Below are 461,373 nucleotides of genomic sequence, written 5' to 3' on the forward strand. Positions count from 1 at the left end.
TCCCATACCCTGCGGGTTGACTGTGACGTGATAAACGCCGATGGCGGGACCCGCTGCGCCTCCATCACCGGGGCGGCCCTGGCCCTGCGCAGGGCCCTGGAGCGGATGGTGGAAAGGGAGATGATTCCGGAACTGCCCGCTGTTTTACCGGTGGCGGCCATCAGCGTCGGGGTGGTGGACGGCGAGGTTCTGCTGGATCTGGATTATTCAGAGGACAGTAGAGCCGAGGTTGACGCTAATTTTGTCATGGCCGGTGATGGTCGTTGGATTGAAGTGCAGAGCACGGCCGAGGGAACTCCTTTTGCTCCTGAGCTTTTCGGCCAGATGGCCATGCTGGCGGCAAAGGGTATAGAGGAACTGTTCAGGCTGTGGAAAGACTAAGAAGCAGATCAGGTTATGCTGTGCTGATCTGATTTTGCAGTCCGTTTTCCACCGTTAAGCTGCGACAGTGACCCCGACATGGCGGGAGTGTATCAAAAAATTCCGAAGTCGCTTTGCATTCGCTTACCAGGCCAGGTTCCGAATAAGCCGTATATTGCCTGCGATTGACAGCCCGGCCGGACTGAACATGCCTCTCCATACTTGCAGACACCTCTACTCTTCGTATCATTGCTCTTCTGGAACTGATTGCACCGCAACGATATTTCCAGACACGCCTAAAAGCTATTGACTTATAACTGGCTGTTTTGTAGGACTTATTAAATCGTCGAGGGAATTGGGGCCTGTGCGGGGCGATTGGAAAAGGGGGACAGGTCCTCTGATAGTACGATTCTATGCCCGCTAAGACCGTCGGTTGCGGCGATGTTGGGAGTGAATGCGGGATAGACCTTCTCACTGTGTCTTTTTCCCGCCAGGGTCGTTGCCCTGAAAAGCGATTTCTTATCACCTTCTTATCACCCCCTCACCTTCTAATAACCTTCCCATCAGGGTTATTGCCCTGATAAGCGATCTCTTATCTTATCACTTACACTCTCGAGCTTTGCAAACATAGGCCTTGCTTATAAGTCAGGCGTAATATTCATGGTAAACTGCAAATGAGAAGCGAATGAATAAAAACACAGAACAAAAAACGCCTTACCCAGCCTGGATGCGCTATGTGCTTATCGGATTGGTCGCCGCGTTTGCTTATTACTGGCTGTCAATAGGCCTGAGAACACCTGAACCGAGCTATGAGATCGCCTACAGTCAGTTCAAAACCTTTGTGCAGAAGGGTCAGGTTCAGGAAGTGATTATCAGGGGGTTGGTAATTGAGGGTGTGTTTAATATACCGATGCCGATTGGACCACAACAGGAAGTGGCTAGCAATTTCAGTACGCGTCTGCCCAGCTTTGGGGATGAAAGTCTGATACCGGTGCTGGAGTCGCAAAACGTCAACATAATGATTGCCGAAGAACGTGGCAAGGGCACCTTAATGAGGGTGTTGCTGGTGTTGCTGCCCTGGGTGTTACTTATGCTGTTTTTCTATTTTATCTATTCACGCACAGCCAGAAATCTTGGTGGAACGGGAGAGCTGAAAAAATTCCTCGAATCACCCGTAAAGGAAGCCGGCATACCCGAAGTCACCTTTGCCGATGTAGCCGGGCAGGATAACGCGAAGCGGGAAATCTCCGAACTGATAGAATTTCTCAAGCACCCGGAGCAGTTTCGCAAGTTGGGGGCCGAAATACCCCGCGGTGTCCTGTTGATGGGAGCACCGGGGACAGGAAAGACTCTGTTGGCCAAGGCGCTGGCGGGTGAAGCGGGGGTGCCCTTTTTTTTTATATCCGGCTCCGAGTTTATTGAAGTCTTTGTCGGTGTCGGTGCATCCCGGGTGCGCAACCTGTTTGCCGCCGCAAAGAAAAATGCCCCCAGTATTATCTTTGTCGATGAACTGGACAGCGTGGGGCGTACCCGCGGTACCGGCCTGGGCGGTGGCCATGATGAGCGTGAACAGACCCTGAACCAGATTCTGGCCGAACTGGATGGCTTCACCGGGCGGGAAAATGTCATTGTACTGGCCGCTACCAACCGTCCGGATGTGCTGGACCCTGCCTTGTTACGCCCTGGTCGTTTCGATCGGCATGTCACTCTGGATCTGCCCGATCGCAAGGACAGGATCGCTCTGCTCAAGGTGCATACCCGTAATGTTCCCCTGGCCGATGATGTGGAACTGGACAAGATCGCGGCTGGTAGCCCGGGCTTCTCCGGTGCAGATATTAAAAATCTGGTCAACGAGGCGGCGATTCTGGCTGCCCGCTGCAAACGGGAGACGGTCTTGATGCAGGATTTTGATGAGGCGCGTGACAGGCTGTTGCTCGGTTCCGTGCGCACCATGGCCATCCAGCCTGAGGAGCGACATCGACTGGCCGTGCATGAGGCAGGTCATACTATTGTCGCCTATTATATACCTCATGCCGATCCGTTGTATAAAGTGTCGATCATTCCCCGTGGCCGAGCACTGGGTGGAACGCAACAAATATCTGTGGAGGAACGTCATACCTTGCCAGAAGAATATTTACGCGATCGGATTACCGTGATTCTGGGGGGCGCAGTGCAGAAAAAGAACTGCTTGGATCCGTTAGCTCTGGTGCGGATGATGATATTCGTTCGGTCACCACCCTCGCACGAGCCATGGTGGCTCGCTGGGGCATGTCGCATGAAGTGGGTCCGGTTGATCTGCGCGAAAGCGAAGAGCATCCTTTTCTCGGGCGCGAGATCGCTCAGCCCCGTCGCTATAGTGAGCATTCCGCCCAGACCGTAGACAAGGCGGTGCACGATATGATTATTGAATCAGAAAAACAGGCTTTGGAAATCATTAAACAACATCGTGACCAACTGGACCGGCTCGTTGTGGCTCTGGAAGAAAAAGAGACACTGTATCGTAAGGACATTGAAAAATGCCTTGAACCTGGCGAACCAGGGGAACGAATAGAATAAACAACATGAAAACGGTGCAGGTTCAGGACGTCTGCAATTGATAGTTCAATGCTTCAATCCGCCTGCCGACCTCAGCGTATTCCGTGTAGTAGCCCAGGCTTAATCTCACATAGACTGTGTTCGACTCTGAACATCTGGAAGCGGACGAAAGCAGACATTCAACGGGAATGTACCCAGCATGATGCCAGAAGAAGAATCGCGGAGGATGATTGGGGGACGTAAAAAAGAGGTGGCCTCTTCAATCATCACAACTGGTTTTTCAGACTTGATTTCCCCGGTATTCCCGCTGTCCTCAAGGTCTGGATCAAAAGGATTGTCTCGCTCACAGCAGAAGAAATTATGTACATTCTGATCGTTACGCAGGCTCGCCTTTAATTTGGCTCTGATAAGGTTCCTGCAGAAATCGAGTGCTCCTCAACACAGAATATTCTGTAACCGGGTGAGCATTTTTTCGTGGTGGGATCCCTGCCAGTAAATTTTATCGCACCCCGGGCAGATGGCGAATCGGCTGTAATATTTTCTGGTCAGGGGTTGCAGTCGCTCCAGAACCTGTTCCCTGGTGACGGGCTTGAGGGGTGTGTTGCATTTAAGGCAGCGGCTGAAGGGGTCGACCTGCTTCTTCAGGCCGTAGAGGGTGAGGATTTCGGCAAGCTGCTGCCAGGGGTCCTGGGCCCGGACCAGGTGAGCGAAATCAATGATGCTCCGTTTGAGCAGGTCGCGATCCCGGCTCAGAAGGATTCGGCCCTGGGCCACGGCAGTGCGGGCTATTTCACCATCTTCCTGACCCGGTGACGGGAGCACGGTATCGAACCCGGCCAGGCGCAGCAGCCGGCCGAGTTTTCCGGCGTTAATGTCCACCAGGAACGCGATACGGTCCAGCGGGTGCGGACGGAGCAGGGTGGGCTCCAGGACCGGACAGGGAACCGGAAGGGGCAGAACGGTGACCTCTTCGCCGCCCCGCACAAGCCGGGAAAAATCCACCGGTTCACCGTTGATCTCGATGATTCCGACCTCGGGATGTGGAACCCGCAGCGATTCAATCACATCCTTGATAGAGGCCGGTTCCCTGAGGTGGAGACCGACGGAGGATCGGTTGCGCAGCCGGGGGTGGAGCAGTTCTCTGAGATTCCCCTGAAAACGGATATGCAGCGGGTCCGGGCTCGGCATGGGTCAGCAGGTCAGGTGCAGTCCCCCGGCAATGGTTTTCCGGTTCCTGAGCAGCTCATTGTATCGCAGGACGGCCTTGGCGGTGGGTTCGGCTACGAGGTGTATTCCCAGGGCTGCCAGTTCCCTTTCCAGGTCCGGGTCCGGCCGCAGCAGACCCGAGCTTCCGGTGCCCAGGATAAAGACCTCCGGCCTGGGTTCCAGCACTTCCTGGATGTCGTCCAGGCTGCAGCCATGGCCCTTTTTGCGCCACCAGCCGGGGAGCACCCGGTCCCCCTGGAGCAGGATGTCCGAAGTATGGACCTCGCCATGTATCCGCACACGTCCGAAACTGTACTCTTCAATCATATCCCGCATTTCAGCCCTTCTTTATTTTCGACAGCAGCGCCGGGGTCTCCTGCAGCCGTTTGAGAACCTCAAGCCCGTCGGGCGTCACCGGCTCCCGGTTCCCCAGGGCCAGTATCTCGGCCAGGTCCATGAACCGGCCCCAGGCCACCTCTTCCTTCTGGAGGACAAACGGCCCTTCGTGGCGACATGAGAAGATGCGCCCCCAGACCCGGTTGTCCCTGTCCTCGTAATACTGATCAAAGAGAACGTTGAGCTTTACGCCGCTCACCCCCAGTTCTTCGGCCAGTTCTCTTTTCGCCGCCTCTTCATAGCTCTCGCCGGCCAGGACCACGCCGCCGGCGGCGATATCGAAATAGCCGGGATAGACGTCTTTGTCCATGGTTCGTTTCTGGACAAAGAGCTGTCCTTCCCGGTTGAAAACCAGGATATAACTGGCCCGGTGGATGAGATTCTGCTCACGCATGATGTGGCGCGGGACCGCGGCGATTTCCCGGTTTTCTTCATCAACGATCTGGACGGTTTCCATGGCTGTAGGATACATGCTCCCTGCTCCTTGATTCATTGCGATGACTGTTGAATCCTGTCTTTTTCCTGATCAGCATCCTGGTGGCGCAGCTGCCAGCACCGGTGGATGAGACCGCCCTTGTGGCGCTGGAAGTCCCGGGGAATGGTCTCGCCGGTGATCTCCTCCACCCGGAAGTCATCCTCCAGGGCCTGGGCAAGCTGGAATTTGCGGAAATTGGTGGAAAAAACAAGTAAGCCGTTTTTGGATAACCGGCGCATGGCCAGGCGCAGCAGTTGTTCGTGATCGCGCTGGACATCGAAGGTTTCCTTCCGGTGCCGGGAGTTGGAAAAGGTGGGCGGATCGACAAAGATCAGCCCGAAGCGTTCCCTGGTCTCCCGCAGGTATTGCAGGCAGTCGGACTGGATGAAGAGGTGCTGCGGGCCGCCAAAGCCGTTGAGTGACATGTTGGCCCGGGCCCGGCCCAGATAGGTGGAGGAGATGTCCACCGTGGTGGTCGCCAGGGCGCCGCCCATGGCCGCATGCACCGTGGCCGAGCCGGTGTAGCCGTACAGGTTGAGAAACCGTTTGCCCCGGGCCAGTTCACCAAGCATCCGCCGGGTGGTCCGGTGGTCGAGAAAGAGGCCGGTGTCGAGGTAGTCGGTGAAGTTGACCAGGAAACGGCAACTCCCCTCGCGGACCTCGTACAGTTTGCCCGGGCCCTGTTTCTTCTGGTACTGGGCCCTGCCTTTCTGGCGCTGGCGGGTCTTGATGAAAATCCGGCTGTGGGGCACCTGGAGCATGTCACGGATGACCTGCAGGGCCTGGTTGAGTCGGGTCCGGGCCTTTTTCGGGTCAATGGTCTTTGGCGGCGCGTACTCCTGCACATGGACCCACTGTTCATAGAGATCCACCGCCAGGTTGTATTCCGGCATGTCACCATCGTAGATACGCAGACAGGTTATCGATTCCCGGCTGGCCCAGGGAAAAAGCTCCCGACAGTTTTTTCGCAGCCGGTTGGCGAAATCCCGGGCCGGACCAGGATCGTCCACCTCATGTAGGGTCCAGGTGGTTTCCTCTTCGCGCCAGGGCTCTTTTGTTTTTGTCCCGCCCACCAGCAGCCGGCATTTTATGGGGCCGTTGTAGAGCCGGAACCTCCCGTCCCAGGACAGCCTGGTCATATCGGCAAGTTCCGGATTGGAGGTAAAGAAGCCAAGCTGCCAGTCGGGAAAACGGGCCCGAAAAATTCTCCCCAGGCAGCGATAGAGATATTTCACGGCCTCTTTCTGGGACAGTCGTTCGCCGTAGGGCGGGTTGGTCACCATCAGGCCGCGGGACGCGGGTGACTCCAGGTGGGCAAGCTGGCGCTGGCTGACCTGGATCCTGTCCTCCAGGCCGGCCATGGCGATATTCTGCCGGGCCGCCGACACCACGGCGGGGTCGGCATCGTAGCCGATCATCTCCGGCCATTTTTTTTCCATGCCCCGGGCCTCCCTCTCCAGGGCCTCATCCACGAGACGCTGCCACAGTTTTGGCCGGTGGCCACTCCAGGCCATGAAACCAAACTGGTGGCGCATGAGACCCGGAGCTGAATCTCCGTAGATGAGCGCCGCCTCGATGAGCAGGGTACCGCTGCCGCACATGGGGTCGAGAAGCACGGTATCCGGTGGTGTATCGCGGCGCCAGCCGGCCAGGTGGACGATGGCCGCGGCCAGGGTCTCCTTGAGCGGTGCCTCGCCTGCAGCCTGGCGATAGCCCCGGCGATGGAGGCTGTCACCGGAAAGATCCAGCGACAGGGTGGCCTCTTTTCCCCGCACATGGAGATTGAAGCGGATGGCCGGGGCAGAGACATCCACGTCGGGCCTTCTGCCGGCCCGGGTGCGGAACTGATCGACAATGGCGTCCTTGACCCGGAGGGCGGCATATTTTGAATGGCTCAGTTCGGCATCGGTCAGGGTGCAGTAGACCGCGAAACTGGTATCCGGGGAAAAATGGGCATCCCAGTCAATTTTACCGGCCTCGTTGTAGAGGGTATCGGGATCCGGGGCCGGGAAACGAGCCAGCTCCAGCAGGATGCGGGAACCGAAGCGGGACCAGAGACAGGCCCGGTATCCGGTTTCCAGGCTGCCCTGCCAGGAAACAGCCCCGGGCATGGTGGTGATATCCTGGCCGCCGAACTCCTGAATTTCCTCTTCAAGCAATGATTCGAGACCGGCCCCGCAGGTGGCGGTGAACCGGGGGACTGTCCTGGCGCGTCTTTTCTTGAGCGTTGTTTTTGTCTGCATCTGCACGGGATTGTATGAAGAACGCGGGCTCGTGGTTTCCTGAACCTGCGATGATGAACGGGAAGGAACCGATTGGTTCCTATAATAGACCACCTGGGCCATATTGACAGCGTCATTTTTTCTTTTATGCCGTCGTACCCGGAAAAGCGGGATTCCCCTCTTTTTCTCCTGGGTCCCAACGATTCTTGCTTTTTTCATACCGTTCCATACAATAGGTATACGGCTTTTCTTATCCATGAAAAAAAATCGGCCTCGACAGGCCGGGCAGGCAGGAGCGGAGCTGGAGAGATGTTCCGGCCACAGGGCTGCTTCCCGCTTCTGTCCCCGGAGAGCAGCCATCTGAAAAAATGTAACTTCCTGGACACGGCCGGTGTCCATGGTGGTTCAGATATTCAATAGATTCAGTACCTCATGATGAAAAGCGAAGACATGTCCGCCCAGCAATGCCTGGCGGCCCTGGACAAGGCCCGGGACCGCATTGCCCGGCTGGAAGAGCAGGTGCGCAGGCTGGAGCAACAGAACGGTTCGCCCGGGGAGGATAAGCGGTTCACCATGGCCATGGATCTTCTTGATGCCATGGTTTGCGTGACCGACATCACGACCCGGGAAATTTTGTTTCTCAATCGGAGCGGCCGCCAGCGGTTGTCGGGCGGAGTCGAAGGGGTGTGCTGGCGGCTCCTTTTTCCAGACCGGGACCAGCCATGTGATCATTGTCCGGGCCCGGAACTGCTTGACAAAGAGGGCGGGCCTGCACCCATTGTGTCCCGTACGCTTCATAATCCATTAACCGGTGAGCGGTTCCAGTGCCGGACCAGGGCCATTCCCTGGCCTGATGGGCGGCTGGTCAGGCTGGAGATAGTCACTCCTGTGGACGGTGACGGCCGGGTGGTGGAGGACCAGGATGCAGGGGCGGTCCAGGAAAAGAACGTTCTCCTGGAGCAGTTTGAAACCATTATCAACACCATCCCCTATATCATCTGCCTCAAGGATGGAGAAGGCCGCTGGTTGCTGGCCAACAACCACAACCTGGAGCTCTTTGGCCTGGCCGGGGTATCCTACCGGGGCAAGACCGATGCCGAGCTGGCCCGCTGCAGCAGCCTGTACCGGGACAACTTCCTTCGCTGTGTGGAAAGCGATAACCGGGTGTGGGAAGAGGGCAGAACCTGTCGGGAAAAACGGATCGTCTCCAGCCCGGATGGTGATTCCCATGTCTACGACCTGGTGAAGATCCCCTTGTTCAATGAGGATGGGTGCCGCCGGGCCCTGATCGTTACCGGCCGGGATATCACGGAACAGACCAGGGTGGAGGAGATCCTTCGTCAGGGCAAGGAGGCCTGGGAAAAGACCTTTGATGCCATCACCGACATCATCACCATCCAGGACATGAAGATGCGTATTGTCCGGGCCAACCGGGCCGCCGGAGAGCTCTGCGGGACCCACCCCAAACATCTCATCGGCACCACCTGTTATGCCTTTCTCCTCGGCCGTACATCACCCTGCCAGGGCTGTCCGGTGGAGGAGACCCGCCGGGATGGTCAGTTCCACAACAGGATCATGAATTATGACAGCTCGGACAGGTTCTTCGACGTATCCTCCTCGCCGGTCCTGAATCAACAGGGCGAGATGATCTTCATCGTTCACGTGGCCCGGGATATCACCGACCAGATGAAGGCAGAGGAGGACAGACGGCGACTGTCCGCCGCCATTGAACAGGCTGCCGAGACAGTGGTGATCACAGATGCTGACGGAACCATCCAATACGCCAATCCTGCCTTTGAACGGGTGACGGGCTACTCGTGCCAGGAGGTTATCGGGCAGAATCCACGCATCCTGCAGAGCGGCAAACACGACGCTGCCTTTTACTCTGAACTCTGGAACACCATAACCCGGGGCGAGGTCTGGCATGGCCATATCATCAACCGGGCCAAGAACGGGTCGTTGTTTGAAGAGGAGGTGACCATATCACCGGTCCGCAACAGTTCCGGACGGATCAGCAATTATGTGGCTGTCAAGCGGGATGTGACCCGCGAAGCAGAGCTTGAGAATCAGTTGCGTCAGGCCATGAAGATGGAGGCCATTGGAACCCTGGCCGGTGGTATTGCCCATGATTTCAACAACATTCTCTCTGCGATCCTCGGTTATGCCGAGGTCATGAAAATCGAAGCCGGACCGCATAATCCTCTGTGCCGCGATCTGGACAAGATCATCCAGGCCGCCAGGCGGGCCGCGGATCTCGTCCGGCAGATTCTCGCCTTCAGTCGTCAGGGACGCAACGAGATGCGGCCGGTCCGGATGCAGTATATTCTCAAGGAAGTACTCAAACTCCTGCGCCGATCCTTTCCGGCCACCATCCTCTTTGAGGAAGATATTGATCTGGACTGCGGTTCGATCCTGGCGGACCCCAGCCAGATGCATCAGGTGATGATGAATCTCTGCACCAATGCCAGGCATGCCATGGGCCAGGAGGGGGGAATCCTGCGTGTCGGCCTGCACCAGGACGATTTCACCGACGAGGCGGCGGAGCGGATTCACCGGGAATTATCGGGCGGCACCTATCTGCACCTGGAGGTGCATGACACCGGCTGCGGCATGGAACCCGAGCTCCTGGACCGGATATTCGATCCCTTTTTCACCACCAAGGAAAAGGGCCAGGGCACCGGGCTTGGTCTGTCGGTGGTGCATGGTATTGTCGCCAACCATAACGGCGTCATCACCGTGGAGAGCCAGCTGGGTCACGGGGCTGAATTTCATGTCTATCTTCCTGTGCTGAAGGAAGAAGCCACCCTCTCTGATGCAGGCGGCTTCAGAGATGTCCCCGGCGGCAGCGAGCATATTCTCTTTGTCGACGACGAAAAGGACATCGGGGAAATTACCAGGCGTATCCTGAGAAATCTCGGCTACAAGGTAACGACGTTTTCCAGCAGCAGTGAGACCCTGACGCTTTTTGAGCGCAATCCAGATGGGTTTGACCTGGTTATCACCGACATGATGATGCCGGAGATGACCGGATTGACCCTGGCCAGGAAAATACTGGCTATCCGTCCCGGGCTACCGGTCATCCTCTGTTCCGGTTTCAGTGAGGTGGTGGACCGGGAGAAGGCCCGCCGTTATGGTATCCGGGAATATCTCATGAAGCCGCTGCTGCGCGACGACCTGGCCCGGACGATCCGGAAGGTGCTGGATTGATGATAGGCGATGGACTCAGGAGGTTTTTTTCAGTTCAAGGAAGTAGGGAATATCGGTTCCCACGATGTGTTCGCAGAGCCAGTTGTACAGGTAATCGGCCACCTGGCCGATATCGAGGGTCCCTGCTTCGAAGCGGGCGGAGAATTCCCTGGTCTTGTCAATAAAGGCCTTGTGCAGCCTGCGGTGCGCTTCCAGTTCGGGATGGTGCTGGAGGTATTTTTCCTCGGTGGAGAAATGGATCTCCACATAGTCAAGAAGAGAGAGGAGCGCCTGCTTGAGTGACAGGCTGCTTTCCGGCTGGTTTCTGATGTTGTCAAGCAGGACCCAGAGCTCAAAAAGATACCTGTGCTGCTGATCGATCTCCTCAACCCCGACAACGTATTCCGGTTTCCAGATCTCGATGATGTCCATGGTTTCTCCTGGTTGAGGCACCCGGATTGTCGCGCCGGGTGCCAGCTGCCCTGATGTTCAGGTTCCGTTGTGCGAGCTGGTTTTGAACTGGTGTTTCTTGACCATGAAGTAGAGGACCGGTACCGCCATCCGGCTGATGAGCAGTGAGGCGATCTCGCCAAACATCAGTGAGATTGCCAGGCCCTGGAAAATCGGATCGGCCAGAATCACCGAGGCGCCGACCACCACGGCCAGCGCGGTGAGCAGCATGGGCCGGAAACGGATGGCACCGGCCTCGACCACGGCTTCGGCCAGCGGCAGGCCGTGGCCAAGGCGCAGTTCGATGAAGTCGACCAGGATGATGGAGTTACGCACCACGATCCCGGCTCCGGCCATGAAGCCGATCATGGAGGTGGCGGTGAAAAAGGCCCCGAATCCCCAGTGGGCGGGCAGGATGCCGATCAGGGAAAAGGGAATGGCCGCCATGACCACCAGCGGGGTGATATAGTCCTTGAACCAGCCCACCATGAGCATGTAGATCAGGATCATAACCGCGCAGAAGGCCAGCCCCAGGTCACGGAATACCTCCAGGGTGATGTGCCACTCGCCATCCCATTTCATGGCCGGTTCGGTCTCGGAAAAGGGCTGGTGCAGGTTGAATATCTCGATTTTCCTGGCGGTGGCCCCATATTCCCGGCCGTCCAGGGCCGCGAGCTTTCTGTTCATGGCAAAGATGGCATAGGCCGGGCTTTCCGCGGCCCCGGCCACGTCACCGGTCACATAGATCACCGGTTTGAGGTTTTTGCGGTAGAGTGGCTGGTCCACCGGTCGTTCCTCCACCTTGACCAGTTCGCGCAGCGGTACCAGCGGCGCATTCGGACCCTGGCCGGCCCGCAGGTGGATGTTGAGCAACCCCTCCACCCGGGTGCGCATGGCCCGGGGCAGTTCCAGGACCACGTTGATCTCTTCCTTGTCCCGGGGCTGGTGGAAGAGGTCGATGGAGATGGAGCCCATGGCCAGCTGGACGGCCTGGGTGATCTCGGCCTCCGAAATATGGTTCAGGGCTGCCTTTTCCTCGTCAACGATGATCACTGTCTTGGTCCGGTCCTTCTCCCGGTACCAGTCCACGTCCACCACCCCTTCGGTGGTTTCAAAGATTTCCTTGACCCTGGCCGCCAGTTTGAGCCTGTCACCGTCGGTGGGCCCATAGATCTCGGCCACCAGGGTCTGGAGAACCGGTGGTCCGGGCGGTACTTCGGCCACGGCCACGGCGGCTCCATGTTTCCGGGCTATGGCAGTGACCGCCGGCCGGATCCGTTTGGCGATGTCATGGCTCTGTTTGTCCCGTTCCCCCTTGGGCAGCAGGTTGACCTGGATATCGGCCACGGTCGGCCCGGAACGGAGAAAATAATGGCGCACCAGGCCGTTGAAGTTGAATGGTGAGGCCGTACCGGCGTAGATCTGGTAGTTGGTGACCTCGGGCTCCCTGCCGATCACCGACGCCATCTCCAGGGCCACCCGGGTGGTCTGTTCCAGGGTGGATCCTTCGGGCATGTCCAGGATGACCTGGAATTCGGACTTGTTGTCAAAGGGCAGCATCTTCACCTTGACCAGGCCGAAATAGACCATGGAGCAGGCACCGAGCAGCATGGCTACAATGATGATGAAGAACAGGATCCGGGCCCAGGCATGGGCCAGAAGCGGGTCCATGACCCGGTGATACATCCGGGTAAAGAAATCATCCGGGGCGTGATCCTTGTCATCTTCCGGTTCAATGGCGCATTCTGTCTCGCTGCAGTCCTTTTTCAGGATCCGCACCGCGGCCCAGGGGGTGACCGTGAAGGCGATGAGAAGCGAGAAGATCATGGCCGCTGACGAGCCGATGGGAATGGGCCGCATGTAGGGGCCCATGAGCCCGCCGACAAAGGCCATGGGCAGGATAGCGGCAATGACCGCCCAGGTGGCGAGAATGGTCGGGTTGCCCACCTCGATCACCGCCTCGATGGCAATCTGCATCAGGGGCCGGTTACGATTGGCGGGCAAACGCAGGTGACGGACAATATTTTCCACCACCACGATGGCATCATCCACCAGAATACCGATGGAGAATATCAGGGCGAACAGGGTAATCCGGTTGAGAGTGTAGCCGTACAGGTAGAAGAGCAGCAGGGTCAGGGCCAGGGTCGAGGGAATGGCCAGCATGACGATGATGGATTCCCGCCAGCCCAGGAAGAAGAGAATGAGCAGGGCCACGCCGAAGACGGCAATGCCCATGTGCAGCAGGAGCTCGTTGGATTTTTCGGCCGCGGTCTCTCCGTAGTTCCGGGTCACGGTGACCTCGATGTCCTCGGGAATGAGGGTGCCCTTGAGGCTTTCCACCTTTTCCAGGATCGTGTCCACCACTCTGACCGCGTTGGATCCCGGCCGTTTGGCCACCGAAAGGGTGACCGCTGCCTCCTCGGGTGCGCCCTGGCCACGGCCGAACAGGACATAGTTGTCCGGTTCCTCCGGACCGTCGAGAACTCTGGCCACGTCTTCCAGGTAGACCGGGTTGCCGCCGTGGACACCGACTACGATGCGGCGGATTTCCCTGGCCGAGGAGAGAAAGGTCCCGGTCTGCAGCAGCACTTCATTGTTCATGGACTGCAGGTCACCGGAGTAGGCCTGGCGGTTGGCCTGCTGCAGCTTGGGGATCAGGTCACCGGCGCAGAGGTTGCGGGAGGCCAGCAGGAGTGGGTCGAACTGAATACGGACCTGGCGACGGGTGCCGCCAATCAACCTGGTCTCGGCCACGGCAAAGATGCTCTTTATGGCATCATCCACCTGGGCCGCCAGTCGGCGCAGTGTATAGTGGTCATATTTGGTGCTGTGAAAGGTCAGGGCCAGAACCGGCACGTCGTCGATGGTGTGTGGCTTGACCAGTGGCGGCGAGACACCGTGCGGTATGCGGTCGAAATTGGTGGCCAGCTTCTGGTTGAGCCGGACAATGGATTTCTCCAGGTCTTCACCGACGTAGAAACGCGCCACGAGCAACGACTTGCCGGGCATGGAGGTGGAATATATGTACTCGACCCCGGGCAGTTCGTAGAGCAGCTTCTCCATGGGGATGGAGACCCGCTCCTCCACCTCCTTGGCCGAGGCCCCGGGCATGGCCACCATGACATCGATCATGGGGACCTTGATCTGCGGTTCTTCCTCCCGCGGCAGCATGACAATGGCCAGCAGCCCGAGCAGCAGCGAGGCGGCAATGGTGATGGGAGTCAGTTTGGAGTTGACAAAGGCGGCTGCCAGCCGGCCGGCAAACCCTGGATGCTCGACCGGGTTTGTATCGTTTCTGTCCTGGTTCATTTGCGCAGTATCAGGGGAGCGCCGTCCACGAGATGGCGGTTGTTATCGGTTACCACAAGATCACCGGGTTCCAGGCCGGCCAGAATCTCCAGCTGATTGCCTTTCTGCATACCGGTGCGCACCAACCGCAGCCGGGCGATGTTGTTTTCCACCACAAATACCTTGTCCATCTGGCCAAAGGGTACCACGGCCGACACCGGCACAAACATGGTCCGGGTGGCGCCGGCCGGCAACCGGACCCGGGCAAACTGGCCGGTGCGCAGGCCGGGGGCGGTGGGGATGTCGAATTTGACCGGAGAGGTCCGGGTGACCTTGTCGGCGGCAGGAGCGATTTCCGCCACGGTCCCGGTCAGCTCCAGTTTCGGGGCCGGGATGGAGATGGGCAGGGTGTCACCGAGTTTGATGGCCAGCACCAGGGCCTCGGGGATGGCCGCCACCACCTGGAGACGGTCACTGTTTTCCAGCTGCAGCAGCGGGGTGCCCGGGGTGGCCAGGTCACCCACACTGGCTATCTTCCTGGTGACCACGCCGGTGAATGGTGCGGTGATGGTGGTGTAGCGGAGCATGGACCGGGCTTCCCGGTAGGCGGCCCGGGCCACCGCATATATGTCCTGCATGGATTTTACCGTTTCCCGGGTTGAGGCATTTTTGGCCAGCAGTTTCTTTTCCCGTTCCAGATTGCGCCGCGCCTGTTCGAGCTGGGCCTGGGCCTGGAGAACCCGGGCCGAGATCTCCTCGGCGGCGATCTTGACCAGCAGGTCGCCTTTTTTCACCCGGGAGCCGAGAACAATGGGCATCTCGCTGATGGTGCCGCTGACCTTGGCGGCGATCCGGGCCTGCTGGACCGCCTCCACGGTACCGACCACCTCGGTCTGATCGACGAGTTTGGTGACTTCCACTTCAGAAGCCGTAACTTCCACCGGTGGTGGCGGAGCGGTCTGTTTTTTTTCTTCCACCGTCCAGGCGGACGTGGAAACGGTCAGGATCAGTAAGCAACTGATGCCAAGCGTCTTGACGAACAGGGATGGTTTCATGGGACAACCGTTGGGGATAGGATTATTCTTGGGTACCCGGAATGGCGAACTGGCTGAGGCCCACGGCTCTGCGCAGATCGGCAATGGCGATACGGCGTTCGGTCCGGGCCAGGGAACAACGGACCAGGGCGTCGGTGAGCCGGTTTTCCACACTGATGAGGTCCGAGGAGAGGATAACTCCTTCCTTGAACCGTTCCCGGGAGAGACGGGCGGTCTCCAGCGCCTGTTCGACCATTTTTTCCGTGACCTGGAGCCGTTCCCCGGCCTGCTGCAGGGCCAGCCGGGCCTGTTCGATTTCGAGATTGATGTACAGGGCGATTTTCCGGCGCTGTTCCCGGGCTTCGGCCAGTTTGGCCCGGGCCTCGGCGATCTGGCCCGCGGTCCGGCGGCCGTCGAACAGGGTGTAATTGAGTTTGACGCCGGCCATCCATGAGGTGCCGGAGCCATCCAGTTCCAGACCTTCTTCGGCCTGCCAGCTGCCAAAGGCATCGGCGGTGGGATAGCGTCCGCCCCGGGCCTGACGAACACTGGCCTGGGCAGCCCGTATCATGGCGTCCAGACGCTTGAGTTCCGGCCGGTTCACCGGATCCAGATCCTCAGGTATTTCCTGCATTTTGTCCAGGGTGGGATCAACCACCACGGTTCCCTCGGTGAGTCCAAGCAGGTTGAGAAATGCGCGTCGGGCCAGGTTGAGGCCGTGCCGTGCCTGAATCAGGTTTTCTCTGGCCCGGGAACGCTGGACTTCCAGGTTGAGCAGGTCTGCCTTGAGCAGGTCACCGGCATCGTAGCGGGCCTGGGCCACGGCCAGTGAGGCCTCGATGGCTTCGATGGCAGACTGCCGTGCCTGGACGGTTTCTTCGGCCTGGACAATGGTATAGAAACTGCGGACCACTTCGAAGGCCAGCTGGCTGAGCACTGCATGGCGCTGCTCCACGGCGGCGGATTCCTGCTCCCTGGCCGCGGCGATCAGGGCCTGGTCCCGGCCGCCGTTGTAGAGCCGGTAGCTGATGGTTGCCTGCAGCTTCAGATCATCGGACACCCCGGGATCGTTGAAATCGATGGAGTTATTGAACACCCCCTGGTTGAGAATATTGCCAAAGGAGTACATGGGGTTGTCGGTGCGGCTGTATTCCCCGTTCAGGTCCAGGCGGGGCAGAAAGGTGGAGCGGGCCTGAATCGTGGCCGCCCTGGCGGCCTCGATCCGGAGGGCGGCGATTTTTGAGTCCGGGCTGTTTTGCAGGGCAAATCTGACCGCTTCCCCGACACTCCAGATGGCGGGTGGGGAAAGGACTTCGGCCACAGAGGTTCGTGGCTGCCAGGCAAAGGCTACGAACAGTACCAGTAGAATAATTCGTCCTTGACGCATGGCCCTGGATTCTCCCTGCTTGAAAAGATTGAGAAAAATTCCTGCAGGTGAATTATAGATAATATTATCTTGAAAGTCGAATGGTTTGTCCGGCCCGGTGGTTGTGGCCAGCGTGTCTGGCAGCCGCTACAAAGCTTTTTCCCGGGCCAGGGAGAAGGCGGCCGGAGACAAGATGACTGGGCGTCAACAGATTGAAGAGGACTCTGAGTATGGATACAGCGTTGTGGGCCCGTAAGCTCGGGTTTGGTGTTCTGGTGTTGGTTCTGGTGTGCGCTGCCTTCCGGGTGCAGGCCCGTGAGGCGCAGGGCCGCTGGGAAAAAGCGCAGAAAGAGCTCACCGAGGCTGTGGAGGCCGTGGAGGAGGCCGCCAGCGAGACGGCCAGGAAGGCCTGGGAGAAGACCCGGGAAAAATCCTCCCGGACCATGGAACAGGTTGAAAAGAAATCCGAAAAGGTTCTTGCTCAGGTCAGGGGAGAGTCCGGAGAACTGCTGGAGGCTGGCCGGGAGGGCTCACGCAGCAGCTGGCAGAAACTGAAGCAGAAATCCGGCTCTCTCTGGCGCCGGTTCAGGGAAAAAATCCACCGGCTCACCGCCCCGGAACCGGAGAACAACTCCTGAACCACCGTTTCTGGTCAGGGGTTCCCGGGATCGGTTCCCGGGCCTGTGTTTCTGATGGCAATGGTGACCCTCCGGTTTTTCCTTCGTCCGGCCTCGGTATCGTTGGGCGCCACCGGGTTGGCATAGCCGTACCAGTAGAGGAGCATGCGCTGGTCATCGATATTGAATTTTTTCTTGAGATAGTCCCTGACGCTTTTGGCGCGCCGTTCGGACAGCCGCATGTTGTAGGCCTCGGAGCCGATGTTGCAGGTGAATCCCGAGAGGACCACGTAGGCTGAGGGATGCTCGCTGAGGAAGGTGCCCAGCCGGTTCAGGAGCCCCTGGTACTCTTTTTTGATCTCATACCTGTCAAAATCAAACAGGACATTGTTGAACCGGACATCACTGGTCTTCATGTAGAGTTTGCCCAGCAGGTGTTCCGGGTGGACGGCCACGGTGTCAAAGTCAATGACCTGGGAGCAGGAGTTGACCGCGGCGATATCGGCCAGCAGCTGTTTCGCCTCCCTGGTCCTGGCGCTGGAGACAATGGTAAAGCAGACGTCGAACTCCCGGGCCAGCTTCCTGGCCTGGGTCAGGGGGTCCGGTTCCAGGTCCGGGTAGGTGGAGTGCTGCCCGTCGGAAAAGATAAAGACCTCGGTGCGGCCGGGCAGACCCAGCAGATGCTCGAGCTTCATGAGGCCGACCTGGAGCATGGGGGGGCCGGTGGGAATGACCGGCAGCTTTTCCAGGGCAGCGCCATATTTCTTCTTGTCGTATTTCTGCAACCGGTAGTAGGGCTTGAAACCCATGGGCGAACCATGCAGCCACAGGCCGTTCTTCCAGTGCGGGTAGAGACCGGCCTGCCAGTTCAGTTCGGGCAGGCTCTGGTTGGAGCGGCGGATAATCTCCTTTTCCATTTCCAGCCGGGTCATGCCGGTATTCCGGTAGGGTTCGGACATGGCCGTGGACGGGTCGTAAAGGATAAAGAAATTATCCGCCATGGTTATGTAGGTGGCATCCAGGAGCGGTTCAGAGGCGGAAGCCGGCAGGGGAAAGAGAAAAAGAGTGAGCAGGACCAGAAGTGTTGCAAAGTGTTTCATTCGTATCTCCAGCCCCCGTGCCGGGACGGGGGCCCCAACCGGTACTTCAGGGTGTGACGCTGTTGCAGACCGCCGGTCAGTGTTTGGGGTTTTTGACATAGGGGACATACTTCGTGTCCACGGCCTTGATATGCACCACCAGCCAGTCGCTGAGAAATTCCATCAGTTCGTCGGCGACCATTTCGCCACTGTGTAGTTTCTGCTGGTATTCTTCAACCCGTTTAATCAATCGAGCATGGAGGGCCTGGTGGTCTTTCAGGCTCGGAAAACCGGCGCGGCGGAGCATCTCCTCTTCAAAAGAGAAATGTTCTCGGGTGTACTGGATCAGTTGGTCCACCACGGTGAGCATGGCCTGAGGACCTTCTCCACGCTTCATGATACGATATAAGTCGTTGATGATGTCAAGGAGTTTATGGTGCTGGTTGTCGATTTCCTCGACATCGATCATGATCCGCTTGTCCCACTGGACCAGCTCCTCGGTTACCGGCGGGTTGAGGGCCGCTACCTCCGGACCGCTGGCCAGCCGGAAGCGGCCAACTCCTTTTTTCATCCGGACGGCTACCTGAGACAGGGTGCCGGCATAGTCCCTGACCTCTGTCCCGGAACCGGATATCTCCGTCGCCACTGTGCTCACCTCGGTGATGTCCTGGGCAACGTCACCGGTGACCGTTGAGATCTGGGCCACGTTTTCATTCACCTCGGCTATCCCCTGGGCCGCGTGAATGATACTGCCGGTGATCTCTCTTGTGGTCTCGGTCTGTTCTTCCACCGCTGTGGTAATGCTTGAGACGACCTCGTCCACCTGGTTGATGACCCCGCTGATCTGGCGGATCTCGGTCACCGTGTCGTCGACGGAACTGCGGATGGATTCAATCTTTGCCTTGATTTCACCGGTGGCTTCGGCGGTCTGTTTGGCCAGTTCCTTGATCTCGTTGGCGACCACGGCAAATCCCTTGCCGGCCTCGCCGGCCCGGGCCGCCTCGATGGTGGCGTTGAGGGCCAGGAGGTTGGTCTGTTCCGAGATCTCCGTGATCACTTCGGTTACCTTGGTGATCTCCGCCGCTGCCCTGCCGAGGATATTTACCCGGTCCGAGGAGGCGTCGGCCAGGTTCACAGCCTGCTGGGAAATGGAGCGGGCCTCTTCGGTTCGGGCGTAGATCTCTTCCACCGAGCGCTGCATCTCCTCCGATGCATTGGCCACGATACTGACATTGGTGGACGCTTCTTCGCTGGCCGCGGCCACTGAATTCATGTTGCTCGACATCTCTTCAGTAGCCATAGCCACGTTCTCCGCCCGGGTGCTGGTCACCTTGACCCCGTTGGCGAGAATCTTTGAGATATAGTTCAGCTGTTTGGACGAAATACCAAGGATGGTTACCTCGGAGCTGACCCCGTGGAGGATGGCGCTGATACCCAGGCTCATCCTGTTGAGCGAGGCGGCCAGGTCACCGATCTCATCCTTCCGCGCCAGGGAAAGCTGGCCGGAGAAATTGCCATCCGCCATCTGGCGGGCAAAGTCGGAGACCTGGCGTATGGGAACCCTGATGTTTCGGGAGAGCAGGAAGCTGAGGCCAAGGGCAAGGAACAGGGCCGAGGCGGCCATGGTAATGATCAGGTTTCTCGACCTGGTTATCGCTGCCTGCTGGGAAAGGGATTCTTCTTTGGCAATCCTGTCCAGGAAGCTTCTGGCGTCCTGCAGGCCCTTTCGTATATCCATCAGGGCTGGGGCGGTTTCCTCCCGGTAGATCCTCTTGAGTCTGGTGCTCAGTTCTGCCGGGTCCTGGTCGGAACTGGCAGCAGGCTGGCTGATTTTCCGGGTGGCGTCATGCAGTCTGTTGTGGGCCTGCTCGATTCTGCCAAACAGGGGGATAAGCTGCGGAAAACGTTCCCCGGCAGTCGCCCGCTCTCCGCCTTTCAGCCATTTTTCCAGTTTACAGATACTCTTGTCCAGGAAGTTGTTTTGCTGGAGATGGTTCTGGGGATCGGCGAGCATGCTTTGCAGCCGTTCCGCCTCGAGCATATGGTTCACTTTGAGGTCGGCCATGGTCAGGCCCAGGGCATTGATCTCTTCCAGGCGGTCTGCCTGTCGATCGATATGGTTGAACCTGGTGATGGCGATGGCGGTGATCACAAGGCTCAAGGCCACCATTGTCATGGCCAGGAAAAAGATTTTTTGTGAGATCGTACACCGTGTTGCCGCAATCTTCATACTGTCTCCCCTGTACTCTGGTACTCTGATATGTTTTTCCGCCCGTCTGTAACGGACTGCATTATCTGGTCAAGCCAGGGTTCATCACTGAACCGCAGGTATAAAATTGTTTGTATGTGTTGATGATATGCACTGTCCGACAGAGGGAACAAAGGATCCTTCCTCTCTTACCATCTCCCGGTGCCTTGCATAAGGGCCTGAGGGCAAGATGGACCGTCCCGCTTCCATCAGGTGTTGTTCATCTATGGATGTTCAGGTGGCTATATTGCGGGGATATGTTGCGGAGCAATACATCCCAGCTTGTATTACAGGATTTTTCCGAAGGATGATTCGCTTGGTCAGCAAAAAAAGGCACAACTGATGAGGGTGTCAGTTTCCATGCAATATCTTTTGTGATTACCACTGAAACTCAGCTGTCACCGATATGAGGGATATCATCGCCTCTTCTCTCTACCTGTGGAGAAAACGTAGCTGTTCAAAGGGACACTTCTGCAAGCAACAAATAAAAAAACTCGTGATCACCGCTCCGCGGTGTCACGCAGGTGACCGTGTAGCCGACTAAGTGGCGGCAGGCCATGCCCCGCTCTGCGGGGTGATGCCGGAAATCGGTGTCGGAGCTCCTGATCTCTGGACTGATCGCTCAGCGCGTCCTTCGGTCCATGGGCCGTTCCTGCCAGGTACATCAGGGTACCGCAGGAGCGGTACCAGGGTTGATGGATCGTTCACCGCGGAGCGGAGGAACGAGAATGTCTGGGCGTTTTTTTGTTGCTGTGCAGCTCCATGGCGCTCAGGCGAAGGTATCCCTTATTCAGGCTGAATTTCAGTGGTAATCAAAATATCTTTTGATGACAACGGGAATGAAAATCGTTCGCTCGTCAGTCTATTATCGGTGATGGGGTGAAAAATACAATGATGAAAAAATAAGTATAAAATAGGTGGTTTTTAATACCTACTGGAGGGAGATGCTGTTGAGAAAGCTGTGCAGGTTGGTGGATTTCTTGTTGAGTCCAAGTCGTTTTCTGATATTTCGCCGGTGGGTGTTGACCGTGGCCGGCGAGAGGCCAAGGCGGGCGGCTATTTCCTTGGTCTGCATACCTTCCCGTACCAGTTCCGCGATTTTCAGCTCCATGGGGGTGAGGCGAAGCAGACCTGTGGAGAGTTCTGCGCCATGGGAGGAAAGAATCTGTTTCACGTTGGACATGGCGGTCTCCACAAAAAGACGGGCCATGGGCTCCAGGTTGGTCTGCTGCAGTTTTATCAGGTAGGGAAGTACGCCATGCTGCAGCCCTTCGATCAACTGCTGTTCGAGGATCTCCCTGTCCTCTTCCTGCGCCTGGAGGATTTCCCTGAGCAGTGCCTCGTTTTCCTGGAGCTGTTTCTCCTGTTGTTCATACCTCTGGTCCATTTCCTTGCGATCGGTGATGTCCCTGGCAATACCGGCAACACCGATGATCCGACCCTGGTCATCATGGACCGGGATCTTGCGTATTTCAAAGAGATGGTGGGTGTTGTTGATGTCGGTGACCGGCTGTTCCAGCCGGGCGGCTATTCCCTGTTCCAGGGCCTTTCGGTCAGTGGAGTCCACCTGGGTAAAGGAGGATTCGGGATGGAGGGCCTCGGCCTTTCTGCCGATGATCTGCTCCGGTTTCAGGCCAAAGAGGGAAGAAAAGGAGGAGTTGGCCATCAGGTAGCGATAATCCCGGTCTCTGATCCAGACGGGATCCTCGAGATTGTCGAGGATGGCTTGTAGAAAGCGTTCCTGCTGCCGGAGTTTGAGATCGGTTTTCCTGGCCTCTGTAATGTCGGCCACGTGGACCAGGAGGTATCGGGGCGGACCCTGCTGACCGGGTATGGGGTGCATGCTGACCCGTATGCTGGTCAGGTCGTTGCGCTGGCTCACTTCCGTATGTACCGGTTTACAGGTGGCAAAGGCCTCCCGGGCACTGCAGCGGCTGCAGGGGGTGTCGCGGCCATGGAACAGCTTGTGGCAGGCAACCCCGAAGTACTTGAGTCTGAACTTTCTGACTTGTGACAAAAACAGAATAATATACTGAAATCATTAAAATAAACGTGAAAAGCCCTTTGCTTTTTGATATATTGGAGTTTCCAAAATCCTCAATAAAATCAAAAAGAAAGGGCCGAAATGAAGAGTATACCAAATTCGCAGAAACAGCAAGAAGCAATACGTCTGCACCACAGAATCGATTCGTTCTTTGATAACTTTGCCATCGGCACTCTGCTCAATAGGGCAGGCATCCGCAAGATACGCGGTGCTTCGCCGCTGGTGCTGCTCAAGGCCATTTTCGTGTTGCCGTTTGAAAACAACAACTTTTTCCGCAGTATCGTTGCCGGCAACAACCACGGTTTCAAGAAGGACGCGGCATACCAGCTGCTGAAAAATCCGCGCTACAACTGGCGGAAACTGCTTCTGCTCCTGGCGGCCAAGCTGGTGAACTTCTGCGATCTGCTTACCGATTGTGACAGGAAGAAGGTGCTCATAATTGACGACAGCACCTATGACAGGTCGCATTCGAAATTTGTTGAACTCCTGGCCAGAGTCCATGATCACACCGAAAATCGATTTCTGAACGGCTTCAAGATGCTCAGCCTGGGGTGGAGCGACGGCGCCACGTTTTTGCCCTTGGATTTTTCTATGCTGTCGTCGGCAAACAGCCAAAACAGGTTGCAGGGGATCACCAAAAAGCTGGACAAGAGAAGCATCGGCTACAAGCGGCGTCAGGAGGCCATGACCAAGGCGACGGAACTTCTGGTGCCCATGATAAAAAGGGTGCTGGCGGCCGGAATTGATGCGTCCCATATCCTCATGGACAGTTGGTTTGCTTTTCCGTCGGTCATTCAGGCGTTGAGTCGGCATCGACCGGTGATCTGCATGCTCAAAGATATGCCGACGATCCTTTACCGGCATTGCCACACGGAAATTCGTCTCGGGGAACTTTACAAGCGGATCAAGAAACGCCGGGGCAAAGCAAAAATTCTGGCAAGCGTAATCGTCGAGACCAGGGATGGGCTGCCGGTGAAAATTGTGTTTGTGCGGCACCGGCAGAAACGGGGCTGGTTGGCCATCCTGTCCACCGATCTGGAGTTGTCCGCTGAAGAGATTGTGCGGATTTACGGGAAGCGGTGGGATATAGAGGTCTTCTTCAAGATGGCGAAACACTATCTCAACCTGGAGCGGGAGATGCAACTGCGTGATTATGATGGGCTTATCGGCCACACGACCATTGTCATGCTTCGCTATCTGTTTCTGGCTTTTGAGCAACGGTTGCACGACGACCCCAGAACCCTTGGCAGTTTGTTTTACGCCTGCTCCGATGAACTGCAGGACCTCTCTGTCTTGGAGGCGCTCCAGCGAATATTGAGCCTGGCGCTTGATAAAATACGGAAAATCGGCGTGTTACCAGAAAATATTATATCAAACATCCTTGATGCAGTAATGTCAGTGGCTATTGATATGCTGAAACCACCGGCGCCTTCAACATCTTAAAACAACAAAGAAACAACTAGTTGCTGCAACTCAGAAAGTTCAGCTTGAGTTCTTCCGGCAGGTGTCCTGTCCGGTTCCAGTTGGAAAAGCAGATCCGGTACTCCTGGTCCAGAATGAAGAAATGATCAGGTATTGCCGGAAAAAGGGCGTAGAGAAGGTCCGCAGGAAAGGGTGTATCGAGCAAGGGTTGGCGATGGGGTGACTTCATCTTGCAGGTACGAGATCGGGGGTGTCGCCCAGCAGAATCCGGTCGTCTTCTGTGGGCAGCCAGATACGGGGATATTCGCTCAGCAGAGTGGTTATAACCTCGGCCCCGCCTGTGCGGACATTGCGCTCCAGGTGGACCAGGGCCATATGACCGATATCGGCCCGCCGGGCCAGATCCAGGCAGGAGAGAACAGAGCCGTGGTTGGCAATGCTGTCTTTTAAACTGAATGCTTCGTGGATGACCAGGTCCGCACCCTGCATCAGTTGTTCTGTTTCAGGGGTGGGCCGACCATCACCGCTGTAGAAGAGGCGGTGACGGTCATCCTGGAGCAGCAGGCCAAGATTGGTGCAGGAATGGATCGAGCGGGCAGCCTGCCAGGTGAGGCCCCCAAATTCCAGGCGCGCCCCCGGATCCAGTTCCTTGAAAATAAGCGGAAACTGGAGTTTGGCCTCAAATCCGGGATAGGCCAGCTCCAGGGCGGCGAGCACCTTGTCCCGGCCTCCCTGCAGGCTGATGATGGTCAGGGGTTCAGTCCTCCCAGTTTCCCAGAGTCGCAGCAGCAGCAGGGGGATGCCGAAAAAGTGGTCGCCGTGGAAGTGGGAAATCCACACCGCGTGCGGTTCTTCGGCGCTCCTGCAGTGCGCAAACAGCCGGTGGGCCGCGGTGAAACCGCAATCAAGCAGGATGCGGCAGCCGTCCCCGGTGGTCAGGAGGACCGAGGTGTTGGCATGGTGTTCGTCGCAGGCCTCGCCGACGCCGAGAAACAGGACTTCCATGTTCACTCCTCACTTGCCCCGGCCGGCTGCAGGTCTTCTGGCAGGTCGATGATGGTTTCAACCAGGCCGCCGAATACGCCGTCCCGGTACCACGGCGCCTGGTGGACCAGGCGCCTCCGGTTTTTCCTGTTGACTATATAGGTGTTGCTTCGCTCTTCACGGATCAGGGTGCGGATGATCTCGCCCGAGCCAATGGAATGGCAGTCGTAGAGGCTCGAGCCAATGAGCTCGGCGCCGCCCCTTTTTCGGAAGTTGAGGCGCGAGGCCTGGTTCATGGCGATAATGATTCCTTCCCGGTCGCAGACCGTCACCGCGTTGGGATAGCATTCGATCCAGTCGAAATCAGACATGATATATGCGATGTGTTTCAGGGTTGTTGTATTTTGGTTCTGATGGATAACGATCAGAAACAGTCGCGCTGATTACTGCGGCGGTTGGATTTTTTTGTGTACACCCGGCACGGGCGTGAACCCATGGGGTTCAAGTCCCCCTGTACATGTTCCTTGCTACATGATATAGCGTAGCATGAACTGCTGACCGTCCGCAAGGGCATCACCACAGGGTGAGGCTGGGGGAGAAAAATCTCCGGCTACCCGATTATGTGGCTATACCTCATTTGCGACCTCGATGAGATTACCGCTGGGGTCTCTGAAATAGAAAGACAGGAGCTTGCGGTTTGCCCCGGTTCTCTCAACCGGTCCCTCTATGATTTCTACTCCACACTGTTTGACCTGCCGGAGGGCCTCATTCAACACCAACGGCGTTAAAAAGCACAGATCCGCTGATCCCGGAGCCGGACATTTCGCCTTTGGCTCAAGCTCATGACCAACCTCATGCAGGTTAATTTTCTGATTACCGAACTTCAGTGCTACGCGTCCGGCACCAAAAACAACCCTGTCCATGCCGAGTACCTTCTCGTAAAACGCTACTGTTTCATCAATGTCTGAAACAGTCAGCACAAAATGATCAATGCCGGAAATTTCCATGCGCCATCATTCCGTTGAAAATATCTACTCTGCCCAGGGAGATCATCCGGCAGCCGATTCTATCCCCACCACCGGTCTTTCTGGCCATACAGGTTTAGCAGGCCGTTGAAAAACTACTGCGCCAGGTGATACTGCGTCAAAATTCGGCTCAGGTAAGCGACCGAAGGGAGACTCCGGGTAAGCGAGCTCGAAGTCTGCGCTTATCTGCGAGACTCCGGAATGCTCATGTACTCCATGTACACTGCGCTTTTTCGCCTCATTTTTCCTTGTCTCATCTTCGCTCGCTACGTTTTTCAACGGCCTGTCAGGCTGTGAACATAAGGCGTATTGCCTCAATGGGCTCCTGAACTCGAGAACCCTATTTCATTTTCGGCAGCAATGTGATCGGCATGCTCACCAGTATGTATTGCTGCTGCCCGTCTCTGGTGGCGAGTTCCGGAGGTGATATGACGGGGTATTCGTAGAGGTGGCAGGTCGTGCTCACCGTGATGCCTGCCGAAGCCGTAAAGACAATGTCGTCGATGGCTGACCGAGTGTCAATATTTTCAGCCTCGATCACCGCGTTCATGCCCATCATGGTTATTTTTTTGCGTATAACGTGACGTCAGCGGCTGGCGAGCCGAGTGAGCGCAGCGGCGCGTCGAATAACAGGGACAACTGCACGCGAGGTTAGGCTTCATGATCTCTCTCGCTCTCTACCCGGGATAGCTTCAGCCGTTTCGCTTTCGCGGAGGAGCAGCGCTTGCTTTCGCTCCACGCCCCAGCGGTAGCCCCCGATGGCCCATCGCTGCGCACCACGCGGTGACATGGGACAGCCACGGCCAGTTTGTTAGCTGCACAGGCCTGCGCCACTGCCCGCGCCGCTTTGGGTCGACCAATGCGGCGGGCAATCTCAGCATAGGTGACGGTCGTTCCAGGCGGGACATCGCGCAAAGCCTGCCAGACCCGCTCCTGAAACGCGGTGCCCTGGATGTCCAGCGGCAGGTCCAAGGGCTGTCTCGGCGATTCGGTGAGGTGCACCACCTTTTGCAGCAGGTCGGAGAAATCGGGACCGGCCTCCTCGATGTCGGCATTCGGGAAATGTTCCCAAGCCTTGTCGGACAGGGACTTTGGGTCGTTCCCAAACTCGATCAGGCACACGCCCCGCTCGGTGGCTGCAACGGCCACCCATCCCAGGGAACAGGGTGCCATCCCGTAGCGAATGGTCATCCCGGCCCCTCCGCGCCTGAATGTGGAGGGCGGCATGCCCAGGCGCTCGCCGGCCGTTTGGTAGGCGCGACTGCTGGAACTAAATCCCGCCTCGTAGATGGCCTCGGTGACCGAACGGCCGCTCTTGAGTTCTTCACGGAATCGTTGGGTCTGCCGGGCAGCGGCGTACTGTTTGGGCGTAACGCCGACGATTTGCTTGAAGATGCGGTGGAAATGCCCCTGGCTCATACCGGCTTCTGCGGCCAGTTCTTCCAGGCCGGGGGGCGTTTCCGCCTCGTCGATGCGGCGGCAGGCCCGGACGACCATCTCCACCAACGGCCCATCCGGCGACTCCAGATCCGGCCGGCATTTCTTGCAGGGACGGTATCCCGCCAGCCGGGCTTCTCCGTAGGTGTCAAAAAATACCACATTCTCGCGTTTGGGAAGGCGCGAGGGGCAGCCAACCCGACAAACGATCCCCGTCGTCTTGACGCCGTAATAGAAGGCTACCCTGGCGGCAGCATCGCGTGTCACCAGTGTCTGCCAGCGGCTTTTCTCATCAACACACAACTTCGTATCGGATTTCATTCAAGCCTCCGATGACCGTTGTTTTACTTTAGCAGTGGTCTGAGGAACTGCCTCGAGAGGATCTGGATCGGCCAAGCCACTGGAGCGGTCGCCCATCGATGGCAGCCAGACCGAGGCCGATCAGTCCCATGCCGACGAAGTGTTTTAGCGCCAGGTGTTCACGAAGAAACGTGGTGCCAAGCAGGATAGCGCTGACCGGAATGAGAAAGGTCACGAGCAGCACATTGGTGGCCCCCGCCATGGCCAGAATGCGGAAATAGAGGATGTACGCGACGGCTGTGGAGAAAACAGCCAGGCCTATCAGGGCGCCCCAAACTTCCAGGGACGGCATCGGCAGCGTCCAGGGCCGATCTACTGCCAGGGCCAGGGGGATCAGCAAGAGACTCGAGGCCGTGACCTGGCCGGTGGCCGTCACCAAAGGCGCAACGCCCATGCTGCGGAAACGCCTCCCGTACACGCCGGCAAAGGCATACGAAAGGGCGGCGGCAAGCACTGCGATCTGGGCCATGACATTGGCGCCGAGCCCGCGCAGCGCGTCCGGCCCGATCATCAACACCACCCCGGCGAAACCGATGAGCACGCCGATCAGGCGCCATGGGGTCATCTTCTCGTCATCGGTCAGAAAATGCGCCACAATTACGGTGAACAGCGGCGTGGTCGCGTTGAGAATGGAGGCCAGGCTGCTGGCGATGCATGTCTGCCCCCAAACAATGAGACTGAAGGGAATTACGTTATTGAGGATGCCCATGCCCACGAAAACGGCCCATGGCTTGCGATCCGACGGCATTTTCAGCCCCATGGCTCGCACAATAGCATGGAGCACCAGGGCCGCGAACAGGACCCGCAGGGTCACGATGGTGAAGGGCGGCAGAGCGCGCACGGCCACACCGATAAAGAAAAAGGAGCCGCCCCACAGAAAGGACAAGGTAATGAGCAACAACCATTCGATCACTCCCATCGTTCTGTTAACAGTACTCATACCGTCCTCCTCTATGTCTTTATCTTTGATTGACTTTGATTATAGAGGAGGGCAGATGGGAAAACACTCCGATTCTTGCGCTGTAATCCGGAGAAACGAATTGCGGGCTCCGATACACTGGGATGAAGATTCCCTGATTCCAATAAAAACGTGTTCCGAAGCACCGGGTAGGTCAGGATCCTTGCGGCTCCTTTCCCCTCTCAGAACCGCACGTGACAGTTTCCCGTCATACGGCTCAAGCACCTGCTAAGGTTCCCCTTGTTGAGGGGTCCCGCAATTAATAATTGCTTCACGATAATTGCAGACTGTCAGCAAAGCCGATGCTGAAGGGCGCACCAGCCTGACGGCCGTCGACTGCTTTCCCTTACTGATGCTTGATCCTTCTGTTTTCTCGTGAAGAGGCACCTGCCAGAAGTCAGCCTCCTTACGGAGCCGAGAATGTTTCACCCGGTATCCCTGCCATTACCGCAAGGCATTCGCTTCTTAAGGCATCTCGACCCAGACCTCCAACAGCTTGCCTTGCGGTTAGCCTGCCCAAAGGGCGAAGGACCTGGTGGGGTACCACGTTCCACGCTCTTACCTTTGCGGACAACTTAGGCGGATCTTGAACGCCGGTGGAAATTGGGTCCTGTGCAGGCACGTTAGCGACCTGCAACCTCTCCAACACCCGTAAACACAAGGAAACGGGTCTTCGACCAATAATCCCCGTAGGTCTGTCCTCATTGACGACACGTGAAGATCTTTGCCTACTCTCGCCATATTGCCCCATCCTAGCCCTTAACCGGGTGGGATGCCCGGAAAAGGGGTTCCGCCTAGCGGCTTCCTCCCATTTCGGTACGTTGTCAGGAGGGCTTCGCACCCCGTCATCGACGCAACGGTAGCACGCCTCCCTAGGATACCGGCGGGGACACGCCAGGTGATCTTTACAGGATAACCAGCGGTAATAACATATAAAAACGCGACTTCGTGTCGCGATTGTTAATGGCAATCTAAAAATATACCATTTCTGGCAATTGAAAAGTGTACCACCAGTTTCGCTTTTACGTCATAGCCTGTGAATCATTGACCTGGTTTTTCTGTTCCTGTTCCTTGAAAATCTGTTTTGAAAACGAGTGCCCCTGAGCCGGTAGCTGTGGCCCTTGATGTTGATCACTCGGCAGTGGTGGAGCAGCCTGTCCAGGATTGCGGTGGCGATAACCGGATCACCGAAGAGCTCCTGCCAGTCACCGAAACTCTTGTTGGAGGTGATGATAGTGGAGTTTCGTTCATACCTGTGGGAGACGAACTGGAAGAAGAGATATGCCTCCTGTGTGGAGACCGGTAGGTAGCCGACTTCATCCACGATCACCAGGCTCGAGCTGAGGTAGGCCTTCTGCCGGGTCGCCCCCTCCTTGAGTTTTTTGATCAAGGTGTCCATAGTGGTGAAGTAGACCTTGAACCCGTGGTGACAGGCCTTGATGGCCAGGGAGATTGCCAGATGAGTCTTGCCGACACCGGGTGGCCCGAGAAAGATAACATTCTCCTTGTTGGTGATGAACGAGAGATCGAAGAGCTCCATGACCGACCCCTTATCGAGCTGAGGATGAAAGGAGAAGTCATACTCTTCGATGGTCTTGGCCGATGGCAGTCCCGCGGTTTTCATGGCGGTCTGGATGCGGCGTTTCTCCTTGGCAGCAACCTCTTCCTCGAGCAGATGGTCAAGGAAAGCGACATAGGAGCTTTTTTCCTCTTTTGCCTGCTGCACCACGGTATCAAGCACCTCGGCTGCCCGGCTGAGCTTCAGACGGGCGAGATTGTCCTGGAGTCGTTCGGAGGTCAACTGTTCCATGATCCACCTCCCTGAGCATAGCGTTCATACTCGGCAAGGGGCCGGTATTCCACCTGGGGAAAGAGACTGGAGGTGGTGAGCCCGCGGGTCGCCTTGCCCTTGCGTCTGCCGTACTTGCGCTTGACCAGCTGCCTGTCGCGCTTGAGCTGTTCATAGAACAGTCGGTTGCCGATCAGTTCGTTTTTGCCCCGGGCCTCCTCATAGGAGGCCAGTAGGACATTGTCATCATAGATCAGGATCCTGCGGTGTTTGATCTTGAGCATGACCTTTTTGCCGACCATTTTGTAGGGAACCAGATACCGGTTGCCATTGTAGGAGATCTGGCAGTCCTTGTAGACCTTGCGATAGATCTTGATCGAGGTGTCGTAGTCCGATGGCGGCAAGGAGGTGAGCGCTGCAAGCTCCTGCTGCCAGCGTTCATATATCCGCTGACCGTGGGTACCGTGCCGGCGGCTGTTGGCTGTCTTGTCCAGCCATAGAGCGGCATCGCGGTTGAGCTTTTCCAGGGAGGTGTAGACATATCCCCGCCAGAATCGCTGGCGGACATAATCCATGGGTCGTTCCGCCTTGCCCTTGACCCAGGGGCTGTAGGGGGGACAGGCCCTGGGGGTAAAGTTGTAGTGACGGGCAAAATGGAGAAACTCGGTGTTGAATACGGCTTTGCCCTGTTTCCGGCCGGTGACCACTTGTTTCATGTTGTCGTAAAGGATCTCGGCAGGCACACCCTGCAGGTAATGAAAGGCACGGATGTGGCAGTCCAGGAAGGTCTCCAGGGTGCACTGGTTGACGAACTCGATGTACATGGCCCGGCTGTAGCCGAGAATCATCAGGAACATGTATTTGGTCGAGAAGGAACCGTCCGGGTTTTCGACCTGGAGGTCACCCCAGTCCACCTGGGCCTGACGGCCGGGCTCTGTCTCGAAGCGGGCATAGGCAAGGCGGCTGTGCCGCTCTTTGACCTTGCGGACATAATCGCGGAGTGTTTCGTATGAGCCTGTATAGCCCATGTTCCGTATGCGGTCGAGAATCCAGGTGGCCCGATAGTCGTCTTCAGCCAGATAATCGTCGATTACCTGGCGGTAAGGATCCAGAATGGATTTCTGCCGCTTCTTCTTGCGGTATTGGGGCAATGTATTGCCCTCGATGTGTTTTTTGACCGTGTTTCGGTGAATGCCGAGTTTTTTGGCAATGGCTCGCATACTGAGTCCCTGCCGATGCAATGAAATGATGTCCATGAAAACCTCCGTTGAAATCATGACGCTCACCTCCTCGAAAGAGAAGGTAAACATCGATGGAGGTGGTACACTTTTCATTGCCATTTTTGGTACAGTTTTATTTTGCCATTGACACGCGATCAACTATTAAGCTGTGTGGCGCAAACGGAGCGCAGCGGAGTTTGCGTCCGAACGAGCGTCTTGTTGGGCATCGTGCAAACGGACCACGCATATTCTCTTGTTACACCCTTTTAAGCCCCATCACCTCTATGAGCCCTGGATGTACACGGTAACGCGTCGCAGTACTATCAAAGCGAATTCTTGGTTCTCGGTAACGGAAAACATACTCTGACCCCCAAACCCTCGACCTCCAGCTCGGTAGAAACCAATAAATGAAAACTGATGCAGCTTCTCTAGTGCCTCATTAGACGAAATTTGTGCCTCTGGATAATGCTTACTGAACGCAGACTCATATTCATCCTTATCAAAATGCCACTTGCCGATAGCCCTTAACACATCCAAGTGTCTTTCATAGTCGGGAAGATGGGTATGAACCTCATCATCAATCTCCCTAACAAGATACTCGCTATACTCCACTCTCGCATTATGAACATCAACATTATCTATTTTATATAGATGTCCTTGCTCGACTTCACCAGAATCTATTCGTTGCTTATATTCTTTTAATGCCAAGTTTGCAAATTTAATTATATCGCGAGGACGAAGGTAGGTCCTATCCCTGATGTGATCGTATTTTGATTGATGACCCGGCATCTCTCGTTCTTCGTTAAATACATCACCCCAGTTGATGTTTTGTTTTTCTTCACCACCAAGAAGAACAGTAAATCTCCGATTCATCAAAGCTTTTAGTGTTTTTTTTGTTCTTGGAGTATCCCATTCAATTAAAGATACGTAGTTCTCCGTCATTTTGTTTTTATCTTCAAAATGAAGAGAGTCATATATATCATCACGAAGAAAAACGACAACAAACAAGTTGATTCCCGCCTCTCGAGCTGCCAGGTTTATATCTCGACTAGCAAGAAGAAGTCCAATTAACCTACTCGAATATTCCGGAGAGGATTTATTAAACCCGAGATCGAGTTGGTCAAATGCAATATAATATTTATGATTTGGATTCAGGCACCTCAGAATCGTTCTCAAGAAAGCAGCATTAACCTCTGGAATTATTGTTGGGAGCTCTTCAACAGGAACTGATTCAGGAGAAATTCCTGCCTTAAGTATCTTCCAATCTAGCTCGAAGTGTGGCTTTAACCTCAACTCCTTTGTTGGGCTGAAGGTTTGTGTCAGATCTGGGTCTCGACTTCCATAAGTATCTACAACGAAGGCTTCTAACCTAAGCATATCCTCCATTGTTTCCTCGCTAATTGGAAGGGAATTATCTTGATTTAGAGCCAGCAATTCCCGTTATGCCCGGAACGCATAAATAATGCGGCTTCCGGGAGAGCGGTTTCGTAAACTTCTGTGTCGTAGCATGGTGTAATCACAACATAATTTTTTCTCAAGAACTTGATTTTTTACTTGACATGGCTGAAAAGATCGGCGGCATTTTTCTTTGTAATATCAATTCGTTACAAGGAGATATGCCATGTCGACACTCAGCAGATTCATTCGCAACTACCGTAACAGCGGAAAAACATTTCGTCGGATAAAAATGCGCTGTCACCTCAATGCCGATACCTTGTATTCCCGCATACGCGAGGATTTTAACCGAGTGGTGGATCATCGGGCCGCCAACAGTTCAATATCTTTGCCCGATGTACTGATGTCCGGTTTTGCCATGTTTTGCCTGAAAGATCCATCGCTGCTTGCTTTTGATGAACGGCGCCGGGAAGAGCCCGACAGCCTGCAGGGAGTATTCGGTGTCAGCCGCATCCCCAGCGACAGCCAGATGCGCACTGTTCTGGATGAGGTTTCCGTCAGGGATCTGCGTCGTCCGTTCAAAAGTATTTTTGCCCAGCTTCAGCGTGGCAAGGTACTGGAGAAGATGACCTGGCTGGGCGGATATTATCTTCTTGCCCTGGACGGCACCGGTATTTACACCTCTGAAAAGATGGGCTCCGACTATTGCCTGAGCAAGAGGAAGCGCAACGGCAAGGTCGAATATTACCAACAGATGTTTGCCGGGGCCTTTGTCCATCCGGACCGTTCGGAAGTGATTCCCACCTGCCCGGAGATGATCGTCAAGCAGGACGGCAGCAGCAAGAACGACTGTGAACGAAATGCGGCCAAGCGTTACCTGACTGATTTCCGGCGCGAGCATCCCCATCTCAAGACCATTGTCATTGAAGATGCCCTGGCGTCCAACGCGCCGCATATCCAGGAGTTGCAGAAACATGACCTGCGCTACATCCTCGGGGCCAAGCCCAAGGATCATGAGAATCTGTACCAATCGGTCGACGAGGCGGCTGACAGGGGCGAAATCACCGAGTTGCACATAGCGGATTCCAACAAGACCAATGTGCACCATTGCTTTCGTTTTCTCAACAATGTTCCCCTCAACAAGTCCAGCAAGGATTCTCTGACGGTCAACTTCCTGGAATACTGGGAGACGGACAGTGAAGGTAACGTAAAGAACCGGTTCGGCTGGGTGACGGACATCCCGATCAGCGGGGAAAACGCCTTTGACATCATGCGTGCCGGCCGTGCCCGGTGGCGGATCGAGAATGAGACGTTCAATACCTTGAAAAACCAGGGCTACAACCTGGAGCACAACTATGGACTCGGCAAGAAGCACCTGAGCGCTGTTTTTGCCCATCTGATGCTGCTGGCCTTCTTGGTGGATCAGGTTCAGCAGATGTGTTGTCCGCTGTTCCAGGCGGCCCAGGCAAAATATAGAACGAGACGGTACCTCTGGGAACGAGTTCGCAGCTGCTTTAATGAGAATTTCGTCCCGTCAATGGAGCTGATACTCCACTGTATCGTCAACGGCGTCCGCAAGCCGAAACTGGAGTTCCAATGGGAGTGAGTCGCCGATCGAAAAAATCAGGTTGTCAAAGAACGTATTCTTGCGGACAACATCCGGAAGGATGACTGGAGAAGTACGTCAAAAATTCGGTTTTTTCTCCGGGAAAACCGCCTTCCCTGTCGTTTCATGCCGAAAATCGACAGGAAACTTGGACAACAGGGTCAAAATTTCTCAAATCGTCCTGTTCGCTGGTTGAGCAGGGGGCAAATCGGGAACTGCTGATTTAGAGCTATCTTGGCTACAGATAACAATATAAGGTACTTCCAGCTATGTGTGTATTTATCAAAATCCGGTATACCAATACGGGCTTGCCGCTCATGATGGTGCCATGGGTAGTCAGAAAATGTGTGCCCGTATGAAAAAAAGGATGGTTCTCTTGTTGTTATAATTTTTTTAAATATTGCAGTTTTTCCACTTCCTTTCTTTCCAATGACCATATGCCGGCGCATCGACATTACATCGACATATGCATCATGGTCTTCAAAGGCTCGGAGTAGAATCGCGTCGTTGTCTGCGTCTGTCCCACCAAAACTTTCGATTTCCTTGATTGGTTTCATGTTTATCTCCTTTTATCAAGCCCAACGAGTCTGTAGAAAAACCCTTTTCACAGACCACATTTTTCTTATTTGGTGATTTTTACTGGGCCGGACTGGATTAATTCACTGCCAAGACTCATTTTTTCTCTGTTGCCGCTACATGAACCAGCCTCTGTCATGTTGCTTTGGCTTCTTTTATCGTTATTTCCAGTAGATACTCCCGCAAATCAGTACATTACGCAAAGCCTGCCCCATAACGATGCACCTTCTTCAAATTGTGGACTATGGATCTTATGGGGTGAAAGCCCCCTGTATGTAAACCCTGTTACTGTCGTGAGACAGGAGCATAAATACTAGTCGAAGGCAAGGACGATCTCGCGAGGGCTCGTCTGAAGGAGCCGGAGCGGAGCGGAGACCATGAGCCGAAGGCGAAAGCGACTGTAGGGAGCGGTAACCCGGAGTACAACGCTATGAGCCGATGAACAGAAATGGCATACAAGGCCCGGTTTCCGGGTAAGTCAGCACAACATGACGAAGCCCTGGGTTTGGGAGATAGGGTAAATGCCGCGGTTGTGTAGTGAAAGATCACGTCCTTATCCGGGGGCAGGCCTGCCCGGCGTGCGGTCCAGTTAACTCTGGACAGCGTCCTGCATGGAAACATGCCGGATGATCAGGCAGGAGTCAGCAGCGGTCATAGTAGCTCCACCATGCGGAGCGAAGGACCAAACCCAGAGGAAGGGAAAGGCCCGGCAAGCTCGGTTTCCACATCGAACCCGGACGGGGGAGTGGCTGACCGGCGCGTTACCGGTAATTCTGACCCGAATGAAAACCTGCTTTTAAATAAATCTGTCCCCTTTTTCCTGGTAGATCAGGTTCAGCAGATGTGTTGTCCGCTGTTCAAGGCGGCCCGGGCAAAATATGCAACGAGACGGTACCTCTGGGAACGAATTCGCAGCTGCTTTAATGAGAATTTCGTCCCGTCAATGGAGCTGATACTCGACTGTATCGTCAACGGCGTCCGCAAGCCGAAACTGGAGTTCCAATGGGAGTGAGTCGCCGATCGAAAAAATCAGGTTGTCAAAGAACGTACCCTTCCGGACAACATCCGGAAGGATGACAGGAGAAGTACGTCAAAAATTCGGTTTTTTCTTCGGAAAAACCGCCTTCCCTGTCGTTTCATGCCAAAAATCGACAGGAAATTTGGACAACAGGGTCAAAATTTCTCAAATGGTCCTGTTCGCTGGTTGAGCAGGGGGCAAACCGGGAACTGCTGGTTAATTAACATGTAGCGTCCCGCTTGATTACATACCTAGGAGGAGTTACCCTTTATTTCGTGCCAGACACCTGCTCAAGGGTGTCCTGGAGCCAGTTCTGTGAAAGGGATTTTTCATCCCTTTCGTCACGGACAGCTTGAGTTGCTTCCTCTGGCTCTGGCAAGGCTGCGAAGCACCCGCGTAGCGGGCCTGGCCTTGCCAGATCCAGAGGAAGCAACTAGATGGAACCATGAACAAAGCAAAAGGATTGTCTTTCTGTTAGCTGTGTTACCATGAAAGTCACCCTGCATAAAAACGCACGGACTACTCCTGCCATACGTCGAGAGATCCAGCAGTCCAATCTGTCGGAAAGAGCCCTGGCTGCAAAATATGGTATCAGCAGGTCAACGGCCAGGAAATGGAAAAAGCGCGACTTTGTCGAAGACAAGTCGCATCGGCCGCATAACCTTCGTGCCACCCTCAGTCCTGTTGAGGAGGAGATTGTCGTCGAACTGAGGAAATCTCTGCTCCTGTCCCTGGATGACCTGCTGGCGGTCGTTCGGGAATTCATCAACCCCGGTATGTCGCGCTCTGCCCTGGACAGGTGCCTGCGGAGACATGGGGTGTCCAGGCTGGCGGACCTGGTACCCAAAGAGGACAAGGAGCGGAAGAAGGTAAAGTCCTTTAAGTCGTACAAACCAGGATATGTCCATGTCGACGTGAAATATCTCCCCAGGATGCCAGGCGAATCCCAGCGGAAATATCTCTTTGCCGCCATAGACCGGGCTACCAGATGGGTGTATATTGAGATCAGAGCATCCAAATCAGCAGCCTCGGCAAAGGGATTTCTGAAAAACCTGATTGAGAAGGCCCCTTTTCGGGTCAGGACCATCCTGACGGATAATGGCAAGGAGTTCACGGATCGGTTCTGCGCCCACGGAGAAAGGAAACCAACAGGACAGCATCCTTTTGACAAGGTATGCACAGAGCACCAGATAGATCATCGCCTCATCAGGCCAAAACACCCGCAGACCAACGGCATGGTCGAGAGGTTCAATGCCAGAATAGCCGAGGTCGTTGGCCAGACCAGGTTCCGATCTGCCCGACATCTCAAGGATACCTTGACTGATTACTGCCGGATATACAATCATCACATTCCACAGAAAAACCTCGGCCACATAACGCCGATCCAGGCCCTGAAACAATGGCGGAAAAGCAATCCAGAGCTCTTTAAAAAATCTGTTTACAATCTCTCGGGACCCGACAATTACATTCAATAACTCTACACTTTCTCGCATGAATGCTTGGCATCCAACTCAAGTAGGTAAGGAGCCACAAAGCCTTCATACTCTTTCTTTTTTTTGTCTGGTAAATCTTTCCATCCTGTAATTCTACCGCGACATCGCTTAGAGCCACACATGCATTTCTTCGGAAAATAGTCAACAATATAATTTCTCATGGCATAATCGAAAGTTATTTCTTCGTTAACAATGATGTCCTTCATTGTGACAAAATCATGTGCACCAGTTTTATTTACACTAATACCACAATTGGGGTCACAGGAATGATTAACCTTAATTATCAGCCCTGCGTGAAGTACATACTCATTTACGCCTATCTGTGAAGCATGAGAGTGATTTCCATTCAGTGATTCTTTAATTACTCCAACCATTACTATGTCGCCAATCTTAAATAATTTGGTGGCGAAAATACCTTCTCCCTTTCCGGAAGACTTCCTTAACTCAAACCCGTCTTTCATAATGTTGCCTCATTAAAAACCTAACAAGTAATTATACAGGTATGGATAACCTACATCGACCTGGTCATGTTAACAGTGACCTGAATCAGTGACACCCCAAACCCCAGTGGCCCATGAACGCCGCTGAGGCCATTTTTTAGGGGTTCAACCATTGTACACGTGGCCTGATTCAAGCTATACGGCGATCATGCCACCATGATCTTTGAAAATCTGACAATATTTTCCCTGAATCCGTGACGGAAAAATTAGGTCCTTTCTGGTTTTCAGTGGGTATCCGGGTACAGCTCGAGGCCACCAAGGTGAAAGAGAATGGCGGTCCTCAAGCGGACTTTGTTCCGAAAGCCACAGGCTGTTTTTTGCAGAGTTGCAATCCTGGAATTGATTCCCTCTGCGGTGGCATTGGTAATGCGATGTTTAAAATAACTTATGATTCCAGATAGATGTTTCTTCAGGGTATTTCAGGCTGTTGAAAAACTACTGCGCCCGGTGATATGTATCTGGTCACAGGGTACGCACCAGTCCGATATTTCAAGGGAAAAAATGTAACTTGTCTCAGGCGCTCCAGATTCGCGGTCTCCCTTCGGTCGCTTCGCTGTGCAGTCGTGGCTGACCGCAGGTAAGCGACCGGAGGGAGACTCCGATAGGCCCTCTATGCGGGCAGATGCGACCGCGCAGATAAGCGAAGCGTAGCGGAGACTTCGAAGATGGGGTGGTTGTGACGAGTTACGGTGATACTGCGTCAAAATTCGGCTCAGGCAAGCGAGCCTGCGAGACTCCGAAATGCTCATGTACTCCATGTACGTTGCGCTTTTTCGCCTTATTTTTCATTGTCTCACCTTTGCTCGCTACGTTTTTCAGCAGCCTGTTAGGTGTCAGGTCGCCAGGTTCCTTTTGCCGCAGGCAATGATTTCAGGAACGGCCTCAGGGGGAAAATCGAGCCACTGGAAGAGGTGTTGCTCCAGGTCGATGCATTTCTGGAAATTTTCCCGGATCAGTCGGTGGCGGAGGGGATCGTTATTTCCATAGTGTTTGATGATGTAGTCCAGCCGTTCTTCCAGGCTGACGACCTGGTCGTGACGGACCCTTTTGTCGGCGTAGTAGACGATTTCCCGGGCCAGGAAATGTCCCCGGGCATATCGCTGGGGCTCGTGATGTTTGAGCAGGACGTGTTCGGCCACGCAGGGGGCGATTTCGTGGAAGCCGTGTTCCTCGCAGAGAACGGCCCCCAGCAGGGCATGCTCGCAGCCATTGTCCAGGCAGGGGGTCTTAGCGATGTCGTGGAGCAGGGCCCCGGCAACAACCCGGTTCCTGTCCGGAAGTTCAAGCTTCGGAGGCAGGGTGTCCACCAGCAGTTCCGCTACCCTGGCCACCACGATGGAATGGCGCCGGATGTTGGGCAGCATCCGGTACCGTTCCATGAGTTGGTAGCACTGGGTCAGGGATGGAACCGCCATCAAGCCTTTTTGCCGGAGTACTCGTGTACCGCGTCCACGGCGATTTTCGCCTGCTCGGGCGGGGTCTGCGGCAGGATGCCGTGGCCCAGGTTGAATATATGGCCGCGGGCATCGCGGGCATCGTCGAGCAGCCGGTGAACCCGCTGGCGCAGCTCGTCCCGGGGCAGAAACAGGGCAATGGGGTCCAGGTTGCCCTGGACCGCGTGGTCGCCCACCTTGCGGATCGCATCACCGATGTTGATGCGCCAGTCCAGGCCCAGAACATCGGCTCCGGCCGTGGTGGTATGGCCCAGAAGGGTCGAACCGTTGTTGGCGAAGTAGATGATAGGCACATCGGTTGTCTGCCGCAGGTCGCGGATGATCGACTGGACGTAGGGCAGGGCGAACCGCTCATAGTCGCAGGGTGCCAGTACACCGGCCCAGGAATCGAAGATCTGCAGGGCCTGGGCCCCGGCCCGGGCCTGGGCCTGGAGATAGAGGCTGGTGCAGCGGGTGATCTTGGTCAGCAGGGCGTCGTAGAGTTCCGGGGCCTGGAACATCATCCGTTTGGTCTCCAGGAAGACCTTGGAGGATCCGCCCTCGATGAGGTAGGTGGCCAGGGTGAAGGGCGCTCCGGAAAAACCGATCAGCGGCACCTTGAGTTCCCGGCGCAGGATGCGGATGGTCTCCATGACAAAGGGCATGGTCTCGTCCGGATCCGGGACGATCAGGTTATCCACCGCCTGCTGATCCCGGACCGGGTCCGGAAAGACCGGGCCCCGGCCTTCGTGGAATTCCAGGGTGAGGTTCATGGCCTCCATGGGGATCAGGATGTCGGAAAACAGGATCGCCGCATCCATACCGAAGATGTCGATGGGCTGCAGGGTAACTTCGGCGGCCAGCTCCGGGGTCTTGCACAGGTCGAGAAAGGTTCCCTTTTTCCTGATCTTCTGATATTCGGGGAGATAGCGCCCTGCCTGGCGCATGAACCAGACCGGGGTGTAGTCGGTTTTCTCTCCCCGGCAGGCGCGTAAGAAAGTGTCGTTCATCATTGCATCCTTGTTGTGGGTTCAAAAAAAGCGGGAAGCCCCCTGCTCCGGCGGACCGCCTCCCGGTGGTGGCCCCTCCTCTTACGAAGAGGACTCGGTGCCCGGCTCCGTGGCACCCTTCTGCGGCTGGTAATGGCAGAACGGTTCCGGTCCCATGTAGTCTCCGGTCATGGCATAAGCCCGGGCCCGGCAGCCACCGCAGACATTGACGTATTCGCACCGGCCGCAGTTGCCCTTGTAGCTCTTGAAATCACGCAGGTCCCTGAACAGGCTGGAATCTTCCCAGATCTCCCTGAACGACTGCTTCCTGATGTTCCCGGCTGCTTTGGGGAAATAGCTGCACGGCAGGACATTGCCGTCCACATCGATCAGGCAGATCAGCTGCCCGGCCAGGCAACCCTTGGAGCCGCCGGTGGAGAATTTCAGGGTCCGTCGTTTGAACCGGTCTCCCTCCTCCTTGGAGCGCTGGAGGACGATCCGGTAATACTGGGGGCGCAGGTGGGCCGGACCAGCAGGTCATGCTCCTCTTTCTCCATGTCGTAATGCCAGTTGAGGATATCCTCGTATTCCGACTCGGGAATCAGCTCTTCCATGATCTCCTCGCCGCGGCCGGTGGGTACGATCATGAACAGGTACCAGGCCGTGGCCCCCAGCTTCTTGACCAGTTCATAGATCTTCGGGGCCTCTTCCTTGTTGCGCTTGGTGAAGGATGAGTTGATCAGAAAGGGGATCTTGTGTTCGTTGAACAGCCGGATGGCGTTCATGGTGCCCTCAAAGGCCCCTTCCTGGTTACGGAAGTTGTCGTGCACCGCGGCGCTGGCTCCGTCCAGGCTGAGCGACACCATCTTGATGCCTGATTCCTTGATTCCGCGGCAGACCTCATCGTTGACCAGGGTGCCGTTGGTGGCCATGCACATGCGCAGGCCAAGGTCGGTGCCGTAGGTGGCGATGTCGAACACATCCTTTCTGAGGAGCGGCTCGCCGCCGGAAAGGACCACCACCGGGCTGGCGTAGGAGTTGATATCATCGAGGACGCGCTTGGCCTCTTCCAGGGAGAAGTCCGGGTGTTCCTGGACTTCCAGCTCGGATGAAGAGCGGCAGTGGACACATTTCAGGTTACATCGCCGGGTGATCTCCCAGGCAATCCATTTGGGTTCAAATTCCATGTATCTCTCCGTAATGTGCTGGAAAATCAGGTTGCCATCCATTGCCGGGTCAAAGGATGTCCTGCGGGGAGGCACTGACAGGGCGCAGCACTGTTTTTTCAAGGTAGTCTTAAAGCGAAAATCAGCCAGGCGTACAATCGGTTCTGGATGAGATCTCCGGGCCAGCTCTGCAGGTCCGGAGATCTCGGGCCACCACGGCATGGTAACAACAGTAGCTGGAGCAGTTGGAATATATTCGCCTTGCAAAACATGGTCAACCTTTGTTTTTGCGGCTTTGCCCTTGCCAAGGACCTGTTCCTGTCGCACAATATAACTTAGAACTGGTGCAGTCTTTCAGGCCGTTGAAAAACTGCTGCGCTCGCTACGTTTTTCAAGAGCCTGCCACGCGGCGCTGCACTCCGGGTCAACAATCCTGCGGGGAGGTGGAGTATGATGGAGATCAAGCGAGTCCTGATTCCGATTGATTTTTCTGACAATGCCGAGAAAATCGTTGTTGCCGGAGCCTACGTGGCCGGTACCTTCAAGGCTGAAGTGCATCTGGTGTTTGTGGTACAGAATTTCGACGATTATTCCGGTTTTTTCGTCCCGCCGGTGAATCTGCCCAACCTGGAGAAGGAACTGTTTGACTCGGCCCAGGAACGCATGGAGGCCTTTGTCCGTGATCATGAGGAGATGATCAGGAGTCGCGGAGTCCCTAAAATCGTCCACAAGGTCCTGGCCGGTGATGTGGCCGAAGAACTGCTCAACTACGCCAAAAGCATGGACTGTGATTTGATCGTCATGGGGACCCATGGCTACAAGGGGCTGGAACGTATCCTGTTTGGTTCTATTGCCGACAAGGTGGTCAAAAACGCCTGCTGCCCTGTCATGACCATCAACCCGTACCGTGAAGAGTGCGAGGAAGCGCGCAAAGTATGAAGGTTCCGCGCTGCCGCAACGAAGAGATCCCGTCGTCTTTGCGCCATGCCCGGCGATGTGCTCCCCGGCAGGGGGGTTATCGCGCATACCGGTCGGTGCCATGACGGTTCAGCCAGGAAAAAGACCCGCCCCGTTGTTCCGGAGGCGGGTTTTTGGTTTGCCCGGCATGGCGGGCAAACCCAGCCTGTGTTAAGCAGGCGTCACCCTGACCAGGGGGAAGACAATCCGAGTCGTAAGGGAGTTGCTGGTAACGGCAGGGTCTGAAGGAAGCGATAGGAGGTGAGCGGCACATAGCGCAAGCGAACCTGATTCGGCGTATCAGGAGGGTAAGCGTCCCAAATAGCGCGAAGCCCGATACCTGGTCAGTCCTGATACGTGATTGAGGATGTGGTCGCTCACAGGGGGTCCGCCTTAACCGGGGAAGCCTTGCACTGTTTCCGCATTGAGCGGAATAGAGAAGCACAAGGAGAAATCCAAGGCGGATCGAAGCGGTGTGAGGTGGCAGATGATTCCGTAGTAGTGATGAAATCCCGGCCAGTGAAGCCTGGTAACAGCGTGGAGGATAAAACCGGGATGACCCAACGGCCTGGTTCGTTGGGGGCAGTTATGAGCCAAAAGCCATATCTGTTGCGAAGGGATGAAGTTTATTTGAAGGTTTTCCGGAATCTATGGACACCTGGCAGACTGAACACAAGCCGTCCGACGGGACGGGGCACGCTATCGGCGGTATACCGTGACAGGTCCTCTGCCGATTTTGGCCGTTCATCGGAGTAGATGGGAGTGTTGATCGTATATTGCCCATGAGGATAGAAAGCGGTCGCGCCCATTGAAGAACCGAAGTCTCCACGTGGAAATAGAGGAAGGGAAACGCAGGACAGGAGCATGGTTGAAGTCTGGTACAGCCTATATGATCGAATGCTGAGCCGGGAGAACCTGGTCAAGGCATTTTACAAGGTGAAATCCTCGAAAGGAGCTGCCGGAATAGACGGCCAGTCCATCGATGATTTTGCCGGATCACTTGCGACCAATATCGATCATCTCCTGACGGAACTGCAGGACAAGAGCTACCAGCCGCTGGCCGTGCGACGGGTGGAGATCCCGAAGCCGAACGGGGGGAAACGGCTACTCGGCATACCTGCAGTCCGTGACCGTGTGGTACAGCAGGCCCTGCTGGATATACTTCAACCAATATTTGACCGCGATTTCCATCCGTCGAGCTACGGCTACCGTCCTGGTCGGAGTTGTCACCGGGCAATCAGCAAAGCCACGATGTTCATCCGGACGTACGAGCGGAAATGGGTAGTGGACATGGATCTGTCGAAATGCTTCGACACGTTGAACCATGACCTGATCCTTGCCTCGTTCCGTCGCCGGGTCAGCGATGGAAGTATTCTTGGTCTGCTGGAGAAGTTTTTGAAAAGCGGTGTTCTGACAGGAGATGGTTGGCAGGCCAGCGAGGTCGGCAGTCCGCAGGGCGGAGTTATCAGCCCGTTGATTGCCAACGTATACCTTGATTCCTTCGATCAGTTTATGAAGAATCGTGGCCACCGCATCGTCCGCTATGCGGACGACATCCTGATCCTGTGCCAGTCAAAGAGCGCAGCCGAAAATGCACTGAACCAGGCCAGTCGTTATCTTGAAGAAGAACTGCTGTTGACCGTCAACCAGGAAAAGACCCATATAAGCCACAGCCTCAAAGGGATTAAATTTCTCGGAGTTTGTATCCACTCCGTGATGACCCGAATACAGCGAGGCAAGGTGAGGGCCTTCAAGGCGAAGGTCAAGGCGATGACCCGGCGTAACTCCCCGGTGAACCTTGAGAAGGTGATAGCCGATCTCAACCGGTTGCTGAGGGGTTTTGCCAACTACTTTCGGATAGCGAACTGCAAGGGAGAGTTTTCTCGGCTGATGAGGTGGATCAGAAGACGGCTGCGTGCTGTTCAGTTGAAGCTGTGGAAAAAGCCGCGCAGGCTACACCGCAGACTGAGACAGCTGGGCTATAGAGGAGAGTTCAAAAGTATCAAGATGGACTCCTGGGCCAATGCAGCAAGTCCACTGAGCCATTATGCCCTTCCCAACAGCTGCCTGCATGGGGAAATGGGGCTCTTTGACCTCGCATCTGTACAGACCGGAATTTCTGTTTCAGTATGAAGGAAAATAAACAGGAGCCGTATACGAGGCCCGTACGTACGGTTCTGTGAGAGGGATGAGGCAAGCTTAATTACCTTGCCTCACCCTACTCGATTTTTTGCGGGCAGGCGCAGCGCCGGTCCAGGAGGTAAGGGTCCATGTTTCCCTATCATCTGCAGTCGAGCCATACCTGGGAATCCGTCCGCAGTGGAGGCGGGGTGGACTGGCACCGCCAGCCCGCTGTATTCAAGTATTATCCCGCCCGGTTTCCGGCAATCGCGCTTAAGACTGTTCCTGGCCTGCACGAGCTGCTCCTTCTCAGTGGTGGCCTGAGCGCGGAAAAGAAATATCCCGGCGGTTCATATTTCCTGCGGGTCAATCCTTCGGCCGGAGCCCTGTATCCCTGCGAACTCTACCTGCAGGCCCGCGGCGTTGAAGGGCTGGAAGACGGGGTGTACCATTTCGAACCGTTTCGGGAACGGCTCCGGCTGCTGCACCGCCTCACCGATGACCAGGGCCTGGAAGCGGTCATGGCTGACCGCAGGAGGGTTATGGGGCTTATTTTTCTGGTCACGGCTCTCTACTATCGTTCAAGCTGGAAATACGGTGATCGGGCCTATCGCTACTGCCTGCTGGACAGTGGCCACATGCTCGGCTGTATCGAAGCGGCGGCAACGGTCCAGAAAAGACCCTTTCAGCTGGTCTGCCGGTTGGAGCGCGAGACCCTTGGCCGCTGTTTCGGTTTCGGGCGCCGGGAACTGGTCATGGCTGCGGCTGTGTCCGGCCGCAGGGAGGAAGATCTGGTTGCCGGCCTGGAGATGAGCCTGCCCTTTGAGGATGGGACCGGGTTCTTCACGAAGAACGGGGTGATCGAGGCGGCCTATGCGGCTTCGGCCCGTCCTGTGGGCTGCCGACCGGCAGACGGTGCAGAGGTGTACCGGTTCGATGCGGACCGGCTGCGGCGGGCCATTCTTGCCCGCCGTTCCATCCGCTCCTTTTCCGGCCAGCCCATCAGTCGGGAAGAGTTTGCCGAGGTCAGCCGGGTTGTGCGCCGGCCGCTGGCCACCGATTGTCAGGTGGTGGTGCATCCGGCCATGGTCGTCCACCGGGTCGAGAAAATGCAGCCCGGCATCTATGACGAGCATGGTTGCTGCCGGAGTGGAGATTTCAGGGAATTTACCGGCTATCTCTGCCTGGAACAATCCCTTGGTTCGGATGGGGCGGTGACCGTTTTCTGGCACAGTGGTGCCGGAAACTACCTGCCCACGATGCTCAAGGCCGGGATACTGGGCCAGCGGATCTATCTCGTTTCCACAGCGCTTGGTTTCGGCTGCTCCGGTATCGGTGCCTTTTATGATCATGATGTGGCGGAATTCCTTGAGACAGACGAAATGATCCTGTACGCCATGGCCTTTGGCCGTTGAGTGGCAGTAAGGATACCGGTTCACCCCGTTTTGTCTTGACCGGGGCACGGGGTGGTACTATTTTTTGGTCTAATTATCTGGTACTATGCTTATTTTTCTGTATGGATAATCCCTGCCTGTCCTTGGCCGGATTGTCATAGGGCTACCTTGAAAAATTGTATTTTCGTCCGATCTCTGCGTCACAGCAGATAAGCGAAGACTTCGAAATGAAAAATGCTCACATATGCTTAATATGCTGCGCTTTTTAATTTTGTTATTCCTTGATCTTGAACGAAAATCCTAATTTTTCAAGGCACCCATAGGTTTATCCGCTGCCGCGGGTCAAAAGACCGGCCGACTGGATAAAAACGTTCAGGCATGGTACTAACTCGCATCCGTGGCTCAAGGCTGGGACAGCGCCCCCCTGGATGGACAGGGGGAATGAATGAGAGAGACTGGTTGGAGAATAAGGATAAGGAGAGAAAATTGTCTGACAATGTACAATTCCCCGAGTTGCCGCGAATAGAGGTGCCGGAGCATCCGGTATGGCCGGAACTTGCGCGGGAGGAAAAAGAGGCCCTGGTGGCGAAGATAAAAGAACAGCTCCGCAGGCAGAACGCGGTACTGGTGGCCCATTATTACACCAGCTCCGATCTGCAGGAACTGGCCGAGGAGACCGGCGGCTGTGTGGCGGATTCCCTGGAAATGGCCAGGTTCGGCAGCCATCAGGATGCCCGCACCCTGGTAGTGGCCGGGGTCCGGTTCATGGGGGAAACCGCCAAGATACTCAATCCGGAAAAACGGGTGCTGATGCCCGATACCCGGGCCACCTGCTCCCTGGACGAGGCCTGCCCGGCGGAGTCTTTTGCCGAGTTCTGCGACCAGCACCCTGATCACACCGTGGTGGTCTATGCCAACACCAGCGCCCGGGTCAAGGCCCGCTCCGACTGGGTGGTCACCTCGGCCATCGCCCTCCCCATCGTCCGGCACCTGGCCGAGCGGGGTGAAAAGATCATCTGGGCCCCGGACAAGCATCTTGGCCGCTATATCCAGGATCAGACCGGCGCCGAGATGATCCTCTGGCCTGGAACCTGTGTGGTGCACGAAGAATTCAAGGCCGTGGCCCTGAAGAGAATCCTCCGCCTCCATCCCGAGGCTGCGGTGCTGGTGCACCCGGAATCACCGGCCGAGATCATCGCCCTGGCCGACGTGGTCGGCTCCACCACTGCCCTGATCAAGGCCGTGGCTTCCATGCCGCACCGCGAGTTCATCGTTGCCACGGATAAGGGCATCTTTCACAAGATGCAGCAGGTAGCTCCGGACAAGACTCTCATCGAGGCGCCCACCCTTGGAGTGGGTGCCACCTGTCAGGCCTGTGCCGAGTGTCCCTGGATGGGGATGAACTCATTGCAGAGCCTGCTCCACGTTCTGGAAACCGGGGAACATGAGATCCATGTCGATCCGGAGATACGGGAAAAGGCGGTCCTGCCCATCCGCCGTATGCTTGATTTCGCCGAGCAGCATAAGGGGGCCTGAGCCCCTGCCGGCCATGCGGCTCAGTGGTCGATTCTTTCCAGCACCCCGACCACTGTCCCGGGCTGCTCCTGATCGGCAGCAGGCGGGGGCGGGGTGAGTGCATCGTCGCTGCCAAAGGTCTGGAGAAAGAATTGGGCCGCGGATGTGTTCGGAAAACCGATCATGGTAAGCCGACAGCGGCCGCAGGACGTGGCCGGATAGACGGTCTCCAGCAGTTCCTGCCAACCGTTCTCTTCCGCCTCCTGGAAGCCGGCGTCCTCGACTGTCTCCATGGCCCCGTGCAGCCTCGCCAGCAGTTCGGAACCCTCTTCCTGCAATCGCTGCCGCAAGCCAGGAAGGTCCTGACCCTCCGCCAGGTTGGCCGGCAGTTCGATGGAAAAAAGCTGGGTCGGGCGGCCATCCTCCACCACTTTAGGGTACTCTTCAATCAGCAGGTCCAGGGCGTCGCGGCTGCGGGTGACAAAAATACGCGAGGATCCGGGCCAGCTCCGGCCCAGGCCAAAGAGCCTTGCCCAGGCCTTGAGCCGCAGCCGCAGCTGGCCGTCCGTGGTGCCGGTGGCGGAAAGCAGGGCCCCGGTGAGGGAGAACGGCTCCCCGTTTTCCGAGCGGAGTTCCTGGAACAACTGGTGCTCGCGGCTTGAAATCCGGTCCAGTTCAGCCTGCAGTTCCCTCTGCTCCTCATCCAGCAGTTCGGCCAGCTTGAGGATAAGCCTGGCCTGCCACAGAATCATCTCCTGTTCCTGTTCTTCCTTACTCTCGATTCCCTTGCCTGCCAGCAGGGAACCGATGATCGAGGTCCTGGTCTCCTGGTCCGGCCGGCCGCTGCTGCCGATCCCGGCCAGGGCGAGGTGGCCCAGCTGTCCGGCATAGTCGTCCCGCCGGGTCTGCAGGTCCCTGACCAGGTGCAGAAAGCGCTCCCGGTCCTGTCCCAGCGGGGCCGGGGCAAAAAGCTGGCACAGATCGCTGTCGATCAGGGTGTGGACCAGCGGATCTCCTCCCTCTTCCGGGGGAGCGTTTTTTTCCCTTTCAACTGGCTGGCAGTAGACAACCGGGGCGAAAACCTGTACAAGGGGAAGGAGCATATCGCGGGAAGGAATGGTATCTGGAAAGATTATAACTGGTTGTGTGTGCATATGAATACGCTTCGCGAAAAGATTAGTTTTGTGCTGACGGCTCTGGCCTATGTGGTTTTTCACCTGGGCTGGTCCCGGGATACGGGGTCGATTATCCAGGGCACCGTTGTCTCGCTGCTCAACACCCTGCCCTTTGAGATCGGTTTCACCTGGGTTCTGGTGGTGTTTATCCGCTATCTTTCCGATGGACAGAGGCCGCCGTGGGACAGGATACTGCGGATCTTTTTCACCGTCGGTATCCTCTTTGGCCTCTTCTACAACCTCTATGTGCGCGGTGCCCAGGAGCAGGAACGGCTCAAGCAGCTCAAGCCCGGGGCCGAATCACTGCTTTATCAGAGTGATACCCGGAAGGTGCGGTGGTATTTGGCATAAGGATGCCGCCCCGGCCGATCAGGGTACCGGGGTTGGTGACCGAGTTGCAGCCGGTCTGGGCCGTGTCGCCGAGGATGGCGCCCAGTTTGCGCAGGCCGGTGTCCACGATCCCTTCGGGGGTGCGGATCTTGATGGTGCCGGGAAGAAAACGCAGGTTGGCGAACTTGGTGCCCGCTCCCAGGTTGGCGTCTGCGCCGAGGATGGAATCGCCCAGGTAGGCAAAATGGCCGGCCTTGGCATCGTTTAAGAACACCGAGTGCTTGACCTCGGTGGTGTGTCCCACCACGCATCGGTCGCCGATCAGGCAATGGCCCCGCAGGTAGGCGCCCTGGCGGATTTCGGTTTCATCGCCGATGATGGCCGGTTCCTTGATCAGGGCACCCGATTCAATGAGAACCCCCCGGCCGATACTGATCCGGTTTCCCACCAGTACCGCTCCGGCCATGATGACCGAGGCCCCCTTGAGCAGCACGCCGTCGTGCCGGACTTCCAGTTTGCCCTTGGTGGCATCACCATAGACGATATGACAGTCCTTGGCTGCATGTAACGCACCGTCCAGGTAAATAAGCGGCTCGGTCAGCGGCATGCCGCTGATCAGGCTGGGATGACCAAGTTCTTCGTCGAGATGTTCGTCTATATAAGTTTTCAACTCTTTGAGCGCGTCCCAGACATGGGTCGTGTTCTGGAAAAGAGCCTTATGGGAAAAATCGGTAAGGTCAAAAAAAGATGCAGCGTCAAGCATGGTCTTTCACCGTCTTTGTATTGAACAGAGCTGATCAGGATTGAGTCTGGCGTGTACACAAACTCCACAAATGTGACAAAGTCACACCCTTTATTCAAGAAAAAACGCAAACTGCGCCAGATCCGGCGTCCCTGCCTTGACTTCGGTTGGGGTAATGTTTACATTTTTATGGTTACCAGAAGCGCCGGTCCGGCCTGCTGCGACCGGGATGCTGTTTCTGGAGTACATAAATTGGAGTACGATCAGCCGGAGAGCTGATTACAGGAGGATATGAACTACATGGAATTTAATGATTCGTTATCTGCAAGTATGGATGACTTCGGCGATAACACCCAGGATCTCGAAATCCCTGATCAGCTGCCCATGATGGCGGTTCGGGATGTCGTTGTCTTCAACTACATGATCATCCCTCTCTTTGTCGGTCGCCCCGGATCCATCGAGGCGGTTAACGAGGCCATGAACGGCAACAAGCTGCTCATGCTGGTGACCCAGAAGGATGCGACCAAGGATGATCCGGATCCGGAGGATCTCTACAGGGTGGGCATGGTCTCCATGATCATGCGGACCCTCAAGCTGCCCGATGGCCGGCTCAAGGTGCTGGTCCAGGCCCTGTCCAAGGCCCGTATCCGGGATATCCTGCAGAAGGAGCCCCATTACCGGGTGGAGATCGACCTGATCGAAGAGCCCGAGGTCGAGGAGATCACGGTGGAGATCGAGGCCCTGATGCGCACCGTGCGCGAGCAGACCGAAAAGATCATGTCACTGCGGGGAATCCTCTCCTCGGATCTGATGATGATCATCAACAACATCGAGGAGCCCGGCCGGCTGGCCGATCTGGTCGGTTCCAATCTGCGGCTCAAAATTGCTGAATCCCAGCAGATTCTTGAAACTGTCGATCCTGTTGAGCGGCTGCGCTTGGTGGCGGACCTGCTGCACAAGGAGCTCGAGGTTTCCACCGTCCAGGCCAAGATCCAGTCCGATGCCAAGGAAGAGATGTCCCGCTCCCAGCGGGAATACTTCCTGCGCGAACAGCTCCAGGCCCTCAAGCGGGAACTGGGCGACGAGGATGCCTACTCCCAGGAGATCGACGAGCTGCGCAAGAAGATCAAGAAAAAGAAGATGCCCAAGTATGCCAAGAAAGAGGCGAAGAAGCAGCTTGCGCGGCTGGAGATGATGCATCCCGATGCCTCCGAGGCGACCATCATCCGTACCTACCTGGACTGGATACTCGACCTGCCCTGGAGCAAGTCCTCCCGGGACCGGCTGGACCTCAAGATGGCGGCCAAGGTGCTCGATGAGGATCATTACGGACTGGACAAGGTCAAGGAGCGTATCCTTGAGTACCTGGCGGTGCGTAAACTCAACAAGGCCACCAAGGGGCCGATCCTCTGCTTCGTCGGTCCTCCGGGTGTGGGTAAGACATCGCTTGGCCAGGCCATTGCCAAGGCCATGAACCGCAAGTTTTACCGGCTCTCCCTTGGCGGCATGCGCGACGAGGCGGAAATCCGCGGCCATCGCCGGACCTACATCGGCGCCCTGCCGGGCCGTATTCTGCAGGGACTCAAGAACGTGGGGACCAACAACCCGGTGTTCATGATGGACGAGATCGACAAGATCGGTGCCGATTACCGGGGCGATCCCTCGTCGGCCCTGCTGGAGGTGCTCGATCCGGAGCAGAATTCCACCTTTTCCGATCATTACCTCAACCTGCCCTTTGATCTGTCCAGGGTCATGTTTATTACCACCGCCAATATGAGCGATACCATTCCCGGGCCGCTCATGGACCGCATGGAGGTGATCCGGCTTTCCGGGTATACCCTGGAGGAGAAGATGGTCATCGCCAAGAAGTACCTGCTGCCGCGGCAGATTATCGAAAACGGCATCAAGCCCAGTTACATCCGGCTCGACGACCAGACCATGGAGCTGATCATCAGCCATTACACCCACGAGGCGGGTGTCCGTGGCCTGGAGCGGGAGCTGGGCAAGATCTGCCGCAAGATCGCCCGCAGGGTGGCCGAAGGTGGCAAGGGACCCTACAAGATCTCCAAAAACACCATCAGCAAGTACCTGGGACCGCCGAAATTTCTCCCCGAGGCCGAGCTCGATACCCTGGCCCAGCCGGGCCTGGTGGTCGGACTCGCCTGGACCGAGGTGGGCGGCGAGCTGCTCCACATCGAAACCTCCATTGTCCCGGGCAAGGGCCGTCTGACTCTGACTGGACACTTGGGCGATGTGATGAAGGAGTCGGCCCAGGCGGCGCTGACCTACTGCCGCAGCCGGTGTGCTGATCTCGGCGTCAAACCGGAATATTTCGACAAGATCGACATTCATATCCATGTTCCGGCCGGCGCCATCCCCAAGGATGGTCCGTCCGCCGGCATCACCATGGCCACCGCCCTCTACTCGGCCATTGCCGGCAAGAGCGTGAAAAAGGGTCTGGCCATGACCGGTGAGGTGACCCTGCGCGGCCGGGTTCTGCCCATCGGCGGGCTCAAGGAAAAAGCCCTGGCGGCACTTCGGGCCGGGATCAAGCATGTGATCATTCCCGAGGAGAACCAGAAGGACCTGGTGGAAATTCCACAGGAACTGCGGAAAAAAATTACCTTCCATCCGGTCAAAAATATGGATCAGGTCATCGAGATTGCCTTGGGCAAGATCAAGAAACTGCGCCGCAAGCGCAAGGCAGCGGGAGAATCCAGGCAGGCAGCCGCCTGATCGGATTCCTCCCGCGGGGTTCACGGCCTGGCCCGTGAACCCATAGGGGTGTGTTATCCTTTGTTGCCGCTTTGGGAGCGGCGGGGGTGATACACCCTTTTTTTTGTGTATGTGATTACCACCAAAGCTCAGCTGTCACAGATCTGAGGGATAACATCGCTTCTTCTCTGTGCCTGTAGAAAAAACGTACTTGCTCAAAGGTACGCTCCTGCGAGTAACTCTTTCGCGGGCTCAGCGATGTTATCCCTTAATTCAGGCTGAGTTTCAGCGGTAATCAAATTTATTCAGGTCAGAAAACCATGTCCCTGGGGCAGGATCAGATATGAACACCTTTGCCATAAGAGAGAAAAGAGCGTGGCCGTCCTCGCTTGCGTGTACGTGCAGGGGCATTGGTGGAAATTCCCCGGTTCATCATGTCCTGTGGGCTTGATCCAATAATACCGGTCTCTCCGGGGTCGGACAGTTGATTGTTTATGGGCGGAAGGATACAGAGCAAACTCCTCTTCTGGATCCCCTGTGCGCTGCTGCTGATTTGCCTGATTATCGGTGGCTGGTTCTGGCGCTATGCGGTAACGCCGGCTCCGGGCGAGGGGGATGTCGTGGTCCATATCCCCAGGGGGGCAGGGGTCCGGGAAATAGCCTCCCTGCTTGAAGGCCAGGGACTGGTCCCGGGAGATTTCCGTTTCCTTCTGCTCGCCCGTCTCACCGGGTCGGCCGGGAAACTCCAGGCCGGAGAGTTCCGCATTCCCTACGGCCTGACACCGCTGGAGATCCTGCAGCTGCTCGAAGAAGGCACCCAGGTCATGCACCGGATCACCATTCCCGAGGGCAAGACCGTGCGCCAGGTGGCCGATATTCTTGCCGCCCGGGGCTGGGTGGAGCGGGAGCATTTTCTGGCCCTGAGCCGGGACCGGAAATTCATAGCCTCCCTGGGCCTGGATGCAGCCAGTCTCGAGGGTTATCTTTTTCCCGACACCTACACCCTGGTGCGCGGCATTGACGACGCGCCAACCATCCTTCGCCGCATGGTCGTCCGTTTCCAGGAGGTCTGGCAGGATATCCTGGCCAGTCCGGTCCCGGTGGATCCGCAGAGCAGAACCCTTTCCCGCCATGAGGTGGTGACCCTGGCCTCCATTGTTGAAAAAGAAACCGCCGAGCCGACCGAGCGGCCTCTCATCGCCCGGGTCTTTCTCAACCGGCTGCAGCGCAACATGCGGCTTCAGGCCGATCCCACGGTTACCTACGGACTCGATAACGTCCGTGGCCCCATCACCCGGGCCGATCTTCGCCGCAAGACCCCATACAACACCTATGTCATACCCGGCTTGCCGCCCGGGCCGATATGTAATCCCGGCCGGGCGGCCCTGGAGGCGGTACTTCATCCGGCTGATGGCGATGTGCTCTATTTTGTCTCCAGGAACGACGGTACCCACCAGTTTTCCAGAACCCTGAAAGAACATAACCGGGCGGTACGGGCCTATCGGAAGGCGAAAAAAAGAGGAACGGGAACCGGGCAGACCGGTCAGATGCAGGACAAAAAAAAGAGCGGGTAGCTCCTGGAAGATCCAGGAACCGCCCGCCCGGGTGAGAAGGTAGATGCCATGGGCTCGACCGGGATCCCGGTTCGGGTCGGTCGATTTTCCCTGGTTCAGCCGGCGTTGAACTTATCGCTCAGCTCACTGCGAAACGCGGTGTCGAGCTCCTGATCCGCCGGGACATGGAAGAGCACGGTGAGGCTCTTTTCCGTGGTGACCCACTCGACCAGCCCTTTGTCCGCCAGCCTGCCCCGCAGAAAGGTCTCGGCCCGCTGGCTGATCTGCTCCAGGGTGGCCACCGGGGTATCCAGGATGAGGGCCACCTGCTCGGGATCGATCTTCTCACCCTGGAGGAACCACAGGGCCTGGCGCCAGATTCTCGGCATGGTGGCAAGCGCCGGCTGGGCGTGTTTCTGTTCCTCGGTCAGGGTGGTGATCTCTTCGGGCGACAAATCACCGGGATAGGCGATGAGATCCTCCAGCGACAGGACTTCGTCCGGCTGATAGAAGTCATAGAGCCAGGACTCGTCGTCCGAGGTCGCACCTTCGTGGGTGGTGACCCTCTCTTCCAGGTGCAGTGTTTCCCGGCTGTCTCTGCTTTTCCTGATTTCTTCTTCCAGCTGGGTCAGGGCCAGCTTGTAGAGCCACGGTTTGATCTCCATGCTCTCCGGCTTTTCGTTCTGCTTCTCAAAACTCAGCACCACCACGGTGTCCACCAGTTCCTCGGGGGTGATATCCGAGGGCAGCAGATCACCGGAAGCCTGGAGATAGGTGATCTCACGCCGGGCCAGCCGGTACAGGTCGTTGAGACAGGGCTCGATGGTGGCAAACCAGGACTGGGGCCGGGTGACCAGCTCCTGGTTGTCGGCAGTCGTAAGTGGTGCTGTCTTGAGCTCCCGGCGGCGCTGCTTGCGTTTCCAGAGATGCTCGTTTTTCATCAGGCTTTTCTGCCTGGCAACCAACCGTTCCAGTTCCTTGAATCCCTTGCGGATAACGTTTTCCGCCTCATCTCCTTCCTCCTGGGTGGCCAGGGTTTTGCCGGGAACATGCAGGCTCAGGCCGATCCGGTAGAGCTGCTGGCTGCCATGTTTCTGGATGGCCCCGTGCAGGGAGGGGTTTTTCCGGGCCAGGCTGCCCAGTTTTTCATCCAGGTCCTGCACCAGTTCGGCCACAAGCTCTTTCAGTTTCTTTTTTTCCTGTTTGTCAATGTTTCGGTAGCTCACCTGGTGTAGCATCGTTTGCGCATCCTCTTGGTTAAGATTGTCTGAAGTTGCCGGTTACTTTGTGGTGTGTTATCCGTGCTCCCCAACGGATATGTCTGGTTCATGCACGGAAAAGGTATGTTTTTTCACTGTGATATCTACCTAATAGATAGGTACTCTCCTGTCGCTTGTCAAATGGGTGAAAGAAAAGAACAGGATGGCGGGTCCGCAGCCTCGGGTGTTCGGGCACCGTTATTTCCTTTTCAAAAACACGGGAACTGAGTACTTTTTCAACTCCAGGCCCTGGCAGGTCGTGGCCGGCGGGAAAATTTCTGCCGGCTCCTGCCGCCTGAACCAGAAATCAAGAGATGGCAGGCGTTGCGATGATGGATCGCCGCCGCTGTCCTGAGATCAGGCTCAATATTCATGAAAATCGCCCTTGTTCAGACCAATCCGGTGATCGGCGCCTTTGAGCGCAACCTGCGACAGGTCCAGGCGTGGCTGGAAAAGGCCCACCTGGCGGGATGCGATCTTGCCGTTTTTCCCGAGCTGACCCTGTGTGGCTATCCACCGCAGGACCTGCTGGAACGCTCCACTTTTCTCGAAGCCCATGACCGCGCTCTCCAGGAGCTGCTTGGTTTTTGCGGCGAAATGGCCTGTGTGGTCGGAGTGCCGGTACTTCGTCACGGGCCGGGTAAGCCCCTTTATAACTCGGCCCTGCTGATCGACGGAGGCCGGGTTGTTTTCCGGGCCCGTAAACAGCTCCTGCCCACATATGATGTCTTTGACGAGTCCAGGTATTTCGAGCCCGGTGAACCGGCGCTGGCCTTTCCCTTCCGTGGCCAGCGGCTGGGACTGTCGGTCTGTGAGGATATCTGGTCCGAGCCCCTGCGTTATCCGCTCAATCCGGTGACAGAACTGGTGGCTGCAGGCCGGCCCGATGTGCTGATCAATATCTCCGCCTCGCCCTATTATCACGGTAAGCTTGAAGAGCGGGCCCGGGTTTTTCGCGATCTCTGCCGGTCCCAGGGGCTCCCTCTCCTCTACGTCAACCAGGTGGGCGGCCAGGATTCGCTCCTCTTTGACGGCCACTCCCTGGCCATGGACAGGGAGGGACGGGTGTGCCGGGTCGCGGCGGGGTTTGCCGAGGATATGCTGGTGATCGACACCGACCACTGGCAGGAAGGGGCGCCGGTCCCGCCCCCGACGGATACCATTGATCAGGTTTTTGCCGGCCTGGTCATGGGGACCCGGGATTATCTCCACAAGATCGGTTTCAAGCAGGCTGTGCTCGGCCTGTCGGGTGGCATCGACTCGGCGGTGACCGCGGTTATCGGCTGTGCGGCCCTGGGGGCGGACAACGTGCTCTGTGTGGCCATGCCGTCGCCCTATACCTCGCAGGCCAGTGTGGATGATGCCCGCAACCTGGCCGGGAACCTTGGCTGCGGATTCGAACTCCTTCCCATCCACCGGACCATGGAGGCCTACCGGGAGACCCTGGCCCCGCTCTTTGCCGGGCTGGCCGACGATGTGACCGAGCAGAATATCCAGGCCAGGATCCGGGGCAACCTGCTCATGGCCCTGTCCAACAAGTTTGGCCACCTGCTCCTGTCCACCGGTAACAAATCCGAGCTGGCGGTGGGGTACTGTACCCTGTATGGGGACATGAGCGGCGGTCTGGCCGTGCTCGCCGATGTGCCCAAGGTCATGGTCTACGAGCTGGCCCGGTGGATCAACCGGGACCGGGAGGTCATTCCGGAGCATATCCTGACCCGGCCGCCCACGGCCGAGCTCAAGCCGGACCAGTGTGATCAGGATGACCTGCCCCCCTACGAGATCCTCGATCCCATCCTGGAGGCCTACCTGGAAGAGAACCTGAGTGTTGATGGTATTGTCGCCCGGGGATTTGACCGGGCGGTGGTCTGCGATGTCATCCGCCGGATCAAGCGAAACGAGTACAAGCGCAAGCAGGCACCCCTGGGACTCAAGGTGACCTCCAAGGCCTTTGGGTATGGTCGGCGCTATCCCATCGTCCAGGGATTTGTGGAAGAGTGAGAGGGACCCGGTCCTGTCTCGCCCATCGGCTGGATGTGAACTTTATTGTGCATGGATAGATCGTGTCTATAAACCGTAACAGTATAGCTGTCCTTTTCCTGGTTCTCGGGAGCATGGTTCTCATCGGGTACCTGGTGGTACGCGAGAGCCGGACAAAACGACCGGAGCAGATTGCTGTTACCACGGCCGGATACGTGGAGATGTGCCTGACCTGTCATAAGGACGAAAAACTGGACCCGGCCCATGATGCCATGGTGGTGGGGTGTTCCCCCTGCCATCTGGGCGACCCCATGGCCATTGACAAGGAAAAGGCCCACCAGGGGATGGCGCTCAATCCCGGAGATCTGCGGGTGGTCGAGAAAACCTGCGGTACCGAGGGGTGTCATCCGGCCGATATCCACAAGGTGAAAAATTCGCTCATGGCCACCAACCGCGGCATCCTGGCCACACTGCTCTACTACTGGGGCGAGGCCGAGACCCAGGATGGTGATTTTTCGGTGGAACAGCTGCTGGAAAGCGGCGAGACTTCGCTGGCGTTGGACTATTTTCGCAAGCTCTGCGCCACCTGCCATCTCTGGAAACAGAAAAATGACCTGCCCGGTGCGCCGGCTTTCTTTAACGAGAAGGGTGGGGGCTGCTCGGCCTGCCATTACATCCTGCCCGAAGGGGTCAGGCGGTTGACCGTGACCGATTTTGAACCTGAAGCAGCCCGGGATGCGACCGGGGCCGAGGGGGCAGAGAAAAAGAAACCCCATCCCTATATCATCAAGAAGGTGCCGGAGGAGAACTGTATCCGCTGCCATAACCGGTCGGGTCGCATCGGCATTTCCTACACCGGTATATTTGAGGCGGAAGGGTATGGTACGCCCTATGAAAAGGGGCATCTGTCGTCAAAGCGGCTGCCCGGTGACCGGTTCTACCTGGAGATTGCCGAGGATGTCCACCACAAAAAGGGCATGGCCTGTATAGACTGCCATACCCGTGATGAGATCATGGGTGATGGCACCAGTTACGCCCATTATGAAGAGCAGCTGGAGATCAGTTGTGAGGGATGTCATTCCCGGCAACCGGGTAAGACTCGGAAAGGCAAGGATATGACCAATATCAGGCAGGAGGGGGACAGTTTTGTCCTTATCGGCAAGAACGACGGGGTAAAACGCCCGCTTAATCCGCCGAAAAATGAGGCCTGCGAGTATCCTCCCCACAAGCGGCTGACCTGCGAGGCCTGTCATTCCACCTGGGTGCCGCAATGTTACGGCTGTCATGCCAAGCGGGATGCCCGGGAAACCCATCTCGACAAGCTGACCCTCGAGGAAACCCCGGGTTGGTGGGAAGAGGGGCGTTCCTATATCCGATATGAACAACCCATGCTCGGCGTGTGGGAGGATGAGGTCGTGATCGTCACCCCCGGCTGTCAGGATGTGGTGACGCTGATCGATGAAGAGGGGAAAATCGAGGGCGGTTTCAACCGGTTCACCATGGCGGCCATCAATCCCCATACTACCCAGCGCGAGGGCAGGACATGCAAGGACTGTCATGCCACTCCCAAGACCGTCGGCCTCGGTACCGGCACGGTATGGAAAGAGGACGGCCAGTGGCATTTCAGCCCCGTGGACCAGGGGGTGGAAACCGTGGCCGGCCGGACAGTGGGATTCGACGCCTTTGTCACCATCGACGGCGAGCCCCTGCAGCACGGATCACGCTCGAGCCTGCGGCCATTCAACAGGGACGAGCTTAAGCGGATTCTCCGGGTGGGCCTCTGCCTGGAATGCCACACCAGCTACGATGATCCGGCCTTCCGTAATTATGATCCCAAAAAGCCCTGTCCGGTATACAAGGAACCGTAAGCGGTGAGAGTGACGAGGCGCGTCTGGCTGTCAGACCAAGATAATCAGACTTGCTCCCTTCGCGCATCTGGCCCGCTGCCAGACGCTCATGAATTCAGTTTCACGTAAACAGCAGTTATGTGGCGAACCCTGTGGATCATCAGCTTCTGTGGCGTTCTTTTCTGGTCAGGCATCGGGCCGAAGGATTACCTTATCTGGTTCCTGGAGGTCTTTCCGGCTCTGATCGGGGCTGTGCTTCTGGCTGCCACCTATAAAAGTTTCCGCCTCACCCCGCTTTGCTATTTTCTCATTCTGGTCCACTCGATCATCCTCATGGTGGGAGGCCATTACACCTATGCCGAAGTACCGCTCTTTGACTGGCTCAAGGAGGCCTTTGATCAGAGCCGTAACAATTACGACAAGCTGGGCCATCTGGCCCAGGGCTTCATCCCGGCCATCATTGCCCGGGAGGTCGTGATCCGCAAAAAGGTTTTCTCTACTGCGGCCTGGCGCAATTTTTTCATTGTCTGTTTCTGTCTTGGTTTTGCCGCCTTTTACGAGTTGATCGAATGGTGGGCAGCGCTTCTCAGCGAGGAAGCTAAGGAATCATTCCTCGGCACTCAGGGCTATATCTGGGACACTCAATCGGACATGGCCTTCGCTCTCTCTGGCAGCATCTTCGCTCTGTTGCTTCTTGGAAAACTCCATGACCGCCAGCTTGAGGAAATTTCTCTTTATCGGCGCAGTTAAGGTTCTTCTCCTGTCTATGGATACTCCTGCATTACAAGACCGATCTGCTGACCAACGCCAGCACCCCGCTCGTCCTCTGCCTGGTCAATACCAATTGGTCCATCCTTGATCCCCCTCTGTGCCCTGGCTATTGCAGGCTATATCCTCCAAGAGCGCCTGGCACATCGGTTATGAGGCCACGCAGGTTCTTATGGACCGGGAACTGCCGGAAGAGATCCGCAACGAAATCTGCGATATTGTCCTTGCTCATCCATCAGGGTTGGGGATGCATGATCTCAGGACTCGGCAGTCCGGCCAGATCAAGGTGATTCAGCTGCATCTGTCTCTGGCCGAGGCCCATCATAGAGTGGCCAATGAGGTGGAATACGCGATCATGGAGGCTTTCCCGCAGTCAGACGTCATCATTCACCGGGACCCGGTGGGCTCCAGGACTGAGTGCCGGTGATTGTACGGCTCTTCGTAACCTGGTCTGGTAAGCGAACGAAGAGAGACTTCGAATCCTTGCTATACGTTATCAAGGCCGTATTTTTTCATCTTCCGCCAGAGCGTTATTTTGTTGATGCCAAGCATTCGGGCGGCCTCAATTTTTTTTCCTTCACACGCGGCCAGCACATGGAGGATATGTTTTTTTTCAACCTCCTTCATGTCAAAAGTATCGGGCGCAGCGACAGGGCGCTCAATTGCCGGGCTCCCTTTTGCTGAACCTGTCTGATGAATCAATAAACTTTCCGGCCGCAGCATTTCAGTGGTCTCGATAATCATGGCCCGTTCGATGATATTTTCAAGTTCGCGGACATTTCCAGGATAATCGTAACCAAGTAATACGTCATAGCTTTCAGGGGCAAGAGCCTCGACGGTCGGGTTGATATGGCGGTATTTTGCCAGGAAATGATCGGCCAGCAGCGGGACGTCGTCCATTCTTTCCCGCAATGGGGGAATGCATATGGTGACGACACTCAGCCGGTAATAGAGGTCGCTGCGAAACCGGCCTTCTCTGGCCTCCTGTTCGAGATTCTGATTGGTCGCTGCGATAACACGCGCGTCTATCCTGATTGTCTTCGGGCTGCCCACCCGGTATATTTGAGGTGGAAGGGTATGGTACGCCCTATGAAAAGGGGCATCTGTCGTCAAAGCGGCTGCCCGGTGACCGGTTCTACCTGGAGATTGCCGAGGATGTCCACCACAAAAAGGGCATGGCCTGTATAGACTGCCATACCCGTGATGAGATCATGGGTGATGGCACCAGTTACGCCCATTATGAAGAGCAGCTGGAGATCAGTTGTGAGGGATGTCATTCCCGGCAACCGGGTAAGACTCGGAAAGGCAAGGATATGACCAATATCAGGCAGGAGGGGGACAGTTTTGTCCTTATCGGCAAGAACGACGGGGTAAAACGCCCGCTTAATCCGCCGAAAAATGAGGCCTGCGAGTATCCTCCCCACAAGCGGCTGACCTGCGAGGCCTGTCATTCCTCCTGGGTGCCGCAATGTTACGGCTGTCATGCCAAGCGGGATGCCCGGGAAACCCATCTCGACAAGCTGACCCTCGAGGAAGCCCCGGGTTGGTGGGAAGAGGGGCGTTCCTATATCCGCTATGAACAACCCATGCTCGGCGTGTGGGAGGATGAGGTCGTGGTCGTCACCCCCGGCTGTCAGGATGTGGTGACGCTGATCGATGAAGAGGGGAAAATCGAGGGCGGTTTCAACCGGTTCACCATGGCGGCCATCAATCCCCATACCACCCAGCGCGAGGGCCGAACCTGCAAGGACTGTCATGCCACCCCCAAGACCGTAGGCCTCGGTACCGGCACGGTATGGAAAGAGGACGGCCAGTGGCATTTCAGCCCCGTGGACCAGGGGGTGGAAACCGTGGCCGGCCGGACAGTGGGATTCGACGCCTTTGTCACCATCGACGGCGAGCCCCTGCAGCACGGATCACGCTCGAGCCTGCGGCCATTCAACAGGGACGAGTTTAAGCGGATTCTCCGGGTGGGCCTCTGCCTGGAGTGCCACACCAGCTACGATGATCCGGCCTTCCGTAATTATGATCCCAAAAAGCCCTGTCCAGTATACAAGGAACCATAACCGGTGCAGTCTCTGCAGGTATATCGGCGTCCGCAGGCAGGGCAACTGCAGGATATGTTGCAATATCAGCTGAAATTTCTGTGATTCCAGTGTGATTTTCAAGGATAGAAGTCTTCGCTATCTGTTGTGGCTGGACAGGGTTGAAGCCCGGAGTCTCCCTGCGGTCGCTTACCCGGAGTCTCCCTGCGGTCGCTTACCTGGTCCAGTCGTGCTGGTCAGGTTGAAGTCGATACCGTCTATCGGTCACGGCCAATCCGGAAATTCCTGCCCACCCATTATTGATACGATTGCCGGGGAATAATGCGAAGGATTAATCCCTCTCTTCAGGGAGGGCGGATTCCTGGTGAGTTTGCGGGTTGTTTTCGTCCAGTACCATTCGGACTGCTTTGACAAGTGTATCGCCAATGATCGGCTTGGTGAGATATTTTTTGATGCCCATGGCCAGAGCCTTTTCTTTGGAGACCACCTCGCTGTGGCCAGTGCAGAGGATTATCGGCATATCTGGTTTTATCTCCAGTACGGTCTGCGCCAGTTCGAAGCCGGTGAGCCCTGGCATGGTCTGGTCACTGATGAGCAGGTCGAATTGCTCCGGATCTGCCTGGATTTTTTCCAGGGCATCCCTGCTGTCTGTTACCGCTGTAACCTTGTAACCATAATACTCCAGCATTCTCTGGCCTGCGCGGACAAGCAGGAGTTCGTCGTCAACAATCAGAATTCGTTCATGGCCCATGAGCGGGCTGGTTTCAGCGGGTGATGTTTCGGAAGCCAAATCTTCCGGTTCGCTGGTAATTTCCTGCAGTGCCGGTAAAAAGATAGAAAAAGAACTTCCTTTGCCCGGAGTGCTTTCCACTCTGACAAATCCTTTGTACGACTGAACGATACCATGGAGGACAGCCAGTCCCAGCCCGGTCCCCTTGCCCATTTCTTTGGTGGTGAAATAGGGCTCGAAAATCCGATCGAGGAGTGTCTGGTCCATGCCGCAGCCTGTGTCGCTGACAGTTAGAACAACAAAAGGACCGGCAGACACTTCTGCTTCCCCGATAAGTTCCGCGTCACCTATCTGCCGGCGATGCAGACTCACCCTTAAGGTCCCCTTTTGATTCTCCATGGCATGGAGAGCGTTGGTGCAGAGATTGACAACGATTTGTTGTATATTGGTCGGGTCAGCCAGAATTGTGCCGCATTCCTGATCAATATCCTCCTCTATGGTTATGGTCGTCGGTAGAGTGGAGCGCAACATATGCAGCGTATCCTTGACTACCAGGTGCGGTTTAAGAGGTTGCGGGTCAGAACTTGTTTTGCGGCTGAATGTGAGTATCTGTTTGACAAGATCTGTTGCCCGTTTCCCCGAGGAAATGACCTGGTCAATATCTTTTGCCGCCTTGGAGTCTGCTGGGATATTCTGCCTGGCCAGTTCAGCAAAGCCTATGATTGCTGAAAGAATATTGTTGAAATCATGAGCAATACCCCCGGCAAGGGTGCCAATCGCTTCCATTTTTTGTGCCTGGGAGAGTTTTTCCTCAAGTTGTTTCAACTCGGTGATGTCTTTGGCAACATGGGCAATAAATTCCAGATTGCCCTGTTCATCGAGCACTGGTGCGGCAGAGACCATAAAGGTTTTTTGCAGGTTCTCATGATATATTTCCCTGGTGTACGGCTGAAAGTTTTCCTTGGCATCCAGAACCGGACAATCCGTGCAGGGGTTCTCCGAGCCATAGAGAAGTCTGTGGCAGTGATTACCGATAATCTCGTCACAGGGAAGACCAAGAATATTACATGTGGCCTGATTTGCTTTTATTATACGTAAATCGATGTCCATGAGGGTTACAATATCAGCAAAAGAATTAAAAGTCCGGTTCCACTCCTCTTCACTTTTTCGTAATGCCGCTTCAGCCTTTTTTCGTTCAGTGATGTCATGAATTATCGAGTATAATAATTTGCTTCCATGGATTGTTATTGGGCCGCTGTATACTTCTACGTCACGAATTTCGCCGGTTTTAAGACGATGTTTGAAATAAAAGTGATTTCGTTGTTCTAATTTTTCCTTTTTCATCTCCTGAAAAACCTGCTCTTTCGATAGTATGTTGATGTCAGATATTTTCAGTGAAACAATCTCATTAATGCTGTAGCCATAGTAACGGCAGGCCGCAGGATTCGCATCGACGATATTTCCATTTTCAGGATTTATTAAAAGCATGACAGAATGATTGTTCGCAAACAGGCTGAAGTAGCGTTTTTCGCTCTCCTTCAGTTCTTCTTCTCTCTTTTTTCGCTCTGATATTTCTTTTTCCAGCTGCTCTTTGACTTTGGATAACTGTTGATTACGTGTTGTCAGTTCCTCTGTTCTGGTGCGGATCTGCTGCCGTAAAAATAAGGTTAAAGCCACAGCGAAAGAGAAAAGAAGACCGAGTGCGAGCAGGGTTGTCTTGATCCATCTTGGGGCCAATGGTTTTTGTTGTCCATCGAGCCAATATTCCAGCGACTGGTAGTAAATGGAGCTCTTGTCTGCTTTCAACTTTTTCAGGTGCTGGCTGATACCCTGGAGTATGTCGCTGTTTCTGTTCTTAGGCGCAGCATAGCTGACATCTGTTGGAGAGAAAATTATCGGTGTCTTTTCCACGATAAAACGATGCGCATTCTGTGAGGCATAGATACGATTAATTACTCCGGCATCAGCTTTGTTATCCTGGACAAACTGTAAAACTTCGTCATAACTGTTTAGAGTTATGAAATTGACTTTCAGGCCAAATTTTTCAATAATTTCTTTGAGAGATTGATAATATATGTCATTATCTAGGACAGAAACAGTGCTTCCTGATAGGTCAAGGATAGATTCAACTTGAAAGTTAGTATTGCTATACACTCTGCCCCAGTTTGTGATAAGCGTCTCGTCAGCAAAGTCATATAATTTCTTTCTTTCTGGTGAGTAAGCAATGGCGACCTGAATATCAATTTCGCCATTTTTCAGTCTCTGAAGACATTCCTTCCAGGTCCCTTCTATGAACTGCAATTTCCAGTCTTCCTGACTGGCAATAGAGCGGAGAATATCAATGGCAAATCCCTGGAAACGTCCATTTCCATCCTTGAAAACAAGTGGTTTGTTACTGTAAACTCCGACTTTAATCCGCTTGGAGAGAGCCTGGGTGGGACAGGAAAGGAGCAGAAGGAGAACGACAAGAGGCGTCAGTAAATATAACGCGTTGTTTTTGTAGATATTATTATCGCCCCGGAAAAACATCGATCACTCAGTATAAAATATGGTGGACGGAGATAAATATATATTAATAAGAAGTTGTATGAAAATCACCAAGATAGTGACAGTGTGCGTATGAATCACAAAGATTATGCCAGCGGAATCGCTTTGCCAGCGTCTTCGATTTCCATTGAAAAATGGAATGATCGCCCGGTCCCCAAAGCCTTATTTTTCAGGCATCTTGATATCTGTTCCTTTAAAATAGCCTGCGGTGCAGTAGTTTCCGCAATCGATACAGCATAATCTGCGTGACCAATCAATCCGGGGGCGAAGACAATCTGCGAAGATTCTTTTCAGTTTAATGAAGCAATGAAGTTTGGGGTGTTCTTTGGTTTTTTTGAGAGACTATTATACTTGCCTGGCGGCATGCAATACAGCTTGTCAGGATGTATTATAGGTTATCAATGCCGTATTTTTTCATCTTCCGCCAGAGTGTTGTTTTGTTGATGCCAAGCATTCGGGCGGCCTCAATTTTTTTTCCTTCACACGCGGCCAGCACATGGAGGATATGTTTTTTTTCAACCTCCTTCATGTCAAAAGTATCGGGCGCAGCGCCTGGGCGTTTAATTGCCGGGCGCCCTTTTGCTGTACCTGTCTGATGAATCAACAAACTTTCCGGCCGCAGCATTTCAGTGGTCTCGATAATCATGGCCCGTTCAATGATATTTTCAAGTTCGCGGACATTTCCAGGATAATCGTAACCAAGTAATACGTCATAGCTTTCAGGGGTAAGAGCCTCGACGGTCGGGTTGATATGGCGGTATTTTGCCAGGAAATGATCGGCCAGCAGCGGGACGTCGTCCATTCTTTCCCGCAATGGGGGAATGGATATGGTGACGACACTCAGCCGGTAATAGAGGTCGCTGCGAAACCGGCCTTCTCTGGCCTCCTGTTCAAGGTTCTGATTGGTAGCAGCAATAACACGCGCGTCTATCCTGATTGCCTTCGGGCTGCCCACCCGGTATATGATATGATCCTGCAGTACCCGTAACAGCTTGACCTGGAAGCGATTGTCAGCTGTGCCGATCTCGTCGAGGAAGATGGTGCCCTTGTCTGCCATCTCGAAAAAACCGATTCTTCTGCTGTCGGCACCGGTAAATGCGCCTTTCTCGTGGCCAAAGAGCTCGCTTTCCATAATTCCTTCAGCCAGAGCACTGCAGTTGACAGGGACAAGGGGGTGCTCGTTGCGTGGACTCCAGCGGTGTATCTGCCGCACCATCAGTTCCTTGCCAACCCCGGTTTCACCCTGGATCAGAATAGTGGAGTCGGTGCGGGCAGACCGGCGCGCCAGGTCCATGGTTTGTTGCATCTTGCTGTTATTGGTTATGATGGGATTGCGCTGCGCCTCAAGGTCCTGTTTCTGCCGGTACGACGTACACTGTCGTTCAAGGTTTTTTTCCTTTAGAGCTCTTTCCAGTCTCACCAGAACATCCTCCGGATTGAAGGGCTTGGCCAGATAATCATGGGCGCCCATCTTCATGGCATTGACTGCGGTATCCACAGCAGCATATCCCGTCACCACAAAAACAATAACTTCGGGATTAACCTCCATTACCCTGCGCAGCAGTTCCATGCCATCCAGCCGCGGCATCTTGAGGTCGGTAATGATGATATCTGCTCCGTTTTCCAGAAAATAATCCAGGGCATCCCTGCCATCGGCAAATGCCGCGGCCTGATAATCAGGCTGGAGCATCCTGAGAAGAATCTTTCTGGCCGTAGGATCATCATCAGCCACAATTACGTTTTTCATGCGCTGTCTCCTGTCCTGCCAACCGGCAGTCGTACGATAAATTCGGTTCCTTTCTGTTTCCGGCTTCGGACATCAATGCTGCCACCGTGATTTTTTACGATGCCATAACTGAGCGATAACCCGAGTCCTGTGCCTTTGCCGGTCTCTTTTGTAGTGAAAAACGGGTTGAAAATTTTGGGAAGTATTTCCGGGGGAATGCCGCAACCGGTATCGGTGAAACGGATAGTAACCTGCGTGCCGTCAAAGTCGGCTGTAACTTCAATTGTACCCCCTGGGGGAACGGCATCAATGCCGTTGAGCAGAATGTTGACAAACACCTGTTCCAGTTGATGCCCGTCAACTTTGAGATACGGCAGCCTGTCGTTTGGTTTGAAAAGGACAGCGACCTCTTTTTTTTCACTGCGCAGCTGAACGAGAGAAATGGCAGTGGTTATACAGTCATTTATATTATACAGGCTGAATTCTGTTTTTCTCTTTCTCGCAAAACCGAGCAGGCCCCCGATTATGCGGCTGCATTTTTCTGTCTGGTTAATGATGTCTTCCAGATCCTCTTGCAGCACAACGGGATCAATCCTGCCACCGCTCAGATCTTTCCGGGCCAGAACCGCCAGCGCCTTGATGTTCCCGAGAGGGGTATTGAGCTCATGGGCCAGCCCGGCAGCCATCTCGCCAATGGATGCCAGTTTCTCAGACTGAGATATCTGTGCTTCTATCCGTTTTTTTTCCTGCAGGTTCTTTTCAAGGGTTGCCGCCATCTGGTTTATCTCTTCGGCCAGTTGACCAATTTCATCTCTGCTCGTTATCTGAATCCTGGTGCTGAGATCTCGACTGATCCGGTGTGTACCGTCAATAACCGATCGGATGGGCAGGGTCAGGGAGCGGGCAAAAAAAAGTGCTGCGGTGATCATGAGGGCAAAGATGCCCAGGGCGGAGAGTATGACCTTTGTTTTCATGGCGGCAAGCGGGGCCATGACCACATCCCGCTTTGCGTCTACAACAATAATCCATCCCCGTTCATCGTTATCATAGGGAGAAAAGTAACGATGCACGAGGATGTCGCCGTTCTGGGGATGATAGCTGATTCCTTCCGGCTCAGACATCCATTTTGCGGTAATTGAGGCGGGAAAATTCTGAAAGACCGTAATTCGGCTCCCTGTCTGATTGCCGAATTCGCAGGATTGATCCTGATGAAACAGGTAGATACCGTGACGCTCATGATTCGTAAAATTTCGTTCAACAATAAAGGCCGAACCCAGTTCAGGTGCGACCAGGCGATTGATCATGGTTCCGAGGGTCTTGCCCCAGACATTTATGATAAGCACCCCTGCTCTTTTGCCATCGGCAAAAAAGACCGGGGTGGCAAATCGAACCATGGCAGGGCACCAGTACTCCTCACCCTCCATCCAGCCACGCTCCAGGTTGGATATCCATATTTCACCATGGTTCAACTTCATGGTGTTGCGAAAGAAATCACGGTTTGCCTTGCTGCTGACGGCCCGTATCCCTCTCTCCGGAACAACCGGTCCCTGCCGCTTGATTATTTTTCCTTCCCGCACCTTGGCCAGAACAAACCCTGAAGCATCAATAAAGCGGATTGCCTGAATGCTGGTATCCAGCTGCTGGAACTCGTAAAAGCTCGTTTCCAGCCGTTGCAGGGCCTTTGTTATCTCGCCTTTTTCTCCACTGCTGGACAGGACCTGTAAAAAGGATTGGATGTCAGGGCTTGTGGAGATTGTCAACAGGCTTTTTCGCGAGTGATGAATCAGATCCTGGACCGTCTGGACGGAAAGCGCGGCCAACTCATTAAGATGGCCTGAAATATTTTCCATCAGGATGTCGCCTCTGGACTTGATCATCAGCATGGAAAAGAGGAGGAGAGACGGCACGGCCACCGTCAGCATGGTTAAGAGAATTTTTGAGCCGATTCTGAGACGCATTTGAAATACCTCATGGTGCAAAATGCACCCTTGTTGCTGTTATTGCAATGTTGGATAGGTGCATTTCGCACCGTCTTGTACAGGTGACATGGTTTGCCAGCCCCGTCAATGTGTTTTTTTTCTTTTATCCTCAAGCTGTTACAGTGGAAACAGCCATAAGCTTTTTCCTGGCATGAAAGATGTAGTGTAGTGGCAGGCAAGAAAATGCAATTTTAAAACCAGGAGTACGTATTATGGGGAATGAACGAAGAAATTTCATGAAAGTTCTCGGGGCCGGACTTGCCGTGACCGCTCTGTCGGCTGGCACCGCCGGGGCGACATCTGCGGGCAAGAAATCAGCGCAGAAGGATGGTCCTCGCTGGGGCATGGTCGTTGACCTGCGGCTCTGTATAGGCTGTCAGGCCTGTACGGTAGCCTGCTCGACAGAAAACCAGATACCGCTGGGACATTTTCGAACCATTGTCTCGAGTTATGAAGTGACATCCGGCGGCAGGCCGCGGCGTTATACACTTCCTCGTCTCTGTAATCATTGTGCCAAACCTGCCTGTGTAACGGTCTGTCCCACCCAGGCAACCAGACAACGATCTGACGGGGCTGTGGTTGTAGACAATACTGTGTGCATCGGCTGTGGTTACTGTATACAGGCCTGCCCGTACGATGCCCGTTTTATCAATCCCCTGACGAAAACAGCAGACAAGTGCACCTTCTGTCTGCACAGGATTGAGGCTGGACTGTTGCCTGCCTGTGTGGAGACCTGTGTCAGTGGCGCCCGGACATTCGGAGATCTCAATGATCCGCGCTCTGCTGTTTCAAGGCTGCTGGCTACCGTACCCACGCAGGTATTGAAAAAAGATATGGGAACCGCACCTCGCGTTTTTTACATCGGCCTGGATGAGGACTTCAGCGGCAGGGTGGAAGGTCGACAGGTACTTAACCCGGCAGGGCAAGCCGAACATCAGGAGGATTCCATATGAACGATCAAATAGTTGAGCTTATTCAAACGGGCAGCCAGGTCCATTGGGGCGTTGCCATTCCTCAATATTTTTTCCTTACCGGTATCAGTGCAGCCGCTTTTCTTCTTTCGACCCTGACCTATGTCTTTGGTGATAAGCGGTATGAATCCATTGCCGGACTTTCTCTGATAGTTGCCTTTACTGTACTGGTCGCAGCACCGCTCAATCTCATTGCCGACCTGGGGCAGCCCGGGCGTTTTTATTCTCTGTTGTACCATTTCCACGGCACCTCTCCCATGAGTTGGGGCGTGTTCCTCCTCTCTTCCTACCCGCTCCTTATTGCCCTGGAGATGGCCTTTGTCTTCCGGGCGCGGTTTGCCCGTCGCAGTCAGACCGCGTCCGGTCTGCTCAAAGGGTTCTATAGGCTGCTGGCCCTGGGAAGCGTAGAAGTGACTCCTGACACCGAGGCCCGTGATCACCGCATTGGGAAAATTCTCGGAACCATCGGCATACCCACCGCCCTGGCGGTACACGGCTACACCGGCTACATCCTTGGCGTGGTACGGGCCAGGGCCATGTGGCATACCTCGCTCATGCCGCTGATTTTTCTGATCTCGGCCATGGTCAGCGGGGTGGCTCTCATGATCCTCCTGTCCTGGATCATGGTTCGCAATGACCGGGGGAAGGTGGACTGGTCCCTCATGGATCGGCTGGGCATCCTTCTGGCCTGGTCCATTGTTGGCGACCTAATCCTGCGCCTTCTCTGGTATACCATCGGGCTTTCCTATTCATCCGCGTCGTTTCAAGAGGTGGGGAACTTTATATTCGGCCACCATTTCATGGAAGCCGTTGTGCTGGAGCTCGGCCTTGGCCTTCTTCTCCCCCTGGTTGTCATGACCGTGCCGGCTCTGCGACGTATCCGGCCGCTGTTCATCCTGACGGTTATTCTGGCCATTTTCGGGGTCATGCTTTTCCGGTGGGACACCGTTATCGGCGGTCAGCTTATCCCGAAGATCGGTGCTGGTTTTTATGAATACATCCCGTCCTTTTGGGGACGGACAGGCGTTATGCACATTATCGGTAACTGGGGCTTCTGGATTTTGTTCTTTATTCTGTTCACTTCATTTCTCCCGTGGAAAAAGACCAGCGGGAAAAATGGACGAGCCAATCAGGACAAGACACACACCGATTCGATACTTGAAAGAAAAGGAGCAGTTTCATGAGTAATACAAGGCGAAATTTTTTAAAAGCCGCCGGGGCCCTGACATCCCTTGGACTCTTTGGCCTCGGCTACAAGGGAACCCTGAAAGGTATTGCCAGCGGCTGGTGGAACGGGCAGCAGCCGGCTGATAAAATTTACGGTAATGCATTGCAGCCTGAATGGCGGGTTGATCGGGTCACTGGTGAAGTCACGCCAAATCCGGATCAATACGTTGCCAACTCCGTCTGTGTCGGTTGTGTGAGCCTGTGCGGTGTCCGTGTCCGGGTGGATAAAAAGAGGGGCAAGGTGTTGCGGGTGGCAGGGAACCCTTACCATGCGCTGGCATCCGATCCACACCTGCCCTATACCACCTCCATTAAGGACAGCTTCAAGGCCTTGTCCCGTTTCCAGGAATCCGGGCTGAAGGGGCGGGCCACTGCCTGCGGCCGGGGTAACGCGGTCCTTGCCAAACTCGACGACCCGCACCGGGTTCTGGTGCCGCTGAAGCGGGTAGGGCCCCGGAACTCCGGCAAATGGGAACCCATAGATTTTGAAACCCTGGTCAAGGAAGTGGTAGAGGGTGGAAATTTATTCGGCGAGGGTGAGGTGGAGGGCTTGCGCTCCATTCGTGACCTGGAAACACCCATTGATCCGGCACAGCCGGAGCTGGGGCCCAAGGCCAATCAGTTTGCCATTGTAGGCGGCTTCAAGGAAGGCAGGCTGCCCCTGCTGGCCCGCTTCGGGAAAACTTCTTTTGGCAGTATCAATTTCACCGGTCACCGGGGCAACTGCGGCCTCAGCATGCGGGCAGGATATGCCGCTTTTCTGGGAGACTGGAAAAAATATCCTCATCTGAAGCCGGATTTTAAGAATGCCCGTTACATCCTCAACATCGGTACGGCACCGGCCAATGCCGGCAATCCTTTCATGCGTCAGGGACGCCTGGTGGCCGAGGGCAGGGCATCAGGACGCCTGAAGGTGGTCGTGGTTGATCCGGTGTTGACCAACAGCGATTCCAAGGCTGCCGGTGACCGGACAGAGTGGATACCGGTTAAACCAGGGACGGATGGGGCGCTGGTTATGGCGATGATTCGCTGGATATTTGACAGCCGGCGTTACAATAAAAAATTCCTGGAGGTTCCCGGGCCGGCGGCCGCAAAGAAGGCAGGTGAGCCGAGCTGGTCCAATGGTTGTCATCTGGTGGTGGTGGAAGAGGGGCATCCGCTGTTTGGAGCCATGCTCCGCGGTTCCCATCTTGGCCTGCCTGTGGGGAAGAACGACAAGGATCCCTTCATGGTCATTGATGCTGGCACGGGAGAGCTGCGTCCCCATACCCAGGCAATGGCGGGCGAGCTGTTTTATCAGGGCAAGGTCTCTATCAGCGGCCAGGACGTCCAGGTGAAGTCTTCATTGCAGCTGCTGCGTGAAGAAGCAGAGAAGATGTCCCTGGCCGAGTACAGTAAAGAGTGTGGTGTCAGCGAGTCCACCATTGTCAAGCTGGCTTCCGAGTTTACCAGATATGGCCGGCAGGCCGTTGCCGACTGTCATGGCGGCACCATGCACACCAACGGGTTCTATACAGCCTATGCGGTGACCATGCTCAATGGTCTGGTTGGTAATCTCAACTGGAAGGGCGGCGCCTCTGCCGGTGGTGGCAGGTACCCTGATTTCGGCAGAGGGCCCAGGTACAATTTCAAAAAATTTCCAGGTAAAGTCAAGCCGAAGGGCGTGCCGGTCAGCCGGAAGTTTGCCTATGAAAAAACAAGTGAGTTTAAACGGAAAAAAGCAGCAGGTAAGCCCTATCCGGCTGACGGGCCCTGGTATCCGTTTTCAGCGGCCATTCAATCGGAGTATATCCCTTCTGCGCTGAACGGGTATCCCTATCCGCTCAAGGCGCTTCTGCTCTGGAACACCAATCCTCTCTATGGTCAGGCCGGGTTGTATACCCAGGCAAAAAAACAGCTGGCAGATCCGAAAAAACTGCCGCTTATCATCTCCATAGATCCGTTCATTAACGAGACCACTGCCTTTGCTGATTACATTGTTCCCGATACAGTGTTGTATGAGACATGGGGATCAGCCTGGCCCTGGGCCTCCCATCTGACAAAAATCAATTCTTTTCGCTGGCCGGTTGTGGAACCTCCTGTTGCCAAAACCGCGGAACAGGTCCCGATCTGCATGGAAAGTTTTATCATCGCCGTGGCCAAGCGCATGGGACTGCCGGGCTTTGGTGACAGGGCCATACCGGACGCAGAGGGCAATATACATCCTTTAAACACACCGGATGATTTCTTTCTGCGGGTTTTTGCCAATGTAGCCTTTGCCGGTAAGCCAGTGCCGGACAGCGAACAGGAAGATCTGACTCTGACCGGGGTGGATCGTCATTTGCCTCGCCTCAAGGCGGTATTGAAGGCCGAAGAATGGCCAAAAGTCGCCTATGCCATGGCCAGGGGAGGCCGGTTCCAATCGATCTCCAAGGCCTATGAGGGGCAGTGGCTTGCCAGGCGTTATTCGAAGCCTGTCCAGATTTATAATGAACAGGCAGGCCGGGCCAGAAACAGCTTGAGTGGGGAATACTACTCGGGCGTTCCCACCTGGCAGCCTCCGGTTCTGGCAGACGGTACCCCTTTTGAAAAGGTTTATGACCGCAGAAGCTGGCCGTTTCAGGTTGTCTGTACCAAGTCGCAGCTGCAGTCATCCCATACCATTGGCGAGGCCAGGCTCACCCAGATCCATCCGAGCAATGGCATCATCATGCATCCTGAAGATGCGGACAGGCTCAAAATCAAAACCGGTGATCGTATCCGGGTAACATCGCCTGCCGGCAGTGTTGAAGGGGTAGCAGATGTGCGCAACGGTATCCAGCAGGGTGTGCTCGGCATAGAGCATGGGTTTGGACATTGGGCACTGGGCGCTGCTTCGGTTACCATCGGCAGTAAAAGGCAGCCTGGTGATCCGGCATTGGGGGCAGGGGTGGCCCATAACCTTCTTGGTCTGGACGATCCGACCAGGCGCGGTATTTCTACCCTGGCCGATGTGGTCATAGGTTCAAATGCAAGACAATCCATAGTTGCCAGGGTGGAAAGGATATGACCATTGCTGCCTGGAAAGAAACAACTGAAGAGTTGCTGGCATGGGCAAGCCTTGCGGATTTTACCGCAAGGCTTTACCTGACAGAGCCGTCCACGGAAAACTGTTCCGCCTGCAGGAAATGGGGGGAGCTTCTGGCCGACATTCTGCCTGATGAAAATCTGCCCGAACTGTTGACCAGGGTGAATCCCGAGCAGGCGGATGATCTGCGCCAGGAGTTTTTTGACCTGTTCCTGGTCCCCATGTCCGGTGTATATACGCCTCCCTTTGAAAACGCTCACCGTTACGGTTCCATGGCAAACGGGCTCAGTCAGATCATCGGCGAGCTCTATCAGGCTGCCGGGTTTTATCCGGAAACGCTTGATATACCGTTCTATCTTAAGCAGATGGGCAGAAACGATCATCTCGGGTTGGAACTGGTTTTCTTTGCCAACCTTCTCTACTCAGCTGACAAGGCCAGCAGCCAATCGGAGGCGGAGCGCCTCCGCGATACGGCCAGTCAATTTTTCCAGGAGTACCCCGGTCAGTGGGCAGGATCATATGGGAGGGAGCTCATGGAAAAGGCAAGGAGTCCCTACTTCAGCGCGCTGGGGGCGCTGACGGTTTTTGTGTCGAAGTATGCAATAGATGATCAATCATGGGAATGATAATTTAAGCCTCTCCGTTCGGCCTGATCACCACACTGACATCGAGTCTGGGTGAGCGAAAAGTACATGATGAATGTCATGTTGCTGTCAATGTGAACAATCGGGAACATGTATTCCCCCTGCGCATTCCCTCTTGGGAACATGTTGCCATGCTTTAGCTGTATAGTATTGGCTGTAGTTGTCTTTTTGTGGGAAATGCTCGGGCATAGTTAGCTGATTTTGTGCGTAAAAAATATGTTTTTTGTGGCCGTGACGTGGTTGGTTGAAAAAATGGGCATATTTGTTGCTTTGGTTGGGTGTTACCGAGGTTCAGTGTACAGGACTGGTGGAAAACGCTACCGGCGTTTGCCTGAATACAGCGTGGTTACGCCCAATGGCATGTACAATACACTCTTTCGGAGGATTAAAAATGCGTAACTTACTGCTGAGTCTCATAGCACTACTTTTTTTATCTTCGGTGGCTGTCGCTGGTAATGGCCTCATCAGTATAAAGAGCTCTCGCGACGTTAAAGGTACAGCGGATCGTCTTGAGAAGGCCTTGGAGATGAAAGGAATGACTGTGTTTGCACGAATCAATCATGCAGAGGGAGCTCAAAAGGTTGGGAAAAAGTTACGTCCAACCGAATTAATTATCTTCGGCAATCCCAGGGTGGGCACGCCACTGATGCAATGCGCCCAGAGCGTTGGTATCGATCTGCCTCAAAAAGCTTTAATCTGGGAAGATGAAAAGGGACAGGTGTGGTTGTTCTATAACGATCCTGAATACCTGGCGGATCGCCATGGCATCAAGGGGTGCGATGAAGTCATAAAGAAAATAGCGAATGCGCTTGGTAATTTTGCCCGGACGGCGGCTGTACAGTAGCTGTGAGACCTGTCGTCATCCAAGCCCTGGAGCGGCAGAGGGCAGCGTTGCTGTCTTCCGCGGCTCAGTTCGAACGTTTCGATCGGTGGGCGGAAAGGCGACAGGCAATTAAAGCCGGGAGAGTGTGCTTATCAGTCGATATTTTTCTGCTACTGCTCGTCCAGTCGCCTGGAACAATTTTTGCCCAGTGCAGTCGTTATCTTGGGTATGCTCGGCATTATAAGATAATGCCAGCTACTAATTGTTCAGAATCGATCAATGAATGATCAGGGAACCATTTTCTGTGGCGTACTGGTCTATGCTGTTCCAGGCGAGCCACGGGAAAAATGGTTCCTGGGTAAGAAAAAAAGTATTCACGAAAAGTCCACGGAGGAACTTAGTAATGAGACAAAAAATTATTGAGCTTGTAGACGAAGCGATAAGCAGGCAACGCAGGATGGTCGATTGTTATTGTGAGCTGCTGGCCAGGCAGAGGGTCCACTCCTCTCTGGGTCATGCGAATTATAACTGTGATTCAGATACGCTCGCTGTAAGCAAGGATGCACTTTACCAGTTGGAATTACTCAAGAACAGAATACTGGAGCTTCGGTAAAAAAAGGTTTTACATCAAGGGGTTATGTTTTTTTGGTGAATAAAGAGAGTCTATACGAACGCTATAAACTACATAGCTTATCCTTTTACATAATATAACCGTTCATCAGCATGTTCTGTTATCAGCGCATGCCCCTGTAGTTGGGTGCCGGGATCTTTCCTGCTTAATTTGGTACGTATTGTGCCTGAAGAAATAGTACTGTTCTTCCTTTTATTGCAACTTACCAGCTCCTCCTAAGAAGCAGGAAGTTCCCGGCGCCTGGCCTTGTCTATCTTCTGAATTGGGCGTTTTGCCCAACCCCTGAATCCCCAGCTCGTTTAGCTCATCATGCGGTCAGGGCCGCATCTCTCCCTGCTTCGGCATTATCAGCCTGTTGAAAAACTACTGCGCCAGGTGATACTGCGTCAAAATTCGGTTCAGGTAAGCGACCGAAGGGAGACTCCGGGTAAGCGAGCTCGAAGTCTGCGCTTATCTGCGAGACTCCGAAATGCTCATGTACTCCATGTACACTGCGCTTTTTCGTCTCATTTTTCCTTGTCTCGTCTTCGCTCGCTACGTTTTTCAACAGCCTGTTGTCCGGACCACATGGAGGGTCTGGTTACGATAAAGCAGTGAAAAGTAAAACGCTCAACTTGGCGCTATCTCCCTGTATGCTCGGGATAACTAGTTTTTCAGGCCAGGGGTGCGAAGTCCTGGGTGTTCTCTCTTGCTTTGCGGATGCAGGAGTGTTGGCTTTCAGTGCATGGTGCAGGGTGTTTTTCCCGTCCTTCTCTTTTTCTCAAAAGTTCCTCGCCTTTTTTAAAAATAGCGCACCGAGACCTTGAGTCGGAAATTGTTATTTCTTGTTTTCGCAAAATTATAATGTCCCCGATTGGGAACATTAATGTTCCCTCGGGGGGACATTTTTAGCGTTGCCAGCGCAATGGTTCCCCTTGGTCAGTAGAATTCCTTGTTTGAGGATTTATGTTAACTATCTGTAATTTTGTCCAATTGGTAATCCCTTAAGGGAAAGGCCGATTAGATGACAAGTAATGGCGTGCTTATTGCGTTCCTCCTGTCTGTTTATGCCACTTCCATCTTTCACTTTAACATTCTACGCCCGATTTGATGGAGTGGCAGCTTTACCTACCAGGCAACAGGATAGGAGTTTCGGATATTTTTTTAAAGATAATCGAAAGGAGGAATTCAAGTATGCCAAAAACAAACAGAAGAGATTTTCTGAAGCTGGGAGGGTTGGCCCTGGCAGGCCCCCTGGTGGCGACAGGTCCTGGTACCGCAAAGGCCCGGACGGAGAAACTGCCTGACTATGGCATGGAAAAGCGAGTACCCGTCAATTGCCGGATGTGCGCCCAGAAATGTCCAGGCCTTGCCAGAGTGGTGGACGGACGTCTTGTGGGGATTGAGGCCAATCCGCACTCTGTCATGCCAGGAGTGTGCGGACGCTCTGTGGCCGCGGCGGGTATGGTATACAACCCCAATCGTATCCAGACACCACTTATCCGGGTGGGAGAAAGAGGGGAAGGCAGGTTCCGCAGGGCTACCTGGCCGGAAGCGCTTGATATGGTTGCCGACAGGCTCAAGAAATACAGGGAGCAGGGTACTCCGGAAGCAGTGGCCGTTCTTACCCGTTTTCATGGTGCCCCTGGAGTGGATAATGAAGTGTTCAAGGTGTTCGGCACCCCTAATTTTCCCGGATATGCTGATACCTGCTGGGCCAATTCCCGGGCGGTGGGTGCCGGAGTGATTTACGGGCCTTTCAAGCATGGTCTGCCGGGCTGCAGTCCGAGCAAGATCAGCGTTGACTTTGTAAAGGCCAAATACGGCGTGCTTATCGGCCGTAATCCGGCCGGCGGTCTTGTCTGCTACCCGTGGGCCATGAAATTTGCCAAAGGAAAGCGTAACGGACTCAAGCTGACAGTGATTGATCCCCGCAAACCTTCCGAGGCGGGAGAGGACAATGTGCACTGGCTTCCCATAAGACCGGCATCAGATCTGGCTTTTCTGCTCGGGCTTTTTCATGAGCTGATGAAAAACAAGTCCTACGAGCCGGAATATCTCAGAAAATATACCAATGCTCCCATGCTGGTGGACTCCACGACCCTCCAGCCTGCCGGAGTCAGGGAAATCGAGAAAGTCGAGAAAGGAAAGAAAGTCAAGATTCTGGATTATCTTGTCTATGACGAAGCTGCCGGAGAAGTACGCTTTGCCAGCGAGGCTGAGAAACCGGCCTTAAACGGCACGTATGATGTGACGTTTGGGGACAGGGCCTTCAAGGCAGTGACCGCCCTGGACAGGATTGCCAGAGAACTTGAGAATTATACTCCGGAATGGGCCGAGGGAAAAAGTGACGTCCCTGCAAAAGAGATCCGGAAGATTGCCAGAGAGCTGGACCGGAACAGGCCCCATGCCTTTATCGATCCGACCTACCGTAGTGAACGGTATTTCAATTCCTTTAAAATGATCCAGGTCATCTGCATGATGAATGTCCTTATCGGCGCATTCGGCCGGGAAGGCGGCATCATCTGGAATCATTCCACCAAGCCCGGCAAGCTTATCCATCCGCCCAAGGCCCAGGCAGAGTCTATCGGCGAATATTATGCCAGGCATGATCCGAATTTCCGGTTCGGCAATACGCATTATTATCGGCATAAAGCAGTGGAAACAGTGCTGACGGAAAAGCCGTATCCCATTAAGGCCATGGTCTTCAATGGCTCTAACCTGCTCGGAGGATCAGCTGGTGGGACGGAAATTGTTCAGGCGCTGAAAAAACTGGAGTTCACGGTCTGTATCTCGCCTTTTTTCAACGAGACAACCCTGTATGCTGATGTCATCCTGCCGGATGCCACCTTTGTTGAACGTGACGAGGCCATTAACGGCAAGTACAAGTTTGAAGTGCCCGGGGTGACCATCAACATGAAAGCCATTGAGCCGCTGTTTGATGTCAAAAGTCCCTACTGGATCAGCCTGGAACTGGCCCGTCGGATACTGACGCCGGAAGAATATGCGACGCATTTCAAGCCGTTTGAGGAGGGCGGTATTGAACTGCTGTGGGAAAAACAGCTCGAGGGGATTAAAGGAGTACCTGCCGGCGAAAAAGCCAAAATTACTACCGATTACCTGAGAGAATTCGGTGTCTGGAACGGCCAGGCCCCGACCCCCAGGCCCAAGGCCAAGACGCCGACCCGCAAACTGGAGCTGTTCAGTACCTTTCTGGCCAGGCAATATGATGAACTGCAGGCGGCTGACGACAGTAACGCCGTGGTGGCAAATCCGCTGCCGGTCTGGCAACCTGCCAAGTGGATGACCGAGAAGAAGGAACTGGCAAAAGACGAGTTCATTCCGGTTACAGGATTTGCTCCGGTCAACTCCTTTACCGGTCAGCAGACCAAGGACAACCGGCTGCTTGCCAACGTCGGCGAGGCGATCTCCTGGGATGCCGTCTTCATTAACGCGGCCAAGGGGAAATCTCTGGGGCTTCGAGACGGAGACATGGTAACCATTTGGAATCCAGACAATAAACTGGAACAGAATGCCAGGGTTATTCTCAGTGAACTTGTCCACCCTGATGCCATGTTCAGCTATTATGGAGCAGGTCCAGGAGCATTTAAAAAACTGAACAGGTTTTACACCAATGCGCCGAAGACCGGCTTCAATCCTAATCATTCAGCGCCCTTTCACTACTCTCCTCTGGTGGGCGGCCATGCGGCGCATGATTATGTTGTCAAGATAAGGAGGGCGTAATGTCTGCTTATTCAATATGTTATGATTCACAGGCCTGTGTACGCTGTTTCACCTGTGTGGTTCGCTGCAGCGTGGAAAATCGTTTGCGTCTGCAGAGAAACGGAACAGCATCGGTGGAAAATGGAGTCAATAAATCTTTAACACAGCTTAATTACCTGTATCCCATCCAGAGGGAATATGGGAAATACCCGAAAGTTATCGGATAACCGAGTTGCATCACTGCATGCATTGTGAGAACACCCCTTGCGCCAACAACTGTCCAGCCAATGCCATCGAGCGCAGAAAAGGGGGGCAGGTGGTTATCCATCAGGATCTCTGTGTGGGCTGTCGCACCTGCCAGGAAGCCTGCCCCTTTGACGTACCTGTCTATGATCAGACCACCAATGCCTCCTATAAATGTATCATGTGTTACGACAGGGTGGAATCAGGTCTCAGACCCGCATGTGTCAGTTCCTGCATAGGGGATGCCCTGATCAGCGGACCCCGTGCTGAGGTGGTTGCCGAGGCACGAAAGCGGGCAAAACGTTACAGTGAGCAGTTTGGCAAGGAATATATCGTATACGGCGCCGATAAAATAAACGACTACGTCGGCAGAACCGGCTGGATGACTATCGTTGCGGCCGAGGAGATGGAAAAATATGGCCTGCCGAAAAATCCCGTGGTCAGCAGCATGGCTCTGCGGCAGACATGCAAGACCATTGGCGTCGGGGCTTCAGCTGCAGTAGCCCTGGGAGCCGGCGCCCATTTCCTCTACTGGCTGGCAAATCGCAAAGAAGTTCTTGCTGCACGAGAAAAGGAGGGAGGTCATGAGTAAAAAATACACTGCGTTTACCCCATTGCAGATGTTCTATCATAAAGCCATCATAATCCTGATGTTCTTTTTTATCCTGACAGGGCTGCCAATTCTGTTTTCCAGCTTTCACTGGATTGCCTATTGCTTTGGTTTTCCTTTTGACTTTATTACAGCAGTTCCCGATTTGCCCCCTGCTCAACCAGCGAACAGGACGATTTGAGAAATTTTGACCCTGTTGTCCAAGTTTCCTGTCGATTTTCGGCATGAAACGACAGGGAAGGCGGTTTTCCCGGAGAAAAAACCGAATTTTTGACGTACTTCTCCAGTCATCCTTCCGGATGTTGTCCGCAAGAATACGTTCTTTGACAACCTGATTTTTTCGATCGGCGACTCACTCCCATTGGAACTCCAGTTTCGGCTTGCGGACGCCGTTGACGATACAGTGGAGTATCAGCTCCATTGACGGGACGAAATTCTCATTAAAGCAGCTGCGAACTCGTTCCCAGAGGTACCGTCTCGTTCTATATTTTGCCTGGGCCGCCTGGAACAGCGGACAACACATCTGCTGAACCTGATCCACCAAGAAGGCCAGCAGCATCAGATGGGCAAAAACAGCGCTCAGGTGCTTCTTGCCGAGTCCATAGTTGTGCTCCAGGTTGTAGCCCTGGTTTTTCAAGGTATTGAACGTCTCATTCTCGATCCGCCACCGGGCACGGCCGGCACGCATGATGTCAAAGGCGTTTTCCCCGCTGATCGGGATGTCCGTCACCCAGCCGAACCGGTTCTTTACGTTACCTTCACTGTCCGTCTCCCAGTATTCCAGGAAGTTGACCGTCAGAGAATCCTTGCTGGACTTGTTGAGGGGAACATTGTTGAGAAAACGAAAGCAATGGTGCACATTGGTCTTGTTGGAATCCGCTATGTGCAACTCGGTGATTTCGCCCCTGTCAGCCGCCTCGTCGACCGATTGGTACAGATTCTCATGATCCTTGGGCTTGGCCCCGAGGATGTAGCGCAGGTCATGTTTCTGCAACTCCTGGATATGCGGCGCGTTGGACGCCAGGGCATCTTCAATGACAATGGTCTTGAGATGGGGATGCTCGCGCCGGAAATCAGTCAGGTAACGCTTGGCCGCATTTCGTTCACAGTCGTTCTTGCTGCTGCCGTCCTGCTTGACGATCATCTCCGGGCAGGTGGGAATCACTTCCGAACGGTCCGGATGGACAAAGGCCCCGGCAAACATCTGTTGGTAATATTCGACCTTGCCGTTGCGCTTCCTCTTGCTCAGGCAATAGTCGGAGCCCATCTTTTCAGAGGTGTAAATACCGGTGCCGTCCAGGGCAAGAAGATAATATCCGCCCAGCCAGGTCATCTTCTCCAGTACCTTGCCACGCTGAAGCTGGGCAAAAATACTTTTGAACGGACGACGCAGATCCCTGACGGAAACCTCATCCAGAACAGTGCGCATCTGGCTGTCGCTGGGGATGCGGCTGACACCGAATACTCCCTGCAGGCTGTCGGGCTCTTCCCGGCGCCGTTCATCAAAAGCAAGCAGCGATGGATCTTTCAGGCAAAACATGGCAAAACCGGACATCAGTACATCGGGCAAAGATATTGAACTGTTGGCGGCCCGATGATCCACCACTCGGTTAAAATCCTCGCGTATGCGGGAATACAAGGTATCGGCATTGAGGTGACAGCGCATTTTTATCCGACGAAATGTTTTTCCGCTGTTACGGTAGTTGCGAATGAATCTGCTGAGTGTCGACATGGCATATCTCCTTGTAACGAATTGATATTACAAAGAAAAATGCCGCCGATCTTTTCAGCCATGTCAAGTAAAAAATCAAGTTCTTGAGAAAAAATTATGTTGTGATTACACCATGCTACGACACAGAAGTTTACGAAACCGCTCTCCCGGAAGCCGCATTATTTATGCGTTCCGGGCATAACGGGAATTGCTGACTTTATTACTACCCCTGACGGAAACGTCTTGACCTCCGGCATTCAGGTATGCAGGACGATTCACAGAGTGGCAGCCCTGCTTTTTCTTCTCTTTACCGTGCCTTTTGCTGTGGTCCAGCTTCTGCAGATCACCAAATGGCAAATATGGCCGGAGCCGGAAGCAGAAGGGTTGGCCGGTCTTAAAACCAGTTATATTGATTTTAAACATGCCAGACAGGGAAAATATAATGCCGGACAGAAAATCGCTGCCTATGTTTTTATCATCTGTATTTCCATGCTGGCCTTTTCAGGATATGTCCTGTGGTTTCGTGGATCATTTTCGCCGGCAACGTGGACGCTTGCCAGAACTCTTCATGATGTTGGCTTTGCGTTGCTGATTCCTACCCTTCTGGGGCACATGTATTTTGGTATTCATCCGCTCAACAGGGCAGGGTTCAAGGCAATGTTCGGTTCCGGCGACCTTGATGCGGCTGAGATTAAGTCGCATCATCCCCTCTGGTATGAAAAAATCAAAAAGGCTGAACAGTAAGCCAGAGGTTGCAGAAATTGGCCATGAACTTTCCAACTGACATGGGAAGCCGTTCTGACCGGGAGATTCATTCTCCCGGTCGGGACCCGTTCGCCCATAGTGAAAAGCTGCACCAGGCAAGGTATGCTGTCTACAAGATGCTGAGTCTTGCCTATCTCTATCCCGGCGATATAGAATGGGACGAATTTGTTCGCGAGTTACCAGGGATTCTGGCAGAAGCAGCTGACATTCTGGAACTTGATCTCACCGCCGAGATGGAAACTCTGTCCGGTTTGTCTGAGATTCTGGATTTTGAACAGATATGCTGTGAGCACACAATGCTCTTTATTAATAATCCCCATGACGATCCGGTGTCGCCTTATGAATCCGTGTACCTGGAAGACACGATCATGGGAAGATGTGCCCGGGTTGTGCAGGAATTCTATGAGCAACACGGCCTTGCTGTGGACAGGCAGCACTCCTATCTTTTGCCGGATCATATTGCCCTTGAACTTGATTTCATGGCCTGGCTGATCGAAAAGGGCATGGAATCAGGATCGTCTTCTCTGGGCGAACAGCTCAGGTTTTTCAGTGACCATCCAGGACTGTGGGCCCGTCGGTTTCTGGCGGATGTGAGAACAGTTACCACAAACTCTTATTTTTTCTCGCTGGCGACTGTGGCGGATAAATTTCTCCAGAATGAAAAACAGCTGTTCTTTTTTTGGAACCAAAAGAAATAACAATATTTTTCACGCCGCAGTGTTATAGCGTCAGTTGTCTGGCCTTCCCTACCCATCCCGTTGAACAGACGACCGTTTTCAGGTAAACGCTGTGAATTGCCGGAAGTTCCGGGGCATCATCCCAAAACCACGCAGGAATTCAAATGCCTCAGTTTCAAGAAATAATCAATAGCTGGTGTGCAAAGCCGTACCTCTTGGACTGGGTGGCATTCACGCTGTTCTGGACAACAGTTATCAGCTATCGTCTGTTCCTGGCGCGGATGCTTAGAAAAAACCGTGAAAGGCTGTTTCTTGGAAAACTGCAGGCCTATAGAAACGCATGGATTGTGGCCCATTCGTATTGCAAAAACGATATACTGGTCATTCAGACCCTCAGAAACACAATAATGTCTGCATCGTTTCTGGCCTCGACTTCAGTCATTCTTATAATGGGCGCATTTCACCTGCTAGGTTATCTGAATACGCCCCAGAGGTCAGTTGCTATACTTGGCATCTTCGGTTCCACAGACCCTGTTGTCGAGATGTGGAAAATTTTTCTTATCATTTTGACACTCTCTTACTCTTTTTTTAATTTTACCTGGTATATAAGGGAGATAAATTATCTCGGATTCATTCTCAATCTCCCCAAACATCAAATTGATGCTATTGAGAACAGAGATTCAACAGAGGTTGTCTCCAATCTGTTTCTCATGGCCGGTATTCGATTCTCTATGGGGATGCGGGGCTATTATTTTCTCATTCCTCTTTTCATGTGGCTGCTCCATCCGCTCTTCATGATTATTGCTATCGTGGTCATTGTCTCTATTTTGTTAAAAAGAGACCTGGCAAGTGAAGGTGACAGGAAATCGCTTTCGAGTGGAGATAACTGAGAAGAGGATTGTAACGTGGGATCCTGGCAGGCCGGAACAAGTATAACATCCTGCAGTGTCGGAGAAGGCGATATTTTTCTTCTTGCCGTGGTGCATGAAGAGATGAAGGGTAGTCCAGGTAAATAAAAAAGTGTTGTTCCTGTAATTCAGGAGGGATGTCGCCAAGACAAAAGAAAAAAATTGGTGTCGGTGAGGATTGCCAATGCCTGGCCTCCTGCCCTGTCAGACTGTCCAGGTATCCACGGTTGATTTGACCATTGTGGAAGCTCTAACCGTTCGATCAATCACAGCGTCGAGGAGAAAGACCATGTACCAGCGGTTAAATGAAATCGATCTGCGCATCGCCGCCTGGATGGACCGCTACTGTCAGCTGTTGATGCGGCTTTCCCTTGGCCTGATTTTCATCTGGTTCGGGGCTCTGAAGCCGCTGGGTATGAGCCCGGAAGAGGAATTGATTCGACGAACGATCTACTGGCTTCCGCACGAATTCGTATTTCCGGTGCTCGGGATCTGGGAGGTCGCCATCGGTGTCGGCCTCGTGTGCCAGGCGAAGCTCTGGCGAACCTGGTGGCTGCGATGCCACCCGCGGTAATTGCCTGTTCACCGCGAAATCGCCGACCCGGCGTGTAGGGGTAACCCGAATCGTCAAGCAGGGTCGGAAAAGGCCGTAAGGTCAGATAGAGTATAGGCCGTAACATCTGTGAACTCGATTCGGCCTCGTTACACATTTGGCGGCGGCGACCCTCCGAGGTCATGGGGAAGCCAGTCATTGACGCGATGAGACAACAGGAGCGTTGCGTTGGGCCGCCCGGGGTGTTTGGAGATGGCATGTACTCAAGGGAGCGCCAGGGAACCTGGGAGACCCGGCGGGACGGGCAGGGCAGCAGATAGCCCGAGTCCAAACGCTGGAGGGGAATGCATAACCCTCTGTGCGGTCCCGGCCGGGAGTCGGACCTGCCCATAGTAGTGTTGAAGCGGGGTAACTCCCGTGGAGCGAAGGGGCAGGACTTTGATCGTGTTTCTGACAATGGAGGAAGTCCCGCTTGGAGTACACATGTTTGTCTCCCACTACGGATAAACGGGCAGGGCAGGAGTTCGGCCTGAGCCCGAAGGTCTCCCTCTTGCGAAAGAAACTGGGCCACAAGGCCAAGCAGGAACCGGAGTTTCGATTCTATGCCCTGTACGACCGGGTGTATCGCCTGGATGTACTGCAAAGTGCCTGGAACCGGGTTTACGCCAATCGAGGCGCTGCCGGGGTGGATGGAGTAAGCCTTGCGTCCATCAAGGAGAGTTCGGAAGGTGTAGCAGGCCTGCTGCAAACAATACAGCAGGAATTGAAGGATAAGACCTACCGGCCCATGCCGGTAAAACGGGTCTATATCCCAAAGGCGAATGGAAAGATGCGTCCGCTGGGTATCCCGACCGTCAAGGATCGGGTTGTACAGATGGCGGTCCTGTTGATCCTGGAGCCGATTTTCGAGGCAGACTTTGAGGACTGCTCGTACGGATTCCGCCCGGGCCTTAAGGCCCATGATGCTCTCGCCGCGATTCGGCAGGCGCTCAAGGCGGGATTTACTGAAGTCCTGGATGCGGATCTGAGCAGCTACTTTGACACGATTGACCATGGCAAACTGATGCAATGCCTGGAGCGTCGAATAGCTGACCGATCCGTTTTGAAGCTGATCAGGATGTGGTTGAAAAGCGATATCGTTGAAGAGGATGGGCAGGGCGGTCGCAAGATCACTCGCTCCCGCAAGGGTACGCCACAGGGTGGAGTCATCTCGCCTTTGCTGGCCAACATCTTTCTCCATGAATTCGACCAACGCTTTCACAGCTCGGAAGGTCCCCGCAATTTTGCCAACGCAAGGCTGGTACGATATGCCGACGACTGGGTTATCATGGCTCGGTACATCGGACCTCGCATTCACGCCTTTGTTGACAAGACGCTGGGGGAACTCGACCTGATCCTGAATCGGAACAAGACAACCATAGTTAACTTGAAAGATCCCGGCAGTAGTTTTGATTTCCTTGGATTTACGTTCCGCTTTGATCGCAGTCTGTACGGAGCGGGCCGGTACCTGAACATTGTCCCTTCTGCCAAGAGCTTGAAACGGGCGCGAGAAAGGATACATGCTCTGACGATTCGCAGGATTCAAAAGCCGGTAGAAGAAGTAATTGACCACGTCAATCGATTTCTGATTGGCTGGGGCAACTACTTTTCCTTCGGATACCCGAAGGTGTCGTTCAAGAAGATTGATTGGTACGTGCAGACCCGGTTCAGTCGCTTTATGAGGACACGGAGCCACCGGCACTGCCGGCACCTTGATGGACCGTCGTTGTACAAGGCGCTTATGTCCAAGGGGCTGGTCTATCTGCATAAAAGAGCCGTCAACTCCCTGTGAATGCCTTGAGGCGAGAGATCATCGGAGAGCCGGATGCGGTAAAACCGCACGTCCGGTTCGACGAGGGGGCGCTGTCCGCAATGAGACCTCCTCTGATATGTAGTAGCCGCGTGCGGCAGGGCATAGTCGTTGAAGATCATTGTTGACAGCGCTCTACTCTACATCTATCGCCCCCTGCTCCGGGTCGCCCTGCTGCTTCTGCTGCTGGAACTCCCCGGCACCTTCCTGCCCCTGGTCCTGCTGCCGGACATTTGCTTTACCAGCTTCCCTTTCGGTCTCAGCCTTGAGGGCCAGTACATTATCAAAAATCTTTTCCTGATCAGCGCCGCTTTTGCCATTGGCAGCAAGGTTCGCCTCCAGGCGGACCCGAAACGGCTGCTCTAACGGCCACATCGCTTTTCTCTTCACCTGAACCGACCACCAGGGGCACAAAAAACGCAAGTCGTCTCAGGCGCCCCATCTTCGAAGTCTCCGCTCGTCATGCGGTCGTTGCCGCATCACTATCTGCGCGGTCGCGTCTGCCCGCATAGTGGGTGACACCGCTTCGCTGTTATAGCGGTCAGCCACGACTGCACAGCGAAGCGACCGGAGGGAGATCGCGAATCTGGGGCGCCTGAGACGACTTGCATTCTTTCCCACGGAATATCAGCCTGGTGCGCAATCTGTGATCAGTTACCAAAAAACTTTCCAGGGTAACGCTGATCAATTTTACCAATTAATGAAATTGTTACAATGAATTTTACTTATTAGCAGATCCTCCATATAATGTGGGCAAAACGCATTGAAACATAGGAGGAAAACAATCATGCTGCAGAAACCATTTTCAAGACTAAACCATCCCCTGGATGTGGTCCGCCACTTTACTCCAAACTGGTTCGCCGTCACTATGGGAACAGGTATCCTTGCGTTGTGCTTGAATAAATTTCCCTATCATTCCACTTTTCTGCATAGCTTTGCCATGGGGCTGTGGCTCCTCAACATAGGGCTCTTTGCCCTGTTTTCAGCCCTGTTTATCGGACGTATTCTAATATTTCCAAGCATCACCTTGAAACTGTTGAAACATCCGGTCCAGTCGATGTTTCTGGGATGCATTCCCATGGGGTTGGTCACCATCATTAACGGTCTCCTTGTCTTCGGAACACAGCTCTGGGGGGATGCGATTATTCCGATCGCATCCTGCCTGTGGTGGGTAGACAGCATAATGTCTGTGACATGTTCTCTTCTGGTGCCTTACTTTATGTTCACCCGCCAGGAACACAGTATGCCGTCCATGACCACGGTATGGCTCCTGCCGATTGTCGCTTCCGAGGTTGCTGCGGCAAGTGGTGGTTTTCTGGTCCCTTACCTGACAGGGCAGTCCGCGGTTGTTGTCTGGATAGTGAGCTACGTTCTCTGGGCGATATCGGTGCCACTGGCGTTTGGCATCCTGATAATCTTTTTTCAGAGGCTGGTGCTGCACAAATTACCCTGCGAAAACATGGCGGCTTCTATCTGGCTGTGTCTTGGTCCGATCGGCACGGCAGCTCTTGGCTTGCTGCTGCTTGGGTCTGCATCCCAGAAACTCGTCCAGCAGGGTGTGTTCGCCACTTCTGATCTCGTAATTATGGGACAGGTTGCGGAAGGCTTTGGTTTGATTGTGGCGACAATGTTCTGGGGTTTCGGGCTTTGGTGGCTGGCAATGGCGATGCTCGTGACCGTACATTATCTCTGTAAAGGCATGCCTTTTAATATGGGTTGGTGGGCGTTTACCTTCCCGTTGGGGGTCTATACTGCAGCAACCCTTACCCTGGCGCAGCAGACAAATATCGTCTTTTTCTATGCCTTCGGGGCAACCTTCGTGATCCTCTTATTTGTCTTCTGGGCTATTGTTGCGGCACGCACTCTGCATGGAGGGTATCATGGTCACCTGATCCAGGCTCCCTGCCTGGTGGAATGCCACCCGGAAGTAGCTTCCTGAACTGGGAGTTGTACGTATATGATTTTGTGCAGATGGGAGAAGCCAGTGCGGATCGAGCGTTGTCTTTTCCTGAATATTGAAGATTGGTATGGGGAACCGTCGGTAATTGTCAGAAAAAAGGATTGACCGAGGCTGATGATCGCGAAACCCCAAAATAGAAATGGAGGAATGTGCAATGAAGACCAAGGTTGTTTTTCATGTTAACCGGGACGATGAAGAAACACTGCTTATGGCGCTGAACAATATGGAAAACCTGCTGAAGAATATCCCTGCCGATGAAGCCGCTGTTTATCTGGTAGCTAACGGAGTCGCGGTCAGATTGTTCCGGCGTGGGAGCGCTGCGCAGTATGCTTCTCGTGTTGAGAGCCTCTCCGGCGATGGGGTTCAGTTCTCTGTCTGCAACAATTCACTCAACAGCCTGGGTATTAAACATGAGGAGTTGCTGGACTCTTGTAAGGTAGTGCCGGCCGGAATTGTGGAGATTATCCGTTTGCAGGCTGAAGGATGTGCCTATGTAAAGCCCTGAATTGTAACCTATAACTAGATGAAAACACATAAGGAAGGCCATTATGACTATTACTCATGATAAAAAGGCCGTTGAATTCTCCGTCGCATCGGTGGACATGGTATGTGATCTGCACGGTGACCCATGTGATCCGGATTTGACGCTGTTTTTCAATGGGAACCAGTGGATGGTTGTCGAGGATCTTTTGGCTGCCTTTCGACGACTGTATCCGGAGATCCGACATATCTTTTATGAGACCCTGCCCCAGGCGTTCTGGCCGAGCAAATCAAACTCGGGGCATTGCAGATGGAGGAATTGCTGATCAATACCCCACCTGATGTTTATACCGCCGGTAGGGAAGAAATGGAGGCCCTGCTCCAGGAAGGGTTTATCCAGAGCTACCAACCTTATGCCCGAAACGGCCTGGCTATCCTGGTGCCGGCGGCTAACCCTGCAGATACCAGGGGACTGCAGGATCTGGGGCGGCCAGGTGTGCGGGTAGCCATGCCGAATCCGGCTTATGAAGGTGTGGGCCGACTGATCGTCAAGGCCCTTGAAAAGGCTGGCGGACCAGAACTGGTGAAACAGGTCATGGAGGAGAAAGTGGCAAGCGGCGAAACCTACCTGACCCGTATTCACCATCGTGAAACTATTAATTTACTGCGTGATGACCTTTCCGATGTCGGTCCGGTCTGGTTAAGCGAGGCCATTTACCAGCAGAACCTTGGGAAATCATTAGATTATGTTCCCATTCCACCGGAACACGATGTCATCGGTCAGTATTTCATAGCCCATGTGGACAAAACCAGCCGCCATCCCGCCGCAGCCAAAAAATTTATTGATTTTATGACCGGTGACACTGCCCGGAAGATCTATGCTGGTTATGGATTCCTGACCGGAATGTGAAAAGAATGGTTTTTTCCTCCTGTCATTTTCCACGTGATCCTGTTTGAGGGCGGAGACGCTGTTGTCTCCACTGAAATTATTAGAGAGGAAAAAGATGGGTGTTACTCTGAGACAACTGGAAATTTTTCTCGCGGTTGCAGAAACGGAACATATGACCCGAGCCAGCCAGAAGCTGTCTTTGTCACAGTCTGCAGCCAGTATGGCCATTGCCGAGTTGGAACACCAGTTAAATACCCCTCTTTTTGACAGGCTCGGCCGACGGTTGGTGCTCAATGACCGGGGTCGCCTTCTGCGTCCCTATGCCACAGAAGCCCTGCGAGTTGTCAAGAATGCGGAAATGGTCATGGCGAAGTCAGGGCGGAAACTCGTGGGCGAACTCAAGGTAGCGGCCAGTACTACTGTGGGGAACTACCTGTTACCCTATCTGTTGGGGGCCTTTGCGGAGAAGTATCCTGGGGTTGTAGTGAACCTGCAGGTGGGCAATACAGAACAGGTAGAAGCCGGGATCCTTTCTGGAGCGTGTGATATCGGTTTTACCGAGGGCCATACTAGTCACAGGAACATCGAAACCATTCCATGGCTGGATGACAGACTGGTCGTAATCACCGCCCCCCGCCACCCCTTGTCCCAGAAAAAGACATTGACCAGAGAGGATCTTGAGTCTGCCAAGTGGATTGTGCGCGAAGAGGGTTCTGGGACGGAGGAAATCCTTGAGTCAAATATTTTCAGTCAACTTAAGAAGTTCAACGTTCTGCTGAGATTAGGGCATACCGAAGCCATCAAGAAGGCCGTTGAGGCAGGATTGGGGGTCGGTTGCCTGTCTTCTCTGGCCGTTGGCAGAGAAGTCGAGCAGGGCTGGTTGGTTCAACTGCCGACCCCCTTTCTTCAGTTGCAGCGGGAACTGTTAATTGTGGTCCACCGAGGTAAGGATCACACCCCCCTGTTTAAAGAGTTTCTGGCCTTTTGCGAGCATTGGAAACAGGGGGATGTTGGTGGAGAAAAATCCGGCCAGCCTGATGCAGAAGAAGAAAACTTCTGAAATGTAAATCCAGCTTTCTACCAGGAAAATCTCCCTCTCTCTTCACTCCCTGACGGATAGGCATGCCATCAGGGCAACCTCAACGCTTCACTCAGAAGTGCCTGCGGTATAAGTTCCGCTGTTTCCCAATAGTTGTCCTCCCGACCCTGCCAGGGCCTGCACCTTTTTCAGAAATCCCACGTCACGATAATCAGAGAAAACCGATGTGCTGAGTCTCGCGGATGACAGTGTCCGTCCGGGAACATCTGTGGGACAGATGTTCCGTTCCAGGGACATCACGCCGAAAAGACATCAGTTCAACTTATCATTATCTTCTTGTTTGTTTGTTAGGGGAGGGATTGAGCGTATTGTGCAAGAAACATCATAATATTGGCTGGATAGGTGATGCTGTCATCAGGTGATAGTCTCTTTTTAACGGTCTCCATGCAAGACTGGCTTTTTTTTTGCGATACACCACTTCATATGGCGGGTGAGCCGGCAAACAAGAAAACCTGCCAGGTAGATCCTCAGAACGAGGCCTCTGTCTGATGGTTAACAGGCAAAAAGAGCGTTTAAAAGATCCATTCGTTAAGGGAAATTTCGAGTAGCAGCTTGGCTGTATCACGCGGAAAAGATCAGAAAATCAATAGGATGATATTTAGTCAGGTTGCTCTATGTTCTCGATATAGAGCACCTGCATTGTTCGTGACAGGCTAGGTTGCGTGACTTGGAACGGCTTTTTCTGGATGGGAACTAGAGGCAGATCTAAAAGACAAAACATGGAGGTCAAGATGTCAGAGCAAGCTTTGGTAGAGAAACCACTTGGATCGGGAACTATTGAAGGGAAATCCCTTATTCGGGAAATCGCGGACAGTGCACCGGGCGCGATTTTAGTAATCGGTGTAGCTGTGGCAGCATATTTTACAGCGCCTTTCCTCAGGCAGTACCCACTTTTCAAGACCTATCTTGAATTAAAGGATTTTATCCTGGCTATTCTGTTCGGCATTATGATCAAAAATACCGTGGGAGTGCCGAAAATATTTGAACCTGGCCTGAGGTTTTCCACCATTCTGACCAAGACAGGTATCGTCATCATGGGGGCTAAATACTCCATGGCAGGATTGGTCAAGGTCGGTGGTCCGGCACTTCTCTATATTGCAATCTTTCTTTTTGGTACGGCAATCATCATGATGCAGATCGGAAAGAGGTTGAAAATGCCGACACCCCTTGCTGCCTGCCTTGCTTCCGGTCTATCCGTCTGCGGTGTTTCAGCTACTATTGCTATTGCGCCTGCGGTAAAGGCCAAGAACCAGGACATGGCGTATTCCATTGCCGTCGTTCTCATGTTCGGTCTCCTGGCTCTGCTCGTCTTTCCTCCTATCGGCAAGCTGCTGCATCTTACCGATGCCCAGTACGGAGCCTTCGCCGGTGTAGGTATCGTCAATTCCGCCCAGGTACTGGCTGCCGGTTTTGGTTACAGTGAAGGGGCTGGTCTTGTTGCGGGTATTTACAATATAGGCAGGGTTCTCTTCCTGCCGTTCGTCGTCCTGATGCTCGCCATCATGGCTGCAAGCCGCGAGGCTGCCAGCGGCGGAGATGTTGTAAAAATCAACAAGTACAAGCTGATCGTTGACAAGTTCCCCATTTTTGTTCTCGGTTTCCTTTTCATTGTTTGCCTTAATACCATGGGCCTGTTCACCAAGACGGAGATCCATCAGGCTAAGGTTTTTATGAACTGGGCATTCCTGCTCGGATTTGCAAGCATCGGGCTGACCACCAGGCTTTCCGACCTGAAAGCTGCCGGATGGTCCGGTTTCCTCATGGGATTTATTGTCGCATCTGCCAAAGCGGCACTGGCACTGGCTGTGGTTATGATCTTGATGTAATCACAAGCCTTTTTTCATTTACGCATATAAAAATCATCGAAACAAGGAGGTAGTACAGATGGCATTGTCAAAATCAAGAAAACAGGATCTTGCTGTATGTGTTTTAGGGCTGGCCATGGTGATTCTCGCAGCCTTGCTCAAGTAAACCAGAGTTAAGTTGATGTTTCACCCATTTAGAACACTTTCCGGGAACCAGTCCCTGTACTCTTTTTTTCATCTTCTAAATGGGTGAAACACTCCTGGTTTTCGAATGCATCAAATCCGAAGAGGCACAGCGGCAGCGTACTGTCATCTTGTGGTATTGCAGACCACTCTATCTGGAAAATGGTGATGTTGTCCCTGGTAGACCGTTGAACCTTGGCAGGTAACGGTGACCAATCTCTAAATTTTTTTCTGGATTCTCTGGCAGGAAATCGATATCCAGTTCTGACAGAGTGTTGAGGCTAAGGAAGATAGATTATGTTTAAGCACATACTTCTTGCAACGGATGGTTCCGAATCAGTCAGAAAAGCGGAAGATTATGCCCTGTATTTATCCAGGGCCTGTGGGGCAGATTTAACGGTTTTACACGTTCTTGATGATAGCTTGTGTCATTACGGGCATGTTGACCAACTGGTTCCCAGCGAGACCAAGGATGGTTTTGTCTCGTACGTTATCTCGGAACGTGAAGCAGCCGCCCGGGAGGTTATCCGGGAGTTTTCCAGAAAGGCTGCCTCTCAGGATGTAAAGTATAGCTTTAAGCTCAAGCAAGGGATACCGGCAAAAGAAATTGCGGTAGTGGCTGATAAAGAAAAAGTAGACCTGATTGTCATGGGGGGGCGACATCCTGCCAGGCGTCCGAGATTCAGAGTGGCAACCACTGCGGATAAAGTGGCCGCCCAAAGTAGGTGCAGCATCATGACTCTGATTTGAAACCATATTCCAGATTGTTAGTGCTCCTGCCGTGAACTAAAACGCACAGTGCCTCTTCCTGCTTTTCCGGGCCAGCAAATTAACCCTTGCGTCTTTAACAGAACCGCCATTAGTGTTTAATAAAATGCAGCCTTTTATACCGAGAGCCCCAGCGTAAACTCCCTGCATAGATTTTTTTAACGATGGGGTATCTGATACAGGTGCCGTCCCGCTTCAACATTTCTCTGAGAGGATATGTACCCCATGCTCCGTCATTGCACCATTATTGTTCTGTTTACCCTTGTAATCCACACTGCCATCTTCTCCGATACTGAGGCCAGTACCACAGACACGGGACATGCGTTGCAGGTCATTCGCCTCGGAGTTATCACGCTTTATCATCCGCTGGTTATGTACAGGAATTACCAGCCATTTGTGGATTATCTCAGCAAAACTACTCCCTACAAATTTGAGCTGAAAATCAGCCAGGATTACGTAAGTATCATCAGGTTTCTGTGCGATGGCGTCGTTGATGTAGCCCTGCTTGGCGGCCAGACATATCTTGAAGCAAGTAAGGCTAACTGTGCCAGGCCTCTCCTGGCTACCCTGAGAGATGATAACGAACCGGTCTGCCAGGGGATTTTTATTGCCAGAGAGGATAACAATGCCATAAATGAAATCCAGGACATCAAGGGGAAACGTTTCGCTTTTGCGTCTGAACATTCCACTTCCGGAAATCTTGCTCCCCTGTATCACCTCTATACCAAGGAAAATATACGCCTCGAAGATTTTTCTGAGTACAAAAACCTCAGGTACCATGACTCGGTGGCCAGGGAGGTGCTCAGAGGGGATTTTGACGCGGGCGTGGTCCTTGACTCCGTTGCCAGGAAATACCAGGGAATGGGAATAAAATTTATTGGTCAAACCGATCCATTGCCGGGCTTTCTGCTTGTTGTTCGGCCAGATCTGGATCCCGAGCTGATTCGATCCCTGGAAGATTCGCTTCTTGGTCTTGATTACGATAATCCTGAAGATAGAGCCATAATGAATCAGTGGGATGTCAATATACGATACGGTTTTTCCAGAGTTACTGATTCTGACTATGATCCGATCAGGAAAATGGTCTCGTATATGTTAAAAAAAGGAGTACAGCTGGGAGTGAAACATGAGATTTTTCCTGGGCGTTCAAGGTAAGTTTGTTCTCATAGCTTCGCTCTGTATCTTTATCTTCGCAGGATTCGGTGGATATCTGATTATTAAGCGGGAGGAGAAGCTCTATACCGAGGACACGATTCACCAGGCCAAGATTATTGCAGAGATTTCAGGAGTAATTTTCACCAATGCCCTGGTTTATAAGGAACTGGGCCTTGTGGAAAATGTGGGGCTGACAGATTATCTCGATTATTATGTGTCGGATATGATGCATAAGGACAAACGTATAATTTATCTGGTTGTCCTCGACCCCGACGGTAAGGTGCTTTCGCACAGTAATATCAGGGAATATGGGAAAAAATATACCGACCCGGTGACGCAGAAGGCTCTGCGGGCAGAGAATCTGACAGTTCAGAGGTTAAAGACTGTAGACGGTATCGACATGGTCGATGTTGCGACTCCCTTGAAAATAAGTACCAAGAGTTGGGGAGTATGCCGGATAGGTTTTTCCCTGGAAGAGGTGAACAAAGGGGTCAACGCTCTGAGAAACGAGATAATTTCCATGGTTTCCCTGATGCTCATCGGATCACTGGTTGTTATTGGCTTCTCCGGCAAGGCGTTTGCGACACCTCTTGTAAATCTGGCCAAAACCATGGACCGGATCACCGAAAAGGGAAACCTGGATATCCAGTATCCCGAACCAAGTCGGCGCTATGACGAAATCGGCAGGCTGCAGGCAAGTTTTTCCTGGATGATCAGCAGGCTGCGTGAGGCAAACCGGGAAAAGATGAAAACCATGGATCTCATGTGTCAGACAGAAAAAATGGCCACAGTGGGAAATCTGGCCGCAGGGGTTGCCCACGAGATAAATAATCCCCTTGGCGGGGTGATTCTCTGTTTCAAGAATTTTACAGAAACCGATATGGACGAGAAGTCGAGAAAGATGCACATTGAGGTGATCAACTCAGGACTTCTCAAAATACAGAATACTGTCCAGGGACTTCTTGATTTTGCCAGAAAGACACCCATTGCCATCGCCCCCTCATCCATCAGTTCGATTCTTGACGAAAGTCTCAGGCTGGTGGACAGCCTCCTGGCCAAAAAGGGCATCACTGTTGTCAAGGAACTTTGCGCCGACATGCCGTTGGTTCCAGTGGATTCGGATAAGATCGAGCAGGTATTTCTCAATATCATAATTAACGCGGTCCATGCCATGGGCGAAGAGGGGACTCTTTTTTTTGCCTCGAGAAGAGAAGGTGGCATGTGCCTTGTCTCGATAACCGACACAGGGCCCGGGATAGACCCTGAGGTTCTGCCGAGAATCTTTGATCCCTTTTTCACCACAAAGGAACCCGGGAAGGGGACAGGTCTTGGTCTTGCCGTCTGCAAATCCATTATCGAGCAGCATGGAGGACGTATCGAGGTAGTATCAGAAAAAGGGAATGGAGCGAGATTTATCATTAGCCTTCCCATCAGGGAGACTGAAAAGACATGAAACGCAGAGTTCTGCTGATAGAAGATGAACTTTCGATGCGGCTTGGGGTAAGCCACGCTCTTACCGCCGCCGGCTATGAGGTAACTGCATGTGAGGACGGCAATGAGGGACTCGAGGCATTAAATGAGCATGGCTATGATCTGATCTTAACAGATCTCAGGCTGCCAGGGCTGAGCGGCATGGAGATCCTGACCGAAGCCAGGGAAATATGTCCAGAGACAGGCGTTATTATCATTACTGCCTTCCCGGAGATACACACCGCCGTGTCGGCCATAAAGAAAGGCGCTTTTGACTATCTGAGCAAGCCCTTCACCAATGAGGCCCTGCTCATTGTCATTGAAAGATATTTCAGCTACCGGGAACTCCAGCTCGAAAATGACCGGCTCAAAGAGACTATCAAGGAAAAGAGTCAGTCCGATCATTTTATTGGTGAGAGCTCGGCAATGAAGGCGGTTTTTGATCGGTTGGCCACCGTCGCCCCAACCGACGTTCCTGTCCGGATCCAGGGAGAGAGCGGTACCGGTAAGGAACTTGTGGCAAGTGCCCTTCATAACTTGAGCCAGAGAAAGGACAAGCCATACCTGAAGATAAACTGTGCCGCCATCCCGGAAGATCTGCTTGAATCAGAGCTGTTTGGCCATGAAAAAGGCGCTTTTACCGGTGCTGTTCAGGAAAAGAAAGGCAAGTTTGAAGTTGCCGATGGTGGAACTATTTTCTTTGATGAAATAGGTGACATGCCTCTCGGCCTGCAGGCAAAACTTCTCAGGGTGCTTGAGGATCAGGAAATTACCAGGCTTGGTAGCCATAAAAGTACCAAGGTGAATGTGCGAACAATTTTTGCCACAGCCAAGGATTTGAAAAAGGCTATCAAGGAACGGACATTCAGGGAGGATCTGTTTTACAGGATCAATGTCGTTCCCATCCATCTGCCGCCGTTGCGGGAAAGGGGCGAGGATATAACCGCTCTTGCCGAGCATTTCCTCAAGATCTACTCGGCCAAGTACGGTAAAGAGGGCCTGGATATCTCGCCGGATGCATATAAAAGTCTTCTTGCCTATGATTATCCGGGTAATGTGAGGGAGCTGAAAAACGCAATAGAACGTGCTGTTCTTCTCTCTACCGGCAGCCATATCCATGTTACCCACCTGCCCTCGGAATTCAGAAGAATAGCCGAGGATCTTCCCTGTATAACAGAAGATATGCCTTTGGATGAAGGTGTCAAATGCTATGAAAGACAGAGGATTCTCAAGGCCCTTGAAGAAACCAAAGGGAAGAAGATTGAAGCTGCAGCCAAACTTGGTATCAGCAGAAAGGTCCTCTGGAAGAAGCTCAAGGACCTGGACATAGAGTGTTAAGGGGCTTGATCAGCCCCCTGGCTTTTTACAGGATGAAAAGGTTATGTTCCGTCATCCCGTCCCGGTTTGGGTTTCGGGCGCAGTCTTGTTAGACAGCTGATCCTGTTTCCGACCGCTCTTTCACCAGATCAGAAAATCAGACACGATATTGCAAAGAGGAGAACAGTTCTCCCTTGTTTTTTAAAACCGCTGAAGTTTTCTGTGAGTCAGCGGTGCTTCTCTACATTTTTTTTCTTCTCTTTCAGGCTGTTGTACTTCTTGCCGAACAAAAAGCTCAAACCTTGAAGCGGGCCATCATTTTCTGTAGCTGCTCGGCCAGGCCGGTAAGCTTGGCAGCGGACTCCTTCATCCGGGCCGAGCCCTGGGAAGTGGCAACAGATGCCTGGCTCACCTCGTTGATATCCTGGGCCACCTCGTCGGAGACCGCCGAGACCTGGGCCACGTTTTCCGTGACCTCCTGGATACCTACGGATGCCTGACTGATGTTCTCGGCAATTTCATTGGTGGTCACCGACTGTTCTTCCACGGCGGTGACAATGGTGGCTACGATTTCGTCCACTTCGTTGATCACCGAGGTGATCTGCTGAATCTGGCTGACCGTGGCGTCGGTGGAGTTCTGGATGGAATCGATCCGGTCCTTGATCTCACCGGTGGCCTCGGCGGTCTGTTTGGCCAGTTCCTTGATTTCGTTGGCGACCACGGCAAATCCCTTGCCGGCTTCACCGGCCCGGGCAGCTTCGATGGTGGCGTTGAGGGCCAGGAGGTTGGTCTGTTCGGAAATCTCGGTGATGGTCTCAGTGACCTTGCCGATTTCCATGGCCGCCCGACCAAGCTCGTCGACCTTCTCCGAGGCCGAGCCTGCCTCGTCAACGGCACTCTTGGTGATCAGCTTGGCCTTTTCTGTGGAATTGACAATGCCGTTGATGTTCGAGGACATCTCGTCGGTGGCGGTGGCGACCAGCGAGATGTTGGTGGAGGCCTCTTCGGTGGCGGCCGCGACGGTGGACATATTGGCGCTCATCTCTTCGGCGGACGAGGCCACGGCTCGGGTCTTTTCCGCGGTTTTCTCGGCCCCGGAGACAAATTCGTCCGCCAGGGAACCGAGCTCACTGGAGGAGTCGAGCAGGGTGGCGCCAGTGCCGGAGATTTCCCGGACCACGGTTCTGAGCTGGAGGACCATTTTGTTGAGGTTCTCGACCATGGAACCGATTTCATCCTTGCTTCTGGCTGATATGGTGGCTGTCATGTCTCCGTCGGCAACCTTGCGGACAAAGTCCGTGGCCTCGGAAAGGGGTTTGATGATGGAGGCTTTGAGTACCAGCCAGACGATGATGGTGATCATTGATAAAATAATGACAGTGCTGATAAAAACCGTCCACTTGGCGCGGGTCACGGCCCTGTTGGCCGCATCCAGGGAACTGATGATCTCAAAGGCGCCATGGATATCTCCGACCTTCCAACCTTCCTTGGCCATGCCGGTGGCATCCATCTCGCCTTTGGGCTCACCATGACAGTACAGGCATTCCTTAGTGAGCCGGACCGGCTTGAAATAACGGACCTGGTTGTCCTCGATGATGATTTTCTTTTCCAGGTTATTGCTCTTGATCTCCTGCAGAACCTTGCGCTCAAGATCTGTGGGACTGTTTGCTGGATTTCTTGGTTCCATGGTCGGGACCCGGAAGGTGTAGCCGGCTTCCTCGGCCTTGTCTCCAGCCACCTGCATGGCGGTGATGATCGGCACCGCCTCCACCACCAGCGACGGGTCCAGCTGGTCGAGCGGGGTGATGATCCCGAGCTGCAGCTTGTTGGCCATTCGGTCCCGGGTGGCCTCTGCCATCAGCACGATGCCGGCACTCTTGGAGATGATGGCCTCGACCGCTCCCTGCCTGATGTCATCGATGCGCTGCCAGGTCAGGACAAGGGAAATGATCAGGGGGCCGAACAGGGCGATGCCAAGGATTTTCCATTGAATATTCAGGTTGCGAAACATTGCGATTTCTCCGTGAATTGTACTGTTGCCTTGTTTTGAGCTGGCTTGTGCCACCGGTATCGGTTTAACACTAGGTAGAGTTTACCAGTCGGACAGGTAGTTGTACAGGCGGGCAGGGTGAATTTTTTTTTCAGGCCGTGTCCGGGTGGCATTTTTGTCTTCCCGGCCCTGCCGAATGTGCGTTTTAGGTTGAATAATTGAGCTGAAAGCGCTACAGCATCTGAACTGCGGTTTTGTAATGCAATCTCTACATTTAACTGGAAGGAAGAAGATAATGTCACAGGAAGTTATTGCCCTTGCTGATCGTGTTCTGCAGATACCGCCATCGCCCACCCTGGCGGTGAATGCCAAGGCCAAGGCCCTGAAGGCGGCCGGGGCCGACATCCTTAATTTCAGTGTGGGAGAGCCTGATTTCGATACTCCGGCCCATGTCTGCGAGGCAGGGAAAAAAGCCATTGACGAGGGGCATACCCGCTATACCGCCGTTCCCGGTATTCCGGAGCTGCGTGAGGCCATCTGCCACCGGTTCAGGGAAGATCATGGCTGGGACTACACCATTGACGAGATTCAGGTTTCCTGCGGAGGGAAACATGGCCTGTATAATATCTTTCAGGCCGTGCTCAATCCCGGCGACGAGGTTCTGGTTCCGGCCCCCTACTGGGTGTCCTATCCACCCATGGTTCAGCTGGCGGGCGGGGTTCCGGTGACCGTGGACCTGGATGAGAAGGCGGATTTCGATCTCAATCCCGATGTGGTGGCGGCAAAGGCCACGGACCGGACCAGGGCCATCTTTTTGAACAGCCCTTCCAATCCTACCGGCTCGGTATTTTCCAGGAAGGCCCTGGAAGCTGTGGGGAAAATGGCCCTGGAACGGGGCTGGCTCATCGTCAGCGATGACATCTATGAGACCATGACCTACATGGATGAGCCGCTGCCCCATATCCTCGATGTCCTTCCCGAGCTCAAGGAACAGACCATCATCTTGAACGGGGTCTCCAAATCCTTTGCCATGACTGGCTGGCGTATCGGCTATTCGGCCGGCCCGGCCCATGTGATCAAGGCCATGAACAAGATCCAGAGCCAGTCCACCTCCAATCCGTGCGCACCGGCCCAGTATGCCGCCCTGGCCGCCTTGACCGGTCCGCAGGATTTTCCCAGGACCATGACCGAGGCCTTTCTGCCCCGGCGCGACTTCTTTGTCAGCGATCTCGAATCGATCCCGGGCGTGAGTTGCGTAAACCCCAAGGGGGCCTTCTATGTCTTTCCGAATTTTTCAGCCTATTACGGCAAGTCCTTCAAGGGAAAGAAAATAGAGGATTCCGTGGCCATGGCCGATTATTTCCTCGACGAGGCCCAGGTGGCCTCCGTACCGGGTGCCGCCTTTGGTGCCGATGCCTTTGTCCGTTTTTCCTTTGCCACCTCCATGGAGGTAATCAAGGAAGGAATGGAGCGTATAAAGAAGGCTCTGGCCGCGCTTGCCTGATCTTTCGTGCTGACAGAAACCTTTCCCTTTCCTTTTGAAGAGGCGGTATCCGTGCGGGTGCCGCCTTTTTTAGTTTGCCCGGCATGGCGGGCAAACCCAGCCTGTGTTAAGCAGGCGTCACCCTGACCAGGGGGAAGACAATCCGAATCGTAAGGGCGTTGCTGGTAACGGCAGGGTCTGAAGGAAGCGATAGGAAGTGAGCGGCACATAGCGCAAGCGAACCTGATTCGGCGTATCAGGAGGGTAAGCGTCCTAAATAGCGCGAAGCCCGATACCTGGTCAGTCCTGATACGTGATTGAGGATGTGGTCGCTCACAGGGAGTTCGCCTTAACCGGGGAAGCCTTGCACTGTTTCCGCATTAAGCGGAAAAAGAGAAGCACAAGGAGAAATCCAAGGCGGATCGAAGCGGTGTGAGGTGGCAGATGATTCCGTAGTAGTGATGAAATTCCGGCCTGTGAAGCCTGGTAACAGTGTGGAGGATAAAACCGGGATGACCCAACGGCCTGGTTCGTTGGGGGCAGTTATGAGCCAAAAGCCATATCTGTTGCGAAGGGATGAAGTTTATTTGAAGGTTTTCCGGAATCTATGGACACCTGGCAGACTGAACACAAGCCGTCCGACGGGACGGGGCACGCTATCGGCGGTATGCCGTGACAGGTCCTCTGCCGATTTTGGCCGTTCATCGGAGTAGATGGGAGTGTTGATCGTATATTGCCCATGAGGATAGAAAGCGGTCGCGCCCATTGAAGAACCGAAGTCTCCACGTGGAAATAGAGGAAGGGAAACGCAGGACAGGAGCATGGTTGACGTCTGGTACAGCCTATATGATCGAATGCTGAGCCGGGAGAACCTGGTCAAGGCATTCTACAAGGTGAAATCCTCGAAAGGAGCTGCCGGTATAGACGGCCAGTCCATCGATGATTTTGCCGGATCACTTGCGACCAATATCGATCATCTCCTGACGGAACTGCAGGACAAGAGCTACCAGCCGCTGGCCGTGCGACGGGTGGAGATCCCGAAGCCGAACGGCGGGAAACGGCTACTCGGCATACCTGCAGTCCGTGACCGTGTGGTACAGCAGGCCCTGCTGGATATACTTCAACCAATATTTGACCGCGATTTCCATCCGTCGAGCTACGGCTACCGTCCTGGTCGGAGTTGTCACCAGGCAATCAGCAAAGCCACGATGTTCATCCGGACGTACGAGCGGAAATGGGTAGTGGACATGGATCTGTCGAAATGCTTCGACACGTTGAACCATGACCTGATCCTTGCCTCGTTCCGTCGCCGGGTCAGCGATGGAAGTATTCTTGGTCTGCTGGAGAAGTTTTTGAAAAGCGGTGTTCTGACAGGAGATGGTTGGCAGGCCAGCGAGGTCGGCAGTCCGCAGGGCGGAGTTATCAGCCCGTTGATTGCCAACGTATACCTTGATTCCTTCGATCAGTTTATGAAGAATCGTGGCCACCGCATCGTCCGCTATGCGGACGACATCCTGATCCTGTGCCAGTCAAAGAGCGCAGCCGAAAATGCACTGAACCAGGCCAGTCGTTATCTTGAAGAAGAACTGCTGTTGACCGTCAACCAGGAAAAGACCCATATAAGCCACAGCCTCAAAGGGATTAAATTTCTTGGAGTTTGTATCCACTCCGTGATGACCCGAATACAGCGAGGCAAGGTGAGGGCCTTCAAGGCAAAGGTCAAGGCGATGACCCGGCGTAACTCCCCGGTGAACCTTGAGAAGGTGATAGCCGACCTCAACCGGTTGCTGAGGGGTTTTGCCAACTACTTTCGGATAGCGAACTGCAAGGGTGAGTTTTCTCGGCTGATGAGGTGGATCAGAAGACGGCTGCGTGCTGTTCAGTTGAAGCTGTGGAAAAAGCCGTGCAGGCTACACCGCAGACTGAGACAGCTGGGCTATAGAGGAGAGTTCAAAAGTATCAAGATGAACTCCTGGGCCAATGCAGCAAGTCCACTGAGCCATTATGCCCTTCCCAACAGCTGCCTGCATGGGGAAATGGGGCTCTTTGACCTCGCATCTGTACAGGCCGGAATTTCTGTTTCAGTATGAAGGAAAAATAAACAGGAGCCGTATACGAGGCCCGTACGTACGGTTCTGTGAGAGGGATGAGGCAAGCTTAATTACCTTGCCTCACCCTACTCGATTTTGTTCCGATACGTCTCTTTTACTCTTCAGTTTGTGATTACCATCAATCTTCAGCATTGAAACCGGTGCCGGGCCTCGCTTGTTTCACGGGACGCCATAAACCCGTCCCTGGGGGCTTGACTGTGGCCATCCAGGCCACAGACACCCGTGCAACAAGCAAGCCCCGACACCTTCATTCATCGGTGGCTGAATTTCAGTGGTAATCAGACTTCAGTTTTATTCTGTTCCTTTTCCATGGAGTACTCGGTGAGCAGGGCCTGAAGTTTCCATGGAGAAGACAGGCAGGCCCGGCCGAGACCGCACTCGCTCATCACTTCGCAGAAGCTGAGGAATTCATCCATCAGCCGGGTTGTGATTTTCTCCCGGTGGTGGATGATCAGCAGCTGACGCTGCATGTCGATTCCCTCCACCGGTAAACTTTTGAGCCAGCCATGCTCAATTTCACGACATACGGTCAGCGAAGACAGGCAACCGGCGCCGGCGCCGGATTCCACCGCCTTCTTGATGGCCTCGGTATGACCCAGCTTGGTTTTGATTTTGAGATGTGAGGCGTAGCGGCCAAGCTTTTTCTTGAATATCGCGGCGGTACCGGAGCCCTCTTCCCGGATGACCCAGGTCGTCCGTTCCAGGTCGTCTGGAACCTTGAAGGCCTTCTCGTTGGCCAGGGGATGGGTGGGGCTGACGATGACCACCAGCTCATCCTCGAACCAGGGAACGGCCCGGACCATTTCGTCGCTGACTTGTCCTTCCACAAATCCCAGATCCATCTCGCCGCTGGCGATCCGTTTCTCCGCATACCGGGTGTTGAGTACCAGCATGTTGATGTGGACCGCCGGGTGCATGCGCATGAACGTGCCGATCAGGTAGGGCAGCACATAGTTGCCGATGGTCGAACTGGCGACAATTTCCAGGGAGCCGGCCACGGTGTCCCTTTTTTCGGTGAGCATGGCCTCGATGTTGCCCACCTGGTAGAGAATCTCCTTGGAGAGTGGAAGCAGGTAACGACCACGGTCGTTGAGCAGCAGGCTACGGCCGTGACGGTCAAACAGTGGTCCTCCCAGATTGTTTTCCAGTTCCCCCAGGGCCATGCTGACCGCCGACTGGGTAAGGTATAACTTTTTTGCAGCTTTGGTTACCTGCTGCGTATCCGCAACGGCAATGAAGATTTCAAGTTGGCGCAGTGTGATAGGCATAACTCTCCCGCTTATCAATTTAATTGAACAAGAAGTTGTTGAATCCCAAATTTTCTTTTACGAACATAGCAGGTAATACACCTGAGTCAAGCTGGAATCCTCATCTGGCCGAAGTTTAAGGCAGTTAAAGCAACAATGAATGAAGGTTCATTTTTTTGCTTGACAGGCAGGTTCAGCCTTACTTATATGTGCCATATCGAGTTTGATGCCCGGTGTCGGGCAGCATTGTAATTCACAACTTCTCAGAGGGGCAACATGGATCAACATACCCTGACCAATATCATCTACGTTGCAATCTTCTTCCTCGGGGCGCTGGCTTTCGGCGTCGGTCCCATCATCATTGTCAAGCTCCTCAGTCCGTCTTCCGCTACCCGCAACGTAACCAACAGGACCGGCCAGCTCATCGAGTGCGGTATGGTGCCCATCGGAACCGCCTGGATCCGTTTTGGTATCATCTACTATCTGTATGCACTCATTTTTCTGGCCTTTGATGTTGATGTCCTGTTTCTTTTTCCGGTGGCTGTGGCCTATAACAGCCCCCAGTTCGTCATCCGTGATTTTGTCGAGGTGCTGATCTTTGTCGGCATCCTCTCGCTTGCTGTGGTTTATGCCTGGGTGAAAGGAGTGTTTACGTGGGAACAGAGAAAATACCGTCATCAGTAGTTCAGTTTGCGGCTCTGGACAAGCTGCTGGCCCTGGGGCGGGCCAATTCGCTCTGGCCGATGACCTTCGGCCTGGCCTGCTGTGCCATCGAAATGATGTGTACCGGTGGCTCGCGGTTCGACATCTCGCGCTTCGGCGCTGAGGTCTTCCGGCCGTCACCCCGGCAGTCCGATGTCATGATCGTGGCCGGCACCATCACCAAAAAGATGCTTCCCGGCGTTCTTACCCTGTACGATCAGATGCCTGAACCCAAGTGGGTCATCGCCATGGGAAACTGTGCCATTTCCGGCGGTCCGTTCAAGTTCAAGGGAAATTATAACGTGGTTGAAGGGGCGGACACCTTTTTGCCGGTAGATGTCTACATCCCCGGCTGCCCGCCCAGGCCCGAGGCCCTTCTCGAGGGTATCATGACCCTGGAAGAGAAGATAACCGGCAAGCGCCGCTGGCCGCGCATCCCGCCCGATGGGGTAATGTCATGAGTATAGTACAAGAGACACGCACCGCTCTGCTGGAACTGTTTCCGGAGCTGGCTGCGGCAGAGGCCGAAGCCCGGGCCGCCGCAGAAGCTGCCGCCCTGGCAGAGGAAGCAGTGGAGGCTGATACCGAAACGGAAGCCGTGGAACAGGTCGCTTCTCCGGATGGATCCGGGGAAGGTGAGGCCTCCGCGGAAGAGACCTCGTCTGCAGAGGCTGAGTCAAAGGAAAAGGCCGAGGTAAAAAAGGCTGGTAAGCAAGAGAAAGAGGAGGAGGGTCCGCGCCAGAGTGGCATCCTGGATCTGGAGCACAGCGATCGGGGAGTGCATCTCGATGTACTCCTCGATCCGGACCTGGTGGTCAGGGCAGCCGAAATCCTCGATGGTCTCGGCTTTTCCCTTGAGGCTGTCACCGGCGTAGACTGGATAAAGGACAACCGGATGGAGGTCATTTACGACTACAATCACACCGGCGGTGAACTGTGCCGGGTGGTGGTCCGGACCTTTATATCCCGGGAGAACCCGGAGATCGCCACGATCTCGGAAGTCTTTCCAGGGGCCAACTGGCATGAGCGCGAGACCCACGACTTCTTCGGGATAGTCTTTACCGGTCATCCCTGTCTCGAGCCGCTTCTGTTGCCTGAAGATGCTGATTTTCATCCACTCTTAAAGGACTTCAAGCCATGACTGTCCCGATTCAGATCGCACCTGACGAGGTCTTTGTCCTCAATCTCGGGCCCCAGCATCCGGCCACCCACGGCGTTCTGCGGGTCAAGCTGACCATGGATGGTGAGTATATCGTCAAGGCCGAACCGGTGCTTGGCTATATCCACCGCATGCACGAGAAAATGGCCGAAGCTGGCAGTTTTGCCCAGTTCATGCCCAATACCGCCCGGATGGATTACCTGCACGCCCTGGCCTACAACCATGGCTATGTCCTGGCGGTGGAACGGGCCGCCGGCATCGAGGTGCCGGAACGGGCCGAGTACATCCGGGTCATCACCGTGGAGCTCAACCGCATATCGAGCCATCTGCTCTGGTGGGCCGCCTTTATTCTCGACCTCGGCGGTTTTACACCGCTGCTCTATGCCTTCGATGATCGTGAAAAGATCCTTGACCTGCTCGAACGGATCACCGGCTCGCGCCTGACCTACTGCTACTTCCGGTTCGGCGGCGTATATAACGACATCGACGAGCAGTTCATCGAGGGTACCTACGAGTTCATCAAGCGGCTGCGTTCGCGGATGCAGCGCATGTACCATGACCTGGTCACCGGTAACATCATTTTCCGTAAACGTCTTGAGGGTATCGGTATCATCTCCCCTGAACAGTGCCGCAAATACGGGGCCACCGGCCCGGTCCTGCGCGGTTCCGGGATCAAGTACGATGTGCGTAAAAACGAGCCCTACTCAGTGTATCCGGAATTTGATTTCGATATCCCCGTCTACCATGAGTGCGACTCCATGGCCCGCTACATGGTCCGCATGGACGAGATCGAGCAGTCCATGCGCATCATCGAGCAGGCCCTGGACAAGCTTCCGGACGGGCCGGTGAAGGCCAAGGTGCCCAAGATTCTCAAGCCACCGGCGGGTGATTACTATGCCTGCGTGGAGGCTGCCCGGGGCAGCTTCGGCTGCCGTCTGGTCTGTGACGGAGGCAAGTCGGCCTATCGCCTCAAGCTGCGTTCGCCGACGTTTTCCAATCTGAGCCTGTTCGGTGAAGTCGCCGAAGGCATGCTGCTGGCTGATGCCCTGGCATTCATGGGCAGCCTGGACCTGGTCATTCCCGAGATCGACCGTTAAGGGGAAGAGGTAAGAATAACATGGAAACAAGCATCTGGCGCCCGATTCTCTATCTCATAGGATTCATGGCCTTTGCCGGTCTCAACGCGGCCTACCTGGGCTGGTGCGAGCGGAAGGGCGCGGCCCATATCCAGCGTCGTATCGGTCCCAAGGAAGTTGGTCCCTTCGGCCTCCTGCAGCCACTGGCCGATGGTATAAAGCTGATGAGCAAACAGCTGCTGGTGCCCCAGGGCGTGGACGGCATCCTCTTCAGGGTGGCGCCGGTCCTGGCCATGATCCCGGCCATCACCTCCATGGTGACCATTCCCTTTTCCGACAACATCCAGGCCCGGGCCATCGACTTGTCGGTGCTGCTGATTTTTGCCCTGGCCTCCATCGGCATGTTCGCCATCCTGCTCGGTGGCTGGGCCTCGGCCAACAAGTACGCGGTCATCTCCGCCGCCCGGGCCGTGTCACAGAATGTGGCCTACGAGATTCCCATGCTGGTGACCGTGATCACCATCGTCATGATCACCGGTTCCATGAGCCTGCATGAGATCGCCATGGACCAGCAGGGGGATTCTGGCACTGGAACGTGTTCCGGTTCGACAAGTCGATCCTCATGCCGGTATCCTTCATCCTCTTCTTCATCTGCTCCATTGCCGAGACCAACCGGGCCCCGTTCGACATGGGTGAAGCCGAGTCCGAGTTGATCGCCGGCTTTATGACCGAGTACGGCTCCATGGGATTTGGCCTCTTCATGATGGGGGAGTATCTCAACATCGTTGTCGGCGCCTGCCTGACCACGATCCTCTTCCTCGGCGGCTGGGACTGTCCCTTTGGCCTGTTTCCCGGCGTGTGGTGGTTTCTGATCAAGATCTACGTCCTGATTTTTTCCTTCATCTGGATCCGCTGGACCTATCCCCGGACCCAGATTTACAAGCTGCTTAATCTGTCGTGGAAGATACTGATTCCGTTCTCTCTCGTTAACCTGCTCGTAGCTGCAGCATTTATCAAGGTGTTCTAACCATGAGCGCATACTGGAATGATGTCTTTGGCGGAGCCAAGAGTCTGGTAGTTGGCCTCTCCATCACGGCCCGGGAGTTTTTCAAGCCGGTGGTCACCGAGCAGTATCCGTGGGAGGTGCCGGTCATGACCGAGCGGTTCCGCGGTCATATCGAGCTGGTGGCAAATGAGGACGGTAAACCCAATTGCATTGTCTGCGGCATGTGCATGCGCGCCTGTCCGTCCGGATGCATTACCGTGGCCGGCAAGAAGGAGGAGGGGGCCAAGAAGAAGTCTCTCACCAAGTATGAGCTGGACTTCACCAAGTGCAGCCTCTGCGGTTCCTGTATCGAGAGCTGCAACTTCAACGCCATCCGCTTTTCCAAGGATTACAACCTGGCAGGAACCAGGAAGGAAGATTATGTATTCGATCTCCTTAAACGACTGGAGGAAAAGAGCTGATGCAACCTGTTATCTGTCAGCCGGCTGCTAACCCGTCGCTTTTCACCGCGGAAGGGATGGTCGGCCTGATTTTCCTGTTCTTGATTGCCACGGTTATCACCGGAGCGCTCATCGCCACCATGGCCAGGCGGCTCATCCGCGCGGTGGCCGGCCTGGCGGTCTGCTTCACCGGGGTGGCGGGCATCTACTACTTTCTGCTCAGCCCGTTTGTGGCCATGATGCAGATGCTCATTTACGTGGGGGCGGTCTCTATTCTCATCGCCTTTGCCATCATGCTGGCCGAGCCGGAGTACAAGGATCCCATCGGCCGCAAGAACCCGCCCCTGGCCGGACCGCTTGGCTTCTCGGTCGGGGCGCTTTTTTTTGCCGCCTTCACCCTGCTCGGGCTCAACACCGACTGGCAGGTCTTCCCCCGGGAAGGAACCGGTGACATGCACCACATGGGCATCACGCTGCTGACCACCCATTCCATGGTCTTTGAACTGATCTCCATTGTACTTCTCATTGCCATAATCGGCGCCCTGGTCGTGGCGCGCAGAGGAAGGGACTGATCATGCTGAATCTGTATAACTGTCTCAACACCTATCTGGTCATTGGCGCCATGCTGTTCGGCTTCGGGATCTACGGTTTTGTCGCCCGGCGGACCATCATCGGCATGCTGATCTCCTCGGAGATGATACTGGCCGCCGCCTCCATGAACTTCATGGCCTTCAACCGGTTCCTGGCCCCGAATCCGTCCATCGGAAAGATATTCACGCTGTTCATCATGGCCATTGCCGCCGCCGAGGCCGCCATCGCCATCGCCATCGTGATTGCCGTGTACCGGAACTACAAGAGCATCGATACTGAAGATCTGGTCGATCTCCACGGGTAAGCCTAAGAGGAATAGATCGTTATGGACGCTGTCTCCACAACCGCAAACATTGTCGTAAACTCCAACCTGCTGCTGGCGGTGATGATCCCGCTGTTCGGCAGCCTGGTTGTGATGATGCTCAGGAATCATCCCAATCTCCGGGAGTTCACCTCGTTCTGTTCGGCCGTACTGCTGTTTATCATCGTACTGTCGTTCATTCCGTCGATCAGGGCGGGCAAGACTCTGGTCTACCCGATCTTCCACCTGCTGCCCGGATTGTCGATCACCCTCAGGGCCGATGCCTTTTCGATGATTTTCGCTCTGGTGGCCTCGTCGCTGTGGATCATTGCCGTGTTCTATTCCATGGGCTACATGCGCGGACTCAAGGAACACGCCCAGACCCGGTTCAATGCCTGCTTCGCCCTGGCCATCTTCGGCGCCATCGGTGTGGCCCTGTCTGACAACCTGTTCACCCTTTATCTCTTCTACGAGATCGTTTCGGTCTGCACCTATCCGCTGGTCGCCCATCACCAGGATGAGGAAGGCTATGCCGGAGCGCGGAAATACATTGTCTACCTGACCACCACGGCCAAGCTCTTCCTGTTGCCGGCCATGATCCTGATCTATGTGCTGACCGGGACCCTGGACTTCCCGCATAATATTTTTACCGGTATCATTCCGGTGGATACCAAGGGCTGGGTCGTGGTCATGCTCTACATCTTCTGCCTGCTCGGATTTGCCAAGAACGGTATCATGCCGCTGCACCACTGGCTGCCCGGCGCCATGGTCGCCCCGACCCCGGTCTCGGCCCTGCTCCATGCGGTGGCCGTGGTCAAGGTCGGCGTGTTCTGCACCACCCGGACCATGCTCTACATCTTCGGTGTCGACACCATGAGCGCGTTGAACCTGGGCATTCCCACGGCCTATTTTGTCGGCTTCACCATCATCATGGCCTCGGTGATCGCCCTGACCAAGGATAATCTGAAGTCGCGGCTGGCCTATTCCACGGTCAGCCAGCTCTCCTACATCATCCTCGGCGTGGCCATGCTCACCCCGCACGCGGTGAGCGGTGGGCTTATCCACATCGTCAACCACGCCTTTTCCAAGATCACCCTCTTCTTTGTTGCCGGTGCCATCTATGTGGTCACCCACAAGAAGAACATCTCCGAGATGAGCGGCCTGGGACGGAGCATGCCCTTTACCTTCGGCGCCTTTGCCGTGGCCTCGCTGTCCATGATCGGGGCCCCGCCGGTGGCCGGGTTCGTGACCAAGTGGTACCTGCTGGTAGGTTCCATGGAGGCCCATCAGATCGGTATCCTCCTGATCCTGATCGCCTCCACGGTGCTCAACGTCGGCTATTTCGCGCCGGTGACCTACAAGGCCTTTTTCGGTAAGCGGCCCGTAGGTGAGGAGTCGGTGGGTATCAGGGAGGCTCCGCTCTCCATGCTGATACCAATCCTGATCGCGGCTACCGTGTCTGTGATCATCGGAATCTATCCCAACTTCATGATGCAATTTGTCAAGGCGGTGACAGGATGATTAGGCTGATAGACTATCTGCGGGCCCGGCCCCAGGCCCTGAAACTGGGCTGCTATATCGTGCTGGGGCTGGTTCTTTGTTACTCCCTCTACGTGGACAAAAGCCATGCACACACCTGGGCGGAAAAGCATGTGCCCTTTTTCTGGTCCTTGTTCGGCTTCTGCGCCGCCGGGGCAATCATCGGCATCGCGCACTGGTACGGCCGTTCCGGGATCATGACCAGGACAGACTATTACGACACCAGTGACGACTAGAGTCTCCGGCGCGGAGCACGGCCCGGCGGATGTTCCCCGCCGACCGTGAAAAAACGGATCCTGACCTTGAAAGTTTCCTGCGCCACCCCCGGGTGGACCGGACTTTTACAACACCAAGAATCTGCGAGGATTAACCGACAATGAGTTTTACCCATCCCGCATTCATCCTGATCATCGGCGCGCTTATCCTGCCCCTTGTCCGCGGGCCGTTGCGCAAGCCGTATCTGGTGCTGATCCCGCTGCTCAGTTTCAGTGCCGTGGTCTCCAACTCGGCCCTCTCCGGGCAGTTCATGACCTTCCAGTTCATGGACTGGCAGCTGGTGTTTGGCCGGGTGGACAAATTGTCCACGGTCTTTGCCTACATCATGGCGCTCATGTGCATCATCGGCACCCTGTACGGGCTGCACGTGGAAAAGGCCGAGGAACACATGGCGGCCTGGTTCTATGTGGCCGGCTCGCTGGGGACGATCTACTGCGGTGATTATCTGACCCTGTTCTTCTTCTGGGAAATGATGGCCTTTGCCTCGGTCTTCCTGGTATGGTTCCGGCGCGGGCCCAATTCCCTGCGTACCGGCTACCGCTACCTGCTCATCCACACCATCGGCGGGGTGATTCTGCTGTTCGGTATCATGTTGCGCTACCAGGCCACCGGCGACCTGGCTTTCACCCTGATGGATGTGAAGCATCCTGAGCTCTATACCTGGCTGATCATGATCGGCCTGGGACTGAACGCCGCCATCGTTCCGCTGCACTCCTGGCTGCCCGACGCCTACTCCGAGGCATCGTTCAACGGTGCGGTTTTCATGTGCGCCTTCACCACCAAGACCGCTGTCTACACCCTGGCCCGGGCCTGTGCCGGCATGGATGTCCTGGTTCTGCTCGGCGTGGTCATGGCCCTCTACGGTGTGATCTACGCGGTGATGGAGAATGACATCCGCAAGCTGCTCGCCTGGTCCATCGTCTCCCAGGTGGGCTACATGGTTGCCGCGGTCGGTATCGGTACCGAGATGGCCATCAACGGCGCTTCGGCCCATGCCGTGGCCCACATCCTCTACAAGGGGCTGCTCTTCATGGGCACCGGGTCGGTCCTCTACATGACCGGCAAGACCAAGTTCACCGAGCTGGGCGGTCTCTATCGCAAGATGCCGGCCACCATGATCTTCACCGTCATCGGCTGCCTGTCCATTTCCGCAGCACCCTTTTTTGCCGCCTATGCCTCCAAGGGCATGATTGTGGGCGCGGCCTTTGAGGAACACCTGAACTGGGTCGGCTGGCTTCTCATGTTCGGCGCCACCGGCACCTTCATGTACAACGGCCTCAAGCTGCCTTATTTCCTCTTCTTCGGCAAAGAAAACGGCAGCCCGGAAACCTACGAAAAGGCAGCGGATCCGCCATGGAACATGCAGATGGCCATGACGTTTGGCGCCTTCTTCTGCATCCTGGTCGGCTCCTTTCCCGGCATCCTTTACAGCCTGCTGCCCTATCCGGTGGAATACACGCCGTTTACCGCATACCACTTTGCCGAGACCGTACAGCTGCTCGGCTTTGCCACCCTGGCATTCTATGCTCTCAGGAAATACCTGGTGCCCGAAGACAAGCTCTGCCTGGACATGGACTGGTTCTATCGCAAGGGCGGCGGACTCTTCCTCTGGGTTGCCAAAAATCCGATCCAGTGGTTTGACACCGCCTGGGGGGAGGCCTACCGCGCTGTCGGTCTGGTCAGTCTCATGACCACAGCCCGTTTCTGGAGCTGGTTCGACTGGCACGCCATCGACGGGGTGGTGGATGGCATTGCCCGCTGCGTGCGCGGTATCGGCGGACGGGTGCGGGTGCTCCAGTCCGGACAGATTCAGTACACGATCTTCTATGCTGCGACCTTTGCCGCGATCGTGCTGATTACGTACACACTTTTTCAACTCTACTAAATAGGACGTAAGGGAATGGACGTACTGATCATAAAAGAGGGGTTTCCCCTGCTCAGTTTCCTGATTTTCTTCCCGCTCGCCGGAGCTGTGGTGATGCTGTTTTTTTCCGGTGAGTCCTTTGCCCGGTTCTGGACCCTGGCCATTACCTCGCTGACCGCCATCTTCTCCATTCCGCTGGTCACCGGGTTTGACACCACCACGGCCAAATACCAGTTTGCCGAGGCCCATGCCTGGATCCCGCAGCTGGGTATCAATTACATCCTCGGGGTCGACGGCATCTCCATCCTGCTCGTCATGCTGACCACCATCATCATGCCCTTTTGCGTGCTGGCCTCGTGGAAGTACATCAAGACCCGGGTGACCCCGTTCATGATCTGCCTGCTGATCATGGAGACCTCCATGCTCGGCGTGTTCATGGCGCTTGATTTCGTACTCTTCTACATCCTGTGGGAGTTCATGCTCATCCCCATGTACCTGCTGATCGCCATCTGGGGTGGGCCGCGCAAGGTCTATGCCTCCATCAAGTTTTTTCTCTACACCCTGGCCGGCTCCATCCTGATGCTGGTGGCCATCATCGCCCTGTACCAGAAGAACGGCAGTTTCTTCATCCCGGACATGATGTGGCAGAACTACTCCATGAACTTCCAGATCCTGGTGTTCCTGGCCTTTTTTCTCGCCTTTGCCATCAAGGTGCCCATGTTCCCGTTCCACACCTGGCTACCGGCCGCCCATGTGGAGGCGCCCACCGCCGGTTCGGTCATCCTGGCCTCGGTGCTCCTGAAAATGGGAACCTATGGTTTTCTCCGCTTCTGTCTGCCCATGACCCCGGATGCCACCTTCCTGCTGGCGCCCTATATCCTCTACCTCTCCATCGCCGGTATCATCTACGGCGGATTCACGGCCCTGGCTCAGCATGACATGAAGAAGCTGATCGCCTATTCGTCGGTCGGCCACATGGGTTTTGTCACCCTTGGTATCTTTGTCCTCAACACCAAGGGGCTTGAAGGTGCCATCCTGCAGATGATCAATCACGGTATCACCACCGGTGCCCTGTTCCTCTGCGTGGGCATGATCTACGAGCGCACCCATAGCCGCGAGCTGCGGCTGGCCACCGGGGTGGGCAAGTACATGCCCTGGTTCGTGACCTTCCTGGCCTTCTTTTCCCTGTCCTCTTTCGGCTTCCCGGGCACCAACTCCTTTATCGGCGAGTTCCTGGTCCTGGCCGGAGCCTTTGAGTTCAACAAGGGGCTGGCCCTGGCAGCCATTCCCGGCGCTGTGCTGGCCGCTGCCTACATGCTGCGCATGCTGCAGAAGATCATATGGGGCGGCACCGACAATCCGGACCAGTCCTACCTCAAGGACCTGGGCTTCCGGGAGATTATCACCCTGACTCCGTTCCTGATCTTTGTGTTCTGGATCGGTCTTGGGCCGCAGCCCTTTATAGATATGATGCACACATCGGTGGTCAACCTCCTCGATGGACTGCACAACTGGCAGCAGGCCCAGTCGGTGGCTGATATTATCTTGCGGTAGATCGTAGTAAATTTTTACCTAAGTGCAGGTAACAAAAACAAACCTGCACGGATGTTAACCGAGGACATACCCAAATGGCAATCCTACCAGAACTTACGCTCCTTGCGGCAGCACTGGCCTTCTTTGCGCTCAGTCTGACGAAGCAGCTCAACGCTGGTCAGATCAAGAACACCGCCGTGTTCTTTGGATTTCTCACCTTTCTGGCCTCCATAGTCTGTTTCGGAACCAGGGCATCGCTCTTTTATGATTCCTACCAGGTTGACCAGTTCTCGCAGCTTTTCAAGCTGGTCATGGGATTCGCGCTGCTGGTGGTGACCGTGTTCAGCCAGACCGACAAGGACATCAACATCGAGGTGCGGCCGGAATACTACATGTTCCTGTTCCTCTCGGTACTGGGGCTGATGGCCCTGGTCAGCTCGGTGGAGATGATCTCCATCTTCGTCTCCCTGGAGCTTTCCTCCTTTGCCCTCTACCTGCTCGTGCCCATGCGTGATGACCAGAAAGGGCTCCGGATCCAGATGGAGGCCGGCATCAAGTATATCCTCTTCGGGGTCATGGCCACCGGCTTCATGCTCTATGGCATGAGCTATCTCTTCGGGCTCACCGGCTCCACCTACCTGGCCGAGATCATTCCCGGCCTGCAGAAGGTTGCCTCCCAGCCGGCGGCGCTCTTTGCAGTGCTCATGGTGCTGGGCGGATTCTTCTACAAGCTGGCCGTGTTCCCCATGCATTTCTGGGTTCCGGACATCTACCAGGGGGCCTCCAACGAGACCACCGGATTCATCGCCACCATCCCCAAGCTGGGTGCGGTGGCCATGCTGATCCGCTTTGTCACCATGGCCCAGGGCAACGTGCAGATCATCATCTATCTGCTCATGACCCTGGCGCTGTGCTCCATGTTCTACGGTAACCTTTCCGCCCTGGTCCAGACCGATGTCAAGCGGATGCTCGGCTTTTCCGGCATCTCTCATGCCGGATTTGTCCTCCTCGGTATCCTGACCATGCAGGTGAGCGGCTACGCCACTTCCATCTACTACATCATCGGCTATGTTCTGATGAACCTGGCCTGCTTTCTGGTACTGGCCAATGTATCGAGTAAGGGTGAGAACCTTGCCATCGAGGATCTCAACGGTCTGCACAAGCGCGAACCGGTCCTGGCCTTCATACTGGCCGTTGGCCTCTTTGCCCTGGCCGGGATCCCGCCCTTTATCGGCTTCATGGGCAAGTTCATGCTTCTGACCGGGGCCTTCAAGCAGGGCTATCTCTGGCTGGTCATCCTGGCGGCCATCAATACGGCCATTGCCATCTACTACTACCTGTCGGTGGTCAAGGCCGCCTATACCGCAGATCCCGAAGAGCGTCCCGATGTCACCGTGGACTGCTTCACCAAGACCATCGGCGTGGTCCTGGTCCTGCTGATTATCATCATGGGTGTTTTCCCGGCCAAGATAGTTTCCTTTGCCGGCACCGTGGTGCAGTCCATCATGTAGCTGTTTTTTCCTCTCTTGCAGTACACACAACAGGCCCGGCCGGAGAATTTTTTCCGGCCGGGCTTTTTTTTGTCTGTTTATCAGGCGGGAAAGCCGGGCTTTTCTTTACCATACGCAGGGTTGTGGTATACTGGAGTTACCCTTTGGTCTGTCTTTTGCGACGTTTTCAACGTCCCGGAAGACACCGACCGCTGACCACATTACCCCGGCAGGCAGTTGCAATGGATGTGTATATCGCCCGACAGCCAATTTTCAATGTCCACCTGAAGACCTACGGTTACGAGCTGCTCTTTCGGGAATCCATGGGCGATACCCTGGACAAGGTCACCGGCAGCCGGGCCACCTGCAGCGTTTTGACCAGTACCTTCCTGACCGAGGGCATCGAGGAGATCACCGGCAACAAGCTCTCGTTTATCAACTTCACCGAGGAGCTTCTGGAGAAGAACATCGCCCCCTTTTTTCCCAAGAACAAGATCGTGGTGGAGATCCTCGAGGATGTGCCTCCTTCGCCCAGGATCCTGACCATGTGCAGAAATCTGGTTAAGCTCGGCTACACCCTGGCCCTGGACGACTTTGTCTTTGACAAGCGGTTGATCCCCCTGGTCGAACTGGCCAGCATCATCAAGATCGATTTCCGTCAACTCTCCATGGATGAGATCGAGCGGACCCTGTACCGGCTGTCGAGGTTCAATGTCAAGCTGCTGGCCGAGAAGATCGAAACCCACGAGGAGTTTGAGAAGGCGGTCAAACTCGGATTCAGCTATTTCCAGGGCTATTTTTTCAGCAAGCCTGAGCGGCTGCGGATAAAAGAGGTGGCCTCGACCAAGATAAGCCTGCTGCAGCTGTTGGTGGAGATCAACAGACCGTCGACCACGGTGGACCGGCTGGAGGAGATCATCAGCTCGGATGTGGCCCTTACCTACAAGCTGCTGCGCTATATAAACTCGGCCTATTATTACATGCTCAAAGAGGTGGAGTCCATCCGCCACGCCCTGGTCTACCTGGGCGAGAAAGGGGTGCGCAGTTTCGTCTGTCTGGCCATCGTTTCGGAAATGGCCTTGGACAAACCGGTGGAGCTGGTGCGACTGGCCCTGATCCGGGCCCGGTTCTGCGAACAGCTGGCCACCAGAAGCAGCCGCCACCGGGTGGCCTCCAGCCAGCTCTTCCTCCTGGGGCTCTTCTCCCTGATTGACGCCATCCTCGACACACCGATGAAGAATATCGTCCGCAGGGTACCCCTGGGAGAGGATCTTGTCCTGGCCCTGACGGAGAGAAAAGGTCCCTGTGCCCCTTTTCTCGAGGTTGTTACCAGTTATGAAAAAAAAGATGCCAAAAAATGTCTGGCTGCCCTGAAGAGTATCGGCGTCGACCCGCGGCATGTAGCCCCCATGTATGTCAACGCCGTGAAATTTGTGGCCCAGGCCCTGTCCTGACGATTTTCGCCTTCCAGACCAGCTCCAGGTTTCCTTCGTGATACCAGCCAACCTCACCCTGCATCGGGATACGTATGCCATTAACCATCTGGTAGTTAGAAAAATGCCCTTCCCACGGTACCTGGATGTACCTGTTCCCGAACCGGCCGTATCGTCCCGGACTGTAGATGCCCGTCACCTCACCATTCCTGTTGAATCGGAACTCCAGGGAAACGGTCAGGTCATGTTCCGTCAGGGTGGCCCGGGCGGCTTCTTTGCTGATTTCGTGCCAGCGGACCTTGGCCCGGGGAAGGAGAGCCGTGGGATACCAGACTGCTTCGGCCAGGTATCTGTGCAGGGCGCCGGAGTTTAATTCCGGTACATCGGTGGCGGATGCAAGGGGCAGGAGGGACAAAAGCTGGACCCTGCCCGAGCCAACGCCACCACCGTAACTGTCGACAACACGTAGATGAATGCCACGGACCAGGCGAATTCGGCCATCCCAGAGGAATCTGGTTTCCAGCGGCCAGATCTGGTGCCTGGCGGTAAAGGACATCCACTTGGCGGAGGTCGGACTCGGGCGCTGTTTCCCGCTTTGGCTCAGGGATACCTTTGCGATCTCCGTACGGTTCCCGGACAGGACATGGTGAAAATACTGTGCCACCACAGGTGGCAGATCCTTCTCTATCATCGCTGCTCCGTTTAAGGGTCAGAGCATCCAGTCTGTTTAGACCTCTGGAAGAGGATAGCCCTGTTTCTTGCTTGGTCCCGATGAACTCCACACAGGTGCCTCAACGGTCCAGAGGAGGTTTGACGCTCTCATGGTCATTTCTGTCAACCATTCTGTCTGACAACGATTTTGTGGTAAAACGAGGTCCGCATAATCCATCTTTTTTTCAGCCTGTCTCGACAGATATTCGAGGTGCCACGCTGCAGGATCGATGTATTTACGCGGAATTGCCGTAAATAGCTTTTCGTTCAAGCAGTTACGTGCCTGGAGAAGCTGGGAAAAGGGAGGTTCTTTCCTCTTTTTTTGTTTTGACTTCAAACATTGTCTTTAATAAACTTAAGTAGATACAAGGAAAAAATAAATGGGATCATTTCTCGGAAAGTGATTTCGAGACCTGTTTTAGCCAAATCCGAAAACCGTGGATAACTCCCGGACTCGTCTTGTCCGTTACAACGGAACATTCTTTTCAACCAGCTGGTGCAAACATTTTCATCATGATCACCGTCGTCCTTGCAACCATGGGTCTGCTGCTGGCCTGGGTAAACCCGGCTTTCGCGGTCCAGGCCCATGGTGACCCTGAGGGGATTTTTTCGCACCAGCTTGGCCACCTGCTTTTTGCCATCGGCATGGTCTACATGCTCTTCCGTGTCCATCGTTCCACCCTCCAGACCCCCGGCTGGCGAGAGTTCCGCATTTTTCTCTGGCTGATCATCCTCTGGAATGTGCAGACCTTTATCGGCCACTGGTTACTTAAGTATGTAACCCCGGACCATTTTGTCCTGACCAACGGCCACATTGTCGCCTTTAGGGCCGACAATCCGCTGGACTGGTACCTGTATTTCTGTCGTTTTGATCACCTGCTGCTGGTCCCGGCCTTTTTCTTTCTATTCAGAGCCCTGAACAGATGGAGAGCCCAGGCATGATACTTTCCTGGTGGCCGGTTGTTATCTGCGATATTGCCGGGGCGGTGGTAACGCTCGGCCTGGCGTTTGCCAGCCTCAGGGCCGCCCGGCAATGGATGAGCCGGCGGCCCGATGATGTGTTTCGGCAGTATATCTATCTGCTGACCATCGCCATTGTCTTTTTCGCTGTTTCCCGCTCCTTTGGTCACCTGGTCAAACAACTTCTGCTGCTGGGCAACATGCCCGGCATCTGGCGGGCCGTCGCCCCGGTGAGCGGTTCGGTCAACAGCGCTGTCTTCGTGGTGATCTTTGCCTTTGGCATCTATTTCCACCGGTTCCGAACGGTGCACGAGGAACTGGAACAGCACAAGCATCAGCTGGAACAGCTGGTGGAGGAGCGCACGCTGGAACTGGAGCAGACAAACTTCAAGCTGGAAGAAGAGATTGCCGAGCGGCGCCACATTGAAAAACAGCTGCTTGAATCGAGGGCCACCCTGGAAAACATCTTCAACAGCTCGGTGCCCACCTGCATCACCCATCTTGATTTCACCCTCATGCATGCCAACCAGGCGTACCGGGAGATATGGCCTTTCAGGGATGAACAAAGCGGTGTCAAGTGTTACGAAAACCGGCCCGGTCCCAACTGCCAAACCGAAAAATGTACCTTGCGCCGGGTGGTGCACGGGCAGCAGGAGATTGTGACCTATGAGATGGCCAAGGAACTGCCCGGGAAGGGATTACGTCATTATCTCGTTACCGCCAGCCCGTTCCGTGATGCCCAGGGAAAACTCGTCGGCATTATCCAGAACTTCCAGGATATCACCCCCCGCAAGATGGCGGAGCGTGCCCTGGCCGCGGAACGGGAACGCCTCGCCATCACCCTCAATAGCATCGGCGACGGGGTTATCTGCACCGGCACCGACGGGCGGGTGACCCTCTTTAACTCCATGGCCGAAAAACTCACCGGCTGGAGCAGCGTCGAGGCGATCGGCCGTCCCCTGGAAAAGATCTTTCGGCTGGTCAACGCCCGCACCGGCGTGCCCTGCGAGAACCCGGTGGACAAGGTGCTGACCACCGGAAATATCGTCGGATTGGCCAACCACAGTCTCCTGGTTGGTCGCGATGGAAAGAAACGCCATATCGCCGACAGCGGTGCGCCGATCCGGGACCATGACGGGGCGATCATCGGGGTAGTGCTGGTCTTTCGGGATGTCACCAGGCAACTGCAGATGGAAAAAGAACTGCAAAAGATCCAGAAACTGGAATCCATTGGGGTGCTTGCCGGTGGTATCGCCCATGATTTCAATAACCTGCTTGTGGCCATTATCGGCAATCTCAGTCTGACCGAACGGCTGGTCGATGCGGACAGCAAGGCCCGGGAGCTGGTCCATAACGCCAAGGCCGCATCTCTGCGGGCCAAGGAGCTTACCTGTCAGCTGCTCACCTTTGCCAAGGGTGGTGCCCCGGTGAAGAAGACCTCGTCCCTGGCCGATGTCATCCGGGAGTCGGTGGGGTTTGTGCTCCATGGTGAGAAGGTGAACTGTACCTTCCAGATTCCCGATGATCTCTGGCTTGTGGACATTGATCAGGGACAGATCAGCCAGGTCATGCAGAACATGGTCATCAATGCTCGGGATGCCATGCCCGACGGCGGGACCGTCACCATAAGCTGCGTTAACCTGGAGGATATCACCGGCGAGAACATACCCGGTGTCGACGATGGCCCCTTTGTCCGGATCACGGTCAGTGATACCGGCTGCGGCATCGACCCGGCACTGATGGAGCGGATTTTCGAGCCCTACTTCACCACCAAGGAGGCGGGGAACGGGCTGGGACTGGCCATCTGCCACTCCATCATCAGCCAGCACGGCGGTCATATCACCGTGGAGTCCCGCCGGGGTGCCGGGAGCTCGTTTAAGATCTATCTGCCCGCAGCTCCAGTCGCCCGGGAGACCGCGCCGGTGGCAAGCGACCAGGTCCGTACCGGACGTGGTGGAGGGCACGTCCTGGTCATGGACGATGAAGAACTGGTGCGCGAAGTGACCCGCTCCATGCTGGAAGACCTGGGCTATACTGCAGTGACCGTGACCGAGGGCCGGGAGGCTGTCCAGGTTTTCCGCCAGCATCAGGAGGCCGGCACCCCCTTTGACATCGTGATCATGGATCTCACCGTTCCTGGCGGTATGGGAGGCCGGGAAGCCGCGGTGGAAATTCTGGCCCTGGATCCACAGGCCAGGCTCGTTGTCTCCAGTGGCTATTCCAACGATCCTGTGATGGCCGATTGCCGCAAATATGGCTTTGCCGCCGCCCTGGTCAAGCCCTTCACGGTCCACGAGCTCGAAATCATCCTCGCCGAGCTTGCGTGAGGGAGTTTCCCGGGCCAGGCCCACTGCAATACCTTTCAGCTGTCGTCTGGCCGGCCTGTCAGCCGGGATCTCTCAGTTTCTTGTCTTTTCATGGGTTCCTGTTCCTGCAGTTGACGATTGTCATTGCCTTCGGGGTGTGGTAGCTGTAGATCCTGAAACCATGCCCGTTTGTCTGTCCGGTATCTTTACAGAGGAGTGAACGATGAAAAGGCTGTTGTTGTGTGTCGCACTGAGTTTTTTCGCCCTGGTTCAGGGTGTCCAGGCAGGGGAATATCGGATCTCGGTGAATCAGTTTGTCGAGCATCCGGCGCTGGATTCCGTGCTCAGGGGCATGCAGGATTATTTCAGTGAACATGGTGTGGAGGTGCAGTGGAAGGTGCATAACGCCCAGGCCAACATGGGCACTGCCACCCAGATTGCCCAGCAGATGATAGGGGAAAAGGCCGATCTCCTGGTGGCCATTGCCACCCCTTCGGCCCAGGCCTGCGCCCAGGCCTTGAACAAGGCCCCGGCCAGCATGAAAAGGCCCCTGCTCTTTACTGCGGTGACCGATCCGGTGGCTGCCGGGCTGGTGCGGGATCTGCAGCATCCCGGCGGCTACATCACCGGGGTGTCGGACCTCCTGCCGGTGGAAAAACACGTGGAGATGATCAGGGAGTTCCTGCCCGGCCTAAAACGGCTCGGAGTGCTCTACAACGCAGGTGAGGCCAATTCCAAATCCATCATTGCCAGCCTGAAAAAACTCTGCTCCGACCAGGGCATCACCGTGGTCGAGGCCACGGCTTCCAAGACCGCCGATGTGTACCAGGCCGCCAAGAGCCTGGTGGGCCAGGTGGATGCGGTGTTTATCCCCACGGACAACACCATTGTCTCGGCCCTGGAGTCGGTCATCAAGGTCGGCACCCAGAACCGGCTGCCGATTTTCGCCGCTGATGTGGATTCGGTGGCCCGGGGTGCGGTGGCAGCCATGGGCTTTGATTATTACCGCCATGGGCTCCAGACCGGTGCCATGGCTCACCGGATTCTCGAAGGAGCCGATCCCGGCGGTATCCCGGTGGAGTTCCAGAAGGACCTGGAACTGCACATCAACAGGAAATACGCCACCCTCATGGGGGTCGTTCCCCCAAGAGACCTACTGACCAGGGCGGCCAGGATCTACTGATCCGGCCGACCGTTCAGCCGACAGGTACCACAACTTTCCAGGGGAGCGGCTCATGACCTTGTACGCGGCCACCGGGGCCATAGAGCAGGGGTTTGTCTATGGCATCATGGTGATCGGGGTCTATCTGACCTTCCGTATTCTTGATTTCCCGGACCTGACCGTGGACGGCAGCCTGCCCCTGGGAGCCGCCATCTCAGCGGTGGCCATCACCAGCGGCGTCAATCCCTATCTTTCGCTGGTCTACGCCATGGGCGGCGGCTTCCTGGCCGGGATGGTGACCGCGGTGCTCAACACCAGGTTCAAGATCCTCCATCTCCTGGCCTCCATCCTCACCATGATCGCCCTCTATTCCATCAATATCCGCATCATGTCCGGCCCCAACGTGGCCCTGCTAGGAGTGAACACGGTCTTTGACCCGGTTATCGGCCTCGGCGTGCCGCCCCATTACGCGGGTCTGGTGGTCTTTGCCGCCTTTGCCATCCTGGTGGTTAGCGCGATTATCTGGTTTCTCGGCACCGAGCTTGGCCAGGCCATGCTGGCCACCGGCGACAACCCGCAGATGATCCGCAGCCTTGGGGTCAACACCCATACCATCATTATCCTTGGGGTGGGGCTGTCCAACGGTCTGGTGGCTTTCAGCGGGGCCCTGGTGGCACAGAATCAGGGTGCAGCCGATGTGGGCATGGGGATCGGCACCATTGTCGCCGGCCTGGCCTCGGTGATCATCGGCGAGACCATCTTCGGCACCAGGAGCACGGCCAGGGCCTTTATCGCCGCCCTGCTGGGCTCCATTGTCTACCGGATGGCCATTGCCCTGGCCCTGGGGCTCAATATCGGTGGTTTTTCCTTCAATCCCAGTGACCTGAACCTGATCACGGCCATCCTCGTAGTCGGGGCCCTGATCGCTCCGCAGCTCAAAGACAGGTTCCTGAACAAATGAAGCCAGAGTTTCGTCACAGTGGCAGGGAGCGGATACAGCGGTGATTACCCTTACAGACTGCAGCAAGTACTTCCACAGGGGAAGCGTGAACGAGGTTTTTGCCCTGAACCGCATCAACCTGCAAATCGAGGAGGGCGATTTCGTCACTGTCATCGGCTCCAACGGGGCCGGGAAATCCACCCTGCTCAACTGTATTGCTGGCTGCTTCTTTCCCGATAGCGGACGGATCCTGATCAACAATCACGATGTGACCCGGTGGCCGGAGTACAGGCGGGCCCGGTTCATCTCCCGGGTCTTCCAGGATCCCCTGCTGGGGACCTGCCCTTCGGCCACCATTGAACAGAACCTTGCCCTGGCGCTTCTGCGGGGCAAGCGCCGTGGTCTACGCCGCGGCGTCAAGGCCAGGGACCGGCAACTGTTCCGTGACCGGCTGGCGCAGCTGGGCCTGGGCCTGGAAGAGAGGCTGCTCGACCGGGTGGGTCTGCTCTCCGGCGGCCAGCGTCAGGCCCTGACCATGCTCATGGCCACCATGGTCCGGCCCGAAGTCCTGCTCCTCGACGAGCACATCGCCGCCCTGGACCCCAAGACCGCCAACCAGATTCTCACCCTGACCAGGGATATCGTCGCCGAGCAGGGCCTCACCACCATGATGATCACCCACAACATGCACCACGCCATCAACTTCGGCAACCGCCTCATCATGCTCCACCAGGGCAGGATAATCCTGGACGTCCGTGGAAAAAAGAAAAGCGGCCTCACCGTCGAAGACCTGGTCCGTCAGTTCTACGAAGCCCAGGGCGAAGACCTGGCCCTGGATTCTATGCTGCTTGCCTGAGACGAGTTACATTTTTTCCCTTGAAATATCGGCCTGGTGCGTACCCTGTGATCAGGTACCTTGCTCACTTCCCCCTCCCATGTTGCCTATTGCTGTACTATGTTGATCCAGGCGAAAAAATAATATAATATATAAACTATGGAACATAAAAATATCATAAAAAGACGTCTGCAGGAAACCATTACCGGACGGCTGTTCAAGGGTAAAGTGATCATTGTGCTCGGGGCCAGGCAGGTCGGCAAGACCACGCTTGTTGAAAATATCCTCTCTGAGTTGGACGCTCCTGTTATTGAACTCAATGGCGATGAAGCAGACGTCCGGGAACTGCTTGCCGATACCACCTCAGCCAGGCTGCAGGCCATTGTCGGCAGAAATAAAATTGTTTTCATCGACGAGGCCCAGCGAATCAGCAATATCGGTCTGACCTTAAAACTGTTTGCCGACAAGCTCAACGACATTCAGGTTATTGCCACCGGCTCCTCATCCTTCGAACTCTCCGCAAAAATAAACGAGCCGCTCACCGGCAGAAAATATCAGTATCTGCTTTATGCGCCATCGTATCTGGAGATGGTTGACCACCATGGCCTGCTGACGGAAAACAGGCTCATTGAGCACCGGCTGATCTACGGTTATTATCCGGAAATCATCACCCATCCCGGTGAAGAACAGGAGCTGCTGCAACTGTTGAGTGACAGCTTCCTGTATAAAGATCTGCTGCTTCTGGAGGATGTCACCAAGCCCGTTCTTTTTGAAAAACTGCTCAAGGCTCTGGCCCTGCAGCTTGGTTCTGAAGTTTCCTTCAATGAACTCAGCCGCCTGATCGGCGCCAACCACCAGACCGTTGAAAAATATATTACTCTTCTGGAAAAGGCCTTTGTCATTTTCCGGCTGCCCGCATTTTCCAGAAACGTGCGCAACGAGATCAGGAAAGGAAAAAAATTCTACTTTTATGATAACGGCATCCGCAATGCCATTATAAATAATTTCCAGCTCCCCTCCCAGCGTACCGACATGGGACCGCTGTGGGAAAATTTTCTGATCAGTGAACGGACAGCAATTCCCGGACAAGCCTGAAACGTAGGTATAGCGTGAAATCTTACGACATTTTTCGTAAACTTTTTATCCAATCCAGAGGATCGGACCCAACATGCAAATATCGACGGTGTCATCATAACCTACTGGAATAACGACGATAAAAAACAAGATCCCGGTTATTTTTTTCTTGACAAGGCCTTGAAAGGGCGGTTCGCGTTTTTCTATGTGATTTCAATTAGTTGCATAGGAGAACGCCATGGACCAAATCAAACTCTACAACGTGGAACGTATTGTCAGCCTCATCACGGATCAGACCAAAACGGTGCGAAAGCATTGCAATGCTGATAACTTTATCCGAGTATTGCGCCGATGTTTTCAGGCGATCCCTGATCACCGCCAAGTCAGCAAAACGAGCATCTCCCTCGATGATGCTCTCATGTCAGCATACGCCATGTTCTCCCTCAAGGATCCCTCGTTGCTGGCTTTTGAAAATCGACGTCTCAACGAGGCCGAAAATCTGCGTGCCGTATTCGGTATCGAAAACATCGCCTCCGACACCCAGATGCGGGAAATCCTCGATCCTCTTTCGCCGCGTGAATTCAGATCAGGTTTTACCGCGGTATTCCGCATCCTCCAGCGCGGCAAAGACCTCGAAGCCATGACCTGTCTGGATGGACACTACCTGATCAGCGGTGACGGTACCGGTTTCTACTATTCGACAAAAGTCGGCAATGATTTCTGCCTCAGAAAGAAACAGGAAAACGGTAAACATGCCTACTACCAGCAGATGTATGGAGCAGCCATTGTCCATCCTGACAAACGGGAAGTCATTCCCTTCTGTCCCGAAATGATCAGCAACCAGGACGGCACCAGCAAGCAGGACTGTGAGCGGGCTGCTGCCCAGCGTTTCTGGCGAGAGTTCCGTCGCGAACACCCTCATCTTCCAGTCATCGTCACTGAAGACGCTCTGAGCAGCAATGCACCGCATATACGGGAGCTCAAGGCCTTGAACCTGCGTTTCATTCTTGGTGTCAAACCAGGTGACCATCAGTTTCTGTTCGAGCAGTTCGATGCCTCTGTCGAGACGGGTAAAGTGACGGAATTCAACATGGATGATCCCAGGGATCCAAAGAAATATCATGTCTTCCGCTACGTCAATGGCCTGTCCCTGAACAAGTCCAACCAGGATCTGAAGGTCAACCTGCTCGAGTACTGGCAAGCTGACGACAAGGGCAATGAACTGCGGTTTGCCTGGGTGACCGACCTGGAGATCACCAGGGAGAACGCCTATGAGATCATGCGGGCGGGCCGGGCCCGGTGGCGTATCGAAAATGAGACGTTCAATACCTTGAAGAACCAAGGGTATCATCTGGGACACAACTATGGCCTGGGGGCACAACATCTTTCAATGGTATTCACCACTCTGATGGTGCTGGCGTTTCTGGTTGACCAGGCTCAGCAGCTGGGATGCTGGCTTTTCCGCAAGGCCTGGGAAGAGTCCAGAAGCAAACGTCAGCTCTGGGAGAATGTCCGTAGTCGATTCAGGGAACTTCCTGTAGACTCGATGGAAACACTCTACCGGAGCATTGCTTTTGGCATCAAGGGGTACGTCGTCGAGGTGATCGAACCTGACGATGTGATGACCTGACCCGCCGTCAATCGGTGGGCTATATCAAAGAGCACGACCTGCCGCAAACAGGAGCGGCAAGGTAAGGGTGCAACTATGCTTAATTGTCAGGATATATCCCTTTTTTGGTTAACAACTTGGCGCATGATGGCGTGATCAAAGCGAAATAGCTTTACCGTCCCCCTTGGGTGAACATAAATCTGCGCCTACCATGGCTCAGAATGCCCTTCACCGGGAATAGCTGGTGAACGGATGAAATCTCTTTCCCACATGGGTCTTGATGCAGAAAGATACTTCTGGAGGACAACCCAGCAGCAGGAAATAGACTATATTGAAGAAACAGCGCAGTCTCTGACCGCCTGGGAATTCAAATGGAACCCAGAGGCAAAGGCGAGAATCCCCAAGACCTTTACCCGTGCCTATCCGGAAGCTCGGTGTGCCGTAGTGACGCCAGAAAATTTCACTGAATTTTTAACCACCGAGACAGATTGAAAAAATGTCAAACGCACGAGTAATTCGTCACTGGCGCCCCATCTTCGAAGTATCCACTTATCTGCACGATCGCGGCTTCCGCCGATGGGGAGTGGGGGATTACTCCGGCAAACCGTAGCCGCCGCCGCCCGGGGTTTCGATGCGGATGCGATCGCCGGGGGCGGCCTGGATTTCGTTTTTACCGCCCAGGTTGATGGTGGTCCCGTCGGCGTGGATGAAGAGGTTGCGGCCGCGTTTTCCCGGTTTGCCGCCGGCAAGGCCGTAGGGGGCAAAGACGCGCCGTTCAGAGAGGATACTGACCTGCAGCGGGGCCAGGAACTCGATTTCCCGCACCAGGCCGTCGCCGCCGTGGAATCTGCCTTCACCGCCCGAGCCGTGGCGGATACTGAACTCGCGCAGCAGAACCGGGAAGCGGCGTTCGAGGATTTCCGGGTCCGTGATCCGGGTGTTGGTCATATGGGTGTGGACCCCGGACTGGCCATGCCAATCAGGTCCGGCCCCGGCCCCGCCGCCGATGGTTTCGTAGTAGCCGAACTCGGAGTTGCCGAATGTGAGGTTATTCATACAGCCCTGGGACGCGGCCGCCATCTCAAAGGCCCTGAGAATCACATCCACCACCCGCTGGGAAGTCTGGACGTTGCCGCCCACCACCGCGGCGTCCGGCGAGGGATCGAGCAGACAGCCTTTGGGGATGCGGATATCCACCGGTGCCAGGCAGCCGTCGTTCAGGGGCAGGTCTTTTTTTATCAGGCAGCGCAGGCTGTAGAGGATGGCCGACTTGGTCACCGCCCGGGGTGCATTGCAGTTGCCCCAGATCTGCGGATCCGTGCCGCCAAAATCAAGCACCGCACTCCCGGTGTCCCGGTCGATGGTGAGCCTGAGGGCAATCCTTGAGCCATCGTCGAGAAAATCCTCTGCCTCCACGCTCTCCTGCCGCGCCAGGCCGTGGTTCCCGGCAAATTCCCGCAGACTCTCCCGTACCGCCTCTTCGGCGGCCTCCTGCACATGTCCCATGTAGGCCTGGACCACGTCCAGGCCAAAATGATCCACCATCTCGAGGATCAGGTCAATGCCCTTCTGGTTGGCGGCGACCTGGGCCTTGAGGTCCGAGAGGTTGTCGGACAGCCGCCGGGAGGGATGGGGTCCAGCCAGCAGCAACCTCCTGATGCCCTCTTCCTGGAAGACGCCGTCCCGGACCAGCTTGAAGGAGAGGATGGCGGCTCCTTCCTCGCTGAGCTGGCGGGAACTGGGGGGCATGGAGCCGGGCGAGATACCGCCGATGTCGGCATGATGGCCCCGGCTGGCCACCCAGAAGATTATTTCCGGGTGACTGGTGCCTTCCCGGTGGTGAAAGACCGGGGTCATGACCGTGATGTCGGGCAGGTGGCTGCCGCCGGCGGCCGGGTGGTTGGAGACCAGCACGTCACCGGGAAAGATGTCGCCCTGCCGGCGGCGGATCTGTTCCCTGACCGCCTCGCTCATGGCGCCGAGGTGCACGGGCACGTGCGGCGCATTGGCCACCAGCTCGCCCCGGGCATTAAACAGGGCGCAGGAAAAATCCAGCCGTTCCTTGATGTTGGTGGAGATGGCCGTTTTCTGCAGCATGCGGCCCATCTGCTCGGCAATGGACATGAACAGGTTGCTGAAGATGGCCAGGTTGACCGGGTCGATGCGGGTATCCACCCGCCGGCTGTCCACTGTCTCTCCCACCTCGATCTCTACGTCCCCGTAGGTTGTGATCCGTGCCTGGCAGCCCGGTTCCACCAGGATGGTGGTGGTGTCGTGGATCAGGATGGCCGGGCCCTTGATTGTTGTTCCCGGCGCCAGGGATTCCAGGGCAAAGATGTCGGTATCGTGCCAGGAACCGTCAAAATAGCACGGGTGGGTGCCCAGCCGGGTAACGGAGCAAGGTGTTTTTGCAAGCTCCCTGCGGTGCAGCCTTTCCGCCTTGCCCAGGGCCCGGACCCGCAGGTCATCGACCAGGATTTCCCGGTCGCCAAGCGTGAAACCGAATTCGCGCTGGTATTCCCTGGCAAAGGCGGCCCCGAAATCACCGTCTTCGGGCTCCTGGATCATCAGCGGGGTGTCCGTGCCCTGGTAGCGCAGGTGCAGGTAGCGCTGTACCTGGATGGTGTCCCGGGTGAAGCCCTGGCCAAGCAGCTCCTCCATGGCCTGGTCGCTCAGTTCGTCGAGTTCCTGCTTAAGCACCGGCTGGTTTGCCCGGTTCCAGGTCAGGGCCGAGGGGCGCTGCCGCTGGCTGACCACGTCGGCCATGCCGATGCCAAAGGCGGACAGGATGCCGGAAAACCGGTGGATGAAGATTTTTTTTATGCCCAGCTTGCGGGCAATGGCGCAGCCGTGCTGGGGTCCGGCCCCGCCAAAGGTGGCCAGGACATGTTCCTTGATGTCAAAGCCGCGCAAGACGGAGATCTCCCGGATCGGCCGGACCATGACCTCGTTGGCCACGTCGAGAAAACCCAGCGCTACCTCTTCCACGCTGAGCGGCTCCAGCCCTTTTTCCCGGTAGCTGCGGTTGATCTCTTCGGTCAGCTCGGCCATGGCCTGGTAGGCGCCGTCCCGGTCCAGGGGCTGGTTCTCGTCCGGCCCGAAGATGTGGGGGAAGTACTGCGGCTGGATCCTCCCCAGAACCAGGTTGGCATCGGTGATGGAGAGGTAGCCGTTTTTCCGGTAGCAGACCGGGCCGGGATGGGCGCCCGAGGATTCCGGGCCCACCTTGAACATGTTGTTTTCAAAAAAGAGCCGGCTGCCGCCCCCGGCGGCCACGGTCTTGATGTGCAGCTGCGGGGCCTGGATGCGGACCCCGGCGGTCCGGGTTTCAAAGGTCAGCTCGTACTCGCCGCCGTAGCGGGAGACATCGGTGGAGGTGCCGCCCATGTCAAAGCCGATCACCGGCTGGCCGGTTTCGCGGTGAAAGGTCGTCATGGCATAGCCCACCACGCCTCCGGCCGGGCCGGAGAGGATGGCCCGCGAGCCGCTGAACTTTTCCGCGTCTACCAGACCGCCGTCCGACTGCATGAACAGTACCCGGGTGTCCTGGAGATGGTTGTCAAAGCCGCGGCGGAAACTGGTCAGGTAGCTGCGGATGTGCGGATTGAGGTAGGCATCCACCATGGTGGTGTCGCCCCGGGCCACCAGTTTGACCATGGGCATGACCTCGCTCGAGAGCGAGACCTGGGTGAAGCCAAGCTCCCTGGCTAGCCGGGCCGCGGCCTGCTCGTGTCCGGCCCAGGCATAGCCGTGCATGAAGACAATGGCCACCGAGGTGATGCCGCGGGCCCGGATCTGCGCCAGTTCCTTTTTAAGGGGTTCCAGCAAAATGGGCTGGAGGATGACGAACCGCTCCCCGGTCACCCCCTCCACCACCTCGTGTTCGCCGGGATCGGTGTCCGGCCGCAGGACCTGCAGCCGTTCATCCACCTCCACCACCTCTTCGTAGAGCAGCTCGGGTTTGCGGATTTCCAGGTCAAAGAGATCGGGCCGGTCCTGGTAGCCGATCTGGAGGATGTCGCGAAAGCCCCTGGTCACCAGCAGGGCGCAGCGGGCTCCTTTGCGCTCCAGCAGGGCATTGGTGGCCACCGTGGTGCCCATTCGGATCCAGTCGATCTGTTCGGTGGGGACACTGTCCGGATCGATGGGGCACCCCAGCACCTCCTGCAGGATGCGGCGGATCCCCTCGCGCGGGGCATCATCGTAGTTGGCCGGGTCCTCGGAAAGCAACTTGACCACCCTGTAGCCCGGAACGCCCGGCACCTCGGCATAAACATCGGTGAAGGTGCCGCCACGGTCGATGGAGAAACGAAAAGTTTTTCCTTTTTCTTTTGCTTTCAGCATGGTGTTGTTAGGTGTTTTCATGGGCTTTTCAGGCCGGGTTGCCGGCCCGCGGTTTTGTTGCTCAAAAGGGCTGGGGGACCGGGAGTATCAGGAATTTCCGAGGTGTTGCAGCAGCTCAAGAAGTCTTGAGACCAGGTGTTGGTGATAGATCCGTCCTTTTTCAGGGGTGGCCCTGGTCGGCGAGCCGGTGATGGTGTCACCGGTCCGTTCCCTTAGTTTTTCCATATCGTTGATTGTTGCCGGCACATAGCAGAGCGAATCACGGGAGCTGCCCGGATCGAGATGATACAGGGTCCGTTCCGGATGGGGCGCGTCGTGGAATCTGTCCGGGCGCAACAGTTCGGGGGAGCAGTGCATCATGTGGGAGATTTCCTGCTCGTCCCCATGACCGATGGAACCCATCTGCTCCCGGGCGATGACTTCTTTTGCCATGTGGGCCAGGTCAAAGAGGTACACCCGCACGCCGAGTTCTTCCTGGATCCGCTGAGCGCTGATCTGCAGCCAGGGAATGTTGACCAGACGGTGGCCGTTGATGACCACGAAAAGTCTGAAGCCGTGCCGAGCCAGGGAGCTGACAAGGTCGAAAAACAGCTCGATGAGGATTTCCGCCCGGATGCTTACCGTTCCCGGGACCACCAGGTGGTGTGGGCTCCAGCCGTACCAGAGCGGCGGGGCCATGAGGACGCCGCTTCTTTCCGCCCCTTCCTCGGCCACGGCCAGGGCCACATGGGTGTCGGTGCCCAGGGGGGCGAAGGTGCCGTGCTGTTCGGTGGAACCGACAGGGATGATGATCCGGTTGTCGTCTTCCAGGTAGGCGGCCACGTCCTGCCAGCTGTTTTCTTCCAGGCGAAAGGAGATCATGGTTACTTGCTGATCATCAGGTTGGGCAGATACAGGGCGATCTGCGGAAAGAGTGTGATGATGGCCGTGGTGATGACCATGAGAATGAAAAAGGGAAAGGCGTGCCGGGCGACCCTGGTGATGGGTTCCCTGGTCAATCCCTGGATGACAAAGAGGTTGAATCCCACCGGCGGGGTTATCTGGCTCAGTTCCACCATCAGGATCAGATAGATGCCGAACCAGATCGGGTCGAATCCTGCCGCCGTGACCATGGGCAGGGCGATGGGCAGGGTCATGACCACGATGGAAAAACCGTCCAGCAGGCAGCCGAGCACGATGTAGACACAGCCCAGCAGAACCATCAGGGTGTAGGGCGAGAGGTGGAGGTCCAGGATGGCCTGGGTGATGGCCGCCGGGATGCCGAGAAAGCCCATGGAGCGGGAGAGAAACCCGGCCCCCATGACAATGAGCATGATCATGGCATTGGTCTTGACCGCGCCCATCAGGCATTCCATGAGAATCTTCGCGTTCATGCGGCGGTTCACGAAGGCAAACACCGTAGCCCCGAACACGCCGATGGCCGCCGCCTCGGTGGGGGTGGCCACTCCGGCGTAGATGGAGCCGAGCACAAGGACGATCAGGATCAGGGTCGGGGCCAGGTCCTTGAGTCCGGCCAGTCGGTCACCCCAGGTGTAGACGGCGTCACCCTGGGGTGCGATCTCGGGATGGCGCAACCCCTGGAAGATGATATAGGCGGCATAGATGGACGAGAGCAGGAGCCCCGGCAGGATACCGGCCATGAACATCTTGCCCACCGACACTTCGGCCAGGATGGCGTAGACGATCATGATCAGCGACGGCGGAATCAGAAAGCCAAGGGTTCCGGCCCCGGCCAGCGAGCCCATGGCGATGCGCCGGTCGTAGCCGAGCTTGTCCAGCTCGGCCAGGGTGATCCGGCCCACCGTGGCCGTGGTGGCGGCGCTGGAGCCGGACACCGCGGCAAAGAGGGTGCAGGAGATGATGTTCATCAGGAGCAGTCCGCCGGGCAACCGGTACAGCCACGGTACCAGGGCCCGGAACAGTTTTTCCGAGATGCCGGAGCGGTACAGGATCTCACCCATGAGGATGAACATGGGCAGGGCCACGTATTCCCACTTCTCCACCGTGGCCCAGACCGACGAGGCCATGTTGTACCCGGCGGGCAGGGAACTGAAGAAAAAGAGCCCCAGACCGCCGACGATGAACAGGCTCATGCCGATCCAGATGCCGATGCCAAGGGTCAGAAAGAGGATCCCGAACACCACCAGGCTCATCAGGCCGATACCAGCGTCCATCAGAGCACCTCCTCACCGGTGGTGATGGCCTGCATGGTTTTAAGCGACATACCGATGAACTGGAGCAGGAAACAGGTGGCCCCGGCCAGCATCAGGGCCTGGGGAATCCAGAGCGGGGTACTGGTCAGCGTACCCGAGGTGGAGCCGTACCGGTACGAGGAGGCGACCATTTTGTAAAGGTACCACCAGAGATAGCCCATGAAACCGGTGGAGATTACCGTGGCCACAAAGGTCACCACCCGGGCCAGGGTGGCGGGCAGCAAGCCAAGTACCAGGGTGAGCCGGATATGGCCTCTTTCTTTGAGGCAGTAGCCGGCGCCCAGAAAGGTGATGGCCGCCAGGCCGTAGGCGCTGTACTCGTCGGCGATCAGTGTGGTCTTTTCCAGGACGTTCCAGAGCAGGATCTCCAGCAGGATGAGCATCGTCATCAGGGCCAGGATGATGGCCGAGACCCCGGCTGCCAGGTCGCTGACGATTTCAGTGAAGCGGATGATTCGGGATATCATGGGATGAAATCAGGGTACCGGTTGACAGCAGTGGCGCGCAACGTGAGCGCCGGGGCGGCTCACGTTGCGCGCCCCGTTTTGGTCCGCAGGGCTCGAAACAGGGCAACCTGCCTGTTGCGGGAGGAGGAACTCAGCGCAACAGACAGGAAAACAAGCCATTTTTCATGTCTCGTTATGAGAGGTCGGGCTGGTCCAGCCGTGCTGGTTAGTTATGCCCGGTGCGTTTGTAATATTCGTCCAGGATGGCCTGGGCCTCGGGACCGGCCTTCCTGGCCCACTGGGCCCGCAGCCTGGTGCCGATCTGGTTGAGTTCGCGGCGGAACTGGTCGCTGACCGGGGTGATGATCATGCCGTTTTCCTGGAGGGTCTTGCGGCTTTTGGCATCCATGTCCGCGGCCAGGTTCCACATCTCCTGCTCCATCTCCGCGGCAACCTGCTGCACCTTGTCCTGGATGTCCTTGGGCAGCCTGTTCCAGGCCGCCTTGTTGACGTTGACCATGTTGACCGGGCCGACAATGTTGATCGGGGTGAAGTACTTCAGCACTTCCCAGGCCTTGGCATCGACACCGGATACCGACGAGGTGTACATGGAATCGAGCAGACCGGATTTCATGGCCGGGTAGACCTCGGAGAAGGGCATCTTGCGGGCCGCGATACCGGTGGCCTTGCCGAACGCCAGGCCGGTGCCGTCGTAGACCCGCATCTTGAGACCCTTGAGGTCGGCCACAGATTTGATTTCGCGCTGGGTGTAGATGCCGGAAAAGGGCCAGACCGAGGTGTAGAGGGTGAACTGGTTGAACCGGTCCAGGGTTCTGGCGTAGGCCGGTTTGGCCAGTTCGTAGAGCAGCCGCTGTTCCTCGGCATTGGTGGCGATAAACGGCTGGGCGGTCAGAGCCAGCAGCGGGGCGTCGCCCTCCACCATGCCGGTGGGAATCTCGGCAATGGTCAGCTGGCCTTCGGCCACGGCCCGGAGCAGTTCCGGTCCCTTGAAACCGAGAGAAGCCCCCGGATGGAGCACGATTTCAAGTTCGCCGTTTGTCACCTCCTTCACACGGTCGGCAAAGCGCTGGGCGCCCTGGGAGTGGAAGTTGCCGGCCGGATAGTTGAGATGCATGTCCCATCTGGTCTTTGCCACAGCACCGGTGGCAAGCAGGGCGGTGAACATGAGCCCGAGAAGAAGTGCGAGTCCTTTTTTCATGGGTATCCTCCTGTGTGTTGGTTGCACCTGTCCGGGAACAAACCTTCTGTCCGCACGCGGACAAGGTTTTTGTCCTGATCCAGGCACGGGATTGGCTATATGTTTTTCAGCCTGTCAGGTAGCTGATGATCCTGTTTTTGAATATCGCACAGTGATCCCTGAGTACCTGCTGCAGTTGCGGGAGGTCTCGGGTCGTAATGGCGTTGATTATCTCTTCGTGCTGATGGACCACCGAATCATAATGGTGCTGCAGGGCCTGGCGGGGTTCTATTTCCGTTGAATAGGAGAGGTAGGCCAGCCGGTTGGTTTCGCAGCGGACCTTCTGCAGGGCTTCGGTGAGATAGAGGTTGCGGGAACAGGTGGCGAAATCCAGGTGAAAGGAGTGGTTCAACTCCACCATGGAGAGAATATTCATCTCCCGAACAGCCTCTTTCATGGCCTCGTTGGCCCGGCGCATGGCCAGGAGACATTTGTCGTTCTGGCCCCGGATAACCAGGGGGGCAATGCCCTGTTCCATGACTTCCAGGGCGTCAAAGGCGGCTTTCGTGTTTTGCAGGGTGATGGGTCGGACCACAAACCCTTTTCCTGGCTGGGACTCCACGAGCAGGTCGCCGCACAGGGTCATCAGCGCTTCCCGTATCGGTGTCCGGCCGATATCAAGCTCTCTGACCAGTCGACTTTCCTCGAGATGTTCCCCCGGCTCGTACTCCAGGGTGATGATCTTCCGGTAAATTTTCTGGTAGGCGACCGAGCCGAGCGATTGTTTCATGCCGGTTTCAGGGTTGAGGTTGCTTGTGACGATTAAGAATATTCCTAATGTATATTTCAAATATATGTCAAGCTATTTATACACAGGGGCGCAGGGTTACCGGGCCGATGGCCGGCGGAGGCAGGAATTCAGGGGCAAAAAATCGGAGTACAGTGGACCTGCGCAGGCCGGGGATGATGGGCAACGCCGGCCGGCGCAGGTCAGGGTCCTGTTCCTGGTGCAGCAGGGACAGGTCAGCGGGGGAGGGTGATGCGCTGCTTTTCCGGCAGGTCGTCGTTTGGCTGGTAGAGGAGGATGGTCTTGCCGATGAGCTGTACCAGGACCGCACCGGTGCGGACGGCGACCTCGGTGGCCGCTTCCTTTTTGCCCACCGGGCAGTTCTGTCCCAGCTTGACCTTGAGCAGTTCGCGGGTCTTCAGGGCGTCGCGTACCGACTGGATGACGCTTTCACTGATGCCTTCCCGGCCGACCAGGACCACCGGGTCCAGGTGGTGGCCAAGGCTGCGCAGGTGACGGATCTGTCTGGAGTTGAGAGTCGGTGTGCTTTTTGCCTTTTTTTTCTTCTTGTCAGCCATGGTTGAGTTGCTATCAGGGTTTATGGTTTAACAGGCCATTGAAAAACTACTGCGCCAGGTGATACTGCGTCAAAATTCGGCTCAGGTAAGCGAGCTCGAAGTCTGCGCTTATCTGCGAGACTCCGAAACGCTCATGTACTCTATGTACACTGCGCTTTTTCGCCTCATTTTTCCTTGTCTCCTCTTCGCTCGCTACGTTTTTCAACGGCCTGTTAAGCGCTGTGGTGAAGTATCGTGTCTACGGCCGGGATGCCGCGCTGATGTCGATAGTTCGGGTTCAGGTGAACAGGTTGGTGAAGATCCGGTAGCCCCCCACCCAGGTGCCGATGGAGGAGCCGAATCCGGTCATGAAAAAGACCAGGAAGACCCGCAGCAGCTTGTTGCGCCACCAGCCCCTGACCGAGCCGATATCCTGGCCCACGGCCTCGAACTCCCGTACCACCGGCGGATTGGTCATCACCTGGACAAAGGCGCATACGTAGCCGGCGCCGATGACCGGGGTGAGGCTGGTGATGGGGGCGGCTGCAAAGGCGGAGAAAATGGTGGCCGGATGGGCCCAGGCGATCATGGCGCCGATGGCCGAGGGGATGCCGTTGGCCAGGACCCAGTACAGGGCATTGGCCCCGGCCTCGCTCACGCCCTGGCGCAGGCCGATGACGCCGATGGAGAGGATGATGGCCACCGGGATGGACCAGCCCAGGATCTTCCAGATTTTCGAGACCGGCGGGATGGTATCGATCTCGGCCATCCGGTGGCTGTTATCCTCGTGGATGGCCCGCTCGATGCCGGCCATGTGCCCGGCCCCGACCACGGCGACGATCCGTTTGCCCGGGGCATTCTTGATTTTTTCCGCCATGTAGATGTCCCGTTCGTCGATGAGCGCCTCCTTGGCCTGGGGCATGACCTCGCCGATTTCCTTCATCAGCTCGGAGAGCACGTCCTTCTGGCGCAGTTCGGCCAGCTTCTCTTCGTCCAGTTCGGTCTTGTCAAAGAGCGAGCCGATGAGAGTGGCCAACAGGTAGCCCTTTCTGAGAAAGGGGGTGGCCTTCCAGGCCCGGCGCAGAGTCACCCGCACGTCCCGGTCGCAGAGCTCCACCGGGATGCCCAGCTCGGTGGCCACGTTGGCGGCCGTGAGCAGCTCGGTGCCCGGCATGATGCCCAGCTGGCCACCCAGTTTTTTCTGGTACGAGGCCAGGATCAGGTTGACCATCAGGGTGGCCAGCTGCTTGTTGCGGATCACCTGTTTCAGGTCCAGGTTTTCCCACCGTTCCCGCCTGGACAGGGCCTGGAACCGTTTCTCGTCCAGTTCGATGCACACCGTGTCGGGGTGCTCCTCCTTGATGATCTGTTCGACGATCTCGGCTGAATGCCTGGAAATATGGGCCGTGCCCACCAGGAGGATGGTTTTGTCGCCAGTCCTGATGACCGTGGCGTCCTGCGGATATTCCCGTGACGGGAAGGGCGTGTCAGAGGGTGTTTTGTCTGTCGGTTGGTCAGTCATGTATCTGCTCTATATGTATTCGCGTCCGGCCCGGGCCGGAAATTTTTTTATTTTTGGTACCTGTACGGCGCTCGGCCGCTGCCATGAGCATATCCCATTCCACCGGGACGATGATGATGGTCAGGAAGGTGGCGGTGCACAGGCCGGTGACAAAGGTCATGGCCATGGTGCCCCAGACCAGAGAGTATTCCGGTATGCCAAGCGCCATGGGCAGAAGCCCGAGTGTCGTGGTCAGGGTGGTCAGGATGATCGGCCGCAACCGGATGTTGGTGCCGGCAACAATGGCCTGGTGCCTGGTCAACCCCTTTTGGTAGGCCTTGTTGATGAAATCGACCAGGACCAGGGAATCGTTGACCACCACCCCTGTCACTCCGACAATAGCGATGAATGAGTTAATAGTAAAGAGGGAACGGGAAAGAAAGGTGCCGTAGATCACTCCGATCAGGGCGAAGATCACCGCCGAAATGATGATCAGCGGCTGGGTATAGGAGCCGAACTGGGCCGCCAGGATGAGGTAGATCAGCGTCAGGGCTATGAAAAAGGCATAGGTCAGCGAGGTATACGAGCGGTGGGTAGACTCGTATTCCCCGGCAAAGTTGAGGCTGACGCCGGGGTACTGGTCCTGGACCGATTTGAACCAGGCCCTGACCTCCTTGATCACGGACTGGGAGGAAACCGGGCTTTCCGGGCGCAGGTCCGCGGTCAGGGTCACGGCGGACAACCCCTGGAACCGGTTGAGGAACCCGGGCTCGACGGAAAATTTCGGCTCGACCAGGTCGCCCAGGAGTACCGGCCCGTCCGGATGGTCGATGGCCACGGCCGCAAGGGCCTCTTTCAGACCATGTTCGGGACTGGTGGCCAGCTTGAGCTTGAGGTCGATCTCCTCGTCCTCGAGCCGGTATTTGCCCACGACCCGGCCATTGAGAAGCGAGGCGGCCAGCAGGGCTACCTGGTCCGGGGTGAGATTGTATTCCATGATCCGCTCTGGCCGGATTGCAAACCGCAGGACCCGGCCCGGCTGGCCCTGGTCGTCCTGGAGATCGATGAGCCAGGGGGCGATATCGGGATCATGGCGTAGAAAATCCATGGCCCGGGCTGCCGCCTCCTGGACCCGGTCCCGTTGCCGGCCCAGGATACGGATATTGATATCCTTGCCCGCCGGCGGCCCGTCCTTTTCCGGCCGGATATGGAGCCTGAAACCGGTCTCCCGGCTGAAATGGGCCAGCTTGCGGCGCATGGAGTCGAGGTGGAGGAGGATATCGCTGGAATCGTCCTCGAACTGCCGCTCGCGGATGGCAGGCAGGGTGACCACCACGTGCCCCACCTGGCTGCCCCAGACCGGGTAGTAGTCCTCGTTGAGGTAGAACCCGGCAATACCGGCCGCGGAGGTCGCCATGCCCGGGCCGTCGGCCATGACCTCGGCGGCGATTTTCTTTACCAGTTCATGGGTGGTGTTGATGGAGGTCCCGGCCGGACCGGTGACTTCCACATAGAAGATGGAGTAGTCGTCCGGGAAGAACGAGACCCGGATCAGGTTCATCCGCCCGGTGAGCGAGACCAGGGCGATGAACAGGGCCGAGGAAAAGAGGAGAAACAGGAGCAGCAGCGACCACTTGCGATAGATCAGCACCCGCTCGAGCAGGTAGTTGAACAGGGCCCGGTTGAACGCCATGAACCGGGTATCCTCGATTTCCAGGCTGTGGCCGTCGCCGCTGATGCGAAAGCGGCGCCCCCGGGTCTTTGCCTGGGTCTCCCGCTGGCCGAAGTCCAGGTAATGGACCGGGAGAATGAAAAGACATTCCAGCAGTGAGGCGATGAGGGCGTAGGTGACCGCCTTGGGGATGACGGCAAAGAATTCACCGGTGGAACCGGTCATGATCAGCATGGGCAGAAAGGCGGCGACCGTGGTCAGGGTGGCCGAGACCACCGGCAAAAAGACCTCGGCCGTGCCGTCCTTCACCGCGTCGTGCAGTTTCTTGCCCTGCTGGACATGGCGGTAGATATTCTCCACCACCACGATGGCGTCATCGACAATGATCCCCGAGACCAGGACAAAGGCGAACAGGGAGATCTCGTTGATAGAGTTGCCGGTCAGGTACATGATGGCCATGGTGACCATGAAGGAAAACGGAATACCCACCGTGGTCAGGGCCGCGTTGCGCAGTCCCATCACCGACCAGATGAGGATGCAGACCAGGATGATGCCGAGCAGCAGGTTGGTGCCCAGTACCCGCATGGAATCCTTGATCTTGACCGTGGAATCCTGGGTGACGACCAGCTCGATCCCCTCTTCCCGGTACCGGTCGCGGTTTTCCTCCACCACTTTCCTGGTCTCGGCGGCGATCTGGATGGCATTACCCTGGCGGGTCTTGATGAGCTGGAGCGAGACGCAGTCCTGGCCGTTGATCGAGGACATGACAAAGGGCTGGCGATAGGAGAGGGTCTCGGGCAGAGGGGCGTCGGGGTGGGCGACGATGTCGCGGATGCGGATAAATGAACCGTCCCCGTCCCGCCGGATAATGGTATCCATGACCTGGGTCCGGCTACGGAACCGTTCGTCCACGCGGAGCATGAATTCCCCGCCCGGGGTGTCGTATGCGCCGGCCGGGACAGTGATGTTGGCCCGGGAGAGGGCCCGGGCCGCCTGGTCAAAGGTGACACCCAGGCTCCGCATGCGCCTCTGGTCGAGCAGGACATGGAACTCCCGGACGAATTCGCCCACCAGCTTGACTTCCTTCAGGTCCGGGACCCGGGCCAGGAGCCTGGTCTTCAGGTCTTCGGCCATGAGGATCAGGGCCCGGTTGGAGCGTTCGCCGACGATGTTGACCGAAATGGCGGGAAACCAGTCGTTGACATCGAGCTCGTTGAACCGGGGCGGGTCCACAGTGTCCGGCAGGTCGGAAAGAATGGTCTGGACCCGGAACCGGACCTCGTCATAGCCGCGCTGGTAGTCGGTGTCATCGATGAACTTGATCAGGATGGACGAGCGCTCCCGGTAGGAGTGGGAGAGGATATACTCCACGTTATTCATGTTCTCCAGCGCGTCCTCGATCACCCGGGTGACCAGGGCCTCCACGTCGCCGGGAGAGGCGCCGGGGAAATAGGTGTCGATCATCACCTTGCCGAAATGGATATTTGGATAGCGCTCAACAGACGAGCGCAGCATGGCATAGGCCCCGATCACCATCAGGAGCACGAAGAAGAGGTTGCAGAAGACTTTCTGCTTGAGGGTGAAACGAACAAGTCCGGTCATGAAAAATCTGTCAGTTGGTCCGCTGCATCTCCCGGGACAACAAAATCCCGGGGAACAGGCTGGAGCCCGACTTTTCGCGCTTCAGGCAGAGCTTGCGAGTTACCGGTCACGGGACGTCTTTTCCGCAGGTTCGGGGCAGATAACCTGGTCACCGGCGTGGAGTCCGGGCGAGGAGACCCGCAGCATGGGCGTACCGCTGTGGTCGTCCGGGGCCGGGCCGAGGACGATGACCCGGATCCTGGTATGATCGGCCCGGGTGAGCCAGTGTTCCTTGTACCGTTCTTCCACGGCCGGGGCCGGAACCAGGAGACCGCCCAGGGGATCGGGGAGGCGCAGTGTGAGTTCCACCCGCAGGCCCCCGCGCCGCACCGGCAGTCGGGCCATGGTCTCCAGGTCCAGGGCCAGCTGGATCTTAGTCTTGCGGGAGAGCGGATCAAAACCAGGAGAGATCCGATACAGGGAGGCGGTCCCCCGGAGGTTCAGCTCCGGCAGAGAGACCGGGATCTTTTCCATCTGCTCCAGGGCCTGGAACTCGGTATAGGTCACTGCCAGGGGAACAGTCAGTGTGCGGAAATCTCCGGCCCGGGCCAGGGGCTGGCCGGTGGTGACCCACTGGCCGGGTTCCACGTGCCGGGCCATGACCAGGTAGCCGGGCGGACCGAGGACCCGGTGCCGGGCAAGCAGTTCTTCCAGCCGCTGTTTCTCGGTTTCCAGGCCTTCCAGGGTGAGCCGGACCTGGTCGCGCCGCAACACGGCTGCGTCCAGCAGGGCACGAGCCGAGGCCTGGCTGGCCACCAGGGAGGTGTAGCGGTCCACTTCCTGCTGCTCGTAGCGCAGCTGGCGTCGGTTCTGCTGTATCTTGTTGAGGATGGTGCTGAGTTCCAGCCGGGTGAACAGGGAGTCGATGGTGGCAAAGAGGCCATCCCCGGGCAGGGGCTGACCGATATCCGCCTCCACGCTCAGGCAGCGGCCGGACACTTCGCTGATGATATCGAGTTCCGCCCGGGGGCGGGTGAAACCGCTGAAGCGGGTTTCCACGAAGGAGGGCCGGACAGCGCAGGTGGTGGTCCCGGCATGCAGGGAGGCCGGAAAGATCCATCCGGACATCAGGAGAAAAAAGAGGATTCGTGACAGCATGGGTGGGCAGCGGGTCGGGCTGCGGTTTACCCCTTCTTGATGACGAGCCGTTTGCCCGGGTGGATCATGCTTGTGCGCAGGTTATTCCAGCGTTTGATATCCTTGGCCGATACCCGGAACCGGCGGGCGATGGTCCATAGCGAGTCACCGCTGCGCACCCGGTAGTAGGTGACGACTGCTTCGTCCCGGGCAAGGGTGGCCGGTTTCCGTTTTTTGGTCTCAGCAAGCACCGGATAGTCTCTGGCCGGGGACCTGGTGGTTCCGGTTGCCGCCGTAACCGCGGCCTCGTAGCTGACCCCCGGTCCAGGTAGAGGGCCAGGTGGTCTCCGGCCCGGATCTTGCGCACGTCGGTGATGTCGTTCCACTGTATGATAATGTTCACCGGCACGTTATAGAGACGGGAAATCTTGCCCAGGGTATCGCCACGGCGGATCTTGTGGAGGACCAGTTCGCCATCTCGGCCGGCGGCGGCAAAGCGGCTTTCCGGGGTTTCGCCTTCCTTAAGCAGCACGTACTTGGTAGTCCGGTAGGGGATCCGCAGCCGCTGTCCGGGTCGCAGGGTGGCGCTGTGCAGGTTGTTGGCCTTGAGGAGCGTGGTCTTGTTGAGCCCGTATTTGCGGCAGATCCGGGTCAGGGTGTCGCCCTTGCGTACCTTGTGGGTCTTGAAGCTGGTGGTGATCACCGGGTGGAGGCGTTTGAGGTTGGCGGCCACCACCTCGCCACGGCCCTCGGGAATCCGCAGGGTATAGGAGGAAAGCCCCGGAGGAGTCTGGTTACGCAGGAGTTCGGTGTTGAGGTTCTTCAGAGTCTTGACGCTGGTGTTGCCGGCCGTGGCCACCGCGGCCAGGTCGGTGCGCGGCGGGACCTTGACCAGGTCGTAGCGTTCCGGCTCTTCGTACTTGATATCGGTGAAGCCGTATTTTTTCGGCTCGCGGGCAATGAGGATGGCGGCGATCAGTTTGGGTACATACCGTTTAGTTTCCAGCCGCAGGTAGCGATACCTGGCCAGCTGCCAGAAATCGCGGGTCTTGTAGCGGCGGATGGCCCGGCCGATCTTGCCTTCCCCGGCATTGTACGCCGCCACGGCCAGGTACCAGTCGCCAAATTCATTGTACAGGGTGGAGAGATAGGCAATCGCCGCTCTGGTGGCCTTTTCCGGGTTGCGTCGTTCATCCACCCAGCGGTCGATACGCAGGCCATAGTTCCTTCCGGTACTGCGGATGAACTGCCACAGCCCCGAGGCATGGGCCCGGGAGTAGGCCCGGGGGTTGAAGCCTGACTCGATCATGGCCAGGTAGGCAAGATCTCGGGGTAGGCCCGCTTTTTTCAGCTCTTCCTGGATTGCGGGCAGGTACCTGGTGGAGCGGGCCAGCCACCGCTTGAAGTAGCGGCGCTGCCGGTTCTGGAACAGGTCGAGATAGAACTCCACCTGCTTGTTGATGGTGATGGGGAAGTCAAAGGTGACCTTTGCTTCTTCGGGCGGGATTTCCTTGCCCGGCTCTTCCCAGGAGCCAAGCTGGTTGAGGGCGGAAAGTTCTTCTTCAAGCAGTTGCTGTGGTTCGGCCACCTCATACTGGGCCGCAGTGTCCGGAGGGGTGTCGATGGTGTCGGGCCCTGCCTGGCTGTCGGCCAGGTGTGTTATGGGGGTACAGGCTGAAATTGCTGCCAGGACAGCAAGGAGCAGGCAGCAGGGAAAAAATGAGTATGTCTTCATGCACCACTTCCAGAGGGTGGACCGGAATAAGATCCTGAAATCATATCGTGAGAGCGGGATCTTTTTTCGATCGGATGATTGTTATCACGGTTTTTTACCATTATAATCGTGTGGTTTTCAATAAAAAAACACGGTCCCGGGCAATTGAGGGCCTTGAGCACGAGATAATTGACAGCCGCGAGATGCTGGAATATGAAACCTAAATTGAGCGATTTTCATTTCGCCGTTTCACTGCTGCCCCAAGATGCGAGTCTTGTGGTGTTTCATCGGAGTCTGCGCTTACCTGTAGTTCAGCCTACATGGAACACTGCAAGGCGAAGCAGGTAAGCGGAGCAAAGCGTAGACTCCGGTTTGGGGCAGCAGTGAAACGGCGAAATGGAAATCCCGGAGGGTTTCGCCCATCTGCAACACTTTAAGAAGAAAACTAGTTGTAATCATTTATCTTTTTACCAATTGCAGATGGGTAAAACGCTCAATTTAGGTGAAAAAAAGTTTTGTAAATGACCTCGATGATGAATAGTGTGGTGAGCACGGTCGGGGCCGTCTTGCCGGACGGTCACGCAACTTTCGTGCAATTTTCAAGCTGTCCGCTCCCCGGACAAGAAAAAATCTAAGCCAACGTGATACGACGTTTTTTCAAATATCTCTTTGTTACACTGATGGTGCTGGGGCTGCTGGCCATGGCCGCTGCCGGCGGTGGACTCTATTATCTCATCGTTATCAATCCCGGGCCCAAGATCGAACAGTCCTATATCCAGTCGGTCCTGGGGCGGGAAAGCCCGGTCTACTACCGGGACGGTGAGGAAAAGATCGGTGTCCTCTTCCAGGGGACCCATCGGCAGTATCTCAGCTACGAGCAGATCCCGAAAGATTTTATCAACGCCCTGGTGGCGGCTGAGGATGACCAGTTTTTCCACCACTTCGGTGTGGATATTCCCGGCATTATCCGGGCCATGATCGTCAACATCAAGGCCGGCCGGGTGGTGCAGGGGGGTAGTACGCTCACCCAGCAGACAGCCAAGAACCTGTTCAAGCGCGAATCTCGCTCCTTCAAGGCCAAGCTGCGCGAACTCCTCTACGCCTTTCGCCTGGAATACCATTACCCCAAGGAAAAGATCCTCGAGTTCTATATCAATCAGTTCTTTGTCTCGGGTAACGGCCACGGGCTGGGGGTGGCGGCCAGGTATTATTTCGACAAGGAACCCGATGAACTCACCCTGCTGGAGTGCGCCTTCATCGCCGGCAGTGTCAAGCGTCCCAACTATTACAATCCCTTCACCAAGAAGACCGAGGCTGCGGCGGAGCGGGCAAGGAAACGTGCCGAGGCCCGGGCCGCCTACGTGCTCGGCAAGATGCGCAAGCTGGGTATGATCTCCGAGCTCCAGTACGGCCAGGCCATGGCCGCGGATATCGTCTTCAAGCGGGGCAAGATGTCCTACGCCCTCAACACGGTGATGGACCTGGTCAAGGACGGGCTCGCCGACCCGGCCATCACTGCGGCCCTGGAGCAAAACGGCATCTCCAATGTCTCCACCTCCGGTATCCGCATCATCACCACCGTGGATCAGGACCTGCAGGAAAAGACACTCTACGCTCTCCGGCGCCATCTCTCGGTGCTGGATGTGCAGTTGCGTGGCTACGAGCGGGAACAGGTACAGAAAGAGTATACCCGGATCGATTTTGCCGGGGAACTGGAGCCCCGGGCCGGCTCCTTCCTCTTTGGCACCATTGTCTCGGTGCAAGCCAGTGACGGGGAGGGGGTGCTCATCCAGGTGGATCTCGGGCCCAAGAAGCCCCGCGGGGTTATTGACCGCAGGGGCCTTGCCCGGGTGCTGACCGCCTTTGTCCGCTACAACGGCCAGCGCTGGTCCGAGGTCCAGGATGGTGATCTGGCCCTGCTCCTTGACCAGCTCAAGGAAGGAGACCGGGTGTTTGTTTCGGTCAGGAGGGTCGACGAGGGCGAGGGAACACTGGCCCTGGAGCTGGAAAAATATCCCAAGCTGCAGGGGGCCGCGCTGGTCCTCCAGGACGGGGCCATCCGCGCCATGGCCGGGGGCATGGAAAACCGCTACTTTAACCGGGCGGTCAAGGCCCGGCGGCTCATGGGCTCGACCTTCAAACCGTTTCTTTTCTCGGCTGCCCTGCAACTGGGCTGGAATGCCACCGATCTGCTGGATAACCGGCGAAACGTCTTTGTCTTCATGGACCGGCCCTACTTCCCCCGTCCGGACCACCACAGTCCCTACGACTTTGTTTCCATGAGCTGGGCCGGGGTGAATTCCGAGAACGTGGCTGCGGTCTGGCTCCTGTATCATCTGCTGGATCACCTTACCGAGCCGCAGATACGGGAAGTGGCGGCTAAACTGGATATGGCCCCCGGACCGGCAACAGTGGCCAGGAGAGTTACAACAGGTTCAAGCAGCGCATCCGGGACCGGTTCGGAATCCGGATCGACCGCGATGTCCTGGCCCAGGCGGCCTACGAACTCACTGTCCGGTCGCTGGAGGCGGATTTTCTCTTTGAGAACCGGGAAGCGGAGTACCGGCAGCTGCTGGATCTTCCCTATGGCCTGCACTATGACCGGTATAGCGAAAAGATAGAGCAGCAGCTCGAGGATCCCGAGCTCAAGAACCGGGAACGGGCCGAGCTGGAACTGCGGCGGAAAATTCTGGCCCATAGCTTTGTCTCCCTCAGGCCGGTGCTGCCGGCCCTTGACCGCTATCAAAACTATATCAGCGAGCAGCTGCAGGGGGAGAACGACTTTGACCTGTTCTCCATCTTCAGCAGGCCCGAGCCGCTGACCCCGCCCGAAGGCCGGATATACAGTGATGGGCAGGGCCGGTTCATTTTCAGCCTTACCGACGAGCCCGAATCCCACTGGCAACCCGTGGAGCCCCGGGAGTTGGTACAGCGGCTGGGAAGCATGGATGCGGACCAGCGGACCCGGTTCTGGGAAGAAGTTCAGCTTGATGGCCGGGTAACGGCCCGGGCCCTGCGCCAGGTTGCCTCCCAGGCGGAAAGGGAACTGGCCTTTCTGGTCACCCGCAAGCCCTATTCCATGGAGGTCCTGGCCAAGATTCGTGACTACCGGGTCATGCTCGGGCTCCAGTACCTGCGCAGCCTTGGCCGAGCCGCCGGCCTGACCTCCAGGCTGGAGCCGGTGCTCTCCTTTCCCTTGGGTTCCAACGTGGTCACCCTGCTGGAAGCGGTGCGGATGTACGAGACCATGGTCCGCGGCAACCTGCTGGAGCCGGTACGGCCTGTGGTGGAAGAACCTGAAGAGGATGCCGATGAAATTTCCTCCGAGGGGCTGGCTATCATCGAGCGGATCGAAACCTCGGACGGCAAGGTGATATACCGCCAGGATATGACCCCGGACCGGGTCTATGACGACCGGGTCAGCGCGGCGGTGGACCACATCATGCAGAATACCGTAACCTATGGTACCGGCCGCCAGGCATGGAACACGGTGCGGCTGCACAGCCGGGATCCGCAACAGGAAGAGGAACTCAAGGCTCTGGACATGCCGGTGCCCATGCTCGGCAAGACCGGAACCGCCAACCAGTTCCGCAACGCCGCCTTTCTCGGCTATGTGCCTGTGCTGGCCGGGGACGGTCAGTCGGTGATGCAACTCGATGGCGGCTATACCGTTGGTGTATATGTGGGCTATGATGAAAACTTGCCCATGGTCCGCGGCACGACCCATGTCACCGGATCGTTCGGGGCCCTGCCTATCTGGAGCCGGATGGCCTCGTCCATCCTGGATCATGAGCAGGTCGGAGACCGGATCGATCCGGTGGATCTCACCTTCAACGGCCTGGGGCTCCGCTATCCGGCGACGGGGCAGCTGTTTGTCCCGGTGGATCCCGATCAGGGCGGGACGGTGATCCCCGGACGCGGCGCCCGGGACGGGCAGGTGCCGCCGCCGGCCCCGGTCATCCTGACCTATGGCCGGGTCATGGACCGCGGTCATTTCGAGCCGGATCGGTTTTTCAGACCGTTCTGGAAAAACGGAGTCCGGAACCGGTAGTTCAACTGAAACCCGGGAATATTTCAGTTCCCGTAGAAACCGATTGTCCGGGGCCGTGTTTTCTGCTATTTATTTTTCTGTTCCCTGAACTCGAGTGTTCCATCCATTTGTAACACTTTAGAAATACATAAATTGTACTTATCTATCTTGTTGCAGGGATAACGGTTACAGCACCAGGTCCAGGGAATGAAGTGTGCCGAGACTGTCCGAGCAGTTTTGCTGTACGTCGCCGCAGACACCCCATCTTTTCACGGTCGATCCCGTCCGCATAGAGGGGCTATCGGAGTCTCCCTTCGGTCGCTTACCTGCAGCCGGTCGCGCCTGCATAAATCCGGGGTGCCTGTGACCAGATACGTTTTGCTTCGGATCCCAGGGGAACGGAACAGTCTCCGTCTCCACCTCCGGTCGGAGGATCTCCGGCGGGAAAACAGCTGTAACCTGGAAAAAAAATATGGTGAAATCGTGTGTCCCCCATCGACCTCTGGGCAGGCTGCTCTGGTGCCTGATTCCCGCGGTGCTGCTTGGCGGCTGTGTGGCCGGCCAGCAGGTTATCGATCCCTACCAGGCCCGGAGTGAACGGGAAGCGGCCATGCAGGCGGCTCGGCAGCAGGAAGTGCGGGAGCCCTCGCCCCTGTCACCATCCACTACCACCCGGTCCCCTTCATCACTCCAGGCCGATACCACTACCCCGACGACCGGGGATGATCTCCTTATGCCCGTGCTGGCCCTTATCAACGACCGTATCTATGCCTATGAACAGAAACTGGAGGCATGGAAGGAGTTCAGTGCCCGGGCCGAGGAACTCGGTCTTGATCCCGAGCAGCAGGAGAAAATCACCTCCTGTCAGGAGCAGCTGCAAAATCTCTATGTGGGCTATAACGGCCTCCATGAAGTCCTGCTCCAGGAAGACAGGGTCGATGCGGCCCGGCTGCTGGCGGCCAGGTCCCTGCTGGAGCTGGAAAAAAAGGATATTGAGTTCCTTGAAGGGGATTGTTCCGGGCTGATCAGCGGTTCCGGCGGCACCACCCTGATCGCCACCACCCGCTCCCGCACCCTGCAGGAGGTACGCGAGGCCATTGACCAGGCCATGGTCGAGCGAAAGTATGACGAGGTGATCAGGCTCTACCGGGAGTTCACCGCAGATCCTGAACAGCAGCCGCCCTATGACATGACCTACCAGTATGGCACGGCCCTGCTGAAGTCGCGGGAAGATGAAGCGGCCAGGGATGTCTTTCTGGGGCTGCTTGAAGAGCTTAAGCGTCAGGATGCGGTCCGCAAGCAGTTTGAGCTTATGCAGCTTGTCGGCGACCTGCAGTTCGGGATGGAAGAGTACGAGCCGGCGAAAAAACAGTATAACGATATTGTTGATACCTACTCAAGGCTTGCGGATAAGAACGAGTGGGCCCTCCAGCAGCTGGCCTCCCTGGATGTGGGCGACCAGCAGGCCGACGAGGTTCGGGCCTATGCTGATCTGCTGCGGGCCTACCTGGAATATACCCCGGATCGGGATGGGTACCTGGTGGTGGAAAAGGCCCGTTCCTTCATCGATACCTACCCCTATTCACCGGTGGCCTCGGCGGTGGATCGTCTGCTTAAGACGGTGAAGGACCAGGCGGACACCTGGTTCAATACCAGTATCATGGCCAGGATCGATTCCCTGGCCGGGGAAAAGAAATACCAGGAAGCGCTGGAGCTGCTCCAGGACGTGGATCGCGGGATTCTGCCGCCGGAAAAACAGCAGCTGCTCAAGGAAAAGACCGAGGAACTGACCACCCTGCAGGCCATCGAGGCGGAAACCCGGCGGCTGCAGCGGGAGCAGGAGCTCCAGGAACAGTGGAACAGGGCCATGGCGCATCTCGAGGCCAAAGAGTATGATCAGGCCATTGAGATCTTTTCCAGCTTTCTGGATAATCCATCCTATGCCGGCAAGGCCCGGCAGCGGATCGATGAAGCGGCCCGTCTTGCCGCCCAGGAAGACAGACGCCGGGCCGCTGAACTTTTTGTGCGTGCCAACCGGACCCATGATCTGGAGAGTCGCAAGAAACTGCTGTTTGCTTCCCGGCGCCTGCTGCAGGATATTCTGGTGAAATATCCGCAGACAGACCTGACCGACAAGGTGAAGCGGAACCTGCAGCGGATCGAGGAAGAGATCGCGGCCATTGACCCGGCTCTGCTCGACAATCCGACCACGGTGGATGGCACACCGGTGGAACCGGAGATCCAACCTTCCATCACCGTACCTATTCCTGGAGATAAGGCAACAGGACAAGAGCAATAAAATCTGACTGAAGGAGTACGTGGCGATGAACAGAAACCTGATCATAGGTGCATTGGCTGCCCTGCTGGTCCTTGGCTCGATCTGGGGGCAGATCAACAACAAGAGCAGGATCTACCTGAAAGAGGAGCTGAAAAAGGTCGAGGCCCAGCTTGAGGAAGAGCGGAATCGGAGCTCCGAGGAGCAGAGCCAGGTCCTGAGCAAGACCGCCGAGTTGCAGAAAGAGGTCCAGGAACTCCAGGCCCAGCTGAGCCGGGCCCGGGAGGAACTGGTCGCTCTGCGTAAGGCCAACAAGGGTCTTGAAGCCCAGCTCTCCGAACGGGATGCGGTCAACCAGAAGCTTGCCCGGGAGAAGAATGACCTGGCGGCTCGCCTGGCCTCTCTTCAGGAGGCGGTTGCGGCCCAGGAGACGACCAACAGACAGCTCCAGGCCCTGCAGCAGCAGGTGGCCGACTGCAACGGTGCCCTGCAGCAGGCCCGGGAGCAGGTGGCCTCGCTCCAGAAAGAGCTGGAAACCAAAGACGCGTCCCTCAAGGATCTGCAGCAGCAGCTGGCCCAGGTGAGTTCGAAGGAGCAGGTTACCGAGCAGGCCAGGGAAGAGGTGACCGAGGTTACCCAGAATCTGCAGCAGCAGCTTCAGGAGGCTCGGCAGACCATCGAGGAGCTGCGGGACCAGCTGGTTGCCGCCGAGCATGACAACAAGGTGGCCATGGCCAGGCTGGAGCGGGAGCTGGAAGCGGCCCGGGCCCAGATCCTGGGTATGGAGAAGATCATCGACGAGAAGAATGCGGCCCTGGAAGAGACCAACCAGGAGCTCGATCGGTTGAAGATCAACATGGATGTTCTCCTGGCCAAGGTTGCTGAGCAGCGTGATGCCCTGCAGGAACTGCAGCAGGAGAATCAGGATCTGGCCAAGGAGCTGGCAATCAAAGATGAAGAGATCACCAGCCTGCGCGACAAGCTCATGCAGAGCCCGGTGCAGGAATAGCCGTTTTTTCTGCCCTGCATGGTATCGGTGCTGAGGCCATGAAGGCGCAGATCCTTGAAAAAACGGTTGCAGACATCCGGAAATCTCCGGAACCCCTCGTGCTTGTCCAGCGGGAGGTTCCGGATCCGCAACCGGGACAGATCCTGATCCGGGTTGCAGCCTGTGGTGTCTGTCACACCGAGCTTGACGAGATCGAATGCCGTACGCCGCCCCCGCACCTGCCCGTTGTTCCCGGCCACCAGGTGGTGGGCACCGTGGCGGCACTGGGTGAGGGTGCCCGCCGGTTCTCGGTCGGTGACCGGGTCGGGGTTGCCTGGATCTATTCGGCCTGCGGCCGTTGCGAATACTGCCTGGCCGGGCTGGAAAACCTCTGCCCGGAGTTCCGGGCCACCGGCCGGGACGCTGACGGGGGGTATGCCGAGTTCATGGTTGTGGGCGAGGATTTCGCCACCCCTATCCCTGATTCCCTGTCCGATATCCAGGCCGCGCCGTTGCTCTGCGCCGGGGCCATAGGATATCGTTCCCTCAAGCTGACCGGCCTGGAAAACGGCCAGCGTCTCGGCCTCACCGGCTTTGGCGGTTCGGGGCACCTGGTTCTCAAAATGGTGCGGTTTCTCTATCCCGAGACCGAAGTGTATGTCTTTGCCCGTAATCCGGTGGAGCGGGAATTCGGTCTGGAGCTTGGCGCTGTCTGGGCCGGGGATACCGGCGACACTCCGCCGGCACCGCTGCACGCCATTATCGACACCACCCCGGTCTGGACGCCAGTGGTGGCCGCCCTGGCCCACCTGGCCCCGGCCGGCCGACTGGTGATCAATGCCATCCGCAAGGAAGACTGGGACCGGGACGTCCTGCAGATCCTGGACTACCCGCGCCACCTGTGGCTGGAAAAGGAGATCAAGAGTGTGGCCAATGTCTGCCGCAGTGATGTCTCGGGATTCCTGGACCTGGCCGACCGGCTGGCCATTGTTCCGCAGGTTCAGACCTATCCCCTGGAAGAGGCCAACCGCGCCCTTTATGAACTGAAGACTGGCGCTGTTCGTGGTGCCAAGGTACTGAGCATTGCCTGACTCCATTCTTGCCTTTTTTCATTCCACCCTGGGCAACTCCCATCTCTGGGGCTTTCTTGCCGCCATCCCCTTTATCGTTGCCGGATTTGTCGGGGTGCTGCTGCCGGTCCTGCCCGGCACGGTGATGATCTTCTGCGGTTTTCTCCTCTACGGGTTCATCACCGGTTTTGATGGGCTGCAGCTGAGCTTTTTTGTCGGCCAGCTGGCCCTGGTGGGGCTTTCCTACCTGGTCGACTTCCTGGCCACCGCCCTGGGGGTACGGATGTACGGGGGCTCGAAGGCCGCGGCCTGGGGCGCGGTTCTTGGCTCGCTCCTGGTCTTTGTCATCGGTCCGCTCGGTATCCTGGTTGGTCCTCTGGTGGGCGCCATTGGTGGTGAACTGCTCATGGGGGAGGAGATCCGCCAGGCCCTGCACGCCGGGCTGGGCTCCTTTCTCGGTTTTGTCGGTGGCACGCTGGCCAAGCTGGTGATCTGCGCCATCATGGTGGCCTGGTTTGTGGTTAGTATCACCTGAGGCTCGTGCTGAAAAACCAGTGTCCCCTGCCGCCGGCGTCTGCTCTGTGCTGCCTGCGAAAAATTCCCTCTCCATCCACCACGGGTTCGTCACCCTGTAGAGCCCCGGGCCGGTGGGGTCGTATTGCTAATGGCAGTTGACAAAGGGGTGTATCTCGCTTACTTCTTGTTGCCATCATCTGTCTGCAACAACAGAATAACACCATAGTACTTTTTGGAAAAATGACTGATATTACAACGAAAGAGATGACTGTTTCCGGGTGTGAGCTCCATGCTCTCGAAGCTGGCAGCGGCCATGATGTCCTGCTCCTGCACGGGATGAAGTTTCAGGCCGCCACCTGGAAAGAACTGGGAACCCTGGAAAAACTGGCCAAAATCGGATACCACGCCGTGGCTCTTGATATGCCGGGTTTCGGCGGTTCTCCGGCCTGCGATCAGGATCAGGATACGGTCCTGGCCGATTTTGTCAGGGATGTCGGTCTGAACAGGCCGGTCCTGGTGGGGCCCTCCATGGGGGGACGGATCGCTCTGGAGTTTGCCATCAACCATCCGGACATGGTGAGCCGCCTGGTACTGGTTGGCCCGGTGGGGGTCGAGGAGAACCAGGAGCACCTCGCCCGGATCAGGGTTCCGACCCTGGTTATCCGCGGCTCCGAGGACCAGATTTCGCCGGCCTCCAGTGCACAGATGCTGGTTTCGTCTGTTCCTGACTGTCAGCTGGTGGTTTTTGAGGGCGCACCGCATCCCTGCTACCTGGACCAGCCCGAATTGTGGCACTCCACCCTGCTTGATTTCCTCGGCAATCCGGCTGCCTAATCCTGACCTCCACGCAAATTCATGGGAAAAACACTTATAATTGCCGAGAAACCAAGCGTTGCCGGCGATATTGTCAAGGCGCTGCCCGGCCGGTTCAAGAAAACCAAGACCCACTGGGAAAGTGAAAACTATATTGTCTCCTATGCCATTGGCCACCTGGTATCCATAGCCTATCCCGAAGAGGTTGATCCCAAGTACCAGAAATGGAGTCTGGAGAACCTGCCCATCCTTCCGGAGGAGTTCCCCTCACCGTGTTGCCTGGTACCAAGTCCCAGTACAACGCCCTGGCCAAGCTGATCCGGCGCCGGGATGTGGAGGTGATCGTCAATGGCTGTGATGCCGGGCGCGAGGGTGAGCTGATCTTCAAGTACATCATGAAGAAGGCGGCCACCAAATCCACGGCCGGTAAAAAGATCCGCCGGCTCTGGCTCCAGTCCATGACGCAAAGCGCCATCCGCGAGGGACTGGCCCGCCTTCGGGACAACGAGGAGATGCTGCCGCTGGAGGATACGGCCCTGTGCCGCTCCGAGGCCGACTGGCTGATCGGTATTAATGCCACCCGGGCGCTCACCTGTTACAATTCCCGCCATGGCGGCTTTCGTAAGACCCCCTGCGGTCGGGTGCAGACGCCGACCCTGTCCATGCTGGTCAAGCGCGAGGCTGAGCGGCGCAGTTTCAGGCCCACCCCCTATTGGGAGCTGCACGGCTGTTTTGCCGCCGATACGGTAACATATAACGGGGTGTGGATCGATCCGGAATTCCGTAAGGATCCGGGCAATCCCCACGCCAGGCAGAACCGGATCTGGGACCGGGAAAAGGCCGCGGCCATCCGGGAAAAATGTGAAGGCAAAGAGGCCCGGGTCACCGAGACCTCCAAGAAATCAACCCAGCGCTCGCCCGGGCTCTATGACCTGACGTCGCTGCAGAGGGAGGCCAACTCCAGGTTCGGTTTTTCGGCCAAGAATACCCTGGCCATTGCCCAGGCTCTCTATGAACGCCATAAGCTGATCACCTATCCCCGGACCGACAGCCGCCACCTGCCCGAGGATTACCTGCCCACGGTGCGCAAGGTGGTGACCTGCCAGAAGGGCTGGCAGTTCGGCCGCTTCGCCGAGGAGGCGCTGGCGAAGAAATATCTGAAAAAGGACAAGCGGATTTTCAATAACAAGAAGGTCAGTGACCATTTTGCCATCATTCCCACCGAGGTCCTGCCGGGGTCCCTGTCCGAACCGGAACAGAAGATCTACCAGATGATCGTCCAGCGGTTCCTGGCCGTGTTTTTCCCGCCGGCGGTGTTCCGCAACACCAGGCGGTTGTCCGTGGTCGAGGGCGAGACCTTTCTCACCGAGGGCAAGATCCTGGTGGAGCCTGGCTGGAAAGCCATCTACGGCAACCTGGAAAGCGGCAGTGACCTGCAGCCCCTGCCACCGGACAAGGTGGTTGTCTGCAGGGAGATCGAGCAGGAGGAGCACGAGACCAAGCCACCGCCAAGGTTTTCCGAGGCCACGTTGCTGTCGGCCATGGAAAATTCGGGCAAGCTGGTGGACGACGAGGAACTGGCCGAGGCCATGAAGGAACGCGGGCTGGGTACCCCGGCCACCAGGGCCTCGATCATCGAGAAGCTGCTCAATGAGAAATACATTGTCCGCGAGGGGAGGGAGTTGGTGCCCACCGGCAAGGCCTTTGAACTGCTCTCTCTCCTGGAGGTCCGCGATATCGATGTTCTTGCCTCGCCCGAGCTGACCGGCGAGTGGGAGTACAAGCTCAACCAGATTCTCAAGGGCGAGATGACCCGGCCCCAGTTCATGGCCGAGATTCGTGACATGACCCGGACCATTGTCGAAAAGGTCAAGGCCGGTGGCGGGCCGGAACGGAAAGAGGCCTCCTTTTCGCCGGTGAACGGGGTCCGGTTTTACGAGACCGCCACGGCCTGGGAGTCGGAGGACAAGAAACTGGTGATCCGCAAGGTGCTGGGTGGCCGGGTCATGGACGAGGAGGAAGTGGTGGCGCTGATCAAGGGTGAAACCATAGGACCGTACGGTGATTTCCGCTCCAAGAAGGGCAAGACCTTTTCCGCCTCCATTCATCTCAACAACTCCAAGGTGGAGTTTCTCTTTGCCGATTCCACCAGTGAGCTGGATATGGAGGGGATCAAGAAAGGGGAGGTGCTCGGGCTCTCGCCCATTGACCAGACACCGGTCTACGAGACGCCGTCGGCCTTCATGTCGGAATCGGCCCTGGAGGGCGATCGGGACAAGGGACTGCGGATCTCCAAGATCATCCTGGGCCGGCGGATCGATCCCGATCATATCCGCCAGCTGCTGGACAAGGGCAAGACAGAGTTGATCACCGGTTTTATGTCCAAGAAAAGGCGGCCCTTTGACGCCTACCTGACCCTGGATTCCAAGGGGAAACTCGGGTTCGAGTTTCCGCCGCGCAAGTCTGCGGTCAGGAAAGGGAAAAAGGCCGAGTGAGCCCAGGGGGGCGGTCCGTGGCCCTGCCCTGGGGCTGATAAAAATAGTTTGTACCGGGAGGAATGAACCGACCCATGAGGGGCGTCACTCCCCATCGCAAGCGAGATTCCGGTTGAACCGGACAGGAAAGAATCCTCATTATGCAGAAATTAAAGAAAGAGTACAGAGGACTGAGCGGTCGGGAACTGGCCGCGATCTCATGCCGGGTCGCCTCGGATACCAAGGCGGAGGATCTGGTGGTGCTGGACCTGCGCGGTCTGGCCACCTTCACCGATTATTTCGTGATCATGAGCGGTCGCTCGACCCGGCATGTTCAGGGCCTTGCCGAGGCCATCGAGGGGGAACTGAGTGCCAAGCGGATCACCACCAAGAACTGCGAGGGGCTGAGCGAAGGTCTCTGGGTCCTGCTTGATTTTGACGACCTGGTGATCCATATATTCTATCATGATACCCGTGAGTTCTATGACCTGGAAGGCCTCTGGCACGATGCGCCCAGGATCGATCCCGAAGCCCTGGTGGCCGAGACCACGGAGGACGAGGCCTGACTATGACCCATGCACCCCTGATACTGGCAATTCTTGATGGCTGGGGCATTGGTGAGCCGGTGCCCACCAATGCGGTCTATGTGGCCGATACTCCGAACATGGATCAATGGACCCGGGAATTTCCCTCGACCACGCTCGTGGCCCATAACGGCATGGTGGGTCTGCCCGAGGGCCAGATGGGTAATTCCGAGGTCGGCCATCTCAATATCGGGGCCGGCCGGATTGTCTACCAGGACTACACCCGGATCAACCTGGCCATTGAAAAGGGCGAGTTCTTTGACAATCCGGCCCTGGGCAAAGTCATGGACCGGGTGAAGGAGCGGGGCACGGCCCTGCATCTCTTCGGCCTGCTCTCCGATGGCGGGGTCCACTCCCATATCCGCCATCTCTTTGCCCTGCTGGAAATGGCGAGGCGCCGGGGGCTTGAGCGGGTCTACATCCACGCCTTCATGGACGGCAGGGATACCCCGCCCTCTTCGGGTATCGATTATATGCGCCAGCTGGCCCGGGAACTGGACCGGCTTGGCTGTGGTCAGGTGGCGACCATCAGTGGCCGCTACTATGCCATGGACCGGGATACCCGCTGGGACCGGGTGGAGAAGGCCTGGCAGGCCATGGTGGAAGGCAAGGGTATCCAGGCCACCGATCCGGTGCAGGCCATCCGCGATGCCTATGGACGGGGGGAGACCGATGAGTTCATCCTGCCCACTGTACTGGTCGATACCCGGGGCACACCCGTGGGCACTGTGGGGGACGGCGACGGTATCATCTTTTACAACTTCCGGGCTGACCGGGCCCGCGAGCTGTGCCGGGCCTTTATCTGGCCCGATTTCGACGGCTTCCCGGTGGATCACCGACCCCGGGTGGAGCTGGTTACCATGACCGAGTATGACGGCGAGTTCGATCTGCCGGTGGCCTTTCCGCCCCTCACCCTGACCCATATCCTGGGCGAAGAGGTGAGTCTCCACAACATGCGTCAGCTCCGGATCGCTGAAACCGAGAAGTACGCCCACGTGACCTATTTCTTTAACGGCGGCCGGGAGGAGCCCTTTGCCGGCGAGGACCGGATTCTGGTGGATTCACCCCGGGAGGTGGCCACCTATGACCTGAAACCCGAGATGAGTGCGGCCGAGGTGACCGATCGGCTGCTGGCTGCCCTGGACGAGAGTGAGGCGGCCGGAAAGCCCTATGATCTTGTGGTCCTCAACTTTGCCAATGGCGATATGGTCGGCCATACCGGGGTCCTCCCGGCGGCCGTCAAGGCCTGCGAAACCGTGGACCGGTGCCTGGGGCGCATCCGGGAGTGGATGAAGGCTCGGGCGGGGTCATGCTGGTCACCGCCGATCATGGCAATGCCGAGGTCATGGTGGACCCGGAAACCGGTGAACCCTACACCGCCCATACTCTCAATCCGGTGCCGCTTGTTCTGGTCAGTGACGCCCACCGGGGACGGCGTCTTGTCGATGGCGGCGCACTCAAGGACATCGCCCCCACCATCCTGGCGCTCCTTGATCTGCCCCGGCCGGACGAGATGGAAGGGGAGAGTCTCCTTCGTGACTGATCGACCCGGGATAACCAGCAGTTTCGTGCCCCTTGTGGCCAAGGTTACTGATGCGGCAATATTGTCATCCCATAACAAAAATTTCTATAACCGAGCTGAATAAAAAATATGCGCTACATAAGTACCCGCGGCGGAATCGAGCCCATATCGTTCAAACAGGCAGTGATGATGGGCCTTGCCCGGGACGGCGGTCTGCTGCTTCCGGAAAGGCTTCCCTCCATTGACCGGACCAAGCTGGAATCGTGGCGTAATCTGCCTTACCAGTATCTGGCCCGGGAGGTCCTGGAACTCTTCATCGACGATATCGACCGGCTGGACCTGGAAGTGCTGGTGGAAAATTCCTACGCCTCCTTCCGGCATCCCCAGGTGACTCCCATACGAAAAGTCGGGGACCTTTTTATCCTGGAACTCTTCCACGGCCCCACCCTGGCCTTCAAGGACGTGGCTCTGCAGCTGCTCGGCAACCTCTTTGAGTATCAGCTCAAGGAGTCGGGCAGTTTCATGAACATCATCGGCGCCACCTCCGGTGATACCGGCAGCGCCGCCATCTACGGCGTCCGGGGCAAAAAGGGGATCAATATCTTTATCCTTCATCCCCATGGCCGCACCAGCCGGATTCAGGCCCTGCAGATGACCACGGTGCTGGACGAGAATGTGTTCAATATCGCCATCCGCGGCACCTTTGACGATGGCCAGGCCATTGTCAAGGAGCTCTTCGGCGACCTGGAATTCAAGGATCAGTACCACCTCGGGGCCATCAACTCCATCAACTGGGCCCGGGTGCTGGCCCAGGTGGTCTACTACGTGTATGCCTACATCAAGTTGTGGCGAAACGGCATGGACAGTGTGGATTTCTCGGTGCCCACCGGCAATTTCGGTGATATCTTTGCCGGGTACGTGGCCAAACACCTCCTGCCCGAAGGATGCATCAACCGTTTGATCCTGGCCACCAATGAAAACGATATCCTCAGCCGGTTCGTCAACCAGGGTGACTACTCCAAGAGCACGGTCCGGCCGACTTTCAGTCCGTCCATGGATATCCAGATAGCCTCCAATTTCGAGCGCTATCTCTACTACCTGCGTGGTGAGGATCCTGAGCAGGTGCGCCGAGACATGGAAACCTTTGCCCGGGATGGCCGGCTGGATTTTTCAGGTCTGCGCGACCAGGTGGCCCGGGATTTCGTTTCCCGCCGTGTCAGCGAAGAGGAGACTATTGAAACCATTGCCGACGTGCACCGGGAGCATGGCTATCTCCTGGATCCGCACACGGCGGTTGGGGTCCGGGCGGCCCGGGAACTTGGCGGAGAACGGCCGGTGGTCTGCCTGGCCACGGCCCATCCGGCCAAGTTTGGCGATGCGGTGAAAAAGGCCATCGGCACCGAGCCGGAGCTGCCGCCGCCCCTGGCCGACCTGGAGAGCCGGGAGAGCCGCTGCGAGATTCTGGACGCCGACACCGAAAAGGTCCGAAACTTTATCAGGGAGCATGCCCTCAGGGGGTAACCAGGGGCGGGAAAGGTGGCCATGACCATTTTTGCCATGCAGGAGTACACCGAGCAGGTTGAGGAAACAGTGGCCTGGCTCGGGGCCAGGCTGGATGAAAAACCCGAGTACCTGATCCAGCTCGGCACCGGCCTGGGCGAGCTGGCCCGGGCCATGGAGGTGGATGTCCGGATCGCCTACGAGGATATTCCCCATTTTCCCTTCTCCACGGTGGAGTCCCATCCCGGATACCTGGTCTGTGGCCGGCTGGCTGGTAAACCGGCCGCCATTCTTCAGGGCCGGGTCCATTATTACGAGGGATATCCGGCCCGGCGGGTCGCCTTTCCCATCCGGGTCCTGTCCCTGCTCGGAGTCCACACCGCGATCATCACCAATGCCAGTGGCGGCCTCGATCCGGCCATGAAACCCGGCACCATCATGATCTTTGCCGATCATCTCAATTTCCTTGGCGACAACCCCCTGCGGGGGCCCAACATCGATGCCTGGGGGCCGCGTTTTCCCGACCTTTCCAGGCCCTATGATCCGGAGCTGCAGGCTCTGGCCCGGCGGGCCGCAGAGGAGCTCGGCATCGCCTGGATATGCAGCGGCACCTATGTCTGTATACCGGGGCCGAGCCTGGAAACCCCGGCCGAGACCCGCTATCTGCGCGGCTGCGGGGCCGATGCGGTGGGCATGTCCTCCATTCCCGAGATCCTGGTCGCCATCCATGGCGGGCTGCGGGTGCTCGGCTTGTCCGTGGTGGCCAATGTCAATGATCCCGACAATATGGCCCCGATCCTGCTCGACGATATCGTCCGCGCGGCCCGGGCGGCGGAGCCGGATCTGCAGCGGCTCATCGAAAAGATCCTCCACCTGGACCGTCCGGCCTGAGACAGGCCGTGTGCTCCAGCCGTCCGACGAAATATGCAAGCTGACGAGAGAAGAGGGGTGGACAGGGACAATCAGAAACCAACCCTTGTCCGGTCACTGAAGAAAAGCGCTCTGACGTTTGGCTCCATGGCGCCCATGTTTCTGGGTATCATGGGGTTGGTCGGTCTGATCCAGGTCCTGGTCTCCCCCAGGGATCTGGCCGCCCTGTTTCGGGGCAATCCCCTGCTCGACACCCTCACCGGCACCGTGGCCGGGGCGGTTGCCTCGGGTAATCCGGTAGTCAGCTACCTGCTCGGCGGTGAACTGCAGCAGCAGGGGGTTGCCCTCTATGCGGTGACCGCCTTTATCCTCTCCTGGGTGACCCTTGGTTTTGTTCATCTTCCGGTGGAAGCTGCCATGCTGGGCCGCCGGTTCACCGTGTACCGCAATGTCCTGGCCTTTGTCTTCACCATGCTCATCGCTGTTGCCACCACCCTGACCATGCGGTTTGTGTCATGACCGGGGAAAAGGGCGGCAGAAGGACCCGGTTGCGGGGTATTCCTTTTTTTCTTCTGGTGGCGACCGCCTACACAATACTCTTTTTCCATGACCGGAATCAGGCCCTGCTGGCCCTGCACAGGGGCGGGACTATCCTGGTTCGGATCCTGCCGGTTCTTGTGGTGGTTATCCTGTTCACCGGGCTGGTCAACTACCTGCTCCGGCCCGGACAGATAGTCAAACATCTGGGAAAAGGCAGCGGACTGCGGGGCTGGCTTATCGCCCTCATGGCTGGAGTGATCAGCCATGGGCCCATGTATGTCTGGTATCCCATGATCCAGGACCTGCGCAGTCAGGGAACCCGGGACGGACTGATAGTCGCCTTCCTGTATGCCAGGGCGATCAAGGTTCCTTTCCTGCCGTTGATGATCGATTATTTCGGCCTTGGCTTTACCCTGGTGCTTTCCTGTTATATTCTGCTCGGGTCCTTTATCCAGGGCTGGATCATGGAGCTGTTGTCCGAGCCCGGGCGGCGGGCAGGTTGAAATACGTTCACGGAGATTTTTTTTGTTTTTCGGGTCCCCGGGGGAGGAAATCCTGCCGGTGTCCTGGAAAAAGACATCTGGGAGGGATGGAAAATCATGGCGGACCTTCTTGTCACGGGAAAATATCTTGTCAGCATCGACGACGACCACACCATAATCGACAATGGTGGCCTGGCGATAACCGGCGATACTATTACAGCCGTCGGCCCGGCAGACGAGCTGCGCGGTCGCTATCCCGGGGCCGAGGAACTGTACGAACCCCATGGCCTGATCATGCCGGGACTGGTCAATGTCCACACCCATGCGGCCATGGCCTGCTTCCGGGGCCTGGCCGATGATCTGGAACTCATGCAGTGGCTGCAGGAGTACATTTTTCCGGCTGAATCCAACCTGACCGGCGAGGTGGTCTACTGGTCCACCATGCTGTCCATATGCGAGATGATCCGCTCCGGGACCACGAGTTTCTGCGACATGTATCTCTTTGCCGCCGAGGTGGCCCGGGCGGCGGCCGATGCGGGTATGCGGGCCTGGATCGGCGAGGTGCTCTATGATTTTCCCTCTCCCAGCTACGGAGAGCTGGAAAACGGGTTTGCCTGCTGTGAAAAACTGTTTGCGACCTATGCAACCCATCCACTCATAACCATCACCCTGGATCCCCATGCGGTCTATACCTGTTCACCGGAACTGCTGGTCCGGCTCGGGGAGCTGGCCCGGGAAAAGGAGGCCCTCTATGTGATTCATCTTGCCGAAACAGAGGTTGAAGTGGCAACCTGCCTGGAACGCTACGGGGTGAGACCGGTCCAGCATCTGGAACAGCTGGGGTTGCTCGGGCCGGGCATGGTGGCCGATCACTGCGTCCAACTGACCGGAGAGGAGATTGAGCTCATGGCCGAGCGGGGAGTGGGGGTAGCCCATTGTCCCGAGTCCAACATGAAACTGGCCTCCGGAATTGCGCCGGTGCCGGACATGCTGGCCGCAGGGCTGGCCGTGGGCCTGGGCACTGACGGGGCAGCCTCCAACAATGATGTGGACATGTTTGGCGAGATGTCGTCCGCGGCGCTCATCCACAAGGGATCACGGCTTGATCCCACGGTGATGGACGCGCGCACCACCCTGCACATGGCCACCCGTGGCGGGGCTCGGGTTCTCCAGGCCGGGGAGCGGATCGGCAGCCTGGAGCCGGGTAAAAAGGCGGACTGTATCGTCCTTGATCTGCATCAGCCCCATCTCACCCCGCTCTATAATCCGCTTTCCCACCTGGTGTACGCGGCCAGGGGCGGCGATGTGGTCCATTCGATCATAAACGGCCGGATCGTCATGCGGGATCGGCAGCTTACCACGGTGAAGGAGGCCGAGGTTTTTGGAGCCATGGACCGGATCAGCCGGGAGATAGGTAAAATCAAGGGGAATCGGAGTTGACAGCGCCGGTGGCAAGGTGATATGGTTTGCTGCACAGCGTGATGAGTCCGGACAGAGGGTTCCGGGTTCCAGGACTTCCGTCGGGTACGTTGGTATTATCTGATATTGTCATGGCAGATACGGTATAACAAATACAAATAATTTTCGTCACGAGTGCAGGGTGTAATACGGATATGTCTCCTGTTTTCGGACGAAACATAGAGAGGTGACATAATGTTCGGACTTGGAATGCCTGAACTGATCATCATCCTGGTGATTATCGTGATCATATTCGGGGCCGGCAAGCTGCCTGAGATCGGAGCTGGTATCGGCAAGGGTATCAAGAATTTCAAGGAAGCCACCAAGGATGAGTCCAAGCAGAAGACCATTGAGGAAGACAAGGCGGACAAGGAGAGCTGAAGCTGTTTTCTCTCCTGCTGTGCACCGTTGTCAGCCAATGTAACCTGAACTGAACCCTGGGATGTGAAACTATGTTTGGACTTGGTACACCGGAACTTATCGTTATCCTGGCCATTGCCTTTCTCTTCTTTGGTGGAAAAAAACTGCCGGAGATCGGTTCGGGGCTCGGAAAAGCCATCGGCAGTTTCAAGAAAGGGCTTGATGACGCGGAAGAGGCAGGCGTTGATCTTAAGAGGAGCCTGCCCGGCGTCAAGGAAGTGACCGCGGTCAAGGAGAAAGTGGATAAAGCCCGTGATATAACCCAGGTCTTGACCAAATAGACAGCTCGTCAGTTGTCCGGGTGTGATATCGTGGCAGGGCGCCGCGTCTTTTTGGTTGTTTTTCAGTCCGTTTTTCCCCGCTCTTTTTCTTCTTCTGTCTTGACAGAGAGCAACTTTCCTTGTAATCGTCTTTTCTTGCCATCTGCCCACTGTCCGGGTTGACGGAATTCTTGCCAGACATGTTGCGGGGCAAGAGACCCTGTTTGCAGGTTTCCACCTGTCTTTTCTGTTCTGTTTTTCTGATAGCTGCCACCTGAAAGGACAGTGTTCCCTCCTGCAGGTAAGCGAGCTTGCGAGACTCCGGGTAAGCGAGCTTGCGAGACTCCGGGTCGTGTCCTGAGGTGGTCCCTGCATGGCCGGGTGATAATCCTGCATACGACCGATGAATTTGATTGAGACAATGTCAGACCATGGGATCAGGGTCTGGTGATCAGCATAGAAACGTTTCCAGGGGGAGTGTATGTGTCGTTTAGCTCTGAAAAGTGCTGATGATCCCTTTTCGCCCTATGAAGTGCTTACGGCCATGGAGGCCATGCGCGAGGGCTACGACGGAAGTGGTCTGGGACTGCTTCTGCGGGGGATCAGCTTTGAGGATTTCAACTATAAGCCCAACCGGCCGATTCTTTCCGGTATAGTTCAGTCGGAAGCTGCGCTGCACCGGTTGAACAAGTTCATGGAAGATCGCGGGTTCGAGCTGCGCTACGACCATGAGTTTGACCTGGATCGCCGGGTGCTCGAGGTGGGGGATCAGTACAAGTACGTGATTCGCGTCTACCGGCTGCCCGATGACTGGAGTAGCAAGAGCGAGGAAGAGGTGGAGAACCTGCTCATGCACACGCGGCTCGATCTCCGGCGGGACGGAGAAGAGCACGACGGTGACCTGACGGTTTTCTCCTTCTGGCCGGACGTGATGATGATCAAGGAAGTGGGCTGGCCGCTGCAGGTGGGGGACGGACTCTCTCTGCACGATGGCCGGATCAAGGCCCGGGTCGTCATGGCCCAGGGGCGGCAGAACACCAACTACGGTATCAACCTCTATGCCTGCCACCCCTTCTTCATCCAGGGTATATCCACGATGACCAACGGTGAGAACACCGCTTTTGTTCCCATCCGTGACTGGTTGCTCGGTCTGCACAAGCCCGGCTATCAGGGCTATCAGTCCGACTCCGAGGTCTTCACCCACATCCTCCATTACACCTTGAAAGAGCTGAAACTGCCTCTTCAGGCCTACAAACACATCATCACCCCGCTCAAGACCGAAGAGCTGGAGAAACATCCCAGCGGGGATTTTCTCCGCGGCCTGCGCGACAGCTGTCGCCGACTCATCATCGACGGTCCCAACTGTGTGATCGGGACCCTGTCCGATGAAACCTGCCTGATGGTGATGGATCATAAGAAGATGCGTCCCGGTACCGTGGGTGGGCGTCCCGGCTGCTGGGCCATGGCGTCCGAGATGTGCGGGGTGGAATCCCTGGTGCCGGACCGGGACCGCAGTCTTGATTTTCAACCCATGCGCGAACATACAGTCATCATTCCGCCAGATAGAAAGGAGCTTGTCATATGGAGTCAATTCGATCCATATCCGTTGGCCCAGGCAGCCTGACCTATACGGATTTTCCCTGGATCATCGAGCATAACGAGGACCGCTGTGTCCTGTGCGGCAAGTGCGCCGCTGTCTGCCCGATGGAGTCGCTTGAGTTGTCGTATTCGCGCAGCAGGGTGCCGAAACTCGATATTCTCAAGAAAAAACGTCAGTCCGAGTACAAGGTGGTGGTCGGTATCCGCCAGAAGACCGACACCGCCCATCGCTGTGTGGGCTGCGGCATGTGTTCCATGGTCTGCCCCAATGCGGCCATCGGACCGCGGTACAACGACAACGAGCACCGCACGGTGTTCTTTGCCGACAAGAAGGGCGATCCCTACAAGCGCGGCGGCCGGAAGAACCAGCCCGGTCCGACCCTGCTTGACCGGATAGTTTTTGACCGTATCTCCATGTTGACCGATCCGGCCCTGGATGCGGGCCGGCACGAATTCTACATGAATACGGTGCTTGGCCGGGTGCTGCCGCCGGAAGAGTTTCTCCGCCGCAAGCAGAGCGGTGAATGGATTCCGCCCACCCGGGAGATATTTCCCTTTATCATCGGTGGGATGTCCTTTGGTGCACTCTCGCCCAACATGTGGCTCGGGATGCTCCAGGGCGTGGCCTACTGCAACGAGGTTCTGGGAATTCCGGTGGTCATGTCCACCGGTGAGGGTGGCTGCCCTCCCTGGGTTCTGCGGAGCCCCTATCTCAAGTACCTGATTCTGCAGATCGCTTCAGGCTATTTCGGCTGGGACGAGATCATCCGCGCCATTCCGGAAATGGTCTGCGACCCATGCGCCATCGAGATCAAGTACGGTCAGGGGGCCAAGCCCGGCGACGGCGGGTTGCTCATGGGATTCAAGGTCAGCAAACTGATCGCCCGGCTCCGGGGTGTGCCCCAGGGAGTGGACCTGCCGTCTCCGCCTGTGCATCAGACCCTGTATTCCATCGAGGAGTCGGTGGGCAAGATGATCCAGTCGCTTTCCACCCTCTTTGGTTTCCGGGTTCCGGTCTATCCGAAGATCTCGGCTACGACCTCGGCCAAGGCGGTTCTCAATAACCTGGTCCGCAACCCCTTTGCCAGTGGTCTGTGCATCGACGGTCTGGATGCCGGTACCGGGGCAGCCTACAATGTCTCCATGGATGCCATGGGCCATCCCATTGCCTCCAATATCCGTGAATGCTATCTCGAACTCTGCAAGCAGGGCCGTCAGAACGAGATCCCGCTTTTTGCCGCCGGCGGTGTGGGCAAAAACGGCAACATCACCCAGAACGGCATGGCCCTGATCATGCTCGGGGCCTCGGGAATCCACGTGGGCCGCTACATCATGCAGGCTGCGGCCGGCTGTCTTGGTAACGAGAAGAATCGCTGCAATATCTGCAATATCGGCCTCTGTCCCAAGGGTATCACCAGTCAGAACCCCAAGCTGTATCGCCGGCTGGATCCGGATCAGGTGGCCGAGCGGGTGGTGGAGGTCTTCCTCTCCATTCGGACCGAGATGAAGAAGATCATGGCCCCCTTGGGCCGGTCCCAGAGTCTGCCAGTCGGCATGTCGGACGCCCTTGGTATCGCCGATGCCGAGGTGGCGAAGCGGCTGCAGATCAAATACGTTTGTTAAGAGGTTCCGGGCCCCGGCGGGGATCAAGGGATTGGTATCCCGACCCCGGTGACAGGGGCTGGATATAAGAGAACAGGAGTGACGAACCAGTGAGTACACCACAGGTCATCAAGGGCTTTGACGCGCAGGGACGACGGATTCCGTCCAAGGATCTGGACGAGTTGATCCGTGCGGCGCTCAAGTCCGGCAATTATATCAGGATAGAGTCCTATGGACAGCATAACATAGGTTGCCGGCTCCACGGTGACGAACCGATCACCATCGAGGTGACCGGGCCGGTGGGCCAGCGTCTGGGTGCCATGGGGATGCCGGGTACCACAATTATAAGCGAGGGCCCGGCCTCCGATGATGTCGGCTGGCTTAACATCGGTGCCGATATCATCGTCAAGGGAGATGCCACCAACGGCGTCTGTAACGCCATGGCCGCCGGCCGGGTGATGATCGGCGGTTCCATCGGCTCCCGCGGCCTGACCATGACCAAGTGGAATCCTGAATACGACCGGCCGGAACTGTGGGTGCTTGGCTCGGTGGGAGATACCTTTGCTGAATTCAACTGCGGCGGGGTGGCCGTGGTCTGCGGGGTTGAACCGAAGCGGCCCGGAACGGTGCTGGGTTACCGTCCCTGCGTGGGCATGGTGGGTGGCTGGATCTACTATCGGGGCGAAACCGACGGCACCTATGCCCGCAACTCCGCCCGGGAGCAGGAACCCGATGATGTCCAGTGGCAGTGGCTCATGGACCGGATGCCCGAGTTCCTCGATAAGATCGGCCGGCCCGAACTGCTCGAGACCCTGTCCAGGCGCGAGGAGTGGAAGGTCCTCGTGGCCATGACCCCCCAGGAGAAGGCCAAGCTGCTCAAGGGGCCGATGTCCATGGCCGAGTTCCGCCGGGAACACTGGGACAAGACTTTTAAAAACGGTGATCCCCTGGCCGATCTGGCTCCGGATCTGGATCGCAGTCCCATCCCGGTGATCGTCACCGGTGAACTGCGTCGCAAGAAACCGGTCTGGACCAGTCCCGGCGCTCAAGGCAAGCCGTGCCGAGACTGTCATCTCTGTGAAACAGTATGTCCGACAGCGGCTATCAGCCGTCAGGAGTCGGATGAGCGGTTTGGCTATGTGTCCAATGACGACAAATGCATAGCCTGCGGCTTCTGCCGCGATGTGTGTCCGGTTTCCATCTGGCACATGGAGCCCCTGCCATAGGCGGGAGCCTTTCCATAGGGTGATACGAGCAGGGGCGAGGTGATCCACCTCGCCCCTGCTATTTTTTTATGAACCTGAGACGGACCTTGTATTTTCTCCGGTCCAGGTCTTTGGGCAGCACGGTGCCGTTGGGCACCAGCAGCGTCAGTACCCGGCCATTGGCCGGATCCTGGCGGAATTCCTTTCTCCGCTCCTCGTCCTGGGGGCCGCGGACAGACTTTCTTGGCTCCCGCACGTCCAGGATCTCCGCTTCCACTGTGGTCCCGCCTGTGAAACCTGGTTTGTTCGATGGTGGACCGGTTGGCTGGATAGCTCCGATAATGATGTCGACCATGATCATTCCTCCCTGAATGAACCTTTCTGGTTTTTTATCGGTAAAACAACCGGTTTTCAATAGGTTTTTTCAGGGCGCCCGGTGAGAAACAGCCGGCCGCGTCGTTGTTCGGTCCTCCAGCCCTCCAGTTCCAGCAGATACTTTTTCATCGCTATCCCGGCGGCAAAACCGGTCAGGTTCCGGTCGGCGCCAATGACTCGATGGCAGGGGATGACCAGAGGCAGCGGGTTGGCGCCGGCAGCCCGCCCCACGGCCCTGGCCAGGTTCATCTTGCCCAGGGCCCGGGCCACCTGGCCGTAACTCCACACATCCCCCCAGGGTATATTCTGCAGTGCATCCCAGACCTTTTTTTCAAACGCTGTTCCACTGATGGAAAGCGGCAGGGTGAAGTCCCGGCGAACTCCTTTGAAATACTCTGTTATCTGCTGCCGGGCCTGGCTGAGGACAGGGTCTGTGGGAGGCGTGGTCTCCGGGACCAGATCGCGAGGCGATGCTCCAGGTAACCGGATCCGGCACAGGCCCTGCCGGTCGGCAATGATCCGGACAGGGCCGATCGGAGTGAGGAAGGTGTGGTGGACAGACATGGCAACCGCTGCTCCTGGATGTGCGAACTGTGTTGTGGCGCGGAATGCTTTTGGCTCTAATAAAAAAGAATAGCGCCTTGACTTACCTTAGCGCTTTTGAGAGAATTTAGCCATGCAGGCAAGCTGTTTTTAAAGACCAATCATGGAGGTGGGTGTATGCCAAGGAAACTGACGTTTTTTGCAGTGATGGTGTGTTTGTTTTTCGCAACGCTCTGTCAGGCGGGCGAAGTGGTGAAAATCGGGGTACTGGCAAAAAACGGACCGGCAAAGGCCCTGAAGAAGTGGGCGGCGACAGGGGAGTATCTCACCGCCAAGGTCAGCGGCAAGACCTTTGAGATCGTGCCGCTCGATTTTGATAGGGTATTCCCGGCCGTGGCATCCGGCGAGGTGGATTTTTTCCTGGTCAACTCTTCCATGTTTGTCACCGCCAAGGTCAAATTCGGGGCCGAACCCATCCTGACCATGATCAATTCCCGCCAGGGCAGGGCTCTCACCTCCTTTGGCGGCGTTATCTTTACCAATGCCTATAACGACGCGGTAAATACGCTGGGCGATATCAAGGGGAAGAAGTTCATGGCGGTAAAAAAATCTTCATTCGGTGGCTGGCAGATGGCCTACAAGGAGCTCCTGGACGCTGGTATCGATCCCCTCAAGGATTTCGCCTCGGTGGAGTTCGGCAACAAGCATGATAACGTGGTTTTCGCGGTCCAGAACGAAATCGTCGAGGTGGGCACCGTGCGGACCGATACCCTGGAGCGTCTTGCCGCTTCCGGAGCCATTGCCATGGAGGATTTCAAGATCATCGCCAAAAAGAATTATCCGGATTTCCCTTTTGTCTGTTCCACGAAACTTTATCCCGAGTGGCCGCTGGCCAGGACAGCCGGAACCGACGCCGCCCTCACGGCCCAGGTCGTGGCCGCCCTCAAGGAGTTGAAACCCGAGGACAAGGCAGCCAAGGCCGCGAAAATTGTCGGCTGGACCGATCCGCTGGATTATTCAGGGGTGGAAGAGCTGCAGAAAGTTCTTGGCGTGGGAGCCTACGAGAAATAACAGCAGACGCGGGCTGCTCCGGGCAGCAGTTCCACAGATACAACACGGCTCTCGCAGGCCGGTCGGGATCTCTCCCGGCCGGCCTGTTTCATTTCAGGCGCCCTTCAGTTGGGGCCCATGGTGACAAGCAGCCGGATCAGTTCACCTTCCAGCTCGGTCTGGCGGGTGAGCAGGCTGCCCGCCCGTCGTTCCAGTTCCGCCAGCTCTACCGCAGAGCCGCTCTCCTGGATATGGCTGCAGTTGTAGTTGAGGCAGAACATGGGCTTGATCGGCAGGATGCAGCCCCCGGGACCGAGAAAACAGCAGCTTGTTTCATCCCCTGAGAATGTGTGGATCTGGGTGCCGCCCAGGAGATTGATGAGCAGGAGGATGGTGTCGGTGTTGGCCGCCATGTAGGCGCTGCAGCAGCCGCCATCCGGCCGGGCACCGCAATGGGCGCACCGGCTGCCCATGTCCATGGCCGCCATCTGGGAGCGCAGCTCGTCGAGGAGGCGGTCCAGGTCTGCCAGACCCTCCCGGATGCCGGGAACGGCCAGCAGGGTGGATCCATAGGCCCCGTACAAGGTTTGGGCGCGCTGCAGTTTATCGGTCACCGAACCGGAGAAGAACAGGTCCAGGGGCTGGGAGTGGGGCGTAGACATCAGGGATTCCTCTTCTGTTGCATGAATGTTTTCCATACAGGGGCCGCCGCCCGACCACCGGTTTCGCCCCGCCCAAGGGAACTCGACCGGTCATGGCCGAGCCAGACCCCGGCTGTGACGTCTTCGGTGTAGCCGATGAACCAGGCATCCATGTTACGGTCCGAGGTCCCCGTCTTGCCGGCTGCTCCGGGAATGCCCCGGGCCAGGCGTCCGGTTCCCCGGTTGATGACCTCCTGGAGAATGGCAGTCATGGTCCGGGCCGTATCCGGACGGATCACCTTGTGTGGACTGGTCTTTTTCCAGGGCACAGAGTGGCCGAAGCGGTCCTGTATCCTGGTGATGGCAAAGGGCTCATGATAGATCCCCTGGCTGGGGAAAATGGTATAGGCCCCGGTCATTTCCAGCAGCGAGACCGGGGAGGCGCCCAGGGCAAGTGTCAGCTCCGGATGCAGGGTACTGGTTATCCCTGCCCGTCTGGCCAGCTCAACAACCGGCTTTACGCCGATTTTACGCAGCAGCTTGATGGTAACGATGTTGCGTGAATGGATGAGGGCTTCGCGCAGGGTTGTGGGCCCGTGCCAGGTATTGCTGTAGTTCTTCGGCGCCCAGACCGAGCCGTCCCGGTTGCGGATGACAAGGGGGCGTCGTTGAGTTGCAGGTCCGGGGAGATCCCGCGCTCAAAGGCCGCGGCATAGACCAGGGGCTTGAAGACCGAGCCTGGCTGGCGGTTGGCCAGCACCGCCCGGTTGTAGGGGCTTTTATCATAGTCGGTCCCGCCGACCATGGCCAGGATACGGCCGGTCCGGTTATCCAGGGCCACCAGGGCTCCCTGGGGCGGCTGCGGGGTCTGTTCCCGTTGCCAGACCGCTTCGCTGCCGGCGCGGATGGCCCGGACGGCCCGCTCCTGCAGTTCGCTGTCCAGGGTGGTCCAGACCGTCAGCCCGGCCCGGTAGAGCTCCTCGCGGCCATAAAGTTGTTCCAGTCGGGATCGGACATAGTCGGTGAAATACCCGTTCATGGTCCGCCGCGCCTTGGAGGCGGGCTGGAAAGTGATCTTCTCATTAAAGGCCCGGCGTGCCTCTTCGGCACTGATCAGCCCGTCCTCGGCCATTCGGTTGAGGACGTAGCGCTGCCTGGCCCTGGCCCGGGAAAAATGTTTCAGCGGTGAGTAGCGGCTCGGGGCCTGGGGCAGTCCGGCCAGCAGGGCCATCTCGCCAAGGCGCAGTCTGCTGGCTGGTTTGCCGAAATAGGTGCGGCTGGCCGCCTCCACTCCATAGGCCCCTTCACCTAGATAGATTTCGTTGAGGTACAGGGTCAGTATTTCCTGTTTGGAGAGCATCCGGTCCAGCCGATAGGCCAGGATCGCCTCGGTAACCTTGCGGAAATAACTTTTTTCCCGCGAGAGCATGAGCGAGCGGGTGACCTGCTGGGTGATGGTGGAGCCCCCCTGGCTCCGACGACCGGAACGGAGGTTGTTGATAAAGGCGCGGGCAATGGACCAGACGTCGAGCCCGCCATGCTGCCAGTAGCGGCTGTCCTCGGCCGCGACAAAGGCCTGGGGCAGGAGGGGGGGCATCTGGTCCCATGTCAGGACGATACGGTTCTCCCGGTAGATGGCGTCCACCGGTCTGCCGTGGCGATCGAGCAGCGTGGTGGTGACCAGGGGTCGGTAATCATCCACCGTGCGGATATCCGGGATGTCCAGGGAAAGAAACCAGGCCAGGGCAAAGCCCACAAGCAAGGTGACCAGGCCGCAGGTACCCATGAGAAAAAAGATGATGTGGGTATGGTCCCAGACCGGTCGCCGCGCCGGACGTTTGCTTGTTTTTTTTTGTCTTTTCACCAGGTGCTGCAAGAATTAGGGTTGTCAGTGGGAAGATGAAGTCTCATATTGTATATTGGCAAATAACGCAAGCAGTGAATGGAGGGAGAGTTCTCGTCACGCACCGGCATCCTGTCCGGCCCGGATCAGGCCGTCTTCTCGACAGGAAATCGTCTGTCAGCTGCAGTCCTCTCGAGTCAGGTGTAGGGTGCAACCGCGCCTGGCTTGGCAACAGTTAACTTGAATCTGGCAATCCCCTTGTCCCGCATACGTATTCTTTCCGAACAGTTAGCAAATCAGATCGCCGCCGGGGAGGTGGTGGAACGGCCGGCCTCGGTGGTCAAGGAGCTGGTGGAAAACAGCCTGGATGCCGGTGGTTCCAGGATCCAGGTCCAGGTGGAGGGCAGCGGCACCCGGCTGATCCGGGTGGTGGATGACGGAATCGGCATGGACAGTGATGATGTTTTACTCTGCCTGGAGCGGCATGCCACCTCCAAGCTTTTCAGCGAAGACCAGCTGGCGGCCATCGCCACCCTGGGGTTTCGAGGCGAGGCCCTGCCCAGTATAGGTTCGGTGTCCAGGATGACGATTCTCTCGCGGCCGCGGACAGCGGACATGGGAACCCGGGCCGAGATGCGCTACGGGATCCTGCACGCCATCCACGAGGATGGCTGCCGCCAGGGGACGGTCATCGAGGTTCGCGGCCTGTTTGGCAATGTGCCGGCCCGGAGGAAATTTCTCAAGTCAGCCCGGACCGAACTGTATCACATCGAAGAGGTCCTGCGCGACCAGGCCCTGGCTCATCCCGGGGTGGGCTTTGTTCTCCAGGTCGAAGGCCGGACTGTCCTGGACCTGCAGCCGGGGGAGGACCTGGAGACCCGGGTACGACAGATCTACCAGGTCCAGGATCAGCTGCTGCCGGTATCCTTCCAGGAAAATACTGGTCTTGGCCTGGAGCTTGAGGGGTATCTGCTGGAGTCGGGTACCAGCCAGTCCCGGGTCCGCAGATTGCGCATCCTGGTCAATAACCGTCCGGTGCAGGACCGTATGCTCCTCCACGGTGTGCGCGAGGGCATGCGGGAATCTCTCATGACCGGCCAGCAGCCGGCCGGGGTCCTGCTGCTGCACCTGCCTCCGGATCAGGTGGACGTGAACGTCCATCCGGCAAAGCGGGAGATTCGTTTCCGCCGCAGCCAGGAGGTGCACCGGCTGCTGGTCAGAGGTATCAGGGAGGCCGTGGCCCGCTTCCAGGATGAGTTCCGGTCCCATCTCTTTGCTGTTCCTGACCTTCGAGCGCCCGCCGGAGCTGCTCCTGCTACCGATGACCAGCCTGTCCAGCGATCCCTTGGTGGAGTGTGGCGGCCATCCTCCGCCCCGGCCCGGAACCAGGCGGCCACCGGGGAGATACCTTGTGAATCGACCCCTGAGACGTACCCGCCTCCCGGTCCTCCCCCGGTCCAGCCCGACCAGCCCCCGGTCTCCGTGCGCCTGGCGGAGCCGGACCCGGACGCAGCAACCCGGGGAGCAGGGGGCAGGCCCTGGATGGGCTGCAGGTCATCGGCCAGCTCTTTGATCTTTACCTGCTCTGCCAGCGGGGGATGAGCTGGTCCTGATCGACCAGCACGCGGCCCATGAGCGGATTATCTATCAGCAGTTGCGCCGCGGATTTCTAAACCGCGCCATTCCCAGTCAGAGTCTTATGTTTCCGGTTCCGGTGGAGCTGGGACCCGAACAGGCCGAGACCATGGAGCGGGCCGGTGACGCTCTCCAGGCCCTGGGTTTTGTGGTGGAACCCTTTGGTGATGCCACCTGGGTGATCCAGGCCCTGCCGGCCCAGCTCGGCCATCTCGATCCTGCGAAGATGCTCCATGAGGTCCTGGACGAACTGCGTCTTGCCGGGGAGGACACTCCAGGGGTCGTTCTGTCGCCGCAGATGGAAAAACTCCTGGCCTCCATGGCCTGCAAGGCCGCGGTCAAGGCGGGTAACCGGCTCCAGGATCGCGAGATGGAGGAGCTGCTTCACCAGATGGAGAGCGCGGATTTTTTTTCCCACTGTCCGCACGGCCGACCGGTGATAAAGCAGATACCCCGGCGCGAGATAGAAAAATGGTTCCGGCGACTTTAACACCCATGCAGGCTCCCACGGCCTGCGCAACGAAATATGAAAGCTGTTGTCCCTCTGGAGGATGGAACGAGACTTTCATATAAAAGATAACAGCCAGACCGGGTGGCCGTGGAGCGGTGCCGGTCTGTTTATTCGGTTTTCAGCGTAAGGAGAAGAGTCATGAGCAGCTACATCATCCACCCCATCGTCATGGGAACCAAGATTTTTGACAAGGGTATGATGACCTATCAGCACGACTACGGGACCCCGTATACCATCCCTATTTACTGCTGGTACCTGGAAGGGGGGGACCGCACCATCCTGATTGATACCGGCGAGATGCATCCGGTGCAGTCCGAGGACCGGGAAAAGGCCATCGGCGGCAAAATCCATACCTTCGAGGAGGGGTTGGCCCGCCATGGCCTCACCCCGGCGGATATCGACATGGTCATCCATACCCATCTCCATGCCGATCACTGTGAAAATGACTATAAATGTGAAAATGCCCGGTTCTTTATCCATGAAAAGGAGCTGGAAACCATCGAAAATCCCCATCCTCTGGATTACCGCTATGTGGAGGATTTCATTTTCGAGATCCGCGACCGGGAGCAGATCGAAGTGGTCCGCGCCGATGGGGAACTGGTTCCCGGGATTTCGGTCCTCCATACCCCGGCCCATACCCCGGGCGGCATGACTGTCTTTGTGGACACGCCCCGGGGTCGGGTCGCCATCACCGGATTCTGCGTGATCCGTGAGAACTTTGAGCCGCCGGTCCAGATCCGGGCCATGGAAATGGAGGTGATTCCACCGGGTACCAGCGTCAACACGTATGAGGCCTACGATATCCTGGTCAAGGTCCGGGACATGGCCGACTATGTTATTCCACTGCATGAACCTGAGTTTGCCTCCGGGGAGGCGATTTCCTGAAACGGCAAGCAAAGAGGAGAGGGGGAGAAAAGGTAATGATCAGCAGGGATGAACTGTACGATCTCGTTATCAGCGGGCTGCCGGTCGCCCTGTTTGTGGTCGATGGTGATTTTGCAATTATCGAGTTCAACGTGGCGGCGGAAAAACTGACCGGCTGGAAACGTGAGGAAGTCCTGGGCCGGCCCTGTTTCGAGATCCTGGGTTCGAGTCTCTGTCGGTCCAGCTGTCCCCTGCGGGAAAGCGAGAAAACCGGGAAACCCTGTCTGGGCCGGGAAGCGGTACTCCATACCCGAAACGGCAAGAGAATGCCGATATTTTTTTCCAGCTCGGCCATGCTCGATGATCAGGGACGGATGAAGGCGGGTATCGAGGTGTTTCGGGATGCGACCGAGATAAAAAAGCTCGAAGCCCAGAAAAAGAACCTCATCTCACTCTTTACCCATGACCTCAAGGCCCCGGTGGCCATTGTCGGTGGCTTTGTCGATCGCCTGCTGCAGGAAAAGGCCGGGCCGCTGACCGACAAGCAGGGTGAGTATCTGCGGGCCATCCGCAAGGAGATATCCCGCCTGGAAAACTATATCCATTCCTTTCTGGACATCAGCCGCATTGAGGCCGGCCAGGTCGAGCTGCAGCTCGAGGAGCAGCCCATCGGTCCGCTGCTTACGGAGATCGTCCAGGGGTTCCGGGTGCCGGCTGCCGATAAAAAAATCCATATCTCTCTGGATATACAGGATAACCTGCCGCCCGTAAAGGTGGATTCCCTCCAGTTTACCCGGGTCATTTCCAACCTGCTCGATAACGCCATCAAGTACTCGGCCCCGGGCAAGGAGGTCCGGGTCAGCGCCCGGGAAGAGGGCGAAGACCTGGTCATCGAGATTCAGGACCAGGGCCCGGGTATCGCCCCGGATCAGCAGGAGCATATCTTCGACGCCTTCTACCGCATCCCGGGAACTCGGAAAAAGGCCGGCGGCAGTGGCCTTGGCCTGGCCGCGGTCCGGGCCATCATGGAGGCCCATGGCGGCCGGGCCTGGGTGGAGAGCAAGGAGGGTGAGGGAAGCCGCTTCAAGGTAGCGGTGCCCAAACAGGCCCCGCCCTGTGTTCAGTCTTCCAGGTAATAGCCCCGGGCAAGGTCGGTAAACGTTTCCACCTGCTCTTTTTGCCAGTTTGCATCCCGTTCCAGTTCCATGGCCAGGATGCGGGCCACCTCCGGCGCCATGTCGATGGCGGCCCTGGCATCAAGGAACAGGGCCCGTTGCCGCCTTGCCAGGATATCTTCCACTGTCCGGGCCATTTCATAGCGGGCCGACCAAGTGACCTCGATGGCGGTGTAGGGTAGCCGGGCATGGAGTTTCCGGCCCAGTTCCGGGTGTTCCGAGACAATGTCACGCATATAGTCGGCGTCCGAGCCGTAGTAGTAGAGTGGGTCGTGGTAATCCACATTGGACAGCCATCCGTGGATGGGCATGTTCTCGGTCAGGCATTTCCTGCTTTCCAGGCCGCCGACCATGGCGGCCTTGTCCACGGTGTCCTGGGCCATCTTGCGGTAGGTGGTCCACTTGCCGCCGGTGATTGTTACCAGGCCGGAGATGGAGACCCGCAGGTGGTGGTTGCGGGAGATCTCCTTTGTGGCCGTGGCGTCGCTGCCCTCCCTGGGAGCGGCCAGGGGACGCAGCCCGGCGAAGATGGAGAGGATATCGCACCGCTGCGGCTCCCGGGTCAGGTATTTCTTGGCCGTGGACAGGATAAAATCGACTTCTTCTTCCAGGGCCCGCGGTTCCAGGGAGCACTCCTCCAGAGGCGTATCGGTGGTGCCGACCACCACCCGTTCGTGCCACGGGACGGCAAAGAGGACCCGGCCGTCCGAAGTTTTCGGGATCATGATCGCCGAATCCCCCCTGAGAAATTCCTTGTCCAGGATGATATGGACTCCCTGGCTGGGGCGGACAAGGCGCGGCGCCCCGGGGTCGTCCATGTGCATGATCTCATCGACAAACACCCCGGTGGCATTGACCACGCTGCGGCCTTGCAGCCGGTAGGTGTCGCCGTTCTCCTGGTCCACGGCCTCCACTCCGCAGACAAGACCATCATCGTTTTTCAACAGCCCGGTAACTCGCATGTAGTTGACCACTACCCCGCCATGTTCGGCACAGGTCTGGGCGATGTTGATGGCGAGGCGCGAGTCGTCGAACTGGCCGTCGTAATAGATGACCCCACCGCGCAGCCCCTCGGTCTTCAGGTTGGGGATGGCACGCAGGACCTCCTCGCGCGACAGGGACTGGGAGGGGCCCAGGCCCAGCTTGCCGGCCATCATGTCATAGACCTTCATGCCCACGGTGTAGAAGGGACCGTCCCACCAGTCGTAGTTGGGGATGATGAACGACTGGTTCTTGACCAGGTGGGGAGCGTTCCGGCGCATGAGTCCCCGCTCGTGAAGGGCCTCGAGTACCAGGGAGATGTCGCCCTGGGCCAGGTAGCGGACCCCGCCGTGGACCAGCTTGGTGGATCGGCTCGAGGTTCCCTTGGTGAAGTCGGATTGCTCCAGCAGCAGGGTGCGGTACCCTCTCGAGGCGGCGTCCAGGGCCGTGCCGAGACCGGTGGCCCCGCCGCCGATGACGATGATGTCCCAGGGGGTGTCGCCCTGTTCGTGGATGGTTTTCAGCATGCGTTCGCGTTTCATGGATAACTCCTGTACACGGTCGTGCCTGTAAGGCGTTGCGGCCAGTCGGTGATGACTCCGACCCCGGCCTGGAGTAGTTCTCCGGCCCGGGTCATGTCGTTTACGGTCCAGCAGTTGACCCGCACTCCCACCCGGCGCAGTTCATGGACCAACTCCAGGTCCAGGAGTTGTACGGATGGGTGGTAGGCGGCGGCTGAGAGGTCCTTGAGATAGTGGATCAGGTCCGGGGGATGTTTCTTCTCGACCAGCACCCCGAGGGCCAGGGTTGAGCTCAGGCTGCGGGCCCGTCGGAGGTATTCGTGGCGGAAGGAGGAGAGCAGGACCAGATCCATGGTCCCGGTTTCTTCGAGCATGGCCAGGACCCGGTCCACAACCAGGGTGTCCCCGGGCGGGGTGCCGAGATCCTTGAGTTCCAGGTTGACCGGAAAACGGTGTCTGGCCGTGAAGGACAGTATCTCGCCAAGCAGGGGAATCTTCTGTCCCCTGATCCTGTCTTTCTCCTCCTCTTCCACCTCGCCCGACGCCACGGTGCAATACGGATCGGTCTCCAGGAACCAGGACCCGGCGTCCAACTCCCGGAGTTCGGCAACAGTGAACCGCTCCGTATGCCAGGGGCGGCGGTCCTTGAAGTGGGAATGGCTGGCCACATCGGTGGTCCGCTCCAGGGTGTCATCGTGGAAGATGATCGGTTCACCTTCCCTGCTGACCCGCACATCGGTCTCCCAGGCGTGGGCACCGCAGTCCCTGGCCTTCTCCAGGGCCAGAAGGGTGTTTTCCGGGGCAATGGACCGGGCTCCACGGTGGCCGCAGACAAAACCGGTCTCGGGCAGGTGGTCAAAAAACAAGTCAGACCTCTTTTTTGCTGAAATAGAGGTTCAAAAGAGCCAGGCAGGATGTACCGGTGATAAGTAGCAGCGAGATGGCGTTGATCACCGGGGTGGACCCGTCCCGCACCTGCAGGTACAGGTTGATGGGCAGGGTCGGTTCCGAGCCGATCAGGAAGAGCGTGGTGTTGAAGTTCTCAAAACTCATCAGAAAGGCCACGGCCGCCGCGCCGATGATGGCCGGCCGCAGGTAGCGCAGGGTGATGAGGCGGATGGCTTCCAGCCGGGTGGCGCCGAGGATCATGGCCGCCTCTTCCAGGGAGCGGTCGAATTTACGCAGCCGGGCCGAGACCACCAGGGCCACAAAGGTGGTGATGAACGAGAACTGGCCGAGCACCACCAGCCAGAAACTGGGACGGAACAGGCCGATATCCAGGCCAAAGGTGTTCTCGAAAAAGGTTCCGGCAGTGTTGGCGGCCAGAAGGAGTGAAATGCCCAGGATAACCCCGGGGATGACCAGTGGCGCCAGCATCAGAAAGTAGAGCCCGTTTTTGAAGGGGAACTCCTCCTGTTCAAAGAGAAAGGCGGTGCAGGTACCCACCGTGGTGCTGAACAGGGAGACCCAGAAGGCGGTCTTGAAGCTGACCCAGATGGAACGGAGGTTCTGCTCGTCATGGAAGATGCCGATCCGTTCCGGCCCGGGCGAGGTGAACCAGTCCAGGGTGAAGCCGTACCAGGGCAGGGACGGAAAATCCGAGTCATTGAAGGCCAGGACGCAGGTTACGGCCAGCGGCGCGAACAGAAAGATGAAATAGCAGATGACAAAGAGATGAAATGACCAGGTATAGGCCCTGGAATTGGGCAGCGAACGTATCATGTGGCCACCTCTCCGAGTTTTTGTCTGGTCAGCTTGAGGCCGGTCCAGATAATGGCAGAGCTGAGGATCAGGAGCAGGAAACCAAAGGCGGCGCCCTGGTTCCAGTTGAAGCTGGCAATGAACTGGTTGTAGATCTGCTCGGTGAACCAGAGCGAGTTCTTGCCCCCATGAGGTTGGGTGTCAGGTAGTTGCCGAGCGCCAGCATGAACACCACGATGGCGCCCGAGGTGATGCCTGGTTTGCAGTGGGGAATGATGATGGTGCTAAGTATTGCGAATTTGGAGGCCTCCAGATCATAGGCGGCCTCGATCAGGGAATCGTCCAGGCTCTCCATCACCGAGATGAGCGGCACCACCATGAACAGCATGGAGGTATAGACCAGCCCCATGATCATGGTCACGTCGTTGTAGAGCATTTCCACCGGCTGGTCGATGAGTCCCGTTTTCAGGAGAAAATAGTTAAACACCCCGGATTCCCGCAGCAGGATCATCCAGCCGTACACCCGGACCAGTTCGCTGACCCAGAAGGGCAGGAGCAGGAGCACGGTGAGAAAACCCCGGGTCCGGGGTCGGGCCAGCTTGGCGATGTAGAAGGAGACCGGCAGGGCCAGGACAAAGGTACAGAGCGTGGTGATAATGGCGTAGAGCGCGGTACGGACAAAGGTGCGCCAGTAGATGGGTTCGGTGAAGAAATTTTTGTAGTTCTGCAGGGTCCAGACCGGGTCGCCCAGGTCGCTTTCACCCCTGAAGCTCATCAGGAGAAGATCGATGTGCGGCAAAACGATCAGGAGAAAAAGCCACATGAGGACCGGGGCCAGAAAGAGCCAGAAAGTCAGACGGTATCCGTTACGCATGGTTTTTTATGCCTCAAAGCAGAGTCCCGAGTCCGGATGCCAGCCGAGCGTGATGGTGTCGCCGGGCTGAATATAGTCGAACTGCCGGTTTTGCGGCAGGCTGACCAGCAGCTCGTGGCCTCCCGGGGTCACGGTCAGCAGCCGGCTGTTGGCCCCATCGAAGAGAATGGTCTTGACGGTGACCTGGAAGGTGTTGAGCTCCCCGGTCTGCTCGGGTTCGATGCGCAGAGCCTCGGGCCGGAGGAAGAGATTGACCCGGGTGGAGGTGGGGTAGGTCTCGTGGCTCCTGGCCCGGAAGAGAAACCCCTCCTCGGTGCGGATGGAGACGTGGTTGTTCACCTCGACCACCTCGCCGGACCAGCGGTTGTTGTCGCCGACAAACTGGGCCACAAAAGGGGTGCGCGGATCGCCGTACAGCTCCCGCGGCGGCCCCACCTGCTCGAATCTGCCCTTGTTCATCACCGCGATGGTATCCGACATGACCAGGGCCTCGGACTGGTCGTGGGTGATATAGATAAAGGTCGTTCCAACCTTGGCCTGCAGTTTCTTGAGCTCCACTTTCATCTGTTCCCGGAGCTTGAGGTCCAGGGCGCCCAGGGGCTCGTCCAGCAGCAGAACCGAGGGCTCCATGACCAGGCAGCGGGCAATGGCCACCCGCTGTTTCTGCCCTCCTGAGAGCTGGTTGATCCGTTTGGTTCCGAAACCGGGCAGGCCGACGCTCTCGAGAATGGCCTCGGTCCGCCGGGAGATCTCTGCTGCGTTCATGCCGCGGCGCTTGAGGCCAAAACCGATGTTTTCAGCCACGCTCATCATGGGAAAGAGCGCCAGGTGCTGGAAGACCAGGTTGACCGGTCGTTTGTTGGGCGGCACTCCGCGCATGTCATTGCCCCGGATGGCGATGGTCCCCGAGGTGGGCTCGTCAAAGCCGGCCACCATTCGCAGCAGTGTGGTCTTGCCGCAGCCGGACGGCCCGAGGATGGAGAAGAACGAGCCCTGCTCCACGTCAAAGGTGACATCGTCCACCGCGACAAAGTCGCCGAATTTTTTTACAAGGTTACGGACAGAGAGATCGTTGGCCATGGTCTGGAAACCGCTGTCGTCATTATGGGGAGACGGATTTCCCCGGTCCGCATTGGACCGGGGAAATCCGCAGGTCTGGAATGGGACTATTTGGCTGCCTTGATCTTGTCAAGAATTTTGCCTTCCATGACTTCGAGCTTGGCCGGAACCGGCGGATACCACTTGATGTTGTCGATGGTCTCCTTGGGGAAGCAGCGCTCGAAGTTGGCGGCCACATCAGCGGCCACGTAGGCGTTGGCTCCCTGGGAAGCGGTGGCCACCTTCTCCTGGCTGGTGAAGTAGCCGGCGTTTTCAGGCCGCATCATGAAGTTGATCCACTTGTAGGCCGCGTCCACGTTCTTGGCCTTGGCCGGGATGGCAAAGGTGTCGATCCAGCCCAGCGCTCCGCTCTTGGGGGCCCGGAAGTCGATGGCCGGGTTTTCCGCATGCAGTTTCCAGCCACCGTTGTCCCACGCCATGGCCACATAGACCTCGCCCGAGCGCATGGACTCCAGCAGGGCGTCGCCGTTGGCCCAGTAGTTCTTGACCAGAGGTTTGGCCTTGATCAGGGTCTCGGCCACCTTGTCGAGCATGGCCTTGTAGGCCGCTGGATCGGAGTAGAGCTCAAAGGGATTGTATCCCAGGGCAAAGCCCATGGCGATCAGGGTCGGCCTCTTGAGCCGGTAGCTGATGCGGCCCTTGTACTTGGGATCGATGAGTGCGTTCCAGTCGTCGGCGTCCGGGGCCTTGTCGGAGTTGACGATCAATCCCGAGGTGCCCCAGCAGAAAGGAACCGCGTAGGAGTCGTTCTTGACCCGGGTGTTTTTTTTCACCGCCTCGAGCATGGAGGGGATGAACAGTTCGCTCTTGATTTTCGAGTAGTCCAGGGGCTGGTAGATCCTGTACTTGGCCTGGACCGAGGAGATACGGTCCTGGCTCGGCTGGGCCAGGTCAAAGCCGGCGCCCCGGGTGGCCCGGAGTTTGGCGATCATCTCCTCGTTGTTGGAATAGGTTGCCTCGACCTTGATGCCGGTTTCCTTTTCAAATTTTTCCACCAGGGCCTTGGGCGCGTACCCTTTCCAGGTGAGAATCTTGAGGGTTTCCGCCTGGGCCGCGGTGGCCAGAAAGAAACAGCAAAGGGCCGTGAGCAGAGTGAGTTTTTTCATCGTTCTTCCTCCTGATTGGCAGTTTTGTTATTCGAAAATCACCCCGGGGCCTGGTGTTGTCAGGGTGAGTTTCATGGTTCGAAGTCTTCGCTATCTGTTGTGGCTGGACAGTGCCGAAATCCGGAGTCTCCCTTCGGTCGCTTACCCGGAGTCTCCCTTCGGTCGCTTACCTGGTCCAGCCATGCTGGTTTATCTACATCTAAATTCAACCTGAGTCAGGTTATACTTTCACGGACCGGGCATACCCGCGCGCCGTTCCGTATGAAAAGCTCTACACTATTCCCCCTGTGTTAGAAAGAGATTAAGATTGCAGTTTCAGTTAAAAAATACTGTTTATTTGTAGCCGTATTTTATAACTGGTTGAGTTTTCTTAAGAGTCGTGGCCGGGGAGGACAGAGTCGGCTTCAGTTCCTTCTGCCCAGGCTGTCTGAGAATCGGCTGGCCTGCCGGTCCACGGTTCCCGGATTCTTTCCGGTTCCGGTCATCTCCCCCAGGATGGTCACGGTTTCCCTGGCCGCGTCTGCCGGATGGAGGGCGGTGTCGGAAATGCCGCTGATGACGCGGACGATATCGTGGTTGACGTCGCCCCTGGTCCAGCGCGCCGCCTCTGGGGCGGCTATGTAGACCGAGTAGTTGTGGTGCCCTGAGCCGGGCCGCTCGCCGATGACATGGACCAGGGCCCGGTGGGCCTGGGGATCGCTCCCGCCAAAGAGCAGCGAGCCGATGGCATATCCCGCCCGGACCCTGCCGTAACGGAGTACGAGCAGCTCCTCGGACAGGGTGAACCCGGCCCTGGCAAGCTCGTCCGCCAGGGTTTCCAGGTAGGGCTGGAGATGCCCCTCGTCGGTTATGGCCAGGGCGTTCAGTCCGTCCGAGATCACGACCTGGACATCCGGAATATCCTCGAGCCAACCGTCGCACAGTTGTTGGAGCCGGGCCACCGAGGTGGAGCTCAGCTGTTCGCCATGGAACGGGTGGTCGATGTAGTCGGCCCGGTCCACGGCCAGGGTGGAGAGCGGAGTCGCTTCAAGTCGGAGGATGAATTCGGGTGGTATCTCCGCCCACAGGGCCTCCTTGGCGGTGTGGTAAAAGTTTCGGATATAGGCGTCGATCTCCGGGGCCAGATCCCAGCGGTTGGTTCCATGACCCACGGCCAGCGGCACGCCGCGGCTGCGGATCCGGCGCATGGCCTCACGGCCTTCCTGGAAGATCGCCTCCCGGCTCCGGAGGTCGCCCCGGGCCAGCTGATACTGGTAGTAGACCCAGAGGGGATCGCCGAAATGGACTGTGGCTCTGCCGTCCTCGTCAAAGATACCGATGCGTTTGAAAAAATCCCACATCGCATCGTTGACCCGGAGCCCATGTCTTTCCCGCAGCCGGACATGGTCCTGGAAGCCCGTGGTCAGGTAGCTGAGCATGGGGTCGTTCCGGGTCGGCAGGGCCATCAGGTAGGCCGGGCAGGCCCGGATAATCTCATCCTGGGCTGCTTCGAGATCATCGAGGCTGATATCCATGTGCAGGGTGGCGCAGATATCCAGGCCGGTGGTCAGGCCGTGGAGTTTACCCATGACAGTGTCCTCGATGCAGGCCCGCACCAGCTGGTCTTTGGTCCTGAACACCTCGGGACCGATGAAGCCGCCCACATCATTGACATGGATCCACGGCCGACGGCCGGTGGTGGCGCTGATCTCCTGGCCCAGGGCCCGGACGAAGCCGTATTTCCGTGCTTCGTGGAGGACCATGTCAAAGCCCTTGTCCATGCCGTTGGTCCCGTCGGCTCCCTGGCCGGTTTCCAGGTAGAGGCCGTAGCGGCCGGTCCGCCTTGCACCATAGCCGAGCATCTTGTCCACCGAGATGTCAAAGATCCGGTTGGCGTCATCGACCCCGGCCAGGCTCTGGAACCAGATGGCGGTGGAGCCCGGGACCTGTTCCTCCAGGGCGGCCTGCTTGTCGATGTGGGCCAGCACGCACCAGGGCAGGTGTTCTGTCAGGCCAAAGACCTCCACCACCTCGCGCAGGGTCTGTTCCACTGCCAGGATATTGTCCAGGGAGTCGGAAACCGGGTTGGTGCCGAGCAGGAGGTCGCCCACCCCGTAGCTCCAGCCGTCCAGAACCTGCCAGAGGATGTCTTCGGGGTTGTCGGTGGGGGAGTTGGGCTGGATCCGGGCTCCGAGGTAGCCCCGGGCGCCCAGGTTGGAGCCGGGCAGGGGATTGAAGATCTTTGCGCCCACCCGGCAGAGTTCGCCGTTGGTCATCAGCCGGACCACCAGGCCGATCAGATCGCTGGTCAACCCGGGGAGCACCTCTTGTATCTCCTCTTCGGGTTGCTCCAGGAGGAAATCCTTCAGCTCGCCCAGGGTCCATGAGGCTATCAGGTCAAATTGCGTCCGGTCCGTGGTCCGCCAGATGAGCTGCTGCAGTTCGTCGACAAAGACGGGACGGAAATGCAGGTCACGGATCAGGGTCTGGCTGAGCAACTGCCGGGCCCGGGTCCGGGTGGTGTCGTTGTCCGAGGCCAACCCCCGGGAGGCGTCCCCGTCCTTGAAGTCATTGGCCGCTCCCAGCAGCCTGGCATACATCCCGTTGTCAAAACAACCGTTGATTCGGTTGATATAGGAGAACAGGTCCTCTCCAGGATGTATTTCCGCGATGATCACTGTGACACCTCCGCCTGACAATGGCATCCTGGCCGGGCCAGCGGCCCGGATTCTGGTTCTATGGAGGTCTGATGGGACGGGATTACGGAACGCCGAATCACCATTTGCCGGGATGAACGGAAGAAAAAAGGTGGCAGGCCGCACAATCCAGGACCGGGAATAACCTGGCCTGTCCTGTGCAATATCGCTGGAGGGAGAAAAAAGCGAAACAGCTGGTCATGCTGGGCTCGAAGGTGAGTGGAAACCTTCTGCGGTTGCTGTGCCGGATTGTGGATCATGCCGCCTGCCAGAGGAAACTGATCGTCTGTGTCCGAGGGATTCCCGGAGGATGTGACCGGTATGGCCGGGCCCTGGATACCGGGTCCCGGTCAGCGGCCGACCGCTTTCACTTTTGATCTTCTCGCAAGGTATACGAAAAGAGTTTTGCTTTCAAGTGAAAACTGCAGGGGTCTGCTTCAGGAGGTTATCTCTACGTGCACTTCATTTTCAAGGCAGATTTTTTGAAGTGGTTCCGGCAGGTCACTGTCGGTGACCAGGGTGTTGATCTGGGAGATGTGGGCGATGCGCACCGGGGCGGAACGGGTCAGCTTCATGGAGTCGGCCACCAGGATGACGTGCCGGGCGTTCTTGATAATGGCCTGGGCCACCTTGACCTCCCGGAAGTCGTAATCGAGCAGGGAGCCGTCTTCATCGATGGCCGAGACCCCGATGACCGCGTAATCAACCTTGAACTGGTTGATGAAGTCCACCGCGGCGACCCCGACAATACCGCCGTCCGAGCGGCGCACCAGGCCGCTGGCCACGATCAGCTCAATGCCCAGGGACTGGCGCAGAATGTTGACCACGTTGATATTGTTGGTGATCACCAGGAGGCCGTGATGGTCACGGAGCGATTTGGCCACCTCTTCGGTGGTGGTTCCCAGGTTGATGAACAGGGAGCAGTTGTCGGGAATGAGCGAGGCGGCCCAGCGGCCGATGGCCTTCTTTTCCTCCCTGGCCAGGAGTCGTCGTTCTTCGTAGCCCAGGTTCTCGATACCGGAAGAGATCACGGCCCCGCCATGGGTGCGGACCAGGAGCTGGCGGTCGCAGAGGAAGTTCAGATCCTTGCGGATGGTCTGGGGAGACACCTTGAAGTGGGTGGCCAGTTCATCGACCAGGACCTCGCCCCGTTCCCGTGCTATGGCAAGAATTTCATTCTGTCGCGTTTTGAGTAGGCTCATGGAAAATCGACTGGTTGTGCTTTATCTCAAGGTGGCCACATCCGGTTCAGCTTCCGGCAATACCTTTTCCCACCCCCGCCGGGGTCAGCTTGAAGGAATCAGCGATTTCGCTCCAACTCATCTTTCTCTGCCGGTACATGGCGGCCAGACTGTCCACCGGGGCCCTGGTCAGGTGGTTCAGGGCCAGGAGCAGGACGATTTCCCGGTCGGAAAATCCCTGGTCCCGCAGCCGGGTGGTCTCTGCCAGGCTCCGGCCCAGGGTGCGGATCAGCATGAAATCGGTGATCCGGTGGACCGTGTCCGCGTCAGCGTCTTTTGCCCGGACGGTGTCGAGAATCGGGTCCGTCACCGTGGCCAGGCCGGGTGAGGAGACAATTTCTTTCCAGCTGGCTCCGTTTTTCCTGATCCCGAGCAGGAGGTCGAGGTCGGCCGGGGTCACATGGGCCATGTAGAGGCCGATGAGGAGGTCATCGGGATTGACCCCGCCGCGCATCTTCATCATCACTATCTGGCGTTTTTCAATCCCGAAGGTGGCGGCGACCAGGGAGTTGAAGGTGGTGGTGATAAGGTAGTCGTCGGCGGCGAATTTTTTCGCCGGATCAAAACTGCGGTTTTTGAAGCAGTGACAGTTTGTCGTGCTGTTGGCCGCCAGAGAGATGGATGGAAGCAGCAAAAGAAGACAACAGTACAGAGATAAAATCGAACAACGCATGGACAAATTTCCGTCTTGATGGTAACGAAACTATGCAGTGTCCGCTTAAGGGACACCGCTGACAGGGCGCAATCTACTCTATTCGGGAAAGCTCTGCAAATATATGCTTACAATGTGGTAGATATTTGCGGTTGACACGCCTGGCGGCCACATGCTACGCCTTCCCGCTTCTACAGAACAAAAAACAATTTGCTTATCTTTGCGAGGGAAAATGACTGTTTTGATTGTTGAGGCCTCGGCTGAGGCAGGTCGTGAACTGATGGTGAAGCTGCGAAACCGTTTTGTCCTGGCCGACTCCGCCTGCCGGGACACGGTCCGCGATATCCTCGAGCAGGTGCGGCGGGAAGGGGACCGGGCCGTGGTGGCCCTGACCCGGAAATTCGATGCCCCAAACCTGACCCGTGAACAGCTCCGGGTCACCGACGAAGAATATGAACAGGCCGAGCGGCTGGTGGAGCCGGAGTTCCGGGAAACCCTTTCCTTTGCCGCCGCCCGTATCCGCACCTTCCATGAGCGGGAAATGGAAGATTCCTGGCTCCTGACCCGGGACGACGGCACCATCACCGGTCGGCTGGTGCGGCCGGTGGATTCCGCCGGCCTGTACGTGCCCGGGGGCAGGGTGGCTCCACACCCCTGGTCTCATCGGTGCTCATGAATGGTATTCCAGCCGATATCGCCGGGGTGAAGAAGAAAATCATGGTTACTCCGCCGGACAGGGAGGGCCGGATCAATCCGGCCCTGCTGGTCGCGGCCCGGGAGGTGGGTATCACCGAGGTGTACAAGGCCGGTTCGGCCTGGGGCATCGGTGCCCTGGCCTTTGGCACCGAGTCCATTCCGGCGGTTGATGTCATTGTAGGGCCCGGTAACCAGTTTGTCACCGAGGCCAAGCGCCAGGTCATGGGGAGGGTGCGCATCGACATGATCGCCGGACCCAGCGAGGTGCTCATCGTGGCCGATGATTCAGCCAGGCCCGAATTCGTTGCCGCCGACATGCTGGCCCAGGCCGAGCACGACCCCCAGGCCCTGGCTCTGGTCCTGACCACCAGCAGTGAGCTGGCCCGGGAGATCGATGCGGCCCTGGAGAAACAGCTTGCCAGACTCAGCCGCCAGGATATCGCCCGCCAGTCCCTGGAAACCCGTGGCGCCATCCTGGTGACCTCTGACCTGGACGAGGCGGTGGCGCTGGCCAATGAGATCGGCATCGAGCATCTGGAACTCCAGGTGCGCGATCCCTGGCAGTGGCTGCCGAAAATCCGTCATGCCGGGGCCATCTTCCTTGGCAACTGGACCCCCGAGGCCGCTGGAGATTACGTGGCCGGACCCAACCATGTGCTGCCCACCATGGGCACGGCCCGGATTTCCTCGGCCCTTGGGGTGGAGACATTTCTCAAGAAGAGTTCCATCATCTCCTATACCCGGGAGGGGCTGCTGGCCGACAGCGAACATATCCAGCGACTGGCCGGCCTGGAAGGGCTTACGGCCCACGGAAATTCCGTGGCCGTCCGGGTGAACGACCACCGGTCCTGAGCCGTGGAAGAGCTTTTCAGGCTCGGCCTGGAAAAACTTGGTCTGGATCTTCCCGGGGAGCGGCTGGCGGATCTGGTGCGCTATGCCACCTCGCTTGATAAATGGAGCCGGAAAATCAACCTGGTGGCCCGTAACACCAGTCGTCAGGATCTGGTGGAGAAACATTTTCTCGACTCCCTGACCCTGTTGCCCCTGGTTGGTGCCGATGACACCCCGGTGCATCTGCTGGATGTGGGGAGCGGGGCCGGCTTTCCCGGCCTGGTCCTGGCCGCGGCTGACCCTGGGCTCCAGGTCACCCTGGTGGAACCACGCCGGAAAAGGGTCATCTTCCTGAACCACGTTATCCGGGAGCTTGGCCTGGGCAATGTCAGGGTCCTGGACCGGCGGCTGGAGGAGTGCGGTTTCCGACAGGACCAGTTTACCCATGTCACCAGCCGGGCCGTGGCCGCGCCGGAGGCCTTTCTCGAGATGGTTGCACCTCTGCTTGGTGCCGGGACCAGGGTGATCCTCATGCAGGGCGGTTCCGGTCTGGCGCGCTGGCAGGACCTGGGCCTGGAGGCGCGCTATCGTCTGCTCGGTGTCCATGACCTGCGCCTGCCCTTCTCCGGGGACCAGCGGCAGCTGCTGGTGGTGGAAAACAGGGCAGTGGAGGAGTCTGCTCCGGCAGGGTAACCGGGGACGGGACCACCCTCGCATCTCCGATATGGAAAAAAAAGAAGGATTCTGCTATGGTTGCGGCCGGATGCAGGAAAATCCCTGCTGGTATGTTCCGTTCAGGCCGGTCGCGTCATCGCGGCGCGGCCCAACCAGGGGGTGCCAGAAAACGTGAACAATGAACAGGTAGGATAATGACAAAAAAAATAGCAGTTCTTCCCGGTGACGGTATCGGGCCCGAGGTCATGGCCGAGGCCATCAAGGTTTTGGATGCGGCTCAGAAAAAATTCGGTTTTTCGCTGGAATATGAGTGGGCGGATGTGGGCGGTATCGCCATTGACAACCATGGCCATGCCCTGCCGGAGTCCACCCTGGCGCTCTGCGAGGCCAGTGACGCCATCCTTTTTGGTTCGGTGGGTGGGCCCAAGTGGGAGAGCCTGCCGCCGGAGCAGCAGCCCGAACGGGCCGCGCTCCTGCCGCTGCGTAAACATTTTGATCTGTTCTGCAACCTCCGTCCGGCAAAGGTATTCCCTTCTCTGGCCGCAGCATGTCCGCTGCGTCCCGACATCGTCGGCGATGGCTTTGACATCCTGGTGGTCCGTGAGCTGACTTCGGGGATCTATTTCGGTCAGCCCAAGGGCCGGGAGGGAAGCGGCCCCGACGAGAAGGCCTTTGATACCATGGTCTACAAACGGTCCGAGATCGAACGTATTGCCAGGATGGCCTTTGAAGCGGCCCGGGTTCGCGGTAAAAAGGTGACCTCGGTAGACAAGGCCAATGTCCTGACCACCATGGTCCTCTGGCGCGAGGTGGTCACCGGGGTGGCGGCCGACTATCCGGACGTGGAGCTGGGCCATATCTATGTGGACAACGCCACCATGCAGCTGGTGCGCTGGCCCCAGCAGTTCGACGTCCTGCTGTGCGGCAACATGTTTGGTGATATCATCTCCGACGAGGCCGCCATGCTCACCGGTTCCATGGGGATGCTGGCTTCGGCCAGCCTTAATGCTGACAAATTCGGCCTGTTCGAACCGGCCGGTGGTTCGGCGCCGGACATCGCCGGCCAGGGGGTAGCCAATCCCATTGCCCAGATCCTCTCGGCAGGCATGATGCTGCGCTACGGCCTGGGCCTGGAGGAGGCGGCAGAGGCCATCGAGTCGGCGGTCTCCGCAACCCTGGAGAAAAATATCATGACCGCCGATATCGCCCCGGACCGGGATAAGAGCGTAGGGACCGCGGCCATGGGTGATGCCATTGTCGCTGCCCTGGAAGAGGCGTAAATCATGACCTACCGGGACAACACAGTACTGCTTGCCAACCAGGATACCATTCCGCTGGCCCGCAAGGTGGCGGTGGAACTGCAGATGGCCCTGACCGAGATGGAACGCAGGGTGTTCGCCGACGGCGAGATCTACCACGCCTTTCCCTGTGATATCTCGGGCAAGGATGTGATCATCATCGCCGTGACCCACACCGACAGCGCCCACCAGGAGCTCCTGGACCTGATTGCAGGCTGCCGGTTCTGGAACGCCGGCACGGTGAACGTGATCATCCCTTATCTTGGATACTCGACCATGGAGCGGGCCAAGCCGGAATCGGGAGAGATCCCCAAGGGCATCACCCGGACCCGGCAGATTTTTCGGGTCCGGCCCAATTACGTGGCCTTTCTCGATCTTCATTCCGAGGCCGTGCTCCATGCCCATGCCGGTGATATCCGCACCCGTCACATCTGGACCGAGAGCCTGGCCCTGGAGAAGATACGCAAGCTTGGAGTGCAGAATTATGTCCTGGTCTCACCCGATTACGGGTTCAGTAAACGGGTCGCCCGGCTGGCTGGCAAACTGGGCTGCCCCCATACGGCGGCCAACAAGGACCGGTATGACACCGACAAGACCATTGTCAGTCAGCTCTCCAGTACGGTGAAGGGGCGGACGGCCATCATCTGCGACGACATGATCCGGACCGGTGGGTCCATGCTCCAGACCGTGGACCGGTGCTACGAGGCCGGGGCGGTGGACGTGATGGTCATGGCTACCCATCTGGTTCTGGCGGCGGATGCACAGGAAAAATTCAAGGCCCGGGGAATCCGGGTGATCGGTTCGGATACCTATCCCGGCCGGACCAGCGACGATCTCCTGGACGTCTTTTCCGTGGCGCCCCTGATTGCCCAGGAACTGACCCATTACCTGCGGATCGAGTCATGGTAGAGTGGGTGGCGAAACAGTAACGATGTCCGGCGGTTCCTGCTGGTGGCAGGGCCCGCGAGGCTTTTTTTTTAGGGCAGGTTTGCGCTGTCTGTATTTTTTCTGTTTCAGAGGAAAGCGATGTTGAAGATTGGAATTATAGGCTGGCGCGGCATGGTGGGCTCGGTGCTCATGGGCCGCATGGCCGAGGAAAACGATTTTGACGGGGCCGAATTTGTCTTTTTTTCCACCTCCCAGGCCGGCCAGGCCGGACCGGAGATAAAAGGGACCACCTATGAACTCCAGGATGCCCATGATACCGGACTGCTCCGGGAACTCGATATCATCCTTTCCTGCCAGGGCGGGGGGTATACCTCCAGGGTCTATCCCGAGCTGCGTCAGGCGGGCTGGGATGGTTACTGGATCGATGCCGCCTCCACCCTGCGGATGGAAAAGGATGCCATCATTGTCCTGGATCCGGTTAACCGGGAGGTGATCGACCGGGGACTGGCCGGTGGCATCAAAAACTATATCGGCGGTAACTGCACGGTGTCTCTGATGCTCATGGGTCTGGGCGGACTGTTTGCCCGGGGCTGGGTGGAATGGATCACCTCCATGACCTATCAGGCCGCCTCAGGGGCCGGGGCCAGGAACATGCGCGAACTGGTGAACCAGATGCGGATCATCGGCGAAAACAGTGCCAGCCTGCTCGATGATCCGGCTACCGCCATTCTGGATATCGATCGCAATGTGATCACCACCCTGCGCAGCGATCTCTTCCCCACCGAGAATTTCGGCGCTCCTCTGGCCGCCAGCCTGATACCCTGGATCGATCGGGCCATGGAAAACGGCCAGACCCGCGAGGAGTGGAAAGGGGTCAGCGAGACCAACAAGATACTCGGCCGGGAAGACAACCCCATCCCCATCGATGGCTGCTGCGTGCGGATCGGGGCCATGCGCTGTCACAGCCAGGCCTTTACCATCAAGCTGAATCGGGACGTGCCCCTGGCTGATATCGAAGAGGCCATCGAGAATCATAACGACTGGGTTTACCTGGTGGAAAATACCAAGGAGGCCACGCTCAGGGAACTGACCCCGGCCCGGGTCACCGGTACGCTGGATATTCCGGTGGGCCGTGTGCGCAAGATGAACCTGGGGCCAGAATATCTGACCGCTTTCAGCGTCGGCGACCAGCTGCTCTGGGGCGCCGCCGAACCGGTCCGCAGGATACTTGGCATCATCCGGGAGCACCTGGAATAGGGGGCAGAGCTCGGACGGATCTTTGGAAGGGGCTGTTCCGCCGACACATGGCGGGATGGTCCCTTAGTTTTTTGTCGTGGTAAAGGGTAGGTCCGGCTGGGTGATCAGCTCGTCCGGGGTGATGGAGCAGTATCTGTTTTTTCCCCGTTTCTTGGCCATGTACATGGCCTGGTCGGCCAGCCGGATCAGTCGGTCCGGGACCGTGCCGTGGTCGGGATAGAGGGAGATACCGATGCTGGCGCTGATCTCGACGTCGCCGTAAAGCTCGTTTAAGTGCCGGCGGGTGGCTCGGCAGATTTTGTCCGCTACCAGTCGGGCGTCCTCGATGGTGTCCAACTGCGGCAAGGCAATGATGAACTCGTCCCCTCCCCAGCGGCAGATCATGTCGGAGTCCCGCAGGCAGCGGCGCAGGACTGTGGCCAGTTCCACCAGCAGTTCGTCCCCCGCCTTGTGGCCATACCGGTCATTGATTCGCTTGAAGTTGTCCATGTCGAGAAAGAGAATACCGGTCCTGGTCTTGTTGCGAAGATCCCGGCGCAGACATTGCTGCAGCAGGTCCCGGAACAGGTGCCGGTTGGGCAGGCCGGTGAGCGGATCGTGGTAGGCCATGTAGCGCAGCTGCTCCTGGATCCGGTTGATGTCGGTGATGTCGTGGAGCGAGATCACCGCCCCAAGCAAGGCTCCCTGGTCATCGTGCATGGCCTGGCCGCTGATACGCACATCCCGCCGCCGGCCATCGGTGGTGATGATGGCCACTTCTTCATTGCGCAGAACCTCGCCCCGCATGGTCCGCAGCAGAGGGGTATTGTTCGTCGGAATGGGGGTGGTTCCATTGGCTTCGAAGAGCCGGTAGTGCCGGGTCCAGTCCGAGGGATGGCGCATGTAATTCTCTTCCAGGTTCAGGAGACGACCGGAGGCCCGGTTGAACAGGGAAAGGCGGCCCTCGGTGTCACAGGCGATGACCCCGTCCTGGATATGTTCCAGCACGGTTTCCTGGAATTTCTGCTGGCGCATGATCTTGTGTTCCGCCTGCTTCAGGGGGGTGATGTCATGGAAATACCAGACCCGGCCCAGATACTCCCTGTCGTTGTAGACCGGAAAGGAGTGGCGATAGAAGACCCGGCCATCCTTGAGTTCTACCTCGTCGGTGCTCGACTCTTCCCGGTGTTCGTAGAGATACATCACCTTTTCTATGAAACTGTCCGGCTCCTTGAGCTGTTCCAGTACCAGTTTGAGGCTGGTCTTTTCATCCCTGGACTCCTGGATATGCTTTGGTATTCGCCACATGGAGAGAAAGGCCCGGTTGAAGGAGAGCATCTCCATGTTATCGTTGACCAGCAGGATACCGGCCGGATTGTTTTCATACTGAGCTTCCAGAATCCGGTGTTTCAGGCAGGGCGTCACACAGTATTGCTGCTGGAGCTCCGCGGCTCAAACAGGGTCAGCAGCCTGCTGTCCGCCATCCGGGAAGCCTTGATCGTGTACGAGGTGGTCAGGTTGCCGGTGTCGATTTGTCCCTGCCACCAGGCCGGCGTTTCTTCGCGGACGGCTCCCAGGAAATCGAGAAAACCATTTTTGTCTTCGGCACGGAAATAGTCCCGCAGTCGGCAGCCCTGCAACTCGGCCGCCGGTCGGCCAAGAATGTTTTCGGCCTGCTGGTTTGCCTTGAGTATGGTGCTGTTTGTGTCGAGCAGAAAACCGGCGCTGGGCAAGTGGTGGAAAAGGTCCACGGCTCGGAATTTCCAATGAAAATGAGTTGGGGAAAATCGTGATAATCAATCAGTTGATTTAAGAATATCAGGGGAATGGAGCGGTGTCAAACGGTGAAAACGATATTTGTTTTCATCCTCTGGAAAGGGTTGGCCTGCAATATTTATTTTTTTTTACGCCGGGAGAATCTCGTCGCGCCTTGTCAGGATTCCTGTTTCTTCGAGATCGAGAGAATTCCGTCATGGAGGGTCAGGGTGCGGTCCATGGAGGCTGCCAGTTCCATGTTGTGGGTCACCATGAGAACGGCCAGGCCCATGCTCCGGGAAAGGTGGCCAAGGAGTTCGAAGACCAGGCTGCCACTTAGCGAGTCCAGGTTGCCGGTGGGTTCGTCGGCCAGCAGGATGTCCGGTTCCATGACCAGGGCCCTGGCCAGGGCGACCCGCTGCTGTTCGCCACCGGAAAGTTCGCCGCTGCGATGATGGAGCCGCTGGCCAAGTCCCACCTGTTCCAGCAGGCCGGTGGCCCTGGCCCTTACCCCTTCCTTTTCCTGTCCGGCGATCAGGCCGGGCATCATGACATTTTCCAGGGCCGAGAATTCCGGCAGCAGGTGGTGGAACTGGAAGATAAAGCCGATGTGGAGGTTGCGATGGCGGCTCAGGGCCGTTTCATCGGCGCAGATGAGATCCCGGCCCTCGAAGAGAAGTTTGCCCGAGTCAGGGATATCCAGGGTGCCGAGAATCTGCAGCAGCGTGGTCTTGCCGGAACCCGAGGCTCCGACAATGGCCGTCATCTCACCCCGCCTGACACTGATATCCACCCCCTTGAGCACTTCGATCCGCGACGGACCGCTGCCGTGGGACTTGTGGAGCTCTCTGCCCTCCAGGAGAAGGGGCTCGTTTCTTTCCGCCATGGTGCTACTCATAGGTCAGGGCCTCGGCCGGTCGCACTCTGGAGGCCTTCCAGGAGGGATAGATGGTGGCAAGCAGGGTGATCACCACTGCGGACAGGGCAATGACCGAGACATCGGTGGCTACTACCTTGATGGGCAAGGTGGTCATGGGATAGACGTTGGAGGGCAGCTCGATGAACTTGTAGCGCTTGAGGATGGCGCACAGGCCCAGTCCGCCACCGACCCCGAGGGTGGTACCGATCACCCCGATAACCGCCCCTGGTAGAAGAAGATCCGCATGATGGCGCCGGTTGTGGCCCCCATGGACTTGAGGATGGCGATGTCACGGGTCTTTTCCATGACTACCATGACCAGGGTGGAGATGATGTTCAGGGCCGCCACCAGGATAATCAGGTCCAGGGCGATGAAGATCCCCAGCTTCTCGAGCTTGAGGGCGGCAAAGAGGTTCTGGTTGATGCGCATCCAGTCCCGCACCGACCAGCCCGGTCCCAGGTGGCTGGCAATGGCGGCCGCCACCTGGTCGGCCTGGTCCACATCCGCCACCTTGACCTCGATGCCATGCACCCCGCGCTCCATGCCGGTCAGAGTGCGGGCGGTCTCCAGGTTGATGAACCCCATGCTGGCGTCATATTCATACATGCCGGTTTCAAAGATGCCTGTTACCTGGCAGGTGCGCACCTTGGGCAGGACGCCCATGGGGGTGAGCGGGCCGTTGGGCGAGATCAGCCGGATCTTGTCTCCCCGGACCACCCGGAGCTGGTTGGCAAGCTCCAGGCCAAGAACGATGGCCGGCAGGCCGTCTCTTTTCCGCAGGCTCTCCAGGGAGCCGCTCTTCATCTTCCGGTCCAGCGAGAGGACCCGGGAGGCGGAGTCCGGATCGATGCCGCGCAGGACGATACCGGTGGACTGCCGGCCCGAGGTGATCAGGGCCTGACCATGGATGTAGGGAGTGGCCGCCACCACTCCGGGAACCGTTTCAATCTCGCCGATCACCCGCTTGGGGTCCTGGATGTTGCCGCCATATTCCTGGACCAGGATGTGGGCATTGATACCGATGATCTGGTCCCGCAACCCCTCGGTGAAACCGGTGTAGACCGATAGGACAACAATGAGGGCCATGACCCCCACCGCCACCCCGAGCACCGAGATCACGGAGATCAGCGAGATGAACTTCTGCTTGCGTTTGGCCCGCAGGTATCGGAGGCTGACAAACCACTCAAAGGACATTGAGTCCGTTATTCTCCGGCTTCCGGTTTCAGGTGCGGGAACAGGATCACGTCGCGGATGGAGGGTGAATCGGTGAGCAGCATGACCAGTCGGTCGATGCCGATCCCTTCACCGGCCGCCGGCGGCATGCCGTATTCCAGAGCCCGGACATAGTCGTTGTCCAGGACCGGATGGATCTCCTCGTCCTCGCCCCGTTCGTCGATCTGTTTCTTGAACCGGTTGTACTGGTCGACGGGGTCGTTGAGCTCGCTGAAGGCGTTGGCGATTTCCCGGCCGGTGACAAAGAGCTCGAACCGGTCTGTGACGCTGGGATCTTCCTCGTTACGGCGGGCCAGTGGTGACACCTCGGTGGGATAGGAGGTGACAAAGGTGGGGTTGATCAGTTTCTCCTCCACCAGCAGTTCGAACAGCTCGGTCTTGGCCTTGCCGGGACCGGCCTCGGGCTGCAGCTCGATCCCTTTTTCTCTGGCCATCCGCATGATGGCGTCGTCGTCCTTGAGGATTTCCGGGTCCAGGCCACCAACCTCAACCAGGGCCTCGTCCATGGTGTAGCGCTTCCACGGCGGGGTCAGGTCCACCTCCATGCCCTGGTAGGTGATCTGCATGGAGCCGGTCACTTCGGCGGCCAGCCAGGAAACCATCTCCTCGGTGAGGTCCATGAGGTCATGGTAGGTGGCATAGGCCTGGTAGAATTCCAGCATGGTGAATTCAGGATTATGCCGGGTGGAGAGCCCTTCGTTGCGGAAGTTGCGGTTGATCTCAAACACCTTTTCAAAGCCGCCCACCAGGAGCCGCTTCAGGTAGAGCTCGGGCGCGATCCGCAGGTAGAGGTCAATGCCAAGCGCGTTGTGGTGGGTCTTGAAGGGCTTGGCCGTGGCTCCGCCGGGCACCGGCTGCATCATCGGGGTCTCCACCTCCATGAAACCACGGTTGCTCAGAAATTCGCGGATCAGGCGGATGATTTCCACCCGTTTCCGGAAGGTCTCCCGCACTTCGGGGTTGACGATGAGGTCCACGTAGCGCTGGCGGTAGCGGGTTTCCACGTCGGTGAGGCCGTGGAATTTTTCCGGCAGCGGCCGCAGGGACTTGGTGAGCATGTGCAGCTTTTTGGCCTCAATGGAGAGCTCGCCGGTTTTGGTCTTGAAGAGCTTTCCCTCCACCCCGACGATATCGCCCACATCCCATTTTTTGAACAGTTTGAATTCTTCGTCGCCAAGCAGGTCACGGCGGGCATAGATCTGGATCCGGCCGCTCTCGTCCTGGATATGGAAAAAGGCCGCCCTGCCGAACTTGCGCAGCGACATGATCCGGCCGGCCACCCGGTAGGTGGTGCCCGACTCCTCGTGGGACTCGGCGGCCAGCTGTTCGCCCCTGGGCAGGATATCGGCGATGGGCTGCGGATTTTTGAAATGGTTGGAGTAGAGTTTCAGGCCGCTTTCGGCCAGCTGGGCGGCCTTGTCGCGACGCTGCTTGAGCAGGTTGCTTTGTTGCTTATCCATGTCGGAAAATTATGTAGGTAGAAGTTTAACTGGAAGTTGGTAGCTGCCGATGGAACGCCTGCCAACCACCACTCTCACCCCAGGAATGTATCCCGCAGGGTCATGGAAACCGAGCGGGTCAGGTCCAGGACCCGCCTGGCCAGCTCGGGGCTCAGGGAGCCCGTTCCGCAGCTGGGGGTGATAAGGGTCTGGCGGAGCAGGTCCTTTTTGTCGCGCCCGGGCGAGACCAGAGCGTCGGCCTGGTTTTGCCAGAGTGTAACCAGGGACTGGGTGGATTCCGCTGTAATGTCTTCCCGGCGCGAGGTGGGTATCCCTCCCCAGGCCAGGATGCCGCCCCGGTCCAGGTAGTCGTTGACCTCTTTTTTAAGCGGCGCGATGCGGTCAAAGAAACCGTAGGCGTCAAAGCTGAGCACATCGATCCTGGAGCCGAGAAGTATTCCCCAGTCCGTGTTGGCACAGACATGGATCCCGGCCAGGCCGCCCTGGTGGTGGACAGCGTCGGCCACCTCGTTGACCAGTTCCTGGATCTCTGCTGTAGTGACGCTGATAAAGGCGGATGATCCCAGCCCGGCCAGGGCCGGCTCGTCGATGAACATCAGGACCGGCATCCCGCTTTTTCGGGCCAGGAACCGGGTCTGCCAGGCGGCCTTCATGGCACAGCCCTTGGCCACCATGTCGCGGATGGTATCGTCGAAATATCCGGCCCTGCCGTCGCGGTCCTTGATGCCGGTGAGCATGGTGAAAGGCCCGGTGATCTGGCCCTTGACCGCGGTGAGATTTTTTTTTCTCCGGGCCAGTGATTCGGCAAACAGGTAGAGCCCGCGGGCCCGCTCCTGGCTGGTGGTAAAACGGGAGTTGTCCAGGGCTGCACCGTCTTCCATGGCCGCAAGATAGTCTTCGTAGAAGGCCAGCATCTCTTCTTCGAAACCGGGACGCAGGATATCGTAATATATTCTGCCGCCCGGTTCATCCGCAGGCTCCTCAACGATACACGGCAGGCCTTCGGCGAACTGGGGCAGCATGCGCTCCATGGGATTGGAGGGCAGCTGGGGCCAGAGCGGCACCTCCGGAGTGGCGGCAAAGATCCACTCCAGGGCTTGTTCATGGTTGTCAAGCGGTACGGAACCGATCAGGACGGGCAGGCCGTCGGCTGTGAAACGACCAGCGGTTTCAGCGGTCATGGTGTTTGTCCTCAGAAAATGTCGGCATCACGGATGACGCGTCTGGAAGTTGTTTCAGGGTATGCCGCTCCAGGCAGGTGATCCATGATCTGTCTACGGCGCTGTCTCTCAACAGAAACAGGGTACCGGCGCGGTGTTTGTTTCCTGGATTCCGGCCGTGGTCCGGTCCAGGCAAAGTATTTTAGCGCAAACTACCATAATTAGTGCGAAGCGCTGTTGATGTCAATTTTTTTCCAGGACCGCCACGGACTCGATGTGATGGGTCTGGGGAAACATATCCACCGGCAGGACCCGGGTCAGCCTGAAGCGGCCATCCCGGGTCAGGATTCGCAGGTCCCGGGCCAGGGTGGCGGGGTCACAGGAGACGTAGATGATTTTCTCCGGCCCAAGCCCGGGCAACAGACTGATATCCCGGCCCATCCCCTGCCTGGGGGGATCGAGCAGAATGCAGTTGAAGCGCTCCTTGTTCCTGGCCAGATCGCGCAGGCCACGGGTGGCGTCCACGGCCAGGAAGCGGGCCTGGTCAAGGCCGGCTGCGGTCCGGTTTTTTTTCGCCCAGACAATGCTTGGGCGGCTGCGTTCGATACCGGTGACCCGCGCCCCCAGCAGTCCCAGGGGGATGGAAAAATTGCCGATACCGCAGTAAAGATCGAGAAGCGAGCACCCCCGGACCTCACCGGCCACTCGGCAGACCGCCTTGACCAGCTGCTGGTTCTGTTCCGGGTTGATCTGGGAAAAACATTCCGGTGACCAGGAAAGGGTGCAGGATCCACCGCTGTCCAGGGTCAGACGCTGTTGTAAAACGGCCGGGTCCGTGTCCGGGGTGATGGGCTGGAGCTTTTTCTTCCGGCGCACAAATACCTGCCCCGGGATCAGCGCCGAGATGGTATCCCGGATGGCGGCCGGGGAGATGTCACCGTTCCCGTGCAGGGAGAGAATACAGAAAAGTTTGCCATCCTGCGGTGACTTAAGCAGTTCGATTTCCCGGCAGACAGCGGAGATGCGAGCCAGATCTCCATGGTGGAGGTCGGCAAGTACCCGGTTCATGTCCGGGGAGACCAGCAGGCACTGTTTTGCCGGGACCAGGCGGTGGCTGCGCGGCTGGAAAAAGCCGGGCGCGCCTTCCTGGTCGAGCTGGAGCCGGATCCTGCTGCGGTAGCCGGTCTCTTTGGGCGAGGCGATGGGATCTGCGACCAGCTCACCGCTGCCCCGGCCGAGAATACGTTCCAGACAGTCATGGACGATCTGTTTTTTTATTTCGAGCTGGAGCGGGTAGGCGGCGTGCTGCAGGTCACAGCCGCCGCAGAGTCCATGCAGCGGGCAGGAAGGGGTGACCCGGCCGGGAGCGGGCGAGACGATCCGCTCCGGTCGGCCTTCGCAGTACCCCTTGTGCTCCCTGGTGATCCGGACTTCGATCCTCTCGCCGGGCAGGACATGATCCACCATGACCACCATGCCGTCCGGCAATCGGCCGAGACCCCGGCCGCCGCTGATTATTTTTTCGATAACTATTCGGTGGTGCATTGGGTATATTTCCAGTAACAAACAAGGGTTATCTTGCGCAGTGTAGCAGTTTGATGCTACTATATGCAACAATTGCGTGGTTAGGCATGGTTATGGACGGGAAAAAGGAAAAAGTCAGAATACTTGTGGTTGACGACGAGCAGGTGCATCGGTATATGCTGACCTCTCTCCTCGGTGAATGGGGCTGGGAGACGGAGCAGGCCGATGACGGGGCCACTGCTGTGGCCGCAGTGGAGGAAGGTCCTTTTGACGCCATCCTCATGGACGTGCGGATGACCACCATGGACGGCATGGAGGCCCTGCAGCGGATACATGCCATCAACCCGGCCATTCCCGTGGTGATCATGACGGCTTATTCCTCGGTGGATTCGGCGGTGGAAGCCATCAAGATGGGGGCCCATGACTACCTGACCAAGCCACTGGATTTCGACCGGCTGCGTCAGACCCTGGAAGCGGCCATGCAGCACCGCAAACCCGCTTCCCATCCGGGTGTTTCCGGCGAGGCACCCTTTGATGATGATTCGGAAATCATCGGCCGGTCGGCTCCCATGAGGGAGCTGTGGGACATGATTCTCCAGGTGGCGCCCACCGAGGCCAATGTCCTGATTACCGGCGAGTCCGGCACCGGCAAGGAGCTGGTTGCCTCGGCCCTGCATTATCGATCCGGCCGGGCCAGGGGTCCCTTTGTCAAGGTCAACTGCGCGGCCCTGGCGGAAAACCTGCTGGAGTCGGAACTCTTTGGCCATGAGCGCGGCGCCTTCACCGGCGCGGACCGGCGTCGGGAGGGACGGTTTGTCCAGGCCCAGGGGGGCACCCTCTTCCTCGATGAGATCGGCGAGACCACCCCGGCCATGCAGGCCAAGCTTCTCCGGGTGCTGCAGGAGCACGAACTGCAGCGGGTGGGCGGTCAGGAAACCATCACCGTGGATGTACGGATCATCGCCGCCACCAATCGGGACCTTGAAGAGGAGGTGCGCCGGGGGCGTTTCCGCGAAGACCTCTATTACCGGCTCAACGTGGTGGTGCTCGACGTGCCGCCCCTGCGCGAACGTTCCGGGGATATTCCACTGCTGGCAAAATATTTTCTCGACAGGTTCTCCCGCAAGAACAACCGCCATGTGGTGGGCATCACCCCGGAGTGCATGGACGTGCTCAACCGGTATCCCTGGCCCGGTAACGTGCGGGAACTGGAGAATTCCATCGAGCGGGGAGTGATCCTCATGCGCGGTGAATATCTTGATGTCCAGGGGCTGCCTCTTTCCATCCAGCGCTGGGCCGGTCAGAATGAACCGGAAGACCACCCCGGCCGGCCGGCAACCCTCAAGGATGCCGAGCGTCTCCTGATAGCGGAGACCCTGAAAGAAACCGGCGGCAATCGCAGCGAAGCCGCGCGTCGATTGCAGATCACCAGAAAAACGCTTTTAAACAAGATTAAAAGCTACAACATCGAAATCTGAGCTCCATGTCAAAAGTTACCGCGCAACAACGCCAGCAGCAGGTCCTCTTCGCGGTCATGTCCGTGTACCGTTTCCTGATCGCAGAGAGGGACCTTCCCTCTCTCCTCCAGGGGATCTGTGACCGGCTGGTGGGGCAGGGGCTCAACCTGTCGGCCTGGATGGTGCTTCTCGACGATGACCATGGTGGAATCATTACCGCCGAGACCGGTCTTGGCGAGGTGTTTACACCGGTCATGGATAACCTGCGCCAGGGTGTTCTGCCGGCCTGCGGGCTTCGGGCCCTGGATCAGCAGGGCGGGGCGGCCAGGTTCTGCCCCGGCACTGCCTGTGAAAACTGCTCCCTGCCCCGCTGCCGGGGCGTGGGCCAGGCTATTACCGTGCCCATCCGCTGCCGCCAGAACCTGTTCGGGTTCCTGGTGATCCAGACCCCGGAAGGGGGCCAGGTGACCGACGAGGAACTCGGCCTTGTCGCGGACCTGGCCGAGAGTATCGGCCAGGCCCTGCATAACCTGCTTCGCATGGAGGAATCACGGGTCCGGGAAAAGGAACTGCAGCGCATCGAGGAACGCTTTGAGCTCGCCCTGCACGCCTCGGACGCCGGGTTGTGGGACTGGAATATAAAAACCGGAGAGATGTTTACCAGCCCCTGCCGCAAGGGCTTTCTTGATTACCGGGAAAACGGTGGCGCGCCGGGTTCGGCGGCCTGGGAAGGGCTGATCCATCCCGATGACAAGGCCCGGGTCCTTCAGGTCCTGAACGATCATCTGGCCGGCAAGACCGAGGAGTACCGGATCGAGTACCGAATCAAGAAGGAGAACGGAGCGTGGCGCTGGTTCCTGGACTGCGGCCGGGTGGTGGAAAGGGACGAGCAGGGAATGCCGGTGCGGATGACCGGCACCCATCAGGATATCACCCTGCAGAAGGAGCAGGCCGAGATCCTGGTCCGGGTCCAGCGGCAGCTCCACGACGCGGTGGAGCGGGAGCGGACCTTTCTCCAGACTGTTATCGACGGGGCCGCGGATTCGGTGATGGTTATTGACATGGACTATACCGTGCTGTTGATAAACGCCACCGCCGCCCGGATCATGAAGATAGACTCCAGCGAGGCCCGGGGCAGAAAATGCCATAAGCTGTTCCATGGCAGCGATGTTCCGTGCACTGACAAGCGCTATCCCTGTCCCATCCAGGCGGTGCAGGAATCCGGCAATCGGGTGACCCTGATCCATAACCCGCTCCATGGCAACAACATCAACAACACCTTTGAGATCGAGGTCACCCCGCTGAGGGATGGTACCGGCAGGATCCGCGGGATCATCGAGGTCGCCCGCGATATCACCGACCGGCTGCGGATAGAAAAGGAACTGCGGGAGAGCCAGTCCAAGCTCTACCAGCTGGCCCACCACGATATCCTCACCGGGCTGCCCAACCGGCTGCTGTTCCGGGACCGGATGAAACAGGCGGTGGCCAAGGCCCAGCGCCATAAGAGCCGGGTGGCCATCCTGTTTCTGGATCTGGATAAATTCAAAGATATCAATGATACCCTCGGTCATGATGTGGGGGATCAGCTGCTGGTGGAGGTGGCCAGGCGCCTGCAGCGTCAGTGCCGCAAGAGCGATACCGTGGCCCGGTTCGGCGGTGATGAGTTCGTGTTCATCCTCGATGAGATCAAGGATCGCAACGGGGCCGCGGTGGTGGCCGAAAAGATCCTCAAGGCCATGAGTGAGCCGGTGCGGGTGGGCTGTCACACCCTGCATATCACAACCAGTATCGGTATCGCTCTCTATCCTGACCATTCCGAGGATATGGATCAGGTCATGAAGTACGCCGACATGGCGCTGTACCAGGCCAAAGCAGAAGGACGGAACAACTACCGGTTCTATGATCCGGCCATGAGGGCGCCAAGCTGTTCGGAGCGCCAGGATGCTGACTGAGCAGGTTCCGCCTTCCCGCCAGCCTGTCATGCCCCGGTCCGGAGACCTGGCCGGGCGGCGGGCAATGTTCCGGTGCAGGTGCATTGACGCCGACGCGAGGCTGTGGTAAGAGCCAGTATTTTAACCGGTCCAAGATGTCTTCTGCAGCATCCCCCCCTGTCCAACGCGAGAAATCAGATGAGAATCCAGCTGGCCCGGTCGACAGGGCGAGATCCGGCATCTTTTTTGTTGGTACAAATCTTATACTCCGGCACAAGCCGGCTAGGGAGAATTAGGAATGCGTACGGATATCCTCCATATCGGCGCAGGTGAACTGACCTACGAAATCCGCAATATTGTCAATGTCGGGAATAAGCTTCAGGCGCTTGGCGTCCATGTCAACTGGGAGAATATCGGTGACCCGGTGGCCAAGGGTGAGGAGATTCCCGCGTGGATGAAAGAGATCGTGGCGGCGGCGGTGCAGGAGGATGCCAGCTACGGCTACTGTCCCACCAAGGGTATTCTGGCCACCAGGGAGTATATCGCCGCTGAAACCAATGCCAAGGGCGGGGCCCAGATAGGCCCGGAGGACATTATCTTCTTCAATGGGCTGGGCGATGCCATCTCCAAGGTTTTTGGTTTTCTCAAGCGCACGGCCCGGGTGATCGTGCCCACGCCCAGCTATACCACCCATTCCTCGGCTGAGGCTGCCCATGCCGGTGATCGGCCGGTGACCTATATCCTTGATCCCAATCACCTCTGGTATCCGGACCTGGAGGATATCGAGAATCATGTCAAGTACAACCCGGCGGTGGCAGGCATCCTGGTGATCAATCCCGACAATCCTACCGGGGCGGTGTATCCGGCCGATGTCCTGCGGGCCATTGTCGACATCTGCGAGACCAACGATCTCTTTATCATCTGTGATGAAGTGTATCAGAACATGACCTACAACGGTACCGAGGCCGTTCCCCTGTGCACGGTGATCGGCGACCGGGTTCCGGCTATCTGCATGCGCGGGATCTCCAAGGAAATGCCTTGGCCCGGCGGCCGGTGCGGCTGGATTGAAGTGTACAACGGGCACCGGGATCCCATGTTCGAGAAGTACATCAACTCCATCCTCAATGCCAAGATGGTGGAGGTCTGTTCCACCACCCTGCCGCAGATGGTTCTGCCGCGGATCAAGCAGCATCCGCTCTACCAGGAGTACCTGGATGAACGGATCCGCCGCTACGAAAAGTACTCCAACATCGCCTATGACATCCTGAAAGGTCTCAAGGGCGTACTGGTCAACCGTACCAATGGTGCCTTTTACATGAGCGTGGTCTTCGAAGACGGGCGGCTCAACCATGAGCAGACCCTGCCCATTGAAAACGACGAGGTTCGCGCCACAGTGGAGCGGATGGTCAGCGGGCCGGATGTGTCGCCGGACAAGCGTTTCGTCTATTATCTGCTGGGTTCCACCGGCGTATGCGTTGTGCCGCTGTCTTCGTTTGCCACCGACCTGCAGGGGTTTCGGGTCACCCTGCTGGAACGCGATGAGCAGGAGTTCATCAAGGTGTTTAACACCATTGCCGACGGTATCAAACGTTACCTGGCTTCCGCTTGAGGTGAGTCGCCGTCATCACCGGCCTTCCCCGGATCCAGATGGTTTTTGTACCCCTGGCCGGGAGTGGGATTCGCCGATATTATCACCTGGAGCCGCTGCCTCTGCCGGCAGCGGCTTTTTCTTTGTTTTTTCCATAGTTCCCGGTCTTGACACCGGTTTGGCCTATACTTATTGTTGCGTCAGGCCAGGGTCCCCTGCCTGTACGACCTGTGGGAATCCAACCCACTCTGGAACTGTCCCTGTGCGTTCCGGAAGGTTTTTCCGGAACGCACAGGGACAATCCGAATCAGCGGTTTGTTCCGCTGTCCTCTTGCATGGTGACAGGTGTTTGCCGCATTTGTCACCGGTTGAGGCAAAACCGTTGTCCAGAAAAGATAATCACTGAAGGAGATACGATACGTGACTGAGCATAATAAGAAATACCCGAATCAGGAAAACCAGCAGGAAGACAGGGAAATGCCCGAAGATCACTCCACTGGTGAGGATGCCGCAGACCGGACCGAGGAGGCGACGGTCTCCGAAGCCGAGGCCCTGCGGCAGGAACTGGAAGAAACCAAGGACCGCATGCTCCGTATAGCTGCCGACGCCGATAACTTCAAGAAACGGATGGAGCGGGAAAAGGAAAACCTGGTCAAGTACGCCGGAGAAAACATCCTCCGTGAGCTGCTCAGTACCGTGGACAACCTGGAGCGGGCCCTGGAGCAGGCTGCCACCGAGACCGTGGATGCCGAGAAGAAACTCGAGGCCCTGATCGAGGGTCTGGAGTTGACCCACAAGGGCCTGGTATCCACCCTGGAGAAGTTTGATGTCCAGCCCATCGAGTCGGTGGGCAAGGAGTTTAATCCCAACGAGCACGAGGCCCTGACCATGGAGCAGAGTGATGAGGTGCCCCAGGGCCATGTGGCCCGTGAGTTCGTCAAGGGATATCGTTTCAAGGACCGGCTGCTGAGAGATGCCAAGGTGGCTGTATCCAGTGGCCCTGCCACGAACGAGGAAAATTAACTGGAATCCTGACCACCATCTTGACAAGGCGTAATTGATGCGCATTGTAAAGATGGCAGCAGGTAAGTAAGCAAAGACTCCGGGTAAGCGTACACTCCAGGTAAGTGAAGACTCCGGATAGACGGAGACTCTGATGGAGTAGGGATTTCGGGCTTTGAGATTACAGGCTGACTACTGAATATATAAGGAGACAAGGAGATTTATCATGGGAAAAATAATAGGAATTGACCTGGGAACAACCAACTCGTGTGTTGCCGTTATGGAGGGCGGAGAGCCCAAGGTTATCGAGAACAGCGAAGGAAATCGGACAACACCGTCGGTGGTTGCCTTTACAGATAGTGGAGAACGGTTGGTAGGACAGGTGGCCAAGCGTCAGGCTGTCACCAATCCTGCTCGGACACTGTTTGCCATCAAGCGGCTCATTGGCCGCAAGTACAGTGATCCGGAGGTGCAGAAATCCATCGAGATCAGTCCGTTCAAGATCGTGGAGGCCGCCAACGGTGACGCCGCGGTCGAGGTAGACGGCAAGGTGTTCAGTCCGGCAGAGATTTCGGCCATGATTCTTGGCAAGCTGAAAAAGGATGCCGAGGAGTATTTCGGCGAACCGGTAACCGAGGCGGTTATCACGGTTCCGGCCTATTTCAACGACTCCCAGCGGCAGGCCACCAAGGATGCAGGCAAAATCGCCGGCCTTGATGTCAAACGGATCATCAACGAGCCCACGGCCGCATCCTTGGCTTACGGTCTGGACAAGAAAGGCGAAGAAAAGATTGCGGTCTTCGATCTGGGTGGTGGAACGTTCGACGTGTCCATCCTCGAGATCGGTGATGGCGTGTTCGAGGTAAAATCCACCAACGGCGACACCTTCCTTGGTGGTGAAGACTTTGACATGCGCATCGTCAACTGGCTCGCCGATGAGTTCAAGCGGGATCAGGGTGTTGACCTGCGCAACGACAACATGGCCCTGCAGCGGCTCAAGGAAGAGGCGGAAAAGGCCAAGAAAGAACTGTCCACGGCCATGGAGACCGATATCAACCTGCCCTTTATCACCGCAGACGCCACTGGGCCAAAGCATCTGAACATGAAGCTGACCCGGGCCAAGCTGGAGAGTCTGGTTGAGGACCTGATCGACCGGACCGAAGGCCCCTGCCGTACAGCGCTGCAGGATGCCGGTCTGAGCGCGTCTGATATTGATGAGGTCATCCTTGTCGGTGGTATGACCCGGATGCCGAAGGTGCAGGAAAAGGTCAAGGAAATCTTTGGCAAGGAGCCGCACAAGGGTGTTAACCCGGATGAAGTGGTTGCCATCGGTGCCGCCATTCAGGCCGGAGTACTCAAGGGCGATGTCAAGGACGTCCTCCTGCTCGACGTAACCCCGCTGTCGCTGGGTATCGAGACCATGGGTGGCGTCATGACCAAGCTCATCGAGAAGAACACCACCGTGCCGACCAAGAAGAGTCAGATCTTCTCCACCGCGGCCGACAACCAGCCTGCGGTATCCATCCATGTGCTCCAGGGTGAGCGCGAGATGGCGGCAGACAACAAGACCATCGGCCGCTTCGAGCTGACCGATATCCCGCCGGCACCGCGCGGGGTACCTCAGATCGAGGTAACCTTTGACCTGGATGCCAACGGTATCCTCCACGTGTCGGCCAAGGATCTTGGTACCGGCAAGGAGCAGTCCATCCGGATTACCGCTTCCTCCGGTCTGACCGAGGAGGAGATCGAGCGGATGAAGAAGGACGCCGAGCTCCATGCCGAGGAGGACAAGAAGCGCCGTGCCCTGGTCGAGGCCAAGAACAATGCCGACTCGCTGATCCACATGACCCAGAAGAGCCTGGGTGAACTCGGCGACAAGGTGGACGCCGAGACCAAGGCCAACGTGGAGCGTGAGATAGAAAACCTGAAGAAGACCCTTGAAGGCGACGATATCGATGCCATCAAGAAGGGCACCGATGCCCTGACCCAGGCTTCCCATAAGCTGGCCGAGCTGATGTACGCCCAGGCCTCCCAGAATCAGGGAGCAGCTGGTGGCGGTGCAGCCGGCGCGGGCGCAGCCGGAGGAGCTGCAGGCGCTGCCGGCGCTGCCGGCGCAGCGTCCGGAGGCGGCAGCGATGACGATGATGTCGTGGACGCCGACTTCGAAGAAGTGAAGTAAGCCATATTTCTATCTGTTCCAACAGGGAGTGCGGAGAAAATCTGCACTCCCTTTTTTTTTGATTTTAGGGTATAGGAGCAGGGCAAGGTGGTGCACTGTTCGGGCAATACCTTCGCCTGCAGCGGGGTGCGCCCTTATCGCTGCCCCAGCGGATGAACGGCGTCTCCCCTCGTGACCATCGCTCCGCGGTGTCACGTACCGCGCCATGGTGCTGGTTCCTGGCCTGGGAATTTATCGGCCCGCTCTCGAGGAGCGGACGCCACTCCCCATGCTCGGCGGTGTTTTTCGGGAAGAAGCATCCGGCGGCTGACGTAACTGTGCGAATATAGAAATATTTCTTTACCAATAACTGATATAGAAGAGAGCAATGAAACGGATTCTTTCTGGTATTCAGCCTTCGGGCCAGCTGCACATCGGTAACTATTTCGGCATGATGAAGACCATGATCTCCAATATGGAGAACGCGGATCTCTATGTTTTCATCGTCGACCTCCACGCCCTCACCTCGGTCCATGACCGGGACCGGTTGCGCCAGGGTACCCTGGAGGCGGCGGCGGATTTCCTGGCCCTGGGTCTGGATCCGGACCGGTGTACCTTCTGGGTCCAGTCAGATGTGCCTGAGGTCTGCGAACTGATGTGGGTGCTCTCCACCATGACCCCCATGGGCCTGCTGGAGCGGTGCCATTCCTACAAGGACAAGGTGGCCAAGGGGATTTCTCCCAGTCACGGTCTGTTCAGCTACCCGGTGCTGATGGCGGCCGATATCCTGCTCTTTCAGGCGGAAATCGTGCCTGTGGGTAAGGACCAGAAACAGCACCTGGAGGTGACTCGCGACATTGCCATCAAGTTCAATAACACCTATGGCGAGACCTTTGTCCTGCCTGAACCTGCCATCTCCGAATCCACCGCCATTGTCCCGGGTGTTGACGGCCAGAAAATGTCCAAGTCCTACGGTAATACCATCCCCATCTTCCTGGATGACAAGCCGCTCAGAAAACGGGTCATGGCCATCCAGACCGATTCCACCCCGGTGGAAGATCCCAAGGACCCGGAGAAGTGCAACCTGTTTGCCCTGTTCAAACTTTTCGCTCCGGAAGACCGGTTGAAAGAGGTCCATGATCTCTATGTGAATGGCGGCGCAGCCTACGGCTATATCAAGCAGGAGCTGTTCGAGCTCATACGTGATTATTTCGGCGAGGCCCGTGCCAGGAAGAAAGAACTGCTGGAAAACCAGGATTATCTTCGCGAAGTGCTGGCCAAAGGAGCAGAAAAGGCCAGGGCCAAAGCGGTACAAACCCTGGATCTGGTACGCGACAGGGTTGGGCTTACCTACTGACAGCAGAGAAGGCCATGCTCCGCGCGGGTCAGGGAAGATAGGATCTGCGGCTCATTCGCCGGCGCTTATAACCTGAGAATGGGGTCGCTCTTGGCCTCTTGCCCTCTGACATCCTTCAAACAGGAGTTTATAGAGTGATAAATCTATATTTTCTGTAAGACCCCACCGGCTGTTTTCCATCCAAATGCCCGCATAATATCAGCCTGAGCCTTGTCCGGTTCTTCCAGCATACGTACGGCTTTCCTTTTTCCGGGTAACCACAGAAGGCAGGAGCGCCAGGGCCGCTATGCAGGTGAAAATGTGGCACCTGATCTTGCTGTCAGTCCAATGATGTACCGGCCTGGGCGCCACTTTTGGCTCTGGCAAGGCCAGGCCCCGCTACGCGGGTGCTTCGCAGCCTTGCCAGAGCCAGAGGAAGCAACTCAAGCTGTCTGTGATGAAAGGGGTGGAAAATCCCTTTCACAGAACTGGCTCCAGGATACCCTTGAGCAGGTGTTTGGCCCGGAATAAAGGATACTCCTCCGAGGTATGTAATCAAGCGGGACCTTACACTTGCGCAGTAGGCGATGGCTGCCGGCTCGGTACAGCCGGAGGTAACCTCCAGGGATTTTTCAATGGATTCTGTCAGTGAGCTCATATGGTTGTCGTAGTTGGACGATTGTTCGCCTTTTATTTTCAGTCTCTATGTCAGCACTCTATATCCAATCAGCGTTCCAATTACCCAAAATAGAATGAGTGAACCAAGGCATCCAGTTTTTGTGGGAGGGCGCTTGTCAGATTTATCCATCTTTTCATACAAGACATAATCCAGAGCTTCATCTTCATCAAATAAATTGTCATCCATTTTGAAAATCACCTAATAGTTCCTGATGTTATATTTCGGTGCCAAATTATTGATGATATCTTTTTCGATCTCATGGATTTTCTCAGTAGAATGCTCGTCTAAAGGAAAAAATACCAAAAGGAAATTTTCCTTGAGAAATTCAAGGCATGGTACACCTGGAGTCAAGTTATGTTTTCTTGCAAGATTCTTTCGGAATGCACTTTTTTCAATTACAATTTTACCATTTTTTTTAATTTGTTTCTTAATCTGCTCAGAGTCTTTTGAGGAGAATTTCTCTTTTCTGCTTTCAAGGTAGTCTGGATTTAAATGTTGACTCCAGATACGCCCTCTTAGGCCTTTTACCCCTACAGCACTGCCAACATATTGGATAGCCAAAGTTACCTTATCGAGGTAACAATAAATGCCTTTTGTAGTTGGGATATCGTTGATTTTTAATTTATTAATGTCCCATCTCAGGCCGTCAATAATTTTTTCGTGTATCATGTATTGTTTCAAGCGAACGTCTAGGGTCACGGGCCGAAAAACCGCAAGCGAGCGCAGCGGTTTTGAGGTCCCGTGCACCGACTTGATAATAGAGAAGGCCCCCTCGCTCCCGGCAGCCCGTTGCTGCTATAATGGAAGTAAAACACAAACAACCTCAACACAAGGAGGCCTTCTCATGAGATTTTAAACCAAACAGCATGATTTTTATTGCGGAATAGACCTCCACACCAACAAAATGTATCTCTGCATCCTCAACCGGGAAGGAGAGATTGTCCTGCATCGCAATATCAGGACCCGGCCGGATTACTTCCTCAAGCTGATCAAGCCCTTTCGTGAAGATATCGTGATCTGCGCGAAGTGCCAAAGAGCATGACTCCACGGCCTATGCCCTGCTCAAGACCATCCCTGGCGTGGGTCGCATCATTGCTCTGAACCTGCTCTATGAGATCGAGGATATCGACCGTTTTCCCAGGGTGCAGGATTTTGCCTCCTACTGCCGCCTGGTCAAGTGCGCCAAGGAGTCCAATGGCAAAAAGTATGGCACGGCTGGCAGGAAGATCGGCAATGCCCATCTGCGCTGGGCTTTTTCAGAGGCAGCGCAGCTCTTTCTCAAGGGTAACAAGCGGGGGCAGCGCTATCTCCAGAAGGTCACCAGTAAGCACGGCAAGGGCAAGGCCCTGTCCATCCTGGCCCACAAGATGGGGAGGGCCGTGTACTTTATGCTCAAAAACAGACAGGGGTTTGATATGAACAGATTTCTTGCCGCATGAGCTGGAGGGGACGGATGAACCGGACGTCTAACTGGAGCCACCGTTGTTGTTTTTCAGCGAGCATGTATCTGCACCGGATATTGATGAACACGCATCATGTGGTGAAATCACACTGATCGGTGCTATGCCGCATCTCGGCAGCCAGTTGCTTTGATTGGCCGTCCGTCCTGCTCCGTTTACATACTGATTCTTTGATATGGTTCTGCTCCTCCCCGAACCCGACACTAACTCCGGCATGTTTTGTTTTTTTGCATGACCACGCTTCTTTGACTGGGACGGCATGAGGGTACGTGATCGTTTCCAGGACACTGCAAGCCCTGCTTGCAGCAGCTGTCCCCGGCAGGAACTGCTTGCTGCAAGTTCGCGGATAACCTGTCCGGTCTCCGACGAGCAGTTGTTGGGCCCATTCTCGACCGGACAGATTATCCGCTTCGAGTGAAAACCAACTCCTTTCCTGCTGGCGGGATGGTTGATCCTCGATAGGTGTTTGGTGCAGAATTGCTGTCACCGAATATGAAACCCAAGATAGGGCGTTTTCAATGATCAGTCAGCCTTCGGCTGAAGGGCGATTAATTTTCGCTTCAAAATTATTTTTGTCTCTTGACAACTAGGGGCCTTGCTAAGTGTTATGCCAGCAGTTCCCGGTTTGCCCCCTGCTCAACCAGCGAACAGGACCATTTGAGAAATTTTGACCCTGTTGTCCAAATTTCCTGTCGATTTTTGGCATGAAACGACAGGGAAGGCGGTTTTCCCGGAGAAAAAACCGAATTTTTGACGTACTTCTCCAGTCATCCTTCCGGATGTTGTCCGCAAGAATACGTTCTTTGACAACCTGATTTTTTCGATCGGCGACTCACTCCCATTGGAACTCCAGTTTCGGCTTGCGGACGCCGTTGACGATACAGTGGAGTATCAGCTCCATTGACGGGACGAAATTCTCATTAAAGCAGCTGCGAACTCGTTCCCAGAGGTACCGTCTCGTTCTATATTTTGCCTGGGCCGCCTGGAACAGCGGACAACACATCTGCTGAACCTGATCCACCAAGAAGGCCAGCAGCATCAGATGGGCAAAAACAGCGCTCAGGTGCTTCTTGCCGAGTCCATAGTTGTGCTCCAGGTTGTAGCCCTGGTTTTTCAAGGTATTGAACGTCTCATTCTCGATCCGCCACCGGGCACGGCCGGCACGCATGATGTCAAAGGCGTTTTCCCCGCTGATCGGGATGTCCGTCACCCAGCCGAACCGGTTCTTTACGTTACCTTCACTGTCCGTCTCCCAGTATTCCAGGAAGTTGACCGTCAGAGAATCCTTGCTGGACTTGTTGAGGGGAACATTGTTGAGAAAACGAAAGCAATGGTGCACATTGGTCTTGTTGGAATCCGCTATGTGCAACTCGGTGATTTCGCCCCTGTCAGCCGCCTCGTCGACCGATTGGTACAGATTCTCATGATCCTTGGGCTTGGCCCCGAGGATGTAGCGCAGGTCATGTTTCTGCAACTCCTGGATATGCGGCGCGTTGGACGCCAGGGCATCTTCAATGACGTAACCGCTAATTAATCCCCACCTAACTGGCCGATCAACTGCCTGGGATCAATATTCCACGGCAGCATGGCCTCGTAATCCTCCAGGGTGGCAGCCAGGGGTATCTTCTCGAAGATGTAGCGCAGGTAATTGTAAGGCTCCTGTCCATTGGCCCTGGCTGTCTCGACCAGGCTGTAGATCAGGGCGCTGGCCTCTGCTCCTTCCGGAGTGCCAGAAAAGAGCCAGTTCTTGCGGCCGACTACAAAGGGACGGATACTGTTTTCTGCTCTATTGTTGTCCATAGATAGCCTCCCATCTTCCAGGTAGCCCACAAGACGATCCCACTGGCGCAGGGAGTAGGAAATGGCCTGGCCGAGTAACCCCTTGGGCGGTGTCTGGGAGGATCTTTTCACCAGCCATCTGTAAAAGTCATCCAGGATCGGCCTGGACTGTTCCTGGCGCAGCCGATGGATCTCCTCCCGGACAAGCCCTGTTTTCTTCCACTTCTTTTCCAGGCTGTAGAGCCTGGAGATATAACCCAGTGCCTTGTCCGCACTGCCGCGTTTTCTGTTTTTACCCTGGGCCCTGACCACATCCTTGAACTTACGTCGTGCGTGTGCCCAGCAGCCGACATGTCGGATCCCATCAACCTGGTCAAGAAAATCATAACCGGAATAGCCGTCTGTCTGCACGTATCCCCTGAAACCATCGAGGAAGTTCCTGGCCACATCTCCGCTCCGGGTCGGATGGTACTGATAGATCAACACCTGCCTGTCGGGATCTCCCCTTTGAAAGATCCACATGTAGGATTTTGACGTCGGCTTCCGGCCCGGCTCCTTCAAGACCTGGACCGTGGTCTCATCGACATGGATATAAGACCCGGCAAGAACTTCCTCCTGGAGCAGGTTGAGCAGGGGCTGGCAGGCTTTGGCCGCCTGCATGGCCCAGTTGCACATGGATGCACGCGACAGTTCCAGCCCAATGCGGGCAAACAGCTTTTCCTGCCGATAAAACGGCAGGTGGTCAACAAACTTTGCCACCAGGATATGAGACAGCAACCCAGCCGTGGCAATGGACTTCGGGATAATCTGTGCCGGCGGCGGAGCAACCTTTACTGTCGGCCCCTCGTCCTGCACGCCTTCACAGTTCCTGCAGGCATACTTGGGACGGATATGACGAATCACCTGCACCCGGGCCGGAACGATATCGAGCTGCTCGGACACCTCCTCCCCTATGCGGGTCAGCTCGCAGCCGCAACGGCAGACCTTGTCCTTGTCGTCGATATCATGAACGACCTCGATCCTGGGCAGGTCCTCGGGCAGAGGTTTCCGGCCGCGCTTCCTGCGGGTATGACCAGTGACCTCAACCCCAGGGTCGGCAGGCTCCACATCCGAAGGCTCGGGCATATCGAACAGGGGCAGTTGGACCTTGTTGTTAACAACAGGAGTTTTTTCGCTCGTGCGACTGAACAGCAAGGCCCTCAGATGGCGGACCTGCTCGTGCAGGATGCTGGTTTCCCGGTCATGGCGCTCAAGGATCTCAAGCAGGATCTGCTTGAGCTGTTCGCTGTCTTCGGGCAATGTGGATACGTCTATTTTCATAGACGTATATGTAACATATCATCTTGTTTTTTCAAGGTTTTTCTGCAAAAAAGTGTGCTTTACACCACCAATTCATAGCGCAGTTCCTCGTGCCCACAGCATCGGTCCAGGGACAGGCCATCCAACAGCCAGGCCAGCTCCCGACCCCTGATGGCAAGGACCTCTGCCTCAGTCTGCGGCCAGCTGAACCGATCCTTTTCCAGCCGTTTGTGCCACAGGCAAAATCCGTTGCTGTCCCAGTAGAGCACCTTGACCATATCCCGCTTCCGGTTGCAGAATCCGAACAGATGACCGGACAAAGGGTCCAGTTCCAGCTCCTCGGCAACCAGAATGGACAACCCGTTGATCGACTTGCGCATGTCTGTTGGACCCGGGGCGATATAGACCCGGACAGAACTTGCGGGAAAAAACATTATCGCTGCTCCAGGACCGCCAGCAACCTGGAAAGGGCAGAAGGCGAAAAGTCGTTCTCCACTTCCACGGTCAGGTTGCCGGGCAGGCAGGTAATCCGTAATGGAGCAGATCCTCTCTGGACACGAGTCCGGCAGGCACCATGTAAAACACCGGCGGGAACCAGTCTCCTCTCCTGATTGCCATCGGCGCGGCCCAGCTTTCGGCACCAGTAGGTCAGGGCATGGTAGGATACTCCCCTCCGGCGACAGTACTCGGCCCGACTCAGACCGCTCCGATCAAGTGCTTTTACATGGGCCTGCCAGTGGTGCTGGCCAAGTGCATCATTTACCTGCTCGTTCTTTATGCTCATACGCAACCTCCTGTGAATAGGTATCATGGTTGCTTGGCAGTATGGCAGAACTTACTGGGGCATTGAAGATGTGGTTCTTTTTGCGCTTACTCAATGACAATGGTCTTGAGATGGGGATGCTCGCGCCGGAAATCAGTCAGGTAACGCTTGGCCGCATTTCGTTCACAGTCGTTCTTGCTGCTGCCGTCCTGCTTGACGATCATCTCCGGGCAGGTGGGAATCACTTCCGAACGGTCCGGATGGACAAAGGCCCCGGCAAACATCTGTTGGTAATATTCGACCTTGCCGTTGCGCTTCCTCTTGCTCAGGCAATAGTCGGAGCCCATCTTTTCAGAGGTGTAAATACCGGTGCCGTCCAGGGCAAGAAGATAATATCCGCCCAGCCAGGTCATCTTCTCCAGTACCTTGCCACGCTGAAGCTGGGCAAAAATACTTTTGAACGGACGACGCAGATCCCTGACGGAAACCTCATCCAGAACAGTGCGCATCTGGCTGTCGCTGGGGATGCGGCTGACACCGAATACCCCCTGCAGGCTGTCGGGCTCTTCCCGGCGCCTTTCATCAAAAGCAAGCAGTGATGGATCTTTCAGGCAAAACATGGCAAAACCGGACATCAGTACATCGGGCAAAGATATTGAACTGTTGGCGGCCCGATGATCCACCACTCGGTTAAAATCCTCGCGTATGCGGGAATACAAGGTATCGGCATTGAGGTGACAGCGCATTTTTATCCGACGAAATGTTTTTCCGCTGTTACGGTAGTTGCGAATGAATCTGCTGAGTGTCGACATGGCATATCTCCTTGTAACGAATTGATATTACAGAGAAAAATGCCGCCGATCTTTTCAGCCATGTCAAGTAAAAAATCAAGTTCTTGAGAAAAAATTATGTTGTGATTACACCATGCTACGACACAGAAGTTTACGAAACCGCTCTCCCGGAAGCCGCATTATTTATGCGTTCCGGGCATAACGGGAATTGCTGGTGTTATGCCATCAATTCAATAGCTTTATTTTCTAATAAAGTTGCTCTTTTATCGAGAAATTCTTGATAATCAATTTCTGTAATATCTTCTGGTAGCAATGCTCTCCCTAGATAATCATTTTTCTTTTCAACAGGAATATCATTTATATATTCAGAAGGAGATTTGTCTTTTATCTTGTTGTTGTCACCTCTAGTTAAAAAACAAATATTTGCCAGAACATTTATTTGTTTGGTTGTAAAACCTTGATCCTTTAGATATTTTTGGGGGAAAATATGGTGAAATTCATTCTTATTCACCTTTTGTAGAATTTTATCTAAATCGATCCTTGCTCCGCTTAAAAGTGAAAATGGATTTAGCGTACTCAATAGTAAAATAAGTGATCTTGAATTCGCATTTGCAATTGAAAAATTAGATGATTTAAAATCAAATTTAACTTCATTATTTATAAAATCAAAAGGATAATCCTCGTTATCTTTAAGTTTTAATATTTCTCGTATATCATTAGCCTGCTTTTCATTAACACCAGCAGAAAATCTCCTAGTAAAAATAGATCTCCAGAACCATTTAGTTAGTTTGTCTTTTTGTTGATCCGTATATGGTTGTCCTTCAACTTTATTTGTTGCAAAAAAACAGCATAGAGGAACTAATGTGCCAGGAAATGGTAATAATTTGAAATTTTTAACATTCAGCTCTCTTTTTAAGAAATCAATAGCACCAATAATTCCACGGCGTATACGTTCAAAATTCTGCCTTATTTCTTCGCCTTGCATTTCCAGAATTTTGGCAGGGGTTGTTTCACCTTTTATGATTCCTGCGCATATTCTCAATTGAAGATCTCTATTATTGCATAATTCATCAAATCCATGTTCGACTATTTCTTCTTGCAGATCAGCAAATTTTTCTGTTAAATCGAAATCGTCTGACCAGCTCCAAGCTGAAAGTAATTGAAAAACATCCAATTCTGTTCCAGCTCTATTTATACGTTCGAAAACAATAGCCACATTATTACGATTATCTGATTCGAATATTTCATTTGGTATTAAATATTCTTTGAATTTTTCTTGCAACTTATCTATTTTTACTACAATATCATCATTCAACGTACTCGTTGCTTTTCTATAGGCAACAGTATCAAAAAAAACATTCACAGGAAAATGTCTATTAAGATCAACTTCATTATTCTCAAGTGGCAAAAATAATGATTCTTGAATATTTTCTTCAGCCATTATATCAAAATAAATATCAATCCAATTATTTTCGATTGGTGTAAGTTCTGTCTGAAATACACTAAATAAACTTGTTATTCGTTGCTGACCATCTAGAACGTAATTTACAGGATAATCCCTTTGAGGCTCAGGCAATTTGAAACGGCCTAAATTTTTTTCAGTGGCCAAACGATTGTCAGTTTTCCAGAGTATTATTGTTCCAATTGGAAAGCCTTTATAAATACTATCAAGCAGAAAAGCTACTTGTTCAGGCTCCCAAACGAAGTCTCGTTGAAAAGCTGGAATTCGAATGTCACCTAATGTAATTCGTTCAATGAGTTTTCTAATGGTTATTGGCTCGCTCATATTTTATTCTCTCTCTAAGGCATAACGTGTGGGTCACTTGCGGCTATGGAGCGCAGCGGAATAGCCGTCAATGTGCACCCAATTGTTCGCTCTGTTATTTAAGCTATTACTTCAATTACCCTAAAATCTGGCTCCGGAAATTCTGCTTTGTTCGGAGACATAACACGAGAGTCCAATGGCGTGATAATGATCATGCCAAGGAGTTGAAGCCGAAAAGCTTCAAACTCATCAAATTGACAAACAGACAGACTCACACCATTCACCCAGTCTAGTAATGAAATCCCATTTTGAAACTGCTTGAACAGTAACCGCTAATTAATCCCCACCTAACTGGCCGATCAACTGCCTGGGATCAATATTCCACGGCAGCATGGCCTCGTAATCCTCCAGGGTGGCAGCCAGGGGTATCTTCTCGAAGATGTAGCGCAGGTAATTGTAAGGCTCCTGTCCATTGGCCCTGGCTGTCTCGACCAGGCTGTAGATCAGGGCGCTGGCCTCTGCTCCTTCCGGAGTGCCAGAAAAGAGCCAGTTCTTGCGGCCGACTACAAAGGGACGGATACTGTTTTCTGCTCTATTGTTGTCCATAGATAGCCTCCCATCTTCCAGGTAGCCCACAAGACGATCCCACTGGCGCAGGGAGTAGGAAATGGCCTGGCCGAGTAACCCCTTGGGCGGTGTCTGGGAGGATCTTTTCACCAGCCATCTGTAAAAGTCATCCAGGATCGGCCTGGACTGTTCCTGGCGCAGCCGATGGATCTCCTCCCGGACAAGCCCTGTTTTCTTCCACTTCTTTTCCAGGCTGTAGAGCCTGGAGATATAACCCAGTGCCTTGTCCGCACTGCCGCGTTTTCTGTTTTTACCCTGGGCCCTGACCACATCCTTGAACTTACGTCGTGCGTGTGCCCAGCAGCCGACATGTCGGATCCCATCAACCTGGTCAAGAAAATCATAACCGGAATAGCCGTCTGTCTGCACGTATCCCCTGAAACCATCGAGGAAGTTCCTGGCCACATCTCCGCTCCGGGTCGGATGGTACTGATAGATCAACACCTGCCTGTCGGGATCTCCCCTTTGAAAGATCCACATGTAGGATTTTGACGTCGGCTTCCGGCCCGGCTCCTTCAAGACCTGGACCGTGGTCTCATCGACATGGATATAAGACCCGGCAAGAACTTCCTCCTGGAGCAGGTTGAGCAGGGGCTGGCAGGCTTTGGCCGCCTGCATGGCCCAGTTGCACATGGATGCACGCGACAGTTCCAGCCCAATGCGGGCAAACAGCTTTTCCTGCCGATAAAACGGCAGGTGGTCAACAAACTTTGCCACCAGGATATGAGACAGCAACCCAGCCGTGGCAATGGACTTCGGGATAATCTGTGCCGGCGGCGGAGCAACCTTTACTGTCGGCCCCTCGTCCTGCACGCCTTCACAGTTCCTGCAGGCATACTTGGGACGGATATGACGAATCACCTGCACCCGGGCCGGAACGATATCGAGCTGCTCGGACACCTCCTCCCCTATGCGGGTCAGCTCGCAGCCGCAACGGCAGACCTTGTCCTTGTCGTCGATATCATGAACGACCTCGATCCTGGGCAGGTCCTCGGGCAGAGGTTTCCGGCCGCGCTTCCTGCGGGTATGACCAGTGACCTCAACCCCAGGGTCGGCAGGCTCCACATCCGAAGGCTCGGGCATATCGAACAGGGGCAGTTGGACCTTGTTGTTAACAACAGGAGTTTTTTCGCTCGTGCGACTGAACAGCAAGGCCCTCAGATGGCGGACCTGCTCGTGCAGGATGCTGGTTTCCCGGTCATGGCGCTCAAGGATCTCAAGCAGGATCTGCTTGAGCTGTTCGCTGTCTTCGGGCAATGTGGATACGTCTATTTTCATAGACGTATATGTAACATATCATCTTGTTTTTTCAAGGTTTTTCTGCAAAAAAGTGTGCTTTACACCACCAATTCATAGCGCAGTTCCTCGTGCCCACAGCATCGGTCCAGGGACAGGCCATCCAACAGCCAGGCCAGCTCCCGACCCCTGATGGCAAGGACCTCTGCCTCAGTCTGCGGCCAGCTGAACCGATCCTTTTCCAGCCGTTTGTGCCACAGGCAAAATCCGTTGCTGTCCCAGTAGAGCACCTTGACCATATCCCGCTTCCGGTTGCAGAATCCGAACAGATGACCGGACAAAGGGTCCAGTTCCAGCTCCTCGGCAACCAGAATGGACAACCCGTTGATCGACTTGCGCATGTCTGTTGGACCCGGGGCGATATAGACCCGGACAGAACTTGCGGGAAAAAACATTATCGCTGCTCCAGGACCGCCAGCAACCTGGAAAGGGCAGAAGGCGAAAAGTCGTTCTCCACTTCCACGGTCAGGTTGCCGGGCAGGCAGGTAATCCGTAATGGAGCAGATCCTCTCTGGACACGAGTCCGGCAGGCACCATGTAAAACACCGGCGGGAACCAGTCTCCTCTCCTGATTGCCATCGGCGCGGCCCAGCTTTCGGCACCAGTAGGTCAGGGCATGGTAGGATACTCCCCTCCGGCGACAGTACTCGGCCCGACTCAGACCGCTCCGATCAAGTGCTTTTACATGGGCCTGCCAGTGGTGCTGGCCAAGTGCATCATTTACCTGCTCGTTCTTTATGCTCATACGCAACCTCCTGTGAATAGGTATCATGGTTGCTTGGCAGTATGGCAGAACTTACTGGGGCATTGAAGATGTGGTTCTTTTTGCGCTTACCTTGAACAGGAGACCGTGGTCTGTGTTAATCATGAACCACCACCTTGTGCCTTTTGCTGGCATACGGGCAAACATTCTAGCCGAATCAAACTTTGGGCTTTGGGCATCATCTGGGCAATCGTTCGCTACCACCTCAAGTCCCATTTTGACTAGCATACGGCAGACAACAAGTGGTTCTGTGGGTTCTGCGAGAATCCTAACTTGATTGAGTCGCCCGCTGTTGATGCCTCGTTCAATATCCTCCGAAGTTGGATCAATTCCGATGCATCCGGGAAGTGGACTTCCTTTCAGCGTGCCGAGGCATGTACTCAGCTTGGGAGCCTTGCCCTTGCGGGTAGGAATCCCCAGCAAGACGCGAAATGGGAGAAAAGGAAAACTGCCCAAAGCAGGATTTTCGACTTTCTCTCCAAAATACTGATTGCACCCACTGCAAACGATACCGTCAGGAAGGCATGCCCACTCCTCACCGCCCAAAGACGCTGGCAGGATATGGCTTGTCGTAGAATCGCTTGTGTCATGTTTGCAGAATATGCAGTTCATAATTTGATAGCGAACAAGTTATTATACAGGTCTGGATAACCTGTGCTGATCTTATCGTGCTGATAATGTAAAAATAGTGAGTTGGAAAAATTCTGGCAGTATATCATGCAGGTAAAACTGGATACCAGGCAGCCGTATATCATTCAATGTTCAAGATTTCTTCCGGCACAAGTCGGCATGCGCGACTTTCTTGAGAGGAAATCAAGCGGGACGTTATACCTGACTGCCGATGATGAGCGGGCTGTTCATGTACCAGGCTGCGGCCTTGTCCAGGCCGGAGCGGACAGAAAATTCCGGTTCGTAGCCGATATTTTCTTTTGCCCTGCTGATATCGGCCAGAGAATGGCGCACATCGCCTGGACGGAAATCCCGGTAGACCGGCTCTGCCTGCGCAGCGTGAGGAAACTTCTCGGCGATCCGGTCCCGGATCATGTAAAAGAGTTCGTTTAATGTAGTGCGCTCGCCAAAGGCGACGTTGTACACCTGGTCTGCTGCCTCGTCCCCTGCGGTGGCCGCCATCAGGTTGGCCTGCACACAGTTGTCGATGAAGCAGAAATCCCTGCTGGTCTCTCCATCCCCGTTGATGTACACAGGCTCATCCTTCATCAGTCCGGCAAACCATTTGGGGATGACCGCGGCGTAGGCCCCGTTTGGGTCCTGGCGCTGTCCGAAGATGTTGAAGTAGCGCAGTCCGATGGTCTTGAAACCATAGGTCCGGGCAAAGACCGAACTGTAGAGTTCGTTGACCAGCTTGGTTGCCGCGTATGGTGAAAGAGGGTTACCGATCTTGTCCTCCACCTTGGGCAAATCCGGGTGATCGCCGTAGGTGGAACTCGAGGCGGCGTAGACAAACCGCTTCACCTGGTTGTCCCGGGCCGCCACCAGCATGTTGAGGAAGCCGGAGATGTTGTTCTCGTTGGTGGTTACCGGATCTTCGATAGAGCGAGGTACCGAGCCAAGCGCGGCCTGGTGCAGGACATAATCCACCCCTGTGCAGGCCTGCTGGCAGGTATTCATGTCCCGGATATCACCTTCGATAAACCGGAACCGCTTCCATTGATCCTCCGTGACCTGGTTCTGCACTTCGTCGATATTATGCTGGAAACCGGTTGCAAAGTTGTCCAGACCGACGACCTCCTGGTCCAGGCGGAGCAGGGTTTCGAGCAGGTTGGAGCCGATAAAACCGGCCACGCCGGTGATGAGCCAGGTGCGGGGTTGTTGCTGCAGGGCAGCGCAGCGCAGGCTGTAAAGAGGCATATTTTTTTCTCTCCGTGTTTGAGGAGGCCTTGCAAAAAGGCTGTTTCTCCCGAGTCTGATGAACAGTGGAAAATATCACATTTTTCAAGGCACCGTTGAGGACATGAATTAACCAGCATATTTCACAAGTGATCTACTGCAAGGCCTGAAAACACCGCGCCTGCTGCGTCACAGCTTCAAAAAGAGTCCTCGAAATATTTCAATATGTCTGCGGCCCTTTTTGAAGGCTGTTCCTCGAAGGTCTCGCTTCGTTCGCTATCTGCATCCACGGCGTTTTCAGGCCTTTCGCCACGATCATTGTGAAATATGCGGGTTAATGGGTTGGATTGTTCGGGAGTGGTGGTTGCAAAAATATGTTTTGGCTGTCCATGACGGACCGTGCCCGGGGCCGGCTGTTGCCTGGCCTAACGAGTGTTATCCAGAAGCAAAAAAATCATAGGAACAATGTTGGTCGTTGGGCTTTGACCGCTGTCCGTAGGCATATCGAGAAAGGGTGTGTTTTCTGCAAAGTATTCATGGCTGTCCGCGTTATTTATTGCCAGGTTGGGACGATTCTCTGCCAGCCTGCGGCAGCCGGTTTGCCCATATACATAATCATTGGTCCCCGCCACAACAGTGAAGTGCGATGTCTCGTGGACTATTGTGCCTGCCTGCGAATCTGTACCGGTTACCTCGGCCTCCCAGAAAACGTTACAGGGATGAATTTCGTACGGCAGGTTGGGATACACATATGCATAATAGTCGTCGGCACAGTCACAGACAAAAGTGATCTGTTGATTGCTCAGGGCGTCGTCAATCTTGTCGAAATGGTCCTGAACGGTGTCGTAACGGCTTGCCTCATACTCGCCAAACCATTCCAGATAACGTTCAGCCGTGTCACGTTTGTCTGCTGGGGTGTTGGCCAGATCCTCTCTGGCGGTACGGGCTATCTGCTGACTTGCTGTCAGCGCAGTCGCCAGGATAGACTGTTCTATGGTGGTGCACCCTGAGAAGGCCGGGAGCTTGCTTTTTTTGGGGACCGGGATGGGGGTGGTTATGAGGTCCTCAAGTATATTGGAAAGTATAAAGGATTTTATTTTTGCATCCGTTTCAGGGATGGCTGCGGGATTCAGCCTGAATTGAATGGTATATCTTCCTGTTTTGCTGATATCATACAGTCTGGCTAAATTTATGTCGGTTTCTATGGCTTCTCCCGGTTGGAGTATGAGGTAATCTTTTTTTTCCGGTGCCCTTCTTTTGATGAGTTTTCCAATGTATTGCACCTCCCTCCCGTCTCTTTTTATCGAGAACATATTGTTGCCTATCTCTTTTGCAAGAGGAGTGTGCCATTTCAGTATGCGAATGGTTCTGTCAGAAATATTCTGTATGGTGACGTGAATTCTATATTCTTTTTTCCGGTCGAATTCTGTCTTGCTCCTGCTGATAGTAATTTTCAGCCTCTCCGGCAGCTGGCTTGAGCTCATCCCGGTAGCGGAGGTAAATGTTACAAGAATAATAGTGATAACGAAGCATGAGATAAGTAATAAAAAATTGTGGATGGAATACATGGTGTTGCTCTGCCTTGAATCAGTAATGAACGGGGCTCGGAATAGCATCAGGTGTAACTGGACACAAGTTTGTATCAGGTTGATATCACAATGGAAAAGTGTTTGTCATGTCAGGTGCTCCATCTTTTCGCGGTTGCGACCTGCCGTTATGGCCCCTCCATGCGGGCGGGATCTACCGCGAAAAAATGGGGTGCCGGTGATGACGTATCATCAGGTCACCATAGGAGACCGCTTCCCGGGAAGTATCTACAGAGCGTCTGGAAGTTGATCTTCAGCCGACAGGGATGATTGATCCGGAATGGATCATCTCGTCGGAGCGAAACAAAAATCTCGGCACATGCATTGAAGATGTCCAGTGGGTTCGCCCAGGTAAAAAGAAGCCTTTATGAATATAATCAAGTTTACCCGTAATTTTTTTACTATAAAAGGAGATTTTTCAAAACTTCAAAAATTGGCATCTGTCATGGAAAGGGAAACAGTGTTTCCAGATCAGCTGGTCGTGGTTTTGAGCGGTTCCCGGCGGTTGATCAGGTAGAGTCCGCAGAAGACCAGCAGGCCGCCGATAAAAAGTGAGCTGTCCGGCCGTTCGCCAAGCAGCAGGATGCCCAGGCTGACCCCGGCCACCGGGACCAGATTGACGAACAGGGAGGCCCGTCCGGCACCCAGTTCGTGCACTCCCTGGTAGAACCAGATAAAGCCTATGGTGGTGCCGAACAGCGCCATGTAGACCAGGCTGGCCAGAGCCCGGGGACTGACACCGGTGACCACGGGCGGGTGACCGGCCAGGAGCGCGGCAATGGTGAGAAATATTGCTCCGGCCACGCAGGAATAAGTCACCGCCACCAGCGGCGATATGCGGAGGAGCTGTTTCTTGCCGATGATCGAATAGGCGGCCCAGCTGAGCACGCAGCCCACCAGGCAGAGCTCGCCCAGGCCGACGTTGCCCTGGAGGATCTTCATGGGATTGCCATGGGAGATAACGGTGATGGCCCCGGCCAGCGCCAGCGCGATGCCGATGCTGCGCTGGAGACTGAACCGTTCGCCGAGAAGCGGGATGGCCAGCAGGGCCGTGACCACCGGGTTGGCGGCGATAATCATGGCGCCGCGGCCGGCTTCCACGGTCTGCAGGCCGGTGAAGAAAAGGATGTTGTAGGCAAAGACCCCGGTCAGGCCGAGAAGTGCCATGGCCACCATCTGGCGTCTGTCCAGGCGGGGCAGGCTCTTTTCCCGCAGCCAGGTGACCATGAGGAGCATGGTGGCGGCAAGCAGGAAGCGTCCGGACGCGGCAGCCAGGGGATGCATTTCCGCCGATACCCATCGGCCGGTGACAAAGGTGCCGCCCCAGAAGATCATGGTCATGATCAGGCGGATGTACGTGGTTTTGCTCGGCAACATCTGGGCTCCTGGTGTCCGGTGATGGAGTGCTTTCCGGTTGGTGGCTGGGGGGCGGCAGAAGGTGGAAGAAAACAGAACAAAAAACGGCGGACCGTCAGGCCCGCCGTCAGAGTTTATGGCTGATGAGCCGGTCGCGGGTTAGAAATCAACCAGTTCCACGTCAAATACCAGCCAGGCACCGGGCGGGATCACGCCACCGGCGCCGCGGTCGCCGTAGGCCAGGTCCGGCGGAATGATCAAAATTCGCTTCTCACCCCGTTTCATCTGGCTCAGGGCCTCGTCCCAGCCGCGGATCACCCGGCCGACACCCACTGGGAAGCTGATGGGTTCGCCGCGGTCATAGGAGGAGTCGAACTTGCGTCCGTTGGCCAGCAGCCGGCCGGTGTAATGGGCCTTCACGGTGGCGCCGGGCCTGGGGGTCTCCCCTTCACCTTCCTTGACAACAACATAATAGAGACCGGAGGCGGTTTTCCTGGCCTCGGGCCATTTCTTCTTGATCATCTCCCGGACCGCATCGGCTTCCTTCTGTCGGGCCTCTTCTTCTTTCTGCTTCAGGGCGGCAAGCGTTGCTTCAAAGGCCTTGTGGTCAGTCTGGAACTCCTCGGCTTCCCTGCCAACCCGGATGATCTCGACCTTTTCGATCCTGTCACCCTGCTCGATATTGTTTACCACGTCCTGGCCTTCGACCACTTCGCCGAAAATGGTGTGCTTGCCATTCAGGTGCGGGGTGGGGACATGGGTGATGAAAAACTGGCTGCCATTGGTGCTCGGGCCGGCATTGGCCATGGCCAGCAGTCCGGGACGATCGAACTTGAGTTCCGGAACGATTTCATCGGGGAAGGTGTAATCCGGCCCTCCGGTTCCGGTGCCCAGCGGGCAGCCGCCCTGTATCATGAAGTCCTTGATCACCCGGTGAAAGGTGAGGCCGTCGTAGAAGTGAACGCCGGTGGGTTTTGCAGCCCCGCCCAGGATCTGCGTGCCTTCGGCGAGGCCGACAAAGTTGATGACTGTGAGCGGGGTCTTGTCGTAGTAGAGTTTGAGGAGGATATCGCCTTTGCTGGTGATGAGTTTTGCATAGAGTCCGTCTTTCATGGTTTGTTCCTTTGCCTGTATGGCCTGGCCGGACAGGCAGAGCAGTCCGGTCAGGAAAAAGAAAAATAAGAAAATGTTTCTGCGCATGATATGGTCGTATCGCCGGTTCGGGTTTGCCTGGTGAAAACTGTTGTCTCCTTGCAGCCGGCGGGTCCCGCTGCAAGAAGTTTGCTTAACTATCCAGCTGATTCTTGTCAAGTAAAACCCGTCTCCGGTTCCCCGGGTTGGAGAGCTTTGGCCGGGTCCGCTTTTCACCGCCTGGGGTCCGTTCCCTATTGACTCGGCATGGCAATCCTGTTTAAATAGTCTGATTTGTGTGCTGAGTTGCGAAAAAGGTGGTGACAGGGCAGGAGGCGGATTGCTGTACAAGGTATACCGCGTGGCGGGCAGAATTGTCTGGTTGACGCTTCTGCTGTCTTCCCCCCTCCTCAAAAGATTTGGCTCCACCGGGCCCGGATTCGGCCTGGCACAGCGTCTTGGCTGGTATCCGGAACTTGCTGACAAGAGGCCCGGGGTGCCCAGGATATGGATTCATGCGGCCTCGGTGGGTGAGGTGAAGGCCGCCAGGGCCCTCGTTGGCGGGTTGCGGGCCCGGTCGCAGGAACTGGAGATTGTTCTGACCACCATGACCCGGCAGGGTCACCGGGTCGCCGCCCGGCAGCTGGCCGGCCAGGCTGTCTGCCTGATGGCGCCACTGGATGCGGCGCCCGCGGTGCGCCGGGCCCTGTCGCACATACGACCTGACTGTTACATCTGTCTGGAAACCGAACTCTGGCCCGTGATGCTCTCGGACCTGTCCCATGCCGGAATTCCCATGCTGCTCCTCAATGGCAGAATGTCGGAGCGATCCTGCAGGCGGTACCGGCATCTTGGCCCGCTTGTCCCAAATATTCTGGCCGGTTTTGTGCGTATCGGCGTGATAAGCGAAACCGACAGGGCCCGTTTTCAGGCCCTGGGGGTGCCCGGCGAAAAAATTGAGGTCACCGGCAACGTCAAGTTCGACCCTGGAGATGAGGCGGACCCTGCTGGCCGGGAACGCTTCCGGAGCCTGCTGGGCGTGCGGGACGAGATCGTATTTGTCAGCGGCTCGACGCGCACCGGCGAAGAAATATTGCTGGCTGATGTGGTGCAGCACCTGCGCCGGGAAAGCGGCCGGGATATTGTCTGGGTCGTGGCGCCCCGGCACCTGGAGCGGCTTGATACGGTACGGCGGGAACTCTCGCGGCAGGGTCTGGACTGTGACCTTTTTTCCGTCCTCCAGGGCGGTGCGGCCAGACGACACAGGGTGGTCCTGGTGGACACCATGGGAGACCTGGCCGAGTTGTATGCGGCCGGAGATTACCTGTTCTGCGGTGGCAGCCTGGTGGACAAGGGTGGCCACAACATCATGGAAGCCGTCCGCTGGGGCCGGCCGGTGTACTTCGGTCCGAGCATGAAGGATTTCCGGGATGCGGTGGATCTGGTGGTCCAGGGCGGTTGCGGATTCCAGGTCAGAAACACCGCCGAACTGGCAAGGACTCTGCTTGCCCACATGGCTGACCGGGAAAAATACAGCGCCATCTGTGCAGCCGCACGCCGGGTATCCCGTGCCCAGAAAGGAGCGGCCGGGCGACAGGCGGCCATGGTAATGGAAGTTATACAACGTGCAGAATAAGGCTACCTTGAAAAATTGTATTTTCGTCCGATCTCTGCGTCACAGCAAAATGAAAAATGCTCACATATACTTAATATGCTGCGCTTTTCGCTGAACAGTCAAGCTGTCCGGCTAATTTTGCTGTTCCTTGATCTTGAACGAAAATCCTAATTTTTCAAGGCACCCATAAGTGATTCTGCCAAGGCAAACCCGAAAGTCGCGCTTCCCTGGTTGAAGCGGGGCAGGACTTTCAACCCTAACGTTACAAAATATATGAAAGCAATGATTGCGCTTGAGGACGGAACAGTCCTCACCGGCAGGTCTTTCACCGGCTCTGGAGAAGCGGCGGGTGAGATCGTCTTCAACACCTCCATGAGCGGCTACCAGGAAATCCTGACCGATCCGTCGTATACCGGGCAACTGGTGACCATGACCTATCCTCTTATCGGCAACTACGGTGTCAATGATGAGGACATGGAGTCGGCCAGTGTCCATCCCCGCGCCTTTATCATGCGGGAGTACCAGCGTTTTCCCTCAAACTACCGGGCTACGGCCACCCTTGCGGAATTTCTGCAGAAATACGGTATTCTCGGCATAGAAGGGGTGGATACCAGGATGCTGACCCGGCTGATCCGCAATACCGGGGCCATGAAGGCCATCATCTCCACCGAGGATCTGGACGAGGCCTCGCTGGTCCGGCGGGCCAGGGAGTGGCCGGGCCTGGTGGGCCGGGATATGGTCGTCCGGGTGACCTGCGCTAAGCCCTACGGGTGGACAGCGGCGGGACCGGTGGAGGGGGCGGGCTATCCTGAAGCCGACGGGAAAAGGTTCAAGGTTGTGGCCTATGACTTCGGCATCAAGTTCAACCAGCTGCGCATCCTCACCGAACTTGGCTGTGCGGTCCAGGTGGTTCCGGCGACAACCTCGGCCGACGAGGTCCTGGCCCTGGAGCCCGACGGGATTTTCCTTTCCAACGGGCCCGGCGATCCGGCCGGAGTGGAGGGCGTGGTGGACAATGTCCGGCAGCTGCTTGGTAAAAAGCCCATCTTCGGTATCTGTCTTGGCCACCAGATCCTGGGACTTGCCTTCGGCGGATCGACCTATAAACTGAAATTCGGCCATCGCGGCGGTAACCAGCCGGTCAAGGATCTGACCACCGGCAAGGTGGAGATCACCTCCCAGAACCACGGGTTCTGCGTCGATCCTGACAGTCTGCCCGCCGAGGTGGAAGTGACCCACATAAATCTCAACGACGGCAGCCTGGAGGGCATGCGGCACACGAAGTATCCCGTGTTTTCCGTCCAGTACCATCCTGAGCACGCCCCCGGTCCCCATGATGCCCAGTATCTTTTTGATCGGTTTATCGAACTTATGGCCGAGAACAACTGATATTGTATTCTCCTTTCCTGCAAACTGACAGTTAAAAACGATGCCTAAGCGTACAGATATACACAAGATTCTTATTATCGGCTCCGGTCCGATCATCATCAGCCAGGCCTGCGAGTTTGATTACTCCGGCACCCAGGCGGTCAAGGCCTTGAAAGAAGAGGGGTATGAGGTTGTCCTGATCAACTCCAATCCCGCCACCATCATGACCGATCCGGAGCTGGCCGATCGAACCTATATTGAACCCATCACCCCGGAATGCGTGATCCGGGTAATAGAGCGGGAGCGTCCTGACGCCCTGCTGCCGACACTGGGAGGGCAGACCGGTCTCAACACGGCCATCAAGGTGGCGGAAACCGGCATCCTCGACAAGTACGGGGTGGAACTGCTGGCCGCCAATATCGAGGTCATCCGCAAGGCCGAGGGGAGGGAGGAGTTTCGGGCCGCCATGCGCAAGATCGGCCTCAAGGTACCGGAATCGGCCATTGTTCATACCCTGGACGATGCCATGGCCGCCGGCGAAACCATCGGTTTTCCGCTCATTGTCCGGCCCAGTTTTACCCTGGGCGGCACCGGCGGCGGAGTGGCCTATAACCGAAAGGAACTCAAAGAGCTGGCCACGGCCGGGCTCGATCTGTCGATGACCACCGAGATTATGATAGAGCGCAGCCTGCTTGGCTGGAAGGAATACGAGCTCGAGGTCATGCGGGACCGCAAAGATAATGTGGTCATCATCTGTTCCATCGAAAACATGGATGCCATGGGCGTCCACACCGGTGATTCCATCACGGTGGCTCCGGCCCAGACGCTCACCGACCGGGAGTACCAGGAGATGCGCGATGCCGCCATTGCCATCATCCGGGAAATCGGGGTGGAAACGGGTGGCTCAAATGTCCAGTTTGCGGTCAATCCCGCGGATGGCGAGCTCATGGTCATCGAGATGAATCCGCGGGTGTCGCGTTCCTCGGCCCTGGCCTCCAAGGCAACCGGATTTCCCATCGCCAAGATCGCGGCCAAGCTGGCGATCGGCTATACCCTGGACGAGATTCCCAATGATATCACCAGGGAAACCTATGCCGCCTTCGAGCCGACCATTGATTACTGTGTGGTCAAGATTCCGCGCTGGACCTTTGAAAAATTCCCCGAAGCCGAAGATACCCTGACCACGGCCATGAAGTCTGTCGGCGAGACCATGGCCATCGGCCGGACCTTCAAGGAAGCGTTCCAGAAGGGCATGCGTTCCCTTGAAATCGGACGGATGGGCTTTGGCTTTGATGGCAAGGAAGATATGGCGGATATGCACTGGCGGGATCTGGAGCAGGGTCTGACCCGGCCCAATTCCAGGCGGACTGCCTATCTGTTCGAGGCCCTGCGCAGGGATATGGATCTGGAACGAATCCATGAGCTGACCCACATTGATCCCTGGTTTCTGATCAACCTGTGTGAGATCGTGAATGCAGGGAAACAGCTGTCGGACAAGGGCTTTTCAGGCTTGGACAAAGAGACCCTGTACCAGGCCAAGCAGCTCGGTTTTTCCGATATGCAGCTGGCTCATATCACAGGTACCTCGGAGGATGATATCCGGCAGCTTCGCAAGAAGGAAGGGATCGAACCGGTATACAAGCTGGTGGATACCTGCGCGGCCGAGTTTGAATCCTATACACCCTACTATTATTCCACATACGAACAGGAAGACGAGGCCAGGATTACCGACAGGAAGAAAATCATGATCCTGGGTGGCGGTCCCAACCGGATCGGCCAGGGTATCGAGTTTGACTACTGCTGTGTTCATGCTTCGTTTGCCCTGCGCGAAATCGGGGTCGAGTCGATTATGGTCAACTCCAATCCCGAAACGGTCTCCACCGACTACGATACCTCGGATAAACTCTATTTTGAGCCCTTGACCCGGGAAGATGTGCTTAATATTATTGAGCGGGAACAACCGGACGGGGTCATTGTCCAGTTTGGCGGGCAGACACCGCTCAATCTGGCGGTGCCCCTGGATCAGGCTGGAGTAAAGATTATCGGCACTCCCCCGGATGCCATTGACCGGGCCGAGGACCGCAAGCGCTTCCAGCAGTTCCTGCAGAAACTCGGGTTGCGGCAGCCGGAAAACGGGACTGTCCATACCCTGGAAGAAGCCCTGGCCGAAGCCGAGCGTATCGGCTATCCCGTGGTCGTGCGGCCCTCCTATGTGCTCGGGGGCCGCGATATGCGTATTGTATATAACGAACAGGGAATCCGTGACTTCATGGCCATCCCCGGTATCGCCGGCGGCGAGCATCCTGTACTGCTTGACAAGTTTCTCAAGGATGCCATAGAAGTGGATGTGGATGCGGTATCCGATGGCAAGATGACCGTGATCGGCGGTATCATGGAACATATTGAAGAGGCCGGAATCCATTCGGGTGACTCGGCCTGTGTCCTGCCGCCCCATACCCTGTCCCCGGCGATGATTGACGAGATTACCCGGGCCACCAAGGCCATGGCCGAAGAACTTGGGGTGATCGGGCTTATGAATGTCCAGTACGCGGTCAAGGATGAGAATCTCTATGTGCTGGAGGTCAATCCCCGGGCTTCCCGGACCGTGCCCTTTGTATCCAAGGCCACCGGAGTACCGCTGGCCAAGATCGCCACCAAGGTGATGATGGGCATTCCTCTTGCGGAACTTGGTTTTACCGGGGAAAAACAGATCAGCCACTGGGCGGTGAAGGAGGCTGTGTTCCCCTTTGACCGGTTCGAAAACGTGGATACCCTGCTGGGCCCGGAGATGAAGTCCACCGGTGAAGTGATGGGTATTGACGATTCCCTGGGCCTGGCTGTGGCCAAATCCCAGCAGGCAGCCGGCCAGGACCTGCCGCTGTCGGGCACCGTCTTTATCAGTGTGCGCAAGGGAGACAAGGAGGGCGTCCTTCCGGTGGCAGCCAAGCTGAGCGAGATCGGATTTGCCCTGGTGGCTACACGCGGTACCGCCGTGTTTCTCCAGGAGAATGGGGTTCCATGCGAAAGGGTCAACAAAATCTCCCAGGGACGTCCCCATATTCTGGACAAGATCCAGGACGGTGCCATCCAGTGGATCATCAATACCTCCTCAGGGTCACGGACCACCGAGGATTCCTACACCATTCGCCGGGCGGCGCTTGATTTCCATATCCCCTACACAACGACTATTTCAGGAGCTTCGTCCATTGTCCAGGCCATTGCCACCATCGGCAAACAGGAAATTGCGGTCAAGACGGTCCAGGAGTTTTCCGCCGACAATGAATAGCACATCCGGTCGGGATGCCGGACAACCAAAGGGAATGACCGGGTCTCTTCTCCCGGTATCCAGCCCTGGCCTCTTCCTTTGGCATGGTTGCCGGTCCTGAACGGTCGCCGGAAAAAAAATGGTAGTACATGACCTGTACTTTGAAATCCTTCGTGCTCTTCCTGACTTTGATGATTATGTTACTATGGAGTGCACAGGTCGGGGTCAGCGACGTCTGACCCGGTAAGGATTACTTATTATATAATTTGGAGATGTTGTTTGAATACTTTCTATAAAAATCTGAGTATGTGGCTGGTGATTGGTCTGACCATGATCCTGCTTTTCAACCTGTTCAACAAACCGCAGGGTCAGCAGACGGCCATGACCTATTCCGAGTTCTGGTCCAGCGTGGAAAACGGGGCCATCAACAAGGTCACCATTCAGGGAGAGAAGATCTACGGCATCGGTAGCAATGGCCGGCCCTTTGTCACCGTGGTGCCGCCGGATCTCGAACTGATTCCCATGCTGCGCAAATCCGGTGTGGATATCACGGTCAAGGAACCGGAACGGGAATCGCTGTGGATGTCTATCTTCATCTCCTGGTTTCCCATGCTGTTGCTTATCGGCGTGTGGATCTTCTTCATGCGCCAGATGCAGATGGGGGGCAAGGGCGGTGCCCTGTCCTTTGGCAAGACCCGGGCCAAGCTGCAGGGTGAAGGAGAGGTCAATGTCACCTTCAAGGATGTGGCCGGTATTGATGAGGCCAAGGAAGAGCTTGAAGAAATTATCGATTTCCTGAGGGATCCGCAGAAGTTCACCAAACTTGGTGGACGCATTCCAAAGGGTGTTTTGCTTGCCGGACCTCCAGGTACCGGTAAGACACTCCTGGCCAAGGCCATTGCCGGCGAGGCCGGGGTACCGTTTTTTACCATTTCGGGCTCTGACTTTGTCGAGATGTTCGTCGGTGTCGGTGCCTCCCGGGTCCGTGACCTGTTCAACCAGGGCAAGAAACACGCTCCCTGCATCATCTTCATCGATGAGATCGACGCGGTGGGACGGCACCGGGGTGCGGGTCTTGGCGGTGGTCATGATGAACGCGAGCAGACTCTGAACCAGTTACTGGTTGAAATGGACGGTTTCGAGGCCAACGAGGGGGTCATTATCATCGCGGCCACCAACCGGCCCGACGTCCTTGATCCGGCTCTGCTGCGGCCCGGTCGTTTTGACCGCCAGGTGGTCGTGCCAATTCCTGACATCAAGGGGCGGGAAAAGATCCTCGAGATCTACGGCCGCAAGACCAAGATGGCCGCCAATGTCGACTTTGCCGTCATTGCCCGGGGCACGCCCGGGTTTTCCGGCGCTGATCTGGAAAACCTGATCAACGAGGCAGCGCTCATGGCTGCCCGTGCCGGCGAGGAAGAGATCACTTTAGAGCGGCTCGAGCAGGCCAAGGACAAGATCATGATGGGCGCTGAGCGCAAGTCCATGATCATCAGTGAAAAGGAGAAAGAGGTCACGGCCTATCACGAGGCCGGTCATGCGCTGGTAGCCCGGCTGCTGCCGGATACCGATCCCATCCACAAGGTGACCATTATTCCGCGGGGCAGGGCGCTTGGTCTGACCATGCAGCTTCCGCTGGATGAGAAGTATACCCATTCGAAAAAATACCTGCTCAACTCCATTGCCATTCTCTTTGGTGGCCGGATGGCTGAAAAACTGGTGTTTGATGAAATTACCACCGGGGCCGGCAATGACCTGGAACGTGCCACCGAGCTGGCAAGGAAGATGGTCTGCGAGTGGGGTATGAGCGATGAGCTTGGCCCCCTGACCTACGGCAAGAAGGAGGAGCAGATCTTTCTGGGCCGTGAGATAGCCCAGCACCGGGATTACTCTGAATCCACCGCCCAGAAGATCGACGATGCGGTCAAGAAAATCATCCTCGATGCCAGTTCCAAGGTGGAACTGCTGCTCCAGGAAAATCTCGATATCCTTAAGGCAGTGGCCAGGGAGCTTTTGGAAAAAGAGACCATCATACTTGAGGACATCGACCGGATCATCAATGAGATGCGACCGTCCGAAGAGCAAATGTCGGAATCCGGGACAGAAGAACCTGGTCCGCAGCCGGCCCAGCCTTCCGGTGAATCCGCCGAGCCGGTGCAGACCGCCGAGGTACGTGAGGACCGGGAATCGGAAGACAGCGAGCAGGACACCTCCCGGGGCGAGGAACCCAGGATCACCGGGGACGCCACAGTCTGAGCGGCCTGCAACAGCCAGGTAAAGTTTGGCCAGTACACAAAAGGCACAGTGAATACCTGTGCCTTTTGTGTGTTTCACCTTCAACCTGAATCCTGCAGTCGTCATGCGGTCTCGCCGCATCACTGTTCGTGCACCGAGAACGTCGAAACAGGTGCAGATACAAGGAGGCGAGCCGGTTTCGGCGCAGGCGTACGTTGGTACGTCGAGCACGAAACCGGTGAAGCCGACGCCGTAGATGTTCCTGTTTCAACGTTCGAATGCCGGACATCTGCAGGGTTCAGGTTAAACCACAAATGGATGTCTCAGGACATGGTATCTGAAAAACCTGCAGTTCAGATCATGGGGATCCTCAACGTGACCCCGGATTCCTTTTCCGATGGCGGCCGCTTTACCTCCATGGAGGATATTGCTCGCCAGGTTGAGGAGATGCTCTCCCAGGGGTGGATATCATCGATGTGGGCGGGGAATCAACCCGGCCCTTTGCCGATCCGGTTCCAGAGGACCAGGAGCTTGAGCGGGTCCTTCCTGCCATTGAGATCATACGGCAACAGACCGATATTCCCGTTTCCATCGATACCACCAAGGCCTCTGTGGCCCGGGCCGCGCTGGCTGCCGGGGCCACCATGGTCAACGACATCTCTGCCCTGCGTCACGATCCCGACATGGCTGATGTGGTGCGGTCCTGTGATGGACCGGTTATCATCATGCACATGCAGGGGACGCCCCGGACCATGCAGCTTGATCCGCGCTATGATGATGTGGTGGAAGATATCATCACCTTTTTTCAGGAGCGGATTGCCTGGATGAGCGAACAGGGTATCGATTCCAGGAGGATTATTATTGATCCCGGTATAGGCTTTGGCAAAACCCTGGAGCATAACCTTGAAATTCTGCGCAACGTGGCCCGGTTCCGGGCAACCGGTCACCGGGTGCTGATCGGTCATTCCCGCAAGTCCTTTTTTGACAAGCTGTTCGGAATTCCCGTGACCGAACGGGACTGTCCCACCGCTGTGGTCTCGGCTCTCTGCTTCCTGCAGGGGCGGATATCATCCGGGTCCATGATGTCAAGACCACACGGCAGGCCCTGAAACTGGCCAGACTGATCGGTTTGCCGGCTTCCCAGGCCTGATCCCCTGTCACTCCGTCCGCAGCCGGTGGTGGTTCCTGTTTTTCCCCGCCGGGCCCTGTTTTCTGTTTTGATGAATTTTTCTTGTTTTTTCTAAGGTGGTTGTGCCACAGCCAACTTCGCTGAAGTTGTCCTGCCCCGGCGGACAACAGGACGATTTTTTAAGTGACGTAACCTCTGGCTCACGGTACTTCTATCCCAGAGTTTCCCGGAAATGCTTATCCGAAAATCGCCCATGGGCGTGGTGCTGCCAGGGTGCTTTTCATGGTTCGTTTTGGCTGGACAGTTCCGAAATCTGGTCCAGCTATGCTGGTTTATCCCCAGGATAATTCAGCTCTTTTCGCACGGTTATAGGAGGTGCGGGTTGGCCGGGTGTTCTTCTCTTTTCAGCTATCAAATCCGTGTGCCCAGCTCTTGGAAAAAACAACACCGGACATAACCAGTATCTGTCGGACCGGCCTCGTATCGTGGTTCAATATGGATTTTTGCCGCCTGGCCGAGGCATTGCGGCCGATGGTGGCCGGCAGGGACGAGTTTCGTTTGCCGCCCAGAATCCATTTTCTTCGGGAATCCCTGAAGGAAGAACCTTCCCTGCAGATATATGACCAACTGTATGTCACGTTTCTGTTCATTGATGACCTGGAAGGAGCCTATGGTTGTGTCGGCGCCGCCATAGGTGCGATCTGGGCGAGCGGCCGGGATTTTCGTCTCTACGAGCTCTGGATGTGCCGGGCCGACTTCCTGCTCAGGAGGATCCGCGAGGTGTCCTCGCTGGCCGTTGCCTCGCTGCTGGGTTACATGGCCCTGGCGGAACTCACCGGCCAGGGTAATCTCGACCTGGCGGTCATGCCCTATACGGTGCAGCAGCACTGGGCCGAAAAATCCGAATCCGTCTCACTGCGTCTGCTCCATGCCTCCACCGCTGCATTCTGCTCCTTCTGGTCCGGAGACCTGACCAACGCCGAGTTTCTTTTAAGCGAAAATCTCGCCCTGAGCGAGCTTCTGGAGGCATCCTCCCTGTCCACCCTTCTCTTTCACTCCTGTCTCGGACTCTGTCGGGTGATCAAGGGAGAGAGCAGCGAGGGATTGGCCATGCTGGCCGGAGTGGTGAAGCATGGCGCCATGGCCCGCTTTCCCCTTTCCATAACCCTGCACCTGTACACCAACTACCTGTATGGGCTCTGCCTGGAAGGGGACCTGGTCATGATCCAGGAAGTTGCTGATTTTATAATGGATAAAACCATTCTGCCCTGCAACTACTATCACCTTGCCTGCATGCATTTCTGCCTGGCTATCGCCGCCCTCCGCCTGGGTACGCCGCGCAAGGCCCTGCTCCATGCCGAGGCTGCCCTCCAGCGGGGCAGGATGAGCAACAGTCAGCTCATTGCGCCCATTGCCGCCCTGATCCGTGGCCAGGCCCTGGCTGACCTGGAGGAAAATGCCCAGGCCATGGACCATTTCAACCGCTGGCTTCCCAGATGGCAGGACCGGGGATTTACCCTGTTCGCATCCACCGCTTTTCTGGAACTGGCAATGATCCATGTTCGGCTTGGAAATCGTCCCCTGGCAGCCGGATATTTTGAGAGGGCCGGCGCTGTTCTGCCAAAAGGTGAATCGCTGCTGGCCCTGTATAGGGGGCGCAAATTCATCGAAAAGATAGAACGGGGGCTGTATGCTCCCCTTCCTCCCGGAGCTGTATCTCCCGCACCGGTCCAGGGTCCACCGATACGAATCCAGATGCTGGGCGGTTTCCGGGTTACGATCAATGGCCAGGAAGTGTACGACAGGATGTGGAAGGGCCGTCGTTCAAAGGAGTTGCTCTGGGCCATCATCGCCCTGGGCGGGACCAAGGTTTCCCAGGAAAAACTCGCCCTCCTGCTCTGGCCTGACAGTGATGGCGACCGGGCCCTGAACAACCTTAAGATGGCCCTGTCCAGGCTGCGCAAGGTGGCCACCCCCGGCCTGGAGGAGGGAACGACATGGCTGGCTGTCAAGCACAAACGGGTTTCCCTGGTCAGCGCCCTTTGCCGGGTGGATTCCCTGGCATTTGTTCAGGCAATGAAGAGGCCGGGGAAGGAGAACTGTCGTGAACTCCAGCAGGTTCTCTGCTCCTACCGGGATGAATTTTTACCAGACCAGGAAGAGTGGTGGATCGTTGACTGCCGCAAAAAACTGCGCGCACTTTTTGTAAGGGGCGCTCTCCAACTGGCCGGAAACGGGACCGGCGATAAAGATGTGGTGCTGGCCCTGCTCGAGCAGGCTTGCCATGCCGATCCTCTCCATGAAACCGTTTATGCCTCCCTGATGGAACAGTACATGGAGGCCGGTTATCCGGTCTATGCCCTGAACATTTTCCGCCGGGCTGAAAAAGTTATCTCCGCTCAAACCGGCCGGCAGCCTGGCCCCAAACTCCACGCCCTTGCCAGGAAGGCAAAAAAGATAATATCGTAACTCCTCCCCTGTACCTCCCAACCCACCGGTATCCAGGCCGGGATGGCAAGTCAGCCATTCCTCCGTGGTCCATACCCTCAGGCGATCCGCTTCCAGGCAGAAGGTGAGTAGTGTCTAATGTTCCGGAGGAAGGGATTGGCCCCGGCTGAATCGAATTCTTTTTCCGGCCTGTTACCGGATTGTTACTTTGCCTCTGGTATGCTGTTGTTAAAAACAGCGGTTAAACTTACCCGTCTCAGAAAAGAAGGGGAAAACCCGCTGGGGAGGAGGCAGATAGCTGCCCCTGAAACAGATCTGGCATTTTCTGCCGGCGTTGTATCTTGAACTCTATAAGGGAGGTTCGGCATGGCTAATGAAATCAAGAAGTATCATGTCCTCGTCTATGGAAGTCCCACCGGTTACCAGACGAACCGGGCCCAGATCGCCCTGTACGGCAGCAATGGGAAAACTGTCGGCTATATCAGGTTTAATGATCCGGATATGCGTTTCGAAAACGATTCGGACAGCGGAGGGCGGATAAAGATGCACTTGCCTTCGGCCATGTTCTCAAGTGTTTTTGACATGTTGCGTAATGAAAAGCCGGTCTATATCTACTTTGCGCAGGGACGGGGGTTCCTCTCGACGTCTGCGGAACCGGTCGGAGAAGGTGAGTAGCAGTGCCATGAGGGAGTTTTTCGCTGTTGAACAACCAGGGAAAAGGAGATGGGTCAGGGAACGGTAACCATGAAAGAAGAAATATCCCGCCTCCGCAATCGTGTAATCCGCAGTGTCCGGGTAAACGGTCCCTTCTGGACTGGAATGGCTGCCGTTGCCTGGCCCTGCGGGCAGGCCGGTGCGGCAGGGCCAACGGAGATTGTCCCGGTCGAGAACATCATTGCCACCAGTACCCCCATCGCTATTACCTTTATGCTGAGCGTAATGGCCCTTAAGATCACCGCCTTTGTGCTGGGATATCTGATTGTCCGGCTGGGACATGACACCCTGCTCAAGGGCGTCACCGGTGAGATTGATTTCGGTTTTTCGGGTTCCGGCTTCAAAACCAAGTTGCAAGCCGCAAGTCCCGGTGCGCTTTTCGTGTTGATGGGGGCAGCCATTATAATCTGGGGGCTGACAGTTAAAAAGCCGATGGAGATTAAAGCGGTGCCTCCTTCCGGAGCCTCGGTGAGCGAAGCAGCGGCAAAGGGTGCCGAAACACTGCACCGGGTACCCGTGCCTGACTAAGCTGGGAGGGAGGATTTCATGTTGTCTCTGCTCATCCACCGAAGGGGGATTTTTTTGGCATGTGTGATGTTTTTTGCGTCCTGCCCTGGAATATTGGTGTCGGTCATTGCCGAGGATGGTGAAGCAGAACAGAATTACCAGCGTTTTCTGGCGATCTACCGTCAGGAAAGGCCAACGAAAGCTGAGCTGCGCAAGGCGCTCGACTATCTTGAATCCGCCAATCTTTTCGCTCCTGATACGTATAAATACGTATTCAGCATGGGAGCGCTCAACAACACCCTGGGACGCTGGGAAGAAGCGTCTCGCTGGCTGGAAAAGGCCCGGTCACTGGCATCAACTGACCAGCAGCGACACTATATTCAGACCGAATTCGAATACTGCCAGGTTCAGCTGGCCAAGCTGAGGGTGAGCCGTTGGGCCAGTCCCGGCGTGTCGATCAGCTTTATCATGAAACGTGGTACCGTTGAAATGGATCAGAGCAACATCGACAAACTCCCGCAGCGGCTGCCGGTTATCAGTATTGGGGATTCGTCGCGCCCTCTGGAAGGCACCCTCAGGCGCATGCTGCGTGGAATGGACGTCAAAATGGTGGGCAAAGATGTGTTCCTGGTCGTTGGAGTGGAAGATGACATCTCCCCGGAAGTCCATTATGAAAGAGGTATTAAAGATTTTTATAACTATTTTCGGAACCAGTATTTTGAGGACCTGCCCCGTCGTCTGCTTGTCGTCCTGATTTCCTCCAGGCCCCATGTGCTGGTAGAGGCGACAAGAAAACTGTATCCTCAGGTCGGTCTTCCGCTCTACGCTCCATTTCTTGGTTATTACAACCCTGCCGATAATCTGATCATGACCACGGGAGGACGTACCGGATACGGCACCCTGCTGCATGAAATGATCCATGCGTTGATAGAGGCCGATTTTCCCCAGGCTCCGCCGTGGCTCAATGAAGGTCTTGCCAGCCTTTATGAGCGGACACAATGGACTTCTGCCCGACTCAACACTCTGCCTAACTGGCGAATGGACAGGATGCGTGAAGATAACATACCATCGCTCCAGGTACTGGCCGGAAAAGCCAAAGAAATAGGGCTCCATTCCAATGAAATCGCTGAAATTCGTCTCCTGCTCCTGTTTCTGGATCAGCGACAGCTGGTCGATGATCTGTACCGGATGGCGAAAGAGAAAGGATCCTCTTTTTCGCTGGAGGAAGCACTTTCTGCATTGGGGGTGAACGAGGAGGATTGGCGGCTTTTTGTGAAGAACACGTTTCGTGACTACAGTGTTGCGCAGGACCGCGGAGCACTCAGCAATCCCGATGAAGTCCGGTTTTTCCAGCAGGCGCTGAATCAGGTCCTGGGCGCAAATCTCAAGGTCGACGGGATCTGGGGTCCGTCATCCCGGGAAAAGCTGGTCGAATTCCAGACAATGGCTCAGCTCGAGCCGGACGGCATCCCCGGTCCCAGGACCATGGCAGAGCTGAAAAGACGATACACGCTCACCCAGGTGAAGCAGCTGGAAGAAGCATCCAATGTCCAGGTTATTCCTTGATGAATAGAAAACCGTCAGGTCGTTTGCTTTCAGAGCGGATTTGCTTAAACCTGAGCATATCTCTGTTACACAGGTTCTTTAGCCTGACCGGGAAAGACTTTCATGGTAAGCGGCTGTAGCCATGCCGCATTTTCCACAGGAAATATTTTTCAAATCTGATCTTGGCCCATTTCGCCCACCTGGCCTCCTTGAGGTGTGATTTCTGGCGGGGCGGCAGGACCGGATCAGCTACCATCAGGGCGGCGGTTTTACCCATGTCCATCAGGCAGATGATATCCAGAGACTTGCTTGCCACCGGTGGCTGGTTGTCGATATCGGCCACGATATTGACGGCCGCTGCCTTGGCCATCTTCACGGTCATGAATCCGGTCTTCGGCACTCCTGTGGGTACCGGGGTCGGCTCGGCCGGGGCCAGGGCCATGGCCACCCCGATGGTGTAGATGTTTTGATGTTCGGGATGTCGGTAATGGTCGTCGGCCGGGATAAATCCGCGCGGGTTGCCAAGGCCGGCCACTCCGGCCACGCCCTTGAAGGGCGGGGCCAGCATGGCCAGTTTAAAGGGCAGGGTGATGCCGCTGGCAAGGCGGATTTCATCCGGGATGATCTCGTCCACCGACTGGTTGGTGACAGCCTTGATGTCACGTTCTGCAAACTCATCTTCCAGAAACCGGCGAGACTTGCCCAGGCCTCCAACCCCCATATGGCCAACGTATGGTTCTGAAGTGAGATAGACAAGGGGGACCTTGTGGCGCATCTTCCTCTTGCGCAGCTCGTAATCCATTTCAAAGGCGAGCTCGTAATAGGGACCGAAACAGCTGGCCATCTGTGTTGATCCCACCACCACCGGACCAGGCTCAGACAGCAGTCTGGCCCAGGCAACTCGGCTCTTCTCGGCATGTTTCAGGCTGAAGGTGCAGTGCGTGTGGCCGCCTTCAGGTCCCAGGCCGGGTATTTCATCGCAGGAAAGATGCGGCCCTGTGGAAATAACCAGGTAATCATAATGATAATTGTCCTGGTCTGTGTATACGGTGAGCGAATCCGGGTCGACTCCGGTCACCGTGGCATGGATAAAGGTAATTGCCCGCGGTTTCAGAATGTCTTCAACCTTTAAGGTAATGTCCCGGGCCCGGCGGCTGCCCATGATCAGCCAGGGCAGCGAAGGCAGAAAGACAAAATCACGGTCATTGCTGATCAGGGTGACATCGGCCCGATCCTTGAGCAGCCGTTTGATTTCAAGGGCCGCGGTAAGTCCGCCAAAGGAACCGCCCAGGACAACGATCTTTTTTCTCATGCGACCACCCTTGTTTTTTTAGTTGATAGCGGGGTCGGGATCGCGCCCGGGGCTCAGAAGGTTACGATCCGGTCACTTTCTCTGACGATATCGTACATCTTTTTCATGTTGGAGAGAGGACAGGTGTCACTGCCCGGTAATTGTCTGAGCTTGAGGCAGGTACCGCAGGCGTATATCTCTCCGCCGCCGTTGACCAGGGCTGCCATCTGTTCTGTCACCTTGAACTGGTCGGTATCAAGATTTTCACTTTCAACTCCTTTGGCGGTTAGAAATACTTTAACTTCGCTCCCCTGCTTTACGGAAAATACCCCGAAACGAAAGGCGTTCCAGACCGTTTCCGGATCGTTGGAGCTGATGATGATTCCAAGTTTCATGATTTGCCTCCCTGTAGGTGGTTTGGCGCAATGCGCTGCCTCTTGTTCTGGCGCTGGTTACCAAATGTTTTTTTCAACCGGACGGTACAGGAAATCAGGATATTTTCTCCTCCCGCCGGAGTTTGGTGAGCAGAAAGGATACGCCGTTGTCGCTCAGACCAAGCTCCCGTGCAATCCGCTGGGGATCGGCAGAGCCGGTGGCCATGACGAGATCACGGAGTTCCCGTTCCAGCTCGTCAAGCCAATCCTCGAACAGGGGCAGGATGTCAGGTTCAGTTACCGCCCGCAGTTGTTTCGACAGTGCTACTTTTTCAACCAGGCTCTGGCACATGTGTGTTGGATCGACACCTTCGTCCATGCATTCGGCAAGTCAGAGGTCAACCAGGCTTGCGACCTTGTCACTGCCTGATTCGCCGATCATGCTGACCACGAAATCGACCCTGGCCTGTTCATCCAGGTGGGCCAGTATTTGTTTTGCTGCTTCGGCAAGCGCGGCCAGGGCCTTATCCGGCTCCATTTGGGCGATAATTTTTTGCAATTCTTCCATAACAGAGGCCTCCAGCACTAAAAACGTGTTCGCTGCTCCAGCAGGCGGGCTGCCAGGTCCTTAAGCCCGGCAATAATTTCAAGGACGCTCTTGTCTGCGACCTGGTAATAGACAAAGGGGCCTTTTCGCTCAACTGTAACCAGCAAGGCCCGTTTCAATTCCTTCAGGTGGTGAGAGACAAGAGGCTGGGAGATGCCCAGTTCCTCGACAATGCGGGAAACCGCTTTCTTTTCTCCGCTGACCGCCAGCAGAATCCGGAGCCGGTTTTCGTCGGCCAGGCTTTTGGCCAGAAAGGCTGCGGCATGCAGGTCGTCTTCCGATGATTGAACAAAAAGGTTTTTCTCCCCACGCAAAACAGTCTCCCATGGAGTAAAAATTTGCCAAGCCATAAACATATAAATAAACATTTATATGTTTATGCACAAGTGTCAAGATTTTTTCCTCTGTTGAATTTTTCGCCACCTCCTGCAAGGCCGGGTCGGCCGGGCCTGCAGAAGATCAATACATTGGAAGATTCTCTGATAACGGGTTTGCCTTGTCCTGCAACCATAACAGTGGAAACGAAGGATTTTGCGAACCTGATCCAGCAGCTTGTGTTTCAGATCTTCTCGAAATTTCGTTTTACTTCCAATTTTTGCTGACATACTATCGTAATAAGAGGGATGGCGAACCGTAAGGAATGAATAGGGAAGAATTTCCTGCTGACACGCTGGGAGCGGCGTCGACAACCGGCGGTCGAGTTCTTTACGAATCACGGTGGGTGTCTCTCTCATTGACACAGAGGAATGAAACCGAATTCAAGTCTCGCGGCTCATTCGGCTTTGTTCGACTCTGAAAAACCAAACTTATAAAAGGAGGGAAACTGAACATGACTATTATGCTACCTGACCTGCCGTACAAAAAAGATGCTCTTGAACCTCACATCAGCTCGAGGACCTTGGATTTTCATCATGGAAAACACCACAATGCGTATGTTACCAACTTAAACAAGCTGATCGAGGGAACTGAACTGGCCAGTGAGACCCTGGAGGATATCATCAAGAAGACAGTAAATGATGCTACCAACGCAGGGGTTTTTAACAATGCTGCTCAGGTTTGGAACCATACATTTTACTGGCAGTCCATGAAGCCAGATGGTGGGGGATTGCCAACTGGTGACATCGCAGAGAAGATCGACACCGATTTCGGAAGCTATGACAACTTTATTGAACAGTTGAAGAATGCCGGCCTCACACAGTTCGGCAGCGGTTGGGCATGGCTGGTGATAAAAAATGGCAAGCTCGAGATTATGAAGACATCAAATGCTGATACCCCGATAGCTCACGGGGTGAAGCCGTTACTGACAGTGGATGTCTGGGAGCATGCGTATTACCTTGACTATCAAAACAGGCGTGGCGACTATCTTGATGTATTCTTAAAGAATCTCATAAACTGGGAGTTTGCCGACTCTCATCTCGTCTAGCCCGCATATTTCACAAGCGATCTACTGCAAGGCCTGAAAACACCGCGCCTGCTGCCTTACAGCTTCAAATAGAGTCCTCGAAATATTTCAATATGTGATTACTACTGAAATTCAGCCACCGATGGATGAAAGTGTCGGCCTCACTTGTTGCACGGGTGTCTGTGGCCTGGATGGCCACAGTCAAGCCCCCAGGGACGGGTTTATGGCGTCCCGTGAAACAAGTGAGACCGACACCGGTTTCAATGCTGAAGATTGATGGTAATCAGATTTCAATATGTCTGCAGCTCTTTTTGAAGCTGTTCCTCGAAGGTCTCACTTCGTTCGCTATCTGTACCCACGGCGTTTTCAGGCCGTTCGCCACGATCATTGTGAAATATGCGGGCTAGTGTAGACTGAAAAAAAGAGCTGAATCCATGGCAGGAGATTATTGTTTGCATGCTCTGCGAAAAAAGCAAACGACTACTGCCAGGTTCAGCTCTCCCCGAGTTTCCAGCCACCCTTCGGGAGCCGTAATTTTATCGCATCACGTTGTTCAACGTGGTGTCCGGTCACCAGAAGGATCAAATTTCAGAATTTTGTGATTCTGTACCGAAGGTTGTCCGGCAATTGGTCAGGTTTTATCCGAAAATCACCGCAAGTTTTGTTAATTCCATTGTGATTTTCATGGGTCGAAGTCTTCGCTATCTGTTGTGGCTGGGACGTATCGAAACCCGGAGTCTCCCTTCGGTCGCTTACCTGGTCCAGCCATGCTGGGTTATCTGCGTGGATGCCCCGCAGGCATCATAGCCCTTGGGGACAGGCCGGAGAGTTCCACCTCGATCTCCAGTGTTTTATCCGGCAGCAGGGTATGTTTGCGCAGTACTTTCAGGGTCACCTTGTCGCCAGCGGTTTTGTTCAGGAGACCAAGTTTCAGATCCTCGATGGTATGGACTTCGCTTCCGTCGAGGGCCAGGATGAGGTCGTCTTTTTTGATTCCTGCCTTCCCTGCCTTGCCGTGCGGGCTGAGCTGAACAACCTGCATGCGTGTGCCCAGTTTTTCATCCTCAACTTCATTTAAGACAATGCCGATCTTACCGGCCGGGGGCAGGTCCAGGGGCTCGGTATACATCAGGTAGTCCACCTGTTTCCCCTGTTCTGTGCCGGTATCGGCGACGCTTGCGCTGACAACAACCCGCTGTTTGATCCCCGGCATCCGGCGGGCCACCCGCTTCGGTATGGCACTGTCCTTGTACACGTGTCCGGTCCCGGCAATGACTACCATACGCCTGTCAGGATGGGCGGTGAGGTACTTCACCACGGACTCGGCCATGGTTTCGTCCCAGATGGCCTGGGCCTGGATGAATCCGTCAAAACTGCTGCCATGCGGCGAACTGTTATGCATGGAATGGACCTGCTGCAGCCGTTTCCGGTAGCCGGGAACATCAAGATCCCGCTGCGGCGGAATTTTTTGTATTTGCTCTTCAGTAAGGTTGTCCAGAGATCCCTGCCGAAAAATCTGGCTGGTTATTTTTTTGTCTATGTTCAGGGCAACCAGAGGGATCCGGTGTTTTTTGGCATAGCCGATGATGTCCTGGTACATCCGATAATCATACCCCCAGACCTTGAAATAGCGGGAGGCCTTGATGAATTCCTTTTCATCCTCGATCTTGCCGTCGATGTAGTCGTCAAGGGCCTGCTGTGAAGAGTGCGGGAACATCTCCATGCCAATGGCAAGGGACGGGTCACGCCGGTACAGGGCCTGGATGACCTGGAGTTGCAGCAGGTGGCTGGGGTAGTCGGTATGCATCTCGCCCACGTAGACGACCCTGCTTTTTTCAAGATCATCGACGATCTGGTTGAAATCAAGAATACTGCTGGTCGGGATGCCTGCGGGCGGAGTCAGCAGGTCTACGGGAATGCCATCCAGTGCCTGCGCCACCCGCTTTTCCTTTATCCGGCCTTTCTCAAAGTGCAGGTAGCTGTACTTGCCATAGTGGCTCAGCCGGTGGACCACTGCTTTGGTCTCTGTTTCCGAGCTACTTGTTACAAGGACCATGACCTGGCTCGGGTTGAGCGCGTTTTTGCGCACATCCAGGGTGAAGCCTGAGCCGGGGTGGCCGGGATCCGCAAACAGGGCGCGGCTGTGGACCGATGGGCCAAGAAAGAGAAAGCTCCCCCGGGACAGCTCGCTGTTTTTGACCTCACCTGCTGATTGTATCTCGCAGCCCATGTTCTCAAGCTTTTTGATGAGTGGCTCAAAGGTTTTCCCTTTATCCTTTTCCGGGAGAATAACTGTTTTCTTTTCCGCTCCCATGAACCAGGTCCAGGTGGGCGGGGTCTCGTCCAGGGTCAGCATCCGCATGGTGTCATACTGCGGATCCATGACCATGGACACGGGAAGGTCGGTGGTATTGATCGCGAACTCCTGGTCCTTTTTCTCCAGAACCAGGGTCTCGGTCTGTTGGCCGGAGAGGGTGGTTACAGTAAACGGAAGGAGCAGCTGGTAGGCTTCGCTGGTCTGCTGGACAATGTGGAATCTGATCTGGGAGCTGCCATCTTCCTGACGTACCACGACTCGGGAAATCTGCAGCTTGGGAATATCGGGGCGGGTGAGCCACTGGGTGAAAAACGGTTCAAGATCCTGGCCGCTGACCCTGGAGAAGGTTTCCTGCAGATCCTGCCAGCTGGCGCGCTTAAAGGCAAAATCCCGGTAAAATTCCTGCAGACCGCTGTAAAACATATCGTCGCCGATCTTTTTGCGGAGCATGTGAAAAACCATGCTCGCCTTATCGTAGCCAATGGCCCGGATTTTTTTGGCAATGGGGCGGGAATCACTGGCGCCTTGAAACTGCGCCAGGGTCATGGTGTTGTCCGGATGGACATAGGCCATATAGCGGAGCAGCTGGTTTTTCCGGTATTCGGCATCCTTTCCCTTGTCGGCTGCATAGAGCTGGTCGGCAAGATATGTGGTCAAGCCTTCACACCAGTTGCCCGTATCTGGGAGCCCTTTTTCCTGGTTGCTGACTTCTGTTATGCCGATACTGTTACCGAACCAGGAGTGGACGATTTCATGGCCGAGCGACGTGTCCTTGATAAAGGGTAAGCGGACCACCGCCTGCCCGAGCAGCGTAAAAGTGGGCATGCCGTATCCGGTGGGCAGCCGGTTTTCGACAATGGAAAACCGTTTGAAAGGAAAGGGACCGATCAGTTGTTCGTAGCGCTCGATGTAGGCAGCACCACTGTCAAGGTACTCGGTGGCCAGCGCGGCGTCCTCTTTGAAAAAATAAGAGTAGAGCGTGGTTGAGGATACTTTTCGTTTTTTTACCACATATGGTCCTGCGACAAAATGGAGGCCCCGCAGGGGATGGGGGTAAGCACCCTGGAACTGTCGACCCTGCCGGGTTGGAGCAGAGGAAATGGTTTCAGCTTCAAAAACAGCCGAGAAAGACCTGGGCAGGGTTGCCTGCAGGCTGTAGAGCATGTCCTCTTTGGCCAGGGGGTGCCAGAATCCGGCCAGGGTGATGCCCTGCTCCGTGATCAGGTTGTCCCCCGACCCCTCGGGAACTGCCAGGGACCAGGATACATAGAGGGTCTGGAGCCGGGGTGCGGCCGGGATGAGCAGGGTGTTTTCCGGGCCGGGTTTCAGGGTCTTCGGAGTGGTCTCCTTCTGTTCCAACAGCGTCCCGGTGATTTCAAGCGGTCCGCAGTAGAGCGTGAGTGAGCGGTTCGGCGGCAGATCGATGCGGGAGGTCCCGAATACCTGATGGTTTTTGAGATCAAAACTCAGGGAAAGGGTGTGATTGAGCGGGGCCAGGTTCGGGTCGCCGGCCCGGGCGGGCGATGCGCCGACGAGGAAGGAAAAGAGCAGTAGAAGGGTTGTGAGTGCAGAAGAAACGGAAAAACAGCAGGTCCAGTGTCGCATGATATGTCAGGTGTTGTGTCGGTTGCCATGAAAAAGGGCCTTTTTGCCGGATCTCCGGGCGATCGGCAGGGATCGGCCTTATTTTCCAGGACAATTATTGGTCTGAAAAGCGTTGATGGCAATGGAAGATGAAGGTGCCATAATAATCATTTTTAACAAAAAAGAAAGAGGGAAGTCCGGGCAGCTGCCCGGCTTTTTCTTGACAACAAGTGGGCGAACATTGTAGGTCTGTGGCGCATCCGCATAATTTTAGCCAATTGAGGAATCAGTATGGATTCATATCGCATCAAGACAATCAACGCCATTGCCGCAGAAGGTCTGGCGCTTTTCGATGACCGCTACCAGGTCAGTCCGGACGAGGAAAATCCCCACGGAATCGTGGTTCGCTCCTCGCCAGTGGATATAGACAGCTATCCGGAGCTGCTGGCCATTGCCAGGGCTGGGGCCGGGGTAAATAACATCCCGGTGGATGCGGCCACGGAAAAGGGCATCTGCGTGTTCAATACGCCCGGAGCCAACGCCAATGCGGTGGTCGAGCTGGTGTTCACCATGCTTGGCATCTGGCTGCGTAACGTGCATCAGGGCATTAGCTTCTGCCAGGAACTTACTGGTCTCAAGGGAGAAGAGCTGAACCAGGAGGTGGAAGCGAGAAAGAAAATGTTCAAGGGCGTGGAAATGGCCGGTAAGACCCTGGGAGTGATCGGGCTCGGACAGATTGGTGTTCGCGTTGCCAATGCAGGCGTCCATCATCAGATGCGGGTTATCGGGTTTGATCCTTTTCCGGTGATGGGTAATATCCACAATCTCTCCCCGGACGTGGAACTCGCCCGCTCGCGCAAGGAGGTCCTGGAACAGGCCGATTATGTTTCGGTGCACGTACCGCTCAACAAGAATACCCGCGGCCTGGTCTCTACGGATTTTCTCAAGGTGATGAAGGACGGGGCCGTGCTCTTCAACTACGCCCGTGGTCCGGTGGTGGATGAAGACGCTGTCCTCGAGGCCCTGGCCAGCGGCAAGCTCAGTGGGCATATCACAGATTTCCCTTCGGAAAAGTTTATTGGCCATGAGCAGATACTGATCACCCCGCATCTGGGGGCCTCCACTTCTGAATCCGAGGAAAACTGCGCCTGCATGGCGGTCAGTGAACTGAAATCCTATCTCGAGTACGGCAATATCACCCACTCGGTGAACTTTCCCAATGTGGAAGCCATTCCCACGGTCTGGGTGCATACCCGCTTGATTGTGATTAACCATGACAAGCCGGGGATGATAGGCCTGGTGACCAATATTCTTGGCAAGCATCATATCAATATCATGAGTTATTCCAACGAAAGTAATGGTACCGTCGGCTATAACATCATTGACTGTGAGAATGCGGTGTCGGCGGAAGTACAGCAGGAGATAGAGGCCTGCGACGGTGTGATCAGGACCCGGGTCATCACCTATAAATAAAGAGGGCCGGTGATCGGGTGTCCGGACGGACAGATAGTGGTTTGATTCTTATAACCTGAATTTTGGACGATATAACATGGGCTTGACTGTAGCAGAAAAGATTCTCCAGGCGCACCTTGTTGAGGGTGAGTTGAAAAAGGGCGAGGAAATCGCCCTGCGCATTGACCAGACCCTGACCCAGGATGCCACTGGCACCATGGCCTATCTTGAATTCGAGGCCATCGGTATCCCCCGGGTGAAAACCGAGCTGTCGGTTTCCTATGTGGACCATAACCTGGTTCAGTCGGATTTCCGCAACGCCGATGACCACCGGTTTCTCCAGTCCGTGGCTCGCAAGTTCGGACTCTGGTTTTCCCCGCCGGGCAACGGCATCTGTCACCAGGTCCATCTGGAGCGTTTTGGTATTCCCGGGAAGACCCTGCTCGGTTCGGATTCGCACACTCCCACCGGCGGCGGTCTGGGCATGCTGGCCATGGGTGCCGGAGGCCTGGATGTGGCCATGGCCATGGCCGGGAAACCGTTTTACCTGATTATGCCCAAGATTTTCGGCATCCGTCTGACCGGCAGGCTCCAGCCCTGGGTCGCGGCCCGGGATGTGCTCCTTGAGGTGCTCCGCCAGCTCACCGTTAAGGGGGGGGTGGGGTATATCATGGAGTATTTCGGGCCCGGCGTGGCCGAGCTCAGCGTAACCGACCGGGCCACGATTACCAATTTCGGTGCCGAGTTGGGTGCCACCACCTCGGTTTTCCCCTCGGATGAGAACACCAGGCAGTTTCTGGTTGCCCAGGGGCGTGAAGACCAGTGGCAGGAGCTCAAGGCCGATGAGGATGCGGTCTACGACCGGGTGATCGAGATCGATATGTCCACCCTGGAGCCCATGATCGCCTGTCCATCGTCACCGGATAATGTGGTCAAGGTGAGTGAGGTGGCCGGCAAACCGGTGGCTCAGGTCCTGATCGGCTCCTGTACCAACTCGTCCCTGCGCGACCTGACTGCAGTAGCCAGGATACTCGAAGGCAGGGAAACAAGCCGGGATGTCAGCTTCGAGGTCAATCCCGGCAGTCGGCAGGCCCTGGAAAATCTGACCGCCCAGGGGAACCTGCTGCCGCTGCTCCAGGCCGGTGCCCGAGTGCACCAGTCCGGATGTCTCGGTTGTATCGGCATGGGACAGGCACCGCCCACCAGCGCCATTTCCCTGCGGACCTTTTCCCGTAACTTCCCGGGACGGTCCGGGACCCAGAACGACCAGGTGTATCTCTGCAGCCCCGAGGTGGCGGTGGCATCTGCCATAACCGGCGTGATCACCGATCCGCGAGACCTCGGTGACTATCCCGAGGTAACGCTGCCGGAGAAGTATCTACCCGGAGACGAGCGCATCGAAGCCCCGTGGCCGGAAAATGCCGAGGTGGAGATCATCCGCGGACCAAATATCGCCCCCTTTCCTGATTTCACGGACCTGCCCGAGACCTGGAAGGGACGGGTCATGCTCAAGGTGGGCGACAACATCACCACCGATCATATCATGCCGGCCGGGGCAAAGATTCTGCCGCTGCGTTCCAACATCCCGGCCATCAGCGAATACGTTTTCCATGCCGTTGACCCGGATTTTGCCACCAACATGAAGCAGGCCGCTGAACAGGGCGTGGCCGGAATGATTGTCGGGGGTGATAATTATGGTCAGGGTTCAAGCCGCGAGCATGCGGCCCTGGCGCCGCGCTATCTCGGGGTTCAAGTCAAGCTGGTCAAGAGTTTTGCCCGGATCCATAAGGCGAACCTGATCAATTTCGGTATTGTTCCGCTCTGCTTTGCCAATTCTGAGGACTACGATCTGGTGGAGCAGGGGGCCGAAGTCGTGATCCCCGGCATCCGCGAGGCCCTGGCCAGTGGTCAGGACAGTCTCACCGTGGAGGTCAACGGTAAACCGGTGGCCGCCACCATCGATCTTTCTCCGCGGCATCGGGAGATCCTGGTCGCCGGTGGTCTGCTGAACTGGGCTCGGGGTGCATAAAAAGTATCCAGTTACAGCGTAATTGGGGAGAGAAGGTTTAAAAAATGAGCCTCGATGGTAACTTTTTGTTTTTAAAAGATTTTTGTTTTGCAGGGCGAGTGAGAGGTAGTCTCGGTCGTATAAATTGTTGTACTTTCCGGGGCTCTGTTCAAGATCAATGAATGGATATTTTGCGCAGTAACGCATTGAAATTACATGAAAGTTCTATTTTGTTCTTCATGTTTTTTCAAGTGGCACGGCGGGTGCAATAATAAGAGTACTTCTTCATCTCTTCTCTCCTTTCTCCTTTTCCGGCTCGGCCATTGTGGCTGAGCCGGTTTTTTTTCAAGGCCATGCAGCCAGACTCCACATCCATGATCAGCCGGGGTCAAACCGTTGCCCTTACGCGGTGTGGCGCCTATGATCGCGATATTCTGCTTCCCTGCCTGGATAAGGTTTTGCGCGCCACAGCCGTGCCGGAGTGCCGGTCACTGCGGGTCCTGCTCAAGCCGAATTTGCTCACCGGTCGCAAGGGCAACCTCCCCTGTACCGAGGCTGCCTTTATTCTGGCTGTCGCCCGCTGGTTCCTGGATCAGGGGGCCCGGGTCAGCCTGGGCGACTCTCCGGCGTTTGGCTCGGCAAGCGGGATCCTTGCCCAGCTGGGAATCCTGGAGAAGCTCCGCAGTCTCGGGGTCCGGGTGACGGACTTCAGAACCGTGCGGGAGATAGTGTTGCCCTCCGGCGTCAGGGCCGGGATAGCGGCCGAGGCCCTTGGCTGTGATCTGCTTGTCAATATGCCGCGGGTCAAGGCCCATGCCCAGATGCGCATGACCATGGCGCTCAAGAACTGCTTCGGCTGCCTGGTGGGGATGCGCAAACCCTGGTGGCACATGCGCCATGGTGGAGACCCGCATCTCTTTGCCCGCCTGCTGACCGAGCTCCCCGGGATTCTGCCGGATCAGATTGTGCTGGTGGACGGGATCACCGCCATGCACACCACCGGGCCCATTGGCGGTGAGCCGTTTCCTCTGCGCCTGGTTGGGGCCGGCAGAGACCCGGTGGCTGTGGATACGGCTCTGCTGGCAGTGATCGGGGTCGATCCCCGGGCTGTGCCGCTCTGGCAGATTTGCCACCAGCAGGGGCTGGTGGCGACTGAACTGGCAGCACTTCATTTTCCTCTGCGCCATCCCCATGAGCTGCGCGTGACCGGTTTTGTCGCTCCGGAGCAACTCAATCCGGTCCGCTTCAATCTCTTCCGTTTCATGAAGAACACTCTCAAGCGTATTCTACTTCGAAATTCCAGCTGATCCGACCGTTTTCTTGCAATCACCACCCAGTCGCATTACACTGCATCAGTTCTTGGCAACCGGGAACGACTGTGTTGCCCGACGGGAATGTTTGAAAGATAACTATCTGTGTTTGAGTGGTTTTTTTTATAGAGGGGGACATGAGGCATGTTTGATCTGAAGGGAAAGGTGGCCCTGATAACCGGTGGGTCGCGTGGGATTGGCCGGGCCATTGCCCTGCGGCTGGCGGAAAACGGGGTGGACGTGGTGGTAAACTATGTCCGCCACCGAAGGGATGCCGAGGCCACAGTCCAGGCCATCGAGGATCTGGGGGGACGCTGTCTGGCCGTCAAGGCCAACGTGGCCAAGGAAGAGGACGTGGCCCGGATGTTCGAGGAAATCGCTAAAACGTACCAGCGCCTGGATATTCTGGTTTCCAATGCGGCATCCGGCGTGCTCAAGCCGGTGATGGAGCTGACCACCCGCCACTGGAACTGGGCCATGGATATCAATGCCCGGGCTCTGCTGACCCTGAGTCAGCATGCCGTGCCCATGATGGAAAAGGGTGGCCGGATCATGGCGGTGTCCAGTATCGGTGCCGTGCGGGCGGTGCCCAATTATACCGTGGTCGGGGCGTCCAAGGCGGCCCTGGAATCCCTGGTACGGCATCTGGCCGTGGAGCTGGGACCCCAGGGGATCCATGTCAACACCATCTCTGCCGGTGTGGTGGATACCGATGCCCTGAAAAAATTTCCCAACCGCGATGAAATCATCAGCGAATCACTGCGGCGCACTCCCATGGGGAGACTGACCACGCCTGACGATGTCGCCGACGTAGCCCTGTTTCTCTGCAGTGATCTGGCCCGGATGATCCATGGCCAGACCGTGGTTGTCGATGGTGGGTATGCCATTGCCGGCTGAACCGGTACGGACGGCGGGGATCTGGTAAGGGTCTGGCCCGGTGATGATCCGGCCCAAATCCGGAGGGTACGGTATTTTTATTGAATTTAGCCGATGAATTTTGTATTGGTACGAGGTTCAACATTACTGCGATATTATAAACGTACACTGTACAGAGAAGGCCTGTTAGCGGGCCACCTTATTCTGGAGGACTGACCACGCATGGAAACCATGTTCACATCCAATGTTTTTGAAACAGAGGTTATCAAACTCGCCGATACTCAGGAGACAATCGTCCGGGGCGGGCGCGACAAATTTCCCCTTCTGCCCAAGGCTTTCGAGGGAATCAAGCAGATCGGCGTGATCGGCTGGGGCTCCCAGGGTCCGGCCCAGGCACAGAATCTGCGTGATTCCCTGGAAGGAACGGACATCCGGGTTAAAGTGGGCCTGCGCGATGGCTCTTCGTCCATGGCCTCGGCACGGGAAGCCGGGTTTACCGAGGAGAGCGGCACCCTGGGTGAGATGTGGGAGGTTATCGGTGAATCCGACATGGTTATCCTGCTGATATCCGATGCGGCCCAGGTGGAGCATTACAAGCGGATTTTCGAGACCATGAAGGAAGGGGCCACCCTGGGCCTGTCCCATGGTTTTCTACTGGGGCACCTGGAATCGGTTGGCGAGAGTTTCCCGGACAGGATGAACGTCATCGGTGTCTGCCCCAAGGGCATGGGACCGTCTGTCCGCCGTCTCTATGTTCAGGGCAAGGAGGTCAACGGCGCTGGAATCAACTGCTCCTTTGCCGTGGAGCAGGATATCGACGGCCGGGCCACGGACCAGGCCCTTGGCTGGGCCATCGGCGTGGGCGCACCCTACGTGTTCAAGACCACCCTGAGCCACGAGTATCGCTCGGATATCTTTGGCGAGCGCGGTATCCTGCTCGGGGCTGTCCACGGCATCTCCGAGGCCATGTACCGGCGTTTTGTCATGGAGAAGGGCATGGACGAGAAGGAGGCCTTTATTTCCGTGGTCGAGAATATCACCGGGCCCCTGTCCCGTACCATTTCCCATGACGGCATCCTGGCGGTCTACAACAACCTCGATGACGAAGGGAAAAAGATTTTCGAGCGCATGTATTCGGCTGCCTACCATCCGGCCTTTGATATCCTGATGGAGATCTACGACGAAGTCTCTTCGGGCAATGAAATCCGTTCCGTGGTCATGGCCGGAAAGCGGTTTGACCGTTATCCCATGGGCAAGATCGACGGGACCAGAATGTGGAAGGTGGGCGAAGAGGTTCGGGCCAACCGCTCCGGTGAGCCGCCGGTCAACCCGGAGACCGCCGGTCTTTACTGCGCAGTGATGATGGCCCAGATCGACCTGCTGATCGAAAAGGGTCACTGTCTGTCCGAGGTCTGCAACGAGTCGGTGATCGAGGCGGTTGATTCGCTCAATCCCTACATGCATTTCAAGGGCGTGGCCCACATGGTGGACAACTGCTCCACCACTGCCCGTCTGGGATCTCGGAAATGGGCTCCGCGCTTTGATTACAATATCATGCAGCAGGCCTTTGTGGCCTATGACCAGGGTGTGCCGGCCGATGAAAACCTGGTTGAGTCGTTCAAGAAGCATCTGGTCCATGACGTTCTGGCCACCGTGGCCACCATGCGTCCCTCCGTGGATATCTCGCTGACCGAGTAGCTGCTCGGGGCGATGGTTATGAAACATCTCTCTCCATATGACGGACCCGCAACGGCGGGTCCGTCATATCCCCGCCGCTGTACGGTGGCGTTTTTGTCCTGCCCCCTGAATCCACGCTGCGGTACATTGAGCCTTTGTTCTCCGGCTTGCGACTTTCTTAGATAATGAAACCTAAATTTCAGGAATATATTCGGGATCATGTGGTTCTGGGTGACGGTGCGCTGGGCTCCTTTCTCTTTGAACGGGGTATCGAGCGCGGTCGGAACCTGGACCTGCTGAACCTGCAGTCGCCAGAGGTTATTTTTTCCGCCCATGAGGAGTATATCCGGGCCGGAAGTCAGCTCATCGAAACCAACACTTTCGGGGCCAACCGCTTCAAGCTGCGTGAGGCCGGGGCCGAGGAGCAGGTACGGGAAATCAACCGTGCCGGCGCGGCCATTGCCTGCAAGGCGGCCGGGCACCAGGTGTATGTGGCCGGATCCGTGGGACCCACAGGGATCAGCTTTCCCCTGGACGAGGAGTGTGTCGAAGACAGACGAGAGGTTACCGAGGATGATATCCGGGCCGGGTTCCGGGAACAGGTGCTGGGTCTTGTTGAAGGCGGGGCGGATGTTCTGATCTTCGAGACCTTCTCCCACCTGGAGGAGATCCTCCTGGCCATCGGCGTGGCCAGGGAGGTGGCGCCCGAGGTACCGGTGATTGGCCAGATGGTCTTTCCTGCCCGGGCCATGACCGTCCGCGGCAAGGATGCCCTGGATTGCTGCCAGCGTATGATCGAGGCCGGGGCCATTGTGGTGGGCTCCAACTGTGGGCGTGGCATCGATACCATGGTGACCGCTATCACCCGGATGTCCGCCATCTGCGAGCAGGGAGTTCCGCTCTCCGCCTTTCCCAATGCCGGAATGCCGGAAATGGTGGGCCATCGGATGATCTATCCGGCCCAGCCCGCCTACATGGCCACCCGGGCCAGGGAGATGATCAAGCTCGGGGTCCATCTGATTGGTGGCTGCTGCGGCACAACCCCGGCCCATATCCAGGAGTTTCGTTCCGCCCTGCGGATCAAGCCGGTGCGGGTCAGGGGCAGCAGAATACAGAGTTCCCCTGAACGGACCGAGGTCCGAACCGCTGAACCGGTGTCCGGGGGGTTTCTTGCCGGGCTCAAGCCCGGCCGGCTGCCGGTGATCGCCGAGCTCGATCCCCCGACTCACCTGGACGTGGAACCGGTCTTCGAAGGGGCCAGGCAGCTCGCGGCCGCAGGTGTTGACGCCATCTCGCTGGGCGAGAATCCCCTGGCCATCCTGCGGGCCGGCAACCTGGGGGTGGCGGCACTCATTCGTAAACAGACCGGCGTGCAGACCATTATCCATCAGACCGGCCGTGATCTCAATGCCCTGGGGCTGCAGTCGCGGATGATGGAAGCGCATCTGCTGGGAATCGAGGCGGTGCTGGCCGTATCCGGGGATTCGGCCGCCGGTACGGATCAGCCCGGGGTCACCGGGGTCTTTGATCTGCGGTCCATGGGGCTTATCCGCATGCTGGACGGCCTCAACCACGGGGTGAATATGGCCGGCCGTTCGGTAAAGACCTCAACCAATTTTTCCATCGGCGCGGCCTTCAGTTTTCGGCCGGCCAGCCCGGGGTTGCAGATCGGCCGGCTGGAAAAGAAGGTGGCGCTCGGGGCCCGCTTCGCCATGACCCAGCCTCTTTTTTCCCGTGACGTGGTGGAGCAGATGATGGAGAAGGTCAGCCATATCGACGTGCTGATGTTCCCCGGGATCTTTCCCCTCATCTCTTCCCGCAATGCCGAATTTCTCCACAACGAGGTCCCGGGTATATCCGTACCGGCCGAGTTGCGGGCCGAACTGGCCAGGTATGAGCAGGTCGCCGACCAGCGCAAGGTGGCCTTGGAGTACACCGGGCGGTTGATCGAGGATATCGCTCCCTTTGTCGACGGCCTCTATCTTATCAGTCCGCTCAACAAGTGGGATATTGTCCTTGAATTTGTCAAACAGGTTCGGGCCGGAGGCTGGAAAGGCAGCGGCCGGGCTGATCGTTTTGTAACTGAGTCGTTGCAGTAACGAGATATTTTTTTTGGAAGGAGCACGACATGTCAACACATCTTTTTACCTCCGAGTCTGTTTCCGAGGGCCATCCGGACAAGGTTGCAGACCAGATTTCCGATGCTGTCCTGGATGCCATTTTGACCAAGGATCCCAACCCGGAACACGCGCGGGTGGCCTGTGAGACCATGATCAAAACCGGGGCCGCCATTGTCTCCGGTGAAATCACCACCGAGGCCTGGGTCGATCTGGATGAACTGGTTCGCGAGGTGATCTGTGATATCGGCTACACCAGCTCGCGGGTTGGTTTTGATGGCTCCACCTGCGCGGTCATGTCACTGATCGGCAAGCAGTCCGGCGACATTGCCAAGGGTGTTGACCGGGAAAACCCTGAGGAGCAGGGCGCCGGGGACCAGGGGATGATGTTTGGCTATGCCACCAACGAGACCGACGTGCTCATGCCGGCGGCCATCACCTATGCCCACCGGCTGGTGCAGCGGCAGTCCGAGATCCGCAAATCCAAGATACTGCCCTGGCTGAGGCCGGATGCCAAGAGCCAGGTGACGCTGCGCTATGAGGATGACCGGGTGGTGGCCATCGACGCCGTCGTTCTTTCCACCCAGCACGATCCGGACATCGAATACAAGCGACTGGAAGAGGCGGTGATGGAAAACATCATCCTGCCGGTGCTGCCCAAGGAGTGGCTGCACAAGGATACCCGCTTCCATATCAACCCCACGGGCAGCTTTGTCATCGGCGGGCCGGTGGGAGATTGTGGCCTGACCGGACGCAAGATCATCGTCGACACCTATGGCGGCATGGCCCGCCATGGAGGCGGGGCGTTCTCCGGCAAGGATCCCTCCAAGGTGGACCGGTCCGCGGCCTATGCCGGCCGCTACGTGGCCAAGAACATTGTCGCCGCCGGCCTGGCCGACCGGTGTGAAATCCAGGTGTCCTATGCCATCGGTATTGCCGAACCCACCTCGATTTCCGTGGAGACCTTCGGTACGGCCAAGGTTCCCGAGGAGCGTATCGTCGAGTTGATCCGCAACCATTTTGATCTGCGGCCCTACGGGATTATCACCATGCTGGACCTGGTCCGGCCCATTTACCGCAAAACCGCGGCCTATGGCCATTTCGGCCGGGAAGAGCCGGAATTTACCTGGGAGCGGACCGACAAGGCCGAAGAGCTGCGGGATGCCGCCGGCATCAAGTAGGGTTCGGTTTGCAGAGAAAGAGACCTTGGCACGCAGTAACGATAACCAAAAGAAAAAGAAATTTGATTACCACTGAAACTCAGCCTGCATTACGGGATAACATCTCTGAGCTCAGATGGTCATCACAAAAAGAAAAAATCTCCCGGAAACGGGATCTATGGAGAATGCAATGACTGATTATAAGGTTGCAGACATAAGCCTGGCAGAATGGGGACGCAAGGAGATTGCCATTGCCGAAACAGAGATGCCCGGTCTCATGGCCCTGCGGGAAGAGTATGGCCAGACCAAACCGCTGGCCGGGGCCCGGATAGCCGGCTGCCTGCACATGACCATCCAGACCGCCGTCCTCATGGAAACCCTGGTGGAACTGGGAGCCGAGCTGCGCTGGTCCTCATGTAACATCTTTTCCACTCAGGACCATGCCGCTGCGGCCATGGCCGCGGCCGGTATCCCCACCTTTGCCTGGAAGGGCGAGAGCGAGGAGGAGTTCTGGTGGTGTATTGACCATACCATTTTCGGTCCGGATGGCTGGCGGCCGAACATGATCCTCGACGATGGCGGCGACCTGACCCAGGTCATGCATGAAAAGTATCCTGAGCTGATGAAGGATGTGCGCGGGCTGTCCGAGGAAACCACCACCGGGGTTCATCGGCTCAACGAGATGGCCAGGAAGGGGACCCTGCTGTGTCCGGCCTTCAATGTCAACGATTCGGTAACCAAGTCCAAGTTCGACAATTTATACGGCTGCCGGGAATCGCTGATCGACGGTATCAAGCGGGCCACCGATGTGATGATTGCCGGTAAGATTGCCGTGGTGGTGGGCTATGGTGACGTGGGTAAAGGCTGTGCCCAGGCCCTGCGCGGCATGGGAGCCACCGTGCTGGTGACCGAGGTTGATCCCATCTGTGCCCTGCAGGCGGCCATGGAGGGATACCGGGTCGTGACCATGGAAGAGGCCGCCCCGGTTGGGGACATCTTTGTCACCTGCACCGGCAACCTCAAGGTGATCACCCGGGCCCATATGGAGGCCATGAAGGATCAGGCCATTGTCTCCAATATCGGCCATTTTGATTCAGAGATCGACATCGCCGGAATCCGCGATCTGCCCTGGGAGAACATCAAGCCCCAGGTGGATCATGTTATCTTTCCCGATGGCAAGCGAATCATTATTCTGGCCGAAGGGCGCCTGGTCAATCTCGGCTGTGCCACCGGGCATCCCAGTTTTGTCATGTCCAACTCGTTTACCAACCAGGTTCTGGCCCAGATCGAACTCTGGCAGCATAGCGAAAAGTATGAGAACAAGGTCTACTTCCTGCCCAAAAAGCTCGATGAAAAGGTGGCCCGGCTCCACCTGGAAAAAATCGGCGCCCATCTCACCAAGCTGACCCCTGAGCAGGCCGAGTACATCGGTGTGGATGTGGATGGACCCTACAAACCGGATTATTACCGGTATTGATTACCGCCTTGAGACAGGCGCCATGCTTAATGGCGGCCTGGTCATCCGGGTATCGAGGCACTGAGGGAGAGACATATCGTACCTTGGTGCCTTTTTTGTTTTTTTGTCAGAACGGTCTGTTTTCAGGGCCGGGTCAGGGGGCGCTTTGCCACGAAGCCCAATCCCTTGGGTGTACGTTGACGGGCATGAGTAGAAACACAAACCGAATAACACCTCGGTAGTTCATGGCCTGAGTGTTTGAGCCAATATCGGCCCCTTTGAGGTCGGATAATTTTTCTTTTTTCTTTTTTCTGGGGTAGAGTTTCGCAGGAGGTTCTATGCTCGTGGGTTGGATGTTTCGCTCTTTTTTTGTCTGTGTGGGCATACTTGTTGTCCTGTCTGGATGTGCCCGCCACGAAACCAGAATTATGGAAACCACGGCCTATTGCGGGTGTGAGAAATGCTGTTCCTGGGAGCGTGGTTCCTGGAAGCATATGAAGCTGGACTTCTGGAAGCGCTATGTCAGCGAAGGGCGGCGGACCGGGGCCCCCTATACCGGCAGGACCGCCAGCGGCAGTGAACCGGTGGAACCCCATCCGGGGCTTGTCTCCTCAGATACACTTCGGCATCCCTGGACCATTCCCGCCCGGATAGTCTTTCCCTGGCTCTGGCTTGAGCGTGACGGGACCATTGCCGCCGATACAAGATATTATCCCTTTGGTACCCGGATGTATGTGCCCGGTTATGGCTGGGGCGTGGTGGCCGATCGGGGCGGGGCCATAAAGGGTCCCGATCGGATCGATCTCTATTTTGATTCCCATGAAAAGGCGCTTCAATGGGGCCGGAGGCGGCTTGAGGTAAAGATCGAGCGTTAGTAATCCCGGCCCTGGTCCGCCAGGGCCGGTTGATCCATAAAGCGGGATTACTCCCCGATGTAGGGATCTTTTTTCTCAAAGGCTTTGGGGCTCAGGGTAAACTCGCCATGCCTGTTGTAGACCGGATAGCCGGCCACGACCCAGCCTTTGAAGGCGTCGTAGATATTGGTGACGTTGGTGTAGCCCATTTCCAGCAGCCGCTGGGTGACAAAGGCGGACCGGGCCCCGGTCCGGCAGTAGACAAATATTCTGGCATCGGTGTCCTGGATTTTTTTGGGTACCACCCATTCTATAAGCCCGCGATTGATATGAATCGCCCCGGGAAGATGGGCCGCAATATATTCATCCCGGGTCCGGACATCCACCAGGACAAATTTGCCTCCACTGTCCATGATCTTCTTGAACTCCACCGCCGTGACATGGGGCTGACTTTCCTTGATGGGCTTCCAGAGCTTTTCAACGTTTTCTTTCACCTCGTCAATGGAAGGACCGGCCATGGCAGCAAGGGGCACGATAGAAAGCAGCAGGAGACAGAGAATGGTTGTCAGCAGTGTTTTTCTTCTTTTCATAGCGGTTGCCCCTTGTTTCGAGTGATGGAACAGGATGTGGTCCTTTTTTTATCTGCCTGGTGCGGATAAGTGCCACAGTGTGTTTCTTTATTATCGGTCTTTGATGTCTCCTGTGTCAAGTTATTAACCTGTATTTTCGATCTTTCCGCGTATTGTCAAGTTTCTGGTCCAATGCTGGCTGTTGCAGTGAATGGTCCGAGGATCAGGTAAACGCTTTATTAGCTTTCGGTTAATACGCCACCTGGCCCTCAATCTGGATGGCAAGATGATCGCCCGGAGATGGACGGGAAGGAGTATCGGAAACCAGGCTCAGGGCTCGGGTGGTCCGGTGGATCAGGAAAGATCCATGAGGGCGTGACGTGGTACAGTGAAAGGATTGACCGGGGCGGTGGAAAGCTGGCCTTGCCGGCAGGACCACACCCGGGAACAAAAGGTTATGGCCGCTTATCCGTTCTGGAGCCCATCGGTACGCGCCCTGAGAATGGCAATGCAGCGCTCGGCCCGCCTGACACCCTGGTCATTTTCTTTCTGTTCGTAATACATCTGACTCAGTTCCAGGGATTCAATGGCAAGACGCAGGTTTCGGAGCTGGACAGGGACCGGTTCTTTTTTCCACTCTTCAACTGCCTGGAGGGCCTGAGCCTCGGTGCCAATGGTGGTTGGTTCCATAACTGATTGGTTCCTTGTAAAAATTATCTGATTACTATCAATCTTCAGCATTGAAGCCGGTGTTGACCTCGTGTGCCAGGCGAAGCTCTGGCGAATCTGGTGGCTGCGATGCCACCCGCGGTAATTGCCTGTTCACCGCGAAATCGCCGACCCGGCGTGTAGGGGTAACCCGAATCGTCAAGCAGGGTCGGAAAAGGCCGTAAGGTCAGATAGAGTATAGGCCGTAACATCTGTGAACTCGATTCGGCCTCGTTACACATTTGGCGGCGGCGACCCTCCGAGGTCATGGGGAAGCCAGTCATTGACGCGATGAGACAACAGGAGCGTTGCGTTGGGCCGCCCGGGGTGTTTGGAGATGGCATGTACTCAAGGGAGCGCCAGGGAACCTGGGAGACCCGGCGGGACGGGCAGGGCAGCAGATAGCCCGAGTCCAAACGCTGGAGGGGAATGCATAACCCTCTGTGCGGTTCCGGCCGGGAGTCGGACCTGCTCATAGTAGTTTTGAAGCGGGGTAACTCCCGTGGAGCGAAGGGGCAGGACTTTGATCGTGTTTTTGACAATGGAGGAAGTCCCGCTTGGAGTACACATGTTTGTCTCCCACTACGGATAAACGGGCAGGGCAGGAGTTCGGCCTGAGCCCGAAAGTCTCCCTCTTGCGAAAGAAACTGGGCCACAAGGCCAAGCAGGAACCGGAGTTCCGATTCTATGCCCTGTACGACCGGGTGTATCGCCTGGATGTACTGCAAAGTGCCTGGAACCGGGTTTACGCCAATCGAGGCGCTGCCGGGGTGGATGGAGTAAGCCTTGCGTCCATCAAGGAGAGCTCGGAAGGTGTAGCAGGCCTGCTGCAAACAATACAGCAGGAATTGAAGGATAAGACCTACCGGCCCATGCCGGTAAAACGGGTCTATATCCCAAAGGCGAATGGAAAGATGCGTCCGCTGGGTATCCCGACCGTCAAGGATCGGGTTGTACAGATGGCGGTCCTGTTGATCCTGGAGCCGATTTTCGAGGCAGACTTTGAGGACTGCTCGTACGGATTCCGCCCGGGCCTTAAGGCCCATGATGCTCTCGCCGCGATTCGGCAGGCGCTCAAGGCGGGATTTACCGAAGTCCTGGATGCGGATCTGAGCAGCTACTTTGACACGATTGACCATGGCAAACTGATGCAATGCCTGGAGCGTCGAATAGCTGACCGATCCGTTTTGAAGCTGATCAGGATGTGGTTGAAAAGCGATATCGTTGAAGAGGATGGGCAGGGCGGTCGCAAGATCACTCGCTCCCGCAAGGGTACGCCACAGGGTGGAGTCATCTCGCCTCTGCTGGCCAACATCTTTCTCCATGAATTCGACCAACGCTTTCACAGCTCGGAAGGTCCCCGCAATTTTGCCAACGCAAGGCTGGTACGATATGCCGACGACTGGGTTATCATGGCTCGGTACATCGGACCTCGCATTCACGCCTTTGTTGACAAGACGCTTGGGGAACTCGACCTGATCCTGAATCGGGACAAGACAACCATAGTGAACTTGAAAGAGTCCGGCAGCAGTTTTGATTTCCTTGGATTTACGTTCCGCTTTGATCGCAGTCTGTACGGAGCGGGTCGGTATTTGAACATTGTCCCTTCTGCCAAGAGCCTGAAACTGGCGCGGGAGAGGATACATGCTCTGACGATTCGCAGGATTCAAGAGCCGGTAGAAAAAGTAATTGATCAGGTCAATCGATTTCTGATTGGCTGGGGCAACTACTTTTCCTTCGGATACCCGAAGGTGTCGTTCAAGAAGATTGATTGGTACGTGCAGACCCGGTTCAGTCGCTTTATGAGGACACGGAGCCACCGGCACTGCCGGCACCTTGATGGACCGTCGTTGTACAAGGCGCTTATGTCCAAGGGGCTGGTCTATCTGCATAAAAGAGCCGTCAACTCCCTGTGAATGCCTTGAGGCGAGAGATCATCGGAGAGCCGGATGCGGTAAAACCGCACGTCCGGTTCGACGAGGGGGCGCTGTCCGCAATGAGACCTCCTCTGATATGTAGTAGCCGCGTGCGGCAGGGCATAGTCGTTGAAGATCATTGTTGACAGCGCTCTACTCTACACCCGTTTCCCGGGACGCCATAAACCCGTCCCTGGGGGCTTGACTGTGGCCATCCGGGCCACAGACACCCGTGAAACGGGTGAGGTCAACACCTTCAGGTATCGTGGGCTGAATTGCAGTGGTAATCACAAAAAATTATATTTCTTCCAGTTCTATTTCTTCAGGGGGGACGGACAGGGAGGAGGCGATGTCCAGGGCCACTTCCTGCAGGGAAAAATAGGGCTTGCCCTGGTTGACAACAAAGGTGTAGTCGGTGCCGTTTTCATCAATCAGCTCCACCACCTGAAATGTATCGCCGCGCACGCCAAAACTTTCGTAATCACAGGTGATCAAAAAAAGCATTGGTGTTCTCCAGCGTTCGAGGTCGACCGGTGGTCAAGGTTTGTTGCGTCAAGGGGGTTCGCAACCACGAAGCAGATGTTCCCAGGCAAGTGAGAAAAAAAATCGCACCACTGCCGGCTGCCACCGGACAGGTCTCCGTGAGCCACCTAACCAGTGGACATCATGTACATATTCCAAAGAGACAGGTGGTGTCAACAGTTTTTCCGACTGACAGGGGTTGCCTTTTATCCCTCGGTGGTTACCGGTGGTAAAGACGTAACTGTGCTATACTGTGGCTGATCATTGTACGTACTTGATCGCCATTTTCTCCAGAACCCTTTTGCTGTGTCTTGAGGCAGAGATTACATATGAACGAGATTACTGTTGTCGGCGGCGGGCTGGCCGGCTGTGAAGCCGCGTGGCAGGCCGCCCGCCAGGGTGTACGGGTCACCCTGTTTGAGATGAAGCCGCACCGGTTCAGTCCGGCCCATGAATCGGAGTTTCTTGGCGAACTGGTCTGCTCCAATTCCCTCAGGTCCAATGCCCCGGATTCGGCGGTGGGACTTCTCAAGGAGGAAATGCGTCGGCTTTCGTCACTCATCCTGCGGTCGGCTGAAGCCACCGCAGTGCCGGCGGGCAAGGCCCTGGCCGTGGACCGGGAGAAATTCGCCGCCTTCATCAGCCGGGAGATGGAAGAAAACGAGTTTATTACCGTGGTGCGAGAAGAGGTGGTGGATATTCCGTCCAGCGAGGAGGTTCCGGTGGTCCTGGCCACAGGTCCCCTGACCTCCGAGGCCCTGACAGAAAAGCTGATCCAGTTGACAGGAGAGCGGCACCTGGCCTTTTACGACGCCATAGCCCCCATTGTCACGGCTGAATCCCTGGATATGGATATCATCTATCGCAAGTCGCGCTGGGAGGACGGCCCCGGGGATTATCTCAACTGTCCCATGGACAGGGAGCAGTACCTCCACTTTATCGGCCTGCTGGCAGAGGCTGAGACCGTACCGCTGAAGAGCTTTGAGGAGACCAAGTATTTCGAGGGCTGTCTCCCCATCGAGGTGATGCTCTCCCGGGGGAGGATACCCTTCGCTTCGGGCCCATGAAGCCGGTGGGGCTTGAAAATCCCCGCACCGGGGAAACCCCGTATGCCGTGGTGCAGCTGCGGGCCGAAAACCTGGACCAGACCATGTACAACCTGGTCGGTTTTCAGACCAAGTTGACCTGGCCTGAGCAGAAGCGGGTTTTTCGGACCATTCCCGGCCTGGAACAGGCTGAGTTTGTCCGCCTGGGCTCCATCCACCGTAATACTTTCATCTGCGCTCCGGCCCTGCTGGATGGGACATTGCAGGTGAAAAAGCGGCCCGGACTCTTCCTGGCCGGTCAGCTCTCCGGAGTTGAAGGCTATGTGGAGTCAGCCGCCATGGGACTGCTCGCCGGAATAAATGCGGCCCGGCTCAGCCGCGGCCTGGAACCGTTGATTCCGCCCGAGGTCACCGCCCACGGCGCCCTTATTCGTCATCTGACCATGTCGGATCCCAACCATTTTCAACCCTCCAATGTCAATTTCGGTCTCTTCCCACCCCTGGGCCGCAAGATCAGAAAACGGGAGCGGGGTGCCCACCGTGCCCGACTGGCCCTGGAAGCGCTCCGTGAATGGCAACAAAAGCTGGAAACCGGTTCGTGAGCGAGAACACACCCCCAAATCCACCAGAAAGTCCGGGCAGCCTTCCTCCGGTAACCATAGGCTTTGTGTTCGACGGCGGAGAAAGCCCGGAGGTGCAGCAGCGGGTTGCATGGCTCCGGGATACGCTTCTGCGCTCTCTGCAGCGGGATTTTCCGGAATTTGCCTGGTCGATCCGTCTCATGCCACGGCGGGATTTCCCCCAGGACCTGCCACTGGATCCCCTGGAACTGCTTGAGTTCGGTTCGGACATCAAGATCGAATATGGGCTGGATTTTCTCCTGGTCTTCAGCTCCATGCCCCTCAAGGCCAGGTTTGACCAGACCGTAAGCGGCGTGCCTTCCAACATGCTGGAGACCGGGGTGGTGACCCTCTCCCGGCTACTGGAAAATAGCGACAGTGAGGTCATTGATCGAGCCATGCTCGCCCTCTGCCGGCATATCCTCGGCCATCTCTGGGGACTCGATCATAACGAAGACTCCGTGATGCGGCCCCGCGAGTTCTGGAGTGGTGATGAGCCCCTGGACTGGAGTGTGGAAGAAAAGAAGGACATCGGAGCCTATCTCCAGAATATCGCCGATCCGCGGCTGGAAGAGACCTCGGTCGCTGCCACCAGTGTCTGGCGTTTTTATATCCAGGTGCTCTTCCGTGAAGGCGTGGTGCTGGCCAGGGATATTCTCCTCTTTCGTTCCTGGCTGATGATGCTCCACCTGGGGCGGTTCACGGCCGCCACCGCGGTATCCATCATCTTTCTCTTCCTGAGCGCCGAGGCTTGGGAAATGGGGGCGGCCATCCGTTCCGGCTGGCTGGACCTGATACTGATCCTGGTCCTGCTGGCGGCCACCCTGTCGCTCTATTTCGGGCAGAATCTTCAGGGAGTTGGCCGGTCTGACCGGATGATGGAGCAGGCGGTCCGCTCACGGATCGTCCTTTTCGGGACCCTGCTGGTCGGCATGGTTTCCTTCTGGATCAATCTGTTTATTGTATCACTTGGGGTTATCTATCTCCTGCCGGACGGGGTCCTGGCCGGCTGGGCCGGTCTGGGCGACCAGCCCCTGCCCATGGTCCATTTTGCCAAGCTGATGGCGACCTTCGGTATCCTGGCCTCGTCCCTGGGCGGAAATCTGGAGGAGGAACACGATCTCAAGGCTGTGCTTGTCTATACAGAGGAGACGTAGAAAGCATGCGAAAAAAGCTCTATGACCTGCTGAACCACCAGGCGCCCGGCTCTCTGCAGCGGGGCTCCACCGTCTTCATGGTAGTAGTCATCTTCATGAGCTCCATTGCCCTGGTCCTCACCTCCGAACCTGCGGTGGAGATACGTTTCGGTCGTCTGCTGGGGGCAGTGGAGGTCGTGGCCAGCCTGGTGTTCCTGGTCGAATATCTGCTCAGGATCTGGACGGCTCCCGAACAGTATCCCCTGCGTTCGTCCTGGAGCAGCCGGGTTCGCTACCTCACCTCGTTTATGGGGCTGGTGGATCTGTTTTCCTTTCTGCCGTTCCTGCTCATGCTGGCCGGCAGTCAGCAGACGCCGGTGCTCATGCTCCTGCAGCTCACCCGGTTGTTAAAGCTGACCCGCTATTCGCTCGCCTTTGACCTGCTGGCCGATGTTCTGCACGATGAAGCAGAATCACTCTTGGTTTCAGTTATGTTAATGTTTATTATTTTGATATTCGCTTCGGTGGGTATCTATACCTTTGAACATCAGGTGCAGCCCGATGCCTTTGGCTCCATCCCCCACGCCATGTGGTGGGCCATTGTTACGCTGACCACCGTGGGCTACGGAGACGTGACCCCGGTCACCGTGCAGGGAAAAATATTTGCCACCCTCATCACGGTGGTCGGGGTCGGGTTGGTCTCCCTACCCGCCGGTATCATTGCCTCAGGTTTCACCGAGCAGCTGCGGCTGCGGCGGGAGCGGTTTCAGTCCGAGGTGGAACAGCTGCTCCAGGACGACGGCCATCTTTCCAGTGAAGATATGGGCCAGCTCGAACGGGATCGGCAGGAGCTTGGTATCAATCGGGACAAGGCCGAGTTGATTATCAGCCAGGTGCAGCAGAGGGAACAGCAGTGGCTGCGCAAACACCAGGACAGCGGTGGAACAGGAGCTCATGGGACTCGGACTTGAGGGTCGGCAATCGCCCGGGCATGGGACCCCGTGCTGACCACTGCCCGCAAGCTGTCAGCATCGGTGCTGATTTGAGGAAACAGTGTGTTTTTGTAAACCATGTTTCACTTTATGAAGAGGAGGGACTGCCATGAACTTTGCTAACAAGGCGATAACCATTCAGGAGAAACTTGTTGACCTGCTGAACAAGAAGGAAAATCCGGCAGTTTCGATAATCATCGGTAACGAGGCGAGGACCACGGAAAACACGGCGCTGAGGATAGCGCTCAAGGATGAGATAAAAAAGGTGGTGGAGACCCTCGGTGAGCGGGGCTACTCCAGGCGGGTGGTGCGACTGCTGGAGGAAAAGATGCAGCAGGCAATGGAAGATGTCGACTTTACCGGTTTTCTGTATGGGATCGGGATTTTTGTTTCTGAAAACGAATATGAAATCCTTTATTTCCCTTTTCAGGTCACCAGCAAGACCACGGTGGACACCTCCTTTGAGATTCGTGACCTGCTGATGACGGTCAATCGCAGCTTCCAGTATGATGTGATCCTGCTCAGCAAGAAGAAAACCCGTTTTTTCAACGCCTATGGGCCGGATGTCCAGGAACTCCGGACCAGTGCCATTCCCGGAGGGGTGGACGATATCATCAAAATGAAAAAAGCCGGCGCCATTGATCCCGAAAAAGTTGAGACCGATGCCCTGAAGAAATATGTCCGTGATGTGGACCATTTTATCAGGATTTTCACCCCAATGAACCGGCCGTTGGTCGTCATCGGCGACGCCCGGCTGCTTAGCTATTTCAAGGAGACCACCCGGAGGTCGGACAAGATCATCGGCGAGATCCAGGGCAGTTTCGATGACGCCCGGGTCTCTGAAATCCAGGAGCGGGTAGCGGAAATTTACCAGGAATTCCAGGAGAAGTGGGAAAATCAGCTGCTTGACAACATGCAGGAGGATATTGATCGGTTGCGGTATGTTTCCGGTATCCAGGAGGTCTGGACCGTGGCGGCCATGAAGGAGGGGCGCGTTCTGCTGACCGAGCGTGATTACCGGGAAAAGGGCTGGAGTGTCAAGGACGGTGTCTTCCTGGTTCTCGGCGAGGAAAAACCCGAGGAAAATGCCGGGTTCCATGAGGACGCGGTGGATGACATCGTTGAAATGGTTCTCTCCCAGGGGGAGAATCCTATTTTGTCCAGCCTGGAAAACTCGAAAAGTATGATCGGATCCTCCTGTCCACCAGGTATTGATTTTTCTGTTGTCCATGGGGCGTTAAGAGTGCACAGGCAGGGTGTCTTCCGGCCTGTTGCTGTTTCAATGGATACCAAAATACCCGGGCCAGCTGCTCCTGTCCCGGGCAAACCGTGACCGGCCGGTCACACAGGGAGGAGTTGCGTTGGAAGAGAAGAGCAAAGAGCAAGAGTCTGGATTGGTTGGAATCTATGAAAAATATGAACAGATCATCTCTCTTGGGCTCACCGGGCTGATAGCGGTTATCGTCCTGATCGCCTTTGTCCGGCTGGCCGTGGATGTCTATGACCTGCTGATTACGGGGATGCTCGACCCCCTGGACCACGAGGTGTTCAAGAATATCTTCGGGATGATCATGACCTTGCTCATTGCCATGGAATTCAAACATTCCATCATCAAGGTCCTGGAACGGAAAAATCATGTGGTCCAGGTGAAAACCGTACTGCTCATCGCCCTGCTGGCCCTGGCGCGAAAATTCATTATCCTGGACGTGAAGTCACTCGGTGCCGGAAGTCTTGCCGCCCTGGCTCTTTGCGTATTGTCGCTGGGAATCGTCTTCTGGCTTATCCGGGAGCGGGAACATAGGGACAAACAGGTTTCTTCCTCCTGAACAGGTGCTGCCGGCTGCTTTGATCCGGTTTCCAGCCGGGCAGCAGCTTGACGTTTCGGCCCTGGAGACATATTTTTGAACCAGATGGGGCTTCTCCGTGACGCAGAGCAACCGCGGTCCGGAGAGGTGGAAAAACAGAGGACAGGACAGTATCGGTACAGGAGGTGGAACCCATGGCAACGTTGACTCAGATTCGTCAGGGACTAGGTCAGGTTTGGGACAGTATGGTCGAGGGCTGGCGGGCCCTTACCCGGCGGGCATCCAGTGCCATAACCCGTTTTTCCCTGCCGGGCAGGACAGCCAGGGACAGTGATGGGATGGCCCTGGTGGAAACCAGCCGGCGGAGTGTCGGCTGGGGGGTCCTGGCGGCCGAGGTCTTTGACGATTCGGACCGGGTGGTTGTCCGGGTGGAAGCGCCCGGGATGAAACGGGATGATTTCGATATCGAGGTGGTGGATGATATCCTGTTGATCCGCGGAGAGAAGAAAATCGAGCGTGAATCCACCGTGGGGCAGTACCATCTGGTCGAATGTGCCTATGGCTCTTTTGAGCGGGCCATACCCCTGCCGGTTCCTGTGGAACCGGGCAAGGCCAGGGCTCGGTATCGGAAGGGAGTCCTGCGCATTGAACTGCCCAAACGCAAAGAGGCCCGGCCCAGGGTTCGTCAGATTCCCATCAAGTAACCCGTCCCTGTCAGGACCGGGCAGAAGATATCAGGGGCACTTTTTCTGCAAGTGCCCTTTTTTTGTCTTCTGGCCAGGCCGACGCGACGGGTGCGGCTCAGCCGAGGATCCGTTGGAGAGTCGCCTGGTCAAGATCCTCGTCAAATCTGATGTGGATGGAGTAGTCACTCTCCGGCAGATGGAAGGGTTGGACACCGATGACGGTGCCGGTGAGATGCATCAGCTCCGCAGAATCGCTGGTCGGAATGGAGAGGCGCATTGTCCGGCCAAGGAGCAGGCGGCCGTTTTCTTTTTTTGAAATCCGGACCAGGAAGGCAAGGCCGCCGCGGGAAATGTCGCTGAGACTGCCCCTGAACGCCCGGCCCAGCTTTCTTCCCCGGGCGTCGATCATCTGGACCTGTATCTTGCGCGAGAGCTCGAAGCGGCGGTAGGTACGGCGGTCCAGGTTTTTTTTCTTCAGCAGCGACTGAATGTCATTGAACCGGTTGTAGAAATCCTGCAGCTTGGATTCCAGGCCAGGGAACTCTTCGTGCCAGCGGGCAAAGCTCTTGCGCCGCAGCACCGAGAGGCTGACCGGCGAGAGAGCCGTCAGGGTAACGGTCCAGAGGGAGGCATTGAAAAAATTTTCTCCGGCCAGGTCACCGCTGCCAAGCGTCTTGATAAACAGCTCCCTGCCATTCCGGAGATAGGAAACCCTGATGCTGCCCTGATTGATGAAGAAGAGTTCGTCGTTGATATCCCCCTGAGAGACAATGGTCTCCTCGGGCTGGAAGCTTCGTTCCTCAAGTTCATGATAGATGGCGGTGAACTCTTCCGTGGTCAGTTCATCCATCAGGTCGGCCCATACCTCCAGATGATCCCTGCTGATGGCGCCGGCTTTTTCCTGTTCGATAATTTCCCCGGTTCGGATTATTTCCCGCAGCGCCAGAGGATCGATTTCGTAGATGCGGTCTCTGAGACGTTCGGCATTGGTAAAATCCTGATTGCGGGCACAGGCAAGGACGAGATCGACCAGTTTCTTTTTGGCCTTGTCCGTTTCTCCCCTGGCCGCCAGGGCAAAGATTTCCTGTTCACGGCGCTGTATCCCGTCTTCGGAAGCCAGGCTGTTGCCGGTAGATCCGGCACCCCGGCTGGTTTCATCCCCGGGTCGGTTCCTGGCCTGGATGCGGGCCAGGGCAATCTCCGCGGTTTCACAGACCTTGTCAGGGGTTGATCCTGGTGTTTTTCTCCGGGCAAGGATTCCCTTCAGGGCCGGGATCGCCTTTTTCGATCCGATTCTGCCCATGGCCCGGCATATCTTCCTCTCCAATTCACCCCGGTGGCTCTGGTTGGTAAAGGGATTATGCTCCAGGAGCTCGTAGAGCGGGGTCACGAAACGGTCGTCTCCGGTCTCGCCGATCAGAGTGATCACGGTGCCGAGCAGCTGCCGGGGACCATGTTGCAGGGCGTAGAGGAGGAAATCGTTGAGTCCCGGCCCGGCAATTTTTCCGGCCGCGACCAGGACCTCTTTCTTGACCCGCAGGTCCTTGTGCGCAAAGTAGGGAAGGATGGCGTCCATGCATGGTCCGTCGCCGATTTCGCCAAGCAGCCTGATGATGTTGCGCAGCAGATACCAGGGGGCGTCCCGGTTCAGTCGTTCCAGTAGTTCATCCCGGGCCGCCGGGCCGATTTCCAGGAGCAGGGCGAGCAGTAACCGGCGCTCCGAGCGATCCTTGCTCTGACCCAGGACATTGATGAGCCAGCCGGCCGCAGGCCGGCCCAGTACACTCAGAAGCCTGCCAGCCTTCCGGCGCTGCTCTTTCTGGTGCAGGTATTCCTCAACCAGCCACTCCAGTCGGGATGGGGTGGCAATGGTCTCCACAACCCGTTCCAGCGCCCCCTGGAGCTGTTCCCTGTCATCCGTGAGATCTGCAATGGTATCCCGAAGCTGCCGCAGGACATCATAGGCCTCGTCGTAGCGTCCGCTGTCCATGAGATGGGCTATGAATGGTCCCAGGTGAAGGATCAGGGCCCGGGCCGTGGCCCCATCCGTTGTTTCCAGGGCAAGAGATGCTGCCAGGGCGGGAAGCAGTTTTTCAATTCTTGACCAGTCCTGGTGGAGAGTGAGGAACTTGACTGCCCCGGCCAGGGCCTGGCTCGCGTGTTTACGGATCTGGCCGCTGGCGTCATGGAGGCCTGTTACCAGCTGACCAAGCAGCCTGTCAGCCTTCTGCTCCTGGTTCTGATTGAGCAGCACCGCCAGCTGGGCCGGCAGCGCCGAGGCACAGGCCGGCTTTGCCAGCACGTCCAGCTCGCCGTCAAGCAGACGGGCGAGCCATTCTCCAGTTTTTTTCGACCCAGCCTGCTCTCCAGAACCGGTGCCGGTCGCCGTGTCCTTGTCGACCACCCGTTCATCACCCTGCAGGGCAACGTAGCGTTTGCCATTGATGATGACGTGGGCCAGGGGCAGTTCCTGGAGGGACGCGCCGGAAGAAGGGGTGAGCTGTTGCGTGGAAATTCCCTGGGCCAAGTGGTTGAGCAGGGTTTCGCATTCACCACGGGTGATACCCGGGCGGAAGGTGATCGCATCGATCTGCAGCCGGTACAGCAGGGAGGCCATTCCTTGGATCTGGGGCCGCTGTTGATCCTTTTCCGGCAGGACCAGGTCGTTGACCAGCAGCTTCTGACCGGAGACGCCGATGGTTATCCCGTTTTTATGGTCTGGAAAAAGCTCGGCCAGACAGGTACAGAGGCTTTCCAGGCTTTTCTGGACCTGGGGATTGGCTGGCGGGTAGATGCCCACCGTACGCACCGCAGAGTACAACCGCAGGGGCAGCTGGATAAGAGGAGAAATCTGAGCCACGCCGCCTTGTGCCGAGGATGTATCCATCAGCGGGAACCTTTTTGAAAGAGCACCGTTTTGATGGTTCTGAAGATGACCAGCAGGTCGATGAAGATGGAGAGATTCTTTATGTAGTAGAGATCATACTCCAGCTTGCGCAGGGCATCTTCTTCCGAGGCGCCATAGGGATAGCAGACCTGGGCCCAGCCGGTGATACCGGGCTTGACCGAATGGCGCAGGGAGTAATAGGGGATGGACTCGGTGAGGCGTTCGACAAACATGGGCCGTTCCGGCCGGGGGCCGACAAAGCTCATCTCCCCCTTGAGAACATTCCACATCTGGGGGATTTCATCGATGCGCACCTTGCGGATAAAGCCACCCACCCTTGTCACCCGGCTGTCGTTTTGCCGGGCCCACACCGCTCCGTTCTTCTCCGCGTCCTGACGCATGGAACGGAACTTGATCACCTTGAAAACACGACCCTTTTCTCCCACTCGTTCCTGGAGGTAGAACACCGGCCCAGGAGATTCAAGTTTGATAAGGATGGCTATGGGGATGGTAACTGGCAGGGAAACCGTCAATCCGACAACTGAAAGAACGATGTCAAGTACCCGTTTGACCAGGTAACGTATCCGGCTTTTCTGGAATCCTTCGGAGAAGATGAGCCAAGCCGGATTGACATTTTCCACCAGGATCTTGCCGGTGATGGATTCATAGAAGGTGATTCCTTCCTCTATGACGATGCCCTGCAGTTTGCATTCCAGCAGTTGCTCGATGGGCATGGTACCCCGTCGGTCATCCAGGGCAACGATGATCCGCTTGGCCTCGTGGGCATAACACAGGGGCAGCAGATGGCTGGCCTGGGGCAGGACAGAAACCTGGTTGGGGTTGCAATGGGGCAGGGAGTTGCCGATAAACGAGGCGATTTTATAGCCTGAATCCGCCCGCCCTTCGATCTCCCTGGCGATCTCCGAGGCAATTTTGCCGGTGCCGATCATGATGATCGGCCGGGAGAAAAGCCTTTTTTTGAGAATCATGTAGTAGAGTAGCCGCCAGCCCAGCAGGATGCCGCAGATCACCCAGTAGCTGGTCCAGAACACGGCTGTGGAGATCACCATGGGGGGATAAGTGTAGTAGATTCCGGCCAGGATGACGCAGCCGACCCGAAGGCCTGGACCATGCGGATAAAGGTATCCAGAGGGGTCGTGACCCAGCTCAGGTCATAGAGGTCAAAGAAGTAGAGGGAAAGTTGAAAGATAATGGTAACAACCAGCGCCCGCAGGGCATCGAGAAAAAGCTGGTCGAGGAAGAGTTGCCACCCGGTGAAAGCAAGATAGACTACATTGATGGTCAGAAAGATGAGCAGCCCTTCTCCAAGGAAGAAGATAATGTTACGGACCGGGTAATATTTATTGAGAATATAGGGCATGGACCGTAGGCGGCAGTAGAGAGCACGAAAGTTTATGTAGCCACTGAGAAAGAAAGTCTACTAGGTATTGGATAGCATAGCTCTGGTCCAGATGTCAAGGAAATCACAGGGAATCCTCACGGGAGGGGCAGGGAGCGACAATCTGGTGGTGGAGCAGGAGCGTGACCAGTTGGCTGACCGGCAACCCGATGACATTGGAGCAGGAGCCGCGGATATGTCTGACCAGAAAACCGCCGATACCCTGGATGCCGTACCCTCCGGCCTTGTCGAGAGGTTCTCCGGTGGCCACGTAGGCCCGCAGTGCCGTTTCCGGGAAGCGGGCAAAGGTGACCTCGGTGCTGCAGGTCTGCAGTTCGGTGATTTTTTTTTCCCGGTGATGGAGGCAGAGGCCGGTGATCACCGTATGGGTCGTGTCCTGGAGGGCAGTGAGCATGGCCAGGGCCTCTTCACCATCGGCGGGTTTACCAAGGATTCGGTCCCGGACAGTGACCACTGTGTCGGCACTGATGATGTAGCTGTCCGGATGGATCCCGGCTACCTGGCAGGCCTTTTCCAGGGCCATGCGCCGGGCGAAGTGCACACTGTTCTCTCCGGGCTCCGGAGTTTCGTCGATGACTGCCGGCAGGACCTGGAAATCAAGACCGAGATTTTTGAGGAACTCCTGACGTCTGGGGGAACCCGAGGCCAGGATGAGGGGGGCGGTGCTGCAGAAGGGTCCGGCAGGTCGGGAAACATCGGGTGTCATGGCAGGGGTCCGTAGAAAACCTGCTCCAGGAAAAGTCCACGGGCCGGGGCAGTGGGACCGGCCAGGCTGCGGTTCCTTGCCTGGAGAACTGTTGAAAACTCGTCCGTGGTCATCTGGCCCCGGGCCACCAGCAGCAGGGTGCCGACCAGATTACGCACCATGTGGCGGAGAAAACCATCGCCCAGAAACCGAAAACTCCAGCTTTCCGGCTCTGGTCCGGGGTGCAGGAGCAGTGAAACAGGGTCCGCACGGCTCCCCGTCCGTTTGTACAGGCCGGATTGCGGGAACCCCTGGCCTCGAAGCTCGAGAAGTCGTGGGTGCCCCTGAGCAGCGCCAGGCAGCGCAGGACCTGATCCAGGGCAAAGCGACAGGGGACATGGGTTTCATACAGCCTCCTGGTGGGCTGTTGGACAGGTCCGGTATAGAGGTCATACCTGTACGCCTTGCCGGTGGCGCTGTAGCGGCTGTGGAACCTGGGATCGGCTTCCTGGACCTTCAGGATCTGGATGTCGGCCGGCAGCATGGCGTTGAGACCCCGCCACAGGCCGTGTACCGGAATGGAGGTGCGGGTATGGAAGTTGGCCACCATGCCGAGAGCGTGGACTCCGGCATCGGTCCGGCCGGCACCGTGGAGGGTGACCTCCTCTGAGGTCATGCGTTTCAGGCAGGCCTCCACGGTGGCCTGAACGGTGCGGGCCTCTGGCTGTCGCTGCCAGCCAGAGTAGCCGGTGCCGTCATAGGCAAGGCAGAGCCTGATGTTTCGCTCTTCTCCGCTCACGGAAAAAAGGGTGCGCCCTCAAGGCCGGTGTTTTCGGCAAGGCCCAGCATCAGGTTCATGTTCTGGACCGCCTGACCGGAAGCGCCCTTGACGATATTGTCTATGGCAGCCATGACTATGACCCGGCCGGTACGTTCGTCCAGGCTCACAGCCAGGTCGCAGCAGTTGCTGCCCCGGACATGCTGGGTGGCTGGCAGGGCCGGCTGCGGACAGACCCGGACAAAGTACTCGTCGCCATAGGTGGTTTCATAGAGTTCCTGCAGCGCCTGTGTTGTCATCGGCTTCTCCAGCCGGGCGTACATGGTGGAGAGGATGCCCCGGTTGACCGGCAGGAGATGGGGGGTGAAGGAGATGGTCACCTGGTTGCCGGACAGAGCGCTCAGCTCCTGTTCCATTTCCGGTATGTGCCGGTGGCTGCCTCCGACCTTGTAGGGTCGGAATCCATCGGCCACTTCACAGTACAGGGTGGCCACCGAGGCGGAACGTCCGGCTCCGGTGGTGCCGGATTTGGAGTCGATGATCAGGGTACCCGGGTCGATGAGATGGTTTCGCACAAGCGGTGCCAGGCCCAGGATCACCGAGGTCGGATAGCAGCCTGGGTTGGCCACCAGGTCGGCTTTACAGATCTGGTCCCGGTACAGTTCGGGCAGCCCGTAGACCGCCTGCCTGACCAACTCCGGGCTGGAATGGGCCTGGTACCACTGCTCGTACACCGCCACGTCGCGGATACGGAAATCAGCGCTGAGATCAACCACTTTCTTTCCTGCCGCCAGCAGGGGAGGGACAATATCCATGGCGGTTTTATGCGGCACCGCAGTGAAAAAGAAGTCCGCCCGGTCCTTCAGTTCGTCGGGTTGCAGGTTTTCACATACCACCTGGACCCGATCTCGCAGGCTGGGAAAGACTTCCGACAACGGTTTACCGGCATACTGTCTGGAGGTGGCAACGGTGATCTCCACCTCGGGATGGGTGGACAGTATGCGTGCCAACTCGACACCGGTGTATCCGGAAGCCCCGACTATTCCCACTCGTATCATGATCTGTTTTTCCCGTGGAGGTTGACAATAAAAAATCTGATTACCATCAATCTTCAGCATTGAAACCGGTGTCGACCTCACCCGTTTCACGGGACGCCATAAACCCGTCCCTGGGGGCTTGACTGTGGCCATCCAGGCCACAGACACCCGTGAAACGGGTGAGGCCGACACCTTCAGGTATCGGTGGCTGAATTTCAGTGGTAATCACAATAAAAAAAGGGAATAACGAAGCATCGTTATTCCCTTGAACACGCAAAGTGAAGATATCGGTTGCGATATCCTGACAATGGCTCCGCTGTGTTTAACGCTTGGAGAACTGGAAGCGGGCGCGGGCACCACGCTGGCCGTATTTCTTCCGCTCTTTGACGCGGGGATCACGGGTCAGCAGGCCGGCTTTTTTCAGCGGAATCCGCATCTCGGGATTCATCTCCTGCAGGGCCTTGGAAATGCCGTGGACCAAGGCGTCAACCTGAGCGGACTTGCCGCCTCCCCTGACCGTGGCCTTGACGTCATATTTTTCGAGCGTCTCGGTGATGGAGAAAGGCTTGTTGACTTTCGGCTCAAAGTAGATCTGCCCGAAATACTCTTCCAGCGACTGCTGGTTGACAGCAATGTTTCCGCTCCCGGGGGTTAACCAGACCCGGGCAATAGCGGATTTACGTTTGCCGGTTGCGTAATATGTGTCCTGCGCCATGATATATGTACTCCGTTAGAATCAGATGTCCAGGGTTTCCGGCTGCTGTGCCTGATGAGGATGGTCACTGCCAGCGTACACCTTGAGCTTCTTGAGCTGCTTGCGGCCAAGTTTGTTTTTCGGCAGCATGCCCTTGACCGCCATGCGGATCAGTTCCTCGGGTTTCTTGGCCAGAACTTCCTTGGCACTCTGTTCCTTGATGCCACCCATGTAGCCGGTATGACGGTAGTACTTCTTGTCATCCCACTTGTTGCCGGTCAGGTGCACCTTGTCCGCATTGATGACCACGATAAAATCGCCGTTGTCCTGAAAGTTGCAGAAGGTAGGTTTGTGCTTGCCACGCAGACGGCGGGCGATTTCCGAGGCTACGCGCCCCAGCACCTTGCCGTCAGCATCCACAACATACCACTTGCGCTCGATTTCATCTACAGGCGTGTAATAGGTTTTCATTGCTGCGCCTCAGCTTTGCAAAAAGAAAATAACAAAAAAAGGTTCGAACGGTGTCCGAACCTTGAAGTGTCAGTGGAGCGGGAAACGAGATTCGAACTCGCGACTTCAACCTTGGCAAGGTTGCACTCTACCACTGAGTTATTCCCGCTCAGTCGTTTTCCGTGACAGCCCAAGACTATAACAGGGTGCCTGGGAATTTGTCAATAAAAAAATAATCAGGGGAAAGAGAAATCAGCTTTGTTCTTCCAGGGAAGAACTGTTGCCAATCTCAGAGAGAGAGAATAGTATATCAGAAGAATCCAGGCAACAAAAACAAGCAATTTTCTGTAAAGGAGCGTGCTGACCATGACCATGCAGGTCGACCGCAGGGCCGATATCCATCGGCAAACCAGAGAAACCGATATCCAGCTCAGCCTGGTGCTTGATGGGAGCGGTTCCACCGCCATCGACACCGGGGTGGGGTTCATGGATCACATGCTGACTTTGTTTGCGGTTCACGGCATGTTCGATCTCGAAATTACCGCCCACGGAGATACCGTGGTGGACGATCATCATACGGTGGAAGACCTGGGGATTTGTCTGGGCCAGGCCCTGAAACAGGCCCTGGGTGATTTTTCCGGCATATGCCGGTACGGACACGCCTACGTGCCCATGGACGAGACCCTGGCCCGGGTCTGCATTGATGTCTCCAACCGGCCCTGTCTCCACTACGAGGTCCCGGTTCCGGATCAGAAAGTGGGACACTTTGATACGGCTCTTGCCAAGGAATTCTTTCGCGCCGTTTCCCTGCATGGAGGTCTGACACTCCATGCGGATCTGCTCCACGGGGAGAACAGCCATCATATTCTTGAGGCTGTCTTCAAGGCCTTTGGTCGCTCACTGTCGCTTGCTGTGAGCCTCCATCCATCGCTGCGCGGGCAGCTTTCCAGCAAGGGAACGCTGTAACGTCCCGGCCTCAGTCCATGGCTGACCTCCGGGACCGGCGTGGTGGCTGCCGGTCCTTGCCTCCGGGCAGGGGGCGACCTATCTTTTCCATATCAGATGTATGGAACCTGCCTTGAAAAAAGGCCATTAACCGACAGGAGTACAACTATGAAATCTGGTTTTTCACCGCTGGCCGTGGTCCTGGCCGCTCTGGTCCTGGTGCTCGGTGGCTGCGGGGCTCCGAAGAGCGTACCCACAGGGGGGGACACTCTGATCTCCAACTACCCGGTCCGCTGTATCACTGTGCTGCCGGTCCGGAAACCGCTGAACCCTGATGACGACATGTCTCCGGCGGCCACCGCAGAAATGGCCCGGGGGATTCCGGTACTTGACCGGCTGCTGCGGGAGCAACTCGCCGGACGCGGTGATGTGCGGTTTGTCTCCGGGCACCAGCTTGCCGGCCTGGGTGAAGGGCTGACTCCCGGGGAGCAGGCCCTGGTCCGTGAGGCAGGCAAGCGGTTTGGCTGTAATGCGGTGCTTGAAGTCTTCCTGGAGCGTTACCAGGAGCGGATCGGTGGAGAGTATGCGGTGGAACAGCCGGCATCGGTGGCTTTCAGTTACCGGTTGATCGGGGTTGATAGTGGGGCGGTGCTCTGCCGGGGAACCTTTGACGAGGTCCAGCAGTCGGTGGCAGAGAATATCTTTGCCTTCGGCAAGGCCAGAAAGCGTGGCTTCACCTGGGTGACGGCCGAGGAACTGCTGCGCGAGGGGCTGCGGGAAAAGCTCTCCGGCTGTTCCTACCTGGTTCCGGCCCGGTAGCAGGCAGAGACAGGCCATGAAAAGACCCCTCAGCCGCGCCATCAACCGGCGTATTGGCCGGACCATGCACCAGTGGGACATGCTTGCCCATGGAGACCGGGTTCTGGTCGCGGTTTCCGGCGGCATCGATTCTCTGGTGCTTTCCTGGCTGCTTCTGCACTGGCGGTCCAAAGCCCCCATTGACTTTACCCTCCACCCGGTGCATATCGATACAGAAAGTGTCGATGGCCAGCCTGGAAAGGCTGCCCGGGACGTGGCCGGGGAACTGGAGAAGATCGGCCTGCCCTGTCATGTGGTCCCCTCAGCCTGGCAGTCGCCCCTGCCGGAGGACACCACCTTGCTGGAAAACCAGCGCAAGGATATCTGTTTTCAGTGCTCCAGCAACCGCAGACGGCAACTCTTTGATACGGCCAGGGATCTGGGTTGTAACAAGCTGGCTCTGGGCCATCACCAGGATGATCTCATTGAAACCTTTTTCATCAACCTGACCAGTGCCGGCAATATCAGTACCATGAAGCCCAGGCAGGAGCTCTTCGAGGGCCGTTTGACTCTTATCCGGCCACTGGCCGGGATTGAAAAGGCCGAGATACGAAAAATCGGAGCGGCCGTGGGGGTCACTCCGGTTCCTTCCTCCTGTCCCCTGTCGGAACAGACCCGGCGCCGCGACGTCAGGGATGTTCTGGAGTCCCTCTATCAACTGATCCCCGGGTCCAGGGAACACATCTTTGCCGCCCTTGCCAATGTCCGCCACGAGTATCTGCTGGACCGTTAGGCTGCAGATCCTGTTCTTACCCTGGTAAATTCTTGAAACTTCACGCGATACTGCTGCTATCATGGATACCACTCTGGATTGCCTTGTCTGTTTTATGCGCCAGGCCCTGACAACCGCCAGGCTTTCCACCAGGGATTCGCTGCTCCAGCGGCGGGTGGTCAACGAGGCCGGCGCCCTCCTTTCCCGGATCGACTTCGGCCTGACGCCGCCGGAAAATGCCGTGGATCTCTACCAGATGATCGCCAGGCTTACCGGGGTCGAGGATCCCTTTGCTGATCTTAAGGCCCAGGGTAACGAGCTCGCTCTGGCCATGCGTGATACTGTCCGGGAGCAAATCCGCATGGCGCCGGATCCGCTCCTGGCCGCAGTTCGTTTTGCCATTGGCGGCAATATCATCGATTATGCGGCCCAGCACAGTTTCGACGTCGATGCCACCATGGCCGCCTGCCTGGTGAGCCCCTTTCTCCTGGATTCAACGCCCGCTCTTGTGGCGGCGCTTGACAGAAAACCCGAAGTGCTTTATCTGGCAGATAATGCAGGGGAAATCGTATTCGATGGCCTGCTGGTGGAAGAGCTTTTGCGCCGGGACTGCCGGGTGACGCTGGTGGTACGGGAAGGGGCCATCATTAACGACGCCACCATGGATGATGTCAGGGCCTGCGGGCTGGATGGTCTCTGCCCGGTGATAACCAGTGGGGCTGTCTGCCCGGGGACCCCTCTTGCGCGTTGCAGCAGTGAGTTCAGAGAGCTTTTTCATCGGGCTGACCTCATCATCAGCAAGGGGATGGGCAACTATGAAACCCTCTCCGATGTGGTCGCGCCCCTGTTTTTTCTTTTCACCGTCAAATGCCAGGTGGTGGCGGAAGATATCCGCAGGCGGATGTCGCTGGCGCCCGGCAGTGTGAAAGGGGAGGGCGAGATGGTGGTTATGGAGCAGAAGCAGAGCTGACACCCGTGCAGGCTCCCGCGGCCTGTGCAACGAAACATGAAAGCTGTTGTCCCCCTGGAGGGTGGGACGAGACTTTCATATAAAAACGAGGCAACATGAAAGAGCAGATTAAAGATATTCTCGATCCGAATCAGGTGGGCAGAACACTGGAGGTCGATGGATGGGTGCGGACCCGGCGTGATTCCGGGGCGCTGTGTTTTCTGGAAATAAATGACGGTTCCTGCCTGGCCAATCTCCAGGTTATTGCCGAATCGACCCTGCCTAATTTTGATACAGAGGTGAAAAAACTGGGCACCGGCTGCGCGGTCCGGATCCATGGGAAGCTGGTGGAATCTCCGGCCAAGGGCCAGGATGTGGAGCTGCGGGCCGGCGAAGTGACGGTTATCGGCTGGGCCGATCCGGGCAGCTATCCGCTCCAGAAAAAACGTCATTCTTTTGAGTTTCTCCGCTCAATAGCCCACCTGCGGCCGCGGACCAACGCCCTGGCCAGCGTGGCCCGGATCCGCAGCGAATTGAGCTTTGCCATTCACCGCTTTTTCCATGACCGGGGTTCTTCCTGGTTAACACCCCGATTATCACCACCTCGGACTGCGAGGGAGCCGGGGAGATGTTCACCGTCACTGCCCTGGAACCCGGAGAAATGACGGGTAGAGATCCCTGGAGGAATGATTTTTTCGGCCGCCATGCCGGGCTGACCGTGAGCGGCCAGCTCCAGGCCGAGATCTATGCCCTGGCCCTGGGGCGGGTCTACACCTTCGGTCCCACGTTCCGGGCCGAAAACTCCAATACCTCGCGGCACCTGGCCGAGTTCTGGATGCTGGAGCCGGAGATGGCGTTCTGCGATCTTGGCTGCAATATGGACCTGGCCGAGTCCCTTATCCAGAATCTGATTCAGGTGGTGCAGGATCGGTGCAGCGAGGACATTGCACTTTTTGACCGGTTTGTTGCAAAAGGATTATGTAAGCGCCTTGAAAACGTGGTTGCCCATCCCTTTGTCCGCATGACCTACACCGAGGCTGTTGATGCGCTGAAAAAATCCGGCCGGGAATTTGCTTTCCCCGTTTCCTGGGGCATGGACCTGCAGTCCGAGCATGAACGGTGGCTGTGTGAGGAGCTGGCCGGCCGGCCGGTGATCGTCACCGACTACCCAAAGGGGATCAAGCCGTTTTACATGCGGGTGGCCGATGATGGAAAAACCGTGGCGGCCATGGATATCCTGGTGCCCGGGATTGGCGAACTGGTGGGCGGCAGCCAGCGCGAGGAACGGCTCGATGTCCTGGAGGCACGAATGGAGGAAGCCGGACTGGACCTGGAGGAGTACAGCTGGTACCTGGACCTGCGCCGGTATGGCTCGGTACCCCATTCCGGCTTCGGTCTGGGATTTGAGCGTCTGGTCCAGTTTGTCACCGGTATGACCAATATCCGGGACGTGATTCCCTTCCCCAGGACGCCGGGTAGTGCTCCGTGCTGAGCGAGGGGAACAGATTTTTTCTTTTTTCTGATTACCATCAATCTTCAGCATTGAAACCGGTGTCGACCTCCCTTGTTTCACGGGACGCCATAAACCCGTCCCTGGGGGCTTGACTGTGGCCATCCAGGCCACAGACACCCGTGAAACAAGTGAGGCCGACACCTTCAGGCATCGGTGGCTGAATTTCAGTGGTAATCACATTCTTTTTTGAGGACAACGCAGCGTGGTCACGGGTAATACGGCAGGACTGAAAACCAGGCAGCTCCGAGCCCTTGAGCGACTTGGTCAGAAACGGGTCGATCCCGATGAGATAATCGGCCGGGATCTGGCCCGCAGTGTGGCGGCCCTGTCCACGGAACTGAACCGGCAGATCGGTCTGCTCATCCACCGCTCCGGCCAGGTGGAGTCGGTGATCGTCGGTGATTACGACCGGATCGTCATCCCGGTACTCAGCCATGTACGGACCGCCGGCGGCCGGCTTCGGGGCCTGCGTCTGGTCCATACCAGTTTCGGTTCCGGACTCATCGATGAAGATATCATGGACATGGCCTGCCTCAGGCTGGACCTGGTCTCGGTCCTGACCATGGAAGATGGCCTGCCGGAGTTCCTGCATACCGCCCATCTGGCCCCGGTGCCGGTGGCGGGCCGTGACTGGATTCTGCTGGATTCGGTCCATCCGGCCCGCCAGACCCTGTCCTGTCGCGATCTCATCGAGGCGCTGGAAGATGAATTCGTCCGGGTCCGGCCGGTACGAGAGGTGGATCAGGGCCAGGACCGGGCCATCCTGGTCAGCGTGACCACGGGCTCGCGGGCCGGAGCCGACGACTCCATGGCCGAGCTCAGGGAGCTTGCCCGGGCGGCCGGAGTGGTGGTCCTGGATCAGGTCATCCAGCGGCGGCGCAAGATTCATCCACGTTTCATCCTCGGGCGGGGCAAGCTCATGGAAATCATGCTGTTGTCGCTGCGTCTCGGGGCTAACCTGCTTATCTTCGACCAGGAGCTCAGTCCGTCGCAGATCCGTTCAGTGACCGATCACACCGACCTACGGGTCATCGACCGGACCCAGCTCATCCTCGATATCTTTGCCAGTCGGGCCCGTTCCAGGGAGGGCAAACTGCAGATCGAGATGGCCCAGCTCAAATACATGCTGCCCAGACTGTCCACCCGGGATGACGCCCTGTCCCGGCTGACCGGCGGCATCGGCGCCCGGGGACCGGGAGAGACCCGGCTGGAGATCGATCGCCGGCGGATCAACGACCGGATCGCCCGGCTGGCCAGAGAACTCAAAAAGGTGGGTCAGGAGCGGTTTCACCGGCGCAGCCGGCGCCGGAAGCGCGATGTGCCGGTCATTTCCCTTGTCGGGTACACCAATGCCGGCAAATCCACATTGCTCAACACCCTGACCCGCAGCGATATCCAGGCCGAGGACATGCTCTTTGCCACCCTGGATCCCACCAGTCGGCGGTTGCGTTTTCCCCAGGACATGGAGGTGATCATCACCGACACCGTGGGCTTTATCCGCAATCTGCCCGCCGAACTGCTCAAGGCCTTTGAGTCGACTCTGGAAGAACTCTTTGAGGCCAACCTCCTGGTCCATGTGATTGATGTGGCCAACCCTGCCTGGCGGGAACAGGCCGAGGTGGTTGAGCAACTGCTGCGCCGTCTCGATCTGGACCGTATTCCGCTATTGCGGGTCTATAACAAGATGGATCTGCTCGATCCCCAGACCCGTGCGCAGGTGGAACGGATGGAAGGCGTTGCGATCAGTGCCCTTGACCGGTCGACGCTGCGGGAATTTTTCGTCCAGGCCCAGGCCATGCTGCAGCGGGAACTGGGTGGGTGAGGGGGTCTCGCCCAGAGAGAATTTCAGGGCTGGAGAAAAAAACCAAGCGCCTTTTCCACTTCCTTGTCAAGGAATTCGCAGCCGATATCATTGCCCCGGACCGAGCGGACCACGGCTTCTTTTTTCAACTTGGTCTGTTTCTTGTCGTTGAGGTGAAACTCAAGCAGGAGGATCTGGTCCTTTTCGATGTTGTGCAGGCCCGAGACCGTAAAGCCGATTCCGGAGCGGGAGATATTTTTTATATGCACCACTCCGCCCCCGCCAGCCGGTGGCCTGATGATGGCATAGGTCCCGGGCAGCCGGGTCTGTTTGCGGTAATGGCGGCGGAAATCCAGGTGGGCGGTAAAGATCTGTCCGCAGCGGCACTTGACGTTCAGGGCGTGTTTCCTGTGTCGGTACCTGCCCACGGCGGCCTTTTTGGCCGTTTTGCAGGTCGGGCAGATGATGGTGGCGATGTTGTCGTGACGGACAAATGTCTTGACGGAGACCATGGGCTCAGTCGTAGATGATGCAGGTGTAGCGTTCCAGGATTTCTTCCGTTTCCCGGTCAAGTTCCGAGGCCAGTTCGTGGATCTGGTATTCCTGGCCGCAACGGGTGCACTTGAGCCGTACCTGACGGCAGCGCCGGCTCACTTCCAGCTTGCCCTGGCATTTCTTGCATTGCATGATCTTATTTTCCCATGAGTTCGGAACGGGTAAAGATGGCCTTCAGAGGATAGCCCTGTTCGGCGAGGGTTTCGGCGCCACCCTCTTCCCGGTCGACAACAGTGGCCACCAGGGCGACCTTAAAGCCCTCGTTTTCCACCCGCTCGATGACCTTGATCAGCGTGCCGCCGGTGGTGACCACGTCTTCCACCAGAGCCACGGCCCCGCCGGGAACCAGGTTGTTCTTGCCCTCGATGAAGTTCCCGGTCCCGTGTCCCTTGGCCTCCTTGCGGACAATAAAGGCCGGGATCGGCTCTTTTTCCAGGTAGCTGATCAGGGATACCGCTGTGACCAGGGGATCGGCGCCCAGGGTCATGCCCCCCACGCCGGTGATTTTTTCCGGATGATTCCTGATCAGGTCAAAAAGCAGTCTGCCGCAGAGATAGGCCCCCTCGGCATCAAGGGTGGTCTGTTTGCCGTCCACGTAGAAGTCGGACGTCTTGCCGGAGGTCAGGGTGAAGGTCCCTTCCCGGTACGATTTTTCAAGCAGCAGTTCTTTGAGGCGTTGCCTTTCATTCATGGGTATGCTTCCTGTTGGATTAGGGCGGTCTTTGGTTGACAGGATCACAAAATACCTGGTTTGGGCTGCGGTGCAAACGGTTTTTTTTTTCGGCCACCTGTCCACCGCCCGGCAGCAGGGAAGAACTCGCGCATCTGTCCCCGGGCCGCGTCGGAGTGAGCAGCTAAAATCAGGTGAAAAAACCGCACTTTTCGGTGTTTTTCATTTTTTCTCTATGCTACCATGAAAGTACGCATGCAAAGTGGCCCTTAGTCGTAGGGTTTCCTCTATGCGCAGCCTTCCGGGGCCCCCCGGACCAAGTTGTACTATAGAACGATACAGGCCTCTGTTTCCGGCCGGCAGGACGTCGGACAGAGGGCTGGCTTCAGTTGGTTCTTGTCATCTAACACCCATGCAGGCTCCCACGGCCTGCGCAACGAAACATGAAAGCTGTTGTCCCCCTGGAGGGTGGGACGAGACTTTCATATAAAAAGGAGCTTTTTATGTGTGGTATTGTGGGCTATGTCGGTACCAGGAGAGTTGTTCCCGTATTGATTGAAGGACTGCGACGGCTGGAATACCGTGGCTATGATTCGGCAGGGCTGGTGTATCACTACGAGGGCGAGCTGGTCCGGTACCGGGCCCGGGGCAAATTGTCCAACCTGGAAGAGGTAGTGGACGAAAACATCGGGGTGGCGAGCCGCACCGGTCTTGGCCATACCCGCTGGGCGACCCATGGCGCCCCGACCAGGGATAATGCCCATCCCCACACCGACTGCACCGGTGAGCTGGTTGTGGTCCATAACGGCATCATCGAGAACTACGGGGCCCTGAAGGAGGAACTGCGGGCAAAGGGCCATGAGTTTTCTTCTGAAACCGACACTGAGGTCCTGGCCCATCTGATCGAAGAGTATCTGGAAGACGACCTGGTGGCCGCGGTCCGCCAGGCCCTGGCCCGGGTGGAGGGATCGTACGCCCTGGGGGTGCTCTGGGCCCGGGAGCCGCAGAAACTGATCGCCGCCCGCAACCACAGCCCACTGGTCCTGGGTGTGGATGAGGAGGCCTGTTATATCGCCTCGGATATCCCGGCCCTGCTGCCCTATACCCGGCAGGTCATCTTCCTTGATGACCGGGAACTGGCCGTGCTCGAGCCGGGGAGCTACACCATCACCCGGATCGATGATGAGGAGGTGCTGGACAAGAAGATTTCGACCATCGACTGGAATGCCTCCATGGCGGAGAAGGCCGGCTTCAAGCATTTCATGCTCAAGGAGATCTTCGAGCAGCCCGAGGCTATCCTGAACACCGTCAAGGGGCGGATCATCCCGGACTCCGGCCAGGTCGACCTGCCTGAAATCGGCCTGGATGACGAGACCATCCGCGGTATCGAGCGCATCGCCCTGGTGGCCTGCGGGACCTCCTGGCATGCGGCCCTGGTGGCCAAGTACTGGATCGAAAAATGGGTCGGAGTGCCGGTGGAGGTGGATATCGCCTCGGAGTTCCGCTACCGGACCCTGCTTTTGAACGACCGGGTGCTGACCATTTCCATTTCCCAGTCAGGGGAGACCGCCGATACCCTGGCCGGTATCCGGCTGGCCAGTCAGCTGGGTTCACGGATTCTGACCATCTGTAACGTGGTCGGTTCCACCATGACCCGGGAGGCGGACGGGGTGATCTATACCCATGCCGGGCCGGAAATAGGGGTGGCCTCCACCAAGGCCTTTACCAGTCAGCTGGCGGCCCTGTTTTTGTTGACCCTCTATCTCGGCAAGGTCCGGGAGACCATCGAGCCCGAAACCCTGCGTGAGCTGGGCCATGCCCTGGTGGGCATTGCCGGGGTGATCGAGGAGGAACTGCCTACCATCCGCTCACAGATCCAGGAACTCATCGAGCGGTATTATGACAGCCGCGACTTTCTTTTCGTCGGCCGGGGGCTCAACTTCCCCATTGCCCTGGAGGGGGCGCTCAAGCTCAAGGAGATCTCCTATATCCATGCCGAGGGTTATGCCTCGGGTGAGCTCAAGCACGGGCCCATCGCCCTGATCGACAAAGACATGCCGGTCATGGCCCTGGTGCCTCGCGACGGGGTCTACCAGAAGTCCATCTCCAATGTGGAGGAGATCAAGGCCCGACAGGGGAGGCTGGTACTGATCGGAACTCGGGGAGATGAGCATCTGCCCACCCTCACCGATGATGTGCTCTACCTGCCCCGGGTCCATGATGAGCTCAATCCGCTGCTCTACACCATTCCGGCACAGCTCCTGGCCTATGAGATCGCCAACCGCCGCGGCTGCGACGTGGATCAGCCCCGGAATCTTGCCAAGAGCGTGACCGTGGAATAACATGCCACCGGAAACCATTGGCGGGCTTTTTTACATGCAGGCATGATATCAGCAGGTTCATGGTCTGGACAGGTCTCCTCCGGTCGTCCGCCCCGGTTTTCCGGTTGCTGCCCGCTTTCCGTTCAATTCCAGTATCCAGAACCCAGCCATGATTCGTATCGGTATCGAAGAACTCGTCTCCCGGCCGCCAGCCTTCCTCCGGGGCAGGCGGCTGGCCCTGCTCTGCAACCAGGCCTCCACGGACCGCAATTTTATTCACAGCCGCGAGCTTATCAGCCAGGCCTTTCCCGGTCAGCTCACCTGTCTTTTTTCGCCCCAGCACGGCTTTTACAGCGAAAAACAGGACAACATGATCGAGTCGGATCATATCACCGACCCCCTGACCGGACTGCCGGTCTATTCGCTGTATGGTGATAAACGAAGGCCCGATGCAGAGATGTTCGAATCCTTTGAGGTCCTGCTGGTGGATCTCATCGATGTGGGGACCCGGGTCTACACCTTTATCTGGACCGTGATTTACTGCCTGCAGACTGCGGTCGAAACCGGAACAGCGGTGGTGATCCTCGACCGGCCAAACCCTGTCGGCGGGCATCTGGTGGAAGGGAACCTGCTCCTTGCCCAGTGGAGTTCCTTTGTCGGTCTTCATCCCATACCCATGCGCCATGGACTGACCCTGGGCGAGCTGGCCCTGTTGCTGAACCGGGAGATGGGTATCGGGGCCGAGCTTGAGGTGGTTCCCATGCAGGGCTGGCAGCGGACGATGTTTTTCCCCGATACCGGTTTTCCCTGGGTGTACCCCTCTCCCAACATGCCCTCTCCGCAGACCGCCCTGGTCTATCCCGGCCAGGTGATCTGGGAAGGGAGCAATATCTCCGAGGGCCGCGGTACGACCCTTCCCTTTGAGCTTTTTGGCGCCCCTTTTTTTGATCAGGATGCGATCGTATCGCAGCTGGACCGCCGCCATCTGGCCGGCTGTGTTCTTCGGCCCGTTGTCTTTGAACCCACTTCGGGCAAATGGGCCGGCACACCCTGCAGGGGGTTTCAGATCCATGTCACCGATCCCCACGCTTTTCGGTCCTACCGGCTCAGCCTGGCCCTGCTCGGCGTACTGCTGCGCCTCTATCCGGACGAGTTTTCCTATAAGGAGCCGCCCTATGAATATGAATTCGAGCGAATGCCCATGGATCTGATCCTAGGTGACCAGCAGGTGCGGCTGGCCCTGGAATCCGGGGCGGATGTCCTGGAACTGGAACAGGCGTGGCAACCGGATCTGGACCGGTTCGAGTCGCTGCGCCGCGCTGTTTTTCTTTACGACTAAGTGGAAATACGCTATGCTCCGCCTGCCTTGCGGCTGGCGGTGGGCAGAGGGATGAAGAGAAGAGATGGAAAAGATATATACAGTGCAGGAACTCGCAAAGCTGGTTCAGGGTGAGGTGGTCGGTGATCCCACCACCAGGGTCCGTGGTCTCAACGGCCTGGAACGGGCCCGGGAGGATGAGCTCACCTTTATCACCAGCGCGAAGAAAAAGGACGACCTGGTCCAGAGCCGGGCAGGAGCCTGCATCATACCCCGGGACCTGGCCGGGGTGGACCGGCCCGCCATCCGGGTGGACAATCCGGATCTTGCCGCGGCCATTATTCATAATTTCTTTCTCAAACGCCCGTTTACGGCCACCGGGATACATCCATCGGTCCAGGTCGGTACGGACTGCACTATCGATCCCTGTGTCTCGATCCATGCCCTGGTCAGTATCGGAGACCGGGTGCGTATTGGACGGGAGGTGGAAATCCACCCTGGAGTGGTGCTCGGTGACGGGGTAACCATCGGCGAGGGAACCGTACTCTATCCCAATGTCACCATCTGCGCCGGGTGTGTGATCGGCCGGCGGGTCATTATCCATCCCGGGGCGGTGATCGGCAGTGACGGCTTTGGCTTTGCCACTGACCGAACCACCGGCGAGCATGTGAAGAGGCCTCAGGTCGGTATTGTGCGTATCGACGATGACGTGGAAATCGGTGCCAATACCTGCATCGACCGGGCCGCGTTTGGCGAGACCCGGATCAGGCGCGGGGTCAAAATCGATAATCTTGTCCAGGTGGCCCATAACGTGGATGTGGGCGAGAACTCCATACTCGTTTCCCAGGTGGGCATCGCCGGCTCAACCACCCTGGGGCGCAATGTGGTCCTGGGCGGCAAGACCGCCGTGGCCGGGCATATTCACCTGGGAGACGGGGTCATGACCGCGGCCATGTCCGGGGTGCATAACAGTCAGGAAAACGGCGCCGTCCTGGGGGAGCCCCGGCCTTTGATATCCGTAAATGGGGCCGGGCCGCCACTGCTTTCATGCGGCTGCCCGAGATGCACAGGGAGATCCGGCGGCTTAAAAAAGAAATCTCGAGGCTTTCGGATCTGCTGCAGGACAGGGACAGGGACGCATAAGCGGCTGCCGCCCGCCGCGGTCCGATACAGGCCTAAGTTGAGCGATTAAAAATAAAAACAGTTATAATCATTTATCTTTTTACCATTTGCAGATGGGTGAAACGTTCAATTTAGGACAGGAAAAAACAAAGAGGAGAGGGGCGTATGGCGCAAGAAACAACAGAACATACCATGCCGATAGATATCAAAGGGATACTCGACCTTCTGCCGCATCGGTATCCCTTTATTCTGGTGGACCGGGTTCTGGAAATGGAGCCGGGCAGGTCGATCACCGTGCTGAAAAACGTGACCATGAACGAGCCCTTCTTTCAGGGCCATTTCCCCGGTGAGCCGGTGATGCCCGGGGTGCTGATCCTGGAAGGCATGGCCCAGGCCGGAGCGCTCCTGGCCTATCTGTCCACTCCGGAAACCATTGGTGACAAGCTGGTCTATTTCGCCGGTCTGGACAAGGTACGGTTCCGGCGGATGGTCCGTCCCGGGGATCAGTTGATCTACAAGCTGGAACTGATCCGCCACAAGACCAAACTCAGCAAGATGTCCGGCATGGCCTACGTCGACGGTCAGCTTGCCACCGAGGCACAGCTCATGGCCACCTTCGCCTGATTGGCCATTTTGGCAGGAGGACGATCCGTCACTCCGGTCTCAGCTATTAATTTTTTACAAGTACCCAGATATATGCCCATACATCCCACAGCCGTTATCGATAACGAGGCGGAAATAGACTCTACAGCCACCATCGGCGCTTATGCCGTTATCGACGGCAAGGTCCGGATCGGTCCGGAAACCGTGGTGGAGCCCCATGCAGTGGTCTCCGGCCCCACCACCATCGGCGCCCGGAACAAGATCGGTTCCTTTTCCTCGGTGGGCGGCCCGCCCCAGGACATGCATTACAAGGGCGAACCCACGGAGCTGATTATCGGTGATGACAATCAGATCCGCGAATATGTCTCCATCCACCGGGGGACCGTCTCCGGCAACGGTCGAACCGTGATCGGCAACGCCAACATGTTCATGGCCTATACCCATATCGCCCATGACTGTACCATCGGCAACCATGTGATCATGGCCAATGTGGCCACTCTGGCCGGTCATGTACAGCTCGAGGATCATGTCAGCCTCGGTGGTCTCGTGGCCATCCACCAGTTCTGCCGGGTCGGAGCCTACACCTATGTGGGCGGGCTGTCGGGAATCAGCCTCGATGTGCCGCCCTATGTCATCCTCACCGGGACCAGGAACCAGATGCGGATTGCCGGTATCAACAAGATCGGCCTGAGGCGGCACGGCATGAGCCGGGAAACCATCTCCAAGCTGGATCACGCTTTCAAGATCATCTTCCGTACGCCCCAGCTGCTGCTCAAGGATGCCTTGGTCAAGACTCTGGAAGAAATCCCGGACTGTCCCGAGGTGCGCACCCTGGTGGAATTCTTCCAGTCCAGCAAGCGCGGGGTGGTCAAACGCACCACCGAGGCTTGAGTTCAGGATCATGGATGAACCCATCGGGCTCATTGCCGGCGGCGGTCAGTTTCCCCTCCTCTTTGCCAGGGCTGCCCGGGAGGCGGGACGGCGGGTGGTGGCCATCGGCCACCGGGGGGAGACCGATCCCGGTCTTGAAACCGAGGTCCATATTCTCTACTGGGTCAAGCTGGGGCAACTGGGTCGGATCATCAAGTGTTTTCACCGGGAACAGGTCCGCCAGACAGTGTTTTGCGGAACCATCACCAAGACCCGTATTTTCAGGGACGTTCTCCCGGATCTGAAGGGGCTGGTCCTGTGGAAAAAGATCGACCGTCACCAGGACGATGCCATTCTCCGGGCCGTGGCCGGGGCCCTGGAGGACGAAGGCATCGAGGTCCTGCCCTCCACCTGTTATCTCAAGCATCTCTTCTTCCCCCGCGGCATTCTCAGCCGGAAAAAACCCACCAGTGAACAGATGGATGATATTCGTTTCGGCTGGAGCATTGCCCGGGAAATGGGCCGCCTTGATATAGGCCAGTGCGTGGTGGTGCGGGACCGGACCGTGCTGGCGGTGGAAGCCATCGAGGGCACCGACTCCGCCATTCGTCGGGGCGGAGAACTGGCCGGCAGCGGCGCCGTGGTGGTGAAGCTGAAAAAGCCTGGCCAGGACTTCCGCTTTGATCTCCCTGCCACCGGGCTCGGGACCATCGAAACCCTGGCCGCGGTCCGGGGAGCGGTGCTGGCCGTGGAGGCCGGTCAGTCCCTGGTCTTTGACCGGGAAGAGATGATCCGGGCCGCCGACCGGGCCGGTCTGGTGGTGGTGGGCCTGAACGATGAAGACCTGGACCTCCCTGGATCCGGGCCCTGAGTCTTCCCTGTCCCTGCTCCGGTCTACTCGCCTCTTTTTCCTATCAGCACCCTGATAGGTTCCTGGATCCCCACCTGCTGGGCGAAGTTGCTCAGACTCTGGATCATGGGCCAGGTGACTTCCTGTCCCTTGGGGATCAGCAGGACGCCGTTCCTGGCAAACACATCTTCCTGGACAATCATACCCGGAGCGATATCCCGCGCTTTCAGGCTGATAACCTCGGTGGGCCGTTCCTGACTCTTTGTTTTTTCCAGCAACCGCAGGAGGGCCTGGATGTAGGCGCCCCGGTCGCGCTTCATCTGTCGCATGGCCTCGGCCGGTTCCATGCCGCGATAAAGAAGGAGGTCATAGTCCAGGGTGGTCTTGAGCAGCTGGGCGCCGATACAGACCTCCTCGGCGAGTTTCTCTTCCAGCCCGTCGTCATACTCGTCAAATCGGCGTAGCTGATGGGCGATCATGGCGGCCACGTTTTCAAGCCGCGGAATATTGCCAAGCAGCCGGCTGCCGACCAGGGGATGGTTTGCAAACATCTGCTGCTCGTCCGGCGTCAGCTCGATATTGGCATACCGCTTGTTGAGGATCTCGGCCGGCAGGGTGATGCAGCCGATCTGCGACATGAGCGCGGCTATCTCAAACTGCCACAGGCCAGGCAGCTGCAGTTCCCTGGCCATGGTCACCACGTAATGTTTGATCCGGTAACCGCTGGAAAAAGCAAGGGGATTGGCCTGACTGAGGATCTCGGTCAGGACCTTGACACTGCCCCGCAGGGTTTCGTCGAGCAGGTTCCGTTCCGCCGATTCCACCCGGTACTGGTGCAGGGCCATGGTCAGGGCCAGGATCAGAGTTCCCGACGAACAGGGTTTGGTCAGGAAGCGGAAGATGTTTCCCTTGTTTACCGCCTTGATGGCGGTTTCCTGGTCCGCATTGCCGGTGAGCATGATGCGGATGGTTTCAGGATAGAGATCCTTGACCCGGGAAAGCAGCTGGATGCCGTCCATGCCCGGCATGCGCATGTCCGATACAATGACCGCAAAGGGCCCTTCCTTTTTCAGTATCTGCAGAGCCTCGTCGCCGCTGGTGGCCGTATGGGTGGCAAAGCGTTTGCGTAGCTGCCGGGTCAGGGATTGCAGGACATTGACTTCATCGTCAACCAGGAGGATCTTTTCTGTCATCATTGCTCTCCCAGGCAAAGGTTGTGCCAGGATTCAACTCGATCGCTCAGGTCGAGCCGGGCAAGATATTCGGTGTTATAGCCGGATGGTGTGCCGATGATCTCGTCGGGATGGAGCTGGTGGCTGAGCACGTCCGCGACATGGATAGCCAGGACCGGGCTCAGTTCCTGACCGGGAAACCGTTCCAGTCGATGATGAAAACAGCATGCTTCAACCACTGATCCGGGCAACCCCCACAATCCGACCAGATAGGCCCCCACATCGTCATGTCCGGCGCCAAAGACCTGGCGCTCGGCCTCGACCAGGACCATTTCCTTCTCTCTGGCCAGTAGCACCGCTTCTTCGAACCGGGCTGGCATAAAGGAGATAAGGACGAGTTTTCCGATATCGTGGAGAATGCCGCCAAGAAAGGCATCCTCGGCCATTTCCCTGTCATTATATTCCAACGCCGCAATTTTGCGGGCGAACGCGCCGGTGGCCATGGAATGATTCCACAGGCTGTCCACGGAAAAGACTTTGCTTGACGTGTGGAGCTCGGAAAAGATTTCCGTGCCCAGTACCAGGGCCTTGATGGTGTCTAGTCCCAGCAGATTCACAGCCCTGCTCACACTGCTTACCTTCTGGTACAGGCCAAAAAAGGCCGAGTTGACAAGCTGGAGGATTTTGGCGGTCATGGAGATGTCGGTTTCTATGATCGCGGCCACATCGGTCTGGGTGGTGTCCGGATCCTGGAGCGCTTTCTGCAGCCGGACATAGAGCGAGGGCAGGCTTGGCAGGGAGCCGATACCGGAAATGAGTTCCTTGAGCTGACTGTCGCTCATCAAATCATATGTGGCCCCCGCCCGGACCAGGGAGGCTCTTATTTCTTCTGGCAGACAGGGCTTGGACAGGAACTGGTGTACTACCCCGATGGTTCGTAGCACGGATTTGTCATCGGCATAACCCGTGAGCATGATGCGGATTACCCGGGGATGGAGTTTTTTCACCAGGGTCAGCAGTTCCGCGCCATCCATGCCCGGCATTCGCATGTCGGAAACAACGATGTCCACTTGATTTTTATCTAATATTTCCAATGCTTCTCTGCCGCTTGTCGCGCACAGGCAGTCAAATTCCTCGCGCATTGAGCGGACCATACGCCTGAGACCGGAGAGGATGTTTGGTTCATCGTCAACGAAAAGTATCTGTTTTTTCATTGGCTGGTCGTCTGGTTTTTCAGGGGCAGGCGAATGGTGAAGGTCGTGCCGACCCCCTTTTCAGTTTCAAATGTAATGGTTCCCTCATGCTTTTCGGTGACCACATCATGGGCAATGGCCAACCCCTGTCCTGTGCCGCGCCCCACTTCTTTTGTGGTGAAAAAAGGGTCGAAAATCCGGTTTCTGGCATGTTCAGGAATACCGGTACCATTGTCCTGGATCTGTATTTCCACATGGGAATCATCAGCTCTGGTGCTGATACGAATTGTTCCCTTTTCTCCATTGGGGTTATCGCCGATTTTTTCCCCTATGGCATGCGCAGCATTTACCAGTATGTTGAGAATTACCTGCCCCATTTCATCAACCAGGCAGGGGATTTGCGGTATATCGTCTGCAAAATCAGTAATGACCTCTGCAAGATACTTCCATTCATTGCGGCTGACGGTAATGGTCGTTTCAATGATTTTGTTGATATCTGCCGGGACCTTGTCCTTGCTGCCCGGGTGGGAGAACTCCTTCATCGCCTGGACAATGGACGTCACCCGCTGGACTCCTTCCCGTGATTGGGAAATAGCCTGAGGGATTTCCTCGGCAAGGTATTCCCAGTCCGCCTCTTCAAATGCTTCCTGGACAGGTTTGGGTGTTTCAGGCAAAGAGTTCTGCAGCGCCTCCATTACCGTTGCCATATCTCTGAAGGATTCTTCCAGGAAATCGATATTGGTGCTGATGAACTGCGTGGGGGTATTTATTTCATGGGCTATACCGGCAGCCAGTTGGCCCACGGCTTCCAGTTTCTGGGCATGGAGCAGCTTGGTCTGAAGTTTTTCCTTTTCCTGTTCCGCTTTCTTCCTTGGTGTAATATCGGTGGCAATATGTACTGTTCCGATGCGCGTCTTCCCGACCGTATCGTAAAAAGGTTCCACGTGGATCTCCAGGTACTTTTCCTGGACAGGGTCATAAATTTCAATAGTTCTTGGTTCACCATCCATAAGTACTTTGTGGTGGGGACAGTTTTCCGGCAAAATTCCACTGTGGTGCATATAAAAACAGCATTTTTTCCCCACCGCCTCCGCGGGTGTCATGCCCATGGCACGGGCCATGGCCTTGTTGAGCCGGATGATGTTCTGTTCGTGGTCGACCAGGGCTATCAGGGCTGGCATGGCATCGACGGTGCGCTCCCACTCCTGCTTGGCTCGGGAAATCATCTGCTCGACAGCCTTACGTTCCCTGATCTCCTGTTCAAGTTCTTCTGTTCTCTTTTTGACGGTCTCTTCCAGCCATTGCTGGCGTTCCCGTAATTTTATCCGCAACTGGGACCGTTCAAGCACCTGCTCTACCGTATGGAGCAGGAAATTCATATCCTCGATCGGTTTGGTGATATAACCCCAGGCTCCAAGCCGCAGCGCTTCGATGACATCATTTCGCGTGCCGACGCCGGAGACAATGACCACCGGAATTTCCCTGGATTTCTGCACCACCCGGGTCAGCAGTTCCAGGCCGTCCATCCCCGGCATGCGCAGGTCGGTTAAAACAAGATCAATTTTCTTCTCCTGGCACAGTTTCCAGGCTTCACTGCCACTCTCCGCTTCAAGTATCGCGTAGCCATTGTTTTTCAGAAACGAATGCATGGATTTGCGGACAAAGATATCATCTTCAGCCAGCAGGATAGTCGGTTGTGTCATGTTGGTTTTCCTGTCAGTCTGCGTTGCAGAAAGAAAAGTACTGAGAGGCCCGTCTCGAGTTGTTAGCCTCCAGCTATTTACTGAATGGCTGGAGTGGCAGTTCAATAATAAATCGTGCACCCTTGCCTGGTTCGGATTCCACGGATATTTTTCCCTGGTGCTTTTCACAGATAATGGTGTAGGCAACGTAAAGACCAAGGCCTGTTCCTGCCCCGACTTCCTTGGTCGTAAAAAAAGGATCAAAGACGTGTCCGCGAATTTTTTCATCCATGCCTGGGCCGTTATCTTCCACTTCGACCCGTACCGCGGAGCCCGTTCTTGCCGTGCGCAGGATGATACGTGGATTCTCCCTGGTCTGCCCGCCCAGGGCCTGCACTGCATTTTTGATTATATTGAGCAGTACCTGTTCGATTTCCATGGCCACGCACGGCACCGGCGGCAGGTCAGGATCATACTCCCGCCGGATCGTAACATTTAAAATGTCATATTTTTTCTTCAGGTCATAGTCAGCCCGGGCCAGTTCCAAGGCACTGTCCATGAGTTCATTGAGATGTACCATGCTGATTTCTCCCTTTTGCGGGCGACTGAACTCAAGCAGGTTGGTGATGATTTTTGCGGCATTGCTGGCAGAGGCCTGGATACCGTTGAGGAAAAAATCTATTTCCTGGCTCTTGAAATAATCCTGGACTTTGTCCAGGTCAATACCATGCCGGGCAGCCTTTTCCCGGTTGGACTTCTGACCAGGGGACAGTCCCTGCTGAATGACCTGGATCGATTGAAGGATGGCTGAAAGTGGCGTGTTGATTTCGTGGGCAACACCGGCGGCCAGGCCGGCAATGGTGGCCATTTTTTCACTCTGCAGCAGGTGGTCCTGTGCCTTCTGCTGGTCGGTTATATCCTTGGCAATATGGACAAACTGAACAATGTTATCCTGGTCATCCAGGACGGGATGGAGAGAAACCTGATAGGTTCGCTGCAATTTTTCATGTTTCAATACCCGGGTATGTGGCTTGCGGGACTTCACGATGATGTGTATGGGACAGTCTGCACATACTTCCCCCTCACTGGTGAACAGTTCGTAACAGTAACGGCCCGCCAGTGCATGTAGGTCAGTGCCCAGGGCAAGACCGGTGGCTCTGTTAGCCCTGATGATCCGCATATCGGTATCCTGAATCGTGATGATGTCGTCAATTGCATCAAATGTGCGCTCCCAGTCTTCCTTTGCCCGGCGCAGTTGTTCTTCGCTTTTCTTCCGTTCACTGATATCACGGACCAGGGCCAGCATTGCCGGGCGCCCATTGAGTTCAATTCGGGTTGCCTTGACCTCCGAGGGAAACAGTTCTCCACTCCGGCTCACCTGGACAATTTCACAGGTGGATGAGCCGAACTCCATGGTTCGGCGCCAGCAGACCCTGGCAAGATCGGTTCCATCCGGCCTCTGCAGGGCAGCCGGGCCCATGGAGAGCAGTTCCTTGCGACTGTAGCCAAGGCGTCTGACCGCCTCATCGTTGACGTCCAGGAAACGGCCATTTTCTCCCACCACAAAGGCCGCGTCACCGAGATTGTTGAACAGGTTACTGAACCGGGCCTCGCTCGCCCGGATTTTGTCTTCATCGCGGCGGCGCTGCAGGGCCAGCGCGAACAGGGAGGCCATCCGCTCCAGCACGTGCAGGTTTTTTTCTGTGTAGTCCCTGTTGCTGTTCGCCACCGCGATCAGGCCGGTTACGGTGTTGTCGATACGGGAAGGAGCGGCCAGAAAACGCGTAATAGGAAGGTGACCGTATGGGATACCGGTGGAACGGGGATCCTCTGCAGGATTATTGGTTATGATTGGCTCACCTTTTTTAAGGACCCAACCCCACAGTCCGGAAAATTTATCAAAAACAGCAGAGCGTCCCGGGATTCGACATTTTTTCCATACGTCTCCTGAAAAGGTCGGGCAGACAAGGTGCCCGGAGTCCTGGTCAATATAGCCGACAAAACCAATGGGGCTGCACGTGAGTTCCTGGGCGGATCGAAGGACCATGCGGGCTATTTTCTCCAGGGAATGGCTCTGGATGAGGCTCTGCGCCAGCTTTGCAAGGCGGCTGTTGATGTCGACCTCCTGGCGCAGGGATTCTTCCGCCTGGCGCAGCTCGGTCACGTCCTGGCCGATTTCCATGGCGCCGATGATCTGTTGTTTATTATCCCGTACCGGTACCGTGGTTATCCTGATAATCCTGCCGCTCTCGATCTGCCGTTCAAAGCAGCACTTGCGCCCGTCACGCAGAACATTGCGGATCTGGCAGGGATCACAGATCCGTTCCCGGCCTGTCCTTGTCTCGTCGTTTGCGTACTGCCCCCAGAGATCATAACAGTGTCTGCCACGGGCCCGGGCAATGGAAATGTTGGTTAGACGTTCCATGGCCGGATTGATGCGCTGCACCCGCATGTCCCTGTCAAGATAGGAAATACTGACCGGCGCGTTGTTGAGAATGTTTTCCAGCTCGTTGGTCTGCCTGGCAAGTTCGGCTGTCAGCTTCTCCCTTTCGGTAATGTCCTGCAGTACCTGGATTATGCGTGTGATCTTTCCATGGTTGTCCTTGAGTGGAGAGGCAGTTATCTGCAGGATCAGCTTGTTCCCGTTTGGCAGGATGTGTTCGTGAACAACGCAAATCGGCTCGCCTGTGGAAAAGACCCTGGCATGAACGCATGGTATTGTATCGTCACAGGTATCCTGGCAGGGAAACGGGCAGTTATGGGAAATCTGAAAGCACTTGCTTCCAATGATATCCATCTGGCCTGCCCCGGTGCACAGCTCAAGAAAGGCCTGGTTGGCGAACAGGATGGTGTGGTCAGTGTCGATGATCAGTATGGGAACCGCAATGCTTTGCAGAATTGCGTATTCAGGCATAGTCATGGCATGTTTCTGGCTGACTTGTTAAAAGATAAAGCGACCTTCCCCAAACAGATTATGGCAGGCCTCCACCACATCGGCATCATAGAGTGTTCCCCGGTGCCGGTTTATTTCTTCCAGTGCCGTATCAATACCCAGGGCCGGGCGATAAGGCCGGTGGGAAGACATGGCCTCCACCACATCGGCCACTCCAAGGATCCGGGCCTCTATCATGATTTCCCCGTCCTTGAGCCCCTGCGGATAGCCGCTGCCGTCGAGCCGTTCATGGTGTTGATGGACAATCTGGGCCAGCGGCCAGGGAAACTCCATTCTGCGCAGGATATCATACCCTACCTGGACATGGGTCTGGATAAACTGAAATTCAAGATCCGTCAGCCGGCCGGGCTTGGAAAGTAGCTCGCTGGGAATGGCAACCTTGCCCAGGTCATGGATGATTGCCGCCAGGTGCAGGCCTTCTATCTTCCGCGAAGTAAGCCCCATCTCCCGGGCAATGGCCCTGGCCAGCGAGGCGACCCGCTGTTCATGGCCTGCGGTGTATGGGTCACGCTTTTCGACAATGGCGGCCACCACATCGACAATGCCGACCAGGGCCTTTTTCAGCTTGGTTTCACGGTGGCGCAGTTCTGCTGTCCTGTCGGCGACCGTTTTCTCCAACTCCTGTTGATATCGGTGCCGTTCCCGGATCATCACGGCCCGCTCCAGGGCCTTGTTTACGGAATGTTCCAGGAGTGTCATGTCGCGGATAGGTTTGACAAGGAAGTCCCAGGCCCCCAGCCGCAGGCTCTCGATGGCATCTTCCCTGGAACCGACTCCGGAAATAATGATCACCGGTACTTCACCGATCTGCTGGGCCAGAGCTGCCAGTACTTCCAGACCGTCAAGTTCAGGCATGCGCAGGTCAAGAAGCACGAGATCCGGGTTCTTCTGAAAAAATATTTCCAGCCCTACACGGCCATTTTCCGCCTGAAGAATGGTGTATCCCTTTGAGCCGAGATACACGGCAAGGCTGTGGCGGACGAATTGGTCATCTTCGATGATGAGAATTGTTGTATTGGACGTGGTCGTCATGGTTTGATCCAGTAATTTCTTCTTAGTTTGCCGTAAGTCCTGAACCAGTTATGCCGGAACACCGGCTGTTTTTAATGGTGATTCAGGAATATATAGCTTCAAAAAAACAATTTTTCGCCACAGGTTCAGGCAAGCGGCAGCTCCACGGTAAAACATGCACCCTGGCCCGGTTCCGAAACCACATACATCCTGCCCTGGTGTTTTTCGCAGATAATCGCGTAGGAAACCGAGAGACCCAGTCCGGTACCGCAGCCCACCTCCTTGGTCGTGAAAAAGGGCTCGAAGATATGCCTGCGTACTTCCTCGCTCATTCCTGGACCATTATCTTCTACCAGGAACCGGGCCATGGTGTGGGCTTTTTCTGTCCGCAAAGTGATGCGCGGTGATTCCTGGCCGCAATCAGCCATGGCCTGCACCGCGTTTTTAATCAGGTTGAGAATGACCTGCTCTATTTCCATTGCCACGCAAGGGACAGGAGGAAGTTCTGTATCATATTCCCGGATAATCTCTACATTGAGAATATCATATTTTTTCTTGAGATCATAATCGGCCCTGGCCAGTTCCACGGCATTGTCTATGAGGTTATTGAGGTCTGCCGGCGCGAGTTCCCCTTCCTGGGGACGGCTGAATTCGAGCAGGTTGGCGATGATCCTGGCAGCATTGCTGGCCGATGTGTGGATTCCCTCAAGGAAAAAATCGACTTCGCATCTTTTGAAATATGTTTGCAGCCGGTCCAGGTCAATGCCATGCTCGGCAGCCAGTTTTCTGTTTTCCGGGTGGGAGCTGTCGAGGAACTGACGAATGACCTGCACGGACTGGAGAATGGCTGAAAGCGGTGTGTTGATCTCGTGGGCAACTCCTGCGGCCAGCCCGGCAATGGTGGTCATTTTTTCACCCTGCAACAGTTGCTCCTCCAGCCGTTTCTGTTCGGTAATATCCTGGCAGATGCCTCTGTTGTGCAGCGGCTCTCCGCTGTCCGTATAGGTACACCTGCCAATCAGGCGAACTGTTCTGACTCCACTGTCTTTGCGAATGATGCGAAACTGGAGATTGTATGCAGTCTGGCCGGTGGCGTGGCCCTGGCTGATGGTGTTGATGACATATTCCCGGTCATCAGGGTGTACCAGGCCCAGGGCCTGGTCCTGGGTACAGGCTATTTCATCCGGTTCATAACCAAATATTCGATAGAGATTATCAGACCAGAAGCCTTTGCCGGTTTGCCAGTTGCGCTCGTAATATCCCATTCCGGCGATTTCCTGGGCATCTTCCAGGGACTCCATGGCTGCCTGGAGTTTGGCTTCGCTCTGCCGCCTTTTCTCCTCCAGTTCCAGGGAAAAGAGGGCATGGCCAAGATCGCTCGCTATCTCTCCAAACAGTCCTTTTTCCTCTTTGTCACCAAGGAATTCCTGGGGCACCGAGACAGTGAGAAAGCCGTAGGTCTTGTTGTTATGGTGCAGGGGGGCCGTCATGACACCAGCTTCCGGGTAGCTGTTTTGCAGCGGGCAGTGTCGGCAGGTATCGTTGGTGTCGGTGATGCAGACGACATCGCCGCACTCCATGGCAGCCCTTATGCAGGCAGGAAACCGTTGCTGCCCCAGTTCTGTCTCCAGTGGTTCAAACCCGTTGCCGAGTCCGGTATGTGTTGTCTGGCTGACCGTCCCGTTTTCGTCGAACAGGATGCTCCAGGCACTGTTATAACCACGGTTCCTGACAAAGATGGAGCAGCATGACTGGAGTAAGGTCGAGGGATCTTTATGGATATCGATTTCCTGGTGGATATGAACCATGGTTTCCAGGACCAGGTTCAGGTGCTTGAGCCTCTTTTCTTTGCGCAGAATGTCGGTAATATCTCTACCGACGACAACCAGGGTCTGCCGGGAGCCATCATGGTTGAAAAGCGGGCTCTTCAGGACATCAAAAGTTCTGACCGAACCGCCGGGGGTCGGTATGTGCTCGATACTGCGAACCGGGACTCCCTGCCGCCAGGCAGCCTCGTCCGACTCCATACAGGTAAGAAAGGCGTCACGAAAGGATGGGCTGAACGGGATAAGATCCGCATCGGTTTTCCCCTGGTAGACCACATCGGTCAGCTTGAAGAGTTCCAGGTCCGGCTGGTTGGCCAGCAGCCATCGTCCTTCGCCGTCCTTGAGGCAGATAATATCAGGTGTGTTATTGACAATGGTCTCCAGCATTCTTGTCTGCTTCTTTGATTCTTTTTCAAGCTGGAGTTCCCTGGTTATGTCCCGAAAAACGCAGTGGGTACGGAGAACATTATGCTGGCTGTCACGGGAAACACTGCCGTTAAACGAAACATGGATGAGCGAACCGTCTTTTTTTATCAGTTGCAGGACAAGATTTTTTGCTCCGCCCTTATCAAGGAAGCGGGAAAAATGTCTGTTGAATCGGTCCCGTTCGGCAGGAGGCAGAAACTTGGTGAAATCATGCCCGATCACCTCATGTTCTTCATATCCCATGACATCGAGCCAGGCCGGATTTACATCAAGGAAGATGCCGTCTTGATCCAGGGACTGGTAGGCGAGCGGCATGTTGTCGTACAGATGACGGTATCGTCTTTCCTGGGCCGCCAGCCGTTTTTTTGCCTGTCTCTGCTGTTCCAAAAGAGCGCTTAACCACCAGAGGAGCGGAAGAATGCCCAGGAGTATAAGATTGAAAAGACCCCAGTGAAACCTGGTAAACAACGAGTTGATGCCGGCCAGTTCCTCTGAAGGGACATGGACCACGAGATACCAGAAATATGTTTCCGGAGTGAACATGGAGCTGCCGGTATTTTCCGGCAGTCCTGATTCGTTTCCTCCAGACGTCGTGTACGGGCGCAGGGGATAGAGCCTCGAGAAGGAAAACAACCCCTGATCCGTGGCGACCTGGCCCTGCTGCCGGCTGTTCAACACCTTCCAGGCCTGCGGGAAACGGTTGCCGAAGTTACGCCCGTGGTCGAGCATGAAGCCCCACTCGTCGGCAGGATCCGGGGAAAGCAGCCAGTATCCTTCCCGGTTGATCATCATTGGCCGGTGGCCGTAATGGACAGAGTCGGAGTCTGCCGTGGTATTGTTGAAAAAGGCTTCCCTGAAAAGCTGGAGGAGGTATTTGCCCTGATAGTTAATCACGATAACGCCCCGGTTGCTGCCCTGATCGTCAACAATCGGGCGGCCAGACGCAGCGTGGGTTTGTGGGGTGTCTCTATTTCACCATGCTCGACATTGAGATCCAGGGGGGAAAGATAAATTTCTCCTTTTTGCAGTTTGCGCAGATCGGAAAAATAATAGCGCTGGGATTTATCCTGCAGTGCCTCCGGCGGAACAATGACCGGGCCATTTTCGGTGGCATTGACCCGGATGATTTCTTGGCCGTCATGATCCAGCAGGCGGACCTGGTCGTACCAGATCTTGTGCCGGGCAAATACCTGGAATTCAGAAGCAGTGGACCGTAACACCTGGGGGTTTTGCGGATCATGGATCCATTTCCGCAGACAGGGGATTCCGGACAGCGAACGCACATCACTGATGACATGACCGATCTCCCGTTCAAGAATTTTTTTGCCGGCCTGCAGCCGGAGATCTGCCTCTTCCTTGAGCAGTACCATGTCGTGGTGTCTTTCCCAGTGGGCATGGTACAGGAATATGGTACCAAGCAGGATCGCGGAGAGCAGGAGCAAAAAGAAAAAATATCGTGGTGCCGGACAACATTTTCGGGAAGGAGCAGGGGGATCGGATGTTGTTGTCATGTACTTTCCTGCCAGATAGATTTATTATCTTCAAGTCTGTGCTCAGCAACAGGTCCTGATCAGGAGCAGGCAAAAGAGGATCAGGTAGGCTGATGATGCATGGAGCGCAGGCTCTCGCCGCAACAGGCTGTTCTACCGGTTGTGTCCGTTGAACCGGGTTTCAGGATTTTCATTTAATAACTATTATCTTATCATTTGTCAGCTTGTAACACCAACATTTTTGGACAGTTGTTACTGGCACGCAATATTTCTGCTGGAACAGGAATTCCGGATAGACCGGTATGGCTGGACCTGATGGGCGACCGAAGGGAGACTCCGGGCTTCGGCATAGTTCAGCGTTTCTTCTCTCTACCTGTGGAAAAACAAAAAACTCAAAACTCGTGATCACCGCCCCGCGGTGTCACGCAGGTGACCGGACGCTACGTTGATGTCCCTCCGGCCTTTCGTTGCTTTTTGACTGCATACATTTTTTTGTCCGCCAAGTTCAGGAGTTTATCCAGCGTTGTGCCTGGTTCAGCCCGGACAATACCAAAACTGATGGCTATCTGTTCTTCCTGTGGCCGCTCTTTGTTTACCCTGGCCAGTTCCTCGTTCAATCGTCTGAGAATAACTTCTTCGGAGGCCTCGGCAGGATTTGTACCGAGCAGGATGGCAAATTCGTCCCCGCCCATCCGGGCGACAACATCTGATTTTCTTACCGTGGCTTGCAGGATCCGGGCAGTTGTCTGCAGGGCCCGGTCTCCGGCTTCGTGACCAAGAGTGTCATTGATTCGTTTCATGTTATCGAGGTCGGCAAAGAGGAGAAAGGCCTCGTTACCCGAGCGTTTGATACACTGCAGCTGCTGGGCCGCCAGGGTCATGAATCCCCGCCGGTTGTTGAGCCCGGTCAGCTCATCGGTCACCGACAGGGTCTGCAACTGTTGCTCGAGGTGTTTGCGCTCGGAGATATCACGGAAATCCTCTATTATTCCCATGAATTGCCCCTTGGGGTTTACAAAAGGTCTGGCCACTGTCAGGCAGGTGAGAACCTTGCCGTCCGGCCGTTTTTTTTCTGCCTCCTCTCGAACAATTTTACGGCCCTTCTTGATCTGCTCCATGGTGCATTGACCGGTTGTACAGGTGGAGCCGGGAAAAACAACGTGGCATGGCTGACCGATAATCTCTTCGACGGGCAGACCGACCATTTCGGCAAAGGTGGAATTTGCCCGGACTGTGATACCATTCTTGTCTATCACCCGGATGCCATCGGCCGCGGTGTTGAATATCTGGTCCAACTCGGCATGGGATTCTTCAAGCTCCCTCTGCATTTTTTTCAGGTCCGTCACATCAAAGATGGCATTGATCCATCCGGCCTCTCTGTTGTGGACAATAAACGGTGTCTCGTGGACGACCAGGTCACGGCAGGTGCCATTACCGTCATAAAACTGTTGTTCAAAAAAATGGCCACTTTTTCTTGGTTGCTCTCCGGGCCGGTTGGCCTGAAAGAACATTTCAAGGCGGTCCCGGAGAGGTTGATCGGGCCGTAACAGGGAATGGCGGTCTGTGGCAAGGAGCGTGGTAAAGGAGTTGTTTGCCTCGACAATGGTGTTGTCGGTGTTTCGAACCACGACGGGAGTGGGAATGGAATCGATCAGCTGCTTCTGGAAGGCGATACGGCCTGACTGGGTGTACGCATATCGGGAGTGCATGAGCAACAGTAACAGGGAGAAAACGGTTATGATAAACCAGCCCAGGGTATAGCGGTGTTGCAGGGTGTCGTAATAGGGACACCTTTCATGCAAGACCAGGTATCCGGCCGTCTGGCCACTGATATCATCAATGGGCAGCAGGGTGGTCAGAATGGTTGTACCGTTTTTCCTCAGGGGCAGGGAAAAGGGTCTGTTGAGGTTCTGCAGCCATTCATTGTGACGGCCGCGCAGTTGCCCATTGATTTTGTCTATGGTGGCTGTGTCAATCCGCTCTCCATTTCCGGAATCATTGCTGGGGAATACAGTGTTCTGTTCTCCCGTGCGTTCCTCAAGAAAGTTCTCTCCCAGGGCGGAAGGCCGGTAATGTTTTTCCAGGGCCTCTCTGTTCAGGTGTTGCTCGGCCATCTGTCTGCGTACGACAAATCGGGTCTGGCTGGGGAAGGCGTCCATCAGGTTGGCCAGCAGGGCATAGAGCGGTGCGCTGATTTCCACACTGCCGATGAAGTGATTGCCGGCAAAGAGGGGAAAGATAAAGCGATAGGCATGCCAGTGTCGTCCCATTTCGTAGCCCTCCACCGGTTGACCGCTCTGGATGACCCGGGCAACAGACGGACGGATGGTGGTCAACTGGTCCCCAAATTCTTTGGGCAGGTGCATGCGCAGAAAGCTGGTGCCGTCGGCAAAATGAAAGTGCACCTGGCGAAATCCGGCAGTCCGCAAATGATTATATACCGGCAGCAACCGATTATACAGTTCATTGCGCAATCGATTTTGTTCCCGGGGTTCTGCCGATCTGGCCCGGGCGACAATGGTGAGAACCTCGGGTAGGTTGAAATCCCGGTTAAAGGCAAACTCGGCCAGGCGACGATAGGTAAGTACGGTGGCCTTATACTGCTGCTCATGGTCTTTTTGCCGTTCATGGAACAAGTTATTTTGTTCCTGTTCCATAAACTGGTACAGGCCGATAACGGTGATAGCCTGGATACCGATAAAGATCAGTATAGAGATGAAAAATTGTTTTTTCATAGGCCTGAGCGGGACATTGAAGATGGGAAAACGCAAGCCGTTACCGGTTTGTTCTCCGGTCGAGCAGCCTGCCAAAATTTTTTTGTATGTATACAGGTATTGTATCGGAAAGAGAGACTGTCTGTCCATGAACGATAGTGTTTTTCCGTTCCTGGTCCAGGTGGATACTCTGTGCCCCCCCTCCTGGTAGAGATGCTATCTGCCGGGAGCGTTTTTTTTGAGATAGCAATTGTCGTGCCACGTTTGATTCTTAAGAATTGTTTTTATATTGCTATGTTATGGGCTGGGACGAGTGGGTGATATGGAATGGTGTCGACAGATTTTGGTGTGGCTCGACAATATTGTCGATATTGAATCGGGGGGCGGCAGGGAACCAGGGGTATAATTGCCCTGTTGCCGTTTTGGGGATGACAAACTGTTTGATTGTCTTTCCTCGCTGGTGTAGCGTTTTCTTTTTCTAGAAGCGCACTATGCCCATGAAACCTCTTGCGCAACATTGGGAAACACCAGGCTTCATCTGGTTGGAGGGGTGGGGTGATTTATCGTGGATGATGCGCTGTCAGGTTGCAGATTGTGGACCGGTATGGGTAATGTCGAGAGGCATGATCCGTAACACCGGCAGCTATGTAGCGGGCCATAATTTCTGGAGAACATACCGATGAAGGACGACCGAACCTGTGACAGCCACAAACAGGTGGAAAACATCAGGGTAGCAATTGTCGGTGGTGGCGCGGGATGCCGGGATGTGCTTGCGTTGTTACTGTCTACTCCGATGCGCTACCTGAGAATTCAGATTGTCGGGGTGGCGGATATCCATAAAGATGCCCCAGGCAGGCGTTTTGCCGAAGAGCATGGTATCCCGACAACCGATGATTTCAGGGATTTTTTCAGGGAAAGGGAGAGCGACGAAGCCCTCCTGCCGGATCTGCTCATTGAACTCACTGGCAGCGACGAGGTGCTTCGTCAGATTTTTGCGGTCAAGCCCGAGTCGGTCAAGGTGCTGGACCATGTCGCGGCACGTCTGTTCTGGGAATTGATCGAACTGCAAAATGAAAAGCGTGCCATGGAAGAGCATCTGGCAAAATCGGAAAAGATGGCGAGCGTGGCCCGGATAGCCTTCCGGCTGGTCCATGAAATGCGCAACCCGCTGATGATTGTCGGTGGTAGTATCCGACGCCTGATGCTTGATCCGGTGACGCCGCATCCGATTCGAAAACAGCTGTGTCGGATTGTCGATAACGTGGCCAAAATGGAGCACTCCATCGCCGATATCTGCGCCCTTGCCGGTCCCCTGCATCCCCATTATGAGCGGGCTGAACTCACCGATATTCTCAATGAATGGTGCCGGAGTGTCTCGCGGGATGCTAGGCACCACGGGGTAACCATCAATTATCTTATCGATGAAGCCCTGCCGTCCCTGGTCATGGACAAGGGCTTGATCCATCAGGTTTTAAGCGAGGTGACTGAAAAGGTCCTGGAACGCATGACCAGGATCCATGGCAATATCGAGATTGGAGCGAAAAGAGAAGACAAGCACGTTGTCATAACGGTGCGCGAGGTCCTTCCGGATGCCGGGGATGGTTCGTCCTCGTACCACGGGGCTGGCTACATACCCACCCAGATTGATTACTGGGTGGATGTGTGTCGTAAGATCATCTATGATCACAAGGGTGATTTTCAGATCCGCCAGATGGATGATGGGGGCGTCATGTTTGTCATAACGCTCCCCATCAGTTCTGCTGAACATGGTGGAGGGGCGGGAGAATATTCCGGCAGGATGTGATTTCCTGCCAGTGGATTGAATCAGGCCGGGCGGATCTCCACCTTGTCTTTCAGGAAGTTTTTTACTTCACCGATGCCCACTTCCTTCCGGTGGAAGATGCCGGCGGCAAGGGCGGCTTCCGCCCCGGTTTCGGTGAAAACTTCGAGGAAATGCTCACCACTGCCGGCACCGCTCGAGGCAATAACCGGGATGGTGACAGCGTTTTTCACCGCATCTATCAATTCCAGGTCAAAGCCGGAGTTGGTTCCGTCCCGATCAATACAGTTGAGCAGGATTTCTCCGGCGCCAAGCTCTTCACAGGTCCTGGCCAGGGTCACTGCGTCCAGGTCCCGTCCTTCCCGGCCGCCCTTGATGGTGCACTGGTACCAGCAGTACTGTTCCCCATTCGGGCCCGGCAGGCTGGTTCTTATGACATGGTGGTCCGGCGCCTCGTCCGGGGAGGTGACGTAGACCCGCCGTGGATCCACCGAGATCACCACGGCCTGGTTGCCGTAGACCCTTGATATCTGCTCTATGGAACTCATGCCGCTGGCCCTACCTGTTTTCAGGACTTCCTCGACTATCAGGACCGCGTCGCTGCCAATGGAGATCTTGTCAGCGCCGGAACGGAAGTATTCCGAGGCCACTTCCAGGGCGGAATAGAAGGTTCCGTTACGATCGGTAAAGTCGCGGATGCCGCCGCCAATGGTCAGCGGTACGAACACGTTCTCCGAGGTCCGCCGCAGCACCTCCAGCATGGGCATGTCGCTGAGCGGAAAATCCCGGAACCCGGTGATGTTTAAAAAGGTGATCTCGTCGGCGCCCTCCTCGTAGTAGCGCCTGGCCAGTTCCACCGGTTTTCCCAGGTTACGGACATCCCCGTCTTCGCGCACGTCATACTGGTCGCCCTTGGTGACCACCAGGTCACCGTGGTCGTTGGCGCGCACGTCCAGGCAGGCAATGATCCGTTTGGCCAGTCGGGTCGGCTCGGACCCTGAGCGGAGGGTGATCATCTCCCTGCTGCTATCGAGAAAGTTGCCCAGGACCGTGAGCCCGGCCCGGCCGCTTTTTTCCGGATGAAACTGGGTAGCCATGACTTCGCCCATCTGGATACCACTGGTGTATTTGATCCCATAATCCGTGGTGGTCAGAATGCAGCCCGGATCTTCGGGCGCCACGTAATAGGAATGGACAAAGTAGAACTTCTCATCGCCCTCCAGGCCGGCAAAGAGCCGCGAAGGCTGCTGCGCCTTGATGCCGTTCCAGCCGATATGCGGTACGGCCAGATCCACGGCAAACCGTTTTACCCGGCCGGGAATAATCCCGAGCCCGCGAATCCCGGGGTCTCTTCGCTCTCCTCGAACAGGGCCTGGAGTCCCAGGCAGATGCCGAGAAAGGGCTTGCCGGCACGCAAATGGGCCTGCAGTGGTTCGACAAAGCCCTTGGCATGGAGATTTTCCATCATGGCGCCGAAGCTACCCACCCCGGGAAAGACCAGTCTCCCGGCCCTTGAAATATCCTCGGCCGTGGTCACGGGCTGGACGGTTTCTCCCAGTTTCTCTATGGCGTTGATGACCGAGCGTACATTGCCGGCTCCGTAATCGAGTAATGCTATCATGGACGTTTTTCGCTGTATGGGTTACGGTCCAGGCCATCTTTTGTAAAAAATGGAAGGCCGGTTGTCTGCCTGTTCCTGGGGGCTCAGGGACGAGGTGGACGAAGAAAAGAGAAAAATCTCGTAGTTGTCGCCCGCTTCGTGGTGCTCTATTCCGGTCCGGGATATGGAGCCTGAACCGGTCAGCGTCCTCCATCGGGACAGGCACTATTTAAGCCTAAAACCTTACGCCTGAAACTTCAAATCAATTTTGTCATCATGCAGGCCATGCTCCTGGCGGCCGGGTTCGGTACCCGGCTGCGTCCCTACACCCTGATCCGTCCCAAGCCGCTTTTTCCGGTCTGTACCCGGCCGCTTATCCACATTCTCCTCGACATGCTGCGCCGGGCGGGCAGCGACCGCGTGGTGGTCAACTGCCACCATCTGGGCGATCAGATCGAGGCTGCCCTGCAGGACAGGGAGGATGTCATTCTCCAGCCTGAACCGGAGATCCTCGGCACCGGCGGCAGTCTGCGCCGGGCCCTGGAGCGGTTTGATCACCGACCGGTGCTGGTGATGAACGGTGATATTTTTCATAACATCGATCTGGCGGCCGTGTACCGGTATCACCGCCTGAGCGGTAACCTGGTGACCATGGTCCTCCATGACTATCCCCGCTTCAACCGGGTCCGGGTCCGGGGAGACCGGGTGATCGGTTTTGGCGAACAGTCCCGGGCCCTGGAGGAACGGATGCTGGCCTTTACCGGGATCCATGTCCTGGAGCCTGGGGTGATGGAAGGAATTCCCTCCACGGGATTTTATCATATCATCGATCTCTACCGGGACCTGGCCGATGCCGGTGACGGGATTGGCTGCCTGGTGGTGGATGATTGCTACTGGCGAGATATCGGTACACCAGGGGATTATCTCGACCTCCACCGGGAACTGCTCTGGCAAACGGGGTCATCCAGGCTGGCCGAGCTGGCCGGGGAATTCTGCGGACGGTCTGCGGAGGGCTGGTGCCTTGGCCGGGAGGTGGAGCTGGAGCCCGGGGTGAGACTGGAGGAGTGGGGCTGTCTGGGAGACCGGGTCCGGGTCGGGGCCGGGGCCAGGCTGTCTGGTTGCGTGGTCTGGGACGGGGTGAGGATTGAGCCCGGTCGCGAGTACCGGGGCCTGATCATCACCCCGCAGACAGATCGCTGACACTCCTGCGTACCCTGTTACCCCTCGTGCCGCGTTTCTTCCCCGTCCTTGCTTCCGGCAAGCCGGTGGTGGTCGGCGCCGGTGAAATAGTTATACCACGAACTGCTCTGATCCAGGCGCCAGTCCTTGGGGGCAGGATGGGGCCGGTGCCGAGGCTGGCCGCAGTGGTTTCCGGTGGCAGCCGGTCGTAGACCCGGACCCAGAAGCACCGTTTTTCAGGCTGTACCTCGCAGAAGGTGTCCCTGCTGCCACCGCACGGACCGTTGACCAGTTTTTTGGGACAACCGGACTGGGGACAGAGAAAGGTCGATTCGGCCAGGGTGCAGTCTCCGCACATGCGGCAGTCGAAGACCACGGTCTTGATCATCCATTCCACCGCCCGCAGGATCGTGTAGCCCCGGTGGCAACGGCCAAGCCGGCGGCATATCCGGGCAAACGTCCGGCCGGATATGGTTTGGCTGGAGAACAGGTAATGGTGCATGGCCTGGTGCAGCGCCAGGGAGCCGGGCCGACGGCCGGGCGAGAGCCGGACCGGCCGTTTTTTTTCGTCATAGAGGTACCAGGTGAAAGGCACGGGAAAGTGGACCTCTTCCCGAAAGCTCTGCCACTTGTCCTGCATGGCATCGGCCTGGTCAAGGATGTAGCGGACATCGTCGAAATGAAGACCGTTGCCGCCGATATGGACCCCATGGTACCCCAGCCCCTGGAGAACACAGAGCATCTTGGCCGCCCGCACCAGCCGTGCCTTGGGGTCATCCGCCTCCTCTTCCATGCGCTGAACCAGGGCGGGGGGCAGGAGAACCCCGGGCACGCCGCCCCTGGCCATGAGACGGGCCACGCCAAGGGAGGGGATGAAGACATTGGCCAGTACCGGCTGGCTGATATTGTTTTCCCGGAGAAAGAGGATCAGTTCCTCGAATTTGCGGATATCAAAGCCGAGCTGGGTGACGATGAAGTCGGCCCCGGCCCGGATCTTGCGCAGCAGCTTGCCATACTGCCACACCTGTTCCGGTTCCGTGGTCTTGAACGGCGAAACCACGCAGCCGCGGAAAAAGGAGATCGGCGCGAAGTCGGTGGTTCGCCGGCCGGCGTGGCAGCTGTATTCGCCGCTCTCCATGTCCCGCATCAGCTGCAGGGTCTGCATGGAGTCCAGGTCGAAGACCGGTTTGGCCTGTCCGTAATAGCGGGGCCTGGGGAAATCGCCTCCCATGATCAGCAGGGCATGGAACCGTAGACGGTGGTACAGGAAGAGATGGCTTTCCACCTGGTTGCGGTTCTTGTCCTTGAGGGAAAAATGGATCAGGGGCTCGATACCCAGGGCCTGGACCTCGGAGCCGATGGCCACCGGGGCCATGGCCGGATGGCCGCCGGCGTTGTCAGTTATGGACAGGGCTTTGATACGGCCGTCCTTGCTGGCCAGGCGGGCAAATTCCAGTATCCGGTCCACCTGCTTGCCACTCGAGCCCTGGCCAGGGACCAGCTCGAATGTGATGGTGAACTCATCGGGATTTGTAAGGGAGTTGTGAAAACGATTTTCCATGGGCAGAGAATACCATATTATCAGGGTCGGTGGCGAAAAATTCTGGTTTGCCTGACACCTGAAAACAAGGTACGGCCGGAAAGAAATGGCAGCCCGGTATCTGTCCTGGGCAGGAGTCTGAATGGAAAAAAAATATCTTGAAAAAATATGCCGGCTGCTCCGGACGGCCGGCTGGTCCCTGTCGCCCGGCGAGGTGGAGGTGGACACCTTTGCGCCGGACGGCTCACAGCGGAGATTCTTTCGTCTGCGTACAGCCGATGGCCGTACAGCGGTCGCCATCCTGCCTCCTTCGGACGACCGGTCTGGAATTCGTGAAGCCCGGGCCGCCTGGCATATCGGTCACCATCTTTTCCGGGCCGGAGCGCCGGTGCCAGAGCTTTACGGGCATGATCCGCAAAGCGGACTCCTTGCCTGCGAGGATCTTGGATCCGTACGGTTGCACGACCTGGTCCGGCACCACGGCCTGTCGCCGCAGGTCAGATCGTACTACCGCGAGAGCGTCGGGCTCCTGGCCCGGATGCAGGTCCGGGGCGCCAGGGGATTTGATACCTCATGGTGTTGGGATACCCCGCACTACGACCGCGATCTCATGCTGGATCGGGAATCCGGCTATTTCCTCACTGCCCTGTGCCGGGATTTTCTCCACCTGGACTACGATCACGCCCGGATCTGGGAAGAGTGCAGGCGGCTGGCCGACCGGGTGGCCGCCGTGGACCGGGGCTGGTTCCTGCACCGGGATTTTCAGAGCCGCAACATCATGGTGTGCGACAACCGGGTCCGGTTCATCGATTTTCAGGGTGGCCGCCTGGGACCGCTGGCCTATGACCTGGCCTCGCTCCTGATCGATCCCTATGCAGGGTTGCCCGGATCCTTCCAGGAAGAGCTCGTCGATCACTACCTGGCAACCCTGGACGAATACGTACCCTGTGACCCGGCGACGTTTCGGGAGGAATATGTTATGCTGGCCATCCAGCGCAACCTGCAGATTCTCGGCGCCTTTGCCTTTTTAGGGCACCAGCGGGGCAAGGTCTTTTTTCTCCGGTTTATTTTTCCGGCCCTGGCCACGCTCAACACGCTGCTTGCCAAAGGAACAGCAGCCGGGTATCCTTTCCTGCGTCAGCTTGTACGTCAATGTATGGAAAAAGTCGAAGATCGACCAAAGGAAGTGTATGACCACTGAGTCACCGACCCTCGTTGCCCTCATCGGGCGGCCCAATGTGGGTAAATCAACCCTGTTCAACCGCATGACCCGGCGCCGGGACGCCATTGTCGACCCCACTCCGGGCGTGACCCGGGACCGCCATTACGCCCGCATCACCTGGGAGGAACATCCCTTTGTCCTGGTGGACACTGGTGGAATCGACGACGAAGACGATACCATTACCGGTCACATCCGCGAGCAGGCCAGCCGCGCCATCGACGAGGCCGATCTGGTCCTTTTCCTCATGGATGGCCGCCAGGGTCTCACCCCCAGTGACGCCGAAATCGTCGATATGCTGAGGCGGACCGAAAAGAAGGTTTTCTTCGTGGTCAACAAGATCGATAGCCCTGAACTGGAACTGGAGCTGCTCTCCCCGTTCTGGGAGCTGGGTGTGGATAAGCTCTGGCCGCTTTCCGCCGATCACGGCTACGGATACCGGAGCCTGATGGATGGGCTGGTCGAGTATCTGGAAAAGACCGAAGTGTCGCTGGATCTGCCGGAAGATACCATCAAGCTGGCTTTCCTTGGGCGGCCAAACGTGGGCAAGTCCTCGATGATCAACCGGATCATCGGCGAGGAGCGGATGGTGGTCTCGGATATCGCCGGTACCACCCGCGATGCGGTGGATACCCTGCTCTCCCGCGATAAGTACAACTACCTGCTCATCGATACCGCCGGCATCCGGCGCAAGGGCAAGACCCGGGACAAGCTGGAAAAGTTTTCTATTTTAAAAGCGCTCGGCTCCCTGGCCCGCTGTGATATCGCCCTGGTGCTGATCGATGCCGAGGAGGGAATCACCGAGCAGGATACCAAGATCATCGGTTACACCCAGGAGCAGGGCAGGGCGATCATTTTGCTGATCAACAAGTGGGATCTGATCAAGGATGATCTCAAACGCCAGAAATGGCTGATGCAGGAGATCGAGCTGGCCACCAACTTTATACCTTTTGCCCCGGTGCTCAAGGTATCGGCCAAAACCGGGTATGGCGTCAAGCGGCTCTTTCCCGAGATCGGCAAGGTCTACCGCCAGTTCCATGCCCGCTTTCCCACCGCGGCCCTCAACCAGTTGCTGGCCGATGCGGTGGCCCATCATTCGCCGCCCATGTATCGGGGACGGCGGCTCAAACTCTACTACACGGCCCAGATCAAGACCGCCCCGCCCACTTTTGCCGTGGTTGCCAATGCACCCAAGGGGATCCATTTTTCCTACCAGCGCTACCTGACCAACCGGTTCCGGGAAGGGTTGGGGCTGGATCGGATCCCGGTGCGGGTCGTGTTCAAGGAACGGAGCCGGAAAGGGCAGAAGAAAAAATGAACCGCCTCGAGCAGCGGATCCCGGAACCGGAACTGATGGAGGACGAGGCCCAGGCCCGGGCCTATGCCGAGGCGGATTTTTCCGCTCCCAATGCCCAGTTCATCGAGCTCTTCAGAGAAAAATTTCCAGGTTTCAGCCCGCCGGCCCGGGTCCTGGATCTGGGCTGCGGCCCGGCCGATATCCTGATCCGGTTCGCCCGCGCGTTTCCCGGCTGTCAATGCGTAGGGGTGGATGGCTCAAAGGCTATGCTCCAGCCCGGGATCGAGGCAGTCCGGCAGGCAGAGCTTTCCGGAACCATCGAGCTGCGCTGCTGTTTCCTGCCCGGCCCGGAACTGCAACAGGACGAAAAATTCCAGGTTATTCTCTCAAATTCCCTTCTCCACCACCTGCCCGACCCGCAGGTTCTCTGGCAAACCATCTTGGAGAGTGGTGCACCAGGCTGCCGGGTTCTGATCATGGACCTGTGCCGGCCAGAAAGCATGGAAGAGGCCCGTCGTATCGTCGAAACCTACTCCGGCGCGGAACCGGAGATTCTCAAAGAAGATTTCTTCAATTCCCTGCTCGCCGCCTGGCGGCCATACGAGGTCCGTGACCAGCTGCGCCTGGCCGGGCTGGACTTCCAGTGCGATCTTGTCGGTGACCGTCACCTGGCTGTCTGGGGTGTGCTCCCATAAACGCTCAATCTCCACGTCATGTGATTGTTCTCTGTATTTCTGCAATTTTTTGGACTTTTTTCGGTGGTGGTAATATACTGAATCCAAGGAGGAGGGCGGGTTACCCTCGGGGTAACCCTGTTGGCAACAATCAGGTCCAAGGCAGAAAAAATGATACGAGTATCACGGAAGACAAAAGGAGGAAGGGGGTCTTTTCCTGTGGCTGGAGTCTGCATGGTCACCCTGGTGGTGGTCCTATGGAGTTGCATTGCGCAGGGAGCCATTCGTGGTATCTGTTCCGATTGCCACACCATGCATAACAGCCAGGGCAATGTGTCGATGAATTTTGACAGCAGCGCGACTCCAAACGACAACCTGACCCGGGGAACATGCTATGGTTGCCATGCCCAGGGCGGAAGCAGTCCGGTGGTGGCCCTGGGAACCTCGCGTATTCCCCAGGTCCTGCACAGCGGGGCAACGGACCTGGCCGGGGGAAATTTCGGCTATATTACCGGCATCAAGGGAAGTGGAGCCGCAGACAGCAAAGGACATAACATCGGAGGGCTCACCGGAATCGATGCAGTGCTCTATGCGCCGCCCGGGGGAATCGTCAATGTGGGTGGTCCCAGTCATGTCACTGGCCGCAACGTGAATACGGAAAATCTTTCCTGCGCCGGCGTCAACGGCTGCCATGGCTACAGGCATTCAGGTTCCGGGGCTCCTATCCGGAAGGAATCTCCGGGGCCCATCACAGGAATGTGGACGGCCAGGTGGATCAGGCAACCGAGGTGGCGAACAGCTATCGCTTTCTCATGGCGGTCAAGGGGTTTGAAAGTCCGGACTGGGAAGAGAATCCCAGCCCGGCCAATCATAATGAATATTTTGCTCTGTCCCAGCCGGTCCAGCTGGGCTGTTCGGGAAGCGCGGTGAAATGCCACAGTGGTCCCGGAGGCCTGACCCAGCCGCCCGATGGGACCATGAGCCAGTTCTGCGCCACCTGTCACGGGAATTTTCATACCGTGGCCACCGACGAGTCCGACGGTATCGGCAGCAGCACCAACTCTCCCTTTATCCGTCATCCCACCGATCTGTCCCTGCCGGCAAGTGGGGAGTATGCCGCCTACACGGTATACAACCTGAGTGCCCCTGTGGCCAGGCTCACGGTGCCTGTCGCGTCAAGTTCTACGGTGACCCCGGGCAGTGACGCGGTCATGTGTCTTTCCTGCCATGTGGCCCATGCCAGCGATTATCCAGACATGTTGCGCTGGGATTATACGTCCGTCATTGCCGGCACTGGATCCGGTGTCAATTCCGGCTGCTTTGTCTGCCACTCCACCAAAAACTAGCGCGTCTCCGCGCACCGGATGGTCGGGCTGTGCCGGAATCCGTCGGTCTGGTAAAAAGTAAAAGGTTGCCGGACCAGGACCAGCCAGTAGCGCTCCGGCTGCCGGGCTATCCGTTCCCGCAGCTGCCAAGATACCTGGTGGGAATCCTCTATCAGGTTGTAAAATAGCGAATCGACCCCGAAAAACCCATCCATCAGGTGAACAATGGTGTGCAGCAGCTTGGTGATATACCCCTGCTCCAGGCTGGGCCACTGATCCGGGTTGGCCCCGCCTTCCTCGCGAAGCCTGGCGGTGAGTCTGGTGATGGTCTCCCGATGAGCGGCCAGGTTCCGGTTCAACCGGGCCGGGAAGTCCGGGTCCGTGGCCCGGACAATGGAGGACTCCGGAATATGGATACGGTCATAACGCACCAGAAACGTCTTGTCGAAAAACGACCGGACATGGTCGGTGCATGCCTGTTGATTTGTGGCCTCCAGCAGCAGTTCGTGATGGCCGATAGTGGTCTGATGTTCCATGGGCAGGGTTCTGGGGTGGCAATTTATTGCCTGAATTTGACATAGAGAAATTGAAGCAGTGATTCGATCCGGGCATTGTGGGCCGGGTCACCGGGCCGGGGTCGGAACTCCGAAGATTTTCTGGCCAGGGCTTGTTCAAACTGCCAGCGATGGAGGAAGATGCGGCCCTCCAGGGAGCGCAGGGCCTCCAACTGGGCCGGGGTCAGGGAGGAACTGGTGAGTTGGTCGAGCTTGTCTTTCGTGATCTTCAGGTTATCAAGAGAGGCGGCCCTGATGACCCGGGCAACAGCCTCCCTGTCCAGCGGAGTTACCGACTCCACTGCCTTTTTGAAAGCCACGGCGTTGGGGTATTCCTGCCACAGGAGTTCCTTGAGGTGTTTGGTGGGAATCCCCTGCCTGTCAAGATAGGTGAGCGTTTCCCGGTCCAGAGAATAGTGGACGGGATGATAGGTTTCCTGCTGGAAGACGTTCTGGAGAAAGAAAAGTGAGATCAAACTGATGATCGCCGCGATCACCGGGGTGACGACCCAGCTTGAGGTGATGCCGGCCACGGTCCGCCACCGTATGGCACGGCCGCCCTTGAGCAGCCCGATGCCGATGACCGCGCCGACAATGGCCTGGGAGCTTGAGACCGGAACCAGGGGCAGTGACGGCAGGCCGTGGGCCTGGAGCCAGCGCTCGATCGTCTGGGAGGAAAAGATAAAGAGCACCAGGGAGTGGGACCAGACCACCACGCAGGCCGCTACCGGAGTGAGATCAAAGATGCCCCGGCCAACGGTCTCCATGACATGGCGTGAATAGGTGAAAACACCCACGGCAATGGCGATACCGCCCAGGAGAAAGAGCTGCTGGGCCGATGAGAAGGTGAAGGCCAGGAAGGAAATCGATTCAAACGGGGCCACAGGGACAAAGACCCCCATGACATTGGCGATGTTGTTGGCCCCCAGGGAATAGGACCCGAAAATGCCGGCCAGCAGCAGGGACCACCGGGTCAGGGCATCGAGCTTGAACATGTGGATTTTCAGGGTCCGGATGACCCAGGCGGTCAGCAGGTAGAGGAGTATGGAAAAGATCCCGGCCAGGATCGGGCAGAAGATCCAGGTCGAGACGATTTTGGTCAGGGAGGTCAGGTCGGTTACCGAGCCGCTGAACATGTTCCAGCCGATGATGGCGCCGACAATGGCCTGGGAGGTGGAGACCGGAAAGCGGGCCCGGGTCATCAGATAGACGCTGAAACCGGCGGCAAAGGCGACGATGAAGGCACCGGCAATGGCATTGACGGAGCCCAGCTTGCCCAGGGTATGGGAGGCGCCGGCCCCGCTGATCACGGCCCCGAGAATGACAAAGATGGAGCAGTAGATGGCCGCGGTGCGGAACCGGATCATCCGGGAACCGACCGCGGTCCCGAATACGTTGGAGGCATCGTTGGCTCCGAGCGACCAGCCCAGAAACAGGCCACTGGAAAGATAGGCGGCGAACATGGCTCTTCCTACAGGGACCGCTTGATGACATAGATGTTGAGCCGATCGGCCACATCTTCCGCCTTGTCGGCTATTTTATCAATATGGCGGGCAAAATCGCGTATCTGCATCCGGTGGCTCAACCGCAGTTCCTCGGTCCTGAAGATGGCGGTCTGCAGCCTGGTGGCCACCTTGTCCGATTCCGATTCCCAGTAGGACACCTTGTCCAGGTGGTTGGCTACCGAGTCGATATCCTTGAAGAAGGCCCGGGAGGAGCGGACTATGGCCTCGGAGGCCTCCACCGAGCAGTTGACCAGCTGGAGAAAATCGTGCTGGAAGGCCTGGTTGATCTCCGGTCGTTCGATTTCAAAACGCCACAGGGCGCCCTTGAACCGGTCCAGCAGCGAGGCATCGAGGTTCTCCAGCAGCTCCAGCACGTCGCCGCGCGATTCCGGGATCAGGGTCTTGGAGTAGAGATAGATCTCGATGTTGCGCCGAAGTTCGTCACCCCGGTGTTCCACCGTGGCGATTTCCTCCAGCCTGCGCTGGAAGTCTTCCTGATTCTGCTGCAGGTAGGCCTCGGCCCCCTGCTTGAAAATAAGCGAAGAGCGGCTTACCTGGTCGAGAAAGTCATCTATCTGTTTTTCTATCCCGATCTTGTTTTTCAGGATTCTCATAACATCACCCCTGATTGTCCGTTGACACCAATTAAAGCCCGGTCTGCTTCCCAGCTTCCGGCTTCCCGGACCAGGGCCCCTTGACCGCCGGTATCCGGGCGGAAAAAATACCATACACGATATGACGCTTAGATTTAAATTAATAATAGCAGATCTTGGCCCATTCTGTGATTCCAGGCGGGTACGAGCTGGCGCTATGTTTTTTTCCATGTCGAATAGGGCGCTCTGATCAGGGAGGAGTTGAAATATCGCGGATCACCGGTGACCTCTTTACCAACCCAGTCCGGCCTGGTGAATTCCTGGTCCTCACTGGTCAGCTCGATCTCGGCGATTACCAGTCCCTGGTTTTCGCCGAAAAACTCGTCCACCTCCCATGTGTGGCCGTTTTCCCTGATGGTATAACGTTTTTTTTCTATGAGCGGCTTTTCGCACAGGTTGTCAAGCATGGTGAGGGCATCCTGAACCGGAACGGGGTACTCAAACTCCATCCTGGTGGCGCCTGTGCTGGCGCCTTTGATGGTGACTAATCCCTGTCGTTCGTCAATGGTTCGAACCCGCACAGTCCTTTTTCTATCCAGGCAGAGATATCCCTGCCGATAGGGTATGCCGGTGGCCTCTTTTCTCCAGGCGTCCCCTCTGACCAGAAACTTTCGTTCTATTTCCAGGCCCATTGTGCCTCCTTGCTGTATGCTTTATTGTGGACTTGTGAAAAAAAACATCTTCATTCCGGTCCATGTCCGGAAGGCGGGAACTGGTCTCGCCATGCTTCCCGGGAAGCTGATTGTGGTACGATTGTCGCGCGCCCCTGGTCGCCTGTGTTCATTTTTCAGGGGACCTTGTGGTGGTGATTCATTTTCCTGATAACGTATTGTAGATGGGGGAATTTCTCCATGGTTTTTCAGCACCGCGGTTGCCGTGACGATATTTTTTTTCATGGTTGCCGGCCGTAACGGGCCCGGGGACCACGTTTGGGGCAGAAAGGGATTCCCCGGACGCCACCGGACGATGATTGGTAGTTGACATTTTTTTTGCTCTTGGATAGCGTCGCTGCAAATTATCCGTTGTCTGTTTTTATTCCGGATGCGGGCAGAAAGTCTTTTTTGTTGCGGCGTTACAGGATAAAATATCCCCAGGCTGAGAAAGGACACTGCAACAAAACCCAGGGAGGGCCCCATGAAAAGCTTGATCGGTGATCTTTTTGGCAAGTCGCCTTTTGGACCCATTGTCGAACACAGCAAGAAGGTGCATGAGTGCGTGGAACTGCTGTGGCCCCTGCTCGAGGCCCTTATCCAGGAGGATTATGACACCATTCACAGGCTCCACTCGAAGATGTCGCGCCTGGAACACGAGGCGGATCTCATCAAACATGATATCCGCAGCTTCATCTCCCAGCGCTATTTTCTGCCTGTGGATCGTTCCGACCTGGTCAACTTCCTGGCCCGGCAGGAGAAGATTGCTGACCTGGCCGAGGATTTCGCCGTGGTGCTTACCTTGCGTCGAACCACGGTCCATGTGGAAATACAGGATCTCTTTCTCTGTTATCTCAACCAGGTCTTCCAGGTGAGCGGGACTCTGCTGACCGCGGCCGTGGAGTTCAAGAATCTTGCCGAAACAGCCTTTGGCGGGGCCGAGGCACGGTCCATTCTCAAGCTCATCGAGAATCTGGGCGAGGAGGAGTGGAAGACCGACAAAATGTCCCGCAAGTTGTCGCGGGCCATCTATTCCCTGGAGGGCAGAGAAGATATTCTCAATATTCTTTTTTATGAAAAGATGGTGATCATGCTTGGCTCCATTGCCAATCAGGCGGAAAATGCCGGTGATTACCTGCGGGTGATGATTGAAAAACGGTAGTAGAAAGCTCCGGACCTCCTGTGGTTCGGAGCTTTTTTTTCTAAATTGAGCGTTTCGCCCATCTGCAAATGGAAAAAGATAGCTGATTGTTATTGTTTTTTTTTAAGTGTTGCAGATGGATGAAACGCTCAATTTAGGTTTTTATTTCTTCTGCAGGAACTGAAAGAAATGGATATTTTAATTATCGGTCTGACAGCTCTTCTCGGCCTCTACATGGCCTGGAATATCGGTGCCAACGATGTGGCCAATTCCATGGCCGATGCGGTGGGTTCCAGGTCCATCTCCATCCGCAACGCGGTCATTGCCGCCGGAATCTGTGAGTTCGCCGGCGCAGTTCTGGTCGGAGCCCAGGTCACCAATACGGTGCGCAAGGGGATTGTCGATCCGGCCATGCTCGCTGCCATCCCGGGAATCTCGCCCCAGGACGCGGCGGTGATCCTGGTCATCGGCATGTCGGCGGCCCTGCTTTCGGCCGCCTTCTGGCTCAACCTTTCCACCATCTACGGTATGCCCGTTTCCACCACCCATTCCATTGTCGGGGCGGTGGCCGGTTTTGGAGTCGTGGCTGCCGGATGGCAAGCCGTTAACTGGTCCAAGATGGGACAGATAGTCGCCTCGTGGTTTATCTCGCCCCTGGCCGGTGGCATCATGGCCTTTCTTATATTCAACTATATTTCCAAGTCCATTCTCGGCAAGGAACAGCCGGCCAGGGCGGCCATCCGCCACATGCCATATATCGTCTTCCTGATGACCGCCGTGGTTCTGCTGGCCACCATCTACAAGGGGCTCAAGCATGTGATCAAAAACATCCACTGGCTTACCGACAGCCGGGCCCTGGCCCTGTCTCTCGGGGCCTCGCTGGTGGCGGCGGTGGTGTCCTATTTCCTGATCCGCGCCAAGCTCCAGGGCCTGGAAGAGGAGTCTCTGGGCAAACAGCTTGAAGCGGTGGAGCGGGTCTTTGTCCCTCTGGTCATCATCAGTTCCTGCTCGGTGGCCTTTGCCCACGGCGCCAATGACGTGGCCAACTCCGTTGGCCCGCTGGCGGCCATCGTCCATGTCCTGAAAACCGGCACTATTGACATGAAGGTCCCGGTGCCTCTCTGGGTCCTGGCCCTGGGTGGTATGGGGATCGTGCTCGGCCTGGCCACCTATGGTTACCGGGTCATGATGACCGTCGGAACCAAGATCACCGAGATAACCCCGTCCCGTGGTGTGGCCGCCGATATCGCCGCCACGGCCACTGTGCTGGCCTGCACTCGGCTCTCCCTGCCGGTTTCCACCACCCATACCCTGGTCGGGGCGATCCTCGGCATCGGGCTTGCCCGTGGTCTTGGTGGTATCAACCGGCGCATCGTAACCTCCATCTTCGGATCCTGGCTGTTCACGGTGCCTGCGGCCGCTCTCATGTCGATGTTCTTTTTCATGGTGGGCAAGGCCCTCTTTTTCGAAACCCTGCATACCCTCATTGCCGGGTAGTCCTGGCGGGGGGCTGCCTGCTGGCTTGCTTCCCGGCTTGACACCCGGTATGGGCCCTGGTATCACTTGTCTGAAGCCAGGACGCGGCCAGACTTTGGCTCCGGATGGAGTCTTCACCGGGCCAGCTCCTGTTTCTGTGAATTTTTCAGCCACTTCGAGGCAATGATACAGACCCTGTGCCGCGCACTCCTTTTTTTTCTGGCCATCATGGTCCCTGGTCCCGGCGGGGCGACGGTGACCGGGGATGATGTGCTGGCTACCATCCAGCAGGCGGTCCGGCAGTATGAGCAGGGCGATTATGCCGGGGCCGCGTCCAACCTGGAATACGCTGCTCAACTGGTTCGCCAGAAAAAGAGCGAAAAGCTTAAGCAGGTACTCCCGCCGCCGTTGGCAGGCTGGGAGGCCGGACCGGCAACGGCCCAGGCTGTCGGTACAGCGGTGTTCGGGGGCGGGGTGACCGTGAGCCGGACCTATACCAGGGATAGCTCGCAGGTGACTATTGAAATCGTTTCCGATTCACCGGTACTGCAGTCGGTGATGATGATGCTCAATAATCCCATGTTCGCCGGGGCCAGCGGCGGGGTTCTGCAGATGATCCATGGGCACCAGGCCATTGTCAAGTACAGTGAAGCCGACCATGGAGGAGATATAAGCATGGTCATCGGCAACCAGTTGATGGTCACGGTTCGGGGAGAGCGGGTGGGTCTCCAGGACCTGCTGGCCTATGCCGGCGCCGTCGATTTCACCGCCCTGGACAGGTATTGAGAGATTACCTGGGACGGGAAGAGTTGATGGCCTGCCCGCCTGATAATTCCGGAGCGCCGGATCCGTTGTCCAGGGGCACCGTGCTTAAGAGAGGTTCCAACGGTTGCACGAGACGATACAGGTTCTCCCGGGGAGTGCTGCATAAGTTTTTCCCGTGAGAGAATAAAGACCCCTGTCACACCTGGTATAGAATTGGCCTTCTTCCCTCGTGGCAGGGGTTTTTTTATTATTTGTATCCCAAGAGAGAACAGATGACAGAGACGAAGAAAGGACAGCCGGCCATGCCCAACCGGCCGGTGACCGACGAGGCAGTGTTCAAGGTCACAAAAGAGATTGTTGTCAAGTTCATCGAGGTCGGGCGGCTGACGCCGGCCAACTTCGAAGAGACCTATGAGCGGGTTTTCGAGACGGTCAAGCGCTCGGCCAGGAACCTGTGAAAGAGGCCAGGCTCGATCCGGCCCTCAATCATGTGCCGGACCATGTGGAGCATATACATATCATGGGGATCTGTGGCACCGGCATGGCGGCGCTGGCAGGCATGCTCCAGGAACGCGGTTTCCGGGTCACCGGTTCGGACCAGAACGTCTATCCGCCCATGTCCGACTTCCTGGCCGCCAGGGCGATTCCGGTCATGGAAGGGTATGGCCGCGAAAACCTGGAGGTGCGTCCGGATCTGGTGGTAGTCGGCAACGTGATCCGGGCGGTTTTCGAAGAGGCCCTGGCCCTCGCCGAGCTGGGGATTCCCTATGTCTCCATGCCCCAGGCCCTTGGCCATTTCTTTCTCGGCCATGCTACACCGCTGGTGGTTGCCGGGACCCACGGCAAGACCACCACCTCTTCCCTGCTGGCCACCACCCTGTTCCGGGCCGGGGCCGCTCCGGGGTTCATGATCGGCGGCATTGTTGAGGCCTTTGGCAGCAACTACCACCTGGGTGAGGGCGAGTATTTCGTGGTTGAAGGGGACGAGTACGACACCGCCTTCTTTGACAAGGGCTCGAAGTTTCTCCACTACCGTCCCCGGGGCGCCATCCTCACCTCCATCGAGTTCGATCACGCCGATATTTTTGCCGACCTGGCGGCCATCAAGAGCTCCTTTGTCCGCTTTGTCTCCCTGATTCCTGAAGACGGCGTGCTGGTGGCCCATGGGGATGATCCGGTGGTCCTGGAGATCGCCGGACAGTGCCGGGGGACCGTGCTCACCTATGGCTTCGGTCCGGACAATGACTGGCAGGTGGAGCGGTTCCGGGCCGACGGGCTGAGCAGCCACTTCCGGCTTGCCAGGCAGGGGCAGGGAACGGACTATGTTCTGCCCATGCCGGGCCGGCACAATGTCCTCAATGCAACCGCTGTGGCCGCGCTCATGGATCATCTCGGTTTCGGAACCCAGGAGATCCGCAGCGGGCTGGCCTCGTTTGAAGGTGTGCGGCGACGGCAGCAGATCCGGGGCGAGGTCGACGGGATTACGGTGCTCGACGATTTTGCCCACCATCCCACCGCGGTGCGTGAAACCGTGGATGCCCTGGCCAGGGCCTGGCCGGACAGGCGGCTGGTGGTGGTCTTTGAGCCGCGGACCAATTCCAGTCGACGGTCGGTGTTTCAAGAGGCCTATGCCACCTCCTTTACGCCGGCCGACCTGGTGTTCGTCCGGGAGCATATCCCTCTGCAGGGGGTGCCGGTGGATGAGCAGTTTTCTTCTGCCAGGCTGGTACAGGATCTTTGTCGACAGGGTCTGCGGGCCCGCTGTTTCCCGGATACCGGGGCGATCATCGAGGCCCTGGTCCGGGACTGTCGTTCCGGTGATGTGGTGGCCATTTTGTCCAACGGCGGCTTTGACGGGATCCATCAGCGGTTGCTGCGGGCGCTGCGAGAGGACCGCGGTTGACGGGATGTGAGGAGTATCTTTCCAATTTTCTTGACAATACGGTACGTTGGGAGTAATACCCGTCGATAGATTGATGTTCGTGATGCAGCTTTTCATTCAATATTTTTCAGCCCGGGAAGGGTCATGAGCGCCGTTGTTGATCTCCAGCAGATACGGGCCAGGGTCAAGGAACAGATCCGCCAGGCCGTACCTGACATTCATATCGATTACTGTCTTACCTGTGGTCTCTGTGCCAGCGGCTGCCCGGCAACCGGGCTGGAGGGACTGGATCCACGGAAATTCCTGCGTCTGCTGGTGCTCGGTCAGGATGAGGAAATCCTTGCCACCAACTGGATCTACTCCTGTACCAACTGCATGCGGTGCCGGTACGCCTGTCCCATGGGCATCGACGTGGGGCGCATCGTCTATCAGATCCGGGGCATGCGTCCCAGGGATCAGCGGCCCCGCAACCTTCAGCGCTCCTGCGATCTCCAGAAACAGTCCAATTCCACCGGGATCCCGGACGAGGATTTTGTCTGGGTGGTGGGCGATGTCCTGGAAGAGGTACGGGAGCAGGAACCGGAATGGGCCGATCTCCAGGCGCCGATCGATAAAAAGGGTGCCCGCTTCTACCTCAACCAGAATGCCAAGGAACCCACGGTGGAACCCGAGGAGATGGTACCGCTGTGGAAGATCCTCCACGAGGTAGGGATCGACTGGACCTACTCGTCCAGGTGGTGGGACGGGGCCAACTACTGTCTGTTCACCGGTGACCCGGAAGACTGGGAATACACGGTCCGCAAACAGGCCGAGACCGTCGACGCCCTGGGGTGCGCCACCTACATAAACACCGAGTGAGGCCACATGTACTTTGCGACCCTGGAGGGGTTGCGCCGTTTCAACATTCCCCATAAGTTCGAGTTTGTCTCCATTATCTCCCTCTATGCCCGCTGGATCCGGGAGGGGCGGCTGGTGGTGGATTCTTCCTGGAATACCAGGGGACTCAAGTTCACGGTCCAGGATCCGTGCAAGCTGGTCCGCCAGGGTCTGGGCGACCCGGTGGCCGAGGATCTGCGCTTTGTAGTCCGGGCGGTGGCCGGGGAGGAAAACTACGTCGAACCCTGGCCGAGCAAATCAAATAATTACTGCTGCGGTGGTGGCGGCGGTGCCCTGCAGGCAGGTTTCGTCGCCAACCGGCGGGCCTATGGCCGCTACAAATTCGATCAGCTCCAGGCCACCGGTGCCGATGTGGTGATCACTCCCTGCCACAACTGCCACGGGCAGATTATGGACATCTGCGAGCATTATGGCGGAACGTGGCAGACCACCCATCTCTGGAACTGGATCGTCAAGGCCATGAAACGAAAAAACCGGGGGCAGAAGGGATGAGCAGACTGTCCGGTTCGGTTCTCATTGTCGGCGGAGGCATCGCCGGGGTGCAGGCGGCACTGGATCTGGCTGATTCCGGTTTCCGGGTCCACCTGGTGGAGCGCTCGCCCGCCATCGGCGGGACCATGTCCCAGCTGGACAAGACCTTTCCCACCAACGACTGCTCGGCCTGCATCCTTTCCCCGAAGCTGGTGGAGTGCGGTCGCCATCTCAATATCAATCTGCTGACGCTCTCCGAGTTGACCGGACTGGTCGGTGAGCCTGGACATTTCACGGCCACCGTGGTTCAGCAGCCGCGCTACGTGGATCCGGACAGGTGTATTGCCTGCGGCCGCTGCGCCGAGGTCTGTCCCAAAAGCGCCAAGTCCGGCTTCAACCTGGGTCTGAACCGGCGCAAGGCTGCCTACCTGCAGTACCCGCAGGCCGTACCGCTTAAGTATGTCCTGGATCCCGAGGCCTGCATCTATCTGAAAAAACCCGGCCGCTGCGGGTTTTGCGCCCGGGAGTGTCCGGCCGACGCCATCAACTTCGACGACCATCCCAGAACCCACCATCTGGAGGTGGGCTCGGTGATCCTGAGTCCCGGTTTCAAGCCCTTTGATCCCGGGGTGCTGGACTTCACCGGCTATGGCCGGCTGGACAACGTGGTCACCTCCATGGAGTTCGAGCGGCTTCTCAGCCCCTCCGGCCCCACCATGGGGCAGCTCAAACGGCCTTCGGACGGGAGCGAACCCCGTCGGATCGCCTGGCTGCAATGTGTGGGCTCCCGGGATAACAACCGGGCCTGCCACGGGTACTGTTCGTCGGTCTGCTGCATGTATGCTATCAAACAGGCGGTCATAGCCCGGGAGCACGCGGCCGGGAAGCTGGAGAGCGCCATCTTCTTCATGGACATGCGGACCCACGGCAAGGAGTTCGAGCACTATTACCAGCGGGCCAGGGTAAGCGGCGCAGACTTTCACCGGGCGCGGATCCACACCGTGCATCCGGCCGGAAACGGTAACCTCAGGTTGCACTGGGCCGATGAACAGGGGAAGCTCCACGACCGGGACTTTGACCTGGTGGTGCTGTCGGTGGGCCTGGAAATGGATCCGCGGGTGGTGGCCCTGGCCGGAGATCTCGGGGTCGAACTTGACCGCGATAATTTCATCGCCACCACGGATTTTTCCCCGCTGGCCACCAGCAGGCCCGGGGTGTATGTCTGCGGTGCGGCCGCCGAACCCAAGGATATTCCCCAGTCGGTCATGGAGGCCAGCGGCGCTGCCCTGGAGGTACAGCGTGATTTGAGCGCTGCCCGCTGGACCGAGACCAGGCAGCCGCAGTATCCCGAGGAACGCGACGTCTTTGCCGAACCGCCGCGGATCGGAGTCTTTGTCTGTTCCTGTGGGATCAACATCGCCTCGGTGGTGGATGTGGCCGCGGTGACCGAGTATGCCGCCACCCTGCCCGGGGTGGTCTACAGTCACAACAATCTTTTTTCCTGTTCCCAGGATACCATCGACCAGATGGCCTCCACCATCCGCGACCAGCGACTTAACCGGGTGGTGGTGGCCTCCTGTTCGCCCCGAACCCACGAGGATCTGTTCCAGGAAACCCTGCAGGAGGCCGGTATCAATCGGTACCTCTTCGAGATGGCCAATATCCGCGACCAGGATTCCTGGGTCCATCAGAACCAGCCCGGGGCGGCGACCGAGAAGGCCAAGGATCTGGTGCGCATGGCCGTGGCCCGGGTGCGGTACCGGCAGCCGTTGCCGGAAAACCGGGTGGCGGTAAACAAGTCCGTTCTGGTGGTCGGGGCCGGAGTCGCCGGCCTGACAGCGGCTCTTTCCCTCGCCGATCAGGGCTACCCGGTGACCCTGGTGGAACGGGACTTGCGACCTGGAGGGCAGGCATGGTCGCTGTTTCGGACCTGGCAGGGCAGCCGGATCCATCCCTGGCTGGAATCCCTGTGCGCCCGGGCGGAGAACCACCCGGATATTACCCTGAAAACCGGGACAGAGGTGGTTGAGGCCTCTGGCAGTGTGGGTCGGTTCAAGACCACGCTTGCCGATGGCCAGGTTCTGGAACACGGGGTTACCGTGCTGGCCACCGGTGGCGAACCGTATCAGCCCACCGAGTACCTCTACGGCCGCCATCCCCGTGTCCATACCCTGCTGGAAATGGACCGGAAAATCATGGATGAGCCGGAACAGATTGCCGGCGTAAGCCAGGCGGTGTTCATCCACTGTGTCGGTTCCCGGGTTGCGGAGCGGACCTGGTGCAGCCGGGTCTGCTGTACCCATGCCATCGACCAGGCGCTCAAGCTCAGGGAACTCCGGCCGGAGATGGATATCATCATGCTGTACCGCGATATCCGGACCTATGGCCAGCGGGAGCATCTCTACCAGGAGGCCCGGGCGGCGGGCATTGTCTTTGTCCGCTATGACCTTGACCATCTGCCCCGGGTGGATGAGAGTGAGGGAACCCTGCAGGTGGTGGTCCGTGACCCGATCCTGGGTCGGGAAATCCTCCTTCATCCCGATCTGCTGATCCTGGCCACGGCGGTGGTTCCCCGAGAACAGACCGGTGCGGTGGCGAAGCTGTATAAGTGCGCGGTCAATGGGGACGGGTTCCTTCTTGAGGCCCACATGAAGCTCCGGCCGGTCGATTTCGCCACCGACGGTGTTTTTCTGGCCGGGCTCTGTCATTACCCCAAACCGGTGGATGAGACCATTGTCCAGGCCAAGGCCGCCGCGGCCAGGGCCGGGCGGATCCTGGCCCACGACGCGGTGCCGGCCGAATCTCTGACCGCCGAGGTCCAGGCTGGTAAATGCGTGGGGTGCGGGCTCTGTGTTCAGGTTTGTCCCTATGCGGCGGTCATCCTGGAGGATGACTCGGGGCAGGCCGCAGTCAATAGCGGCCTGTGCAAGGGCTGTGGAGCCTGTGTGGCCGGTTGCCGTTCCGGGGCCATTTCCCTCAAAAACGGCGATGACGAGCAGCTCATGGCCGCGGTGGAGGCGGCCCTGTCATAAGAACTGTGTGGATGAAACCTTGAGCTTCGAACCAAAGATAATAGCCTTTCTCTGTACCTGGTGCAGTTATGCCGGCGCCGATCTCGCCGGGATAAGCCGCTTGCAGTATCCGCCAAGTATTCGTATCATCAAGGTGCCCTGTTCGGGTCGGATCAGCGCCAATCTGATCCTTGATGCCATCCGCAGCGGGGCGGACGGTGTGCTGGTTTCTGGCTGTCATCCCGGTGACTGCCATTACCAGTCCGGCAATTATCACGCCCGGCGGCGGTTTGTGCTGCTCAAAAACCTGCTTGAGTTTGTCGGCCTGGAGTCGGATCGACTGCATTTCACCTGGATATCAGCTTCGGAAGGTGAGCAGTTCGCTGCTGTCGTCCGCGAGGTCACCGATCGGGTCCGTGGTCTGGGGCCGGCCACCCGTTTTGTCAAACACCTACCGGATGGATCTGGAAAGTGAGTCAGCTAAACGAAACCATTACCCGCGCTCTCAGGGAGCGGGCCGGGGATCTGCTGGCAGCGGGTACGGTGGATGCCTTTGTCGGCTTTACCACCGGCACAGTGCCCATGGTCATGCGGCCCCTGGTCGCCCGCACTCCCGAAGAGGCCAGGCAGTTTGTCTGGAACTCCTTCTGTGTTCTCAATCCGGCCAACTTTCTGCCCGAACTGGTTCAGACCCTGTCCGGGGAAGGCCAGGTGCGGGTCGGGGTCGTGGCCACGGGCTGCTGGTCCCGCAACATGGTGGTTCAGATCCAGGAAAACCGGCTCCGCCGGGAGCAGATCCATATCGTCGGCATAGCCAGCCGCGGCATGGTCCTGCCCCGCAGGGTTCGGGCTCTCTTTGCTGGCCGGGAGATCACCCGGGTGGAGGAAAAGGAGCACGAGCTCGTGGTCAGTGGTCCAGGTTTTTCCGAAACAGTCAGCCGCTGGAGCGTGGTGAGGGACAACTGCCGGACCTGTTCCCACCCGAATCCGGTTCTCTTTGATGAGATGCTCACATCGCATTCCACAAGGAACCCGGTGGCCGACAGATTTGACCAGATCGAGGAGATAGAGCGCATGACACCGGAGGAGCGTTACCAGTGGTTTCAGGGCGAAGTCGCAACCTGTATCCGCTGTTACGCCTGCCGCAACGCCTGTCCGCTGTGCTATTGCCCCACCTGTTTTGTGGACGAATCCCGGCCGCAATGGGTGGGAAAAAGCCTGGACCCGGTGGATGTTTCGCTGTTTCATATCCTGCGCGCCTACCATTGTGCGGGTCGCTGTACCGACTGTGGCGCCTGCGAGGCGGCCTGCCCCATGGGAATCCGCATGCGGCTTTTTACCCGCAAACTGGAAAAGGATGTACTGGCCCTGTTTGGTACCGAGGCGGGAATGGATCCCGGCCAGCCCCAGCCTCTGGCCACCTATGGCCTGGATGATCCGCAGGATTTCATGTTGAGAGGGTGAGTTGGGACCGGGAGTGCTCTGCCGGCGCAGGTGGGCCGGCAGGAAATGTATTGATTTGTGTATGGCTGGCATCGGACAGGCAATGATTCGGTCATACCGGCCGCAAGAAGGAAAGGAGCTATGAGTCGCTATAAGAAATACGATGTGCCGTGGTGGTGGCTTGCCATCGGCCTGATCGGCTTTATCATCAATATTCGGGTTGCCGCCGAAATCGCCACTCCTTTTGAACGGGCCATCGACGGCCTGGCTGCCGGAGGAGTACTGCTGACCTCCATATATTACGGCTGCTTGTTTTTCGGGTTGTTTGACAAGGTCCGGACCAGGCGGAATGTGGACTCCGGAGAGGAGCACTGAAGGTGTCTTTGTACCGGGCAAGTCAGGCGGACCTGGATGGTCTGGTCCGGCGGTGGCGGCGGGATTTTGATCTCTTTGCGCCCCTGGACAGGGACCATGGAGTGGTCCCGGACTGGGCCCTGCTGACCCGGGACAGGTTTCCGGAGCTGGCTTCGGGACTGCCGGCGAACAGTGTCAAACGGTTCTTTTTCCCCCAGCCCGAGGTGCTGGCCCTGTTTTCCACCACGGACAGGGAGGGGTCGTGCTGCCAGGTACCGGCGGATGGGGGGCGAGCCCGCATTCTACTCGGGGTCCGGCCCTGTGATGGCCGCAGCGTAGAGTTGAACAACATGGTGTACCGGGAGGATCCCTATTACCAGGCCGCTCGCTCCAAGACGATCCTCGTTGGCCTGAGCTGCCGCACCAGGAGCACCACCTGTTTCTGCACCTGGACCGGGGGCTCCCCCCTGGGTACCGATGGGCTCGATATCCTCCTGACCGAACTGGATCATGGCATTGTCCTGGAAACGCTGACCCGGCGGGGCGAGGAACTGCTGGCCGGGGCCGGGTTGCCGGCGGCCGGTGATGACGAGAGGGAGAGGCTCGAGCAGCTCCGCAGGCAGGAGGCCGGCCTTGGCGGGGCGGTGGAGAATCCGGCGGCAGTGCTTGGGGAAAAACCGCTCATGGCCCTCTACGAGGCCCCGTTCTGGGACCAGGTTGCCCAGCCGTGCCTGAACTGCGGTATCTGCACCTTTCTCTGTCCCACCTGCTACTGTTTTGATATCCAGGACGAGGTGATGCACGGAAGCGGACACCGTATCCGGTACTGGGATTCCTGCATGTTTCCGCTCTTTACTCTCCATGCCTCGGGCCATAATCCGCGCGGGCAGAAGGTGCAGCGGGTACGCAACCGTTTTCTGCACAAACTCAAGTACTTCCCGGACCGGTTCGGGCCACTTTCCTGCGTAGGCTGCGGTCGGTGTATCCGCGAGTGTCCGGTGAATATCGATATCCGCGGGGTCCTGCGTGACCTCCTGGCAGTGGAGTAGAGCAATGGACGCAGCTGCTGTACACGGTCCTGGCAGGGAGGACCTGGCCGGAACCGGTCTGGTCAATCCCTATATTCCCTGTCCGGTCCGGATCACCGAGGTGATCGTCGAGAGTGAGGACGGCAACCTGAAGAGTTTCCGGCTGGCCTTTGAAAGAAGCGAAGACGCCAGGGCCTGGTCCCATGTGCCGGGTCAGTTTGCCATGCTCTCTTTGGCCGGCCAGGGTGAGATCCCCATTGGTATCGCCTCCCCGCCCGGGGAAAAGGAGCTGCTTTTCACGGTCAACCGGGCCGGCAAGGTGACAACGGCCCTGCACATGCTGGACGTAGGAGCCCGCATCGGCCTCCGGGGGCCGCTGGGCAACGGTTTCCCCGTGGACGGTGCTCTCCGGGGGAAAAACATTGTTATCATTGGTGGCGGATTCGCCTTCACCACCTTGCGGGCCACCCTGCTCCACATGCTGGAAAACCGTAAGGATTATGGCCAAGTCACGGTCATCTACGGCGCCAGAAGCCCGGGGATGCTCCTGTACCGGAAAGAGCTGGAGGCCTGGGATGCGCGGGACGACGTGGAAATGCATGTCACCATCGACCGGGAAGCACCGGGCTGGGACGGGCTGGTGGGGTTCGTCCCCACCATCGTCGGCCAGGTTGCGCCTTCTCCGGAAAATGCGGTCGCCCTCATCTGCGGGCCACCCATCATGATCAGGTTCACCATGGGACCGCTGGAGGAACTTGGCTGGCAGAACGACCAGGTCTACCTGTCGCTGGAAAACCGGATGAAATGCGGCCTGGGGGTCTGTGGTCACTGCAACGTCGGCCCGGTCTATGTCTGCAAGGACGGACCGGTGTTCACCAGGGCCGAGGTCCTGGAGCTGCCTGTGGAGTATTGAACCACCGGTCCAGGCTTGATCATCCCGGACTCTCCAGTTTTCTGTTATCCTGGTTCGCCGGTGATCTTTCTGATCTCTGTGCCGATTTCCCGGACAATTTTTCTATAATCCATCTCCCTGTCGCCCTGGTTGCATCCCCATTCGATCTGAAAGGCCACATCGGCCAGATCCAACAGCCCGAGGTTGAGCAGGGCGCCCTTTATGGTATGTCCGGCCTTACCGAGAATTTTCAGGTCGTCGCTTTGGGCGGCCTGTTCCAACCGCTGGAGATGGGAGTTCAGGGTAGTGAGAAAGGTGGGCATGACCGAGGCGATTTTTTCCTCGGACAGCAGGTAGGCGGACCGGAGATGGGCGTGAATGGTCTGCAGGTAGTCGTCGCTTTTCATGGTGTGTCCTGATTAAACCAGCATGTCTGGACCAGGTAAGGTAAGATGAGAAGGCTGATTCCCCAGACGAGCTGTGGTATAACCACGCTCAAAAAAACGCAGTCTCAATGCTGCACAACAAAGGAGAACCAGCCATGGGTACTGTAACGATTGGAATGGATCTTGGCGACAAAAATCATGTTCTTTGTGTACTTGATCGAAATGGATCGGTCTGTTACGAGGGAAATATTCCGAACACGAAAGATGATCTGGTGAAGTTTTTTACCAGATACAAAGGGGCCTCCGTTGCCCTGGAAGCAGCAACCCATTCGCCCTGGATAAGCCGTCTGCTTGAAGAACTTGGTTGTCAGGTCCTGGTCGGCAACCCGCGCAAGCTGAGAGTTATCTGGGATAGTGACAGAAAAAATGATAGCCGTGATGCCATGATGCTGGCCAGAATTGCCCGGTTTGATCCCGATCTTCTCTATCCAGTCAACCATCGTGGCGAAGGAGCACAGGTTGACCTGGAGCTGCTCCAGGCAAGGGATATGCTGGTCAAGACCCGAACGTCTCTGATCAACCATGTTCGTGGCAGTGTCAAGGCTTTTGGAGCACGGTTACGGTCATGCATATTCCAGAGCATTCCGGCCACCGATTCCACGTGATTCCGGCCGGTGATTCCATTTCATTCCGGCCACGGATTCCATTCGATTCCGGCCAGTGATTCCAGAGGAATCCGGCCACAAGACTTGGAGAGTAGCGACGCATAGAACCACATGGTAGGTGAGGCCTTTTTGAATCAATATTTCAAGGAGGGCCCATGCCGAAGAAGAGGTTATCTATGCGTAAGATACGAGAGGTGTTACGCCTCAAATACGAATGTAATCGCAGCAACCGTGATATCGGCCACAGCTGCGGCATTGGCAGCAGTACGGTCAGTGACTACCTGCAACGCGCCAGAATGGCGGGCCTTGAATGGCCGTTGCCTGACCGACTTGACGATACCGCCCTGGAACAACGGTTATTTCCTCCGACCATCCCGCGCAACAGCTCCCGCCCCATCCCTGACTTCCAGGAAGTCCATAAGGAACTGCAGTCACGCAAGGGTGTCACTCTCAACCTGCTCTGGCAGGAGTACAAGGAGCAGCACCCTGACGGCTATCAGTACAGCTGGTTCTGCCACGGTTACCGTGACTGGGCCGTCCGCCTGGATGTTGCCATGCGCCATGAACACCGGGCAGGAGAAAAGCTGTTCGTTGACTATGCCGGTCAGACCGTTGATATCGTTGATGCGGCAACCGGCGCAGTCAGCAAGGCTCAGGTCTTTGTCGCCGTACTGGGTGCGAGCAGTTACACCTATGCCGAGGCCACCGCCACCCAGGGCCTTGAGGACTGGATCGGCTCCCATGTCCGCGCGTTTTCCTTTTACGGCGGTGTTCCCGAGGCCGTTATCCCCGACAACCTGAAAAGTGGTGTCAGCAAGCCAAATCGCTACGAGCCGGACATCAACCCCACCTACAACGATCTGGCCCGCCACTACCAAACGGTGATCCTTCCGGCCAGGGTTCGCAAGCCTCGGGACAAGGCTAAGGCAGAGAATGGTGTTCTGTTGGTGGAACGGTGGATACTGGCCAGGCTCCGCAAGCATACCTTTTTCTCTCTTGATGAGTTGAACCTGGAGATCAAGCGGTTACTCCGGGACCTCAACGAAAAGCCCTTCCAGAAGCTTCCCGGCAGCAGAAAGAGCCGCTTTGAAGAGCTCGACAGGCCTGCCCTGAAACCGCTGCCGGCAGCCGTCTACGAGCTGGCCCAATGGAAGAGGGCCACAGTCCACATCGACTATCACGTTGAGGTGGAGAAACATTACTACTCTGTCCCCTACACCCTGGTGAAAAAGAAACTGGATGTCCGCTATACCGCAAGTACAGTGGAGTGTTTCTACCGCAACAAACGGGTTGCCTGCCACCTTCGCGATGACCGGGCAGGACGCCATACCACCATCAAGGAGCACATGCCTGTCAGTCATCAACGATACCTTGACTGGACTCCTGATCGGTTCAGGCGGTGGGCTGCAAAGATCGGTCCGCAGACCCTCGTATTGACCGAGACCATGCTGGTCAAGAGAGGGCATCCGCAACAGGCCTACCGGTCATTGCTGGGCATTCTCAGGCTGGGCAAGTCCTACGGTGACAAACGGCTTGAGGCGGCATGCGGACGTGCCCTGCACATTAACGCCTTCTCGTATCGCAGCATAGAATCCATTCTCAAGAACGGGCTGGATCAGAAACCGCTGCCGGGAACCAGCAGAGAAACCACCCCGGTTAAACACGACAATATCCGCGGCGCCGGGTACTACACATCAACAAGCCATTAAAGGAGAATATCATGCTGCTTCACCCGACTCTTGAGAAACTGACCGCTATGCGCTTCACCGGTATGGCCGCAGCCCTGGATGAACAGATGCAGATAGGCGGTCTTGACCATATGGCCTTCGAGGAACGCCTAGGCCTCCTGCTGGACCGTGAACAGGCTGTCCGGGAGACCCGGAGGATGAAGACCAGGCTACGCAAGGCCAAACTGCGTCAGCAGGGTTCTGTTGAAGACATTGACTTCCGCCATCCCCGCGGCCTGGACAAGTCCCTTGTCGCGAGACTGGCTGACTGCCAATGGATCAGGAAGCATCACAACCTGATTATCACCGGCCCCACCGGCGTTGGCAAGTCATACCTTGCCTGCGCCTTTGCCGAGAAGGCCTGCCGGGAGGGGTTCAGCGCCCTTTACCTGCGGACCACCAAGCTCTTCGAAGACCTGAGCCTGGCCAAGGGGGACGGACGGTATCTCAAACTGCTGAGCTCGTACGCCAAGACAGACCTGCTGGTCCTTGATGATTATGGCCTGTTTGAACTGAGCCAGGAACAGCGCCACGATCTGCTTGAAATACTGGAGGACCGTCACGGTCTCAAGTCAACGCTCGTGACCAGCCAACTGCCGGTGGAGAACTGGCATGAACAGATCGGCGATCCGACCCTGGCAGATGCCATTCTGGACCGGCTGGTACACAGTGCCCACAAGATACAACTCAATGGAGAATCTATGAGAAAAAAGACAGCGAACTTGACATGATCAGAGAGAAAAAGGTAATGGACGACTAACAGCGTCGCTACGCTCCGATCAGCTGGCCGGAATCCCGTGGAATGCCTGGCCGGTTTCGCCTGGAATGGGTGGCCGGAATCAGTGGAATACGCAGGTCATGCAGTGCAGAGAGTTTTCACCGCAAGGTCGCGGAAGATCTGCCGGAGTCGCTCAAGCCCGCATTACTTTCTGTTCTGGAACTGATTGGGTGTCAATGGCCAAGTATATTGACCCACATAAGGCCAACAATTTTGACCCATTTCGAGGCTGAAACGGCAGCCGTTTGGCTGTATCCTCTCTCCTTTTCCCAACCATACAAACCGGGAGGAGGCAACCTTGAAGGGGTGGAACATGATACACAAAATCAAAGCGTTACATAGCAATGGGTCGGGGATGTCCATCCGTGGCATTGCGCGACGGCTGGGGATCTCCCGCAACACGGTCCGGAAGTACCTGGCCATGTCCGAAGAGGAGATCCAGGCCCGGCAGAGCAACCGTGAGAGGCGCAAGCTCCTCGATCCCCACCGGGCCTACATCCGGCATCTCATGGAGTCGTTTCCCGGCTTGAGCGCGGTGAAGATCCACCGCAAACTTAAGGAGAAACACCCTGACCTGCCGGTGTCGATCCGGACGGTGCGAAGATACGTGGCCCGGCTCAAGCAGACCTCCACGCTCAAGCAGGAGCGCTATTACGAGCCGGTTCTGGACATGGTCCCCGGGGTCCAATGCCAGGTGGACCCCGGGGAGTTGCGGGGAGTCCTGGTGGCCTGCCAGCCGACGACCGTCTACTTCGTGGTCTTTGTCCTCTCCTATTCGAGGCTGATGTACGTGGGGCTTTCTCCCCGGCCTATCGACACCGGCACGTTCATCCGCATGCACGACGCAGCGTTTCGGTACTTCGGCGGTCGGCCCGAGGAGTGCGTCTACGACCAGACCAGGCTGGTGGTGATCAAGGAACGCTACCGGGAGCTGACCCTCAACGAGCAGTTCCATGGCTATGCCACCGTAGCCGGTTTCCGGATCCGGGCCTGCGAGGGATACGACCCCGAGAGCAAGGGCAAGGTGGAAGCCGGGGTCCGGTACGTAAAGGGTAATGGACTGGCCGGGGAGCATTTCGACTCCTGGGCCGACCTGGAAGCCTATATGGCCGAATGGCTCGACGCCACGGCCAACGCCAGAAAGCACGGCAGCACTGGCGAGTCACCGCGGCAGCGCTACGAGCGGGACGAACGGCGCCACATGCGGCCCTACCTCACCCCGAGCATCGACTTCACCCCCGCCTGCCGGGAGACCCGCAAGGCGGACAAGACCGGGCTCGTCTCCTGGAAGAGCAACCGTTACTCGGTGCCCATGCGTTACCAGCGCGCCACGGTGGGGGTGCGCGAGGAGCAGGACTTCCTGGTGTTCCTGGACCTGGAGACCGGCGAGGAGATCACGCGGCACGCCCTGTGTCACGGCCGGGGCCAGGTGATCAAGAAGAAGTCCCACTACCGGGACAAGGCCCGGCGGATCGCCGACTGCGAGGCGGAGATCCAGCGCCGCCTGGGCGACGACGGCATCCGCATGAGCGCCCTGCTCAAGAAGGGCGCGCCGGACATCTACAAGGACCAGCTGACCGGCCTGATCCGCCTGCTGGACCGCCACGGGATCCCGGCCCCCCTGCTGGCGCATCTCCTCGACCAGCCGCGCCTGACCACCTCCCGCATCGAGGACTACCTGGAGGCGTACCGGAAGCGCCCGGACCTGCTCGACGAACTGCGGACAGGCCAGGAGCCCCGGGAGCGGCCGGCAGCCGCGGCCGACAGCGCCACCAGGGCCATGCTGCGCCCATACGCCGCTATCTGCGAGACAGGGGAGGTGAGCGATGCCGTCCATTGAGACCACCGTTGCCAAGTTCCGCGGCCTGCGCTGTACCAGCATCGCCGCCGGCCTCCCGGACCTGCTCGCCGCCGCCGAGACCAACGAGGTCTCATACCTGGAGTTCGCCGACATGCTGGTGGAGCACGAGCGCCGGCAGCGCAACCACAAGCGCATCCTCCGCAACCGCAAGGCGGCGGGCTTCCCCACAATCAAGCGGCTGGAGGAGTTCGACTACAGATACCAGACCACCATCACCAAGCGCCAGGTCAACGCCCTGCTCGATTTCTCCTTCATCGACAACCGCGAGAACCTGATCTTCATCGGCCCCCGGGCGTGGGCAAGACCCACCTGGCCATCGGCATCGGCCACAAGGCCGTCGAGGCCGGCTACAAGGTCCTCTTCACCCGGGCCGCCGAACTGGTGGAGTCGCTCGACCTGGCCCTGGCCAAGGGCGAGCTCAAGGCCAGGATAACGGCCCTGGCCAAGAACGACCTCCTGATCATCGACGAGCTCGGCTACCTGCCCATGAACAAAACCGCGCTCTACAACCTCTTCCAACTCGTCAACAGCCTGTACGAGTACCGCTCCATCGTCGTCACCACCAACAAGGAGTTCACCGCCTGGGGCGACTTCTTCCACGACGACAACGTGGCGGTGCCCATCATCGACCGCCTGGTCCACCACTCCCGCGTCTATATGCTCGGCGGCGAGAGCTACAGGCTGCGCCAGAAGCTGACAGGGTGACCGCCATGCAGGAGCGTCACGACAACGCATATCGCCTCCGTGGTCTCGACCTGGAACTCTCCCAGCCCGCTCTCCTTTCGGGCACCGGACAGGCTCTTGGCCAGGGGCCTCGGGTGGGTCAATTTTTTTGTCCGGGTGGGTCAATTTTGTCGTCCGGTAGTGGGTCAGTTTTTTTGGCTATTGACAGATTGGGCAGCTGACCGAGCAGATAAAATCCTATGACAAGAACATTGAGGAACTGTGCCGGATATCGTATCCCGAGACCGAACTTTTGACGGGAATCAAGGGTGTCGGTGCCCTGACAGCTCTGGCCTTTATTCTGGTGCTGGAAGACCCCTCACGTTTTGACAAAAGCAGCCAGGTGGGCTCTTTTTTAGGATTGACTCCGCGGCGGGATCAATCCGGGGAAACAGATAAACAGCTGCGTATCACCAAGGCCGGCAACCCCTATTTACGTCGACTTTTGGTTGGTGCTGCTCAATATATCCTTGGACCTTTTGGAGAGGATTGCAATCTCAGACGATTTGGCCAGCGAATCAGCGACAGGGGCGGAAAAAACGGCAAACGCAGAGCAGTGGTCGCAGTAGCCAGGAAACTGGCGGTATTGCTTCATCATCTTTGGGTAACCGGAGAAATATATGATCCCCTGTACAGACCGGTTCGCTGTGTGGCAAAAGCGGCATAGGACACAGCGTCTGAAGCGAACGCTAGAAGGAATGCAATGAAAAAATTTCGCGTATACAACAAGAAACGAGATGAAAATAAGGTAATGAGCGTCAAGGACCCCTGACAATTTTTTCCTTGCATTCCTTTACGCTTATCGCTGACCTGAAAGTAATCGAAGGGCGAAAGGCGCCCTTTCGGTCAGGACCCTCCGGGGGGAACTCGCTCGGTTGCAAAAGGCTTTTATTGATCTGTTTGACAAGGAGACCGTTTCGTCCTGCTCCCTAAAAAGAACGTCCCGTCAGGAAGACTGCGTTTGGTCGTTCAGCCCGTCATCAGCCAGTGACATTCTTGAGGCCGAAGGTAAGGTTGCAGCTTCCACGACGGACTTTGCAATGCATCGGGATTTTGGCTGAATCTCTTCAAAGAATGCGAATGGAAGCGTGACGTTACGGGGTGGAAGAGGAAAAAATGGTTCGCCACGTCGAACAATATATTGACAAGCCTTCTCATGGAAGCGACCGAAGGGAGACTCCGGGCTTCGGCACGGTCCAGCCATAGCAACATATGAAAATCACAATGGGATTATCCAAACTTGTGGTGATTTCCGGAAAAAAACCCTGAATGTGGCGCCTTGCGCTCCACCTCCCCCGGATGGTGGCTGCAGGGATACGGGGATATCCGCATGGTCGCAGACAGATATCATGATCTTGTGCCTGATTCCATGATATATTGTTTCCAGCTTCTGCTCAACCGTAAGTCCATAAATTATGCATCCTCTGGAACAGAAAATATACCGGACCATCGTCGACCAGGAGCTGTTTGACCAGGGTGCCCGCCTGGTGATCGGGGTTTCCGGAGGACCGGACTCCATGGCCCTGCTCCATCTCCTGGCTGCTCTGCGTCCCTCCTTTCCCTGTTCCCCTGTCGCTGTATACGTGGACCATGGATTGCGGCCCGGGGAGACACCGGCTGAGTGTCAGGCCGTGGAACAGGCGGCCGGCATTCTTGACCTTCCTTTCGAGACCATTTGTGTGGACACGGAGAAATGTTCCAGGGAACGGGGACTTTCCCTGGAACATGCGGCCCGCGAGCTGCGCTACGCGGCCCTGGAAGAGGTGGCCGGGCGCTACAGGGCCTCCCGCCTTGCCGTGGCCCATACCGCCGATGACCAGGTGGAGGAGGTCCTGATCCGTCTGCTGCGAGGCAGTGGCCGCTGCGGGCTTTCCGGCATGCGGATGCGGCGCGGCAGAGTTATCCGTCCCCTGCTGGCGACACCCAAGGCGGATCTGCTTCGCTATCTCCAGGACAGGAATATCGCCTTTTGTCAGGATTCCAGCAACCGGGACCGTCGCTTTCTGCGCAACCGGATCCGTCTTGACCTTTTGCCCCTGCTGGAACGGGAATATGATCCCGGGGTGCGCAAGGCCCTGCTCAAGACGGCTGAAAACCTGGCCGAGGATGAGGCATTTCTCGACAGCCAGACTGCGGACGCCTGGCAGCGGCTGGTCCGGCCAACCAATCCCGTTCCGACCGGTGAGCCGGGCTATCTTCTTGAGCGCAGCGGCTTATGCGTTCTCCACCCCGCCCTGCAGCGGCGGCTGGTGGAGAGGCTGCTCTGGGAGCTTGGCGCCAGACCCCGCTATGAACATATCATCATGGTACTCACTGCGGCTCGTCAGGGTACCATCGGCAGTGAACTGCATCTCAGCCAGGGCCTGCGGGTCGAGGTGCAGCGTGATTTCCTTAGTTTTTCCTACCCCCGTGGTCGCGGCAGCTGGCGCGGCCGTCTGTCTGGCAGTATCTGATCACAGGGTGCGCACCAGACCGATATTTCAAGAAAAAAATACAAGTTGTCTCAGGGGCCTCGGATTTATGCAGTCGTGGATGACCGTAGCTAAACGACTGGAGGGAGGCTCTGATAGCCCCTCTATGTGGACAGCCGCGACCGTGCAGGTAAGCGGAGACTTGGAATATGGGGTGGCTGTGACGAGTTACAGTAAAGAGTTTCTATGTTCACAGAACAAATGTTGCATTACCAATCCTGGCTGCAGGTTTCCTTCAGGATAAGAGCAGCACCTTGATAAAAATCTTCCTTTGTATGTTCAATAATTGAATCAGAAAAATCGGGCACCCATACCGTAAGATGATCGTAAAAGAATCTTTCTGTTAAATTTTTTAGACTCTCAACCTGTTCGTCGTCACCGAGGCTATGCAATTCAAGAGATCGGTCAATAAGATATTCCATGAATTCCATCTCAAAGCTGATGTGGTCTTCGGGTATTTGATATAAATTATGTACCGTCAGGCCAGCCTCCAGGTATTGTTTCCTCACTTTGATCGTGATTTCTGACATCAATATACGATTTTCCGAAAGGTAAAAGGAGGCAAAGGGAACAGCTGGAGGATGTGTCGGGCCAATAAATAGCCGTGAAAATTCCACGGCCAGCTCTTCGAGATAATCGTCCATCCGACTGTTGTTCGTTTTCGCGGCCTGGGTGATAAGACTAAAGCCCTGATCCAGGTCATTACTAACAGTGTCAACAGGTATCTGTTGCAGATCCATTAAGATATCTTTATCTATTTCTTTAAGAAAAATTCTTTTCAGAAAACTTAATAGAGGCTTTCTTTCAGCCATGCTATTCATTTCAGCCAGTGCCATAATTTTTCTCCATAATTGGATTGTCCGGGGGGAAATCTCTGCTCCCCCCCGGACCAGTTACTTACTGGTTAAACTTTTTTGATCTTGACGATCATATCAGCAAAGGCCGGAAAACCCATGATCGGACTCAATGCATCGGGATCAATCAATATGTTGTGGTACGGAGTGTACTTTCTGCTCTGGTAGGCAGGTCCCATTCCAGGGCTCCATCGGCCACCAGCACCGAATCCAAGCTTGATGACCCCGGGACGAATACCACCGGTGGCAAAGATTTTACCACGCGTTGATTTGCCCAGCGGGTTGGTCAATTCCACAAGATCTCCGGTAACCAAGCCAAGATTTTTGGCATCACCGTCGTTTATCATGATGGTGCCCACCGAGTAACTGTTTGCCGGAAACTTCATTGTTGTATTTTTGAAGCCTTCTTCAGGGGATGCCTCAGGCACCTCGGCCTCAAAGGTGTCGTTCAGCGGCTGCCAGGTCCCTTCCGCCTTGACCTGTCCAAGCCAGGGTACCATCTGGGTGCCACTCATGGAATGATGGACCTTGCCGCCGATAACCTGGAAAGGGTAATCCTTGGCGTATGTTTTATAGTCAGGGTTGGTGTATGGATTCCACTTGGTTTCAAACCAGAAAAAGGCGCTGGGGTACTTTTTGAAGCCAATCTCCTGCAGGCCAAGAGGTACATCGCCACCAGCTTCCTCGATTTTTTTGTTGTATTTGGCATAACGGCCCATTCGTTTTCCACCTTCTTTATAATCCCAGACGAACTCAATCATCTTGCTTGAAGTCTTGGGAAAGAAGTGGTTCGGTTCGTCTGCATCATGTTTGCGATACCGGTACCAACTCATCGGCCAGATTGCCACTCCATGATTATTGCGCAGCCATTCCACTGTGAGCGGGGTTCCGTAAACCTTTTTGCTCTTGTGGTCGACCTTGGCGTCACCCTTTTCAAGGGAATCCGGGGTGCCATAAAGTTTGTATCCTTCAGGATATTGCGGATACGGCAGAGGACGACCCACATTGGGTCTGCCGGGTGAAACCGCAAGCATTTCATCGACAAAGTCTTCCTCTTTGCCATACTTTTCCCAGAAATCTTCTCCCTTGATATCCGGGTCTCCCAAATCACTGAGTTTTTTTGCCAGCAGGTTCATGATTTCAAAAGGCGGCTTGCTCTCATACAAAGGCTTGATTACTGCATCCCTGTTATAGACCAACTGGTGCGAGGGATAAATATCTGAATATGGCTCTTAACATTTTTCAGCTAATGCTTATATTTATAACAAGATCAAGCAGATACCGGCTTGAAGGAGGTCTTGTTATGAAGATGCCAGCAGTCTCCTTGTTGGAGTGGCAGAAAAAATTTGGCAGTGAAGAAGCGTGTGCGGCCGAGTTGGCAAAAGTGCGATGGCCGGATGGCTTTTTCTGCCCAAGATGCGGCAGCCGAAAAGCAAGCTATATTTCCACCAGACATCTCTACCAATGCTCCAAGTGTCGCCACCAAGTGTCCATCACCGCTGGTACAATTTTTCATGCCACAAAAATTTCACTCGTCAAATGGTTCTGGGCAATTTATCTCACCGCCTCCGATAAGGGTGGCATTTCTGCTCTGCGTCTTGCCAAGCACCTGGGTGTTTCCTGGCTGACCGCATACCGAATGTTGCGAAAAATCCGGATGGCCATGGCTCATCGCGATTCCATATACCGCCTTAAAGGGTTTATTGAACTCGATGATACTTATGTAGGTGGCAAACGATCCGGCAAGCGAGGGCGAGGTGCAGAAGGTAAAAAGCCTGTACTGGTGGCGGTTGAAATGCACCCGGATAAAGGTGCCGGCTTTACGGCTATGAAGGCTGTGGAGACAATTTCCCATGATACGGTGCAGTCTTTCCTTACCAGAAAGCTGCTTACCGGGCAAAAGGTTAAAACCGATGCTTTGCCGGCTCTGACTGTGGTTGGAACGAGCCAGCAGCATGAGAAAAAGATTACACCACCAGAGGAAGCCGCCAAATGGTTGCCTATGGTCCATGTGATCATCGGTAATATGAAAGCCTTTCTTACGGGCACCTTTCATGGGGTAAGCCTCAAGTATCTGCAAGAATATCTGGACGAATTCTGTTACCGATTCAATCGAAGATTCTGGGAGCCGGAATTGCCCATGCGTTTGCTCAACGCTTGCTTGGCCCATGTTCCGGTGACTAAAGCTGAATTTGGTTAAGAGCCATATATCTGAAAGACTTTGACGTTCCGCATAGCTTGCTTCCGGCAGGATGATATCCGCATACAGGGATGATTCCAGGGCCAGCGTATCGATAACCACCATCAGTTCAAGTTTGTAGTCGCCATTCGCATCCTTGGCTGTGATTGCTTCCTCCCACTTGTAGGAAGGTCCTGCGGTATAGACCACATTTCCTGTCCTTAGAAAAAATGCCTTTATAGGATAATGATATCCACGGAAAGGACCATATGAGATATCTACTCCATCTAAAAACGCATTGGGATAATTGCCCACCGATTCATCCCAGGCACAAGGATGCTTATGGCCGAAGAGATCCATGTGCAGATGTTCAACTTCTCCTTCAACTTCTTTTCCTGCTATCTCGCGAGTAATTTTTCTTTTCTTGAAATGTTTTCCTTTGAACGAGCCTCCTTTGTTGCATTTGACCAGTTCACAGTCAATGGCACCTCCAGGTACGTCAAAGTTACCGGTTATAACATTCAGGACGGTACCTATGATGGAACAGCAGTATCCATTGTAATGATGGCCAGGTGACTGCATGCCCCAGACCAGAGCTGCCGGTTTCGTGATACCGAACTGATGTGCAAGATCTTCGATCTGTTTTTTCTGCAGTCCGGTTCGCTCTGCAGCCCAGTCGAGACTGAAATAGGAGAGGTTGTTGATCGGATCCTTCTTGCCCCACCAGGACTTGAACTCGTTCATGAACTCATCCCAGCCCTTGACATATTTTTTCATCTCCCAGTCAATATAGCGGCGATTCTTGTCATTGGGGTCATCATGCTCAAGGATATAGCGCAGCATGGCGCCAAAGAGGTCTCCGTCGGTTCCGGCTCTGGGCGAAAGCCAGACATCGGCCTTGGAGGCGGTATTGCTCAAGGCCGGGTCAATGACCACCACCTTGCAGTCATTTTCTATCTGGGCACCAACCGTGCCACGATTTTCATAGAATATCCGTGTAGCTACAAAAGGATTCCAGCCATTATAGATGATAAGTTTGTTTTTGTAGCCGTATTCTTTCTTTATGGAACCATCTTTCTGGCGGACGTGTTGCGGTGTCATGAGGTCAGGTTCTATTCGTTTGCCGCCCAGGATCAGTTTCGGCCCATGCCGGCGCGGGACATCACAGATAGCACCATGTTCGGCTGCGTTGGGCGAGCCGAAGGCAAAGGTCAGCCGATAGTATGGGTTACGGTCTGTGACATCACCGCAATCCATGATCATCGACTCTGCACCGTATTTTTTCTTGATGCCGACCATTTTTTTACCGATATAGTCAAGTGCTTCATCCCAACTGATTCTCTTGAACTTTCCCTCTCCTCGCTCACCTACTCTTTTCATGGGGTATTTGATACGATAGGGAGAATAGATCAGCTGTTGCCCCGAGGAGCCCTTGGCGCAAGCTGTACCGTCATTCATCGGAACTTCGGAGTTACCGTATATCTTTTCGACCTTGCCGTTGCGCACCCACATTTCCAAACCGCATTCTGCCGGGCACATCGTACAGGCAGTGTAATGAATTTTGTAGTTATCCATGGCCAGGCGTGCTGCCTTTGCCTCCGCGGGGCTCAATTTTTTGAGCGACAGCATTCCGGACTGGGACAGGGCTACTCCCCCTGCCAGGATGCTGCTATATTTTAAAAAACCTCGTCTCGTAGTAGTCATATGTTTTCCTCGCTATGAAAAATCATTCACTTATTCTTCTTCAGTCTGCAATAATTTTGTAGACTCTCATATCTTGGGATTGGCATGTTCGTTCAGGGCGGCCAGTTCATCGTCAAGATCGATGTAATAGACATTTGGGCTGGTATTTTTTTCAGGAAGGAGCACCTTTGTCTTGTTTTCCTTTATCAGCTTGGACACTTCGCTTTCAGGATCACTGAGATCACCAAAAATCCTTGCACGCCCCACGCAGCTTTTCACGCAGGCAGGTTCAAGTCCCTGGTCCAGCCTGTGAATGCAGAAGGTGCACTTTCCTATGCCGAAAGGACCTTCCTTGTCTTTTCTGGTCAGGCGAACATTTGGGTTGAAAAAGCGTGCGCCATATGGACAGGCCTTGATGCATTTACCGCATCCTATGCACAACTCGTTATTGTAAAGAATAGCGCCATCAGGTCGTTTATAGGTTGCCCCGATGCTGTAGCGTATTTTTTTCCCTTCCGGAGTGATATATATCTCTCTGGTTGGCTTGGGGTACTCGGGACAGGCCTTGACACAGGGGGGCACCAGCATGCGGCCAACCGTTTCTGTCCCCTCGCAATGGTTACAGAGGTGGGGTAGAAAAGGACGCTTCGCCTCGGGAAAGCTTCCTTTTTCCATGGTGGTAACCCAGGCGCCAAACCCAACCATCGGCAAGGAATTTTCCATTTTACAGGTAATCTGGCATGAGTAGCAGCCAACACATCTTCGGATATCGATGACCATGCCCCAGCGTGGTCTCTTTTTACCCTTTCCTTTGCCCTTTCTCGCCACAGCTGTTTCGGTCATCAGGCCTGTGACAGCCGCACTTCCGACCAGCACCGCACCGGCGCTTTTTAAAAATACTCTTCTTTCTTTTTTACGGTCGTCTTCCATCGTGGCCTCCTTGCTTTGCTTTTGGCGTGTCCGCAACCATTGCGGCTCCACATCCGACATCATTGTTGTCTGATCATCCGCGTGTACGTTTACTGTTCATCCTCAATGAGGATTATTGCATCCTCAAAGTTGATTGAAGCATTGTTAAGGACCATGAGTGAATATTTCTTGTTGTGAACACCGTTGCCGTATTGGACAAGATGGAGGTCCTTGAGTCCTTTCTCGTAAAGAGCCCTGGCCTCGTTTATCACCTCAGGTGAAAGTTGATCCGATTGCGCTTGTTCTATTGCCTGAAACGCTTCTTTCTGAAGAGCAACAGCCTGTTTGATTCCTTCGGCTATCTCCTTTTTCCACCGCTCGATCATTTCCAGGTGGCCCTCTTTGTGACAGGAGACACAGGTTCTGGCATCACCCTGAAGCACCACGGTCCCTTTTAGATCCTTTTTTCTTACATGACAGGCCAGGCAGTTTGTTGTGACCTCGTGCATCAGGCCAGGAGTCTTAGGCACTCCTTCACGCTCCGGCCCTTCAATGAGCTGAGCCTGATAAAGATGTTGCTCGGGGTGACAGGCAGCACAGTTTTGGCGGATCGCTTCCACATAATTTGTTTTTTTATGCTGTTTGGGAACGTGGCAGTCGAAACAGCCGGCCTTTTGCTCTGCAACGTGTTTTTCATGCATCAGAGGAAGGTTGTTTTTCTTGGCCAGAACTTCCGGATCAGCGTGACACGTCTCGCAGGCCTGAGGTTTCAGGTTGTCAGTACCACCTACAATGTCCAGATGGCAACTTGCACATGATACATTTCTGGCAGCTAAACTCTGATGAGTTATAGGTTGATCATCATTATTGATTGAACTACCTTCTTCACTTTTCTGTTTTTGTAACGGTTTGGTTGGAATGAGATGACATATCTCACACTTGGCTCGATCTTCGTTAAATTTGGTGTTTCGAAAATGACAAGTGAAGCATAGTTTTTTGCTCACTTCAAAATGCTTGTTGCTCCCAGGAACCTTTTGATGACAGGATGTACAGTGCATTTCCTGCCCATTGATTGGCTTTTCATAATGAGTGTTATGTGTAAATGGAATAACACCTTCTCGTTTAGAAAATTTTATTTTTTTTGTAAAAAATTTGTCACGAGGATGACATTCAGCAGTCATGCAGCTCCGGTCATCAATATGTGTTTGCTTCCGTACCTCCTTTTCGTGAGTGGCCATATAAGTAAAAAGTTGGCCTAATCCTTTGAATTTTGCCTTGAACGTTTTTCTTTCTCCGGGTGCGTAATGACATTGCACACACGCTACCGTATGTTTTGCCGATTCTTCACCATGTTTGTCTCTCTTCCAACTCTGGTAGGCTGGGTCCATGATATGACAGGATGTCCCGCAAAAGCCCGGCGTTCCTGTGTATGATTCAACCGAGACCATGACGGTGACAATAATAATGGCGAAAATGATCAGAAAGATCAGAATTGGTTTTTTCCACCTTTCCGATCTCCTTATTACTGTTTTTGCTTTTTTACCCATCTTGTATACACTCCATAGGATGATTCGAACTTATTTAGTACCTATCCACTGATGCTCTTTGTGCCCGATCTCTGCGTCACGCTCAAAAAATAATGGTTGGAATACCAACTGGATACTTGCTTTTGTTTTTTGCAGATCCCTGATTGTCAATGGCCAAGTATATTGACCCACATAAGGCCAACAATTTTGACCCATTTCGAGGCTGAAACGGCAGCCGTTTGGCTGTATCCTCTCTCCTTTTCCCAACCATACAAACCGGGAGGAGGCAACCTTGAAGGGGTGGAACATGATACACAAAATCAAAGCGTTACATAGCAATGGGTCGGGGATGTCCATCCGTGGCATTGCGCGACGGCTGGGGATCTCCCGCAACACGGTCCGGAAGTACCTGGCCATGTCCGAAGAGGAGATCCAGGCCCGGCAGAGCAACCGTGAGAGGCGCAAGCTCCTCGATCCCCACCGGGCCTACATCCGGCATCTCATGGAGTCGTTTCCCGGCTTGAGCGCGGTGAAGATCCACCGCAAACTTAAGGAGAAACACCCTGACCTGCCGGTGTCGATCCGGACGGTGCGAAGATACGTGGCCCGGCTCAAGCAGACCTCCACGCTCAAGCAGGAGCGCTATTACGAGCCGGTTCTGGACATGGTCCCCGGGGTCCAATGCCAGGTGGACCCCGGGGAGTTGCGGGGAGTCCTGGTGGCCTGCCAGCCGACGACCGTCTACTTCGTGGTCTTTGTCCTCTCCTATTCGAGGCTGATGTACGTGGGGCTTTCTCCCCGGCCTATCGACACCGGCACGTTCATCCGCATGCACGACGCAGCGTTTCGGTACTTCGGCGGTCGGCCCGAGGAGTGCGTCTACGACCAGACCAGGCTGGTGGTGATCAAGGAACGCTACCGGGAGCTGACCCTCAACGAGCAGTTCCATGGCTATGCCACCGTAGCCGGTTTCCGGATCCGGGCCTGCGAGGGATACGACCCCGAGAGCAAGGGCAAGGTGGAAGCCGGGGTCCGGTACGTAAAGGGTAATGGACTGGCCGGGGAGCATTTCGACTCCTGGGCCGACCTGGAAGCCTATATGGCCGAATGGCTCGACGCCACGGCCAACGCCAGAAAGCACGGCAGCACTGGCGAGTCACCGCGGCAGCGCTACGAGCGGGACGAACGGCGCCACATGCGGCCCTACCTCACCCCGAGCATCGACTTCACCCCCGCCTGCCGGGAGACCCGCAAGGCGGACAAGACCGGGCTCGTCTCCTGGAAGAGCAACCGTTACTCGGTGCCCATGCGTTACCAGCGCGCCACGGTGGGGGTGCGCGAGGAGCAGGACTTCCTGGTGTTCCTGGACCTGGAGACCGGCGAGGAGATCACGCGGCACGCCCTGTGTCACGGCCGGGGCCAGGTGATCAAGAAGAAGTCCCACTACCGGGACAAGGCCCGGCGGATCGCCGACTGCGAGGCGGAGATCCAGCGCCGCCTGGGCGACGACGGCATCCGCATGAGCGCCCTGCTCAAGAAGGGCGCGCCGGACATCTACAAGGACCAGCTGACCGGCCTGATCCGCCTGCTGGACCGCCACGGGATCCCGGCCCCCCTGCTGGCGCATCTCCTCGACCAGCCGCGCCTGACCACCTCCCGCATCGAGGACTACCTGGAGGCGTACCGGAAGCGCCCGGACCTGCTCGACGAACTGCGGACAGGCCAGGAGCCCCGGGAGCGGCCGGCAGCCGCGGCCGACAGCGCCACCAGGGCCATGCTGCGCCCATACGCCGCTATCTGCGAGACAGGGGAGGTGAGCGATGCCGTCCATTGAGACCACCGTTGCCAAGTTCCGCGGCCTGCGCTGTACCAGCATCGCCGCCGGCCTCCCGGACCTGCTCGCCGCCGCCGAGACCAACGAGGTCTCATACCTGGAGTTCGCCGACATGCTGGTGGAGCACGAGCGCCGGCAGCGCAACCACAAGCGCATCCTCCGCAACCGCAAGGCGGCGGGCTTCCCCACAATCAAGCGGCTGGAGGAGTTCGACTACAGATACCAGACCACCATCACCAAGCGCCAGGTCAACGCCCTGCTCGATTTCTCCTTCATCGACAACCGCGAGAACCTGATCTTCATCGGCCCCCCGGGCGTGGGCAAGACCCACCTGGCCATCGGCATCGGCCACAAGGCCGTCGAGGCCGGCTACAAGGTCCTCTTCACCCGGGCCGCCGAACTGGTGGAGTCGCTCGACCTGGCCCTGGCCAAGGGCGAGCTCAAGGCCAGGATAACGGCCCTGGCCAAGAACGACCTCCTGATCATCGACGAGCTCGGCTACCTGCCCATGAACAAAACCGCGCTCTACAACCTCTTCCAACTCGTCAACAGCCTGTACGAGTACCGCTCCATCGTCGTCACCACCAACAAGGAGTTCACCGCCTGGGGCGACTTCTTCCACGACGACAACGTGGCGGTGCCCATCATCGACCGCCTGGTCCACCACTCCCGCGTCTTCATGCTCGGCGGCGAGAGCTACAGGCTGCGCCAGAAGCTGACAGGGTGACCGCCATGCAGGAGCGTCACGACAACGCATATCGCCTCCGTGGTCTCGACCTGGAACTCTCCCAGCCCGCTCTCCTTGCGGGCACCGGACAGGCTCTTGGCCAGGGGCCTCGGGTGGGTCAATTTTTTTGTCCGGGTGGGTCAATTTTGTCGTCCGGTAGTGGGTCAGTTTTTTTGGCTATTGACAATCGACAAATCTGTCGAGTCGGGCGCGGGTTGTCGAGCTTCTTTATGCTGTCTTTCTGTGGTTGTTTTTCTTATCTGTTTGATATTATGTTTTTTTATGGCAAGGGTGCTATCTGGCACGGTTGTTGGAATAAGCAGGCAAAGAAAAAATATCCATTTTCAACTGGAGGAACATAGCATGAAAACAAAAACAACATTCTTTTCCGCGGCCGCGTTCGCGCTTTCCCTTGGACTCATGGGCCTTCCCGTCAAATCAGATGCCCGTGGCCCCGGAAACCCGGCCGCTCCCTGCGCTGTCCGGAACGTCCAGGGTGGGGGCATGGCCACCATCATTGCCAATCTGCCCCAGGAGGAGCTGAGCAGCGAAGAAGCTGCCGGTCTGAGCAAAATGCGGGAAGAGGAAAAGCTGGCCCGTGATGTGTACAGGGTACTTTCAGACCAGTGGAACCTGCCTATCTTCAATAATATTGCCCAGAGCGAACAGCGCCATATGGACATGGTGAAAATACTGCTCGACAGGTATGAGCTCGCCGATCCGGTAACCGATTCCTCGGTGGGCGTGTTCACCGACCCGCAGCTCCAGGAGCTCTACGATGCGCTGGTGGCTAGGGGCAAGGTCTCCCTGGTGGAGGCCCTCCAGGTCGGTGCCACCATCGAGGATCTTGATATCAAGGATCTGCAGGATTTGCTGGCCCGGACAGACAACCAGGATATCAGAACCGTTTATCAGAACCTCTGCAAGGGGTCGCGCAATCACCTGCGCGCTTTTATCTCTCAGCTCTCGTTGAACAACAGTTCGTATGAAGCCCAATATCTGACCCCGGAAGAAGTGGAGGCCATCAGTACCTCGCCCATGGAGCGGGGCATGGTCAACGCTGACGGTGTTCAGGTCTTCGGACCTGGAGCGGGTCGGGGTATGGGTCGGATAATGCAGCAGAATATAACGAAATAACAAGACAGTATGTCAAACTGAAATCTGATTACCATCAATCTTTGCCATTGAAACCGGTGTCGACCTCACCCGTTTCACGGGACGCCATAAACCCGTCCCTGGGGGCTTGACTGTGGCCATCCAGGCCACAGACACCCGTGAAACAAGTGAGGCCGACACCTTCAGGCATCGGTGGCTGAATTTCAGTGGTAATCACAAACTGAAATGGAGGTGTGAATCATGGTAGACAATATCAGGAAATCAATACTGGTTGGGCTGGGGATTATCATGTTGAGTGGTCCTGCCTGGGCAGTGACCGATTACAGCAGCATGTCAACCGATGAACTGGCCGGCCTGCAAGGCACCATGCGCCAGACCACGGTGGAGGAGCGTAACGCCTTCCGGGACGAGTGGCGCAGCCGCCTGCAGCAGATGAGTCCCGAGGAACGGCAGCAGTATACCTCCGGAACCCGGGGACGGAACCGGGCCGGTATGGGGGCTGAAAACATGGGAAGCGGATATGGGACCGGGGATGGTTCCGGCCGCCAGCGTGGCCGGCAACGGGGCGGCGGACGCTGGTAACAGGGATGGCTGTTGTGAGCGGCGGGTAACCTCGACGGTCACAGCAATCATGTGCACAGCAGCAGGTACATCGTTGCTGTTTCCCTTCTGCCGGGGCTGTCAGGTGACTGGCAGCCCCTTTGTGTCCTTTTTCAAGGACTTCTGAAACGCGGTGCCCCTGGTGCCCCTATATATAATGTGGATAGCCAGATAGCAGAAACTCAAGGATGATGGACCCGTAAAAAGTCCATCACTCTTTGAAGATGGCTAAGTTGAAAGAAATGAAGGAGACAGTTTCCATGAAAAACGCGAAAATTTCGGCTTCAATACTGATTATGCTGTTGCTTACCTCCTGTACCAACATGCAGGTGGAAGACGGCAAGCATGGTCAGGTGGGCTCCATAACCGGGGCCATCGGCGGGGCCCTTGTCGGCCAGGCCATTGGCCGCAGTACCGAGGCAACTCTGATCGGCGCGGCCGTGGGAACCATGCTTGGCTACATGATCGGCAATGAAATGGATAAGTATGACCGGGCCCGGCTCAACCGGGCCTTGGAATACACGCCCTCGGGAGAGCCGGCTGCCTGGACCAATCCGGATACCGGGAACAGCTACGAGGTGATCCCCAAACCGGCCTGGAAGGATCCGGAAGAGGAAAAGGTCTGCCGGGAGGCGGAAATCATCGCCACCATCGACGGTCGGACCGAACGGACCTACACCACGGCCTGCCGTGATGCTTCGGGACGCTGGGTACTGCAGAACTGATCAGGTCAAGTTGACTGACCATCACTGCCGGGCAGTGAAAGATGCTTGTGGCTGTTAATGGCCATTAACACCAGCTCGGTTATCCGGAAATCACCACGGTTATTGTGTAACCCCATAGTGATTTTCATTGGTCGAAGTCTTCGCTGTCTGTTGTGGCTGGGCCGTGCTGAATCCAGGAGTCTCCTTTCGGTCAATTACCTGGTCCTGCCATGTTGGTTAAGTTAATAAACCTCGGTGTTGACGGACAGCTGTTAGTGCGTCAGTAGACAGGAAACCGTGATGTTGTTTCCTTATTGGGAGCAGCGGACCCCGCTGCTTACGGAAGACTATCAGAATTCTATGTAGTCGTAGTCGACAATCTCCTCCGGGTCTCCCTCAGAATGTTTACGATAATAGACCATCTTGTCGAAGGTCGGCTTGTAAATAATGACGATGGAGTTTTCTTTGTCGACAAATCCTTCCTTTTGCCCGGGAGGATAGTATCGAAAGAGAACCAGGACGTTGGTATATTCATGAATTTCCACTTCAGCGACCCCGGCCAGACTTTTGGAGGTTGTTTTGCGGACCGCTTTTCTTGATCCAAGACCACTGACCATTTTCCCGATATAGTCTTCATTGATCAGGTGGTCGATGGACTTGTCACCATAATATCGTGTAACCGAGGCAAGCTGGTTTTCAAAGAGCTTGAATTCGACACGGTCCACATACTCTTCCGGGTGGAGCAGGCGGAAACGGGTGACGTGGAATGCATCTTCGTCGACAAATTCAACCCCTGGAAACCGCTGCTCAATAACAGGAAACGGGCTGTTCCATGGAATACCCATGTACCCACCCGTTTCCTGTCCATACGCCACAAAACCGTTTCCAAGGATAAGGAGGAAAAGAAAGAGGCAAACAACAGGGTAACGGTTCATACTGGGGCGCATTCTTCTGTTGATTCGGTAATGATTCTGTTTTCCTGCTCAAGCAGGAGTTGGAGCAATACAGCCATTTCCCGGTAAAAGGGAAGTGTTGCCCTCTCTGCCACTTTTGTTAGAAATTCAGGGGCCCACGCCAGGAGGTGTTCCGTGAAAAACCTTTTTTTTATCTTCATCAGGTTGTCGGCAAGTTCCATTTCGCCATCATCGACGGCCTGGGCATATCGCTCCTCGAGTTTCTGGATAAATTCAAGCTCGACAGCGATGTGATCAGGCATGCCGCCAAACTCCGGCTTATAACTGAGCCCGGTGGCCTCGATGAATTTCTTGACCGCCACTGTATCCGCTCCCCAGAGGGTGCCGTAATCACCGTCATCCCGGACATGATGCACGGATTCATGGGGAGATATGAAATGACCGGGACCCAGGAACAGCCCGGCAAATTCCACCGCAAGCTGGTCCACTATTTCTGCGGCATCGCCGCTGTAAAAATCCTCGCCAAGATCTATTTTCAGCTCTGTGAAAAGTTCGCGAAAGTCTGCACTGCGCAGTTGAGCCAGCAGTTCAGGACTGACCTCGGTGGCAAAGATATTTGCCAGCAGACCATATAGTCCGGCAATTCCACTGTTAGAGTTCCGCACGATACATTTCCCCTCTAAAAGATTTATAGTCAGTCGTCATGGACCTGACCGGGAAGATACAGCACCTTCCCGGTCAGATTCTCATGTCAGGCTCAGGCCTTGCTTACAGTGACGACCGTATCCATCCAGCGCATCTGGCCGCTGATAGGATCCGGTTCGTTGGCAATCGCCCAGTTGGGGTGGACACCATAGGTGTTCCACCATTTCAGTTTGAGATCCGGATCGTTGTCGGTTCCGAAAGGGGATTTCCTCCCTGATGCGTAGCGGCCTGATTCCATTCTCCCGAGGTGGTACGAGATGGCTATTGCACCGGGTACGATCATCTCGTTGACATAGGCCTTGATGGAAATTTCGCCAATAGGAGACGAGAGTTTGATCTTGTCGCCGTTTTTGATCCCCAGCGAGGCCGCAGTCTTCGAGTTGATCCAGGCCGGATTGTCATGGAACATCTCGGTCAGCCATTTACAGTGGGTGGAGCGGGAGTGGATCTGGACCGGTACCTTGTAGGTGGTCAGTACCAGCTGATTACTGGCCATTTCCTTATGCTCGGGAATCCCCTTCCATGCCGGCAGAGGATCAAAGCCCTTATCTTTGAGAATGGCTGAATAGAGTTCGAAATAACCGGTCTTGTTGATCTTGTCGGGCTTGAATCCTTTGTAGACCTTGTTGCCGATCTTCTGGCCCACATATCCCTTATAGGCATAATGTGTGCCGGAATACCCCTTGGATTTTGCTTCGGCCTCGTTCTTGGCCTTGGACTTCTTCCAGTTCCAGTAAACGCCGGTGGCTTCGTCAAATATGATACCGTCCTTTTGCAGATCAGCATCCTTGACGATTTTCTTGTGAGTGTCAAAGGCCGGTTTTTCGTCGGGATTATGATAAACACCATGTTTCTTCATGTACTCGAAGGCCCCTCCTGGTAATCCTTTCAGGGCCGGCGTCATTTCACAGGAGAGCCGGACAAACTCCTCCATGCTGTTGAAGCCGAGCGGCATCCCCATTCTGTTGGCCAGATCACAGAGCACGTCGCTGAAGTTTCTACTTTCACCCAGAGGCTCCACTACGGGCTGGCGCAGCTCATATTCGGCGACCTGTGTCGGTGACGCATTGCCATCCCAGTCCCAGCGTTCAAGATAGCTGGTATCGGGCAGAATCAGATCAGCCAGGCGGCTGGACTCGTCATAAACAATGTTTGAGGTGACGGTAAAGGGCATCAGCTTCTCATCGGAGAGAATGTCGATGTTTTCCTGGCATTCACCATTTACATAGACTGGATTGTAGCAGTACCAGAAATATATTTCAGGCCGTCCATGTGAACCGTCCTTGATCATCTTGAGCACCGACTGGCACTCTCCATGGGTCGGCAGTGCAGATTTCGATCCACTGGTAATCTTCAGTTTTTTGGCTTTCGGTTTCACCTTGGGCCCTTTGGGGTATTTCCAGTGGGGTGCGACCGCTTTGCAACGACCTCCGCGATTGTTGATGTTGCCGGTGATCATCCCCAGCATCTGGGCCGCACGCTCGCCGTCGGTTCCATTGTAATGAGCGACAAGGCCGCGATAACTGATCACAACAGCGGCCTTGGCCCTGGCGAATTCCCGGGCGTATTTCTTGATGTTGGCCGCCGGAACACCGCTTATTTTTTCCGCCCACTCGGGAGTGTACTGTTGCAGATGCTGTTTCAGGGCCGCAATTTTTTCATCGGTAGACGCGTTGACGTCCTCGGTGGCCCTGATAAAGGTGAACGCGTCGCGGTCGTAAAGGTTTTCCTGCATGATCACGTTGTTCATGGCCAGGAGAACCGCCAGGTCGGTCCCCGGACGAACCGGTTCCCATTTCGTCGATTTTGACGCGGTATAGGATAATCTCACGTCAAAGGTGATCACCGGGACATTCCGCTCCACCTTGGCCTTGATCAAACGCTGGGCCGTCGGAATATGATTGGTATGGGCCTCGAGAACACTGGAGCCGAAATTCAACACATAGTCGGTGTTGTCGAAGTCCCAGTTGTCATAATGCTTGCCCCAGGTCAGTTCCTGAGCTGTCCATTTTCCGCCCTCGCAGATCGATGTGTGACCGGAAATGGTTTTGGAACCATAGGTGCCCATGAACACGGTCTTCGGCAGTTTGGAGGAACTGCCTTTGGCCCGGCCGTAGTGGTACATGAACTTTTCCGGATGTCCCTCGTCCCGCAATTTTTTCATACGGGCAGCGAGATCGGTCAGTGCCTCGTCCCAGGAGATACGTTTGTATTTACCATCCCCCCGCTTGCCGGCACGTTTCAGGGGATAGAGAATCCTGTCCGGGAAATAGACCTGGTTGATTCCAGCCTGTCCCTTGGAGCATATCTTTCCCATACTGCGGATAGAGTTGGGCTGGCCTTCGATCTTGACCACCCGGCCATCTTCAACAAAGGCAATCTTGGGATCTCTGGTCACGCAGTTATAACAGATTGTCGGAACCGCTTTTCGTTCCTTGCCGGTTTCCGGGTTGAAGTCCCGCCCACCGTTGGCCAGCTTGATCGAGCCGGCCAGAGCATTGCCAGTCATTGCCTTGCCGGCGCCCATCAGTACACTGCTGGCCGCGGCCAGTTTCAACACGTTGCGGCGGCTGAGTTTTTTCATTATTCAATTCCTCCTGTATCCAAACAGATTAGTGGTCTCGCTTGTTATTCAACGATGTCGCGGTACTCTGCGAGCTTGTCTTTCTCGTCAAAAGAGTAGTCAGCCAGCACACCGTCCGGATCGATGTAAAAAATGTTGGGCATGGTCTTGGCTTCAGGCTTCATGGTCGTCTTGTCCCGGTTCTCAAGCAGCTTGAACTCCCTGGCAAGCCTGGCGACCTCGCTGTCGGGATCGTTGAGGTCTCCAAAGATTCTGGCCCCTGCGGCGCAGGTATTGACACAGGCCGGCGTCACGCCTTCGTCCAGGCGGTGGACGCAGGAAGTGCACTTGACAATGGCGTGCTTGCTTTTGTCTTTCCCGGCCGCCTTGCGCTTGTTGAAGGTTCTGGCGCCATAGGGACAGGCGTCGATGCACTTGCCGCATCCCGTGCAGGAGTCGTTGTCGAGCAGGATCAGCCCGTCCGGACGCTTGTAGGTGGCCCCGCCACGATAGCGGATTTTTTTTCCTTCCGGAGTGATGAAAACCCGCCGGTCCTTGGGGTACTCGGGACAGACCTTGACGCAGGGCGGCACGGTCATCTTGCCGACCTTTTCCGTCCCTTCGCAGTGGTTGCAGCGTCGGGGAATCGTTGTCCGCCTTGTGTCAGGGTATTTTCCGGTGACAACCTGTTTGACCACGGTCTTGAACGCGCCCAGCGGCACATCGTACTCTGCCTTGCAGGCCACTGTACAGGCCCGGCAGCCCATACAGCGCCGAAGATCCATGATCATCACCCAGTGGGGAGCCTTTGCCCGGGCAGCCCCGGCTTCTTTGGGCTGCAATAGACTTGTCGACATCAATCCGGCTGCGACCACGGCAGCTCCGGAAACGCGAAGCATTTCCCTGCGATCATCTGTTCTGTTGGTGCTCATGACCTCCTCCTCTTTTCGTTTTTCTGGTTAGGCGCGGATCAGGGCGCCCGGGCCAACCCGGTTCTCCTGAAACCACTGTTTCAGGATACACATGTGTTTTCACTGCTCCTGGAGCGGCAGTTACCGTCACTGTCGGTTCTCCTCTGTTGCATTTTGTTCTTCAGCCAGGGGTTCCAGTTCATCCAGCACTGCGTATATGCTGTTCATCGCCTCGTCGATGAGCATGATGGCATATTTTTTGTTGTGGACCCCATTGCCATAGACAACTATGTCCAGGGCCTGCTGTCCTTTGGCGATCTGCTCCTTGAAGGCCGCAACCCGTTCGGGATCGAGCCTGTCTTTGAATTCGTCCAGCAGGGCAAGGGCCCGGTCGTGATTCTCCTTGGCAAAGGCGACCTCGCCCTGAACTTCTTTTTCCCAGTCGGCGAGCAGTTTTTCATGATCCTTTGTATGACAGTCCACGCATGCCCTGGCTGCCCCGCGAAGAACAGGTTCGCCTTTCAGTACCTCTTGTTTCTGATGGCAGCCCAAACAGTTGGTCTTGACGTTATACATGAGGTTCGGTGTCGCCGGCACTTCACCATAGGGATTGCCGACAAGGAGGGCCTTCTGGTAGCTGTGATGGTCCGGGTGACAGCTGGCGCAGTTCAGCCGGGCCGCCTCGATGAAATCACTTTCCTTGTGGACGATCGGCTGGTGGCAGTCAGCGCACTGGGCCTTCTGCTTAGCCACGTGTTCGCTGTGCATCAGCTTCATGTCATTCTTCTTGGCCAGTACCGCTGTATCACTGTGGCATTCTTTGCAGGCCCTGGGCATGAGGGCTGTCTCGCCGCGTATCATCTGGTAATGACAGCTCTGACAGGCAACACCGGCCTTCTCAAGGCTCTGATGGGTAATAATCTTTTCATCCTTGTCCGGCTGGGCATTCTTTTTCTGCGACTGCAGAGGCGTTGTCGGGATCTCATGACAGAGATTGCACGCCCCCCGTCCCTTGTTGAAGTCACTCTTCCTGAAGTGGCAGATATAGCACTGTTCCTTGGGCACCTCGAAATGCTTCTCGTCGCCAGCCTTGATATGGCAGGTCGTGCAGTGCATTTCCTGTCCCGGGATGGTTTTGTCGAAATGGGTTTTGTGGGTGAAGCTGACCTTTTTCTTTTCGCCGTACTTCAGCTTCTTGTCCATGAACTGGTCTGCAGGGTGGCACTTTGAAGTTGTACAGGAGATGTCAGCGATGTGGGTGGCTTTGCGGACCTCTTTTTCATCACTTGAGAGATAGGTGAACAACTGGCCCAATCCCTTGAATTTGGCGTGGAGGGTCATCTTTTCGCCCGGTGCGTAGTGGCAATCCACGCAGCGGACCTCGACCTTGCCGGATTTGCCATGTTTTGACGCCTGCCAGGTCTTGTAGGGTTTGTCCATTATATGGCATTTGGTCCCGCAGAACTGCGGTTTTGCCGTGTACGATTCAACCGAGAGAACCCCGGCGGCAGCCAGAAAAACAATCAGAACAATTGTCAGTACAATTCCTTTCTTCATTCAGGCAGTCTCCTTGTTGGGAAAAATAGCTTTATTCCCACTCTAATGCATAAAGAGTGCCAGTGGAAATCTGCCTGAAATTACATGAAAAATTTTAGAAAAAGCGACGGGAGGGGCGGGAATGCTTATGGAGTATACAGGGGCTTGTCTATTTTTTAAGCAGAGGCAAGTTTTTTGCGCAGGGTCATCCGATTGATGCCAAGCAGATTGGCAGCCTTGACCTGGTTGCCATCACAGAGGTCGAGAGCTTTTTTGATCAGCATCTGTTCCACTTCAGAGATCAGATGTCGATAGGGGCGTGATTCGTTACCCTTGATAAGCAGATCGATCTGCTTGCCGACAACATATTCAAAATCATTTTTGTCAGGTTCTAGCTGTTGGGGAAGGATGCAGTCTTCAGCGGAGATGATTTTGGACTTTGCCAGGACAATAGCCCGGCGAATGGTATTTTCGAGCTCTCGGATATTGCCGGGCCAGTGGTAACTGGCAAGTTTTTTCAAGGCCTCGTCACTGATTCCTTCCACTGGGGGAGACACCTGGCAACCGTAACGGGCAAGAAAGTAAAGAATCAGGTCCGGAAGATCGGATATCCGCTGCCGCAGGGGTGGAATGGAAATAGTCAGCACGTTGATCCTGTGCAGCAGATCGGCGCGAAAACGGCCATCTGTAGCCATTTGCTCAAGATTTCTGTTGGTGGCGGCGATCAGGCGTACATCGGTCTGCAGTTGTTTGTTGCTGCCCAGCCGTTCAAAGGTGCCGTCCTGGAGAACCCGGAGGACTTTAGCCTGGGCCGCAAGGGGCAGCTCACCTATTTCATCCAGAAACAGGGTCCCGGAGGTACACTGCTCAAAACGGCCGATGCGCTGTTTAACTGCCCCGGTAAAAGCACCGGTCTCATATCCGAACAACTCGCTTTCAACCAGTTCATCCGGCAGAGAGGCACAGTTGACGATCATAAAGGGGGCCTCGTTCCGGGTACTGTGCTGATAGATGGCCCTGGCGGTCAACTCCTTGCCGACCCCGGTTTCGCCGGTGATGAGGACGGGCAGGTCAGAACCGGCCACTTGGCCGATTTTTTTGCACATGTTCAATATTTCGGGACTGGAGCCGACGATACACTCTTTGTCGTCTGTGGTGGCATCCCAGTTGTCACCGCAGCCACAGTGCAGTTTGGCCTGCATTTTACTGGCATTCAAGGCCTTGGCAATGATGCTGCGCAATTCATCATTGTCAAAGGGCTTGGCTACATAATCAAAGGCGCCGTCCTTCATGGCCTGCATGGCGGAGGCAGAGTCGGCAAAGGCCGTGACCATGATAACCGGCAGGTGGGGGTGTGATTTTTTGATGCTTTTAAGGGCGGTCAGACCGTCCATGCCCGGCATGCGGATATCCATCAGGACGACGGCCGGTTCTTCTTCTGCCACAGCCCGTATGGCCTGCTCGCCGTTTTCCGCGCTTCTGATGCTGTACTCGTCGCCAAAGGTCCGTTCGAAAGCGTAACGGACCGATTTCTCATCGTCAACTATAAGGAGTGTCGTCATAGGGCAGGACCAGGATAAATGAAGTTCCGTTATTCTTGCTGGAAACGATATCAAGGCGTCCGCCATGCTGCTGAGCAATATTCCATGCCACTGACAGCCCCATGCCGGTACCGTTTTCCTTGGTGGTAAAAAAAGGATCGAAAATGTACTTTAGATGTTCCTCACTGATGCCGCAGCCAGTGTCGGTTATCGTGCAGCGAAGCTCTCTGCCGTCGACAGCGGTAGTAATGGTCAGTTTTCCTCCTTCGTCCATGGCCTGCAGGGCGTTAAGTATGCCATTCATCAGGATCTGTCTGATCCCCGAGGCATCGATCTGCACCGGTGCGATATCCTTTGCCAGCTTCTTGACGATAACAACTCCTGATTTTTCAATTTTTGGTCGGGTGATGGCCAGTACATCTTCAACCAGACTGTTTATATCCGTCCGGGTGACTGCAATGTCCGACTGACGGGCTGAACGGAGAAAGCGGGTGACCGTATGATCAATCCGCTCCAATTCATCAATAATAACCTCCAGGTCTTCTCCTTCCAGGGCTTCTTCCTGTTCCCCGGCACGCTGGATCAGCATCTTGATCGAAGTCAGCGGATTTTTAATTTCATGGGCCAGGCCAGTGGAAAATTCACCCAGGGCATAGAGCTTTTCGGTTCGGACCAGGTTTTCCTGGGCTGCGGTGATTTCATCCACCAACTCTTTTAGCCGGCGGGACATGGTGTTGAACGTGAGGCTCAACTCCCGGATTTCCCCCACACCGGTCTCGCGTATTTCCATGCCGAGATTTCCCTCACCCACTTTGTGGGCTGCCTGGTTGAGAAGCAGGACGGGATAGAGCAGGGCACGGGCCATCCATAAACCAGCCAGAGAACCGAGAACGGCGATTACAGCGGTTACTGCCCAGACCTTGCGCCTGGAGGCGGAAATCGTTCTGATCAGCGGCTCTACGGAAACACCAAGACGGAGATAGCCGACAACACCTATCTTGCTGGAAGAAATCGGGACCACCAGGTCCATGGGGACAAGGTCGTTGCTCTGTTCCACGTCCCGCAAAAATTTGGGCAGCTCTCCGGCATATTCGGCTAAAACGACAGGTTTTCGTGGCACAGGTATCTTTTCCCTGGCCAGTATTTTTTCGCCCTGTTCATTATACAACTCACCGTAGACCAGAAAGGCATCTCGTGCGGCCAGGTAGGAGGTGATCAGTTCATGGAGAGTGTAATTTTCTTCGTAGAGCAGGGGTTCTAGGACCTGACGGGTCATGATTTCTCCAAGCTGCAGGGCCCGGACCCGCAGATCCCGCTGGAGAATGCGTTTTTCATCGCGCAGGACAAGGGTTGCCACGGTAACTGCCGTGACCAGAACGACGATGACGATGGCCAGCGACAGCCGGATGGCTATCCGGTCGTGAAATCTGATTGCCATGGGCTATCTCATATTAAAAAACTATTCATGAACCTGTTTGCGCAGCAGGATGGCGGACCGGTACAGTTCAGGATCAGGAAGGACAAAACCATCCATGCCCAGACTGTGCAGAACTTTCTGGCCTTCCGGGTCATGATCCATGGAGAGCAGCACCTTGAGGAGTTTTCGCTTGAGTTTAACGGATAATCCTGGCGGGACGACCACCGGTGGCATACCGAATTCCTCGGATCTCTCGATAATTTTCAAACGGCCGGCAAAGGAGTCCGGTTGTTTGCGCAGGGCATCAAAGATAAGACTGTCCACGGCCGCTCCATCTGCCACCCCGGTGGCCACTGCCTCAATGGATTTATCATGGCTTTCTGTATAAAATGTTTTCTGAAAAAATTCAGTGGTGGTCAGACCCATCTGATTAATTCTGGCTGTGGGATAGATATATCCGGTCAGGGAAAGCGGATCGGTAAAGGCAAAAACCGAGTCCTTCAGATCTGCCAGTGAACGGGCCAGGCTTTCCGCCCGGGTGATAATATAAGACCGGTAGCGCGTCTTGCCGTTCATGACGGGCACCGCCAGAAGTTCAAGGCCAAAGGCTTTTCTTCCGGAGAGGTAGCCACCGGTACAAGTAAAGGCCATCTGTACCTTTTCCCTGGCCAGCAGTTCGTTGATCTCTTCATAGGTGCGGCGCTGTTTGAGCAAGGTCGGTGTCCCCAGTTTCTCGGCCAGGTAGTCCTGAAATTCGGAAAAATGGACCAGGGTCTGTGCCGGAGAGGCCATTGCCGAGACAGCGAAGTAAAAGGTCTCCCCGGTGTTGCCGGATCCGGCCGGGGAGATTGCCGGCAGGCCGAAAACAAGAAAAAAACCGATGAGAAAAGAAAGATATTTTTCAAAGCCCATATTTCCTCCGTTATGAGTCAGCTCTCATGCGTATCTTTTTATTATAGTGAGAAAGTAGAAAATAGAAAAGAGGCCAAAAAAATAGTTGACAATCGCATGTCAGGTTTTACTATATATTGCTATATAGCGATATGTAAATATTAAAAACAGTTCCCATGAAAGCATTTATTCGTGTCATGAAGGCGTTGTCCGATCCCAACAGAGTTCGGGTGCTCAAGATTCTTCAACAGGGTGAACTCTGTGTCTGCGAGATTCAGCAGGTGCTCGGGCTGGCCCAGTCGACGGTGTCCAAACATTTGAAAATACTGGAAGATGCTGGGATGGTGGATAGAACGCGCCAGGGCGCTTGGATAATCTACAGCCTGGCCGATGGCAGCGAGTCGGAATACGCTGCTGCGATGCTCGCCAGGCTCCGCAACTGGCTGGATGACGATGAAGAACTGCAGTTGATGCGCAGCAGGCTGCCGCAGGCAGCGGCATTGCGAGAGTGTGCAGAAAAAAACTGAGAGGATTGATCATGGAACCCATTCAACCCGTCGGCTGCGACTGCGCCCGGGCAGAAAACGGTCAGAAAGCTGAAAGCGAAAAGAACAATATGAATATGGGCAAGGCCACCATATTTGGCCTGCTCGGCCTTGCTGTCTGGTATGTCGTCTATAGACAGCTGGAACCCTTCTCCTACTTCTTTGCCTACTCGCTGCTCGGTCTTGAAAAGGGCAGCCACCTTGGTGAGGCGGTCCAGTTTTTCACCTATGATACCCCAAAGGTCATGATGCTGCTGACCCTGATTGTTTTTGTGATCGGCATGCTCCGCTCCTTTTTCACCCAGGAGCGTACCCGCAGATACCTGGCTGGTAAGCGGGAGACCGCCGGCAATGTGATGGCCGCTCTACTCGGGATTGTCACCCCGTTCTGTTCCTGTTCGGCCGTGCCGCTTTTTCTGGGTTTTGTTCAGGCCGGTGTGCCGCTTGGAGTCACCTTTTCCTTTCTCATCGCCGCACCCATGGTCAACGAGATTGCCCTGGTTCTGCTCTACGGTCTTCTCGGCTGGAAAGTCGCCGCCCTGTACATGACAACCGGCCTGCTGATAGCCATGGTTGCCGGCTGGATAATCGGTCGTCTCAAGCTTGAGCACTGGATCGAGGACTGGGTGCAGGAGATGCGGGCTGCCGAGGCTGTGGTCATAGAAGAAAAACTGACCTGGAGCGACCGGGTGCAGCGGGGCCGGGAAGCGGTGCGCGACATTGTCGGCAAGGTCTGGATCTATGTGGTGGCTGGTATAGCCGTTGGTGCCGCCATACATGGCTATGTGCCCGAGGATTTTATGGCGCGGATCATGGGCAAGGATGCCTGGTGGTCGGTCCCGGCCGCAGTGGTGGTCGGTATTCCTATGTATTCCAATGCCGCCGGAATAGTGCCCATTGTCGAAGCTCTGCTGGGCAAGGGTGCCGCCCTGGGCACGGTACTGGCTTTCATGATGAGTGTCATTGCCCTGTCGCTGCCCGAGATGGTCATCCTGCGCAAGGTTCTGAAACCACGTCTGATCGCTGTTTTTGTCGGGGTTGTCGGTGGCGGCATTCTCTTCACCGGCTATCTGTTTAACCTGATAATCTGAGCTGGCGGTGGAAGAGGAAAATCTGGAAGGTTGGAGTTCTTCAAGATAACAGATTAAAAACAATAAATTTTCCGTCACGGATTCAGGAACAGGCTCAAAGTAATGGAGGAAATTATGGAGATCAAGGTATGCGGACCTGGCTGCGCGTCCTGCCAGAAGGCCCAGGAAGTTGTTGAAGCTGCTGTTGCCGCCAAAGGCGTCGATGCGACGGTTACCAAGGTGACTGACTTTCAGGAAATCGCCAAGATGGGTATCTTCTCGACTCCGGCGGTGGTTGTTAACGGCGAGGTCAAATGCGTGGGCCGCCCCCGAAGCAGGCCGAAGTGGAGGAGTGGATCAGTTGAGAAGGGATGTCTCTTTCGTTGCCGTAACAGTCCCCCATTTCATGGCGGACTGTGTCCATTCTTTATATATCAAGTTATCTTTATATATCAATAAATCACTACAATGTTGCCCCTGCCATGGACAATTACCTTCGCCTCGTCAGTGCGCTCAATGATCCGACCAGAATCATGATTCTCAAGTTCCTCCAGTATTATGGCAGGAGTTGTGTCTGCGAACTGCAGCACTCGTTTGACATGGGACAGCCCCGGCTTTCCCGGCACCTGAAAATTTTAAAGGATGCCGGTCTGCTTGCGGCCCGGCGCGTGGGAACCAAGGTCTTCTATTCCATTGCTCCCGTGACCGCCCAGGGTGAACAGCTCCTGCAGACCCTTGAACTGGTGGAAGTTCGGTTGCCACGGAAGATAAACCATCGGGAAATCAGACAGCAAAAGGAGGCCGCATGAAGATTTTCAGCGGTTGTATCGCCCTTGTTCTTGCCCTTGCCATGAACTGGACCCGGGCCGGGGCCGTGACCATGGCCGATCTCTTTGCAGCCTTGAAGGAGCATCCGGTCACCGAACTGGACGCTCTGCAGACAAGGTCCAGTGAACTGAACCGGCAGGCCGTCCACGACCGGTTCTATCCGCAAATTAACGGAGTGCTCTCCTATGAGGAGTATAATTCGCCCACCAACTGGCGACCGGTACTTCCCACCGAATCGGCGCAACTGCTGGCCCGCGATGAGCCTTTGCCGTTCAGTGAGACCATAAGCCGGGCAGGGGTGACACTTTCTTTTCCCGTCTTTGTCAAGGAATTGTTCTCATTGGGGAAACAGGCAGAGATGCTGGCCAGAAGCGCCAGGGCCAAAAAACGTCTCAAACTGCTCGAGAATCAGGCCATGCTGCTCAGCGCCGATGCCCGTCTGCTGCATCTGGCCTCGCTGGAAAAATCCCTCGAGGCCCGTAAGGCCTCGCTGGAAAAGACCAGGCAGGACGTTATCCTCCAGGTAGACAACGGCAGAATTCCCGAGACGGAAAGAATACGCATGGACGAGGCTATCAACCAGATAAAGCTGAGCTTCAACGAAACCATCGTTCAGGAACTTGTCTTGAAGAAAACAATTGAATCGCTCACATCCATCCATCTTGACGAACCGGTCCCTCTGCAGCTCAATGGCGGCATCCGTGAAGGAGAGCTGTTTGCCCTCGAGCCGGTCAGGGAAGCGGTGAAGGCAAAAGAACTGGGCGTGCAGGTGGCAAGGGACAAGCTGTATCCCCGTATCGTCGGCACGGCCCGCTGGTTCCACAACTATGGCGAAGGGTACAATACCGGCGAGGATGTCGATGATGAATACGGCAGTTTTGCCCTGACCCTGCAGATACCGCTGTTCAACAAGCCGGCCTACACGGAGGTTGAAAAGGCAAAGATAGCGATGCGACGGGAAAAGGCACAGCTGGCCAGGACAGCGGTGGAGCTGGAGGCAAAGGCCAGAAGCCTGCATGGAACTCTATCTCTTCTGGAAAGTTCCAGGAAACTTGCCGCCAAGAGTGTAGATCATGAACGGCGGCTCCTTGAAGTGGCAAAAATTGCCTATGCCAGCCGGCGGATGAGCCAGGAGGAGTATCTGCGTTACGAAGAAAAGATCCTGTCAGCCGAAGCGAAGTATTATCTCGTCGAGGCCCGATGGTGGGAGGTGTTCGGTAGCCTGGCGGTACTCTACGGGAACAGCCTTGAGCACCTTGTAAAATAAAGAGAAATTTCTGGACCCGAATGTTTGTTTTGCCACTGTGGCTGAACAGTAAACAGGGAGAAGATTGAGCAGATGAAAAAAATAATATGGATCATTATCGGTATGCTGCTGGTTGGCGGCGGAGTCACGGCTGTCAGGAAGAAGAAACAGGCAATGGCAAAGATTCCTCCCATGCAGGTTTACCGGCAGGTTGTTTCCGTTACAGCTCCAAGAACAGGGGAGATCACCCTGACCCTGCCGGCCCTGGCCGAGGTGCAGAGCGATCAGGATGTTATCCTGTCTTCCAAGCTATCGGCGAGGATTGTCAGTATGGTCAAGAGTGGCGACAGTGTGAAGGCGGGACAGGTCGTTGTCACCCTTGATCACGATGACCTGCTGGCAAAACAGAAAGCCATATCTCTGCAGATCGATTCTCTGGAGGCGGAGATTTCGGCCCAGAAGGTGGCCCTGGATACCGCTCTGGCAACCCATGAGAGAACCAGGGCGCTGCTGGACGCCCGAGGAGCCTCTATCGAACAATACGAAGCGGAAGAGAGCAAGATAGCCACCCTGCGGGCGGGATTGAAAAAACTGAAAAGCAATAAGGGCGTCCTGGAGCAGAATGCCAGGGAGATTGCCAACCTGCTCAGTTACGCGGTCATTACCTCTCCCATTGACGGGATTGTCAGCTCCACCTCCGCCAATGTCGGCGTTATCGCCATGCCAGGCAGGCCGCTGCTTTCGATCCAGGCGGAGAGCGGCAAGTTTCTGCTGATCCGTTCACCGGACGATCTTCGCCCAAGGGCGGTTATCTTCGGCGGGCAGACCTATCCCCTGAGATCTCTGAAGCATACTTTTAAAGGGCTGGACGAATATCGCGCCGATGTCCAGACAGATAACAGTGCCGGAGAACGTCTGCCGGTGCGGCTGGTGCTTTACCAGGGGCAGGGGACCATGATCCCGGCCTCTGCCCTTCTGCAGAAAGAAGACAAGTCTCTGTGCTTTGTCGCGGATAACGGCCGGGCCAGGCCGGTGGCAGTTACTGTCGTGGCCTCCGGCAGCGAAGGAGTTGTCGTCGACGGCCTTGCCGCTCGGCAGGTTATTGTCGCGAAACCGGACATTCTTCTCAAACTCCTCGCCGGAGTGCCTATAACGATTCGGAATTGAAAGGCAAGAGAAAATGCCTCTATCCGTCAAGCCGGGATTAGACCGTATGCGCCGGGCGAGGGCTGATTGATCGGAGCGACATTCTGCTGCCGGCCTGGTCGGGTTGCGGACGCAGCGGTTGTGACGGCAGCGGTAGCGGTCGAAGGATGATGCGGAAAAGTAGATCCTGACCTGCCGCGTCACCCGAAGGACCAGGCAGCTGGTAAAAAGATGCTGTTTCCGCCGCTGATCCGGGAAAACGTAAAGATACCTTGTGTTGGAGACTGTTATGTTCAGTTTTTTCTATAAACGGCCCCACCTGCTCTTTTCCGTTATCGCTCTGTTATTCGTCCTGGGTGTTATCGGGCTGATCACCATGCCCAAAAATCTCTTTCCCGATGCCGACAGGCCGCAGGTTATTGTTATTACACAGGTTCCTGGTTCGACAGCAGCTGTGGCGGCCAGTACGGTTTCCAAGCCCATTGAAAACGAGATCGCCCGTCTCAGCCTGGTCCGGGACATCAGTTCGGTCAATGTGGCAAATTTTTCCATCGTCAAGGCCGAGTTCGAGTATGCCAAGGGGCTGAACGCGGCGGCGGTGGATGTGGCCAATGCTCTTTCCATAGCCAGGGCCAACCTGCCGCCGACAGCAAATCCGGCCATCTATACCGCCGGTTCCTTTACCCTGCCGGTGGAAGTGGTGGCCATCAGTCCCGGAAACGAGTTTCTCAGCCTCGGTGACCTCCGTAAAATTGCTGATTCGTTTATCAAACCTTCTCTACTGTCCAACCCGAAAATCGGCAATGTGGAGGTCTTCGGCGGTTACCAGAGCGCCCTGGTGATAGATATCGATCCGTTGCGTCTTCAACGGTTCGGTATCTCCATGGACACTCTGGTCAGAACCGTCATGGGAGCCAACAGGGACATCCCCCTGGGCTTTGTCAAGGGAGAGAACGGCTTCTTCACCCTGACTTATTACGGCGAGAAGACCAGTGTCGCCGAACTCTCCCGGCTCCGCATTTCCGCAAACCTCAGGCTCGGTGACGTGGCCGATATTCACTGGTCGACCCGGAAGCGGTTTTCAGGCTATCTCGGTAACGGCAAACCTGCCATAGCCCTGGCCATTCAGCGCTCGCCGGGCGGTTCGGTGCTTGATGTCAGCAAGGCTGCGCGCCAGGAAATCAGAAAGTTGCGGATGCAGTATCCCGATATCGATTTTCAGATCGCCGACACCCAGCGGGACCTGATCGAAACCGCCAATACCAATATGCTGGAGGCCCTTCGGGATGCTATCATCTACACCTTGCTGGTACTGCTTTTCTTTCTTGGCAATTTCCGGGCTATCATTGCCGCGGGCCTCTCCATTCCCCTGGTCTTTTTTTCGACCATGGCGGTCATCTACCTGTTTGGTGGCGAACTCAATATCGTCGTATATACGGCCATTATCCTCGCTCTCGGCATGCTGGTCGACGACGCGGTGGTTGTGCTCGAAAACATCGAGCGCCATCTTGGTGAACTGCACGAAGACCTGCAGACCGCTATCGAACAGGGAACTAAAGAGGTTATCGGCCCGATCTTTGCCGGCACCGTGGCTACCATTGCCATCATGTTTCCGCTGATGTTTGTCGGTGACTTCCCTGAGCATATTTTCAGGCCCCTGATCCAGACACTGATCATTGCGCTCCTGGTCTCCTACTTTCTCTCCATTACCTTTATCCCTAAACTGTCTGTGTACCTGTACAGGAAAGGGGCTGAGAAAACGCGGGCAGAACGCTTCTTTGAATCTCTGTACCAGAACACCGTCGGCCGTCTTGTCATCCCCTATGAAGGGGTGCTCAACTTCTCCAACGGTCGTTTCTCCGTTTTCCGCAAAATAGTTCTTACTCTCGGTGTTCTGGTTGTGCTTGTTCTGAGCCTGAAAAACATCATGCCGATCATCGGCAAGGATGTCATGCCGCCCATGGATACCGGTATCATCAAGGCTCATGTAGCCTTTTCCGCCAATGATACAGTGGAGAGCGCCGAAGAACGCATGAAGCCCTTTCTTGCCTGGCTTCATGGCCAGAAGGAGGTTGTCAAGAGCTCGGTGGCCTTCGGTGGCGAGGCCGGGGTTCTTTCCCTGGGTAGCGGAAACCTGCCCGCCGAGGCAACTCTTACCATCAATTGCGTGAACCGTTTTGAACGGGAAAAAACACTCTGGCAGCTTGAAGACGAGATCAGGGACCAGCTCAACGGAATTCAGGGAGTCAAAATCGTGGATGTCTATGATTTCGGCGCCACGGCACTTTCCAGTATCAAGGCACCTCTGAACATTCGTCTGACAGCCCCGGATTATCTCGATCTGCCGGAAAAAGGCCATCTTCTGGCCAAAAGACTTGCCGACATCAGGGGACTGACAAGCGTGGCTCTGTCCTGGGACCGCGATTTCAGTGAAGCCGAAGTGGTCATCGACACCAACAAGGCACTCAGCTATGGCCTCACCCCCTTTGCCATTGCAGCCCAGATACCGATCAAGGGACAGGTGGTCTCGCTGCTGGGGGATTTTTCCTCCATGAATACCCAGCCGGTACGGCTCTATCTCAAGGGAGAGTTCAATGAAAATTTGCAGAGCCTGCGACTTTTGCCTGTTCAGACCAGGGAAGGTACCATTCCCCTGGAGTCCATTGCCGATATCCGCCAGCGGTTGACAGCGGCAAAAATTGAAAGGGATAAAATGCTCTACAGTCTGGATGTCCAGGGATACCGGGGACTGCGGCCCATAACCCATATCACTGCCGATTCTGTTAAGGAGCTGGCACAGTTTGACAGCACCGGCGTCATGGTGAGCCAGGAAGGTGATATTGCCCAGCTCAACGACTCCTTCAGACGGATGATCAAGGCGATCGGCACCGGCATCATAATTCTGGTGATGGCGCTTGTTGCCATTTACCGTTCCTTGCGGCTGTCCCTTATCATGGTCGTGGTCCTGCCCCTGTCCATGATCGGGGCCTCCTGGGGGATGCTCCTGTTCGACAAGCCGAGTTGCATGCCCTCCATGGTCGGGGTGCTGCTGCTGTTCGGGATCATTATCAAGAACTCGATCCTGCTGGTCGATTTTTATCAGCATTACCGGAAAAAGGAGTCTGCCTTCGAGTCAGCCATGGAGTCGGTCCGGGTTCGGTTCCGACCGGTGATGATGACCGCCTTCGGCACCATTGCCGGCATGATTCCCATCGCCCTGGAGCAAGCGGTGGGACTCGAGCGTCTTTCACCACTTGCCGACGTAGCGGTGGGTGGCCTGCTCGTGGGCACCCTGCTGACCCTTATCTATGTGCCCATGTTCGCCTATGGCTTTGATTCCGGCCCGGATCCGGAGACAAAATCGGTCCCATAAAGTGGTATACTGGAGGGCAGGTCAAGGAAACCGGACTCCTGCACCGGGGCCGCCGTATTTCACTTGAACAGATCCTCATCATGCCTGTATACTTGAGTTGTAATGAGCCGCAAACAGGGTTTTTTCAGTGGGAGGATTCTGATTCATGTCATCTCGTGGTGTTGCTTGTGCCGGGCCTTGGAAAAATGGTTCCGGCGAACAGGGGCCACCGGTACCCGGAGCATTGAGATTTTGTCGTTGACGCGATCGCGCTGTCAGTCAGCCAGCCGGCAATGAATCCGTTTGTCCTCGCAACCGGCTGTTTTGTCATCGGAGCCCTGCTCGGCATGGTTCTCTACCGGGGTGATTACTGCATGGTCGCCATGCTGCGCGATTTTTTTCTCATTGGTGACCGGACCCTTCTCCGCTCTTTCCTGATCTATCTGCTGACCTTCGTCGTCCTGGTCTCCATCGGTCGAATAACCGGTTTTATAGCAGTCTTTCCACCATATACCTTTGCCGCGGCCTCGATGATGACCGTGGCCGGCGGTTTCCTGTTCGGTATCGGCATGGTGCTGGCCGGAGGATGTGTTATCAGCACCCTTTATCGGATGGCCGCCGGACATACAGGGAACTGGATAGCCTTTTCCGGGATCCTGCTTGGCAGCATGCTCTACGCCGAGATTCATGAACAGGTTACGCAATTGGCCGCTGCCACCCGTCTGACATCAGTGCGGGTGGTTGCCGAGATCAGTCCGAAACTTGAAGTCCTGCTTGTGGTGAGCTTTGTTGTCCTGGCGCTGCTGATGATCATCCGCTGGCTGCGGCAGGGGAAATTGACTGTTGTCTGCCATGCCCGAGGATATATCGAGCCCTGGCGGGTGGCGCTGTTTATAGGTTGCCTCAATTTTCTTTTCTATGCTCTCTCCGGTGCCCCCATGGGGGTCACGACCGGCTACGCCAAGATGGCAGCCTTTCTTGAATCTCTCGTCATTCCGGCGCATGTGCGAACTCTTCGTTTTTTTCAGGAGGATACCGTAAGCCTGCATTACGGAAAAAGCATGCTGGCCGGCGGGGCAGCGCCGGTCATGGACCTGATTGGTTACACGGAACTGCCCCTGATAGGAGGGATCTTTATCGGTTCGCTCTGCAGCGCCCTGATCTGCCGGGAGTTCAGGGTGTATGGTCTGCCTCCCCGACGACAGATTGTTTCATCCTTTATCGGCGGCCTGCTGCTCGCTCTGGGGGCCCGTTTTGCTTCGGGGTGTAATGTCAAATTTTTTCTGGGTGGCCTGCCTCTGCTGGCCCTGCAGAGCTTTTTCTTTATACTGGCGGTCCTACCAGGGGTCAGGATCGGTATCTGGCTCCTTACCCGTCTCGTCATACGGTGAACAAATGAAGCACAGGGTAATCGAACTTGATATTCTTGGGCAAGTCTGTCCGGCCTGTCTTCTTGTGGTCTTGCGGACCATAAATGAGAATCGGGTCCAGCTCAGACGGGGTGAACTCAGGATCAACATCAAGACCGACCATCGGGATACCACCCGTACTATTCCCGAATCAGCCCGCAAGATGGGTTATGACGTTGCTGTCAGAAAAATGGAAACCTATTATGAAATCAGCATCGGCAAGTCCTGAGGAAACAGCAGGGCGGACGGAAGGACTCGGCAAGACTGGTGGATCGTCCAAAGGGCGGCAGACCTCCCTGCGCGCTGACAACCAGAGATACACACGCTATATCCGGGAAAAAACCAATCAGCTTCTCCAGGTCATGGGAACCGAACCCCTGCGACCTGAGGAATTCGACGATAATGAACTTCTGTCACTGGATCCCATCGGCATTATCGCAGGCTCCTTCGAGCAGGTGCTGGAGTATCTCAAGGAGACCATTGTTGAGTTACGGGAGGCCAAAGACGAGTTGCAGGCTATTTTTGACGCCACAGGGGTTGGGATATCCATTATCGACAGCAGGTTCTCCATTGTCAAGTGCAATGAAAAACAGCGTCAGCTCCTGGTCGACAGTGAACTGGAGGAGGTGAACGGTCGATTCTGTTATGATATCTACTGCAACAGGAATGCACCTGGCATTGACTGCCCGGCCGTGCGGACCTTTGCCACCGGTAGGCCGGTTATGGTGCGGGAGGTCAACAAAAAAGGCAAGTTCTTTCAGCTGATCACCACACCGTTTTCCCGCGATGAGAGCGGACAGGTGACCCGGGTGATCGAGGTTTCCCTGGATATTACCGAAAAAAAACAGGCCGAACTGGAGGAGAGGCGCCAGAGAGGATACTACCTGAGTGAAAAACTCAAGCTGGCCACCGTTCTCAGAAGTCTGTCCGAAGGATTGCTGATCACGGATCTGAAAAACGATATTGTGTCCGTCAATCCTGCCGCCCTGAGGATGACCGGGAAAAGGGAAGAAGACCTGATCGGCACCAATATCCATGATCTGTTTGGCCCTGCCTGTAAAGAAACCGGCCATGTTTCAGCCAGCCTGGCCGAGGGATTTCTTCACCGGGAAATTATTTCTCGGCATGATGGGGAGGAGCGTATTCTGGCCATCAACTCAGTGGCCCTGAAAGGTCCGACAGAGGAAACAATTGGCTCGATACTGACTTTCCGGGATATTACCGAGGAAAAGAAGCATCGCGAGGCCTACCTGCGGGCGGAAAAACTGGCTGCCGTGGGCCAGCTTTCGGCAGGCCTGGCCCATGAACTGAACACCCCGCTGGGCACTATTCTCGGCTATGCCCGCCTGCTCCGCAAACAGGATAATCTCACCCCGGAGCAGAAGGACCGGCTCGGTCTGGTTGCCGACCAGGCCAGGAAAAGCAGTGCCATAATCCAGGACCTGCTCAACTATGCCCGCAGTTCGGCTCCTGTGGCCGCCGTGTCCCGGCAATGTGATCCCTGCCGGGTTATCGGCAAGACCCTCCATATTCTGGCGGCTAGGATAAAAGAACAGCAGGTGGATATCGTCTGCCATCTTGTCGAGGGCACATCCGTGTGCATGGACGAGAAGCACCTGGAGCAGGTTCTTTTGAATATGCTGCTCAACAGTCTGCAGGCATTGAAAGGGTCCGGGGGAGAAATCGAGATTTTGATGGCCGTGCGCGACAGTCATCTGCAGATAACCATTGCCGATAACGGACCGGGTATCCCTGTGGATATACAGTCCCGTGTCTTTGATCCCTTTTTTACCACCAAGGAGGTCGGCGAAGGGACCGGGCTGGGCCTTTCCATCTGTGCCGGAATGATCAGCGAGGTGGGCGGTGCCATCGACCTTTTCAGCGAGCCCGGCAAAGGCGCAGTCTTCACCATAATCCTGCCGACGGGGAACTGCTCTTGAAAAGTCCGGCGATCCTGATCATTGACGACGACCAGGCCATGCGGGAACTGCTGCGCGACTCCCTGGCCGAGGAATCGCTTGCAGCCAGACTCTGTGGCGACAGTCGCGAGGCTATGGAACTGCTTGGCGAGCAATCCTTTGACCTGGTGATCACCGACCTCAAAATGCCCCACCATAACGGCTTAGCCATTCTGGAACTGGCCCGGCAAAAGGATCCCGAGGCGGTGGTGATCATGATTACCGGCTACGGTTCCGTGGAAACGGCCATCGAGGCCATCCGCAAGGGAGCCTATGATTATATCCAGAAACCTTTTGAGCCCGATGACCTGCTGGTCGTGGTCCGCAGAGCCCTTGAACATGTGGCGCTGGTCAGGGAAAATCGTCGTTTGCGCCGGCAGGTGGCGGCAACTGCAGCCGAAGAACTGGTAGGTGACTGCCGCCCCATGCGGATGCTGAAGCAGACTATTGATCGTGTCGCTCCCTTTGACACCCCGATACTCATCGAGGGAGAAACCGGCACCGGCAAGGAACTGGTTGCCCGACGCATCCATCGTCTGAGCCGCCGGGCCAGCGGCCCCTTTGTCGCCGTCAACTGCGGTGCCCTGGCTGAACAGTTGCTCGAATCGGAGCTGTTCGGCCACGAGAAAGGTTCGTTTACCGGCGCGGATCGCCGCAAGAAAGGCCTGTTCGAGGCAGCGGACAAGGGAACGATATTCCTTGACGAAATCAGCAACACTTCTCCGAATTTTCAGATCAAACTGCTCCGCGTGCTCCAGGAGGGACAGATTTCCCGGGTAGGCAGCACCACTCCAATCTCCATCGATGTCCGGGTGCTCGCCGCCACCAATATTCCCCTGGTCAGGGCCATCAAGGAGGGAATTTTCAGGCGTGACCTGATGTATCGGCTCAATGTCATCACGCTTGAACTGCCTCCTCTGAGGCACCGTAAGGATGATATTCTGCTGCTGGCCCATCACTTTCTGGCCAGATATACCAGACAATACGATAAGGCCATCACTTCCATTTCCGACGAGATACGTCACCGTCTTCTCACCTATCACTGGCCCGGCAATGTGCGGGAGCTCGAAAACGCTCTGGAACGAGCAGTACTGCTCTGTGAATCATCGACCATCCAGTCGGTGCACCTGTCCGAAAAACAGGCCACCTCCCGTGACGTGGAATCCCTCTGTTCCAATTTCGTTACCTTGGCGGAGATGGAAAAGATGATCATCCGTCATACCCTGCAGGCCATGAATGGGCACCGGGAACTGACCGCCGGAACTCTCGGCATCTCGACCACTACTTTGTGGCGGAAGATGAAGAAGTACAATCTGTTTTGACCACCCTTTCTTTCATTCTGAAAGGAAGGGTTCATCTTGCAAGGTGCTGTCCCGGATTTCATCTTTTTCTTCCAGGGTCAGATGTATCTTTTCTTACTGTTATAACGATGAAAATATGTCTTAAGCCGCGAGGGATGATCTTGTGGCATGCAGCTTGCTAATTCATGGGTGGAGCTACGAAACCGATACCCTTTTACAGCCGATGGAGGTACCCATGAAAAGAAACATCAATATGTTAAGGACAGCGGTTCTTGCTGCTGTGGCCTGCCTGACTGCCGGTCTGGTTCAGGCCGCCACCGGAGCGGTCGCACCACTGGTTTCCACCCAGTGGGTGGCCGACAACCTGTCAACCATCAGGGATACAGGGCAAGCCCGTATCCGCCTGATCGAAGTAAGTGCCAAGGGTTATGACAAAGGTCATATTCCCGGAGCGGTTCACATGAAGTGGGGGCGTGACACCTTTGATCCTACCACTGATCATATGGTGCTCGGGCTCGATCAGATCGAGAGGCTGATGAGCCGGCTGGCTGCTCCCCCATCCACCCATATCGTCATCTATGGCGGTGACGGCAAGCCTCATTTTCCGGCCCGGGTTTACTGGACTCTCAAGTACTGGAACTACAACAAGGTAAGCATCATGGACGGAGGCAAGAAAAAATGGCTGGCGGAAAAACGGGAAATGACCAGTGTTGTTCCCGCCATCGTTCCGCAGGGGGTAACAGTTGCCTATCCACCCAATACCAGTATCAGGGCCCAGTATTCCCCGGATGTCATTTCTGCTCTGGCCACCGGCAAAAGCATAATTCTCGACAGCCGGCCGGAACGGTTCTACGACGGCCGGGAGTACGCCCTGAACAAGTGGATCCGCAACGGACACATCACCGGAGCACAGAATGTTCCGGCCCTGGCAGCCATGGCAGAAGACAATACCTATATGAAAAAAGAGGAATTGCAGGAACTTTATGAGGAGATTCCAGCAGACAAACCAGTTATCACATACTGTGACACAGGTGTTCTCGGCGCCCATGCCTGGTTTGTCATGCACGAACTGCTCGGATACACCAATGTCCGGCTCTACGACGGTTCCATGAGGGAGTATGCAAACCGTTTCGATACCCCCATGGTGCCGGGCACAGTTTATGGCAAGGTTCCACCAGGACCGATTGCTCTGGTCGGCAGGAACTGTCCGCCGCCCGAGACTGTCGCTGCGACCCCGTAATGCGATCCGTTATTCCCGGAGGCTGGCCGTCTTTCACTTGAGCGGCCAGTCCTCTTCATTTTTTCTTCCCCCTGCGGTTATCTCCATGCCATTTCAGGCCCCTGTTTCCCGCTACCGCATTTGTCCAAGAAAGGAGCAGTGGCCTTTTTTCTTCGTTTTTCCGTGTTCGACAAAACTTGTTTGGGTTTGACAATCAGGCGGGTGGGTGTCGCCCTGCCGCCCACGATTCGGGAGATCACATGAAAGCTAAACAGCCTCGAAACAGCTGTGGTAGTGCCAAGGGCAATATTCTGTTTCGTGGTGTCCTGTTTTTACGGAATATTTAAAAATCAGATGTCAAAGATCAGTCAAGAAGATTGATTGGTACGTGCAGGCCAGGTTCAGTCGCTTTATGAAGACCCGGAGTCCCCGGCACTGCCGGCACCTTGATGGACCGTCGTTGTACAGGACGCTCATGTCCAAGGGGCTGCTTTATCGGCATAAAAGAGCTGTCAACTCTCTGTGAATGTCTTGAGGCGAGAGATCATCGAAGAGCCGGATGCGGGAGCCGGAGCGAAGCGGAGACCATGATCCCGCAGGGGTCAAGTGAGGCGTAGCCGAACGGCAAAACCGCATCTCCGGTTCGACGAGGGGGCGCTGTCCGCAATAAGACTTCCTCTGATATGTAGTAGCCGCGTGCGGCGGGGGATAGTCGTTGAAGATCATTTTTGACAATGCTCTACACTCCACCCGTTTCACGGGACGCCAAACCCGTCCCGAGGGGCTTGACTGTGGCCATCCAGGCCACAGACACCCCTGAAACGGATGGGGCCGACACCTTCAGGTATCGGAGGCCGAATTTCAGTGGTAATCACATTTCGTTTTTCAACGGCCCGCTGTTGAACAGACAGCCTAATCTTTCGAGGCACTCTGAAGGCAACAGGGCAGGGTGGCGACAAAATATCTGATTTCATCCCGTACCCGCCGGTAATGTTCCAGGGCCTCTTCCTCGCTGGCGGCCTCTGCCGCCAGCCGGGGCGGATCGTCAAAACCCCGGTGGATGACCTTTGCGTGCCCGGGAAAAAGGGGGCAGGATTCATGGGCGTGATCACAGACAGTGATGACATAGTCAAAGTCCAGGTCCGGCAACTCTTCGATCAGCTTGGAACGCTGACCGGAGATATCCACTCCGGCTTCGGCCATGACCTGCATCGCCCGTTGGTTCATGCCATGTTTCTCGATGCCTGCCGACCAGGCATCGATCTGTTCACCCCTGAGCTTTTTTGCCCAGCCCTCGGCCATCTGGCTGCGGCAGGAGTTTCCGGTGCAGAGAAAAAGAATTTTTGTTTTTGCGCCCATTGGTGTTCCTCGGGTCCCAGGCAGGGTGCCTGAAACTGAAATTCGGTCCGGACATGGCAAAACAGCGACCACGCAGCCGCCCTTGTCCGTGCTCAGTCCTCGCAGCTAACGTGACAGATTCCTTCGGGTGTCTCCTTGGCAAAGGGGAAATATCTTCGCTTGAACCAGAGGGCGACATTGACAAGCGAGATCAGAACCGGAACCTCGACCAGGGGACCGATGACCGCGGCGAACGCTTCGCCCGAGTTGATGCCGAACACGGCGATGGCGACTGCGATAGCCAGTTCAAAGTTGTTGGAGGCCGCAGTGAACGACAGGGTGGCCGACTGTTCATAGGTCGCCCCGGCCCGCATGGAGAGGAAAAAGGAGACAACGAACATTATCACAAAATAGAGAGAGAGCGGGATGGCGATCCGCACCACGTCCAGGGGTAACTCAACAATATATTCACCTTTCAGAGAGAACATCACCAGGATGGTGAACAGGAGAAAAACAAGTGTCAGAGGACTGATCTTGGGAATGAGTACCTGCTGGTACCACTCTTCTCCTTTTACCTTCAGGCCGATGAATCTGGTCAGCATACCGGCGATAAAAGGAATTCCCAGGTAGATGAAAACGCTTTTGGCGATCTGGGCCATGGAGATGTCGACCACTGCCCCCTCGATACCGAGGACCCGTGGCAGTATGGTGATGAAAAACCAGGCATAAACCGAAAAGAACAGGACCTGAAAGATGGAGTTGAAGGCGACAAGGCCGGCGCAATACTCCCTGTCCCCCTCTGCCAGATCGTTCCAGACAATGACCATGGCGATGCACCGGGCAAGTCCAATGAGTATCAGGCCCACCATGTAGTCGTGGTAACCGTTGAGAAAAATAACGGCCAGGCCAAACATGAGCAGCGGTCCTATCAGCCAGTTCTGAACCAGGGAAAGGGTCAGCACTCTGACATTGCAAAAGACCTCGTGCAATTTTTCATAGCGCACCTTTGCCAGAGGGGGGTACATCATAAGTATGAGGCCGATGGCAATGGGAATATTGGTAGTGCCCACCTGGAAGCTGTGTATCAGGTCGGTGACCGGCGGATAGAGCCAGCCTGTCATGACTCCGGTGAACATGGTCAGAAAGATCCACAGGGTCAGAAAGCGATCAAGAAGGGAAAGTTTTTTTGTTACGGGCATGGTGTTTTCATTGTGCAGTTTTTTGTTGAGGCAACAGGAAAACGATTGGTTCCTGTCGTCTTTTCCTTTATCAGGTTCTGGCTTTTTATTTTTCTGTATATCCGCATAGACGGATTTATGCAAGTTTTTTAGATGATATCGCCCGCAGGATGATTGTTCATTACATGCGCCAGGCTGGAATCCGGGGAAAAGAAGTCATGACGACTGTTCCTGGAAATCGAACGAACTATCGATTTTAAAGACACCCTCTAACGTTATTTCCTGGTTATTTTATGAACGTTGCGGATTATTGTCTGGAAACAAGACATCGTCGCGCCTGGCGGACCGGCCTTTCTGTCTCGTTTTGAGACAGGCTGAGCCTGGAACTTGCGGGATATGGCCTGGCGGGCCATAGTATGATACAGTCTGCTGGTGATGGATTTTCCGGCACTGTTTATGCAAAGGAAAGTGCGAGCAAAAAGACCGTGCCACCGCACAGGTGGCAGTCTTCCTGTTGCACCTCCTTCAAGTATTCTGTCTCCGGCAGGAGCATGAAAGGCGGTAAAAGAGCTGGCCCGGTACATGATGTGTTCGCTCCGGGGGACAAGTTAGTGCCTTTCCAGAAATGGTCTTTTGGCCCGATCTCTGCGTCATGCTTAAAAAATAATGCTCGGAATATTAGGCATATGCCTGCGCTTATTTTTTTCGCATTCCTTGATCTCGAACGAAAATCCTCATTTCTGGACAGACACAAGTTAGAGCGGGAGGATCGAGAATATCAAATGAGACATTTTTTGAGATTGGCACTGATCTGTATTTTGATGGTCAGCGGATATGCACCCGCTTTCGGTTGGGGTAATGGCGGAGGTGAAGGATGGGGCGGCTGGAGTGATGATGAGTGGAGTGCTGCGCCGAATGCAGGAGGGCGCGGCAATGGCCGGCGCTGGAACGCGGCAAAAGGCGATGACTCCCGGAAGGGGGGACGTTACTGTTCGCCGGAGCAGGAGGAAGGATTGCTCGAGGTACTCCGGCAAGTCAGTGAACCATTTGACCCGGATAGTGAAATGGTGGGCGGGGCCTCGGAAGTGCGGTGGAAGTACCGCCTTGCCGTCAGGCTCCGTCAATATGATGACTGCCGGGCCGAAGATGCCCTGCGTAAGCTCAGCGAGGAAAATATCTGTGAAGATCGGGGAGAAGGCAACGTCTTCTGTGTGAAGTGGACCGCCGAGCCGGGCCGTCAGAAGATCAGCGCTGCGGCGGATCTTGAAAAACTCTCTCCTGACGCGTTACCGGAAGAGCAGATCAAGATTATCCGTAAATACACAAAACGGCCTTACGAAAATGATTATGCTCTGCACGCGATAGCAAAATTTCTCAAGCAGCAGGCCATGTCCAGATCCGATTTCTCTGTTCCCCTGCTGGTCGAACTCTTTCCGGCCGATCCGGAAACCGAACAGATTGCCGGCCGGTTTCCGGCCCTGGCCAGCCGGGGGCTTGAGAAACTTTTCAGCTCATCCTATTACGATCAGGTCTGGTGGGGAATCAACCTGGCCCGTTACCTGGGCAAGGAGGAATTCCTTCCCCGGGCCTATGCCGTTGCCTTTGAGCAAGAAGGTAATATCGATTACGGCAACCGGGACGAGGTTGAAGCGATACAGACGGCTGCCATCGCCTTTTTCCGTTCTTTTGAACCGCAATCGCTGGAATATTACCGCCAGGTTCTCTACCGCAGCGATTTCACCCGGGGAAAAGAGTATATTATAAGTGGAGTAAAGCTGTTAGACAGTCAGGAGGTTCTTGGCCTGTTCTCCGAATATTTTGCCTATCTGGAGACAGTTGACGAGCCGGAAAACGCATTGCTGGTCCAGAGGCTGCGGCAAAAGATTTCTCGGATGGAGGAGCTGGGGCAATGAGGTGCTACAGGACGGTTGGCGTACTTCTTGTCGCCTTGTTTGCGATCGTTCCGGCCACTGTTCATGCCGGTGGTTACTGTCTCAGTGCCACAATGGGCTGCAAGAAAACCGGAATGATAAGCAGGTATCTTGCGGATATGGCAGATAATTCCTCCGGGTTTGCCGTGGCCGGGACCCTGGGTACAACCTCGGGGCGCGGAGATGGCGACGGCAGTGACATCCCGGCTATCCTTATTACGGAAAACGCTTCCTGGGACGAGAGCCGTAAACCTACGGTGGTTATTACCGGGGCCATACACGGCAATGAATGGGCTACGCCAGAGGTCTGTCTCGGGATCGCCGAATACCTGCTGGCTAACAAGGATAATTCCGAAGCGGCCCGCGATGACTTTGGGATGCTGATTAACGAGGCTGCACAGAAGACAGGGGATGGCAAGACTGAGAAGAAAATAGTTCCATCCATCAGCGATATCGCTCGACTGCTCAAAACCGTTCAGGTGGTCATTGTGCCGGTCCTTAATCCGGACGGTTATGATTTCAGTCACACCGACGCCGGCAGAAAATCCTATTATGGAGCGGGATGGCGCCCCAATCGGCGGATACAGGGGCTCCTTGATCAGGACATTGTCTGCTATCGTCAGGATGGCAGTCAGTACGCTTCTGTGCCGTCCGATGTAGATCGCTGCTTTCTGGCCGATTTTGACGATACGGCCGACGGAGGTGACCTGGAAGAGGAAGAAGTGGTGGTCTGCGAAAGCCGGGACGGCAGTTCTCTGTATCTGTTCGAGCCGTCGCTCAACGTGGATTCGGCGGAGATGTTTGATGCCCTGTATGGCTCCACCGATCCGGCAAGAGTTGTCTGCGCCTCGAGCCAGCGCCGGGTCTGGAAAGATGCATGGCCCTTGATCGGCGAGGATACCGTGGCCCTGAAAACGGCCAGGGCGGATGGATATCTGCAGGAATCATCCGGGGTCGATCTCAACAGGAACTTTCAGTACAAGTGGGATGTGGTACAGGATCAGAAACATCTTTTCATCAGGAGCCGGTCCCCGTCGTCCCGTATGTTTCGCGGCAGGAAGATGATCTCCGAGGCGGAAACCGCAGCAATGGAAAGGCTCGTCGCCCGAATGAACGTGGTGGCGCTGATCGATTATCATGCCGGCTCGACCCAGGTGCTCTATCCATATGCCTATTCGACAACCGAGCATGCCGAGCACACATACCTGGGAAAGAGATGGGGGAAGAATGATTATGAAGCCTTCCGGCTCCTGTCGGAGCAGATTGCCTCGATCCTCAATCGTCATGACCGCGGTGATCCATCAATCGTCAACTTCACTGCGGCCCAGAACTACAACGATGTCAGTGTGGGAAGCGGGGTGGCCAGGGACTGTTATTACCAGACAGAACGGATAGCAGCCATAAATATCGAGGTGCACGACAAACGGTATACCTATGAAAATGAAGAGTTCAGGAGCATTGTCCCCAAGATCTGCAAGATTAATGTCCCCGGTGCCGTCTGGTTCATGTTCTGGGCCGCTGACCTCGGGGCAAGGGTCGAAGACTAATCCTTGTTCCAGTGGCAGCCGATGCACTGCATGTTGCCCGGCATGAGGCGCAGCTTGCTTGGTCGCTGCGATCCAGCGGCCGAGGCCCGGACCTTGAGAACTCCCTGCTGGTGCGGATTGTGGCAGGTGGCGCAGATGATACGGCCCCGGTACAGTGGCAGTTCGATACCGAGTCTCCTGACCGATGTCTGAATCGCCCGAAGTATCTTTCTGGAGGGGCGGCGCAGGTGATCGACCCCGGCCGGATGGCCGCGGGTGAAACCGTGATGGCAGCCGATACAGTACTCATCGGGATTCTTGGCAATGAAGCGGACGTGCTTCATGCCCATGATGGTCACATCGGGCCGGGTGGGGTGGCAGAACAGACAGGTGGCCTCGATGATCTTTCCCTGGTCGTCGAGCTGGATATGGGGATTCATGCGCTGATAAGCCTCGCGCAGATGACAGAGAAAACAGAAACTGTTTCTTGACAGCCCTTCCCGGCGCAGGAAGTTGGGGTTGCGCTTCTGCCGCTTCTCCGGCACCGGAGCGCCCATCTGCAACCGGGCATCGTGACAGGTATTGCAGGAGAGGCGGCCGTCCTGCAGGGGCATGTCGTCGGGAATTCGGATCTGGGGCGAGGGCTTGACACCTACCGGATGGATATCGGCCCGGGCATAGCGGGTACCGTGGCAACGGTTGCACAGCAGATTGTGGTCCCCCTTTTCCTTCAGCCGGGGGGTGTCCCTGGTCGGGGTGGTCTCATGGCAGCAGAGACAGAGATATCCTTTCCAGTGGGGATTGATGCTGCGGCTGCGGCGGGCCCTTTCCAGGTAGGTCTCTGAGAGGAGAAATTTTTTCTCAGCACTGGCATGGATGGTGTGGCAGTCGAGACAGAAGAAGTGCGGCCGCTTTTTTTTGTCCCGGATGAATCGTTTGCCACGGGCTGCGGTATCCAGGAAAGGGTTGAGTCCCTTGTAGTGCAGTCTGCTTACCTTGGGGTGACACTGGCGGCAGAGCGCCTCACTGGTGTCATCGGGCAGGAGATTGATCGGGGATTTGGTTTTTGCCTGCCGGTGGCATTGTTCGCAGGTCAGGCGATCATGGGGCTCATCGACCTCGGGCGGGGGGCGGCCAGAACCGGGAGACCGGTCAGCACCATTATTAGTGAGAGAAGAAACAGCCTCCAAATCCAAACCATGTCCACCCCTTTCATCTTCTCCCTCCGGCAGCTTCTGTTGCAGGTTTGTCCGTGCTGGTCCCGGTTACCACTTCGGTTTTGTCGAAAAAACCTGAATCAGTGAAGCTGGAATTTCGCCGCAGGCGCCAGGTAAGCGAAGACTCCGGGAAGAGGCCCATTGATTGGAGTGATACTCTATCAATCGTTGATGACGCAGCGGATGCGGTGAAATTCCAGCTCCCGAAGGGCGGCTCCATCGCGATGGGTAAAATGAAACACCTCAGGTTATCTTTCCTTCTTGCTTGTGATTCAAGGTAGATAACAAAGAAACAATAATTTTTCCGTCACGGATTCAGGGGAAAACCAGGGGAGTAATGCCCTTTGATTTTCTGGCGCTCCTTGGTTACATGATAATACCTGTAGAGGAAAAGTGTATCGATTCCGTGGCATTCATAGCAAAGTTTTTTTCGCACTTCCCTGCGCAGAAAGCTGTTTACCGGACTGCCCTCAATGTTGCGGCCATTGCCCGGTCTGCTCTGGCCCGCCTGCCAGACATGGGGATCGTGGCAGGTGGGGCAGCTGATCTCGCCGGTGACCGCTGTCCTGCCGTCACCGGTGAACAGCGGAATACCATCGGGTGACGAGGGGTCATCGAGCAGGGTCGAAGAGTAGGGCAGCCGGTAGCCGAAATAGATCCGTCTTGGATGGGAACCCACCTGGACCAGCTTCTCCTTCCCAGCACCTCTGGGGTTGTGACATCCGTAGCAGGCCTTTTCCATGAAATCATCTCCTTTTCTGCCCTTCATCAGGGGCGCATTCCACAGTACCACTCTGTTTGCGGCATTATGGATTCCGTGACAGGGCGCGCAGGCCGAGCCGCTCACCGCTTTCTGACCCCTGGCGTTTTTTGAATCCGGGGCTGTGTAGCGCAGGTCATGGTCCGTGCCCGTGACCAGGTATTCCCGGCGGTGACACTCCCGGCAGAGCAGAGGTTTTTCCAGGTTGGGAATGCGCAGGAAGCTGGTCGCCTCGGTTCCTTCCACCTTTCTGCCCGGTCCCGTGGTCGCCTGATCACCGCTCCATTGATGGGGATTATGACAGGTCTCGCACTCCATGTTGTTGCCGTTTTTTCCCTGGCCAGACAGGGGCAGGTTCACCTTTTCCTCCACTGGAACCGATACCGGGTGGGAGTTCTTGCCTGTGGTCTTGGCTTTGGCCACCCCGCCGGTCCGGTGGCAGCTGCGGCAGAGATCCGAGCGGGACGGATTTCCTGGCAGGGTCCGGGCCCAGAGCCGCGGACCGGTTCCGTTATGGACCACGTGGCAGGGTGAGCAGATGCCGTCCTGGGTCACGGTCCGGCCAGCGCTATTCTTTGCCTTCGGTGCGGTGAGGTGCAGGTCATGGTCCGTATCGGCGACGAACGACTCTTTTTCATGGCAGGTCCGGCACAGGGAAGGATCGGCCCCTGATGTTTTGCGGAGAAAGCTGCTCGAGGCGTCCCCCTCCTCGTTGTGGCCCGTGCCGGGCGCCGGATCGCCTGGCCGCCACTGGTGTGGATTATGACAGGTGTGGCACTGGATCCGGCCGATGTTGTCATCTCCTGTGGCCAGCGGCAGGTCCACCTTGCGCTTGAAGACCACGTCCACGGGATGGGTGACCTTGCCGATGGTTTTTTTGCCTGCTTCCCGACCCTGGCGATGGCAGTCCTGGCAGAGGGCCGAATCCGGACCCTGTTTCCCGGTCGGTCGGGCCCAGAGATAGCGGCCACCACCGTTGTGGGGAACATGGCATGGAGAGCAGACTCCGGCCCGCTCCGGGGTCTGTTTGAGCCTGTTTTGGCTTTTCGGGGCCGTGATCCGTAGATCATGATCCGTTGCCACCACCATGGCCTCGCTGGTATGACAGGAACTGCAGACAGTTTTTTCCGGCAGGACCAGTCCCCTGCTGCCAGGGGCCGCCTGATGGGGTCTATGACAGGTGCGGCACTGGAGGGTGTGACCCGGGCCCTGGTAATAGCGGGTGGTGCCCGGTGGCTGCTTGAAGGATTTGTTGATCGGGTGATTGGTCCCGGTGGAAGTGCTGCCTCCAGGACCGCTGGCCTTTTCCCTGTGGCAGAGCAGGCAGAGACTGGAATCACTCTCCGGTTGGATAAGGATATAATCATAGCGGGTGGGGCCGGATTTTGGCGGCAGTGGCTGGCCAGGTTTTTTCTCCCGGTGGATCAGGTGGCAGGAGAGACACTGAACCGAGTTGTCCCGACCGGTGAACGTAACTTGGCCCCGGGGGAGACGATCCTCTTTCATGACCACCCTGACGGGATGATTTTCATGGCTGGTCCGGGGAGACTCTTTCGGGTCGATCCGTTTTTCATGGCAGGTAATGCACAGGGTGGAATCACTGGCCGGAAGGAGCAGGTTTCGCTCCACACCCCCATGGGCCGTATGGCAGCTTTCGCAGATCACCTGCCTGGGATCCCTGTCCGAGGGCACCGCACCGGCCTTGAAAATGGCCTCGGGTAAAGGCCGATCACCACTGTGCAGGGGATGGTTGTGGCTGGTATCGGTTTTGCCGACATGACACATCTCGCACATGATGGATTCTTTTTCCGAGATCCGGAGAAAGATCGTCCGTTCGATGGAGGTGTCGGTGGGCACGCCGTGGGCGGAGTGGCAGGTCGCACAGACAATTTTCCCATCATGGGAGAGAGGAAAGAGCTTGGGAATTTTGACCTTGTCCGAGGGGATGATACCGGTTTTATGCCGGTCAAGAATCCAGACTTTTTTCCTTGAGTCATCGGTGGATCCGTCATGGCAACTCAGGCACATCAGTTCGGTGCCGGCCACGTCCTCGGTCTCCAGGGGAGTCAGAACTGTGCCGTACCCTTGGACAAACTGATCGATCCAGCGGAAATGACAGATGGCGCATTCCCGGGCCGAATTCCTGGTCAGGTTACCGGCACCGTGTGCCGGTGGTGCGGTGCAACCCAGGAGCAGGAAAAGCAGGAGCCCAGGCAGTGTAAAGCGTCCCGTGGCATTCATCGGATCTTTTCCAGCACAACCACCTGTCCGGTGTACATTTCCACCACATAGAGGTTGTTGCGGCTGACCGTCAGTCCGACCGGCGTGGTAAACCTGATGATATTCCCCGAGGGATCGGTGACAATGCCCCGCAGGCTGCCGCCCCGGTCAAATATCTGGATGACACCCAGGTAGCTGTCCGATACATAGACTTCACCGCCGGGACTGATGGCGATACCCTTGGGGCGGAAAAACTGGCCCGGTTCGATGCCCCAGCCACCGATGAAATGGCCAAAGGAGCCATCGGGGTTAAGGACCTGGATCCTGGTGTTGATCACCTCGACCACATAGCTCCGCCCGTCCCGGTCCGTGGCCAGCATGAAAGGGTAGCGGAATTCTCCGGGATTGCGACCCATGACTCCCCGGCTCCAGATGGGGATGCCCATCCGGTCCAGGCGGAGGACACGATGATTGTCGTTGTCCACCACCACAAAGCTGCCATCCGGAGCAAAGGCCACGTCCGAACAATCGGCCGCCTCCCCGTTTTCAGCAGGCGGAAGAGGGAAGATACGGGGAGGCTTGTTCGTGGCCGAAAAGAGAATCAGTCGATGGTTGCCGGAATCGGCGACCACCACATCACCTGAAGCCGAGACATCCAGGCCCAGCGGCTGGTTGAGCAGGTTCGGTGTACCTAGATCCAGGAGATGGCTGCCGTCGCGGCCATAAACCCTGATCCGGTCTGCGGTCCCGTCCAGGACAAAGATACGTCCCTTTCGGTCCACACCCACATCGCTTGGCAGGTGAAACCCGTCTCTGAGCCTGAAGAGTTCCCGATACCGGCTCGCTGGAAACGGCTGCTCAGTCGCAGGGAGGGCAGATGGCAGCAGCAGGCAGAGCAGAAACAGGAGGGGGAGAATGTTTCTGATAGCATGTTGCCCGGTCAGCACCAGAAAATTCCTGTGCTGTTTATGCCGCTGCTGCCTTCTGACCGCGGTCCTCATCACTGGGTTGAACGGTTTTCCTTGAGCAGCTGCCGCAGCTTCTGCTGCTTGATCAGGTCCGGATCGAACATGGTCGGCAGGTAGAATTTCATGTACCGGTCGATCATGTCCGCCACCTCGGTACGGTAGAGGCTCTCGGCCCTGGCCCTGGAGTAGCCGACGGCAACAAAGTCGATGTAAGGTTGGCGGCTGTGGCATTCCGTGCACTGGATTGGTTTCTTGGAGATATTTTTGTGCAGGACGGCCTTGGCCTTGGCCTGTTCCTCCGGGGAGAGGGTATTCACCTTGGCGATATATTCCTTGGTCAGCTTTTCATCGAGTTGGTGATCCAGGCGGTGGGCTTTACCACCGGGTTCCACCACCACCGGCACCAGCCGGGCGCCGAAGACCCCGTCCTCACCCCGCAGTTTGCCGACCCGCTGTTTGTCGCTCTTGTTGTCGAACCAGGCAAAATGATGGTTGGGGTCGTTGGGGTCGAGGCGGACATGGCAGGTCTCGCAGGCCATGAAGTAATTGTGCATGTTGAGAAACGACCTGATGTCCGGCGATTTGGAATGGGGATAGGTCCCGTGACAGGTAATACATACCGGCGGGTTGCCCAGGTGCATCTTGACGTTGTTGTCCAGGGCGTGAAAGTGGCCGGTCATGTCCTTGCTGCTGATGGCCCAGAAGACATTGCCTGCCAGTTTGCTTCCCGTGGTAGCGGCGCCTGTGTACTGGGCCGGAAAGTAGAGCAGTTTGACCAGCGCGCCGGCGAAAACCAGGCAGATGAGCATGGAAAGCACGGTGAAGGCCTTGATCAGATAATGACCAAAGCTGTGCTTCTCCGGAAAAACGTGCATCTCTCCATGTTCAGCCGCCTTGGCGGCGCTGGGATCAATAAGACCCTCTTCCACCATCCTGGCGAACTGGAGGGGATGCTCTTCCTTGAGTTCGTGCAGGGGCATTTTACCGTCGATCCAGATCCGGGAGCCAGGAAACTTACCCGGTTTATAATGGACCGTGTAGAAATGCCAGACAAAGACCGCCAGGGTGGCCAGGATCGCCTCCATGCCATGGATCAGGATGGAGAGGTTGAGGACAAAGGTGGACCAGTATTCCTCGGTCCAGAGCAGGAGACCGGTGGAAGAAATGATGATGGTTCCGGCCACCAGGGCCCAGTACTCCATCTTCTCCCGGTAGTCGAACCGGTCGAACTCCGGTGGTTCTTCCCGCATGCCCAGGTAATAGGCCAGGTTCTGGACCATATCCTTGGCATCCTTGAAGCGAGGAATCATGTCGCGGAGAAAGGAGCGACCGTCCGGATCGGTTATGATGTACCAGACATGGGCCAGGGAGGAGAGGATCATCACGGTCCCGGCTATCCGGTGCAGCAGGCCCCGGTATTCGAAGACCACCTTGCCTGTTTCGCCGAATTTCAGAATCCATGCCTCTGGAATCTTGAGCATGAAACCGGTGATCACCAGGATGAAAAAGGTGACAAAGGTCAGAAGATGCTGCAGCCGTTCCTGGCTGTTGAGGCGAATGATATAGTTTGTATATGGGGCCTGGCTTTCCATGGTTCCACCTGTTGTGCTGTTTCCTGTATCTGTGTTCATGCCTCTACTCCCCGTGACTTTTTCTGCTTTTCACTGTTCTGTAGAAGTCCAGGATCTGGTGCACCAGCATGCCGCCGATGACCACCGTGATCAACAGGGTGTAGACGTACTTGACCAGGCTGTAGATTTTCTGCTGGAAGATTTCCTGCTCGCTGAGCTTGGAGGTATCCTTTTTGGAGATCAGCGTGCGGAATCGACGCTCCTTCTTGAGGGCCTTGATGTCCTCGGCGATTTTCTCACCCTGGACAAAGGCGGCTACGGTCTCCTCGAAGCCGAGCCCGGTCCGGTGGATTTTTCCGGAGACGAATTTTTCCGTGGCATGGGGATGGCATTGCTGGGTCCCGCTTCCTCCTGCGCAGGTGCGGCGAAGGTTCTTCTTGTTGACCGGAGAGTTGGGGTCATCGGCTGGAACCATGGAATGGACGGTGTAGCCGATGGGGGCGTGGCAGTTGAGGCAGTCCGGGGCATTGGGGTCCCCGTAGAGTACCGCTTTCCAGTGGTAGGTGTCCTGGTAGTTGGCCGTGGGCATAAGGCCGTGCCGGGCCATCATCTCCCCGTCCTGATGGCAGTTGAGGCAGAGCTTGACCGTTTCCAGTGAGGTCCGGGAGCGGTGCATGCGGTGGCTGAAGTGGTTGTAGAACCGGTTGGTCCACTGCTTGTCGTCGTGGCAGCCCAGGCAGCGGCGCAGGGCATTGAACGAGATCCCGGCCTCCAGGGTGGTGAGGTCGCTTACCGGCTGATAGATTTCATTGACGTGGCAGTCGGTGCAGCCGGGCATATCTTCGGGATATTTTTTCGGCTTCCCGGTCGTATCCCTGCCATGGACACTGTGACTCAGTTTGTTGTTGATCTTGCCGTGGGAGAATTCCTTGCCGGTGGATGGTTCCTTGATATGGCACTTGGTGGTGCAGTCCACCTTCTTGGCATCGGTATGGGGGATGACATCCAGGTTCAGGTGGCAGTTGCGGCAGAGAACCTGGCTGTGAACCGAGTTGAGAAATTTGGAACCGGCAACATAGAATATCCGCAGCCTTCCTGTCTTCTGGTCGATCCGGCCCAGCCCCGGATATTTATGGCAGATCAGGCAGTCCTCCTCGTCGGCCCCGGCCGCGTACCCGGAGGTGCCTGTCCACATGATCAGCAATATGCTCATCAACAAGATCTGGATGATCCAGGGAAGACTGTTTTTTCGCACTGTTTCCCTGCCAGTGATGTCCAGGTACGCAACGTTCATAGTTTTACTCCTGTTCTTTCCTGGTTGGTATCCTGATCAAATAATACTCATCTGCCATGGAATAATAAGTGGGGAATGGTTAAAAGAACCCGTTTAAAATGCTAAAATTCGATGCTCCCAAACCTATGCTTTGCCGTGGTGAAAAACATGAAGTTACAGCGAGATGCCACAATGTATCTCTTGCGATGGATGAGGGTGGTACAGGGGAGCGGGTGACAGTCTGGGCAGGGCTGGGGGGCGGAGGATGACAAAAAAAACCGGTTCCACCGCAAGGGGGGAACCGGTTTTTTCGGGCTGCAGGAATGTGACAGTTAGAAATGAACGTCCATCAACAGGTAGTAGTTGTCCAGGGTGGCATCAGTGGGCATGGGCTGGCCCATGTGCTGTCCGCTGCCGGTGTAATCGTAATTGACCCGCATATACCCTGTGCGGAAGAAGAGATACTTGTTGACCGGCTGAATATAATAGAAATCATAGACTGAGCCCCTGGTCGCCAGCTTGTTGAACAGGTCCGGGGTACCCATGGTCATGCTGAACCAGTACTGGGAACCATAGTTGTATTCAAAGCCGAGTTTGGCTCCCCGCAGCCAGTCCGATGGGAGCGTGTAACGAAAGCCTGTGTACAAAGCGTAGCCGCTGTGGCTTTCCTGGCCATCCCATGAGAGCAGACCATAGAGTCCCAGCGGTGCGTTGCCACTGGGATCCGAGGCATTACCGGCATAAGAGGCAAAGAAGTCAAGACCGCTGTCCCTGATATTTTTTGTCTGAAAATGGATGCCCCAGAGGTCCATGTCGCCCAGGTCGGTGTTAGCTATGCCTGTGTCGGCCAGTTCCGGACCGGTAAGATAGAAGGGCAGGTCCCATACATGGGCGTAACTGAGGACCAGCAGACTGTCTTTGAACCCGGGAACCTGGGTCTCGAAAAAAGTGGCGAAAATGGTCGAATCTCCGGCCTCGTCGTCGTCAAAGAATGGGAACGGGCTGCCGGTGTTGTTATCGTCGTCACTGTGATAGGCCTTGCCAAAGGCAAAACGGAGGCCGTTTTCTTTGAGGCCGGTGAACCGTTCCAGGCCCAGAGTGGCGACAATGCCATCCGCCTCGCCGTCAAATATGAGGGCTGGGTAGGTGGACTGGCGCAGACGCTTTTCCCTGAGTTCAAATGGTGGTCCCTCGGTAGAGGGATGTCGGCCGATGGTAATGGCCAGGGGAACCGGCATGCCCTGGGGGATCCAGTCCACATAGGCCCGGTCGACCCACAGGTTGCTGCTGTTTGGCCGATGGGTTCGGTTGGAGTCGTTGAAAAGGCCGCTGGCGGTGCCATCGTCGCTGTCGGCCCAGTTCTTGTACATGGCAAGACGGCCATGAAAGGAGAGGCCATCGGTGATTTTGGCATCCATGTTGATCCGGAACCTGTTGGTCCAGTTGTTTGAATCGGTTGTCTGGTCGACCTGTTCGATGGCGCCGACCAGGGCTTGCTGGGGAGTGAGGCCGCCGGCCAGTCCACTTTCAAAAGTGGTCATGTTGACCCTGGTGTAATCCTCTGCCCTGTAGCCATCCACCCGGGTTCTGAGCTCGGCCCCGAAGTTGAGCTTGTTTTTTATCTGTTTGGTCTCAAGTTCATCCATGGTGTCGTAGATATTATCGATGTCCCTGGCCAGTTTTTCGTACTTGGCATCATCCGGGGCCGGTGCGTTGGTAGTTGATTCCAAAAATTCGACCCGTTTCTGCAGTGCATCGAGCCGCTGCAGGATAGCTTTATAATCTTGGGCCGGGATGGTGACGGTATCCCCGCCGCCGGCCTGGGCGCCACTGGTCATGGCCAGCATTATGGCCACGCTGAGCACGGTTTTCTTCATGTTCTGCCTCCTCGATCCATTTCGATGGGACAGCAAGTGGTGTCGCCGTCCTGATTCTCCTGATGATATATGACTACTTGGGAATAACCGCCGCCACCGGGTGATCACTGGCGGCGGCATGATGTTCGAGAAAAGAAAGGATCCGCTCTTTTTCTTTTTTCGATATCATGGATGAAAGATCAACCGGATGTCGCCCCCGTTTGAAGTATTTTTTTCAGACCAGCCCTGCCTTGTCGGCCGGATTGATCGGTGGAGCCTGGCCGCCCTGGCGGTGACAGTTGCCGCATTTTTCAAGAAAAGTATCCAGCTCGCTGGCAGCTGCAGGAGCGAAAAAAAACAAGAGAGCCAAGGCCAGGACAAAGATTTTTTTCGTCCAGGCCGACAGCGGTCCGGCAGGATACGGAGTTGTTCTTGCATGGTGTTTCCGGGAAAATGCAGGGAACTTATTTCGGGATGGCCGCGGCAACAGGGTGATCACTGTCTGCGGCATGATCCTGAAGATAGGAGAGAATCAAAGCCATCTCTGCGTCATTGATAGTGGCAGCCAGGTCTACGGGATGTCGTCCCCGTTTAAAGTATTTTTTCCAGACCAGTCCTGCCTTGTCAGCCGGATTGACCGGTGGGGCCTGACCGCCTCTCTGATGACAGCTGCCACATTTCTGGACAAAAGTTGCCTCATTGTCTCCAGCTCGGGCCGGCAGGGTCAGGGCAAGTGTCAGCAGGATGAGTGTACATAGTGAATACAATCTCATACTTGATCCCAAGGTTTAGTTTTCAGGTTAGGGGGTTGCTTGATTACACACTGAAGGGTATCAAAAGCAAATCGTGAAAGTCAAATTTTTATTTGCTTGTCCGACAATCGGATTGACACAATGGGTATGGGGTGCGATTTCTGGCAGGTGGCACGGTGGCGGGCCTTGGCGGGCAGGGTGTAAAAGAAATGTCATGCCTTTTTTATAGCGAACAGCTGTGGTATAATCTCTCTGAACCCCGAATACCACAGGGGGAGACCGCAATGGATTCGATCCCGGGTGATGTGTAATTGGGGCAGGGAGGTACCAGCAAAACAGATGATTGCTGCCCGCACAGTGGCCACCGGGCTAGCTGTGGGCAGATTTTTTGTAAAAGGCAAGCCTGACAGCCGGTCTTGTCACGACCGCAGCTCCCTTCCCGTGCCGGTTCCGCCGGGTTGGTGTTGCAAAGAACGAGGTAGACTTACGGTGAAAAAACTAAGCAGACTGCGCAAAGTGATGGACCTGAAAGTCAGAGGTAAGATTCTCACAGGGTACGTTGTTGTGGCTCTGTTCATTGCCGCCATCGGCGGTATTGCCCTGTACCAGTTCACCTCGCTGTCGGACCGGATCAACTACCTCACCGACGTGGTGGCCAATGAGGTGCGAAACGCCGGTGATATCAGTAAGCTGGTACTCTCCATGCGGACATCGGTGGAAAAATTCATCTATCTGCAGGATCCGCAGGAGAAAAAACAGGCCCTTGCCTACAGTGATGAGGTGAACAGGCAACTCGCCCTGGCCGGTCAGCAGATTCAGAGCCAGGACCAGAAAAAACGGCTCTGGCAGATCACCGAGGTGTCCAGGGAATATATAGGCAAGTTCAAGAACGTGATCATCCGCATCGAATCCATGTCCAGCAATACCAGACGGCTGCTGGATTCTACCTATACTATTCAGAGCGATCTGCTGGCGCTGCTGGCAGCCAGTCGAAACGATCCGCAGAAGGCGGATATTCTCCTCAAAGTGATCGATGAGTTCAATCATGTGGTGCTTCTGGTCAACAGGTACCTGCAATATCATGATCAGGCAGGGGGAGAGCAGGCCGGCCGGATCCTGCTTGATATAGGTGAACAGCTTGGGCAAATCAAGGATAAGTCTTTTGAAAACCAGATGTGGGACATCGAGGACTTCGGGGATAACTTCCTTGGTCTCAAGGCCATTCAGAAGAAGATGAATGACGAGATCGAGGGAACCATCCTGCCGCTGGCCCCGAAGATTGTCGCCCTGTCCAAGCAGGTCAGCGATTCCGGCTGGCAATCCATGGACAGGACCAAGAAGGAAGTTGCGGCCCAGGTGGTCCGGGCCAAGTCACTGATCATTTCCATTTCTGTCGTTGCCGTACTGGCGGGGCTGTTCATTGGTTATGTGGTGGCTCAGGCTCTGGTACGGAAGATCACCAGGGTGTCCAACCAGCTCCAGGGTATTGCCAGTGGAGGTGCAGACCTGACCAACCGGCTGCCGGTCGGGGGATCTGACGAGATCTGTGCGCTGGCCTCCTGGTTCAATACCTTTGTGGAAAAACTGCAGCTCATAATTCGGGATGTGGTATCGGGCGCGGATACGGTCAACAGTACTTCGGCCCGGTTTGGCGAGCTGTCCCGGACCATGTCCACCCAGTTGGAAGGGATCTCCGAAAAATCCACCGTTGTCGCCCGGGCGGCCCAGTCCCTGAACGAGAATATGGGCTCGGTTTCCCACGCCATGGAAGAAACAACGGCCAATGTCAACCTGGTGGCCAGCGCCGCTGACGAGATGAGTACCACGGTGTCAGATATCGCCGAGAATTCTTCCACTGCCCGGGCCATCACCGTCCAGGCCGTGGAACACGCCAACCTCACCTCGGAGAAGATTGAAAACTTGAACAGTAAGGCCCAGGAGATCGGCATGGTGACCGAAGTGATCACCGAAATATCCGAGCAGACCAATCTGCTGGCCCTCAACGCCACCATCGAGGCCGCCCGGGCCGGCGAGGCAGGCAAGGGCTTTGCCGTGGTGGCCAATGAGATCAAGGAGCTGGCCAGGCAGACCGCCTCGGCAACCCAGCGTATCAAGGAGCAGATTGCCGAGATACAGCAGACCACCCAGGAAACGTCCGATGAGATCGGGCAGAGTGCCAGGGTTATCGACCAGGTGGAGGAGATCGTGACCAAGATCGCCACCGCCGTAGAGGAGCAGGCGACCACTACCCGCGAGATCGCCGATAACGTCAGTCGGGCCTCTACCGGGATCGCCGACACCTCTGAACGGGTTGCGGAAAGCTCCCAGGTCACCGCTGAAATTTCCGGAGAAATCGGTGAGGTGTCCGAGGCGGCCCTGGCCCTGGCCAGCAACAGTGAACAGGTGCGAAACAGTTCGGACGAGCTCGCCCGGGTGGCCCGTAGTCTCAGGGAGCTGGTGGGGCAGTTCAAGGTTTGAGGCCACCGGTATCCGGTCTCTGCCCTGATCCTGCCAACCAACCGTCAAGATGGTTTGAGTGTAGACTTGAGAATCCTGTCCCTCCTTGAATGGCCGCTGTCCGGGTAACTGTCCCAGCCAGATGCATTCACGAGCCCTCCACCGGCCAGCAGGCACGCGTTTTGTACCGTGAACTGGCGCCCCTGATAATGATCCCGGCGCCTTGTCCCTCATTTATTCTTTTCAGCCGCTTAAGGTCCAATATCGACAGGTTGTACCTGGTTTTCGACAGTATTGTCGACTTGCCGGAAAGAGCCTGTTTGTTCTTTGTCTCGATAACTTGATGATATTATGTAGTTATTGTTTTTTTACTGGTTGGCACATGTGTTGCTATAAAAAGGGTGAAAAGAAAAACAGGACAGGCCGCATGATGCGGTCACAAACAGAAAGTCATCTTTTTTCATTCACCAAGGAGGTATTGTCATGAAGGCAACCAGATCACTTATCGCAGCTGCATTCTTTTCCGCTTTGGCCCTGGGCGCCGGAATACAGGTTCAGGCCACAGACCTGACCCAGCCCGGTCCGCTTTCCTTTTCCGATTATGACCAGGATCATAACGGCGTGATTACCGAGCAGGAACTCAACGCTGTCCGCGAGCAGCGCCAGGCGGCGATCAGGGCTACCGGCCGGCCCGGGTTCGGAATGGCCAATGCGCCGAGCTTTGCCGACCTGGACGGTAACGGGGACGGGCAGATCACTCCGGAAGAGCTTCGGGCCGGCCGAAAGGCCCTGTGGGGTAAACGGGGACGCGGCCGGGGAATGGGCCGCGGCATGGCGCGGTAGGGTCCAGGCCGACCCGGCAGAAAATATCTGCCGCGGGAAGTTCCCTCCCGCGGTGTACTCCCTTTCTTTTACTGTGACAGGTGGCATGGCGGCTGCGCCAGTCACCTGTTTTTTTGTACGGGGGGACCTGTCCCCTGGACACGGGCATAAGAAGGCTGTTATTTGCGCCCTTGGTTTTTGATTCCCAGCTTGTCCATGCGGTAGCGCAGCACCCTTTCGCTGATGCCCAGGGCCTCGGCCGCTCTGGTCTGGATCCAGTTATGTTCTTCCAGGGAGTCGAGTATCATCTCCCGCTCCACCTCAGTGAGGCGTTCGGCCAGGTTGGAACTGCCTCCGCTGCGGCCCCGGAAGTTGCGGATTTCGGGTGGCAGGTCCCGCACGGTGATGACGCTGGAGCGGGCCAGGGTGATGGTCCGCTGGATGATGTGTTCCAGTTCCCGGACATTGCCGGGAAAGTTGTACTTGGTCAGCTGGGCCAGGGCCTGGTTGTCAAACCGGCTTCTGGAATTGTATTTCCTGAGAAAGAATTCGATCAGCTCGGGGATATCTTCCTTGCGCTGGCGCAGAGGCGGGATTTCTATCTCAATGACATTGAGCCTGTAATAGAGATCTTCGCGGAACATGTTTTTCTCCACCATCTCCTTCAGATCCCGGTTGGTGGCGGCGACGATGCGTACGTCCACCGGCACTGGTTGCTCGCTGCCCACCCGGGTGATGGTATTTTCCTGCAGGGCCCGAAGCAGCTTGGCCTGCATGGCCTGGGGCAGCTCGCCTGTTTCATCGAGAAACAGAGTCCCGCCGTCGGCCAGCTCAAAGACTCCTCTTCGCCGTCGGTCCGCGCCGGTAAAGGCCCCTTTTTCATGTCCGAAAAGCTCGGATTCGAAGAGATTTTCCGGTACGGCCGCGCAGTTGAGCTCGATGAATGGACCGTTTTTCCGTGGGCTGAGCAGATGGACGAGACGAGCCACCAGTTCCTTGCCGGTACCGGTTTCACCCCGGACCAGTACGGTCCAAGGAGTCGGGGCCGCCCGCTGTATCACCGAGAGCAGATCCTGGATCGGCCGGCTTGAGCCCACCAGGCGCACCGGCAGATCCTCACTGGCGATGATCTCCTGGACCTCCTCCACGTCCCCGGCCACCAGCACCTCGTCCTCGATCCGACGGATCTTGTCGAGGAGTGCCTCCAGGTCCACGGGTTTTTCAAGAAAATCATCGGCGCCCAAGCGCATGACCCGGACGGCGGTATCCACGGCGCCGTAGGCCGTGATCATGATGGCCCGGACGGTAGGGCTGATCTCCTTTATCTTTTCCATCAGTTCATCTCCGTTCATATCCGGCATCCGGTGATCGAGCAGGACCAGTTCGATGGGCTGTTCCATGAAAACCCGGAGCGCCCGGGCCCCGTCGGCAGCGGTGAAGATTCGGTAGCCCTGTTTTTCAAGAAAACCCTGCAGCATGGTCCGCTGCATTTCCTCGTCGTCGACAATCAGGATATTCATCATGCACTGTCCTTGGTTTCTGTGGCCGGCTGGCCGGGTATCCGGACCAGGACCGTCAGGGTCTGGCTGTTGTCATCATAGAAGATTTCCAGGTTGCCGCCATGGGCCTCGGCAATGCGCCGGCAGAGCGGCAGGCCCAGACCTGTGCCCCGGGTTTTGGTGGTGAAATAGGGCTCGAGAAAACGTTCCAGATCATCGGAGCTAAGGACGCAGGGACCGTTTGTCACCCTCAGCTCCATGATGTTGTCCCGCTCCTGGAGACGGATGTCGATCCGTCCGCCCTCCGCCTGAGCTTCCAGGCCGTTCTTGATCAGGTTTTCGAAGAGTTCCGCCAGCAGGTCCCGATCACCGCGGAACCCTCCAGATGTCTGGAGTTCAGTGGTCACCTCAATGCCGCCGGCCTCGCAGTCGCCGGCATAGAGGGAGAGGATCCGCCTGATCATCCCTGCCGGATCCATCTCCCGGGGCCTGGGATGCAGGGGGCGGGCAAAGCGCTGGAGTTCGGTGACAATGGTCGAGGTGCGCTGCACAGCCTCGCGCATGGCCCGGATCAGCTCTTCCTGCTCCCGGGTCAGGTTGTCTGATTCCAGGGAGAGCCGCTGCAATCCCATGTTGATGGCGTTGAGCGGATTACGTATCTCGTGGGCAATGGTCCCGGTGGTCCGGCCCAGGGCCGCGTCTTCCCGTTCCCGGGCCAGCTCGCGTTCAAAGAGCTTGGTCCGGCGCAGGTTGTCCTGCTGGTAGCGGTAAAGTATCCAGCCAAAAAACAGCCCCAGGGAAAGAATCAGGGAGCCGAACATGATGAACTGGCGGCGCATGCTCTCCAGCCGGCGGACGAATCGTCGGGCGTCCAGGCCGATGACAAGCACTCCGTCCCGGGTGGCTATCCGGGTTTCAGCGGTTACCTGGTCACCCTCCCGCAGGAGGATGACGGCCGGGTCGACCCCGGGGACGGATCTGTCAGCGCTCAGGCGGATGTAGTTGATCCCGGGCAGGGCCGAAAGGCTTTCTATCAGGGCCTGGCGGCTGGTTTTTTCCCTGAGATCGAGAATCTTTCCAGCATCCCATCCGACAAGGACGCAGGAGAGATTCTCCTGATTGGTCACCGGCTGGACCAGATAGGCCGTTCGCGAGGACTCGATGTACCTGAGCTGCTGCCCTTTGGTCTCCGGGCTACAGGAGAGGCCATCGGCTGACCACTGTTCCGGTCCGGACACAGCCCGGCCATCCGGGCGCAGGATGGTGATGCCGCGCAACCCCATTTCTTTGGCCAGGGCGCTCAGTTCGTCACTGTGCAGGGGCTCGATGGTCTCGAGATACTTGATGAATCGAATGTTATCGGCCAGAAAGGCGGTCAGGATGGTATCAATGGTCTGGTGGGCCGCACTGGAGAGGTGCAGGTTTTCCTCGATGATCTTGGCGATCATGGTCGCCCGTTCGGTGGCATTATGCTGGAGGTTGGCCCGCACCCGGTTCATCTGCCAGAAGTAGACCGACTGGATCACCGTGATCAGCAACCCGAAAACCAGGAAATAGACCAGCCAGGCCGGCAGCGGTTTTTTCCGCCACCCTTCCGGAGATTTCTGCAGCAACCTCATCGACCGCCTCCTCCCCTGGGACCACCCCGGCCAAAGCCCCTGCCCAGGCCGCGCTCCAGGCGGGAGCGTACCCCGGTGGGATCGTTGCGAAACCTCCCCCGCATTCCCCGGACATCCCTGGCCTCAAACCGGGTTCCATTGCCGGTAAAAGTGCCCCAGATCCGGATCGTCTCTCCCGGTGTTACGCAGCCGGGCAGGGCAGTATCGGCCTGGACCGTGACCGTCTCCCCGTCGCCGGATTCCGGCTTGAGGGTGAAACTGTGATGGGCCCTGTCCACATGAACAACGGTTCCGATCAACATCTCGGCCCGGCCCGGAACCGGCGTGATCAGGATCACACCGGCCACCAGGCCGGCCACAAGGAGGATGACCATGTTATTTTTCTGTAGCCACTCCATGCAGCACCTCGAAGAGCGCGTGGGGATCCATATCGTTATCGGCGGCAATTTCCTTGATGGTCTTTGCCGGATCCGCGCTGATGCCCTGTTTCTTAAGCTCCCGCAGGACGGTCGGCATGTTGAGGCCATACCGGGTGCAGACCTCGGCCAGTGCCTGGCGACCAAACCCGGCCGGCGGCGCGTCCGGCAAACCATGGGTGGTTTCGGTCTCTTTTTTGGCCGGCAGCATGATCTCGTAAAGCTTCTTGGGCGAGACGTTGTTCTTCTTGGCAATGTCGATCAGTTTATCCTGCTCGCCGTCAAACTTGATCCCGGCCTGGGTCAGCAGGTCCATGGCCTGGTTCAGATCCAGGTTGGTCTGCCGGGCGAAGAGCTTGAGCGAGGAGAGTTCGGCATGGCCGTAGGGCGGTTCACCATATTTTTCCGCAGCCGCATCCTTGATGGCGTCACTTATGTTTATGACCGTACTCATGGGTGGAACCTGGAAATAGGTTCCCAGGGCTACGACCAGGGTCAGGAGCAGGGCCACGTTGAAATTGGCGGTAAATATCTTGAGCTGTCTGCTCTTATCCTTGAGATAGGCGACAATGGCTTTCCAGTTATAGACAATATGGAGAAACCCGGCCAGCAGAAAGAGAAAGCCCAGATTGATATGCAGGTCACCCCATTGGCTCTTGGTCAGGCCCCACAGTTTCCAGTCCGCCCAGTAGGCGACCCGTCCCTGGGGGACAATGTAGAGGATGATGCTGGTGACGACCAGCAGAACAAAGGATATGAGCATGGTCAGCGAGGTGATTTTTCGCAGGTTCATGGGATGTTCCTCCTTGAGATAAAAATGATTTCTGCGTTTAATGAGTAATCGGATAGAGATATTGCGATAATAGCACAGAGTGTGCCATTTGTTTTGGCCTGGAATAAAATCTTCTGATCCAGGACAGCCGCTACGTTGTGGAGAGGAGGGCCCGGGCCGCCTGCTTGGAAATCGGGGTCGGCGTTCGACAATATTGTCGAGCAGGTCCGGGGAATGTCGAGCCGGGCCCGGGGATCGGGCATACAGGAAAAGGTGAGGATTATGAAAGTGGAGCAGCAGTACATAAATTTAAGCAGTGATCAGCTCCGGGCCTATCTGGCCGGACATGCCGAGGAGGAGTACGTACTGGTGGATGTGCGCCAGCCCGAGGAGTATCGGCGTGGTCATATTCCCGGCGCCCGGCTCCTGCCCCTGGCCGAGCTGGGCGCCCGGCTGCCGGAACTGCCAACGGATCGGGATATCATCTTTTACTGACGTTCGGGCAAACGGTCGCAGGCTGCGGCTCTGTTTACTTCGGCCAGCGGGTTCATCCGAAAAACCATCTATAACCTCCAGGGTGGCATGCTCGGCTGGAACGGCGAGGTGCTGCCCGACTTTCCGGCCCTGCGAGTATTTGATCTGGAGACTGATCCCCGCAATCTCCTCTACACGGCCATGGATCTGGAGCGGGGTGCACAGCGTTTCTACACCATGGTGCTTGAGAAATATCCAGACCAGTCCTTTTCCGGGGCCATCGACCTGCTGGCCCGGGCCGAGGAGGGTCATGCCCGGCTGGTCTACAACTACTGGGCCCGCGACCAGGACAGCGTGCCCCCCTTTACACCACTGTATGAGGCCCTGCCCGGCGATATCCTTGAGTCCGGCCAGGATGTGGAGGAGATGGTGGCCCGTTTCGACCGGCTCAAGGGGCCGGCCTGTGTCAATGTGGTGGAAATGGCGCTTTCCATAGAGATGGCCGCCTATGATCTGTATCGCAACATGGCGCACCGTTTTTCAGGTACGGAAATGGAGGCGCCCTTTCTGGCCCTTGCCCAGGCGGAAAAGGAGCATATGCGGATCGCCGCCGATGCTCTCCTGGGCTGCGCAGGTTCGTGACACAGACCAAACGCCGTGTCCATGACTGATGCCAGGCGGCCATCGGCAGGCGGGCAAACCGGGGCAGGGACAAACCGGTTGGCGGCCATGGCCCTCACCTACTTCCTCGGCGTCTTCAACGATAATTTTTTCAAGCAGGCTGCCCTGCTGCTGGCCGTGGCCGGGGGCATGAGCCAGCTCCAGGGCCGGGCCACCGAACTCTTTTCCCTGCCCTTCATCTTTTTTTCCGCCTGGGGAGGCTGGCTGGCGGATCGTTTTGTCAAGAGACAGGTTCTGGTCCTGGCCAAGTTCCTGGAGCTGGTGGCCATGGTAATCGGCAGCTGGGCCATAATCACCCTGAACTGGTTCTGGATCCTGGTCATGATCTTTGTCATGGGGCTGCAGTCCACCCTCTTTGGTCCGGCACTCAATGGTACCATTCCCGAGCTCCATCCCGCCGACAGGGTGCCCTGGGTCAATTCCATTCTCAAGCTGGTCACCACCGCGGCCATTCTCCTTGGCATGGCTCTGGCCGGCTTTGCCCTGGACCAGCAATGGCTGTCCACACCGGTACCCTTTGGTCGGCTGCTGGTCGCCGCCACGGTCCTTATCTGCTCCCTGTCCGGGCTGTTTACCAGTTTTTATATCCCCGTCCATCCTGCCGCCGGCAGTCGAGCGGAGTTTCCCTGGTCTGGTCCCCTGGCCTCGCTCATGGACGCAATGGAGCTGCCCCGGGACCCCCTGCTACTGCTGGCGGTCGGCTGTGATGTGTTTTTCTATTTCATCAGTCTCCTGGCCGTGCTGGTGATCAACACCCTGGGCCTTGTGGAGCTGGGGCTTGGCAAGTCGGCCACTTCCTTGCTTTCCGTGTCCCTGATGGTCGGAGTCTGTGGCGGGGCCCTGGTGGCCGGGCGGTGGACCACTGTTTGGCGCTGGACCCATGTCCTGGCCCCCGGAGCGCTGGGCATGGGAGTGTGCATGGCCGGGGCGGGTCTGCTGGTCCGCTGGGGAGGTGCAGGGGTGTATCCGGCCCTGCTGACCATCCTGGGTTGTACCGGCTGGTTCGGCGGGTTGTTTCTCATTCCGGTATCCGCTGCCATTCAGATCAGGCCGGATGCCACCAGACGGGGCCGGGTTATCGCCGCGGCCAACTTTCTCTCCTTTTCCGGTATGTGGTGCTCCGGTCGGATATATTCCCTGCTGGACCGTGCGCTGGCCCCGTCGTCGGCCATGGTGATTCTCGGTCTTGGCACCGTTGTTGCCGCGGTGCTGATTGCGGTGATTGTTTGGCGGCCCGGTGGTCTGAAGCAGCAGGAACGATGAAATCGTCGTCAGCCGGACGAGTTCAGATGCATAATGGGTGGTAATGTCCTATAATATTCGTATACTCCACCGGATAGCGCATATTTCCAGAAACAAGGAGGCCGCCGGATTTCACTGGCTGTGAGAGCATGAAGAGTGTACCCGCCAGGCCATGGCATGCCATGGCTGTCGATGAGGTTGTTGCCCTGCTGCAGACAGACTCCGTAAGGGGCCTGGACCAGGATGAGGTGGAGCGCCGGTTGCGCCGCTTCGGGCCCAACGTCCTGACTGCGAAAAAGGGACGACCAGCCTGGCTGCGTTTTCTCCTCCAGTTCCACCAGCCGCTCATCTACATCCTGATAGTGTCCGGCCTGATAACCGCCGGGCTTCGCGAGTGGGTCGATTCAGGGGTTATCTTCGGCGTGGTACTGGCCAATGCCATTGCCGGCTTTATCCAGGAATCCAGGGCTGAAAACGCCCTCGCTGCCCTGGCCAGGACCATGGTCTCCCACACCCTGGTCCGTCGCAGTGGAGAAAAAAGGGAGGTGGCTTCGGCGAATCTGGTGGTGGGCGACATCGTTCTTCTCCAGGCCGGCGACAAGGTGCCTGCCGATCTGCGGCTTGTCCGGGCCAGGGAGCTGCAAGTGGATGAATCGGCCCTGACCGGCGAATCGGTTCCAGTGGCAAAATCCGTGGACCCCGTACCCGAAGACACCATGCTCGCCGAGCGGATCGACATGGTCTATGGCTCGTCCATGGTTACCCATGGTCAGGGAACGGGGGTGGTCGTTGCCACCGGTGGTGATACCGAAGTGGGGCGGATTTCCGAGCTCATCTTCTCAGCCGAAGATCTGGAGACGCCGCTGACCCGCAAGATCGCCCGCTTCAGCCGGGTGCTGCTCTACGCCATTTTGATCCTGGCCGCGGTGACCGTTGTGGTGGGGCTGCTGCGGGGCAAGCCGCTGCTCGACATGTTCATGGCTGCGGTGGCTCTGGCGGTGGGCGCGATCCCCGAGGGGCTGCCGGCCGCGGTGACCATAACCCTGGCCATCGGCGTTTCCCGCATGGCCAGGCGACGGGCTATCATCCGGAAGTTGCCGGCCGTGGAGACCCTGGGCAGCGTGACCGTGATCTGTTCGGATAAGACCGGCACCCTGACCGAAAATCAGATGACCGTCCAGGCCATTGTCGCCGGAAGTGAACATTACGAGGTCAGCGGCTCCGGGTACGCGCCCTTTGGGCGAATCGTCCGCATGGACGGCCGGGAGGATGACGGTTCCCGCGCCCTGGCCGAATGTCTGCGGGCCGGGCTGCTCTGCAACGACAGTGAGCTGGTTGAAAAAGACGGTCAGTGGCAGGTGCAGGGAGATCCCACCGAGGGGGCGCTGCTGGTGGTGGCGGTCAAGGCCGGGCTGGACCGGGCAGAGCAGCAGGCCAGGTTCCCCCGGCTTGACGTGATTCCCTTTGAATCCCGTTACCAGTACATGGCCACCCTGCACGCGGATGAACGGAACGGTCATAGGCTGGTCTATGTCAAAGGGGCGGTGGAGCGCATTATCGAGCGTTGCGATCAGGCCCTTGATGGTTCCGGCCGGCTCGTGGCCATCGATCGGGAGCGTATTCTGGGAGATGTCGATCATCTGGCGGCCCGGGGCATGCGGGTCCTGGCCTTTGCCCGCCTGGAGATGGCACCCGAAACAGAGCGGATCAGCCACGATGACCTGGCTTCGGGCCTGGTTTTTCTCGGCTTGCAGGGTATGATCGATCCGCCGCGGGCCGAGGCGGTGACCGCGGTCAGAATCTGCCAGGAGGCCGGGATCAAGGTCAAGATGATCACCGGTGATCATCCTGCCACCGCAGCCGCCATTGCCGAACAGATCGGGCTTGTGCACAGGCGGGACGCTGCCTTGCCGGTGGTGACCGGTGAGGACCTGGCCACCTGTTCCGACGGGGAACTGCAGCGGACTGTGGAGCAGGCCAATGTCTTTGCCCGGGCCACCCCCGAGCAGAAGATACGTCTTGTCCAGGCCCTGCAGGCCCGCGGCCATGTGGTGGCCATGACCGGTGACGGGGTCAACGACGCGCCGGCCCTGAAACAGGCTGATATCGGCGTGGCCATGGGCCGGGCCGGGACCGATGTGGCCCGGGAGGCGGCCGACATGGTGCTGACCGATGACAACTTCAGCTCCATCGAGGCTGCCATCGAGGAAGGGCGGGGGGTGTTTGACAACCTGACCAAATTCATCGTCTGGACCCTGCCGACAAATCTCGGCGAGGGGCTGGTGATCCTGGTGGCTATCTTTCTCGGCACCACGTTGCCTATCCTTCCGGTGCAGATCCTGTGGATCAACATGACTACGGCCGGATTCCTCGGCCTGATGCTGGCCTTTGAACCCAAGGAGCCGGGTATCATGCAGCGCAGACCACGTGATCCTGAGACCCCTATTCTCACCTCTGAACTTATAATCAGAGTTTTGCTGGTGGGGACCCTGCTGCTCATCGGGGCCTTTGGCCTGTTCCGCTGGGAACTGGCCGGGGGAGCATCCCTTGACGAGGCCCGGACCGTGGCGGTGAACGTCTTTGTGATCATGGAACTCTTTTATCTCTTCAACTGCCGGTCCCTGGACAGGTCGGTCTTTCAGCTGGGTATGTTTTCCAACCTGTGGGTTCTGGGCGGGGTCTGCGCCATGGTGGTGCTGCAGGCCGTGTACACCTATGTGCCGCTCATGAACGAGCTTTTCCAGACCAGTAGTATCGGGCTTTTTTCCTGGATACGCATCGGGCTGGCCGGCCTGTTATGTTACGCAGTGGTGGAAATGGAGAAAAAATACCGCCGCCGGATCCGGGCTCGGAAAAAGGAAAAAGAGGGCCGGTAGATGTACCTCTCTGCCACAGGAGAAGGAGCCCGTGGTCGTTTACGTCCACGGGCTTGGACAGAGAGGCCATCGTGGGGCGCGGCGTACGCCGGCAGGCCTCTCCGGGGTCGGATTGTTATTTTTTGCGTAGCACCCGTTTGTCGCCGATGCGGATGGTGAGCTTGATCCGGTCGAAATACTCGAGCAGTGGGATGGAGAACTTGCGGGTCAGGCCGGTGAGTTCCTTGAACCGGGGAGCGTCGATTTCCCCCTCTTTTCTGATGTGGTCGGTGAGTCTTTCCGCCAGGGTATCGATTTCCCGGCTGTGGAAGTAAAGGGACTCTGTCACCTTGACCAGGATTCCCTCCTGCAGGAGCAGGTCAATGACCTGGCGGATCTGTTTTTCGGGAAACTCCTCGAAAGTGGCCAGCACGTCTTTCAGGTTAGGCGGCCGCAGGCCGGCTTCGCGGTACAGACCGGTGATCTTTTCCTGCATCTCTTTCTCGTCCACCTGGAGAGTGACCTCGTGGCCTGACAGGCGCACCTCGGCCCCCTCGACAGCGATCTGTCCCTTTTTCGTCAGGGTGGAAAGTATATAGGAGAACAGTTTGGCATCCAGCGGCGGTCGCAGCCGCGAGCGGAGTTCTTCCTTGGCCAGGCCGCTCTTGAGCGGATTTTCCCGGTGGTATGCGGCCAGGATATCCAGCACCCTTTCTTTGATGCCCTCCACCACCGGCGCCGCCACATAGCGCTGGTTTTCCGAGTCCACCACCAGGATCCTGCCGGTGGAGACCGGCTGCTGGAGCTGTTTTTTCAGTTTCTTGCCAAAGATACCCAGCCGGGTGGCCAATTGATCGGCGGTGAGTCCCTGTGGACCGCTTTCCTCCAGGAAGAGCAGCATCCGTTCATCCAGACTGCCGCTCCGGTAAATATGGAATATCTCCCGGTTGCGGGTCCGGTCCCGACTGGCAGTGCGCTTACGTTTGGGCGGCGCGTTGTTTAAAATGGTGCCGCCGCCGATGGTGGTGACCGGTGAGTAGGAGCGCAGGACATACCGATCCCCGGGCCATACAGCCGCGGGTTCCTGGAGGATCAGCTGCACGGCCGCATCCTCGCCGGGCATCAGGGTATCGGTTTCCAGCAGGACAACCCGGCCGATGATTTCCCTGGTGCCCACATGAACCCGGACCTGGGTCCGGTTCTTGAGCTCCCGTTCGTTTTCCGCCAGGTAGTGGAAGTCGACGTCCAGCAGGGTCGAGGGGGTCAGGCTGCCCGGCGTGGCGGCCACGTCGCCCCGGTTGATCTCCTCCTTTTCAATTCCCTGCAGGTTGATCGCGGTCCGGTGGCCGGCCTCCACCAGCTCCACATCCTGGCCATGGACCTGGATGCCGCGGATCTTGGCCTGCAGTTCGCCGGGATAGAACATCAGATCGTCGCCCACGCCGATACGGCCGGAAAGCGAGGTCCCGGTGATGACCGTTCCGAAGCCCTTCATGGAAAAGACCCGGTCCACCGCCAACCGAAAGGGACCGAACTCTTCGCTGAAGTCCAGGGCTGCGACCTTTTCGTCCAGCACTCTGAGGACCTCGTCAATGTCTTCACCTGTCACCGACGATACGGTCAAGAGCGGCGCCTCTTCAAGAAAACTTTCCGTGAAGAACTCCTGTACCTCCTCCTGGACCATCTCCAGCCATTCCTCGTCCACCATGTCCTTCTTGGTCAGGATGATGATGCCGTCCCGGACGCCAAGCAGACGACAGATATCAAAATGTTCTTTTGTCTGGGGCATGATCCCTTCATCGGCGGCAATGATAAAGGCCACCAGGTCCATACCTGCGGCACCGGCAACCATGTTGCGGACAAATTTTTCATGGCCGGGCACATCGACGATCCCGATCCGGTGGCCGCAGGGTAGATCAAGATGGGCAAAGCCGAGCTCGATGGTGATTCCCCGTTCCTTTTCCTCCTTGAGCCGGTCTGTTTCGATGCCGGTCAGGGCCCGGATGAGGGAGGTCTTGCCGTGATCGACATGTCCTGCTGTGCCAAGAATAATTTCACGCATGGGTCGTGGTGGAAAGTGAGAGTTTGAATGGTTTTTTCTTTTTCTGCCAGTTTGACGGGGCAGGGCCAGGCTACGACCGGGGCTGTGTTGGCGGAGATGCCGACACGCTGTTCCGGGTACCCGGGAAGCAGCGGCGGTAAAGGGTCACTGCCCCTTTTAAGGCCTCTAATCTAAATATAGGGGTTGCTTCCCGCCTCCTCGCCGATGGTGGACCTGGAGCCTCCGTACCCGTGTCCAGGCCAGACGACGGTTTCCGGCGGCAGGGTCAGGAGCCTGGTGCGGATGGAATGGAGCAGTTCGCTGGTCGAACCTCCGGGAAAATCGGTCCGTCCGACGCCCCCGACAAACAGGGTGTCGCCGGTGAAGCAGTTGGGCGCTCCGTAGAGACAGATAGAGCCCGGCGTATGACCCGGGGTATGCAGGACCTTCAGGGACTGGTTGCCAAAGGTGATGACGTCGTGGTCTTCCACCAGAATATCCGGAGGGGGTGATTCGGCCAGGCCCAGCATGGAGAAGTACTGGCGTACTTCGTCGCGGGCAAAGAATTCGCCGTCAGCCCGGTGCATGATGATTTCCGCCCCGGTGGCCTGCTGGATGGGGCCGTTGCCACAGACGTGATCCGGGTGGCCATGGGTGGCGATGATATACAAAACCTCCAGTCCATCGTCCTGGCAGGCCGCCAGAATGCGGTCTTCGTCACCTCCCGGATCGATGATCGCCGCTTTGCCGGTCTCTTCACAGGATACGATGTAGCAGCATACGCCCATCATACCCACGGTAAGCTGTTGAATTTTCATGGGATGAAACTCTGGATTGCTCGGGTTCGGGGTGAGGTGGCTCGAACCGGGCCCGGAGGCAGAACGTTCCTCTCTTCAGGCCCGGTTTCCATCCTGATATCGGTCAGCAGTCGCACTTGTCCGGATTACATCCGCCGGAGCCGCAGCCGCAGCCGCCACTGGCCGGGGATATGGTGTCCAGAGTCGGGGCGCTCTTCCCGGGCGGCAGCCGCTGTTCCACGGCATCGACCACGGCCGCGAAGGCCTTGGTGGCCGGCGTTTCCTCATCCGAGGAAAGATAAGGTTTGCCCGTGTCGCCGGCGACAACCACCCGCGGGTCCATGGGGACACGGCCAAGGAATGGCAGATCAAAGTCGCGGGCGGTCTTTTCTCCGCCACCGGTTGAGAAGATGTCCACGCTCTCGCCGCAATGGGGGCAGATAAAGCCGGACATGTTCTCAACCACGCCGACCACGGGCATCTCCACGGTCCGGCAGAAGTTGATCGACTTGCGGACATCGGCCAGCGCCACGGCCTGGGGCGTGGTCACAACCAGGGCATGGACGCCGGGAATGGTCTGGGCCACAGACAGGGGTTCGTCGCCGGTGCCGGGAGGGGCATCAACGATAAGGTAGTCCAGCTCGCCCCAGTCCATATCGGCTACAAACTGGCGGATGGCCTGGATTTTGAGGGGGCCGCGCCAGATAATGGCGTCGTCCCGGTCCTTCATCATGTACTCAAGCGAGACTACCTTGAGCTTGTCGCTGTAGACCAGGGGCGGAACAAGGTCGTTGGGGTTTTCAGGTGGCTGCAGGCTGCCGGTCAGGTTGAGCATCCGGCAGATATCGGGTCCGTGCAGGTCCACGTCCATCAGTCCGACCCGGTGGCCGCGGTTGGCCAATCCCATGGCCAGGTTGACCGCCACCGTGGACTTGCCCACGCCACCCTTGCCGCTCATGACCAGGATTTTATGTTTGATCTTGCCAAGAGACCTTGTGATGGCGATGTCCTGCTGCGCCAGCTGGGCATCGGCCCCGTGGCAGCTGCTCTGGGTGTCGGATCCACAGGATCCTCCGCATGAATGTCCCATGATGATGTACTCCTTGTATAGATAAATTGGTCTGTACTGTTCTGGATGACAGTCCTCTGGTCCACCGCAGACCGGACGATCAGGGACTGTGGATCGCAGAAATTCACGCTGGAAAACTCCAATTACTCTAATGCCGCTTATCTGAAAAGCAATGAAAAAACACCGCCACCCCTGCCCGCTGTCCCACTTTGGGGTTGTGACTGCACCGGCCTTTGTGTTGATTTTTCATTGTCATGGACGGTATAGTGATTATCTCTATCTCTGGTGGTGTATGTTTCCTGAAGCCTTATGTCGAACTCGGGAGGATGTAGATGGACTTGCTGAGTAAAAAAATTCTGGCAGAGCTCGAGCATATGCAGCAGGCGGGCCGCCTGCTGCGCAATATGTCTCTGGCCCGTATGCTTCCGATGGATTCAGGAGGCTGGCAGCCCCCGCTCGATGTCTATGAAGGGGAAGATGAATTCTACATCTACTGCGATCTGGCCGGGGCCGACCGGGACAGTTTGTCGGTGATCGCCGAGGAACACAGGGTCCGTATCAGTGGCCGCCGCCAGCTGCCGCCCCGTCATGCCATTGTCTGTGTCCATCAGCTGGAGATCGAGCTGGGACCGTTTAACCGGGTCGTCTCCCTGCCCGCGGCCATCGACGTGGATCGGGTGACCTCTGCCTACCAGCAGGGGATGCTCATCATCACCATGCCGAAAAAACAACGGAAAAGCAAGGTCAACATCAGGATAACCCCTGGAGAATAGAGCCATGACTGCGGAACAGCCAAAACAGGAAAAACGGATTGATCCCCAGAGCCTGGAAGTGCCCGAGGTCCTGCCCATCCTGCCTCTGCACGGTTTTGTCTTTTTTCCGGGCATGGGGTTTCCCCTGCAGGTATCCAGCGAATCTTCCCGGCAGCTGATCGACGAGGCTCTGCTGGGGGATCGGATGATCGGTCTGTTGCCCCATTCCGGGGAAGACTCCAGCAGCCAGGAGGATGTGGATACCGATGATCTCTACCAGGTGGGAGTGGTCGGCTATATCCACAAGATGACCAAATCCGAGGAGGGAGTGTACCAGGTGCTGGTCAGCGGAACGAAGAAGTTCCGTGTCCTGGAATACGTGCAGCGGGAACCCTTTCTCAAGGCCCGGGTGGAAGAGATTCCCATGGAGGTCAGGGAGGACAAGAAAATAGAGGCCCTCCTTCTGGGAATCCGCAACCAGTTCCAGAAACTGGTCAAGATGGCGCCGCTGCCTCAGGAAATCGGCATGACCGTCTCGGCCCTGACCAACCCGTTCCACATCGCCTACCTGATCACCTCGCAGCTCAACCTGAAGATCAGCGAGGAGCAGGAGATCCTGGAGATCGAGGACCTGGAGGAACTGTTGCTCCGGGTGGCCCGGGAGCTCAGCGACCGGATCGAGACCGTGGAGATGTCCAACAAGCTCCAGGAGTCCATCAAGAAGGACATGGATGAGCGGCAGCGGGAATTTTACCTGCGCCAGCAGCTCCAGGCTATACGCAAGGAGCTTGGAGAGGGAGAGGACGACAAGGTCGAGATCCGCGAGCTGCGGGAGCGGGTGGAGAAGAAGGGCTTGACCGAAGAGGCCCGGGAAGCGGTGGAAAAGGAGCTCGAGCGGCTGGAACGGATTCCGCCTTCCTCGCCGGAATACACCGTGTCCCGCAACTATATCGACTGGATCCTGGAGCTGCCGTGGACCGAGTCCAGTAAGGATACCATTGACCTCGACAAGGCCGAAAAGGACCTGGAACATGACCATTACGGGCTGGCCAAGATCAAGAAACGGATTCTCGAGTTTCTGGCGGTGCGTAAACTCAAGCCCGATATCCATGGTCCCATCCTCTGCTTTGTCGGTCCGCCGGGAGTAGGCAAGACCTCCCTGGGCCAGTCCATCGCCCGGACCATGAACCGCAAGTTCGTCCGGGTGGCCCTGGGCGGCGTGCGGGACGAGGCTGAGATCCGTGGCCACCGGCGGACCTACATCGGTGCCCTGCCGGGGCGGATCATCCAGAGCCTGAAAAAGGCCGGGACCAATAACCCTGTCTTCCTTCTCGACGAGATTGACAAACTGGGCAATGATTTCCGCGGCGATCCCTCCTCGGCCCTGCTTGAGGTCCTGGACCCGGAACAGAACTCGACTTTTACCGATCATTACCTGGACATTGAGTTCGACCTTTCCAAGGTGATGTTCATCGCCACTGCCAATGTGCTGGACGCTATCCCCGGCCCCCTGCGGGACCGGATGGAGGTGGTGGACCTCTCCGGGTATACCGATCACGAAAAGACCATCATCGCGCGCCGCCACCTGTTGCCCAGGCAGCTCGAGGAACATGCCCTCGATGAAGATGACCTGGACATCACCGATGAGGCGCTGCGGGTCATCATCCGCTCCTATACCCGCGAGGCAGGAGTGCGTAACCTGGAGCGGCAGATTGCCGCCATCTGCCGGGGGTGGCTACCGGAATTGCCCGGGGTAAAAGTGGAAAAACCGTGGTGACCCAGGAAAATCTCTATGATTTTCTTGGGCCGATCAAGTATTTTCCCGAGATCAAGGCCCGAACCTGGGGACCCGGTCTGGCCACGGGGCTTGCCTGGACCCCGGTGGGCGGGGAGATCCTTTTTATCGAATCGGCGAGCATGAAGGGCAAGGGGTCCCTGACCCTGACCGGCAAACTCGGCGATGTGATGAAGGAGTCCGCCACCGCGGCCCTGACCTATATCCGTTCCCATGCGGGAGAGCTGGGAATAGACGAAGATCTGTTTGCCAGGACCGACCTGCATGTGCATGTGCCCGAAGGGGCCATCCCCAAGGATGGACCGTCGGCCGGGGTGGCCATGGTCTCGGCGCTTGTTTCGGTGCTCACCGGTAAAACCGTCCGTCAGGATGTGGCCATGACCGGTGAGATCACCCTGCGCGGGGATGTCCTGCCGGTGGGCGGCATCAATGAAAAGGTCCTGGCAGCACTGAGAGCCGATATCAGGGAGATAATCCTGCCGGTACTGAATGAAAAGGATGTCACGGAAATTCCGGAGGATGTGCGGGAGGGGGTGGTCTTTCACTATCCGCACACCATTGCCGAGGTGCTGGACATCGTATTTGAAAAAGAGGCTGAAGCGTAATGCTTGGATGGTTTAAGAAGAAATTTGGCAAGAAACAGGAAGAACAGAAAGGCCCGGTTCAGGCTGAAGAGAGCGTAGCAGCAAAAGCGGTGTCCGAGGTGGGGGAGGAGAGGCCGGAATCCGGGCCACAGACGCCACCGGAACCAGTGGATGTCTCGGCACCGCCTACCCCCGCCGGAGAGCCCCTCCCGGAAAAGGAAGCCGTCGAAGCAGAGTCGGCAGAGCCTGGAAAAGAACAGGAACCAGCCGCAGAAGAAGCTCTGGTTAAAACTGGGCCCTCAGCCACCCGGCCGGACACCGGGGAGCAGGAAAAACCGGTCCGGAAATCCATGTTCCAGCGGCTGCAGGAGCGGCTCAGCAAGACCCGCGAAACCCTGGCCAGTCGGCTGGATACCCTGTTTCTTGGCAAAAAACAGATCGATGAAGAGCTGCTGGACGAGCTTGAAGAAATCCTGATAACCGCTGATCTCGGGGTGCGGACCACCCAGGAACTGCTCGATGCGGCCAGGACCCGGGTCAAGCGGGACCAGCTCAGCGACCCCCAGGCCCTCAAGGAGGTGTTGCGGGAGAAGATTTATGAGTATCTCCAGGCCTCGGATCAGCCGGCCGAACTGGTCATGCCGGAAAGCGGACCTTTCGTGATCATGGTGGTCGGTGTCAACGGTGTCGGCAAGACCACCAGTATCGGCAAGATCGCGGCCAAATTTGTCCGTTCCGGCCAGTCGGTTCTGCTGGTGGCCGGGGATACCTTCCGGGCCGCGGCCATAGATCAGCTCAAGATCTGGGGTGACCGGGTCGGGGTGGATGTTGTGGCCCGCGATCCGGGATCAGATCCCTCCTCGGTGGTCTATGAGGGCCTGGAATACGGGGTGGCCAACGACATCGACGTGATCATCATCGACACGGCCGGTCGTCTGCACACCAGTGTCAACCTTATGGAAGAGCTGAAAAAAATCCGGCGGGTGATCGGCAAAAAAATGGCGGGGGCACCCCATGAGGTGATGCTCGTTCTCGATGCCACCACCGGTCAGAACAGTATATCCCAGGCCAGGATGTTCAGCGAAGCCGTCGGGGTGACCGGCCTGACCCTGACCAAGCTTGACGGTACCGCCAAAGGTGGTATCGTGGCCAACATATGCCGGGAGCTCGGTATTCCAGTCCGGTTCATCGGTATAGGTGAGCAGATCGACGATCTGCGTGATTTTGACGCCAGGGAATTTGTTGACGCACTGTTCAACAGGGAACCCGACGAAACCAGACAGAGCTGAAAAGAACACCACTGCCATGGCACCGCCTGTATATCCTTTCTACTGCCGGCTCAGACGTCCTGCCACCGCTGCGACGGGCTGCTGCCCTTCGCCGGACGGACAGTCGAGAACGGCCGGGAAGGATCTGTTCTCCCTGCTGCTCCTGTAACCCCTCAAACCTGTTTTTTCTTCCTCTTCCATGGAATATCGACGACATAACCAGCCCGGCTGTGGTGGTTGCCTCCTGATCACGGCCCTGATTCTCCTTGCCACCGGCGGTCTGCCGGCGGTGGCCAATTTTTTCGGCTTTCTTTTTCTCTCCGGCCTGATCGGCGTTCTGCTGCTCATTGCCGCCTTTTTCGGCTTTTCCTGGTACGTGCAGCGCCGGGTCTCCATGTACGAGGCCTCCCAGACCGAGACCCACAAGCGTTTTGTCCACCTGCTGGTCCATATCCTGGTCAAGATGGCCCAGGCCGATGGCCATTTCACCAAGGCCGAGCTCAAGACCATGCTGAACTTCTTCCAGTACTCCCTGCGCTACAACCAGGACCAGATGTACTGGGTCAAGCAGCTGATCAAGGATGCCCGGGACGCGGATGTGGACATGAACCAGTTGCTCACCGAATTCCGCAACTCCTTTGCCTATGAACCGCGGTTGATCCTCCTGGAGCTGATCTACCAGCTCATCTACACCAAGCAGCCACCTGATCCGGCCGAGCTTGCCCAGGCCAGGCGCATCGCCCAGTTCCTGCAGATTTCCGTCTATGACCAGCGGACCATCGAGGCGAAATACCAGTATCGTCAGCGTCGGGAAACAGCCACCGCCGCTTCCAACGAGGAACATTACTATGCGGTCCTGGGCCTGGAGGTCGGGGCGGATTTTGTCGCCATCAAAAAGGCGTACCGGAAGCTGTCCATGCAGTATCATCCGGACAAGGTCAGTCATCTCGGCGAGGAGTTCAAGCGGGTTGCCGAGGAGAAGATGAAGGAGATCAACGCGGCTTACGATTATTTCAAGCGCAAGTACAACGGCAAATAACCGGCGCCGGCCGGTAAAAGTCCTGCAAGGCGTGGCCTGCAGCAAGGGTCTCCCCGCCAGGCGCAGAGGGCAGGTCTTTTCCTGGTGTACCGCTACCCCATTGTGCCTCCCGGGCACCATCCGTGGGCGGATTTTCTTTTGTCTCCTGTCCTGGAGGAGATGAAAAATATCTGGTTATTTAGTACGTTGACGTTGTTGATCCCCAACCGTACAATTTTACTCAGTTGCTAAAGCAGGAAGGTACTATGTCAGTTTCCAAGAAGATGCAGATGTTTGCGGAAAAATCGTCCTGGATCCGCAAGATGTTTGAAGAGGGCGCCCGGATGAAGGCGGAGTTCGGTGATGAGAAAGTGTTTGATTTTTCCCTGGGCAACCCCGATGTTCCGCCGCCGCCCAGGTTCACCGAGGTTTTGCGGGAACTGGTGGAGGAAGACAGGCCCGGGATGCATGCCTACATGCCAAACGGGGGCCTTCCCTGGGTCCGTGAGGCCCTGGCCGCCAAATTGTCCCAGGAGCAGGGGGTGGAGATCGGTGCCGGAGAGGTGCTCATGACCTGTGGGGCGGCCGGAGCGCTCAACGTGGTGATGAAGGCCCTGCTTGATCCCGGCGACGAGGTGATCATCCTGTCGCCGTTTTTTGTCGAATACAATTTCTATGTCGACAACCACGGGGGCCAGACAAAGATTGTGCCCACCGACGAGGAGTTCTGTCTCGACCTCGGGGCCATCGAGGCCGCACTGTCCGAAAAGACCAAGGCCGTGCTGATCAACAGCCCCAACAATCCCACCGGGCAGGTCTATTCCCGGGAGTCCCTGGCCGCGCTCGGGCGGCTCCTGGATGAGGCCGGCGAGAAGTTCTGCACCACCATCTACCTGATCTCCGACGAACCGTACCGCAAGATAGTCTTTGATGACTGTGAAGTGCCCTCGATCATGGAGGCCACGGATAACTCCATTGTGGTCTCATCCTATTCCAAGGATCTTTCTCTGCCCGGCGAGCGGATCGGCTACCTGGCCGTGCATCCGGAGATTTTTGAAAAGACCATGCTGCTCGACGCCCTGACCCTGGCCAATCGGATCCTTGGCTTTGTCAATGCCCCGGCCCTGATGCAGCGGGTGGTGGAACGGCTCCAGGACGAGACCGTGGATACCTCTATCTATGCCCGAAGGCGGGAGATCTTCTGCAGGGTTCTCGACGAGGCCGGGTTTGAGTATGTCCGGCCCAGGGGTGCCTTTTATCTCTTTCCTAAAACGCCCATCGATGATGTGGAGTTCTGTGGTCTGCTGCAGGAGGAGAAGATCCTTGCCGTCCCGGGTCGCGGGTTCGGGGCGCCGGGCTATATCCGCTTGGCCTTCTGCGTGCCCGATGACGTGATCGAGCGCTCGGCGGACGGTTTCAAGCGGGCCATGGAGAAGTGCCGGCGCTGATGCGAAAAGGTCTCAGGCCGGCTCCACAGGTGACCGCCCCGGGACGGTGTCGCCGCGGCCAGGTTATATCCTGTCGGCCCTCCGGATGATATCACACAGTTCCAGGGCAATGGTGGAGATCTCTTTCTGATCCTCGCCTTCCACCATGACCCGGATCACCGGCTCGGTTCCTGACGGCCGCACCAGGATGCGGCCCCGGGAACCGAGCTGCTCTTCCTTTTCCCTGAGCGCCTCCGGAAATCCCTGGATCTGTTCCGGGGCCACCTTGCTCGACATGCGGACATTCTCCAGGACCTGGGGATAGCTGGTCATGATCCTGGCCAGTTCGGAGAGCGGCTGATTTTTCTTGATCATGATGGCCAGGAGCTGCAGTCCGGCAAGGATACCGTCACCAGTGGTGTTGTGATCGAGAAAGACCAGGTGACCGGACTGCTCGCCACCAAAGTTATACCCCCGGGCCCGCATGGTCTCCACCACGTAACGGTCGCCCACCTTGGTCCGGACCAGGTGCCCCCCCATCTCTTCCATGGCCTTTTCCAGGCCCATGTTGCTCATCACCGTCGCCACCAGAGTCTTCTTTTTCAGCTTACGCCGTTTCATCAGCTCGGCCGCGCAGATGGCCATGATATGATCCCCGTCGACAATCTCACCATGTTCGTCGCAGACGATGAGCCGGTCGCCGTCGCCGTCCAGAGCCAGGCCGATATCGGCTCCCAGTTTCTTGACCTTTTCGGCCATGATCTCCGGGTGCAGGGCGCCGCACTGCTGGTTGATGTTCTTGCCGTCGGGATTGATGCCGATGCAGGTCACCCTGGCGCCGAGCTCGGAGAAGACGTAGGGCGCCACCTTGTAGGTGGCCCCGTGGGCGCAGTCGAGCACGATATGGAACTCATCCAGGGTGTATTTTTTCGGAAAGGTGTTTTTCAGGAAGACGATGTAGCGGCCCTTGGCATCGTCGATCCGCGAGGCCTTGCCCACCTCGTCGGCCACCGGCCGCAGGGCGGCCATCTTCTGTGAAAAGATCAGGTCCTCGATGTCGGCCTCCAGTTCGTCGGGCAGCTTGAAACCGTCACTGGAGAAGATCTTGATACCGTTGTCCTGGAACGGATTATGCGAGGCCGAGATGACCACCCCGGCATCGGCACGCATGGAGGTGGTGATAAAGGCAATGCCCGGGGTGGGCAGGGGGCCGACCAGCTGGACATTGACGCCCATGGAACAGATACCGGCCGCCAGGGCGTTTTCGATCATGTAGCCGGACAACCGGGTGTCCTTGCCGATGACGATGTGGTGGCCCTTGGTGTTGGTCTTGACGATAAAGGCAATGGCCCGGCCAATTTGCATGGCGATTTCCGTGGTCATGGGGTAGATGTTGGCGACCCCGCGTACGCCGTCGGTTCCAAAGAGTTTTCGCATGGTCTTCTCTGAATTTTGAGTGTTGAGTTTTTTTGAAATTGTCGGTCAGGCCAGCTGACGCAGCCTTGCGCCCGGTACTGTCAGTGCGGACTTTCTTTTGCTTTTTCCGGTTGCGAGTCGCTGTCCTTTTTTGTGGTCGCCTTTGGGGGTACGGCCTTTTCTGGTCCCTTGTTTTCAGCCTTTTTCCTGGCCGGGGTCTTTTCCAGCAGGGGAATGACCAGAACCTGTTCCGGCCGGGTGGCAATGATCTTGATCGGCTCGTGGCCCGGAACGTTGACGCCATTGACCGTCACCGGCAGTTTTTTGGGCCCGGCCAGGTTTTTCACGGTCAGTGAGGCCCGAAACAGCATGGATAGCTCCGGGGTGTCGCGGACAAGGTTTTCCGGAATCGAAGCCACCACCGAGACCGTGCTTGGTTTGACCTGGACCGGAAATTCCGGCGTGCGGACGTTGACCGGAATGGAATGAACGGTCCTTTCGACAAATTTTTCCCGCACCTCGAGCTTGACCGTGACAACTGTCTCGCCTATGAGGTCGAGCAGTTCCTGGGACAGGTTCAGATGGACCTGCAAGGTGGTGGAATGGTCGAGTCCGTCCAGATTGATCACGTAGGTGGTCAGGGCGCTGGTGGAGTCCAGGACCGCCTTGGGACCCGAGATGGTCAGGTGATCCGGTTCAAGGGTGATCTTGCTCAGCACATAGCCAGGCGCCGGACTGCCTTCGGTGATGGGATTGATGGGCAGATCCTTCTGGACCAGCTGGTCGAGCAGCAGGGTGATGTTGGCCGGCTGCAGCCTGAGCACCGTTATACCGCGGGGAAAGGGGATGGAATCGGGATCGTTCTGGACTACCACCGTGCCCGGCTTGGCCCCGGAGAGGTCGATGGGCCGGGTGATGTTCTGATTGCGGATTTCCTGGATCAGGCTGCGGGGACCACGGATGGAGACCTCGATTTCTTTTTTGAACTGATTGGATATGACCAGGTCGGCCGGCAGGTTCAGGATCTCGATGGGCACCTGGATATTGATGTCCACCTGGTCTTCGCCCACGACGAAAAACCAGAGAAAGATACCCAGGCACAGGGAGATGGCCTTGAGGGCCAGGTCCTTGGGGGCAGTGCGGAACGGCAGTCGAGTCATTGTGTTAATCCGTGGGGTCGCAGTGAGGGCTCATGTCTCCGTTATCTCTTCCGAGGCTCTGCCAGGCCGGGGCTATCCTCTGTTTTCTCCCCGCTGTCACGGGTTGGAAGTCCGGGATTTGCCAAGCCAGCTTTTCCACGCCGGCGTCGTGGACTGCTGGTGGATGAAAATGGACTGCAGGGATTTGGTCAGGGCTTCCTCGTCCCGCAGGGTGGTTATCCTGCCGTCCATGACCAGCGATATCTCCTGTGTTTCCTCGGAGACCACGATGATGACCGCATCGGTCTCTTCGGACAGTCCCAGTGCCGCCCGGTGCCGGGTGCCGTAGCGTTTGTCGATGTCCGGGTTCTGGCTCAGCGGCAGCAGGCAGCCGGCCGAATGGATGCGGCCCTTGCGGATCACCACCCCGCCGTCGTGCATGGGCGAGGCGGGCAGAAAGATGGCCACCAGCAGTTCACGGACCATGCGGGCATCCAGGTAGTAGCCCGATTCGATGTAGTCGAGCAGTCCGGCTTCCTGTTCAATGACAATAAGGGCCCCGATCCGGCGGCGGGCCATGTAGAAGGCGGCCTTGATGATCTCGTTGAGGTCATGGGCGGCCACGTTGTGCATCTTGTGGAACGGGGTCTGGCCAACCTGGGTCAGTACCCGTCTGATGTCGTGCTGGAAGACGATGATGATGATCAGCAGGATCGAGCTGAGAAAGGTGCGCAGCAGCCAGTGCAGGGTCAGGAGGTCGAGCTGCTTGGAGATGAAATAGATAACCGTGATCACAACGAGACCAAGCAGCATCTGCACCGCCCGGGTGCCGCGGATCAGGAGCATGATCCGATAGATGATATAGGAAACGATCAGGATATCAACGATATCCTGCCATCTGATTGATCTGAGAACGTCGAGCATCGAGGGGGGTGCGGAGAAGAGGTTGCGTCTGGTTGTTACAATGTGTTCAATATGCTTTAAATTTAGCATGTTAAACAGCGATTGAACAGAAAAATAAAAGAGACGCCGCAAATTTTCTAATCTGGTATAGTATGGCGCAAACAGGCTGCCCGCCGGTGAGGACTGCAGCCCAGCAACTTTCTTATTATGCTTGAAATCTTTCGATGACCCAGCCCGACGGACAACACCCAGGCGATCTGGATCGGTTCGGCAATATCGTTATCTCGCATCCTCCGGAACGACCGCGGAAAAAGCCCGCTTCCCGGAAGAAGGCCGGGAAGAAAACCGGTCGGCACCCCACGGGACCGCAGAGGCCGAGGTCTGTGCGGCAAAAAAAGAGCCGCCGGCCTCTGGTGTCGCGCCGGGTCGTATTCTTTCTCCTGCCGTTTTTCCTGGTTGCGTTCTATTTTTCCGCGGTTCTGTATGGTATTCCGGCCCTGGTCAAGGGCCCCCTGGCCGAAAAACTGGCTGCGGCCCTGGGGCGCCCGGTCCGGATCGGCCAGGTGGTGGTCTCGCCCCTGGACTGGCAGGTGCAGGTGTCCGGTATCATCGTTGGCTCGGCCCGGGGAGAGCTGCCCTATCTGTTGAAGCTGGAGTCGCTCCAGTGCCGGCCAAGTGCCAGTTTGCGCACCGGAAAGATCATCCTGCACGATCTTCTCCTGGACGGTCCGGATCTGCAGCTGATCCGTTACCGGGAAGGGGAGTACAACTTCAGCGATCTTGTTCCGGCGCTGCGCGGACTTGAACGGCGTGGCGGGCTGGCCCCGGTCAGTGTGGACAGGATCCAGGTCAGGAACGGCCGGCTGACCCTGGACGATCGGCCGGTCCAGGCCCGCCACCGGGTCCGTGACCTGCAGATTCTCCTGCCTCTGGGCGGTGGTGGCAGCGGGCAGGACATGGTGCTGCGCGCCGTGGTCAATGACAGCCCCGTGGAGGTCACCGGTTCGCTGGACGGGAATGGTGGAAAGGGCAGGGGTAACCGGTTACGTCTTGGCCTCCATGGGCTGGAGCTCAGGTCCTATGCCGGCTATATTCCCGGTCTGCAGCAGATATTCGCGGTGGAGGAGGGCAGTGCGGATCTGGATGTGGAACTGGTGCTTGCGGGTGGGGCTCTCCCGGGAAAGTCCCTGTCCCTGGAAGGCGATCTTGTGCTGCGAAATGTCCGGGCCGTCAGTCGTGACAACATGATTGGCCTGGAGCTTCCCGGGGGCAGGCTGGCCTTTTCCGTGCAGCCCCTTGCCGGGGCCTTTTCCTTTGAAGAGATGGTCTTCCGGCAAGGAACGCTTCGCTACCAGGGTAATGATCCGGCGCTCCTGCTTGGTTCGCTTGGCCAACTGGTGGGCAACCCGGCCCTGAAGCTGCAGGTGGACCGGCTGCTGGTGGAGGAGGGCACTCTTTGGCTGCAGGCAGGGGATGGGGCGAGATCAGCGACGCCCTGGGAAGCCGTCCGTCTGCAGCTGACGGGCTGGCGCAGCAGGGCTGCGCTCACGGGCGGTGAGAGTGGGCCGGTCGGCGTGTTGCGCTTAAGCGCTGAAAAGAAAGGGGAGAAGAAGAGTTTTTCCTTCCAGGGAACGCTTGATCAGGAGCTTTTCTTTGACGGTGAAGCCGACCTGGCCAACGTGGATGGTGGCTGGCTTCTCGGCCTGCTCCGACCCGGGAACAGGGTGGGCGCTGTCCGCGGGCGGGGAGATTTCAGCGGCAGGGTCAGTTACCGGGTGACACCCGGCTCCCGGCCTGGGCTTGAGCTGAAAAAGGGCTCTCTGGAGTTACGTGATTTTCAACTGGTGGACGGGACCGAACATGTCCTCTCGGGCCGGAAGCTGGTTTGCGAGGACCTGCAGGCGGACGGTCAGGCGGGTTGCGCGAGGCTGACTCTTGTCGGCGCAGATATCGACGCGACCGGCTTTCTCGCTTTCCTTGGCGGAGAGGATAAAGGCGAAGGGGCCTTTTTGCAGATGGACGAGCTGGCGGTCGAGGATTCCCGGCTCAATGTACGTCTGCCCATTCCAGGTGACCGGGACAAGACATATCCTCTGACCATCTCCAGGCTGATGCTGCAGGCAACCGGCTTGCGGGATCCGGAGCGGGACCGGGACAACATTATCCTGAGCGGTATTGTCGGTCGCAGGGCCGAGCTGCGCATGGGCGGTGTTGTATCCCTGGCTCCGGCCCGGACGACGGCCCGGTTGCAGGTTTCCCTGCGCAACCTCTCCCTGGAGGAACTCCGGCCGTTGATCCGTCCGTGGTTTCTGCCGGAGAAGGTTTCCGGTCAGCTGCATCTGCGCGGTTCACTTTCCTGGCCCGGGAAGCAGTATGAGGGGATTGTCTGGCTGGAGCAGTTCGCTGCCGCGGACAGGGATGGTCTGCCTCTGCTCAGCTGGGATCGGGGCGTCCTGCAGGGAGTGCATCTCTCGTTTGCTCCTTTTGGCCTCAGTATGGACAATGTTCAGCTGCAGAGGCCACGGCTCCTGGCCGGCAATGGTCCGGCCGGTCTGGTACGTTTTATCAATCCCCGGTGGGACATCGGGTATCTTCCCGTGTCCATCGGCCACCTGTCGGTGGAGAACGGAACATTCCAGGCCGGGCGGCCGGCCCTGTTTCCCGATTATGTACCCGAGCTGACCGGGTTGCAGGGAACCGTGACCTCCATCCGTCATGACGGTGTGTTTCCCTTTACCTTCAGTGGCCGACTGGAGGAGGCCAGGGTCGAGCTGACCGGATCGGCAACCCTTGGCAGTACCGAGGAGTATCACGTCTCGGTGTCGGATTTTCCCCTGTATGGATTTACCGATTTTTTTACCTCCAACCTCGGAGCCGAGGTGCGCCTGGCCATGGCCGACTGGACAGTGGACGGTGATGGGGAGGGGAGCGTGGCCACGGTGCACCTTGAGGGGGTGCGGGTATTGCCCGATTCACGGTACGGGCTGATTTTTGCCCTGCTCCTGGATCAGCAGGGCTCCCTGGGACTGGAGCTCGGGCCCCTCAAGGGCCGGGATGAGCTCTTGTTCCCCCTGGTTCACCAGCATCTGCACCGGTTGCTGCTCCAGGCGGTCATCTCGCCGTGGCTGATTGTGGAGAGCGAATTTCCCGACCTGCATCTGGAACGGGAGATCGTTTTCCCGCCGGCCCGGGCGGAAATGGATTTTCCTGATCCCGGCGACTATGGTCGGCTGCTTGAAAAGCGGCCCCTGCTTGGGCTGCGGATTACCGGCGGATATGATCCGGAAACCGATCTCTATGGCCTGCAGGAGGTGCTGCAGGAGCAGGCGGATCAGCAGTGGCAGGAGGAAAACAGGCGGCGTGAACTTCTGCGCCTGCAGTGGCTGGCCCGGGAGAAAGAGGCCATTGCCGCCATCGGCAAGACCGGTCAGGTCCAGGAAGAGCTTATCGAGCCAGACTGGAAGGAGCATGATCTCCAGCCCCTGCCCCGACCCGTGGTCGAGGTCCCTCCCGGACAACTCGTCGAACTGGCCCGGAAAAGGGCCCGGGCCGTGGCAGCCTACCTGGTGGAAAAGGCGGGCCTGCCTGGTGAGCGGGTGGATGTCGACGAGCAGATCCTCCAGAGTGGGGCCGTGGTGAAGATTGGCCTTGTGCCGATGATCAGATGAGTTTCCGGTCCCCGCCGGTAAAAAGCCCGTTTCCGTATCCTGGCCCTCGGATCAGGTTGAGAAGATTATTCACCATATCCTGGAACCTTTAACAAGAAATGCTCCGGCCACCTCACAATAGATACAACAGGCTGTATGTCTATTATTTTGACAGGAAGGAACTTCCTCCGATCGATGATCCTGACCTGATCGGGACCTGGATCGAGGATGACAATGCGCTGCTCTTTTTCCACCGCGACCGGCGTGATCTGGTCCGGGAGATCTGTGCACGGACCGGGGCTTCGCTTGTCTATGAGGCTGACCTGGATTACCGGGACTGGGAGGCAGGGGTGGAGATCACTTCTTTTTCCACCCGGACCCTGACGGTCCGGCCGGTGTGGGAGGAGGGTGGTGAGCGGCAAGGGAGCCGGGAAATCATCCTTGATCCATCGGTTATCTTTGGCAGCGGCTTCCATGCCACCACCCGGCTCTGTCTGGAAACCCTGGAACTGGTTCTCCTGGAATCGGGCCGCAGGATCCGCTCCATGCTTGATCTGGGCACGGGGACCGGCCTGTTGGCCATTGCCGCGGCCAGGCTGGGGGTGGAGCAGGTGGTGGCCATTGACAACAATCCCTTTGCCTGCGAGGTGGCCCGTCAGAACGTCCGGCTCAACGGCTGTGAGGACCGGGTCCGGGTGCAGCAGATGGATCTCATGGCCGGGCTTCCTGATACCGGTTGCGATCTTGTGGTGACCAACCTTTACAAGGGGTTGCTGGTCCGTCTTTTCGAGGATCCCGTCTTCTGGCGCGGTTCCATGTATATGGTCTCGGGGTTTATTGCCGGCATGGAGGCGGATCTTCTTGCGGCCCTTCCCGCCGGCACCGTACAGATGCTGCACCGGGGCAGTCGGGAGCAGTGGCGGTTGTGGCTGCTCCAGCATAGTGGCGCCGGCCTGGAGAGATGAGCGGACCTGCAGATGTATCGCTTGCCAGGTGGCTCGGTCTCCTTTCGGTGGCGACCTTTGTCGTAAGCCTGGTGCTGATTCCCTGGCTGATTGCCCGTCTGCCCGAGGATTATTTTATCTGGCACCGTCGCAAGGTGGAAGAGCGGAGGCAACACCATCCTGCCCTGACGATTTTGCTTCTGTTTGTGAAAAATTGTCTGGGCCTGGCCCTGCTGGCGGCCGGCCTGACCATGCTTGTTCTCCCTGGCCAGGGGATCCTGACCATGGTCCTGGGGTTGTCGCTGATGGACTTTCCAGGGAAGCAGCGGCTCATCAGCTGGTGTCTGAAAAACAGGAAGGTGCGTGACGCCCTCAACTGGGTGCGGAAGAAAACAGGCAGGCGAGAGTTTATCTTTTGAACACCCATGCAGGCTTTCACGGCCTGCACAACGAAATATGAAAGCTGTTGCCCCCTGGAGGGTGGGACGAGACTTTCATAAAAAAAGCGGGCCGCGCCGGATAATTATCCGGCGCGGCCCGCAGGCTGATTTTTTTCTGTTTTCTGCTTACATGGCATGGTCGCCGGTGACGGGCGGTCCGCTTTCCTTTTTCGGCTCCGGTTTGATGCCTGCCTTGACCAAGGCATTGCTCAGAGCAACAAAATCACTGCTGTTGGGATGGCCCTTGGCCGAGGGCGCATCGTCAAGCCAGACCGGGGGCGGTACTTTTTGCGAGGCGGTTTCGATCACTTTTTCCGGTACTTCGCCCTGGCAGCTGAAGCAGCCGATCACCGTGGCGCTTTCGGCCAGCTCCACCGCCTTGTTCATGGCTATTTTTGCATGTTCGGAGTCTGGGGCGGCGCCGTGGGTGGCAAAGAGAAAGACCTTGTTCCTGCATTTTTTCAGGTACTCCTGGCTGTCCGGGTCCGGCTGGCCCGCCTTGATCCAGAATCCAACGCAGACCACATCATAGTCGCCTGGATCGGGCGCTTCCTTGACCGGGGCGATCTCCTTGTTTTCTTCAGGTATCTGTTTGAATAGTTCCTCGGCCAGTTTCCTGGTGTTGCCGCCCGGTGATGAGTACACGACTAGATATTTCATTGTCTGCTCCTCCTGTTTTAAGATACGATTGGGTTATCTGTTACGGCGGGTTACAGCCTATGGGCTAGTCCGGCAAACATCCTGCGGTCCTCCTGGGTCAGCTCGCTGGCGCGTCTGGCCTGAACCGAAAAAAACTTTCTGGTACTGTCTGGAGTTCTGTTTTTATTGTGCATATGTTCTTGTTGATAAGGTAGTGCCTTTTTTATTTTTTTCAAGCCGTTTCCGGTTTTTGAGTCCTGCTATGCGATGAACCGGGATATCTGTCGCCGATATGAGGGATAACATCGCTTCTTCTCTCTACCCGTGGAAAAACTCGTGATCACCGCTTCCATGAGAAGGCTTGTCAAGAAAAGTCCGACGTGGCGAACCATTTTTTTTATAAATCCCTGTAACGTCAGGCTTCCATTCGCATTCATATAAAGAGCTCAGCCATAAGCTCGATGCATCGTACAATCCGTCGTGGAAGCTGCAACCTCCGCGGCGGTCTTTGAATATGTCACTGGCTGATGACGGACCGAGCGGTGTCACGCAGTCTTCCGGACGGGACGTTTTTTTGAGGGAGATATTAAAAACTCTCAACTGCCTTTGGAAACAGAAGGAAAAACATCCTTTTTTCCCTTTGTTCACTCTCTGGTTCAACCGGGTTTTCTACGCAGCCTTTGCCAGGGGGCGAGATTGCGGTTTGTAAAAAGGGTCATATATCTCACCGTGCTGCCAGAGGCGATGCATGAGTACCGCCAGTTTTCTGGCTACGGCAACCACGGCACGACGCTTTGCGTTTTTACCTCCCCTGGCTGCCAGGCGAAGACCAAATCTTCGTAAATTGCAATCCTCTCCAAAAGGTCCCAGGATGTACTGGGCCGAACCGACCAGTAACCTCCGCAGATAGGGGTTGCCCGCTTTGGTTATCCGAAGCTGCCTGTCGGTTTCTCCTGACTGGTCGCGGCGGGGAGTCAGGCCAAGAAAACATCCAACCTGTCTACTTTTGCCAAATCGTGCCGGGTCTTCCACGATTAATAGAAAGGCCAGGGCCGTCAGAGGACCAACTCCTTTTATGGCCCGCAATAATTCGGTCTCCGGGTATCGCTCCGCACTGATACGCTCTATTTCCCTGTCAAATTCTTTGATCTGGGACGTAATCTGGCCGATAATTGTCAATACAGGCTCCAGAGCGCCACGTAAGTCTTCAGGAAGATGTTCATCTGCCTGCCGGTGAAAACTGTCTGCGCTGCATCCCGGCAGGCGATATCCCAGCGCCTTGACACTGCCACGAACATGGTTGATCAGGCTGGAGCGGTTCCTCACCAGGACATCCCTGGCCTGCAATATCTCCAGATCAATCTGGGCCTGTTCGCCCCTGTGGTTGACCGGATAGAGCAGATCAGGATCCATCCGGGCTATGCGGGCCAGCATTTCAGCGTCTCTGGTATCTGATTTATCGTTGCTGTCCCAGATGGCGCGTAATTTACGAGGGTTGCCAACCAAAACATGGCAGCCCAGCCTGGATAACAGCCTGCTGATCCAGGCCGAATGGGTACCGGCTTCAAGGGCAACAGTTGCCCCTTTATGGGGTGAGAAAAACTCACTCAACGCCTCTCTGGTATTAGTAACCGTATCTCGACGCACGATTCGGCCTGCATGATCAACAATACAGATAACATGATTTTTATCGCCAAGGTCCATTCCGATTGTTACATTGTGCATGGCTGGTTCTCCCAGGTTGTGCAGCATTCGACTGCGGTTATTCTTGAGCGTGTTTATAACACAGCTCGCGGGGAATCAGCCTTCTCATTTTACCTCCGCGGTGTCACGCAGGTGACCGGACAGCCGACGAAGTGGCGGCAGGCCATGCCCCGCTCTGCGGGGTGATGCCGGAAACAGGTGCCGGAGCGACTGGTCTTGGCAATGGTTGTCTGCGGGCCTTGCGAACCATGGGCCATCCCTGCCAGGTACATCAGGGTACCGCGGGAGCGGTACCTGGGCTGATGGAACGTTCACCGCAGGAGCGGAGGAACGAGAAGTCCGGGCGGTTTTTGTTGCTGCCCGGCTCCGTGGCACGCAGGCGATGGTATCTCTTCTTCAAGCTGAGGTTCGGTGGTAATCACATTTTGTTTCAAGGAATTGTCCAGTGCTCTATCCCTTTGACCATGACCGGTTTCGCGACCGGATTCTCCACTGGTTTGCCAGACACCAGCGTGATCTGCCATGGCGGCAGACCTATGAACCGTACCATGTCTGGGTGGCGGAAATCATGGGACAGCAGACCCAGCTGGAGCGGGCAGCTGAGTATTTTCGCCGCTGGATAAACCGGTTTCCCGACATTCGGGCCGTGGCCGACGCTTCGGAACAGGAAATACTCAAGGCCTGGGAAGGTCTTGGTTATTATCGCCGGGCCCGGAATCTCCAGCGGGCGGCCCGGCAACTTCTGGCCGATCATGAGGGGGAGATTCCCGCAGATTACCAGGCTCTGCTTGCCTTGCCGGGTATAGGACCCTACACGGCCTCTGCCATTGTCTCCATTGCCTTTAACGAGTCCCGGCCGGTGCTGGATGCCAATGTCAGCCGGGTCCTGGCACGGGTGGCTGATATCGATCAGCCCGTCCGGTGCCAGGCGGTGCAAAAGGCGCTGAACAGGCTGCTCTGGGAGCTTGTGCCCGCTGACGGGGGCGTGATTTCAACCAGGCCCTGATGGAGCTTGGCGCCCTTGTCTGTACCCCGGCAAAACCGGATTGTGAACAATGTCCGGTCAGCGGGCTGTGCCGGGCGAGACGGGTGGACAGCGTTGATTTGCGTCCGGTGACCGGCAGAAAGGTCGGCAGGGTCAGGATAGAGATGGCCTGTGGCATCATCATCCGGGAGGGCCGGATTTTTATTCAGCAGCGGTTGGGTGATGATGTCTGGGGTGGATTATGGGAATTTCCCGGTGGTCGACTGGAGGACGGGGAGGCTCCGGAGGCTGCGGCCAGGCGGGAAATTCTTGAAGAAACCGGGCTCCAGGTGGGGCCCCTGTACCATGTTGCCACGGTGCAGCATGGTTTTACCCGCTACCAGGTGACCCTGCATGGTTTTCTCTGCCAGTTGACATCTTCCGCTGCTACCCCTGTGCTCCACGCGGCCCAGGAATTTTTCTGGGTCAGGCCTGCTGAGCTGGGCCGCTATGCCTTTCCTGCCGGACACCGGAAATTGATCGAGCAGATGGGAGACAGGGAGTGGAGCCTGGATTTTTTTTCAAAAAACCCGAAAAATAGGTAAATCTACCTATTTTCTTTTGTGTTTGCCCGGCATGGCGGGCAAACCCAGCCTGCGGAACGCAGGCGTCACCCCGACCAGGGGGAAGACAATCCGAATCGCAAGGGCGTTGCTGGCAACGGCAGGGTCTGAAGGAAGCGATAGGAAGTGAGCGGTACATAGCGTAAGTGAACCTGATTCGGCGTCATAGGTGGGTAAGCGTGCACAATAGCGTGAAGCCCGATACCTGGTCAGACCTTTGGCGTGATTGAGGATGGGATTGCTCACCGGGAGTTCGCCTTAACCGGGGAAGCCTCCTAGCGTACTTGCAGTACGAGAGTTAAGGAAGGTTCAAGGAGAGATCCAAGGCCTACCGAAGCGGTGGGAGGTGGCAGATGATTCCGTAGTAGTGATGAAATCCCGGCCGGAGAAGCCTGGTAACAGCGTGGAGGATAAAACCGGGATGACCTGTCAGCGTTGTTTGACAGGGGCTGGTATTTGCCAAAAGCGGTATCAGTTGCGAAGGGATGAAGTTTATTTGAAGGTTCCCTGAAGATCATGGAGGTCTGGAGTCAGAACACAAGCTGCCCGACGGGGCGGGGCACATTTTCGGCGGTATGCTGTGAGAGGCCGTCTGCTGATTTTGGCCGTTCATCGGAGTAACCTGAACAGTTGAGCGTACATTGCCCATTGGGATAGAAGGCGCTCTCATTTGGGTGAAGACCCGGGGATTCCAGGCAGAAGTGGAGGGATGGGGACGCAGGACAGGAGCATGGTTGACGTTTGGTACAGTCTGTATGACCGGATGCTGAGCAGGGACGCTCTGCACAAGGCGTTTGGGAAGGTGAGGTCTGCGAAGGGAGCTGCCGGAATAGACGGCCAGTCCATCAAGGACTTTGCCGCATCAGCCGAAGCCAACATCGACTGTCTCCTGAAGGAACTGTGGGAAAAGAGTTACCAGCCACTGGCCGTGCGCCGGGTAGAGATACCCAAGCCAACCGGAGGAGTTCGGTTGCTCGGTATTCCAGCAGTCCGTGACCGTGTAGTGCAGCAGGCACTGCTCGACATTCTCCAGCCGATATTCGATCGGGATTTCCACCCGTCGAGCTATGGCTATCGCCCAGGCCGCAGTTGTCATCAGGCGATATCCAAGGCGACGATGTTTATCCGTGACTACGATCGAAAGTGGGTAGTTGATATGGATCTGTCCAAATGCTTTGACACCTTGGACCATGATCTCATCCTCAGCGCCTTTCGTCGCCGGATCAGGGACGGGAGTATCCTCGGTCTCCTGGAGAAGTTTCTGAAGAGCGGTGTAATGACGGATTCGGGATTTACGGCTAGCGAGATCGGCAGTCCACAGGGCGGCGTGATCAGCCCTCTGATAGCCAATGTGTATCTCGATTCTTTTGATCAATTCATGAAGAATCGTGGCCACCGAATAGTCCGCTATGCGGACGATATCCTGATTCTGTGCCAATCAAAGAAAGCGGCCGAGAATGCTCTTGAGCAGGCACGGCACTATCTTGAAGGAGAATTGCTGCTGACTGTCAACCGTGAAAAGACCCATATCTGCCACAGCAGTCGGGGCGTAAACTTTCTGGGAGTATCCGTATGCTCTCAGTATACGCAAATCCAGCGAGGCAAGATTAAGTCTTTCAAGGCAAAGGTCAAGGCAATGACCCGGCGTAATTCCCCGGTGAATCTTGAGAAAGTGATTGCAGATCTCAATCCGCTCTTGAGGGGATTTGCCAACTACTTCCGGATAGCGAACTGCACAGGAGAATTTTCAAGGCTGATGAGATGGATTCGGAGAAGACTGCGAGCCATCCAGCTGAAATTGTGGAAGAAGCCCAATCGGCTTCACCGCAGGCTGAGGCAGCTTGGATACAGGGGGAAGTTTGATGCGATCAAAATGAACTCCTGGGCCAATGCGGCAAGTCCTTTGAGCCATTATGCCCTGCCCAACGGATATTTACACCGGGGCTTGGGTCTCTTTGATCTTGGTGCTGTATCTACTGGAATCTCTGTTTCAATATGAAGGAAAATAAACAGGAGCCGTATACGAGACCCGTACGTACGGTTCTGTGAGAGGGATGAGGCAAGCGTAATTAACTTGCCTCACCCTACTCGATTGTTCCATGGATAATACTGGTGAGCTCTGGCCGTGCGGGGTTAAATTTCCGAAAAATCGGAAATGTTTTTGGCAAAACCAGGGCGTCATGCTATGATATTGGAAAATTCTCCTAAAACATTACGATTCTCAGAATCCCAGGACAGCAAGCCTTCTGTGTCAAATACTGCAACAGAGCTGCAAAAGACCCGCGACGAGGTCAACCGTCTTGTTCATAACTGGCAGACATTGCTCGATGTTATGCCGGAGATGGTGTTCCTCGTGCGCGATGATTTTATCATCGAGTACATGAACCGCAGTGCCAAGGCCTGTTTCGGTGATCTCTGCTCCCGGTCCTGCTGTGATGACCTGCGCCAGATCTGTGCCGACTGCAGAATCTTTACGCCCGAGGAATCAGACGCTGCTTCCGCCACCACAGCGCATAAACTGACCGAGGCGGTGGTCAAGGGGATCTCTGTTGAATATTCGGCAGTGCCGTTTATCGGCTATACCGGGGAGCAGCTGATCATGATTGTCATGCGCGATATTTCCCAGCGCAAGCTTCATGAACAGGAGATCAGCGATTTCAATACCAATATTGAAAAGATTCTGGAGCAGAAGATTGCCGAACTCCAGGAGAGCGAAGAGCTCCGGCGCCGTCTCTCACGCCAGGTCAACAGTCTGAAAAACCAGTTGGGCTTTCATCACCGGGCCGACAAGATGGTTGGGTCAAGCAGGGCCATGCGTGAGCTGCGGGAGATGGTTCACCAGGTGGCCAGGTCCGATGCCACCATTCTGATCACCGGAGAGTCCGGAACCGGCAAGGAGCTGGTGGCCAATCTGATCAAGGAGACCAGTAACCGGGCAGACAAGCCTTTTCTGAAGATCAACTGCAACGCCATCAATGATTCCATCCTGGAGAGTGATCTGTTCGGGTACGAAAAAGGCGCCTTTACCGGGGCCACAAGCCGGAAAAAGGGTAAGTTCGAGATCGTCAACGGCGGGACCATCTTTCTCGACGAGATAGGGGATATCAGCTCCAGGATGCAGGCCTCTCTTCTGCGGGTCCTGCAGAACGGCGAGATTATCCGGGTGGGCGGCACCGAGCCTGTCAAGGTGGATGTCCGGGTGATCGCCGCCACCAATGTCGACCTGGCCAAGGCGGTGCAGGAGAAAAAATTCCGCCTGGATCTCTATTACCGGCTCAACATCATCAATATCGACATCCCGCCGCTGCGGGAACGCAAGGAAGATATCGTCGAGCTGGTATCTCATTTTGTCAATCATTACCGGGAGGCCTTCAAGAAGGATATCGATTTCGTCCCCAAGTCGATCATCAACCGGTTGCTGCTGCATGACTGGCCCGGTAATGTGCGTGAGCTGGAAAACCTGATCCAGCGGGCCGTGCTCATGGCCAAGGGCAAGATGATCACCGAGCAGGACCTGTTCTTTGATCAGAATAAGTTCGGTATAGATGGGGAAAACCGCAGCCTCGACGTCCAGAGCCGGATCGGTGTCCTGCCGCTGAAGGGTATCCTGGCCGAATTTGAGCGCGAAGTCATCGAGCAGGCCCTGCGCAAGTTCAAGGGCAATGTCTCCCGGGCCGCGACCGAGCTCAAAGTGGGCAAGACCGCCCTGTACGACAAGATGAAACGTTATAATATCTCCGCCAAGGCGATCAAGAAAGGAGTCGCCTGATTCCAGTCCCTTCTCACTTCTTTCTTACCTTTGAGCCGTTTTCCCTGTAATTTTCTATCGTTTCCTGGTTTGTTTTTTGCATGGCATTGAGGTTATAGTATATTTCTGCGTCTTCTGGCCTCCTGCTGAAAAATAAACCCAGAGAGAGAAACGACTGAACATGGCAACCCACGCGCAAAATCCGAGCTGTGAAAAGGTGTGTCCCCACTGGTCCCCTGCATCGAGGAGCTGCCTGCTCAGTCGTGGTGGCCTGTACCTGCCGGTCTCGGCCCACGTGGCGACCTACTGCCGGACCGAAAACTATCTCTCCTGTCCCCAGTTTGTCAGTGGCGGGCTGGTTGCGGAATCTGCAGCCGATGACTCGGTCGGTACCGGGGCGGAGAGGAGAATGTATGTCCGTGTTCCTGGACGTTTTGTGCTGCGTATTGCCCGTCATGCCGATGGTGATTCAGTGGACCGGATCATCGATGATTCCGCCTCCACCGTGGATATCAGCCTGGGGGGGCTCAGGGTGGAGAGCTACCGGGAACTGCCTGTGGACAGTCTGGTGACCTTTTCGCTCAATGGCGATTTTTCCAGCGAGCCGGTCAAGGGAGTCGGCCGGGTTGCCTGGTGCCGGTCCCTGGAGCAGGCTCCTCTTTACCACGCTGGCCTGGCCTTTGAAGACGTCCGCCTGGCCTCCATGCTGGAGAAGCGTCTGGGGTTGGTCCCGTTCTGATTCCGTTTTTCCGGAAATCTGGATCTTGTATATCTTGTTGATATTTCATTATATTTTCTTTATTTTTCCGTAACTTCTATCTGTTTTTCTTTCTTTCCGTCTGGTTTTTCCGAAAAAAAAATCGGGTTCTGGTCCCGGCCAGCCTCTTTTTTCTCTCCACAGGCTTCCTGGTTGTGGCCAGTTTCTTTTCGATGCCTTTTTGTCTGATCTGAGACGAGTGGATGTTCAGGTTGTTTTTTATGTGTTATCAGTTGGTTGTGGAGGTGGTGGTTTCCAGGGTTTCTGTGCATGATTCTTTCTGGATGGATATGGCATGCTCCGTGCATTTCAGTGGTAAACCATGTTGCCTGAAAGCTGGATTGTATTGAGCAAATTTTAAAGGAGGGAAATTCTGATGAAAAAAATGTTTTTGACAAGCGCGGTGCTCGCCATCGCAGGGGTAGGTCTGGTGGCTGGGAGTGCGATGGCATTGGGATTTAGCTCTACCGGTTATGTTGATCCCAATTATAATGATTCCTGGGATAGTACTTCTTTGACAGGAACGGCACTGTTCGAATTTTATATCGATGAAACCTGGCCACAGGTTAACAGAGTAACAATCGAACTTGATGATGACATTTTTACCGGTATAACGGCCTCTGATTTTACAGTACTAAATCCTTCCGGCTGGACAACGAGTGTCTATACAGGAACCAGTGGCAACGTATTTGATGTGAGTCTGGCAGGGGTACTGGCCACCTCAACAAACGATCCCATCCAGATAACGTTTGATTATACGCTTCTTGACGAAGACATGTATGATAACGCTTCTGAAGGAGTTCCAGGAGGTTGGGACTGGGATGAAGGACAGGCCTGGGGGTTGGCTTACACATTAGACTACGGTTTCTATACACCTCACCCTTTGACAGGAAGTCCTGTCTTTGTAGCCCTGGACACTTCTGGAGGTTCCACTGCCCCTGTCCCCGAACCGGCCACCATGCTGCTCTTTGGTACCGGTCTGGCCGGACTGGCCGGAGTTGTTCGCAAGAAGCGCAAAAACAGCTGATTCTGTCCTGTCTGATGGCCGTTGGGCCGTCATCTCAGGGAAAAACCGCCGCTGGCAGAGATGCCCGGCGGTTTTTTTTTAGTTTGCCCGGCATGGCGGGCAAACCCAGCCTGTGTTAAGCAGGCGTCACCCTGACCAGGGGGAAGACAATCCGAATCGTAAGGGCGTTGCTGGTAACGGCAGGGTCTGAAGGAAGCGATAGGAAGTGAGCGGCACATAGCGCAAGCGAACCTGATTCGGCGTATCAGGAGGGTAAGCGTCCTAAATAGCGCGAAGCCCGATACCTGGTCAGTCCTGATACGTGATTGAGGATGTGGTCGCTCACAGGGAGTTCGCCTTAACCGGGGAAGCCTTGCACTGTTTCCGCATTAAGCGGAAAAAGAGAAGCACAAGGAGAAATCCAAGGCGGATCGAAGCGGTGTGAGGTGGCAGATGATTCCGTAGTAGTGATGAAATTCCGGCCTGTGAAGCCTGGTAACAGTGTGGAGGATAAAACCGGGATGACCCAACGGCCTGGTTCGTTGGGGGCAGTTATGAGCCAAAAGCCATATCTGTTGCGAAGGGATGAAGTTTATTTGAAGGTTTTCCGGAATCTATGGACACCTGGCAGACTGAACACAAGCCGTCCGACGGGACGGGGCACGCTATCGGCGGTATGCCGTGACAGGTCCTCTGCCGATTTTGGCCGTTCATCGGAGTAGATGGGAGTGTTGATCGTATATTGCCCATGAGGATAGAAAGCGGTCGCGCCCATTGAAGAACCGAAGTCTCCACGTGGAAATAGAGGAAGGGAAACGCAGGACAGGAGCATGGTTGACGTCTGGTACAGCCTATATGATCGAATGCTGAGCCGGGAGAACCTGGTCAAGGCATTCTACAAGGTGAAATCCTCGAAAGGAGCTGCCGGTATAGACGGCCAGTCCATCGATGATTTTGCCGGATCACTTGCGACCAATATCGATCATCTCCTGACGGAACTGCAGGACAAGAGCTACCAGCCGCTGGCCGTGCGACGGGTGGAGATCCCGAAGCCGAACGGCGGGAAACGGCTACTCGGCATACCTGCAGTCCGTGACCGTGTGGTACAGCAGGCCCTGCTGGATATACTTCAACCAATATTTGACCGCGATTTCCATCCGTCGAGCTACGGCTACCGTCCTGGTCGGAGTTGTCACCAGGCAATCAGCAAAGCCACGATGTTCATCCGGACGTACGAGCGGAAATGGGTAGTGGACATGGATCTGTCGAAATGCTTCGACACGTTGAACCATGACCTGATCCTTGCCTCGTTCCGTCGCCGGGTCAGCGATGGAAGTATTCTTGGTCTGCTGGAGAAGTTTTTGAAAAGCGGTGTTCTGACAGGAGATGGTTGGCAGGCCAGCGAGGTCGGCAGTCCGCAGGGCGGAGTTATCAGCCCGTTGATTGCCAACGTATACCTTGATTCCTTCGATCAGTTTATGAAGAATCGTGGCCACCGCATCGTCCGCTATGCGGACGACATCCTGATCCTGTGCCAGTCAAAGAGCGCAGCCGAAAATGCACTGAACCAGGCCAGTCGTTATCTTGAAGAAGAACTGCTGTTGACCGTCAACCAGGAAAAGACCCATATAAGCCACAGCCTCAAAGGGATTAAATTTCTTGGAGTTTGTATCCACTCCGTGATGACCCGAATACAGCGAGGCAAGGTGAGGGCCTTCAAGGCAAAGGTCAAGGCGATGACCCGGCGTAACTCCCCGGTGAACCTTGAGAAGGTGATAGCCGACCTCAACCGGTTGCTGAGGGGTTTTGCCAACTACTTTCGGATAGCGAACTGCAAGGGTGAGTTTTCTCGGCTGATGAGGTGGATCAGAAGACGGCTGCGTGCTGTTCAGTTGAAGCTGTGGAAAAAGCCGTGCAGGCTACACCGCAGACTGAGACAGCTGGGCTATAGAGGAGAGTTCAAAAGTATCAAGATGAACTCCTGGGCCAATGCAGCAAGTCCACTGAGCCATTATGCCCTTCCCAACAGCTGCCTGCATGGGGAAATGGGGCTCTTTGACCTCGCATCTGTACAGACCGGAATTTCTGTTTCAGTATGAAGGAAAAATAAACAGGAGCCGTATACGAGGCCCGTACGTACGGTTCTGTGAGAGGGATGAGGCAAGCTTAATTACCTTGCCTCACCCTACTCGATTTGCCTTTTAAGCCTGGACAGAGCAATCTGCCCTGCAGCTTGTGCTTGACAGTATCCTGAATCCGTGACGGAAAAAGTACTGTTTTGGGTTAGCTGCCTTGAATTTCAATCAAAATGAAGAGATTATATTGGGTTTTCCAATGCACCCATTTATAATGGAGCCGCCCTTCGGGAGCTGGACTTTCACCGCATCCGCTGCGTCATCAACCCATTGATAGAGCGTCACTCTAATCAATGGGCCTCTTCCTTGCGCCTGCGGCGAAATTCCAGCTTCACGGATTCAGGAGTATCGGATAACCGCGGGAGTATTCCTGCCCGAGGATACCAGCCCCCTGTGTCTGGTCCTTTTTTCTTCGCGTCCTTCGTGAGTTATGAATTCCATGTTCCGTCTCATCTTCTCACCCCGCATGCTGGTCTCCTTCCTCATGGGTTTTTCCTGCGGGGTGCCGCTGCTGCTGACCCTGTCGGTGCTCCAGGCCTGGATGCGGGAAGAGGGAGTGGATCTTTCAGTCATCGGCCTGTTCTCCCTGGTCGGGCTTCCCTATACCCTGAAATTTCTCTGGTCGCCGATCCTGGACCGGTTCACCCTGCCGCTCTTTGGCCGCCGCCGGGGCTGGCTCCTGCTGTTCCAGATTCTGCTCATGGCAGCCATTGCCGGCCTGGGCATGACCCGGCCGGCCGTTCATCCCTGGATGGTGGCCGTGGCCGCTCTGCTGGTCACCTTTTTTTCCGCCTCCCAGGATATCGTGGTCGATGCCTTTCGGCGTGAAGACCTGAGTGACAACGAACTTGGCCTGGGGTCTTCCCTGTACGTAAACGGCTACCGGGTCGGGATGCTGGTCGCCGGCAGCGGCGGCTTGATCCTGGCCGATCATTTCACCTTCCACCAGGTCTATCTCTTCATGGCGCTTTGTCTCCTGCCCGGGGTGCTGACAACGCTGCTCTGTCGGGAACCCGAGGTGGCCGAGGGGACACCGACCACCTTCCGGGAAGCGGTTGTCCAGCCCTTTGTCGAGTATTTTCAGCGTGACGGGGCCCTGCTTATTCTGCTCTTCATTCTCCTCTACAAGATCGGCGACCAGATGGCCTCGACCATGACCACGCCCTTTTATCTCGATGTGGGCTTTACCAAGACCCAGATCGGCGCGGTGGCCAAACTGTTCGGCTTCTGGGCCACCATCATCGGCGGCCTGGTGGGCGGGGTTATTCTCCTGCGCCTGGGTATTGTCCGCTCGCTGTGGATTTTCGGTATCCTCCAGGCGGTCTCCACGGCCGGTTTTTCGTTACTGGCCTTTCTCGGTCCCAGCCTGGCCGGGCTGGCGGCGGTCATCGGCTTTGAAAATCTCACCGGCGGCATGGGCACCGCCGCCTACGTAGCCTACATGGCCTCGCTGACAAACAAAAAATTCACCGCCACCCAGTATGCCCTGCTGTCCTCGCTCATGGGCATCCCCCGGGTGCTGGCCTCGGCACCCACGGGCTTCATGGCCGATTCCATGGGCTGGGCCTTCTATTTTTTCTTCTGTGCCCTGATCGCCGTGCCGGGCCTGCTGCTGCTGCGTTTTGCCGGTCCCCTGGCAGCCGGGACGCAATGATCCTTTCGTTTAGGGCCCACTATTGGTATATATACTCCATTGGCGAAAGGGGAAATATTGTCCTGTACCTGGCAGGTTGTCCCCGGTCGAGCACGTTATGATATTTTTGACCCGGCAAATCGCCTCCCCGCCCGGTCACCGGATCGGGGGCTCAGACGAACAATCAGCAATACTGAACTCATAACCCACAACACCCCATCATGCCTGTTAAGATATACAACACCCTGACCCGGAAAAAAGAAGAACTCCGCCCCCTGGAAGAGGGCCATGTCAAACTCTATGTCTGCGGTATTACCTCGTATGATTACTGCCATATCGGTCATGCCCGCTCGGCCCTAGTTTTCGACATGGTGGTACGCTATCTTCGCTACCGGGGCTACCGTGTTACCTTTGTTCGCAACTTTACCGACATCGATGACAAGATCATCCGCCGGGCCGCCGAGCAGGGGGTGGAGGCGAGCGATCTGGCCCAGCGTTTTATCGATGAATTTTACACGGACATGGACCATCTGGGTGTGCTTCGTCCCGATATCGAGCCTCGGGCGACCGAGCATATCCCGGAAATGATCGCGCTGATCGAGGAACTGATCGAGCGCGGCCTGGCCTATGCCTCTGGCGGTGACGTCTATTTCCGGGTTGGACGGTTTCCGGACTATGGACAGCTTTCGGGCCGCAGCCTGGAGGATATGCAGGCCGGGGCCCGGATCGAGGTCAATGATCAGAAAGAACATCCCATGGATTTCGTTCTCTGGAAGGCCAGCAAACCCGGGGAGCCGAAATGGGACAGCCCCTGGGGCGAGGGGAGGCCGGGGTGGCATATCGAGTGCTCTGCCATGAGCCGCAAGTATCTGGGCGAGACCTTTGATATCCACGGCGGCGGCAAGGATCTCATCTTTCCCCATCATGAGAATGAGATCGCCCAGTCCATGGGCGCCACGGGCAAGCCTTTTGCCAACCTCTGGATGCACCACGGTTTTGTGACCATCAAGGATGAGAAGATGTCCAAGTCCCTTGGCAACTTCCTTACCATCCGCGATGTGCTCGCGGCCTATGCGCCCGAGGTCCTGCGGCTGTTCATTTTTTCGACCCAGTACCGCAATCCCCTGGATTTCACCGAGGCTGCCATGCGCGACGCCGAATCGGGCCTGGCCCGGATGTACGAATGCCTGGCCCGGATCAACGCCCTGGCCGATGGATCGCCGGAGGCAGAAACGGTTATCGGTAAAAAGGATCGGCAGAAACTGGCCTCCCTGCGGCAGCGGTTTGAATATGCCATGGATAATGATTTCAATACCGCCCAGGCCGTGGGCTTGCTCTTCGACGCGGTGAAGACGCTCAACAAGATTACCCGGGCGTTGCCGGCCAGCCCGGCCGAGGACGATGTTGCGACCCTGCGCCGGGCAGCAGCGGACCTGCGTGAACTGGGCGGGATCCTGGGGCTGCTGGGACAGGATCCGGCGGACTACGTGGCGGCCAGGAAACAGGCCTTGCTGGACAAGCTGGATATATCGGATGAGGAAATCGAAGAACTCATTGCCCGGCGGAGCGAGGCCCGTAAAAATCGGGACTGGGCCACCAGTGACGCCATCCGGGACAAACTGCTCGGCCACGGGATCGAACTCCAGGACAGCCAGGATGGCACCACCTGGGATGTAACTCTCTGATGGCGTCGTAAAAACTTCGATCTACTGCGTCGTGTGTCCCAGGGCGACTCTCGACATACTATATGTATAGTCGAGATCCGCCCTGGAGCACTACTCCTCGGAGTCTACGCTTACCTGTATCTCTGTGTTTTTACTTAGCCATCTTTGAAAAAGAAACTGACTTTTTACGAGTTTATACTCTCTAAGTACCCGTTTTTTGTTTCGGTCCTCGACAGGGTCCACTTCGATGGTTATATAATTTTTCAGAGTACCGTCATGTCGCGCGGATACCCTGGAATTTACCGGATCCATCAAGGGAAAGGAGGAGAGGTATGACACGGATGCCTGCTGTTGCCGACCAGTTTTATCCCGGAGATCCGGTGGCGCTGCGCCGGACCCTGGACGAGCTGATTCCATCGGTCAGGGAAAAAACCGGAGCACTGGCCGTTATTTCGCCCCATGCGGGCTATGTGTATTCCGGGGCTGTGGCCGGGGCGACCTTTGCCCGGGTGAACATACCCCGGACCGCGGTTATCCTGGGGCCGAATCATCACGGCCGGGGCGAACCGCTGGCCCTCGGGGTGACGGACTGGAGCATGCCGCTGGGTCCGGTGCCTGTCGAGCGCCAGCTGGCGGTTTCCATCCTGCGTCGTTCCGAGGTGATTGTCGATGACGATATCGCCCACCGCTACGAGCACTCCCTGGAAGTTCAGGTCCCGTTCCTGCAGTACTTCCGGGAAGATCTCAGTATCGTGCCCATCTGTGCCTCCCATGTTTCCTACGCTGTCTGCGAGCAGGCGGCCCGTGACCTGGCCCTGGGTATCCGGGATTTCGGAGAGCCGGTCCTGCTGGTGGCCAGCACCGACATGACCCACTATGAGCCGCGGGAGAGTGCGAGCCGCAAGGACAGTGTGGCCCTGCAACGGATCCTGGCCCTGGATCCCGCAGGGCTCTACGAGACCGTGCTCGCCAATCGGATCTCCATGTGCGGGGTTATTCCCACCACCATTGTCCTGCTCACCGCCATCGAACTGGGGGCAAGCCGGGTCGAGCTGGTCCGGTATACCGATTCCGGAGAGGTCAGCGGCGATACCTCCCAGGTCGTGGGCTATGCGGGGCTGGTGATCCGCTGAGTTGGCCGGCAATCAACACCGTAAAGTGGTTGTTCGGTAAAGGACAGGGGGTGGCTGGTGTCCCGTTGCGCCGGCGCACCATGTGGCCGGCCTGACAGCGCAGCCACAGGCTCTGGAAAAAATGAGCGCTGTATCAGGGTAAAGATATCAGGACCGGTGAATTTTGCTTGACATCGGGAGCCAATAACTCTATTTTCTTGTCCACCTTCCCGGCGAGCTGGGGGATGGTCTAAGGGTAAGACGGCAGACTCTGACTCTGCTTATCGGGGTTCGAATCCCTGTCCCCCAGCCAGTTTTTTCTCCATATCTGTTTTTCTTTTTTCCCCTGAAGATGCTCCTTGCTGAAGCAACTGTGCTGTTTGCCGCGTCCGGCCTCGTTCAGCGTAGTGGTCGTACTGTTCCCGCGTAAGACCTCACAGGCCCCCCATCTTTGAGCGGTCGCGTCTGTCCGCATAGAGGGGGGGCTATAGCGGCCAGCCACGACTACTCAAATATGAGGCGCCTGAGAGGTCTTACATTATTTCCCTTGAAATATCAGTCTGGTGCGAACCCTGTGATGGGTTACGGCTTTATGCACCGTCAGGAACGGGTAACAGAAGAAAAAGAAAAAAAGAATAAAAAAAGGGACCCGAACACCTGTCCGGGTCCCTTTTAGTTTGCCCGGCATGGCGGGCAAACCCAGCCTGTGTTAAGCAGGCGTCACCCTGACCAGGGGGAAGACAATCCGAATCGTAAGGGCGTTGCTGGTAACGGCAGGGTCTGAAGGAAGCGATAGGAAGTGAGCGGCACATAGCGCAAGCGAACCTGATTCGGCGTATCAGGAGGGTAAGCGTCCTAAATAGCGCGAAGCCCGATACCTGGTCAGTCCTGATACGTGATTGAGGATGTGGTCGCTCACAGGGAGTTCGCCTTAACCGGGGAAGCCTTGCACTGTTTCCGCATTAAGCGGAAAAAGAGAAGCACAAGGAGAAATCCAAGGCGGATCGAAGCGGTGTGAGGTGGCAGATGATTCCGTAGTAGTGATGAAATTCCGGCCTGTGAAGCCTGGTAACAGTGTGGAGGATAAAACCGGGATGACCCAACGGCCTGGTTCGTTGGGGGCAGTTATGAGCCAAAAGCCATATCTGTTGCGAAGGGATGAAGTTTATTTGAAGGTTTTCCGGAATCTATGGACACCTGGCAGACTGAACACAAGCCGTCCGACGGGACGGGGCACGCTATCGGCGGTATGCCGTGACAGGTCCTCTGCCGATTTTGGCCGTTCATCGGAGTAGATGGGAGTGTTGATCGTATATTGCCCATGAGGATAGAAAGCGGTCGCGCCCATTGAAGAACCGAAGTCTCCACGTGGAAATAGAGGAAGGGAAACGCAGGACAGGAGCATGGTTGACGTCTGGTACAGCCTATATGATCGAATGCTGAGCCGGGAGAACCTGGTCAAGGCATTCTACAAGGTGAAATCCTCGAAAGGAGCTGCCGGTATAGACGGCCAGTCCATCGATGATTTTGCCGGATCACTTGCGACCAATATCGATCATCTCCTGACGGAACTGCAGGACAAGAGCTACCAGCCGCTGGCCGTGCGACGGGTGGAGATCCCGAAGCCGAACGGCGGGAAACGGCTACTCGGCATACCTGCAGTCCGTGACCGTGTGGTACAGCAGGCCCTGCTGGATATACTTCAACCAATATTTGACCGCGATTTCCATCCGTCGAGCTACGGCTACCGTCCTGGTCGGAGTTGTCACCAGGCAATCAGCAAAGCCACGATGTTCATCCGGACGTACGAGCGGAAATGGGTAGTGGACATGGATCTGTCGAAATGCTTCGACACGTTGAACCATGACCTGATCCTTGCCTCGTTCCGTCGCCGGGTCAGCGATGGAAGTATTCTTGGTCTGCTGGAGAAGTTTTTGAAAAGCGGTGTTCTGACAGGAGATGGTTGGCAGGCCAGCGAGGTCGGCAGTCCGCAGGGCGGAGTTATCAGCCCGTTGATTGCCAACGTATACCTTGATTCCTTCGATCAGTTTATGAAGAATCGTGGCCACCGCATCGTCCGCTATGCGGACGACATCCTGATCCTGTGCCAGTCAAAGAGCGCAGCCGAAAATGCACTGAACCAGGCCAGTCGTTATCTTGAAGAAGAACTGCTGTTGACCGTCAACCAGGAAAAGACCCATATAAGCCACAGCCTCAAAGGGATTAAATTTCTTGGAGTTTGTATCCACTCCGTGATGACCCGAATACAGCGAGGCAAGGTGAGGGCCTTCAAGGCAAAGGTCAAGGCGATGACCCGGCGTAACTCCCCGGTGAACCTTGAGAAGGTGATAGCCGACCTCAACCGGTTGCTGAGGGGTTTTGCCAACTACTTTCGGATAGCGAACTGCAAGGGTGAGTTTTCTCGGCTGATGAGGTGGATCAGAAGACGGCTGCGTGCTGTTCAGTTGAAGCTGTGGAAAAAGCCGTGCAGGCTACACCGCAGACTGAGACAGCTGGGCTATAGAGGAGAGTTCAAAAGTATCAAGATGAACTCCTGGGCCAATGCAGCAAGTCCACTGAGCCATTATGCCCTTCCCAACAGCTGCCTGCATGGGGAAATGGGGCTCTTTGACCTCGCATCTGTACAGACCGGAATTTCTGTTTCAGTATGAAGGAAAAATAAACAGGAGCCGTATACGAGGCCCGTACGTACGGTTCTGTGAGAGGGATGAGGCAAGCTTAATTACCTTGCCTCACCCTACTCGATTTTTTCATGGTGGGCGAGGCGGGATTCGAACCCGCGGCCTCTGGCTTCGGAGGCCAGCACTCTATCCAGCTGAGCTACCCGCCCATACAGTCTGACTGTCTGTCAAGACGGGGCCTACCTTACTTGGTCGCCTGTTTTTTTTCAACCTAAATCCTGCAGTCGTCATGCGGTCAGGCCGCATCACTGTTCGTGCACCGAGAACGACGAAACAGGTGCAGATACAAGGAGGCGAGCCGGTTTCGGCGCAGGCGTACTGTTGGTACGTCGAGCACGAAACCGGTGAAGTCGACGCCGTAGATGTGCCTGTTTCGACGTTCGAATGCCGGACAGCTGCAGGGTTTAGGTTCAAGAGTTCTTTGTGTCCAGTGACTCCATGTATTCGTCCCATTCCACCGGCAGGGAGTTTTTTTTACGGATATTGCACTCCTTGCAGCAGGGAACAAGGTTATCCTTGGTGGAACGACCACCCCGGGACAGGGGGATTATGTGATCCATGGTCAGGTTTTTGAACCCCACCTTGCGGCGACAGTAATAACAGGTTCCAGAGCTGGTCTTCTGCTGCCACCACCTGGTCTTGCGCAGGCTGCGTGCTTTATTCCGCTCTGCCCGGATAACGGCCTCGTCAATGCCGTCAAGTCCATAGAAATCCATTTTTTGTCCTGTCGGTCCTTAAAAAAATTTTTCTGATTACCATCAATCTTCAGCATTGAAACCGGTGTCGACCTCTCCCGTTTCACGGGACGCCATAAACCCGTCCCTGGGGGCTTGACTGTGGCCATCCAGGCCACAGACACCCGTGAAACGGGTGAGGCCGACACCTTCAGGTATCGGTGGCTGAATTTCAGTGGTAATCACAAAAATTTTTCACTCTGCGCTGTACTGTTTATATTTGTAACTCATCACAGGGTACACACCAGGCTGAAATCGTAAAGGAAAAATGCAAGTCGTCTCAGGCGCTCGATCTTCCGTCCCGAATCTGATACCTGCAGCTTTCCTAGTGCCTGTCCAGAAATGGTATTTTCGCCCGATTTCTGCGTCGCTACGAAAAATAAAAATGCTCACATATGACTGATATGCTGCGCTTTTTATTTTTCTATGCTCCTTGAACTCGAACAAAAATCCTCATTTCTGGACAGGCACTTCCTAAGGACATAACTCTCCCAGGAGAATCCTCCGGGCAGCACCGACCAGGTAGAGGGAGCCACCAATGCAGATCAGCTCCCCCGGGCCTGCCAGTTCCATGGCCATGTCCAGGGCCTCTGCAACCGATTCGGCTGACCGTGTTTTATCACGCATTTCCGGGGGCAGGGCATCGGCCAGCTGCTCGGAGGTGGCCGAGCGTTCGCTTTCAGGCCGGGTGAAGATAATGGTCCGGGCCAGCGGGGCGATAACCTCCAGTGTCTGGCCAAGATCCTTATCTGCCATGGCGCCCCACACAAGAATGAGGCCGCAGTGGGAGAATTCCTCGTCCAGGGCCTGACGCAGCGCCTCCACACCGGCCGGATTATGGGCTCCATCGAGAAGGAAATGATGGGCGCCCTCCGGGACCGGGCCGGAAAGGAAGATTCTGCCGTCCCGGTGGCGCCAGAATTCCTCCAACCGACCGGGCCAGCGGGTGGCTGCCAGGCCGGCGCGGATATGTTCGTCCCGGACGTTAAACCCGTTCTTCCCAAGCAGCTGGATTGTAGCCAGGGCCATGGCCGCGTTGTCGACCTGGTAACCGCCTTTCATGGCCAGCGGTAGATCATCCAGCTGCGTCCCGTCCGGGCCGAGGTATTGCCATCTGCGGCTTCGTCGGTCGGTCAGCCGGCCATGGAAATCACGGCCGGCGAGGTACAGGGGAGCTGATCTGGCGTTGCAGGTCTCCTCCATCACCGCCAGCGGTTCCCTGTCTGCGACACCGCAGACCACCGGAATTCCCTGCTTGATGATGCCGGCCTTTTCCCGGGCCACCTGGGTCAGGGTGGTGCCCAGGTACTGTTCATGGTCCATGGAGACATTGGTGATCACCGAGACCAGCGGCGTGACCACGTTGGTGGCATCGAGCCGGCCGCCCATGCCCACCTCGAGGATGGCCAGATCCACCCTCTGCTCGGCGAACCAGCCCAGGGCCAGGGCAGTGGTGAACTCGAAATAGGTGATCTGGCTACCGTCGAGGACATCCCTGATCCGGGTGGCCTGGCGGGCAAATTCCTGTTCGCTTATGAACCGGTCGCCGATGCGGAACCGTTCGCGCACGCAGCTTAAGTGGGGTGAGGTGTAGAAGCCTACCCTGTACCCTGCCCGGGTGAGGATGGTGGTCAGGGTGGCCCCCACCGAGCCCTTGCCGTTGGTGCCGCCGATGTGGATGCAGGCAAGTTCCTGCTGCGGGTTGTCCAGCCGGTCCAGGAAGTCGTGCATGGCATCCAGGCCCAATTTTATCTTGAAAAACTGCAGCTGGTCCAGGAAGGTCCAGGCGTCGTTGTAGTTCATGGTCGGTTTTAAGGTTTTGTGATTACCATCAATCTTCAGCATTGAAACCGGTGTCGGGCCTCGCTTGTTTCACGGGACGCCATAAACCCGTCCCTGGGGGCTTGACTGTGGCCATCCAGGCCACAGACACCCGTGCAACAAGCAAGCCCCGACACCTTCATCCATCGAAGGCTGAATTTTAGTGGTAATCAGATAAGGTTTTTCTCTCTACAGCTTGGGGTCCAGTTTGGCGTAATCAAGATGGAGGATTTTGTCACCGTGGCGGTCAAAGGAAACCTCCACCCGCCTGGGGCCGGGGATATCCTTGATCCGGCCCTGGCCAAAGAAGGGGTGCTGGACCACCATACCCACCTCGAACTTGACCGGGCCGCCTGCTTTCCTGCCGGCCGGTCGTGCCGGGGGAATCGGCGTGCTCTCCATGGTGTGTCGTCGGGGTGATGTTTCCCTGTTGTCGTAGAGTCCCGGCTCTATCTCCCGCAGAAAAGGTGACATACCGGTCCGGGTCATTTTGCGGTCCGGGGTGACCAGCTCCCTGGGATAGGTGAGAAAGAGCTGTTTTCTGGCCCGGGTGGCGGCCACGTACAGGAGCCGCCGCTCCTCCTCCCAGGCCTCGCCCGGGACCGCGCTCTGGTGCGGGAAACGTCCCTGGGCCAGGCCCATCACAAAGACCACGTCCCATTCCAGTCCCTTGGCCGAGTGAATGGTGGAGAGGACCAGCCGGTCCTGGATCTCGCTGCCGGCTGACGACGACGCGGATTCGGGCGGGTCCAGGGTAGTGTCATCGACAAAGGATCGCAGATCACCGTAGCCGCTGATAAGCACCTTGACCTGGTCGAGTTCCTTGCGTCGTTTGGGATAGTCATCGTAATAGATCTTTTCAAAAATCGGCTCATAATATTCCATGACCAGGTCAAACTGGCCACCCGGGCTCAGGTCCGGCCGCCGCAGCTCGGAAAAAAGTCGGGTGAGCCGCTCAAATCCTGCCTGCCAGCCCCGGGCCGGCCTGTACCTGGTCAGGGCCTCGATGGGATCGTCGGCCTGTTTGATGGTGGCCAGTATCTTCTGGGCTGTTTTGGGCCCCACCTTGTCCAGCTGGAGAAGTATACGGTTCCAGGAGAGATGATCCCACGGGTTGACCACCACCCTGAGGAAGGAGAGCGCATCCTTGATATGGGACGATTCAGTCAGCTTGAGGCCGCCCCGTTTTTCATATTCCACCATGGAGGAGGTCAGCTCCATTTCCAGCTTGTAAGAGTGAAAACCGGAACGGAACAGGACCGCGATTTCGCTGATATCGGTACCACCTGCGGTTAACTCCCGGATGGTCTGGACAATGAAACGGGCCTCGCTGCTTTCATTGCGGGCCCCGAAGACCACCGGTCGGGTTCCGCCCTCCCGGGAGGTGAACAGCTCCTTGGTGAATTTCTGCTGCGCTTTTTCGATGATGGCGTTGGTCAGGGAGAGGATGGGCTGGGTGGAGCGATAGTTCTCTTCCAGCTTGATGATCCGGGTGCCGGGAAACTGTTCGGGAAAGCGCATGATGTTGTAGAAATCAGCACCGCGGAAACTGTAGATGGACTGGGCATCGTCGCCCACCACCATGACATTGTCATGCTCCGTGGCCAGGAGCCGGACGATTTCGGCCTGGATCAAATTGGTGTCCTGGTATTCATCGACCAGGATGTGCTGAAAACGGCTGCAGATTTCATGGCGGGCCTCCTCGGACTCGGCCAGCAGTCGCTGCCAGTTGACCAGCAGGTCATCGTAATCCATGAGCCCGTGGTCGAGCTTGAACTGGGCGTAATGCCGGCGAATGGTATGGATATCCTCGACAAACTCCGAGAGATGGATGTACTGCTCAAAGATCAGGTCCTCGATGGGGATGGCCCTGTTGATGGAGCCGGAGAGGATGTTCATGATCACCCGTTTGGAGGGGAACCGTTTACCGGCTCCGGCCAGACCCAGGGAGGATTTGAGCAGGTTGATGATCCCCTCCCCGTCGCCCCGGTCGATGATGGTGAACCCGGAACCGAACCCCAGGTGGTGACCGTATCGGCGCAGCAGCATGTTGGCGGTGGCATGGAAGGTGCCACCCATGATGCGCTGACAGGACTGACCGGTGAGCTGGCCGGCCCGCCACATCATCTCCTCGGCTGCCCGGCGGGTAAAGGTCAGCAGGAGAATGGATTCAGGCTCCACACCCTGCCGGATCAGGTGGGCCATGCGGTAGACCAGGGTTCGGGTCTTGCCCGAGCCGGCACCGGCAATGACCAGTACCGGGCCCTCGCCATGGGTCACGGCGGCAAACTGGGCCTCGTTGAGTACCTCCCTGCTGATGACCGATGCAGGGTCAGGGGAACATGGGCTACCGGGATCTGGAAAGAGTTCACGCTGCATGGCCACGGTTGTACCATAGGGCGTCCCGCCCTGCAATGGTTGTTGACACCTGCCGGGTCACGGTGTAGATTTGCTGCCAAAACGGAGGGATACCACCATCTACTTATGCTATAAGGCGGGAGAGAGACATGATGGATACAGCGAAACTGGAGGCTATCTTTACCGAGGATACCCTGACTGAGCTCTTCGGACCCGAACGGACCAATGATTTTTTCGAGGCCCTGTTCGGTGATGCGGAGGAGGGGGCCTATGATATCAGGCTCAGCTACGTGGGCTATGATCCGGGAACCAATACCCTGCGTTTTTACCTGGACCTGCATGAGCGTCCCGGCTGCTGCCTGGCCTGCAACCTGACCTATGGCCTGCCGGAGGTCTTTTCCCGGCATCCGATCATTAATATCAAGGGGCTGGTGGAGGAGATAGAGAAAAAACTGGCCGGAGAGGCACGTTGCGAGAGCTGGAAACTCGGCACCACGGTGCAGCAGAGCCGAAGCCTCCACTCCATTCCCCTGGAGATCAAACTGCAGACAGCCTGAACTGGTGTCAACCGGGGAAAAGGTCCGCCATTCCGAGGTCACGGGAACGGGGCGGTTCTGGGGTGCAGTTCATTACTGCCCGGGGGCTGTCCCTGGTTCCGCCCGGAGGAAACCAGGCGGCGTCGCCCGAAGCCGTGGATAGTTCTGCTCAGGCCCGGGCCACCCGGGAACGACCGGCCGCCTTGGCCTGGTAGAGCATGTCGTCGGCCTTGTCCAGCCATTCTTCGCGGTCCATGCCAGGCTCCCACTGCATGAGGCCGATACTGACCCCGAGTTTGTGGTCACCGGCAGGGATCTGCAGCTGGGCCACCGCCCGGCAGAGGCGCTGGCTCAGCTGCCTGGCCGATTCGATATCCGTATCCGAGAGCACCAGGAGGAATTCATCTCCCCCCATGCGGGCCAGCAGGTCGGTGGCGCGGATCTCTTTTTGCAGAACCGCGGCCACCTGCTGCAGGACCCGGTCCCCCATGAGATGGCCCATGGAGTCGTTGACTTCCTTGAAATGGTCCAGGTCCAGGGCCGCCAGGGTCAGGGGATGGTTGTGACGGCGGGCCCTCTCCATGATGCACTCAATTCGTTCCTCGAAAACCAGCCGGTTCGGGAGCCCGGTCAGGGCATCCTTGCGGGCCTGTTCAAATATCTTCTCATAGTCCAGGGTCCGTTTCAACGGCTCGGCCAGGATGGTCAGGGACTCGTTGATCAGCTCGATCTCTTCGTTGCCGATGCGGTTGTCCTTGCGCAGCAGAACCAGCAGGCTCTTGCAGTCCGGGGTGGAAAAGCCCCAGGTGTGGGCAAAAAAGTTATCGACCAGCAGGCAACCCCGGGTCTCAGTGTCCCGGGAGGTCAGGAGTCGTTCGGCGATGTCAATAACCTGACGCCGGTCCGGGCCATGGCTGGAACAGAACATGTGCATCCGCTGCCGGGTGAGGTTATGGTAGCCGATCAGCTCGTGGGGAACATACTGGGCCAGCCAGATGGAGTAGGCCTCGATCATGGAGGTCAGGTCCAGGATTCCGGCGATATGTCCATACAACTCATTGACCTTGCGAAGTCTTTCCGACTGTTTCCGGTAATGGCTCAGTTCACTGAGAAGTTCTTCCACCTGGGTCGCTCCGGTCTGATCAAATTTTTCCATATTCTGCTCGGGCATGGGGTGTTCCTGTTTCCGCGTTGCTGGAGTGTCTGCCAGTAAAACGTCTGCTGTGCCCAAAACTATGCCAACCGCGTGCCAGAGTCTGGCTATTTTTTGTTATATGCTGTTATGTCAACATATTGAGGGCATTTGCTCTGGGTGTCAAGCGGGGTGCGGAAGGTTTTTGTCTGGTGTCGTGTCAAAAGAATGACGCTTGCGCGTCCGGATCCGGAGCTGGAGGAAAAATGAGCCGTCCCTTGTGGAAACCTGTGCTTCGCGGTAGAGAAGACAGGGTGAGAGACTGTGGCAACAGGTAGCACGTAAGGGGCAACAGTGGAGCTTGATTTTCTTTTTTCCATAGGGCCGGTGTCCAGGATCCTGGCCGTTTTCTGCCTGATTCTTCTGGGCTGCCGTCTGCGGATCCCCATGGGCTGCGGGCTGCTCCTGGGCGGTCTGCTGATCGATTTCTGGGCCGGCAAGGGTGGCAGGGAGGTGACGGCGGACCTGGCTGCTGCCCTGGGCCGCCCTGAACTCTGGTTCATGCTGATAAATATTTCCCTGATCCTGGAGTTTGGCTACCTCATGGCCTCGGAGAAAAACAGTGAGATCCTGCTGGTAACAGCCCGGAGGCTCGGTGGTCGCCACGGCCGGATACTCAGCCTGGTCCTGATCCCGGCGGCCCTGGGGCTTGTGCCCATGCCCGGGGGGGCACTTTTTTCCGCTCCGCTTGTCGGCGAGGCGGTCCGGGACCAACGGGTGGAGCCGGCCTGGAAGGCTTCGGTCAATTACTGGTTCCGGCATGTGCTGGAATACTGGTGGCCGCTGTACCCGGTGGTGATCGTTTCTCTTTCCATATTTACCCTGCCGGTGTGGCAGTATTTTCTCCTGATGATCCCCTTTACCCTGGTCAGCCTGGCGGCCGGCTGGTGGTTCATGCTCCGGCCGAAGATGAAACTGCTGGCTGTGGAGCCAGGAGAGACGCCCGGAAATCCGGGCCGGATTGGCCGGGTCCTGCTGCCCATAACTTTGATTGTCCTGTGCACCCTCATCCTGCCCCCACTCGTGGGCCGGCTGATCCCTGGCGGGTCCTCTTCGCTGCACAAGCTCCTGGCCATGTTCCTGGGCCTGGTGATCAGCCTGACCGTGGTCAGCCTGGGGCGCGGCACCAGCGACGAGAGGCTGTTCCTCTTTGCGCATATCTTCTCCGCCAAAACCCTGAGCGTGGTCCTGACCCTTGGCGGGGTGATGATCTTCCAGGCCATGCTCGAGGCTTCGGACCTGTTGCCGGCTGCCGGCAAACAACTTGGTGGTTCGGCCATACCGGTGGAGGTTATCATCGGTTTTCTGCCCTTTCTGGCCGGACTGGTCACCGGTATTGCCATCGGCTTCGGGGGTCCGGCCTTTCCCCTGGTGGTGGGGCTGGCAGGCGGTGACCCCGCGATCAGCCAGGGGGCGGCCCTGGTGCTGGCCTTTGCCATGGGCTATGCCGGCATGATGCTCTCCCCGGTCCATCTCTGTTACCTGTTGACCAGGCGATATTTTGTCACCGGGGTGCTGGCCACCTACAGGTACCTGCTGCCCTGTGTCCTGTCGGTAATGCTTTGGGGAATTGCGGTTCATGCGGGACTTCGGGTGATGTCATGGTAGAATCTGTTTTTGAGAGACTACCCCTGGGCCAGATGTTCATGGTTGGCTTTGACGGCTGCCGGCTCGAGGAAGACCACCCATTGCGGGAGGTCATTGAAAGGCAGCGGGTGGGCGGAGTGATCCTCTTTGACCGCAATGTGGACGGGCGGCGGCAGAATATCCGTTCGCCCGCCCAGCTCAAGGGTTTGACAGCCTCGCTTCACGATCTTTCCCCGGCCCCCCTGCTCGTTGCCGTGGATCAGGAGGGTGGCCGGGTCTGCCGTCTGAAGGAAAGGGACGGTTTCCTGCCCTCATGCACTGCGGCCGAGCTTGGCCGACACGAGGCCGATCCCCATGGTCCGGTCCTGGCCATGGCCAGGGAGTTGCGGGAGATGGGGATCAATCTTAACCTGGCGCCGGTGGTTGATCTGGATATCTATCCGGAAAATCCCATTATCGGTCGCCATGGACGCAGTTTTGGCGCTGATCCGGACCTGGTGGTTGCCCAGGCCCGGGCCTTCATCCAGGCGCACCACCGGGCCGGGATAGCCTGTGCCCTCAAGCATTTTCCCGGTCACGGCAGTTCCCGGGGCGACACCCATCTT

The 461,373-nt window shown here is 56.6% G+C and carries 363 protein-coding genes, 3 tRNA genes and 19 pseudogenes (2 of these 385 only partly in view); 219 read left to right on the forward strand and 166 right to left on the reverse strand.

Annotation, left to right across the window (positions count from 1 at the left end; genetic code table 11):
• Together rph and ftsH (GF1_RS01705) are read left to right on the forward strand one after the other, a co-directional pair.
• Positions 1-381 carry the 3' portion of a ribonuclease PH gene (gene rph / locus GF1_RS01700; RefSeq protein ID WP_267927899.1) on the forward strand. 324 nt of this gene lie to the left of the window's left edge, so only the last 381 of its 705 coding nucleotides appear in the window; its start codon lies off the left edge, out of view; the stop codon is at positions 379-381.
• Positions 382-1,087: 706 nt separating this feature from the next.
• Positions 1,088-2,916: pseudogene (ftsH, locus tag GF1_RS01705) on the forward strand (ATP-dependent zinc metalloprotease FtsH).
• 414 nt (positions 2,917-3,330) lie between these two features.
• Here ftsH (GF1_RS01705) and GF1_RS01710 read toward each other — a convergent pair.
• From GF1_RS01710 to rlmKL, 4 genes are read right to left on the reverse strand one after another with little or no spacing between them, the layout of a single operon-like run.
• Complete coding sequence (locus tag GF1_RS01710; protein ID WP_267927900.1) at positions 3,331-4,083, reverse strand: Mut7-C RNAse domain-containing protein; 753 nt, start codon at positions 4,081-4,083, stop codon at positions 3,331-3,333.
• Between the two features lie 3 nt (positions 4,084-4,086).
• Positions 4,087-4,437 (reverse strand): MTH938/NDUFAF3 family protein, encoded by a 351-nt coding sequence (locus tag GF1_RS01715; RefSeq protein ID WP_267927901.1) that lies wholly within the window; start codon positions 4,435-4,437, stop codon positions 4,087-4,089.
• Position 4,438: 1 nt separating this feature from the next.
• Entirely contained in the window at positions 4,439-4,969 is a 531-nt protein-coding gene (yfcD, locus tag GF1_RS01720) for an NUDIX hydrolase YfcD (RefSeq protein ID WP_267927902.1), read from the reverse strand.
• 17 nt (positions 4,970-4,986) lie between these two features.
• Positions 4,987-7,215, reverse strand: a complete 2,229-nt coding sequence (rlmKL, locus tag GF1_RS01725) for a bifunctional 23S rRNA (guanine(2069)-N(7))-methyltransferase RlmK/23S rRNA (guanine(2445)-N(2))-methyltransferase RlmL (protein ID WP_267927903.1) — start codon at positions 7,213-7,215, stop codon at positions 4,987-4,989.
• A gap of 411 nt (positions 7,216-7,626) precedes the next feature.
• Between rlmKL and GF1_RS01730 the strand changes: the two genes are divergently transcribed.
• A complete protein-coding gene (locus GF1_RS01730) occupies positions 7,627-10,401 on the forward strand; it encodes a PAS domain-containing hybrid sensor histidine kinase/response regulator (protein ID WP_267927904.1) in 2,775 nt (924 codons plus the stop codon).
• Between the two features lie 15 nt (positions 10,402-10,416).
• Here the strand turns inward: GF1_RS01730 and GF1_RS01735 are convergent, their stop codons facing one another.
• Genes GF1_RS01735 through GF1_RS01750 form a run of 4 tightly spaced genes read right to left on the reverse strand, consistent with a single transcriptional unit; the run spans position 10,417 to position 16,539 of the window.
• Positions 10,417-10,812: a bacteriohemerythrin gene (locus tag GF1_RS01735; RefSeq protein ID WP_267927905.1), complete on the reverse strand. Its 396-nt coding sequence runs from the start codon at positions 10,810-10,812 to the stop codon at positions 10,417-10,419.
• A gap of 57 nt (positions 10,813-10,869) precedes the next feature.
• A complete protein-coding gene (locus GF1_RS01740; protein WP_267927906.1) occupies positions 10,870-14,139 on the reverse strand; it encodes an efflux RND transporter permease subunit in 3,270 nt (1,089 codons plus the stop codon).
• Positions 14,136-15,173: an efflux RND transporter periplasmic adaptor subunit gene (locus tag GF1_RS01745; protein ID WP_267927907.1), complete on the reverse strand. Its 1,038-nt coding sequence runs from the start codon at positions 15,171-15,173 to the stop codon at positions 14,136-14,138. The genes GF1_RS01740 and GF1_RS01745 overlap by 4 nt, the downstream gene beginning before the upstream one ends.
• A 22-nt stretch (positions 15,174-15,195) precedes the next feature.
• Positions 15,196-16,539, reverse strand: coding sequence for a TolC family protein (locus GF1_RS01750; RefSeq protein WP_267927908.1), 1,344 nt, complete (start codon positions 16,537-16,539; stop codon positions 15,196-15,198).
• 209 nt (positions 16,540-16,748) lie between these two features.
• Between GF1_RS01750 and GF1_RS01755 the strand changes: the two genes are divergently transcribed.
• Positions 16,749-17,156 (forward strand): hypothetical protein, encoded by a 408-nt coding sequence (locus GF1_RS01755; protein ID WP_267927909.1) that lies wholly within the window; start codon positions 16,749-16,751, stop codon positions 17,154-17,156.
• Positions 17,157-17,170: 14 nt separating this feature from the next.
• Here GF1_RS01755 and GF1_RS01760 read toward each other — a convergent pair whose 3' ends face one another.
• The 3 genes from GF1_RS01760 to GF1_RS01770 all read right to left on the reverse strand — a co-directional run bounded on the left by GF1_RS01760 (position 17,171) and on the right by GF1_RS01770 (position 22,479).
• Positions 17,171-18,235, reverse strand: a complete 1,065-nt coding sequence (locus GF1_RS01760) for an OmpA family protein (protein ID WP_267927910.1) — start codon at positions 18,233-18,235, stop codon at positions 17,171-17,173.
• 76 nt (positions 18,236-18,311) lie between these two features.
• Positions 18,312-20,444, reverse strand: coding sequence for a bacteriohemerythrin (locus tag GF1_RS01765; protein WP_267927911.1), 2,133 nt, complete (start codon positions 20,442-20,444; stop codon positions 18,312-18,314).
• A gap of 949 nt (positions 20,445-21,393) precedes the next feature.
• On the reverse strand, positions 21,394-22,479 hold the full coding sequence (locus GF1_RS01770; protein WP_267927912.1) for a PAS domain-containing protein: 1,086 nt from the start codon (positions 22,477-22,479) through the stop codon (positions 21,394-21,396).
• Between the two features lie 108 nt (positions 22,480-22,587).
• Between GF1_RS01770 and GF1_RS01775 the strand changes: the two genes are divergently transcribed.
• Entirely contained in the window at positions 22,588-23,949 is a 1,362-nt protein-coding gene (locus GF1_RS01775) for an IS4 family transposase (protein WP_267927913.1), read from the forward strand.
• A 204-nt stretch (positions 23,950-24,153) separates the two neighbouring features.
• Here GF1_RS01775 and GF1_RS01780 read toward each other — a convergent pair whose 3' ends face one another.
• From GF1_RS01780 to GF1_RS01820, 9 genes and pseudogenes are all read right to left on the reverse strand, one after another.
• Positions 24,154-24,933 carry an MBL fold metallo-hydrolase gene (locus GF1_RS01780; protein ID WP_267927914.1) on the reverse strand — a complete coding sequence of 260 codons (780 nt, stop codon included), beginning with the start codon at positions 24,931-24,933 and terminating at the stop codon, positions 24,154-24,156.
• A 2-nt stretch (positions 24,934-24,935) separates the two neighbouring features.
• Positions 24,936-25,283, reverse strand: coding sequence for a PAS domain-containing protein (locus tag GF1_RS01785; protein ID WP_267927915.1), 348 nt, complete (start codon positions 25,281-25,283; stop codon positions 24,936-24,938).
• Between the two features lie 255 nt (positions 25,284-25,538).
• Positions 25,539-25,919, reverse strand: a complete 381-nt coding sequence (locus GF1_RS01790; protein ID WP_267927916.1) for a VOC family protein — start codon at positions 25,917-25,919, stop codon at positions 25,539-25,541.
• A 358-nt stretch (positions 25,920-26,277) separates the two neighbouring features.
• Positions 26,278-26,496, reverse strand: coding sequence for a hypothetical protein (locus tag GF1_RS01795; protein WP_267927917.1), 219 nt, complete (start codon positions 26,494-26,496; stop codon positions 26,278-26,280).
• A 99-nt stretch (positions 26,497-26,595) separates the two neighbouring features.
• A pseudogene (gene ada, locus GF1_RS01800) lies at positions 26,596-27,695 on the reverse strand (bifunctional DNA-binding transcriptional regulator/O6-methylguanine-DNA methyltransferase Ada).
• Between the two features lie 28 nt (positions 27,696-27,723).
• Positions 27,724-28,674, reverse strand: coding sequence for a DMT family transporter (locus GF1_RS01805; RefSeq protein ID WP_267927919.1), 951 nt, complete (start codon positions 28,672-28,674; stop codon positions 27,724-27,726).
• Between the two features lie 1,045 nt (positions 28,675-29,719).
• On the reverse strand, positions 29,720-30,502 hold the full coding sequence (gene istB / locus GF1_RS01810) for an IS21-like element helper ATPase IstB (protein ID WP_267927920.1): 783 nt from the start codon (positions 30,500-30,502) through the stop codon (positions 29,720-29,722).
• Positions 30,490-31,737: an IS21 family transposase gene (gene istA, locus GF1_RS01815; protein ID WP_267927921.1), complete on the reverse strand. Its 1,248-nt coding sequence runs from the start codon at positions 31,735-31,737 to the stop codon at positions 30,490-30,492. Before istA (GF1_RS01815) ends, istB (GF1_RS01810) begins: the two co-directional genes overlap by 13 nt.
• Before the next feature lie 246 nt (positions 31,738-31,983).
• Positions 31,984-33,135, reverse strand: coding sequence for a P-loop ATPase, Sll1717 family (locus tag GF1_RS01820; protein WP_435051703.1), 1,152 nt, complete (start codon positions 33,133-33,135; stop codon positions 31,984-31,986).
• 187 nt (positions 33,136-33,322) lie between these two features.
• Here GF1_RS01820 and GF1_RS01825 point away from each other — a divergent pair, with 187 nt between their 5' ends.
• Complete coding sequence (locus GF1_RS01825; protein WP_267927923.1) at positions 33,323-34,702, forward strand: transposase; 1,380 nt, start codon at positions 33,323-33,325, stop codon at positions 34,700-34,702.
• Positions 34,703-34,863: 161 nt separating this feature from the next.
• On the opposite strand, the gene GF1_RS01830 is transcribed toward GF1_RS01825, so the two are convergent.
• Positions 34,864-35,259 carry a hypothetical protein gene (locus GF1_RS01830; protein WP_267927924.1) on the reverse strand — a complete coding sequence of 132 codons (396 nt, stop codon included), beginning with the start codon at positions 35,257-35,259 and terminating at the stop codon, positions 34,864-34,866.
• A gap of 764 nt (positions 35,260-36,023) precedes the next feature.
• Here GF1_RS01830 and GF1_RS01835 point away from each other — a divergent pair.
• Together GF1_RS01835 and GF1_RS01840 are read left to right on the forward strand one after the other, a co-directional pair.
• A complete protein-coding gene (locus GF1_RS01835; RefSeq protein WP_267927925.1) occupies positions 36,024-36,290 on the forward strand; it encodes a hypothetical protein in 267 nt (88 codons plus the stop codon).
• 494 nt (positions 36,291-36,784) lie between these two features.
• Positions 36,785-37,771: an IS481 family transposase gene (locus GF1_RS01840; protein ID WP_267927926.1), complete on the forward strand. Its 987-nt coding sequence runs from the start codon at positions 36,785-36,787 to the stop codon at positions 37,769-37,771.
• Positions 37,772-37,773: 2 nt separating this feature from the next.
• Here GF1_RS01840 and GF1_RS01845 read toward each other — a convergent pair whose 3' ends face one another.
• From GF1_RS01845 to GF1_RS01865, 5 genes and pseudogenes are all read right to left on the reverse strand, one after another.
• Positions 37,774-38,250: an SET domain-containing protein-lysine N-methyltransferase gene (locus GF1_RS01845; protein ID WP_267927927.1), complete on the reverse strand. Its 477-nt coding sequence runs from the start codon at positions 38,248-38,250 to the stop codon at positions 37,774-37,776.
• Between the two features lie 263 nt (positions 38,251-38,513).
• Positions 38,514-38,702, reverse strand: a complete 189-nt coding sequence (locus tag GF1_RS16345) for a transposase (RefSeq protein WP_353740439.1) — start codon at positions 38,700-38,702, stop codon at positions 38,514-38,516.
• A 420-nt stretch (positions 38,703-39,122) separates the two neighbouring features.
• The gene (locus tag GF1_RS01850) at positions 39,123-39,704 is read right to left on the reverse strand and encodes an HDIG domain-containing metalloprotein (protein WP_267927928.1); all 582 of its coding nucleotides are present in this window, start codon (positions 39,702-39,704) and stop codon (positions 39,123-39,125) included.
• Positions 39,704-40,732 (reverse strand): uroporphyrinogen decarboxylase, encoded by a 1,029-nt coding sequence (hemE, locus tag GF1_RS01855; protein ID WP_353740440.1) that lies wholly within the window; start codon positions 40,730-40,732, stop codon positions 39,704-39,706. The genes GF1_RS01850 and hemE overlap by 1 nt, the downstream gene beginning before the upstream one ends.
• 81 nt (positions 40,733-40,813) lie before the next feature.
• Positions 40,814-41,898 (reverse strand): annotated as a pseudogene (locus GF1_RS01865) (radical SAM protein).
• Positions 41,899-42,327: 429 nt separating this feature from the next.
• Here GF1_RS01865 and GF1_RS01870 point away from each other — a divergent pair.
• The 4 genes from GF1_RS01870 (at position 42,328) to nadA (ending at position 47,885) form a co-directional block, all read left to right on the forward strand.
• Positions 42,328-42,816: a universal stress protein gene (locus tag GF1_RS01870; protein WP_267927932.1), complete on the forward strand. Its 489-nt coding sequence runs from the start codon at positions 42,328-42,330 to the stop codon at positions 42,814-42,816.
• An 882-nt stretch (positions 42,817-43,698) separates the two neighbouring features.
• On the forward strand, positions 43,699-44,967 hold the full coding sequence (ltrA, locus tag GF1_RS01875) for a group II intron reverse transcriptase/maturase (protein ID WP_267927933.1): 1,269 nt from the start codon (positions 43,699-43,701) through the stop codon (positions 44,965-44,967).
• A gap of 137 nt (positions 44,968-45,104) precedes the next feature.
• Positions 45,105-46,370, forward strand: coding sequence for a SagB family peptide dehydrogenase (locus tag GF1_RS01880; protein ID WP_267927934.1), 1,266 nt, complete (start codon positions 45,105-45,107; stop codon positions 46,368-46,370).
• Positions 46,371-46,790: 420 nt separating this feature from the next.
• Positions 46,791-47,885 (forward strand): quinolinate synthase NadA, encoded by a 1,095-nt coding sequence (nadA, locus tag GF1_RS01885; RefSeq protein ID WP_435051704.1) that lies wholly within the window; start codon positions 46,791-46,793, stop codon positions 47,883-47,885.
• Positions 47,886-47,905: 20 nt separating this feature from the next.
• Here nadA and GF1_RS01890 read toward each other — a convergent pair whose 3' ends face one another.
• Positions 47,906-49,018: a hypothetical protein gene (locus GF1_RS01890; protein WP_267927936.1), complete on the reverse strand. Its 1,113-nt coding sequence runs from the start codon at positions 49,016-49,018 to the stop codon at positions 47,906-47,908.
• On the opposite strand from GF1_RS01890, the gene GF1_RS01895 reads away from it, so the two are divergent.
• Positions 49,019-49,390, forward strand: coding sequence for a hypothetical protein (locus GF1_RS01895; protein ID WP_267927937.1), 372 nt, complete (start codon positions 49,019-49,021; stop codon positions 49,388-49,390).
• Here the strand turns inward: GF1_RS01895 and GF1_RS01900 are convergent.
• Positions 49,323-50,132 (reverse strand): LbetaH domain-containing protein, encoded by an 810-nt coding sequence (locus GF1_RS01900; protein ID WP_267927938.1) that lies wholly within the window; start codon positions 50,130-50,132, stop codon positions 49,323-49,325. The genes GF1_RS01895 and GF1_RS01900 overlap by 68 nt on opposite strands.
• A 279-nt stretch (positions 50,133-50,411) precedes the next feature.
• Between GF1_RS01900 and lon (GF1_RS01905) the strand changes: the two genes are divergently transcribed.
• Both lon (GF1_RS01905) and mltG read left to right on the forward strand, forming a co-directional pair.
• Complete coding sequence (lon, locus tag GF1_RS01905) at positions 50,412-52,847, forward strand: endopeptidase La (protein WP_267927939.1); 2,436 nt, start codon at positions 50,412-50,414, stop codon at positions 52,845-52,847.
• A gap of 473 nt (positions 52,848-53,320) precedes the next feature.
• The gene (gene mltG, locus GF1_RS01910) at positions 53,321-54,400 is read left to right on the forward strand and encodes an endolytic transglycosylase MltG (RefSeq protein WP_267927940.1); all 1,080 of its coding nucleotides are present in this window, start codon (positions 53,321-53,323) and stop codon (positions 54,398-54,400) included.
• Positions 54,401-54,495: 95 nt separating this feature from the next.
• Here mltG and GF1_RS01915 read toward each other — a convergent pair whose 3' ends face one another.
• The gene (locus GF1_RS01915) at positions 54,496-55,605 is read right to left on the reverse strand and encodes an RNA polymerase sigma factor (protein ID WP_267927941.1); all 1,110 of its coding nucleotides are present in this window, start codon (positions 55,603-55,605) and stop codon (positions 54,496-54,498) included.
• 405 nt (positions 55,606-56,010) lie between these two features.
• On the opposite strand from GF1_RS01915, the gene GF1_RS01920 reads away from it, so the two are divergent.
• The 4 genes from GF1_RS01920 to GF1_RS01935 all read left to right on the forward strand — a co-directional run bounded on the left by GF1_RS01920 (position 56,011) and on the right by GF1_RS01935 (position 60,660).
• Positions 56,011-57,639 carry an NAD+ synthase gene (locus GF1_RS01920; RefSeq protein ID WP_267927942.1) on the forward strand — a complete coding sequence of 543 codons (1,629 nt, stop codon included), beginning with the start codon at positions 56,011-56,013 and terminating at the stop codon, positions 57,637-57,639.
• Positions 57,640-57,701: 62 nt separating this feature from the next.
• The gene (locus tag GF1_RS01925) at positions 57,702-59,486 is read left to right on the forward strand and encodes a hypothetical protein (protein WP_267927943.1); all 1,785 of its coding nucleotides are present in this window, start codon (positions 57,702-57,704) and stop codon (positions 59,484-59,486) included.
• 117 nt (positions 59,487-59,603) lie between these two features.
• On the forward strand, positions 59,604-60,215 hold the full coding sequence (locus GF1_RS01930; RefSeq protein WP_267927944.1) for a DUF2238 domain-containing protein: 612 nt from the start codon (positions 59,604-59,606) through the stop codon (positions 60,213-60,215).
• Positions 60,216-60,405: 190 nt separating this feature from the next.
• Positions 60,406-60,660, forward strand: coding sequence for a cation transporter dimerization domain-containing protein (locus tag GF1_RS01935; RefSeq protein ID WP_267927945.1), 255 nt, complete (start codon positions 60,406-60,408; stop codon positions 60,658-60,660).
• Positions 60,661-60,719: 59 nt separating this feature from the next.
• On the opposite strand, the gene GF1_RS01940 is transcribed toward GF1_RS01935, so the two are convergent.
• Complete coding sequence (locus GF1_RS01940) at positions 60,720-61,286, reverse strand: AAA-type ATPase lid domain-containing protein (protein WP_267927946.1); 567 nt, start codon at positions 61,284-61,286, stop codon at positions 60,720-60,722.
• Positions 61,287-61,300: 14 nt separating this feature from the next.
• Between GF1_RS01940 and GF1_RS01945 the strand changes: the two genes are divergently transcribed.
• Positions 61,301-62,299 carry a hypothetical protein gene (locus GF1_RS01945; RefSeq protein WP_267927947.1) on the forward strand — a complete coding sequence of 333 codons (999 nt, stop codon included), beginning with the start codon at positions 61,301-61,303 and terminating at the stop codon, positions 62,297-62,299.
• 310 nt (positions 62,300-62,609) lie between these two features.
• On the opposite strand, the gene GF1_RS01950 is transcribed toward GF1_RS01945, so the two are convergent.
• The 3 genes from GF1_RS01950 to GF1_RS01960 form a co-directional block, all read right to left on the reverse strand.
• Entirely contained in the window at positions 62,610-65,537 is a 2,928-nt protein-coding gene (locus GF1_RS01950; protein ID WP_267927948.1) for a PAS domain S-box protein, read from the reverse strand.
• Between the two features lie 406 nt (positions 65,538-65,943).
• Positions 65,944-67,302: a sigma-54-dependent transcriptional regulator gene (locus GF1_RS01955; protein WP_267927949.1), complete on the reverse strand. Its 1,359-nt coding sequence runs from the start codon at positions 67,300-67,302 to the stop codon at positions 65,944-65,946.
• Positions 67,299-69,239, reverse strand: coding sequence for a sensor histidine kinase (locus GF1_RS01960; RefSeq protein WP_267927950.1), 1,941 nt, complete (start codon positions 69,237-69,239; stop codon positions 67,299-67,301). The genes GF1_RS01955 and GF1_RS01960 overlap by 4 nt, the downstream gene beginning before the upstream one ends.
• 233 nt (positions 69,240-69,472) lie before the next feature.
• On the opposite strand from GF1_RS01960, the gene dsrO reads away from it, so the two are divergent.
• The 8 genes from dsrO to GF1_RS02000 all read left to right on the forward strand — a co-directional run bounded on the left by dsrO (position 69,473) and on the right by GF1_RS02000 (position 81,338).
• Positions 69,473-70,213, forward strand: coding sequence for a sulfate reduction electron transfer complex DsrMKJOP subunit DsrO (gene dsrO, locus GF1_RS01965; protein ID WP_267927951.1), 741 nt, complete (start codon positions 69,473-69,475; stop codon positions 70,211-70,213).
• Complete coding sequence (gene nrfD / locus GF1_RS01970; protein ID WP_267927952.1) at positions 70,210-71,415, forward strand: NrfD/PsrC family molybdoenzyme membrane anchor subunit; 1,206 nt, start codon at positions 70,210-70,212, stop codon at positions 71,413-71,415. The genes dsrO and nrfD overlap by 4 nt, the downstream gene beginning before the upstream one ends.
• A complete protein-coding gene (locus GF1_RS01975) occupies positions 71,412-74,486 on the forward strand; it encodes a molybdopterin dinucleotide binding domain-containing protein (protein ID WP_267927953.1) in 3,075 nt (1,024 codons plus the stop codon). Before nrfD ends, GF1_RS01975 begins: the two co-directional genes overlap by 4 nt.
• On the forward strand, positions 74,483-75,130 hold the full coding sequence (locus GF1_RS01980; protein ID WP_267927954.1) for a TorD/DmsD family molecular chaperone: 648 nt from the start codon (positions 74,483-74,485) through the stop codon (positions 75,128-75,130). Before GF1_RS01975 ends, GF1_RS01980 begins: the two co-directional genes overlap by 4 nt.
• A 409-nt stretch (positions 75,131-75,539) precedes the next feature.
• Positions 75,540-75,992, forward strand: coding sequence for a DUF302 domain-containing protein (locus GF1_RS01985; protein WP_267927955.1), 453 nt, complete (start codon positions 75,540-75,542; stop codon positions 75,990-75,992).
• A gap of 1,783 nt (positions 75,993-77,775) precedes the next feature.
• Positions 77,776-80,325: a molybdopterin-containing oxidoreductase family protein gene (locus GF1_RS01990; RefSeq protein WP_267927956.1), complete on the forward strand. Its 2,550-nt coding sequence runs from the start codon at positions 77,776-77,778 to the stop codon at positions 80,323-80,325.
• 223 nt (positions 80,326-80,548) lie between these two features.
• Entirely contained in the window at positions 80,549-81,139 is a 591-nt protein-coding gene (locus tag GF1_RS01995; RefSeq protein WP_267927957.1) for a 4Fe-4S dicluster domain-containing protein, read from the forward strand.
• The gene (locus GF1_RS02000) at positions 81,132-81,338 is read left to right on the forward strand and encodes a hypothetical protein (protein WP_267927958.1); all 207 of its coding nucleotides are present in this window, start codon (positions 81,132-81,134) and stop codon (positions 81,336-81,338) included. The genes GF1_RS01995 and GF1_RS02000 overlap by 8 nt, the downstream gene beginning before the upstream one ends.
• Before the next feature lie 171 nt (positions 81,339-81,509).
• On the opposite strand, the gene GF1_RS02005 is transcribed toward GF1_RS02000, so the two are convergent.
• Complete coding sequence (locus GF1_RS02005; RefSeq protein ID WP_267927923.1) at positions 81,510-82,889, reverse strand: transposase; 1,380 nt, start codon at positions 82,887-82,889, stop codon at positions 81,510-81,512.
• Between the two features lie 222 nt (positions 82,890-83,111).
• Here GF1_RS02005 and GF1_RS02010 point away from each other — a divergent pair, with 222 nt between their 5' ends.
• The 15 genes and pseudogenes from GF1_RS02010 (at position 83,112) to GF1_RS02080 (ending at position 98,767) form a co-directional block, all read left to right on the forward strand.
• Positions 83,112-83,612 carry a cytochrome b/b6 domain-containing protein gene (locus tag GF1_RS02010; RefSeq protein ID WP_267927959.1) on the forward strand — a complete coding sequence of 167 codons (501 nt, stop codon included), beginning with the start codon at positions 83,112-83,114 and terminating at the stop codon, positions 83,610-83,612.
• Positions 83,613-83,635: 23 nt separating this feature from the next.
• Complete coding sequence (locus tag GF1_RS02015) at positions 83,636-84,331, forward strand: TorD/DmsD family molecular chaperone (RefSeq protein WP_267927960.1); 696 nt, start codon at positions 83,636-83,638, stop codon at positions 84,329-84,331.
• 143 nt (positions 84,332-84,474) lie between these two features.
• Positions 84,475-85,200, forward strand: coding sequence for a DUF599 domain-containing protein (locus GF1_RS02020; RefSeq protein ID WP_267927961.1), 726 nt, complete (start codon positions 84,475-84,477; stop codon positions 85,198-85,200).
• Between the two features lie 307 nt (positions 85,201-85,507).
• A complete protein-coding gene (locus GF1_RS02025) occupies positions 85,508-85,792 on the forward strand; it encodes a hypothetical protein (protein ID WP_267927962.1) in 285 nt (94 codons plus the stop codon).
• A gap of 466 nt (positions 85,793-86,258) precedes the next feature.
• A complete protein-coding gene (gene ltrA, locus GF1_RS02030) occupies positions 86,259-87,602 on the forward strand; it encodes a group II intron reverse transcriptase/maturase (protein ID WP_267927963.1) in 1,344 nt (447 codons plus the stop codon).
• A gap of 162 nt (positions 87,603-87,764) precedes the next feature.
• Positions 87,765-87,986, forward strand: a pseudogene (locus GF1_RS02035) (hypothetical protein); the annotation flags it as partial.
• A gap of 421 nt (positions 87,987-88,407) precedes the next feature.
• Positions 88,408-89,559 carry a TDT family transporter gene (locus tag GF1_RS02040; protein WP_267927965.1) on the forward strand — a complete coding sequence of 384 codons (1,152 nt, stop codon included), beginning with the start codon at positions 88,408-88,410 and terminating at the stop codon, positions 89,557-89,559.
• A gap of 175 nt (positions 89,560-89,734) precedes the next feature.
• On the forward strand, positions 89,735-90,085 hold the full coding sequence (locus GF1_RS02045) for a DsrE family protein (RefSeq protein ID WP_267927966.1): 351 nt from the start codon (positions 89,735-89,737) through the stop codon (positions 90,083-90,085).
• Between the two features lie 285 nt (positions 90,086-90,370).
• A complete protein-coding gene (locus tag GF1_RS02050; RefSeq protein ID WP_267927967.1) occupies positions 90,371-90,970 on the forward strand; it encodes a substrate-binding domain-containing protein in 600 nt (199 codons plus the stop codon).
• A gap of 61 nt (positions 90,971-91,031) precedes the next feature.
• Positions 91,032-92,009: a LysR substrate-binding domain-containing protein gene (locus tag GF1_RS02055; RefSeq protein WP_267927968.1), complete on the forward strand. Its 978-nt coding sequence runs from the start codon at positions 91,032-91,034 to the stop codon at positions 92,007-92,009.
• Positions 92,010-92,779: 770 nt separating this feature from the next.
• Positions 92,780-93,874 (forward strand): YeiH family protein, encoded by a 1,095-nt coding sequence (locus GF1_RS02060; RefSeq protein ID WP_267927969.1) that lies wholly within the window; start codon positions 92,780-92,782, stop codon positions 93,872-93,874.
• A gap of 459 nt (positions 93,875-94,333) precedes the next feature.
• A complete protein-coding gene (locus GF1_RS02065) occupies positions 94,334-94,786 on the forward strand; it encodes a universal stress protein (RefSeq protein ID WP_267927970.1) in 453 nt (150 codons plus the stop codon).
• A 243-nt stretch (positions 94,787-95,029) separates the two neighbouring features.
• Positions 95,030-95,959, forward strand: coding sequence for a phosphate/phosphite/phosphonate ABC transporter substrate-binding protein (gene phnD / locus GF1_RS02070; RefSeq protein WP_267927971.1), 930 nt, complete (start codon positions 95,030-95,032; stop codon positions 95,957-95,959).
• Positions 95,931-97,412, forward strand: coding sequence for an ATP-binding protein (locus GF1_RS02075; RefSeq protein WP_267927972.1), 1,482 nt, complete (start codon positions 95,931-95,933; stop codon positions 97,410-97,412). The genes phnD and GF1_RS02075 overlap by 29 nt, the downstream gene beginning before the upstream one ends.
• Positions 97,409-98,767, forward strand: coding sequence for a sigma-54-dependent transcriptional regulator (locus GF1_RS02080; RefSeq protein WP_267927973.1), 1,359 nt, complete (start codon positions 97,409-97,411; stop codon positions 98,765-98,767). Before GF1_RS02075 ends, GF1_RS02080 begins: the two co-directional genes overlap by 4 nt.
• A 274-nt stretch (positions 98,768-99,041) precedes the next feature.
• Here GF1_RS02080 and GF1_RS02085 read toward each other — a convergent pair whose 3' ends face one another.
• On the reverse strand, positions 99,042-100,757 hold the full coding sequence (locus GF1_RS02085; RefSeq protein ID WP_267927974.1) for a methyl-accepting chemotaxis protein: 1,716 nt from the start codon (positions 100,755-100,757) through the stop codon (positions 99,042-99,044).
• Between the two features lie 274 nt (positions 100,758-101,031).
• Between GF1_RS02085 and GF1_RS02090 the strand changes: the two genes are divergently transcribed.
• Entirely contained in the window at positions 101,032-102,240 is a 1,209-nt protein-coding gene (locus GF1_RS02090) for a pyridoxal phosphate-dependent aminotransferase (RefSeq protein ID WP_267927975.1), read from the forward strand.
• Positions 102,241-103,040: 800 nt separating this feature from the next.
• Complete coding sequence (gene ltrA, locus GF1_RS02095; RefSeq protein WP_267927976.1) at positions 103,041-104,309, forward strand: group II intron reverse transcriptase/maturase; 1,269 nt, start codon at positions 103,041-103,043, stop codon at positions 104,307-104,309.
• Positions 104,310-104,608: 299 nt separating this feature from the next.
• On the opposite strand, the gene GF1_RS02100 is transcribed toward ltrA (GF1_RS02095), so the two are convergent.
• The gene (locus tag GF1_RS02100) at positions 104,609-105,598 is read right to left on the reverse strand and encodes a LysR family transcriptional regulator (protein WP_267927977.1); all 990 of its coding nucleotides are present in this window, start codon (positions 105,596-105,598) and stop codon (positions 104,609-104,611) included.
• A 255-nt stretch (positions 105,599-105,853) separates the two neighbouring features.
• Between GF1_RS02100 and GF1_RS02105 the strand changes: the two genes are divergently transcribed.
• The 14 genes and pseudogenes from GF1_RS02105 (at position 105,854) to GF1_RS02175 (ending at position 119,008) form a co-directional block, all read left to right on the forward strand.
• Positions 105,854-106,261 (forward strand): NADH-quinone oxidoreductase subunit A, encoded by a 408-nt coding sequence (locus GF1_RS02105; RefSeq protein WP_267927978.1) that lies wholly within the window; start codon positions 105,854-105,856, stop codon positions 106,259-106,261.
• Positions 106,246-106,740 carry an NADH-quinone oxidoreductase subunit B gene (locus GF1_RS02110; RefSeq protein WP_353740442.1) on the forward strand — a complete coding sequence of 165 codons (495 nt, stop codon included), beginning with the start codon at positions 106,246-106,248 and terminating at the stop codon, positions 106,738-106,740. Before GF1_RS02105 ends, GF1_RS02110 begins: the two co-directional genes overlap by 16 nt.
• Positions 106,737-107,420: an NADH-quinone oxidoreductase subunit C gene (locus GF1_RS02115; protein WP_267929094.1), complete on the forward strand. Its 684-nt coding sequence runs from the start codon at positions 106,737-106,739 to the stop codon at positions 107,418-107,420. Before GF1_RS02110 ends, GF1_RS02115 begins: the two co-directional genes overlap by 4 nt.
• Positions 107,417-108,535 (forward strand): NADH-quinone oxidoreductase subunit D, encoded by a 1,119-nt coding sequence (locus tag GF1_RS02120; RefSeq protein ID WP_267927979.1) that lies wholly within the window; start codon positions 107,417-107,419, stop codon positions 108,533-108,535. Before GF1_RS02115 ends, GF1_RS02120 begins: the two co-directional genes overlap by 4 nt.
• Positions 108,536-108,555: 20 nt before the next feature.
• Positions 108,556-109,541, forward strand: a pseudogene (gene nuoH, locus GF1_RS02125) (NADH-quinone oxidoreductase subunit NuoH).
• Positions 109,542-109,543: 2 nt separating this feature from the next.
• Complete coding sequence (locus tag GF1_RS02135) at positions 109,544-109,981, forward strand: 4Fe-4S dicluster domain-containing protein (protein ID WP_267927982.1); 438 nt, start codon at positions 109,544-109,546, stop codon at positions 109,979-109,981.
• Positions 109,981-110,532 (forward strand): NADH-quinone oxidoreductase subunit J family protein, encoded by a 552-nt coding sequence (locus GF1_RS02140; protein ID WP_267927983.1) that lies wholly within the window; start codon positions 109,981-109,983, stop codon positions 110,530-110,532. The genes GF1_RS02135 and GF1_RS02140 overlap by 1 nt, the downstream gene beginning before the upstream one ends.
• On the forward strand, positions 110,529-110,855 hold the full coding sequence (gene nuoK / locus GF1_RS02145) for an NADH-quinone oxidoreductase subunit NuoK (protein WP_353740443.1): 327 nt from the start codon (positions 110,529-110,531) through the stop codon (positions 110,853-110,855). The genes GF1_RS02140 and nuoK overlap by 4 nt, the downstream gene beginning before the upstream one ends.
• A 21-nt stretch (positions 110,856-110,876) precedes the next feature.
• Complete coding sequence (locus tag GF1_RS02150; protein WP_267927985.1) at positions 110,877-112,373, forward strand: monovalent cation/H+ antiporter subunit D family protein; 1,497 nt, start codon at positions 110,877-110,879, stop codon at positions 112,371-112,373.
• Positions 112,370-112,627: a hypothetical protein gene (locus GF1_RS02155; RefSeq protein ID WP_267927986.1), complete on the forward strand. Its 258-nt coding sequence runs from the start codon at positions 112,370-112,372 to the stop codon at positions 112,625-112,627. The genes GF1_RS02150 and GF1_RS02155 overlap by 4 nt, the downstream gene beginning before the upstream one ends.
• 140 nt (positions 112,628-112,767) lie before the next feature.
• Positions 112,768-114,552: a Na(+)/H(+) antiporter subunit D gene (locus GF1_RS02160; protein WP_267927988.1), complete on the forward strand. Its 1,785-nt coding sequence runs from the start codon at positions 112,768-112,770 to the stop codon at positions 114,550-114,552.
• A 15-nt stretch (positions 114,553-114,567) separates the two neighbouring features.
• Complete coding sequence (locus GF1_RS02165; RefSeq protein WP_267927989.1) at positions 114,568-116,085, forward strand: NADH-quinone oxidoreductase subunit M; 1,518 nt, start codon at positions 114,568-114,570, stop codon at positions 116,083-116,085.
• Positions 116,086-116,159: 74 nt separating this feature from the next.
• Positions 116,160-117,575: an NADH-quinone oxidoreductase subunit N gene (locus GF1_RS02170; protein ID WP_267927990.1), complete on the forward strand. Its 1,416-nt coding sequence runs from the start codon at positions 116,160-116,162 to the stop codon at positions 117,573-117,575.
• Positions 117,576-117,796: 221 nt separating this feature from the next.
• Entirely contained in the window at positions 117,797-119,008 is a 1,212-nt protein-coding gene (locus GF1_RS02175) for an EAL and HDOD domain-containing protein (RefSeq protein WP_267927991.1), read from the forward strand.
• Here the strand turns inward: GF1_RS02175 and GF1_RS02180 are convergent.
• On the reverse strand, positions 118,971-119,678 hold the full coding sequence (locus GF1_RS02180; RefSeq protein ID WP_267927992.1) for a DUF6920 family protein: 708 nt from the start codon (positions 119,676-119,678) through the stop codon (positions 118,971-118,973). The genes GF1_RS02175 and GF1_RS02180 overlap by 38 nt on opposite strands.
• A gap of 533 nt (positions 119,679-120,211) precedes the next feature.
• On the opposite strand from GF1_RS02180, the gene GF1_RS02185 reads away from it, so the two are divergent.
• The 8 genes from GF1_RS02185 (at position 120,212) to GF1_RS02220 (ending at position 129,076) form a co-directional block, all read left to right on the forward strand.
• Positions 120,212-120,640 (forward strand): hypothetical protein, encoded by a 429-nt coding sequence (locus GF1_RS02185; protein ID WP_267927993.1) that lies wholly within the window; start codon positions 120,212-120,214, stop codon positions 120,638-120,640.
• On the forward strand, positions 120,637-122,985 hold the full coding sequence (locus tag GF1_RS02190) for a hybrid sensor histidine kinase/response regulator (protein WP_267927994.1): 2,349 nt from the start codon (positions 120,637-120,639) through the stop codon (positions 122,983-122,985). The genes GF1_RS02185 and GF1_RS02190 overlap by 4 nt, the downstream gene beginning before the upstream one ends.
• Before the next feature lie 202 nt (positions 122,986-123,187).
• A complete protein-coding gene (locus GF1_RS02195) occupies positions 123,188-124,147 on the forward strand; it encodes an ABC transporter substrate-binding protein (RefSeq protein WP_267927995.1) in 960 nt (319 codons plus the stop codon).
• A gap of 52 nt (positions 124,148-124,199) precedes the next feature.
• A complete protein-coding gene (locus GF1_RS02200) occupies positions 124,200-125,087 on the forward strand; it encodes an ABC transporter permease (protein WP_267927996.1) in 888 nt (295 codons plus the stop codon).
• 40 nt (positions 125,088-125,127) lie between these two features.
• Complete coding sequence (locus GF1_RS02205; protein WP_267927997.1) at positions 125,128-125,922, forward strand: ABC transporter ATP-binding protein; 795 nt, start codon at positions 125,128-125,130, stop codon at positions 125,920-125,922.
• 138 nt (positions 125,923-126,060) lie between these two features.
• Entirely contained in the window at positions 126,061-126,996 is a 936-nt protein-coding gene (locus GF1_RS02210) for an ATP-binding protein (RefSeq protein WP_267927998.1), read from the forward strand.
• A 217-nt stretch (positions 126,997-127,213) separates the two neighbouring features.
• A complete protein-coding gene (locus GF1_RS02215) occupies positions 127,214-128,605 on the forward strand; it encodes a transposase (RefSeq protein WP_267926018.1) in 1,392 nt (463 codons plus the stop codon).
• Between the two features lie 231 nt (positions 128,606-128,836).
• On the forward strand, positions 128,837-129,076 hold the full coding sequence (locus GF1_RS02220) for a DUF4143 domain-containing protein (protein WP_267927999.1): 240 nt from the start codon (positions 128,837-128,839) through the stop codon (positions 129,074-129,076).
• Positions 129,077-129,175: 99 nt separating this feature from the next.
• On the opposite strand, the gene GF1_RS02225 is transcribed toward GF1_RS02220, so the two are convergent.
• The 11 genes from GF1_RS02225 to GF1_RS02275 form a co-directional block, all read right to left on the reverse strand.
• Positions 129,176-132,949 carry a hydantoinase B/oxoprolinase family protein gene (locus GF1_RS02225; protein ID WP_267928000.1) on the reverse strand — a complete coding sequence of 1,258 codons (3,774 nt, stop codon included), beginning with the start codon at positions 132,947-132,949 and terminating at the stop codon, positions 129,176-129,178.
• Positions 132,950-133,015: 66 nt separating this feature from the next.
• Positions 133,016-133,789, reverse strand: coding sequence for a creatininase family protein (locus GF1_RS02230; protein ID WP_267928001.1), 774 nt, complete (start codon positions 133,787-133,789; stop codon positions 133,016-133,018).
• 2 nt (positions 133,790-133,791) lie between these two features.
• Positions 133,792-135,102 carry a TRAP transporter large permease gene (locus GF1_RS02235; RefSeq protein ID WP_267928002.1) on the reverse strand — a complete coding sequence of 437 codons (1,311 nt, stop codon included), beginning with the start codon at positions 135,100-135,102 and terminating at the stop codon, positions 133,792-133,794.
• Positions 135,102-135,608 (reverse strand): TRAP transporter small permease subunit, encoded by a 507-nt coding sequence (locus tag GF1_RS02240; protein WP_267928003.1) that lies wholly within the window; start codon positions 135,606-135,608, stop codon positions 135,102-135,104. Before GF1_RS02240 ends, GF1_RS02235 begins: the two co-directional genes overlap by 1 nt.
• A 205-nt stretch (positions 135,609-135,813) precedes the next feature.
• Positions 135,814-136,806: a TRAP transporter substrate-binding protein gene (locus GF1_RS02245; protein ID WP_267928004.1), complete on the reverse strand. Its 993-nt coding sequence runs from the start codon at positions 136,804-136,806 to the stop codon at positions 135,814-135,816.
• 106 nt (positions 136,807-136,912) lie between these two features.
• Positions 136,913-137,575 (reverse strand): GntR family transcriptional regulator, encoded by a 663-nt coding sequence (locus GF1_RS02250; protein WP_267928005.1) that lies wholly within the window; start codon positions 137,573-137,575, stop codon positions 136,913-136,915.
• 233 nt (positions 137,576-137,808) lie between these two features.
• A complete protein-coding gene (yhbY, locus tag GF1_RS02255; RefSeq protein WP_267928006.1) occupies positions 137,809-138,150 on the reverse strand; it encodes a ribosome assembly RNA-binding protein YhbY in 342 nt (113 codons plus the stop codon).
• A gap of 277 nt (positions 138,151-138,427) precedes the next feature.
• On the reverse strand, positions 138,428-139,651 hold the full coding sequence (locus tag GF1_RS02260; RefSeq protein ID WP_267928007.1) for a TraB/GumN family protein: 1,224 nt from the start codon (positions 139,649-139,651) through the stop codon (positions 138,428-138,430).
• A complete protein-coding gene (locus GF1_RS02265; protein WP_267928008.1) occupies positions 139,644-142,904 on the reverse strand; it encodes an efflux RND transporter permease subunit in 3,261 nt (1,086 codons plus the stop codon). The genes GF1_RS02260 and GF1_RS02265 overlap by 8 nt, the downstream gene beginning before the upstream one ends.
• 99 nt (positions 142,905-143,003) lie before the next feature.
• A complete protein-coding gene (locus GF1_RS02270; protein ID WP_267928009.1) occupies positions 143,004-144,041 on the reverse strand; it encodes an efflux RND transporter periplasmic adaptor subunit in 1,038 nt (345 codons plus the stop codon).
• A 64-nt stretch (positions 144,042-144,105) separates the two neighbouring features.
• Positions 144,106-145,755 carry a lytic transglycosylase domain-containing protein gene (locus tag GF1_RS02275; RefSeq protein WP_267928010.1) on the reverse strand — a complete coding sequence of 550 codons (1,650 nt, stop codon included), beginning with the start codon at positions 145,753-145,755 and terminating at the stop codon, positions 144,106-144,108.
• Between the two features lie 620 nt (positions 145,756-146,375).
• Between GF1_RS02275 and GF1_RS02280 the strand changes: the two genes are divergently transcribed.
• The 21 genes and pseudogenes from GF1_RS02280 (at position 146,376) to GF1_RS02380 (ending at position 169,963) form a co-directional block, all read left to right on the forward strand.
• Positions 146,376-148,355, forward strand: a complete 1,980-nt coding sequence (locus tag GF1_RS02280; RefSeq protein ID WP_267928011.1) for a transglycosylase domain-containing protein — start codon at positions 146,376-146,378, stop codon at positions 148,353-148,355.
• A 98-nt stretch (positions 148,356-148,453) separates the two neighbouring features.
• Positions 148,454-149,785, forward strand: a complete 1,332-nt coding sequence (locus GF1_RS02285) for a hypothetical protein (RefSeq protein WP_267928012.1) — start codon at positions 148,454-148,456, stop codon at positions 149,783-149,785.
• Between the two features lie 451 nt (positions 149,786-150,236).
• Positions 150,237-152,063, forward strand: coding sequence for a hypothetical protein (locus GF1_RS02290; protein ID WP_267928013.1), 1,827 nt, complete (start codon positions 150,237-150,239; stop codon positions 152,061-152,063).
• Positions 152,064-152,088: 25 nt separating this feature from the next.
• Positions 152,089-153,048, forward strand: a complete 960-nt coding sequence (locus GF1_RS02295; protein ID WP_267928014.1) for a coiled-coil domain-containing protein — start codon at positions 152,089-152,091, stop codon at positions 153,046-153,048.
• 38 nt (positions 153,049-153,086) lie between these two features.
• The gene (locus GF1_RS02300; protein ID WP_267928015.1) at positions 153,087-154,118 is read left to right on the forward strand and encodes a zinc-dependent alcohol dehydrogenase family protein; all 1,032 of its coding nucleotides are present in this window, start codon (positions 153,087-153,089) and stop codon (positions 154,116-154,118) included.
• Complete coding sequence (locus GF1_RS02305) at positions 154,111-154,632, forward strand: DUF456 domain-containing protein (protein ID WP_267928016.1); 522 nt, start codon at positions 154,111-154,113, stop codon at positions 154,630-154,632. Before GF1_RS02300 ends, GF1_RS02305 begins: the two co-directional genes overlap by 8 nt.
• A 221-nt stretch (positions 154,633-154,853) precedes the next feature.
• Complete coding sequence (locus GF1_RS02310; protein ID WP_267928017.1) at positions 154,854-155,447, forward strand: alpha/beta fold hydrolase; 594 nt, start codon at positions 154,854-154,856, stop codon at positions 155,445-155,447.
• A 21-nt stretch (positions 155,448-155,468) separates the two neighbouring features.
• A complete protein-coding gene (locus tag GF1_RS02315) occupies positions 155,469-155,744 on the forward strand; it encodes a hypothetical protein (protein WP_267928018.1) in 276 nt (91 codons plus the stop codon).
• The gene (locus GF1_RS02320) at positions 155,699-157,921 is read left to right on the forward strand and encodes a DNA topoisomerase (RefSeq protein ID WP_267928019.1); all 2,223 of its coding nucleotides are present in this window, start codon (positions 155,699-155,701) and stop codon (positions 157,919-157,921) included. Before GF1_RS02315 ends, GF1_RS02320 begins: the two co-directional genes overlap by 46 nt.
• A gap of 140 nt (positions 157,922-158,061) precedes the next feature.
• On the forward strand, positions 158,062-158,466 hold the full coding sequence (gene rsfS / locus GF1_RS02325; protein ID WP_267928020.1) for a ribosome silencing factor: 405 nt from the start codon (positions 158,062-158,064) through the stop codon (positions 158,464-158,466).
• A gap of 2 nt (positions 158,467-158,468) precedes the next feature.
• Positions 158,469-160,027 (forward strand): annotated as a pseudogene (gene gpmI, locus GF1_RS02330) (2,3-bisphosphoglycerate-independent phosphoglycerate mutase).
• Positions 160,028-160,135: 108 nt separating this feature from the next.
• Positions 160,136-161,527: a threonine synthase gene (gene thrC, locus GF1_RS02335; RefSeq protein WP_267928021.1), complete on the forward strand. Its 1,392-nt coding sequence runs from the start codon at positions 160,136-160,138 to the stop codon at positions 161,525-161,527.
• Positions 161,528-161,548: 21 nt separating this feature from the next.
• Positions 161,549-162,397 carry a purine-nucleoside phosphorylase gene (locus GF1_RS02340; RefSeq protein WP_267928022.1) on the forward strand — a complete coding sequence of 283 codons (849 nt, stop codon included), beginning with the start codon at positions 161,549-161,551 and terminating at the stop codon, positions 162,395-162,397.
• A gap of 33 nt (positions 162,398-162,430) precedes the next feature.
• Positions 162,431-162,895 (forward strand): permease, encoded by a 465-nt coding sequence (locus GF1_RS02345; RefSeq protein WP_267928023.1) that lies wholly within the window; start codon positions 162,431-162,433, stop codon positions 162,893-162,895.
• Positions 162,892-163,419: a permease gene (locus GF1_RS02350; RefSeq protein WP_267928024.1), complete on the forward strand. Its 528-nt coding sequence runs from the start codon at positions 162,892-162,894 to the stop codon at positions 163,417-163,419. Before GF1_RS02345 ends, GF1_RS02350 begins: the two co-directional genes overlap by 4 nt.
• Before the next feature lie 96 nt (positions 163,420-163,515).
• The gene (locus GF1_RS02355; protein ID WP_267928025.1) at positions 163,516-164,838 is read left to right on the forward strand and encodes an amidohydrolase family protein; all 1,323 of its coding nucleotides are present in this window, start codon (positions 163,516-163,518) and stop codon (positions 164,836-164,838) included.
• Between the two features lie 213 nt (positions 164,839-165,051).
• Complete coding sequence (gene tatA, locus GF1_RS02360) at positions 165,052-165,237, forward strand: twin-arginine translocase TatA/TatE family subunit (RefSeq protein ID WP_267928026.1); 186 nt, start codon at positions 165,052-165,054, stop codon at positions 165,235-165,237.
• A 71-nt stretch (positions 165,238-165,308) separates the two neighbouring features.
• The gene (locus GF1_RS02365; RefSeq protein WP_267928027.1) at positions 165,309-165,557 is read left to right on the forward strand and encodes a twin-arginine translocase TatA/TatE family subunit; all 249 of its coding nucleotides are present in this window, start codon (positions 165,309-165,311) and stop codon (positions 165,555-165,557) included.
• Between the two features lie 460 nt (positions 165,558-166,017).
• Positions 166,018-167,160 carry a class II glutamine amidotransferase domain-containing protein gene (locus tag GF1_RS02370; protein WP_267928028.1) on the forward strand — a complete coding sequence of 381 codons (1,143 nt, stop codon included), beginning with the start codon at positions 166,018-166,020 and terminating at the stop codon, positions 167,158-167,160.
• Positions 167,118-168,758 carry a glutamate synthase-related protein gene (locus GF1_RS02375; protein WP_267928029.1) on the forward strand — a complete coding sequence of 547 codons (1,641 nt, stop codon included), beginning with the start codon at positions 167,118-167,120 and terminating at the stop codon, positions 168,756-168,758. The genes GF1_RS02370 and GF1_RS02375 overlap by 43 nt, the downstream gene beginning before the upstream one ends.
• Positions 168,759-168,847: 89 nt before the next feature.
• Complete coding sequence (locus GF1_RS02380) at positions 168,848-169,963, forward strand: 4Fe-4S dicluster domain-containing protein (RefSeq protein ID WP_267928030.1); 1,116 nt, start codon at positions 168,848-168,850, stop codon at positions 169,961-169,963.
• 58 nt (positions 169,964-170,021) lie between these two features.
• On the opposite strand, the gene GF1_RS02385 is transcribed toward GF1_RS02380, so the two are convergent.
• Complete coding sequence (locus GF1_RS02385) at positions 170,022-170,297, reverse strand: hypothetical protein (protein ID WP_267928031.1); 276 nt, start codon at positions 170,295-170,297, stop codon at positions 170,022-170,024.
• A gap of 56 nt (positions 170,298-170,353) precedes the next feature.
• Positions 170,354-170,881 carry a methylated-DNA--[protein]-cysteine S-methyltransferase gene (locus GF1_RS02390; RefSeq protein WP_267928032.1) on the reverse strand — a complete coding sequence of 176 codons (528 nt, stop codon included), beginning with the start codon at positions 170,879-170,881 and terminating at the stop codon, positions 170,354-170,356.
• A 156-nt stretch (positions 170,882-171,037) separates the two neighbouring features.
• Here GF1_RS02390 and GF1_RS02395 point away from each other — a divergent pair, with 156 nt between their 5' ends.
• Positions 171,038-171,931 carry a phosphate/phosphite/phosphonate ABC transporter substrate-binding protein gene (locus tag GF1_RS02395; RefSeq protein WP_267928033.1) on the forward strand — a complete coding sequence of 298 codons (894 nt, stop codon included), beginning with the start codon at positions 171,038-171,040 and terminating at the stop codon, positions 171,929-171,931.
• A gap of 104 nt (positions 171,932-172,035) precedes the next feature.
• Here GF1_RS02395 and GF1_RS02400 read toward each other — a convergent pair whose 3' ends face one another.
• Genes GF1_RS02400 through GF1_RS02410 form a run of 3 tightly spaced genes read right to left on the reverse strand, consistent with a single transcriptional unit; the run spans position 172,036 to position 174,415 of the window.
• Entirely contained in the window at positions 172,036-172,572 is a 537-nt protein-coding gene (locus tag GF1_RS02400; protein ID WP_267928034.1) for a hypothetical protein, read from the reverse strand.
• Positions 172,572-173,135, reverse strand: coding sequence for a penicillin-binding transpeptidase domain-containing protein (locus GF1_RS02405; RefSeq protein ID WP_267929095.1), 564 nt, complete (start codon positions 173,133-173,135; stop codon positions 172,572-172,574). The genes GF1_RS02400 and GF1_RS02405 overlap by 1 nt, the downstream gene beginning before the upstream one ends.
• Positions 173,069-174,415, reverse strand: a complete 1,347-nt coding sequence (locus GF1_RS02410) for a transglycosylase domain-containing protein (RefSeq protein ID WP_267928035.1) — start codon at positions 174,413-174,415, stop codon at positions 173,069-173,071. The genes GF1_RS02405 and GF1_RS02410 overlap by 67 nt, the downstream gene beginning before the upstream one ends.
• Positions 174,416-174,652: 237 nt before the next feature.
• Here GF1_RS02410 and mutL point away from each other — a divergent pair, with 237 nt between their 5' ends.
• The 4 genes from mutL (at position 174,653) to GF1_RS02430 (ending at position 178,540) form a co-directional block, all read left to right on the forward strand.
• Complete coding sequence (gene mutL / locus GF1_RS02415) at positions 174,653-175,996, forward strand: DNA mismatch repair endonuclease MutL (RefSeq protein ID WP_267928036.1); 1,344 nt, start codon at positions 174,653-174,655, stop codon at positions 175,994-175,996.
• A gap of 40 nt (positions 175,997-176,036) precedes the next feature.
• Positions 176,037-176,519 (forward strand): DNA mismatch repair MutL family protein, encoded by a 483-nt coding sequence (locus tag GF1_RS02420; RefSeq protein WP_326491615.1) that lies wholly within the window; start codon positions 176,037-176,039, stop codon positions 176,517-176,519.
• 159 nt (positions 176,520-176,678) lie between these two features.
• Positions 176,679-177,425: an N-acyl homoserine lactonase family protein gene (locus tag GF1_RS02425; RefSeq protein WP_267928038.1), complete on the forward strand. Its 747-nt coding sequence runs from the start codon at positions 176,679-176,681 to the stop codon at positions 177,423-177,425.
• A 35-nt stretch (positions 177,426-177,460) separates the two neighbouring features.
• A complete protein-coding gene (locus GF1_RS02430) occupies positions 177,461-178,540 on the forward strand; it encodes a sensor histidine kinase (RefSeq protein ID WP_267928039.1) in 1,080 nt (359 codons plus the stop codon).
• Here GF1_RS02430 and GF1_RS02435 read toward each other — a convergent pair.
• From GF1_RS02435 to GF1_RS02475, 9 genes and pseudogenes are all read right to left on the reverse strand, one after another.
• Positions 178,525-180,102 carry a glycerol-3-phosphate dehydrogenase/oxidase gene (locus tag GF1_RS02435; protein ID WP_267928040.1) on the reverse strand — a complete coding sequence of 526 codons (1,578 nt, stop codon included), beginning with the start codon at positions 180,100-180,102 and terminating at the stop codon, positions 178,525-178,527. The genes GF1_RS02430 and GF1_RS02435 overlap by 16 nt on opposite strands.
• Entirely contained in the window at positions 180,099-180,947 is an 849-nt protein-coding gene (locus GF1_RS02440; protein ID WP_267928041.1) for a glycerophosphodiester phosphodiesterase, read from the reverse strand. The genes GF1_RS02435 and GF1_RS02440 overlap by 4 nt, the downstream gene beginning before the upstream one ends.
• A 1-nt stretch (position 180,948) precedes the next feature.
• Positions 180,949-181,803: an ABC transporter permease gene (locus GF1_RS02445; protein ID WP_267928042.1), complete on the reverse strand. Its 855-nt coding sequence runs from the start codon at positions 181,801-181,803 to the stop codon at positions 180,949-180,951.
• Positions 181,800-182,656 (reverse strand): annotated as a pseudogene (locus GF1_RS02450) (ABC transporter permease). The gene GF1_RS02445 and the pseudogene GF1_RS02450 overlap by 4 nt, the downstream one beginning before the upstream one ends.
• A 6-nt stretch (positions 182,657-182,662) precedes the next feature.
• Positions 182,663-183,736, reverse strand: a complete 1,074-nt coding sequence (locus GF1_RS02455) for an ABC transporter ATP-binding protein (RefSeq protein ID WP_267928044.1) — start codon at positions 183,734-183,736, stop codon at positions 182,663-182,665.
• Positions 183,737-183,822: 86 nt separating this feature from the next.
• Positions 183,823-184,881, reverse strand: a complete 1,059-nt coding sequence (locus GF1_RS02460; protein WP_267928045.1) for an extracellular solute-binding protein — start codon at positions 184,879-184,881, stop codon at positions 183,823-183,825.
• Between the two features lie 404 nt (positions 184,882-185,285).
• On the reverse strand, positions 185,286-187,538 hold the full coding sequence (gene eutB, locus GF1_RS02465; protein WP_267928046.1) for an ethanolamine ammonia-lyase subunit EutB: 2,253 nt from the start codon (positions 187,536-187,538) through the stop codon (positions 185,286-185,288).
• Positions 187,539-187,993: 455 nt separating this feature from the next.
• Positions 187,994-188,758, reverse strand: a complete 765-nt coding sequence (locus GF1_RS02470; protein ID WP_267928047.1) for a DeoR/GlpR family DNA-binding transcription regulator — start codon at positions 188,756-188,758, stop codon at positions 187,994-187,996.
• A 46-nt stretch (positions 188,759-188,804) separates the two neighbouring features.
• On the reverse strand, positions 188,805-189,470 hold the full coding sequence (locus tag GF1_RS02475; RefSeq protein ID WP_267928048.1) for a hypothetical protein: 666 nt from the start codon (positions 189,468-189,470) through the stop codon (positions 188,805-188,807).
• A gap of 259 nt (positions 189,471-189,729) precedes the next feature.
• Between GF1_RS02475 and GF1_RS02480 the strand changes: the two genes are divergently transcribed.
• The 6 genes from GF1_RS02480 to asd all read left to right on the forward strand — a co-directional run bounded on the left by GF1_RS02480 (position 189,730) and on the right by asd (position 195,094).
• Positions 189,730-190,125 (forward strand): histidinol dehydrogenase, encoded by a 396-nt coding sequence (locus GF1_RS02480; protein WP_267928049.1) that lies wholly within the window; start codon positions 189,730-189,732, stop codon positions 190,123-190,125.
• On the forward strand, positions 190,122-190,997 hold the full coding sequence (gene hisD, locus GF1_RS02485; protein ID WP_267928050.1) for a histidinol dehydrogenase: 876 nt from the start codon (positions 190,122-190,124) through the stop codon (positions 190,995-190,997). The genes GF1_RS02480 and hisD overlap by 4 nt, the downstream gene beginning before the upstream one ends.
• A gap of 3 nt (positions 190,998-191,000) precedes the next feature.
• Complete coding sequence (gene rsmG, locus GF1_RS02490) at positions 191,001-191,669, forward strand: 16S rRNA (guanine(527)-N(7))-methyltransferase RsmG (RefSeq protein WP_267928051.1); 669 nt, start codon at positions 191,001-191,003, stop codon at positions 191,667-191,669.
• A 176-nt stretch (positions 191,670-191,845) separates the two neighbouring features.
• Entirely contained in the window at positions 191,846-192,931 is a 1,086-nt protein-coding gene (gene leuB / locus GF1_RS02495; RefSeq protein WP_267928052.1) for a 3-isopropylmalate dehydrogenase, read from the forward strand.
• A gap of 3 nt (positions 192,932-192,934) precedes the next feature.
• Positions 192,935-193,858, forward strand: a complete 924-nt coding sequence (gene prs, locus GF1_RS02500; protein ID WP_267928053.1) for a ribose-phosphate diphosphokinase — start codon at positions 192,935-192,937, stop codon at positions 193,856-193,858.
• Positions 193,859-193,975: 117 nt separating this feature from the next.
• Positions 193,976-195,094 (forward strand): aspartate-semialdehyde dehydrogenase, encoded by a 1,119-nt coding sequence (gene asd, locus GF1_RS02505; protein ID WP_267928054.1) that lies wholly within the window; start codon positions 193,976-193,978, stop codon positions 195,092-195,094.
• A 63-nt stretch (positions 195,095-195,157) separates the two neighbouring features.
• Here asd and GF1_RS02510 read toward each other — a convergent pair whose 3' ends face one another.
• From GF1_RS02510 to GF1_RS02545, 7 genes and pseudogenes are all read right to left on the reverse strand, one after another.
• The gene (locus GF1_RS02510) at positions 195,158-196,498 is read right to left on the reverse strand and encodes a diguanylate cyclase domain-containing protein (protein WP_267928055.1); all 1,341 of its coding nucleotides are present in this window, start codon (positions 196,496-196,498) and stop codon (positions 195,158-195,160) included.
• Positions 196,495-196,824: a PAS domain-containing protein gene (locus tag GF1_RS02515; protein ID WP_267928056.1), complete on the reverse strand. Its 330-nt coding sequence runs from the start codon at positions 196,822-196,824 to the stop codon at positions 196,495-196,497. The genes GF1_RS02510 and GF1_RS02515 overlap by 4 nt, the downstream gene beginning before the upstream one ends.
• A 182-nt stretch (positions 196,825-197,006) precedes the next feature.
• The gene (locus GF1_RS02520) at positions 197,007-197,714 is read right to left on the reverse strand and encodes an ABC transporter ATP-binding protein (RefSeq protein WP_267928057.1); all 708 of its coding nucleotides are present in this window, start codon (positions 197,712-197,714) and stop codon (positions 197,007-197,009) included.
• 4 nt (positions 197,715-197,718) lie between these two features.
• Positions 197,719-198,941 (reverse strand): annotated as a pseudogene (locus GF1_RS02530) (lipoprotein-releasing ABC transporter permease subunit).
• 8 nt (positions 198,942-198,949) lie between these two features.
• Positions 198,950-200,440, reverse strand: coding sequence for a lysine--tRNA ligase (gene lysS / locus GF1_RS02535; RefSeq protein ID WP_267928060.1), 1,491 nt, complete (start codon positions 200,438-200,440; stop codon positions 198,950-198,952).
• A 74-nt stretch (positions 200,441-200,514) separates the two neighbouring features.
• Positions 200,515-201,621 (reverse strand): uroporphyrinogen decarboxylase/cobalamine-independent methonine synthase family protein, encoded by a 1,107-nt coding sequence (locus tag GF1_RS02540; RefSeq protein ID WP_267928061.1) that lies wholly within the window; start codon positions 201,619-201,621, stop codon positions 200,515-200,517.
• A gap of 222 nt (positions 201,622-201,843) precedes the next feature.
• Positions 201,844-203,145 carry a class I SAM-dependent RNA methyltransferase gene (locus tag GF1_RS02545; RefSeq protein WP_267928062.1) on the reverse strand — a complete coding sequence of 434 codons (1,302 nt, stop codon included), beginning with the start codon at positions 203,143-203,145 and terminating at the stop codon, positions 201,844-201,846.
• Between the two features lie 92 nt (positions 203,146-203,237).
• On the opposite strand from GF1_RS02545, the gene GF1_RS02550 reads away from it, so the two are divergent.
• The 6 genes from GF1_RS02550 (at position 203,238) to trpS (ending at position 212,617) form a co-directional block, all read left to right on the forward strand.
• A complete protein-coding gene (locus tag GF1_RS02550) occupies positions 203,238-204,602 on the forward strand; it encodes a sigma-54-dependent transcriptional regulator (protein ID WP_267928063.1) in 1,365 nt (454 codons plus the stop codon).
• A gap of 5 nt (positions 204,603-204,607) precedes the next feature.
• Entirely contained in the window at positions 204,608-206,533 is a 1,926-nt protein-coding gene (locus tag GF1_RS02555; protein ID WP_267928064.1) for a diguanylate cyclase domain-containing protein, read from the forward strand.
• Between the two features lie 277 nt (positions 206,534-206,810).
• Positions 206,811-208,121, forward strand: a complete 1,311-nt coding sequence (locus tag GF1_RS02560; protein ID WP_267928065.1) for a pyridoxal phosphate-dependent aminotransferase — start codon at positions 206,811-206,813, stop codon at positions 208,119-208,121.
• A gap of 399 nt (positions 208,122-208,520) precedes the next feature.
• On the forward strand, positions 208,521-209,123 hold the full coding sequence (gene grpE / locus GF1_RS02565) for a nucleotide exchange factor GrpE (RefSeq protein WP_267928066.1): 603 nt from the start codon (positions 208,521-208,523) through the stop codon (positions 209,121-209,123).
• A gap of 205 nt (positions 209,124-209,328) precedes the next feature.
• A complete protein-coding gene (dnaK, locus tag GF1_RS02570) occupies positions 209,329-211,281 on the forward strand; it encodes a molecular chaperone DnaK (RefSeq protein ID WP_267928067.1) in 1,953 nt (650 codons plus the stop codon).
• Between the two features lie 367 nt (positions 211,282-211,648).
• On the forward strand, positions 211,649-212,617 hold the full coding sequence (gene trpS / locus GF1_RS02575; protein WP_267928068.1) for a tryptophan--tRNA ligase: 969 nt from the start codon (positions 211,649-211,651) through the stop codon (positions 212,615-212,617).
• A 143-nt stretch (positions 212,618-212,760) separates the two neighbouring features.
• Here the strand turns inward: trpS and GF1_RS16550 are convergent.
• The 4 genes and pseudogenes from GF1_RS16550 to GF1_RS02590 form a co-directional block, all read right to left on the reverse strand.
• A pseudogene (locus GF1_RS16550) lies at positions 212,761-212,959 on the reverse strand (IS1634 family transposase); the annotation flags it as partial.
• 340 nt (positions 212,960-213,299) lie between these two features.
• Positions 213,300-213,461 carry a hypothetical protein gene (locus GF1_RS02580; RefSeq protein ID WP_267928069.1) on the reverse strand — a complete coding sequence of 54 codons (162 nt, stop codon included), beginning with the start codon at positions 213,459-213,461 and terminating at the stop codon, positions 213,300-213,302.
• A gap of 12 nt (positions 213,462-213,473) precedes the next feature.
• The gene (locus GF1_RS02585) at positions 213,474-213,944 is read right to left on the reverse strand and encodes a GIY-YIG nuclease family protein (protein ID WP_267928070.1); all 471 of its coding nucleotides are present in this window, start codon (positions 213,942-213,944) and stop codon (positions 213,474-213,476) included.
• A gap of 154 nt (positions 213,945-214,098) precedes the next feature.
• Positions 214,099-214,308, reverse strand: coding sequence for a hypothetical protein (locus tag GF1_RS02590; protein WP_267928071.1), 210 nt, complete (start codon positions 214,306-214,308; stop codon positions 214,099-214,101).
• Between GF1_RS02590 and GF1_RS02595 the strand changes: the two are divergent.
• A pseudogene (locus GF1_RS02595) lies at positions 214,298-214,714 on the forward strand (transposase); the annotation flags it as partial. The gene GF1_RS02590 and the pseudogene GF1_RS02595 sit on opposite strands and share 11 nt — an antisense overlap.
• A gap of 853 nt (positions 214,715-215,567) precedes the next feature.
• Here GF1_RS02595 and GF1_RS02600 read toward each other — a convergent pair.
• The 14 genes from GF1_RS02600 to GF1_RS16130 all read right to left on the reverse strand — a co-directional run bounded on the left by GF1_RS02600 (position 215,568) and on the right by GF1_RS16130 (position 229,721).
• Entirely contained in the window at positions 215,568-216,209 is a 642-nt protein-coding gene (locus GF1_RS02600) for a hypothetical protein (RefSeq protein ID WP_267928072.1), read from the reverse strand.
• Between the two features lie 56 nt (positions 216,210-216,265).
• The gene (gene tnpC / locus GF1_RS02605) at positions 216,266-217,834 is read right to left on the reverse strand and encodes an IS66 family transposase (RefSeq protein WP_267928073.1); all 1,569 of its coding nucleotides are present in this window, start codon (positions 217,832-217,834) and stop codon (positions 216,266-216,268) included.
• 59 nt (positions 217,835-217,893) lie between these two features.
• Positions 217,894-218,247 carry an IS66 family insertion sequence element accessory protein TnpB gene (gene tnpB, locus GF1_RS02610; protein ID WP_267928074.1) on the reverse strand — a complete coding sequence of 118 codons (354 nt, stop codon included), beginning with the start codon at positions 218,245-218,247 and terminating at the stop codon, positions 217,894-217,896.
• Entirely contained in the window at positions 218,247-218,597 is a 351-nt protein-coding gene (gene tnpA / locus GF1_RS02615; protein ID WP_267928075.1) for an IS66 family insertion sequence element accessory protein TnpA, read from the reverse strand. Before tnpA (GF1_RS02615) ends, tnpB (GF1_RS02610) begins: the two co-directional genes overlap by 1 nt.
• Before the next feature lie 86 nt (positions 218,598-218,683).
• Positions 218,684-219,388, reverse strand: a complete 705-nt coding sequence (locus GF1_RS02620; RefSeq protein ID WP_267928076.1) for a hypothetical protein — start codon at positions 219,386-219,388, stop codon at positions 218,684-218,686.
• Between the two features lie 196 nt (positions 219,389-219,584).
• The gene (locus GF1_RS02625) at positions 219,585-221,153 is read right to left on the reverse strand and encodes a DUF262 domain-containing protein (RefSeq protein WP_267928077.1); all 1,569 of its coding nucleotides are present in this window, start codon (positions 221,151-221,153) and stop codon (positions 219,585-219,587) included.
• Positions 221,154-221,468: 315 nt separating this feature from the next.
• A complete protein-coding gene (tnpC, locus tag GF1_RS02630) occupies positions 221,469-223,037 on the reverse strand; it encodes an IS66 family transposase (RefSeq protein ID WP_267928073.1) in 1,569 nt (522 codons plus the stop codon).
• A gap of 59 nt (positions 223,038-223,096) precedes the next feature.
• On the reverse strand, positions 223,097-223,450 hold the full coding sequence (tnpB, locus tag GF1_RS02635; protein ID WP_267928074.1) for an IS66 family insertion sequence element accessory protein TnpB: 354 nt from the start codon (positions 223,448-223,450) through the stop codon (positions 223,097-223,099).
• Positions 223,450-223,800, reverse strand: coding sequence for an IS66 family insertion sequence element accessory protein TnpA (gene tnpA / locus GF1_RS02640; RefSeq protein ID WP_267928075.1), 351 nt, complete (start codon positions 223,798-223,800; stop codon positions 223,450-223,452). Before tnpA (GF1_RS02640) ends, tnpB (GF1_RS02635) begins: the two co-directional genes overlap by 1 nt.
• Before the next feature lie 51 nt (positions 223,801-223,851).
• Positions 223,852-224,430, reverse strand: coding sequence for an HNH endonuclease (locus GF1_RS16355; protein WP_353740420.1), 579 nt, complete (start codon positions 224,428-224,430; stop codon positions 223,852-223,854).
• A gap of 213 nt (positions 224,431-224,643) precedes the next feature.
• Positions 224,644-225,687: an NAD-dependent epimerase/dehydratase family protein gene (locus GF1_RS02645; RefSeq protein WP_267928078.1), complete on the reverse strand. Its 1,044-nt coding sequence runs from the start codon at positions 225,685-225,687 to the stop codon at positions 224,644-224,646.
• A gap of 404 nt (positions 225,688-226,091) precedes the next feature.
• Positions 226,092-227,234 carry a M35 family metalloendopeptidase gene (locus GF1_RS02650; protein ID WP_267928079.1) on the reverse strand — a complete coding sequence of 381 codons (1,143 nt, stop codon included), beginning with the start codon at positions 227,232-227,234 and terminating at the stop codon, positions 226,092-226,094.
• A gap of 489 nt (positions 227,235-227,723) precedes the next feature.
• On the reverse strand, positions 227,724-228,629 hold the full coding sequence (locus tag GF1_RS02655; RefSeq protein WP_267928080.1) for a DMT family transporter: 906 nt from the start codon (positions 228,627-228,629) through the stop codon (positions 227,724-227,726).
• Positions 228,630-228,767: 138 nt separating this feature from the next.
• Entirely contained in the window at positions 228,768-229,721 is a 954-nt protein-coding gene (locus tag GF1_RS16130; protein ID WP_326491579.1) for a peptidylprolyl isomerase, read from the reverse strand.
• Positions 229,722-230,079: 358 nt separating this feature from the next.
• Here GF1_RS16130 and GF1_RS02670 point away from each other — a divergent pair, with 358 nt between their 5' ends.
• The 9 genes and pseudogenes from GF1_RS02670 to GF1_RS02710 all read left to right on the forward strand — a co-directional run bounded on the left by GF1_RS02670 (position 230,080) and on the right by GF1_RS02710 (position 244,586).
• On the forward strand, positions 230,080-231,375 hold the full coding sequence (locus GF1_RS02670) for a 3-deoxy-D-manno-octulosonic acid transferase (protein WP_267928081.1): 1,296 nt from the start codon (positions 230,080-230,082) through the stop codon (positions 231,373-231,375).
• Between the two features lie 252 nt (positions 231,376-231,627).
• Complete coding sequence (gene carA, locus GF1_RS02675; protein ID WP_267928083.1) at positions 231,628-232,743, forward strand: glutamine-hydrolyzing carbamoyl-phosphate synthase small subunit; 1,116 nt, start codon at positions 231,628-231,630, stop codon at positions 232,741-232,743.
• A 40-nt stretch (positions 232,744-232,783) separates the two neighbouring features.
• Positions 232,784-236,008 carry a carbamoyl-phosphate synthase large subunit gene (carB, locus tag GF1_RS02680; RefSeq protein ID WP_267928084.1) on the forward strand — a complete coding sequence of 1,075 codons (3,225 nt, stop codon included), beginning with the start codon at positions 232,784-232,786 and terminating at the stop codon, positions 236,006-236,008.
• 258 nt (positions 236,009-236,266) lie between these two features.
• Entirely contained in the window at positions 236,267-238,243 is a 1,977-nt protein-coding gene (gene ftsH, locus GF1_RS02685; RefSeq protein ID WP_326491580.1) for an ATP-dependent zinc metalloprotease FtsH, read from the forward strand.
• A gap of 396 nt (positions 238,244-238,639) precedes the next feature.
• Positions 238,640-239,331: pseudogene (folP, locus tag GF1_RS02690) on the forward strand (dihydropteroate synthase).
• A 515-nt stretch (positions 239,332-239,846) separates the two neighbouring features.
• Positions 239,847-241,820, forward strand: coding sequence for a BTAD domain-containing putative transcriptional regulator (locus tag GF1_RS02695; protein ID WP_267928085.1), 1,974 nt, complete (start codon positions 239,847-239,849; stop codon positions 241,818-241,820).
• Between the two features lie 345 nt (positions 241,821-242,165).
• Complete coding sequence (locus GF1_RS02700; protein ID WP_267928086.1) at positions 242,166-242,474, forward strand: hypothetical protein; 309 nt, start codon at positions 242,166-242,168, stop codon at positions 242,472-242,474.
• A 69-nt stretch (positions 242,475-242,543) separates the two neighbouring features.
• On the forward strand, positions 242,544-243,041 hold the full coding sequence (locus GF1_RS02705; RefSeq protein WP_267928087.1) for a hypothetical protein: 498 nt from the start codon (positions 242,544-242,546) through the stop codon (positions 243,039-243,041).
• Between the two features lie 18 nt (positions 243,042-243,059).
• On the forward strand, positions 243,060-244,586 hold the full coding sequence (locus GF1_RS02710; protein WP_267928088.1) for a peptidoglycan-binding domain-containing protein: 1,527 nt from the start codon (positions 243,060-243,062) through the stop codon (positions 244,584-244,586).
• Positions 244,587-244,686: 100 nt separating this feature from the next.
• Here GF1_RS02710 and GF1_RS02715 read toward each other — a convergent pair whose 3' ends face one another.
• From GF1_RS02715 to tsoR, 4 genes are all read right to left on the reverse strand, one after another.
• The gene (locus tag GF1_RS02715; protein ID WP_267928089.1) at positions 244,687-245,877 is read right to left on the reverse strand and encodes an NAD(P)/FAD-dependent oxidoreductase; all 1,191 of its coding nucleotides are present in this window, start codon (positions 245,875-245,877) and stop codon (positions 244,687-244,689) included.
• Positions 245,878-245,930: 53 nt separating this feature from the next.
• The gene (locus GF1_RS02720) at positions 245,931-246,251 is read right to left on the reverse strand and encodes a DsrE family protein (protein WP_267928090.1); all 321 of its coding nucleotides are present in this window, start codon (positions 246,249-246,251) and stop codon (positions 245,931-245,933) included.
• A 94-nt stretch (positions 246,252-246,345) separates the two neighbouring features.
• Positions 246,346-246,798, reverse strand: a complete 453-nt coding sequence (gene tsoA / locus GF1_RS16285; protein ID WP_337833065.1) for an LULAXC motif selenoprotein TsoA — start codon at positions 246,796-246,798, stop codon at positions 246,346-246,348.
• 17 nt (positions 246,799-246,815) lie between these two features.
• Positions 246,816-247,151 carry an ArsR/SmtB-type metalloregulator TsoR gene (gene tsoR / locus GF1_RS02735; protein WP_267928093.1) on the reverse strand — a complete coding sequence of 112 codons (336 nt, stop codon included), beginning with the start codon at positions 247,149-247,151 and terminating at the stop codon, positions 246,816-246,818.
• A gap of 515 nt (positions 247,152-247,666) precedes the next feature.
• Here tsoR and GF1_RS02740 point away from each other — a divergent pair.
• Positions 247,667-248,260 carry a superoxide dismutase gene (locus tag GF1_RS02740; RefSeq protein WP_267928094.1) on the forward strand — a complete coding sequence of 198 codons (594 nt, stop codon included), beginning with the start codon at positions 247,667-247,669 and terminating at the stop codon, positions 248,258-248,260.
• Positions 248,261-249,014: 754 nt separating this feature from the next.
• Here GF1_RS02740 and GF1_RS02745 read toward each other — a convergent pair.
• A complete protein-coding gene (locus GF1_RS02745; RefSeq protein WP_267928095.1) occupies positions 249,015-252,161 on the reverse strand; it encodes a ChaN family lipoprotein in 3,147 nt (1,048 codons plus the stop codon).
• A gap of 270 nt (positions 252,162-252,431) precedes the next feature.
• On the opposite strand from GF1_RS02745, the gene GF1_RS02750 reads away from it, so the two are divergent.
• The 9 genes from GF1_RS02750 (at position 252,432) to GF1_RS02790 (ending at position 265,071) form a co-directional block, all read left to right on the forward strand.
• A complete protein-coding gene (locus GF1_RS02750; protein ID WP_267928096.1) occupies positions 252,432-253,613 on the forward strand; it encodes a phosphoglycerate dehydrogenase in 1,182 nt (393 codons plus the stop codon).
• A gap of 76 nt (positions 253,614-253,689) precedes the next feature.
• On the forward strand, positions 253,690-255,621 hold the full coding sequence (locus tag GF1_RS02755) for an aconitate hydratase (protein ID WP_267928097.1): 1,932 nt from the start codon (positions 253,690-253,692) through the stop codon (positions 255,619-255,621).
• Between the two features lie 437 nt (positions 255,622-256,058).
• A complete protein-coding gene (locus GF1_RS02760) occupies positions 256,059-256,907 on the forward strand; it encodes a DUF362 domain-containing protein (protein WP_267928098.1) in 849 nt (282 codons plus the stop codon).
• A 156-nt stretch (positions 256,908-257,063) separates the two neighbouring features.
• On the forward strand, positions 257,064-257,807 hold the full coding sequence (fabL, locus tag GF1_RS02765; RefSeq protein ID WP_353740445.1) for an enoyl-[acyl-carrier-protein] reductase FabL: 744 nt from the start codon (positions 257,064-257,066) through the stop codon (positions 257,805-257,807).
• Between the two features lie 201 nt (positions 257,808-258,008).
• On the forward strand, positions 258,009-259,484 hold the full coding sequence (locus GF1_RS02770) for a ketol-acid reductoisomerase (RefSeq protein ID WP_267928100.1): 1,476 nt from the start codon (positions 258,009-258,011) through the stop codon (positions 259,482-259,484).
• A 164-nt stretch (positions 259,485-259,648) separates the two neighbouring features.
• Complete coding sequence (locus GF1_RS02775) at positions 259,649-261,562, forward strand: bifunctional homocysteine S-methyltransferase/methylenetetrahydrofolate reductase (protein WP_267928101.1); 1,914 nt, start codon at positions 259,649-259,651, stop codon at positions 261,560-261,562.
• Positions 261,563-261,591: 29 nt separating this feature from the next.
• Positions 261,592-262,761 (forward strand): methionine adenosyltransferase, encoded by a 1,170-nt coding sequence (gene metK / locus GF1_RS02780; RefSeq protein WP_267928102.1) that lies wholly within the window; start codon positions 261,592-261,594, stop codon positions 262,759-262,761.
• Between the two features lie 169 nt (positions 262,762-262,930).
• Positions 262,931-264,217 carry an adenosylhomocysteinase gene (gene ahcY / locus GF1_RS02785; RefSeq protein WP_267928103.1) on the forward strand — a complete coding sequence of 429 codons (1,287 nt, stop codon included), beginning with the start codon at positions 262,931-262,933 and terminating at the stop codon, positions 264,215-264,217.
• Between the two features lie 317 nt (positions 264,218-264,534).
• The gene (locus tag GF1_RS02790; RefSeq protein ID WP_267928104.1) at positions 264,535-265,071 is read left to right on the forward strand and encodes a 3D domain-containing protein; all 537 of its coding nucleotides are present in this window, start codon (positions 264,535-264,537) and stop codon (positions 265,069-265,071) included.
• Between the two features lie 47 nt (positions 265,072-265,118).
• On the opposite strand, the gene GF1_RS02795 is transcribed toward GF1_RS02790, so the two are convergent.
• Complete coding sequence (locus GF1_RS02795) at positions 265,119-265,640, reverse strand: rhodanese-like domain-containing protein (RefSeq protein ID WP_267928105.1); 522 nt, start codon at positions 265,638-265,640, stop codon at positions 265,119-265,121.
• A gap of 444 nt (positions 265,641-266,084) precedes the next feature.
• Positions 266,085-266,309, reverse strand: a complete 225-nt coding sequence (locus tag GF1_RS02800) for a hypothetical protein (protein ID WP_267928106.1) — start codon at positions 266,307-266,309, stop codon at positions 266,085-266,087.
• Positions 266,310-266,899: 590 nt separating this feature from the next.
• Here GF1_RS02800 and ltrA (GF1_RS02805) point away from each other — a divergent pair.
• Positions 266,900-268,243, forward strand: a complete 1,344-nt coding sequence (ltrA, locus tag GF1_RS02805) for a group II intron reverse transcriptase/maturase (protein ID WP_267928107.1) — start codon at positions 266,900-266,902, stop codon at positions 268,241-268,243.
• 297 nt (positions 268,244-268,540) lie between these two features.
• Here ltrA (GF1_RS02805) and GF1_RS02810 read toward each other — a convergent pair whose 3' ends face one another.
• Positions 268,541-268,747, reverse strand: a complete 207-nt coding sequence (locus GF1_RS02810; protein WP_267928108.1) for a hypothetical protein — start codon at positions 268,745-268,747, stop codon at positions 268,541-268,543.
• Positions 268,748-269,094: 347 nt separating this feature from the next.
• Between GF1_RS02810 and trmFO the strand changes: the two are divergent.
• The 6 genes and pseudogenes from trmFO to GF1_RS02840 all read left to right on the forward strand — a co-directional run bounded on the left by trmFO (position 269,095) and on the right by GF1_RS02840 (position 275,068).
• Positions 269,095-270,413, forward strand: a pseudogene (gene trmFO, locus GF1_RS02815) (methylenetetrahydrofolate--tRNA-(uracil(54)-C(5))-methyltransferase (FADH(2)-oxidizing) TrmFO).
• Positions 270,410-271,588, forward strand: coding sequence for a hypothetical protein (locus GF1_RS02820; protein WP_267928109.1), 1,179 nt, complete (start codon positions 270,410-270,412; stop codon positions 271,586-271,588). The pseudogene trmFO and the gene GF1_RS02820 overlap by 4 nt, the downstream one beginning before the upstream one ends.
• Before the next feature lie 5 nt (positions 271,589-271,593).
• On the forward strand, positions 271,594-272,538 hold the full coding sequence (locus GF1_RS02825) for an ion transporter (protein WP_267928110.1): 945 nt from the start codon (positions 271,594-271,596) through the stop codon (positions 272,536-272,538).
• Between the two features lie 130 nt (positions 272,539-272,668).
• Positions 272,669-273,892, forward strand: a complete 1,224-nt coding sequence (locus tag GF1_RS02830; RefSeq protein WP_267928111.1) for a baeRF3 domain-containing protein — start codon at positions 272,669-272,671, stop codon at positions 273,890-273,892.
• 61 nt (positions 273,893-273,953) lie between these two features.
• Positions 273,954-274,385 carry a phosphate-starvation-inducible PsiE family protein gene (locus GF1_RS02835; protein WP_267928112.1) on the forward strand — a complete coding sequence of 144 codons (432 nt, stop codon included), beginning with the start codon at positions 273,954-273,956 and terminating at the stop codon, positions 274,383-274,385.
• Between the two features lie 173 nt (positions 274,386-274,558).
• Positions 274,559-275,068: an Hsp20/alpha crystallin family protein gene (locus GF1_RS02840; RefSeq protein ID WP_267928113.1), complete on the forward strand. Its 510-nt coding sequence runs from the start codon at positions 274,559-274,561 to the stop codon at positions 275,066-275,068.
• A gap of 97 nt (positions 275,069-275,165) precedes the next feature.
• Here GF1_RS02840 and GF1_RS02845 read toward each other — a convergent pair whose 3' ends face one another.
• The 10 genes from GF1_RS02845 to GF1_RS02890 form a co-directional block, all read right to left on the reverse strand.
• A complete protein-coding gene (locus GF1_RS02845; protein WP_267928114.1) occupies positions 275,166-277,937 on the reverse strand; it encodes a cyclic nucleotide-binding domain-containing protein in 2,772 nt (923 codons plus the stop codon).
• Positions 277,937-279,007: a TIGR03013 family XrtA/PEP-CTERM system glycosyltransferase gene (locus GF1_RS02850; protein ID WP_267928115.1), complete on the reverse strand. Its 1,071-nt coding sequence runs from the start codon at positions 279,005-279,007 to the stop codon at positions 277,937-277,939. Before GF1_RS02850 ends, GF1_RS02845 begins: the two co-directional genes overlap by 1 nt.
• The gene (locus GF1_RS02855) at positions 279,001-279,318 is read right to left on the reverse strand and encodes a hypothetical protein (RefSeq protein WP_267928116.1); all 318 of its coding nucleotides are present in this window, start codon (positions 279,316-279,318) and stop codon (positions 279,001-279,003) included. Before GF1_RS02855 ends, GF1_RS02850 begins: the two co-directional genes overlap by 7 nt.
• Positions 279,319-279,421: 103 nt before the next feature.
• Positions 279,422-280,063: a Maf family protein gene (locus GF1_RS02860; protein ID WP_267928117.1), complete on the reverse strand. Its 642-nt coding sequence runs from the start codon at positions 280,061-280,063 to the stop codon at positions 279,422-279,424.
• Positions 280,060-280,224 carry a tRNA pseudouridine synthase A gene (locus tag GF1_RS02865; RefSeq protein WP_267928118.1) on the reverse strand — a complete coding sequence of 55 codons (165 nt, stop codon included), beginning with the start codon at positions 280,222-280,224 and terminating at the stop codon, positions 280,060-280,062. Before GF1_RS02865 ends, GF1_RS02860 begins: the two co-directional genes overlap by 4 nt.
• A complete protein-coding gene (locus GF1_RS02870; RefSeq protein WP_267928119.1) occupies positions 280,173-280,841 on the reverse strand; it encodes a tRNA pseudouridine synthase A in 669 nt (222 codons plus the stop codon). The genes GF1_RS02865 and GF1_RS02870 overlap by 52 nt, the downstream gene beginning before the upstream one ends.
• Positions 280,838-281,878: an N-acetyl-gamma-glutamyl-phosphate reductase gene (gene argC / locus GF1_RS02875; protein WP_267928120.1), complete on the reverse strand. Its 1,041-nt coding sequence runs from the start codon at positions 281,876-281,878 to the stop codon at positions 280,838-280,840. Before argC ends, GF1_RS02870 begins: the two co-directional genes overlap by 4 nt.
• A 301-nt stretch (positions 281,879-282,179) precedes the next feature.
• A complete protein-coding gene (gene rpsI, locus GF1_RS02880) occupies positions 282,180-282,572 on the reverse strand; it encodes a 30S ribosomal protein S9 (RefSeq protein WP_267928121.1) in 393 nt (130 codons plus the stop codon).
• 21 nt (positions 282,573-282,593) lie between these two features.
• A complete protein-coding gene (gene rplM, locus GF1_RS02885; protein ID WP_267928122.1) occupies positions 282,594-283,022 on the reverse strand; it encodes a 50S ribosomal protein L13 in 429 nt (142 codons plus the stop codon).
• 73 nt (positions 283,023-283,095) lie between these two features.
• Positions 283,096-283,170: transfer RNA gene (locus GF1_RS02890), tRNA-Gly, on the reverse strand.
• Positions 283,171-283,367: 197 nt separating this feature from the next.
• On the opposite strand from GF1_RS02890, the gene hisB reads away from it, so the two are divergent.
• The 6 genes and pseudogenes from hisB (at position 283,368) to hflX (ending at position 289,800) form a co-directional block, all read left to right on the forward strand.
• Complete coding sequence (gene hisB, locus GF1_RS02895) at positions 283,368-283,967, forward strand: imidazoleglycerol-phosphate dehydratase HisB (protein WP_326491581.1); 600 nt, start codon at positions 283,368-283,370, stop codon at positions 283,965-283,967.
• Positions 283,968-284,114: 147 nt separating this feature from the next.
• On the forward strand, positions 284,115-284,765 hold the full coding sequence (locus GF1_RS02900; RefSeq protein WP_267928123.1) for a hypothetical protein: 651 nt from the start codon (positions 284,115-284,117) through the stop codon (positions 284,763-284,765).
• Between the two features lie 16 nt (positions 284,766-284,781).
• Positions 284,782-285,537 (forward strand): tRNA lysidine(34) synthetase, encoded by a 756-nt coding sequence (locus GF1_RS02905; RefSeq protein ID WP_267928124.1) that lies wholly within the window; start codon positions 284,782-284,784, stop codon positions 285,535-285,537.
• Between the two features lie 61 nt (positions 285,538-285,598).
• A complete protein-coding gene (locus GF1_RS02910; protein ID WP_267928125.1) occupies positions 285,599-286,486 on the forward strand; it encodes a damage-control phosphatase ARMT1 family protein in 888 nt (295 codons plus the stop codon).
• 95 nt (positions 286,487-286,581) lie between these two features.
• Positions 286,582-287,957: pseudogene (gene asnS, locus GF1_RS16360) on the forward strand (asparagine--tRNA ligase).
• 223 nt (positions 287,958-288,180) lie between these two features.
• Complete coding sequence (gene hflX / locus GF1_RS02920; protein WP_267928126.1) at positions 288,181-289,800, forward strand: GTPase HflX; 1,620 nt, start codon at positions 288,181-288,183, stop codon at positions 289,798-289,800.
• Positions 289,801-289,823: 23 nt separating this feature from the next.
• Here hflX and GF1_RS02925 read toward each other — a convergent pair whose 3' ends face one another.
• Genes GF1_RS02925 through pyrE form a run of 3 tightly spaced genes read right to left on the reverse strand, consistent with a single transcriptional unit; the run spans position 289,824 to position 291,025 of the window.
• Positions 289,824-290,291, reverse strand: a complete 468-nt coding sequence (locus GF1_RS02925; protein WP_267928127.1) for a PilZ domain-containing protein — start codon at positions 290,289-290,291, stop codon at positions 289,824-289,826.
• A 4-nt stretch (positions 290,292-290,295) separates the two neighbouring features.
• A complete protein-coding gene (locus GF1_RS02930) occupies positions 290,296-290,466 on the reverse strand; it encodes a dual CXXC motif small (seleno)protein (protein WP_267928128.1) in 171 nt (56 codons plus the stop codon).
• Positions 290,467-290,470: 4 nt separating this feature from the next.
• Complete coding sequence (gene pyrE / locus GF1_RS02935; RefSeq protein WP_267928129.1) at positions 290,471-291,025, reverse strand: orotate phosphoribosyltransferase; 555 nt, start codon at positions 291,023-291,025, stop codon at positions 290,471-290,473.
• Positions 291,026-291,507: 482 nt separating this feature from the next.
• Here pyrE and glmS point away from each other — a divergent pair, with 482 nt between their 5' ends.
• From glmS to GF1_RS02965, 6 genes are all read left to right on the forward strand, one after another.
• Positions 291,508-293,346 carry a glutamine--fructose-6-phosphate transaminase (isomerizing) gene (gene glmS, locus GF1_RS02940; protein WP_267928130.1) on the forward strand — a complete coding sequence of 613 codons (1,839 nt, stop codon included), beginning with the start codon at positions 291,508-291,510 and terminating at the stop codon, positions 293,344-293,346.
• Positions 293,347-293,494: 148 nt separating this feature from the next.
• A complete protein-coding gene (locus GF1_RS02945) occupies positions 293,495-294,664 on the forward strand; it encodes an exo-beta-N-acetylmuramidase NamZ family protein (protein ID WP_267928131.1) in 1,170 nt (389 codons plus the stop codon).
• Positions 294,665-294,728: 64 nt separating this feature from the next.
• Positions 294,729-295,835, forward strand: a complete 1,107-nt coding sequence (gene lpxD, locus GF1_RS02950; RefSeq protein WP_267928132.1) for a UDP-3-O-(3-hydroxymyristoyl)glucosamine N-acyltransferase — start codon at positions 294,729-294,731, stop codon at positions 295,833-295,835.
• 95 nt (positions 295,836-295,930) lie between these two features.
• Positions 295,931-296,389, forward strand: coding sequence for a 3-hydroxyacyl-ACP dehydratase FabZ (fabZ, locus tag GF1_RS02955; RefSeq protein ID WP_267928133.1), 459 nt, complete (start codon positions 295,931-295,933; stop codon positions 296,387-296,389).
• Positions 296,390-296,461: 72 nt separating this feature from the next.
• Positions 296,462-297,259 (forward strand): acyl-ACP--UDP-N-acetylglucosamine O-acyltransferase, encoded by a 798-nt coding sequence (gene lpxA / locus GF1_RS02960; protein ID WP_267928134.1) that lies wholly within the window; start codon positions 296,462-296,464, stop codon positions 297,257-297,259.
• Positions 297,260-297,269: 10 nt separating this feature from the next.
• Entirely contained in the window at positions 297,270-298,109 is an 840-nt protein-coding gene (locus tag GF1_RS02965; protein ID WP_267928135.1) for an LpxI family protein, read from the forward strand.
• A gap of 23 nt (positions 298,110-298,132) precedes the next feature.
• On the opposite strand, the gene GF1_RS02970 is transcribed toward GF1_RS02965, so the two are convergent.
• The 8 genes from GF1_RS02970 to GF1_RS03005 form a co-directional block, all read right to left on the reverse strand.
• On the reverse strand, positions 298,133-299,284 hold the full coding sequence (locus GF1_RS02970; protein WP_267928136.1) for an HD domain-containing phosphohydrolase: 1,152 nt from the start codon (positions 299,282-299,284) through the stop codon (positions 298,133-298,135).
• Positions 299,281-300,474: a response regulator gene (locus GF1_RS02975; RefSeq protein WP_267928137.1), complete on the reverse strand. Its 1,194-nt coding sequence runs from the start codon at positions 300,472-300,474 to the stop codon at positions 299,281-299,283. The genes GF1_RS02970 and GF1_RS02975 overlap by 4 nt, the downstream gene beginning before the upstream one ends.
• A complete protein-coding gene (locus GF1_RS02980) occupies positions 300,471-302,156 on the reverse strand; it encodes a response regulator (protein ID WP_267928138.1) in 1,686 nt (561 codons plus the stop codon). Before GF1_RS02980 ends, GF1_RS02975 begins: the two co-directional genes overlap by 4 nt.
• Before the next feature lie 73 nt (positions 302,157-302,229).
• Entirely contained in the window at positions 302,230-305,049 is a 2,820-nt protein-coding gene (locus GF1_RS02985) for a PAS domain-containing protein (RefSeq protein ID WP_267928139.1), read from the reverse strand.
• Positions 305,050-305,076: 27 nt separating this feature from the next.
• On the reverse strand, positions 305,077-306,120 hold the full coding sequence (locus GF1_RS02990; protein WP_267928141.1) for an HD domain-containing phosphohydrolase: 1,044 nt from the start codon (positions 306,118-306,120) through the stop codon (positions 305,077-305,079).
• Between the two features lie 125 nt (positions 306,121-306,245).
• Positions 306,246-309,245, reverse strand: coding sequence for a PAS domain S-box protein (locus GF1_RS02995; RefSeq protein WP_267928142.1), 3,000 nt, complete (start codon positions 309,243-309,245; stop codon positions 306,246-306,248).
• Complete coding sequence (locus GF1_RS03000) at positions 309,242-309,862, reverse strand: hypothetical protein (RefSeq protein ID WP_267928143.1); 621 nt, start codon at positions 309,860-309,862, stop codon at positions 309,242-309,244. The genes GF1_RS02995 and GF1_RS03000 overlap by 4 nt, the downstream gene beginning before the upstream one ends.
• A gap of 419 nt (positions 309,863-310,281) precedes the next feature.
• Positions 310,282-312,576 carry a sensor domain-containing diguanylate cyclase gene (locus tag GF1_RS03005; protein WP_267928144.1) on the reverse strand — a complete coding sequence of 765 codons (2,295 nt, stop codon included), beginning with the start codon at positions 312,574-312,576 and terminating at the stop codon, positions 310,282-310,284.
• Positions 312,577-313,234: 658 nt separating this feature from the next.
• Here GF1_RS03005 and GF1_RS03010 point away from each other — a divergent pair.
• Positions 313,235-314,359 carry a sensor histidine kinase gene (locus GF1_RS03010; RefSeq protein ID WP_267928145.1) on the forward strand — a complete coding sequence of 375 codons (1,125 nt, stop codon included), beginning with the start codon at positions 313,235-313,237 and terminating at the stop codon, positions 314,357-314,359.
• 20 nt (positions 314,360-314,379) lie between these two features.
• Here the strand turns inward: GF1_RS03010 and hisF are convergent.
• A pseudogene (hisF, locus tag GF1_RS03015) lies at positions 314,380-315,956 on the reverse strand (imidazole glycerol phosphate synthase subunit HisF).
• 255 nt (positions 315,957-316,211) lie between these two features.
• On the opposite strand from hisF, the gene GF1_RS03020 reads away from it, so the two are divergent.
• A complete protein-coding gene (locus GF1_RS03020; RefSeq protein WP_267928146.1) occupies positions 316,212-317,135 on the forward strand; it encodes a nucleotidyltransferase family protein in 924 nt (307 codons plus the stop codon).
• Here GF1_RS03020 and GF1_RS03025 read toward each other — a convergent pair.
• Positions 317,113-318,675, reverse strand: coding sequence for a methylenetetrahydrofolate reductase C-terminal domain-containing protein (locus GF1_RS03025; RefSeq protein WP_267928147.1), 1,563 nt, complete (start codon positions 318,673-318,675; stop codon positions 317,113-317,115). The two genes, GF1_RS03020 and GF1_RS03025, sit on opposite strands and share 23 nt — an antisense overlap.
• Before the next feature lie 121 nt (positions 318,676-318,796).
• Here GF1_RS03025 and GF1_RS03030 point away from each other — a divergent pair, with 121 nt between their 5' ends.
• From GF1_RS03030 to GF1_RS03045, 4 genes are all read left to right on the forward strand, one after another.
• Entirely contained in the window at positions 318,797-319,855 is a 1,059-nt protein-coding gene (locus GF1_RS03030) for an aminoglycoside phosphotransferase family protein (protein WP_267928148.1), read from the forward strand.
• Positions 319,845-321,191 carry a ribosome biogenesis GTPase Der gene (gene der, locus GF1_RS03035; protein ID WP_267928149.1) on the forward strand — a complete coding sequence of 449 codons (1,347 nt, stop codon included), beginning with the start codon at positions 319,845-319,847 and terminating at the stop codon, positions 321,189-321,191. Before GF1_RS03030 ends, der begins: the two co-directional genes overlap by 11 nt.
• Complete coding sequence (locus GF1_RS03040) at positions 321,188-321,865, forward strand: class I SAM-dependent methyltransferase (RefSeq protein ID WP_267928150.1); 678 nt, start codon at positions 321,188-321,190, stop codon at positions 321,863-321,865. Before der ends, GF1_RS03040 begins: the two co-directional genes overlap by 4 nt.
• A gap of 749 nt (positions 321,866-322,614) precedes the next feature.
• Positions 322,615-323,190: a cytochrome c3 family protein gene (locus GF1_RS03045; protein ID WP_267928151.1), complete on the forward strand. Its 576-nt coding sequence runs from the start codon at positions 322,615-322,617 to the stop codon at positions 323,188-323,190.
• Here the strand turns inward: GF1_RS03045 and GF1_RS03050 are convergent.
• From GF1_RS03050 to GF1_RS03065, 4 genes are all read right to left on the reverse strand, one after another.
• Positions 323,187-323,705 carry a hypothetical protein gene (locus GF1_RS03050; RefSeq protein WP_267928152.1) on the reverse strand — a complete coding sequence of 173 codons (519 nt, stop codon included), beginning with the start codon at positions 323,703-323,705 and terminating at the stop codon, positions 323,187-323,189. The genes GF1_RS03045 and GF1_RS03050 overlap by 4 nt on opposite strands.
• Before the next feature lie 23 nt (positions 323,706-323,728).
• Positions 323,729-325,186 carry an inorganic phosphate transporter gene (locus tag GF1_RS03055; protein WP_267928153.1) on the reverse strand — a complete coding sequence of 486 codons (1,458 nt, stop codon included), beginning with the start codon at positions 325,184-325,186 and terminating at the stop codon, positions 323,729-323,731.
• Between the two features lie 8 nt (positions 325,187-325,194).
• A complete protein-coding gene (locus GF1_RS03060; protein ID WP_267928154.1) occupies positions 325,195-325,842 on the reverse strand; it encodes a DUF47 domain-containing protein in 648 nt (215 codons plus the stop codon).
• 194 nt (positions 325,843-326,036) lie between these two features.
• The gene (locus GF1_RS03065; protein WP_267928155.1) at positions 326,037-326,513 is read right to left on the reverse strand and encodes a CYTH domain-containing protein; all 477 of its coding nucleotides are present in this window, start codon (positions 326,511-326,513) and stop codon (positions 326,037-326,039) included.
• Between the two features lie 502 nt (positions 326,514-327,015).
• Between GF1_RS03065 and GF1_RS03070 the strand changes: the two genes are divergently transcribed.
• The 13 genes from GF1_RS03070 to GF1_RS03130 all read left to right on the forward strand — a co-directional run bounded on the left by GF1_RS03070 (position 327,016) and on the right by GF1_RS03130 (position 339,912).
• Entirely contained in the window at positions 327,016-327,693 is a 678-nt protein-coding gene (locus GF1_RS03070) for a TIGR00153 family protein (protein WP_267928156.1), read from the forward strand.
• A 168-nt stretch (positions 327,694-327,861) separates the two neighbouring features.
• Entirely contained in the window at positions 327,862-329,169 is a 1,308-nt protein-coding gene (locus tag GF1_RS03075) for an inorganic phosphate transporter (protein WP_267928157.1), read from the forward strand.
• Between the two features lie 162 nt (positions 329,170-329,331).
• Positions 329,332-329,934 (forward strand): hypothetical protein, encoded by a 603-nt coding sequence (locus GF1_RS03080; RefSeq protein WP_267928158.1) that lies wholly within the window; start codon positions 329,332-329,334, stop codon positions 329,932-329,934.
• A gap of 251 nt (positions 329,935-330,185) precedes the next feature.
• On the forward strand, positions 330,186-330,371 hold the full coding sequence (locus GF1_RS03085; protein WP_267928159.1) for a hypothetical protein: 186 nt from the start codon (positions 330,186-330,188) through the stop codon (positions 330,369-330,371).
• Positions 330,368-331,816, forward strand: a complete 1,449-nt coding sequence (mpl, locus tag GF1_RS03090) for a UDP-N-acetylmuramate:L-alanyl-gamma-D-glutamyl-meso-diaminopimelate ligase (RefSeq protein WP_267928160.1) — start codon at positions 330,368-330,370, stop codon at positions 331,814-331,816. The genes GF1_RS03085 and mpl overlap by 4 nt, the downstream gene beginning before the upstream one ends.
• Positions 331,817-331,939: 123 nt before the next feature.
• Positions 331,940-332,653, forward strand: coding sequence for a 4Fe-4S dicluster domain-containing protein (locus GF1_RS03095; protein ID WP_267928161.1), 714 nt, complete (start codon positions 331,940-331,942; stop codon positions 332,651-332,653).
• Positions 332,654-332,659: 6 nt separating this feature from the next.
• A complete protein-coding gene (locus GF1_RS03100) occupies positions 332,660-333,184 on the forward strand; it encodes a heterodisulfide reductase-related iron-sulfur binding cluster (protein WP_267928162.1) in 525 nt (174 codons plus the stop codon).
• Positions 333,181-336,195 carry an FAD-dependent oxidoreductase gene (locus GF1_RS03105; protein ID WP_267928163.1) on the forward strand — a complete coding sequence of 1,005 codons (3,015 nt, stop codon included), beginning with the start codon at positions 333,181-333,183 and terminating at the stop codon, positions 336,193-336,195. Before GF1_RS03100 ends, GF1_RS03105 begins: the two co-directional genes overlap by 4 nt.
• Positions 336,152-336,649, forward strand: coding sequence for a hydrogenase iron-sulfur subunit (locus GF1_RS03110; protein ID WP_353740421.1), 498 nt, complete (start codon positions 336,152-336,154; stop codon positions 336,647-336,649). The genes GF1_RS03105 and GF1_RS03110 overlap by 44 nt, the downstream gene beginning before the upstream one ends.
• On the forward strand, positions 336,646-337,638 hold the full coding sequence (locus GF1_RS03115; protein ID WP_267928165.1) for a 4Fe-4S dicluster domain-containing protein: 993 nt from the start codon (positions 336,646-336,648) through the stop codon (positions 337,636-337,638). Before GF1_RS03110 ends, GF1_RS03115 begins: the two co-directional genes overlap by 4 nt.
• Before the next feature lie 120 nt (positions 337,639-337,758).
• Complete coding sequence (locus GF1_RS03120; protein ID WP_267928166.1) at positions 337,759-337,992, forward strand: hypothetical protein; 234 nt, start codon at positions 337,759-337,761, stop codon at positions 337,990-337,992.
• A 2-nt stretch (positions 337,993-337,994) separates the two neighbouring features.
• Positions 337,995-339,020, forward strand: a complete 1,026-nt coding sequence (locus GF1_RS03125; protein WP_267928167.1) for a 4Fe-4S dicluster domain-containing protein — start codon at positions 337,995-337,997, stop codon at positions 339,018-339,020.
• Between the two features lie 4 nt (positions 339,021-339,024).
• Positions 339,025-339,912 (forward strand): FAD/NAD(P)-binding protein, encoded by an 888-nt coding sequence (locus tag GF1_RS03130; RefSeq protein ID WP_267928168.1) that lies wholly within the window; start codon positions 339,025-339,027, stop codon positions 339,910-339,912.
• 44 nt (positions 339,913-339,956) lie between these two features.
• Here GF1_RS03130 and GF1_RS03135 read toward each other — a convergent pair whose 3' ends face one another.
• Positions 339,957-340,298, reverse strand: a complete 342-nt coding sequence (locus tag GF1_RS03135) for an Hpt domain-containing protein (RefSeq protein ID WP_267928169.1) — start codon at positions 340,296-340,298, stop codon at positions 339,957-339,959.
• A 155-nt stretch (positions 340,299-340,453) separates the two neighbouring features.
• On the opposite strand from GF1_RS03135, the gene GF1_RS03140 reads away from it, so the two are divergent.
• The 5 genes and pseudogenes from GF1_RS03140 to istB (GF1_RS03160) all read left to right on the forward strand — a co-directional run bounded on the left by GF1_RS03140 (position 340,454) and on the right by istB (GF1_RS03160) (position 346,013).
• A complete protein-coding gene (locus tag GF1_RS03140; protein ID WP_267929099.1) occupies positions 340,454-340,942 on the forward strand; it encodes an IS110 family transposase in 489 nt (162 codons plus the stop codon).
• Between the two features lie 155 nt (positions 340,943-341,097).
• Positions 341,098-342,651: an IS21 family transposase gene (gene istA, locus GF1_RS03145; protein WP_435051705.1), complete on the forward strand. Its 1,554-nt coding sequence runs from the start codon at positions 341,098-341,100 to the stop codon at positions 342,649-342,651.
• Positions 342,652-342,662: 11 nt separating this feature from the next.
• Positions 342,663-343,400: an IS21-like element helper ATPase IstB gene (gene istB / locus GF1_RS03150; RefSeq protein ID WP_267928171.1), complete on the forward strand. Its 738-nt coding sequence runs from the start codon at positions 342,663-342,665 to the stop codon at positions 343,398-343,400.
• Between the two features lie 402 nt (positions 343,401-343,802).
• The gene (gene istA, locus GF1_RS03155) at positions 343,803-345,287 is read left to right on the forward strand and encodes an IS21 family transposase (protein ID WP_267926246.1); all 1,485 of its coding nucleotides are present in this window, start codon (positions 343,803-343,805) and stop codon (positions 345,285-345,287) included.
• Positions 345,274-346,013, forward strand: a pseudogene (gene istB / locus GF1_RS03160) (IS21-like element helper ATPase IstB). The gene istA (GF1_RS03155) and the pseudogene istB (GF1_RS03160) overlap by 14 nt, the downstream one beginning before the upstream one ends.
• Here the strand turns inward: istB (GF1_RS03160) and GF1_RS03165 are convergent.
• Positions 345,983-346,135, reverse strand: a complete 153-nt coding sequence (locus GF1_RS03165; protein ID WP_267926244.1) for a hypothetical protein — start codon at positions 346,133-346,135, stop codon at positions 345,983-345,985. The pseudogene istB (GF1_RS03160) and the gene GF1_RS03165 overlap by 31 nt on opposite strands.
• Before the next feature lie 62 nt (positions 346,136-346,197).
• On the opposite strand from GF1_RS03165, the pseudogene GF1_RS16365 reads away from it, so the two are divergent.
• A pseudogene (locus tag GF1_RS16365) lies at positions 346,198-346,698 on the forward strand (transposase); the annotation flags it as partial.
• A gap of 748 nt (positions 346,699-347,446) precedes the next feature.
• The gene (gene tilS / locus GF1_RS03175) at positions 347,447-348,484 is read left to right on the forward strand and encodes a tRNA lysidine(34) synthetase TilS (protein WP_267928173.1); all 1,038 of its coding nucleotides are present in this window, start codon (positions 347,447-347,449) and stop codon (positions 348,482-348,484) included.
• Positions 348,485-348,711: 227 nt separating this feature from the next.
• Here tilS and GF1_RS03180 read toward each other — a convergent pair whose 3' ends face one another.
• On the reverse strand, positions 348,712-349,338 hold the full coding sequence (locus tag GF1_RS03180; protein ID WP_267928174.1) for a TorD/DmsD family molecular chaperone: 627 nt from the start codon (positions 349,336-349,338) through the stop codon (positions 348,712-348,714).
• Between the two features lie 68 nt (positions 349,339-349,406).
• Positions 349,407-350,522 carry a molybdopterin dinucleotide binding domain-containing protein gene (locus GF1_RS03185; RefSeq protein WP_267928175.1) on the reverse strand — a complete coding sequence of 372 codons (1,116 nt, stop codon included), beginning with the start codon at positions 350,520-350,522 and terminating at the stop codon, positions 349,407-349,409.
• 137 nt (positions 350,523-350,659) lie between these two features.
• Between GF1_RS03185 and GF1_RS03190 the strand changes: the two genes are divergently transcribed.
• Entirely contained in the window at positions 350,660-351,556 is an 897-nt protein-coding gene (locus GF1_RS03190) for an IS1595 family transposase (RefSeq protein ID WP_267926293.1), read from the forward strand.
• Between the two features lie 27 nt (positions 351,557-351,583).
• Here GF1_RS03190 and GF1_RS03195 read toward each other — a convergent pair.
• The 3 genes and pseudogenes from GF1_RS03195 to GF1_RS03205 form a co-directional block, all read right to left on the reverse strand.
• Positions 351,584-353,239 (reverse strand): annotated as a pseudogene (locus GF1_RS03195) (molybdopterin-containing oxidoreductase family protein); the annotation flags it as partial.
• A gap of 66 nt (positions 353,240-353,305) precedes the next feature.
• Positions 353,306-354,211 (reverse strand): 4Fe-4S dicluster domain-containing protein, encoded by a 906-nt coding sequence (locus tag GF1_RS03200; protein ID WP_267928176.1) that lies wholly within the window; start codon positions 354,209-354,211, stop codon positions 353,306-353,308.
• Positions 354,212-354,237: 26 nt separating this feature from the next.
• Positions 354,238-355,674: a cytochrome c3 family protein gene (locus GF1_RS03205; protein ID WP_267928177.1), complete on the reverse strand. Its 1,437-nt coding sequence runs from the start codon at positions 355,672-355,674 to the stop codon at positions 354,238-354,240.
• Positions 355,675-355,960: 286 nt separating this feature from the next.
• Between GF1_RS03205 and istA (GF1_RS03210) the strand changes: the two genes are divergently transcribed.
• Positions 355,961-357,487, forward strand: a complete 1,527-nt coding sequence (gene istA / locus GF1_RS03210; protein ID WP_267927359.1) for an IS21 family transposase — start codon at positions 355,961-355,963, stop codon at positions 357,485-357,487.
• Positions 357,474-358,214 (forward strand): IS21-like element helper ATPase IstB, encoded by a 741-nt coding sequence (gene istB, locus GF1_RS03215; protein ID WP_267926245.1) that lies wholly within the window; start codon positions 357,474-357,476, stop codon positions 358,212-358,214. The genes istA (GF1_RS03210) and istB (GF1_RS03215) overlap by 14 nt, the downstream gene beginning before the upstream one ends.
• Here istB (GF1_RS03215) and GF1_RS03220 read toward each other — a convergent pair.
• A complete protein-coding gene (locus GF1_RS03220) occupies positions 358,184-358,336 on the reverse strand; it encodes a hypothetical protein (RefSeq protein WP_267926244.1) in 153 nt (50 codons plus the stop codon). The two genes, istB (GF1_RS03215) and GF1_RS03220, sit on opposite strands and share 31 nt — an antisense overlap.
• Before the next feature lie 241 nt (positions 358,337-358,577).
• Between GF1_RS03220 and GF1_RS03225 the strand changes: the two genes are divergently transcribed.
• The 3 genes from GF1_RS03225 to GF1_RS03235 all read left to right on the forward strand — a co-directional run bounded on the left by GF1_RS03225 (position 358,578) and on the right by GF1_RS03235 (position 360,655).
• Entirely contained in the window at positions 358,578-359,351 is a 774-nt protein-coding gene (locus tag GF1_RS03225; RefSeq protein ID WP_267928178.1) for a DUF2202 domain-containing protein, read from the forward strand.
• A gap of 219 nt (positions 359,352-359,570) precedes the next feature.
• The gene (locus GF1_RS03230; protein WP_267928179.1) at positions 359,571-359,912 is read left to right on the forward strand and encodes a DUF1104 domain-containing protein; all 342 of its coding nucleotides are present in this window, start codon (positions 359,571-359,573) and stop codon (positions 359,910-359,912) included.
• A 278-nt stretch (positions 359,913-360,190) separates the two neighbouring features.
• Positions 360,191-360,655, forward strand: a complete 465-nt coding sequence (locus GF1_RS03235) for an RT0821/Lpp0805 family surface protein (protein ID WP_267928180.1) — start codon at positions 360,191-360,193, stop codon at positions 360,653-360,655.
• 329 nt (positions 360,656-360,984) lie between these two features.
• On the opposite strand, the gene GF1_RS03240 is transcribed toward GF1_RS03235, so the two are convergent.
• From GF1_RS03240 to GF1_RS03275, 8 genes are all read right to left on the reverse strand, one after another.
• Positions 360,985-361,479, reverse strand: coding sequence for a hypothetical protein (locus GF1_RS03240; RefSeq protein ID WP_267928181.1), 495 nt, complete (start codon positions 361,477-361,479; stop codon positions 360,985-360,987).
• A gap of 86 nt (positions 361,480-361,565) precedes the next feature.
• Positions 361,566-362,213, reverse strand: a complete 648-nt coding sequence (locus GF1_RS03245; protein WP_267928182.1) for a TorD/DmsD family molecular chaperone — start codon at positions 362,211-362,213, stop codon at positions 361,566-361,568.
• A gap of 92 nt (positions 362,214-362,305) precedes the next feature.
• Complete coding sequence (locus GF1_RS03250; protein WP_267928183.1) at positions 362,306-364,837, reverse strand: molybdopterin-containing oxidoreductase family protein; 2,532 nt, start codon at positions 364,835-364,837, stop codon at positions 362,306-362,308.
• 44 nt (positions 364,838-364,881) lie between these two features.
• On the reverse strand, positions 364,882-365,748 hold the full coding sequence (locus GF1_RS03255) for a 4Fe-4S dicluster domain-containing protein (RefSeq protein ID WP_267928184.1): 867 nt from the start codon (positions 365,746-365,748) through the stop codon (positions 364,882-364,884).
• Positions 365,749-365,874: 126 nt separating this feature from the next.
• Positions 365,875-367,284: a NapC/NirT family cytochrome c gene (locus GF1_RS03260; protein WP_267928185.1), complete on the reverse strand. Its 1,410-nt coding sequence runs from the start codon at positions 367,282-367,284 to the stop codon at positions 365,875-365,877.
• A 155-nt stretch (positions 367,285-367,439) separates the two neighbouring features.
• Positions 367,440-368,825, reverse strand: coding sequence for a sigma-54-dependent transcriptional regulator (locus tag GF1_RS03265; protein WP_267928186.1), 1,386 nt, complete (start codon positions 368,823-368,825; stop codon positions 367,440-367,442).
• Positions 368,803-370,242: a sensor histidine kinase gene (locus tag GF1_RS03270; protein ID WP_267928187.1), complete on the reverse strand. Its 1,440-nt coding sequence runs from the start codon at positions 370,240-370,242 to the stop codon at positions 368,803-368,805. Before GF1_RS03270 ends, GF1_RS03265 begins: the two co-directional genes overlap by 23 nt.
• A gap of 21 nt (positions 370,243-370,263) precedes the next feature.
• Entirely contained in the window at positions 370,264-371,133 is an 870-nt protein-coding gene (locus GF1_RS03275) for a substrate-binding domain-containing protein (RefSeq protein WP_267928188.1), read from the reverse strand.
• 155 nt (positions 371,134-371,288) lie between these two features.
• Between GF1_RS03275 and GF1_RS03280 the strand changes: the two genes are divergently transcribed.
• The 12 genes and pseudogenes from GF1_RS03280 to GF1_RS03335 all read left to right on the forward strand — a co-directional run bounded on the left by GF1_RS03280 (position 371,289) and on the right by GF1_RS03335 (position 385,207).
• On the forward strand, positions 371,289-371,639 hold the full coding sequence (locus GF1_RS03280) for an ArsR/SmtB family transcription factor (protein ID WP_267928189.1): 351 nt from the start codon (positions 371,289-371,291) through the stop codon (positions 371,637-371,639).
• 11 nt (positions 371,640-371,650) lie between these two features.
• Positions 371,651-372,748, forward strand: coding sequence for a permease (locus GF1_RS03285; RefSeq protein WP_267928190.1), 1,098 nt, complete (start codon positions 371,651-371,653; stop codon positions 372,746-372,748).
• Positions 372,749-372,862: 114 nt separating this feature from the next.
• A pseudogene (locus tag GF1_RS03290) lies at positions 372,863-373,092 on the forward strand (thioredoxin family protein).
• Between the two features lie 117 nt (positions 373,093-373,209).
• Positions 373,210-373,536 (forward strand): ArsR/SmtB family transcription factor, encoded by a 327-nt coding sequence (locus tag GF1_RS03295; RefSeq protein ID WP_267928191.1) that lies wholly within the window; start codon positions 373,210-373,212, stop codon positions 373,534-373,536.
• Positions 373,533-374,822: a TolC family protein gene (locus tag GF1_RS03300; protein WP_267928192.1), complete on the forward strand. Its 1,290-nt coding sequence runs from the start codon at positions 373,533-373,535 to the stop codon at positions 374,820-374,822. Before GF1_RS03295 ends, GF1_RS03300 begins: the two co-directional genes overlap by 4 nt.
• Before the next feature lie 72 nt (positions 374,823-374,894).
• On the forward strand, positions 374,895-375,968 hold the full coding sequence (locus tag GF1_RS03305; protein WP_267928193.1) for an efflux RND transporter periplasmic adaptor subunit: 1,074 nt from the start codon (positions 374,895-374,897) through the stop codon (positions 375,966-375,968).
• A 268-nt stretch (positions 375,969-376,236) separates the two neighbouring features.
• A complete protein-coding gene (locus GF1_RS03310; protein WP_267928194.1) occupies positions 376,237-379,320 on the forward strand; it encodes an efflux RND transporter permease subunit in 3,084 nt (1,027 codons plus the stop codon).
• A 272-nt stretch (positions 379,321-379,592) separates the two neighbouring features.
• Positions 379,593-380,690, forward strand: a complete 1,098-nt coding sequence (locus GF1_RS03315; protein WP_267928195.1) for a YeeE/YedE thiosulfate transporter family protein — start codon at positions 379,593-379,595, stop codon at positions 380,688-380,690.
• A gap of 4 nt (positions 380,691-380,694) precedes the next feature.
• Positions 380,695-380,937, forward strand: coding sequence for a sulfurtransferase TusA family protein (locus GF1_RS03320; protein ID WP_267928196.1), 243 nt, complete (start codon positions 380,695-380,697; stop codon positions 380,935-380,937).
• Positions 380,912-382,648, forward strand: coding sequence for a PAS domain-containing sensor histidine kinase (locus tag GF1_RS03325; RefSeq protein ID WP_267928197.1), 1,737 nt, complete (start codon positions 380,912-380,914; stop codon positions 382,646-382,648). Before GF1_RS03320 ends, GF1_RS03325 begins: the two co-directional genes overlap by 26 nt.
• Positions 382,645-383,988, forward strand: coding sequence for a sigma-54-dependent transcriptional regulator (locus GF1_RS03330; protein ID WP_267928198.1), 1,344 nt, complete (start codon positions 382,645-382,647; stop codon positions 383,986-383,988). The genes GF1_RS03325 and GF1_RS03330 overlap by 4 nt, the downstream gene beginning before the upstream one ends.
• Before the next feature lie 214 nt (positions 383,989-384,202).
• On the forward strand, positions 384,203-385,207 hold the full coding sequence (locus tag GF1_RS03335) for a sulfurtransferase (RefSeq protein WP_267928199.1): 1,005 nt from the start codon (positions 384,203-384,205) through the stop codon (positions 385,205-385,207).
• 891 nt (positions 385,208-386,098) lie between these two features.
• Here GF1_RS03335 and GF1_RS03340 read toward each other — a convergent pair.
• On the reverse strand, positions 386,099-386,545 hold the full coding sequence (locus GF1_RS03340) for an arsenate reductase ArsC (RefSeq protein ID WP_267928200.1): 447 nt from the start codon (positions 386,543-386,545) through the stop codon (positions 386,099-386,101).
• Positions 386,546-386,637: 92 nt separating this feature from the next.
• Entirely contained in the window at positions 386,638-387,723 is a 1,086-nt protein-coding gene (gene arsB / locus GF1_RS03345) for an ACR3 family arsenite efflux transporter (RefSeq protein ID WP_267928202.1), read from the reverse strand.
• 992 nt (positions 387,724-388,715) lie between these two features.
• On the opposite strand from arsB, the gene GF1_RS03350 reads away from it, so the two are divergent.
• Together GF1_RS03350 and GF1_RS03355 are read left to right on the forward strand one after the other, a co-directional pair.
• Positions 388,716-389,615 (forward strand): hypothetical protein, encoded by a 900-nt coding sequence (locus GF1_RS03350; RefSeq protein WP_267928203.1) that lies wholly within the window; start codon positions 388,716-388,718, stop codon positions 389,613-389,615.
• Between the two features lie 137 nt (positions 389,616-389,752).
• The gene (locus GF1_RS03355) at positions 389,753-391,180 is read left to right on the forward strand and encodes a M14 family zinc carboxypeptidase (RefSeq protein ID WP_267928204.1); all 1,428 of its coding nucleotides are present in this window, start codon (positions 389,753-389,755) and stop codon (positions 391,178-391,180) included.
• Here the strand turns inward: GF1_RS03355 and GF1_RS03360 are convergent.
• The 8 genes from GF1_RS03360 to GF1_RS03395 all read right to left on the reverse strand — a co-directional run bounded on the left by GF1_RS03360 (position 391,177) and on the right by GF1_RS03395 (position 401,797).
• Positions 391,177-392,355, reverse strand: coding sequence for a hypothetical protein (locus GF1_RS03360; RefSeq protein ID WP_267928206.1), 1,179 nt, complete (start codon positions 392,353-392,355; stop codon positions 391,177-391,179). The two genes, GF1_RS03355 and GF1_RS03360, sit on opposite strands and share 4 nt — an antisense overlap.
• A 328-nt stretch (positions 392,356-392,683) precedes the next feature.
• Positions 392,684-395,377, reverse strand: coding sequence for a cytochrome c3 family protein (locus GF1_RS03365; RefSeq protein ID WP_267928208.1), 2,694 nt, complete (start codon positions 395,375-395,377; stop codon positions 392,684-392,686).
• Positions 395,374-396,138: an NHL repeat-containing protein gene (locus GF1_RS03370; protein WP_267928209.1), complete on the reverse strand. Its 765-nt coding sequence runs from the start codon at positions 396,136-396,138 to the stop codon at positions 395,374-395,376. The genes GF1_RS03365 and GF1_RS03370 overlap by 4 nt, the downstream gene beginning before the upstream one ends.
• A gap of 218 nt (positions 396,139-396,356) precedes the next feature.
• A complete protein-coding gene (locus GF1_RS03375; protein ID WP_267928210.1) occupies positions 396,357-397,955 on the reverse strand; it encodes a formate dehydrogenase subunit gamma in 1,599 nt (532 codons plus the stop codon).
• Positions 397,956-397,959: 4 nt separating this feature from the next.
• On the reverse strand, positions 397,960-399,189 hold the full coding sequence (locus GF1_RS03380) for a multiheme c-type cytochrome (RefSeq protein WP_267928212.1): 1,230 nt from the start codon (positions 399,187-399,189) through the stop codon (positions 397,960-397,962).
• 311 nt (positions 399,190-399,500) lie between these two features.
• Complete coding sequence (locus GF1_RS03385; protein WP_267928213.1) at positions 399,501-401,045, reverse strand: DUF3373 family protein; 1,545 nt, start codon at positions 401,043-401,045, stop codon at positions 399,501-399,503.
• A 214-nt stretch (positions 401,046-401,259) separates the two neighbouring features.
• Positions 401,260-401,394, reverse strand: coding sequence for a hypothetical protein (locus GF1_RS03390; protein WP_267928214.1), 135 nt, complete (start codon positions 401,392-401,394; stop codon positions 401,260-401,262).
• 94 nt (positions 401,395-401,488) lie between these two features.
• Positions 401,489-401,797 (reverse strand): c-type cytochrome, encoded by a 309-nt coding sequence (locus GF1_RS03395; RefSeq protein WP_267928215.1) that lies wholly within the window; start codon positions 401,795-401,797, stop codon positions 401,489-401,491.
• 468 nt (positions 401,798-402,265) lie between these two features.
• Between GF1_RS03395 and GF1_RS03400 the strand changes: the two genes are divergently transcribed.
• Both GF1_RS03400 and GF1_RS03405 read left to right on the forward strand, forming a co-directional pair.
• A complete protein-coding gene (locus tag GF1_RS03400; protein WP_267928216.1) occupies positions 402,266-404,254 on the forward strand; it encodes a HAMP domain-containing methyl-accepting chemotaxis protein in 1,989 nt (662 codons plus the stop codon).
• A 462-nt stretch (positions 404,255-404,716) separates the two neighbouring features.
• Positions 404,717-405,076: an EF-hand domain-containing protein gene (locus GF1_RS03405; RefSeq protein WP_267928217.1), complete on the forward strand. Its 360-nt coding sequence runs from the start codon at positions 404,717-404,719 to the stop codon at positions 405,074-405,076.
• Between the two features lie 158 nt (positions 405,077-405,234).
• Here the strand turns inward: GF1_RS03405 and GF1_RS03410 are convergent, their stop codons facing one another.
• The 4 genes from GF1_RS03410 to GF1_RS03425 are packed head-to-tail and all read right to left on the reverse strand — an operon-like array spanning position 405,235 to position 409,382.
• Positions 405,235-406,575, reverse strand: coding sequence for a sigma-54-dependent transcriptional regulator (locus GF1_RS03410; protein ID WP_353740446.1), 1,341 nt, complete (start codon positions 406,573-406,575; stop codon positions 405,235-405,237).
• A complete protein-coding gene (locus GF1_RS03415; RefSeq protein ID WP_267928219.1) occupies positions 406,575-408,173 on the reverse strand; it encodes a sensor histidine kinase in 1,599 nt (532 codons plus the stop codon). Before GF1_RS03415 ends, GF1_RS03410 begins: the two co-directional genes overlap by 1 nt.
• Positions 408,170-408,547, reverse strand: coding sequence for a hypothetical protein (locus GF1_RS03420; RefSeq protein ID WP_267928221.1), 378 nt, complete (start codon positions 408,545-408,547; stop codon positions 408,170-408,172). The genes GF1_RS03415 and GF1_RS03420 overlap by 4 nt, the downstream gene beginning before the upstream one ends.
• 1 nt (position 408,548) lies before the next feature.
• Positions 408,549-409,382: a DUF4405 domain-containing protein gene (locus GF1_RS03425; RefSeq protein ID WP_267928222.1), complete on the reverse strand. Its 834-nt coding sequence runs from the start codon at positions 409,380-409,382 to the stop codon at positions 408,549-408,551.
• Positions 409,383-409,643: 261 nt separating this feature from the next.
• Here GF1_RS03425 and GF1_RS03430 point away from each other — a divergent pair, with 261 nt between their 5' ends.
• The 4 genes from GF1_RS03430 (at position 409,644) to GF1_RS03445 (ending at position 414,634) form a co-directional block, all read left to right on the forward strand.
• On the forward strand, positions 409,644-409,856 hold the full coding sequence (locus GF1_RS03430) for a rhodanese-like domain-containing protein (protein WP_267928223.1): 213 nt from the start codon (positions 409,644-409,646) through the stop codon (positions 409,854-409,856).
• An 87-nt stretch (positions 409,857-409,943) separates the two neighbouring features.
• On the forward strand, positions 409,944-410,477 hold the full coding sequence (locus tag GF1_RS03435; RefSeq protein ID WP_267928224.1) for a ferritin-like domain-containing protein: 534 nt from the start codon (positions 409,944-409,946) through the stop codon (positions 410,475-410,477).
• Positions 410,478-410,498: 21 nt separating this feature from the next.
• The gene (locus tag GF1_RS03440) at positions 410,499-411,779 is read left to right on the forward strand and encodes an MFS transporter (RefSeq protein ID WP_267928225.1); all 1,281 of its coding nucleotides are present in this window, start codon (positions 410,499-410,501) and stop codon (positions 411,777-411,779) included.
• A 128-nt stretch (positions 411,780-411,907) separates the two neighbouring features.
• Positions 411,908-414,634 (forward strand): cation-transporting P-type ATPase, encoded by a 2,727-nt coding sequence (locus GF1_RS03445; protein WP_267928226.1) that lies wholly within the window; start codon positions 411,908-411,910, stop codon positions 414,632-414,634.
• A 115-nt stretch (positions 414,635-414,749) separates the two neighbouring features.
• On the opposite strand, the gene selB is transcribed toward GF1_RS03445, so the two are convergent.
• The 3 genes from selB to GF1_RS03460 all read right to left on the reverse strand — a co-directional run bounded on the left by selB (position 414,750) and on the right by GF1_RS03460 (position 418,541).
• Positions 414,750-416,675: a selenocysteine-specific translation elongation factor gene (selB, locus tag GF1_RS03450; RefSeq protein WP_267928227.1), complete on the reverse strand. Its 1,926-nt coding sequence runs from the start codon at positions 416,673-416,675 to the stop codon at positions 414,750-414,752.
• 170 nt (positions 416,676-416,845) lie between these two features.
• Complete coding sequence (locus GF1_RS03455) at positions 416,846-417,472, reverse strand: MBL fold metallo-hydrolase (RefSeq protein WP_267928229.1); 627 nt, start codon at positions 417,470-417,472, stop codon at positions 416,846-416,848.
• Between the two features lie 103 nt (positions 417,473-417,575).
• On the reverse strand, positions 417,576-418,541 hold the full coding sequence (locus tag GF1_RS03460) for an Mrp/NBP35 family ATP-binding protein (RefSeq protein WP_267928231.1): 966 nt from the start codon (positions 418,539-418,541) through the stop codon (positions 417,576-417,578).
• 311 nt (positions 418,542-418,852) lie between these two features.
• On the opposite strand from GF1_RS03460, the gene GF1_RS03465 reads away from it, so the two are divergent.
• From GF1_RS03465 to GF1_RS03490, 5 genes and pseudogenes are all read left to right on the forward strand, one after another.
• Positions 418,853-419,293, forward strand: a complete 441-nt coding sequence (locus GF1_RS03465; protein WP_267928232.1) for an Hsp20/alpha crystallin family protein — start codon at positions 418,853-418,855, stop codon at positions 419,291-419,293.
• Between the two features lie 4 nt (positions 419,294-419,297).
• Positions 419,298-421,672: pseudogene (gene lon / locus GF1_RS03470) on the forward strand (endopeptidase La).
• Positions 421,672-422,940, forward strand: coding sequence for a signal recognition particle-docking protein FtsY (gene ftsY / locus GF1_RS03475; RefSeq protein ID WP_267928233.1), 1,269 nt, complete (start codon positions 421,672-421,674; stop codon positions 422,938-422,940). Before lon (GF1_RS03470) ends, ftsY begins: the two are co-directional and overlap by 1 nt.
• A 178-nt stretch (positions 422,941-423,118) precedes the next feature.
• The gene (locus tag GF1_RS16155) at positions 423,119-423,958 is read left to right on the forward strand and encodes a DnaJ domain-containing protein (RefSeq protein WP_326491589.1); all 840 of its coding nucleotides are present in this window, start codon (positions 423,119-423,121) and stop codon (positions 423,956-423,958) included.
• Positions 423,959-424,203: 245 nt separating this feature from the next.
• Positions 424,204-425,385 carry a pyridoxal phosphate-dependent aminotransferase gene (locus tag GF1_RS03490; RefSeq protein WP_267928234.1) on the forward strand — a complete coding sequence of 394 codons (1,182 nt, stop codon included), beginning with the start codon at positions 424,204-424,206 and terminating at the stop codon, positions 425,383-425,385.
• 63 nt (positions 425,386-425,448) lie between these two features.
• On the opposite strand, the gene glmM is transcribed toward GF1_RS03490, so the two are convergent.
• From glmM to cdaA, 3 genes are all read right to left on the reverse strand, one after another.
• Positions 425,449-426,801, reverse strand: a complete 1,353-nt coding sequence (gene glmM / locus GF1_RS03495) for a phosphoglucosamine mutase (protein ID WP_267928235.1) — start codon at positions 426,799-426,801, stop codon at positions 425,449-425,451.
• Between the two features lie 80 nt (positions 426,802-426,881).
• Entirely contained in the window at positions 426,882-427,940 is a 1,059-nt protein-coding gene (locus GF1_RS03500) for a CdaR family protein (protein ID WP_267928236.1), read from the reverse strand.
• A 96-nt stretch (positions 427,941-428,036) separates the two neighbouring features.
• Complete coding sequence (gene cdaA / locus GF1_RS03505; protein WP_267928237.1) at positions 428,037-428,843, reverse strand: diadenylate cyclase CdaA; 807 nt, start codon at positions 428,841-428,843, stop codon at positions 428,037-428,039.
• Between the two features lie 362 nt (positions 428,844-429,205).
• On the opposite strand from cdaA, the gene GF1_RS03510 reads away from it, so the two are divergent.
• The 3 genes from GF1_RS03510 to GF1_RS03520 all read left to right on the forward strand — a co-directional run bounded on the left by GF1_RS03510 (position 429,206) and on the right by GF1_RS03520 (position 433,832).
• Positions 429,206-432,490 (forward strand): DUF748 domain-containing protein, encoded by a 3,285-nt coding sequence (locus GF1_RS03510; protein WP_267928238.1) that lies wholly within the window; start codon positions 429,206-429,208, stop codon positions 432,488-432,490.
• 98 nt (positions 432,491-432,588) lie between these two features.
• The gene (locus GF1_RS03515; protein WP_267928239.1) at positions 432,589-433,434 is read left to right on the forward strand and encodes a 50S ribosomal protein L11 methyltransferase; all 846 of its coding nucleotides are present in this window, start codon (positions 432,589-432,591) and stop codon (positions 433,432-433,434) included.
• Complete coding sequence (locus tag GF1_RS03520) at positions 433,431-433,832, forward strand: PGPGW domain-containing protein (RefSeq protein ID WP_267928240.1); 402 nt, start codon at positions 433,431-433,433, stop codon at positions 433,830-433,832. The genes GF1_RS03515 and GF1_RS03520 overlap by 4 nt, the downstream gene beginning before the upstream one ends.
• Before the next feature lie 147 nt (positions 433,833-433,979).
• Here the strand turns inward: GF1_RS03520 and GF1_RS03525 are convergent, their stop codons facing one another.
• Positions 433,980-434,513: a flavodoxin family protein gene (locus GF1_RS03525; protein WP_267928241.1), complete on the reverse strand. Its 534-nt coding sequence runs from the start codon at positions 434,511-434,513 to the stop codon at positions 433,980-433,982.
• A gap of 648 nt (positions 434,514-435,161) precedes the next feature.
• On the reverse strand, positions 435,162-436,217 hold the full coding sequence (locus GF1_RS03530) for an IS110 family RNA-guided transposase (RefSeq protein WP_267926464.1): 1,056 nt from the start codon (positions 436,215-436,217) through the stop codon (positions 435,162-435,164).
• Between the two features lie 424 nt (positions 436,218-436,641).
• Here GF1_RS03530 and GF1_RS03535 point away from each other — a divergent pair, with 424 nt between their 5' ends.
• From GF1_RS03535 to GF1_RS03555, 5 genes are all read left to right on the forward strand, one after another.
• Positions 436,642-437,202 carry an HhH-GPD family protein gene (locus GF1_RS03535; RefSeq protein ID WP_267928242.1) on the forward strand — a complete coding sequence of 187 codons (561 nt, stop codon included), beginning with the start codon at positions 436,642-436,644 and terminating at the stop codon, positions 437,200-437,202.
• Complete coding sequence (locus GF1_RS03540) at positions 437,202-437,765, forward strand: NUDIX domain-containing protein (protein ID WP_326491590.1); 564 nt, start codon at positions 437,202-437,204, stop codon at positions 437,763-437,765. The genes GF1_RS03535 and GF1_RS03540 overlap by 1 nt, the downstream gene beginning before the upstream one ends.
• Positions 437,766-438,513: 748 nt before the next feature.
• Positions 438,514-439,782 (forward strand): group II intron reverse transcriptase/maturase, encoded by a 1,269-nt coding sequence (gene ltrA, locus GF1_RS03545; RefSeq protein WP_267926583.1) that lies wholly within the window; start codon positions 438,514-438,516, stop codon positions 439,780-439,782.
• A gap of 249 nt (positions 439,783-440,031) precedes the next feature.
• On the forward strand, positions 440,032-441,552 hold the full coding sequence (locus GF1_RS03550) for a sigma-54 interaction domain-containing protein (protein ID WP_267928243.1): 1,521 nt from the start codon (positions 440,032-440,034) through the stop codon (positions 441,550-441,552).
• Between the two features lie 160 nt (positions 441,553-441,712).
• Entirely contained in the window at positions 441,713-442,270 is a 558-nt protein-coding gene (locus GF1_RS03555; RefSeq protein WP_267928244.1) for a PilZ domain-containing protein, read from the forward strand.
• A gap of 59 nt (positions 442,271-442,329) precedes the next feature.
• Here the strand turns inward: GF1_RS03555 and GF1_RS03560 are convergent, their stop codons facing one another.
• Positions 442,330-442,560 carry a hypothetical protein gene (locus GF1_RS03560; protein WP_267928245.1) on the reverse strand — a complete coding sequence of 77 codons (231 nt, stop codon included), beginning with the start codon at positions 442,558-442,560 and terminating at the stop codon, positions 442,330-442,332.
• A gap of 104 nt (positions 442,561-442,664) precedes the next feature.
• On the opposite strand from GF1_RS03560, the gene GF1_RS03565 reads away from it, so the two are divergent.
• The 7 genes from GF1_RS03565 to ltrA (GF1_RS03595) all read left to right on the forward strand — a co-directional run bounded on the left by GF1_RS03565 (position 442,665) and on the right by ltrA (GF1_RS03595) (position 452,510).
• Positions 442,665-443,315: a PEP-CTERM sorting domain-containing protein gene (locus GF1_RS03565; RefSeq protein ID WP_267928246.1), complete on the forward strand. Its 651-nt coding sequence runs from the start codon at positions 442,665-442,667 to the stop codon at positions 443,313-443,315.
• Positions 443,316-444,124: 809 nt separating this feature from the next.
• Positions 444,125-445,393 carry a group II intron reverse transcriptase/maturase gene (gene ltrA / locus GF1_RS03570; protein WP_267926063.1) on the forward strand — a complete coding sequence of 423 codons (1,269 nt, stop codon included), beginning with the start codon at positions 444,125-444,127 and terminating at the stop codon, positions 445,391-445,393.
• 466 nt (positions 445,394-445,859) lie between these two features.
• Positions 445,860-447,083 carry an AmpG family muropeptide MFS transporter gene (locus GF1_RS03575; protein ID WP_267928247.1) on the forward strand — a complete coding sequence of 408 codons (1,224 nt, stop codon included), beginning with the start codon at positions 445,860-445,862 and terminating at the stop codon, positions 447,081-447,083.
• A 200-nt stretch (positions 447,084-447,283) separates the two neighbouring features.
• A complete protein-coding gene (cysS, locus tag GF1_RS03580) occupies positions 447,284-448,747 on the forward strand; it encodes a cysteine--tRNA ligase (protein ID WP_267928248.1) in 1,464 nt (487 codons plus the stop codon).
• A gap of 311 nt (positions 448,748-449,058) precedes the next feature.
• The gene (gene amrB, locus GF1_RS03585) at positions 449,059-449,859 is read left to right on the forward strand and encodes an AmmeMemoRadiSam system protein B (protein ID WP_267928249.1); all 801 of its coding nucleotides are present in this window, start codon (positions 449,059-449,061) and stop codon (positions 449,857-449,859) included.
• Between the two features lie 218 nt (positions 449,860-450,077).
• Positions 450,078-450,151: transfer RNA gene (locus GF1_RS03590), tRNA-Gln, on the forward strand.
• A gap of 1,090 nt (positions 450,152-451,241) precedes the next feature.
• Complete coding sequence (ltrA, locus tag GF1_RS03595) at positions 451,242-452,510, forward strand: group II intron reverse transcriptase/maturase (protein ID WP_267926063.1); 1,269 nt, start codon at positions 451,242-451,244, stop codon at positions 452,508-452,510.
• A gap of 102 nt (positions 452,511-452,612) precedes the next feature.
• Here the strand turns inward: ltrA (GF1_RS03595) and GF1_RS03600 are convergent.
• The 4 genes from GF1_RS03600 to GF1_RS03615 form a co-directional block, all read right to left on the reverse strand.
• Positions 452,613-452,689: transfer RNA gene (locus tag GF1_RS03600), tRNA-Arg, on the reverse strand.
• 261 nt (positions 452,690-452,950) lie between these two features.
• Complete coding sequence (locus tag GF1_RS03605; RefSeq protein ID WP_267928250.1) at positions 452,951-453,256, reverse strand: HNH endonuclease; 306 nt, start codon at positions 453,254-453,256, stop codon at positions 452,951-452,953.
• A 492-nt stretch (positions 453,257-453,748) separates the two neighbouring features.
• Complete coding sequence (locus GF1_RS03610; RefSeq protein WP_267928251.1) at positions 453,749-455,119, reverse strand: bifunctional folylpolyglutamate synthase/dihydrofolate synthase; 1,371 nt, start codon at positions 455,117-455,119, stop codon at positions 453,749-453,751.
• Positions 455,120-455,284: 165 nt separating this feature from the next.
• Entirely contained in the window at positions 455,285-457,510 is a 2,226-nt protein-coding gene (locus GF1_RS03615) for an ATP-dependent helicase (protein WP_267928252.1), read from the reverse strand.
• 95 nt (positions 457,511-457,605) lie between these two features.
• Here GF1_RS03615 and GF1_RS03620 point away from each other — a divergent pair, with 95 nt between their 5' ends.
• Positions 457,606-458,010: a pancreas/duodenum homeobox protein 1 gene (locus GF1_RS03620; RefSeq protein WP_267929101.1), complete on the forward strand. Its 405-nt coding sequence runs from the start codon at positions 457,606-457,608 to the stop codon at positions 458,008-458,010.
• 148 nt (positions 458,011-458,158) lie between these two features.
• On the opposite strand, the gene GF1_RS03625 is transcribed toward GF1_RS03620, so the two are convergent.
• Positions 458,159-459,160, reverse strand: coding sequence for a GGDEF domain-containing protein (locus tag GF1_RS03625; RefSeq protein ID WP_267928253.1), 1,002 nt, complete (start codon positions 459,158-459,160; stop codon positions 458,159-458,161).
• 315 nt (positions 459,161-459,475) lie between these two features.
• On the opposite strand from GF1_RS03625, the gene GF1_RS03630 reads away from it, so the two are divergent.
• Together GF1_RS03630 and nagZ are read left to right on the forward strand one after the other, a co-directional pair.
• Entirely contained in the window at positions 459,476-460,789 is a 1,314-nt protein-coding gene (locus GF1_RS03630) for a DUF401 family protein (RefSeq protein WP_267928254.1), read from the forward strand.
• Positions 460,783-461,373: the 5' portion of a beta-N-acetylhexosaminidase gene (nagZ, locus tag GF1_RS03635; RefSeq protein WP_267928255.1), read on the forward strand. It continues 477 nt past the right edge of the window; the window shows 591 of its 1,068 coding nt (coding positions 1-591); the start codon lies at positions 460,783-460,785; its stop codon lies off the right edge, out of view. Before GF1_RS03630 ends, nagZ begins: the two co-directional genes overlap by 7 nt.

This window comes from Desulfolithobacter dissulfuricans (assembly GCF_025998535.1).
Taxonomy (GTDB): domain Bacteria; phylum Desulfobacterota; class Desulfobulbia; order Desulfobulbales; family Desulfobulbaceae; genus Desulfolithobacter; species Desulfolithobacter dissulfuricans.

Coding starts and splice junctions, on each gene's coding strand:
- GF1_RS03420 (WP_267928221.1), bottom strand. CDS start 408,547: ATGGTCATCCTCCTTGTGGCCGGCCTGGTGGCCGGTGTGATCCTGATC.
- GF1_RS02460 (WP_267928045.1), bottom strand. CDS start 184,881: ATGAAAAAACTCACTCTGCTCACGGCCCTTTGCTGTTTCTTTCTGGCC.
- GF1_RS02090 (WP_267927975.1), top strand. CDS start 101,032: ATGTCACAGGAAGTTATTGCCCTTGCTGATCGTGTTCTGCAGATACCG.
- GF1_RS03610 (WP_267928251.1), bottom strand. CDS start 455,119: ATGCTGAAGATTGATGGTAATCACAAAACCTTAAAACCGACCATGAAC.
- GF1_RS01715 (WP_267927901.1), bottom strand. CDS start 4,437: ATGCGGGATATGATTGAAGAGTACAGTTTCGGACGTGTGCGGATACAT.
- GF1_RS02265 (WP_267928008.1), bottom strand. CDS start 142,904: ATGACCGGACTTGTTCGTTTCACCCTCAAGCAGAAAGTCTTCTGCAAC.
- GF1_RS02315 (WP_267928018.1), top strand. CDS start 155,469: ATGGGAAAAACACTTATAATTGCCGAGAAACCAAGCGTTGCCGGCGAT.
- GF1_RS02790 (WP_267928104.1), top strand. CDS start 264,535: ATGCTCGTGGGTTGGATGTTTCGCTCTTTTTTTGTCTGTGTGGGCATA.
- GF1_RS02900 (WP_267928123.1), top strand. CDS start 284,115: ATGAAATCTGGTTTTTCACCGCTGGCCGTGGTCCTGGCCGCTCTGGTC.
- GF1_RS02275 (WP_267928010.1), bottom strand. CDS start 145,755: ATGAAGACATACTCATTTTTTCCCTGCTGCCTGCTCCTTGCTGTCCTG.
- GF1_RS01880 (WP_267927934.1), top strand. CDS start 45,105: ATGTTTCCCTATCATCTGCAGTCGAGCCATACCTGGGAATCCGTCCGC.
- phnD (WP_267927971.1), top strand. CDS start 95,030: ATGCTCCGTCATTGCACCATTATTGTTCTGTTTACCCTTGTAATCCAC.
- GF1_RS03445 (WP_267928226.1), top strand. CDS start 411,908: ATGAAGAGTGTACCCGCCAGGCCATGGCATGCCATGGCTGTCGATGAG.
- GF1_RS03260 (WP_267928185.1), bottom strand. CDS start 367,284: ATGAAGAAAGGAATTGTACTGACAATTGTTCTGATTGTTTTTCTGGCT.
- GF1_RS02020 (WP_267927961.1), top strand. CDS start 84,475: ATGCCTCAGTTTCAAGAAATAATCAATAGCTGGTGTGCAAAGCCGTAC.
- GF1_RS02120 (WP_267927979.1), top strand. CDS start 107,417: ATGACTGTCCCGATTCAGATCGCACCTGACGAGGTCTTTGTCCTCAAT.
- tnpA (WP_267928075.1), bottom strand. CDS start 223,800: ATGAGCATAAAGAACGAGCAGGTAAATGATGCACTTGGCCAGCACCAC.
- istA (WP_267927359.1), top strand. CDS start 355,961: ATGATACACAAAATCAAAGCGTTACATAGCAATGGGTCGGGGATGTCC.
- yhbY (WP_267928006.1), bottom strand. CDS start 138,150: ATGGCTGACAAGAAGAAAAAAAAGGCAAAAAGCACACCGACTCTCAAC.
- istA (WP_435051705.1), top strand. CDS start 341,098: ATGCCGAAGAAGAGGTTATCTATGCGTAAGATACGAGAGGTGTTACGC.
- tatA (WP_267928026.1), top strand. CDS start 165,052: ATGTTCGGACTTGGAATGCCTGAACTGATCATCATCCTGGTGATTATC.
- ltrA (WP_267926063.1), top strand. CDS start 444,125: ATGGTTGACGTCTGGTACAGCCTATATGATCGAATGCTGAGCCGGGAG.
- GF1_RS02165 (WP_267927989.1), top strand. CDS start 114,568: ATGGACGTACTGATCATAAAAGAGGGGTTTCCCCTGCTCAGTTTCCTG.
- rsfS (WP_267928020.1), top strand. CDS start 158,062: ATGCAGAAATTAAAGAAAGAGTACAGAGGACTGAGCGGTCGGGAACTG.
- leuB (WP_267928052.1), top strand. CDS start 191,846: ATGACAAAAAAAATAGCAGTTCTTCCCGGTGACGGTATCGGGCCCGAG.
- GF1_RS01930 (WP_267927944.1), top strand. CDS start 59,604: ATGTGGCGAACCCTGTGGATCATCAGCTTCTGTGGCGTTCTTTTCTGG.
- GF1_RS02000 (WP_267927958.1), top strand. CDS start 81,132: ATGAGTAAAAAATACACTGCGTTTACCCCATTGCAGATGTTCTATCAT.
- GF1_RS02115 (WP_267929094.1), top strand. CDS start 106,737: ATGAGTATAGTACAAGAGACACGCACCGCTCTGCTGGAACTGTTTCCG.
- GF1_RS02160 (WP_267927988.1), top strand. CDS start 112,768: ATGAGTTTTACCCATCCCGCATTCATCCTGATCATCGGCGCGCTTATC.
- GF1_RS01985 (WP_267927955.1), top strand. CDS start 75,540: ATGCGTAACTTACTGCTGAGTCTCATAGCACTACTTTTTTTATCTTCG.
- GF1_RS03375 (WP_267928210.1), bottom strand. CDS start 397,955: ATGAACACAGATACAGGAAACAGCACAACAGGTGGAACCATGGAAAGC.
- GF1_RS03000 (WP_267928143.1), bottom strand. CDS start 309,862: ATGACAACAACATCCGATCCCCCTGCTCCTTCCCGAAAATGTTGTCCG.
- cdaA (WP_267928237.1), bottom strand. CDS start 428,843: ATGCTCGACGTTCTCAGATCAATCAGATGGCAGGATATCGTTGATATC.
- GF1_RS03095 (WP_267928161.1), top strand. CDS start 331,940: ATGAGCGCCGTTGTTGATCTCCAGCAGATACGGGCCAGGGTCAAGGAA.
- GF1_RS02650 (WP_267928079.1), bottom strand. CDS start 227,234: ATGTATTCCATCCACAATTTTTTATTACTTATCTCATGCTTCGTTATC.
- GF1_RS02970 (WP_267928136.1), bottom strand. CDS start 299,284: ATGATGACAGAAAAGATCCTCCTGGTTGACGATGAAGTCAATGTCCTG.
- pyrE (WP_267928129.1), bottom strand. CDS start 291,025: ATGAATGAAAGGCAACGCCTCAAAGAACTGCTGCTTGAAAAATCGTAC.
- ltrA (WP_267927933.1), top strand. CDS start 43,699: ATGGTTGAAGTCTGGTACAGCCTATATGATCGAATGCTGAGCCGGGAG.
- GF1_RS02105 (WP_267927978.1), top strand. CDS start 105,854: ATGGATCAACATACCCTGACCAATATCATCTACGTTGCAATCTTCTTC.
- GF1_RS02240 (WP_267928003.1), bottom strand. CDS start 135,608: ATGATATCCCGAATCATCCGCTTCACTGAAATCGTCAGCGACCTGGCA.
- GF1_RS02860 (WP_267928117.1), bottom strand. CDS start 280,063: ATGACACCCGATGTTTCCCGACCTGCCGGACCCTTCTGCAGCACCGCC.
- GF1_RS02625 (WP_267928077.1), bottom strand. CDS start 221,153: ATGAGCGAGCCAATAACCATTAGAAAACTCATTGAACGAATTACATTA.
- GF1_RS03365 (WP_267928208.1), bottom strand. CDS start 395,377: ATGAATGCCACGGGACGCTTTACACTGCCTGGGCTCCTGCTTTTCCTG.
- GF1_RS03205 (WP_267928177.1), bottom strand. CDS start 355,674: ATGGGTAAAAAAGCAAAAACAGTAATAAGGAGATCGGAAAGGTGGAAA.
- GF1_RS02185 (WP_267927993.1), top strand. CDS start 120,212: ATGATCACCGTCGTCCTTGCAACCATGGGTCTGCTGCTGGCCTGGGTA.
- GF1_RS02050 (WP_267927967.1), top strand. CDS start 90,371: ATGGAGGAATTGCTGATCAATACCCCACCTGATGTTTATACCGCCGGT.
- selB (WP_267928227.1), bottom strand. CDS start 416,675: ATGCGTGAAATTATTCTTGGCACAGCAGGACATGTCGATCACGGCAAG.
- GF1_RS02865 (WP_267928118.1), bottom strand. CDS start 280,224: ATGGTGCGTAATCTGGTCGGCACCCTGCTGCTGGTGGCCCGGGGCCAG.
- GF1_RS02770 (WP_267928100.1), top strand. CDS start 258,009: ATGGAAACCATGTTCACATCCAATGTTTTTGAAACAGAGGTTATCAAA.
- GF1_RS02290 (WP_267928013.1), top strand. CDS start 150,237: ATGGTGAAATCGTGTGTCCCCCATCGACCTCTGGGCAGGCTGCTCTGG.
- lpxD (WP_267928132.1), top strand. CDS start 294,729: ATGGAAAAGATATATACAGTGCAGGAACTCGCAAAGCTGGTTCAGGGT.
- tnpB (WP_267928074.1), bottom strand. CDS start 218,247: ATGTTTTTTCCCGCAAGTTCTGTCCGGGTCTATATCGCCCCGGGTCCA.
- GF1_RS03255 (WP_267928184.1), bottom strand. CDS start 365,748: ATGAGCACCAACAGAACAGATGATCGCAGGGAAATGCTTCGCGTTTCC.
- GF1_RS01960 (WP_267927950.1), bottom strand. CDS start 69,239: ATGCGTCTCAGAATCGGCTCAAAAATTCTCTTAACCATGCTGACGGTG.
- GF1_RS03085 (WP_267928159.1), top strand. CDS start 330,186: ATGACAGAGACGAAGAAAGGACAGCCGGCCATGCCCAACCGGCCGGTG.
- GF1_RS02250 (WP_267928005.1), bottom strand. CDS start 137,575: ATGAAACAATCGCTCGGCTCGGTCGCCTACCAGAAAATTTACCGGAAG.
- GF1_RS02155 (WP_267927986.1), top strand. CDS start 112,370: ATGATTAGGCTGATAGACTATCTGCGGGCCCGGCCCCAGGCCCTGAAA.
- GF1_RS02545 (WP_267928062.1), bottom strand. CDS start 203,145: ATGCACCACCGAATAGTTATCGAAAAAATAATCAGCGGCGGCCGGGGT.
- GF1_RS01955 (WP_267927949.1), bottom strand. CDS start 67,302: ATGAAAAACGTAATTGTGGCTGATGATGATCCTACGGCCAGAAAGATT.
- GF1_RS03500 (WP_267928236.1), bottom strand. CDS start 427,940: ATGACTCGACTGCCGTTCCGCACTGCCCCCAAGGACCTGGCCCTCAAG.
- GF1_RS03105 (WP_267928163.1), top strand. CDS start 333,181: ATGAGCAGACTGTCCGGTTCGGTTCTCATTGTCGGCGGAGGCATCGCC.
- GF1_RS01745 (WP_267927907.1), bottom strand. CDS start 15,173: ATGAAACCATCCCTGTTCGTCAAGACGCTTGGCATCAGTTGCTTACTG.
- GF1_RS02210 (WP_267927998.1), top strand. CDS start 126,061: ATGGAACATAAAAATATCATAAAAAGACGTCTGCAGGAAACCATTACC.
- GF1_RS02385 (WP_267928031.1), bottom strand. CDS start 170,297: ATGGTCGACATCATTATCGGAGCTATCCAGCCAACCGGTCCACCATCG.
- GF1_RS02435 (WP_267928040.1), bottom strand. CDS start 180,102: ATGAAACGCGAACGCATGCTGAAAACCATCCACGAACAGGGCGACACC.
- asd (WP_267928054.1), top strand. CDS start 193,976: ATGTTGAAGATTGGAATTATAGGCTGGCGCGGCATGGTGGGCTCGGTG.
- GF1_RS02370 (WP_267928028.1), top strand. CDS start 166,018: ATGTGTCGTTTAGCTCTGAAAAGTGCTGATGATCCCTTTTCGCCCTAT.
- GF1_RS02555 (WP_267928064.1), top strand. CDS start 204,608: ATGTCAAAAGTTACCGCGCAACAACGCCAGCAGCAGGTCCTCTTCGCG.
- GF1_RS03435 (WP_267928224.1), top strand. CDS start 409,944: ATGCTCGGCTGGAACGGCGAGGTGCTGCCCGACTTTCCGGCCCTGCGA.
- GF1_RS03130 (WP_267928168.1), top strand. CDS start 339,025: ATGGACGCAGCTGCTGTACACGGTCCTGGCAGGGAGGACCTGGCCGGA.
- GF1_RS03565 (WP_267928246.1), top strand. CDS start 442,665: ATGAAAAAAATGTTTTTGACAAGCGCGGTGCTCGCCATCGCAGGGGTA.
- GF1_RS02930 (WP_267928128.1), bottom strand. CDS start 290,466: ATGCAATGCAAGAAATGCCAGGGCAAGCTGGAAGTGAGCCGGCGCTGC.
- GF1_RS03270 (WP_267928187.1), bottom strand. CDS start 370,242: ATGGCAATCAGATTTCACGACCGGATAGCCATCCGGCTGTCGCTGGCC.
- thrC (WP_267928021.1), top strand. CDS start 160,136: ATGCGCTACATAAGTACCCGCGGCGGAATCGAGCCCATATCGTTCAAA.
- GF1_RS03490 (WP_267928234.1), top strand. CDS start 424,204: ATGTCAGTTTCCAAGAAGATGCAGATGTTTGCGGAAAAATCGTCCTGG.
- GF1_RS01740 (WP_267927906.1), bottom strand. CDS start 14,139: ATGAACCAGGACAGAAACGATACAAACCCGGTCGAGCATCCAGGGTTT.
- GF1_RS02715 (WP_267928089.1), bottom strand. CDS start 245,877: ATGAGAAAAAAGATCGTTGTCCTGGGCGGTTCCTTTGGCGGACTTACC.
- istA (WP_267927921.1), bottom strand. CDS start 31,737: ATGGACATCATTTCATTGCATCGGCAGGGACTCAGTATGCGAGCCATT.
- GF1_RS01900 (WP_267927938.1), bottom strand. CDS start 50,132: ATGCTTGACGCTGCATCTTTTTTTGACCTTACCGATTTTTCCCATAAG.
- GF1_RS03110 (WP_353740421.1), top strand. CDS start 336,152: ATGACGAGCAGCTCATGGCCGCGGTGGAGGCGGCCCTGTCATAAGAAC.
- prs (WP_267928053.1), top strand. CDS start 192,935: ATGACCTACCGGGACAACACAGTACTGCTTGCCAACCAGGATACCATT.
- GF1_RS02580 (WP_267928069.1), bottom strand. CDS start 213,461: ATGGATGACAATTTATTTGATGAAGATGAAGCTCTGGATTATGTCTTG.
- GF1_RS03190 (WP_267926293.1), top strand. CDS start 350,660: ATGAAGATGCCAGCAGTCTCCTTGTTGGAGTGGCAGAAAAAATTTGGC.
- GF1_RS03100 (WP_267928162.1), top strand. CDS start 332,660: ATGTACTTTGCGACCCTGGAGGGGTTGCGCCGTTTCAACATTCCCCAT.
- GF1_RS02220 (WP_267927999.1), top strand. CDS start 128,837: ATGAAATCTCTTTCCCACATGGGTCTTGATGCAGAAAGATACTTCTGG.
- GF1_RS01710 (WP_267927900.1), bottom strand. CDS start 4,083: ATGCCGAGCCCGGACCCGCTGCATATCCGTTTTCAGGGGAATCTCAGA.
- GF1_RS02200 (WP_267927996.1), top strand. CDS start 124,200: ATGACCTTGTACGCGGCCACCGGGGCCATAGAGCAGGGGTTTGTCTAT.
- GF1_RS01790 (WP_267927916.1), bottom strand. CDS start 25,919: ATGGAAATTTCCGGCATTGATCATTTTGTGCTGACTGTTTCAGACATT.
- GF1_RS03380 (WP_267928212.1), bottom strand. CDS start 399,189: ATGAACGTTGCGTACCTGGACATCACTGGCAGGGAAACAGTGCGAAAA.
- GF1_RS01780 (WP_267927914.1), bottom strand. CDS start 24,933: ATGGAAGTCCTGTTTCTCGGCGTCGGCGAGGCCTGCGACGAACACCAT.
- GF1_RS02710 (WP_267928088.1), top strand. CDS start 243,060: ATGTTGTCTCTGCTCATCCACCGAAGGGGGATTTTTTTGGCATGTGTG.
- GF1_RS03425 (WP_267928222.1), bottom strand. CDS start 409,382: ATGAACCTGCGAAAAATCACCTCGCTGACCATGCTCATATCCTTTGTT.
- GF1_RS02620 (WP_267928076.1), bottom strand. CDS start 219,388: ATGTCGACACTCAGCAGATTCATTCGCAACTACCGTAACAGCGGAAAA.
- GF1_RS03300 (WP_267928192.1), top strand. CDS start 373,533: ATGAAGATTTTCAGCGGTTGTATCGCCCTTGTTCTTGCCCTTGCCATG.
- GF1_RS02395 (WP_267928033.1), top strand. CDS start 171,038: ATGCCAAGGAAACTGACGTTTTTTGCAGTGATGGTGTGTTTGTTTTTC.
- GF1_RS16355 (WP_353740420.1), bottom strand. CDS start 224,430: ATGAACTGCATATTCTGCAAACATGACACAAGCGATTCTACGACAAGC.
- GF1_RS02980 (WP_267928138.1), bottom strand. CDS start 302,156: ATGACACAACCGACTATCCTGCTGGCTGAAGATGATATCTTTGTCCGC.
- GF1_RS03030 (WP_267928148.1), top strand. CDS start 318,797: ATGGAAAAAAAATATCTTGAAAAAATATGCCGGCTGCTCCGGACGGCC.
- GF1_RS03460 (WP_267928231.1), bottom strand. CDS start 418,541: ATGGGACATTCATGCGGAGGATCCTGTGGATCCGACACCCAGAGCAGC.
- GF1_RS03605 (WP_267928250.1), bottom strand. CDS start 453,256: ATGGATTTCTATGGACTTGACGGCATTGACGAGGCCGTTATCCGGGCA.
- GF1_RS02425 (WP_267928038.1), top strand. CDS start 176,679: ATGAGCAGCTACATCATCCACCCCATCGTCATGGGAACCAAGATTTTT.
- ltrA (WP_267926063.1), top strand. CDS start 451,242: ATGGTTGACGTCTGGTACAGCCTATATGATCGAATGCTGAGCCGGGAG.
- GF1_RS02925 (WP_267928127.1), bottom strand. CDS start 290,291: ATGGTCTCCGTCAAGACATTTGTCCGTCACGACAACATCGCCACCATC.
- GF1_RS02300 (WP_267928015.1), top strand. CDS start 153,087: ATGAAGGCGCAGATCCTTGAAAAAACGGTTGCAGACATCCGGAAATCT.
- GF1_RS03575 (WP_267928247.1), top strand. CDS start 445,860: ATGAATTCCATGTTCCGTCTCATCTTCTCACCCCGCATGCTGGTCTCC.
- GF1_RS01750 (WP_267927908.1), bottom strand. CDS start 16,539: ATGCGTCAAGGACGAATTATTCTACTGGTACTGTTCGTAGCCTTTGCC.
- GF1_RS02100 (WP_267927977.1), bottom strand. CDS start 105,598: ATGCCTATCACACTGCGCCAACTTGAAATCTTCATTGCCGTTGCGGAT.
- mltG (WP_267927940.1), top strand. CDS start 53,321: ATGGGCGGAAGGATACAGAGCAAACTCCTCTTCTGGATCCCCTGTGCG.
- GF1_RS02060 (WP_267927969.1), top strand. CDS start 92,780: ATGTCAGAGCAAGCTTTGGTAGAGAAACCACTTGGATCGGGAACTATT.
- GF1_RS02560 (WP_267928065.1), top strand. CDS start 206,811: ATGCGTACGGATATCCTCCATATCGGCGCAGGTGAACTGACCTACGAA.
- carA (WP_267928083.1), top strand. CDS start 231,628: ATGAAAGCAATGATTGCGCTTGAGGACGGAACAGTCCTCACCGGCAGG.
- GF1_RS02850 (WP_267928115.1), bottom strand. CDS start 279,007: ATGGTGATCTCCACAGCCGTGTTCTGGACCAGCTACTGGGTGATCTGC.
- GF1_RS03560 (WP_267928245.1), bottom strand. CDS start 442,560: ATGCACAGAAACCCTGGAAACCACCACCTCCACAACCAACTGATAACA.
- GF1_RS03405 (WP_267928217.1), top strand. CDS start 404,717: ATGAAGGCAACCAGATCACTTATCGCAGCTGCATTCTTTTCCGCTTTG.
- GF1_RS02540 (WP_267928061.1), bottom strand. CDS start 201,621: ATGACCGCTGAAACCGCTGGTCGTTTCACAGCCGACGGCCTGCCCGTC.
- GF1_RS03065 (WP_267928155.1), bottom strand. CDS start 326,513: ATGGGCCTGGAAATAGAACGAAAGTTTCTGGTCAGAGGGGACGCCTGG.
- GF1_RS03225 (WP_267928178.1), top strand. CDS start 358,578: ATGAAAACAAAAACAACATTCTTTTCCGCGGCCGCGTTCGCGCTTTCC.
- GF1_RS01765 (WP_267927911.1), bottom strand. CDS start 20,444: ATGAAGATTGCGGCAACACGGTGTACGATCTCACAAAAAATCTTTTTC.
- GF1_RS02005 (WP_267927923.1), bottom strand. CDS start 82,889: ATGTCGACACTCAGCAGATTCATTCGCAACTACCGTAACAGCGGAAAA.
- GF1_RS03025 (WP_267928147.1), bottom strand. CDS start 318,675: ATGGAAAATCGTTTTCACAACTCCCTTACAAATCCCGATGAGTTCACC.
- hemE (WP_353740440.1), bottom strand. CDS start 40,732: ATGAACGACACTTTCTTACGCGCCTGCCGGGGAGAGAAAACCGACTAC.
- GF1_RS03180 (WP_267928174.1), bottom strand. CDS start 349,338: ATGGCACTGGCTGAAATGAATAGCATGGCTGAAAGAAAGCCTCTATTA.
- GF1_RS01760 (WP_267927910.1), bottom strand. CDS start 18,235: ATGAAACACTTTGCAACACTTCTGGTCCTGCTCACTCTTTTTCTCTTT.
- rlmKL (WP_267927903.1), bottom strand. CDS start 7,215: ATGCAGACAAAAACAACGCTCAAGAAAAGACGCGCCAGGACAGTCCCC.
- nadA (WP_435051704.1), top strand. CDS start 46,791: ATGAATGAGAGAGACTGGTTGGAGAATAAGGATAAGGAGAGAAAATTG.
- GF1_RS01980 (WP_267927954.1), top strand. CDS start 74,483: ATGACCATTGCTGCCTGGAAAGAAACAACTGAAGAGTTGCTGGCATGG.
- GF1_RS03020 (WP_267928146.1), top strand. CDS start 316,212: ATGCAGGCCATGCTCCTGGCGGCCGGGTTCGGTACCCGGCTGCGTCCC.
- GF1_RS02135 (WP_267927982.1), top strand. CDS start 109,544: ATGAGCGCATACTGGAATGATGTCTTTGGCGGAGCCAAGAGTCTGGTA.
- GF1_RS03230 (WP_267928179.1), top strand. CDS start 359,571: ATGGTAGACAATATCAGGAAATCAATACTGGTTGGGCTGGGGATTATC.
- GF1_RS03415 (WP_267928219.1), bottom strand. CDS start 408,173: ATGAGGTTGCTGCAGAAATCTCCGGAAGGGTGGCGGAAAAAACCGCTG.
- GF1_RS01825 (WP_267927923.1), top strand. CDS start 33,323: ATGTCGACACTCAGCAGATTCATTCGCAACTACCGTAACAGCGGAAAA.
- GF1_RS01845 (WP_267927927.1), bottom strand. CDS start 38,250: ATGAAAGACGGGTTTGAGTTAAGGAAGTCTTCCGGAAAGGGAGAAGGT.
- GF1_RS03010 (WP_267928145.1), top strand. CDS start 313,235: ATGAAGGACGACCGAACCTGTGACAGCCACAAACAGGTGGAAAACATC.
- GF1_RS02215 (WP_267926018.1), top strand. CDS start 127,214: ATGGACCAAATCAAACTCTACAACGTGGAACGTATTGTCAGCCTCATC.
- GF1_RS02720 (WP_267928090.1), bottom strand. CDS start 246,251: ATGAAACTTGGAATCATCATCAGCTCCAACGATCCGGAAACGGTCTGG.
- GF1_RS03340 (WP_267928200.1), bottom strand. CDS start 386,545: ATGGGCGCAAAAACAAAAATTCTTTTTCTCTGCACCGGAAACTCCTGC.
- GF1_RS02990 (WP_267928141.1), bottom strand. CDS start 306,120: ATGACGACCACGTCCAATACAACAATTCTCATCATCGAAGATGACCAA.
- GF1_RS01775 (WP_267927913.1), top strand. CDS start 22,588: ATGAAGAGTATACCAAATTCGCAGAAACAGCAAGAAGCAATACGTCTG.
- GF1_RS01730 (WP_267927904.1), top strand. CDS start 7,627: ATGATGAAAAGCGAAGACATGTCCGCCCAGCAATGCCTGGCGGCCCTG.
- GF1_RS03140 (WP_267929099.1), top strand. CDS start 340,454: ATGGATCTTGGCGACAAAAATCATGTTCTTTGTGTACTTGATCGAAAT.
- GF1_RS02840 (WP_267928113.1), top strand. CDS start 274,559: ATGGCAACGTTGACTCAGATTCGTCAGGGACTAGGTCAGGTTTGGGAC.
- GF1_RS01830 (WP_267927924.1), bottom strand. CDS start 35,259: ATGAAACCAATCAAGGAAATCGAAAGTTTTGGTGGGACAGACGCAGAC.
- GF1_RS02755 (WP_267928097.1), top strand. CDS start 253,690: ATGGGCTTGACTGTAGCAGAAAAGATTCTCCAGGCGCACCTTGTTGAG.
- lysS (WP_267928060.1), bottom strand. CDS start 200,440: ATGGATAAGCAACAAAGCAACCTGCTCAAGCAGCGTCGCGACAAGGCC.
- GF1_RS03410 (WP_353740446.1), bottom strand. CDS start 406,575: ATGAATATCCTGATTGTCGACGACGAGGAAATGCAGCGGACCATGCTG.
- GF1_RS03395 (WP_267928215.1), bottom strand. CDS start 401,797: ATGAGATTGTATTCACTATGTACACTCATCCTGCTGACACTTGCCCTG.
- GF1_RS02045 (WP_267927966.1), top strand. CDS start 89,735: ATGAAGACCAAGGTTGTTTTTCATGTTAACCGGGACGATGAAGAAACA.
- yfcD (WP_267927902.1), bottom strand. CDS start 4,969: ATGTATCCTACAGCCATGGAAACCGTCCAGATCGTTGATGAAGAAAAC.
- ftsY (WP_267928233.1), top strand. CDS start 421,672: ATGCTTGGATGGTTTAAGAAGAAATTTGGCAAGAAACAGGAAGAACAG.
- GF1_RS03305 (WP_267928193.1), top strand. CDS start 374,895: ATGAAAAAAATAATATGGATCATTATCGGTATGCTGCTGGTTGGCGGC.
- GF1_RS02400 (WP_267928034.1), bottom strand. CDS start 172,572: ATGTCTACGCCCCACTCCCAGCCCCTGGACCTGTTCTTCTCCGGTTCG.
- GF1_RS02175 (WP_267927991.1), top strand. CDS start 117,797: ATGGATGTGTATATCGCCCGACAGCCAATTTTCAATGTCCACCTGAAG.
- carB (WP_267928084.1), top strand. CDS start 232,784: ATGCCTAAGCGTACAGATATACACAAGATTCTTATTATCGGCTCCGGT.
- GF1_RS02345 (WP_267928023.1), top strand. CDS start 162,431: ATGCAAGCTGACGAGAGAAGAGGGGTGGACAGGGACAATCAGAAACCA.
- GF1_RS02365 (WP_267928027.1), top strand. CDS start 165,309: ATGTTTGGACTTGGTACACCGGAACTTATCGTTATCCTGGCCATTGCC.
- GF1_RS03080 (WP_267928158.1), top strand. CDS start 329,332: ATGATACAGACCCTGTGCCGCGCACTCCTTTTTTTTCTGGCCATCATG.
- GF1_RS03200 (WP_267928176.1), bottom strand. CDS start 354,211: ATGATGTCGGATGTGGAGCCGCAATGGTTGCGGACACGCCAAAAGCAA.
- GF1_RS02390 (WP_267928032.1), bottom strand. CDS start 170,881: ATGTCTGTCCACCACACCTTCCTCACTCCGATCGGCCCTGTCCGGATC.
- GF1_RS01840 (WP_267927926.1), top strand. CDS start 36,785: ATGAAAGTCACCCTGCATAAAAACGCACGGACTACTCCTGCCATACGT.
- GF1_RS02655 (WP_267928080.1), bottom strand. CDS start 228,629: ATGTTGCCGAGCAAAACCACGTACATCCGCCTGATCATGACCATGATC.
- GF1_RS01920 (WP_267927942.1), top strand. CDS start 56,011: ATGAAAATCGCCCTTGTTCAGACCAATCCGGTGATCGGCGCCTTTGAG.
- GF1_RS02085 (WP_267927974.1), bottom strand. CDS start 100,757: ATGTTTCGCAACCTGAATATTCAATGGAAAATCCTTGGCATCGCCCTG.
- GF1_RS01935 (WP_267927945.1), top strand. CDS start 60,406: ATGGACCGGGAACTGCCGGAAGAGATCCGCAACGAAATCTGCGATATT.
- GF1_RS02225 (WP_267928000.1), bottom strand. CDS start 132,949: ATGAAAACACCTAACAACACCATGCTGAAAGCAAAAGAAAAAGGAAAA.
- GF1_RS02040 (WP_267927965.1), top strand. CDS start 88,408: ATGCTGCAGAAACCATTTTCAAGACTAAACCATCCCCTGGATGTGGTC.
- GF1_RS02195 (WP_267927995.1), top strand. CDS start 123,188: ATGAAAAGGCTGTTGTTGTGTGTCGCACTGAGTTTTTTCGCCCTGGTT.
- GF1_RS02235 (WP_267928002.1), bottom strand. CDS start 135,102: ATGGACGCTGGTATCGGCCTGATGAGCCTGGTGGTGTTCGGGATCCTC.
- GF1_RS02845 (WP_267928114.1), bottom strand. CDS start 277,937: ATGGATACATCCTCGGCACAAGGCGGCGTGGCTCAGATTTCTCCTCTT.
- GF1_RS03315 (WP_267928195.1), top strand. CDS start 379,593: ATGAATCCGTTTGTCCTCGCAACCGGCTGTTTTGTCATCGGAGCCCTG.
- fabZ (WP_267928133.1), top strand. CDS start 295,931: ATGGCGCAAGAAACAACAGAACATACCATGCCGATAGATATCAAAGGG.
- GF1_RS02015 (WP_267927960.1), top strand. CDS start 83,636: ATGAACTTTCCAACTGACATGGGAAGCCGTTCTGACCGGGAGATTCAT.
- GF1_RS02295 (WP_267928014.1), top strand. CDS start 152,089: ATGAACAGAAACCTGATCATAGGTGCATTGGCTGCCCTGCTGGTCCTT.
- GF1_RS02695 (WP_267928085.1), top strand. CDS start 239,847: ATGGATTTTTGCCGCCTGGCCGAGGCATTGCGGCCGATGGTGGCCGGC.
- GF1_RS01975 (WP_267927953.1), top strand. CDS start 71,412: ATGAGTAATACAAGGCGAAATTTTTTAAAAGCCGCCGGGGCCCTGACA.
- GF1_RS03335 (WP_267928199.1), top strand. CDS start 384,203: ATGAAAAGAAACATCAATATGTTAAGGACAGCGGTTCTTGCTGCTGTG.
- GF1_RS03275 (WP_267928188.1), bottom strand. CDS start 371,133: ATGGGCTTTGAAAAATATCTTTCTTTTCTCATCGGTTTTTTTCTTGTT.
- GF1_RS03430 (WP_267928223.1), top strand. CDS start 409,644: ATGAAAGTGGAGCAGCAGTACATAAATTTAAGCAGTGATCAGCTCCGG.
- GF1_RS03265 (WP_267928186.1), bottom strand. CDS start 368,825: ATGACGACACTCCTTATAGTTGACGATGAGAAATCGGTCCGTTACGCT.
- GF1_RS02355 (WP_267928025.1), top strand. CDS start 163,516: ATGGCGGACCTTCTTGTCACGGGAAAATATCTTGTCAGCATCGACGAC.
- GF1_RS01735 (WP_267927905.1), bottom strand. CDS start 10,812: ATGGACATCATCGAGATCTGGAAACCGGAATACGTTGTCGGGGTTGAG.
- GF1_RS02700 (WP_267928086.1), top strand. CDS start 242,166: ATGGCTAATGAAATCAAGAAGTATCATGTCCTCGTCTATGGAAGTCCC.
- GF1_RS02470 (WP_267928047.1), bottom strand. CDS start 188,758: ATGAGCCTACTCAAAACGCGACAGAATGAAATTCTTGCCATAGCACGG.
- GF1_RS02455 (WP_267928044.1), bottom strand. CDS start 183,736: ATGGCCAACGATCTCTCTGTCCGTAACCTTGTAAAAAAATTCGGCGAC.
- GF1_RS02800 (WP_267928106.1), bottom strand. CDS start 266,309: ATGGAACCAACCACCATTGGCACCGAGGCTCAGGCCCTCCAGGCAGTT.
- GF1_RS03620 (WP_267929101.1), top strand. CDS start 457,606: ATGGATACAGCGAAACTGGAGGCTATCTTTACCGAGGATACCCTGACT.
- hisB (WP_326491581.1), top strand. CDS start 283,368: ATGACCATGCAGGTCGACCGCAGGGCCGATATCCATCGGCAAACCAGA.
- GF1_RS02445 (WP_267928042.1), bottom strand. CDS start 181,803: ATGATACGTTCGCTGCCCAATTCCAGGGCCTATACCTGGTCATTTCAT.
- GF1_RS02430 (WP_267928039.1), top strand. CDS start 177,461: ATGATCAGCAGGGATGAACTGTACGATCTCGTTATCAGCGGGCTGCCG.
- GF1_RS02855 (WP_267928116.1), bottom strand. CDS start 279,318: ATGCCCTATATTCTCAATAAATATTACCCGGTCCGTAACATTATCTTC.
- GF1_RS02230 (WP_267928001.1), bottom strand. CDS start 133,789: ATGATCTCCTTTCGCCTGGAAGAAAACAGCTGGCAGGACGTGGCCGCC.
- ltrA (WP_267927976.1), top strand. CDS start 103,041: ATGGTTGACGTCTGGTACAGCCTATATGATCGAATGCTGAGCCGGGAG.
- GF1_RS02775 (WP_267928101.1), top strand. CDS start 259,649: ATGAAACCTAAATTTCAGGAATATATTCGGGATCATGTGGTTCTGGGT.
- GF1_RS02905 (WP_267928124.1), top strand. CDS start 284,782: ATGAAAAGACCCCTCAGCCGCGCCATCAACCGGCGTATTGGCCGGACC.
- GF1_RS02750 (WP_267928096.1), top strand. CDS start 252,432: ATGGATTCATATCGCATCAAGACAATCAACGCCATTGCCGCAGAAGGT.
- tnpA (WP_267928075.1), bottom strand. CDS start 218,597: ATGAGCATAAAGAACGAGCAGGTAAATGATGCACTTGGCCAGCACCAC.
- istA (WP_267926246.1), top strand. CDS start 343,803: ATGTCCATCCGTGGCATTGCGCGACGGCTGGGGATCTCCCGCAACACG.
- GF1_RS02550 (WP_267928063.1), top strand. CDS start 203,238: ATGGACGGGAAAAAGGAAAAAGTCAGAATACTTGTGGTTGACGACGAG.
- GF1_RS03355 (WP_267928204.1), top strand. CDS start 389,753: ATGGCAGATAATTCCTCCGGGTTTGCCGTGGCCGGGACCCTGGGTACA.
- GF1_RS03250 (WP_267928183.1), bottom strand. CDS start 364,837: ATGAAAAAACTCAGCCGCCGCAACGTGTTGAAACTGGCCGCGGCCAGC.
- GF1_RS02740 (WP_267928094.1), top strand. CDS start 247,667: ATGACTATTATGCTACCTGACCTGCCGTACAAAAAAGATGCTCTTGAA.
- metK (WP_267928102.1), top strand. CDS start 261,592: ATGTCAACACATCTTTTTACCTCCGAGTCTGTTTCCGAGGGCCATCCG.
- tnpC (WP_267928073.1), bottom strand. CDS start 217,834: ATGAAAATAGACGTATCCACATTGCCCGAAGACAGCGAACAGCTCAAG.
- nrfD (WP_267927952.1), top strand. CDS start 70,210: ATGAACGATCAAATAGTTGAGCTTATTCAAACGGGCAGCCAGGTCCAT.
- GF1_RS02140 (WP_267927983.1), top strand. CDS start 109,981: ATGCAACCTGTTATCTGTCAGCCGGCTGCTAACCCGTCGCTTTTCACC.
- GF1_RS01950 (WP_267927948.1), bottom strand. CDS start 65,537: ATGTTTTTCCGGGGCGATAATAATATCTACAAAAACAACGCGTTATAT.
- argC (WP_267928120.1), bottom strand. CDS start 281,878: ATGATACGAGTGGGAATAGTCGGGGCTTCCGGATACACCGGTGTCGAG.
- GF1_RS03385 (WP_267928213.1), bottom strand. CDS start 401,045: ATGAAGAAAACCGTGCTCAGCGTGGCCATAATGCTGGCCATGACCAGT.
- GF1_RS02245 (WP_267928004.1), bottom strand. CDS start 136,806: ATGAAAAAAGGACTCGCACTTCTTCTCGGGCTCATGTTCACCGCCCTG.
- rplM (WP_267928122.1), bottom strand. CDS start 283,022: ATGAAAACCTATTACACGCCTGTAGATGAAATCGAGCGCAAGTGGTAT.
- GF1_RS03455 (WP_267928229.1), bottom strand. CDS start 417,472: ATGAAAATTCAACAGCTTACCGTGGGTATGATGGGCGTATGCTGCTAC.
- GF1_RS03440 (WP_267928225.1), top strand. CDS start 410,499: ATGACTGATGCCAGGCGGCCATCGGCAGGCGGGCAAACCGGGGCAGGG.
- GF1_RS02475 (WP_267928048.1), bottom strand. CDS start 189,470: ATGCGTTGTTCGATTTTATCTCTGTACTGTTGTCTTCTTTTGCTGCTT.
- GF1_RS02745 (WP_267928095.1), bottom strand. CDS start 252,161: ATGCGACACTGGACCTGCTGTTTTTCCGTTTCTTCTGCACTCACAACC.
- GF1_RS03060 (WP_267928154.1), bottom strand. CDS start 325,842: ATGAGAATCCTGAAAAACAAGATCGGGATAGAAAAACAGATAGATGAC.
- GF1_RS02585 (WP_267928070.1), bottom strand. CDS start 213,944: ATGATACACGAAAAAATTATTGACGGCCTGAGATGGGACATTAATAAA.
- amrB (WP_267928249.1), top strand. CDS start 449,059: ATGACACGGATGCCTGCTGTTGCCGACCAGTTTTATCCCGGAGATCCG.
- GF1_RS02985 (WP_267928139.1), bottom strand. CDS start 305,049: ATGCCTGAATACGCAATTCTGCAAAGCATTGCGGTTCCCATACTGATC.
- GF1_RS03040 (WP_267928150.1), top strand. CDS start 321,188: ATGAACCGCCTCGAGCAGCGGATCCCGGAACCGGAACTGATGGAGGAC.
- GF1_RS16130 (WP_326491579.1), bottom strand. CDS start 229,721: ATGAAAGACGGACTCTATGCAAAACTCATCACCAGCAAAGGCGATATC.
- GF1_RS02965 (WP_267928135.1), top strand. CDS start 297,270: ATGGATGAACCCATCGGGCTCATTGCCGGCGGCGGTCAGTTTCCCCTC.
- GF1_RS01785 (WP_267927915.1), bottom strand. CDS start 25,283: ATGTCTGATTTCGACTGGATCGAATGCTATCCCAACGCGGTGACGGTC.
- GF1_RS01805 (WP_267927919.1), bottom strand. CDS start 28,674: ATGAGTACTGTTAACAGAACGATGGGAGTGATCGAATGGTTGTTGCTC.
- GF1_RS03310 (WP_267928194.1), top strand. CDS start 376,237: ATGTTCAGTTTTTTCTATAAACGGCCCCACCTGCTCTTTTCCGTTATC.
- GF1_RS02190 (WP_267927994.1), top strand. CDS start 120,637: ATGATACTTTCCTGGTGGCCGGTTGTTATCTGCGATATTGCCGGGGCG.
- GF1_RS02180 (WP_267927992.1), bottom strand. CDS start 119,678: ATGATAGAGAAGGATCTGCCACCTGTGGTGGCACAGTATTTTCACCAT.
- GF1_RS02375 (WP_267928029.1), top strand. CDS start 167,118: ATGGAGTCAATTCGATCCATATCCGTTGGCCCAGGCAGCCTGACCTAT.
- GF1_RS03120 (WP_267928166.1), top strand. CDS start 337,759: ATGAGTCGCTATAAGAAATACGATGTGCCGTGGTGGTGGCTTGCCATC.
- GF1_RS03325 (WP_267928197.1), top strand. CDS start 380,912: ATGAAATCAGCATCGGCAAGTCCTGAGGAAACAGCAGGGCGGACGGAA.
- GF1_RS03075 (WP_267928157.1), top strand. CDS start 327,862: ATGGATATTTTAATTATCGGTCTGACAGCTCTTCTCGGCCTCTACATG.
- GF1_RS03240 (WP_267928181.1), bottom strand. CDS start 361,479: ATGGGTATTCCATGGAACAGCCCGTTTCCTGTTATTGAGCAGCGGTTT.
- GF1_RS01990 (WP_267927956.1), top strand. CDS start 77,776: ATGCCAAAAACAAACAGAAGAGATTTTCTGAAGCTGGGAGGGTTGGCC.
- GF1_RS03135 (WP_267928169.1), bottom strand. CDS start 340,298: ATGAAAAGCGACGACTACCTGCAGACCATTCACGCCCATCTCCGGTCC.
- GF1_RS02350 (WP_267928024.1), top strand. CDS start 162,892: ATGACCGGGGAAAAGGGCGGCAGAAGGACCCGGTTGCGGGGTATTCCT.
- cysS (WP_267928248.1), top strand. CDS start 447,284: ATGCCTGTTAAGATATACAACACCCTGACCCGGAAAAAAGAAGAACTC.
- GF1_RS02340 (WP_267928022.1), top strand. CDS start 161,549: ATGACCATTTTTGCCATGCAGGAGTACACCGAGCAGGTTGAGGAAACA.
- GF1_RS03070 (WP_267928156.1), top strand. CDS start 327,016: ATGAAAAGCTTGATCGGTGATCTTTTTGGCAAGTCGCCTTTTGGACCC.
- GF1_RS01850 (WP_267927928.1), bottom strand. CDS start 39,704: ATGGCGGTTCCATCCCTGACCCAGTGCTACCAACTCATGGAACGGTAC.
- tilS (WP_267928173.1), top strand. CDS start 347,447: ATGCATCCTCTGGAACAGAAAATATACCGGACCATCGTCGACCAGGAG.
- lpxA (WP_267928134.1), top strand. CDS start 296,462: ATGCCCATACATCCCACAGCCGTTATCGATAACGAGGCGGAAATAGAC.
- GF1_RS03280 (WP_267928189.1), top strand. CDS start 371,289: ATGAAAGCATTTATTCGTGTCATGAAGGCGTTGTCCGATCCCAACAGA.
- istB (WP_267926245.1), top strand. CDS start 357,474: ATGCCGTCCATTGAGACCACCGTTGCCAAGTTCCGCGGCCTGCGCTGT.
- GF1_RS02080 (WP_267927973.1), top strand. CDS start 97,409: ATGAAACGCAGAGTTCTGCTGATAGAAGATGAACTTTCGATGCGGCTT.
- GF1_RS03520 (WP_267928240.1), top strand. CDS start 433,431: ATGAGCGGACCTGCAGATGTATCGCTTGCCAGGTGGCTCGGTCTCCTT.
- trpS (WP_267928068.1), top strand. CDS start 211,649: ATGAAACGGATTCTTTCTGGTATTCAGCCTTCGGGCCAGCTGCACATC.
- GF1_RS03050 (WP_267928152.1), bottom strand. CDS start 323,705: ATGGAACATCAGACCACTATCGGCCATCACGAACTGCTGCTGGAGGCC.
- GF1_RS03465 (WP_267928232.1), top strand. CDS start 418,853: ATGGACTTGCTGAGTAAAAAAATTCTGGCAGAGCTCGAGCATATGCAG.
- GF1_RS02310 (WP_267928017.1), top strand. CDS start 154,854: ATGACTGATATTACAACGAAAGAGATGACTGTTTCCGGGTGTGAGCTC.
- dsrO (WP_267927951.1), top strand. CDS start 69,473: ATGGGGAATGAACGAAGAAATTTCATGAAAGTTCTCGGGGCCGGACTT.
- GF1_RS03235 (WP_267928180.1), top strand. CDS start 360,191: ATGAAAAACGCGAAAATTTCGGCTTCAATACTGATTATGCTGTTGCTT.
- GF1_RS02705 (WP_267928087.1), top strand. CDS start 242,544: ATGAAAGAAGAAATATCCCGCCTCCGCAATCGTGTAATCCGCAGTGTC.
- dnaK (WP_267928067.1), top strand. CDS start 209,329: ATGGGAAAAATAATAGGAATTGACCTGGGAACAACCAACTCGTGTGTT.
- tnpC (WP_267928073.1), bottom strand. CDS start 223,037: ATGAAAATAGACGTATCCACATTGCCCGAAGACAGCGAACAGCTCAAG.
- ahcY (WP_267928103.1), top strand. CDS start 262,931: ATGACTGATTATAAGGTTGCAGACATAAGCCTGGCAGAATGGGGACGC.
- GF1_RS02170 (WP_267927990.1), top strand. CDS start 116,160: ATGGCAATCCTACCAGAACTTACGCTCCTTGCGGCAGCACTGGCCTTC.
- GF1_RS03285 (WP_267928190.1), top strand. CDS start 371,651: ATGGAACCCATTCAACCCGTCGGCTGCGACTGCGCCCGGGCAGAAAAC.
- GF1_RS03055 (WP_267928153.1), bottom strand. CDS start 325,186: ATGTTCGCCGCCTATCTTTCCAGTGGCCTGTTTCTGGGCTGGTCGCTC.
- GF1_RS16155 (WP_326491589.1), top strand. CDS start 423,119: ATGGAATATCGACGACATAACCAGCCCGGCTGTGGTGGTTGCCTCCTG.
- GF1_RS02520 (WP_267928057.1), bottom strand. CDS start 197,714: ATGGCGGAAAGAAACGAGCCCCTTCTCCTGGAGGGCAGAGAGCTCCAC.
- GF1_RS01795 (WP_267927917.1), bottom strand. CDS start 26,496: ATGATGGGCATGAACGCGGTGATCGAGGCTGAAAATATTGACACTCGG.
- GF1_RS02270 (WP_267928009.1), bottom strand. CDS start 144,041: ATGCTGTCACGAATCCTCTTTTTTCTCCTGATGTCCGGATGGATCTTT.
- GF1_RS02065 (WP_267927970.1), top strand. CDS start 94,334: ATGTTTAAGCACATACTTCTTGCAACGGATGGTTCCGAATCAGTCAGA.
- GF1_RS01870 (WP_267927932.1), top strand. CDS start 42,328: ATGATGGAGATCAAGCGAGTCCTGATTCCGATTGATTTTTCTGACAAT.
- GF1_RS02075 (WP_267927972.1), top strand. CDS start 95,931: ATGAGATTTTTCCTGGGCGTTCAAGGTAAGTTTGTTCTCATAGCTTCG.
- arsB (WP_267928202.1), bottom strand. CDS start 387,723: ATGCCCGTAACAAAAAAACTTTCCCTTCTTGATCGCTTTCTGACCCTG.
- GF1_RS03555 (WP_267928244.1), top strand. CDS start 441,713: ATGGCAACCCACGCGCAAAATCCGAGCTGTGAAAAGGTGTGTCCCCAC.
- GF1_RS02810 (WP_267928108.1), bottom strand. CDS start 268,747: ATGCTTTTTTTGATCACCTGTGATTACGAAAGTTTTGGCGTGCGCGGC.
- glmM (WP_267928235.1), bottom strand. CDS start 426,801: ATGCGAAAACTCTTTGGAACCGACGGCGTACGCGGGGTCGCCAACATC.
- GF1_RS03295 (WP_267928191.1), top strand. CDS start 373,210: ATGGACAATTACCTTCGCCTCGTCAGTGCGCTCAATGATCCGACCAGA.
- lon (WP_267927939.1), top strand. CDS start 50,412: ATGGAATTTAATGATTCGTTATCTGCAAGTATGGATGACTTCGGCGAT.
- GF1_RS01895 (WP_267927937.1), top strand. CDS start 49,019: ATGAATACGCTTCGCGAAAAGATTAGTTTTGTGCTGACGGCTCTGGCC.
- GF1_RS02945 (WP_267928131.1), top strand. CDS start 293,495: ATGATTCGTATCGGTATCGAAGAACTCGTCTCCCGGCCGCCAGCCTTC.
- GF1_RS03320 (WP_267928196.1), top strand. CDS start 380,695: ATGAAGCACAGGGTAATCGAACTTGATATTCTTGGGCAAGTCTGTCCG.
- GF1_RS02830 (WP_267928111.1), top strand. CDS start 272,669: ATGAACTTTGCTAACAAGGCGATAACCATTCAGGAGAAACTTGTTGAC.
- tnpB (WP_267928074.1), bottom strand. CDS start 223,450: ATGTTTTTTCCCGCAAGTTCTGTCCGGGTCTATATCGCCCCGGGTCCA.
- ltrA (WP_267926583.1), top strand. CDS start 438,514: ATGGTTGACGTTTGGTACAGTCTGTATGACCGGATGCTGAGCAGGGAC.
- GF1_RS01995 (WP_267927957.1), top strand. CDS start 80,549: ATGCATTGTGAGAACACCCCTTGCGCCAACAACTGTCCAGCCAATGCC.
- GF1_RS03625 (WP_267928253.1), bottom strand. CDS start 459,160: ATGCCCGAGCAGAATATGGAAAAATTTGATCAGACCGGAGCGACCCAG.
- rpsI (WP_267928121.1), bottom strand. CDS start 282,572: ATGGCGCAGGACACATATTACGCAACCGGCAAACGTAAATCCGCTATT.
- istB (WP_267928171.1), top strand. CDS start 342,663: ATGCTGCTTCACCCGACTCTTGAGAAACTGACCGCTATGCGCTTCACC.
- GF1_RS02795 (WP_267928105.1), bottom strand. CDS start 265,640: ATGAAAAGAAGAAAAACACTGCTGACAACCATTCTCTGTCTCCTGCTG.
- GF1_RS02645 (WP_267928078.1), bottom strand. CDS start 225,687: ATGCCTCTTTACAGCCTGCGCTGCGCTGCCCTGCAGCAACAACCCCGC.
- GF1_RS03540 (WP_326491590.1), top strand. CDS start 437,202: ATGGAGCTTGGCGCCCTTGTCTGTACCCCGGCAAAACCGGATTGTGAA.
- GF1_RS01755 (WP_267927909.1), top strand. CDS start 16,749: ATGGATACAGCGTTGTGGGCCCGTAAGCTCGGGTTTGGTGTTCTGGTG.
- GF1_RS02260 (WP_267928007.1), bottom strand. CDS start 139,651: ATGACTGACCAACCGACAGACAAAACACCCTCTGACACGCCCTTCCCG.
- GF1_RS02910 (WP_267928125.1), top strand. CDS start 285,599: ATGGATACCACTCTGGATTGCCTTGTCTGTTTTATGCGCCAGGCCCTG.
- der (WP_267928149.1), top strand. CDS start 319,845: ATGACCACTGAGTCACCGACCCTCGTTGCCCTCATCGGGCGGCCCAAT.
- glmS (WP_267928130.1), top strand. CDS start 291,508: ATGTGTGGTATTGTGGGCTATGTCGGTACCAGGAGAGTTGTTCCCGTA.
- GF1_RS03005 (WP_267928144.1), bottom strand. CDS start 312,576: ATGAAAAAACAATTTTTCATCTCTATACTGATCTTTATCGGTATCCAG.
- GF1_RS02025 (WP_267927962.1), top strand. CDS start 85,508: ATGTACCAGCGGTTAAATGAAATCGATCTGCGCATCGCCGCCTGGATG.
- GF1_RS01890 (WP_267927936.1), bottom strand. CDS start 49,018: ATGCACACACAACCAGTTATAATCTTTCCAGATACCATTCCTTCCCGC.
- GF1_RS02480 (WP_267928049.1), top strand. CDS start 189,730: ATGGTGAAGCTGCGAAACCGTTTTGTCCTGGCCGACTCCGCCTGCCGG.
- GF1_RS02150 (WP_267927985.1), top strand. CDS start 110,877: ATGGACGCTGTCTCCACAACCGCAAACATTGTCGTAAACTCCAACCTG.
- GF1_RS02975 (WP_267928137.1), bottom strand. CDS start 300,474: ATGAAAAAACAGATACTTTTCGTTGACGATGAACCAAACATCCTCTCC.
- GF1_RS03530 (WP_267926464.1), bottom strand. CDS start 436,217: ATGCACAATGTAACAATCGGAATGGACCTTGGCGATAAAAATCATGTT.
- GF1_RS03525 (WP_267928241.1), bottom strand. CDS start 434,513: ATGAAATATCTAGTCGTGTACTCATCACCGGGCGGCAACACCAGGAAA.
- GF1_RS02825 (WP_267928110.1), top strand. CDS start 271,594: ATGCGAAAAAAGCTCTATGACCTGCTGAACCACCAGGCGCCCGGCTCT.
- istB (WP_267927920.1), bottom strand. CDS start 30,502: ATGGAACAGTTGACCTCCGAACGACTCCAGGACAATCTCGCCCGTCTG.
- hisD (WP_267928050.1), top strand. CDS start 190,122: ATGAATGGTATTCCAGCCGATATCGCCGGGGTGAAGAAGAAAATCATG.
- GF1_RS03515 (WP_267928239.1), top strand. CDS start 432,589: ATGCTCCGGCCACCTCACAATAGATACAACAGGCTGTATGTCTATTAT.